The 461373-nt window shown below is 58.8% G+C and carries 360 protein-coding genes, 5 tRNA genes, 1 other RNA gene, 3 pseudogenes and 2 other annotated features (1 of these 371 only partly in view); of the genes and pseudogenes, 279 read left to right on the top strand and 90 right to left on the bottom strand.

Annotated features, from left to right (window positions below; all coding sequences use genetic code 11):
• The 6 genes from ACFSR7_RS12120 to ACFSR7_RS12095 form a co-directional block, all read left to right on the top strand.
• Positions 1-119, top strand: the final stretch of a protein-coding gene (locus ACFSR7_RS12120; protein WP_378161794.1) for a response regulator transcription factor. The gene continues 1489 nt to the left of window position 1, outside the view; 119 of the gene's 1608 nt are visible here — the last part of the coding sequence; its start codon lies off the left edge, out of view; its stop codon occupies positions 117-119.
• A gap of 124 nt (positions 120-243) precedes the next feature.
• Complete coding sequence (locus ACFSR7_RS12115; RefSeq protein ID WP_378161793.1) at positions 244-1830, top strand: extracellular solute-binding protein; 1587 nt, start codon at positions 244-246, stop codon at positions 1828-1830.
• 126 nt (positions 1831-1956) lie between these two features.
• The gene (locus ACFSR7_RS12110) at positions 1957-2919 is read left to right on the top strand and encodes an ABC transporter permease (protein WP_378161791.1); all 963 of its coding nucleotides are present in this window, start codon (positions 1957-1959) and stop codon (positions 2917-2919) included.
• A 16-nt stretch (positions 2920-2935) separates the two neighbouring features.
• Positions 2936-3829: a carbohydrate ABC transporter permease gene (locus tag ACFSR7_RS12105; protein ID WP_378161789.1), complete on the top strand. Its 894-nt coding sequence runs from the start codon at positions 2936-2938 to the stop codon at positions 3827-3829.
• A gap of 41 nt (positions 3830-3870) precedes the next feature.
• Positions 3871-5904 (top strand): alpha-L-arabinofuranosidase C-terminal domain-containing protein, encoded by a 2034-nt coding sequence (locus ACFSR7_RS12100; protein WP_378161787.1) that lies wholly within the window; start codon positions 3871-3873, stop codon positions 5902-5904.
• The gene (locus ACFSR7_RS12095; protein WP_378161785.1) at positions 5901-7661 is read left to right on the top strand and encodes a glycoside hydrolase family 2 protein; all 1761 of its coding nucleotides are present in this window, start codon (positions 5901-5903) and stop codon (positions 7659-7661) included. The genes ACFSR7_RS12100 and ACFSR7_RS12095 overlap by 4 nt, the downstream gene beginning before the upstream one ends.
• A gap of 88 nt (positions 7662-7749) precedes the next feature.
• Here the strand turns inward: ACFSR7_RS12095 and ACFSR7_RS12090 are convergent, their stop codons facing one another.
• Positions 7750-9027, bottom strand: a complete 1278-nt coding sequence (locus tag ACFSR7_RS12090; protein WP_378161783.1) for an ammonium transporter — start codon at positions 9025-9027, stop codon at positions 7750-7752.
• Positions 9028-9281: 254 nt separating this feature from the next.
• On the opposite strand from ACFSR7_RS12090, the gene liaF reads away from it, so the two are divergent.
• From liaF to aroF, 10 genes are all read left to right on the top strand, one after another.
• Entirely contained in the window at positions 9282-10469 is a 1188-nt protein-coding gene (gene liaF, locus ACFSR7_RS12085; RefSeq protein WP_378161781.1) for a cell wall-active antibiotics response protein LiaF, read from the top strand.
• A 6-nt stretch (positions 10470-10475) separates the two neighbouring features.
• A complete protein-coding gene (locus tag ACFSR7_RS12080) occupies positions 10476-11516 on the top strand; it encodes a sensor histidine kinase (protein WP_378161780.1) in 1041 nt (346 codons plus the stop codon).
• Between the two features lie 6 nt (positions 11517-11522).
• A complete protein-coding gene (locus ACFSR7_RS12075) occupies positions 11523-12200 on the top strand; it encodes a response regulator (RefSeq protein WP_378161778.1) in 678 nt (225 codons plus the stop codon).
• Positions 12201-12374: 174 nt separating this feature from the next.
• Positions 12375-12788, top strand: a complete 414-nt coding sequence (locus tag ACFSR7_RS12070) for a YugN family protein (protein WP_378161776.1) — start codon at positions 12375-12377, stop codon at positions 12786-12788.
• Positions 12789-13007: 219 nt separating this feature from the next.
• Complete coding sequence (locus ACFSR7_RS12065; RefSeq protein ID WP_378161774.1) at positions 13008-14738, top strand: S1C family serine protease; 1731 nt, start codon at positions 13008-13010, stop codon at positions 14736-14738.
• Between the two features lie 70 nt (positions 14739-14808).
• A complete protein-coding gene (locus ACFSR7_RS12060; protein ID WP_378116157.1) occupies positions 14809-15495 on the top strand; it encodes a response regulator transcription factor in 687 nt (228 codons plus the stop codon).
• A 2-nt stretch (positions 15496-15497) separates the two neighbouring features.
• Positions 15498-17033 (top strand): sensor histidine kinase, encoded by a 1536-nt coding sequence (locus ACFSR7_RS12055; protein WP_378161772.1) that lies wholly within the window; start codon positions 15498-15500, stop codon positions 17031-17033.
• A 30-nt stretch (positions 17034-17063) separates the two neighbouring features.
• Positions 17064-18014 (top strand): 4-hydroxy-3-methylbut-2-enyl diphosphate reductase, encoded by a 951-nt coding sequence (locus ACFSR7_RS12050; RefSeq protein WP_378161770.1) that lies wholly within the window; start codon positions 17064-17066, stop codon positions 18012-18014.
• Positions 18015-18060: 46 nt separating this feature from the next.
• Complete coding sequence (locus ACFSR7_RS12045) at positions 18061-18567, top strand: DUF2062 domain-containing protein (protein ID WP_378116152.1); 507 nt, start codon at positions 18061-18063, stop codon at positions 18565-18567.
• A gap of 150 nt (positions 18568-18717) precedes the next feature.
• The gene (aroF, locus tag ACFSR7_RS12040) at positions 18718-19779 is read left to right on the top strand and encodes a 3-deoxy-7-phosphoheptulonate synthase (RefSeq protein WP_378161768.1); all 1062 of its coding nucleotides are present in this window, start codon (positions 18718-18720) and stop codon (positions 19777-19779) included.
• 284 nt (positions 19780-20063) lie between these two features.
• Here the strand turns inward: aroF and ACFSR7_RS12035 are convergent, their stop codons facing one another.
• From ACFSR7_RS12035 to ACFSR7_RS12025, 3 genes are all read right to left on the bottom strand, one after another.
• Positions 20064-28058: an SdrD B-like domain-containing protein gene (locus tag ACFSR7_RS12035; protein WP_378161767.1), complete on the bottom strand. Its 7995-nt coding sequence runs from the start codon at positions 28056-28058 to the stop codon at positions 20064-20066.
• 3 nt (positions 28059-28061) lie between these two features.
• Positions 28062-28721 (bottom strand): class D sortase, encoded by a 660-nt coding sequence (locus ACFSR7_RS12030; RefSeq protein ID WP_378161765.1) that lies wholly within the window; start codon positions 28719-28721, stop codon positions 28062-28064.
• 413 nt (positions 28722-29134) lie between these two features.
• Entirely contained in the window at positions 29135-30283 is a 1149-nt protein-coding gene (locus ACFSR7_RS12025; protein ID WP_378161763.1) for a response regulator, read from the bottom strand.
• Positions 30284-30431: 148 nt separating this feature from the next.
• Between ACFSR7_RS12025 and ACFSR7_RS12020 the strand changes: the two genes are divergently transcribed.
• Together ACFSR7_RS12020 and glnA are read left to right on the top strand one after the other, a co-directional pair.
• Positions 30432-31454: an LLM class flavin-dependent oxidoreductase gene (locus ACFSR7_RS12020; RefSeq protein WP_378161761.1), complete on the top strand. Its 1023-nt coding sequence runs from the start codon at positions 30432-30434 to the stop codon at positions 31452-31454.
• Positions 31455-31772: 318 nt separating this feature from the next.
• Positions 31773-33197, top strand: a complete 1425-nt coding sequence (glnA, locus tag ACFSR7_RS12015) for a type I glutamate--ammonia ligase (RefSeq protein WP_378161759.1) — start codon at positions 31773-31775, stop codon at positions 33195-33197.
• A gap of 57 nt (positions 33198-33254) precedes the next feature.
• Here the strand turns inward: glnA and thpR are convergent, their stop codons facing one another.
• Entirely contained in the window at positions 33255-33884 is a 630-nt protein-coding gene (gene thpR, locus ACFSR7_RS12010; RefSeq protein ID WP_378161757.1) for an RNA 2',3'-cyclic phosphodiesterase, read from the bottom strand.
• Between the two features lie 126 nt (positions 33885-34010).
• On the opposite strand from thpR, the gene serC reads away from it, so the two are divergent.
• The 4 genes from serC to ACFSR7_RS11990 all read left to right on the top strand — a co-directional run bounded on the left by serC (position 34011) and on the right by ACFSR7_RS11990 (position 37664).
• Positions 34011-35099, top strand: coding sequence for a 3-phosphoserine/phosphohydroxythreonine transaminase (serC, locus tag ACFSR7_RS12005; protein WP_378161755.1), 1089 nt, complete (start codon positions 34011-34013; stop codon positions 35097-35099).
• 112 nt (positions 35100-35211) lie between these two features.
• Positions 35212-35679: a tRNA (uridine(34)/cytosine(34)/5-carboxymethylaminomethyluridine(34)-2'-O)-methyltransferase TrmL gene (trmL, locus tag ACFSR7_RS12000; protein WP_378161753.1), complete on the top strand. Its 468-nt coding sequence runs from the start codon at positions 35212-35214 to the stop codon at positions 35677-35679.
• A gap of 159 nt (positions 35680-35838) precedes the next feature.
• Positions 35839-36081 carry an AbrB/MazE/SpoVT family DNA-binding domain-containing protein gene (locus ACFSR7_RS11995; protein WP_378161751.1) on the top strand — a complete coding sequence of 81 codons (243 nt, stop codon included), beginning with the start codon at positions 35839-35841 and terminating at the stop codon, positions 36079-36081.
• Between the two features lie 461 nt (positions 36082-36542).
• A complete protein-coding gene (locus tag ACFSR7_RS11990) occupies positions 36543-37664 on the top strand; it encodes an aminotransferase class I/II-fold pyridoxal phosphate-dependent enzyme (protein WP_378161749.1) in 1122 nt (373 codons plus the stop codon).
• Positions 37665-37667: 3 nt separating this feature from the next.
• On the opposite strand, the gene ACFSR7_RS11985 is transcribed toward ACFSR7_RS11990, so the two are convergent.
• Both ACFSR7_RS11985 and ACFSR7_RS11980 read right to left on the bottom strand, forming a co-directional pair.
• Complete coding sequence (locus ACFSR7_RS11985; protein WP_378161747.1) at positions 37668-37976, bottom strand: Rieske (2Fe-2S) protein; 309 nt, start codon at positions 37974-37976, stop codon at positions 37668-37670.
• Positions 37973-39076 (bottom strand): DUF2161 family putative PD-(D/E)XK-type phosphodiesterase, encoded by a 1104-nt coding sequence (locus ACFSR7_RS11980; protein ID WP_378161745.1) that lies wholly within the window; start codon positions 39074-39076, stop codon positions 37973-37975. The genes ACFSR7_RS11985 and ACFSR7_RS11980 overlap by 4 nt, the downstream gene beginning before the upstream one ends.
• 169 nt (positions 39077-39245) lie before the next feature.
• Here ACFSR7_RS11980 and ACFSR7_RS11975 point away from each other — a divergent pair, with 169 nt between their 5' ends.
• Positions 39246-41141, top strand: coding sequence for a PrkA family serine protein kinase (locus ACFSR7_RS11975; RefSeq protein WP_378161743.1), 1896 nt, complete (start codon positions 39246-39248; stop codon positions 41139-41141).
• Between the two features lie 68 nt (positions 41142-41209).
• Here the strand turns inward: ACFSR7_RS11975 and ACFSR7_RS11970 are convergent, their stop codons facing one another.
• The 3 genes from ACFSR7_RS11970 to ACFSR7_RS11960 form a co-directional block, all read right to left on the bottom strand.
• A complete protein-coding gene (locus ACFSR7_RS11970) occupies positions 41210-42022 on the bottom strand; it encodes an amidohydrolase family protein (protein ID WP_378161742.1) in 813 nt (270 codons plus the stop codon).
• A gap of 40 nt (positions 42023-42062) precedes the next feature.
• Positions 42063-42824 (bottom strand): DeoR/GlpR family DNA-binding transcription regulator, encoded by a 762-nt coding sequence (locus ACFSR7_RS11965; RefSeq protein WP_378161740.1) that lies wholly within the window; start codon positions 42822-42824, stop codon positions 42063-42065.
• A 71-nt stretch (positions 42825-42895) separates the two neighbouring features.
• Positions 42896-44317, bottom strand: coding sequence for a rhamnulokinase (locus ACFSR7_RS11960; RefSeq protein ID WP_378161738.1), 1422 nt, complete (start codon positions 44315-44317; stop codon positions 42896-42898).
• A 225-nt stretch (positions 44318-44542) separates the two neighbouring features.
• On the opposite strand from ACFSR7_RS11960, the gene ACFSR7_RS11955 reads away from it, so the two are divergent.
• From ACFSR7_RS11955 to ACFSR7_RS11790, 34 genes are all read left to right on the top strand, one after another.
• Complete coding sequence (locus ACFSR7_RS11955; protein WP_378161736.1) at positions 44543-45883, top strand: aspartate aminotransferase family protein; 1341 nt, start codon at positions 44543-44545, stop codon at positions 45881-45883.
• Between the two features lie 19 nt (positions 45884-45902).
• Positions 45903-46868, top strand: a complete 966-nt coding sequence (locus ACFSR7_RS11950) for a sugar phosphate isomerase/epimerase family protein (RefSeq protein ID WP_378161734.1) — start codon at positions 45903-45905, stop codon at positions 46866-46868.
• A gap of 9 nt (positions 46869-46877) precedes the next feature.
• A complete protein-coding gene (locus ACFSR7_RS11945; protein ID WP_378161732.1) occupies positions 46878-47681 on the top strand; it encodes an amidohydrolase family protein in 804 nt (267 codons plus the stop codon).
• On the top strand, positions 47678-50791 hold the full coding sequence (locus tag ACFSR7_RS11940) for a glycosyl hydrolase (protein WP_378161731.1): 3114 nt from the start codon (positions 47678-47680) through the stop codon (positions 50789-50791). The genes ACFSR7_RS11945 and ACFSR7_RS11940 overlap by 4 nt, the downstream gene beginning before the upstream one ends.
• A 24-nt stretch (positions 50792-50815) precedes the next feature.
• Positions 50816-51946 (top strand): alanine dehydrogenase, encoded by a 1131-nt coding sequence (gene ald / locus ACFSR7_RS11935; protein WP_378161730.1) that lies wholly within the window; start codon positions 50816-50818, stop codon positions 51944-51946.
• A gap of 190 nt (positions 51947-52136) precedes the next feature.
• Positions 52137-53312, top strand: a complete 1176-nt coding sequence (locus ACFSR7_RS11930; RefSeq protein WP_378161728.1) for a GNAT family N-acetyltransferase — start codon at positions 52137-52139, stop codon at positions 53310-53312.
• Between the two features lie 106 nt (positions 53313-53418).
• Entirely contained in the window at positions 53419-55194 is a 1776-nt protein-coding gene (locus ACFSR7_RS11925; RefSeq protein WP_378161726.1) for a sensor histidine kinase, read from the top strand.
• Positions 55172-56845: a response regulator transcription factor gene (locus ACFSR7_RS11920; RefSeq protein WP_378161724.1), complete on the top strand. Its 1674-nt coding sequence runs from the start codon at positions 55172-55174 to the stop codon at positions 56843-56845. Before ACFSR7_RS11925 ends, ACFSR7_RS11920 begins: the two co-directional genes overlap by 23 nt.
• Positions 56846-57157: 312 nt before the next feature.
• A complete protein-coding gene (locus ACFSR7_RS11915; RefSeq protein ID WP_378161722.1) occupies positions 57158-58669 on the top strand; it encodes an extracellular solute-binding protein in 1512 nt (503 codons plus the stop codon).
• 98 nt (positions 58670-58767) lie between these two features.
• Positions 58768-59667 carry an ABC transporter permease gene (locus ACFSR7_RS11910; protein WP_378161720.1) on the top strand — a complete coding sequence of 300 codons (900 nt, stop codon included), beginning with the start codon at positions 58768-58770 and terminating at the stop codon, positions 59665-59667.
• A 21-nt stretch (positions 59668-59688) separates the two neighbouring features.
• Positions 59689-60573: a carbohydrate ABC transporter permease gene (locus ACFSR7_RS11905; RefSeq protein ID WP_378161718.1), complete on the top strand. Its 885-nt coding sequence runs from the start codon at positions 59689-59691 to the stop codon at positions 60571-60573.
• Positions 60574-60871: 298 nt separating this feature from the next.
• Positions 60872-62560: an extracellular solute-binding protein gene (locus ACFSR7_RS11900; protein WP_378161716.1), complete on the top strand. Its 1689-nt coding sequence runs from the start codon at positions 60872-60874 to the stop codon at positions 62558-62560.
• Positions 62561-62661: 101 nt separating this feature from the next.
• Positions 62662-63564 (top strand): ABC transporter permease, encoded by a 903-nt coding sequence (locus ACFSR7_RS11895; protein WP_378161714.1) that lies wholly within the window; start codon positions 62662-62664, stop codon positions 63562-63564.
• Between the two features lie 16 nt (positions 63565-63580).
• The gene (locus tag ACFSR7_RS11890; RefSeq protein WP_378161712.1) at positions 63581-64462 is read left to right on the top strand and encodes a carbohydrate ABC transporter permease; all 882 of its coding nucleotides are present in this window, start codon (positions 63581-63583) and stop codon (positions 64460-64462) included.
• Between the two features lie 65 nt (positions 64463-64527).
• The gene (locus ACFSR7_RS11885) at positions 64528-66327 is read left to right on the top strand and encodes a sensor histidine kinase (RefSeq protein ID WP_378161710.1); all 1800 of its coding nucleotides are present in this window, start codon (positions 64528-64530) and stop codon (positions 66325-66327) included.
• Complete coding sequence (locus ACFSR7_RS11880; protein ID WP_378161708.1) at positions 66324-67982, top strand: response regulator; 1659 nt, start codon at positions 66324-66326, stop codon at positions 67980-67982. The genes ACFSR7_RS11885 and ACFSR7_RS11880 overlap by 4 nt, the downstream gene beginning before the upstream one ends.
• A 155-nt stretch (positions 67983-68137) precedes the next feature.
• A complete protein-coding gene (locus tag ACFSR7_RS11875) occupies positions 68138-70096 on the top strand; it encodes a D-apionate lactonase family protein (RefSeq protein ID WP_378161706.1) in 1959 nt (652 codons plus the stop codon).
• Positions 70097-70103: 7 nt separating this feature from the next.
• Entirely contained in the window at positions 70104-71390 is a 1287-nt protein-coding gene (locus tag ACFSR7_RS11870; RefSeq protein WP_378161705.1) for a ribulose-bisphosphate carboxylase large subunit family protein, read from the top strand.
• Between the two features lie 4 nt (positions 71391-71394).
• Positions 71395-72930: a four-carbon acid sugar kinase family protein gene (locus tag ACFSR7_RS11865; RefSeq protein WP_378161703.1), complete on the top strand. Its 1536-nt coding sequence runs from the start codon at positions 71395-71397 to the stop codon at positions 72928-72930.
• Between the two features lie 92 nt (positions 72931-73022).
• Positions 73023-73889 (top strand): phosphogluconate dehydrogenase C-terminal domain-containing protein, encoded by an 867-nt coding sequence (locus ACFSR7_RS11860; RefSeq protein WP_378161702.1) that lies wholly within the window; start codon positions 73023-73025, stop codon positions 73887-73889.
• Between the two features lie 18 nt (positions 73890-73907).
• Complete coding sequence (locus ACFSR7_RS11855) at positions 73908-74972, top strand: Gfo/Idh/MocA family protein (RefSeq protein ID WP_378161701.1); 1065 nt, start codon at positions 73908-73910, stop codon at positions 74970-74972.
• Positions 74973-75190: 218 nt separating this feature from the next.
• On the top strand, positions 75191-75844 hold the full coding sequence (locus ACFSR7_RS11850) for a GntR family transcriptional regulator (protein ID WP_378161699.1): 654 nt from the start codon (positions 75191-75193) through the stop codon (positions 75842-75844).
• 49 nt (positions 75845-75893) lie between these two features.
• Positions 75894-77222: a glycoside hydrolase family 140 protein gene (locus ACFSR7_RS11845; protein ID WP_378161697.1), complete on the top strand. Its 1329-nt coding sequence runs from the start codon at positions 75894-75896 to the stop codon at positions 77220-77222.
• Between the two features lie 14 nt (positions 77223-77236).
• Positions 77237-77494, top strand: a complete 258-nt coding sequence (locus tag ACFSR7_RS11840; RefSeq protein ID WP_378161695.1) for a glycosyl hydrolase 2 galactose-binding domain-containing protein — start codon at positions 77237-77239, stop codon at positions 77492-77494.
• A gap of 2 nt (positions 77495-77496) precedes the next feature.
• A complete protein-coding gene (locus ACFSR7_RS11835; protein WP_378161693.1) occupies positions 77497-78354 on the top strand; it encodes a hypothetical protein in 858 nt (285 codons plus the stop codon).
• Positions 78355-78488: 134 nt separating this feature from the next.
• The gene (locus ACFSR7_RS11830; RefSeq protein ID WP_378161691.1) at positions 78489-79835 is read left to right on the top strand and encodes an MATE family efflux transporter; all 1347 of its coding nucleotides are present in this window, start codon (positions 78489-78491) and stop codon (positions 79833-79835) included.
• Positions 79836-80098: 263 nt separating this feature from the next.
• Positions 80099-84463 (top strand): galactose-binding domain-containing protein, encoded by a 4365-nt coding sequence (locus ACFSR7_RS11825; RefSeq protein WP_378161689.1) that lies wholly within the window; start codon positions 80099-80101, stop codon positions 84461-84463.
• 344 nt (positions 84464-84807) lie between these two features.
• Positions 84808-86700 carry a beta-galactosidase gene (locus tag ACFSR7_RS11820; RefSeq protein ID WP_378161688.1) on the top strand — a complete coding sequence of 631 codons (1893 nt, stop codon included), beginning with the start codon at positions 84808-84810 and terminating at the stop codon, positions 86698-86700.
• A 63-nt stretch (positions 86701-86763) separates the two neighbouring features.
• A complete protein-coding gene (locus ACFSR7_RS11815) occupies positions 86764-87675 on the top strand; it encodes an ABC transporter permease subunit (protein WP_378161686.1) in 912 nt (303 codons plus the stop codon).
• A gap of 27 nt (positions 87676-87702) precedes the next feature.
• On the top strand, positions 87703-88620 hold the full coding sequence (locus tag ACFSR7_RS11810) for a carbohydrate ABC transporter permease (protein WP_378161684.1): 918 nt from the start codon (positions 87703-87705) through the stop codon (positions 88618-88620).
• A 64-nt stretch (positions 88621-88684) separates the two neighbouring features.
• On the top strand, positions 88685-89068 hold the full coding sequence (locus ACFSR7_RS11805; RefSeq protein ID WP_378161682.1) for a hypothetical protein: 384 nt from the start codon (positions 88685-88687) through the stop codon (positions 89066-89068).
• Between the two features lie 6 nt (positions 89069-89074).
• Positions 89075-90265 carry an extracellular solute-binding protein gene (locus ACFSR7_RS11800; RefSeq protein WP_378161680.1) on the top strand — a complete coding sequence of 397 codons (1191 nt, stop codon included), beginning with the start codon at positions 89075-89077 and terminating at the stop codon, positions 90263-90265.
• A gap of 80 nt (positions 90266-90345) precedes the next feature.
• The gene (locus ACFSR7_RS11795; protein ID WP_378161678.1) at positions 90346-92592 is read left to right on the top strand and encodes a helix-turn-helix domain-containing protein; all 2247 of its coding nucleotides are present in this window, start codon (positions 90346-90348) and stop codon (positions 92590-92592) included.
• A 41-nt stretch (positions 92593-92633) separates the two neighbouring features.
• Complete coding sequence (locus ACFSR7_RS11790) at positions 92634-94706, top strand: alpha-L-rhamnosidase-related protein (RefSeq protein ID WP_378161677.1); 2073 nt, start codon at positions 92634-92636, stop codon at positions 94704-94706.
• 198 nt (positions 94707-94904) lie between these two features.
• Here ACFSR7_RS11790 and ACFSR7_RS11785 read toward each other — a convergent pair whose 3' ends face one another.
• From ACFSR7_RS11785 to ACFSR7_RS11770, 4 genes are all read right to left on the bottom strand, one after another.
• Positions 94905-95801: an SDR family oxidoreductase gene (locus ACFSR7_RS11785; protein WP_378161675.1), complete on the bottom strand. Its 897-nt coding sequence runs from the start codon at positions 95799-95801 to the stop codon at positions 94905-94907.
• 86 nt (positions 95802-95887) lie between these two features.
• Positions 95888-97288 carry a SpoVR family protein gene (locus tag ACFSR7_RS11780; RefSeq protein ID WP_378161674.1) on the bottom strand — a complete coding sequence of 467 codons (1401 nt, stop codon included), beginning with the start codon at positions 97286-97288 and terminating at the stop codon, positions 95888-95890.
• A 106-nt stretch (positions 97289-97394) separates the two neighbouring features.
• Positions 97395-98177 carry a hypothetical protein gene (locus tag ACFSR7_RS11775; RefSeq protein WP_378161672.1) on the bottom strand — a complete coding sequence of 261 codons (783 nt, stop codon included), beginning with the start codon at positions 98175-98177 and terminating at the stop codon, positions 97395-97397.
• Positions 98161-98709 (bottom strand): RNA polymerase sigma factor, encoded by a 549-nt coding sequence (locus ACFSR7_RS11770; RefSeq protein ID WP_378161670.1) that lies wholly within the window; start codon positions 98707-98709, stop codon positions 98161-98163. The genes ACFSR7_RS11775 and ACFSR7_RS11770 overlap by 17 nt, the downstream gene beginning before the upstream one ends.
• Positions 98710-98854: 145 nt before the next feature.
• Between ACFSR7_RS11770 and ACFSR7_RS11765 the strand changes: the two genes are divergently transcribed.
• From ACFSR7_RS11765 to recQ, 3 genes are all read left to right on the top strand, one after another.
• Positions 98855-100102: a GIY-YIG nuclease family protein gene (locus ACFSR7_RS11765; RefSeq protein ID WP_378161668.1), complete on the top strand. Its 1248-nt coding sequence runs from the start codon at positions 98855-98857 to the stop codon at positions 100100-100102.
• Positions 100103-100234: 132 nt separating this feature from the next.
• Positions 100235-102622, top strand: coding sequence for an RNA polymerase recycling motor HelD (gene helD / locus ACFSR7_RS11760; protein WP_378161666.1), 2388 nt, complete (start codon positions 100235-100237; stop codon positions 102620-102622).
• Between the two features lie 147 nt (positions 102623-102769).
• Positions 102770-104617: a DNA helicase RecQ gene (recQ, locus tag ACFSR7_RS11755; RefSeq protein WP_378161664.1), complete on the top strand. Its 1848-nt coding sequence runs from the start codon at positions 102770-102772 to the stop codon at positions 104615-104617.
• Positions 104618-104818: 201 nt separating this feature from the next.
• Here recQ and ACFSR7_RS11750 read toward each other — a convergent pair whose 3' ends face one another.
• Together ACFSR7_RS11750 and ACFSR7_RS11745 are read right to left on the bottom strand one after the other, a co-directional pair.
• Positions 104819-105256, bottom strand: coding sequence for a hypothetical protein (locus tag ACFSR7_RS11750; RefSeq protein ID WP_378161662.1), 438 nt, complete (start codon positions 105254-105256; stop codon positions 104819-104821).
• A gap of 4 nt (positions 105257-105260) precedes the next feature.
• Positions 105261-106034, bottom strand: coding sequence for a hypothetical protein (locus ACFSR7_RS11745; RefSeq protein WP_378161660.1), 774 nt, complete (start codon positions 106032-106034; stop codon positions 105261-105263).
• A gap of 172 nt (positions 106035-106206) precedes the next feature.
• Here ACFSR7_RS11745 and ACFSR7_RS11740 point away from each other — a divergent pair, with 172 nt between their 5' ends.
• From ACFSR7_RS11740 to ACFSR7_RS11650, 19 genes are all read left to right on the top strand, one after another.
• Positions 106207-107031, top strand: a complete 825-nt coding sequence (locus ACFSR7_RS11740) for a phospholipase D-like domain-containing protein (protein WP_378161658.1) — start codon at positions 106207-106209, stop codon at positions 107029-107031.
• 38 nt (positions 107032-107069) lie between these two features.
• A complete protein-coding gene (locus ACFSR7_RS11735) occupies positions 107070-107837 on the top strand; it encodes a TIM barrel protein (RefSeq protein WP_378161656.1) in 768 nt (255 codons plus the stop codon).
• 85 nt (positions 107838-107922) lie between these two features.
• A complete protein-coding gene (locus ACFSR7_RS11730; RefSeq protein WP_378161654.1) occupies positions 107923-108393 on the top strand; it encodes a CBO0543 family protein in 471 nt (156 codons plus the stop codon).
• Positions 108390-108953, top strand: coding sequence for a CBO0543 family protein (locus ACFSR7_RS11725; RefSeq protein WP_378161652.1), 564 nt, complete (start codon positions 108390-108392; stop codon positions 108951-108953). Before ACFSR7_RS11730 ends, ACFSR7_RS11725 begins: the two co-directional genes overlap by 4 nt.
• Positions 108946-110397, top strand: coding sequence for a spore germination protein (locus tag ACFSR7_RS11720; protein WP_378161649.1), 1452 nt, complete (start codon positions 108946-108948; stop codon positions 110395-110397). Before ACFSR7_RS11725 ends, ACFSR7_RS11720 begins: the two co-directional genes overlap by 8 nt.
• A 12-nt stretch (positions 110398-110409) precedes the next feature.
• Positions 110410-111498, top strand: a complete 1089-nt coding sequence (locus ACFSR7_RS11715; RefSeq protein ID WP_378161647.1) for a GerAB/ArcD/ProY family transporter — start codon at positions 110410-110412, stop codon at positions 111496-111498.
• A 2-nt stretch (positions 111499-111500) separates the two neighbouring features.
• Positions 111501-112622 carry a Ger(x)C family spore germination protein gene (locus tag ACFSR7_RS11710; RefSeq protein ID WP_378161645.1) on the top strand — a complete coding sequence of 374 codons (1122 nt, stop codon included), beginning with the start codon at positions 111501-111503 and terminating at the stop codon, positions 112620-112622.
• A 105-nt stretch (positions 112623-112727) separates the two neighbouring features.
• Positions 112728-114017 (top strand): class II aldolase/adducin family protein, encoded by a 1290-nt coding sequence (locus ACFSR7_RS11705; RefSeq protein WP_378161644.1) that lies wholly within the window; start codon positions 112728-112730, stop codon positions 114015-114017.
• A 363-nt stretch (positions 114018-114380) separates the two neighbouring features.
• On the top strand, positions 114381-115838 hold the full coding sequence (tnpC, locus tag ACFSR7_RS11700) for an IS66 family transposase (RefSeq protein WP_378161642.1): 1458 nt from the start codon (positions 114381-114383) through the stop codon (positions 115836-115838).
• Between the two features lie 223 nt (positions 115839-116061).
• Entirely contained in the window at positions 116062-117171 is a 1110-nt protein-coding gene (gene aguA / locus ACFSR7_RS11695) for an agmatine deiminase (RefSeq protein WP_378161640.1), read from the top strand.
• Between the two features lie 146 nt (positions 117172-117317).
• Positions 117318-118358 (top strand): alpha/beta hydrolase family protein, encoded by a 1041-nt coding sequence (locus ACFSR7_RS11690; RefSeq protein ID WP_378161638.1) that lies wholly within the window; start codon positions 117318-117320, stop codon positions 118356-118358.
• Between the two features lie 3 nt (positions 118359-118361).
• Positions 118362-119360 carry a hydroxyacid dehydrogenase gene (locus ACFSR7_RS11685; protein WP_378161636.1) on the top strand — a complete coding sequence of 333 codons (999 nt, stop codon included), beginning with the start codon at positions 118362-118364 and terminating at the stop codon, positions 119358-119360.
• 113 nt (positions 119361-119473) lie between these two features.
• A complete protein-coding gene (locus tag ACFSR7_RS11680) occupies positions 119474-120856 on the top strand; it encodes an extracellular solute-binding protein (RefSeq protein ID WP_378161634.1) in 1383 nt (460 codons plus the stop codon).
• A gap of 292 nt (positions 120857-121148) precedes the next feature.
• Positions 121149-124337 (top strand): glycosyl hydrolase, encoded by a 3189-nt coding sequence (locus ACFSR7_RS11675; protein ID WP_378161632.1) that lies wholly within the window; start codon positions 121149-121151, stop codon positions 124335-124337.
• 33 nt (positions 124338-124370) lie between these two features.
• A complete protein-coding gene (locus ACFSR7_RS11670) occupies positions 124371-126581 on the top strand; it encodes a helix-turn-helix domain-containing protein (RefSeq protein ID WP_378161630.1) in 2211 nt (736 codons plus the stop codon).
• Positions 126582-127120: 539 nt separating this feature from the next.
• On the top strand, positions 127121-128704 hold the full coding sequence (locus ACFSR7_RS11665) for an extracellular solute-binding protein (protein ID WP_378161628.1): 1584 nt from the start codon (positions 127121-127123) through the stop codon (positions 128702-128704).
• A gap of 104 nt (positions 128705-128808) precedes the next feature.
• Positions 128809-129717, top strand: coding sequence for an ABC transporter permease (locus ACFSR7_RS11660; RefSeq protein WP_378161626.1), 909 nt, complete (start codon positions 128809-128811; stop codon positions 129715-129717).
• A 12-nt stretch (positions 129718-129729) separates the two neighbouring features.
• The gene (locus ACFSR7_RS11655) at positions 129730-130596 is read left to right on the top strand and encodes a carbohydrate ABC transporter permease (protein ID WP_378161624.1); all 867 of its coding nucleotides are present in this window, start codon (positions 129730-129732) and stop codon (positions 130594-130596) included.
• A 168-nt stretch (positions 130597-130764) separates the two neighbouring features.
• Positions 130765-131070, top strand: coding sequence for a hypothetical protein (locus ACFSR7_RS11650; protein WP_378161622.1), 306 nt, complete (start codon positions 130765-130767; stop codon positions 131068-131070).
• A 9-nt stretch (positions 131071-131079) separates the two neighbouring features.
• Here the strand turns inward: ACFSR7_RS11650 and ACFSR7_RS11645 are convergent, their stop codons facing one another.
• Entirely contained in the window at positions 131080-132486 is a 1407-nt protein-coding gene (locus tag ACFSR7_RS11645) for an extracellular solute-binding protein (RefSeq protein ID WP_378161621.1), read from the bottom strand.
• A 354-nt stretch (positions 132487-132840) separates the two neighbouring features.
• Here ACFSR7_RS11645 and ACFSR7_RS11640 point away from each other — a divergent pair, with 354 nt between their 5' ends.
• A complete protein-coding gene (locus tag ACFSR7_RS11640; RefSeq protein ID WP_378161619.1) occupies positions 132841-138942 on the top strand; it encodes a DUF4962 domain-containing protein in 6102 nt (2033 codons plus the stop codon).
• A 116-nt stretch (positions 138943-139058) separates the two neighbouring features.
• Entirely contained in the window at positions 139059-140897 is a 1839-nt protein-coding gene (locus ACFSR7_RS11635; protein ID WP_378161617.1) for an S-layer homology domain-containing protein, read from the top strand.
• A 108-nt stretch (positions 140898-141005) separates the two neighbouring features.
• Here ACFSR7_RS11635 and ACFSR7_RS11630 read toward each other — a convergent pair whose 3' ends face one another.
• The 3 genes from ACFSR7_RS11630 to ACFSR7_RS11620 form a co-directional block, all read right to left on the bottom strand.
• Positions 141006-142619: a helix-turn-helix domain-containing protein gene (locus ACFSR7_RS11630; protein ID WP_378161615.1), complete on the bottom strand. Its 1614-nt coding sequence runs from the start codon at positions 142617-142619 to the stop codon at positions 141006-141008.
• Positions 142620-142738: 119 nt separating this feature from the next.
• Complete coding sequence (locus tag ACFSR7_RS11625) at positions 142739-143770, bottom strand: ABC transporter substrate-binding protein (protein WP_378161613.1); 1032 nt, start codon at positions 143768-143770, stop codon at positions 142739-142741.
• A 133-nt stretch (positions 143771-143903) separates the two neighbouring features.
• Entirely contained in the window at positions 143904-145559 is a 1656-nt protein-coding gene (locus ACFSR7_RS11620) for an SGNH/GDSL hydrolase family protein (RefSeq protein ID WP_378161612.1), read from the bottom strand.
• Positions 145560-145986: 427 nt separating this feature from the next.
• Between ACFSR7_RS11620 and ACFSR7_RS11615 the strand changes: the two are divergent.
• Positions 145987-146283: pseudogene (locus tag ACFSR7_RS11615) on the top strand (sensor histidine kinase); the annotation flags it as partial.
• Positions 146273-146743, top strand: coding sequence for a CdaR family protein (locus ACFSR7_RS11610; protein ID WP_378161906.1), 471 nt, complete (start codon positions 146273-146275; stop codon positions 146741-146743). The pseudogene ACFSR7_RS11615 and the gene ACFSR7_RS11610, both read left to right, overlap by 11 nt.
• A gap of 249 nt (positions 146744-146992) precedes the next feature.
• Here ACFSR7_RS11610 and ACFSR7_RS11605 read toward each other — a convergent pair whose 3' ends face one another.
• Genes ACFSR7_RS11605 through ACFSR7_RS11595 form a run of 3 tightly spaced genes read right to left on the bottom strand, consistent with a single transcriptional unit; the run spans position 146993 to position 150355 of the window.
• Complete coding sequence (locus ACFSR7_RS11605; RefSeq protein WP_378161610.1) at positions 146993-148630, bottom strand: extracellular solute-binding protein; 1638 nt, start codon at positions 148628-148630, stop codon at positions 146993-146995.
• A 54-nt stretch (positions 148631-148684) separates the two neighbouring features.
• Positions 148685-149554, bottom strand: coding sequence for a carbohydrate ABC transporter permease (locus ACFSR7_RS11600; RefSeq protein ID WP_378161608.1), 870 nt, complete (start codon positions 149552-149554; stop codon positions 148685-148687).
• Between the two features lie 15 nt (positions 149555-149569).
• Positions 149570-150355 (bottom strand): ABC transporter permease, encoded by a 786-nt coding sequence (locus tag ACFSR7_RS11595; protein ID WP_378161606.1) that lies wholly within the window; start codon positions 150353-150355, stop codon positions 149570-149572.
• 476 nt (positions 150356-150831) lie between these two features.
• Here ACFSR7_RS11595 and ACFSR7_RS11590 point away from each other — a divergent pair, with 476 nt between their 5' ends.
• Positions 150832-153030, top strand: coding sequence for a helix-turn-helix domain-containing protein (locus ACFSR7_RS11590; RefSeq protein ID WP_378161604.1), 2199 nt, complete (start codon positions 150832-150834; stop codon positions 153028-153030).
• A gap of 250 nt (positions 153031-153280) precedes the next feature.
• Here ACFSR7_RS11590 and hepB read toward each other — a convergent pair whose 3' ends face one another.
• Entirely contained in the window at positions 153281-158185 is a 4905-nt protein-coding gene (gene hepB, locus ACFSR7_RS11585) for a heparin/heparin-sulfate lyase HepB (RefSeq protein ID WP_378161602.1), read from the bottom strand.
• Positions 158186-158618: 433 nt separating this feature from the next.
• Here hepB and ACFSR7_RS11580 point away from each other — a divergent pair, with 433 nt between their 5' ends.
• The 8 genes from ACFSR7_RS11580 to ACFSR7_RS11545 all read left to right on the top strand — a co-directional run bounded on the left by ACFSR7_RS11580 (position 158619) and on the right by ACFSR7_RS11545 (position 172990).
• Positions 158619-159620 carry a Gfo/Idh/MocA family protein gene (locus ACFSR7_RS11580; RefSeq protein WP_378161601.1) on the top strand — a complete coding sequence of 334 codons (1002 nt, stop codon included), beginning with the start codon at positions 158619-158621 and terminating at the stop codon, positions 159618-159620.
• Positions 159621-159916: 296 nt separating this feature from the next.
• Positions 159917-163999: an Ig-like domain-containing protein gene (locus ACFSR7_RS11575; RefSeq protein ID WP_378161599.1), complete on the top strand. Its 4083-nt coding sequence runs from the start codon at positions 159917-159919 to the stop codon at positions 163997-163999.
• Between the two features lie 26 nt (positions 164000-164025).
• Positions 164026-165123, top strand: coding sequence for an alpha/beta hydrolase family protein (locus ACFSR7_RS11570; RefSeq protein ID WP_378161597.1), 1098 nt, complete (start codon positions 164026-164028; stop codon positions 165121-165123).
• Between the two features lie 292 nt (positions 165124-165415).
• Positions 165416-166966 (top strand): ABC transporter substrate-binding protein, encoded by a 1551-nt coding sequence (locus ACFSR7_RS11565; RefSeq protein ID WP_378161596.1) that lies wholly within the window; start codon positions 165416-165418, stop codon positions 166964-166966.
• A 157-nt stretch (positions 166967-167123) separates the two neighbouring features.
• Positions 167124-169412: a helix-turn-helix domain-containing protein gene (locus tag ACFSR7_RS11560; RefSeq protein ID WP_378161594.1), complete on the top strand. Its 2289-nt coding sequence runs from the start codon at positions 167124-167126 to the stop codon at positions 169410-169412.
• A gap of 152 nt (positions 169413-169564) precedes the next feature.
• On the top strand, positions 169565-170494 hold the full coding sequence (locus ACFSR7_RS11555) for an ABC transporter permease (protein ID WP_378161592.1): 930 nt from the start codon (positions 169565-169567) through the stop codon (positions 170492-170494).
• Positions 170495-170589: 95 nt separating this feature from the next.
• Positions 170590-171396, top strand: a complete 807-nt coding sequence (locus tag ACFSR7_RS11550) for a carbohydrate ABC transporter permease (protein ID WP_378161590.1) — start codon at positions 170590-170592, stop codon at positions 171394-171396.
• A 55-nt stretch (positions 171397-171451) separates the two neighbouring features.
• Positions 171452-172990, top strand: coding sequence for a tannase/feruloyl esterase family alpha/beta hydrolase (locus ACFSR7_RS11545; RefSeq protein ID WP_378161904.1), 1539 nt, complete (start codon positions 171452-171454; stop codon positions 172988-172990).
• Between the two features lie 13 nt (positions 172991-173003).
• On the opposite strand, the gene ACFSR7_RS11540 is transcribed toward ACFSR7_RS11545, so the two are convergent.
• Complete coding sequence (locus ACFSR7_RS11540; protein ID WP_378161588.1) at positions 173004-173183, bottom strand: hypothetical protein; 180 nt, start codon at positions 173181-173183, stop codon at positions 173004-173006.
• An 80-nt stretch (positions 173184-173263) separates the two neighbouring features.
• A complete protein-coding gene (yhbH, locus tag ACFSR7_RS11535; RefSeq protein ID WP_378161586.1) occupies positions 173264-174409 on the bottom strand; it encodes a sporulation protein YhbH in 1146 nt (381 codons plus the stop codon).
• Between the two features lie 208 nt (positions 174410-174617).
• On the opposite strand from yhbH, the gene ACFSR7_RS11530 reads away from it, so the two are divergent.
• Entirely contained in the window at positions 174618-174938 is a 321-nt protein-coding gene (locus ACFSR7_RS11530) for a phasin family protein (protein ID WP_378161584.1), read from the top strand.
• A gap of 13 nt (positions 174939-174951) precedes the next feature.
• Entirely contained in the window at positions 174952-176625 is a 1674-nt protein-coding gene (locus tag ACFSR7_RS11525) for an ABC1 kinase family protein (protein WP_378161582.1), read from the top strand.
• Positions 176626-176701: 76 nt separating this feature from the next.
• Here ACFSR7_RS11525 and ACFSR7_RS11520 read toward each other — a convergent pair whose 3' ends face one another.
• From ACFSR7_RS11520 to ACFSR7_RS11490, 7 genes are all read right to left on the bottom strand, one after another.
• On the bottom strand, positions 176702-177547 hold the full coding sequence (locus ACFSR7_RS11520) for a carbohydrate ABC transporter permease (RefSeq protein WP_378161580.1): 846 nt from the start codon (positions 177545-177547) through the stop codon (positions 176702-176704).
• A gap of 12 nt (positions 177548-177559) precedes the next feature.
• Positions 177560-178429 (bottom strand): carbohydrate ABC transporter permease, encoded by an 870-nt coding sequence (locus tag ACFSR7_RS11515; RefSeq protein ID WP_378161578.1) that lies wholly within the window; start codon positions 178427-178429, stop codon positions 177560-177562.
• A gap of 118 nt (positions 178430-178547) precedes the next feature.
• On the bottom strand, positions 178548-179942 hold the full coding sequence (locus tag ACFSR7_RS11510; protein WP_378161576.1) for an ABC transporter substrate-binding protein: 1395 nt from the start codon (positions 179940-179942) through the stop codon (positions 178548-178550).
• Positions 179943-180082: 140 nt separating this feature from the next.
• Positions 180083-181366: an extracellular solute-binding protein gene (locus ACFSR7_RS11505; protein WP_378161574.1), complete on the bottom strand. Its 1284-nt coding sequence runs from the start codon at positions 181364-181366 to the stop codon at positions 180083-180085.
• Between the two features lie 31 nt (positions 181367-181397).
• Positions 181398-182381, bottom strand: coding sequence for a substrate-binding domain-containing protein (locus ACFSR7_RS11500; RefSeq protein ID WP_378161572.1), 984 nt, complete (start codon positions 182379-182381; stop codon positions 181398-181400).
• Between the two features lie 2 nt (positions 182382-182383).
• Entirely contained in the window at positions 182384-184171 is a 1788-nt protein-coding gene (locus ACFSR7_RS11495) for a sensor histidine kinase (protein ID WP_378161570.1), read from the bottom strand.
• A 1-nt stretch (position 184172) separates the two neighbouring features.
• Positions 184173-185795 (bottom strand): response regulator transcription factor, encoded by a 1623-nt coding sequence (locus ACFSR7_RS11490; RefSeq protein WP_378161568.1) that lies wholly within the window; start codon positions 185793-185795, stop codon positions 184173-184175.
• Between the two features lie 444 nt (positions 185796-186239).
• On the opposite strand from ACFSR7_RS11490, the gene ACFSR7_RS11485 reads away from it, so the two are divergent.
• The 3 genes from ACFSR7_RS11485 (at position 186240) to ACFSR7_RS11475 (ending at position 191372) form a co-directional block, all read left to right on the top strand.
• The gene (locus ACFSR7_RS11485; protein ID WP_378161566.1) at positions 186240-188798 is read left to right on the top strand and encodes a DNA topoisomerase 3; all 2559 of its coding nucleotides are present in this window, start codon (positions 186240-186242) and stop codon (positions 188796-188798) included.
• A gap of 212 nt (positions 188799-189010) precedes the next feature.
• Positions 189011-189403, top strand: coding sequence for a DUF423 domain-containing protein (locus tag ACFSR7_RS11480; RefSeq protein WP_378161564.1), 393 nt, complete (start codon positions 189011-189013; stop codon positions 189401-189403).
• A 142-nt stretch (positions 189404-189545) separates the two neighbouring features.
• Positions 189546-191372, top strand: coding sequence for a putative bifunctional diguanylate cyclase/phosphodiesterase (locus ACFSR7_RS11475; RefSeq protein ID WP_378161562.1), 1827 nt, complete (start codon positions 189546-189548; stop codon positions 191370-191372).
• Positions 191373-191401: 29 nt separating this feature from the next.
• Here ACFSR7_RS11475 and ACFSR7_RS11470 read toward each other — a convergent pair whose 3' ends face one another.
• Positions 191402-191824: a hypothetical protein gene (locus ACFSR7_RS11470; protein WP_378161560.1), complete on the bottom strand. Its 423-nt coding sequence runs from the start codon at positions 191822-191824 to the stop codon at positions 191402-191404.
• 187 nt (positions 191825-192011) lie between these two features.
• Between ACFSR7_RS11470 and ACFSR7_RS11465 the strand changes: the two genes are divergently transcribed.
• Entirely contained in the window at positions 192012-192329 is a 318-nt protein-coding gene (locus ACFSR7_RS11465) for a YunC family protein (RefSeq protein ID WP_378161558.1), read from the top strand.
• Between the two features lie 64 nt (positions 192330-192393).
• Here ACFSR7_RS11465 and mtnA read toward each other — a convergent pair whose 3' ends face one another.
• Positions 192394-193473 (bottom strand): S-methyl-5-thioribose-1-phosphate isomerase, encoded by a 1080-nt coding sequence (mtnA, locus tag ACFSR7_RS11460; protein ID WP_378161556.1) that lies wholly within the window; start codon positions 193471-193473, stop codon positions 192394-192396.
• Positions 193474-193508: 35 nt separating this feature from the next.
• Positions 193509-194723 carry an S-methyl-5-thioribose kinase gene (gene mtnK / locus ACFSR7_RS11455; RefSeq protein ID WP_378161554.1) on the bottom strand — a complete coding sequence of 405 codons (1215 nt, stop codon included), beginning with the start codon at positions 194721-194723 and terminating at the stop codon, positions 193509-193511.
• Between the two features lie 225 nt (positions 194724-194948).
• Between mtnK and ACFSR7_RS11450 the strand changes: the two genes are divergently transcribed.
• The 10 genes from ACFSR7_RS11450 (at position 194949) to ACFSR7_RS11405 (ending at position 206473) form a co-directional block, all read left to right on the top strand.
• Positions 194949-196385 carry an NAD-dependent malic enzyme gene (locus ACFSR7_RS11450; RefSeq protein WP_378161552.1) on the top strand — a complete coding sequence of 479 codons (1437 nt, stop codon included), beginning with the start codon at positions 194949-194951 and terminating at the stop codon, positions 196383-196385.
• A complete protein-coding gene (locus ACFSR7_RS11445; protein ID WP_378161550.1) occupies positions 196382-197758 on the top strand; it encodes a cryptochrome/photolyase family protein in 1377 nt (458 codons plus the stop codon). The genes ACFSR7_RS11450 and ACFSR7_RS11445 overlap by 4 nt, the downstream gene beginning before the upstream one ends.
• Before the next feature lie 97 nt (positions 197759-197855).
• A complete protein-coding gene (locus ACFSR7_RS11440; protein WP_378161548.1) occupies positions 197856-198431 on the top strand; it encodes a DUF1802 family protein in 576 nt (191 codons plus the stop codon).
• 193 nt (positions 198432-198624) lie between these two features.
• Complete coding sequence (gene sufC / locus ACFSR7_RS11435; protein ID WP_378115971.1) at positions 198625-199404, top strand: Fe-S cluster assembly ATPase SufC; 780 nt, start codon at positions 198625-198627, stop codon at positions 199402-199404.
• Positions 199405-199428: 24 nt separating this feature from the next.
• Positions 199429-200733, top strand: coding sequence for a Fe-S cluster assembly protein SufD (gene sufD / locus ACFSR7_RS11430; RefSeq protein ID WP_378161547.1), 1305 nt, complete (start codon positions 199429-199431; stop codon positions 200731-200733).
• Complete coding sequence (locus ACFSR7_RS11425; protein ID WP_378161545.1) at positions 200734-201951, top strand: cysteine desulfurase; 1218 nt, start codon at positions 200734-200736, stop codon at positions 201949-201951.
• Positions 201948-202403, top strand: a complete 456-nt coding sequence (gene sufU / locus ACFSR7_RS11420) for a Fe-S cluster assembly sulfur transfer protein SufU (RefSeq protein ID WP_378161543.1) — start codon at positions 201948-201950, stop codon at positions 202401-202403. Before ACFSR7_RS11425 ends, sufU begins: the two co-directional genes overlap by 4 nt.
• A 51-nt stretch (positions 202404-202454) precedes the next feature.
• A complete protein-coding gene (sufB, locus tag ACFSR7_RS11415) occupies positions 202455-203852 on the top strand; it encodes a Fe-S cluster assembly protein SufB (protein WP_378161541.1) in 1398 nt (465 codons plus the stop codon).
• 791 nt (positions 203853-204643) lie between these two features.
• Positions 204644-205372 carry a glycoside hydrolase family 73 protein gene (locus ACFSR7_RS11410; RefSeq protein ID WP_378161539.1) on the top strand — a complete coding sequence of 243 codons (729 nt, stop codon included), beginning with the start codon at positions 204644-204646 and terminating at the stop codon, positions 205370-205372.
• Positions 205373-205501: 129 nt separating this feature from the next.
• Entirely contained in the window at positions 205502-206473 is a 972-nt protein-coding gene (locus ACFSR7_RS11405; protein ID WP_378161537.1) for a C40 family peptidase, read from the top strand.
• A gap of 550 nt (positions 206474-207023) precedes the next feature.
• Here the strand turns inward: ACFSR7_RS11405 and ACFSR7_RS11400 are convergent.
• The 3 genes from ACFSR7_RS11400 to ACFSR7_RS11390 form a co-directional block, all read right to left on the bottom strand.
• On the bottom strand, positions 207024-208070 hold the full coding sequence (locus ACFSR7_RS11400) for an HD-GYP domain-containing protein (RefSeq protein ID WP_378161535.1): 1047 nt from the start codon (positions 208068-208070) through the stop codon (positions 207024-207026).
• 115 nt (positions 208071-208185) lie between these two features.
• Positions 208186-209268 carry a ThiF family adenylyltransferase gene (locus tag ACFSR7_RS11395; RefSeq protein ID WP_378161533.1) on the bottom strand — a complete coding sequence of 361 codons (1083 nt, stop codon included), beginning with the start codon at positions 209266-209268 and terminating at the stop codon, positions 208186-208188.
• Complete coding sequence (locus ACFSR7_RS11390; protein WP_378161531.1) at positions 209265-210017, bottom strand: molybdenum cofactor biosynthesis protein; 753 nt, start codon at positions 210015-210017, stop codon at positions 209265-209267. Before ACFSR7_RS11390 ends, ACFSR7_RS11395 begins: the two co-directional genes overlap by 4 nt.
• 142 nt (positions 210018-210159) lie before the next feature.
• Between ACFSR7_RS11390 and moaA the strand changes: the two genes are divergently transcribed.
• The 9 genes from moaA to ACFSR7_RS11345 all read left to right on the top strand — a co-directional run bounded on the left by moaA (position 210160) and on the right by ACFSR7_RS11345 (position 219040).
• Complete coding sequence (gene moaA, locus ACFSR7_RS11385; RefSeq protein ID WP_378161529.1) at positions 210160-211164, top strand: GTP 3',8-cyclase MoaA; 1005 nt, start codon at positions 210160-210162, stop codon at positions 211162-211164.
• 14 nt (positions 211165-211178) lie between these two features.
• Positions 211179-212621, top strand: coding sequence for a bifunctional metallophosphatase/5'-nucleotidase (locus tag ACFSR7_RS11380; protein WP_378161527.1), 1443 nt, complete (start codon positions 211179-211181; stop codon positions 212619-212621).
• A gap of 236 nt (positions 212622-212857) precedes the next feature.
• The gene (locus ACFSR7_RS11375; RefSeq protein WP_378161526.1) at positions 212858-213958 is read left to right on the top strand and encodes an HD-GYP domain-containing protein; all 1101 of its coding nucleotides are present in this window, start codon (positions 212858-212860) and stop codon (positions 213956-213958) included.
• Positions 213959-214067: 109 nt separating this feature from the next.
• Entirely contained in the window at positions 214068-215222 is a 1155-nt protein-coding gene (yfkAB, locus tag ACFSR7_RS11370; protein ID WP_378161524.1) for a radical SAM/CxCxxxxC motif protein YfkAB, read from the top strand.
• 77 nt (positions 215223-215299) lie between these two features.
• The gene (locus ACFSR7_RS11365) at positions 215300-216652 is read left to right on the top strand and encodes a hemolysin family protein (protein ID WP_378161522.1); all 1353 of its coding nucleotides are present in this window, start codon (positions 215300-215302) and stop codon (positions 216650-216652) included.
• Positions 216653-216707: 55 nt separating this feature from the next.
• Positions 216708-217745, top strand: coding sequence for a sporulation integral membrane protein YtvI (gene ytvI / locus ACFSR7_RS11360; protein ID WP_378161520.1), 1038 nt, complete (start codon positions 216708-216710; stop codon positions 217743-217745).
• Between the two features lie 162 nt (positions 217746-217907).
• Entirely contained in the window at positions 217908-218129 is a 222-nt protein-coding gene (locus ACFSR7_RS11355; protein WP_378161518.1) for a spore coat associated protein CotJA, read from the top strand.
• A 32-nt stretch (positions 218130-218161) separates the two neighbouring features.
• The gene (locus ACFSR7_RS11350; protein WP_378161903.1) at positions 218162-218455 is read left to right on the top strand and encodes a spore coat protein CotJB; all 294 of its coding nucleotides are present in this window, start codon (positions 218162-218164) and stop codon (positions 218453-218455) included.
• Positions 218456-218470: 15 nt separating this feature from the next.
• Entirely contained in the window at positions 218471-219040 is a 570-nt protein-coding gene (locus ACFSR7_RS11345; RefSeq protein WP_378161516.1) for a manganese catalase family protein, read from the top strand.
• Positions 219041-219384: 344 nt separating this feature from the next.
• On the opposite strand, the gene ACFSR7_RS11340 is transcribed toward ACFSR7_RS11345, so the two are convergent.
• A complete protein-coding gene (locus ACFSR7_RS11340; RefSeq protein WP_378161514.1) occupies positions 219385-220422 on the bottom strand; it encodes a collagen-like protein in 1038 nt (345 codons plus the stop codon).
• A gap of 730 nt (positions 220423-221152) precedes the next feature.
• On the opposite strand from ACFSR7_RS11340, the pseudogene ACFSR7_RS11335 reads away from it, so the two are divergent.
• From ACFSR7_RS11335 to ACFSR7_RS11290, 10 genes and pseudogenes are all read left to right on the top strand, one after another.
• Positions 221153-221299 (top strand): annotated as a pseudogene (locus ACFSR7_RS11335) (SDR family oxidoreductase); the annotation flags it as partial.
• Positions 221300-221765: 466 nt separating this feature from the next.
• Complete coding sequence (locus ACFSR7_RS11330) at positions 221766-222434, top strand: HAD family hydrolase (protein ID WP_378161513.1); 669 nt, start codon at positions 221766-221768, stop codon at positions 222432-222434.
• Between the two features lie 226 nt (positions 222435-222660).
• Positions 222661-224034 carry an ABC transporter substrate-binding protein gene (locus ACFSR7_RS11325; RefSeq protein WP_378161511.1) on the top strand — a complete coding sequence of 458 codons (1374 nt, stop codon included), beginning with the start codon at positions 222661-222663 and terminating at the stop codon, positions 224032-224034.
• An 82-nt stretch (positions 224035-224116) separates the two neighbouring features.
• Positions 224117-225007: a carbohydrate ABC transporter permease gene (locus ACFSR7_RS11320; RefSeq protein ID WP_378161509.1), complete on the top strand. Its 891-nt coding sequence runs from the start codon at positions 224117-224119 to the stop codon at positions 225005-225007.
• Positions 225004-225840: a carbohydrate ABC transporter permease gene (locus ACFSR7_RS11315; protein WP_378161507.1), complete on the top strand. Its 837-nt coding sequence runs from the start codon at positions 225004-225006 to the stop codon at positions 225838-225840. The genes ACFSR7_RS11320 and ACFSR7_RS11315 overlap by 4 nt, the downstream gene beginning before the upstream one ends.
• Positions 225841-225973: 133 nt before the next feature.
• On the top strand, positions 225974-227800 hold the full coding sequence (locus ACFSR7_RS11310) for a cache domain-containing sensor histidine kinase (protein WP_378161505.1): 1827 nt from the start codon (positions 225974-225976) through the stop codon (positions 227798-227800).
• Positions 227800-229443: a response regulator transcription factor gene (locus tag ACFSR7_RS11305; protein ID WP_378161503.1), complete on the top strand. Its 1644-nt coding sequence runs from the start codon at positions 227800-227802 to the stop codon at positions 229441-229443. Before ACFSR7_RS11310 ends, ACFSR7_RS11305 begins: the two co-directional genes overlap by 1 nt.
• A 227-nt stretch (positions 229444-229670) precedes the next feature.
• The gene (locus ACFSR7_RS11300) at positions 229671-231806 is read left to right on the top strand and encodes a glycosyl hydrolase family 28-related protein (RefSeq protein ID WP_378161501.1); all 2136 of its coding nucleotides are present in this window, start codon (positions 229671-229673) and stop codon (positions 231804-231806) included.
• Entirely contained in the window at positions 231706-233145 is a 1440-nt protein-coding gene (locus ACFSR7_RS11295) for a discoidin domain-containing protein (protein ID WP_378161499.1), read from the top strand. Before ACFSR7_RS11300 ends, ACFSR7_RS11295 begins: the two co-directional genes overlap by 101 nt.
• A gap of 46 nt (positions 233146-233191) precedes the next feature.
• Positions 233192-233611, top strand: a complete 420-nt coding sequence (locus ACFSR7_RS11290; RefSeq protein WP_378161497.1) for an HAD family hydrolase — start codon at positions 233192-233194, stop codon at positions 233609-233611.
• 384 nt (positions 233612-233995) lie between these two features.
• Here the strand turns inward: ACFSR7_RS11290 and ACFSR7_RS11285 are convergent, their stop codons facing one another.
• The 5 genes from ACFSR7_RS11285 to ACFSR7_RS11265 form a co-directional block, all read right to left on the bottom strand.
• Positions 233996-235273, bottom strand: coding sequence for a YheC/YheD family endospore coat-associated protein (locus tag ACFSR7_RS11285; protein ID WP_378161495.1), 1278 nt, complete (start codon positions 235271-235273; stop codon positions 233996-233998).
• Between the two features lie 67 nt (positions 235274-235340).
• On the bottom strand, positions 235341-236519 hold the full coding sequence (locus ACFSR7_RS11280; RefSeq protein ID WP_378161493.1) for a YheC/YheD family endospore coat-associated protein: 1179 nt from the start codon (positions 236517-236519) through the stop codon (positions 235341-235343).
• Positions 236519-237892 (bottom strand): YheC/YheD family endospore coat-associated protein, encoded by a 1374-nt coding sequence (locus tag ACFSR7_RS11275; protein ID WP_378161491.1) that lies wholly within the window; start codon positions 237890-237892, stop codon positions 236519-236521. Before ACFSR7_RS11275 ends, ACFSR7_RS11280 begins: the two co-directional genes overlap by 1 nt.
• Positions 237801-239120, bottom strand: a complete 1320-nt coding sequence (locus ACFSR7_RS11270; RefSeq protein ID WP_378161489.1) for a YheC/YheD family endospore coat-associated protein — start codon at positions 239118-239120, stop codon at positions 237801-237803. The genes ACFSR7_RS11275 and ACFSR7_RS11270 overlap by 92 nt, the downstream gene beginning before the upstream one ends.
• Positions 239095-240462: a YheC/YheD family endospore coat-associated protein gene (locus ACFSR7_RS11265; RefSeq protein ID WP_378161487.1), complete on the bottom strand. Its 1368-nt coding sequence runs from the start codon at positions 240460-240462 to the stop codon at positions 239095-239097. The genes ACFSR7_RS11270 and ACFSR7_RS11265 overlap by 26 nt, the downstream gene beginning before the upstream one ends.
• Positions 240463-240639: 177 nt before the next feature.
• On the opposite strand from ACFSR7_RS11265, the gene ACFSR7_RS11260 reads away from it, so the two are divergent.
• Positions 240640-241677 (top strand): MBL fold metallo-hydrolase, encoded by a 1038-nt coding sequence (locus ACFSR7_RS11260; protein ID WP_378161485.1) that lies wholly within the window; start codon positions 240640-240642, stop codon positions 241675-241677.
• 199 nt (positions 241678-241876) lie between these two features.
• Here the strand turns inward: ACFSR7_RS11260 and ACFSR7_RS11255 are convergent, their stop codons facing one another.
• Positions 241877-242422 (bottom strand): phosphatidylglycerophosphatase A family protein, encoded by a 546-nt coding sequence (locus ACFSR7_RS11255; protein ID WP_282907791.1) that lies wholly within the window; start codon positions 242420-242422, stop codon positions 241877-241879.
• Positions 242423-242592: 170 nt separating this feature from the next.
• On the opposite strand from ACFSR7_RS11255, the gene ACFSR7_RS11250 reads away from it, so the two are divergent.
• Positions 242593-243675 (top strand): GerMN domain-containing protein, encoded by a 1083-nt coding sequence (locus ACFSR7_RS11250; RefSeq protein WP_378161483.1) that lies wholly within the window; start codon positions 242593-242595, stop codon positions 243673-243675.
• Positions 243676-243722: 47 nt separating this feature from the next.
• Here ACFSR7_RS11250 and ACFSR7_RS11245 read toward each other — a convergent pair whose 3' ends face one another.
• From ACFSR7_RS11245 to ACFSR7_RS11235, 3 genes are read right to left on the bottom strand one after another with little or no spacing between them, the layout of a single operon-like run.
• The gene (locus ACFSR7_RS11245; protein WP_378161481.1) at positions 243723-244820 is read right to left on the bottom strand and encodes a Ger(x)C family spore germination protein; all 1098 of its coding nucleotides are present in this window, start codon (positions 244818-244820) and stop codon (positions 243723-243725) included.
• Entirely contained in the window at positions 244817-245971 is a 1155-nt protein-coding gene (locus ACFSR7_RS11240; RefSeq protein ID WP_378161479.1) for a hypothetical protein, read from the bottom strand. Before ACFSR7_RS11240 ends, ACFSR7_RS11245 begins: the two co-directional genes overlap by 4 nt.
• A gap of 24 nt (positions 245972-245995) precedes the next feature.
• A complete protein-coding gene (locus ACFSR7_RS11235; RefSeq protein WP_378161477.1) occupies positions 245996-247321 on the bottom strand; it encodes a spore germination protein in 1326 nt (441 codons plus the stop codon).
• A gap of 185 nt (positions 247322-247506) precedes the next feature.
• On the opposite strand from ACFSR7_RS11235, the gene rph reads away from it, so the two are divergent.
• Positions 247507-248253 (top strand): ribonuclease PH, encoded by a 747-nt coding sequence (gene rph / locus ACFSR7_RS11230; protein WP_378115902.1) that lies wholly within the window; start codon positions 247507-247509, stop codon positions 248251-248253.
• On the top strand, positions 248250-248912 hold the full coding sequence (rdgB, locus tag ACFSR7_RS11225) for an RdgB/HAM1 family non-canonical purine NTP pyrophosphatase (protein ID WP_378161475.1): 663 nt from the start codon (positions 248250-248252) through the stop codon (positions 248910-248912). Before rph ends, rdgB begins: the two co-directional genes overlap by 4 nt.
• Positions 248913-249417: 505 nt before the next feature.
• Here rdgB and asnB read toward each other — a convergent pair.
• The gene (gene asnB, locus ACFSR7_RS11220; RefSeq protein ID WP_378161473.1) at positions 249418-251271 is read right to left on the bottom strand and encodes an asparagine synthase (glutamine-hydrolyzing); all 1854 of its coding nucleotides are present in this window, start codon (positions 251269-251271) and stop codon (positions 249418-249420) included.
• Positions 251272-251420: 149 nt separating this feature from the next.
• Between asnB and ACFSR7_RS11215 the strand changes: the two genes are divergently transcribed.
• The 3 genes from ACFSR7_RS11215 (at position 251421) to ACFSR7_RS11205 (ending at position 252859) form a co-directional block, all read left to right on the top strand.
• Positions 251421-251771: a hypothetical protein gene (locus ACFSR7_RS11215; RefSeq protein WP_378161471.1), complete on the top strand. Its 351-nt coding sequence runs from the start codon at positions 251421-251423 to the stop codon at positions 251769-251771.
• 37 nt (positions 251772-251808) lie between these two features.
• Positions 251809-251943 (top strand): hypothetical protein, encoded by a 135-nt coding sequence (locus ACFSR7_RS11210; RefSeq protein ID WP_282907800.1) that lies wholly within the window; start codon positions 251809-251811, stop codon positions 251941-251943.
• 88 nt (positions 251944-252031) lie between these two features.
• Entirely contained in the window at positions 252032-252859 is an 828-nt protein-coding gene (locus ACFSR7_RS11205; protein WP_378161469.1) for a DUF4850 domain-containing protein, read from the top strand.
• A gap of 5 nt (positions 252860-252864) precedes the next feature.
• Here ACFSR7_RS11205 and ACFSR7_RS11200 read toward each other — a convergent pair whose 3' ends face one another.
• The gene (locus tag ACFSR7_RS11200; protein WP_378115892.1) at positions 252865-253293 is read right to left on the bottom strand and encodes an EamA family transporter; all 429 of its coding nucleotides are present in this window, start codon (positions 253291-253293) and stop codon (positions 252865-252867) included.
• Between the two features lie 131 nt (positions 253294-253424).
• Between ACFSR7_RS11200 and ACFSR7_RS11195 the strand changes: the two genes are divergently transcribed.
• Complete coding sequence (locus tag ACFSR7_RS11195) at positions 253425-254015, top strand: thymidine kinase (RefSeq protein WP_378161467.1); 591 nt, start codon at positions 253425-253427, stop codon at positions 254013-254015.
• A 155-nt stretch (positions 254016-254170) separates the two neighbouring features.
• Entirely contained in the window at positions 254171-255025 is an 855-nt protein-coding gene (locus ACFSR7_RS11190) for a manganese catalase family protein (protein ID WP_378161465.1), read from the top strand.
• A gap of 115 nt (positions 255026-255140) precedes the next feature.
• Here ACFSR7_RS11190 and ACFSR7_RS11185 read toward each other — a convergent pair whose 3' ends face one another.
• From ACFSR7_RS11185 to ACFSR7_RS11175, 3 genes are all read right to left on the bottom strand, one after another.
• On the bottom strand, positions 255141-256124 hold the full coding sequence (locus tag ACFSR7_RS11185; protein ID WP_378161463.1) for an ROK family protein: 984 nt from the start codon (positions 256122-256124) through the stop codon (positions 255141-255143).
• Positions 256121-256759 carry a D-sedoheptulose-7-phosphate isomerase gene (locus ACFSR7_RS11180; protein WP_378161461.1) on the bottom strand — a complete coding sequence of 213 codons (639 nt, stop codon included), beginning with the start codon at positions 256757-256759 and terminating at the stop codon, positions 256121-256123. Before ACFSR7_RS11180 ends, ACFSR7_RS11185 begins: the two co-directional genes overlap by 4 nt.
• Before the next feature lie 112 nt (positions 256760-256871).
• Positions 256872-257741, bottom strand: a complete 870-nt coding sequence (locus tag ACFSR7_RS11175; RefSeq protein WP_378161459.1) for a helix-turn-helix transcriptional regulator — start codon at positions 257739-257741, stop codon at positions 256872-256874.
• Between the two features lie 175 nt (positions 257742-257916).
• Here ACFSR7_RS11175 and ACFSR7_RS11170 point away from each other — a divergent pair, with 175 nt between their 5' ends.
• Complete coding sequence (locus tag ACFSR7_RS11170) at positions 257917-258522, top strand: glycosyl hydrolase 2 galactose-binding domain-containing protein (protein ID WP_378161458.1); 606 nt, start codon at positions 257917-257919, stop codon at positions 258520-258522.
• Positions 258523-258579: 57 nt separating this feature from the next.
• Here ACFSR7_RS11170 and ACFSR7_RS11165 read toward each other — a convergent pair.
• From ACFSR7_RS11165 to ACFSR7_RS11155, 3 genes are all read right to left on the bottom strand, one after another.
• Positions 258580-258656, bottom strand: a tRNA-Arg gene (locus tag ACFSR7_RS11165).
• A gap of 49 nt (positions 258657-258705) precedes the next feature.
• Entirely contained in the window at positions 258706-259296 is a 591-nt protein-coding gene (locus ACFSR7_RS11160; RefSeq protein ID WP_378161456.1) for a GNAT family N-acetyltransferase, read from the bottom strand.
• An 80-nt stretch (positions 259297-259376) separates the two neighbouring features.
• Positions 259377-259450 (bottom strand) — tRNA-Gly (locus ACFSR7_RS11155).
• 140 nt (positions 259451-259590) lie between these two features.
• On the opposite strand from ACFSR7_RS11155, the gene ACFSR7_RS11150 reads away from it, so the two are divergent.
• The 17 genes from ACFSR7_RS11150 to hemB all read left to right on the top strand — a co-directional run bounded on the left by ACFSR7_RS11150 (position 259591) and on the right by hemB (position 280094).
• The gene (locus ACFSR7_RS11150) at positions 259591-260505 is read left to right on the top strand and encodes a HEAT repeat domain-containing protein (protein WP_378161455.1); all 915 of its coding nucleotides are present in this window, start codon (positions 259591-259593) and stop codon (positions 260503-260505) included.
• A gap of 109 nt (positions 260506-260614) precedes the next feature.
• Positions 260615-261904 (top strand): trigger factor, encoded by a 1290-nt coding sequence (gene tig, locus ACFSR7_RS11145; protein WP_378161453.1) that lies wholly within the window; start codon positions 260615-260617, stop codon positions 261902-261904.
• 198 nt (positions 261905-262102) lie between these two features.
• Positions 262103-262693: an ATP-dependent Clp endopeptidase proteolytic subunit ClpP gene (gene clpP, locus ACFSR7_RS11140; RefSeq protein ID WP_090115565.1), complete on the top strand. Its 591-nt coding sequence runs from the start codon at positions 262103-262105 to the stop codon at positions 262691-262693.
• An 11-nt stretch (positions 262694-262704) separates the two neighbouring features.
• A complete protein-coding gene (clpX, locus tag ACFSR7_RS11135) occupies positions 262705-263961 on the top strand; it encodes an ATP-dependent protease ATP-binding subunit ClpX (RefSeq protein WP_378115864.1) in 1257 nt (418 codons plus the stop codon).
• A gap of 93 nt (positions 263962-264054) precedes the next feature.
• Positions 264055-265194, top strand: a complete 1140-nt coding sequence (ispG, locus tag ACFSR7_RS11130) for a flavodoxin-dependent (E)-4-hydroxy-3-methylbut-2-enyl-diphosphate synthase (protein WP_378115862.1) — start codon at positions 264055-264057, stop codon at positions 265192-265194.
• A gap of 958 nt (positions 265195-266152) precedes the next feature.
• Entirely contained in the window at positions 266153-266527 is a 375-nt protein-coding gene (locus tag ACFSR7_RS11125) for a four-helix bundle copper-binding protein (RefSeq protein ID WP_378161451.1), read from the top strand.
• A gap of 184 nt (positions 266528-266711) precedes the next feature.
• The gene (gene lonB, locus ACFSR7_RS11120; protein WP_378161449.1) at positions 266712-268502 is read left to right on the top strand and encodes an ATP-dependent protease LonB; all 1791 of its coding nucleotides are present in this window, start codon (positions 266712-266714) and stop codon (positions 268500-268502) included.
• Positions 268503-268675: 173 nt separating this feature from the next.
• Positions 268676-271099, top strand: a complete 2424-nt coding sequence (lon, locus tag ACFSR7_RS11115) for an endopeptidase La (RefSeq protein WP_378161447.1) — start codon at positions 268676-268678, stop codon at positions 271097-271099.
• Between the two features lie 19 nt (positions 271100-271118).
• A complete protein-coding gene (gene yihA, locus ACFSR7_RS11110; RefSeq protein WP_378115856.1) occupies positions 271119-271763 on the top strand; it encodes a ribosome biogenesis GTP-binding protein YihA/YsxC in 645 nt (214 codons plus the stop codon).
• 153 nt (positions 271764-271916) lie between these two features.
• Positions 271917-272507: a non-ribosomal peptide synthetase module gene (locus tag ACFSR7_RS11105; protein WP_378161445.1), complete on the top strand. Its 591-nt coding sequence runs from the start codon at positions 271917-271919 to the stop codon at positions 272505-272507.
• A gap of 292 nt (positions 272508-272799) precedes the next feature.
• A complete protein-coding gene (gene speD / locus ACFSR7_RS11100) occupies positions 272800-273198 on the top strand; it encodes an adenosylmethionine decarboxylase (RefSeq protein ID WP_378115852.1) in 399 nt (132 codons plus the stop codon).
• A gap of 284 nt (positions 273199-273482) precedes the next feature.
• Positions 273483-274889, top strand: coding sequence for a glutamyl-tRNA reductase (gene hemA, locus ACFSR7_RS11095; protein ID WP_378161443.1), 1407 nt, complete (start codon positions 273483-273485; stop codon positions 274887-274889).
• A gap of 49 nt (positions 274890-274938) precedes the next feature.
• Entirely contained in the window at positions 274939-275763 is an 825-nt protein-coding gene (gene ccsA / locus ACFSR7_RS11090; protein WP_378161441.1) for a cytochrome c biogenesis protein CcsA, read from the top strand.
• Positions 275764-275778: 15 nt separating this feature from the next.
• A complete protein-coding gene (locus ACFSR7_RS11085; RefSeq protein WP_378161439.1) occupies positions 275779-276429 on the top strand; it encodes a precorrin-2 dehydrogenase/sirohydrochlorin ferrochelatase family protein in 651 nt (216 codons plus the stop codon).
• A 162-nt stretch (positions 276430-276591) separates the two neighbouring features.
• Positions 276592-277530, top strand: coding sequence for a hydroxymethylbilane synthase (gene hemC, locus ACFSR7_RS11080; RefSeq protein ID WP_378161437.1), 939 nt, complete (start codon positions 276592-276594; stop codon positions 277528-277530).
• A gap of 2 nt (positions 277531-277532) precedes the next feature.
• On the top strand, positions 277533-279086 hold the full coding sequence (gene cobA, locus ACFSR7_RS11075; protein ID WP_378161436.1) for a uroporphyrinogen-III C-methyltransferase: 1554 nt from the start codon (positions 277533-277535) through the stop codon (positions 279084-279086).
• Between the two features lie 18 nt (positions 279087-279104).
• Positions 279105-280094, top strand: coding sequence for a porphobilinogen synthase (gene hemB / locus ACFSR7_RS11070; protein WP_378161434.1), 990 nt, complete (start codon positions 279105-279107; stop codon positions 280092-280094).
• Between the two features lie 210 nt (positions 280095-280304).
• On the opposite strand, the gene ACFSR7_RS11065 is transcribed toward hemB, so the two are convergent.
• The gene (locus tag ACFSR7_RS11065) at positions 280305-280967 is read right to left on the bottom strand and encodes a Crp/Fnr family transcriptional regulator (protein ID WP_378161433.1); all 663 of its coding nucleotides are present in this window, start codon (positions 280965-280967) and stop codon (positions 280305-280307) included.
• Positions 280968-281048: 81 nt separating this feature from the next.
• Between ACFSR7_RS11065 and hemL the strand changes: the two genes are divergently transcribed.
• From hemL to yajC, 40 genes are all read left to right on the top strand, one after another.
• Positions 281049-282350 carry a glutamate-1-semialdehyde 2,1-aminomutase gene (gene hemL, locus ACFSR7_RS11060; protein WP_378161431.1) on the top strand — a complete coding sequence of 434 codons (1302 nt, stop codon included), beginning with the start codon at positions 281049-281051 and terminating at the stop codon, positions 282348-282350.
• Positions 282351-282612: 262 nt separating this feature from the next.
• Entirely contained in the window at positions 282613-284202 is a 1590-nt protein-coding gene (locus ACFSR7_RS11055; protein WP_378161429.1) for a LysM peptidoglycan-binding domain-containing protein, read from the top strand.
• Between the two features lie 224 nt (positions 284203-284426).
• Positions 284427-284673 (top strand) — a binding site (T-box leader).
• Positions 284674-284814: 141 nt separating this feature from the next.
• A complete protein-coding gene (locus ACFSR7_RS11050; protein WP_378161427.1) occupies positions 284815-287466 on the top strand; it encodes a valine--tRNA ligase in 2652 nt (883 codons plus the stop codon).
• A 17-nt stretch (positions 287467-287483) separates the two neighbouring features.
• Positions 287484-288914 (top strand): bifunctional folylpolyglutamate synthase/dihydrofolate synthase, encoded by a 1431-nt coding sequence (locus ACFSR7_RS11045; RefSeq protein ID WP_378161425.1) that lies wholly within the window; start codon positions 287484-287486, stop codon positions 288912-288914.
• A gap of 7 nt (positions 288915-288921) precedes the next feature.
• On the top strand, positions 288922-290310 hold the full coding sequence (gene murC / locus ACFSR7_RS11040; protein ID WP_378161423.1) for a UDP-N-acetylmuramate--L-alanine ligase: 1389 nt from the start codon (positions 288922-288924) through the stop codon (positions 290308-290310).
• A 570-nt stretch (positions 290311-290880) separates the two neighbouring features.
• Positions 290881-292803 carry an SPOR domain-containing protein gene (locus tag ACFSR7_RS11035; RefSeq protein ID WP_378161421.1) on the top strand — a complete coding sequence of 641 codons (1923 nt, stop codon included), beginning with the start codon at positions 290881-290883 and terminating at the stop codon, positions 292801-292803.
• A gap of 188 nt (positions 292804-292991) precedes the next feature.
• The gene (locus ACFSR7_RS11030) at positions 292992-293234 is read left to right on the top strand and encodes a DUF4321 domain-containing protein (RefSeq protein ID WP_378161419.1); all 243 of its coding nucleotides are present in this window, start codon (positions 292992-292994) and stop codon (positions 293232-293234) included.
• 49 nt (positions 293235-293283) lie between these two features.
• On the top strand, positions 293284-293895 hold the full coding sequence (locus ACFSR7_RS11025) for a Maf family protein (protein WP_378161417.1): 612 nt from the start codon (positions 293284-293286) through the stop codon (positions 293893-293895).
• Positions 293896-294028: 133 nt separating this feature from the next.
• Complete coding sequence (gene radC / locus ACFSR7_RS11020; protein ID WP_378161415.1) at positions 294029-294718, top strand: RadC family protein; 690 nt, start codon at positions 294029-294031, stop codon at positions 294716-294718.
• A gap of 39 nt (positions 294719-294757) precedes the next feature.
• Positions 294758-295783, top strand: coding sequence for a rod shape-determining protein (locus ACFSR7_RS11015; RefSeq protein ID WP_378115818.1), 1026 nt, complete (start codon positions 294758-294760; stop codon positions 295781-295783).
• Between the two features lie 87 nt (positions 295784-295870).
• Positions 295871-296695 carry a rod shape-determining protein MreC gene (gene mreC, locus ACFSR7_RS11010; protein WP_378161413.1) on the top strand — a complete coding sequence of 275 codons (825 nt, stop codon included), beginning with the start codon at positions 295871-295873 and terminating at the stop codon, positions 296693-296695.
• Complete coding sequence (gene mreD, locus ACFSR7_RS11005) at positions 296692-297228, top strand: rod shape-determining protein MreD (RefSeq protein ID WP_378161411.1); 537 nt, start codon at positions 296692-296694, stop codon at positions 297226-297228. Before mreC ends, mreD begins: the two co-directional genes overlap by 4 nt.
• 85 nt (positions 297229-297313) lie before the next feature.
• A complete protein-coding gene (locus ACFSR7_RS11000) occupies positions 297314-297976 on the top strand; it encodes a septum site-determining protein MinC (RefSeq protein WP_378161409.1) in 663 nt (220 codons plus the stop codon).
• 4 nt (positions 297977-297980) lie between these two features.
• Positions 297981-298775 (top strand): septum site-determining protein MinD, encoded by a 795-nt coding sequence (gene minD, locus ACFSR7_RS10995; RefSeq protein WP_378161407.1) that lies wholly within the window; start codon positions 297981-297983, stop codon positions 298773-298775.
• A gap of 6 nt (positions 298776-298781) precedes the next feature.
• The gene (locus tag ACFSR7_RS10990) at positions 298782-299930 is read left to right on the top strand and encodes an FtsW/RodA/SpoVE family cell cycle protein (protein WP_378161405.1); all 1149 of its coding nucleotides are present in this window, start codon (positions 298782-298784) and stop codon (positions 299928-299930) included.
• A gap of 133 nt (positions 299931-300063) precedes the next feature.
• On the top strand, positions 300064-301269 hold the full coding sequence (locus tag ACFSR7_RS10985) for a peptidoglycan DD-metalloendopeptidase family protein (RefSeq protein ID WP_378161403.1): 1206 nt from the start codon (positions 300064-300066) through the stop codon (positions 301267-301269).
• Positions 301262-302137, top strand: coding sequence for a M50 family metallopeptidase (locus ACFSR7_RS10980; protein WP_378161401.1), 876 nt, complete (start codon positions 301262-301264; stop codon positions 302135-302137). The genes ACFSR7_RS10985 and ACFSR7_RS10980 overlap by 8 nt, the downstream gene beginning before the upstream one ends.
• A gap of 79 nt (positions 302138-302216) precedes the next feature.
• A complete protein-coding gene (locus ACFSR7_RS10975) occupies positions 302217-303452 on the top strand; it encodes an Rne/Rng family ribonuclease (RefSeq protein WP_378161399.1) in 1236 nt (411 codons plus the stop codon).
• 77 nt (positions 303453-303529) lie between these two features.
• Positions 303530-303614, top strand: a sequence feature (ribosomal protein L21 leader region).
• Positions 303615-303625: 11 nt separating this feature from the next.
• Positions 303626-303937: a 50S ribosomal protein L21 gene (rplU, locus tag ACFSR7_RS10970; protein ID WP_090115596.1), complete on the top strand. Its 312-nt coding sequence runs from the start codon at positions 303626-303628 to the stop codon at positions 303935-303937.
• 10 nt (positions 303938-303947) lie between these two features.
• Positions 303948-304265: a ribosomal-processing cysteine protease Prp gene (locus ACFSR7_RS10965; RefSeq protein ID WP_378161397.1), complete on the top strand. Its 318-nt coding sequence runs from the start codon at positions 303948-303950 to the stop codon at positions 304263-304265.
• Positions 304266-304290: 25 nt separating this feature from the next.
• The gene (gene rpmA / locus ACFSR7_RS10960) at positions 304291-304599 is read left to right on the top strand and encodes a 50S ribosomal protein L27 (protein WP_090115598.1); all 309 of its coding nucleotides are present in this window, start codon (positions 304291-304293) and stop codon (positions 304597-304599) included.
• A 123-nt stretch (positions 304600-304722) separates the two neighbouring features.
• Positions 304723-305496, top strand: a complete 774-nt coding sequence (locus tag ACFSR7_RS10955) for a Spo0B domain-containing protein (protein WP_378161395.1) — start codon at positions 304723-304725, stop codon at positions 305494-305496.
• 52 nt (positions 305497-305548) lie between these two features.
• Entirely contained in the window at positions 305549-306892 is a 1344-nt protein-coding gene (gene obgE / locus ACFSR7_RS10950; RefSeq protein WP_378161393.1) for a GTPase ObgE, read from the top strand.
• 171 nt (positions 306893-307063) lie between these two features.
• Entirely contained in the window at positions 307064-307501 is a 438-nt protein-coding gene (locus tag ACFSR7_RS10945; RefSeq protein ID WP_378115794.1) for an ACT domain-containing protein, read from the top strand.
• 63 nt (positions 307502-307564) lie between these two features.
• Positions 307565-308851: a homoserine dehydrogenase gene (locus ACFSR7_RS10940; protein WP_378115792.1), complete on the top strand. Its 1287-nt coding sequence runs from the start codon at positions 307565-307567 to the stop codon at positions 308849-308851.
• Between the two features lie 46 nt (positions 308852-308897).
• The gene (gene thrB, locus ACFSR7_RS10935) at positions 308898-309908 is read left to right on the top strand and encodes a homoserine kinase (protein ID WP_378161391.1); all 1011 of its coding nucleotides are present in this window, start codon (positions 308898-308900) and stop codon (positions 309906-309908) included.
• Positions 309905-310801, top strand: coding sequence for a prephenate dehydratase (gene pheA / locus ACFSR7_RS10930; RefSeq protein WP_378161389.1), 897 nt, complete (start codon positions 309905-309907; stop codon positions 310799-310801). The genes thrB and pheA overlap by 4 nt, the downstream gene beginning before the upstream one ends.
• 24 nt (positions 310802-310825) lie before the next feature.
• Positions 310826-311707: a branched-chain-amino-acid transaminase gene (gene ilvE / locus ACFSR7_RS10925; protein ID WP_378161387.1), complete on the top strand. Its 882-nt coding sequence runs from the start codon at positions 310826-310828 to the stop codon at positions 311705-311707.
• Between the two features lie 672 nt (positions 311708-312379).
• Positions 312380-313252 carry an SPFH domain-containing protein gene (locus ACFSR7_RS10920; RefSeq protein ID WP_378161385.1) on the top strand — a complete coding sequence of 291 codons (873 nt, stop codon included), beginning with the start codon at positions 312380-312382 and terminating at the stop codon, positions 313250-313252.
• 12 nt (positions 313253-313264) lie between these two features.
• Positions 313265-313456: a type II toxin-antitoxin system antitoxin gene (locus ACFSR7_RS10915; RefSeq protein ID WP_378161383.1), complete on the top strand. Its 192-nt coding sequence runs from the start codon at positions 313265-313267 to the stop codon at positions 313454-313456.
• A gap of 176 nt (positions 313457-313632) precedes the next feature.
• Positions 313633-315762, top strand: a complete 2130-nt coding sequence (locus ACFSR7_RS10910; RefSeq protein WP_378161382.1) for a LysM peptidoglycan-binding domain-containing protein — start codon at positions 313633-313635, stop codon at positions 315760-315762.
• Positions 315763-315828: 66 nt separating this feature from the next.
• Positions 315829-316533 carry a BofC C-terminal domain-containing protein gene (locus ACFSR7_RS10905; RefSeq protein ID WP_378161380.1) on the top strand — a complete coding sequence of 235 codons (705 nt, stop codon included), beginning with the start codon at positions 315829-315831 and terminating at the stop codon, positions 316531-316533.
• Between the two features lie 157 nt (positions 316534-316690).
• Positions 316691-317194, top strand: a complete 504-nt coding sequence (ruvC, locus tag ACFSR7_RS10900) for a crossover junction endodeoxyribonuclease RuvC (protein ID WP_378161378.1) — start codon at positions 316691-316693, stop codon at positions 317192-317194.
• Positions 317191-317808: a Holliday junction branch migration protein RuvA gene (ruvA, locus tag ACFSR7_RS10895; RefSeq protein ID WP_378161376.1), complete on the top strand. Its 618-nt coding sequence runs from the start codon at positions 317191-317193 to the stop codon at positions 317806-317808. Before ruvC ends, ruvA begins: the two co-directional genes overlap by 4 nt.
• Positions 317809-317831: 23 nt before the next feature.
• Positions 317832-318839 (top strand): Holliday junction branch migration DNA helicase RuvB, encoded by a 1008-nt coding sequence (gene ruvB, locus ACFSR7_RS10890; protein ID WP_378161374.1) that lies wholly within the window; start codon positions 317832-317834, stop codon positions 318837-318839.
• Positions 318836-319306: a thiol-disulfide oxidoreductase DCC family protein gene (locus ACFSR7_RS10885; RefSeq protein WP_378161372.1), complete on the top strand. Its 471-nt coding sequence runs from the start codon at positions 318836-318838 to the stop codon at positions 319304-319306. The genes ruvB and ACFSR7_RS10885 overlap by 4 nt, the downstream gene beginning before the upstream one ends.
• The gene (locus tag ACFSR7_RS10880) at positions 319303-321411 is read left to right on the top strand and encodes a SpoIID/LytB domain-containing protein (RefSeq protein ID WP_378161371.1); all 2109 of its coding nucleotides are present in this window, start codon (positions 319303-319305) and stop codon (positions 321409-321411) included. Before ACFSR7_RS10885 ends, ACFSR7_RS10880 begins: the two co-directional genes overlap by 4 nt.
• A complete protein-coding gene (gene queA / locus ACFSR7_RS10875; protein WP_378161369.1) occupies positions 321408-322457 on the top strand; it encodes a tRNA preQ1(34) S-adenosylmethionine ribosyltransferase-isomerase QueA in 1050 nt (349 codons plus the stop codon). The genes ACFSR7_RS10880 and queA overlap by 4 nt, the downstream gene beginning before the upstream one ends.
• 42 nt (positions 322458-322499) lie before the next feature.
• Positions 322500-323636: a tRNA guanosine(34) transglycosylase Tgt gene (gene tgt, locus ACFSR7_RS10870; RefSeq protein ID WP_378161367.1), complete on the top strand. Its 1137-nt coding sequence runs from the start codon at positions 322500-322502 to the stop codon at positions 323634-323636.
• 32 nt (positions 323637-323668) lie between these two features.
• Positions 323669-323983, top strand: a complete 315-nt coding sequence (gene yajC / locus ACFSR7_RS10865; RefSeq protein ID WP_378115763.1) for a preprotein translocase subunit YajC — start codon at positions 323669-323671, stop codon at positions 323981-323983.
• Between the two features lie 647 nt (positions 323984-324630).
• Here yajC and ACFSR7_RS10860 read toward each other — a convergent pair.
• On the bottom strand, positions 324631-325503 hold the full coding sequence (locus tag ACFSR7_RS10860) for a phosphatase PAP2 family protein (RefSeq protein WP_378161365.1): 873 nt from the start codon (positions 325501-325503) through the stop codon (positions 324631-324633).
• An 87-nt stretch (positions 325504-325590) separates the two neighbouring features.
• Positions 325591-325998, bottom strand: a complete 408-nt coding sequence (locus tag ACFSR7_RS10855; RefSeq protein WP_378161363.1) for a TIGR04086 family membrane protein — start codon at positions 325996-325998, stop codon at positions 325591-325593.
• Positions 325999-326172: 174 nt separating this feature from the next.
• Here ACFSR7_RS10855 and ACFSR7_RS10850 point away from each other — a divergent pair, with 174 nt between their 5' ends.
• Complete coding sequence (locus ACFSR7_RS10850) at positions 326173-326859, top strand: DUF421 domain-containing protein (protein WP_378161362.1); 687 nt, start codon at positions 326173-326175, stop codon at positions 326857-326859.
• 9 nt (positions 326860-326868) lie between these two features.
• Here the strand turns inward: ACFSR7_RS10850 and spoVB are convergent, their stop codons facing one another.
• Positions 326869-328467 (bottom strand): stage V sporulation protein B, encoded by a 1599-nt coding sequence (gene spoVB / locus ACFSR7_RS10845; RefSeq protein WP_378161360.1) that lies wholly within the window; start codon positions 328465-328467, stop codon positions 326869-326871.
• A 219-nt stretch (positions 328468-328686) separates the two neighbouring features.
• Between spoVB and ACFSR7_RS10840 the strand changes: the two genes are divergently transcribed.
• From ACFSR7_RS10840 to ACFSR7_RS10755, 18 genes and pseudogenes are all read left to right on the top strand, one after another.
• Entirely contained in the window at positions 328687-328953 is a 267-nt protein-coding gene (locus ACFSR7_RS10840) for a post-transcriptional regulator (protein WP_378161900.1), read from the top strand.
• 166 nt (positions 328954-329119) lie between these two features.
• Entirely contained in the window at positions 329120-330370 is a 1251-nt protein-coding gene (gene secD, locus ACFSR7_RS10835) for a protein translocase subunit SecD (protein WP_378161359.1), read from the top strand.
• Entirely contained in the window at positions 330360-331268 is a 909-nt protein-coding gene (gene secF, locus ACFSR7_RS10830) for a protein translocase subunit SecF (protein WP_378161357.1), read from the top strand. The genes secD and secF overlap by 11 nt, the downstream gene beginning before the upstream one ends.
• 31 nt (positions 331269-331299) lie before the next feature.
• Positions 331300-332229, top strand: coding sequence for a cation diffusion facilitator family transporter (locus ACFSR7_RS10825; RefSeq protein WP_378161355.1), 930 nt, complete (start codon positions 331300-331302; stop codon positions 332227-332229).
• A gap of 67 nt (positions 332230-332296) precedes the next feature.
• Complete coding sequence (gene recJ / locus ACFSR7_RS10820; protein ID WP_378161353.1) at positions 332297-334720, top strand: single-stranded-DNA-specific exonuclease RecJ; 2424 nt, start codon at positions 332297-332299, stop codon at positions 334718-334720.
• Positions 334721-334759: 39 nt separating this feature from the next.
• On the top strand, positions 334760-335272 hold the full coding sequence (locus ACFSR7_RS10815) for an adenine phosphoribosyltransferase (protein WP_378161352.1): 513 nt from the start codon (positions 334760-334762) through the stop codon (positions 335270-335272).
• Positions 335273-335484: 212 nt separating this feature from the next.
• A complete protein-coding gene (locus tag ACFSR7_RS10810; protein ID WP_378161350.1) occupies positions 335485-336168 on the top strand; it encodes a response regulator transcription factor in 684 nt (227 codons plus the stop codon).
• A complete protein-coding gene (locus tag ACFSR7_RS10805; RefSeq protein WP_378161348.1) occupies positions 336165-337742 on the top strand; it encodes a sensor histidine kinase in 1578 nt (525 codons plus the stop codon). Before ACFSR7_RS10810 ends, ACFSR7_RS10805 begins: the two co-directional genes overlap by 4 nt.
• 375 nt (positions 337743-338117) lie before the next feature.
• Positions 338118-339956, top strand: coding sequence for a glycosyltransferase family 39 protein (locus ACFSR7_RS10800; RefSeq protein ID WP_378161346.1), 1839 nt, complete (start codon positions 338118-338120; stop codon positions 339954-339956).
• Between the two features lie 15 nt (positions 339957-339971).
• Positions 339972-340378, top strand: a pseudogene (locus ACFSR7_RS10795) (glycosyltransferase family 2 protein); the annotation flags it as partial.
• A 114-nt stretch (positions 340379-340492) separates the two neighbouring features.
• Positions 340493-342091, top strand: coding sequence for an efflux RND transporter periplasmic adaptor subunit (locus ACFSR7_RS10790; protein WP_378161344.1), 1599 nt, complete (start codon positions 340493-340495; stop codon positions 342089-342091).
• 1 nt (position 342092) lies between these two features.
• Positions 342093-342797 carry an ABC transporter ATP-binding protein gene (locus ACFSR7_RS10785; RefSeq protein WP_378161342.1) on the top strand — a complete coding sequence of 235 codons (705 nt, stop codon included), beginning with the start codon at positions 342093-342095 and terminating at the stop codon, positions 342795-342797.
• On the top strand, positions 342794-343960 hold the full coding sequence (locus tag ACFSR7_RS10780; RefSeq protein ID WP_378161340.1) for an ABC transporter permease: 1167 nt from the start codon (positions 342794-342796) through the stop codon (positions 343958-343960). Before ACFSR7_RS10785 ends, ACFSR7_RS10780 begins: the two co-directional genes overlap by 4 nt.
• A gap of 37 nt (positions 343961-343997) precedes the next feature.
• Positions 343998-344678 carry a response regulator transcription factor gene (locus ACFSR7_RS10775; RefSeq protein ID WP_378161338.1) on the top strand — a complete coding sequence of 227 codons (681 nt, stop codon included), beginning with the start codon at positions 343998-344000 and terminating at the stop codon, positions 344676-344678.
• Positions 344675-346117 (top strand): sensor histidine kinase, encoded by a 1443-nt coding sequence (locus tag ACFSR7_RS10770; RefSeq protein ID WP_378161337.1) that lies wholly within the window; start codon positions 344675-344677, stop codon positions 346115-346117. Before ACFSR7_RS10775 ends, ACFSR7_RS10770 begins: the two co-directional genes overlap by 4 nt.
• Positions 346118-346233: 116 nt before the next feature.
• Complete coding sequence (locus ACFSR7_RS10765) at positions 346234-348432, top strand: RelA/SpoT family protein (RefSeq protein WP_378161335.1); 2199 nt, start codon at positions 346234-346236, stop codon at positions 348430-348432.
• A 76-nt stretch (positions 348433-348508) separates the two neighbouring features.
• Positions 348509-348952 (top strand): D-aminoacyl-tRNA deacylase, encoded by a 444-nt coding sequence (gene dtd / locus ACFSR7_RS10760; RefSeq protein WP_378161333.1) that lies wholly within the window; start codon positions 348509-348511, stop codon positions 348950-348952.
• Positions 348953-349077: 125 nt separating this feature from the next.
• On the top strand, positions 349078-349248 hold the full coding sequence (locus tag ACFSR7_RS10755; protein WP_378161331.1) for a hypothetical protein: 171 nt from the start codon (positions 349078-349080) through the stop codon (positions 349246-349248).
• A gap of 231 nt (positions 349249-349479) precedes the next feature.
• Here ACFSR7_RS10755 and ACFSR7_RS10750 read toward each other — a convergent pair whose 3' ends face one another.
• Positions 349480-350529 carry an NAD(P)/FAD-dependent oxidoreductase gene (locus tag ACFSR7_RS10750; protein WP_378161329.1) on the bottom strand — a complete coding sequence of 350 codons (1050 nt, stop codon included), beginning with the start codon at positions 350527-350529 and terminating at the stop codon, positions 349480-349482.
• Between the two features lie 569 nt (positions 350530-351098).
• On the opposite strand from ACFSR7_RS10750, the gene hisS reads away from it, so the two are divergent.
• From hisS to ACFSR7_RS10710, 8 genes are all read left to right on the top strand, one after another.
• Positions 351099-352379, top strand: a complete 1281-nt coding sequence (gene hisS / locus ACFSR7_RS10745; RefSeq protein ID WP_378161327.1) for a histidine--tRNA ligase — start codon at positions 351099-351101, stop codon at positions 352377-352379.
• Positions 352380-352381: 2 nt separating this feature from the next.
• Positions 352382-354226 (top strand): aspartate--tRNA ligase, encoded by a 1845-nt coding sequence (gene aspS, locus ACFSR7_RS10740; protein WP_378161898.1) that lies wholly within the window; start codon positions 352382-352384, stop codon positions 354224-354226.
• Between the two features lie 33 nt (positions 354227-354259).
• Entirely contained in the window at positions 354260-355018 is a 759-nt protein-coding gene (locus ACFSR7_RS10735; protein ID WP_378161325.1) for a tRNA threonylcarbamoyladenosine dehydratase, read from the top strand.
• Positions 355019-355696: 678 nt separating this feature from the next.
• Positions 355697-356152 carry a hypothetical protein gene (locus ACFSR7_RS10730; protein WP_378161323.1) on the top strand — a complete coding sequence of 152 codons (456 nt, stop codon included), beginning with the start codon at positions 355697-355699 and terminating at the stop codon, positions 356150-356152.
• Between the two features lie 168 nt (positions 356153-356320).
• Positions 356321-357364, top strand: coding sequence for a CotH kinase family protein (locus ACFSR7_RS10725; protein WP_378161321.1), 1044 nt, complete (start codon positions 356321-356323; stop codon positions 357362-357364).
• 103 nt (positions 357365-357467) lie between these two features.
• The gene (locus ACFSR7_RS10720; protein WP_378161319.1) at positions 357468-358784 is read left to right on the top strand and encodes a replication-associated recombination protein A; all 1317 of its coding nucleotides are present in this window, start codon (positions 357468-357470) and stop codon (positions 358782-358784) included.
• Between the two features lie 283 nt (positions 358785-359067).
• The gene (locus ACFSR7_RS10715) at positions 359068-360408 is read left to right on the top strand and encodes a hemolysin family protein (RefSeq protein ID WP_378161317.1); all 1341 of its coding nucleotides are present in this window, start codon (positions 359068-359070) and stop codon (positions 360406-360408) included.
• Between the two features lie 57 nt (positions 360409-360465).
• On the top strand, positions 360466-361500 hold the full coding sequence (locus ACFSR7_RS10710) for an Rpn family recombination-promoting nuclease/putative transposase (protein ID WP_378161897.1): 1035 nt from the start codon (positions 360466-360468) through the stop codon (positions 361498-361500).
• A gap of 538 nt (positions 361501-362038) precedes the next feature.
• Here the strand turns inward: ACFSR7_RS10710 and ACFSR7_RS10705 are convergent.
• Together ACFSR7_RS10705 and ACFSR7_RS10700 are read right to left on the bottom strand one after the other, a co-directional pair.
• Positions 362039-363199 (bottom strand): MFS transporter, encoded by a 1161-nt coding sequence (locus ACFSR7_RS10705; protein WP_378161315.1) that lies wholly within the window; start codon positions 363197-363199, stop codon positions 362039-362041.
• The gene (locus tag ACFSR7_RS10700) at positions 363196-364536 is read right to left on the bottom strand and encodes a multi antimicrobial extrusion protein MatE (RefSeq protein ID WP_378161313.1); all 1341 of its coding nucleotides are present in this window, start codon (positions 364534-364536) and stop codon (positions 363196-363198) included. The genes ACFSR7_RS10705 and ACFSR7_RS10700 overlap by 4 nt, the downstream gene beginning before the upstream one ends.
• Positions 364537-364650: 114 nt before the next feature.
• Here ACFSR7_RS10700 and ACFSR7_RS10695 point away from each other — a divergent pair, with 114 nt between their 5' ends.
• The 3 genes from ACFSR7_RS10695 to pfkA all read left to right on the top strand — a co-directional run bounded on the left by ACFSR7_RS10695 (position 364651) and on the right by pfkA (position 367126).
• Positions 364651-365028 carry a hypothetical protein gene (locus tag ACFSR7_RS10695; protein ID WP_378161311.1) on the top strand — a complete coding sequence of 126 codons (378 nt, stop codon included), beginning with the start codon at positions 364651-364653 and terminating at the stop codon, positions 365026-365028.
• An 83-nt stretch (positions 365029-365111) separates the two neighbouring features.
• Positions 365112-366137 carry a tetraprenyl-beta-curcumene synthase family protein gene (locus tag ACFSR7_RS10690; RefSeq protein ID WP_378161895.1) on the top strand — a complete coding sequence of 342 codons (1026 nt, stop codon included), beginning with the start codon at positions 365112-365114 and terminating at the stop codon, positions 366135-366137.
• 20 nt (positions 366138-366157) lie between these two features.
• Positions 366158-367126, top strand: coding sequence for a 6-phosphofructokinase (gene pfkA, locus ACFSR7_RS10685; protein ID WP_378161309.1), 969 nt, complete (start codon positions 366158-366160; stop codon positions 367124-367126).
• Between the two features lie 93 nt (positions 367127-367219).
• On the opposite strand, the gene ACFSR7_RS10680 is transcribed toward pfkA, so the two are convergent.
• A complete protein-coding gene (locus tag ACFSR7_RS10680) occupies positions 367220-368434 on the bottom strand; it encodes a putative glycoside hydrolase (protein ID WP_378161307.1) in 1215 nt (404 codons plus the stop codon).
• A gap of 518 nt (positions 368435-368952) precedes the next feature.
• Between ACFSR7_RS10680 and cshA the strand changes: the two genes are divergently transcribed.
• The 4 genes from cshA (at position 368953) to ACFSR7_RS10660 (ending at position 372184) form a co-directional block, all read left to right on the top strand.
• On the top strand, positions 368953-370614 hold the full coding sequence (cshA, locus tag ACFSR7_RS10675) for a degradosome RNA helicase CshA (RefSeq protein WP_378161305.1): 1662 nt from the start codon (positions 368953-368955) through the stop codon (positions 370612-370614).
• Positions 370615-370695: 81 nt separating this feature from the next.
• A complete protein-coding gene (locus ACFSR7_RS10670) occupies positions 370696-371454 on the top strand; it encodes a YesL family protein (RefSeq protein WP_378124260.1) in 759 nt (252 codons plus the stop codon).
• Between the two features lie 85 nt (positions 371455-371539).
• Positions 371540-371722: non-coding RNA, 6S RNA (ssrS, locus tag ACFSR7_RS10665), on the top strand.
• A 78-nt stretch (positions 371723-371800) separates the two neighbouring features.
• Complete coding sequence (locus ACFSR7_RS10660; protein WP_282907894.1) at positions 371801-372184, top strand: DUF1499 domain-containing protein; 384 nt, start codon at positions 371801-371803, stop codon at positions 372182-372184.
• A 93-nt stretch (positions 372185-372277) separates the two neighbouring features.
• Here the strand turns inward: ACFSR7_RS10660 and tpx are convergent, their stop codons facing one another.
• Positions 372278-372796: a thiol peroxidase gene (tpx, locus tag ACFSR7_RS10655; RefSeq protein ID WP_378161303.1), complete on the bottom strand. Its 519-nt coding sequence runs from the start codon at positions 372794-372796 to the stop codon at positions 372278-372280.
• Between the two features lie 107 nt (positions 372797-372903).
• Here tpx and ACFSR7_RS10650 point away from each other — a divergent pair, with 107 nt between their 5' ends.
• Both ACFSR7_RS10650 and gltC read left to right on the top strand, forming a co-directional pair.
• Positions 372904-373506, top strand: coding sequence for a rhomboid family intramembrane serine protease (locus ACFSR7_RS10650; protein ID WP_378161301.1), 603 nt, complete (start codon positions 372904-372906; stop codon positions 373504-373506).
• A gap of 23 nt (positions 373507-373529) precedes the next feature.
• Positions 373530-374432, top strand: coding sequence for a glutamate biosynthesis transcriptional regulator GltC (gene gltC / locus ACFSR7_RS10645; protein ID WP_378161299.1), 903 nt, complete (start codon positions 373530-373532; stop codon positions 374430-374432).
• A gap of 78 nt (positions 374433-374510) precedes the next feature.
• On the opposite strand, the gene ACFSR7_RS10640 is transcribed toward gltC, so the two are convergent.
• Together ACFSR7_RS10640 and ACFSR7_RS10635 are read right to left on the bottom strand one after the other, a co-directional pair.
• The gene (locus ACFSR7_RS10640; RefSeq protein ID WP_378161297.1) at positions 374511-375191 is read right to left on the bottom strand and encodes a zinc metallopeptidase; all 681 of its coding nucleotides are present in this window, start codon (positions 375189-375191) and stop codon (positions 374511-374513) included.
• Positions 375192-375241: 50 nt separating this feature from the next.
• Positions 375242-375700 (bottom strand): MerR family transcriptional regulator, encoded by a 459-nt coding sequence (locus ACFSR7_RS10635; RefSeq protein WP_378161295.1) that lies wholly within the window; start codon positions 375698-375700, stop codon positions 375242-375244.
• 441 nt (positions 375701-376141) lie between these two features.
• Here ACFSR7_RS10635 and ACFSR7_RS10630 point away from each other — a divergent pair, with 441 nt between their 5' ends.
• From ACFSR7_RS10630 to ACFSR7_RS10620, 3 genes are all read left to right on the top strand, one after another.
• Positions 376142-377521 (top strand): ammonium transporter, encoded by a 1380-nt coding sequence (locus ACFSR7_RS10630; protein ID WP_378161293.1) that lies wholly within the window; start codon positions 376142-376144, stop codon positions 377519-377521.
• 71 nt (positions 377522-377592) lie between these two features.
• Positions 377593-378666: a DUF294 nucleotidyltransferase-like domain-containing protein gene (locus tag ACFSR7_RS10625; RefSeq protein ID WP_378161893.1), complete on the top strand. Its 1074-nt coding sequence runs from the start codon at positions 377593-377595 to the stop codon at positions 378664-378666.
• A gap of 5 nt (positions 378667-378671) precedes the next feature.
• Positions 378672-379409 carry an exonuclease domain-containing protein gene (locus tag ACFSR7_RS10620; protein ID WP_378161291.1) on the top strand — a complete coding sequence of 246 codons (738 nt, stop codon included), beginning with the start codon at positions 378672-378674 and terminating at the stop codon, positions 379407-379409.
• On the opposite strand, the gene ACFSR7_RS10615 is transcribed toward ACFSR7_RS10620, so the two are convergent.
• Positions 379406-379828 (bottom strand): M67 family metallopeptidase, encoded by a 423-nt coding sequence (locus tag ACFSR7_RS10615; RefSeq protein ID WP_378161289.1) that lies wholly within the window; start codon positions 379826-379828, stop codon positions 379406-379408. The genes ACFSR7_RS10620 and ACFSR7_RS10615 overlap by 4 nt on opposite strands.
• A gap of 145 nt (positions 379829-379973) precedes the next feature.
• On the opposite strand from ACFSR7_RS10615, the gene ACFSR7_RS10610 reads away from it, so the two are divergent.
• Positions 379974-380564, top strand: a complete 591-nt coding sequence (locus tag ACFSR7_RS10610) for a TlpA family protein disulfide reductase (RefSeq protein ID WP_378161287.1) — start codon at positions 379974-379976, stop codon at positions 380562-380564.
• Between the two features lie 367 nt (positions 380565-380931).
• Here ACFSR7_RS10610 and cimA read toward each other — a convergent pair whose 3' ends face one another.
• Positions 380932-382545, bottom strand: coding sequence for a citramalate synthase (gene cimA / locus ACFSR7_RS10605; protein ID WP_378161285.1), 1614 nt, complete (start codon positions 382543-382545; stop codon positions 380932-380934).
• A 190-nt stretch (positions 382546-382735) separates the two neighbouring features.
• Here cimA and ACFSR7_RS10600 point away from each other — a divergent pair, with 190 nt between their 5' ends.
• The 6 genes from ACFSR7_RS10600 to ACFSR7_RS10575 all read left to right on the top strand — a co-directional run bounded on the left by ACFSR7_RS10600 (position 382736) and on the right by ACFSR7_RS10575 (position 390212).
• Positions 382736-384019, top strand: a complete 1284-nt coding sequence (locus ACFSR7_RS10600) for a DNA polymerase IV (RefSeq protein WP_378161283.1) — start codon at positions 382736-382738, stop codon at positions 384017-384019.
• Between the two features lie 142 nt (positions 384020-384161).
• Positions 384162-384398, top strand: coding sequence for a ferredoxin (locus tag ACFSR7_RS10595; RefSeq protein WP_090115658.1), 237 nt, complete (start codon positions 384162-384164; stop codon positions 384396-384398).
• A 158-nt stretch (positions 384399-384556) separates the two neighbouring features.
• Positions 384557-386437: a CHASE2 domain-containing protein gene (locus ACFSR7_RS10590; RefSeq protein ID WP_378161281.1), complete on the top strand. Its 1881-nt coding sequence runs from the start codon at positions 384557-384559 to the stop codon at positions 386435-386437.
• A 91-nt stretch (positions 386438-386528) separates the two neighbouring features.
• Positions 386529-388106 (top strand): stalk domain-containing protein, encoded by a 1578-nt coding sequence (locus tag ACFSR7_RS10585; protein WP_378161279.1) that lies wholly within the window; start codon positions 386529-386531, stop codon positions 388104-388106.
• Between the two features lie 131 nt (positions 388107-388237).
• A complete protein-coding gene (locus tag ACFSR7_RS10580) occupies positions 388238-388645 on the top strand; it encodes a hypothetical protein (RefSeq protein WP_378161277.1) in 408 nt (135 codons plus the stop codon).
• Between the two features lie 31 nt (positions 388646-388676).
• On the top strand, positions 388677-390212 hold the full coding sequence (locus tag ACFSR7_RS10575) for a L,D-transpeptidase (RefSeq protein WP_378161275.1): 1536 nt from the start codon (positions 388677-388679) through the stop codon (positions 390210-390212).
• Between the two features lie 10 nt (positions 390213-390222).
• Here the strand turns inward: ACFSR7_RS10575 and ACFSR7_RS10570 are convergent, their stop codons facing one another.
• Positions 390223-390366 carry a hypothetical protein gene (locus tag ACFSR7_RS10570; protein WP_378120823.1) on the bottom strand — a complete coding sequence of 48 codons (144 nt, stop codon included), beginning with the start codon at positions 390364-390366 and terminating at the stop codon, positions 390223-390225.
• Positions 390367-390551: 185 nt separating this feature from the next.
• Here ACFSR7_RS10570 and ACFSR7_RS10565 point away from each other — a divergent pair, with 185 nt between their 5' ends.
• The 5 genes from ACFSR7_RS10565 to ACFSR7_RS10545 all read left to right on the top strand — a co-directional run bounded on the left by ACFSR7_RS10565 (position 390552) and on the right by ACFSR7_RS10545 (position 396110).
• On the top strand, positions 390552-391658 hold the full coding sequence (locus ACFSR7_RS10565) for a quinone-dependent dihydroorotate dehydrogenase (RefSeq protein ID WP_378161273.1): 1107 nt from the start codon (positions 390552-390554) through the stop codon (positions 391656-391658).
• A 74-nt stretch (positions 391659-391732) separates the two neighbouring features.
• A complete protein-coding gene (gene yjbM / locus ACFSR7_RS10560) occupies positions 391733-392536 on the top strand; it encodes a GTP diphosphokinase (RefSeq protein ID WP_378161271.1) in 804 nt (267 codons plus the stop codon).
• A gap of 202 nt (positions 392537-392738) precedes the next feature.
• A complete protein-coding gene (locus ACFSR7_RS10555) occupies positions 392739-394373 on the top strand; it encodes an RsmB/NOP family class I SAM-dependent RNA methyltransferase (protein WP_378161269.1) in 1635 nt (544 codons plus the stop codon).
• A 31-nt stretch (positions 394374-394404) separates the two neighbouring features.
• Positions 394405-395304 (top strand): pseudouridine synthase, encoded by a 900-nt coding sequence (locus ACFSR7_RS10550; protein WP_378161267.1) that lies wholly within the window; start codon positions 394405-394407, stop codon positions 395302-395304.
• Complete coding sequence (locus ACFSR7_RS10545) at positions 395301-396110, top strand: Cof-type HAD-IIB family hydrolase (protein ID WP_378161265.1); 810 nt, start codon at positions 395301-395303, stop codon at positions 396108-396110. The genes ACFSR7_RS10550 and ACFSR7_RS10545 overlap by 4 nt, the downstream gene beginning before the upstream one ends.
• Positions 396111-396188: 78 nt before the next feature.
• Here ACFSR7_RS10545 and ACFSR7_RS10540 read toward each other — a convergent pair whose 3' ends face one another.
• From ACFSR7_RS10540 to ACFSR7_RS10530, 3 genes are all read right to left on the bottom strand, one after another.
• A complete protein-coding gene (locus tag ACFSR7_RS10540; RefSeq protein ID WP_378120833.1) occupies positions 396189-396284 on the bottom strand; it encodes a YjcZ family sporulation protein in 96 nt (31 codons plus the stop codon).
• A 175-nt stretch (positions 396285-396459) separates the two neighbouring features.
• On the bottom strand, positions 396460-397854 hold the full coding sequence (locus tag ACFSR7_RS10535; RefSeq protein WP_378161264.1) for an RsmB/NOP family class I SAM-dependent RNA methyltransferase: 1395 nt from the start codon (positions 397852-397854) through the stop codon (positions 396460-396462).
• Positions 397855-397865: 11 nt separating this feature from the next.
• Positions 397866-399032: a GGDEF domain-containing protein gene (locus ACFSR7_RS10530; RefSeq protein WP_378161262.1), complete on the bottom strand. Its 1167-nt coding sequence runs from the start codon at positions 399030-399032 to the stop codon at positions 397866-397868.
• Between the two features lie 156 nt (positions 399033-399188).
• On the opposite strand from ACFSR7_RS10530, the gene ACFSR7_RS10525 reads away from it, so the two are divergent.
• The 3 genes from ACFSR7_RS10525 to ACFSR7_RS10515 all read left to right on the top strand — a co-directional run bounded on the left by ACFSR7_RS10525 (position 399189) and on the right by ACFSR7_RS10515 (position 405168).
• Positions 399189-400331 (top strand): glycosyltransferase family 4 protein, encoded by a 1143-nt coding sequence (locus tag ACFSR7_RS10525; protein ID WP_378161260.1) that lies wholly within the window; start codon positions 399189-399191, stop codon positions 400329-400331.
• Between the two features lie 43 nt (positions 400332-400374).
• Complete coding sequence (locus ACFSR7_RS10520; RefSeq protein ID WP_378161258.1) at positions 400375-401655, top strand: metallophosphoesterase family protein; 1281 nt, start codon at positions 400375-400377, stop codon at positions 401653-401655.
• Positions 401656-401757: 102 nt separating this feature from the next.
• Positions 401758-405168: an AAA family ATPase gene (locus ACFSR7_RS10515; RefSeq protein WP_378161256.1), complete on the top strand. Its 3411-nt coding sequence runs from the start codon at positions 401758-401760 to the stop codon at positions 405166-405168.
• Between the two features lie 44 nt (positions 405169-405212).
• Here the strand turns inward: ACFSR7_RS10515 and ACFSR7_RS10510 are convergent, their stop codons facing one another.
• Together ACFSR7_RS10510 and ACFSR7_RS10505 are read right to left on the bottom strand one after the other, a co-directional pair.
• A complete protein-coding gene (locus tag ACFSR7_RS10510; protein WP_378161255.1) occupies positions 405213-406280 on the bottom strand; it encodes a YkvI family membrane protein in 1068 nt (355 codons plus the stop codon).
• Between the two features lie 116 nt (positions 406281-406396).
• Entirely contained in the window at positions 406397-407005 is a 609-nt protein-coding gene (locus tag ACFSR7_RS10505; protein ID WP_378161253.1) for a hypothetical protein, read from the bottom strand.
• Between the two features lie 222 nt (positions 407006-407227).
• Here ACFSR7_RS10505 and ACFSR7_RS10500 point away from each other — a divergent pair, with 222 nt between their 5' ends.
• From ACFSR7_RS10500 to ACFSR7_RS10485, 4 genes are all read left to right on the top strand, one after another.
• The gene (locus ACFSR7_RS10500; protein WP_378161251.1) at positions 407228-407800 is read left to right on the top strand and encodes a xanthine phosphoribosyltransferase; all 573 of its coding nucleotides are present in this window, start codon (positions 407228-407230) and stop codon (positions 407798-407800) included.
• Positions 407801-407909: 109 nt separating this feature from the next.
• The gene (locus ACFSR7_RS10495; protein WP_282907922.1) at positions 407910-408236 is read left to right on the top strand and encodes a hypothetical protein; all 327 of its coding nucleotides are present in this window, start codon (positions 407910-407912) and stop codon (positions 408234-408236) included.
• A 438-nt stretch (positions 408237-408674) separates the two neighbouring features.
• Entirely contained in the window at positions 408675-408947 is a 273-nt protein-coding gene (locus ACFSR7_RS10490) for a hypothetical protein (protein WP_378161249.1), read from the top strand.
• 128 nt (positions 408948-409075) lie between these two features.
• A tRNA-Leu gene (locus ACFSR7_RS10485) sits at positions 409076-409163 on the top strand.
• A gap of 41 nt (positions 409164-409204) precedes the next feature.
• On the opposite strand, the gene ACFSR7_RS10480 is transcribed toward ACFSR7_RS10485, so the two are convergent.
• Entirely contained in the window at positions 409205-409483 is a 279-nt protein-coding gene (locus ACFSR7_RS10480) for a hypothetical protein (protein WP_378161248.1), read from the bottom strand.
• Between the two features lie 36 nt (positions 409484-409519).
• On the opposite strand from ACFSR7_RS10480, the gene ACFSR7_RS10475 reads away from it, so the two are divergent.
• The 7 genes from ACFSR7_RS10475 to ACFSR7_RS10445 all read left to right on the top strand — a co-directional run bounded on the left by ACFSR7_RS10475 (position 409520) and on the right by ACFSR7_RS10445 (position 414751).
• On the top strand, positions 409520-409801 hold the full coding sequence (locus tag ACFSR7_RS10475) for a sensor histidine kinase (protein ID WP_378161891.1): 282 nt from the start codon (positions 409520-409522) through the stop codon (positions 409799-409801).
• A 211-nt stretch (positions 409802-410012) separates the two neighbouring features.
• Complete coding sequence (locus tag ACFSR7_RS10470) at positions 410013-411539, top strand: spore germination protein (protein ID WP_378161246.1); 1527 nt, start codon at positions 410013-410015, stop codon at positions 411537-411539.
• Positions 411540-411543: 4 nt separating this feature from the next.
• A complete protein-coding gene (locus ACFSR7_RS10465) occupies positions 411544-412719 on the top strand; it encodes a Ger(x)C family spore germination protein (protein WP_378161244.1) in 1176 nt (391 codons plus the stop codon).
• Positions 412720-412740: 21 nt separating this feature from the next.
• Entirely contained in the window at positions 412741-412965 is a 225-nt protein-coding gene (locus ACFSR7_RS10460) for a hypothetical protein (RefSeq protein ID WP_378161242.1), read from the top strand.
• A 37-nt stretch (positions 412966-413002) separates the two neighbouring features.
• Positions 413003-414103: a GerAB/ArcD/ProY family transporter gene (locus ACFSR7_RS10455; protein ID WP_378161240.1), complete on the top strand. Its 1101-nt coding sequence runs from the start codon at positions 413003-413005 to the stop codon at positions 414101-414103.
• A gap of 99 nt (positions 414104-414202) precedes the next feature.
• Positions 414203-414290, top strand: a tRNA-Leu gene (locus tag ACFSR7_RS10450).
• A 185-nt stretch (positions 414291-414475) separates the two neighbouring features.
• The gene (locus ACFSR7_RS10445; RefSeq protein ID WP_378161239.1) at positions 414476-414751 is read left to right on the top strand and encodes a DUF6171 family protein; all 276 of its coding nucleotides are present in this window, start codon (positions 414476-414478) and stop codon (positions 414749-414751) included.
• 118 nt (positions 414752-414869) lie between these two features.
• Here the strand turns inward: ACFSR7_RS10445 and ACFSR7_RS10440 are convergent, their stop codons facing one another.
• Positions 414870-416357 carry an alpha-N-arabinofuranosidase gene (locus ACFSR7_RS10440; protein WP_378161237.1) on the bottom strand — a complete coding sequence of 496 codons (1488 nt, stop codon included), beginning with the start codon at positions 416355-416357 and terminating at the stop codon, positions 414870-414872.
• A gap of 137 nt (positions 416358-416494) precedes the next feature.
• Between ACFSR7_RS10440 and ACFSR7_RS10435 the strand changes: the two genes are divergently transcribed.
• From ACFSR7_RS10435 to ACFSR7_RS10400, 8 genes are all read left to right on the top strand, one after another.
• A complete protein-coding gene (locus ACFSR7_RS10435; RefSeq protein WP_378161235.1) occupies positions 416495-417304 on the top strand; it encodes a helix-turn-helix transcriptional regulator in 810 nt (269 codons plus the stop codon).
• A 107-nt stretch (positions 417305-417411) separates the two neighbouring features.
• Positions 417412-418050: a YkoP family protein gene (locus ACFSR7_RS10430; RefSeq protein ID WP_378161233.1), complete on the top strand. Its 639-nt coding sequence runs from the start codon at positions 417412-417414 to the stop codon at positions 418048-418050.
• A gap of 171 nt (positions 418051-418221) precedes the next feature.
• On the top strand, positions 418222-418569 hold the full coding sequence (locus ACFSR7_RS10425) for an alpha-helical endospore appendage domain-containing protein (RefSeq protein ID WP_378161231.1): 348 nt from the start codon (positions 418222-418224) through the stop codon (positions 418567-418569).
• Entirely contained in the window at positions 418556-418936 is a 381-nt protein-coding gene (locus ACFSR7_RS10420) for a hypothetical protein (protein WP_378161229.1), read from the top strand. The genes ACFSR7_RS10425 and ACFSR7_RS10420 overlap by 14 nt, the downstream gene beginning before the upstream one ends.
• A gap of 14 nt (positions 418937-418950) precedes the next feature.
• Positions 418951-420075: a glycosyltransferase gene (locus tag ACFSR7_RS10415; RefSeq protein ID WP_378161227.1), complete on the top strand. Its 1125-nt coding sequence runs from the start codon at positions 418951-418953 to the stop codon at positions 420073-420075.
• Positions 420072-420410: an alpha-helical endospore appendage domain-containing protein gene (locus ACFSR7_RS10410; protein ID WP_378161225.1), complete on the top strand. Its 339-nt coding sequence runs from the start codon at positions 420072-420074 to the stop codon at positions 420408-420410. The genes ACFSR7_RS10415 and ACFSR7_RS10410 overlap by 4 nt, the downstream gene beginning before the upstream one ends.
• Before the next feature lie 15 nt (positions 420411-420425).
• The gene (locus ACFSR7_RS10405) at positions 420426-426161 is read left to right on the top strand and encodes a beta strand repeat-containing protein (RefSeq protein ID WP_378161889.1); all 5736 of its coding nucleotides are present in this window, start codon (positions 420426-420428) and stop codon (positions 426159-426161) included.
• 155 nt (positions 426162-426316) lie between these two features.
• On the top strand, positions 426317-427447 hold the full coding sequence (locus ACFSR7_RS10400; RefSeq protein ID WP_378161223.1) for a GGDEF domain-containing protein: 1131 nt from the start codon (positions 426317-426319) through the stop codon (positions 427445-427447).
• 16 nt (positions 427448-427463) lie between these two features.
• Here the strand turns inward: ACFSR7_RS10400 and ACFSR7_RS10395 are convergent, their stop codons facing one another.
• The 4 genes from ACFSR7_RS10395 to ACFSR7_RS10380 form a co-directional block, all read right to left on the bottom strand.
• Positions 427464-428540 (bottom strand): Ger(x)C family spore germination protein, encoded by a 1077-nt coding sequence (locus ACFSR7_RS10395; RefSeq protein ID WP_378161221.1) that lies wholly within the window; start codon positions 428538-428540, stop codon positions 427464-427466.
• A complete protein-coding gene (locus ACFSR7_RS10390) occupies positions 428537-429622 on the bottom strand; it encodes a GerAB/ArcD/ProY family transporter (protein WP_378161220.1) in 1086 nt (361 codons plus the stop codon). The genes ACFSR7_RS10395 and ACFSR7_RS10390 overlap by 4 nt, the downstream gene beginning before the upstream one ends.
• Positions 429615-430943, bottom strand: coding sequence for a spore germination protein (locus ACFSR7_RS10385; protein ID WP_378161218.1), 1329 nt, complete (start codon positions 430941-430943; stop codon positions 429615-429617). The genes ACFSR7_RS10390 and ACFSR7_RS10385 overlap by 8 nt, the downstream gene beginning before the upstream one ends.
• Positions 430944-431045: 102 nt before the next feature.
• Positions 431046-432200: a polysaccharide deacetylase family protein gene (locus ACFSR7_RS10380; RefSeq protein ID WP_378161216.1), complete on the bottom strand. Its 1155-nt coding sequence runs from the start codon at positions 432198-432200 to the stop codon at positions 431046-431048.
• A gap of 173 nt (positions 432201-432373) precedes the next feature.
• Here ACFSR7_RS10380 and ACFSR7_RS10375 point away from each other — a divergent pair.
• Both ACFSR7_RS10375 and ACFSR7_RS10370 read left to right on the top strand, forming a co-directional pair.
• Positions 432374-432461: transfer RNA gene (locus ACFSR7_RS10375), tRNA-Leu, on the top strand.
• Positions 432462-432739: 278 nt separating this feature from the next.
• Positions 432740-433372 carry a TetR/AcrR family transcriptional regulator gene (locus ACFSR7_RS10370; protein ID WP_378161214.1) on the top strand — a complete coding sequence of 211 codons (633 nt, stop codon included), beginning with the start codon at positions 432740-432742 and terminating at the stop codon, positions 433370-433372.
• A 149-nt stretch (positions 433373-433521) separates the two neighbouring features.
• Here the strand turns inward: ACFSR7_RS10370 and ACFSR7_RS10365 are convergent, their stop codons facing one another.
• Complete coding sequence (locus ACFSR7_RS10365) at positions 433522-434442, bottom strand: alpha/beta hydrolase family protein (RefSeq protein WP_378161212.1); 921 nt, start codon at positions 434440-434442, stop codon at positions 433522-433524.
• A gap of 318 nt (positions 434443-434760) precedes the next feature.
• Here ACFSR7_RS10365 and ACFSR7_RS10360 point away from each other — a divergent pair, with 318 nt between their 5' ends.
• The 7 genes from ACFSR7_RS10360 (at position 434761) to ACFSR7_RS10330 (ending at position 444132) form a co-directional block, all read left to right on the top strand.
• Positions 434761-436356 (top strand): response regulator transcription factor, encoded by a 1596-nt coding sequence (locus ACFSR7_RS10360; RefSeq protein ID WP_378161210.1) that lies wholly within the window; start codon positions 434761-434763, stop codon positions 436354-436356.
• Positions 436353-438119, top strand: a complete 1767-nt coding sequence (locus tag ACFSR7_RS10355; RefSeq protein WP_378161208.1) for a cache domain-containing sensor histidine kinase — start codon at positions 436353-436355, stop codon at positions 438117-438119. The genes ACFSR7_RS10360 and ACFSR7_RS10355 overlap by 4 nt, the downstream gene beginning before the upstream one ends.
• Positions 438120-438247: 128 nt before the next feature.
• Positions 438248-439711: an ABC transporter substrate-binding protein gene (locus tag ACFSR7_RS10350; RefSeq protein WP_378161206.1), complete on the top strand. Its 1464-nt coding sequence runs from the start codon at positions 438248-438250 to the stop codon at positions 439709-439711.
• A gap of 93 nt (positions 439712-439804) precedes the next feature.
• Entirely contained in the window at positions 439805-440692 is an 888-nt protein-coding gene (locus ACFSR7_RS10345) for a carbohydrate ABC transporter permease (RefSeq protein WP_378161204.1), read from the top strand.
• A gap of 56 nt (positions 440693-440748) precedes the next feature.
• Positions 440749-441519, top strand: a complete 771-nt coding sequence (locus ACFSR7_RS10340; RefSeq protein WP_378161887.1) for a carbohydrate ABC transporter permease — start codon at positions 440749-440751, stop codon at positions 441517-441519.
• A 25-nt stretch (positions 441520-441544) separates the two neighbouring features.
• Positions 441545-443386 (top strand): glycoside hydrolase family 127 protein, encoded by a 1842-nt coding sequence (locus tag ACFSR7_RS10335; protein ID WP_378161202.1) that lies wholly within the window; start codon positions 441545-441547, stop codon positions 443384-443386.
• A gap of 140 nt (positions 443387-443526) precedes the next feature.
• Positions 443527-444132 carry a hypothetical protein gene (locus ACFSR7_RS10330; RefSeq protein ID WP_378161200.1) on the top strand — a complete coding sequence of 202 codons (606 nt, stop codon included), beginning with the start codon at positions 443527-443529 and terminating at the stop codon, positions 444130-444132.
• A gap of 119 nt (positions 444133-444251) precedes the next feature.
• Here the strand turns inward: ACFSR7_RS10330 and ACFSR7_RS10325 are convergent, their stop codons facing one another.
• A complete protein-coding gene (locus ACFSR7_RS10325) occupies positions 444252-446216 on the bottom strand; it encodes an ABC transporter substrate-binding protein (RefSeq protein ID WP_378161198.1) in 1965 nt (654 codons plus the stop codon).
• Positions 446217-446420: 204 nt separating this feature from the next.
• Between ACFSR7_RS10325 and ACFSR7_RS10320 the strand changes: the two genes are divergently transcribed.
• On the top strand, positions 446421-447755 hold the full coding sequence (locus ACFSR7_RS10320; protein ID WP_378161196.1) for an LLM class flavin-dependent oxidoreductase: 1335 nt from the start codon (positions 446421-446423) through the stop codon (positions 447753-447755).
• An 80-nt stretch (positions 447756-447835) separates the two neighbouring features.
• Positions 447836-449068, top strand: coding sequence for an MFS transporter (locus ACFSR7_RS10315; protein ID WP_378161195.1), 1233 nt, complete (start codon positions 447836-447838; stop codon positions 449066-449068).
• Positions 449069-449325: 257 nt separating this feature from the next.
• On the opposite strand, the gene ACFSR7_RS10310 is transcribed toward ACFSR7_RS10315, so the two are convergent.
• The 6 genes from ACFSR7_RS10310 to ACFSR7_RS10285 form a co-directional block, all read right to left on the bottom strand.
• Entirely contained in the window at positions 449326-450153 is an 828-nt protein-coding gene (locus ACFSR7_RS10310; RefSeq protein WP_378161193.1) for a carbohydrate ABC transporter permease, read from the bottom strand.
• An 18-nt stretch (positions 450154-450171) separates the two neighbouring features.
• Positions 450172-451053 (bottom strand): carbohydrate ABC transporter permease, encoded by an 882-nt coding sequence (locus tag ACFSR7_RS10305; protein WP_378161191.1) that lies wholly within the window; start codon positions 451051-451053, stop codon positions 450172-450174.
• Between the two features lie 91 nt (positions 451054-451144).
• Positions 451145-452659, bottom strand: coding sequence for an ABC transporter substrate-binding protein (locus ACFSR7_RS10300; protein WP_378161189.1), 1515 nt, complete (start codon positions 452657-452659; stop codon positions 451145-451147).
• 128 nt (positions 452660-452787) lie between these two features.
• On the bottom strand, positions 452788-454398 hold the full coding sequence (locus tag ACFSR7_RS10295) for a response regulator transcription factor (RefSeq protein ID WP_378161188.1): 1611 nt from the start codon (positions 454396-454398) through the stop codon (positions 452788-452790).
• The gene (locus ACFSR7_RS10290) at positions 454373-456196 is read right to left on the bottom strand and encodes a cache domain-containing sensor histidine kinase (RefSeq protein ID WP_378161186.1); all 1824 of its coding nucleotides are present in this window, start codon (positions 456194-456196) and stop codon (positions 454373-454375) included. Before ACFSR7_RS10290 ends, ACFSR7_RS10295 begins: the two co-directional genes overlap by 26 nt.
• 65 nt (positions 456197-456261) lie before the next feature.
• A complete protein-coding gene (locus ACFSR7_RS10285) occupies positions 456262-459513 on the bottom strand; it encodes a glycosyl hydrolase (RefSeq protein WP_378161184.1) in 3252 nt (1083 codons plus the stop codon).
• A 366-nt stretch (positions 459514-459879) separates the two neighbouring features.
• Between ACFSR7_RS10285 and ACFSR7_RS10280 the strand changes: the two genes are divergently transcribed.
• Positions 459880-460788 carry an AraC family transcriptional regulator gene (locus ACFSR7_RS10280; RefSeq protein WP_378161182.1) on the top strand — a complete coding sequence of 303 codons (909 nt, stop codon included), beginning with the start codon at positions 459880-459882 and terminating at the stop codon, positions 460786-460788.
• Positions 460789-461373 lie beyond the last annotated feature (585 nt).

The raw sequence follows: 461373 nt of genomic DNA, 5'->3' as shown, positions 1-461373 counted from the left end.
TCAAGCAGATCAGCACGCAGGCGGGCTTCGCCAGCTACAATTACTTTTTCAAAGTATTCAAGGAATTGAAGGGCATGACGCCGCAAGCCTACTTGAACGGGGAGCGAGACGTCAAATAAGTGGAGTAAATAGTCATAATATTGCAATGGGCACCGTTTGAAGGGCGGCTAAAATGAAAACACGCCGGTAAAACGCTTACAACGTCGGTTCGGTGAAAACACACAAAGCGGAGGTCATAGTTGTATGCGTAAAAACTGGAAAAGCTGCGCGATCGGCACGGTGGTCGCTTCCAGTCTGGTGCTTGCGGGATGCAGTTCGAATTCCGGCTCCGATGGGGGAGCGGCGTCCGCCGCTTCGTCCGGCAATGCCGTAAAGGCGAGCGGATTCCCGATCGTGGACCAGCCGATCAAGCTGAAGATGTTCACCCGGACCGCTCCCGTGAACGGACCGTTCAAGGACATGCCCGTATTTCAGGATTACGAGAAAATGAGCAACGTTCAGGTGGAGTTCACCGAAGCGCCGACGGACGGCTTCCAGGAGAAGAAAAACCTGCTCTTCGCGTCCAACGAGCTTCCCGACGCCTTGTACCGCTCGGGACTCTCGCAGCTTGAAGCGACGCGGTACGGAGCCGCCGGACAGCTGATACCTCTAGAGGATCTGCTCGATCGATACGCGCCGAACCTGAAGCAGCTGATGGAGCAATATCCGGAGATTCGCGCGGGCATCACGACGCCGGAAGGCCATATTTACGCCATTCCCGCCATCGTCACCCTGGACGCGGCCCGCACGGACAAAAAATGGATCAATCAGGCTTGGCTGAACAAGCTGAATTTGAAAATACCGGAGACGACGGACGATTTGTATAACGTGCTGGTCGCCTTCAGAGATCAGGATCCGAACGGAAACGGCAAAAAAGACGAGCTGCCGATGACCGCCCGCGCTCCGGTAGCCGGACAGGGGCTGCCGATCGTCGCGATGATGAGCGGCTCGTTCGGCCTGGATTTGCAGTTCGGCTACAACATTAACCTGGAGAACGACAAGGTTGAAATTTGGATGGGCAACGACCGGAACAAAGAGATGCTCATGTATCTGAATAAGCTTTATAAAGAAAAGCTGCTCGATCCCGAGATGTTTTCCCAGAAAGAAGCGGACTATTTGGCTAAGCAAGGAACGGGCAACACCGGCTTTTTCTTCGATCAGACGAATAACAACTTCTTGACGATCCAAGATCAGTATACCGGCATCGCTCCGCTGAAAGGTCCGCACGGCGATCAACTGCAAAGTCAGGGCGCGCCGGTCGCGCGCGACTTCGGCGCATTCGCCATCACCTCCGTCAACAAATATCCCGATGTGACGATGCGCTGGATCGATTACTTCTACAGCGACGAAGGATCCACGCTGCTGCGATTCGGCAGGGAAGGCGAGAATTACGAAGTGAAGGACGGCATTCCTTACTACACCCAAGCCTTCCTCGATTCGGGCAACCAATCGAAAATCACGCCGTACGCAGGCGGCGGCGCCCCGCACATCATCAGCGAAAAGGTCGCCTCCTTCATCGATCCGCCGCAGGTGCAGGAAGCGCAGAAAAAGCTCGATCCGTACATGCCGAAGGTCCGCTACGCATCGCCGATGTTCGACGAGGAGACGGCGCAGAAGGTCAACATCCTGCGCAATGATCTCGACAAGTACTACGAGGAACAGAGCACGAAGTTCATCGCTGGCGCGCTGAGCTTCGACAAGTGGGACGAATTCCAGACGACGCTGAAGAAGCTGAAGGTCGACGAGCTGCAGCAGATCTATCAGGACGCTTACGACAAGATGGCAAAGTAAAATCGGTTTCGGCCAGCCTTGAAAAAGCGAACGGAACGAATCGGGAGCCCTCTCTTTGGACGAACTTGCCCGCAAGACGAAGTCCAAAGAGAGTCATCCCCCCGCTCAGGATAGGAGTAGATACGCATGGAGAGCGCACAAGCCAAGGCGGTCGCGGCGGCGCCCGATCGCCGCAAGCGACAGGGCGGCGGCCTGTTGAGACGGATGGCCAAACGGTATGATCTGTATCTGATGCTCCTGTTGCCGATCGCCTGGTATTTGATTTTTAACTACGGACCGTTGTACGGATTGCAGATCGCGTTCAAAAATTTCAACCCGGGCAAGGGCATCGGCGGCAGCGAATGGGTAGGCTTCGAGCATTTTAGGCGGTTTTTCGAATCGTATTACTTTAAGAGATTGCTGTGGAATACGTTGTCCATCAACCTGTTCTCCTTGCTGATCGCGTTTCCGGTGCCGATCCTGCTGGCGCTGATCGTGAACGAGCTTCGCAGCAAGTCCTTCGGCAAGTGGCTCCAGAACATTACGTTTATCCCGCATTTCATGTCGGTCGTCGTCATCGTCGGCATCCTCTCGGTCTTTCTGTCCCCCAATACCGGACCGGTCAACAAGCTGATCGAGTGGTTCGGCGGAGAGCCTGTCCGCTTCATGGAGTCCGCAGGCTGGTTCAAGACGATCTTCATCAGTTCGAATATTTGGCAGAACATGGGCTGGCAGTCGATCATCTATATCGCGGCGCTCAGCGGCGTCAATCCGCAGCTGTACGAGGCGGCGAAAATGGATGGCGCATCGCGCCTGCGGCGCATCTGGCATGTATCCCTGCCGGGAATTGTGCCGGTCATCGTTATACTGCTTATCTTGGATATCGGCCATTTCATGGACGTCGGATTCGAAAAAATACTGCTCATGCAGAACAACCTGAATCTCGAATCGAGCGACGTCATCTCGACGTTCGTCTACACGACGGGCATCCTCAAAGGGGAGTACAGCTATACGGCCGCGATCGGGCTGTTCAACTCGCTGATCAACCTGACGCTCCTGCTGTTCGTGAACCGGTTCGCGCGCAAGACGGCGGAGACGAGTCTATGGTAAAAGGAGGAAACTCGCGATGGCCAAGCAAACGACCGTAAAAAGCGCGTCGGACGGCCGCGTATTCGATGTTGTCGTAAACGTCCTCGCCGTGCTGATCATCCTCGTCGTGCTGTATCCGCTCATCTTCGTCGTCAGCGCTTCGTTCAGCGATCCGGCAAAGGTGCTCGGCGGGCAGGTGTGGCTGCTGCCCAAAGGCTTGACGTTGGCCGCCTACGAGAACATCCTGCACAACGGGAAAATCTGGACGGGCTACCGCAATACGATTTTTTACGCTACGGTCGGCACGCTCGTCAATATGATCATGACCATTCTGGCGGCCTATCCGCTGTCGAGGCCGGATCTGCCGGGGCGCAAGCTGCTGATGGTGATCGTCACGCTTACGATGTTTTTCAGCGGAGGCCTCATCCCTACTTATATGCTGGTCAAAAATTTGCACATGGTCGATACGGTATGGGCGCTGATCGTGCCCGGCGCGATCGCCACGTACAATCTGATCGTCATGCGAACCTACTTTCAGGCCAGCATTCCCTGGGAGCTGCAGGAGGCCGCCCACATGGACGGCTGCTCCAACTGGCGGCTGCTGTGGAATATCATCCTGCCGTTATCCAAGCCGATTTTGGCGGTCATGGTGCTCTTTTACGCGGTCGGCCACTGGAACTCGTTTTTTAACGCGCTCATCTATATTCGCCGGGAATCGCTCTACCCGCTGCAGCTCGTGCTGCGCGAGATTTTGATGATCAGCCAAAGCGACGCGGTCGACGCAAGCGTCGGGATCGAGGACAAGATCCTGCTCGCGGAGAGCATCAAGTACGCGGTCATCATCGTATCCAGCCTGCCGGTGCTGGTCATGTACCCATTTGTCCAACGGCATTTCGTCAAGGGCGTCATGATCGGCTCGATCAAAGGCTGAAGCATCGTTCAACCATTACGAATTGCGGATGGAGGCCCACATTGAAAACGAACGCCACGATATCGATCGACTGCGGCCGCGCGAGCGGTCATGCGATTAACCCTTATTTGTTCGGACATTTCGTAGAGGATATACGCGATCATATGGACGCGATGCTCGCGTTCCCCCTGAAGGATATGGACTTCGAGAGCGAGGCGGAAGGAAAACGGGCGGTCTCCGGCGTCTGGGACGTCTACTCGAACGGCAAAAACACGCGGTACGCGCTCGAAGCGCCGGCCCCGAAGCATTCGGGACGCGCCCAGCGCATCGCGCTGCTGAGCGACGACGAGGCGTATGCCGGCATCGCGCAGAAGACCGCGCTGAAGGGACCGATGGGATACGCGGTCAAGCTGGTGGCGCGCGCTTCCGTCGAGCTGCGCTACCTGCTCGTCGAGGCGGTCGACCGTCGCACGGATGAGGCGCTCGGCAGCGTCCGCATCGACCTGATCAGCCATAACTGGCGGGAATACGCGGCGCGGCTGCCGATCTCGCGCGACTGCGCCGACGCGGAGATTCGGGTGTACGTACCGGCCTCGCATCCGAGATGGGTCGACCACGTGTCGACCGGCATGCTGTGGATCGATCACGTGTCGCTGCTCCCCGAGGACAGCGTTGGCATCGTGAAGCGGGAGGTCGTGGAGATGACGCGAGACCTCAACGCGGGGATGATGCGGCTTGCGGGCAATTACATCAGCGCCTATCACTGGGAGCATGGCGTCGGCCCCGTACTTGAGCGGCCCGTGATGTACAACGAGGCTTGGGGCGGTTGGACGAGCAAGTATTTCGGCACCGACGAGTTCATCGGCTTCTGCAGAGCGCTTCAGGTAGAGCCGCTCATCTGCGTGAACGACGGATCGGGCACGCCGGAGGAAGCTGCGCAGTGGGTCGAATACTGCAACGGCGGGATCGATACCCCGATGGGCGCCCTGCGGGCAGCCAACGGCTATCCCGAGCCGTACCGTGTCCGCTATTGGGAGATCGGCAACGAAGTATGGGGGCAGTGGCAGGTCGGCACCTGCTCCGCCAAACGATTCGGCGAGCGCTGCGTTGCCTTCGCGCAAGCGATGAAGGCAGCGGACCCCGCTGTAACGCTGCTGGCCTGCGGGCATACCGAGCAGGACTGGAACCGGGCCGTGCTCGATATCGCAGGCGAGCACATCGACTTTTTGACGCTGCATCTGTACCACGGCTACGGACGCTTCGGCATGAACCGGGAGACGCCGGCCGACGAGCGGTACAAGGCGATGGCGGCCTTTTCCGAATGGACGCGGGCGGATATCCGGGAGACCGCGGCGCAGATCGCCGCGAAGCCGGAGCATGGGCATATCAAGCTGGCGATTACCGAATACAACACGATGTATTATCCGAATACGATCCGCAAAGGATTGCCCGAGGAGCACACGCTCGGCGCGGCGGTCGCCAATGCCGCCAATCTGAACGAGATGCTGCGCGCCGGCGATCTGGTGCAGATCGGCAGCTTCTCCGACCTCGTGAACGGCTGGCTCGGCGGCTGCATCCGCGTCGGCGACCATTATGCGGATCAATACTGCGGCAAGGAGGCTGGCTGGAGCGGGCTTCCCCTGACCGTATACGGCACCCCGACGTACGAAGCGATGAAGCTGTATGCGAGCAGCGACATCCGTCGCATGCTGCCGGTCGATACGGCCTGCGGCAGCTTCTCCGTCCAATCTCCCAAGCCGGCGCCGTTCGCGCTGGATGCGCTGCCGGACTTGGACGTCGCGGCCTGCGTGAACGAGGACGGCACCCTCGTCACCGTATTTGTCGTGAATCGCAGCCTGGAGGAAGTCAAAACCGAGCTTCGTCTCGATGGCTTCGCGGCTTCTGACGCGACGGCGCTGCACGAGATCACCGGCGATTCGCCGGACGAGATCAACTCCGTGTTCGAGCCGGCGAAGATCGCGTGCACGACCCGGGTCGTATCCGCCGCCGAATGGCGGAGCGGATACCCGCTGCGTCCGTCGTCGATCTATGCGATCGAGATCGCTGCCAAGGCGAATAAGGGAGATGCCGTATGACGACCAAATCGTACATCAAGGATTATCCGAGGCCGCAGTTCGTGCGCGACAACTGGTTGAACCTGAACGGCGAGTGGGACTTCCGCTTCGACGACGCCGATGCGGGAGAGCGGGAGAAATGGCAGGACAAGCTCGGCGGCACGCACAAGATTCAGGTGCCGTTCGCGTACGAGACGCAGGCGAGCGGGATCGGCGAGGAAGCGTTCCATCCGTACGTGTGGTACAGCCGATCCGTGGATATCCCGAAGGAGGCCGAGGGCAAGCGGGTGCTGCTGCACTTCCAGGCCGTCGACTATATCGCCAAAGTATGGGTGAACGGGGCGATGGCGGGCAGCCACCAGGGAGGCTATGGGGCTTTTTGCTTCGATATCACGCCTTATCTGGTGTTCGGAGCCGACAATAACGTTACGGTCAAGGCTGAGGACAGCGACAGCTGCACGCAGCCGCGGGGCAAGCAGCGCTGGACGAAGGACAACTTTGAATGCTTTTATGTCCAGACGACCGGCATCTGGCAGACGGTATGGCTGGAGTACGCGGCGGAGCGGCGGCTGGAGACCGTCAAGATTACGCCGGACATCGACCGCAACAGCGTCCGTTTCGACTACGAGTTGTCCGGGACCGGCGCGGGCGGAGATCTGCTGCTCGAAGCGGAGATTACGCGCGAGGGCAAGCTTGTGAAGCGGGTCGGCCTGCAGGCCGATCGTCCGTGTCTCTCGGTCGAGGTCGAGCTCGTGCACGAAGCGAACGGTCCGTGGAAAAAAAGCTGGTGGTCGCCGGAGCACCCGAATTTATACGACGTCGAATTCGTGCTCTATGCGGGCGGCGCGGAGGTGGATCGCGTCGGCTCTTACTTCGGCATGCGCAAAATCTCGATCGAGAAAAACAAGGTGCTGCTGAACAACGTGCCGCTCTATCAGCGCCTGATTCTCGATCAGGGCTATTGGACGGAGAGCCACCTGACTCCGCCGAGCGAAGAAGCGCTCATCGAGGACATCGACAAGGTGATGGAGATGGGCTACAACGGCGTGCGCAAACATATGAAGATCGAAGATGCCCGCTTTCTTTATTGGTGCGACGTGAAGGGGCTGCTCGTATGGTCCGAGATGGCGGCGACGTTCGAGTACCGCGACCGGGCCGTCGAGACATTTTCAAAGGAATGGCTGGAGATCGTCCGTCAGCAGTACAATCATCCGAGCATCGTCGCATGGGTGCCGTTCAACGAATCGTGGGGCATTTCGTCCGTTCTCCGCGACCGCAGCCAGCAGAAGTTCACCGAGGGTATCTACCATCTGACCAAAGCGATCGATCCGAACCGTCCGGTCATCACGAACGACGGCTGGGAGCATACGGTGTCGGACATTTTGACGCTGCACGACTACGTCGAGACAGGGGACGGATTGCTGAAGCGCTATGCGGATCTCGAGGCGGTCGCCAGCAACGATACGACGTGCAACCGGTGGAAGTATGCTTTCGCCGAAGGGTACGGCTACAAGGGGCAGCCGATCATGATCACCGAGTTCGGCGGCATCGCGTTCCAATCGGAAACGGGCTGGGGCTACGGCCATCAAGTCGACTCGGACGAGGCGTTCATCGAGCGCTTCGAGGGGCTGACCCGCGCGATCCGCAGCGTGGAAGGCATATGCGGTTACTGCTATACGCAGGTGACCGACGTCCAGCAGGAGATTAACGGCTTGCTGACCGAGGACCGCAAGCCCAAGATTCCGCTGGAACGGATCAGGGAGATTAATTTATCGTAGGATGAGAAAAAGCCGATGCCGGGGTTGTCCGGGATCGGCTTTTTCGGTTGGTTCGGAAGAAAGATGCGCGAGTTCAAGGCGCGGCCCGCTACTCCGCCCTGAGCCGCTCGATGTCGAGGAAGTCGTGCTCCTGGCTGTAGGCGGGCACGCCGTGAATGCCGACGTCGAGGCCGACGAGCTCTTCGTCGCGGGAGACTCGCACGGGCCGCCAAGCGTTGATAAGCTTGAGGGCGCCCCAGGTGAGCGCGAAGCCCCAGACGGCGACGACGGCGAGGCCGAGCGCTTGAACGCCGAGCAGCTTCCAGCCGCCGCCGTAGAACAGGCCTGCATTCGCGGACAGGCTCGGCGCGGCGAACAGTCCGACGGCGAGCGTGCCGATGCTCCCGCATATGCCGTGGACGGCGAAGGCGCCTACCGGGTCGTCGACGCGCCGCCCCTCCAGCCACTCGGTCGCCAGCACCATCGCGATACCGCTGACCGCTCCGATCAGGATGGCGGCGCCGTCCGACACGAAGGCGCAGCCGGCCGTAATGCCGACAAGGCCGGCGAGCGCGCCGTTAATGACGGTAGGCGGATCCGCTTTTTGATAGCGCAGGATCGTGAACAGAATGCAGGCCGCGCAGCCGGCGGCTGAGGCGAGCATCGTCGTCACGGCGATATGGCCGATGTTCGGGTTGGTCGCGCTGAGCGTGCTTCCCGAATTGAAGCCGAACCAGCCGAACCAGAGGATGAAGGCGCCCACGCTGGCCAGCGGAAGGTTGGAAGGCGGGACGATGTTGACCCGCCCGTCTTCGGCGAACCTGCCGATGCGCGGGCCGAGGAACAAAGCGGCTGCCAGCGCGGCGAAGCCGCCGAGGGCGTGGATCGCCGCCGATCCCGCGAAATCGACCATGCCGAGCTTGGCGAGCCAGCCGCCGGCGGACCAGATCCAGTGTCCGGAGATCGGATAGATGAGTCCGGTCATCACGATCGTATAGACGATGTACGCGCGGAAGTGAATGCGCTCGGCGACCGCGCCGGACACGATGGAGATGACGGCGATGACGAAGGCACATTGGAAAAGCCAGAAGGTGTCGGTCGAAATGTTCAGGCTGAGGTGGGAGAGGTCCCCCTTCATCAAAAAGCCGGACCAGCCGATCAAGCCGCCCTTATCGGTCCCGTACATGAGCGCGAAGCCGACGACGTAAAACAACAAGGCGCCGAAGGAGATGTCCACGAACACCTTCATAATGATGCTTACCGCGTTTTTTTGCCGGACGAAGCCCGCTTCGAGCAGCGCGAAGCCGCCTTCCATCAATAAGATCATCGCGGCAGTCAATACGACCCAGATCGTATCGACGCCGCTGGAGAGTGTCTCCAACGTCATTCTTTTTCCCCCGAAATGATTCGATTTTTTGTCGATTGCTCACAAGCCGAATAAAAATACGACCAAATTATATATTTATAAGTCATATATGTCAACAAAACATGTTATGAAAAATGACATATAAAAAGGTCCGGGTGACGACTCCGTCCCGAGACCGAGGCAAGTTCCATCCCGCGCCGCTATGGAAGCGTTCCGACTTTCCTTTATAATGTAACCAGCAGAACCCATTCGTACAGAAAAACGGAGGAACCCCTATGCAGCAGTCCGTGCTTCACCGCATTTTTTGGGGATTTATTCTGATCGGCGGCGGCCTGATCTTCTTATTGAATCAGAGCGGGGTCATCGAAGTGGACATCGGTTATCTATTTTCGAACTACTGGCCCGTCTTGATGATTTTCTTTGGACTTCAAGGCATGCTGCTGCAACGGAGGAACGGCTTCGGCTGGAACTCGATCGTCGTGATGATGGGCCTTTTTTTCCTGGGACGCAACCTGGGCTGGCTCCATTGGGAGCTGGGCGATTTGATCCGCTTCGCCATTCCGGCCGCGCTTATCATTGCAGGTCTCAACATGGTGTTCAGAGGAAGCGGTTGCGGACGGAAGAACAAAAAGTGGGAAGAGAGCGGATGGAACCAAGTGACGCCGCCGCCCGCCCCGAATTCGTTCGAAGCGCCGCTGCCCCCGCCCCCTCCGCCGCAGCCTTATGACAGCCCGAATGCGTTTGCGGAAGATCCCGCTCGGGATGATCGGCATACGGAAGAAGCACGCGAGGGAGACGCGGATGAGGGCCGACCGCGGGATCGAGGCTGGGATCCGGCCGATCGCATCGGTCAGCGCATGGAGCGGCGTCAGGAACGTCTGGACAATTTTAACTCGCGCATGCAGGAGAGGGTCGAACGGATTCACGCCAAGCAGCGCGAGCATCACGATCGTCGCCGCGCCAAGGTGCAGGAGCGTCATGCGAGGCACGGACATTTCGATCACGATGGCTATGGTTCGGGCGGCGAGTCCGAGCGGATGTGGAAGGAATACCATCGGCCGCCCGGCCACTCGCCGCGGGGATCCCGGATCGACCACAGCCGATTCATCGGCGACGTGCATATCGGACAGGAGATGTGGGAGCTTCAGCCGATGAGCATCTCGCATTTTATCGGGGACACGACGATCGATTTGACCCGCGCCCACATTCCGGTCGGCGAGACCCGTATATACGTGTCCGCGTTCATCGGGGACGTCAAGGCGTACGTGCCCGGTGATCACAGCGTCGGCATTCGCGTCGTCTCGAGCTGCCTGATCGGCGACGTGAAGGTGCTGGAGCAGAAGCGCGGAGGCGTGTTCAACCAAATGTCGGCGGAGACGCCCGGTTTTCAGGATACGGACAAACAAGTGGTGCTGATCGTCAGTTGCTTCATCGGCGACGTGCGCGTGACGAAGGTGGGATAACAACCGATGCCGAAGCTGCTTCGCAACATTAAGTGGGAGTGGGCATTCTATGCGGCGATTTCGGGTGCCGTCGTGCTGGCCGTCATCTACGGCCTGTGGCGGCCTCACATCGAGGCGCTGCCGGCGGGCCCGGCGATCTACAGGCTCATTCCGCTGCTGATTGCAGTGCGGATCGTCAGCGCCTACTTCCGGGGCCGGAGATACCAGAGCCGGATCGACGCGCTTCAGGAAGCGCTCAAGCAGTCGGCCGCCGGCAATTGGGAGGCGAGGCTCCCGGAGGAGCGTACCGATGCTTTTGCCGGTGCGTACCGCGAGTTCAACCGGCTGCAGCAGGGGCTGGCCGAACGGCTTCGTCTGCTGCAGCAGCTGGGTGAAAAGGAAGTGATGGGCAAGGCGGCCACCGTGGAGGAAGCGGTGCTCGAGGAGCGCAGGCGGCTGGCCAGAGACCTTCACGACACGGTAAGCCAGCAGCTGTTCGCAATCCATATGAGCGCTTCGGCGCTGCCGGCTCTCGTGGACAAAAATCCGGAGCATGCGGGCCGCGTCATGCAGCAGCTCATCGAAATGTCCAAGGCCGCGCAGCGCCAGATGCGCGGTCTGATCGCGCAACTGCGGCCGTTGGAGCTGCAAGGCAGGACTTTGCCGGAGGCGCTCGACCGCTGGTTCCCGGATTACTGCCGGCAAAACGGCATGCAGGGCACGCTGGACGTGCGCGTGTCCGCCGCGCTGCCGCCCGCCATGGAGCACCAGCTGTTTCTGATCATTCAGGAGGCGATGGCCAACGTTATGAAGCATTCTGGCGCAGATGAGGTGAGGCTCGTGCTGGGAGAGACGGACAGACAGGTGCTGCTGTCGATCGACGACGACGGCGAAGGGTTCAGCGCGGATCAGGTCAAGGCGGGCTCGTACGGGCTGACGACGATGCGCGAGCGCGCGATCCAGCTCGGCGGCGACGTCGAGATCGCGACCAAGCCCGGCTCCGGTACGCGAATCAAGGTCGGGTTGCCCAAGTTCGCCCAAGCGATCGAAGGAAACGGAAGGGGATAATCGGAAATGAGCGGATTAAGCGCGATGCAGAGCCCGAGCGGCGTATTGATCGTAGACGATCACGAGATGGTGAGGGCCGGCATCCGGACATATCTGATGCTGGACGACCGGTTCGAGGTGATCGGAGAGGCCGCGGGCGGTCAGGAAGCGATAGACCGGCTCGACGCGGGCGCTTTTGGCGGCCGTGTCCCCCAGCTTGTGCTGATGGATCTCATGATGCCCGGCATGGACGGCGTCGAGTCGACCCGCGCGATGCTGGCCAAGTATCCGCATGTACGGATCATTATACTGACCAGCTTCCTGGAGGACGACAAGATCGTAGCGGCGATTGAGGCGGGTGCCGTCAGCTACGTGCTCAAAACGGTGTCGGCGGACGAGCTCGTATACGCGATGCAGGGTGCGCTGCGTGGAATGCCGGTCATGAGCGGTGACGTATCGCAGGCATTGACCCGGGGCCTTCGACGGCGGACGGCGCAGGACGAGGACGAAGGCTTGACGGAGCGCGAACGGGAGGTGCTGCTGCTCATCGCCGAGGGCAAGTCCAATAAGGAGATCGGGGACGAGCTGCATATCAGCATCAAAACGGTAAAGACGCACGTCAGCAACCTGCTGATGAAATGCGAGCTTGAGGATCGGACGCAGCTGGCCATATTTGCGCACCGCAAAGGATGGGTCAAGGCGTAGGCGAAACGCTGAAAACGAGGAGAGCGTATCGATTCGGCGGAATAACGATGCGCCGCATTCTTATTTGAAGCATGGCCGATCGCAATGCCGGAACGACGATGCAGTATGGCGATGCCAGTAAGGTTTAGCTTGCCGGTCAACCGGGCATTCTATGGCTAAAAAGGCGGAATCCTCATGCAGCAGCTGTCATCGCGACTTGCCTCGACGCAGGTCGCTTACATTCAGGCGCAGGAAGGCCTAGACGATCTCGGCTTTAACTTGGGAGGCAACTGGGATTACAAGACCGGTTCGCTCGACCGGGCGCTCGACAGGGAACACAAGGTATGGCTGCGGCTCCCTTTTGAGGTCGAGCGCGGCGAGCTCGACGCGGAAGCGGAGAAGACCGACGCCATCATCCGGTTCGGCCAACCCTATGTCCTGAGGCACGAATACGAGGAAGGCTTGGATCAGGACGCGCAGCCGCGCACGCTGGGCGGTTTTTTCGACCAGTTCGCCGCGCCATCGAATCCCGACGCCGAGATCGAGGATTCATGGATACGCGAAGCGGAGAGAGTGCTAGAGCAGGCGGAGAAAGTATTTTTAAACTAAAGGCCTTCAACCGGATTTACTACGCGATCATCCGCTGGCGCGATGCGGATATCCAAGCGGCAGCCCTCCGCCGAGACGGAGGGCGTTTCTCTTTTTTTAACTTTTTTAATATTGATTCAGTTCACTTTAAGATTGTTTTAAGGTAAGTAGGCGAATATGTAGTCAAGAAGAACAACGGCCGCAGGCGCTGACGCCACGGCGACATGGGAGGAATTGAACATGGACGATCAGAACAAAAAGCCGGAAGACAATCTCTTCGGGTTCCGATATGGCAACGAACGCGAAGAGAACGGTGAGGCGGGAAATGCGAAAGGGCCGGAATTCCGGTATGCGGACCAAGCGGACGCACGCGAGGAAGGGCATAGCGAAGTGGCTTCCGGATCGGATACGCCGGAATCCGGGTATGCGGCTTCTAATGATTCCGGGTACACGACTCCGAGAGAAGAAGAAACCCGTTTCACCTACGGTCCTTTCGGCTCCGATCGTGAACGCAGCACGTCCTACGGTTCAGCTTACGATAGCGGCATCGGCAGCGGCGCGAGCGAGCGTCCGGCGACGCCGGCGGTCCAGCCGGCGGACAGGGAGTACCGGCCGTTCACCGTATCCGGCAACGGCAGGAACTGGGAGGCCTCCAAGCCGCCGCGCAGATCCTCGCTCCGGTCGGTATTCGCTTCGTTCATGGCTGGCGTGGTCGTCGTCGGCGGATTGATGTTCGCGGCCGACCGCGGCGACTGGTTCAGCTCCAAGGCAGCCGCGCCGGCATCCGCTGCGGTATCGACGTCCAGTGACAACGGCGGCGCCAAGACGGTAGCCAATGTCACCGATACGGTCCGGCCAAACAACATCTCCAAGATTTTCGAACAGGCCAGCCCGGCGGTCGTCAAAATCGAGACTTACGTCAAGGCTTCCAGCCGCAGCAGCTCCGGCAACAGCTGGATGGACGACAATCCGCTGTTCCGCCAGTTTTTCGGCGATGATTATGGTGACGGCTCCGGCGGCAACGGCAGCAACGGCGGCAACGGCGGCAACGGCAGCGGCAATGGATCGGACGGCAGCGGATCGCTGCAGGAGGAAGGCATGGGCTCGGGCTTCATTTTCGACTCCACGGGCTATATCCTGACCAACCAGCACGTTATCGCCGACGCAGACGAGATCAAAGTTACCGTTACCGGCCATCAGGAGCCTTATACGGCTAAGCTGCTCGGCTCGAGCTACGATCTGGACCTCGCGGTTCTGAAGATCGAAGGCACCGACTTCCCGACGCTTAAGCTAGGCGATTCCGGCGCTTCCAACATGGGCGACTGGGTCGTGGCGATCGGCAATCCTTACGGCTTCGATCACACGGTCACCGTCGGCGTGCTGAGCTCCAACGAGCGCGAGATCAGCATTCAGGACACGGATGGCACGCGCAATTACGAACATCTGCTGCAGACCGACGCTTCGATCAATCCCGGCAACTCCGGCGGTCCGCTGATTAACCTCAACGGCGAAGTCATCGGCATCAACACCGCGGTTAGCTCGCAAGCGCAAGGCATCGGTTTCGCAATCCCGACGAGTACGATCACCGAAGTGTTGGATAGCCTGAAATCCAACACCAAGATTCCGGCGAAGCCGTCTCCGTTCATCGGCGCGACGCTGCAGGATATCAGCAGCTCCGCTGCACGTCAGCTCGGATTGTCCAGCACGGACGGCTCGCTCGTCAACAGCATTCTGTACAACTCGCCGGCTTACAAAGCGGATCTGCGCCAATATGACGTCATCCTCGGCATGGACGGCACGACGTACAAGACAAAGGAAGAACTGATCGCCGCGATCCAGAAAAAAGCCGTAGGCGACAAGGCTGTGCTGAACGTTTATCGCGACGGCAAGAAGATCGACCTGACGCTGACGATCGGCAACAAGAGCGATTTCGAGGATCAATCGACGCAGCAGCAACAGCAACAACAATAAGCTTTTCTGATACAATAGCGTTAGCGGGGCAGTCGCCGAGACTGCCCCATTCTTTTAGACGGAGGAACACATGAGACCGCATATACTCGTAATCGACGACGACGAAAAAATCACCTCGCTACTCAGGCGCAGCCTCGCATTCGAAGGCTATGAAGTTTCCACCGCTCCGAACGGTCCCGCCGGCCTTGGCATCGTGGCGGACAAATCCGCAGACCTAGTCATCCTTGACGTTATGATGCCGGGAATCGACGGCTGGGAAGTATGCCGCAGACTCAGGACCGCAGGCATCAATGTGCCTGTCCTTATGTTGACGGCCAAGGACGACGTGCAGGACCGCGTGCGCGGCCTGGACCTGGGAGCCGACGACTATTTAGTGAAGCCGTTTGCGCTAGAGGAGCTGATGGCTCGCGTACGCGCGCTTATGCGCCGTCGCCCCGAGCCTGCAGGAGAGAATAACCGGCTGCGCTTCGACGATCTGGTGCTCGACGTCGACGGCCGGGAGGCCATACGCGGAGACAACCGGATCGAACTGACGGCCAAGGAGTTCGACTTGCTCCATCTGTTCATGCAAAATCCGAAGCGCGTCCTGTCGCGCGATCAGATCATGGACAAGATCTGGGGTTACGACTATAGCGGAGAGTCCAACGTGCTCGAGGTCTACGTAGCGATGCTGCGCCAGAAGCTTGAGGAATACGGGGACAAACGCCTCATTCAGACGGTACGGGGAGCGGGCTATGTCCTGAAGGGAGATAGCTAGGCATGTCGATCAGGCTGCGACTGACTTTATGGTATTCGGGGCTGCTGGCGGCCGTGCTTGCGATATTTTGCATATTAATTTATGTAATCGTATATCAAAATACGGTTGGAGGAATTAAGAGCCGCCTGGTAAATGAGGCTGAAAAAATTCGCATTACGCCTACTGTCGATTGGTCTGGAGATTATGATCTGAACGCCCGCTCGATGTTTGCTTTCGATGCGACTATCGGGATTCAGGTCGTTAATTTCCTGCAAGCAAAAGAGGGAAGTATAAGTAAATCAGGGAATTTGGCTGCTTCTAATATTACGTTTCCCTATCCGGCCTATGAAAAAGTGGAGGAAGGGTATCAGCAGATAGCGATCGGGGACAATCCATTCATTATTTATAACAAACCTTATATTTTTAACGGGCAGCTTGTAGGTTTGCTACAGGTAGGTGCTTATACGGATAAGGAAAGCAGATTTCTTTCCCAAATCAGATTCGTACTCTGGATCGCCGGCCTCGCCAGCCTCGTTCTCGCCTTTGTCATCGGTCTTTTCCTCGCGCGCAAAGCGCTGCGCCCGATCGAAAAGGTCACGGAGGCGGCGGAGCGCGTGCAGAGCGGTTCGGATCTGAAGCTGCGAATTCCCGGCGAGAGCCAGGACGAGATCGGCCGGCTCACGCGGACGCTCAATCATATGCTAGAGCGGGTGGAAAAAGCATATAATGTACTTGAGGAATCGAACACGGCGCAGCGCAGGTTCGTATCGGATGCTTCGCATGAGCTGCGGACGCCGCTGACGACGATTCGGGGCAATGTGGATCTGCTGGAAAAAGTATGGACGGAAACGGGTTCCGGAACTGCAACAGGGGAGCAGGACAGCGCAATTGTGAAGCCTCGGTTGTCTTTGGCGGAGCGGGAGGAGCTGTCGCGCGAAGCGCTGCACGACATCTCGGACGAAGCGCGGCGGATGAGCCGGCTCGTCAACGATCTGTTGTCGCTGGCGCGCGCGGACGCCGGCTACGTCGTGGACAAGGAGCCGATCGAATTGCTGCCGCTCGTCGAAGAAGCGTCTCGCAGGGCGGGTTTTCTGCCGCGCAATGCGGAGTGGAACGTCGGTCCGCTGGACGCGCTTGCCGGCGTACGCGTCGTGGGCAACCGGGATTACCTCATGCAGCTGCTTTTTATTTTCATCGAAAACGGATTTAAATACACGCCCGCCGGCGAAGTTCGCCTGGAGGTGTACCGTCAGGAGGATCGCGTAGGCTTATCCGTCATCGATACGGGCATCGGCATCGCCAAAGCCGATATGCCACGCATCTTCGACCGCTTCTACCGGGCCGACGAATCCCGCGGACAGACGGCCGGCACGGGACTCGGCCTCTCGATCGCCAAGTGGATTGCGGACATGCACCGCGCCTCCCTGGATGTCCAGTCCCGTCCCGAAGGCGGCAGCCGCTTTACCATTTGGCTTCCCGTCGACTTTTCCGATCGTCCGGATTACGGTATAATAGAGGCATCGGTGCGCCCGGCTGTTCCCGACACGGAACAAAGCTGACAGGTACGGGCGAGAAAGCGGGTTACGAAAATGGAGATCGTCAAAATTTCCCCTCGCGGATATTGCTACGGCGTGGTGGATGCCATGGTGCTTGCCCTTCAGACGGCGCGCAACCTGGATCTGCCGCGCCCCATTTATATTTTAGGGATGATCGTGCACAACAGCCACGTGACCGAATCGTTCAAGGATGAGGGCATTATAACGCTGGACGGCGCGAACCGTCTCGAGATTCTTGAAGGCGTCGAGTCCGGCACCGTCATCTTTACGGCGCACGGCGTGTCGCCGGAGGTCCGTATCAGGGCCAGGGAAAAAGGGTTGACGATCGTGGATGCGACCTGTCCGGACGTCACGAAGACGCATGATCTGATCCGCGAAAAGGTCGGAGAAGGTTACGACATCATCTATATCGGCAAGAAAGGTCATCCGGAGCCGGAAGGCGCCATCGGGATCGCGCCCGATCGCGTTCATCTGATCGAAAACGAAGCAGAAATTGCGGAACTTCGACTTGCCGGCGACCGTATTATAATAACGAATCAGACGACGATGTCGCAGTGGGATATTCGACATCTCATCTCAAAGCTGCTCGAGACGTTTCCCCGGGCGGAGGTCCACAACGAGATTTGCCTGGCGACGCAGGTTCGTCAGGAAGCCGTTGCCGAGCAAGCTAAGAATGCGCAGCTTTGCATCGTCGTGGGCGACCCCCGGAGCAACAATTCCAATCGACTCGCCCAAGTATCGGAGGAGATCTCCGGCGTCAAGGCCTACCGCGTCTCGGACGTTACCGAGATCAAGCAGGAGTGGCTCGAAGGCATCGAACGCGTCGCCGTCACGTCCGGCGCTTCGACACCGACGCCGCTGACCAAGGAAGTCATCCAATACTTGGAGCGTTATGATCAGAACGATCCTTCGACCTGGGAAATCCGACGCACCGTCAACATGAGCAAGCTGCTGCCGACGGTTAGAGAAAAATCAACCATTTGAGCCTTTCTTGGCTAAGTGGCGCCGCAGGCCGCAAGAAAGGAGCGCCATGCAACAACGTCTTCGCAAGTTCATCCGCTATTTGAAGCTGCAGTATGTCAAGTTGCTTCGTGCCAAGGGCGGGGCTTATTCGATAGCGATGGGATTCGCGATCGGGCTGTTCGTCGAGATGTTCAATCTGCCGACCTACGGTACCTCGTTCGTACTCATCTTTCCGCTGATCTACCTGCTTCGGGGCAATTTGCCTTCGGCGCTGGTCGGATTCGTTTTCGGCAAGCTGATCTACATTCCGATGTCCGTGCTGAACAAGATGGTGGCGGATGCGGTGATGCCCGCGCACTTCGCGGTGAACTTTTCGTTCCTGCCGGCGAAGGTCAATCATTTCCTGCTGTTCAACCTCAAGATGATCGTCGGGGGGATGATCGACGGACTCGCGCTCGGCGTCTTGTTTTTCTTCCCGATCTGGTACAGCGTCCAGGCGTTCAAGCGCAAACGGAGAGAAAAGCGCCGCGCGAGGAAAATCGTCATTGAAGCGAGCAAGCCTGCAATGGAATGACAGGAAAAAGCGACAACCCCGGGGATTGACACTCGGGGTTTTATCGTCTATATTTACTTTAGCGCTTAAAAGCGTATAAGCGTCGAAGCGTATAAGCGCGAAAGCGAATGAATATGAAGAATAACAATTAGAATCCGGGAGCGTGTCCTTATGATCGTCATTACTTCTCCGCATATCTCCGAAGAACGCATCTTGGAGATTGCCGAATATATTCAAAAGAGCGGCGTACAGCCGCATATCTCGCGCGGCACGGATCGTACCGTCATCGGTATCATCGGGAAGGCGGAGCCGACGTTGGCAGAGCATATCCGCTCTATGCATGGCGTGGAGAACGTCATTAAGATCTCCAAGTCCTACAAGCTGGCGAGCAGAGACTTCCATCCGGACGACACGATCATCGAAGTGAAGGGCGTGAAGATCGGCGGCGACAACCTGGTCGTTATGGGCGGACCGTGCGCGGTCGAGACGCCGGAGCAGATCGACGAGATCGCCCGTCTGGTCAAGGCAGCCGGCGGCCAGGTGCTTCGCGGCGGCGCATTTAAGCCGCGCACCGGCCCGTACAGCTTCCAAGGGATCGGCGTGGAGGGTCTGAAGTGGATGAAGGAAGCCGGCGAGAAATACGGCTTGCTCACCATCACGGAGGTTATGGCGCCGGAGTTCGTCGACATTTGCGCAGAATACGCGGACATCATGCAGGTCGGCACGCGCAACATGCAGAACTTCGACCTGCTTCGCAAGCTCGGCACGATTCAGAATCCCGTATTGCTCAAGCGCGGCTTCAGCGCGACGTACGACGAATGGCTGAACGCGGCGGAGTACATTCTGGCGGGCGGCAATCCGAACGTCATGCTTTGCGAACGCGGCATCCGCACGTTTGAGACTTACACGCGCAACACGTTCGACCTGGCTGCGATTCCGGTCATCCAGCAGCTGTCGCATTTGCCGGTCATTGCCGACCCGAGCCATGCGACCGGCCGTCGCGAGCTCGTAGAGACGATGACCAAGGCGTCCGTCGCCGCAGGGGCGAACGGACTCATTATCGAGATGCATACCGACCCCGACAACTCGGCGACGGGAGACGGCGTACAGTCGCTGTTCCCGGATCAATTCGCCAACTTGCTCAAAGAGCTCGAGCAGCTCTCGCCGCTGCTAGGCAAGCGTTTCGACACCGCCAAGGAGCCGGCCGAAGCGTTCGCGACCTGGAAAAAGTAACATAGCGTTTTAATGCAGGGCCGCCAGTTATGCTGGCGGTTTTTTTAATGTGTGGGGAAAGTTGAGGCGCGGACTTTTGAGCGATGGGAGCAGGCTTGAGGTGCGCTATTCGCAAAAAACGGAGTTGAGATGCGGAATGTGGACTCGACCGATAAGCGCATATGGGCGTTAACGCCGGCTATTCTGTCACGTTCAATGCAAAGTTGTTGATGTAGGAGCATAGGAGCGCATGCAAAAGTCCGCCAGCGCAAAGCGCTGGCGGACTTTGACAATCAAATCGATTTTTAGAGCGTGCGTTTCGGCTTGCGGTTGCGAAGCCGGATCGCGAAGAGGATGAGCGAGGCTGCGATCAGGCCGTACCCGACAAGCGGGTAGATCGGCGCGGTCTCGCCGGTCTTAGGCAGCTGTCCGCCGCCGTTAGCCGAGCCGGAGCCGGAAGCGCCGGAGGATGCGCCGTTCGAGCCGCCATCCGCGCCGCCGTCTTCGCTGCCGCTGTTCCCACTTGCGTCCACGCCGCCGGAGCCGTTACCGCCGGTTCCGCCGGTGTTGCCGTTGCCTTGGCCAGGATTAACCGAGCCAGGATTGTCGGTACCGCCGTTGTCGGTGCCTGTACCGATGTCAGGCGTTTGCGGCTCGTCCTTCTTGAGGACGAGGCCCGCATCGACGGTCAGATCGCTCGCGCCAGGCTGCAGCGAGATGACGCCCGTGCGGCCATCAGGGCCGGCATCGGAATCGTTGTCGCCCTTAGAGCCGGCGGCATGAACGGCTGTCCATGCATAGCCGTTCGGAAGCTTGAAGCCGACTCTGTAAGCGCCAGGCGTAAGATCCTTGAACGCGTAGTAACCCGGTTTGCCGCCGGCGTCATTGCCGGTCAGCTGCGTGGCAATCTCGTTGCCGTCGGCATCGTAAAGGGAGACCTCTACGTCGTTCAAGCCAACTTCGCCTGCGTCCTGCCTGCCGTTCGCATTGCTGTCGATCCATACGTAATCGCCGATGGACGACAGCGGGATCAAGCCCGCGTCGATCGTCTTGTCATTCATGCCGGCGATCAGAGAGACGACCGGCGTCTTGCCGAGCGAGTCCGCGTTGGAATCCTTACTCCGGTCCGTACCTTGCGCAGGCTTAGTGAATTGATAGCCGGCCGGCAAGATGAATTTGACCGTATAATCTTCAGGGTTCAGGCCGGTGAAAGCATAGTACCCAGGCTTGCCGTCAGCGTCGTTGGCCGTGACCTTCGTCGCGACGAGCGCGTTATAGCGGTTGTAGAGCTCGATGGTCACGCCGTTCAGACCCTTTTCGGAATCGTCCTGCAGACCGTTGCCGTTCACGTCCAGCCACACGCGGTCGCCGAGCGCGGCAGGGATGATGGCCGGTACCGCATAGAAGCCGGCGTCGATATCGTTGCGGTACTCGCCGGGCGTCAGCGTGACGGCTTCCGTATCGCCTTCAAGACCGGCGTCGGAGTCTAGCGCGGCGTCCGGCGTAGCGCCTTTGCTCGTGAACAGCTGGCCGTCCGGAATGTAGAACTTGATCTTGTACGTATCCGGCATGAGGCCGTCGAATTTATAATAGCCCGGTTTGCCGGCCAGATCGGCGGTTGTCGTCGTCTTCAGCACGTTGCCGAGGGCGTCGAGCAGCTCGACCTTAAGTCCGTTGCGTCCTTTCTCGTCGGGTCCTTGGATCCCGTTGGAATCCGCATCTTCCCAGACGAAATCGCCGATCGCTGCCGGCAGGACGATGCCTGCGTCGATGCTAAGGTCGTCCTGGCCAGCCGTGAGAGAAATAAGGCCTGTCGTTCCTGCAGCGTCAACGTTGGAGTCGTTGTCTGTCGTGTAGCCCGTGCCTGTTGCAAGGCTCTTCGTAAACATATAGCCTGACGGCAGATCGAAGCGTACCTTGTAGTTGCCGGGATACAGATTCGTAAACAGGTAGTTGCCTGAGGCATCCGTTACGGTCGTCACCGGCGTGCCGCCGCTCAGGACGGGCGAACCGTCGCCTTGGAGCAGACGAACGGTTACGCCGGATGCAGCCGGATCCGAAGCCTCGCCGTCCTGGCGTCCGATAGCGCCGAGATCCACCCACAGCTTGTCGCCGAGGTTGACGAGCTTGACAAGACCTGCATCAAGCGTCGTGTTAATTTCGCCGGAGGATAGGGTCACGGATGCCGTACGTCCGCCTGCGCTCGCATCGGCATCGGAATCCGCAGTGTCAAGCGGCCCGACATCCTGCGCCGTAAACACATAGCCGGCCGGCAGGTCAAAGGAAACGCGATAAATTCCGGGCACCAGATGGTCGAACAAGTATTTCCCGTTCGCATCCGTCGTTGTCGTGACCGGCAGGCCGCCGCTCATCACAGCCGAACCCGCTCCATCCAGCAAGCGGACAGTCACGCCAGCCACGCCGCTCTCGCCGGCATCTTGAATGCCGTTCAGATTGCGGTCCATCCAGACATAGTCGCCGAGCGCGGTCAGCTTGACGAGACCCGCGTCGGTGTCGACGTCGTTCTCTCCAGGGCTGAGCGAGACGACCGCCGAGCGTCCGGTGACCGGATCGGCGTCGGAATCTTTGCTCGCGGTGCTGCCTGTTGCATTCTTTTTCGCGAAAATATAGTCGGTCGGCAATTCGAACTGTACGATGTAGTCGCCGGGGACGAGCTTTGTGAACTTGTAGCGTCCGTCCAGATCGGTCGTCGTCGTGACGGGCACGCCGCCCTTCAGGACCGGATTGCCGCTGCCATCCAGCAGGTTGACCTTGGCACCGGCAAAGCCAATTTCGCCGACATCCTGAAAGCCGTTGTCGTTCGCATCGTGCCAGACGATATCGCCGAGGGAAGCCAGCTCGACGAGCCCCGCATCGATCGTCAGGTCGTCCTGCTCGGAGACGAGCGTTATTGCATCGCTGAAGCCGAAGTTCGTACCGGACACGTCGTCGTCCGCGTTGGAATCAATCGCGCGATCCGATCCGGTGAACGAATGCGTGAACATGTATTCGTCGCTCGGCAGAACGAATTGCACGACATATTCGCCGGGCCACAGATTGGTAAACAGGTAAGCGCCGTCTGCGTCCGTTACTGCCGTCTTGATGGCCGTCGTCAGATCGGCCGCATCGTACAGCTTGACGGTGACGCCTTCGACGCCGGGCTCGCCTGCGTCCTGAATGCCGTCAAAGTCCCGGTCGCTCCATACGAAGTTGCCGAGCGATACCCGGTCTACGATACCGGCATCGATGTCGGTGCGCTGTTGTCCGATGGTGAGCGTCACCGTATCGGTAAGGCCCAGGTCCGCATCTACGTTCGAGGCGTCCGAGTCCACCGCGCTTGTGCTTTGATGCTTGCCGGTGAACTTGAAGCCGGCAGGCAGCTGGCTGAATTTGACCTTGTAGTCGCCGGCGGACAAGTTAATGAATTTGTAGTTGCCGTTCGCATCCGTCGTTTGCGAAGCGACTGCATTGCCGTAAGCGTCCTCTGCAGGCGTCGTACCGTCCGCCTCGAACAGCTCGACCTTGATGCCGCTCTTGCCCGGCTCGCCCGCATCCTGGTTGCCGTCGCCGTTCTGATCGTGCCATACGAAGTCTCCGAGCGACGCCAGCGTGTGTATGCCTGCGTCGATCGTCATATCGTGCTCTCCCGTGGACAGCGTCTTGTCCGCAAGACCGACGGAGCCGGTGCCTTGTTTGATCGCGTCCGAATCCTTTGCGTCGTCGCTGCCTTGATTAGGCTGTACGAACCAGTAGCCGGTCGGCAGCGTGAATTTGACCGTGTAGCTTCCTGCATTGAGGTACTGGAACTTGTACAGGCCGTCTGCAGCCGTCGTTTGGGTTGTAATCGCCGTGCCGTAAGCGTCAGCCGTTACCGGATCTCCCGAGCCGTCCAGCAATTGAACTTGAACGCCGGCTACGCCGGATTCTCCGGCATCCTGCACGCCGTCAGCATTCGTATCGAGCCACACCTTGTCGCCAAGGGAGGAGAGCTCGTACAGTCCCGCATCGATGTCCATATTGTCGACGGCATTCATTGCGATCGTGGCCGTCTTTGCTTTTGTCGTCGTAGGCAGGGCCGGTACGATCGCGTCGGAATCGCTGGCCGCGGTGCCCGCGCCATTGATCGTGAACAGGTATCCGTTGCCGCGAACGAATTCGACTTTATAGTTGCCAGGATAAAGATTCGAGAATTTGTACAGGCCGTCCGCGACGGTCGTTGCCGTGCGATAGACGACAGTCGTCGAGTCGTCCTCGTAGTACAGGTTGACGACAATGCCGCTCACGCCTGGCTCGCCGGCATCCTGCACGCCGTCTTGATCCTTGTCGTTCCACACGTAGTCGCCGAGCGCAACGAGCTTGACGAGCCCGGCATCGATCGTCAGATCGCTTAAGCCAGGTGTCTGCACCGACGTAATCGTGTCGGTCTGGCTGGACGTCTGCAGCGTCGGCTCGTTGTTGGCCGAGCGATTGACGTTGGAGTCCGAAGCGGCGCTGCCTTGACCCTTGCGTGTAAAACCGTAGCCGGTCGGCAAGACGAATTCGACCTTGTATTTGCGAGGCAGCAGGTGGTCGAACAAGTACTTGCCGTTCGAATCGGTCGTAGCCGTTACGAAATTATCGTTTCGGTCTTTGACCTGTGCGCCGGATTCGGTCAATAGACGGACGGTAACGCCCGCCATTGGAACATCGGTCGGATCGGTAGCTTGCTTCCCGTCGGCGTTGCCGTCGACCCAGACTTCGTCGCCGAGCTTGACGGGAAGGACATAGCCCGCATCGACGGTCAGATTTTTCTCCCCGAGCTGCAGGTCGATTACGTCCGAAAATCCGAGCGGCTTGGCTTTGTCTGCGATCGCTGCGCCGCCGAAGCTCGTAGCGCTCGCCAGATCGTAAGCGTTGGAATCCTCGAATCGCTTGCTGCCCTTATCCTTATAAGTCAGCAGTACATCTTCGGCTGTTCCGTCGGAATCCGTATCGAACGCGTATTGGGTAGGGAACTTGACCTTGTACTTGCCCGGGAGCAGGTTGTCGAACAGGTATTTGCCGTTCGCATCGGTCGTTTCGGTGCCCTGGCTGACCCAAGTCGAACCGTTTTGCTTGAACAGCTCGACCTGAACGCCGGATACGCCGTGTCCAGCTGCCGGTTCATTTTGCGTACCGGAGCCGTCTTCGTCGTACCATACATAGTCGCCGATCGCGCCGAGCGGAGGCTCGATTCCCGCGTCGATCGTGAGATCGTTAGCGGTCAAGTGGATCACGTCCGTCATGACGGTAGGGGACGTGTCCGACGAACCCGCCACGCCGACATTGGAGTCAACGGCTCTGTTGCTGCCGGCTTCCTTTTGGGTCCATGCGGTAAAATGACGCGCTTCATTCGTATAGGCGTTGGCTCCGCTGCCGTATTTGTAATCCTCGGGCAGCGAGGTCGGCATCGTAAACTTCACTTTGTAATCGCCGGCCGGCAGGTTCGGGAACAAATAGTAGCCCGCCTTGCCGCTGGCATCGGGACCGGTCACCGTGGCCACCGGAATATGAACGGTCGTGCCGTCGTCCTTGAAATCCTTCGTGAATGGCGTGTTGTCGGATTTCAACAGCTCCACCTTGACGCCGTTGATGCCCGGCTCTCCGGCATCCTGCACGCCGTCTTTGTTGACGTCCGCCCAGACGTAATCGCCAAGCGACAGGCCGGTAGGCGGATTGATATGCACGCCGACTTTTGGCGGCTCGGCAGGCTCTAGCTTGGAGCTCGTGCCTTTTTCCTGCGCTTGATGCGCAAAGGAGTTCCAGGCGATCCGGTCTACGGTCGTGCCGAGCGGCGCCTTCATCGACCAGACGATCGGATATTCCTGGCCGGGCGTGAGCGAGAATGCCGCTGCGAACTCGAACTTAAGCGCCGTGACGGTCGTCAGGTCGGCCGGCGGCGTCACGCTCCAGGTGGAGGATGTATTGATCTTGGCGTGTACATCCGTACTGTAATAGACGGTATAGTCCGCATTGGCGGCCAGCGGCTCGGTCAGCACCGTTCCCCACTCGGATCCGCGCGAACCGAGCAGCGCGCCTTCGTCGCCTTGGCGCGGCAGCGTATCGACAACGACGACATGGTCAACGTCGAAGTTCGAGTTGTTTTTGACGGTCAGCTTATAGTCGACCCGTCCGCCTGCAACCGTGTTGCCAAGCTGGTCGCAAGCCGTGCCGAACGTACAGCCCGTCGGGAAAGTGCCGGCCTTCCAGTCATCGTCCAATTCACCGCGTACCCGCTTGTACGAGCCGAGCTCGGCTACGCGATTGACGGTGACGTCGGCAGAGGAGCCGATGTAAAGGTTGGTCGGACTGCCGTCGCCATCGTAATCGTTCGTATCCGTCTTGAGCGGATTGAAATAGTAGTCGTTTAGGTAAGCTTCGTTGTTGGACGAAACGCCCGCCTGATTCGTATAGGTCGTAGCCGGCGCGTATTCCGCGATCTTGGCTTTGACGCGAATCGTGAACGAGCTGTTTACGGGCATCTTGGTGCCGGGCGCGAATTTCCAGCGAAGCAGGGTTTTGTCGCCGCTTAGCGCTGTCGGCGTGGGGGCATCGAGCGCGAACGAAGCGGCGGAGAAGTTGGCGCTCGAATCCGAGATCGCCGCGGAGACGTATTCCAGCCCCTTCGGCAGCACATCGAATACGACCGGATCGTGGAACTCTGCGCTGGAGTATGAAGTATTCGATACTTTGAGATCGAATTCGGCGTAGCTGGCTTCCGTCGCATTGGAAGGCACGAACGGGCCGCTGCTCACAAGCGTCTTGTCGAGCCTGACAAGCGGCCGGTCCTGCCATACGTAAACGTCGGCGCCGTCGCTGCCATGCTTAGGCGTGGAATCGAAGGTGTAATCCAAGTTCGCCGTATTGTGAATATGATTGCCGTTGGTGATCGTCGATCCGCTTCGCAGCGTATAAGTCAAGGTGAAATTCGACGTCTGGCTGAACGAGACGGGAAGCGAACCCGCGAATTTGAACTGAACGCCCATGACGCGGTCAGCGCCCAGATTCAACGATGAGACGGAGAGCTTCTCGGAAGTCTCCGGGCTGACGGACTGCCAGTAAACCCAGTCCCCCGCGCCGGGGCTTGTCTTCGTCGTGTAGTACACCGCATAGTTTACGCTGACGTCATGGAACGTCGCGGTGTCGATGTCCTTCAGATCGAGGTTCACCGGGTTGCCGGCCGAATCCTGCGTCGGCGTCATGTCGGTGATGAAGGCATCCTCGAGCGTACTGTTAGAGCGGTTGCTGAAGCCGCCGACGTAGAACTTGACGTCCTGTCCGGGCGAAATTTCTTTTTGGCGATCTTCCACGTTTTTGTAGAAGCCGCCCGGACCCGTGTCGATTTTCGTGCCGGTAAAGCCATGGCTGACGTTGGCGCTCGTCGACAGCTGCGTCTGGCCCAGCGGGTTATACGTAACGTTCGCGATATTCGTCACGGTCGTCGACGTGTTCACTTTGCCGGCTGGATATCGGACAGTCACGTAATAGACCGCGTCGTCGGCGAGCGTACCTGCCGGGCTCCAGGTCACGACGCCCGTTTCGCCGGGCGCAGGCGCCGAACTTGGCGCCGGATACGCGGAGACGAACTCGGCTTCGGCAGGCAGCGTATCCTTCAGCACGACATTTTCGATATCGAGCACGCCCATATCGGTGCCGGACTTCTTGTTGTTAAACGTGAGCTTGTACTGAACCTGGCCGTCCACGAGCGGCGTCGGAATCGGAGAGACGCGCTCTTTGACGAGCTCCCAGTCCGCAGCGGCATGTGCCGTGACGGTTACCGGATTGGACGCCTCCAGTTCGACCGTCGGATTGCCGCCGGCGTCCGGACCGTAGATTTTGGCTGTCGCCGTGGTCGCCGTGCCGTCCGGCGTCGTGTGCGCGGTATAATGCGCATTGATCTGCAGCATATACGACGTACCCGCGACCGGGCCGCCCGCGCCGGAATTTTTGAAGCTGAATTCCAGATCGTTGCCGACCTGGGTCATGCCGGATAAAATGGACAGCGGAATAAAGCTGTTGAACTCCACTCCCGCAGGGAGCGGCAGCACGAGCTTCAGCTTCTCGGTATCGATCCCGCTGTCCACCAGATCCGAAAAACTGAAATTGATCGTATAAATGAAGGTGCGGCCGGAATCGACGTCCGGTACATCGGTCGACATGCTCATCAGAATGCCGTTTGCTGCGTCACTATCGGCGTTCGCATCGGGCTCCGGGAGCCAGGATCGGCTCCACAGCAGTCCGAAGACGAGCGTGATCGCTAAAAAGGACTTGAGAATCTTCATTGCTTACATGTCTCCCGTTCCATCGGAATTGTTGATCAATACGGCATGAACGATAAGGCGATGCGTCGGATTTTTGCGCGGGTGGCAGGTGACCAGCGTCAGCTCGGAGACGCCGTTCCCGGCATTGTCCAGCACGGATAGATCGTCCGGTTCCACGATCCTGATGTCTGTAACGCGGTATGTAGAGCGGCCGATCGACGTGTCCACGTTAACGGTGTCCCCGACGGCGACTTCGCCGAGCCTGTTGAAGTGTCTGCCGCGGGTCAGGCTTCGGTGTCCGGCGAGCACGAAGTTGCCCGCCTCACCGGGCAGTCTGTCCGCCACGACCGTCCCGGCGCCCCGCTTCAACGCTGCCGCGTCCGATCCGTAGACGATCGGCTCGCTGAGGTCGATCCGGTCGATCGAGACCGTGCCGAGCACCTTGGCGCCGTCGATCTCCCGCCATTCGGGCTGCGCCGCGGCGGTCGCCGCGATATTCGTCGCGACAGGGGAAGGCTGCACGGCCGCCGCATGCGTACTCCAGGCGGCGAGCAGACGCAGCTCGCGTTCGTCTTCACGGTGCTCGACCAGGCGGGGATATAGCACGAGCGCGATGCCCGCGGCCAACAATAGCAGCGCCGTCAGTGTCAGCGCGGGCCTGCCGCGCTTGGGTGTTCCTGTCAAATCAAACCGTTCCTCCTCCATTGCAGTCGAATTTCTATACTAGCAGTCAGTGTAAATTACAAAACTCTACAAAAACTGAACAAACGCTTTAAGAAAAACGAAAAAACGGCAACGCCCTGATTTTAGAGGGCGTTGCCGTTTTTTTTGTAATATCCGAAAGCATAAATTGTTGGCGATTCGGGGACAGATAAGCTCGCTTTCGGTGTGCCGGCGTGATGTGGACGTTTGCGGGCAGAGGAATGGGAGTGGAAGGAAAGTGACATCAGCGTCGGCGTTAGCTTCTTTTTGCGCTTATTGCACCTTCTTGAGCGCGATGGAGGCGGCGTTAGTGCTCAAATGTGGCTATCGACTGGGAGTTACGCGGATTTTTCGAGCAACACCAATCCCCAGCCGTTGCAAGCATGACGCGGACATCATCGCTCCGCCGTCGAGGCAGGAAGGTCCGAACGACGGCCCGAGAACCAAGCCGCAATATCGGCGGAAGGCGGATGGCCGTATTGCTCTTCGCTCATCCTGACGAGCAGCGCATACTGCTGCTCGACCATGCTATTTTCGCCGAGCCCTGCGTGCAGCTTCATTATAAGGAAGAAAACTTCCTCGGAATACGGAAAACGCGACTGAACCCGGTACAGCCAATCCAGGCCGTAAGCGGGCATGCCATGCTCCTCGAGCAGGGCGGCAAGCCGGATCGCATACCGGTACCAGAGCACGCGCAGTCTTCGGCGCTCCGTATCCGCCCATTCGTAGTCCTGTTCCTCGAAGTAATCGCCGGTAAAAGCTTCGAGCCACGATTCGTACTGCTGCAGCTCATCAGGCAGCGACTCGTCGGCAGTCGGCATGCGCCTCTCCCAATCGTCCACGTCAATAAGGACATCGTCGGTCATCAGCTCGTAGCCGGCTTTCGTATTCAGGATCCGAATGCCCAGACCCGCAGACTCCATGGACTTGCGCAGCTGGTAGACCGTCGTGTAGAGGAGCGCGTAGCTGCGCTCGGGCGCAAGCTCAGGCCACAACAGCTCGATCAGCGTATCCTTGCGCGTTTGTTGCCCGCGTCTGTGAAGCAAGAAGGCGAACAGCTCCTGCGCCTTGTTCGTCCTCCAGGTCAGCTGTGAAGCGGCAGGTCCGTATTCGACGGACAACGTGCGGAAGCAGCGGATGACCGCATGAACGCCATTTGGCTCGGCGTTCGGGGGAACAGCGGGGGCCGTCATGCTCTCCAGCCGCTGAAGCGTCTGCGCCAGGCGCGGGAGCAGCACGGGCTTGAGCAGGTAATCCAGCGCGTTCACCTCGAACGCCTTGAGGGCATATTCCTGGTAGGCGGTCACGAAAACGATCCGGGCGCCGGGCAGCGCTTCCTGAAAGTGAAGCGAGGCTTCGAGGCCGTTCATGACAGGCATATCGATATCGAGAAAAACGACGTTCGGCTGGAGTGTGCCGAGCGCGTCCAGCGCGTCTTTGGCGTTGCCGAACTTGCCGCAGATCTCGATGCCGCCGAGCTTGCGGAGCTGCCTCTCCATATCGTTCAACGCCAAGGGTTCGTCATCGACGATTATGCATTTCAATTCGATCCCGCCTCGTTCGTGTTCCGGCGCCGCCAGCGATCGCCATTTTTCTACATTATATCGGAATTGCGGGCAAAATGGGGGCTTGGAGCCATAAATTCTGCGCATGAACGGAGCGGCGTACAATAAGTAGCGAGGTGATGGACGAATGTTGAGGCTGGGCGTATTGGACCAATCTCCTGTGTTGAGCGGAGGGGACGCCGCGCAAGCGCTGCGGGACACGGTCGAGCTGGCGCGGCTCGCCGAAGGACTCGGCTATTCGCGTTTTTGGGTATCGGAGCATCACAACGCGACAGGACTCGCGGGTTCCTCTCCGGAAGTGCTGCTGTCTGCCGTCGGGTCGCGGACTTCGCGAATTCGGATCGGTTCGGGCGGCGTGCTGCTGCCGCATTACAGTCCTTACAAGGTTGCCGAAAACTTCAGGGTGCTCGAAGGCTTATATCCTGGAAGGATCGATCTCGGCATCGGCCGGGCGCCGGGGGGCATGCCGCTCGTATCGCGGGCGATGGGCAGGGAGGCTGGAAAGGATAAAGAAGCGGGCTTCGTGAATTCACTGCATGAGCTCGCGGCTTATCTGAATCTCGGACCGCCGCTCGGGCCCGGCCATCCGCTGGCAGGACTGGCTGCTGCGCCGGCCGTCCGAACGCAGCCGGAGGCATGGCTTCTGGGCTCCAGCAGCCATAGCGCGCAGGTCGCTTCAGCGATGGGGGCCGGCTTTGCTTTCGCCCATTTTATCAATGGACAGGGCGGCCAAAGCGCCGCGCGCGCGTACAGAAAAGGATTCAGGCCGGGACCGCTTGGCGCGTTGCCCCGCGTCGCGGTATGCATATTTGTCGTCTGCATGGACGACGACAGCCAAGCGGAACGGGAAGCGGCATCGCTAGACCTGCGGCTGCTGCTGAACGAAAAAGGCGAATTCGGCCGGCCGGTGCCGAGCCGCGAAGAAGCGCGCGCTTACGCGTACAGCGCGGCCGACCGCGCGAGGATCGCGGAGAACAGAAGCCGAATGATCGTCGGCGGCCCCGATCGGGTGAAGCGGATGCTTTACGCGCTTGCCTCGAGCTATGGCGCCGACGAGATCATCGTCAATTGCATCACCGCGGACGCGGCTTCACGGTCCGCCAGTCTGGGGCGCGTCGCCGGCTTGATCCGCAAGCGGATCGCCAGGTAAATCCGGTCAGGCTGCATTGGCGGAAAGTAATAAGAATCGGGCGGGAACCGGACATTCGGCTATTCGCGCGGCGGTCGGCCGGCGCGCGCCGAAGGCCTGCGCGCCGCCCGCCGTACGCGGCTTTTCGGCCTTTAAGGGGGTCTTTTTTTCGGTTTGTCAAAAGTGTTAACATACCTCACACTTCCACAAAAAATACCTTACATAAGTATTGACGCTTTTCTATCAAAAAATTTATAATAGCGACAGAGTTCAGGTGAAAAGTTGAACGTTGTTTCGTTTCATAAGACCGAATGTTCGGAAATGGGGAGGAAATTCGAAATGTCTGCACAAAACGTTTTGGATCTCATCAAGGAAAAGAATATTGAGTTTGTAGATTTTCGTTTCGTCGACTTGAACGGCCGCGCCCATCACATCACGCTGCCGGCGACGGAAGTTGACGAAGATACTTTCGTTAACGGCGTAGCTTTCGACGGTTCTTCGATCACCGGTTTCCGCGGCATCGAACAATCCGACATGGTTATGATGCCCGACACCGAGACGGTCTACGTGGATCCGTTCACCGCTCACGCTACCCTGATCGTGATGTCCAACATCTACACGCCGGACGGCGAACGTTATGACCGCGATCCGCGTTCGATCGCGCACAAGGCTGAAGAATTCCTTCAACAATCCGGCGTCGGTACGGCTGCTTACTTCGCACCGGAATCCGAATTCTTCATCTTCGACGACGTTCGTTACGAGAGCACGATGAATTCGTCCTCCTTCTTCGTCGATTCCGAAGAAGCCGCTTGGAACACGAACCGCAAGGAAGAAGGCGGCAACCTGGCCTTCAAAATCGGCGTCAAGGGCGGCTATGTACCTGTAGCTCCGGTCGACTCCCAGCAAGACATCCGCAGCGAGATGGTCCGCCTCATGCAAGAAGCCGGCCTGCGCGTCGAACGTCATCACCACGAAGTGGCGACTGCCGGCCAAGCGGAGATCAACTTCCGTTTTGACACGCTGACGACGACTGCCGACAACCTGATGAAGTATAAATATATCGTGCACAATGTTGCCCGCCAATACGGCAAGGTCGCGACATTCATGCCGAAGCCGCTTTTCGGCGACAACGGTTCTGGCATGCACGTCCACAGCTCCATTTTTAACGGCGGCGAGCCTCTGTTCTACGAAAAGGGCTCTTATGGCAACCTGAGCGAGCTCGCTCTGAATTACATCGGCGGCATCCTGCACCACGCGCCTGCCCTGATTGCTATCACCAACCCGTCGACGAACTCCTTCAAACGTCTGGTTCCTGGCTACGAAGCGCCGGTTAACCTCGTGTTCTCCGCCGGCAACCGTTCGGCTGCCGTTCGTATCCCGGTCGCGGCCGTTACGCCGAAGGGCTGCCGCATCGAGTTCCGTACGCCGGACTCCACCGCTAACCCTTACCTCGCGTTCGCAGCGATGCTGATGGCAGGCCTGGACGGCATCAAGCGCAAGATCGATCCGCGCGCGCTGGGCTACGGTCCTTTCGACAAGAACATCTACGAGCTGACCGACGAAGAGAAGGCAGAAATCCGCAGCGTTCCTGGCACCCTGGACGAGGCGCTTGACGCCCTCGAAGCGGACTTCGAATTCCTGACCGAAGGCGGCGTCTTCACCAAGGAATTCATCGATAACTACGTAGAAGTAAAGCGTGCAGAAGCGAAGGCTGTTGCAATCCGCATTCATCCGCACGAATACGGCCTCTACTTCGATTGCTAATCGAAGCGAATTACCGAAAAGCTCCCGCAAGGGAGCTTTTCTTGCGTATGCTCGGCTTTATCCGGGAAACGGGATCGTAACGAGCCGCTCGTAGGAAGGCGAACGTCCGAGATGGGAGCGGAAGATCGTGATCGCGTCCCCTGGCCAGACGTCGTGCAGACCTTCCTCGCGAGAAACCAACGCACGCCATATCTCCTGGATCGATTCCTTTGCGCAGCGTTCTCCTTCGCAGCTACGGGCGAGCGTAATATGCGGATGATAAGGTCTGGCCTCGGGCTCGTAGCCGATTCGTTCGCGCAAGCGATCGCCAAGCAGCCGGTGAAGCTCCTTCAGCGGAGAGACGGCGGGATCCGCTTCCTGGCTGCCGGCGACCGCATTGTCTTCGTTCGATTGTTCAATGCCGCACCAGAGCACGCGCGGCGCGGACGGGGGACCGAAGATGCCAGGCGCGGAGAGAGACAATCGGGACGGCTTCGTTTGCCCTGCGGCTTCGACGGCTGCGAGCCGGATTTCGGATAGCTTGTCCTGCGGTGTATTGCCCAGGTAATGAAGCGTGATATGATAATCGGCAGGATGCGTCCATTTTCGATAAGATAGCGCGGACTTCATTCCTTGCGATATGCTGCCCAATCCGCTTTCAATAGGCTGTGGGAGTGCAATTCCTAGGAAAAGGCGAAGATTTTCCATGAGGCCTTCCTGATTCGTTCGGAAATTTTCTGTTTTGTCATCCTTTTGTCCTTTAAAGCGGTTGAACACCTCAAGCAGCTTTGTTATGATGTTTGAAGATGAAACGACTACAAGGTGGGAAATAAAATGTCCAATCGTGCGTACAATTTTAACGCGGGTCCGGCCGCTTTGCCTTTAGAGGTTCTGCAGCGGGCGCAGGAGCAATTCGTCGATTTTGAAAACAGCGGCATGTCGCTGATGGAAATGTCTCACCGCGGCGCTATTTACGAACGTGTACATAATGAAACGGAGCAACTGGTGCGGGAGCTGATGGGCGTGCCCGAAGGCTACAAAGTACTGCTCGTTCAAGGCGGCGCCAGCACGCAGTTCGCTATGGTTCCGATGAACCTGCTTAAGCCGGACAAGGTTGCCGCTTACGTCGCGACCGGCAGCTGGGCGACCAAGGCGATCAAGGAAGCGAAGCTGTTCGGCGAAGTCGCGATCGCGGCTTCCTCCGAGGCGGATGCCTATAAGCGGATTCCGTCCCCTGGCGAGCTTAACGTAACGGGCAACGCCGCTTATGTGCATCTGACGTCGAACGAGACGATCGAAGGGACGCAGTGGGCCGAGTATCCGGATACGGGAGACGTGCCGCTCGTCGCTGACATGTCCAGCGATATTTTGTGCCGGCCGGTCGATGTATCTCGTTTTGGACTTATTTATGCAGGCGCGCAAAAAAATCTCGGACCGTCCGGCGTCACGATCGTCATCGTTCGCGATGATCTGGTCGGCGCGCCGTCAATGACCGTCCCGACGATGCTTCGCTACGATACGCATGCGAAGAGCGGCTCTCTTTATAATACCCCGCCCTCGTTCGCCATCTACATGGCCAACCAAGTTTTGCATTGGGTGAAGGCCCAAGGCGGCGCCGCAGGCGTCGAGCGACTGAATCGTGAAAAAGCGAATCTCATCTATTCGACGATCGACGCGAGCGGCGGTTTTTACAAAGGCTTCGCAAACCCGGACAGCCGTTCGATCATGAACGTCACCTTCCGCCTTGGCAGCGAAGAGCTCGAGAAGAAGTTCGTGAAGGACTCCGAAGCCGCAGGCTTCATCGGACTGAAAGGCCATCGAGACGTCGGCGGCCTGCGCGCATCGATTTACAATGCCGTACCGCTGAACAGCGTCAAGGCGCTCGTGGACTTCATGGGCGAATTCGCCCGCACCAACGGTTAGGATCGACCGGCTGCAGCCGAAGCATGCATAACAGGCCGGAATGGATCAACCGCGGCGCTCGCCGCGGTTTTTTTCGCATCGTCTAACGACATCTGCCAAAGGAGGCAACGAAATGCCTTTTCATATCGTACTCGTCGAGCCCGAGATTCCCGCCAATACGGGCAATATCGCCCGCACCTGCGCCGCGACCGGCACGCATTTGCATCTGGTGCGCCCGCTCGGATTCTCGACCGAAGACAAGGTGCTAAAGCGAGCGGGTCTCGATTACTGGTATGCCGTCAACATCACGTATTACGATTCATTCGGAGAGGTCCGGAGCGCCTTCCCCGAAGGACGTTTTTTCTACGCCAGCACCCGCAGCGCTCGCCGCTACAGCGAGCTGCAATATAGGGACGGTGACTTGTTTGTCTTCGGGAAAGAAACCAAGGGATTGCCGCAAGCGCTCCTCGACGAGAATCCCGGACAGAGCATCCGGATGCCGATGACGGACAAAGTCCGGTCGCTTAATCTGGCCAACTCTGCAGCGATCGTCGTTTACGAAGCGCTTAGGCAAACCGGTTTTCCCGGTTTGGAAGGCTAAGATCCTCATTTTTTTCGACATAAATCGGCAAGATTCTTGCATTATTTTAAGCAAAATCTATTTTTTGCAGGGATTGTCGAGGGAGTTAGCGAACCTAAGGTTAAGACTTGGGCATAATCCGCACTTGTTATGAATAACGAAAGAATGGAGAGGACTGCTTTGAAGCCTGCTGGTGTCGTAAGAAAAGTGGACCAACTCGGCCGGATCGTGCTGCCGAAATCGCTGCGGAAGCGTTATCAGATGAATGAAGGAGATCCTGTAGAGATTCTGGTGCAGGGAGATCATATTATTCTGGAGCGTTATCGTCCGCGGTGCGTATTCTGTTCGTCCATGGAGAACGTCACCGAATACAAGGAACGCCATGTGTGCGGCGCCTGCCTGAAGGAAATGAACGCGCTCTAATCTACAATTCCATGACTGTTAGCAAGAGCCTTTCCCGACCGGTATTGTCTGCCGGCCCGGAAACGGCTCTTATTCGTTGCGGGGATTTATTCATTATAGGGCTCCCATGCGTTAAAAGACCCCCAGGACAGCCGCTCGCGCGGAATCGTCTTGGGGGTCTTGCCGCTTCGCGAAGCTTAAGGCGGATGCCTGCACTAATCGGGGATTAGAGACCTTTGGTCTTGTCCTCGTTGTAAGATGCAGTCAGCATCGCCGTGATGAACATCGCGAATACAAGCATGACGATCCAGAACTTGTCGCTCATACCAAATAACATGTTCGACACCTCCACTAAACTTCCTCTATTATAACCAAGCCCGCCCAAAAAGAAAACGCAAAAAACGGCGTTCGCGCAGCATACACTGTATTGTGGGCAAAACGCCCGGCGCGCGAGCGCACGGAAGCGATTGGAGATGGGGGCCATGATCAATTGGATGGGCGGCTGGCCTGCGGACGGTTTGCTGGCTGAAGCAGAGTGGCAGGAAAAGCGCCAGGCGTCGTCCGCCTCGGCGGCGGAAGCGATCGCGTACAGACTGCGCAGGCAGGAGACGGAGAAAAGGCTTGCCACGCTTGTATTGTCGGGCCAGCTCGGTCCTTATTGGCAGCCTGCGGACGACCCGGGACAATGGCTCCTTACGGATGACGCGGACGAGGCGCTCAGATTGACGACGAAGACGCTGCTGCAGCCCGGCGATTCAGTGCTGGTCGAGCGTCCGACAAGCCGCACGGCCTTGCAGCTGTTCGCCCGGGCCGGCGCCGCTGTTTTCGAGGTGCCGGGCAGCAACGAGGGCATGGATCCCGAAGCGCTGTCGGACGCCATCGCCGCCGTCAAGCCGCGCGCCGTCTATGTATCCCTGACCTGCTCGGACCCGGCGGGCTGCAGGTGGAGCGACGAGCGGCGCGCCGCTCTGTTGAGACTGTGCGCGCAAGCCGGCGTAGCGCTCGTCCTCGACGAGCGGCAAAGTCTGACATGCGATTGGACGACGAATCTGGCTGCGGGAGAAGAAACCGGGCCGGCCGCGATCATCGGCGGCTTGCCGTCCGGACTCGTATCGGGCATGCGCTTCGGATGGCTCCAATGGACGGGGTGGGGAGCGTCCGATCCGGCGTTCATGCCCATTCCGCCTGCGAGAAGACCGGATCGGGAGCGGGATGCGCTGCACGATCGCGACGCGCTGCTCCGCTATTGGAGCGAGTCGTCTCCGATTCCCGCGCTCGAGACCTTAAGGTTCATCTATCGGACGCGACACGACTTGCTGGCGGAGCGAATCGTGCAGGCGGGAATTCCGGGATTGATCTGCAAGCAGCCCGAAGCGGGAAGCCATGCCTGGTTAAAGCTGCCGGACGGATTGGAAGGCGAGCCGCTGCTGAAGGCGGCATGGCTCGAAGGCGTGCTGTTCCAGCCGGGGGCCGGTTACTATGCCACGGCGGCGGACCGGTCGCGGCTGCGTCTGACGCCGGTCCATTCGGATGAGCGGGAAATATCGGAGGGCGTCAAGCGGTTGCGCCTGACGATCGAGGCTTTTACGGGAAGGTCGGGTTGAAGCTTAGTAATCGGAGCCGCAAGCAAATAACTGGCCGTCGACGAGCTCGACGTCACGGCGCATGAGGCGTTCGTCGCCTCGGTTCGTACACGCGCCCGAGCGTCCGTCGAACGTCCAATAGTGGAGCGGACAGTAGAAGTCGCCGTCGGCAAGCAGTACCTCTCCGCCGGCATGCGGACAAAACGAGAGAAGGAGCAGCATGCGTCCATCCTCGTCCTTCGTCAGCCAATAAGGCGTGCCGTCCAGTTCCAACGATAAAGGTGAGCCGGTAAACATCTCGGCGGGTCCGAGCAGAATGCGTGAATCGGTCATCTGCGCTGCAACTCCTCTATATAAAAGGTAGCCGATTCAAGAGCGTCGGCATTTATGGCTTTATCGGCTTCTTCGGCATTTAAGTCGTCTAAGATATCAAACGCATCCAGCGCATCCAGCGCATCCAACGCATCCAGCGCATCCAACTTATCCAAGGCTTCGGCTTCAGCTTCAGCTTCGACAGCGTCTATGCCGGCATCCGTTCGCTCAGCGGCAGCTGTGGCATCTGTGGCACTTGCGGCAGCAGCTACGGCCCACGGGAACCGGGTCGTCCAGTACGATACCGCTTCGCCGTACTCCACCAACGCGGCATGACCGGCCGGCGTTAACGCATACAGGCCGCGGCCTGCCTTGGCGAACCAGCCGTAATAGTTGCTGCGCAGCAGCTGACCCGGATCGGCAACGCCGGTCAGCGCGCCGACCTGCCTCGGCGCGAGCGCAGGCGCGTCCGAGCAGCGGAGCGCCAGCGCGCACTGGAGCGCGCGCTCCCTGTAGGCCGTGACGAGCTTGCGCTTGGTGCTGCCGCCGACGTTGTAGTCTCCGCTGCGTCCGGCGAATTCCTTGAGCAGCTTGGCGGCGCCCTTGCGCCGGCCGCCGGATCTGGCCGTCGGCACGGCGACCGGGAGGAGCGGAGCCGCGGCTGTCCCGTAGCGCTCGGCTGCGCCTTCTGCGACAGCGGAAGTGACTCCTGCAGCCAGGGTGCCTCCAGACGGAATGCCTCCGGCAGGCGGACTGCCGATCTCGCACCATACCTCGATGACCGGCGGCTTGGTTTTATAGAAGGTCACCGTCATGAAGCCGAGGGAGAGCCTGCGGCACAGATCCGAGATTTCTCCGAAACGCTGGTTGTGCGCTCCCTTCTTGACCCGGTTGCGCTCGACGGCCAGCCAGACGGCGGCGCCCGTGCGCTGCCGCTCCAGCCCCTGTAAAAGCAGGGCGAGCGTAAACGTTTTTTTCATCTCGACGATGACGGGCAGCGAATCGTCTTGCCGGAGCGCGACCAGGTCGCAGCCTTTGATCTCCGCCTTGACCTCGTAGCCCCTCGCCGTCCAGAACGCTTTTAGCGCAGGATACAGCTCCGTCTCGTATTTGACCGCCACGCCGCTTCCCCCGTTCGCCGCTTGATTCACACATTATAGCACGGTCATTTATTTTCATCCCGTTTTCGGGGCAAATTCGTCCACCTCCCCGCATAGGTATAGAGTACGTTGCGAAGACGATGAATGGTCACACCGATAGAGAGACGGAAGAGACAGGGAGGATAGCGGCATGGACATCTTCAAGCGGCTCGCCGAGTACCGGACTGCTAGCGAGAGGTTGACGTGGACGGGAACATTTCGCGATTATATCGATTTGCTGAAGAACGACCCCGTACCTGCGATGACCGCGCATACCAGGGTATATGACATGATCGTCTCCCACGGTGTGGAAGAGCAGAACGGCGTCAAGAAATACAAATTTTTTGAAAACGACATTTACGGCCTCGACCATACGCTCGAGCGGCTGGTCGAAGAGTATTTTCACTCCGCGGCCAGAAGGCTCGACGTCCGCAAGCGGATCCTGCTCCTGATGGGACCGGTAAGCGGAGGCAAGTCCACGATCGTCACGCTGCTGAAAAGAGGGCTGGAGCAATATTCGAGGACGTCCCGAGGCGCGGTGTTCGCGCTGCAGGGCTGCCCGATGCACGAGGAGCCGCTTCATCTGGTGCCGAACGAGCTGCGGCCCGAGTTTGAAAAAGAGCTGAACGTCCGCATCGAGGGCAATCTCTGCCCGTCCTGCGCGCTCCGGCTGCGCAGCGAATACGACGGCGACATCGAGCGTTTCCAGGTTGAGCGTGTGTTTCTGTCCGAGGATACGCGCACCGGCATCGGCACGTTCAGCCCGTCCGACCCGAAGTCGCAGGATATCGCGGACCTGACGGGCAGCATCGACTTTTCGACGATTACGGAATACGGCTCAGAGTCCGATCCGCGCGCCTACCGGTTCGACGGCGAACTGAACAAGGCGAACCGCGGCCTGATGGAGTTCCAGGAGATGCTGAAGTGCGACGAGAAGTTCCTGTGGAACCTGCTCTCGCTGACGCAGGAAGGCAACTTCAAGGCGGGCCGGTTCGCGCTGATCAGCGCCGACGAACTCATCGTGGCGCATACGAACGAGTCCGAGTACAAGACGTTTATCGCCAACAAGAAAAACGAGGCGCTGCAGTCGCGGATGATCGTCATGCCGGTGCCGTACAATCTGCGCGTGAGCGACGAAGAGAAAATTTACGCCAAGCTGATCGGGCAATCGGACATGAGCCATATCCATATCGCGCCGCACGCGCTTCGGGCCGCCGCCATCTTCAGCATCCTGACGCGGCTCAAGGAATCCAAAAAGCAGGGCATGGATTTGGTCAAAAAGATGCGGCTTTACGACGGAGAAGAGGTCGAGGGCTTCAAGGACGCGGACCTGAAGGAAATGCAAAACGAGTTCAACGACGAAGGCATGTCGGGCATCGACCCGCGCTACGTCATCAACCGCATCTCCAGCGCCCTTATCAAGCAGGATCAGGAGTACATCAACGCCCTCGACGTGCTCCGCGCGCTCAAGGATGGGCTCGATCAGCATCCTTCGATCACGAAGGAAGAGCGCGAACGGTACTTAGGCTTCATTTCCGTCGCGCGCAAGGAGTACGACGGACTCGCGAAAAAGGAAGTGCAGAAGGCGTTCGTCTATTCGTTCGAGGAGTCGGCGCGCACGTTGTTCGAGAACTATCTCGACAATATCGAAGCCTACTGCAATTGGCAAAAAATCAAAGATCCGCTGACCGGCGAAACGATGGATCCCGACGAGCGCCTCATGCGCTCTATCGAGGAGCAGATCGGCATCTCCGAAAACGCGAAGAAGGCTTTCCGCGAAGAAATTCTCATCCGAATCTCCGCTTACTCGCGCAAAGGTCGCAAGTTCGACTACAGCACGCACGAGCGGCTGCGCGAAGCGATCGAGAAAAAGCTGTTCGCCGACCTCAAGGACATCGTCAAGATTACCACCTCGACGAAGACCCCGGACGAAAACCAGCTGAAGCGCATCAACGAGGTCATTAACCGCCTCGTCGAAGAGCACGGCTACACGACCGGCAGCGCCAACGAGCTGCTGCGCTACGTGGGAAGCTTGCTGAATCGCTGATCGCGCGGCATAGACAGGGGCTGCCTCGAAAGTCATTTCAAAATGACTTAGAGGCAGCCCCTGTTTGTCTATAGCGCGGATTTGATGCCGTCGATTAAGCGCCGCAGATGCTCGCCGGCGATCGCGTGCTTGGTCTCTTCGGCGATATCGGCGTCCGTAACCATCATCATGAAGGCATCGGGATCGTTGTGCGGGTGATAGGTGCCGAACAGGAGCCGGTCGGCGCCGAACGTATTGACCAGGCTATCGATCTCCGCATGCTGGACCAGTCCGTGGGTTTCCAGATAAAGATGCCGATGGCGAGCCAGCAAAGGCACGTAGCTCCGATTATGATAGATCAGCTTCTGATCGTTGCCTTCGATAATGACGGGCAGCTCCGGGTAGCTTGAGCAGAGGAGATCGACCTCATTCCAATCCGTCTCGACATGCCAGAGCAGCAAGGGCAGCTTCAGGTCCTCCATCGCCTTGAGCGCCGGACCCGATTGCCAATTGCTCAGATGAAAACGGAGCCGCTTGGGGAACCAACGCACGGCTGCCACGCGGCCCGCGATCATTCGCTCGAAATAGGCATAAGCGGCTTTGTACGTGCTCCCCAGCTCGGGCACCCATACGATGGCGCCGTACAATTGGCCGAAAGGATGAATGAGCGCAAGGAGCTCCTCGTTGCCGGATCGCGCATCGTAGTCGAGAGACCGGGCGGACGTGACGACGGCTTGCTCGATGCCATGTTCGGCCAGGGAGCGGACAAGCGCTTCGACGCCGAGCACGGGCTGGAGCTGCTCGGGTCCTTCCGTTACGATCCAGCTGTTTAAATCGAAAAACCGGTATCGCTTTTTGCCGGCTTGATAGTCGTCGATCAGTTGCGTCAGTTGAACGCTCATCGAATCCCTCCGTTCGGGTGCTTGGCTCAAAACGGCAGCGTCATACCATCACGACCTGGACGCCGCCGTCCTTGATTTTTTGAATCTCCGCTTCCGGCGCCTTGTCGTCCGTAATCAGCATGTCGACCTCCGGGAGGTCGGCAATTTGGATAAAGCGGGAGACGCCGATCTTGCTGTAGTCGGCCGTTACGATGACTTGACGCGCATTTTTGATCATGGCCCGGCAGATCTCGGTCTCGTACGGGTGTTCGGACGTGATGCCCGATTCGGAACTGACGCCGTCAACGGACAGGAACAACTTGTCCAGCGAATAGTCCTTCAACTGCTCGACCGCATGATGGCCGAAAACCGCGTTGGTATCCGGATTGTAGTAACCCCCGAGCAGAATCGTCTTGATGTACGGATTTTTGCCGAGCTCGTAGGTTGTAAGGATCGAATTGGTGACGACAATGAGATTTTTGTGGTTTTTCAGGCCTTTGGCGATTTGCAGCGAAGTGCTGCCGGTATAGATCATGATCGACTCGTTTTCGGAGATCAGCTCGGTCGCATATTCCCCGATGCGCTTTTTTTCGGACAAATTTTTAATCTGGCTCTCGTCCAATAGATCCTGAATCGTATTTTCCCTAAGTCTGACGCTTCCGAACGAACGCTCGATGAACCCCTTTTTCTCCAGGTAAATCAGATCGTTGCGGATGGTGACGCTCGAGGTTTGAAATCGACTGTTCAGATCGGCGACACGTATATGTTTTTCCTTGTTGAGCAGGTCCAATATTTGCTCGCGGCGGTCGTTTGCGGTTGCCATGACGATCGTATCCTTCCTTGCGGATTGACGTTTGACTTTCAAAAAGATTATAAATTTATTCTCAATTATTATCAATTAAAAGGAAAAATGACTGTTTTAAAAGATCGGTCCAACAAATCGGTCGCCTCTTTAAAGTGGCCGATCTCCCCGAGCGCGACAAGCTGGGCGATCGAATTGCCGACGATGCTTGCTTCGTGCATGCCCGCGTAAACGGGAAGACCGGACAAGCGGGCTGTCAGCCGGCATAAATATTCGCTGCGGGAGCCGCCCCCGACCATTACGATTTTATCGAGACGCCTGCCGGTCAGCTGCTCCAATTGCGACACCGTCTCCGCGAACTTATTCGCCAGACCGAGCATGATGCATTGGAAAATCTCGATCTCGTTCTGCGGCTCCGGCAGCCCCGTTCGCCGGCAATAGCGGACGATTTTCTCGCGCATCTCTCCCGGCTGGGAAAATTCCTCGCTCTCCACATCGATCGGCGAATCGTAACGGCTGAGCTGCGCGCCAGCCTGCAGCCGTTCGTAATCCCAATGGGCGCCGCCGGCGGACCACTCCTTCATGCATTCCTGGAGAATCCACATGCCGGTCATGTACTTGAGCACGTGCACCTCATCGCCGTAATAAGCCGGCTCGTTGTGGAACCCATGCTTAAGCATGAAGTCGTCGAAAATCGGAACGTCATGGGTGACGCTGACGACCGACCACGTGCCGCATACGATCGTGGCGGCGTCGCCGGCGTCGCTCCTGGCGGCCAGATCGGCGGCGAGCAGCGCGGAGATCGTGTCGTGCTGCGCGACGGAGACGACGGGGATGCCCGGCGTTCCTCCCGCTTCCCGGACATGCGCCATCGTCTCCCCGACGATGCGGCCGGGACGGGAGATGGCGGGCATCAGCGTCCCCAATCCGTATGCTTGCGCGATCGGCGCGCTCCAGTCGCGCTGGCGAATATCCATCAACGACGAGGCGGAAGCCAGCGAGCTGTCGCAGTTTAATTCGCCCGTCAAATAGTAGCCGAGCAGGTTGGGGATAAAAAGAAGCTTGTCCGCATGGTCCAGTGCCGCTTGTTCCGTCCGCCGCATGGCGGCGAGCTGGAACAGGGTGGTGACCTGCGACGGCGGCTTGCCGGTAATGCGGAACAGTTCGTGCTCGGACATGCCGGCGTAGACGATGTCCGCCATATTGTCCGTTCTGGAATCGCGGTAGGAGTGCGGGACGGTCAGTAAATTCCCCTGCTTGTCCAACAATCCGAAATCCTGGGACCAGCCGTCGATTCCGATCGAGCGGGGCGCGCCGAATTGCCTGGAGGCGATCCCGAGGCCCGCGGCGGTCTCCTTGTATAGATGCATCATATCCCAATATAAATGTCCGAAGAGCGCGACGGAGGCATGATGGAAACGGTGCATCTCCGACAAGGTCAGCCGCTGTCCGTCGAATGAACCGACGAACACTCTCCCGTTGCTTGCGCCTAAGTCGGCGCAGACGATGTTCAACGTATGGATAGAACGTCACTCCTTCAGGATCGGTTAAAGAAAGAAAGCCGCCACTTCATAATACCTTAATGCAATCTTATTATATATATTAATATTTTTTCTAATTTGTTATATTATATCCGTAAAAATTATATATTGATAATAAAAATTAAATAAAATATAATACACTCGAAAGGCAAATGAAAGTGTTGGCGTTATAATTCGAATAAAAGGTGGCTGGTGCAAATGGATTCCTTGATCGAACGGATCTATTCCACGACTGAAGAGCAGATGGCGCAATTCGAGAAAAACGTCATGGTCGGCGGAGGATCGCCCGGACCGCGTCTGATCAAAGGGAAGGGCGTCAGAGTCCACGACAGCAACGGCAAGAGCTACATCGATTGCACCTCGCAGAGCTGGGCGATGTATCTCGGCTACGCCAACGAAGAGATCACGCAGGTCGTTCACGAACAAATGTCCTACTTCTCCCATATCCATCAAGGTTTCCATACGATGCCCCGATATCATCTCGCGCACAAGCTGGCCGAGTTGGCGCCCGCTAACCTCAATCGCGTATCCTTCACGGTAGGCGGAGGCTCCGCCATCGAGGCCGCCATGAAGATCGCCATGAAAAATAAGCCGGGCGCCAAGCATTTCGTTACGTTGTGGGACGCCTATCACGGCAGCACGCTGACGACGGCCGGCGCTTCCTGGACGGCAACCAAAGCTTCCGGCGAATTTACCGGCGTCCGGCATTTCCAGGAAAACGTGAACAGCAACTTTATCCGGGTCCCGAACCCTTATACGTATCGCAGCATCTTCGGGGACGACCCGGAGGAATGCGCGGCGCAATGCGCCAATTTGCTGAGACTGACGCTGGAAAAGGGCGTCAACGGCCCGGTGGCCGGCGTCATCGTTGAGCCGATCCAGGCAAGCGGCGGCCAGATTCCGCTGCCGAAGAGCTATTTGGAGCAGCTGCGCCAAATATGCGATGAGTTTGAAGCGTTACTGATCTTCGACGAGATTCAGACCTATTGCAGAATCGGGCATTTCTTCGCGGCCGAATATTACGGCGTCGAACCGGACATTATCGTGCTGGGCAAAGGCTTGGGAGCGGGCTTCCCGATCGCGGCCATCATCATTCACGATCGTCTGAAGGGCTTCGAGATGCATGCGGAGGAGCTCCACACGTTTGCCAACAATTCCGTGTCCCAGGTCGCGGCGCTGAAGCAGATCGAGATTATCGAGCGAGACGGCTTGCTGGAAAATACGCGCAACATCGGCGGCTATATCGGAGCGAAGCTGGCCGAGCTGCAGAAGGAATACGAAGAGATCGGGGATATCCGCCAGGTCGGTCTTCACATCGGCGTAGAAATGGTCGTCGATCCGACTTCCAAAACTCCGCTGTCCCTGGAAAAATCCGCTGAAATCCGCAGCGCCGGCATGAGCAACGGCATTATCCTCGGAACGGGCGGCTACCGCAAAAATTTGCTTAAAATCAAGCCGCCGCTTATTGTAAAGCAAGAAGAAGCCGACGAAATCATGCGCTGCTTCGAATTGTCTTTGCGCCAAGTACTGAGAAAGTAAAAGGAAGGGGGACCTCAACATGCTAAAAATCGACTCGGCTTTAACCTCCTTTTCGCCTTGCGGAGACAGATTCGTGCAGAGCGGTTACCGCCAGACCTTGTCGCTCGACGAGCAGCTGGAGGCAGCCTCCAAAATAAAAGGGCTGACGGGGATCGCCTTCGACTTCCCCACCCAGTTCCAGGATCCGGTAGCCATGAAGGACAAGCTCCGGTCCTACGGTCTTCAGATGGGCATGCTGGAGATCGATATGTACAGCCAGCCCAAATGGAAATACGGTTCCTTGACCGCTACCGATCCGAGCCTCCGCAAGGAAGCGATGGCGCTCGTCAAGCGGGGCATCGACGCGGCCGAGATCGCGGAAGCTTCGGACGTGCAATTGTGGCTGGCGCAGGACGGCTATGAATATTCCTTCCAGGCGGATTACGACGCCGCCTACGATGCGCTCCTCGAGAGTCTTGCGGAAGCGGCGTCCTACAATCCGAATGTCAACATTACGCTGGAATACAAAGTGAAAGAGCCGCGCGCGCACTGTTACGTCGCCAATGCCGGCATCGCGCTCACCTTGGTCAATCAAGTCGGGCTGCCCAATCTGGGCGTCACGCTGGACGTCGGCCATTCCCTCATGGCGCAAGAAAATCCGGCCGAGTCCGTCGCGCTGCTGAGCCGCTTCAAACGGCTTTTCCACCTCCATATCAACGACAACTATCGGGACTGGGACCACGACATGCTGCCGGGCACGGTTAACTTCTGGGCTACGCTGGAGTTTTTCTACTGGCTGCGCAAGGTCGGCTACGACGGTTGGTACGGAATCGACATCTATCCCTACCGCGAAGACGGCACGGAGGCGATGTCGCGCACCGTCGAATGGATCTACCGTTTCCACGAGGTGGCCGGTACGCTCGACGAGGCGAAGTTCCGCGAATATCGGCTCGCCAACGAGCCTTTTAAAATTTATGAAATGCTGATGCAGCGTTTTCTAAAGTAGGTGGACGCCATGTTCGTCGACTCGCATTTCCATCTGGGCAGCTCTCCGGGCTTTCGTTACTACGATACCGATATCGAACGCTATTTGAGATACATGGACAGGCTCCATATCGCCTATTGCATTCAGATTCATTCGATCGGTCTGGTCACGGACGAGCTGGCCCGGGGGCTGGAAGCGGATATGCAGGCGTACGAATCGTCGAAGGGGAGAATACTCAGCTACTATATATTCAACCCCCATTATCCCGAGCAAAGCATCCGGCTGATGGACCGTTACGGAGACCGGAATATTTTCAGGGCGATCAAGCTGCACCCTTCCTTTCACGGCGTGTACGCCGACGACGCCAAATACGAGGCGGCTTGGGCCTATGCGCAAAGCCACGGCCTGCCCATCATGTCGCATACCTGGGCGCTCTCCCCTACCAATGCTTCGCAGAAGTATTCGTACCCGCCGCTGTTCGAGAAATATATCGCTCGTTACCCCGACGTCCGGTTCATTGCCGGCCATGCGGGCGGCCGGTACGACGGCATCGTGCGCACGGTCGAACTGGCGCGCAACTATCCCCACGTATACATGGATACCGCCGGCGACGTCTACATGAACGGCTTTATCGCTTATTTGACCGAGCATGCCGGGGCGGATCGGGTTCTCTTTGCTTCGGACGGCTTCTGGATGGACGCCCGGACGCAGCTCGGCATGATCTTGGAGGCGCGTATTTCCCTCGAGGACAAAGCGAAGATATTATCCGGCAACGCGCGGAAGATTTTCCGTTTGCCGTTGCCTAACGAGGAATCGCCGGAGGGGCATATATGATCGATTCGAATCAATTCGCGGCAGGCCCGGAAGAATACCGGCCGGTCATTATGTGGTTCTGGAATGACAAGATCGAGGAATCGGAGATTTACAGGCAGATCGACGGTTTTCATGCCCAACGCATCAACAAATTTTTTATCCATCCGCTAAGCGGCTTCGAGGAAACCTATTTATCCGATCGTTTTTTCGATCTGATCGAGACGGCGGTCAAGTACGCGGCCGAGCGGGGGATGAAGTTCTGGATTTACGACGAGTACAACTGGCCGAGCGGCTTGGCCGGCGATCGTCTGCTCCGGGACTATCCGGAGTACCGCATGGTCGTCGTGCGGCACCGGACGATGGTGCTGGGCGAAGGGCAGCGCGGCTCGGTCGGCTTTCCCGGACGCTTTTTGTCCGCGCAGGCCGTCTACGGAAACGTCTCGGTCGACATTACGGGCGAAGGGACGATCGACGAGGAGAAGGGGACGTTTGCTTGGCGGAATAAAGAGACGGGCAACTGCGCCGTTATCGTTTTTTCCGAGGAAAAGCAAAGAGGGGTATGCCCGTCCGCGCAAATGTCGCCGAACCACGACAACGAAGAGGGTTATCTCGATGCGCTGAATCCCGAAGCGGTTCGCAAGTTTCTGGATTTGACGCACGAACGCTATGCCGGCCGCCTGGGCGCATACTTCGGTCATACGATCGAAGGTCTGTTCACGGACGAGCCCGCGCTCGCCAGCCCGTTCGACATCGGACCGGATACGATTCCCTGGACCAAGGCGTTCGAAGACGTGTTCCGCGAAGCCAACGGCTACGATCTTCTCCCCAAAATGTGCGAGCTGGTGATGGGGACGGGCGACTTCCGCCGTACGAGACACGACTATTGGAGAACGTTGATCGACCGATTCTCCGGCGCCTATGCCGGACAAATGTCCGAGTGGTGCGAGAAGCACCGGCTGCTGCTGACCGGGCACTGCTGCGGGGACGACAATCTGATTGCCGATCTGCTGCAATCGGGAAGCGCGTTTTCGACCCTGCAGCACTTTAGCATCCCGGGCGCGGATTCAATCTTTTCCAAGCAATTTATCGACCGGGAGAACTTCAATATCGCAGGCAAGATGGCGGCCAGCGTCGCCGAGCATTCTGGCGCGCCGCGCGCCCTGTGCGAGACGTACACAGGCAGCGGCTGGGATGTCTCGATGGAGGAGATGAAGCGGGTGTTTAACCGCTTGGCCGTGCTCGGGATCAACATGATTCAGTTCATGGGCGCCTACTACTCGCTGCGCGACCTGCGCAAGCGCAATCCGACGAGCTATCCGCCATCCCACTCCTTCCAGAGTCCGCTTTGGCCTTATTACGGCGAGTTCAGCGATTACATCTCCCGGATCTGCTATGCGAATACGCTTGGGACGCATGCGGCCGACACGGCGCTGCTGGCGCCCACGACGACCGTCTGGACCGAATACGAACAGCGCCACGACTTCGCGGAATGCTCCGGGGACGGCGACGACAAGCCGTTCGGCGACCTGAACTATACGGAATTGACCTTTTACGGCATCCACAATGCGTTGATGCAGCTGCAGGAGGACTTCGATCTTCTGCATGAGCCCAGCTTTCTTGAGGCGGAAGTCGTCGACGGCGAGTTGAGATACCGGGGCCATGCCTTCAGGCAGCTCATCATTCCGTCTGCGATCAGTCTGTCCGCCGCCGTATGGGCGAAGCTTCAGGCATATATCGCGTCCGGCGGCCGGGTATGCTTTATCAATATGCTGCCGCAGTACAGCTCCGAGCTGGGCGATATTTCCGCAGCGCTTGAAGCGTTAACCGGATTTCAGCCCGAGGCGGCCGCCAAGGCGACGAGAGCGGTATTCAAACTGCCGGGCAGACCGTCGACGCAGGTCACCGTCTACGGGGCGTTCGCGCATATCGTCACCAACGAATGGAAGCTTCGCGGCAACGAAGGGTTCAGGGTGGCGCTGCAGCAAGCGTTCGCCTGGAAAAAGCCTTATCTCCAGTTGTCCGAGCCTTCGGTTCACGTTCAATTGACGCATCGCAAGTCGCAAGACCGCCATCTGTTTTTGCTGATCAACGACGGGACGGCGCCTTATCGGGGCGAAGCGCTGCTGGAAGGCCGGGGCGAAGCGACGTGGTTCGATCCGACGACGGGAGAGTCGGCCGCCTGCGCTTCCGTCTATGACGCGGCGTCGGATCGTTCCGCCGTCCGCCTGCCGCTCGAAGGGCTGGCCGCCGTCATCTTGGAATGGAAGCCGGGAAGCGCGTCATTCGCCGTACCGGAGACGACCGATCCGGCCTGCGAGACCGTTCCGCTTGACGGCGAATGGCGTTTCCGGACCGCGGAGGGCATCAACACCAAGCGCCTGGACGTCGAAGTGCGGCTGCCGGATACGATAGGGGAACGCGCGGCATCGGGCTGGCATAAGGTGCAGGACTATGTGTTCCCGCATGGCGCGGGGTTCCGCCTTGGCGCCGCCTACGAGGCCCGGCTGACGTTTAACGTGTCGGAGATTCCCGAGCGGCTGGCGCTTGCGCTCGATCCGCTCGAGCAGCCGATCATACTCGTCAATGGCATTCCGACCGGGCCGGCGCGCACGGGTATGGTGTGGGATCCGCAAAATCAGATCTACGATCTGAAGACTGCCGTGCGTCCTGGGAATAATGAAATCATCGTTACCGCCCGTATTCCGGAGTGGGCGGCGCAGCATACGCCGGTGTTCGGCGTGCTGACGGGTACGTTCGGCGTAGACCGCGACGACGGCAGCTTGATCGACATGCCGTTTACGCAGCTGGTGCCCGGGGACTGGGCCCGGCAGGGCTATCCGGATTACTCGGGCGAGGCGATTTATGAACGCGTCGTTGATATCGCCGAAGCGGATGCCGGTCGTTCGGTCTATCTGACCGTCGGGCAATGCCGGGATATCGTCGAACTGTGGTGCAACGGAGACAAGGTCGGCACCCGGCTGTGGAATCCGCATCGCTTCGATCTGACGGGGCGGCTGAAGCCGGGCGCCAACCGGATCGAATTGAAGCTGTTCAATACGCCGGCCAATCTGATGGAGAGGACCGTCGAGAGCGGCTTGACTGCGACGGTCGCGCTGCAGTATCCGATGTGAGGTTGGCCAGAGGAGGTTGGCGCATTGATTATCGGCGTTCCGAAGGAAATTAAAAACAATGAAAACCGCGTATCGTTAACGCCCGCCGGAGCCAGCCTGTTCGTCGCCAAGGGGCACCAGGTGCTGGTGCAGGCGCAAGCGGGGGCGGTCAGCGGGTTCGCCGACGACGAGTACGAGGCGGAGGGCGCTCGAATCGTGGGGAGCGCGGCGGAAGCGTGGGCCGCGGACATGGTCATGAAGGTCAAGGAGCCGCTGAAGGAAGAGTATGCTTTTTTCCGTCCGAACCTCGTCTTGTTCACCTACTTGCATCTGGCGCCGGAGCCTGAATTGACTTGGGCCTTGGTGGAGAACCGGGTGTCGGCCATCGCTTACGAGACGATCCAGCTGGACAACGGCGCGCTGCCCCTCCTCACGCCGATGAGCGAGATCGCGGGCCGGATGTCGGTGCAGATCGGCGCGCAGCTGCTGGAAAATTCGCACGGCGGCAAAGGCATTCTGCTGTCCGGCGTACCGGGCGTCGCGCCCGCCGAGGTCGTGATCATCGGCGGCGGCGTGGTCGGAACGAACGCGGCGCAAATCGCGATAGGGATGGGGGCGAGCGTCACGCTGCTCGACATCAGCCCGGATCGGCTGCGGCAGCTCGAGGAGCGGTTCGGCGCCCGGCTGCGGACGCGGATCTCGAACGGCCGCTCGATCGAAGAGGCCGTGAAGGGAGCGGATCTGTTGATCGGCGCCGTGCTCGTACCCGGGGCGAGAGCGCCTCGGCTCGTCACCGAGCAGATGGTCAAAGGCATGCGGCCGGGCTCCGTCATCGTCGACGTGGCGATCGACCAGGGCGGTTCTATCGAGACGATCGACCGCGTCACGACGCACAGCGATCCGACCTACGTGAAGCATGGCGTCGTTCACTATGCGGTAGCGAACATGCCCGGCGCCGTCTCGCGGACTTCCACCGTTTCGCTGACCAACGTCACCTTGCCCTATGCCCTTCGCATCGCCGAGGACGGCATCGAAAAAGCGCTTCGCAGCGACAAAGCGCTTGCGCGCGGGGTCAACACGATGGCCGGCTTCGTGACCTATCGGCCGGTGGCCGATTCGCACGGCTACGCTTGCCGAACGCTCGACGACGCGCTCGGACAGTCGCCGCGCTCCTAACGCTTGCGGTTTGCGCCTCGTTTCGAACCGGTTCCTACTATGCGAGCCGGAGAAGGGATTGCGCATCGCATCGCTTCGCATGAAGGCGCGCAGTGGGCGGGGGTTCCTCGGCCCGCTGCGCTTTTTTTCGAATCGTTGAAATTGTACAGGTACCCGTCAAGAAGAGGATTTGAAAGGAGGCCGAGCGGCCATGGTCATTCGCCATTTAACGACGGACGAATTCGACGAACGCGTCGCGTTGTCCGAATACGCATTTCAAGCCAAATTTACGCCTGAACGCAAGGAATCCGAACGGCGCTATTACAAGCCGGAGGAGCATATCGGCTTCTTCGACGAGCGGGGCGCCCTCCTGTCCGCGCTGATGGTCATTCCGCTGCGAATTTGGGTCAACGGGATCTCGATCGGCATGGGCGGGATCGCGAACGTGGCAACCTGGCCAGAAGCGCGCCGGCTCGGCTGCGTATCCCGGCTGCTCGAGCGCGCGTTCGCGGCGATGAAGGAGCAAGGGCAGCTGGTCAGCATGCTTTACCCGTTCGTTTTTCCGTTCTATCGCAAATACGGCTGGGAGCTGACGGTCGAACGCAAGCGCTATGAGCTGGAGCCCCGCCACTTGCCCAAGCGAAGCGGAACGGAAGGCAACATCGAGCGCATATCGGCCGATGCGCCGGAGACGGCGGCGTTATACGGCGCTTACGCCTCAAGGTATACGGGAACGTTGGACCGCTCGGAGGAATGGTGGCGGTCGAGAAGGTTCGATACTCCGGCCAGCCTGGTCCTCTACCGGAGTCCGGACGGCGAACCGGAAGGCTATCTGCACTATACGATCGAGAACCGCACGATGACCGTGCGCGAGTGGGTCTCGATCAGCGAACGGGCAAGACGAAGCCTCTGGGACTTCATCGGCAATCACGATTCGATGATGGACAGGCTGTTGATGACGGCTCCGTCGGACGACGTTCTGCCTTATTTGCTTGCGGATCCCCGGTTCAAGCAGGAGCTGGAGCCGTACTTTATGTCCCGGATCGTCGACGCGGAGACCTTCCTGGAGCAATACCGGTTCGAATCGGGACCCGAGGAAGCGCTGACGCTGCGGCTCTCGGACGCGCACGCGCCGTGGAACGACGGACTCTTCCGGCTGACCTGGGGAGAGGACGGGCAGGTTCGAACGGAGCGCCTTCAAGAGAATGCGGACGCCGCCAGCGAAGCGGTCGCGCTGGATATAGGCGCGCTGACGCTGCTGCTGCTGGGCGGACGCTGTGCTTCGTGGCTGGCCGAATCCGGCAGGTTGAACGGCAGTCGTTCCGGCATAGCGCTGCTGGAACGGCGGGTCCCCCTACGAACGTCCTATTTGATGGACGGCTTTTAATTCGGCGCATCCGCCCGCTCAGCTTTGCTAAGCGGGCGAATGAAAGCGTTCCCTCTTCAATCCGTTTACCGCCCGTTTACGTTCGCAGCAGGAAGAGGGGACGACGATGAGAAACGTGGATAAGTTATGGCGGAAATCCATATTCAACCGATTAATCCTCTCCTTTTTGTGCATTCTTTTCCCGATCTTCCTGCTTAGCGTCATTATTTATCAATGGGGCGTCCAGACGATCCGGGACGAGATCTCCAATTCCATGATTTCACAGGTCTCTTTTTACTTGGACGGTTTGGAGAAGGAAGTGAAGCGGATCAGAACGCTGCAATACGACTTCTTGAACGACGACGATCTGAATCAGCTCGCGACCATCCCCGAATCGATGAGCGAAATCGAAAAAGTGCAGAGCATCCTGCGCCTGCAGCAGCGGCTTCGGGCCATCCAAAACAGCAGCGCCTACATTAAAAACGTATTCGTGCTCATTCCGGCCGTGGACAAAAAAATAAATGCTTCTACGTTTACCCGCTTCGACGCAGACGAGTTTGAAAAGCTTCGGGATATCCCTTTGACGCCCGACGCGCAATTTATAACGCTGCAAGGCGACCTCTATCTCAGCGCCATCTATCCGTATGCCAGCATCAACAAAAAGAAGCCGCCCCTGTTCGTGCTCGCCGTCGAGCTGTCCAAAGAGCAGATGCAGGGAGCGCTAGGGTCGATGGTGAACGGCGGAGCAGAGGGAGTCGTCTTGTTCAACCGCACGACGAACGCCATGATCGCCGCCGAACGGCACGATTCCGGTTTGGACGGCCAGATTCAGGCGTTTATCGAAAAGCAGACGACGGATGCCGAGAAAAAAGCGGCAACGGTCAAATTCGACGGCAAAAAATATTTGGCGGTGTATTCCATTTCCGAGTATATGGGTTCCCTCCTTATTAAATATATTCCGGAAGCTTCCGTCTTCCAATCGCTCAAAAAGTATCAAATTTGGTTTCCGATCTTGCTGGTCGTCGCCTTGGTAACCGTCGTGCTTTACTCGCTGTATACCTACCGTTATATATACAAGCCGCTCATTCGATTGGCCAGATCTTTCCGGAAGGTCGAGAACGGGGATTTGAGCATTGCCATCGAGCACAAAAACGACGATGAATACCGTTATATTTACGGAAGATTCAACGCCATGGTAGAAAATTTGAGCACATTGATCGATCAAGTATACAAGCAGCGGATTTTGACGCAAAAGGCGGAGTTAAAGCAGCTCCAATCGCAGATCAACCCGCATTTTTTGTACAACAGCTTTTTTATATTAAAAACGATGTCGCGGATCGGAGATTACGAAAGCCTCGAACGATTCACCGATCAGCTTGGCGAATATTTTCATTTTGTTACCCGGAGCGCTGCGGATGAACTACCCCTGTCCGCAGAAGTCCATCACGCCAGGATTTACACCGACATCCAGGCGATGCGATTTTCAAACCGTATCGCCGTGATATTTGAAGAGCTTCCTCCGGCGTACGCCAAATTGATGGTTCCCAGGCTGATTCTGCAGCCGCTGATTGAAAATGCCTTCGAGCACGGGCTGAACCGGCTTACGGAAAACGGCTTGCTGCATGTCGGATTCGTACCGGTCAAAGACGGGCTGGACCTCATCGTCGAAGACAACGGGAACGGACTCGAAGCTGACGCATTAGGGAGATTAAAGGGCGAATTGACCGGCGTCGGAGAACAGAACGAAATTACGGGCATCGCCAACATCCATCGGCGAATTCGGCTCAAGTTCGGTTCCGAAAGCGGAATCGGCATGATGCGCAGCGCGTCCGGCGGGCTTAAAGTCGCCATCCACATCCGTTTTCGCGAGGAGGATCACGATGTACAGACTGTTGATCGTTGACGACGAAGCCATTATTGCAGACGGTTTATTCGAAGTATTTCAGAATGAATCGCAGCTTGATTTGGACGTATACAAAGCGTATTCCGGCAGAGCCGCGCTTCAATTGTTGAACGAGAACCGGATCGATATCGTATTGACCGATATTCAAATGCCGGACATTGACGGGATGCAGCTGTTGGATAAAATCCGCGAAAGCTGGCCGCAGTGCCGGGTCATTTTTCTCACCGGATATAATAAATTCGATTATGTGTATTCGGCGATTCAATACGAGGGCGTCAGCTACTTGCTGAAGACGGAAGGCTACGCGAAGGTGATACAGGCGGTCGCCCACGCGGTTGCCGACATCGAACAGGAATTCAAAGCGGAAGAGCTGCTCCTGAAGGCCAAGAAACAGCTCGACGCGACGGCTGAATGGCTCCAACGGGATTATTTCAACGGCATTTTCAAAGGAACCGCCCACGTACGCGAAATCAACGGGCCGCAGTTCGCGGAGCTGGGAATTCCGCTGGCGGCCAAGATGCCCGTGCTTATGCTGCTTGGGCGGCTGGACGAGCTCCCCGAAAGGTTCTCCTATGCGGATCGGGCCAGATGGCTCTACGGCATCAGATTGATCGCGGAGCGATATTTCGCGCCGCATGCCGTTTCCGTTCATTTCGTCGACGATGCCATGACGCTGATCTGGCTCATTCAGCCGGACGGAGGCGGCGAAGGGAACGTTGAAGACCCTATCGAGCTGTGGAGACGAACGCTGATCTATATTAAAGGCAACCTCGAATGGGTCCAAAATGCCTGCAAGGAAGCGGTGGGGGTTTCCCTGTCCCTGGCGCTTGACGATAGCCCGGTCCCTTGGCATGAGGCGCCGGAGCGATTCTCTATCCTTAAGATGCTGCTGAATTACCGGATCGGACAAGGCTCCGGGATGCTGGTCACCGATAAGAGCATCGTAGAGAAGGGCTTGCAGCAGTCGGTCGTCGGGGGCAGGGAAAAGCTGAACGTACGGCAGTTTAAGCTCGAGCAGTTGGCGGACGCGCTGGAGCATGGCCGCAAAGAAGAGGTCAACGCTACGCTGGACGCGATGGCCGGTCAGTTGGCGCCGCTGAAGAGCATCTATCTCATACCGGCCCAGGAGATTTACTACGCCACTGCGCTTATTTATTTATCCTATATCAATCGCTGGAATCTGGCGGAGAAGATGGCCTTGGATATCGGCCTGCACAAGCTGATGCGAATCGAAGAACACGGAAGCTGGGCGGATGCCATCCGGTTTTTGCGGAGGCTGACCGCTTCGCTTTTTGAAATTCAGGACAGCGAACAGGAAAAGCGGGCGCTCGACGCTGCCGGCCGCATTCAAAAGCACATCGCCGACAACCTCCATGACGAGCTCTCGCTGGTGAGGCTGGCGGATCTGGTTTACTTTAATCCCTCCTACTTATCCCGCTTATTCAAGCAAGTGACGGGAATTAATCTGTCCGACTATATATGCGAGGCGAGGGTGAAGAAGGCCAAGCAGCTGCTTGAAAATGCGAACACCAAAGTACAGGAGATCGCCGCTGCGGTCGGCTATAGTTCGCCAGCCAATTTTGCCCGTTTTTTTAAAAAGATGACACGCTTGACGCCTCAGGAATACCGGGATTCATGCCTCAACAAGTAAACAGAAGAATCGAAAGTGAAGACATGAATATAGAATCGCCCTGACACAGCATGTACAATTTTATTACAAGGGGCGGCTGGAACGAACGGTATGCGGCGAGCCTCTTGCGTCAAACATTCGGAGGGGGAGACGGATAGAATGAAAAATTCAGGTCCTGTCAAACGTTCGGCACTGCTACTGTCAATTGTAACGGCTTTCACAATGGCGGCCTGCAGTAACAACGACAATGCAGCAAGCAACACGCAAGCCCCGGCAACCGCAAGCGGCACAAACGAGTCAGGTAAGGCTACGGAAGATGTCAACTTTGATCAGATGGCGAAATATGACCCGGGCATTGAAGTCTCGATGGTTCGCGCGCAAGATTCCTCCACCAAGTTCAAGGACGGAGAGAGCTTCGAAAACAACATCTGGTCCAAGACCTACCTGGACACGCTCGGCATCAAAATCAATTATAAGTGGATCGTGCCTGAAGAACAGTACGAACAGAAGCTGAACCTGTCGATCGCTTCAGGCGATATACCGGATATCATTCCCGCCAGGGCCAAGCAGTTCAAGGATCTGGTCGAGAACGATATGGTGCTGGACTTGACCGACTTGTACGAGAAATACGCGACGCCCCTTACCAAAGAAATCATGAATCAGGATCCCATCGCATTTAACACCGGCAAGATCGACGGCAAGCTGATGGCGCTCCCCAATACCTCCTCTTCCATCGATACCTCCAATCTTCTGTTTGTCCGATCCGACTGGTTGACGAAGCTCGGCTTGCCGGAGCCCAAGACGATGCAGGACGTGCTGGCGATCAGCGAAGCCTTCACGAAGCAAGATCCGGACGGCAACGGCAAAAACGATACGATCGGCATGGCCCTTACCAAGTCGTTCATCAACGACGGCTTTGCGGGCGCGCAAGGCTTCTTCAACGGCTACCACGCCTATCCGGGCGTTTGGGTGAAGGACGCATCCGGACAGGTCGTCTACGGCAGCATCCAGCCGGAGATCAAGACGGCGTTGAAGCAGCTCCAGGACATGTACAGCGCAGGACAGATCGACGCCGAGTTCGGCGTCAAGGACGGCAGCAAGGTGGCCGAGACGGCAGCTTCCGGCAAGGTCGGCATTGAATTCGGCGCCATGTGGAATCCGGTCTGGCCGCTGCAGCAGACGATCGACAACGATCCCAAGGCCGAGTGGAAAGCGTATCAGCTCGCATCCATCGACGACAAGCCGGCCCTGGCGGCCGTGCACATGCCGGTAACCGAATATTTCGTCATCAACAAAGATGCCAAAAATCCGGAAGCCGCCATCAAGATGTTGAACCTCTTTGTTGAAAAGATGTGGGGCAAGACGGCGGACGCGGCCTACCTGGAAACCGAGGACATTCATAAGTACGCGACAGTACAAGCATGGCCTGCTCGTCAAAATCTGGACGCTTATCTGCATGTCATGGACGCCATCGAGACCAAGGATACCTCCAAGATGAACGCGGAAGAAAAGGTCTACTATGACAACGTGGTCGCGTTCAACAACGGAGACTTGACCAAGTGGAACCACGCCCGCATCTACGGCAGCAGAGAAAACTCCACCTTCTCCGTCATCAATCAATACGTCGAAAACAATCTGACGCTGTACGAGGCATTTTACGGAGCGCCTACGCCGACGATGAGCGAACGACGGGCGACGCTCGACAAGATGGAGTTGGAAGTGTTCACGAAGATTATTATGGGGCAGTCCATCGACACCTTCGACAAGTTCGTAGCCGACTGGAAGAAGCTCGGAGGCGACCAGATTACGAAGGAAGTCAACGACTGGGCCGCGGCAAGCAAGTAAAAGCATGAATCGAGCGGCAAGGAATCGCGGAGGGAAATGGGGCTGTTCGCTATTTCCCTCTTTTTATGGATGGGAACTTCCGGATGGGGGGATCTGACATGACGAACAAAAGACGATGGAGGGAGCTCCCCTTGCATCTGATGCTGTTGCCCGGAGTCATCAGCGTCCTGATCTTCAGTTATTTTCCGATGCTCGGGATCATCATCTCCTTTCAGAAATTCGTGCCTGCCAAAGGGATTTTTAAATCCAAGTGGACCGGCTTGGCCAATTTTGATTATGTGATGGCTTTGCCCGGCATTACAGGCGTCCTGTGGAACACCGTGTTTATCGCCATGATGAAGATCATTATCGGACTTGTCGTTCCGGTGCTGTTCGCGCTGCTGTTGAACGAAATCGGCAAGGAGTACTTCAAGCGCAGCGTACAGACTTTGATTTACCTTCCTTATTTTCTTTCCTGGGTCATCCTGGGCGGCATATTGATCGACATTTTGTCGCCTTCCAGCGGGATTGTCAACCAATTTCTAGGGACCTTCGGGATCAAGCCTATTTTTTTCCTGGGGGACGAGAAATGGTTTCCCTATACCCTGATTTTGACGGATACGTGGAAAAACTTCGGCTTTAACACCGTCATTTTCCTGGCTGCGCTGACTGGGATCGATCCGACCTTATACGAGGCTGCCGTTGCGGACGGGGCCAACCGCTGGAAGCAGACCTTCCATGTGACGTTGCCGGGCATCCTTCCCATCGTCACGCTGATGACCATATTGAGCCTGGGCAATGTGCTCAACGCGGGATTCGATCAGGTGTTCAACCTCTACAGCCCGCAAGTATACAGTACGGGGGATATTATCGATACGCTCGTATACAGAATCGGACTGGTCGACGCCCAGTACAGCGTGGCGACAGCCATCGGCCTGTTCAAGTCCGTCGTGTCCTTCACCTTAATCGTCGTATCTTATAGACTTGCCAACAGGTACACCGGCTACCGGGTATTCTAGCAAGGAAGGAGGCAGGCTGCTATGCAAATTCGAGTGTCGACGAGCCGCAAAGTCTTTTTAGCCATTAACTACGTGCTGCTCGGACTTACGGCCTTAATCTGTATCTTTCCGCTGATCAACGTGCTTGCGCTGTCCTTCAGCTCCAGCTCGGCAGCAACGGCCGGTTACGTCAAGCTGTGGCCGGTGGATTTTACGTGGGCATCCTATAAATTCGTAGCCAACAAGCCCGAGTTCATCAGAGCCTTCTGGGTGGCGGTCGAACGGGTCGCATTGGGCTTCGGGATCAATATGCTGATCGGCGTTCTGGTCGCTTATCCGTTATCCAAGGAAATATCCTCTTTCCGCTCGCGGAATATGTACGCCTGGTTCTTCATCGTGACGATGCTGTTCAACGGCGGTTTAATTCCCTTCTACATGACGGTCAAGACGTTAGGATTGCTCGACAGCATCTGGGTTCTGGTGCTCCCGGGCGCGGTAGACGTGTTCAATGTCATTCTGCTGATGAATTTCTTCCGCGAGCTCCCCCGCGAGATCGAAGAAGCGGCGAGTATCGACGGTGCAAGCTACTGGACGACTTTGTGGAAAATTTATATCCCTCTATCGAAGCCGGCTCTGGCGACGGTAACGCTCTTCACCGTCGTCGCGCACTGGAATTCCTGGTTCGACGGACTGATCCTGATGAATTCTCCCAAAAACTATCCGCTCCAAAGTTATCTGCAGACCGTCGTCATCTCCATCGACCTCGCCAGAATATCCTCTCAAAATGCGCTCTCGCTGTCGGAGATCTCCGATCGGACGACCAAAGCGGCGCAAGTCTTTCTCGCAGCCTTGCCTATCCTTGCGGTATATCCGTTCCTGCAGAAATACTTCATGAAGGGCCTGGTCATGGGAAGCGTGAAGGGTTAAATAGCAAGCGTAAAGGGCCGAAAGGCAAGCGTGAAGGGCCGGAAGGCAAACGTGAATGGCCGGAAGGCAAGCCGATGTCGTCAGGGCGGGCTCGATATGCCATAGACGAAGCGAGACGGGATGAAGCAGGTGCGTTTTCTGCTTCATCCTTTTTGCATGGGAGCACGCGCCGCTCGAACCGCGCCAACAAGTAAAGAACAGTCAATTCAAGTAAACGATCGATTATTGAGGCTATGCCTCTCAAGAAGACATAATAGAGGCAAGAGGAATCATCCTCGCATAACAAGGGGGAACGCGCATGACCGCACAACCGAGATACATCAAGACCTTATCTGCCGCAGTAATGCTTGCCATGGCCTTATCGGCCTGCAGCGGAAACAAGGACGACAACGGCGGATCCTCGCCGGCCACTTCGGCGTCGGCCGGCGAAGATGCCGGCATCCCGACGGACCCGTTCGGCGCCTATCCGGAGACGGTCAAGGTCACGTTCGGCAAATACCAGGGCCAAGAAGTTAAATTCGAAGGCAGCGACACGATCGACGATAACGTGATCATGCGCGAGTACAAGGAAAAGCTGAACATCGAAGTCCAAAACGCCTGGGTCGTCAAAGGCACGCCCGACCAATACGATCAAAAAATGAACGTCGTCATCGCCTCCAACGAACTGCCCGACCTGATGTATGTCAACGCGCAGCAGCTGAAGCAGCTGGTCGAAGCGGATCTGGTGCAGGACTTGGCGCCGGTGCTGGAAAAGTACGGCTCTCCGTTCGCCAAGGACGTCATGACGCAGGACGGCGGCAATGCGATCAAGTCGGCGACGTTCGACGGCAAGCTTTATGCCATCCCGCAAACGGGCTCCAACATCGACTCCACGCCGATCTTGTGGGTACGCGAGGATTGGCGCAAAAAGATGAACCTGCCCGAGCCCAAGACGCTGGACGATTTCCTGAAGCTGTCCGAGGCGTTCACCAAGCAGGACCCGGACGGCAACGGCAAAGCCGACACGTACGGACTCGGCGTCGGCAAAGACCTGTGGGGCGGCATGCCCGGACTGGAAGGCTTCTTCAACATCTACGGCGCCTTCCCGAGCAATTGGATTCAAGGCCAGGACGGCAGTCTCGTATACGGCTCCGTGCAGCCTGAGGTCAAGACCGCGCTCGCCAAGCTGAGCGAATTGTACAAGCAAGGCGAGATCGATCCCGAGTTCGCCTCCAAGGACGGCGGCAAGGTGGCCGAAGCGGCGACGAGCGGCAAGCTCGGCATGTACTTCGGTGCGATGTGGACGCCGCTATGGCCGCTGCAGGACGGCAAGAAGCAAAATCCGGATATGGAATGGCAGGCGTACGCGGTGCCTTCTCTCGGCAGCGAACCGGCCAAAGTCAGCGCCGCGTTCCCGGTGAGCCACTACTATGCCGTGAGAAAGGGCTTCAAAAATCCGGAGGCGGCCATCAAGCTGCTGAACCTGGACATGGAGCGCCAGTGGGGCTCGATGTACGATCCGGTCAAATACTGGAGCAAGGACCGCTCGATCGAATTCCGCAAGTATGCGATCTATCCGGAAGCGGAGCCTAGCCGACGCAACCTGAACACGCATTATGCCATCGTCGATGCGATGTCCACGAAGGATACTTCGAAGCTGAACGCGGAGGAACAGGACAGATATACGCAGATCGTCGATTACCTCGAAAAAGGCGATCTCACGGGCTGGGGCTACGAGCGCGTGTTCGGCACCGACAGCTCCTTCACCGTCATCGATCAGTACGTCAAAAATAATCTGGTGAACGACAACGCCTTCTACGGTGCGCCGACCGAGGCGATGGGCGAGAAGTCTTCCGCCCTCAGCAAGATGCAGCTGGAGAGCTTCACCAAGATTATCATGGGCGCGGCTTCGATCGATACGTTCGACAAGTACGTGACCGACTGGCAGAAACTCGGCGGCAGCGAAATCCAGAAGGAAGTCAACGACTGGAAGGCGCTTCAGAAATAATAGAGACGACCGGCCAGGACAGACGCGAAGAAGGGAAAAGTGACCCCATCGCTTTTCCCTTCTTCCATTCCCGGCCTGCCGGAGGAGGAGGAGAGAGTACGATGCCGACATGGCTGCGCAAGTTTCGCGAATGGCCGCTGCATGTGATGCTGCTGCCGGGCGTTATTCTGGTATTTATCTACAGCTACATTCCGATGGCGGGAATCGCGATCGGCTTCCAGAAGTTCATGCCTTCCAAAGGGCTGTTCGGCTCCAAATGGACGGGGCTGGACAATCTCCACTACATGCTGAACATTCCGGGGATCGGCCAGGTCGTCTGGAATACGATCTATATCGCTTCGCTGAAGATCGTATTCGGCCAGATCATCCCGATCGTCATAGCGCTTCTTCTGAACGAGATCGCCTTGCCGCGCATCAAAAAGGCGATTCAAACGTTGATTTACCTCCCCCACTTCCTCTCCTGGATCATCCTCGGGGGCATTCTCGTAGACATTTTGTCGCCGGGAAGCGGCATCATCAATCAATTTCTCGGCGTGTTCGGCGTCAAGCCGATTTACTTTTTGGGCGACAACCACTGGTTCCCGTTCACCCTCGTCGTCAGCGACATTTGGAAAGAGTTCGGCTTCAGCACGATCGTCTATCTGGCGGCGCTCACCGCCATTAATCCGTCGCTCTACGAAGCGGCTTACATGGACGGCGCCGGACGGTGGAAGCAGACCTGGCACGTGACGCTGCCGGGGATGATGCCGATCATCGTGCTGCTCGCCACGCTCAGTCTCGGCAACGTGCTGAACGCCGGCTTCGACCAGGTATTCAACCTGTACGGCCCGGCCGTTTATCAGAGCGGCGATATCATCGATACGCTGGTCTACCGGACGGGGCTCGTCGATATGCAGTACGGCGTCGCCACGATCGTCGGCCTGTTCAAGTCCGTCGTATCGCTGATCCTCATATCGGTCTCGTATTGGGTGGCCTACCGTTTCGCCAACTATCGCATCTTCTAGAAAGGAGGCCAGTCTCATGTACGCCAATACGGCCGGCAGAAAAGCCTTCCAACTCGCTAACTATACGTTTCTGATCGTGCTGTCGCTTGCCTGCATTTTCCCGCTGGTGCACGTACTGGCGATCTCGTTCAGCTCCAGCAGCGCAGCGACCGCAGGGCTCGTCACGTTCTGGCCCGTAGACTTCACGTATAAGTCTTACAAATATATTTTGGACGATCCGAGCTTCATCCGTTCGTTCGGCGTGGCGCTGCAGCGGGTAGCCCTCGGCACCGTGATCAACATGCTGCTCACGATCCTGATCGCGTATCCGCTGTCCAAGGAAGTCCGCAGCTTCCGCTTCCGGGGCATTTACGCCTGGTACTTCGTGTTCACGATCCTGCTGAGCGGCGGTCTTATTCCGTGGTATATGACGATCAAGTCGACCGGCATTATGGATTCCCTGTGGGCGCTCGTATTGCCCGGCGCGGTCCCGGTCTTTAACGTCATTCTGCTGCTGAACTTCTTCCGCGGCTTGCCCAAGGAGCTCGAGGAGGCGGCGTTTATCGACGGCTCCGGCTACTGGGGAGCGCTGTGGCGCATCTACGTGCCGCTCTCGATGGCCTCGCTCGCCACGATTACGCTGTTCACCGTCGTCGGCCATTGGAATTCCTGGTTCGACGGCCTGATTCTGATGAATTCGCCCGACCACTATCCGTTGTCCACCTACCTGCAGACGATTTTGACCAAGATCAACATGTCGTCGCTGAGCACGGATCAGATGAAGGATCTGGCGGCGGTGTCGGACCGGACGGCCAAGGCGGCGCAGATCTTCCTCGGCGCGCTGCCGATTCTGATCGTCTATCCGTTTTTGCAGCGATATTTCGTCAAAGGGATCGTCCTTGGGAGCGTGAAGGAGTAAAGTTGTGCACGGCCGAAGCATTGGGCGATAATAGGAGGCAACAACTTAGCCGAGGAGCGTCTTTCATGCCTAGAATGACGGAGTTCGTCCGATTGCGGTCGATTAACGCCAAGCTGATCCTCACCTTCCTGGTGGCGCTGGCCCCCATGTATCTGGTGAGCCTGCAGCTCAACCGCATGGGCTCGGACAGCGTCATGCAGCAGGTGAAGGACTCGATGAACTCCCGCGTCAACTATTATCTGACCTCGCTGCAGACGGCCGTCGACGGCATCACGAGACTGCAGCGCCAGTACGTCATCGACGAGGACATCCAGAAGCTCAGCAACATCGCGCCTTCCATGAGTTCGTTCGAGCGCGCGATGGCGCAGCGGCGGGTGCAGGACAAGATGATGCTGATGACGATCTCCAGTCCCTACGTGGCGGAGTCCCGGATTTATATTCCCATGATCGGCAAAACGATTCTGTCGGCGTCGGACGAAGGGGCGATGAGCGAGAGCGAAGTGGAAGACGCCAAGCGGACGGCGCTGGCGCAGCCGAAGCCGCTCGTGCAGATCGGAGACCGCCTGGTCGTTCAGTACGTCTCGCCGAATCCGCAGGTGTCGCAGGACAAGACTTCGTTTATTATGCAGATCGACATCTCGGCCAAGCATATCGTCGAGGAGCTGGAGCAACTGGCCAACGTGCAGGAGAGCGGAGCCGCCCTGATCAGCCGCTCGCAGAGCTGGACGGTGTCGACCATGGGCGAGGACGGTCTCGGCGACCGGGCGGTCGCGTTCGTCAATGCGCGGTACGACGCCGGCGAGCGGTCCGGCGAGGGCCGAATGTCGTACGCAGGACAGCGCTACCTCGTTGCCTACGCTTACTCGGAAGCGCTGAAGAGCTCGCTGCTGCTGACGCTGCCGGAGGACGAGGCCATCGGCCCGCTGAATCGCTATCGGGACTGGTTCTGGCTGCTGTCGGGTTTGTCGCTGCTGACGGTCATTCTGTTTTCCTCCTCGATCTACCGGGTCATCCACAAGCCGATTCGCAGCATGGTGTTCGCCTTCCGCAAGCTGGAGCGGGGCGATATGGGCACCCGCATTCACATGCGCAGGCAGGACGAGTTCCAGTATTTGTACACCCAATTCAATATTACGGTGGACAGGCTGAAGTCCCTGATCGAGGAAGTGTACGAGAGCCGGATTACGCTTCAGCGTTCGGAGCTCAAGCAGCTGCAGTCGCAGATCAATCCGCATTTTTTGTACAACACGTACTTCCTCGTACACCGCATGGCCAAGGCGATGAAGGTGGACGAAGTGATCCGCGCTACCGAGTATCTGGGGGTCTACTTCCAGCACATCACCAGGAACGCTTCGGAGTTCGTGCCGCTCGAGCAGGAGTATCGGCATATCGTCGCCTACATCGAGCTGCAGTCGCTGCGCTTCCATCATCGGATCAAGCCGAGCTTCGAGCCGCTGCCGGAAGCGCTGGCGGCCGTATCCGTCCCCCGTCTGCTGCTGCAGCCGATGGTGGAAAACGCTTATCAGCACGGACTTAAGGAGAAGCTGGAGGGCGGAATTCTGCGAATATCCGTCAGCGAACGCAGCGAACGCAGCGAAGCGCGGGAGGACCGCCATACGGAGAAAACGATAAGCTTCGTCGTCGAGGACAACGGCGACGAGTTGAGCGATGCAGCGCTGGACGCGCTTCGGAGCAGCCTGGCCGAGCGGCACAGCGATCAGGAGACGACGGGGCTGCTCAACGTTCATCTGCGGGTCCGGCTCCGCTACGGCAGTCATTATGGCATCATATTGTCCCGCAGCGCGCTCGGCGGTCTTCGCGTGGAGCTCTCGCTGCCGCTGGACGGGAAGAAGGAGGGCCTATGATTCGAATTCTGGTCGTCGATGACGAGCCGTATATCGTGGAGGGGCTGGTCGGCCTGATCGAGGAGGCGGAGTGGCCGGATCTGGAGGTGCGCAGCGCGCTGTCTTCGCGTCAAGCGCTGGAATGGCTTGGCCGGACGAAGGTGGATATCGTACTCTCCGACATCCATATGCCGGGCATGAACGGACTTGAGCTGCAAAAGCGGATCCTGCAGCTATGGCCGCGCTGCAAGGTTGTTTTTCTGACCGGACACAATGAGTTCGAATATGCCAAGGAGGCGCTTCGGAACGGCGCTGCCGGCTACATTCTGAAAACCGACGGGGACGAGGCGATCCTCGGTACGCTCAGGCAAACGATCGATAGCGTGCTGGAGCATTCCGCCCGCGAATCGTACCTGGCCGACGCGCAGCTCCAGATGCGCAGCGCGCTCCCGCTGCTGCAGAAGGAATACCTGCTCGAGCTGCTCCGAACGCCGGCCGCTTCGCCGCAGTCGCTGGCGGACCAGTTGGGCAAGCTGAAGGTGCCGCTGTCCGGGGAGGAACCGGTGCTGCTCGCGCAGGCGCGGGTCATGAACTGGAAGGAGGAGCTGAGCGCGGCAGACCGCACGCTCATGCTGTATGCGATCCGCAATATTGCCGACGAATATTGGCAGCCGGGCTCGGAGCTGATCTCGTTCAGCTACGATGCCGGACGGATCGTCTGGCTGCTCCAGATCCGTCAGGATGAAGCGGACGACAGCCCGGAGGGCCGCGAAGCCGCCTGGGAGCGGCTGAAGAGTTATGCGTTCGGGAATCTGGAGTCGATCCAAGCCTCCTGCCGTGAGCTGCTGCGCCTCTCCGTGTCCTTCGCGATGGCGGCCGGGCAGACCGCATGGGAGAAGCTGCCGGATCAGGCCGAATCGCTCGACCTGATGTTCCACCGCAGCTTCGGCATGGGAGACGAGCTGCTGCTGCGGGAGTCCGCTGGCGAAGAAAATGAGCTGCAAGCGGTCAAAGGGCCCGTCGTCCGCGCCTCCGTGAACAAGGTCGCTACGCTCGCCGCGCTGCTCGAGGGCGGGAAGCAGCGGGAGCTGGAGCGGGCGCTGCGGGATTATATGCTCGATGCGAGCCTGCTCGAAGGACCGGAGCCGGTCAGGATCACTGTCTATTACCAGCTTGTGGCCATGTTCATGAACGACATGCTGCGCAGCGAACTGTACCCGGTGCTCGGCGGCCGGCTCGATCTCTCGCGGTTGACCCGGTACGATGCGCATGCTTCGTGGGAGGAGCGCCTGGCGTACCTGACGTCCCTCATCGATATGATTTTCGAGGTTCGGCTCTCCGGACAGCAGCGCCAGAACGACGAGCTGGTGTCCAAGCTCAAACAATATATCGACACCCATATTTCAGGGGACATCTCCCTGACCAGGCTCGGAGAGGTAGCGGCGTTCAACGCCAGCTATTTATCGAGAATATTCAAACAGTATTCCGGCATCAATTTGACGGAATATATCATGCAGGCGCGCATCAACGAAGCCAAGCGCCTGCTCCGGGAGACCGGCTTGCAGGTGCAGGAGATCACGAAGGCGGTCGGCTTCGAGTCGGCGGCTTACTTCATTCGGCTCTTCAAGAAAGAGACGAACCTGACGCCTCAGCAATACCGGGAAATGAATATCTGAAGACGATCGGTCGCGCAGCGGCTCCGGCCTTCCGCCATCGCCCGCGGGGAAACGGTCGAACGCGGAAGGCGGCCGTGGACGGAAGACGGCCCATCGACTGTAATCTAACTAAGATCTAAGATAGATTCGAACTTGAAGCCAAGAGGTGACGCGCTGTGAAGCCTTCCGCTTTTTTACAAATGGGTCCTTTGCAAGCGGTGTTCGAAGAAGGCGGCTTGCGCGCGATCGCGTACGGCGGCACGGAGATCGTTCGCGGCTTGTACGCGGCCGTGAGAGACCGGAATTGGGGCACGGTCGCGCCCCGCATAACGGACGTTCGGTCCACGAAGTCGGCGGACGAATGGACGCTCCGCTTCGTCAGCCGCCATACGCACGGCGAGATCGACTTCGAGTGGACCGGCGTCGTCGCGTTGCGTCCGGACCGGCTTCGCTTCGATTTCGACGGCGTCGCCCATACAACGTTTTTGAAAAACCGGATCGGCTTCTGCGTCCTGCATCCGATGTCGTTCGCCGGCTTGCCGGCGGCGATCCGGACGAAGGAGGGTATCGTGAACGGCGCCTTTCCGAGCGCGATTGCGCCGCATCAGCCGTACAAGGCGATGCAGGGCATCGCGTACGAGCCGGCGCCGGGCTTGCGCGTGAGCATGGCCTTCGACGGGGATTCGTTCGAGATGGAGGACCAGCGGAACTGGACGGATGCCTCTTACAAAACGTATTGCACGCCGCTCGATCTCCCCTTCCCGGTCCGGCTGGAAGCGGGTCAGCGCTTGACGCAATCGGTCCTGATCCGGATTGCCGGGGACGCGGCCGCCGATGGCGGCAACCTTGAACGGGCGACCGGTTGGCGCGCCGACGCGGCGGAATCGCTGCGGCAGGAACGGCCGGCCGATGGCGCCGATTCGGGCGCAGGCGCAGCGCCGGGCACGACCGTCAGGATCGAGGTCGATCAGGCGGTCGTCTGCCCGCTGCCCGCGATCGGGCTGGCGCTGTCTGAGGACGAGCCGGCTGCGCATGCCGCCGAATGGCTGGATCGGCTGCGGCCGGCTCATCTGCACGTCTCGCTCGACCTGGGCGAGGACGGTTGGCGCTCGCGGCTGGAAGCGGCTGCGGCCGCCGCTGCCGGGTACGGCTGCGGCCTGGCGCTGGAGCTGCTGCTGGATGCGACGAGGGAGCGTTTGCCGGCGCTCGTCCGGCTGATCGCGGGTTCGGGGGGCGGGCGGACGCTGCCGGTCATACGGGTACTGCCTTATGCGGCCGGCGCGTTCGTTTCGGACGCGGACACGCTGCGCGAGGTGCGGGAGGCGCTGCTGGCTGTCGGACTGACGCCGCCCGTCGGCGGCGGTACGCGGGCTTATTATGCGGAATTCAACCGCGCGGCCCTGCCGCTGGCGGAGCTGGAGCTGGCGGCTTATACGATCAACCCGCAGGTTCACGCCTTCGACGATCGCTCCTTGATGGAGACGCCGGCCGCTCAGCGCGCGACGGCCATGGACGCCGCGGCGAAGTCAGGCAAGCCGCTCTACGTCGGGCCGATCACCTTCAAGCCGCGCCTCAATCCGAATGCGACGAGCGGCGGCGGCGCGGTCCCGCTCGCCGACCGGACGGACGCCAGGCAGCACGCGCCGTTTGGCGCGGCCTGGACGCTCGGCAGCGTCTCGGCGCTATGCGTGCCGGCGGTGCGCGGACTGACTTATTTCGAGACGGCCGGGCCGCTGGGCCTTGTATGCGGCGGCAAGCCGAGTTCGCTTTACTTCGTCATGCGCGATCTTATGGAAACGCCCGGCGCCGGCGTGCTGTCCGTCGGCCGCTCGTCCGAAGACGTCGCCGTTCTGGCGCTCCGCACGGGCGAAGGGTGCATGCGGATGCTGCTGGCCAACACGACGCCGGCGCCGCGTGCCGTGGAGATCGACGCGGGAGGCGCGTATGGGTGCCGGACCGTAACCTCGTACGACGACTTCGACCGGCGCGAACGTCCGGCGGCGACCGTCGAAGCGATGCCGGTACGTCCCGCTGATGCGAGCGACCGCGCGATTCGCAGCATATTGGCGCCTTATGCGTGCCTGCGCCTGGATTTTGAGAAAGACTTCGATACCGATACAAAGGAAGGAAGGTGAATCGCGGGTGCAGCAAACCTTTGTCCGCGCAACCTATTTAATAGAGACGCCGCATGATCCGCATCGCGCCGCCGCCGTTATGGCGGGAGAGCAATCGACCGGCACCTTCGTCGCCGTACCCGGCGAGACGGACGAGGTGAAGGCGCGCAGCGCCGCCCGGATCGTCTCCGTTCGCCTGCTGGAGACCGTTCGCGAGCCGTCATTGCCCGGCGCAGCCGTGCCGCCCGGCCATAACGGAGATTACTACCGCTGCGAAGTGATTCTCGATTTCCCTTACGTGAACTTCGGTCCGTCCATCCCTAATCTGATGGCGACGGTAGCCGGCAACCTGTACGAGCTGCAGGAATTTTCGGGCATTCGCCTCGTCGATCTGACCTTGCCCGACGCCTTCGCGGACGCGTATCCGGGCCCCAAGTTCGGGATGGCCGGAACGCGCAGGCTGGCCGGGGTCTACGACGGCCCGATCATCGGGACGATCGTGAAGCCGAGCGTCGGACTGACGATCGAGGAGCTCGGCGCGACCGTGCGCGGGCTCGCCGAAGCGGGACTCGACTTCATCAAGGACGACGAGCTGAACGCCAGTCCGCTGTTCGCGCCGTTCGACCGCAAGGTGAAGGCCGTCATGGAGGAGATCGAGCGCGTCGCGGACCGGACGGGACGCAAGACGATGTACGCCTTCAACATCACCGGGGACATCGACGAGCTGCGGCGCAACCACGATCTCGTGCTGCAGGCGGGCGGCACCTGCGTCATGGTCAGCATCCAGAGCATCGGGCTCGCCGGATTGGCTTATCTGAACCGTTACAGCGAACTGCCGATTCACGGCCACCGCAACCAATGGGGCATGATGACGCGGCATCCGATGCTCGGCATGGCCTTTCCCGCCTATCAGAAGCTGTGCCGTCTCGCGGGGGCCGACCATCTGCACGTCAACGCGCTGAACAGCAAGTTTTACGAGAGCAACGCGTCGGTCATCCGCTCGGTCGAGGCCATCCGCGAGCCGTTGCTGGGCGGCTACGAGGCGGTGCCGGTGCTGTCGTCCGGGCAATCGGCGGCCACGGCCGAAGAGACCTATCGGGCGCTGGGCACCTGCGACCTGCTGAACGTGGCCGGCGGCGGCATCATGGCCCATCCGGACGGACCGGCGGCCGGCGTGCGCAGCATGAAGCAGGCCTGGGAAGCCGCCAGGCAGGGCATCGGCGCCGCGGACTACGCGGTGTCGCATTCCGAGCTGCGGCGGGCGCTCGCGCAATTCGGCGGACGGCAGGCTTTGCCGTCCAAGGAAGAGGGCTGAGGCGATGAAGGAACTGAGGCTTGAGCTGGAGCAGCGATTGGGACGCGATGCGGAGCAGGAACGAGATCAGGAACGAGATCAGGAACGAGATCAAGAACGAGATCCGAAACGAGATTCGGAACAAAAAGGGGAACGCGCACAGGTACGGCAGCAGGAACAGAAACGGGAAAAGGAATCAGGCATGCTGCTGTCGTTTTACGGCGACGACTTTACGGGCTCTACGGACGTGATGGAGGCGCTGGCGCTGAACGGGGTGCGGACGGTGCTCTTCCTGGAGCCGCCGACGCCGGAGGTGCTGGCCGAGCAGTTCCCGGACGTCCGGGCGTTCGGCGTGGCGGGCGTGAGCCGGGCGATGAGCCCGGACGAAATGCAGCGGGAGCTGGAGCCGATTTTCGAACGGCTCCGGGCGATCCCGACCCCGATCGTGCATTACAAAATATGCTCTACCTTCGATTCGTCGCCGGAGGTCGGCAGCATCGGGCGCGCGATCGAGCTCGCGGCAGCGATTGACCCGGAGCAGCGCTGCGTGCCGCTGCTCGTCGGCGTTCCCGAGCTTAAGCGTTATACCGTCTTCGGCCATCATTTTGCCGCAGTCGGGGAGCGGACGCACCGGCTCGACCGGCATCCGACGATGTCCCGTCATCCGGTCACCCCGATGGACGAAGCCGACCTGCGCGTCCATCTGTCCCGGCAGACGGACAAGACGATCGGCCTGATGGACATTCTCGATCTGGCCGGAGACGGCGAGGCCGTTCGGCGCCGGCTGGCGGCCCGCATGGCGGACGGCCCCGACGTGCTCCTGTACGACGTCCTCGACGGAGAACGGCTGAAGCGGGCCGGCGAGCTCATCTGGGAAGCGGCCGCGCAGGGAGAGAACCGGGTCGTCGTCGGTTCCTCGGGCATCGAATACGCGCTGACCGCGCACTGGCGCGAGATCGGATCGGCCGTCCCCGACGCGGCGATGCTGCAGCCCCGCGGCGCCGTCGACCGCCTGCTGGTCGTCTCGGGGAGCTGCTCGCCGACGACGGAATCGCAGATTCGGCATGCGATCGCCGCGGGCTTCGCCGCCGTGCCGATTCAGGCCGACAAGCTCGTCGATCCGGCGACTGCTGAGCAGGAGCGGCGCAGACTGACCGAGCAGGCGAACGCGCTCTTGCGCGAGGGCCGGAGCCCGCTGCTGTACACGGCCCTTGGCGCCGAGGATCGGGCCATCGGCGCGACGAGGGAGAAGCTGGCCGGGACCGGCCGCGCGGCTGCCGATACCGGCCAGCTGATCGGCGAGCAGCTGGGACGGTTGACCCGCGAAGTCGTCGCGGACAACCGGCTGACGCGCTTCCTCGTGGCGGGCGGCGATACGTCCGGCTTCGTGACGCGGGAGCTCGGCATTTACGCGCTCGAGTGCTTGATGCCGCTCGCGCCGGGCGGGCCGCTGTGCCGGGGCTACGCCAAGGACGCCCGCTTCGACGGCGTCGAGCTGGCGCTCAAGGGCGGCCAAGTGGGCCGGGAAGATTATTTTGTGCGCGTGCTTCAAGGCAGATAAGCAGCGGGGTAATGCGCCGGCAAGTCGTTGCCGGTCCTTGAAGACGGCCGGCAGCAATCCCTTATCCTAATAAATCCTAAGGAGTGAGTCTGATGACAACGACAATCGCGTTAATCGGAGCGGGCGGCAAGATGGGAAGCCGGATTACGGACAACTTGAAGGATGTATCCGCCTATGACATGCGTTATGCGGAGATCAGCGAACGGGGGCTCGAAAATCTGGGCGGACGCGGGTTGTCCGCCACGCCGCAAGCCGAAGCCGTACCGGCGGCGGACGCGGTCATCCTGGCCGTCCCGGATGTCGCCATCCGGCAAGTGGCCGCCGTCGTCGTGCCGCTGATGAAAGCCGGCGCCATGCTGATCGTGCTCGACCCTGCGGCGGCGTACATGGGACATTTGCCGGAGCGGAGCGACGTAACCTATTATGTCGCGCACCCTTGTCATCCGCCGGTATTCAACGACGAGACGGAGCCGGCCGCGCGCAAGGATTACTTCGGCGGCGTCCATGCCAAGCAGGCGGTCGTCTGCGCGTTGATGCAGGGGCCCGAGGCGCACTATGCGCTCGGCGAAGGAATCGTTCGGGACATGTATGCGCCCGTCATGCGTACGCATCGCGTCACGGTGGAACAGATGGCGATGCTCGAACCGACGATGGCGGAGACGATCGGCGCCGCTGCCGCGATGTTTCTGCGGCAGGCGATGGACGAGGCGGTCCGGCGCGGCGTGCCGCAGGAGGCGGCGCGGGACTTCATGCTGGGACATATACAGATCGAGCTGGCGATCGCCTTCGGCGAGGCGGGCAATCCTTTCTCCGACGCTTGCCAGGTCGCGATGGAATACGGACGCCGCTATTGGCTCAAGGATGGGTGGGAGCGCTTGTTCGATCCGGAGCAAGTCCGCGATCAGATCGACGTGATGCTTCATCCGGACAAGCTGGGCGCGATCGTCGAGCAGGACTAACGGGAGGCGGCGAAGGCGATGTGGAAGGTTGGATTGATCGGAACCGGTTATTGGTCCGTGAATCATCTGAATGCGTGGCGGCGGATTCCCGGCGCGGAGATAGCGGCGCTTTGCAACAGAAGCCCCGGGAAATTGGAACGACGGGGGGCGGAGTTCGGCATTCCGCACGCGTCGCTCTATACGAGCCTGGACGATTTTTTTGCCCGCGACGACGTGAACGTCGTGGATATCGTCACGGGCCCGGAGACGCATCTGGAGCTGGTCACCCGCGCCGCGCGGGCAGGCAAGCACATCATGTGCCAGAAGCCGTTCGCGTCGTCGCCGGAGGAGGCCGAGGAGATGGTGCGGATCGCGGAAGCGTGCGGCGTGCGGCTGATGGTGACCGAGAACTGGCGGTGGCTGGAGCCGAACCAGATCATCAAGCGGGTGCTCGAGAAGGGAACGATCGGCCGGGTTCAGGTCGGCCGGTACATTCATACGGATTACTACACGTCGCGGATGGCGCCGGGCATCCCGCTGCCGCAGCCGTTTTTCCGCGAGATGCCCCGGCTGCTGTTTTACGAGATGGGCGCGCATTGGTTCGACACGCTGCGTTTCTTCTTCGGCGACCCGCAGCGGCTATACGCGGAGACGCTGCGGGTGAGCCCGCATATCGCGGGCGAGGACAGCGGTATCGTGACGCTTGGCTACGATGACGCGTATGTCGTCATGGACATGAGCTGGGCGACCCGGCGGGAGCTGGACGGACCGCCTGCGGAGCAAGTGCGGGCCGAGCATCGGGAGCAGATCGTCATCGAAGGCGAGCGGGGGACGGTAAAGCTGTATATGGACGGCAAAATCACCTTGATCGACGGGCAAGGCGCGGAGACGGTCGTGGCCGAGCGGACGGAGCTGGATCATGCGGAGAGCCATTTCAGGCTGCAATCGCATTTCATCGAATGTCTGAACGACGGCCGGCCCTTCCAGACGAGCGGCGAAGACAACGTGCGGACGCTGAATCTCATCTTCGCGGTCTACCGAAGCGCGGAGCGGCATGAAGTCGTTCGCGATCCGGCCACTCGGTCACCGATAGGGGAGGCATAGAGGAAAAGCGTGCCGCTATCGCACCTCGGGGCCGCGGCTTGGGTAGGCATAGAGGAAAAGCGTGCCGCTATCGCACCTCAGGGCCGCGACTTGGGTTGGCATAGCGGCAAAGCGTGCTGCAATCGCGCCTCTAGGCCGAGCCTGGACGGGGACTGAATCCGACCCGAATGTTAAAATAGGGTTGCAATAAGATCACGCACAAGGGCGGTTGATTTTCAGTGACCGAATCACACGTTCAGAAACCCGCAGAACTGATGAAGGAACGCGCCTACAGGAAAATCCACGAGGCGATTTTAAACGAGACGTTTCATCCGGGCGCTTTTTTGTCGGAGCGCCGATTGATCGAATTTTTGGGCATGAGCAAGACGCCGATCAAGTCGGCGTTGGACCGGCTGGAATCCGAAGGCTTCGTTCAGGTATCGCCCAAGCAGGGCATCCTCGTCAAGGATCTGGCGATCGACAAAGTCCGCGACATCTTTGAACTGCGCATGGTGCTCGAGCTTCACATCTGCGGCCAGCTGGCAGGTCGCCTCAAGCCGCACGAGGCCGACCTGCTCGAGCATAATCTCGCAAGGCAGAAACAAACCGCCGACGAAGAGGACGAGCCTGGCTTCACGAGATCGGACTCCGAATTCCATCTGCTCCTGAGCCGATTTTCCGGCAATGCCGAGATTCACGCGGTGATGACGATGTATCAGGCGCATCTGTACCGGTTCGCGCTCCGGATTATCCGCCGGGTGCCGAACCGGATGCAGGCCGCGTATCGGGATCATCTGGACATCTTCCGGGCGCTGGCTGACGGAGACGAAGAGAAGTGCCGACGGCTGATCCGGGAGCATCTGGCGTTCGGCAAGGGCGTATTGACGAATTAATCGAATGCCGCGCGGAAGCTGCGGCGCGTCAAGGAGGAGGAGACGAGGGATGAGCAAGGCGATGCAAGCGCTCCATGTCGGAGACAATGGACGGATATTGACCACGGCGGACGGGAAGCCCTTCTTCTGGCTCGGGGATACGGCATGGGAGCTGTTCCACAAGCTGAACCTGGAGGAAGCGGAGCTATACTTGCGGACCAGGGCGGCGCAGTCGTTTAATGTGGTGCAAGCCGTCGCGCTGGCGGAATTCGAAGGCGTCACGACGAACAATGCATACGGTCGCAAGCCGTTGACCGTCCTGAGCGACGGATCGGTCGATCCGTTGCGGCCGGATACGGACGGCGAATACTCCTATTGGGATCACGTCGACGCGATCGTCCGCATGGCCGCGGAGCTGGGCATCTATATCGCGCTGCTGCCGACCTGGGGCGACAAATTCAATCAACTGTGGGGCAAGGGGCCGGAGATTTTTACGCCGGACAACGCTTATGCGTACGGCCGCTGGCTGGGAGAACGGTACAAAAACGAGCCGAACGTCATTTGGGTGCTCGGCGGCGACCGGCCGCTTCAGACGCGGCAGCACTTCGAGATCACGAATCGGCTGGCAAGCGGCTTGGCTGACGGCGACGAGGGGCGTCATCTGCGTACCTTCCATCCGAACGGCGGCATCTCGTCCTCGCTGCACGTGCACGACGAGCCTTGGCTGGACTTTAACATGATCCAGTCGTCGCATGACGTCGGGGAACGCACCAACTATAAGCTCGTGCAAGCCGACTACGCCAAGCTTCCCGCGAAGCCGACGTTCGATGCGGAGCCCTGCTACGAGGACATTCCGCGCGGGTTCAACGCCGACAACGGCTATTTTGACGAAGCCGACGTGCGCAAGGCCGCTTATTACGCCGTATTCGCCGGCGGATTCGGCCACACGTACGGGCATCACTCCGTCTGGTCGATGTGCGGCGGCGCATACAGCTCCGTCGAGTTCGACGAGCCCGGCGTTTTTTTCATCATGAGCTGGCAGGAGGCGCTGCACCGTCCGGGAGCCGCGCAGATGAAGCACTTGCGCGCGCTGATGGAATCCCGGGATCTTGCCTCGCGCGTGCCGAATCAGGAGCTGATCGCGCACAATTACACGGGCTCTAACTATATGACGGCCACGAGCGGGCCCGGTTACGGCCTGATCTACTGTCCGAACGGTCTGCCCGTCCAAGCGGCGCTAACGCGCATACCGGGCGATCGCGTAGTGGCATCCTGGCACTGTCCGCGCACCGGCCAATCGTCGCTCATCGGCGAGTTCGAGCCGGAAGAGATCCGCGCCTTCACGCCTCCGTCCCGCGGGAGAGGCAACGACTGGATCTTATGTCTGGATTATCGCTGATCGGAGGCGCCGGCATGTTCAAAACTTACGCGATAGATTGGCAGGTCGGCTGGAGCGATACCGCGGACGGCGCGCCGGAACGCCTGGTGCCCGCCACGGTGCCGGGCGCGGTCCAGCTGGACTGGGCCAAGGCCGAAGGTTGGGACGATCACGATTACGGCGACAACTGGCGGCAGTACGAGTGGATGGAGGACAAATACTGGACGTACCGCGCCCGCTTGGACGTGCCGGCGCTGTCCGGCTGCTGGAGCTCGCCAAATCGGCGAATATGAATATGCTGCGCGTATGGGGCGGCGGCATCGTCAACAAGGCATCCTTCTTCGAGCAATGCGACGAGTTGGGCCTCATGGTCTGGCAGGAGTTCCCGCTGGCCTGCAATTCGTATCCCGACTCCCCATCCTATCTGAAAGTGCTGGATCAGGAGTCGCGCTCCATCATCGGGCGCTTGCGCAAGCATGCCTGCGTCGTCCTCTGGTGCGGCGGCAACGAGCTGTTCAACGCCTGGTCGGGAATGACCGATCAATCGTATCCGCTCAGGCTGCTGAACGCGAACTGCTATGAGCTGGACCCGTCCACGCCGTTCATCATGACCTCGCCGCTCGAGGGCATGGGCCACGGGCATTACGTGTTCCGATACGAGACGGGGGAAGACGTGTTCCAGGCGATGTTCCGCTCGCAAAATACGGCCTATACGGAATTCGGCGTGCCCTCGCCTTCGCCGGTCGAGCAGTTGAGACGCTTCATCCCTCCGGAAGACCTTTATCCGCCGAAGCCGGGCACGGCATGGGAGAGCCATCATGCGTTCAACGCGCTGGCCGAAAACATGTGGCTGATGTCGGATCAGCTGGAATACTACTTCGGTCCGCACGAGACGCTGGAGCAGCTCGTCGAGCAGGGCCAGCTGCTCCAGGCGGAAGGCTACAAGTGCATCTACGAGGAATCGAGACGCCAGAAGCCCAAGTGCGCGATGGCGCTCAACTGGTGCTACAACGAGCCGTGGCCGACCGCCGCCAACAACAGCATCGTCTGCTGGCCGGCCGAACCCAAGCCTGCTTACTATACGATTCCTGACGCTGGAGCTCGTCGTAGCCGATCGACCGGATTGGGGATCGTCCTACACGGTGCTGCTTAAAAGCGATCGTCCGAAGGCAGCGGCGCGCTTAACGTTGAACGTTTAAACGAAGACAAGCGCCGTTTAATCCATTGACTTCCGCCATAGCCTCAGGCAGACTATATGAACATCTGACAAAAGAGGTTCATATCGACATGACATTTCTTCGCAATTGGCAACAAATCATGATGCTCGCGCTGCCGTCTTTGTTCGCGTTCGCGACGCAGACGGTCACCGGCACCGTGAACCTGATCATGGTCGGGCATCTGGGCATCGTCGTCATTGCCGTCGTCGGCGTTTCCAATATTATTATGTATAACGTGTTCGCGCTGTTCTCGGGCATCGGGCACACGGTCAATTACCTCGTCGCGCAAAATTACGGGGCGGGGGAGATGCGCAAGGGGATCGACCGGACGTATTTGGCGTTGACCGCGAGCGTCGGCATCGGCGCGCTGATCGTGCTGGCCGGCTGGCTGGCGAGCGAGGGCGTGCTCACGTTAACAGGCGGATCGGAGAACGTGGTGCGGACGGGCGCCGACTACCTCGAGCTGCGATTTTACGCGATGGCGTTCGGCATCGTCAGCTTCGTGTTCCACGGTTTTTTCCGCGGCGTCGGGAATACGCGCATCTCGATGATCGTGGCGATCGTCTCCAATTTGATCATGATCGGCCTGACCTACGGCTTCGTCAACGGCGCGCTGGGTTTGCCCGAGCTCGGGGTCAAGGGAGCCGGCTGGGCCATCCTCATCGGGGAAGCGATCCAGCTCGCGCTATGCCTGCTCGTCTTCTACGGACCGATGCACCGCAAGTTCGGCACGCGCGCGATCCCGAAGCCGGATTGGAAGGAGCTGCGGCTCGTCGCCCAGGAGAGCGGCAAGCTCGGACTGATGGAATTTTCGATGAGCGTATCGATGTACATTTTCACGATGTTCGTCGCCCGGCTTGGAGACGCGGCGCTCGCGGCGAACGAGGTGGCGCTGAACGTCATGTCGTTCGGCTTCATGCCGGCGTTCGCCTTCGGATCGACGGCGACGATCCTGGTCGGCCAGGAGATCGGACGCGGCCAGCCGCTGCTCGCGCGCAAGGCCGGCACGGATACGGCGGTGTTGGGCAGCTTGTTCATTTTGCTGCTCGGCACGGCGGAGCTGATCTGGGCGGTCCCGATCGCGCGGATGTTCAGCGACGACCCGCTCGTATACGACATCGCCGCGAGACTCATTCAAGTGTCGGCCTTCTTGCAGATCTTCGATGCGCTTTACAACTTCTACGCCGGAGGGCTGCGCGGGATCGGGGATACGACGTTCCTGATGCGCGCGTCCCTTGCGCTCAGCTTCCTGCTGTTCGTGCCGCTCACGTACTTGCTCGTCCGGGTGGCGGACTGGGGCAGCGTGGGGGCATGGCTCGCGCTGTATACGTTTCTGACCGTGCTCGGCACGACCGTGGCCATACGCTATTATCGGACGGACTGGCATGCGGTTCGGCTCAAAGAAGCGCATGGCTGAGCAGAACGGCTTTTTTGGCCCTATCGTCAGGGACCGCGTCCGCGCGGTCTCTTTTTGTCGCGGAGAGAGCAGGCGAATAGCGAAGACAGCAGTAGATTTCAGGCGGGCAAGCATGCTAGTTTAGGCCTTGTTCTTCGATTTATCGGCAGGAAGGAGGGCGTGCGGACTTCGGTCGGACGAGAAGCAGATGAAGACGTCCGTTTTTGAAAGCGAATTCAATGAAACCGCGAATGTAAACCGTACAGAGGGAAGGGTGCGATCAATTGAGAAAATTCGGGCTTCGGCTGTTCACGCTTGCGATATGCGCGGCGGCAGCCTTGTGGGCATGGCCGCGGGAAACGCATGCAACGACGACGGCGATCACGCAGTTCGTACTGAAGGACGAGATGGGCATATACGATTTTCCGGAGGAGCTCGTCAGCTACGACGTTGCATTCCCCGCAGGCTCCGCAACGGCAAGTCATCTGAAGCTGACCGATGCGGCGGGCGCGGCGATCGAGTACCAGCTGTCGAACGTCGCGCAGTCCGGCGGCTATCTGACGAGCGCGACCGTGAGCTTCCGGACCGGCCTTGCCAAGCTGGCGACCAAGACGTATGCCCTCGTTCAGGATACGGACTATACGCCTTCCTTTACCGACCATGTAACTTTGACGGACAACGGGGACCATACGGCGACGCTGTCGGCCAATTTCCAGCAGATCAAGGTGCCTTACGGAAGCGTGGATTATAGCGCGGTCGCCCTGTCCGGCCTGAACGCGCCGATCATCGCCTATGGCCGCGAGGCGGGCACGCTGATCGGAGCAGGATCCTTCGTCGCGCCTGCCGCGGCGACGGCGAGCCGCGTGACGGGCGAGGTCCTGGAGGACGGGCCGCTGTATTTAAAATATAGAGTGAGCTATTCACTCACCGGCGGCAAGTCTTATGCGGTCGTCCTGACCGTCCGGCACAATGAAAAGTATGTCGCCTACGACGAGTCCCTCTCCGGATTGACGGAAGCGGACGGCGTCTCCTTCAAGCTGTCCTACAAGAACGGCGTCGATCCGAACGGGCGCATCTCGTTCAGCAACGGCGGCTACGGCGGGACGAACTGGGGCAGCAACGACGGCTATGCGGCCGCGTACGGCTACGGCGTCGATGCGGCGGGCAAGCTGCCGGTCAATCTCGGCCTGTATTCGCCGAACACGGGGCATACGCCGCGTTCGATCAGCCTGTGGAAGGACGACGGGGACAACGGCCTTATCTTCAGCGAATACAGATTGGCGGATTGGAAGACCTCTGTCAGGTACAGTTGGGACGCTGCCGACAAGCCGGAGAATCTGTACTTCTACGACTACGGCGGCGACAAGTACATGCTGACCAAGCTGGTCGGGACCGAGCGCCATTGGGCGTTCGGCGTGCTGCCGCGCAGCGAGATGGTCGTCGCGGGCATCAGCGCGAACGACGCCAAAGCCGCCACGGTGCCGGCGCCGCGCATGTATACGCTGTACAGCGACTTCAAGGCGCACGGCCAGGCGATCGACTTCACGGCGTTAAGCGGAGCCGACCAGTTCGGCTCGGCGCCCGACGCGAAGCTGTTTGCCAAGCTCTCCGACTTCAGCCTAGACCGGTACAAGGATCTGACGCTCGATTGGAACGAGGCACTGACGCCTTACGAGACCGGGGGCACCGCCTATACGTACGCCCAGTTCTGGACCGCCAACCGCAACAACTTCCGCGGCGCCGCGCTCGTTCATCCGTTCAAATACTGGGATTATTTCAACGCGGGCTTCTTGAACTACGAATATGCCAATCAATGGCTCATCGATTATGCCAACAGCCGCTCGGGCTGGACGGAGGCGCAGCGCAAGCAGGTGCGCGCGATTCTGGCCTTCATGCTCGGGGAGATGACCGGCGACAACGGCTTGCCGCAGCACAGCATGATGGGCGGCCATCCGAACTTCATCATGTCGTTCAAGAAGGCGATTCCGATCGGCGCCTACGTGTTCAAGGATCATCCGGACGCGAAGCAGTGGCGGGACGACTTCATGTCGTTCTGGGAGGAATGGCTGTCGGTGTACACGCGGCAGGCGAATACGGCGCTGAACGCCGCCGGCGGACGCTGGCTGGAGAATGTCGGCAACTACTGGCCGGCCTCTCTCGTCCGGGCGAACGTCGCGGCCGTCGCCATGCAGAAGTACGACGGCACGCTGATCTATGACAATCCGGTCGTCACTTCGTTAATGGATTGGACGATCGACACGATCGCTGACGTCGGCCTGCCGAACCGGGGCGTCATCCCGATGGGGGCGCACACCTACGGCGTCGGATCGATCTACGAGAGCGGCGAGCGGATGCAGGGCTTCTACGATACGGCCGTCCTGATGAGCGGGCAAGGGCTGATCGAAGGCAAATATTTGCTGTACCGGATTACGAAAGGCAAAGAGGGCGTCGCGCCTCCCGTTCACGCGTCCAAGCTATATAACGATTACGGACCTGTGCTCTGGTACGACTTCGGCGGCCCGAACGAGGCGTTCGTGACGCTGCAGACGCTGTACGGCTCGGGCTACCGTTGGGGCGTCGCCAGCAACGGACAGCTGTACTATTCGGCGGGCGGCAAAAATTGGAGCTGGAATACGCCGGAATCCAACGGCGACGCGCTCGACATCGCGCAGCTGTCGGTGTTCGACAGCGGCGGCGCCCGGACGCTGTCCGCGCACGCGGTCGACGGCGTCCTGTACGACTTCGACTTCGCCCAGTACTACAAGGCCGCCGCGATGAACAACAATTACAACAACTATTTGTCCCGCAGCGTCATGATGGTCAAAAACAAATATTTGGCCGTATACGACGACATGAACAACACGACGCAGAACGGCACCTTCTATTGGAACAACAACAGTTCGCGCGCGGCGAAAATGGATTATTACAACGATACGACGTTCACGAATCTGTACTATACGACGATCAGCGGCGCCCGGTTCGAGGTCGATATGGCGGGCGACAAGGACAGCGACACGCTCCCTCCGGGAATCGGAAGCAGCTACTCGATCCGCTGGACGTCCAAGCTCAAGGCGCCGGCTTCCGGCACGTTCCAGTTCTACAACAGCACCGTGGGCGCCGCGAATCAACTGAAGATTTGGGTCGGCGGCACGCTGGTCTACAATTCGGTCGGCAACGTCAAGACGAACGTCGCGCTGACCGCCGGCGCCGAATACGACTTCAAAGCCGAATACGTCCACAACAGCGGCGCCCCCTTCGCGGGCAAAACAAACTATACGAACGGAACGAACACCTATGAGCTCGGCGCGAATCTGGAGCTGATCCATTACTTCGACGCGCCGGCGATTCAGACGGTCAAGGACGGTCCGGGCGACGAGCTGCATATCGTCGAGCCGCGCACCGCTTCCGCCTACACGATCACGAGCAAGACCTACGGCGCCAAGCTGGGCAACGAATATGTCATCGATACGGATACGACGGCGAATACGACCGACGGCTCGATTGTTATTAACGGCAAGGTCGCATACGCGAATGCCGGGGAGTTGGCGCTGTTCGACGGGACCAAGGTCGGCTACGGCGACTTTGTCCTTGAGCGGTCGGGCGGCAGCTTCGGCGTCAGCGCGAAGCTGGCAAGCAGCTATCTGATCGAGGGCCGGTATGCGGGCACGAGCGGCGGCACGGTGAAGGTGACGCTGCCGGCCGGGTTCGCGACGGCGAAGCTGAAGGTGACGGCGAACGGCGTCGTCGTCCCGGCCGCGCTCTCGGGGCGGACGGTCACGTTCGCGGTAGCCGTCGCCCAGAGCGACGGGACGAAACGCTATACGATCTCGTCCGGCACCGAGCTGGCGCAGGGCAAGACAATCTTGGCGAGCGGCTCCGCGGCGGGACACGGCGCGGCGCTGGCCAACAACGGGAATACGGCCGATTATTGGGAAGGGTCCGCGGCAGCTTCGACGCTGACGGTCGACCTGGGCGCGTCTTACGCGGTCGACGCCGCGGTATTGAAGCTGCCGGCGGGCTGGGCGGCTCGGACGCAGACGCTGACCGTGCAGGGCAGCGCGGACAATACGACCTTCGCCGATCTGGCGGCATCGGCCGCCTATTCGTTCGACCCGACGACGGGCAATGCCGTTGCCGTGACGCTGAGCGGGGCCGCGACCCGTTACGTAAAGCTCGTCTTCACCGGCAACAGCGCGACGGCAGGCAAGGGGCAGATCGCGGAGCTGCAGGTGTGGTCGCACGCGGCGGGTACGGAGCTCGCGGCGGGCAAGACGACCGCGGCGAGCGGCAGCGCGAGCGGGCACGACGCGACGCTGGCGAACAACGGCAATGCGGCGGATTACTGGGAGTCTGCGGCCAATCCGGCGACGCTGACCGTCGATCTCGGCGCGGCGGCGAATGTGGGCGCGGTCGCGATGAAGCTGCCGGCAGGCTGGTCGGCGCGAACGCAGACGCTGTCCATCCAAGGGAGCGCGGACAATACGACCTACGCCGATCTGGCGGCGTCGGCCGTCTACGCCTTCGATCCTGCCCAATCCAACACCGTGACTGTCTGCTTCGCCACGGCGAACGTCCGCTACGTGCGGCTGCAGTTCACGTCGAACAGCGCATCTCCGCATGCGCAGATGGGCGAGCTTCAGATTTATTAAATCCGCGCTGCCGCCCGCAGCGGACGAAAGGCTTCACACATACACCATCGCTTGTCGGCGGACAAGCCTTGCCTGATCGCTGATCGGGACGATGCGGCGCCCAGCGCCGCACGTCCCGTTTTTTTCTGCGTTCTCCTGGGACTGCTGCTTTGACCGCGAAGTGTCGAAGGCAGCAGGAAGGTGTCGAATCGAGCAGTACCCTACGGGGACGGCGTTGTGCTAGATTGGCTTAGCAAAGGTGCGGCGGGCGGCGATTGGCGGTCCTCGGATCCCGCATCGCGGGAAACGGGAGGGGCCGGACGCCCGTCCCCCGACGCAGGTTGAGGCAGAGGAGAGCGGTATGGATGACACAGGGCCAACCAAAGGGACGAACCGCCGGGTTGACGGGCGGCGTCTCCTATTACCCCGACCATTGGCCGAAAGAGGAATGGGAGCGGGATATGCGGCTGATCAAGGAGAGCGGCCTCGACTTAATTCGGTTCGGGGAATTTTCCTGGAGCTGGATCGAGCCCCGGGAGGGCGAATTCCGGTTCGACGCGTACGACGAATTCATGGCTTTGGCTCACCGGCTCGGACTGGAGGTGCTGCTGTGCACCCCGACGGCGGCTCCGCCGGAATGGCTGCTGCACCGCTATCCCCATGTCCGGCAGCTCGACCAGCACGGGCGCCCGCACCGCGGCGGCCGGCACATGATCTCCTACAACGATCCGGACGCGAGAAGGCTCGCCGAGCGGATCGTCGACCGGCTGGTCGATCGGTACAAGCAACATCCGGCGCTGGCGGGCTGGCAGATCGACAATGAGCCGACGTCCGGCGAATCGCACGGCAAGGACCGGATCTACGATTATCATCCGGCTACGATCTCGCTCTTTCGCGAGTTCGTACGCTCGCGCTATGACAGCCTGGAGCGGCTGAACGCGCTGTGGGCGAACGCCTTCTGGAGCCGGAGCTATTCGGACTGGGAGGAGCTGGAGCCGCCACGCGAGGCGGGCGGCAATCCGAGTCTGTGGCTCGCGTGGATGCAATTCAGGGATCACAACGTGACGGAGGGCATCCGCCGGCAGCTAGCGCTCATCCGCAGGCAGGACCCGGAAGCGATCGTCGGGACGAACATTCCCGAGGTCGGAACGCCGCAGAGCGTCTGGCTCGCGCAGGACTATTGGGCGCAGGCCAAGGGACTGCAATATATTGGAGCGGATTTATACATTTACGTAGGGAATCGCGAACAAGAAAAGCATACGATGGCTTTTTCCTGCGACCTGCTGCGCTCCGCCGCCGAATCGGCGGGGGCGGAATTCTGGATCAGCGAGACGCAGGCCGGGCCGCACCGACTGCCTTGGCGGATCGACTTCGTCGGCGGGCTGTGGGAGCCGGATTTCCTGCTGGACAGCGCCGCGGCCTATGCCGCGCGCGGCGCGAAGCGGATCCTGTTCTTCCTCTGGCGTCCGCTGACCGGCGGCCAGGAATTCGGCCTGAACGGGCTGGTCCGCTTCGACGGCAGCCCGATCGCGCTCACCGGCGCGCTGCCGGAGATCGTCGCGGAGGCGCGCCGGGTCGCAGCCGATGATTCGCTGTGGGAACGCCCCGTGCTGTACCTGCATTATTCGCGCGACAGTCTGCTGCTTACGTCCGCCTACGATCCCGACGAGACGATGCGTGACGCGCTGCTCGGCTGGCATCGCCTGGCCGAGGACCTGGGCTACCGCGTTCGCTTCGCAAGCGACGAGGATCTGGCCCGGGAGGATTGGGAGCCGGGCAGCCTCCTGGCGCTCCCGTATTCGCTCTCGATCGGCGAGGCGACCGCGGCCGCGCTCCATCGGGCGCACGAGCGGGGCGTACGCCTGATCGGCTCGCTGGCGACCGGGTACTTCAGCGAATACGGGACGATCCAGCCGTTCGCGCCGGGCTACGGTCTGGCCGACCTGTTCGGCGTACGCGCGACCGGCTTCGATCTGCTGGACGGGCGCAGCGGGATGATCGACGGCGAGCAGGGGCGAGGAAGCGCCGGCTATCTGTACGCCGAAGTCGAACTGACGGGCGCGACGGCGATTCGCCGCGATCTGAGCGGCCGTCCCCTGCTGACGGCGAACGGCCGTCATCTGTACGCCGCGTTCGATCTCGGCGGCTACTACGAGCGGCGGCCCGAGGCCAGAGAGCGGCTGCGAAGCTGGTGGCGGGAAGCGATCGGCGAAGACAGCGGGAATCACGGCGGAAATGACAGCCCATTGGCGGAATGAACAGTAGCATTTGCCCCGCGGACATCTGTACGATGGGGGTGCAAAGGGAAGGAGCGCTTTACGGTGGGCTTTGTGCGAGACTTGCGTCAAAACAGATTCGTATACTTGCTGATGCTGCCCGGATTTTTATTTCTGATCGTGTTCGCCTACGTGCCGATGGCCGGCCATCTGATCGCTTTCAAAAAGCTGAGCATGGCCAAGGGCCTGTGGAACAGCCCGTGGGTCGGGTTCGACAACTTCAAGTTTTTCTTTATGGGACAAGATTGGATCAAAGTGACGTTAAACACGATTTTTTTGAACATGCTGTTCATCTGCTTTTCGCTCGCCATCTCGCTGTTCATCGCGATCTTCCTGAACGAGATTCGCGGCGCTGCGCTGCGGAGAACGGCGCAGTCGATGATCTTCCTCCCCTATTTCGTCTCGTGGATGATCGTCAGCATGATGCTCTACTCGCTGCTCAATACGAGCGACGGCTTGTTGAACGGGCTGCTCAAGGGCTGGGGCATGTCCCCCGTCAGCTGGTACAGCAAGCCGGACGTCTGGCCGATCGTGCTGACGCTGACCTACGTATGGAAAACCGTAGGCTACACGTCAGTCATCCTCATGTCCACGCTGAGCGGCCTGTCGCCGGAGTATTACGAGAGCGCGCGCATGGACGGCGCGAGCCGCGCCCAGCAGATCCGCTATATTACGGTGCCGCTGTTGAGGCCCGTGCTGCTCGTGCTGCTGCTGCTCGCCGTCGGCCGCATCTTCTACGGGGACTTCGGGATGATCTACGCGATCGTCGGCGACAACGCCGCGCTGTTCGCGACGACCGACGTCATCGACACCTATTCGTTCCGGGCGCTGCGGACGATCGGCAACTTCGGCATGGCCTCCAGCGTCGTGCTGTACCAATCGGTGCTCGGCCTGGCGACGATTCTGATCTTCAACGGCATCGCCCGCAAATACGACAAGGACGCTTCGCTGTTCTGAAGCGTCCGACAAGATGGAGGTACCGCTATGCCAGCTATGCCGATTAGAACGCCGCGAGGCTCCATCCGAAACGGCAGCGGGCGGGATCGCGCGTTCGCCGCGCTGATGTACGCCGTCGTCATCGTTTTCGCGATCGTCTGCCTGCTGCCGTTCTGGCTGATCGTCGTCAATTCGTTCAACAGCGAGAAAAGCATCCTGCTGCACGGCTTTCAGCTTTTTCCGCGCGACTACACACTGTACGCATACCGCTTCCTGTTCGCGGGCAGCCAGGTATTCCGAAGCTACGGCATCTCCCTGCTCGTCACCGGGCTCGGCTCGATCGCCGCGCTGACCGTCAGCGCGATGTTCGCTTACGGCCTTGCCCACCGCAAGGTCCGCTACCGGAACGTGTTCGGCTTTCTGACTTACTTCACGATGCTGTTCGGCGCGGGCATCGTCGGGTTCTACATTTTAATCGCGAATTGGCTTCATCTGAAAGACACGATATGGGCGATGATCCTGCCGTATTTGCTGAATCCGTTTTTCGTCTTCGTACTCGTATCCTACTTCCGCACGCTGCCTTACGAATTGAACGAGTCGGCCACCGTCGACGGCGCCAACGATTTGCGCATCTTTTTTAGGATCGTATGCCCGATCTCGATGCCGGCGCTCGCCACCGTCGGGTTGTTCTACGCGGTGCAGTACTGGAACGACTTTTACCTCGCCCTGCTGTTCGTGGACGACTACAAGCTCCAGCCGCTGCAGTTCATGATCCGCCAGCTGATGTCCAACATCGACGCCCAGCGTTATCTCGGCGCGATGAACGGCGGCGCGCGGGTCGCGGTGCCGACGAACGGCGTCCAGCTCGCCACGGCTTGCGTGACGATCGGGCCGATCGTGCTGTGTTATCCTTTCCTGCAAAAGTACTATGTGCGGGGCATGACGATCGGCGCGGTCAAGGGCTGACCTACAAAGCCAGGCTACATCCGGTTCGCCGGTTAGCAAAATAGATCAGGGAGGTCCATTCAATATGTTAAAATCGGGATGGAAGAAAACCGCAAGCACGGGCGCCGCGCTCATGCTCGCAACCGCCGTCATGGCGGCATGCAGCGGCAACGATAAGGAGAACGCGGCCGCAAGCGGCGGCTACGCGGGCGCGCCGAGCGCCTCGGGCTCCGCAAGCGCCGCGGCGCCGGCTCCCGCCAAGGACGCGGTCTCGCTGAAGATCATGATCCCGGGCGACCGTCCGTCGGACATGGACAAGGTCATCGCGGAAGCCGAGAAGCGGATGGCGGAGAAGGGCCTTAACATCAAGCTCGATATGACGTTCGTGCCATGGGCGGACTTCGGCCAGAAGTCGCAAGTGTCGCTTACCGCGGGCGAATCGATCGATCTGATTTTCGACGCGCCCTAGCTCCATATGAACGAGATGATCTCCGGCGGCTTCTACGCGCCGCTCGACGATCTGCTCGCGCAGTACGGCGCGAACATCGTCGGCGCCCGCAGCGAGAAGATGATCGAAGCGAACAAATTCAACGGCAAAGTGTACGGCCTCCCGCAAGGGAACGTGCAGGGCGGCAACAACCGGCAATATATCATTCGCAAGGATCTGAGAGAGAAATACGGCATCGGGCCGATCAAAACGCTTGACGAGCTGAAGGAATTCGCCTACGCGGTCGGCAAAAACGACCCGAGCGTCATTCCCTGGGGCACGCAGACCGGCAATTCTTCGTACGTCCCGTTCGTCCTGTCGGAGGAATACGATCCGTACTTCCGGTCGACGGGCGCGCTCGGGCAGTCGCTCGTGCTCTACTTCAACGCCAACGACGGCAAGGTGCACAATCTGTTCGACGAGATGGAACCGAAGATCTGGGCCCGGATTCTGGAGGCGCGGCAGCTGTACCAGGACAAGATCATCCACCAGGACGTGCTGGCCGTCAAGGATATGAGCGCCGAGATGAAGAGCGGCAAGATCGCGATTCTGGTCGCCAACGACTTCGGCGTGCCGGACGCGCTGCTGGCAGTGCAGGATAACGTGGCCGGGGCGGAGCTCGAGAGCGTCAATTTCTTCGATCAGAAGGCGCAGATCACCGATTTCAAGCAGAACAATTTTATCGCGCTGTCCGAGAGCAGCTCTCATAAGGAAGCGGCGATTCAATTCTTGGATTGGGCGGCCAGCTCTCAGGAGAATTACGATCTGCTGGCTTACGGCATCGAGGGCGTCAACTGGGAAGCGGTCGGCGACAAGCAGTACAAATCGATCGGCAGCGGCTACGCCTGGTTCCCCTTCATGTGGAACTGGGACCCGACGCACGATCGCATGAACGCGAATTTCAGCCAGGACGTCCTGGACATCTACAAGCAAGAGCAGGATCCGGCGAACTTCACCGAAGACATCCTGACGGGCTTCAGCTTCGACGCGTCGCCGGTGACGAACGAATTGGCCCAGTACAACCAGATCGAACAAAAGTATTATGCGGGCATCATGAACGGCGTGATGGATCCGGACGGCACGTGGGCGACCTTCAAGAAGGAAGGCGCGGCGCTCGCCAAGAAGATTCAGAACGAGTATCAGAAGCAGGTCGACGCGTTCCTGGCCGCCAAGCCGTAAGGACAGGCTCGTTCATGCTGCGGTTGAAGTCTTCCGGCTCCGGCCGGAAGGCTTTCTGACGTTGAGAAGGGGCGGTTGATATGAAATCCGTCAGGTCGAAAATGTATATCCGGATTTTTCTGCTCATGTCCATCTTTTTTACGCTGCTCGTCATCCCGTTCGCCTTTACGCTGGCGCATTATTTTTCCCGTTACGCCTTTTCGGAGATCGACCGTTTCTCGCAGCAGAAGGTGGATCAGACGGCGCGCAACGCCGACTTTCTGTTCGGCAATCTGACCGCCTACGGCATCAAGATCAGCCGGGATCTGAGCATTCGCGAATGGCTGCTCAGCGGTCAGGAAGGGGCGCTCGAGACGCAGGAGGTTATGCGCGGCTTTTCGGAATTTATATTGCAGGAGGCGCTCGTGACGCACGGCTTCCTCGTGAATCTGAAGACGGGCCGCGTGCTCGATACGCGCTCCAAGCCTTATTCGGTCGCCGAGTTTCCAGATCCCGAGCTGCTGGAGCAGGTCAAGGACAGCCGATACGCGCACTTTTTCGTTCATCGCTCCGGGGGCGCGCGTTCGATCGCGCTGGTCGTGCCCGAAGGCATCTCCGCCGGATCGAGCAGCGGCAGCGTCGTGCTCATGCTCGATCAAGGCCAGATCTACGAGATGCTGTCCCAGGCGGGGCAGGACTCCGGCATGGAGATGCTCTTGCTGGACCGGGACGGCGAGGTGCTGCTCGGGGATGCGGGCGAGGCGCTGAGGCGCGCCCTATTGTCGCATGACGGGGACGATCCTTATCAGATCGAGGACGAGCAGGCGGTCTGGCATATCAATTTCGCGCCGATGGAATTTCAGGGCTGGCGGCTGTACGCCCTGACCGATACGAAGAGCTGGGCGGGCACCGTCGACAGCTTCAGGCAGCGGATCATCGCGTATTCGCTCGTGCTGCTGCTCATCTTGATCGCGGCGATGTATTGGCAGTCCCGCCGGGCCTTCTCGCCTTTCAGCAAGCTGGCGGCCTCGCTGCAAAAGACGATCCGGCCGCCCGGCGGCGAGGGCGCGTCCGATCCGGCGTCCGACGAGTACAAGACCCTCGAGAGCGGCATCGACTATCTCATCCGCCAGGTGGACGGCATGCAGCGGACGGTGCGCGACTACAACGGCATCCAGAAAAACGAAGCGCTGCTCGCCTGGCTGCTCCAAGGGCAGTTGAGCGAATCGGCCGGCCGGCTGATCGAACGCGAGACGAAGCTTGCCGCGTCCGGGAGCGGCGTCGTCATGGGCGTCGTGCGCATCGAATCGTACGTCCGGTTCACCGAGACGTACAACTACGCTTCGCGGAAGCTGCTGAAGTTCGCCATGGAAAACATCGTCGCGGAAATCTGGCGCGACGGCGGCATCGAAGCGGAATGCGTCGATCTGGGCGAAGACCATCTGGTCGTCCTTTTCGACGGGCATGGCGACCGCGGGCATGCGCTCGATCTGATGCGGGCCGCCGTGGCCCAGATTCGCAAGTGGCTGCAAATCGACGTGACGGCGGCGCTCGGCGAGCCGGCTCTCCCGCACGCGGACATGCGCAAGCAGTATACGCAAATCTACGAGCTGACCCAGCTCAAGTTCCTGCTTGGCGAGAGCAAAGTGTACACGGCGGCGGACCATGCGGATCTGCCGATGGCCGTCACGCGGGACGCGGATCACGATTGGGTGGAGAAGATGATCCTGATCGTCAAGGCGGGACAAGGAAAAGGCATCGAGGCGCTGCTCGACGAGCTGGCGGGAAGACTGCGCGGGTTCAGCTACGAAGAGTGCAAGTTCCGGCTGACGCATATCGTCTATTCGTTGTTCACGATGATGAAGCTGCAGGGCAAGGATTATCCGTTCGAGGAAGCCCGTCTCAGCATCAATCGCCGTTCGACGCTGGACGAGGCGATCGTCTGGCTGAGAGGCGAGCTCGGCCAACTGGCCGAAGAGCTGAGCCGCGGGAGACAGCCGGGACGCAAGGAGGAGCTGGCGGAGGAGATCACGGACTACATCCGGCGGCATATCCATGATCCGCTGCTGTCGATCGACCAGATCTGCGGCCATCTGTCCATCTCGCCGAGCTATATCCGCGCGATTTTCAAGGAAGCGGTCCATACGACCGTGTCGGACTTTATCGTGGACGAGCGCATTCGCTACGTCAAGAGCTTGCTGGAGCAGACCGACTCTACGATTCTCGACATCGCGGGGCAGTCCGGATTTCTGTCCGAGAGCCACTTCTATAAAGTGTTCAAGCGCAAGACGGGCGTGACGCCGAGCGAATACCGGAAAATGAAAGCGGGAGACGGCGCGGAAGCTTGACGAGAATCGAAGGGCGGCTTCGGGCCGCAGGAGGAACGAAAATGAGCGTGAAGGAAAAGTCTGCCGCCTGGATCTGGTATCCGGGCGACTTCGAGATCTGGCTGCGGCGGGAGGTCGAGCTCCGCCGGGACGAACGGCTGGTCGCGACCCCGCCGATCTGGCGGGTGGACGCGCCGTATGCGGTCGTCCGCTTCCGCAAGGAGATCGAGCTGGAGCGGGCGGAGCGGGCGGTGTTCGCGGCCGACGGCTCGCTGCGGCTCACGGTCGACGGCCGAATCGCGGCGGTCGACGCCGGAGATCTGACGGTCGCGCTGCCCGCGGGCAAGCATCTGATCGTCGCGGAGGTGGCGAATACGGTCGCCTTCCCGTCACTGTACGTATCGGGGAATGGCATTCGCTCGGACGGCGGCTGGACGGTCAGCCATCGGATGGCCGCAGGATACGTGGAGGCGGGCTGCGGCGAATTTACGGATTTCCGGAAGCCCCCGTCGCGCTTTCGCCTGGCGACGGAGGCTGCCGCGCCGGCATGGATCCGGCAGGAAGGGCGCACGCTGTTCGCGGACTTCGGCAAGGAGACGTTCGGCTACGTCCGCCTGCACGGGCTGGAGGGAGAAGGGACGATCCGGCTTCAGTACGGCGAGTCCGAGGAGGAGGCGCGCGACGAGGCGTTCGGCGAGACGATCGATATCGTCGCCGTTCTCGGCGGCGGCGCGGAGCCGCTGACGGCCGGCCGCTCGCGCGCCTTCCGGTATGTCTGCGCGATTCCCGAAGGAGACGTGCGGATCGGGACGGTCGACATGCTCTACGAATATTCGCCGGTGACGTACAGAGGATCGTTCGAGTGCGACGACGCGCGCCTGAACGATATTTACCGGACGAGTTTGTATACGTTCCATTTAAATACGCGCGAGTTGTTTCTCGACGGCATCAAACGGGACCGCTGGGTATGGTCGGGCGACGCGTACCAGAGCTATCTGATGAACTATTATTCGTTTTTCGATCTGGAGACGACGAGGCGGACGATCGTCGCGCTGAGGGGCAAGGACCCGGTCGAGGAGCATATGAACACGATTCTGGACTATTCGCTCTACTGGTTCCTCGGCTTGGAGGACTACTACCGGTATACGGGCGATCTGGGCTTCGTCAGGCGGAATTACGAAAAGATGAAGAGCTATATGGCGTTCGTGATCTCGCGGGCCAACGACAACGGGATGCTGGAGGGGCAGCCGGACGATTGGGTGTTCGTGGATTGGGCGGATATGGAAAAGGAAGGCGAGCTCGCCTTCGAGCAGCTCCTCTTCTGCCTGAGCCTGGAGACGATGGCCCGGTTCGCGTCGCTGTTCGACGACGGAGAGGCGGCCGCCGGGTACGCCGCGCGCGCCGAACGGCTGCGCCGGGACTTGCGCGACGTTTTCTGGGACGAGGCGCGAGGCGCCTTCGTTCATCGCCGCGCGAACGGCGAGATCGATCCGCTCGTGACGAAGCATCCGACCATGTTCGCGGTGCTGTACGGACTGCTGGATCCCACGGCGCGAACGCGCGTGAAGGAGACGGTGCTCGCGAACCCGCGGGTGCCCGGGATCAAGACGCCGTACATGCGGTTCTACGAGCTGGCGGCGCTGTGCGAGTTGGATGAGCTCGACGCGGTCCGGCGGGAAATGCTGCGCTACTGGGGCGGCATGCTGGATCTCGGTGCGACGACGTTCTGGGAAGAATACGATCCGGACGTCGGGGTGCCCGCGCAGTATGCCATGTACGACAGGCCGTACGGCAAAAGCTTGTGCCATGCCTGGGGCGCGAGCCCGATCTATTTGCTGGGCAAGTATTACCTTGGCGTGACGCCGGAGGCGCCGGGCTATGCGCGGGTTCGCATCAAGCCGGGGCTCGGCGGTCTCGCTTGGATCAAGGGCAGCGTGCCGACGCCGGCAGGCGAGGTGCAGGTGTATAGGGACGCGGAGAAGATCAGGGTGTCCATCCCCGCCGGAACCGGCGTGGTGTGCTTCTCGAGTCCGCGCCGGCCTTCGGTCGGCCGCGGCGCGTTGCGCGCGACGGGCGTCGATACGTTCGAGCTTGAGCTGGACGAGCCTGGCGTGGAGTACGAGGTCGTTTTCTGATCGTCTGCGGTTGCGGAAAACGCGGACTGCTGTGAGCGATAAAAGTACTGTCGGAGAGGCACTATCGATCGCGGAGTGTATTCTTAATGAAAGAAAAGCAAAAGGTACAGTCCGTGTAGGATTCCAGGAACTGTACCTTGGCTTCAATCCGGCTATCGCAGGGGGGATCGATGTCCCTGACGGTTTATGTCTTGAAATTTAACCGTTGATCACCGTGCCGCCATTGACGTGCAGCACTTGGCCCGTCACGTACGAGGAGTCCTCGCACGCGAGGTACACGTAGGCCGGCGCGAGCTCGTCGGGTTGTCCCGGCCGCTTCATCGGGCTGTCGGTGCCGAACTTCGCCACCTTTTGCTCGTCGAAGGTCGAAGGGATGAGCGGCGTCCAGATCGGTCCCGGCGCGACGGCGTTGACGCGGATGCCCTTGTCCACGACATTGCCCGACAGGGAACGGGTGAAGGCGACGATCGCGCCCTTGGTCGAGCTGTAGTCGAGCAGCTCCGGGCTGCCCCGGTAGGCGGTGATGGACGTCGTGTTGATGATCGCGGCGCCTTTTTTCAAGTGCGGCATCGCCGACTGCGTCAGGTAAAACATGCCGAAGACGTTCGTGCGGAAGGTTTTTTCCAACTGCTCCGGCGTAATGTCCTCGATCGTCTTCTGCGGATGCTGCTCGGCGGCGTTGTTCACGAGAATGTCGAGCTTGCCGAGCTGGGACACCGTCTGCTCGACGGCCTGCTTGCAAAAGGCAGGATCGCCGACGTCGCCGTCCAGGATGATGCACTTGCGGCCCTCGGCCTCCACTTCGCGCTGCGTCTCGCGCGCGTCGGTGTACTCGCTGAGGTAAAGAATCGCGACATCGGCGCCTTCCTTGGCGAACGTAATGGCGACCGAGCGGCCGATCCCGCTGTCTCCGCCCGTGATGAGCGCGACCTTCCCGAGCAGTTTGCCCGCCGCTTTGTACGTCGGAGATTCGACCTCGGGGGCCGGATACATGTCGCTCTGAATGCCGGGCTGCTGATCCTGATGCTGCGGCGGGACATGAGACGGACGCGTCGGCGTCTCGGTCGGGCTGGGCGTTTGGTTAGTTGGCGTCATGGCGCATCACTCCTTCGAAAGTATCTAGGAGTAAGTTAAACCAAACGCCGCCGTTCTACGCACGATCATCCGAATTCGGTGCGTCCTTACAGGTTTTTGCGCGTCGTCTTGCCGCCGTCGCACGTGTAGAGCACCGGCTTGCCGTCGACGACCGATTCAAGATGGACGGGCTTGCCCCAGAGTCTCGCCATATAGGGAAGCGTGCGTTCGGTATACTTGGCGTCCAGCTCGACGCCTTCGTACCGGTGGCTGACGTACAGCTCGCCATTGCGGTGGAAATCGCCTTCGGTCACGACCAGATACGGAAACCCGCCGTTTACCCTCGAATACACGAGCTGATCCCGGACGTTTTCCCACTCCTTGTCGGTGATCGTCCAGTCCGCGCCTTTTTTCTCGAACACGTAAAGATCCAGGTCCTCCGTCAGTTCCTTCGTCAAGTAGTTGCGGATGAACGAGGGGTCCGAATCGAGCTCGCGCACCTCGAACATCGCCTCGCGGCCGAACCGCTTCTCGATATCCTCGAACATCTTGAGCCCCAGGTAGTAGGGGTTCAGCGAGCTGCGGGACGGCTGGACGACCGAGGCGTTCAGCTTGGCGTATTCGATCGTCTCCTCGGAATCGAGGTTCAGCTCGCGTATGATGCGCTGATGCCAGAAGGTGGCCCAGCCCTCGTTCATGATCTTGGTCTCGATCTGCGGCCAGAAGTACAGCATCTCGTCGCGAAGCATGGACAGAATGTCCCGCTGCCAGTCTTCCATAAAAGGCGCGTATTCCTGAATGAACCAGAGAATATCCTTCTCCGGCTCCGGCGGAAACTTGCGCAGCTCGGGCTTATGGTCCTGAATCCGCAGCCGCTCAGCACGCTCCTCGTCGTCCAGCAGCCAGATATCGTCGTAAGCAGAAGTCGGCGCGGGCTTGCGACCGAGCTTTTGGTCTCGCTGCTGCGCTTCCATATAACGGCGTTTATCGAGGCCTTGCGGGCGCACGATGCCGGGCTCTACGTGTTCCTGAATCGCCAGCACGGCGTCGAGGAACTTCTCGACTTCTTCGCTGCCGTACTCAAGCTCGTACTGGCTGATCCGCTCGGCTGTGGCGGACATGCTCTCGACCATGTCGCGATTGGAAGTGGAGAAGCGGGCGTTGTTTTTGAAAAAATCGCAGTGCGCAAGCACATGCGCCACGATCAGCTTGTTCTGGATGAGCGAGTTGCCGTCGAGCAGGAAGGCGTAGCAGGGGTTCGAGTTGATGACGAGTTCGTAAATTTTGCTGAGTCCCAGGTCGTATTGCAGCTTCATTTTATTGAAGGTTTTGCCGAAGCTCCAGTGGCTGAAGCGCGTAGGCATGCCGTACGCCCCGAACGTGTAGATGATGTCGGACGGGCAAATCTCGTAGCGCATCGGGTAGAAGTCGAGCCCGAAGCCCTGGGCGATCTCCGTGATTTCTTCGATGGCCAACTCCAGTTGGCGTTGATATTCGATATGGGACATGGGCGCGTTTCCCCCTCGGATTGGCATGACATGAATACTCATGTATATGCGGGGAGGAGGCGCGGCTTGACTAGGTTGTGCTGGAGCGGCGTGAAGACGGGGGCTGCTACTTCGAGGGCAGTGCAACCGTATGCAGTTCTCCGTCCTTATCAAGCGTCTGCAGCTTATAATTGTTCGGGCTGCCGTCCACGATCGCGAACCAAAAAAGGCCGTCCGCGTTTTGCGTAATATCGGCGTTCGTCACCGCCCCGTCGCCTTTCACAAGGCTAACGGACGAGATGTCGTCGGCCATTTGACCCGCTATCACGGTAAACCCTTCGAGATCGAAGGTGTGCGCGGACAATCCGGATTTTGAGAGACGATACTCTTTTACAGTGTCCGTAAAGTTGGCGGAAGCGCGCAGATTCCATTCTTCGGAACTTCCTCCCTTGTCGTAGTAATCGGCGCCGAATTTGTAGGCGTCATCCTCGTAACGAACCGACCAGAACTGGAGCTTTGCATGCTCGCCTGACTGAATCCAAGTCAGGTCGCGGCGGTGATCTTCATCGTATGCCTCCGCCTCTGTACGTCCGTCGTTTGAGATAGCAGGGCCGAACTTGATTCCGATCGGCCCTCCGATGCCAATGGCCGAAGTGATTTCGCCCGATTCGGGTTTGTCCAAGATTGCATGTGTCTGAGAATCGGATAGCCCCGCATAAAAGATCGCGCACGATGCGACGACCGCGGCAGTCAGACTCGCAGCCACGACGCGGCGATAGTTGGGTCCGCTGCTTTCGGGCATCATCGCCCGCTCCTTAATCCGCTCGGTTAGCGATTCCGTAAAATGGCGTTCCCGCAGCGGTTCGCCCTTCAATTGTTCGTACCATCTCGGATCAGTAGGCTGGATCATTTTCGTACTCCTCCTTTAATAAAAACGCCATGCGTCGCCGCGCAGCAAATAGACGCGACTTGACGGTACCTTCAGGAATCCGCTGCAGGTCGGCGATCTCCGCGACGGACAGCTCGTATTTGGCATGCAGCACCAGCGTTTCCCGCAGCTTCACGGGCAGATCCAACACGCACCGCCAGATCTCGCTCGCCGCCTCGCGCACCATATAATCCTGCTCGGCGGAGCTTCCGGGATGCCGCGGGGACACGATGTCCATCAGCAGCGCTTTGCGAAAAAAGGCGGCGTTGCGGTAATTGAAGCTGACGTTGCGCGCGATCCGCAGCAGCCAGGTTTTTACCGATGCTTCTTGCCGGAATCCAGAGAAATGGCGGTACGCCTGAATAAATGTATCCTGGGCGATATCGTCGGCCATCGCACGATGCTTGACGAGGAAATAGGCGTAGTTCCATACGTCCTGCCCGTACCGGTCCATGAGCTCCCCTAACATGGCCTGGTCCGGGTTGACCCGGTGTGCCAGGTCTTCTTTGTCCACGACTGATCACCTCGGCATATAGACAAGCGAACGGAGCGCCCGGTTCACTTTTTTAAGGAAATAATCGGGATTTTTACGTAATTGCGTTAAACCGTTCGACTTGCTAGACTAGTAGCTAGAATGTATGTTCGGGAGGAAGCCTAAATTGCCCGCATTCTTATTCGAACCCGCCAGATACCCGGAGCAGCCGGGCGTATACATCATGAAGAATAACGAAGGCAGGATTCTGTATGTCGGCAAGTCCAAGTGCATACGGGACAGGCTGCGCGCCTATTTTAACGGTGCCGACAAGCGCAGACGGATTCCCGCCCTGACCGCGGAGATCGCAGAGATTGCCGTCATCGTGGTGAACAACGAGCACGAGAGCCTGATTCTCGAGAACAATCTCATCAAGATCCACAAGCCCCCGTATAATCGCGCGCTGAAAAAGGACAACAGCGGATACGCGTACTTGCAGCTGACCCGTGAGCCCTTGCCGAGATTGATCGCGCATTATCGCGACCGGCGCGCGGTGCGCGAAGAGACCGGCGAGGCGGCGTCCGCGCGGAGCTTCGGAGGCGCGGCGGAGCGCGAGCTTCGCCTTGCGCGCGAAGAGGCGGCGTCCGGCGCGGAAGGACGGGAAGCGGCCGTACGGGACGCGGAGGCGCACCCGCTCAAGCGACCGGAGCCGGCCTTCCCTCCCGCGGCGGAGGATCTGTCCGCCGAGCGGTTCGGGCCGTTTATCAGCAGCCGGTTCCGCGAGGCGGTCATCGCCTTCGTGACGGAGCATTACAAGCTCCGCACCTGCGTCACGCTTCCCAAGCGGGCGTGTCTCGAATATCACCTCGGCAAGTGCAGCGGGGTGTGCGCGGGCCATATCTCGCACGAGGAATACCGCGAGACGGCGCGCGCGGCGGCCAAGCTGCTGGCCGGCGGCGGCGAGCGGCTGGTCGGCGCGATGTACCGTCAGATGGAGGCGTACGCGGAGCGGCTCGCGTTCGAGAAGGCCGAGCATATGCTGCGCCATATCCGGATCCTCGAGCGCACGCCCGAGCGGCAGATCGTCGATACGGAGACGGACGGCACGCAGGAGGCCGTCTACTTCGGCGAATCGGACGTCTGCATCGCACAATTCCACGAGGGGATGCTGCACCGCCTCGAGTGCATTCCCTGGTCGCGCGGAGAGGAGGGAGCGGCCGCTTGCGACCGCTTCTTGATGGAGCGGTACAAGACGCTGTCGCGTCCCGACGAGATCATCGCGAGCGAGATCGGCGACGTCCGCTTGCTGCGCGCGGCGCTGCGGAGGCGGGGCCAGCCGGCCGTGCGGATCACCGTGCCGCAACGCGGCATGAAGCGGGACCTGCTCGGCCTGTGCCGGCGCAATCTCGAGGAGACCAAGCGTTCCAAGGCTTGAATCGCACGACGGTCCGCCGTTCGTGCGATTTGCATTTTTTTCGCGAATAGGCTTACTTGCACGGGACTTAAGGTCGTGTTACAACAGGTGGATAACGTAAACGAAACGAATGCGATGCGGAGGAGAAGACAGGTGTCTGAGCAGGAACGGACGGATGCACGGACCGGCGAGACCGAGCGCCTCGCCGAGGTGATCAGGATCATTGACCGCAAGCTGCTGAAGGAAATGTCCGTACAGGGCGAGCGGCGGGGAGACGTCGTCGGCATTCGCCAGGAGTTCTGGGACGATCTGGCGATCAACTTTTCCGACGAGACGGAGCTCGGAGAGACGTGGAGCAGCATCGTGCAGCAGGCCGAGCTGCTAGCCGAGCGCGAGCGGAGCCACAGAGTCGCTTCGGAGGCCGCCGAGCGGCTGGCGCATCAGCATGACAATCCTTATTTCGCACGGATCGATTTTGCGGAAAAGACGGATCCGGCGGCGGGCGGCGTGGGCGGAGGCGCCGCGGGGGAGACTGCGGAGCCGGAGATCATTTATATCGGAAGAGCGTCTCTCGTCGGCGATGACGGAGAGACGTTCTATATTTATGACTGGCGCGCGCCGGTCTCGAGCCTGTTCTACGATCACGAGCCGGGTCCAGCGTCCTATGATACGCCGGGCGGAGAGATCGCGGGAGAGCTGACGCTCAAGCGCCAGTTCGTCATCCGCGGCGGCCGGCTGCGGCATATGTTCGACACGGACGAGACGATCGGCGACGACATCCTGCAGGCAGTACTATCCGAAAAGTCCGATACGGCGATGAAGAGCATCGTCGCCACCATCCAGAAGGAGCAGAACCGGATCATCCGCGACGAGCGTCATCGCCTGATTGTCGTGCAGGGCGCGGCCGGCAGCGGCAAGACTTCGGCCGCTTTGCAGCGCGTCGCTTATTTACTCTATCGTTACCGGGACAGTCTCACGGCCGAGCAGATCGTGCTTTTTTCGCCGAACCCGGTATTCAAGGGCTATATCTCTCGCGTCCTGCCGGATCTGGGCGAAGCCAACATGCGCCAGATGACGTTCCGCGAGCTGATCGAGGCGCGGCTCGGCAGGCGGTTCGACGCGGAGGACTTGTTCGCGCAGACCGAAGACTTGGCCGCGACGGAGGGCACGCCCGAGGGCGAGGCCCGCGCGCGCGCGGTGCGATACAAGGGCTCGGAGCATTTCTTCGAGACGGTCGGGGCATATCTGGACCGCCTCAAGCGGGAGGGCGTCATCTTCCGGCAGCTCCGCTTCAAGGGCGATACGATCGTGTCCGCCGAAGAGATGAGCAGGCAATTTTACGGCGAGTATGGCGAGGACAGCTTCGGCGACCGGCTGGCCAAGCTGCGCAGATGGCTGAACGGACGACTGACGGCATGGGTGGACAACCAACTCAAGGAGCCTTGGGTCGAACAAGCCGCCGAGCTGATGGAGGAAGAAGATATTCAGCGGGCTTACGTGCGTGTGAGGCGCCAGGGCGGATTCCACGAGGGCGCGTTCGACGACGAGGATAAGATGACGGAGCTCTTGCTGCGGCAAGCCGCCGAGAATGCGATCGGGCCGCTGCGCCGGGCGGTCAAGGGCTTCCGGTTCATGGACGCGCCCGAGACTTACCGTCAGTTGTTCGTCAGCCGCTCGTTGTTCGCCGCATGCGCGCCGGACGGGCGCCTGGCCGAGGGTTGGGAGTGGATGGCGCAGCGCGTCGAGGACAAGCTCGGACGCAAGGAGCTGGACCACGAGGATGCGACGCCGCTGCTGTATCTGATGGAGGCGCTCGAGGGATTCCGTAAGGTCGAGGGCGAGGTGAAGCATCTGTTCGTCGACGAGGCGCAGGACTATTCGCCGTTCCAGGCAGCTTACCTGCGCAGGCGGTTCCCCCGTGCACGGCTAACGGTGCTGGGAGACTTCAACCAGGCGATCTACGCGCAGGCCGAGGACAGCGGCGGCTTCGGAGGCTGGACGCGTCTCGCCGATCCGTCCGACACGGCGGTATGGCGGCTCACGACGAGCTACCGGTCCACGAAGCCGATCGTCGAGCTGTCCAAGCGGATATTGCGGCCCGAGGATGCGGAAGGGATCCGTCCGTTTAACCGCGAGGGCGAGGAGCCCCGGCTGATTCGTTGTCGCGACGGTGCGCAGCTGGCGGAGCTGGCGGCGGCGGACGTGACGGCGCTGCTCGCAGCAGGCCACGCTACGATCGGCGTCATCGCGAAGACGGCGCAGGAGGCCGGCGACGCCGGCTCGCTGCTGAAGGAGCAGCTTGGCGAGGACGTGCCGGTGACGCTTGTGAGTGGCGGCTCGGCGAACCTGCCGAAGGGCGTCTCGGTGCTGCCTTCCTATTTGTCCAAGGGCATCGAGTTCGACGCCGTCCTCGTATGGGACGCTTCGGCGGAGCGATACGGGCAGGAGCGGCACCGCAAGCTGCTCTACACAGTGAGTACGCGCGCGCTGCACGTACTGCACATTTATTATACGGGAGAGCTGTCGCCTTACCTGACATAGCGGCAGAGCTTATCAGCGAGCACCGGTTCTGGTCTGGCGGCATGTGATCCGGGGATGAACGACTGCAGTGAGGTACGGAAGAAGCTTTTTGCGGAGGCTGAGTATATCTCTGCAGGCTGCCGCGCGGAAATACGAGGAGGAACCTAAATGCCTGACACGATAGACAAGGACATCGACCGGTCCATGGGGGAGGCGCGCAGCGTGCTGAAGCGCTTCTTCGGCTACGACGCGTTCCGGCGGGGACAGGAGGAGCTGATCGAAGCGATTCTAAGCGGCCGGGACGCACTTGGCGTCATGCCGACCGGCGCGGGCAAGTCGATCTGTTATCAGGTGCCCGCGCTCCTGATGCCCGGCGTGACGATCGTCGTATCGCCGCTGATCTCGCTCATGAAGGACCAGGTGGACGCCTTGAACGCGGCGGGCATTGAGGCGACGCTCATTAACAGCACGCTTTCGGCCAAGGAAACCAACGATCGGCTGCGCGACATTTATTACGGTCACTACAAGCTCGTGTACGTCGCGCCGGAGCGGCTCGAGTCGGAGCGGTTCCGCGGCATGCTGCGCCACATCAAGGTGCCGCTCGTCGCCGTCGACGAGGCGCACTGCGTCTCGCAGTGGGGGCATGACTTCCGTCCGAGCTACATGGGCATCTCCCGCATGCTGCAGGACATCCAGCCGCGCCCGGTGATGGCGGCCTTCACGGCGACGGCGACCGACGTCGTCAAGGACGACATCGTCGATCGGCTCCAGCTGGCTTCGCCGGCCCGCGTCACGACGGGCTACGCGCGGGAGAATCTGTCCCTCTCGGTCGTCAAAAACGCGGACAAGCGGGACTATCTCGTCCGTTACATCCGGGAGCGCGCAGGACAGTCGGGTATTATCTATGCGGCAACGCGGCGGGAGGTCGAAGGACTGTCCGGATTTCTGACCTCGCTGGGGCTTCCGGCCGGCATGTATCATGCGGGCCTGCCGGAAGAGGAGCGCGCGCGGACCCAGGAGGCGTTTATCCGCGACGATCTGCAGCTGATCGTGGCGACCAACGCGTTCGGCATGGGCATCGACAAGTCCAACGTCCGTTACGTCGTGCACTTCAATATGCCGAAAAACCTGGAGGCCTATTACCAGGAGGCCGGACGCGCGGGGCGCGACGGCGAGCCGGGCGAGTGCGTGATGCTGTTCTCCGCGCAGGACGTCGTGACGCAGAAGTTTTTTATCGAGCGGAGCGAAGCGGAAGACGAGCGCAAACGGAACGATTATCGGCTGCTGAACGATATGGTGGAATATGCGCATACGTCGGATTGTCTGCAGCGCGCGATCGTGCGATACTTCGGCGAGGACGGCGGCGAGCCGTGCGGGAGGTGCAGCAGTTGCACCGACGAGCGCGAGCTGCGCGACGTCACCGACCAGGCAAAGCTGGTGTTCGCCTGCGTCTCCGCGATGAAGCAGCGATTTGGCATTACGCTGACGGCGAAGGTGCTGCGCGGTGCGAGCGACGCCAAGGTGCGGCAATTCGGTTTCGATAGTTTGCCTTGGTATGGCAGGCTGGCGAGTCTATCGGAAAAGGAAATCGTGCAGCTGATCCATGGGCTCGTCGCCGACGGCTATCTCAAGCTGACGGACAGCCAGTACCCGGTCGTGCAGCTGGCGGCCAAAGTCCGCGGCGTCATGAGCCAGGGCGAGCAGGTGTTCCAGCGGATCGAACCGCAGCAGAGCGGCGGGCGGACGAGCAGCCGTTCGCGCTCTGGCGGTGTGTCGGCCGTGCCGCCGGCCGACGCCGAGCTGTTCGAACGGCTGCGGGAAGTCCGCAAGTCGCTCGCGACGCGCGAGGGCGTGCCGCCGTTCATCATCTTCGGCGACGCCACGCTGCGGGAGATGTGCGCGCTTCGTCCGACGTCGGAGCACGAGATGCGCCGCGTCAAAGGCGTCGGCGACGCCAAGCTCGAGAAGTACGGCGAAGCGTTCGCGGAGGCGATCCGGGTTTACGTGGAGGGCTAAGGGGTTAGCAGGCATGTTCGAGCCATCATAAACAAGTGAGTCGTTTCACGGCTATAATTACATCAGAATAATCGATGTGAAGCACACGCCGCTTTCCTACGTTTTCCGGACTTATAGACCGGCATAACGCTGGAAGCGGCTTCTGCTTTTCGTGGCGAAACGTATGGGAGGAGACGGTCGAATGTCCGGATTCGACGACAATCAAGCGCCGCTCTCGCCGACCGATAACGCGCCGCGGCGGTACATGACGAAGCGGACGGCGTCGGACATGCCGGCGGGGCATTGGACGATGACCGTCACTTCAGGCGCCGGCGTCGTGGTACCGGATCGGGCGGGACCTCGCAGCCATACCCGCTGCAGGCAGAAGCCCGCGGCGAAGCCGACGATCGCACCGACGATTCCCCAGACGATCGGTCCCCACGCAAGTCCGAAGCCTGCGGCTACGCCGACGACGGCCATTCCCGTCGCCCATGCGGCTCCCATCTCGATGGCGTCGCTCTGACTGGCTTCGGCTGCAGATTCCGCGCGCAGATTCATTCCCACGGCCAGAATATGCCTGCGGTCGATCCCGCTCTGCTCGATGTCGGCGAGCGCCTGCTCCAGCTCGAGCGTATGGGCGAAGCATCCGATCAACAGCATCCTCTCACCCCGACTCCGGAAATATCGCGATATTCGCCTTGTCGTACGTTTTGTTTAAGTAAGCTCGCTGTTCGATGCGGAACAGCTGGTTCTGCTCGATCGTCCCCCGGTACGCATGGTACGCGGCACCCCCAAGCACGGAAGGCATGAACATGAACCAGTGCTGCGACAGCATTTCGGTCGAACGGGCGACTGAGCCGTACAGCAGCTCGATTCCGGCCGCAATCGCATGGGACGTCCCGATATAGACCCACCACCAGAACATGAGGTAAAAAGCCAGGCAGAATCGCTGATTATACAGCTGTCCAAGCCCGGGGAACAGCAGCGAGTAATAGATGCCGGTGAGCGGCTTTTTCCGCTCCATATAATGGACCTCGACCGGATGAATCAGCATGCGGCGCACGGGTTGATCGGCGGCCGATAACGAACGCAGGCGGCCCTGATACCTGGCGTTTCGATAGCTGTCCCAGATGGCAAACAAATAAATAGTCGCATAGCCGAACGCCCAGTCGGCGTCGAGTACGGCCGTGGCGTCGCCGAATCGTCCGCAAAACGTATATACGATCGCATCGTTCAGCCCGGATAGCTTGTTGATCAGCATCTCCGTCAGCGTAAGCAGGACGCCGCGCGCATACTGATTGATGATGAAGTGACCGAAGCCGGGAAAAGCCGCCGACCACCAAGCAACCATGAGAGGCCGAGGGAAGGACGCGTAGGTAATGCCAAGCAAGCTGATGCGAAGGAGCGGATACCGGGTTTGGGAGCTCGTGTTTTTCATGCGATATAGTTTGCAAATTATTACAGTAATTATGCGCCCTTCCAGGTCGGCGGTACGTAAGGGCCTTGTATTCCGATCGCCTTGGAAAAAGAAGCCGTAACGCGTATTGCCCGAGATGCCCGTCTGACATACAATTGGAATAGTCAGGAGCGGGAAGCGGGGAAAAGACAGCATGAAAAAGGGAGTTTGCGTCCTTCTCGCGGCTATGCTGCTGCTGCCTGTCGGCGGATGCGGGGTATCTTCATCGACTGCGTCGTCGTCTGCTATAGGCGAGGGGAATGTGCAATGGGCGTTCACGCAAGACGATCAGCATCCGGAAAAGCTGTTGATCGGCGTCATTCAAGGTGCCAAAGAGACGCTTGACGTCGCCATCTACAGCCTGACCTACCCGGATATCGTCGCGGCCATCCGCGACGCCCATCGACGTGGCGTTGCCGTGCGGCTGCTGACGGATCGGATCCAGTCATCGGGCAAGACGCAGAAAGAAGCGCTCAAGCTGCTCGGAAGCGCGGGCATCCCGATCAAGATCAACAGCCACAGCGGATTGATGCATCTGAAAATGACCGTAGCCGACGGACAAGTGGCGACCACGGGCTCGTTCAACTATTCCAAGGCGGCGAGCACGACGAACGACGAGATGCTGGTCGTGCTGCGCGACGCGGCAGCGGCCGCATCGTTCGAGGAAGCGTTCGAGCGCGCCTGGAACGATCGCGACGGATACGAGACGCTGTCGGTTGCCATCGCCCAGGACGATTCGTCGAGCCAAGGCAAGCCGACGCCGTCCGTGCAGGCGCAGCAGTCCGATGAGGAAGAGGACGGCGCGGAAGCGCCTGTCGCAGCGTGCGAATCGCCTCAGATTAAAGGCAACATCAATTCCAAAGGGGACAAGATCTACCATGAACCCGGCGGCAAGAGCTACGATCGCACCAAGCCCGAACAATGGTTCTGCAGCGAGGCGGATGCCCAAGCGGCCGGATTCCGCAAGGCGGCAAGTTAGACGGATAGACGATACGATGGAGGACAGGGGGGCTCGCGATGAAGTTTTCGTTATGCATCGGCGCGTATCAGGGAGAAGACGAGATCTATCATCTCGAAAAAGTAAAAGCGCTCGGGTTCCACGGCTTGGAATATTACGCTTGGTGGCAGCTCGACGACCTGAAGCGCACGGCTAAAGCCCAGGAGCGGATCGGCGTCGGCATCGTCGCGACGTGCACGCCGTTCATCAGCCTTGTGGACGAATCGCTGCGCGGCGACTATCTGGACGGGATTAGCCGGACGATCGAGGCTTGCAAGACGCTCGGCACCCGGTCCATTATCTCTCAAACCGGCAACGAGCTGGACGGCGTACCGCGGGACGTACAGCAGCATACGATGGTGGAAACGCTGAAGCGGGCCGCACCGCTGCTCGAAGCGGCGGACATCGTGCTGGAGCTCGAACCGCTGAACGGCCTGGTCGATCATAAAGGCCATTATCTGCAGCGCTCGGACGAAGGGGCGGAGATCGTGGACAAGGTTGGCAGCAGCCATGTCAAGCTCGTGTTCGACGTCTACCATCAGCAGATTACCGAAGGCAACGTCATTCGCAATGCGACGGCATACCGCCATCGGATCAACCACTACCATATCGCGGACAACCCAGGCCGTCATCAGCCGGGCACCGGCGAGTTGAACTATGTGAATATTTTAAGGGCGATCAAGGAGACCGGCTTCGAGGGCTATGTCGGCCTCGAATGCGGTTTCACGATCGATCCCGACGATGCGGTCGAGCAGTTCCATGAGGAAGTCATCGCCCGCCTCGGGTAATATAAGTTTACATCGGCGCATACCGCCCCCGAATTTGGCTATTCTAGCCAACGGGGGTGTTTTTTTGCTGACCGGAGGATTATGGATGGGCGGCAGCTTCCTGCTCCTGTTCATGCTGATTTTCCGCCATCTGTCGGGCGGACATGCGCGGGAGATTTGGACGGTCTTCTTAACGATGCAGACGGTCAAGTGGCTTATCGGCGCACTGAAGGCCGAGTTCCGGCTGGAGGAATTCCCGCTGCGTCTCTTTCCCTATGCCACCCATCAGGATTTTGTGACGGACTTTGCGATATGTCCGACGATCGCCGTTCTCTATGCGATGACCGTTCGCGGACGCCCGCCCCGCGTCCAGCTGTTCTATGCCGCCTGCTTTGCGGCAGCCTATGCGCTGTGGAGCTGGACGATGACAAGATGGACGAGCTTGCAGGTTCATCTGAACTGGAGTTCCTGGTTCGACTTTTTGCTCGTGTTGGTTTTGCTTCCTGCAGTGAAACGAATCTCGGACTGGATCCGCCCGAAGCCGACGGCCGCTGCAGACGGGGAGGTACGCCATTGAATCTCGAACACTGGCTTGAGAGCTCTGTCTGGGTGCTGTCCGCCGCGCTATTGATTTGGCTCATTCCCCGGGCCAAGCGAAGAGAAGCCGCGCTCAGCATCTTATTCATGCAATTCACGGCTTGGATTCTGGGCCTCGCGGTCGTCGAGCTGCAGTGGATCAGCTATCCCCAGCGAATCTTCACCGAAGCGACGCGTGCCAACGTGACTTTCGAATTTTGCGCCTTGCCGACGATCGGCGCTATCTTTAACGTTCGCTATCCCGCAGCAGCCCCTATCTGGCTTCGCACAGTCTACATGATCGCATTTCCGACAATTCTGGCTGCAGTCGAATGGCCGCTGAAAAATTATACCGATCTCGTCCGGTACCGGCACTGGAACCTTGGGGCGACCTGGATCAGCGAGTTGGCCGTACTGCTGGTTTGTTACAGGTTTTACCGGTGGTACTTCGACAGTGGGGGCAGGATGCGGCAGAGCGTCCCGGCAAGGCGTATGGCGCTGGGTCAGCCCGGGCAAAATGGAGAAGGATGCCAGCGGGGAGCGGAGGTTGACGATGGCTGACCGAAAAAATATAGACGGAAGCTCCAAGTCGGACGAAAATACGAAACCGACCCTTAAAGCCGTCGCCGAGGCGATGAAGGGCTGCGTGGATTGCCTCCATGAGAAGCTCGAAGGCAGTGGCGCAGATCTGGTTTATTTTCCGACGCTCGTCGACTTGAATACCCTGCAGCGGGACTTGATTCGCCCCTTATCCCAAGCGTCCCCCGAACAGTTGCATGCGCTGCTGTCCGGCGCGCCATTCAGGGCTGCGACGGACCTGAATTCGTGCATGAGGTCCATCATGGACGGCGCCGCCGCCGTTTTTGCGGGACAGAACGTGTACCTTTTCGATGCGCCGAAATCGACCGGGAGGAAGGTCGAACAATCGGAGACGGAGACGGTCATTACCGGACCGCACGACGGCTTCGTCGAGAGTCTCGAGGAAAACCTCAGCGTAATCCGCAAGCGGCTCCGCAGTTCCAAGCTGAAGACCGTCGCGCTCGAGGTCGGAGAAATCGCCAAAACGCGCGTCATTCTTTTGTATGTCGAAGGAATCGCAAACGAAGAATACGTGAATTTGTTAACCGGCCGCATTCGGGACATTGAGATCGACGGCGTGTCGGATGCCAATATGCTCGTTCAACTGATCGATGAAAATCCGAACTCGCTATTCCCGCAGTATCTGACGACGGAGCGGCCTGACGCGGTCGTGTCGAAACTGCTCGGCGGACGGCTGGCGGTCATCTTGGACGGGAGTCCGGGCGTTTTTTCAGCGCCGACGGCTTTTCTCGAATTTTTTTCGTCGCCGGACGATTATTACCAGCGTTGGCCGATCGGCACCGGGCTGCGTATCCTTCGGTTGATCGGCTTTTTGATTACGATCTGTTTTACTGCCTTTTACGTATCGGTAACCACATTCCACTACGAGATGATTCCCCATACGATGCTGCTCAATCTCGCCGAGTCCAGAAGCCGGGTGCCTTTCCCGCCGTTAATCGAGGCGCTCCTCATGGAGACGACGATCGAGCTGCTGCGGGAAGCGGGCGCGCGCCTGCCGACCAAGATCGGTCAGACCATCGGCATCGTCGGCGGTATCGTTATCGGTCAAGCCGCCGTCCAAGCCGGATTCACGAGCAACATCCTGATTATCGCAGTCGCGATCTCCGCGATCGCTTCGTTCGTCATTCCAAGCTATATCATGAGCGCCTCGCTGCGCCTGATCCGCTTTGGCCTGATCATTCTGGCCGGCATACTCGGCAACTTGGGCCTGATCTTCGGCATCGGGTTTATCGTCGTCCATATGGCCGGCGTGACGAATCTCGGCACTTCTTATTTGACGCCGATCGCCCCGGCGAAGTTCATGGATATCCTCGACACGCTCGTCAGAGGCCCGTTCTGGGCGCTGCGCGAGCGGCCTACGCTCAGCCGCACGAAGAACAAGGTTCGTACGAAAGTCAAAAGATAGCGGAGGCAACCCGTGAAGGAAAAACTGAACAGCTTTCATGTGGCGCTTCTAATTTACATGATTGAGCTCGACGTCACCGTTTTAATGCTGCCTCGCTTGGTCGCCGTTCAGATCGGCACGAACGGCTGGCTTGGATTCCTGGGCTTGTCGCTCATCGCGGCTTTTAACATTTGGCTCTATAAGCTCGTGTACAGCGCGGGACAAGGAAGATCCGTGTTCGAAATCTCCGAGGCGGTCCTTCCAAAGTTCGTTTTGTATCCGGTTTATGCGGTGCTGTCTCTTCTGTGGCTCGGAATCGGCGCATTTGCCGGCAAGAGCTTCGTGCTTGTGTTCCAGACGCTAAGCTTCCAGACGAGCTCGCCGATGCTGATTTTTGCCGTTTATTGCCTGCTTGTATACGTGCTGCTCTGCAAGGATCTCTACAGCATCGTCAAGGCCTCCACGGTGTTTTTTTTGCTATCCATTTGGATGCTGCTGCTGGCGCCGAATTTTTTTAAGGACTGGAGCTTCCACCGGTTCACTTCGTTTTTATTTCAGGGCACGACAAACGGCCACAGCTTTGAAGGCATGCTCGACGTGTATTCCGTTTTTATCGGCTATGAGCTTTGCGTGTTTCTGTTTCCTTTTTCGGATGCCAAGACAAAACTGTTCAAAGGCGTGTTTGCCGGTCATGCAATCATTACGTCGACCCATTTGTTTACGATCCTGATTTCCTTCGGTTTTTTCAGCTTCGAGGAAGTGAAAATATTGCAGTTTCCCGTCATTCACACGCTGGAGTACATCGAGATGCCCTTTATCAACCGCGTCGAAAATCTGGTTTTTCCCTTTTTCCTGTTCTCCAATCTGGTCACCACCGTCATGTTCGCTTTTGCAGCGCGAAGCGCGCTCGGCCGCATGCTGCCCCGTATCGAGGACAAACGCCTGGCGCTGCCGCTTGCGGCGGCGATATTCGCGCTCGGCTTTTTGCCGACGGTATTTCGGGAGGCCGCCGATTGGATTCGTCTTACTTACTTCACGGAGACCGGCGTCGCATTCGCGCTGCCGCTGCTCCTTCTGCTGCTCGTCAAGCTCGGCGGCAAACGGTCCAAGGAGGTCTCTTGACGATGAGAAGAAACAAGGGAATCGTATGGCTGCTTGTCGTCGCGATGCTTGCCGGATGCAAGGATCAAAAAATACTGGAGAAAATCGGGTTTGCGCGCACGATCATTCTTGAGAAGGCGGATGGCCCCGACAAAGCCTTGAAGGTCACGATCAGCATCCCGAAAACGAATCAGACGGAAAGCATCGTTTACACGGATATTGCGAAGAGCTTCAAGCAAGCGAAAATTCATTTTGATATGCAAAACGATCGCCGGATCGTGTTAGGCCAGCTGAGGCAAGTCATGTTCGGAGAGTCGCTGGCGCGCGTGGGCGTATGGCTCCCGATGGAATCGATCTTCCGCGATCCCGCGATCGGCATCCGCACGCACGTCCTGGTCGCGGAGGGAGACATCCAGCGGTACGTCAAAAGAACGTTCGCGCAGGGTGGGACGATGGGCGAATATATCGATAATCTGGTGCGCTCCGATGCCGCCACCCGGGGGCAATACGATACGAACCTGCATTCGTTTCTGCGGGATTATTACGACGACGGGACGGAACCTATCGCCACGATTATAGGCGAGACAGACGAGGGGCTGAAGGTCAACGGCATCGCGCTGTTCGTCAGGGACCGGTACGTCGCCAAAATAAAAGCGGACGACGCGATGTATTTTTCCCTGCTTCGCGCGGATGCCAAGAATGCCGCTTTGTTTATGGACGAAGTCGAAACGCCGCGCGGAAAGGGCAACATCTCGCTGGCCAACGTCTCCGGCAAGCGCAAGATCAAGATTTTGTCGCTGCCGGATACGAACCGGAACAAGCCCGCGCGAATCGTCATCGGGATCAAGCTCAGAGGCTCCCTGATGGAATACGACGACCTGCTGCAATTGAACAATCTCGCCAGTCAGCCCGTACTCGAGCGGGCCATGAGCAAATTCGTTGCGGAACGATGCGAGCGCTTGATCCGCGAGATGCAAAAGCCGGGGGCGGACGGCATCGGGATCGGCAGCTACGTCCGCGACAAAATGCGCTATGCGGACTGGAAAGCGCTCAATTGGAACAAGGCTTTTTCGGAGGCCGAGATTAAAGTCGTCGCAGAGGTCAAAATCACAGATTACGGCAGACTGATCGATGCCAGCGCGTGAGCGGTCGCATCAGTGTGACGAATGTCATTGCCTGCGACGGCAGGTTGTGGCAAGCTGGTGGGGTAAGCGGGACGATATAAACGGTCCCGAAGAGGAGGCTTCCCCATGAAGTTCGATTATTTACCTCCGGCCGATCAGATCATCGAGATGATCGCCCGCATCTACCGGTTCGGCATGACGACGACGTCCGGCGGCAACTTGTCCGTCCTGGACGACGACGGCGATATATGGATTACGCCTGCCGGCGTGGACAAGGGTTCCCTGCGCCGGGAAGATATCGTGCGCGTGCGCACGGACGGGAGCCATGCGGGCCTGCACAAGCCGTCGAGCGAATTTCCGTTTCACCAGGCGATCTATCGGGCGAGGCCGGACCTGCGTTCAGTCGTGCATGCGCATCCTCCGGCGCTTGTCTCGTTCAGCATCGTCCGCAAGGTTCCCAACGTGGACATGCTGCCCGGCGAACGCGAGATTTGCGGCGAGGTCGGGATCGCGCCCTATGCGCTGCCCGGCAGCGCGCAGCTCGGGGAGAACATCGCCGCCGTATTCGCGGAGGGCAAGCGCTGCGTGATGCTCGAGAACCATGGCATCGTCGTAGGCGGCGATTCGCTGGCCGATGCGTACAAGGCGTTCGAGACGCTGGAATTTTGCGCGCGCATGGAGATCCAGGCTTCAGGCCTCGGCCGTCCGAGGTCGCTCACGGCGGCGCAGCAGGCGCTGTCCGCATCGGCCGTCGCCGCACTCCCCGAGCAGCCGGCGCGCCAGGGTCCGATGCCGACCGCAGAGCGCGAGGCGCGCGTGCGGATGTGCGACTTCATTCGCCGCTCCTACGAGCAACGCCTGTTCACGAGCACGCAAGGCACTTACTCCGTAAAGCTGGCGGACGATGCTTTTATCATTACGCCGCACGGACTGGACCGCAAGTATCTGGAGCCCGAAGACCTTGTGCTGATCCGGGACGGATCGGCGGAGCCGGGCAAGCAGCCGAGCCGCTCCGTCCTGCTGCACCGGGCGATCTACGCGCAGCAGCTGCATGTCGGCTCGGTACTGGTCGCTCACTCGCCCTACACGATGGCGTTCGCCCTGACGGATCATCCGTTCGAGTCGAAAACGATTCCCGAAGCTTATATTTTGCTGCGCGGGATGCCGAAGCTGCCGTTCGAGTCCGTCTACGCGTCGGTGGAGGAGACGGCGGCGCGGTTCGCGCCCGACGTGCCGCTCGCGCTTGTCGACAACAACTGCGTCATCGCGACGGGCAGCAGCCTGCTGAACGCCTTTGACCGGCTGGAGGTCGCCGAGTACAGCGCCAAATCGATCATTGAGGCGGCAAGCCTGGGCGCCATCGTCCACATGGACGACGACAGCATCAGGGATATCGAGCGGGCGTTCGGGCTATAAAACTCGCTCATCGGCCGAGATCGGCCCAGCGCTAACGAAGACAACTCTTCGCTAGCGCTTTTTTGACATTGGAGAAAGTATTCGAATGTATGGCGGTCCCTCAAAACCTGCAAATGTACATGTATTTCTGCCGAACCAACGGTACTTGATGAAATGCATGCAAATGTGCAGGTATATGCTAAACACTGGCCGGAAATCCAGCTGATGGTGGAAAATAGCTGCATATTTGCATCAATCATGTCCAAAAGGAGCGGCGTCGGCAAAATTAGATGTATATTTGGTTACTACTTAGGTCCACCCTTTTAGTTTTCTGGATATAGGTGTAAAAGATTATACCTATACGTTCAGAAACGGGGTAGCCGAATGATAGATAAGAAACTCATCAAGCAGATCAGTCATAGCGATCCTGAGACCATCGAGGCGTTCATTACATCGCTGGTCGATCAGTTTACCGCTACAATCGAGCAGTATACCGCTAAAATTGAGAAGCTTGAAAACCGAATCAAAGACCTCGAACGTCAGCTTGGCCAAAACTCCCGCAATAGCAGCAAACCGCCTTCAAGTGACGGTTTCCGCAAGCCGACCAACTCGCGGCAGCCCGGCGGAAAAAAGGGAGCGCCAAAGGGCCATGACGGACATACGCTGCTATTCTCTGAAGCACCGGATCACGTCGTTCATCAAACCCTATCCGTCTGCGGCGCTTGTCAGGCGTCGCTCGAAGCCGTGCCGTCTTTAGACTACGAGAGACGTCAGGTTTTTGACCTGCCTGCACCACGCGTAGTGGTCACCGAGTATCGCTCAGAGAAAAAGCGTTGTCCGCATTGCAGGTGTACGCAGCGCGCCCTCTTTCCTGAGGGCGTGAATGCTGCCACACAATACGGCGACGGATTCGCAGCCTGGACCGCGTATTTGAGCGCGTTTCAAATGATTCCGCTTGCGCGTATTGGGCAGCTCTTTGCCGATTTAACCCGTTACCGTCCGAGCGATGCGACGCTCTTGTCGTACCTTAAAGTCATGCATCACCGCCTAGCACCGGCCGAGCAATGTGTGCGCGAGGCGCTGCTAAAAAGCGACTTTTTGCATTGCGACGAAACGGGCTTTCGTGTCCAAGACCACGAACAATGGCTACATACCGCCTCCACGGCCGATTGCACGCTATTCACCGTTCATCCCAGCCGCGGCAGTGTGGGCATGAAGGCAGGAGAAATCCTGCCTTCCTACACAGGCACGGTGATGCATGACAGCTACGGTGCTTACTTTAAAGATGAATTTTCCTTTTCCCACTCCCTGTGCTGCGCCCATCTGCTTCGTGAATGCCAGGGGATAAGCGAACATGACAAGCATACCTGGTCGACGCGGATGAAAACGTTGCTGCAGGAAAGCTGGAAGACAGCTTCGGCACACCGAAAACGAGGCGAGTCTTTGAGACAGGAACATATCCAGCAGATGCAACAACAGTACGACGAAATTCTAAAACAAGGTGCGCTTGAGTGGTCCAAAGACCCCGTTCGCCCCAAAACCGGCCCGAGAGGCCGAAAAACGAAAAGCAAAGCGGCGAATTTGGGACAGCGGTTCCTGAATTACAAGGACGCCATTCTCCGCTTTCTTTATGATGCAAAGGCACCCTTTGACAATAACCAAGCCGAACGCGATATTCGCATGGTGAAAGTCAAAGACAAGGTTTCAGGCTGCTTTCGCACAGAGCAAGGTGCAAAGGTTTTTGCGCGCGTACGTGGCTTCATTTCCACACTTCTCAAGCAACAACTCCCTGTACTCTCCTCCCTTTCAGCCGCACTCCGCGGCACTTTTACTTTCGGTTGACCTAAGTAGTAACTATATTTGCAGGCATTACATAAAAAAACGGCGCGGGCGACGATAATTCAACCTCTCGATCTTCTGGCGGTTTTTCTTATGTCCGTTTAAAGGTGCCTAAGATTTGCGCACATTTCAGCAGAGCGTGTGTGACAGCCTCGACGCCCGGCGAATATGGAGTAGGATAAGGCAGCCGCCCCATACGGCCTGCTTCATGAGCGAGGTGCTGGACATGGTAAAAACTTGGCGGGGCGCGCCGGCGGCCGACGGCTACCGCATGCCGGGCGAATACGAGCCGCACGCGGGAACCTGGATGCTGTGGCCGTGGAGAACCGATACATGGCGACTGGGCGCGAAGCCCGCGCAAGAGGCTTTTCGGCGGGTGGCGCTGGCGATCGCGTCTTTCGAGCCGGTCACGATCGGCGTTAACGGGAGCGGATTCGAGCATGTCCGCCGGGTCATGCCGGATGCGGTTCGCGTCGTCGAGCTGTCCTCGAACGATGCCTGGATGCGGGATATCGGTCCGACCTTCGTAAAAAACGATGCGACCGGCGAGGTGCGCGGCATCGATTGGGGCTTTAATGCATGGGGCGGGTTGAACGGCGGCCTTTATTTCCCGTGGGACCAGGATCAGCTAGCGAAGCAGAAGGTGCTTGAGATCGAAGGCAAGGACCGGTACGATGTCCGGGACTTCGTCATGGAAGGCGGGGCGATTGCCGTGGACGGTGAGGGGACGCTGCTCGCGACCGAGCAGTGCCTGCTGCATCCGAACCGCAATCCGGGCCTCTCCCGGGCGGATATCGAAGCTCGGCTTGCCCGTTCGCTTGGCGTGAGGCGGATCGTCTGGCTTAAGCAAGGCCTAGCCGACGACGAGACGGACGGCCATATCGACGAGCTGGCGGCGTTCGCTTCACCGGGGGTCGTCCTGCTGGCATGGACGGACAATCCGGATCATCCACAGTACGAGATCGTTCGGGAGGCGGAGGCTGCGCTGGGGGCACAGCAGGATGCGCGCGGACGCCGCCTTCGGATCGAGCGGATCCCGCTGCCGGACCCGATTGAGCTGAGCGCTTCGGATAGCCGCACGATCGACCGCGCCGCGCAAAGCTTCGGCCGCACGCCAGGCACGCGCCTTGCGGCGTCTTATGTCAATTTTTATTTGTGCAATGGTGGCTTGATTCTGCCGGCGTTCGGGGACCGCCGGGACAGGGAAGCGCATGCGCGATTCGCTACTCTATTCCCGGAACGCAAGGTGGTGCAGGTGTATACGCGGGAGATTGCGCTCGGCGGCGGCAATGTGCACTGCATTACGCAGCAGGTGCCGGCAGGGAAGCTGGAATAGGCCGATCACGACTTAATCAATATATTGATTTATATCTAACTCATAAGATAATTGACTGCTCATTTATTTCGGGATATAATGTCAGTAATGTGATCCAGATATAAGTTAGTACCGAATTGATCGGCAAGAAAAAGGAGCCTTCGTGCATGGCCTACAATTTATCTCAAATGAACAAGACCGGCTTGCCGCCGCTGCTTGCGGGCATTGCCGACAAGACGCAATGGCTGGAGAAACGGACGCAAATTCGCCGTACTTGGCTGGAATATATCGGGACGCTGCCGGAGCGGCCGCCGGCTAACCTGCGCTACTTGTCCGCGACAGAGGAGGCGGGTTATACCCGTCATCGCGTCGCGTACGATACGGCATACGGCGATACGATTCCCGCGTATTTGCTCGTACCCGCTCCACTTGCGGACGGCTCCCGTCCGACGTCGGGGTATCCTGCTGTCATGGCGCTTCATCCGACCCACGAGATCGGCAAGGACGACATCGCGATTGTACCGGGCAGGCCCAACCGCGGCTATGCCGTCGAGCTGGTCCTTCGCGGATACGTCGTGCTTGCGCCGGACGCGCTCACAGCCGGAGAACGGATTTATCCGGGCTATCCCGCTTTTGACAGCACCGCGTTTTATGAGGCGCATCCGGCATGGTCGACCGTCGCCAAGAATGCGACCGATCATATGCAGGGCGTCGATGTCCTCGAGTCTCTCCCGTTTGTCGACCGCCGCGCGATCGGGGCGATCGGACATTCTTTCGGCGGCTACAACGCTTATTTTCTGGCTGGCCTGGACGACCGGATCCGCGCCGTCGTCTCAAGCTGCGGCTTCAGCCCTTTCGCCGGCGACCCTCATCCGGATCACTGGGGCTACCGGTCGTATCCTTATACGCACATCCCGAAGGTGAGCGCCGATCTGCAGGAGGATCGGATTCCGTTCGACTTCCATGAGATCGCGGCCCTGTGCGCGCCCGTGCCCTTCTTTAATTACGCCGGACAGCAGGATGCCATCTTCCCGCATTGGCGCTCGGTCGCCGAGGGGATGGGGGAGCTGACCAAGCTGTACGGTCTGCTGGGCCGGGAAGACCGGTTCCGGTTCTATCTCGGCGAAGGCAAACACGATTTTCCCGAAGAGATCCGGCTGCTGGCTTACCGCTTTTTGGACCGCTGGCTGAAGCAAGAAGGAGAATAAGAGGTGAATCCGCTGAAAATCGTAATGCTGCAAAGCCGTCATTTTACGGACCGCATCTTCGCTGAAGCGCACCTGGCGCGAATCCGGCAGTTCGGCGAGCTGGTCATCAACGACGCCGTAGGCAATCCGACGCTGGAGCGGGCGGCAACGCTGGCCGAAGGCGCGGACATCCTTATCACGTCATGGGGCTGCCCGCCGCTTGAGGCGCAGGTGCTCGACCGCTGCCCGAAGCTCGGCCTCGCCCTGCATGCGGCCGGCACGGTCAAGCCGATCCTGAGTCCGGAGCTGCATGCGCGCGGCATCCGGGTCGGCACGGCGAACGAAGCGCTGGCACGCGGCGTGGCGGAGACGGCGCTCGGCCTCGCCATCGTGTCGCTCAAGAACATGTGGCAGCTTGCCCGCAACACGCGCGAAGGAGAATGGGACAAGCAGCGGGAGCGCGTGCGCGAGCTGTACGAGGTCACCGTCGGCGTCATCGGCGCGGGCTTGTCCGGCCGCCATCTGATCAAGCTGCTGCAGGCGTTCGAGATTCGGGTGCTCGTGTACGACCCCTTTGTGAGCGAAGCCGAGATCGCCGGCATGGGCGCCGAGAAGGTCGATCTGGACGCGCTGCTGACCGGCGCGGACGTCGTCTCGATCCATGCACCGTCGATTCCCGAGACGGATCGCATGATGAACGCGCGCACGCTCGGCCTGATGAAGGAGGACGCGATTCTAATCAACACGGCCCGCGGCTCGCTCATCGACGAGGAGGCGCTTGCGGCGGAGCTGCGCAAAGGACGGCTATGGGCATGCCTCGACGTCACGGACCCCGAGCCGCCTTGCGCCGATCACCCGTTCCGCTCGCTGCCCAACGTTACGCTGCTCCCGCATATCGCGGGCGCCGAGAACAACGGCCTGCGCCGGATCGGTGCCTATATTGCCAGCGAGGTCGAGCGGTACGCGGCCGGCAAGCCGCTTCAGGGTGAAGTCGACGTATCCCAGCTGTTCAGGTTGGCCTAGTCCGTATTGACACTGCGCGAAGCGCGCAACTAAGATAAGAAGAACATCGGATTCCGACTCGTCCGCGGGTACGCGAATCCTTTTTATTTCGCAGAGGCGGCAGGGAGATCGTTATGAAAACAAAGCAAAGCCGCAAAACGTTCCGGATCCGCCAGGAAGAGATGCTGAGCCGCCTGAGGCAGGACATCCTCGACGGCGTTCGCAAGCCTGGGGAATTCCTGCCCTCGGAGAAGGATCTGTCGGACCAGTTTGCGCTTAGCAATAAAATCGTAAGAGACGTGCTGGCCGAGCTGGCGGCGGAGGGTCTTATCGAAAAGAAGCCGCGGATCGGCAGCGTCGTCTCGCTGCGCAGCGAGCCGGAGCGCATCATCGTGAAGCTCGGCCATCACGGGTCGACGCTTCAGGAGACGGAGTTGAAGGCGCTGCTGGCAGGCTTTGAGGCCCTGTACCCGCATATTCGGGTGCAGGACGTCACGCTGCCGGGCCACGATCCTGAAGTGCTGCAGCCTTATTTGTCACACGGGCTGATCGACGTCATGACGCTCAACGATGCCGAGCTTCGCGCCTTCGGAGAAACGGGCGTCGCGAACGGGCTGCTGCCGCTTGAAGGAGACCCGGAGTGTCATCCGTTTTTGACCGACGCGATGACGATCGGGGACGCGCTGCTTGCAAGACCCTTTACATTCAGTCCTACGATTCTGTGCTACAACCGGGAACACTTCCGCGAGCGCGAGATGTGGGAGCCGGACAGCGGCTGGGGCTGGGAAGAGCTGCTTGACGCGGCGGACCGGCTCACGTTGCCTCAGGAACGGGCGGGCTTTCATTTTTCGGCCACCCAGCGCAACCGGATCGCCGTATTTTTGCTGCAAAGCGGGGCGAAGGCGGAGCGGGATGCCGACGGTCGGCTTCGCATGCGCGGCACGCGGATGCTTGCGGGCGTTCGTCGCTACAAGGAAATCGTCATGGACCGGATGGCGCCGCTCATGTCCGAGCGCGATGCCGGCTTTCGCGTCGAGGAGCTGTTTGCGCAAGGCAAGCTGTCGATGATGCTGACGACGTATTACGGCTTGAATGCGCTCCGGCAGGGCGGCATCGCTTACGATATCGCTCCGCTTCCGCGGCTGGCGGATCCGGTTACCCTGGTCATCGCGATCGGCCTCGCCGTCAACAGGCATTCCCTCCGCGCGGCGGAGGCCAGACTGCTCGCGGAGTACTTGACGGGTCCGGCCGCGCAGGCGTCCATTCGGCGCGACACGCTCAGCCTGCCCGCATTGCGCGGAGGTATCGACGAATCCGTCGGCGGCGATGGCGCTACCCGGCCCTCCAGGTTCGGCATGTACCGCGAGATCATCCCGTCGTACCGGTTCGGCGATGCGCTTGGCTTGCTGGAGCGGGAGTGGCGCTGGTTCCTGCCAGAAGTCATGCTGTATTTGTCCGGCCTCCGGACGGAGGAAGCTTTTTGCGAGCGCATCGAGGCGCTTGCCGCGTCTTCGTGAAGACGCGCATGGATTGCGCGGCCTAATGCGATGACGGTTTGACGACGATAGGGACGGGACAGGAACGCGCTGTCTCGTCCTTATTTCGTTTTCCAAGCGATATTCCGGTCGATAGCTTGATATCGCCCGTTTGAAGCACGCTGCAAACCTGGGCTTTTTTATAGATTCTGATCGTTTTTCGATGAACCCGAAAGAAGTTGCAACATGCGGAATATCGCTCATTTCCCGCAGCCGGCAGTCCCTATATGATGTAGGTATCCGAAAAGAGAAAAAAAAGGGGACCGCGTAAAAGATGAAAAAAAGACTAGATTCCGGGCAACCCGAGCCCATGGACGGTATCGGACGGCTGCGCGCCAAATGGGCGGACCCTCCCATGGAGCGCCGGCCGGTGCCGTTCTGGTCCTGGAACGGAACGCTTGAGCAGGCCGAGCTGAACGCGCAGATCGAAGGCTTCAAGGCGCAGGGAATGGGCGGCTTCATGATGCATGTGCGCGAGGGACTCGAGACGCCTTACCTTGGCGAAGCCTTCATGGACCGTATTCGAGAGACGGTGGCCAAGGCGAAGGCGGAAGGGATGCATGCCTGGCTGTACGACGAAGACAGATACTCCTCGGGGATGGGCGGCGGCCAGGTGGGACGGATCGGAGGCGACGCCGTCCGCGCGAAGGCTTTGTCGTTGACCGTAGAGCGAACGCCGGCAAGCGACGATTCGATTCAAGCTGCGTACGTCGCGGTCATCGAGGGCGACGCGCTTCGCAGCTGCGCGAGAATCCGGGAGCTGGAGTCGTGCGCCGATGCTCCAGATCGCAAGCTTGCGGAGGACGAAGTTTATCTCGTCCTCCGGCGCCATGTCGCGGCGCCGAACGAATGGTGCCACGGCGACACTTATCCGGACGCGCTGAATCCCGAAGCGGCGAGGCTGTTCATCGAGACGACGCACGAGAAGTACAAGACTGCGGTCGGCGGGTCGTTCGGGGACACGATTCCCGCCATCTTTACCGATGAGCCTTCGATCCGCGGCTTCCAGGAAGGGTTGAACCGGCCGGACATGACCTGGATCGCTTGGTCGGACGTGCTGCCGGAAGCGTTCTTCTTGCGTCACGGCTACGAGATCTGGGAGCTGCTGCCGTACTTTTTCTTTGGCGGACCGCACGCGGCTCGGATCCGCCACGACTATTGGGCGACGGTGACGGAGCAATTCGCCGACGCCTATACGCGACAGCTGGCGGATTGGTGCCGGGCGAACGGCATCGATCTTGCCGGACACTTCTGCGAGGAAGGCAGCTTAATCGGGGCAACGCTTCATGGCGGTGCCGTCATGCCGCATTACCGGTATCTGGACGTGCCCGGCATCGACACGTTATGCGAGCAGACCGACGAGAGTCTGACGGTAAAGCAGGTATCGAGCGTCGCGAACCAGTACGGCCTAAATAAGGTCGTCACGGAAACGTACGGCGTAACCGGGTGGGGGCTTACTTTTGAGAGCCGCAAGTGGATCGGAGACTGGCAGCTCGCACTCGGCGTCAATGTGCTGACGCACCATCTCGCACTTTATACGCTACGCGGCTGCCGCAAGCGGGATTATCCGCCTTCGTTTAACTACAACGTCAACTGGTGGCCGCACAATCGGACCATCGAGGATTACTTCGCGCGTCTTGGGGCGGTGTTGAGCGAAGGCAAGGTTCGCAGAGACGTCCTGGTGATTCACCCGGCGTCTTCGGTATGGACGAAACTCGGCCGGGACGTGCAAGCGGGACCATGGCGCAATCGGGCGGGAATTACGGATGCGCTCGTCGCTTATGACAAAGCGTTCAACCGGCTGGTAGATCTGCTGCTCGGTGAGCACTACGATTTTGACCTGGGAGATGAGACGATCCTGCGCGAGATCGGCGCCGTGGAGGGCGATCGGCTTAGGATCGGGCAAGCCTGCTATCGCGTCGCGGTGCTGCCGGATCTATGCAATCTGGCACGCACGACGATGGAGCTGCTGCTCGCTTTTATGGACGCGGAAGGCATCGTGCTGTCGATCGGGGACGGGCCGGAGCTGCTGGACGGCAGGGAAGCGGCTGCGGAGCTGTCTGCGTTGATCGGGCATTCCCGGTTCAAGCGGCTGGGCGATATGAACGAGCTGCCGGAAGCGCTGGCCGGCATGTTCGCGCGGCCTGTCAGCCTGCGCGGCCGGGACGGCGCCGAGCAGCGCAAGCTTCTCTGCATGCGCAGGGAGCTGCCGGACGGCATCGTCGTATTCGCGGCGAACAACGACCGGGAAGCGGACTGCGAGGTTCAGATCCGAATTGAAGGGGCGGGGACGGTCGAGCGGTGGGATCCGCTGTCCGGCGATGCGACGCCCGTCGCTTCCAGGCAAGAAGAGGGCTTTACGGTGTTCGAGGAGCGGTACGGTCCGGCGGATTCCGGACTGTACGTGATTCGCGCCGAAGAAGCGGAGCAAGGCGTTGCCGCTGAGGCCGCTCGGACCGCCGGAATGTTGCAGGACGTCGAGCTTGCGCGCCAAATACCGTTTACCGAGCCTTGGTTGGTCCTTGATACCCCGGTCGCCTTTTCCCGAACCGCACCCAATGCGCTGGTCCTCGACCGCTGCCGATATCGCTTTCAGGACGAAGCATGGTCGGAAGAGATGGACGTATGGCAGGCGCAGCGGGAGCTGCGCGAACGATTGGGCATGCGGCAGGTTTACGCCAACGGCAAGCGCCAGCGCTACTTTTGGATCGGCGAGCCGCATCCTCTCGACGGGACCGAGGCGGCATTCCGCTTTACTTTTCGCGTGGACGATATCCCCGAGGGAGAAGTCGGTCTGGCTTTCGAGCAGGCGGAACGCTTCCGGTTTTCGTTGAACGGCAGCTCTGTCGAGCGTTCGCCTGACGGCTGGTATCTGGACCGATGCTTGGCGACGGTCAAGCTGCCGCCCCTCGCGCTAGGCGAGAATACGCTGGACGTTTCTTGCGCCTACATGCACGATATGGAGCTGGAGGACGCATTCCTCATAGGCAGCTTCGCGCTCGATTTTGACCGCAGCCTGATCCGCGAGCCAGAGCGTTTGAACCTCGGGGATTGGTGCAGGCAGGGCTACCCGCACTATTGCGGAAGCATGATTTATCGTTTTGAGTTCAGGGGCGACAAGCGTCAGGACGATCGTGTCTTCATGGTGATGGGGACGTACGAAGCGGTAACGGCGAAGCTGACGATTAACGGTCGTCGCGAGCAAGCGATCCCATGGCGGTCTGCAGGCACGGTAGAGCTGACCGAGTGGCTTTCGGACGGCATCAACCGGCTGGAGATCGAGATTGCGGGCAGCCCCCGCAATTTGCTCGGTCCGCTGCACGAGGCCAAGCCGGGCGCCGCGTGGACCGACTGGTGGTCGTTCCGTCCTGCGAGTGACGATTATTCGCCGGAATATAGGCTGCTGCCCTACGGAATCATGGGACCGGTTAAGCTAATTGTTATCCCTAATTCATACATTTAATGCTACGATCAGAGGAAAAAGGGAGGAAGTCGCATGAGAAAATTCAATCCGATCCCTCTGTTCAAAGACCGGTCCACCTCGTTGTTTTTGCGGCTGCTCGCGGGCTTCCTCTGCATCATCCTGCTGATGAGCTCCCTCGTGCTTTATTTTTACGCCGAATCCAAGAAAAACGTCCGTGAGGAGATCGTCAAATATAACACGCTGATGCTCCAGCATACGACGGAAAGCTACGAGAAGCATCTGGACATGGTCAAGCGCCAAATGCTCGTTTTCCTGCTCAGCGAGAAGGCCCAGAACCTGCGCGTGGCCCCAAACTACCGGGAGATTCCGCTTCTGCAGCAGGAGATTAACGGATGGACCTCGGACTTGCAAATGTATATGAACAATATCGTTTTTTACAACCGTTCCAAAGATCTGATCGTCGAAAAAGGCACGAGCGCGCCGGCGGCGTCCATGTTTAACGTGTTTTACGAGAGCGAGACGTACGATGCGGCGTTCTGGGAGAAACAGTTCGACGAGGATTACAGCGCTCGCGTGCTGCCCGCCGCCGTTTTCCGCAATCATATGTTCCGCGACGCGACCACAGTCGTCGGAGAGCTCGTTCCGATCGTTTTCAAGACCAAGAGCAGCCACGACTTTCTGATGATCGTCTTTCTGGACGCGCGCAAAATGTATCAAGCCCTTCATCAGGCCGCGGGCGACGATTTTATGGTTATCGACGATACTGGCCGCGAGATTTATCGGAGCTTCGGGCAAACGCCGGAGATCGACCCTGCGGCGCTGCGCCAGGCCGGTGGAGGCGAGTACGTCGCGGACGGCAAATACTATTTTCAGTCGAAAGGCACCCAGACCGGCTTCACCTACGTTCAGCGCGTGCCTGTCGAGCGGATCGCCTCGCAGACGCGCATGAACATTACGCTTATCGTGGCGACAGGCGTGTCGATCGCGGCCGGTATCGTCATCTCCTGGCTGTTTGCTGCGGGCATCAATAACCCACTCCAAAAGGTGATCGGCGCCATTCGCGGCGAAGCAGGCAATACATCGTTCCGGTCTTCGATCCGCGAGTTTAATTTTATTCGCCACCAGCTGCAGGACAAGGAAAAAATGCACAAGCAGCTCGCATTCCTGCAGCAGCTCAAGGCGATTCCCAGCCACGGCGCTCCGCCGCCCGCCGCCTTCAAGGACGAGCCGTTCGTCATCGTGCTGTTCCACGCGATGAGCAGGCGGGAGGACGACGACGAGCAGGAATACTTCCGGACATGGCTCAGTTATATGAAGGTGCATATGGAAAACCGGCTGGGCGGGGCCTTCCCCGAATCGATGACTTTTCACATTGAAACCAATCAAATTTTGAGTCTCGTTTATACAAGTCAGCGCGAGGAAATCATCATTCGCTTGAAGCAGATGGAGCCGCTATTCGAGCAGGATCGGGCGTTCGGGACGGTGACGGTTGCCGTCTCCTCCGTATACGGCAACGCCGGCCGGATCGGTGCCGCTTACCGGGAGGCGCAGGATCTCGTGCTCGAGCGCAAGCTGGCCGACCGGATGCAGATCGTGACCGCGCATACGGCGGCTGCGGAGACGATCGGATTCGCGCCGGATCAATGGAAGGAATTCCAATCGAACCTGCGCGAAGGCAATGAAGCGCAGCTGACGAGCCTGATCAAGCGCGTTTTCGCCAGATGGCAGGGGAAAGAAGCGACTGCGGCGGCCTGGCTGGCATTCGGCGAGGGGCTGATTGGCAAGATCAAGAGCGAGGCCAGTCCGCTCGTCATCGCGCCGGACCGGCTGCAGGAGATTTTCCCGGACATCGATTGCCAGCTGCGTCGCTGCATCACCGTGTCCGAGCTGGAGGAACTGCTGACGACCAAGACGGCGCTGGCCGCCGGGGCGTTCCGGGAGAAAAAGCAGCTTCGCGATCCTATCACGACGTTTGTCGTCGAATACGTCAATCAGCATCTGTCGGAAGAAATTTATCTGGACACGCTGGCCGATCGGCTCAATCTGAGCGGCGGCTACCTGTCCTCTTATTTTAAAGAGAAGACCGGGATGAACATCGTAGACTTCATCAACGAAACCCGGATCATGAAGTCGGCGAGCCTGCTGGCGGACAGCAAATACAAGGTGCAGGACGTGGCCGAGGCCGTCGGCTACCGCAACATTACCTCCTTCAACCGCATGTTCAAAAAGTACATGGGCCTCACCCCGAGCGAATTTCGCAGAAAGCCGGGCGCGGAGGGTTGAGCGGATGAGGAGTTGGCAAGGGGGGCGCGTGTCGAGTGCGGAAGGTCGCGCGCGGAGCGGCAGGCAATGCCTGGGGCGGTCGGCTCCGAAGCGAATGCATTTCAGTCGGACTCGGCAGTCGCTATTTCAGCCGGTTGGTTGATTTTCGTTCGTCCGCGGACCGAGGGTCCGTTATACCGGTAAATTCAGCCGCTGCAGCTTCGCTTTAGACGAAATAACGTACGCTGTGTCCGGAGCATGCCTCAGATGGCTTGGTTCGAAGTGGATAACGGATGCTGTGTCCGAAACATGCCGCAGATGGCTTGGTTCGAAATGGATAGGTAACCCATGGGCTGATGTTTAGAAATGTGGGCTTTTTTTCGACTATCCGAAAAAAGCTGCAAAAGGGTCGCATTCCGGTGATTTACGGACCGGATCGTCGCTGTTTACGATGAGGTTGCATAAGGCGGAGGACGAAAAAAGCAAACATGCCGAGCCATCGCCCATTGCAAGCGCAGCCAGCTTCATCGGCTTAGCCAAACATTCGGAAGGGGTTTCCTATGAAAAAGAAAACGACAGGCAGAAGCGCCGCCAGCGTCCTGGTCGCCTCCGCACTGACCGCGGCCATGCTCGCAGGCTGCAGCGGCAACAACAATAACAATGCGGGAGCGTCCAGCTCTGCAGCAGTATCGCCGACCGCTACCGCCTCCGCCAGCGCCTCCGGTTCAGCCTCGGCCTCGCCAAGCGCGGCGCTGCCTGAGCCGGCCAAGATCTCGCTCTTCACCGAATATCAGACTGCATGGCCGCCGCTGGCGGACTGGGGCGTCTGGAAATGGGTGAAGGAGGAGACCAATATCACTGTCGAGCAGAAGACGGCTACGACATCCTCGCCTTCGGAAGCGCTCGCGCTCGCCGTATCGTCCGGCGACATGGCTGACGTCATGTCCGTCTTCCCGGGAGACGTCCAGAAGTTCGGCTCGCAAGGCGCCTTCCTCGATCTGTCGCAGCATATGGACAAGATGCCGAACGTCAAAGCTTATCTGGACAGCCACCCCGTCATCAAAATGCGGGTGACGCAGCCGGACGGCAAGATCTTGAATATCATCAACGACGGCGCCGGCGCAGGCAACCAATTGGTCTGGTTTTACCGCGAGGACATCTTCGACAAGAACGGACTGACGCCGCCTAAAACTTGGGATGAGCTGTATACAACGTCCAAAAAGTTGAAGGAGCTGTATCCGGACAGCTACCCGCTCGTATTCCGGCACGGCCTCGGCACGTTGTCCATATTCGCCCCGTCCTTCGGCGTCTTGCCGGAATTACAGAAGGATGCGGCGACCGGCAAGATGACGTACGGCCCGCTCAACCCGAACTATAAGACGATGATCGAATACCTGAGCAAGTTCTACAAAGAAGGGCTGTTCCCGCCGGACTGGCTGTCGATGGACTACAAGGCGTGGACGCAGTTCATGGCCACGAACAAATCGTTCATCAGTGTCCAGTATATCGGCCAGATCGAGACGATGAACAATCAGCTCACCGAAGGCCGTTTGAAGTTCATGGCGCCGCCGATCGGCGCGGGCGACAAAGCTTATCTTCCACAAGGCGGTTACGAGGATTACGGCTTCTCCGTCGCTTCGAATACGAAAAATCTGGACGCCGCGCTGCGTTACCTGGACTACATTTACTCGGAAAAGGGACGCGACATCCAAAGCTGGGGCAAGGAAGGCGAAACGTACACGATCGTCGACGGCAAGCGCAAGTTAAACGACGTCTATAAGGAATCCAACGACCTGCGCCGCGTATCGGGCATTTTGTCGGCGGGCACTTACGGCTGGTTCGACTTCGAAGCGCCTTTGTCTCTGATCAAGGAGAGCGAGCGCGAAGCCTACATCGAGTCGCCGAAGTATCAGTTCCCGGTCTCTAACACCCTGCCGATTCTGTCCAAGGAAGAGACGGATTCCATCTCTACGCAGATCGACGCGATCTACAAATACTTCTCGACGTCGATCAGCAAGTTCATCATGGGCGAGACGCCGCTCACCGAATGGGACAACTTCGTCAAAGAGCTGGATAAGTACGGCCTGCAAAAAGTGCTGCAGACGTATCAGGTCGCGCTCGATCGTCAAACCGCTTCTCAATAACGACGAATCGGCATTATAACGAATCGAAATAACAACGAAGAACGGGGCCGTCGTCGGAGCATCGACCGACGGCCCTCTCCATTCCGCTGAAAGGGGATGAAGCCGTGAAGTCAACGCTAATCCGGAATCTGAAGCGAGACCGGACTTACTTCCTGCTGCTCGCCCCCGTGTTGCTGTACTACGTGCTGTTCAAGTATGTCCCTATGTTCGGGATCATCGTATCCTTCAAGGACTACAATCTGTTCGCAGGCGTATGGAAAAGCGACTGGGTCGGGCTGAAATATTACAAAATGTTCTTTCAAAACCCCGACGCTTACGACATCGTCAAAAACACATTCGTGCTTGGCATATACAAAGTGGTATTCGGGTTCCCCGCGCCGATCATTCTGGCGCTGCTGCTGAACGAGCTGCGGATGAAGACTTACAAGCGCTTCGTTCAGACCGTGAGCTATCTGCCGCATTTTCTGTCCGCCGTCGTCGCCTCGGGTATCATCATCATGCTGCTGTCGCCGAGCACGGGCTGGATTAACCATGTCATCCAGAGCTTAGGATTCGAGCCGGTCAACTTCTTGCAAAAAGCGTCCTGGTTCAGGACGGTCTATATCAGCTCGGAAATCTGGCAGGAGATCGGCTGGGGCTCGATCATCTACCTGGCCGCGCTCACCGCGATCGATCCGCAGCTGTACGAGGCGGCGCGCATGGATGGCGCGAACCGGTGGAAGCAGACGCTCCACGTGACGCTGCCCGGCATCGCGCCGGCGATCGTCATCCTGTTTATATTGCAAATCGGCAAAGTCCTCGAGTTCGGCTTCGATAAGGTGTATTTGCTCTCCAACCCGGCCACGTACGAAACGTCCGACATTATCGCGACCTATGTGTACCGCATGGGGATCATCCAAGGCAACTTCAGCTATGCGACGGCGATCGATCTGTTCATGGGGCTCATCGGCCTGGTCTTCGTCTACTCCGCCAACCAGGTGAGCCGCAGATTAGGAGAGACCAGCCTATGGTAAGGAGCGAATCTCATGACTAAGCGCATCGGCGTCTTCGATATCGTCAACGTCATCATCTTGACCGTCGTCGCGGCAGTGGCTGTGTTTCCGTTTATTCACATGGCATCCGTCTCTCTCAGCTCGGCGCATTACGTCGTCCGCAACGAGGTCAGCTTTTGGCCGCGCGGTCTGCAATTCGATGTTTACGGCGAGGTGTTAGGGGACAATCGATTGCTCGTCGGTTACAAAAATACGATCATTTACGTGGTGCTTGGCACCGCGCTGTCGCTTTTTTTCACGTCCATGGGCGCTTACTCCCTCTCGAAGCGGACGCTGACGTTCAACAAGCAGATCATGCTGTTCATCGTATTTACGATGCTGTTCAGCGGCGGAATGATCCCGACGTATCTGGTCGTGCGCAGCTACCACCTGATGGATACGGTGTGGGCGATGGTGCTGCCGGGTCTTATCTCGACGTGGAATCTCATCGTCATGCGCACCTTTTTCCAGGGCATTCCGGCGGAGATCGAGGAGTCCGGCAAAATCGACGGCTTATCCGACATGCGTACGCTGTTCAGCATCGTGCTCCCGCTGTCCAAGCCGGTGCTGATGACGATCGGGCTTTTCTATGCCGTCGGCATCTGGAACAACTTCTTCTACGCGCTGCTCTATCTGCGGGAAGAGAGCCTGTATCCGCTGCAGCTCGTCATCCGCAATATCGTCATGGTCGGCCAGATCGGCGACGCGATCACGAGCGCGGCCAGCGACCAGCAGGGCATCGTGCTCGAATCGCTCAAGTATGCGTTCATCCTCGTCGGCACGCTGCCGATTCTGATCGTCTATCCGTTCATCCAGCGCCACTTCGTGAACGGCGTGCTGATCGGCTCGGTGAAGGGTTGACGGTCCGAATACGTATTGGCTAGAGCTACATGAAAAGTCAAAATAATCGCAGTCAATCGTCACGCCACCCCATATTCAAGCGAATCTTCCATATGGTAAGGTGTACGCCGGCGATCTGCGGCGCATCCATGCCTATCTGGCGGACAAGGGCGTCCTGACGATGAACTGTTGCGAAAAGCTCCCGACGACGATCCGCTGAGCAAGGACGGCTACAAGGTAGACGATTCCTTGCTGGAGGCCGCCTATACGACGCGCCCCGTGCGTACGCCGGCCGGCACCTACTATCGATGGATCGTCGAAAATCCACATCCGGGCAAGACGGTCTCCAGCGTCCGCCTGACCGTGGACGACCCTTCTGCCGCCCAAATTTTCGTTCAAGAAATCAAGCCGCATCCGACGTCGCCCGCCTGGACAGCCGGAAGAGCGGCCCGCAAGCCGCTGGTCCGGATATTGGGCGAAGGCGGCATCGTCTGACCCGTTAGATTAGATCAACGTAGCAGCCCGCTCCGTCTCGGAAGCGGGTTTTTCCATGTCCTCCAGCCTCTGCAGAATCGTCTCCGCATCTTCCATTTTCGTCCAGTAAAGGGTCAACTCATGGCTCATCCGGCTGAGCAAGCTGAATGTCGCGTTCAAGTCGCCGTGATAATGGAACGTCGGGATGATGTCGCGGTACATGTGAAAACGGAGCGGCCGTTCGTCCTTATGCTCTCTGTGCTCGGCTGCGGATCTCATGCTTGGAATGCTCAGCGTATGTCGGCGAATGCTCAATTGGGACGCTTGGGACAGCAGAAAGTCCATGAGCGTCTTCGCAGCTTCCTTGGAAGCGCCGTACTTGTTGATCGCAAGGCCGATGACCACCAATAGCGTACGCGCCTCCTTCGTGTACGGGAGCGGCGAGATATCGAAGTCCAAGCCGGACTCGCGCAGCGCGTTCATGCGGAAGTAGCTCGTGACGATCATCGACGCCTTCTGATGGACGAACAGCCGCTCGGACACTTCCTCGTCCGTCATCGACAGCGAGCTTAAATGGTCGTCCACGTAGCCGAGGCAGTTTTCCAGGCATCGCTCAAGATGCGCGTCCCGATAAATCGTTTTCCCATCCGGTCCCGTCCGAAATTTAAAGCCCTCCTGGAGCAGGAAGAGCGGCCAGCGATTGGCCGAGGCAAGATTAAACAAGAAGCCGAGACGGTCGCGTCCGCGGGACAGCGACTCGTTCGCCCGGGCGACGTCGGTCCAGGTCCAGCCGCTGTCCGGCTCGGACATGCCGGCTTCTTGGAAATGACGCTTGTTGTAGCACAGTACGATCGGAGAAAAGACGAACGGCTGCACGTAAAGCGTTCCGTCCGCCGTGAACGGCTTGGTCAGAAAGGGATAGATGCCGTCGATGGGCGAGAGCGGCTCGAACGATTCGGGCCGCGAATCTTGATCGAGGAACAATTCGTAGTTCTGCAGATTGACGGTCACCAGGTCGATCGCTTCCCGCTCCATGCTCTCGCGCATGGTCGGCGAGTGCTGGTTGAACGGCAGCGGGATCATCTCGACGCGAATCTGCGGGTAACGCGCGTGGAACGCATCGATCAACGCGTTCAGGTTCGCGTCTTGAACGAGCGAAGGGTAATAGCCGAACTTAACGATCGTTCGGTTGGCGGGATTCATGGCAAGAACGCGAGCGCCGACCCGTGGCTGTTTTTCGATATATCCCTGATCCACGAGCGTATCGAGCGCTTTGCGGACGGATTTTTTGCTGAGCCGGTACGCCTCTCCGAGCGCGATCTCGGAGGGGAGCAGCTCGCCTTGCTTATACTTGCCCGTCGCGATGTCGTTCGCGAGCGCGGCGAGCATGTCGTCCATGCGGGTCTTGAACGTCGTGCGCTTCGGTCGATTGGTCATGACGCACCTCATAAGCGGATTTTGAATTTCGGGCTTGCAAGCACTTCCCGCGCCTTAGGACCTAGCTATGACCCTATTCTAATCGAAAAATAATTACGCGACAAACCGCTATTTTCGATAGGAACGGTGTTCCAATTGGATTTTGGTATGTTATACTGGGCCTTATCTGAGGCATATTATATTAAATATTAAATTAATAATTAAATTTTGAGCCTCAGATGATTCCATTTCGTGGGGGTGGATCGCGAACGCGCCTGGTTATCGGGTTCCTATTTTCGAAAGGCTTCATCCGTTAGCGAAGTTCGCATCATGCTTGTCGGCCCTGCATATCCACGGAGAGGGGAAAAGGCAAAAATGAAAGTAAGCGCCAGACGTTGGACGGCTCTAGTCCTCGTATTTCTCATGATCGGCGGGGTTCTCCCGCATTCGCTGCTCGGACCGGCACGCGCGTCGGCCGCGGCGCCCGCATGGCCACAATTCACGGACTCGGCGCACATGCCTTATCGTCCGATCGATTCGCTCGTTACCTCGCAGAGCCCGCCCGACTTCAGCTGGCCGTTCGTTACGAACGCGGACAGCTACCAGCTTCAAGTATCCCGCACGAGCGACTTCGCGACCGTCGCGCACGAGGCGACTGCGCTCGCGACCAATTATTATAATTTTCCGGTCTCTTTCGAAGCCGGAACCTGGTACTGGAGAGTCCGGTACGACCAGGACGGTACCGCGTCCGAATGGACCGCGCCGCGCAAGTTCCGGATCGAGGAGAATGCGGTGCCGTTCCCGGTGCCGCCCGTCGAGACGTTGCTGAACAGCGTGCCGGACGCGCATCCGCGCATATGGACGAATGCCGACACGTTGGACGAATTCCGGGCGCTCGCCACGGGCAACGGGAAGACGATTTACGAGCGGAGGCGCGCGCAAGCGCTTGCAAACCTGGATTTTGTTCCTACCGAGCCTGCCACGGTAGATAAAAGTTACGTCGACGGCGCGCTGGCGAAAATGATGAACGCGGCGTTTACGTACCTGATCTCCGGCGAAGCGCAATTCGGGGATAGCGCCAAACGTCAAATGCTGGCGATCGCTGGCTGGAGTACCGATCCGAACGGCACGACCGGCTACGTCAAGGACGATCAGATTCATCGTGCGATCGCCTACCAAACCGCGATGGCGTACGACTGGATCTACGACAGGCTGGCGCCCGCGGACATCGTAAAAGTGCAGACGATGGTCGCCGCGCGCGCGAACACGCTCATCGCGGACATTTTCGGCGTCCACTCGATGTTTAAAAATCCGTACGATTCGCACGGCTGGACCTCGTTCGGATTCCTGACGATCATCGCGACAGCGATGCTTCACGATGTCGACCAGGCGGAATCCTGGTTCCGGATGCTTGTGCCCGCTTATATCAACCAGCTGCCGCCATGGGGCGGAGAGGACGGCGGGTGGTCCATGGGAACCGGCTACTGGCAGGGTTCGAATCTGGCGAATAAAGAGGCCATGGACGTCCTGTTGTATGCCACGGGCTTTAATCTGTACGACAAGGCGTTTTCCCGCAACGAAGGCGATTTTCCTTTATACGCGTTTCCGCACGGTTCGCCCAAAGGCATCATCGGCGACGGCAACTCGGACACGCCGACTTTTTACAACGTCTCGTTTTTCCGTCGCGCCGCCCAGATGTACCAGGATCCGCATATGCAATGGGGCGCGCAGGCGATAGGAGCGGCGCCGATCGATCAACTGTACACCTATTTTCAAGGAGACCCCGACTTGCCGGCGGAGCCGCCGGTCGAGCTGCCGAAGTCCAAATGGTTCAAGGATATCGGCGTGGTCGCGATGCACTCCGATCTGATCAACCCCGACCGCGTCTCGATGTATTTCAAGTCGAGTCCGTACGGCAGCTACGTCCACAGCCACGCCGATCAGAACAGCTTCGTCATCAACGCGTACGGCGAAGCGCTGGCGATCAAAGCCGGCTATTACGAAAGTTTCGGATTCAACGCGCCTCATCATGGTGAATTCACGCGACAGACGCTGTCCAGCAACGCAATCACGTTCGACGGCAAGCAAGGCCAGCCGATCAACACGCTCGACGCGAGCGGCACGATCACGGGCTTCGTCGACAGTGCCGACTTCGGGGCGACGAGCGGCGATGCGACCGCCTCCTATATGGGCGGCCTCGACAAAGCCGTTCGGCACATGTTGTACGTCAGGCCGAATTCGTTCGTCGTGATCGACCGGCTGAAGTCGGCGAACCCGGCCGGCTCCGAATTCGAATGGGGACTCCATGCCGAGCATGAGCTCAGGCTGGACGCGGATCAGGCCGGCGCCACCATCGTCGAGGGCCGGGCCGCGCTGAAGACGAGAATTCTATATCCGGCCAATATTCGGGCGACGGTGGATAACCGGTACCTGAACGCGGACGGCGTAGAGGTGAGGCCCCAGGACGTGAATATTCCGAATCAGATGCATGCGGAATTCATCACGCCCAAGTCGCAGGAAACGACGATCGTCTCGACGATGGGGGTGTACCCGTCGGGCGAAGAAGCGCCGGAGGTCGTCTCCGAAAATCATGGGAACTATATGGAACTGACCTTTGAGGACGGAACCGTCGTGTACGTCCGAATGACGAACGGCGGCGAGATCGATGCCGGTTCGATCCGCTTCGACGGTGAAGCCGCAGCGGTCAAGGGCGGCTCGGTCATGCTCGTGTCGGGCACGAAGCTCGTCAAGGACGGCGTCACGCTGTTGTCGAGCGACAAGCCGGCGACGATCGCCTTCGGCGACCGGGAGCTGTCGATCTCCGGCACGGAGGAGATTAACGTCTCCGTGCAGACCCCGGGCGTCAACCGCGTACGGGACGTTAACGGCGCGGATATCGCGAACAGCGGCACGCCGGATGCTTCGGTAGCGCTTCGCGGCGTCTATTGGCAAGCGACTGCCGACAAGCTCACGGTTAGAGCGGAGAAGGGCTCGCATGCCTTCAAGCTGAACGACGCGCCTTCCTCGCAGCCGCTCGAAGACGTCGAGCTGCAGGCGATCGTCAACGGCGTCCCGCAGACGATCACGCTGCAGGCGCGCAGCGATATCGAAGGCGAGAGCGTGGCCTGGGGGAAGCTGACGAACGAAGAAGGACTGTATGAAGTCGTCGATGCGCCGGCGGGCTTCGCCTTCGAGCGGCAAGGCGCCCCGAAAGCGCCTTATCTCGAACCGAATGCCGCGATTGTGCTTCGCGGCGAGGCTGACCGTCCTTTGACGCTGGTCAAGGCCGGATCGGGTCCTCTGGCCGAGACCGTCGTGCGGGACGATTACGACGCCGTGCGCGATACGCTCAGCGTGTTCGCGGAGGCCGAAACGTTTCAAAATTCAGGCGGCGGCGCACTTTCCAAATATTCAACTCGGCCCTTTTTGTCCGGCGGGGTCGGGGTGAGCAATTGGAATAACAAGGGCCAATGGCTGGACTGGACGCTGAACGTGCCCAAGCAAGGGCGCTACGATCTCGTCCTTAAGTACGTGGCGGGCTGGGACGCCCCCGAGGGAATGCTGACGAGCAGGCTGGCGCAGCTGGGCGACAATGCTTACGCCTTCGAAGCGCCGAAGACGGTCGACTTCGGCACGCTGCCCGAGTACTGGAAGTCGATTCGGGTGAAGACGGGGGCGCTGCTGCCGGCAGGGCCGGTGAAGCTGACCATGTGGAATTCCGTAGCTTCGATGAACCTCGATTGGATCGGGCTCGTGGAGGTGAAGGACGACGAGATCCGGCCTTCCGCGCCTGGCGCGCCGCAGCTCGTCGCCAAGACGAATGCGAGCGCGACGATCCGGTGGAGCGGTTCGACCGACAATACGGCCGTCGAACAATACCGGGTTTATGCGGGCGGCCAGCTGCTGAAGACGGTGCCGGCGGCGTCTACCGAGGCCGTGCTCACGGGATTGACCGCCGGCAAGCTTTATTCCTTCACCGTGAGAGCGGTCGATACGAGCGGCAACGAATCGCACGACAGCCCGGCGCTGGGCGTCGTCCCGACCGATACGATTGCGCCGCTCTGGTCAGAGGGCGCCGCCCTGCGCGCCGCGAACGTCTTCCCGGACAAGGCGACGCTATCCTGGAGCGGCGGCGCGACGGACAATTCCGGGCAGCCCGTCGCCTACGATCTGTATCGAATCGACGGGACGACGGCGACGAAGCTGGCGTCCGTCACGGGGACGACCTACGAAGCGACGGGCCTGCTGCCGTCCGGCAGCTACCGCTTCAAGCTCGAAGCGGTCGACGCGGCCGGCAATGCGACGAAGGACGGACCGTCCGTCACGGTGCGCACGCCCGATGCGAACATGAACGGCAACGGCCTCTACGAGCCGTTTACCGGGATGGCCGAAGGGCCGATGCCGGCAGGAAACGGATGGACCGTCGATCCGAACCACGGCACGTCGATCGCGGTCACCGCGGCAGGAGACGGCAACAAGGTCCTTACGCTGACGGACTCGTACTACGCGCTTGATGACGAATACCGTCGCGCGCCAGGCATTTCCAAGGCGATCCCCGCCGTGAGCGGGAAGGTCGTCTTCGAGACGAAGTTTAAGTCGAAGGCGCTCGGGCGCTCCGACTCGGGCAACTATGAGCTGCAGGTTCTATCGGGCAACGCCGATGTCGTCCGAATCACCGGAGGGAGCACGGGCACCGTGTCCTACCGCATACCGGAAAACGGGACGACGAAAGCCGTGGCTTTCCCGTCCAAAAACGGCGAGTTTAAAATTCCGCTCGATCAGTGGATTAAGATTAGGTTCGAGATGGACACGAGCACGAAAACCTACGATCTCATCTATCAAACGGATGCGCTCAAAACGTATACGGGACCGGTAGACGCGCCTGGAACGCTCGATAAAACGAACGGCATCTACAGAATCAACGGACTGCCGTTCAACACGCCGACGCTGAGCTCGGTCAATACGTTCGGCTTTGCGGGCACGCGGTTTACGGGCGAATATAGCTTTGACGATATCGCTTTGTACAAGGCGGTGACGCCGCCGGCATTCACGGTCGATAGCCCGCAGTACGTAGGCCAGGGAGCACTCGTTCCCGTCGCGATCGGCGTCGGCAGCGTGGCGAACGCCGTCTACGAGAATGTGTCGATGCGTTACGATCCCGCCTTGTTCGATTATGTCGGCGTCGAAGCGGCGGGTCCGGGCATCGCCGTGACGAACGTCGCGAACGATTCGGATCAAGGCACGGTAGCCTTCGCCGTGGACAATGGCGGTCCGATTGGCAGCTCGGGGCCGTTAGCGCTGCTGCAGCTTCGGACCAAAGCCGGCGCCTCCGGCTTCGGATCGGTGCGGATCGAAGCGGCGACGTCTAAAGATCAGGCAGGCGTCACGATCGCCGCCGTCAGCTTGCCCGGCAAGACGATCGGCGTCCATGTCGTCACGGAACTCCAGCCGGCCATCGTCGTGACGCCGGTAGGCTCGGCGCCGGCATTGCCTGAGGCTGTGACGGCCGTCTACGCCGAACAGACGACCGGTCCCGTGACGGTGACCTGGGCCGACGTCAATCCGTCGCAATATGCGGTGCCGGGCACGTTTACGATAACCGGTGCGGTCGCGGGCTCAAGCATTCCGGCTCAGGCGGTCGTGACGGTCGTGAACGATTCGGCGGCGCTGCTGACGGGACCGGGAACGGCAAGGGCCGGCGAGCCGTTCGTCGCCAGGCTGTCCGTGGCCAGTGTGCACAACGTGTCCGCCCAGGAAGTCGTCGTGAGCTACGACAAGGCCCGCTTCGAATATGTCGACGCTTCTCCTGCCTGGGAGCAGACCGTCGTCCAATCGGCTGCTGACAATCCGGAGGCCGGGACCGTCAGACTGATTCTGGCGAATCCCGGCGCGGAAAATGCGGTATCCGGCGACGTGCCGCTGCTCGATCTGACCTTTAAGCCCAAAGAGGGAGCTTCGGGGAACGGGACGATCGCGGTCGCGCGGCTCAAGCTGTCCGACGGAGAAGGCCGCGTACTCGAGGCGGATCTGAGCGGCGCCTCGCTGACCGTGGCGATCGCGGATCACGCGGCGCTGGCGGCGGCGATCGCGCAGGCGCAGGCGGCATACGATCAGTCCGAGGCCGGCATGGCGGTCGGACAGTATCCGGCCGCCGCGCGTGCGGCGCTGCTGGCGGCGATCGGCGCCGCGCAAGCCGTGCTGGCAGATGCGCAGACGACGGACACGCAAGCGGATGAGGCGACCGCCGCGCTGGCGGCGGCGCTGCTGAAGTTCGGGCAGTCCATGATCGATGCCGATACGGGCGACCTGAACGGCTCGGGCGGCATCGACATCGGCGACGTCGGCATCGTGGCGGGTCATTACGGCCAGCATGCGGGCGATGCCGGCTGGTCGGCGGCTTACGACCTGGACGGCGACGGGGCGGTCGGGCTCTACGAGCTCGCTTTCGTCTCCCAGAAGCTGCTCGAGAACGACTGAAATTAGACGTGACTATTTAAGCGTGACTGTATTATGGATGATCGCTGTATGAAATTGCGGAGGGGAAGGCGTCGTGCCTTCCTCTTCTTAATATCCTAGGCATGGAGGCAGACCGGATGAAGCGTACGTTGCTGTATCTATGGATGATTTCGTTTATTGCAGGACTGGCTATACCGGCAGGCGGTTCGGCTTTGGCGGCGGGACCTCCGGTTTTTCGGATCTCGGCGTCCGCCGAATCGATCCTGCCGAACGGACAGGTGACGGTAAAAGTAAGCGCGAGCGGGCTCCCGGCGACGAGCGCCTACGAGCTGCGGCTGACGGTGGCGCCGATCGGGACCGGTCAGACGGCGGCGCTGACGCTGCTGTCCGAACGCAATCTGCTGCCGCAAAGCGGGTTTTCCGCGCAATCGCGCAGCGGGGATCGCCTGACGTTCGCCTATGCGCTGCAGGGCGGGCAGCCGGCGGTAACAGGCGATGCCGATCTGGCGTCGTTCACGTTCTCCGGGACGGCGGCCGGTCAAGCGCGGATCACGCTGACCGCGGTCCAACTGATGGATGCGAGTCTGGCCGCGACGACGCATGAAGCCGGCGGGAGCGTCCTCGTGAGCGTCTCGGACGGTACGGCGACGCCGACGCCTGCGCCGACCGGCAGTCCGACGGCTGGTCCTTCGTCATCGGGCGGTCCGGCCGCGACGCCGTCTGCGGGACCGGGCTCGTCGGCTTCGCCCGCGCCGACGCCGTCCGCGGCGTCCTCGCCGTTGCCTACGCCGACGCCCGCGCCGGCAGTCATCCGCCTGGCGGCGGCCGAGCCGGACGCGTCCGGCTCGTCGGTCGTCTCCGTACCTGCAGGCCGGTTGGCGCAGGCATTCGCGGACGCCCGGGGCGGGACGCTGCGCATCGTCGTCGAACCTTCGCCCGAGGCCGCCGCGATCGCCGTCGATCTCCCGCTCGCGCAGCTCCGCGAGGGGACGACTCCGGCGCGGATCGAGATCGACGCCGGGCTCGCGGCGATCGCCTTCGATACGTCCCGGCTGCTGGCGCTGATCGGCCCCGATGCCGGGACGCTGCGCTTCTTCGCGAATCGCGTCGACACCGCCGGGCTTCCCGCCGCCGCTCGCGAACAGCTCGCCGGCCGGCCCGTCTACGATTTTGCACTGACGGCTGACGGCGAGCGCATCGGCGCATTCGGCGCCGGTCAGCCCGTGACGGTCAGCCTTCCCTACGCGCCGATGCCCGGCGAAGCGGAGGATCGCATCGTCGCCTACTTCGTCGGCGACGATGGACGGCTTGAGGTCGTCAAGCATACCGCGTACGATCCGGCGGCGGGCCGCCTTACATTTAAGCCGAAGCATTTCAGCTTGTATGCCGTCGCGGAGGCACCCGCAATAGCGTTCTCGGATCTGGAGCGCGTGCCTTGGGCGCAGCCGGGCATTGAGGCGCTCGCTGCGCGCGGAATGCTGAGCGGCGTCGGCGCGGATCGGTTCGCGCCAGACCGGCCCGTCACGCGTGCGGAGTTCGTCGCGATGCTGATGGGCGTGCTCGATTTGTCGGCCTATACTACGGCGGGGACTTTCACGGACGTGAAGCCGGACGCCTGGTATGCCGGCGCCGTATCCGTGGCGTCCGAGCTCGGCATCGCGCTAGGCCGCCCTGACGGCAGCTTCGGCGTCCGGGGCGAGATCAGCCGCCAGGACATGGCGGTGATGATGGCCCGCGCGCTGCGCCTCAACGGCGTTCGGACCGGCGACAGGGATGAAGCGTTGCCGACCGGCACTTCAACCGCCCTTGGCTTCGCGGACCGCGCCGAGATATCGCCCTACGCGCGCGATGCCGTAGGCACCTTGCAAGCCGTCGGGATCCTGACCGGCGTCGGCGGCGGAAGGATTGCGCCGGCCGAATCCGCGACCCGGGCGCAGGCGGCGGTCATGCTCTACAGGTTGTACGGGCTGCTATAAAAATTACGATCCTTGCGCACGGCCCTGACTCGCACCAAGCCCGGCTTCCGCGGCGTGTTTTCTTCGCCTGGTTGCCGGGCTTTTCTGCGCGCCCGCCGCGTTTGTCCGTCACCGGCCCATCGCCTGCAGCACGTCGCTGATTTTGCGGCTATGGGACAGTACGCCATAGTTCATCCAAGCCAGAAAATCGACCTCGTACACGCGGCCTGCTCTGACGGCGGGCAGGCTTCGCCATACGCTGGAGTCGAGCAGCTCCCGTCCGTAGCCTTCGCCCTCGAAGGTAACGAACAAATGATCGGCATCCAGCTCCTGCAGCGCCTCAAGCGTCAGACTGACCCGTCGAACGCCCGAAGCCATCCTGCGCACCAAGTCCGGCTCGGAAAGACCGAGACCGCGGTAGAGGAGCGGTCCCGTGTAGCCGCAAGCTCCGCCCCCGTACAGCACGATCGACTGCCCCGAGATCCTCAGAACGGCTACGGACGCCTTGGCCGATGCGCCCCCGAGCCGAACGCGAGCCTCCGCGATCTGGCGCTCCAGCCGTTCGACGGCCGCCGCCGCTTCCTGCTGTCTGCCCAGGACATCGCCGATCGATCGGAGCATTAGTCGCCAATCTTCACCGGCAAAGGGAATTTTAAATACGGGCGATATCCGGCTGCACTGCTCCAAATTCCATCTTCGGTGACCGTCGTTCAAAAGGATGAAGTCGGGCCGGTGACTGGAGAGGACCATGCAATCGTCGCCGACGATATCGAAGTCGGGCACGTCGTACAACCCCAAATATTCTTGTCTGCCCCACCCGCGATGGAAAAATTGCAAGATAGGCGTCACGCCCAACGCGACCAGATAATCTTCCAGAAAAGGAGCGAAAATGCGTGTTTTTCCGCTGTTCCGGCTGCGGTACTGGCCCGGCGTGATTCCGATTTTTTGCGTAAATTTACGATTGAAGTAATATTCGTTGCTGTATCCGACCGCAAGCGCGATCTGCTTCAGCTTGTCGCCGGTGAGCAGCAGCAGCTCCTGCGCCTTATCGATGCGGACGGTGTTCAGGAAGTCGATCGGCAGCTGTCCCGTCTCTTCCTTGAACAGCTGCGTATAGCGCCACCGGTTGGTTGCCGTCATATCGGCAAGCCGACCGATGGACAGCGGCTGCGCGTAATGCGCTTTTACGTATTCGATAGAGCGGACCACGGCCTGCCGCAGCGAATGCTCGCCGGCTGCCGCGCTGCGATAAGCTTTAAGCATCGAGAGCAGCAGCGATTGAAAACGAATCTGTCGCTCCAGCCGCTCCAGTTCGTCGCCTTCGTTCCGGCTGCGGTGCAGTTGCTCCGCTTCCAGCAGCATGCCGCCGACGGAAGCGCCGAATTCGTGCACCCAAGAAACGAGCCAATCGTCGAGCGTCGCAAGTCCGGTCTTGCCCGCGGCCGAGGGTTGCAGTCCAACGATCTCGAATTCGAATCGGTAGCCGGTCATCCCCGCTTCTCCGGCTTCCAGCCGGCAGAGCGCATGAGGAGGCAGCATCAGGCAGGCGCCTTGCACGAGGGCGGTCTTTTTATTTTCCAGCAGCCCTTGTCCGGCGCCATCCGTAATCAACAGCATCATGTAGGCGCTTGACGCCATCGCGTTCCTTTGGACGGCCTCTATTTGAAAAGCTTCAGTATCCGCAAGTCGGAACTGTACTGCGCCGTTATCCGTCGCCGCATCGTTTTGCCAATCGTTCGTCATCGCGGCCTCCATTTATTGATAACCATTCTCAATACTTATGTCTAGTTTAAATAAAAAAAAGGAGCGCTTCAATCTTAAAATTGAAGAGCCCCTTATAAATGCTTTTATCCGATTCTCCTTTACTTCGCCATAAGCTTCAGGAGATCGTCGATTTTCATGCCGTTCGCCGTGATCGCGCCGCTCTGCCAGTGGCTGCGTTCGACTTTGTACACGTGGCCGTTTTTGAATGCCGGCACCGATTTCCAAAGCGGACTATCCAGCAACGAAAATGCATCTTGATTTTCCGCCGTCTGCCAATCCCCGTTGGACGGAATCACGATAATGTGATCCGCATCCAGCAGCGAGAACGCCTCTTCGGATAAAATCTCTTGGAATTCCGTCATTTTTTGCACCATCGGGTGCGGCGTAAGCCCAAGCTCGTCGAATAAAAGACTGCCCACAAAACGGTTTTTGATGCCGAACAAGGCGATCGTTCGCTCGCCGACATTAACTCGGATGACCGCCACCGTCTCTTTGCCGACGGCTTGCGCCAGTTTGGCCTTGGCGTCCGCTACCTTAGCTTCATAGGCGGCAGCCACGCTTTCGGCTTTCTCGGGCATGCCGACGACATCGCCGATCGTCTTCAGAATCTGTTCCGAGCTTTGAAGAATGTCTTCGGGCAGCCTGTAGGTCGGCGCCACCTTCGTATATTGATCGTAGGTCGCACGGTCCACGGCGCCGTCGACGATGATGAGATCGGGACTTTGCGCGAGCAGCGCCTCGATGCTGCCTGTCGTATCGAACAGAGGCGCGTCCAGGTTCAAATACTCCTGTTTGCCCCAGTTCGGATTGTACCACTGTACGATCGGCGTCACGCCCAGCGCCTTCAAGTAGTCTTCCAAATAGATGGCCGCGATCCGCTTCGGATGCGCAGGCACCGTGACTTCGCCGAATTCATCCGTGACGACCCGCGTTTCGTCGTCCGCAGTTGCGTCGGTGCCGGCCGCGGCCCCACCCTCCGAAGCCTGCGCGTTTTCCGCCGGTGCGGTCGGAGACGCGGCGGCCTTCGAAGCCTCGCTCGGCTTGTCCGCTCCGGATCCGCATCCCGCCAATAATCCTACCCACAATACAGCAGCCATCGTTACCGCTGTTTTTTTAATCCATCCAGACATTTCTCATTGCTCCCCGGGTTGTATTATCACTGATATTCATTCTCAGTCAATAAACCTAGGGTAGCGTACGCGGGAGCGGGAAACAATGCACTTTTTATCCCTTATTTTTTATACAAATTGTTTGCGTCCGGTTTTAATCGATTGTTGAGGGCGCGTCCAGCATCGCGTCCAGCATCGCTTCGCCCAGAACCCGGTCGAACGGTCCCCAGCCGATGTCCTCGTTGCCGAACGCGTGGTTGACCATGTTGCCCTTGAGCTCCGTCACGAAATATTTGCCGAAACGGTGCAAATGGTCGAAGTATTCGAACCCGCCGACAAAGGTCACGTTGTATTCGGCGGCCAGTCTTCGGTATAACGCATAAAACCGCCGGATATTGCGCTTGGAACCGTGACGCGTGAAGAGCGGATTGACGCCGTTCACCATGACGATCATGCAAGCCGCGCCATACTCGAGGATCCTTTCCAAGATCGTTCGGACGGTCCGTTCGATATGGGCTTCGGAATGGCCGGAGCACGCGTCGTTGATCATGTATTCGAGCACGACGAGGTCGGGCGCCGCCGCAAGCACCTCTTTTTCCAGCCGATGGATGCCCATCACGGATTGCTCCCCGCCGACCGCGACGTTCGAGCTGAACAGCTTCGCGTCCGGGTATCGCGTTCGGAGCCCTTCCATCACTTGATAGGGCCACAAGCCGGCGCGGGTCGCGCTCTCGCCGTAAAAAGCGATGCGCAGCGGGCGCCCGGCCGCCATGGCCTGCCGAAAATCTGAGAGATGCCCGGTCTGCTCGAGTGGGATCGAAGACGCCGGCGTGGCGCCGGCAAGCACGGATCTGCGGTCCATGATCATCTCCGGGATCGCTTCGATGACGAATTGCAGAGGCGCGTCGATGCCGCCGGAAGGCGAATGCTGGAATGCGAGGCCGAGTCCCCAATCGACCTCGAATCCGTAAGCCGACTCCGCAACGAGCGGCAGCTCCTCGTCCCATTCGAAGGGCCGAGGCGTCGTCCAGCGCAGGGATTCCCGCGTCATGCTCCGGCCGGTGCCGTAGTCCTCGCCCGTGGCGCCCATTCGGATCCGGGGGCTTCCGCCGGGCGTCGGCTCGACTTCTACAAAATACGTTCGTCTCGCCATATCCTCGTAACGGCCGCGAAGCGTGACCGGAGGGGAGGACGTGGACATGCGCGACAGCGTGCTCTCGCCGCCGTAGACGCAGGATTGTCCCCAACCGGTGAAAATATGGGCGAGCACGAAGCCTTCCCTTACGATCGGCGGCTCGGGCAGCAGCAACTCTCTCGAATCCGGGGCGTCGACGTCTCCCTCGACGACCGCCAGGGTGCCGTCATCCCGCAGCACGATCGCGTCGTACCGGCAGAGCCATACCGAATAATCGAGCGAGAGCGTCTCGCCGTCCGCGATTCGGCCGCCCGGTATTCGCTTCACCGTGCCCCAGTGATAGTCGTATGTATAGTCGGCATCGGGCGTGTACTTCGTCCCGCGATCGGCCGAATACACCGCCAGCGTACCCGGTACCATGCGCTGGTAGGGGACGCCGCCGCTGCCGCGAATATCTTCGCCGTTCCACCAGGAAGGCGAGAGGGTGCCTTCCCCACGGATCTTGTAGACCTGGTCGAGGTACTGCCTTTGACCGGCCGGCCGGATCGGCAGCTTCACTTCGCCGGGCACCTCGACGACGCGGTCCGCTAATGTCAAATGGCCGGGTTGAACGATAACCGCCATCGAGGCGGGAGCGGTAGCATATACGGAAAGACCGGAAACTTGGGCGTTCAAGGGGACTCACTCCTTCGAGCTCTGCTTCGTTTGCCCCTATTGTAAAACGCGCTTTGCCGAACCTATATAGATAATCGTACAATGGCGTATTGATTTTTGTGCTGCTTTGCGGCTCAGGAAAAGCCGGGCCTATTCTTATAAAATATTGTCCCGTCAACTGAGAGCGTTTATATTAGCGATACGACGGCTCGTGCCGGCACGGGCGGCTGCGTGCTTTGGCAGCTTCAAGACTACCGCGACAATATCGCGCCGATTCTGGACAATATCATAAGGCAGAACCTTTATATTCATTCGATTCATGTCTATATGGGCAATCCGACCATTCCGGAGCTATACGGCGGTTATGACGGCTTTTATAGCCTGCAGCGGATTGGGAAGGGTCGTTGGACGTATCCGTGCCCGTCGTATGGAACGATGAATTTTCTAGATGGCGCTGAGCTTCAACCATATGACAGAGCGTATTCACGGGCTTATCGAGACCGTTTACAAGGCCGAGCTGCTTGAGAAGGAAGCGGATGTGAAGGCGCTGGAGTCCCAGATCAATCCGCATTTCCTGAACAATACGCTGGCGACGATCTCCTGGGTGTGCCGTAAAGCGAAGGCGCCGGAGGTCGTTCGCATCTCCAATTCGCTCGCGAAGTTCTATAGGCTGGTGCTGAACAAGGGGAGTTCGGAGACGCTGATCGGGAACGAGCTCGACATGGTCAAGGCCTATCTGGCGATTCAGAAGTTCCGAAGGGCAGGGCTCGGAGGCTTTCGGCATTTGGATCTTTCGCGCGCCGGCAGCGGCGGAACGGCCGGATGCCGTCTTCTTCGAGGAGGGAGCTGCGCAGGCGCTTCAGCGCCCCATTGTCGCTTATACGACGGGAGAGGGCGCTGTTCTGGACGCCGCGCTCCTGTTCGGCATCCGGACGGAGGAGCCCGATTCTTTGCGCGAGCTTGCGGCGAGGCTGCTGCACAGCCTGTCTTCCGAACAGGCGCCGATGCCGGGCGGCGAATGGACGGTTGCGATCGGCAGCCCCGCGAAGACGCCGCCTTCCGCGCGCGAATCGTACCGGGAGGCGGCCAAGGCGCTTCGCTTCGCCGTGTGGAGCGGACGGACAGGGGGGGCGGAAGATGCCGACGAAGAGAAGGAGCGAGCGAGCAGCTTCCCTCACGGAATGTGGCGGACGTTCCTCCGTTAAAACGGATACGCAGATCCCTGAACTGCAACAATTGGCGGTCGGGATCATGAGGCTCATCTCCTTCTATTTCATACGGTATGACGAAGAAGCGATCGCCCCGGAGAAGGGGCAATCGCTTTTTTTGTACGCCGAGAATGGGGCGTCGTTGCAGCATTTGAGGCAAAAGCTCGGCCCCGTGGCTCCGCCGTGCGAAAAAAACCGCTCCGGCAGCCAACTGCCAAAGCGGTTCCCAAGCCTTTAGGAGCTCAATTATTGACCGTCTGCTTTATACCGTTCGTACGCGCTGTTGTAGGCGTCGATCGCTTTTTGCAGGCCCTGCTTATTCATGTCGTCCATGTGCTTATGCCAGGTGCCGTCCGCATCCTGCGCGCCCATCAGTGACTTCTGCTCGTATTCGTCCACCAGCGGCGTCAGGTTCACCGCCGCGTCGTCGATCAATTTCTTCTCTTCGTCCGTGAATGTCATGACCGGGAATGGCTTCTGCAGCCAGTCGCTGTTCAGATAAAGATTGAAGCCGGTTTTACCGATCTCGTTCATCGAGCTGAGCTCGCCCATCAGATCGCCGCGGTGTCCGATCTCGTAGCCGCCGATACTTCTCAGGTAGTTCGGGAAGCCCGTAGGGTTGTTCAGCGCAATGTCGCGAATGACCGGCTTGCCGTCGACCAGATCGTAGTCGACGCCTTCGATGCCATAGTTTGACAAAAGAAAGCCGGTGTCGCTGAAGAAGAAGTCCATGAATTCGATTGTTTGGACCGGATCCTTAGCATCCTTGGAGATCCCCCAGGCGTAGCCGTGAAGCAGTTCGCGGCTTTGCTGCATCTTGACGATACCGTTGATGTCGGCAGGCGGCGCGATCGCTGCGAAGTTGATGCCTGGAACTTGCTCCTTGACAGCATCGTTAACGGCGGATGTGGAAGCGAACCAGTCAATCGTCGCACCGCCGATATTGTTGCCGAGCAAGAATTGACGAGCTTGCGAGCCGCGAGTGAAAATTTCCGGGTCGATGATGCCGTCTTTGTACCATTGAGACAGCTCCTTCAGCGCCGTGGCGTATTCCGGCTCGCCCTTGCCGTAATGAACCTTGTCGTCGGCGCCGATATACCAATCCTCATGTGCGCCCCAGAGCTGCAGCAGCGGCCAGATGCCCCTATCGCGATACAGGTACGGAATCTCGTCCTTCTTGCCGTTGCCGTTAGGGTCGTCATTGCGGAACGCGTACAGCACGTTTTTGTACGCTTCCAGCGTCGTCGGCTCTTTCAGACCGAGCTTTTCCAGCCAGTCTTTGCGAATGAAGAAGCCCATTTTGGGCAGCAATTGGCCCGGCTCGCCTCCCAAAGTGCCTGTGAGCGTGTAGAGCTTGCCGTCCGGTCCGGAGCCCGCGCGGCGCGCATCCGGATAATCTTCCAGGAACTTCTTGATGTTCGGAGCGTGCTGCTCGATCAGATCGTCGAGCGGGATAAGGGCACCTTGCGTAATAATCGAGTTGATCGTTGTGCGCAGAGACTGAATGATATCCGGGAGCTCGCCGGAGGCCATCATCGTGTTAAACGATTGAATATCGTCAGCGATGGACTCGTTTGCAACGTTTTCCATCTGCACGTTCGTAATCTCGGCTGCCTTTTTCCAAATCGGCATATCGCCCTTCGGCGCGCCGTTGGCGCCGAAGGGGTAGAACAGCTTGATCGTGGTAGGAGCATCGGTTATTTTCAGGTTGTCGACGCCATTGTAGCCTTGCGGCGAGGCGCTGGCGGAAGAAGAAGCATCTGTCGCGGAGTCGGATGGCGATGTCGAGCTGCCGGCGTTATTGTCGTTGTTGCTGCAAGCGGAGACGAGAGAAGCGGAGAGTGCAAGCAACAGGGCGACCGAGCCAGTTTTCTTTTTAAACAAGATAATAACCTCCCTTAATCTTTCCTTAATCGGATGAGTACGTGATGAGCAGGGTCAGCCTTTGATCGCGCCAACCATAATGCCATTGACAAAAAACTTTTGAATAAACGGATAAAGAATGAGCATCGGAAGCACGGCGATGACGATCGTAGCGTACACGATGGTCTGCTCCGACATGGCCGTGGCGCTTAAATCGACAGCTTCGTTGACGTTGAAGGAGACCTGAACGATCAATTTTTTCAACAACACCTGCAATGGCACTTTGCTCTGATCTTTAATGAGAAGCATCGACCAGAAGTAGGCATTCCAGCGGCCGACGAAGTAATACATCGTAATCGTGGCAAGTGCAGGCACGGACAGCGGCAAATAGATCCGTGTCAGGATCGTCCAGTCGCTCGCGCCGTCCACCTTCGCGGATTCCTCCATGGAATCGGGCACGTTCTCGAAGAACGTCCGCATGAGGATGACGTTAAACGAATCGACGGCGAAGCAGAGCAGAACGCCCAAACGGGTATCGAGCAGGCCCAGGTTCTGAAAGTTCAAGTAGGTCGGCATCATGCCTGCGCTGAACCACATCGTAATAAGCACGAAGAGGGTGAACAGCTTACGCCCTTTCAACCGCCGTTTGGACAGCGGATAGGCGCCGAGAATAGTCAGTACCAGGCTGATGAGGGTGCCGAATACGGAATAGAATACGGTATTGCCGTAAGCCGTCCAGATGTTGTCCATATGAATGACCTTATTGAACGAAGCGAGAGCGAAGCCGTGCGGAAGCAGTGTTACTGCGCCGGTCGCTACCGCGATCGGATCCGAGAAGGAGGCAATGACTACGTAATAAAGAGGATATAGCGTAAGAATCATAATGATCGACATGATGCCGATGTTGAACACGCCGAATGCTTTCTCGCCTTTTGTTCGATTCAACTCGATTCTCCTTCCTCACATGATGGAAACGTCGCTGATTTTCTTGGAAATACGGTTGGCGGTCATGACCAGAAAGAGCGATACGACGCCGTTGAACAGCCCGACGGCCGTGGACATTGAATAATTCGCGTTCTGCATGCCGAGACGGTAGACATAGCTTCCGATCACATCGGCGGTGTCGTAAGTGATCGGCTGATAAAGGAGAATAATCATCTCGTAGCCGACGTTCATGAGGTTGCCGATGCTAAGCAGGAGCATAATGCCGATCGTAGGCAACAGGCCCGGCAAAGTGATATGCCAGATCTGCTTGAAACGGCCGGCACCGTCAATCATCGCGGCTTCGTATTGCGCCGAATCGATCGACATAAGCGACGAGTAGTAGATGATGGATGCGAATCCCGCGCTGGCCCAAATTCCCTGCAAGACGAAGATAGCTCGGAAATATTCGGGCTTAGTCAAGAAGTAGATGCTGTCGAACCCGAGCTTCTCGAGAAGAATGTTCACGATCCCGGAGGAAGGCGACAGGAAGTTCACAACCAACCCGGCGATCACCACCGTGGAGATGAAGTGTGGCATGTAGGAGATCGTCTGCACGAGGACGCGGAACTTTTTCTTCCTTACTTCATTGAACAGAATCGCCAGAACGATTGGAATCGGGAACGCGAAGATCAAATTGTATAAGCTGATCATCAGCGTATTCTTTATGATTCTCGTGAAGAAAGGGCCATGGAAGAACGTGGTGAAGTTGTCGAAGCCGACCCACTTACTGCCGCTCATGCCGAGGAAAGGCTTGTAATCCATGAATGCCATTCGCAGTCCATGTAGAGGAAAATAATAGAAGACGAAGTAATAAAGGACAAATGGCATGAGCATGAGATACAAATACTTGTCGCGTGAGAGTGAGACAAACAGCTCGGATTTACGGCGAGCAGGTGAAGCGGATGTCTTTTGTGCAATTGCAGATACGGCTTTCAAGCGCGAATCATCCTTCCTCTGGCCTGAAAGGTATGTCTTTCTACTGTAATTGCTTTCAGCCAATTTCTATATTCGGTTCGCCGGCGAACCTTACATCGAGAAATGTATCATGGGTAGATTAGCATGAAAACCCTTTCTTTCTCGTGGCTACCCTTAAAAATACCGATTTCGAACCTGTATTTCTTACGGAATTGCCGACCGGAACTTTTGCATGCTCCATTCTTCTTCGCATTGCTCGCTAATGTCTTTATAATAAAATGACAATGAATGCGTTTTATATTTGGAAGAGAGGGATTTTCGTCATGCGTTATTACCGGAAAATGTTTCGGGCGTTCACAGGGATCGCCGTTATTTACACATTGCTTCTTGAAACCGTCTTCATAGGCTTCTATTGGATTCCGTCCCGACATGATTACGACGATGGCTTGGAAGCGACTGCAAGCCAGCTTGGCGAGTATACCGACTTCCGGCTGCAGTCGCTGCAGCAGATGGGACTTATGCTGAATGTGTCGGAATATACGAAAAAATATTTGGCTAATTTTCTCACGAGCTATGAGAAGCTGAAATTCGTAAACTTCGTCAGCGGCGCGTACGGACTCGTTCCCGGTTCAAAGCATGCTATGGCGATTACGAAATATACAGACGACTATTATATCCTGAACAACAGCACCGGCAGCTTCAAAGTCTTTCAGGAAGCGTTCTACATAGGGAACGAGACGCTCGAACAGGTCATCAAGCGGTTCAACGACAATCGCAGCGTTCCGATGCAGGTGCTCGACGCGCAAGACAGGCAAGGCCGGCAAATGTATGTCGTCGCCCGCAGCGAATGGATGGGTTACCCTCAGCCGATTTATATCTTCACCTCTTTCTATGAGAACCAGCTGTTCCATATCGATGCGCTGGGAAGCGGCACACTTGCCGTGTTCTACCGGAACGAGCTTGTCGCTTCCACGGGCAGTATGAATCGGGAGCAGCTGACCGCCGTGCTGGATAAAGGATTGAAGCAATCCGGAAATATTCTTACGACAGAGCCGTCGAGCGTAACCGGATTTCGGTACGTATATGTGACGAAGCCGCAGCAAGTGTGGACGCCGACGCTGCTGCTGATCGCGTCGAGCGGACTGATTGCTCTAGCCGCCAGCATCGGATTGATGACGCTCATTACAAAAAGGATGTATACGCCGATCAAGGGCGTGCTGCGGACGACCGGCGAGCCGCTTCCGGTAGGGGACGAATTCGCGCATATCAAGAGTACGATCGAGACGCTGCACACCGACGTGGAAACGATGACGCTATCGCTAGAGAAGATCAGCGCATCGATGGAGAACAAATTCCTTCATGACCTGCTCATTGGCCTGCTGCCGGCGGAGAAAATCGCGGAAGGCATCAGGCAGCATCCGAATTTGCAGCCGATGGGTCCGGTGACGGCAATCCTGTTCAAATTCGAGGAGACGGAGTCGTTCGGGGGAGGCTTTGCGCATTCGGCTGCCTTTGAATCCAAGCTGCGGCTGGATGCCGCGCTGGCAGAAATGTTTTCGCATTGCGAGTTTTGCCGCATCGTCGATATGAATTCGAATACACAGGTGCTGCTCGTATCGACGGAGGAGTCGGACGCCACCGCCGAACGGCTGCGCAACACGATCCTCAACGTCGAGCCGGCGTTCGGCCTTGAGATCAGCGCCGTCATCGGTCCTCCAAGCGAACGGCTCGCGACGGTAACCGCTTCCTACAAGCAGGCGCTGCGCATCGCCGACACGCAGGAATATTTGAACTTCAGCTCGAAGGTGATAGCGGCGGACGAGATCAAGCCGACGCGCAAGGATAGCGTCTACTTCCCGCTGCAATCGGAGCAGGCGCTGATCAACGCTGTCATTCATTGCAAAACCTCGGTATGGCAGTCTACATTGGAAGAAATCATTCAGACGAACCGCTGCGAGCGCGGCTCCGATTATCCGCAGCTGTCCATGATGCTCGACGCGACCGTCAACCGCATCATTGACGGCTCAAACATCGACACCGCATCGCTGTTCGGGAACGGCAACATGCTCGAATTACATTTTCGCGCCAGCGAATCCTATGAAGACCTGCAACGGAAGGCGTTCGATACGTTCGGCCTGCTCGCCTCGTGGTTCGCCAAGGAGCAGGAGAAGTCGAACACCGGACTCGCGGAGAAAATGATCGATTACGTTCAGCGGAATTACAGTAAGGAAATCAGTCTGTTCGATCTGGCGGATTATTTGAACCTGTCGCGAAACTATGTATCGGCGCTGTTCAAGAGCACCACGGGGCGCAACTTCAAGGATTACTTGAGCGAGTATAGACACGGCAAAGCGGTTCGCATTATGGAGGAGTATCCGGAGAAGAAGCTGAAGGAGGTGGCGGAGATGGTCGGCTGCAATGCGGAGATGCTGTCGAGGCTGTTCGTCCGCTATTCCGGCATGCTGCCTAGCGACTATCAGCAGGCGCAACGGCAGATGAGGAAAGAGCGGGAGCAGGAGTAGCGGGACCGGAGGCGAGTGGGAGAATGCCGACAAGTGGTGACGCGACAGCCTTCGGTTCCGGTTGACGGAGATCCAAAGAGGCTGAATGGGATTCGGATTGTCGGTCTACGAAAAGGTGAAGGCCTGTGACCTGTAGTTCCAGTGCGGAACAAGCAGATTCACAGGCCTTTACTTCTTCATTTATAGCGGCGGCCGACGGAACAGCCGTTGGAGTAACACGTACGTCTCTCTTTGCTTTTGACGTTGACGATTAGGGTTGCGGCTTGTATACGACAGCTTCCGTAAGCGAGTTCCAGTTGTTGCCGACCAGGCTATTGCCGTGACCGACAATACGCACATAACGAGCGTTTGTCAGCGTGAATGAGACATCCTCCAACGCGTTGGTCGTGCCGCTGCTTGAGCCTTCGAAGACTGTCGTCCAATTCGTCCGGTCGTCCGACAGTAGAATATCGTAATATTGCAGCCGCTCGGTTCCTCTATACCAAGCGGTGCCTACTCCCGCGACGGGCAGAGAGGTTCCCAGATCGAATTCGATCCACATGCCGTCTCCCTCAGCCGTCCACATCGTATCCGCATGACCGTCGATCGCATTCTCGCCCGGTGTCGACGATCCGTCCGACATGCGTACTTCATTCACCGGGTAGTATGGCGTAGCGATGCGCATCTCCCGCAGTTCCGCATCGTCGCCGTCGCCGGCCAGCGCATGAAAGCCGTCTTCGGCGATCAGCTTCACGTAACGTGCTTCGATCCTATCGAACGTAACGGCTTCGTACGCGCCGTCGGCTCCGATTGCGCTCTCGCCGCTGTATACCGGCGACCATGTCAATCCGTCTTCGGACACGAGCAGCTCGAATGGGTAAGTTCGTTCGTCAGCCCTGTACCAGGCAAGATCGACTTCGTTGAATTTCCGGCGGGCGCCGAGATCGTAGAGGAGCCAGGCGTCGCCACTTTCGGCGCTCCAATACGTCTGCGTGTCGCCATCCGCAGCCAGTTCTCCGTCCCCGTCGCCGCTGCTGACCGCTTCGACGGCGTATTCGGTCATCGACTGCACCGTACGCACCGTGGACCTGCGGAAAAATTCGTCCCAATCGGTCTTGATCCAGCCGGCTAGTACGAAAGCCTCTAGCGGAACATATACGGTCGTCCCCCTCAGTTCGACCTCCGCAGGCAGCAGAACGGTCTTTCCGTCAATGTCGAGCTCGTCGCTTCCCACAGCCAGTTTAGCCTCCACGCCGCCCCGGCGCAAGGTCAGCGCCGTACCCGATAAGCTTGCCTTCGCGCGAATCGCCGATGCCATCGGTTCGTAAGGTACCGTCAGGACGCCGTTCGAGAGCACTGGCGGATTCCCGTTGAAGTCGGGCTCCGAGCCGTCGACCGTCAGCAGGATCCCTGCTGCTTCGGGCTGTACGGGTAGCGTTTCGATCTCATCCGGCGCCGGAAGGCTCCGTGTGCTCGCATGCGTCAACGTGTACTCCCCGGCTTCGCCGCCTTCGAAATACAGGGTGCCGTCTTCTTCTTTTACCTCGTATTGGACGGCCGCGGTCTCGCCGCTGCGAACAACCGTCCAGTAACCCGGGCTCAGATCGGTGACGAGTACCCGTACGTCATCGGCGCCGACGGGAAGCTCAAAGCTTGCCGAAGACGCAATCGATTCGCCGCTCTTGGCGAACAGCACCGCTCGATCCGCGATCAGAACGCCCGTCATCGTCGCCGAATCGATCGCTTCCGTCGTCAGCGGGGCCGGGCCACCGTCGGCATCCATCACTTGCATGACGTTCAGGAACAGGTCGGTCTGCGCCGCTTCTTCCGGCGATACTTCTATTCGCCATGCGCCCGCTTCCGCACTATTCGCCGAGAAGGATTGACTCTGCGGATAGTTCGTCGCTCCGACCTTGAATTCGCTTCCGCTTCCGCCGATCTTCGCGATGGATAAGTTGCCGGAGGCGGGGAGCAGCGTACGATTCACCAGCTTGCCGTTGTAGCCGTTGTCCGTCCGCTCGATCGTCACTGTATCGCCCGAGACGGTCGGCTCCGTCTGGCTGTGCAGCAGCCAAGTCTTCTTGAACTCCGCTTCGGCGGCGCTCACCTTGTCGAAGACGACCAGCGCCGCGGGATGCTCGTCGTTCTTCAGATTCAGAAATACGAACGATCGCTTGTAATCGTCCATCTTGTCCGCCGAGTACGCATCCGTCAGGTTCCCCTTGATGTAGCTGTAATCCGGCGTCGCTTCGTCGGGGCCAACGCCGTGCGCATCCACTTGTGCGGTATCGTACCCGTTGGCCGGATCCGTAAGATAATCGAGTGTCGGAGGCTCGGTGCCATTGTTCGGAATGCGCTGACCTCCGTCGTTCGCCACGCTTGTGTAGTATTGAAATGACTCATTCGGATCGTATACGAGCATCGCATTGTGTGCGATGGTCCGCTTGTTGTAATTCATGTCGTGGGAGCTGCCGTAGCCGCCGAGAGTGCCTTGGTACACACCGGAATCGATGGCGAGACCGCCCTTGTAGTAGAGTTGGAACTGTCCTGCGTCGAGGTGCTGGTGATTGCCGAACCAGGTGGAGCCGATCTTCATCGTCACCACGACGGCGGACGATCGTACGCCGCCGGCCCAACCCGTTCTCGCGGTCATCATGCCGTAAGGCTCGCCGAAATAACGAGTCAGCGGCAGCTTTTCCTCGCTCTCGGATGGAACCGACGGGTCATCCAGCAGAATGATCCACAAATCGTCCATCGTGGTATTGTATGTGGCTTGCCGCAAATATTCGTGCTTCAGAACCGAATCTCCGTAGTAGCTCGCAGGGAGCATGTAGGTCATCGGATCGGACCAATATTGACCGAGCGCCGTCACCGACTGGAAGGTGTCGCCGTCCCGCATGAGCTGTCCATCCGGTCTGCGCGCATAGATCCACTGGTAAGGTGTGTCTTCCTGCGTCTCGTCGAATACATCGCCCGCGCCCATGCGATTAAATATCCAGGAGGCGAACACGTCCCATTGATAGCGATAAGGTCCATAAGAGTCGCCTTGATGCTGTGCGCCGGCCTCATAACCGTAATTCCGGGCATCTACGTAATCTTGGAAAAACCGGCCCGCCACGATATTGTAGATCGCAGGCGTCTCGTCGTAGACGGCGATTCCGACGCTGAGCTGATCGCGTAGCAGCTGCCCTTCGGAGCCGTGGCTGGTAACGGCCCCTTGACCGGTCGGTGGGAAGCCGATCTCCATCTGCGCTGCAATCTCGACGAAATGTTCGACGAAGTCTCTGCGTTGAGAGGTATTCATCAGCGGGTAGCACCAGTCGTAGACGATCGCGCCGAGCGTCAGCACCTCGCCCATCTGCCGGGTGATACTTGCTATCGTCTGCGGCATGACGATCGTGTCCAGATAGTTGGACATCATCTCGACCGCTTTTTCCCCGCTGTCCTCGTCCTCATTCAGCAAATAGAGAAGTGCTTTGGCCTTGATTGTCTTCATGACTTCCGCGTTGTAGTTGGTTGCGCCCGATGCCGGAGCTGCCAACGTACCGGTATACGCGTGCTGCGCGGCGATCAGCATGCGCCCCCATGCCTCAGCCACCTCTCCGTCGCCAAGTCTATCGCGAATCTCGTCCAGTCCGCTTGCGCGGACGAACAATCTCGGATGTTCCGCAGGCGGCGTGACGGGAGGCGCGTCATAGGGATTGTTCCAGGAGAGATTGCCGTCCGGCGGAGACCCGAGCCCGGAAGGCGTGTAGCCGTTTTTCGCGCTCACGATCAGCCGGTCGAAGCCCATGCCGCTTTCCCTGTACTTAATTCGCAGCTCATGCTCCCCCGGTGTCAATGTTGTCGAAGCGAAGTTCACCCATACCCAGTTCTCAGATTGAGAGCCCATATGATAGGTCTGATAGGCGCCGCCATCGACGGACCAATAGAACGAATCCGACATCGCCGATGGTGCGCGTACCCGCACCCAGAACTTATGCGCCGCGTTCTTCGACGCCTGAATCCGATAGTTCAATTCCAGCGACGCCGATGGAGCGCTTTGAGCTGAATAGGTCGAAGGCACCATCAGATAAGTCGCTCCCGATACGGAAAGCGCGTCTCCCGGATACGACTGCCAGGGCGAGCGGATCACGCTCGACTCCGCCTCGAATAGCGTATCCGTCGGGTTGACGCCCGGGTCCATGCCGATCCCGGTCGGAACGAACGAGGTCTGCCCGGTGACCAGAAGCCGATCGAAGCCCATATCGGGCTCCCGGTACTTGATCTTTAACTCGTGGGTGCCGGCAGAGAGGGTAGTCGTCGTAATCGCGATCCATACCCATTCCTCCGATTGCGAGCCCATATGATAGGCCTGGTAGGACCCGCTATCGATTGCCCAATGGAACGAATCCGACCCCGTCGTCTGGGCCAGCACGCGCGCCCAGATTTTGTAGCTTCCGCTTGAATCCACGTTGACCGTGTAGGACAGCTCCGGCGGATCGGAAGCCGTTGCTTGCAAAGACCTTGGAGAAGGCGCTTTCACATAGACGGAGCCGGACACGCTCGTTCCGCCGCTATAGGTTTGCCAAGGTGAAGAGACTGTCCCGTCCTCGGCTTCGAACATCCGATCGACGAAGAACTTGCCCGGATCCGTCCCGATTCCCGTAGGCGTATAACTGGCCAGCGAGGTCACCAACAGCCGGTCGATGCCAAACTTCGGCTCGCGATACTTGATCTTCAGCTCGTGCTCCCCGGCGCTCAGGGTGACGGTCGTCAAGACGATCCATACCCAGTCCGGCGACGTGGACGACATAGCGTACGACTGATAGCTTCCGCCGTCGACGGACCAAAAGAACGAATCCGAGCCGCTGTCGACCGCCAGCACGCGCGCCCAGATTTTGTAGCTTCCGCCCGTATCGACCTGAAGCGGATAAGAAAGTTCGTCCGCAGTTGTCGGGGGGTCTTGCTTGGCGTTGGAAGCAGGCACCGCCAGATAGGTGGACTTCGATGCATTCGTATTCGTGAAGCTCTGCCAGGGGGACAGCGCTTCGCCGTCCTCCGCTTCGAAGATATGCTCCGTCGTGAAGACGGGCGTGTCCGCATATACCTTTGTCTGGGGTACTCCATACAACAACGGAGCCAACAGGATGATGCTTAACGCAGCATGAAAATACGCCCGTACTTTACCATTCATTACTTTTCCTCCCTGTTCAGATGGATTTGAGAAGCAACGAGCTCAAACAAAACCAAATTGCAACTACATTAAAAACATGCGTATGTTCGACCCGCCATCGAACGATACATACAAAAATCTAGCATGGATGGAATCGCTATGAAAACCCTTTCTTTTTCGCGCGAGCCCCGATAAATACTGAATTTAAACCCTGATTACTTACGAAATAAGCGACTGTAACTTTTGACGGTTCCGTTTGTATTCGCATTCGGAACGTTTGATTTTATAATAGAGGAACTGTGCAATTTGGCTGGCGATCTGACCAACCACAGGCGAACAGGCGGATGGGATGGCCGTACGGCGGTTATGGAGGAATCCTATATGAGAACACTGCTGGCAGTAGCCGATCCGGATCTGAAATGTAAATTGCACTGAACAATCGGAGGAGACAGCTATGCAATTATCGATATGCCTTGTTGGCTGCGGCTATATCGCGGAGTCGGTCCATGGCCCGGCCTACCGGAGGTTGGCCGAAACATACCCCGGCCTGCGTCTCGCCGCCTGCTGCGATACGGAAGAGAGCAAGGCGGCGTCCTTTGCCTCAAATTTCGGCTTTGGCAGGCATTATACCGACCTGACGACGATGCTGGAAGCGGAGAGGCCGGACGTTGTCTGCCTCCTCGTGCCTGGCCATCTGACTTCCCGGCTCGCCGTCGACATTCTGGGGCAGGGATACCCGCTGCTGGTGGAGAAACCCCCAGGCCTAAACCGAGAGGAGACCGAGGCAATCGTCCGTGCGGCGGAGCGCAGCGGTGCCGCGAACCGTGTAGCGTTCAATCGCCGGTATATGCCGGTAATGACAGAACTGAAGCGTCTGGTGGAAGAGGCGCACCGCCCGGAGGACATCCGCTCGATCCGGTACGACATGTACCGACACAACCGAAGGGACGAGGATTTTGCCGAAACGGCTATTCACGGTATCGACGCCGTACGCTTTATTGCCGGATCGGATTATGAGCGTGTAACGTTTGCTTATCAGGAACTGCCTGAGCTCGGTCCGGGCGTAGCTAACGTGTTTTTGCATGCCCGCATGACTTCGGGGGCGTCGGCACAGCTCAGCTTTTGTCCGGCGGAGGGACTTATTATGGAGCGGGCTTCGGTCGCCCTGCTGAACGAGACCTATTTTGCCGAACTGCCTGTCTGGCATTCCGTCGACTGGCCGGGCCGGATTCGGCGGTTCGCAGGCGGTCGGGAGGAAACGGAAATTCGCGGCGACTCGCTCGGCCCGGCCGACGACATGTCGGTGAGTAACGGCTTCTACCAGGAACACGAATCGTTCCTACTGGCCCTGGCGAACGGAAGAAAACCTGAAGGGGAGGTGGCGTCCGCGCTGCAATCCGTAGAGATTGCGGACTGCATCCGCAAGCGGAGCGGTGAATACCGGAAGCAGGTATAGCTCGCGGACGATCGTTGGACCAAAGGCGGGAGTAGGCATAGATTTTATAGCAAAAGACCTCACAACTACGGGCGTTGTGCGGTCTTTTCTTTTTATTTACGGTGTGTACATCAAATTAGAGGGGCGGAGGCACGCCGCATTTGAATCTAAAATCGCACATGCTCAAAGGAGTAGCCGATTTTAAAGCCAAATGGGCTGATGTTGCAGTGTTCTCTAAGCGCAGTTCCCCGCTACACTGATTTTGTATTGAATTGAAAGCGATTTCAAATTATGTCCATTTTCGAGGAGGCTATGCGATGAAGAAGAAGTTCAAGCGGGCAACGGCAGGGCTGATGGCTGTGTGGATGGCTGTGTTCTCTGCAGGCGCAGTGTACGGAGACGAGCCGGAAAACCCGGTGGATTCTGTGCAGGCCGCTTTTTACGTTTCGCCGGACGGCGACGACGACAACCCGGGCACCGAAGCGCTTCCCTTCGCAACTTTACAAAAAGCACAGGCGTCTGTTCGTGATGCGAAAGACGTGATGACCGGCGATATTGTCGTTTATATGCGCGGGGGCAGCTACGTACTGTCGGCGCCTTTGGTGCTGGACGAAGAGGATTCAGGTACGAGTGGGCATCGTGTGATTTTTGCCGCCTACGAGAATGAGAAGCCGGTCATCGAAGGTGGCCGAGACCTTACGGGATGGACGCTGTACGACGCGGAAAAGAATATTTACGCCGCGCCGGCTGCCGATCTGCAGACAAGGCAGCTCTATATCAACGGCATCCGTGCGATCCGGGCAAGGATGGAGGCACCATTGACCCATGCAGTCAAGACGGCTGCCGGATATACGAGCGACGATCTGTGGCTTGCCGATCTGGATCGTCCTGACGATGTGGAGAGCGTGTTCAAGGCAGCGTGGACGAGCCCAAGAATCAGTGTCACGGGGATCACCTATCAGGGCGGCAAGGCTGCAATTGCACTCAATTCCGCTCTCTGGAGCGCAGTGAAGGACCGTTCGCACTTGGAGCAGTGGTATCTGGAAAATGCCTATGCGTTTATCGATCAAGCAGGAGAATGGTACTTGGACGATCAGAGCGAGACCATTTACTATAAGCCGAGACCCGGCGAGAACATGGCAACAGCCCGCGTAACGGCGCCGGTACTTGAAAATCTGGTTAACATCGAAGGTAGCAGCGTGGATACGCTGGCGGGCAATATCCGTTTTGAAGGGATCGGTTTTGCCTATACGACGTGGATGCAGCCCACCAGCGAAGGGGGCTGGAACGACGAGCAGAACAATTATAAGGTCAACACCTATGAAATGCCCGAAGCTGCCGTCAATGTGCAGTATGCGCACGATATATGGTTCGAACGGTGCGACTTCTCCAAAATGGGCGGCACGGGCATCAACCTGCTGAAGGGCGTGCAAAACCAACGGATCGAAGGCAATCGTTTCTTCGATATTTCGGGGTCGGCCGTGAATGCAGGGCAGACCACCAAGACGAACGCCGCTGTTTATAATCCTTCGGATGAGCGGCAAATTCTTAAAAATAACGATATTGTAAATAACTATATTCACGACATCGGGGTCGAATACAAGGGAGCGACGGCGGTCACGGCTGCTTTCCCGATGGATATCGATATTTCCCACAATGAGATCTTCAATATTCCATACTCGGGTATCAGCTTCTTCGGCAGCGTCTACGCGCCTGTGACAACGACCAAAATTGTCAGGGTGGAGGACAACTTCATTCATGATCTCATGGACGACGGGATATTTGACGGAGGCGCCATTTATGCTTTTGGCGTAACCGGAGGTACGGCAGCAAATCCCAATCTTATCTCGGGAAATTATATTAAAAACCAGATGAACCGATATGCAACGATTTACATGGATCAGTCGTCGGACTTCTGGAGGATCGAGAACAATGTCGTCGATCTGCGGGAGGTACCGATATGGGACGACATCTACGATACCTATTGGGCGTTCGCAAATATCAATACGCATGACATTCGTCTGGATGACAACTACAGTACGACCGGCGCCTTCTGGAATAAAAGTTCCTCCGACTCGATCATCAAGACGGACGATCATATCTATCCGGACGGCAATTGGCCGACGGCAGCCGAGGCGATCATCGCCAATGCGGGGCTGGAGCCGGCTTATCAGGACATTGCCTTGGGCACGATTGAGAATTTGAAGGTGCCAGAAGCGGTGAATCTGAGTTCTGCCAACGCGCAGACGTTCCAGATTGTTCCTCAGGCGGAAGCCGGTCGTGGGACGACGGTGGACATCTCCGCTGCGCAATTGTTCTTCACTAGCAGCGATCCTTCAGTAGCGACCGTAGATGCAAATGGCACAGTCACTGCAATCCATGCGGGCAAGTCCGATATCGTTCTGCACGTTTTCTGGAATGGCAGCCTGGTCAGAAAGATCGTGCCCGTCTTTGTGGATGATGAACTGAATGAAATAGAAGCGTACTACGCATTGGAGAACGTGAAGCATATCCTGCCGGCGTCCATGACCTTTGTACCCGGTACCGTCCGGCAATGGGTAGCGCGGGGCGTTACCGGCTACGGACAAATCATCAGCGGGGAAGAGATGACGTTCGAGAGCAGCGATCCGTCTGTGGCGACTGTCGTCTACGGTCTGTTGACGACCTACGCGCCCGGCACAGCAGATATTACAATCTCCGCTTCATTGAACGGGATCACGGTCAGCAAGGAGATCGGAGTCAATGTCGTCGATTACAGCGACGAGGATAGTCTGGATGTACCTGCCTATTCGATCAACAAACTCATTAGGGATCCCGGCGGCTGGTATTCGAAGCTGAGCAGCGGCACGATCACTCAGGGGACAAACACGCTTGAAGTAAATACGCCGGGCAACGGCTATGCGCTCTACCAGAAGAAGACGTTCGGCGACGAGTTGCTGTCGATGAATCTGAAAATCAATGCAACGGACGGTTGGCCCTCGATCGTTCTGCGGGGTCAAAAACTGGACAAAGACTTTACCGCCGCCGACAACAGCTTGTATTTGATCTGCTTTAAATCGGACATCATTGAGCTGCATCGGTTTTCAGGGGGCCAACGGACCGTATTTTTCGGAGAGATCGCCGGATATGACAGTTTGGGCGCCGCCTCGTATCCGAACGCGGCGATTCCTTTTCACGAGACGCATTTCGTTCAGGCAGGCGCAGTGAACGAGAGCGGCGGCGTACGGATCATTTTAAACGTAGACGGGCAGAACGTATTCACGTATTTGGATACGAGTCCTGACCGGATTACCGAGGACGGCTACTTCGGCTTGTACGCCCGTTCAGGCAGCATGACGCTGGGCGAAACCGACTTGAATCTGCCGGGTGAGGACGAGTGGCCAATTCCGGATGCGCCGGAAGGTTCGCTCTCTGGCGTTGACAGCGCGATTTCCAACCGGAACGTGACGCTGACTGGTGCGGTCGTCCCCAACAGCGCGCTGACGTTGCGTGAGGCCGAAATTACCTACGATCCTTCCGTTTTCGAGTTCAAAGCGATCTCTTCGCTGGCGCCAGGCGTGACGATCAGCACGACAGAAGCAGTGTATGGCACAGTGAATTTGGTCTTTTCGGGTACGGGCACTTCGCTTGGCGGTTACACGGAGAAAAAGCTTTTTGCCGCAACCTTCAAAGCCAAGACGGTCGCAACCTCCTCCGTAATAGAACTATCCGCCATCCGGTTGACAGATCGAAACGAGGATGAAGTCGAGACTGCACCGTCGGCAAAAACAATGACGGTGTCGGCTCCGGTCACGGGCGGTATCTATGAGACTTTCGATGATTATGAAGTCGGCAACATGAGCAGCGCCTCCGGCTATGTCGTATCGCCTACTAATCTAGGCTACTTTACGATTCAGGAATCGCCGACGCGTGCGGATAAAAGCATGCATCTGTACAAGACGTCGACAACCGATACCTCGCCGTCCACAGTCACCAAAATATACAGCTCCGCGGGCTTGGCGGGGAAGGTGCGCGTGTCGTACCAGGTTATGAAGAAGAGCGGCGTCGCCAGCCCGCAAAGCTTCGTCAATCTTCGGGACAATAGCGGCAAAGTGATAGCAACCGTAATCCTGGACGATACGCTGCATATAAAACTTGCTTCGGACAATACCGTAATAAACAGCGGGCAATTGCTTTCGGATACGTGGTATCAGGTGATACTCGATCTGAACTTCGACACACACCATGTATCCGTGCAAATCAAGGAACTGTCGGGAGCGAACCGGACGTGGTCGCTTGCGAGCCAATCGATGCAAAATACGGCCTCAGCGAACTTCTCCCGTATGGAATATGTGCTTTGGAATACGCGTACTGGCGATTATTTCTATAACGATCTGGCCGCTGAGCCTGTATCGCCCTGAATAAGGAAAGAGAGAGCGGTGATGAAGTGAAACGAGCGTCCGACAAGTTCGATCAGAGGCTGACGGCAGATGCCATGCCCCTTTTTTCCGAGAAGGAGGATGCCGGCAATCGCTATCGCGAGCAGCAGCATGACGAACTGGAAGCCTGGATTGCCATGTTGCGGCGTAAGTCTGAGGAGAAAAGGGCAGCGTATTTTACGCCGGACTTTTCCGATAGCCAATCCTACGAGCAGAGCATTGATCGCTACCGCCTTGACTTTAGGGGGATGCTCGGTATGCCTGTAATGGAACAGGATCGCACGCTGCCTGAGGCGGATTCGGAGCAAGAGGTTGAGTATATCCCTATCTTCGAGGATGCGCTTGGCGAAATTTACCGAGTTGTGGTCCCGGTACAGGAGGGACTGAGCGCCTACGGATTATTTTTTCGGCCGCCGGGCGAGGGGGCCTTCCCGCTCGTCATCTCGCAGCACGGAGGCCAAGGCACGCCCGAGCTGACTGCCGGATTTTTCGGCTCGGAAAATTATAACGACATGACGCGCAGAATTCTCAGACGCGGAGCGGCCGTCTTCGCTCCTCAACTGCTGTTGTGGGAGGCCGGGCGCTTCGGGCCGAATCACGATCGCAGAAAGATGGATAACCAATTGAAACAGATGGGCGGCTCCATTACGGCAGTCGAGGTTTATAAATTGCAGCGAAGCTTGGATTATCTCCTGCGGAGGCAGGATCTGGATGCGAAAAGGGTGGGAATGGTCGGATTGTCATACGGCGGATTCTACACCCTATTCGCCGCAGCCGCAGATACACGCATTCGCGTCGCTGTCTCATCATGCTTTGTGAACAATCGCTTTTCATACGATTGGTCCGACTGGACTTGGTTGAACGCCGGCAACACGTTTTTGGACCCGGAAGTATGCGGATTGATCTGTCCCAGGCCGCTATATATCGAGACGGGCCGGCAGGATGAGCTCTTTGCGGTCGAAGGATTTCTCGAAGCAAGCGATTGTGCTCGGCAATATTACGAGCGGCTTGGCTTGGGACAGCGATTCGAGGCAGCCGTCTTCGAAGGCGTACACGAATTTAACCCGGGCAATCAGCCAATCGATTTCCTCTTCAAGCATCTGTAAATGAAATACAACACCATAGGGACCGTGCGTCAGAACCTTTGGGATTCTGACCGCGGTTTCTTTGCTATTATTTAACTGGCTTCGTTATTGTCATAAGGACTTCAAAATCGGATAATAGTTAAAAAAAAGCGACAGAATTAAAGTCTATTGGACAATATTGCAGTATTTTTGGTGCTGCTTCCCATTATATAGTCAACTCGTCGAGTTGAGGGATGCGCTTAACGGCTTCACTAGATGTAAGCGTTATTCTGCAGCTCGAACATTTAAAGGATGAAACGGGGTCAGCAGTCAAATGAGAAAGCACATCCGTATAGCCGCGATTGTCCCCCTGCTGTCGGCAATGATTGTCGCAGCAGGCTGTCAGAATTCCGATTCGAAAGAAGCGGGCCATCAGCGTACGTCTGATTCGCCAAGCGCCTCGACTGCCTCGCAAGGCTCCGCCTCCTCTTCACAGGAAACGCTTGAGCCTGTAAATCTGAAGTATTATTTTTTCGGTGTAACAAAGCCGGGCGATGCGGCGGTCTATGCCGAGATCAACAAAATCCTGAAGGAAAAGATCAATACGACGGTCGAGTTTGTGAATGTACCCATTGGAGATTATACCCAAAAGCTGTCGGTGATGTTAAATGCACAGGAGGAATTCGACCTCGCTTTCACCTCGCCTTACTATCTGGACTACTTCACCAATGCCGCCAAGGGCTCTTTCGTAGACCTTACGGATTTGTTGCCTAAATACGCGCCTCAGACGTATGCGGAATTAAAGCCGGAAATTTGGAATGCCGCCAAAGTGAACGGAAAAATTTACGCCAGTATTAATCAACAGATTTTTGCGCGTCAATCGGGTTTAAGCCTTTCAAAACCGCTAGTCGACAAATACGGCTTTGACGCCTCCGGCGTCAAGAAACTGTCTGATTTAATGCCGTTTCTCGAGAAGGTGAAAGCGGGAGAACCGGCTGAACAAACGGATCAGCTTTATAACGCACAGATGAAAAACCAAATATTCAGCTACTTCTTCCCTTACTACGAATGGGAAACGATCGGCGGTACGGATGTGCCCGGGGTTGCTAAATCGACGGAAGCGCATCCGACGGTATTCAACGAATATGATACGCCGGAATTTAAGGATTTCGTTATGACGATGAGCGAATTCCAAGGCAAGGGATATATTGCAAAGGATGCGCTAACCAGACCGACCTTTGATCCTGCCAAATACGTGGCCAATTCGGTCGCAACGCTCATGCCCGGCGTCGAAGAAACGCTCAAGACGACTTATAAGGCGGAACAAGTCGTCATTCCTCTGGGCGAGCCGATACTGACTTCGCCCAACGCGATCGCTACAATGACGGCCGTCTCGGCTACCTCTAAGCATCCGGAGCGCGCGCTTATGGTGATTGAACAATTCAATACGAACAAGGAATTGTTTAATTTGATGGTATGGGGCATTGAAGGCGTCGACTACAAAAAAGTGGGCGACAATCGTGTCGAATCGTTGCCTGGAGCCAAGTTCGGTCCTAACTACGGATGGATGTTCGGCAACCAGTTTAATGCGTACATTAGCGGCGCACAGTCGGACGATGTGTGGGCTAAAACGAAGGCGCTGAATGAGTCGGCGAAGGTATCGACGTTATTCGGCTTCAACTTTAATCCCGACAACGTCAAGGTAGAAAGCGCGAACTGCTCAGCCATCGTTAATGAATATAAGGCCGCTTTTAATACGGGCATGTTCGGCGGCGACACCGAAAAGAAGTACAATGAGTTTTTGGCAAAACTGAAGACGGCGGGTGTCGATAAGCTGATCGCGGAAAAGCAAAAGCAAATCGACGCGTTCATCGCGTCTAAATAATTGTCTCTTACAGATCCCCAAAAATAGCCCGGCATTGCAATTAGAAAGCCATCCAAATCATCTTGAAGATGAAGCTGCTGTCATCTTAGAGATGATTTGGATTTTCCTTTTGTTTCAGCTTTGTCAGACCACGCTTTCGAACACAAAGGGGTGCGCGATGTTCACCTTTATCGGCCGCAAAAAAAGAGTAGCCCTTATTAGCTACGTCAAAATTTTTCTCTTATTCGTCGCCATCGTGATGGCGGCGAATATCGCTACGTCTTCCTTGATGTTCGTGAATTCCGAGCAGCATTCCGTTAAGCTCGTACGGACCTATAGCACCGAAGAGCTGTCCCAGATTAGCTACAGTACGAATTTTATGTTCGAGGCGGCTAAAATGACGCTGCTGCAGCTATATTCGAATCCTTCTGTCCTCAAGCTGATGAATCAAACGGATCTCGGAGAGCTGGAGACGGCCTCCCTGCTCAGCCAGGTGGGGCTGGTGAAGATCAACCTGCCGTTTGTAAACTCCATTTATATTTACAATTCCCGGGCGCAGCGTATGTATTTCGACGGAAAGGCGTTTCCGGCCGCTTCTTTTCCCGATCAGGAAATCGTGCAAAGGCTGAAGAGCGGGGCTGTCGATAACTTGCGGCCAATCGCACGGCGCATTAAGTCCCCCGGCAATTACACCAGCCCGGTTTTCGATGAGGAGCAGAAAGATGACGTATATTCTTTTGTCTTCTACGACAGCAAGTCCAGTCAGATTGACAATGCGATCGTGCTGAACGTCTCTCAGAGCTGGCTGAAAAATACGATTGATTCAATGGACCCACGGACAAGCGGGGACACGGTCATTGCCGATTCGGCCGGATTAATCGCATTAGGCAACGATCGCTTCGGGTACTTGGACCGTATCTCCGATTATCCCGAATTCGGCTCCGTCCTAAACCGGGTGGAGGCGTCCGGCTATGCCGTCAAGACGATCGACGGGCAAAAGTATCTAATCACGTATGTGTCTTCTCCGATTCTGAACTGGAAATTTATCCGGTTTACGCCGTACGAAGCCGTATCCGGCAAACTCAAGCAACTGCTGACATGGACCTTGATCATTTTTCTCGCGGTGACCTTCATGTCCGTGCTGGCGGTGCTGTTTATCTCCAAGTTCGTGTACGGACTGTTCAGCAGCAAACTTCATGAGATGGAACGAAAATTCGATAGGGAGAAAAACGCGGGCTACGAGAAAAAGCAGCAGTTTTTGCGGGCTTTGGCTGCCGGAAAAATGGAGGAAGGCGTGCTGCACAAACGGCTTGCCCGTTACGGCATCCAATTTCGGCTGGACATCGGTTTTATGACCGTCTTATTCAAGATCGACCGCTATGAGCGCTATTGCGACCGATATTCGCTTGAGGACCGTGCGCTGCTGTCCTACGGAATGATTAATGTGATCGGAGAGCTGACAGCGCCTTTCTTCACCCATGAAGCAGTCGATCTCGGTGAAGGGTGCATATGCCTGCTTATCAATACGGATGCCGTCGATAGCGCAGAATTTGCGGGCAGAACGGAAGAACTCGTCAAAGATATTCAAGAAAAGATCAAGCAATATTTGGGTCTTTCGTTATCCGCTTCGCTCGGAGAGGGACTTGAGGAGATTGATGAAATTCCCGGCAGCGTCGACTTATGCAAGGAGGCGCTTGATTACAGGCTCTTCTATGGTCCTCGCGCGCTCATCTATGTATCCGGTATCAAAGAACTTAAAAAGAAGGAATTCGTTTTTTTCGAGCAGATCGTCACGCACATCATCGAGGCGCTGCTGGCCGGAGACGGCGAATCGGTCAGGCAGCACTGCAATCGGTTGATCGAGAGCACAAGGGGATATTCGGTTGCATCCTTACAGACGACATTGCTGCGGCTGGCTATTGCCATGAGGGAGGGCATGCAAAAATATCCGATGCTGGCGGACGAGCTTCACTACGGTCCTTTTATCGACATGGCGAATCATATTGCAAATTTTGAAACGCTCGATGAGATCTCAGACAAGCTTAATGAGTTGTTCGCCGGCCTTCTGAACGTCGTCCTCCATTCACAGAAGTCAGTCAAAAAGTACGAACGATATAGCGGCATCATGCATGAAGTGCAGTCGTTCGTGGAGCGGGAGTTTGCCAATCCGAATTTGAACCCGGAGTTGATCGCGGAGCAATTCGATCTGTCCGCCCGGTATTTAAGAACGCTGTACATGAAGGCTTCGGGAGAGTCGCTTGGAGAATACATCACCCGCTATCGGTTGGATCAAGCCAAGCGTTTGCTCGACCATGCGGAGATGACCGTTCAGGAAGCGGCCATTCGCAGCGGATTTGCGAACATTAACTATTTCTACACCCTCTTTAAAAAGTATAACGGCATTACGCCTAATGAATTCAGAAGCCTAGCGAGCTCGGACCCTCCCCCGTCGGAAGGCAAGCTATAGCCTAATTTTTATGAATGCTTTCTTTCTAAATGTCGTAATTGAAGCCGTTTCGGACAAATTTGCAGTGGGCGCCCGATCGGCGACGGCTTATACTGAGGCCGTCAAGTCGAATTCAATGCGACGGATCTCACAGAAGGAGAGTGGAGGCGTAAATGAGAACAGAGGCGCTGGGCAAGAAACGGAAGCCAGTCGCAAGAAATGGGCAGCTGATACTCATGTCATTGCCGGCGATCATAAAAATTTTTATTTTTTCTTATCTTCCCATGATCGGCATTGTGATGGCGTTCAAGGATTATGTGCCGGTGAAGGGAATTGCGGGCAGTGCGTGGAACGGATTCGATAACTTTAGATTTTTCTTTCAATCGGCGGATGCTTGGCGGATCTTGAGAAATACGCTCGGGCTGAATGCGATGCTGATCGTCGTTGAATTGATTGCCGGTGTTTTTTTCGCTCTGCTGCTCTATGAAGTGACAGCAAAAAAAATGCTGAAGGTGTATCAATCCGTCATGTTTTTTCCGTATTTTTTCTCTTGGGTGCTGGTGGGTCTGATGCTGACGACGCTGCTGAATCCTTCCACGGGCATGCTGACGACGCTGATCCGCGAGCTTACCGGATACGAGGTGGCGTTTTATTCCAAAGCCTGGTACTGGATTATTATTCTCCCGCTGGTCGCGATCTGGAAGGGAACGGGATTTGGCAGCCTGATCTATTATTCGGCGTTGATGAGCATCGACAAGGAGCTCTTTGAAGCTGCGGAGATTGACGGCGCTTCCAGGACACAATCGATCCGCCACATCTCGATTCCCTTTTTGCTGCCGGTGATGATGATGCTGACGATTCTGGCAATCGGCCAAATTATGCGCGCCGACTTCGGTCTGTTCTACTTCGTGCCGCGCAATGTGAGCGCATTGTATCCCGTCACCGACGTTTTGGATACGTATGTATTCCGGGCGCTCACCGTCAACGGCGATTTTGCCATGAGCGCAGCTGTCGGCGTATTCCAGTCGCTCGTCGGACTTGTCCTGATCCTGGGGACGAACCGGATGGCTAAGCTTTTTAACAGAGAATACGGACTATTTTAGGGGGGATGTGGCCTGGCATGAATCAAAAAAAGTCTTATCAACAGTGGGGCGTCCATCTTTGCCTATTCGTGTTTTGCGCGATGTGCCTGCTGCCGATGGTGCTGACCGTATCGATCTCTTTGACGGACGGCTCCGTCATTCAAAAGCACGGCTACCAGCTCATTCCGGCCCGATTCTCCCTCCAAGCATACAAATTTATTTTCATGGAGCCGAGTACGCTGCTGGCGGGGTACAAAAATTCGCTTCTGATCGTGATTATCGGCACTTTCGGCAATCTGCTTGTGACCTCGATGGTCGCCTATTCGCTGGCCCGTCGCGACTTTCAATATCGCGGGCCGATCTCCATTTATATTTTTGTGACGATGATATTCAGTGGAGGAACGGTACCTCTCTATATGTTAATCGTACAGTATTTGGATTGGAAAAATACGTTGATTTCGCTCATCGTACCTGCATTTGCAGCGCCGTTTCAGATATTTATGCTGCGCGTTTTTTTTCAGGAAGTTCCACCTGCGCTGATCGAATCGGCTAAGCTGGACGGGGCGTCCGATATTAGGACTTATTGGAACATCATGCTGCCGTTGTCCAAGCCGGCCCTGGCAACAGTGGCACTCATGATGACATTGAGTTACTGGAATGAAACATTTAACGCTATCTTGTTCATCGACCATACTGCCCGTTATCCGATTCAGCTTGTGCTGAAAAACATTACAACGTACATTGAGATGATGAGAAACAGCGGCGTTGATCCCAGCGGCCAACCGATTAATGCTTCGGATGTGCCGACGGACGCCATGATGTACGCGATGATGGTGCTTACTTCGCTACCGGTCATGTTTCTTTTTGGTTTTTTGCAAAAATACTTTGTTAAAGGCCTGACGGTCGGGGCGGTAAAAGGCTGAGCTGCAAGGCTTTGCCGCTTAAGCTTAATGAACTGGGGAGGATGGTGAATTGATCATGGATGAAATGTTTAACGATTTCGACATGGAAGGATGTACAATTACAAGCGTTCAAATCGTGACAGAAGGAAGCTTTACTTACTCGAACAGTGGAACGATTACGGATCTTCCGGCTTTTTGCCGTATTGCTGTTCAAATAAAACCAACGCCCAGCTCAAACATTCGAGTCGAAGTTTGGCTGCCGCAACAAAATTGGAATGGCAGATTCCTCGGGACGGGCAATGGAGGAAGTGCCGGCTCCATCGCATACGGTTCCCTTGCTTTCGGATTACGGCGAGGTTATGCAACCGCGAATACGGATTTGGGCACTTCTCCTCATGTCGACTCTGCTATTGGTCAACCGGAACGGTGGGCTGATTTCGGTTATCGCGCAACACACGAGATGACAGTGGTTGCGAAGGAGCTCATCGAATTGTATTACCGAAGGCCAGCCAGTTACGCTTATTTCACAGGCTGTTCGACCGGCGGTCAACAGGCATTGATGGAAGCGCAGCGGTATCCGGAAGACTATAACGGCATCCTCGCAGGGGCCCCGGCTAACAATCGTACGCACCTGCATACTGGATTCCTGTGGAATTATATTGCCGGCAATCAGCTGCCTGACGAAGCCGTTTTCACAAAGGCAAAAATAGAAGCCGTAACGAACGCAGTGATCGAGCAGTGGCGGGGGAAAGACGGCGGTGTTCAAACCGATAACTTTTTGACTGATCCAAGAAAATGCGATTTTAATCCTGACACGATTTTGAATGATCGCGATTCCGATCATGACAATAGGCTCAACACCGCCCAAGTGTCGGCATTGAAGCAGATCTATGCAGGGCCAACCAATCCAAGAACCGGAGAGCAGATTTATACGGCACTTCCCTACGGAAGCGAGAGCTGCCCGGGAGGGTTAGATCTTTTACAAGATCCCGAACGTTTGGCATCGTCGCTCCTATATATGTTTAGATGGGTGTTTGGTTCAGACTATGATTACAAGACCTTTGATTTTGATCATGATTTGGACCTGTTAAATGAAAGATTGGCACCTCTTCTGAATGCCAATAATCCGGATGTAAACCCGATGAAAGCACTCGGCGGGAAAATATTGATGTATACAGGGCTATCCGATCCGCTGGTTCCTTACCAAGATGCGCTGCATTATTACGAACGTGTTATAGAAGCTCAGGGGGGGCTCGCCCAAACGCAAGATTTTTTCAGGCTTTTCCTTATTCCGGGAATGGGGCACGGTGGAGGCGGTCCTGGGTTAAACGATATAGGCCCGGGTGATGTTCGAAGCGATCAGCTTGATAGCGAGCATGATCTGTTAGACGCACTCGTTGCCTGGGTCGAGAATGGAAAAGCACCGGAGAAGTTAATTGCAACGGCGTTCAAGGATGGCTTTGCTCCGAACGGGATCCGCTTCCAACGGCCCGTCTTCCCCTATCCGAAGTTTCCCGAATACGCAGGCGGGGACCCGAAATTGCCTTCCAGCTTCCTAGGCATTGATCACGAGCGAGGCGGCGTTCGGGTGGCTGCTGAAAGATATTTGATTTAGTAAGCGTGACCCGCTACTTCCCCCAACGGATAAACTTGTTCATCAACGCGTAAAAGGGGCTTGAATCCAGGTCCGCGAACCCGTTCAGATCGCCGATCACATCGGCGAACAGGAAGGGCAGAAGACCGATCGCGAGCGCGGCGACGATCATCCCGACCGTTAAGCTCCGAAGCATGCGGCTCCATGCGATCATGAGGTTCATCTCCTTCAATTTTAATTGTATATACGACGAAGAAGCGATCGCCCCGGATGAGGGGCGATCGCTTTTTCTTTTTACACGACGATCTCCCGCTTCTTAAAGAACGTCTTCAGCGCGTTGTAAACCTCGGCCTTCTCGCGGATGACGTAGTAAAGGAACTGCTGGTGATCCAGATGCTTATAGGCCGACATCAGCGTACTTGAACGATTGTACTGGTTGACTTCCCCATAGCCGAAAATGTTGGCTCGACCCAGCAGCTCCTTGATCAAACGCACACAGCGCTCGTTGTCGCTCGTCAGGTTGTCCCCGTCCGAGAAGTGGAACGGATAGATGTTGTAGCTCGACGAAGGATACCGGCTGTCGAGAATCTCGAGCGCCTTGATATAGGCGGACGAGCAGATTGTGCCGCCGCTCTCCCCGCGCGTGAAAAATTCCTCCTCGGTCACTTCCTTCGCTTCGGTATGATGCGCGATGAACACGATCTCGACCTTCTCGTACTGCCGCCGCAGGAAACGCGTCATCCAGAAGAAGAAGGAGCGCGCGCAGTATTTTTCGAAGGAGCCCATCGAGCCCGACGTATCCATCATCGCGATGATGACGGCGTTGTTCTGCGGCTTCACGATCTCCTCCCACGTCTTGAAGCGCAGATCGTCCGGCGAGATGCCGGCGATCTCGGCCCGGCCGTCGCGGGAGTTGCGCCGCAGGTTCTCGAGGATCGTCCGCTTCTTGTCGATGTTGGACATGATGCCCTTGCGCCGCACGTCCGTAAACCGAATCTCGGTCGATTCGATGATCTCCTTGTCCTTGCGCTTCAGGTAGGGCAGCTCGAGCTCCTCGAACAGCATGTTCTCGAGCTCCGCGATTGAGATCTCGGCCTCGACGACATCCTCGCCGGGCTCGCTGCCCGCGCCTTCGCCTTTGCCGCCTTTTGCCGCCGGATCGGTCCCGAGCACGTCGCCCACCTGGCTGTCGCCGTCTCCCTGGCCGACATGCTTCTTCTTATTGTGATTGTAAACGATATGGTATTCGTCCATGCTGCGGATCGGAATCTTGATGATCTGCTTGCCGTTCGACATGACGATATTTTCTTCGGACAGCAGATCGGGCAGGTTCTGCTTCAGCGCCTCGCGGACTTTTTTCTGGTGACGCGACTGATCCTGGTAGCCCTTGCGGTGGAGAGACCAATCCTCTCTCGACAAGATGAACGATGGCTTGTTCACGATTTTTCGCACCCCTTTTCGGCCTTCTGCTCCGGTATGCAATTAATATATTCGGCTTCGGCCGTTCGATGTGTGCGAATTGGAGAAGCTGCTGCCGCACCTGTTTGATTTTTCGATTCTGGAGCGCATACAATGGGGTAAAGGGATGAAAAAGAAGGTTTTGCATCATCATGAAAATGGTGACAAACGAAAAGGAGCGATGAGACGGGTGAAGGATACGATCGATAAAATGATCTCGCTGGGATTGGGCGTCGTCGTCGCAAGCAAGGAACAGATCGAGAAGACGGTCGACGAGCTGGTGCGAAAGGGAGAAGTCGGGCGCGAGGAGTCCAAGGGGCTGGTCGACGAGCTGATGCGAAAAGGCGCGGAGGCGCGGAGCAAGATCGAGGATATGGCGCAGGAGAAGGCGAGCGCCTTCCGCGGCGACGGCCGGTTCGTCACCCGCGAGGAGTTCGCGGCGCTCCAGCTGCGGATCGAGGCGCTCGAAGAGAAGCTGCGCCAGACAGAGATACGTCCGGCAGAAATGTGAGCGCGGTGCCGAGATGAGCGCGGGAAAAAGGATACGGCAGCTCCGGCGTTACCGGACGATCGCGACGGCGCTGGCGCGCAACGGGTTCGGATACGTATCCGATGAGCTCGGACTGGTCGACAAGCTTGCATTTTTTCGCGTCGCGGAGCGCAAGGACATTAGGACGAAGAGCGTCGGCGAACGGCTGCGACTGATGCTTGAGGAGCTCGGGCCGACGTTCGTGAAGCTGGGTCAGCTGGCGAGCACGCGGCCGGACTTGATTCCGGCTCCGATCTTAAAGGAGCTCGAGCAGCTTCAGGATCAGGTGCCGCCGTTTGCCTTCGCAGAAGCGTCGCGCATTATCGAGCGGGAGCTGGGCGCGCCCGTGATCGGCTTGTTCGACCGTTTCGAAGAGACGCCGATCGCGGCTGCCTCGATCGGACAAGTCCATCGGGCGACGCTGATAGGCGGGGCCGAAGTCGCGGTGAAGGTGCAGCGTCCCGGCATCTCCGCCCAGATGGATACGGACCTTGAGATTTTGGCCGATCTGACGCGTCTGGCCGAGCATCGTCTCGAATGGGCACGGCAGTACAGGCTGCGCGACATGGTCGAAGAATTGGCGAAGGCGCTGCGAACCGAGCTTGATTACGGCGCCGAAGCCCGCAACGGCGAGCGGTTCGCCAGGATGTCCGAGAAGTGGGCGCATATCGAGGTGCCGGGCGTTCATTGGGACTACTGCTCTCGGCGCGTCCTGACGACGGATTACATAGAAGGCATCAAGCTTTCCGACCGTATGCAGCTGGACGCTGCCGGGCTGCCCCGACGACTACTCGCCGAGCGATATGCCTCGACCTTGTTCGAACAGACGCTTGTCGAGGGCTTTTTTCACGGCGATCCGCATCCCGGCAATGTGCTTGCGCTCCCGGACGGGCGGCTCGCGCTGCTGGACTTCGGCATGGTCGGACGCCTGACGCCGGCAGCCAAGCGCAACTTCGCCGCTTTCGTGATCGCGCTTCGCAATCAGAGCACCAAAGGCGTGCTGCGCGCGATCGGCAACATGGGCGCGGTTCCGGAGGACGTGGACGAGGAAAGGCTTTTTGCCGATATCGACGAGATGCGGGAGAAGTACTACAAGGTTCCCTTCGACCAGATTTCGATGGGGGAAGCGGTGCAGGATCTGTTTTCCGTCGCTTTCCGCCACCGGATTCAAGTGCCGGCGGAGCTGACGCTGCTTGGCAAGACGATGCTGACGATGGAAGGCGTCGTGTCGTCGCTCGACCCGGACTTCAGCGTCTTCGACGTGGCCGAGCCGTTCGGGAAAAAGCTGCTGCGCGAACAGCTGAGCCCGGCGCGCATCGCCAAGGCCTGGATCGAGGAAGCGCCGGAGTTCGCCGAGCTGATCCGCGACGTGCCTGCCGGACTGCGGCAATGGTCCAAGCTGGTGCACAAAGGCCGTATCCGGGCGGAGATCGAGATCGCCCAGGTCGACAAGATGACCAAAAAACTGAACCGGATCAGCAACCGGCTGTCGTTCAGCATTGTTTTGCTTGCGCTCAGCATCATTATGGCGGGGCTTATCATCGGAGCCGCGCTTGGCCATGCGGAGACGTCGATCTGGCGTTTTCCCATCATTGAGACGGGCTTCGTCATCGCCTCGCTCATGTTCGGATGGCTGATTTACGCTATTATTCGTTCCGGCAGGTTCTAGCTCGAACTCGCAGCACAGCCTCGGGGAAGATTCTGCGCTCTTGCAGGATGCCCCCGAGGCTGTCTTTCGTTCGACGTTATTTAACCGCGCCTGCCGTGATGCCGCTCGCGATCTTCCGCTGGAACAGGATGTAGACGACGAGCACGGGGACGATCGTGATCAACAGCGCGGCGAACAACGGTCCCCATTCGGTGCGGTATTGCATCTCGGCCTGCAGGACGCCGATCTCGACGGGCAGCGTGTAGTGCTTCGGATCGTTGATCAGCACTGTGCCCACGACGTATTCGTTCCAGATGTTGAGGACGTTGATGATGGCGACGGTAACGAGGCCGGGCTGCGACAGCGGCAGCATGATACGGAAAAACGTGCCGTAGTAGGAGGCGCCGTCGATGACGGCCGATTCCTCGAGCTCCTTGGGCAGCGACTTGAAGAAGCCGACGAGGACGAATACGCCGAAGGCAAGCACGCTGGAGGCATATACGAGGATCAGGCCGAACCAGGTGTTGATCAGATGCAAGGAATTAAGCAGGAAAAACAGCGGAATCAGCGCCAGTACGAACGGAACCATCATCGAGGCGATGTAGAACAGGTAGAGAAGGCCGCTGCCCTTGAACGAATAGCGGGCGAGGACGTACGCCGTCGAGGCCGACAGCAGAAGCCCGAGGGCGGTCGATCCGGCGGTGATGACAAGCGAGTTGACGAAGTACGCGTTGAAATTGTATTTATCCCATACGTACGAAAAGTTCGACCAAAGCAGCGGCAGCTTAGGCAGCGCCCACGGGGCGTTGGCCAGAAACTGTGCGTTGTTCTTCAAGGCGTCCAGCAGCGTCCATATCAAAGGATAGAGCACCGCGAGGCCCCATACGAGAAGAATCGCAAAATATATCGCTTTAGCGGCGGGATTGCGAAGTCTACTAGTCATCGTCTTGTCCTCCTAGCTCATTTCGATCGTTTCCCGGTGCAGCAGCCGCTGCATGGCGACGGTCGTGATCAGCGAAGTGACCAGGATAAGCACGCCGATCGCGGCGCCGAAGCCGAAGTGGTATTGGCGAAACGCCATCTGGTACAAATAGGAGCCCATGACCTGCGTCGTATTGTCCGGGCCGCCCTCGGTCATGAGCCAGACGATGACGAAGGAGCCGTTCAGCGTCGTCATCATGATGTTGATGATGGACACCTTCATCTGCTCCCACACGAGAGGCAGCGTGATATGGCCAAATTGATGCCATTGGTTCGCCCCCTCGAGCTCGGCGGCCTCGTACAGGGAATCCGGCACGTTTTGAATCGCCGCGATCAGCAGAATCATGTAGAAGCCGATCCCCGCCCAGATCGACGGCGGCAGCAGCATCCAGATCGTGTGCGAGGTGAAGCCGAGCCAGGTAATGGCGACAGGCTCCTTCGTGAACAGCGACAGAAAGGCATTCAGAAAGCCGATTTGCGGATTGTATATGAAGTTCCAGAGGACGCCGATGACGACCACGGAAATCACGTTCGGGATGAAGTAAATCGAGCGGAAAAAGCCGGAGAGTCTGAAGCCGAAGCGGGTCAGGGCGACCGCGAAAAATGTCGCGAGCAGCATGATGCCGGCGATCTTGCCGACGACGAGGAAGTAGTCGTTGCCGAGCGCCTGCCACACGATCGGATCGTGAAGCATGTCCTTGAAGTTTTGCAGGCCGATGAAGTCCATATGATCCGACATGCCCGACCAGTCGAAGAGCGAATAATATAACGCTTTGATAACCGGATAAATTGTAAAAACGCAGAAAAACGCAAGCGTCGGAATCGTAAAGCTGGCGATGAACAAGCCTCGCTGCCATTTGGCGGTACCGGATGTCTTGATAAGAGCCCCCGTCCTTTCCTCCCCATGGACCGAAGAAGGCCCGGCTGAGCGGACCTCCTCGAGCCTCGGTGCATGGATGATTTTATTTGCTCACTTTGGCCGCGGCGTCGGTCACGCGCTTGACCCATTCGTCCGGCGTGATCTTGCCGATGGAGAGCGCGTCGGTCGCGTCCCACATCACCTTCTCGACGTCCGCGTTGAACGTGATCATCGGGATGACGACCGTGTTCGGATCGGTCAGGAACTTGGCCGCGTCCTTGACGAAGTTCGGCGCGCTGGAGCTGGATATGTCTCCCTTGATGTTGGACGGCGCGCCGCTCAGTTCGGCCCACTGGGAAGCTTGCGCCTCGGAGAAGATGAAGGACAGGAACGCCTTCGCCGCTTCCTTGTTTTTCGCCTTGCTCGCGATGGCGACCGAAGCGGTGGACGTGTTGGCGACGACCTTGCCGCCCGCCTTTTGCGTGACCGAAGGGATAAAGCCGAAGTCGAAGCCGGACGGTACGTCCTTGCTCATCTCGTTGGGCAGCCAAAGGCCGTTCGGGATAAACGCGTCCTTGTGCTGCAGGAACGACATTTGGGAGTCGGTATGATTGATCTGGATGGAAGCCTTGTCGATGAAGCCCTTGTCGCGCAGCTCGACGATCTTGTTCAGGCCCTCCATGACGGCCGGGCTCTTGAACGCGTCGACCTTCGAATCCGCCATGTCCTGCAGGATCCGATAGTCGTCGTTGTTCGCCGAGACGATCGCCGGGAAAAGGAAGGCGTCCTGGATGTAGTACGGGTATTTGCCGGTATGGATAAAAGGCGTAACGCCCGCAGCTTTAATCGTATCGGCGGCTGCGATGAACGAATCGTAGTCGGTCGGCTCGGTCCAGCCTTTTTCCTTGAACAGCGCCTTGTCCCAGAAGATGCCCCAGGAGTTCAATACGAGGGGGATGTTGTAAATCTTGCCGTCGTACTGCTGCGGCTGCTGCGCCAGAATGTCCTTGATAAGCGTGCCGTCGACGTTTTTGGCCGTCTTGTACCATTCGGTCAGGTCTTCGACCTGGCCGTCTTCGACCATCTGGCGGTCGTTGAGTCCGGCGCCGTCGATGTAGACGAAGTCGGGCGGGTTGCCGCCGATCCAGCGGGGCTTGTTCTGCTCGTTGATCTTGGGACCGCCGCTCTCGATGACGTTCAGGTCGGGGTTCGCCGCCTTGAAGTCGGCGATGACTTTTTTCCACCACTTGTCGCCGTAGCCGCCGACGAAGTATTGGATCTCGAAGTCGCCCGTCAGCTTCGTCGCCGCGGCGTCGCCGCTCGCGCTGGCGGAAGCGCTCGGAGCTGCGGGTGCGGACGCGGATGCGCTCGGTGCGGCTGCGGAGGAACCGCCCGCATTGGATTCTTTGTCGTTAGAGCCGCAGCCTGCGAGCGGCAGGACGGCCATTGCGGCGGCCAGGCCGACGGCCGCCATCTTTTTGTTCAATACCAATACCATGCAGCAAAACCCTCCCCGGAAATGGATGATACGGTCGCTTAACTCGGCGCCTGCAATCATCATACCGGGGAGGGCTTCACGGCTCTATCGAATATCTTCCGGGAAATCTAGAGGATCTTATGATTGTTTTTATGACCGTATTATTCGGCGGCATAGGCGGCGCTGCGGGTCACCGCGAACGACTGCAGCTGGTCCAGCGCGGCTTTGGGGGAGAGGTGGTCGTACAGCACCGCGTCCCCCATTTTGCGCGTCTTGTCCAGCACGGCTTGCCATGCGGGCTCTTGAATCGGATAAAACTTGGCCGCGGACAGCGAGGCGATATCGCGCGCCATCGACGGATCGGAGGCCGACAGCGTGTCGCCGACGGTCGACGTCACCGGGATGAAGCCTTCGCGGACGACCATGTCCCCGTAGTTGGCGTCGTCATACAGGAAGTCGAGAAACTTGGACAGGGCGACCGGGTCCGTATGGTCGGTCTTGAACGAGACGAGCACGTCCTGCACGCCGAAGGAAACGGGCGCCTGGCCGTCCTTCACCGGGATGGGGCCGGATCCCCATTCGAAGCCGGGAAATTCGCGCGGCACGACGGATGAGAAGTAATTGCCCGAGATCATCATTCCGAGCTTGCCGTCGCCCATGATGCGCTGCTTTTCGTCCCGCGTCGTCACGGTCGGCTCCTCGTCGGTCAGCCCCTCGTCGTACAGACGCTTCAGGTAGGTGAGCGCCTCGACGTTGGCCGGCGAGTTGATGACCCAGCGCCCGTCCTTGATCCACCCGCCGCCGGAGCCGAAGAAAAAATAGGAGAGATAAGCTTGCACCTCGTCGTCCGTCATGTCGACGCCGAAGCCGCGAGACTTGCCGGCGTCGACGAGCTCGCGCGCGCTCGCTTCGAGCTCGGACCAGGTGGCCGGCGGCTTCGCGATACCGGAAGCGGCGAACAGCTTCTTGTTGTAATACAGATTGCGAACCGAGGCGACGTACGGGACCGCGTACAGCTTGCCGCCCAGTTTGTCCATGCCGGACAGGTTCGGATAAAACTTGGCCAGAAGCTCGGGCGAAGCGATCTCGCTCAGATCGTTCAGGATGCCGGCTTTGGAAAAGTGGGCGTAGACGTTCGTATTCAGCAAGTCCGGCGGCTGGTTGCGGCTGATCATCGCGGTATAGATGCCGTCCAGCACATTCCAGTTGGCCACCTGGAGCTCGACGATGATGTCGGGATTTTTGAGTTCGAACTCGTGAACCAGCTTGTCGAGGTTAGCCTTCGTCTCCGTGCTGTATTCCGCGGCTACGAAGCGGATGAGCGATTGCTTGGGCTCCGCCGGGGCGGCCGTCTCCGGCTGGCGGTTGGCGCATGCACCGATCGGCATTACAAGGCAAACGGCGGCGATCCATGCTGCGGACGCTGAGCGATAGGGGCTGGACATGACGAGATCTCCTTTCCAACAGATGCGTTCTCTAGCTTCCGCCGCCGTCGAACGGGAACAGCAGCTTCTGGTTTTCCGGGGCGTACATATTGGACTTGGTGACGACGATCGAGTCCGTGTACGAGACGCGGCTCGCCCCTTTGGGCTCCGTGCGCCTCAGCGCTGCCTTCACGCCGAGGTATCCCATGTTGAAAGGCTTCTGGACGATCAGTGCGCTCATGACGCCGTCTTCGAGCAGCCGGATCTCGTAGACCGAGCTGTCGAAGCCGATCAGCCTGATGCGCTGGTCGCCTGCTTCCTCGATAGCGCGTGCGGCGCCGAGCGCGGCCGTCTCGTTCAGCGCGACGACGACGCTTGGCGGCTCCGGCATGGCGAGCACGGCTTTCATAATCTCATACGCCTTGTCCTCCGAATCCTCGCAATAGTAAATCTCCGTCTCGCCCGAATAAGCTTCGACAGCGTCCTTGACGCCGGCCTCTCGCGCTGCCGACACGCGGGAGCTCTCGAAGTCGCTCACGATCGCGACGTTCGGACGGCCGCCGGAGAGCGCGGCAGCCGACTCGCCGGCTTGCCGCCCCGATTCGCGGTGATCGTTCAGCACAGACACCGGCGCCTTCTCCGTGAGGAGCGGCATATCGATCACGACGACCCGAATGCCCGCCTTGCGGATCTCGCGCACGGCCTCCGAGACGCGAGGGTCGTCGACCGGCGCGACGACGACGGACGAGGGGCGTGCGGACAGCGCATCCCGGAGCAGGCGGACCTGCGTATCCGCGTCGGTCTCCTGCAGCGGGCCCTGAATATCGATCCTTGCGCCCGCTTCTTTGGCGGCCGCGGCAGCGCCCGCACTGACGGCCTGCCAGAAGTTCGAGCGCACGTTGCTCGATTTGAGCACGACAGAGACGGAGCGGTCGACGCCCGAAGCCGAATCGTAGAGCTTGATATACAGAATGGCGCATACGGCGGCCATCGCCAGCAGCAGCGTAAAAGTCCAGGCATATCGGTGATTGCGCATCGCTACTTTTCCACCTTCGGTATTTTAATCGCGATGCGCGTGCCTTCGTACAGCTCGCTCCGGATGGAGATCCCGTAGGCGGGGCCGAAGAACAGGCGAATGCGCTCGTGCGCGTTGCCGATGCCGATTCCTTTGGCGAACCCGGCCTCGGCCAGGCCCGGATTCCATATTTTTTCGATCGTCTCCTCGCTCATGCCGACGCCGTCGTCCTCCACCTCGAAGACGATCGCGTCATCCTGCTCCCTGCCGCGGACAACGATCAATCCTACCTCCGGCTTGTTGCGGATGCCGTGGTAGATGGCGTTTTCCACGAACGGTTGGAGCAGAATCTTAAGCGTCTTGTATTCCAGGATGCCGTCCTCGAATTCGATCCGATATTCGAGCCGTCCGGCGTAGCGCATCTTCTGAATCAGCATGTAGCTGCGGATATGCTCCTGCTCCACGCCGATCGTCACGAGCTCCCGGTCCTTGGCGATGCTCGCGCGGAACAGGCGGGCGAGCGCGGACGTCATGAGCACGACCTCTTCATGCTGCTTCTGCTCGGCCATCCAGACGATCGAATCCAGCGTGTTGTAAAGGAAGTGCGGATTGATCTGGGATTGAAGCAGGGCCAGCTCGCTCTTGCGCTTGTTCTCCTGCGTAGAGATGGCTTCGTCCATCAAGTTTTTGATCTGGCCCACCATCATGTTGAACGTTCTGCTGAGCTGCCCGATCTCGTCCATTCGTTGTACCGGCGTCTTTACCTCGAAATTGCCTTTTTCCACGAGCCGCATGTTCCGCTGCAGGTGGCGGATCGGCCGGGAGAGCCGGTGGGAGAGCGCCACCGAGATCAGGAGTGCGACCGCAATGCCGATGAGCGAGATAAGCAGGGAGTTGCGCAGCGTGCTTTTGTAGCCGAACAGGTCTCCCGCATAGGCGACGCCGACGATCTTCCAGCCGATGTTCGTGTCCTGCACCGAGTAAAAACGCTTGCCGTTTCCATCGTCAACGGCGAATGAGGTGCCGCTCGGCGCCTCCAGGACATCCGCGATTCGCTCCGTCCGCAGGCCGCTGTAGATGAGCTGCTGCTGCGGATGGTAGACGATGTTGCCCTCCCGGTCGACGATAAAAACGTAGCCTTTTTTACCGATATCGATCTGCCGGAGCAGGTCGCTCACGACGCTCAGATTCAAATCGACGAGGAAGATGCCGTCCGCGGTGATCCCGTCCGTATTCTTCAGCTCGCGCGAAAGGGACACCACCCACCGGTATTCGTCCTTGATGATGTTTTGCACATGCGGCGCGGAGATGACGGACTTGCCCCCGCCTTGACGCGCGCCGATATACCAGGACTGCTCGCGGGGAGGCGCGTTCGGATTCAGCGTCGTGATACGGCGATCGCTCACGTAACGTCCGTTGTAGCCGAACACCATAATGGAGGCGATATCCTTTCGGGTGTACAGAATCGACTGGAACAAGTCCGAGATGCGCTTCTCGTACGGCCTGCGTTCCTCTTCGGTAATGAAGCTGTTGCTGGAAATATAGTACTTGACATCCTTGTTCGTCATCGCGAGCAGAGAGATGTTCTCCATGTTGTCGACGTAGGACTGGATATTCGTATTGACCTGCTTAATGATCTCTTCGATGTAGTTTTCGGAATTGTGCTGCACGACGCCGGCGGACAGCCTGTAGCTGATGAAGGTCGTCGCCGCGATCGTCACCAGAAGAAGGCAGGAGAAGGCGACGGCGATGCTCGACTGGATGCTCTTGAGCGGAAAGATCGGCAGATACGGTCTGAATTTTCGAAGCATGTCAGCGGGACCCTTCATCGGCGGCTCGGTCGCGGAAGTCCCGAGGCGTCATGCCGGTATGCTTTTTGAATAAGAGGCTGAAGTAGTTCGGATCGGCGTATCCGACCTGTCCGGCGATCTCGTAAAACTTGAGCGGCGTGTTCCGCAGCAGCGCCTTGGCCTTGTCCACCCGCACCCGGGTCAAAAATTCGACGAACGTCTCGCCGGTGTGCTGCTTGAACATTTGACTGAAGTAGCTCGTGCTCATCAGAACGTGCCGGCACATCTCCTGCAGCGTCAGCTTCTCGCTGGCGAAGTTCGCTTCGATATAAGCTGTCGCCTTGCCGATCTGCTCGAGAATGTACCGGTTGCGGCTGCTCGCGGCGGCTTCCATCAGGGTGCCCACGATTTCTTTGAGCCAGCGCTCGATCTCGTCGAGCGTCTTGAAGCGGTATACGTCGGTGAGCCATAACGGGAGCGCATCCGGGCCGCCCTGAATGCCCATCTCTTGCATGGCGTCCGTCAGCGAAAGGACAAGCTTCTGCATGTGAAGAAAGCAAGATTCGATCGGCAGGCGCGAAGTTTTGAGCTCCCGCACGGTATTTTCGATATTCGCGCAGGCTTCGGCGGACGAGCCGGTTCGCACGGCGGCGGCAAGTCGCCTGCAGCCGTCCGCAAGAGAGGGCGCCGGAGCTGGCTCGCTTTCGAGGTCGGCGATGCCGAGTACGCGGTTTTTCCCCATGAGAAAGCGGTAGTCCAGGGCGGACAGCGCCCCGCGGTACGACTGCGGCAGCTGTTCCGCCGAAGCGCAGGGCCTGCCGATGCCGACCGTGAGCGTGAATCCAAGAAACCGGTTCACGTGATGGCGTACCTCCTCGGCGATGCCGAAGGCCTGCTCGTACAGCTCGCTCTCGTCCTCATGGCCGAACAGAACGGCGACCATCCTTTCCTCCCGCGTACGGAATAGCAGCACGTCTTCGCGCCCCAGGACCGTTTCCTCGAAAATATTGTAAGCGGCGAATCGGAGAAACTCCGCATCGTGGGCGTCGCTGAAGTGGGTCTCCCGGTCGCCGAAGTCGTCGATGTCCGCTGCCAGCGCGAGATAGGGCGGGGAAGCCGCCGGGATGCCGAAGTAGGAGAACCGTTCTTCGATCTCCGGCTTGGCGAGGCCGAGCGCGACGAGGCGCTCCAGAAACCGTTCCTTGAGCAGCGGCAGGCTCTGATGGAGCTGACTGTGCAGGCGCGTTAGATCCTCGCGGCGCTCCGTCTCCCGATCCATCTCCCCGCGGATCTTGTCCAGCAGCGTCCGGATCTCCGCAGCCGTGATCGGCTTCAGGATGAAGTCGGACACCTTCAGACGGATCGCCTGCTGCGCATACTCGAACTGGTCGTAGCCGGTCAGGATCAGCACCTTGATATAAGGATAGTTCGCGGCGATGAGACCGGTCAGCTCGAGTCCGTCCATGAACGGCATGCTGATGTCCGAGATGACGAGATCCGGCTTCGCGTCGTCGATCGCGTCCCACGCCTCGCGGCCGTTGCCGAAGTCGCCGACGAGCTCGAACCCGTGCTTCGCCCAATCGATCGTGTTTTTCAAGCCGTCGCGGACGACCGCTTCGTCGTCGACGAGGATGACTTTATACATGGCGTGCTCGCACCTCCGCGTGAATCCTCGCTCTCATCATAATCGAAGCAATGCAGGCAAAAGGGGCAAAATGCGATTATCAGGGGGCATTAATCGATACAACGCGCGCCTATCCGTTGCTTAAGCTGGATCAGCGCGCAATAGGCTCGTGGGATATCGGCCGGACCTCGAAAACTCGCTTCGCGACACGTTTCGTTCGGTAGTGACCTGCGCGATCCGGCTTCCTTAATTCCTACGCGCAGAGCGTGTATCCGATACGTTCCTTTCTTGGAGATCGCTGCGTTCTTCCTCGCAAGCGGCCACGCTGTGGCGCAAAATGTCGCCGTCGTGTTATCATTTAAAATAGTAGCGCGATCGCGGCGAAGCACGCCCCCGGACGACGGTCCTCTGTCAGCCGGGGGTTCGTTTTGCGCATCGACATTGCCAGACAGGAGGAGAGCGCCGTTGAAGACGCTGGTCATCGCGGAGAAGCCGGATATGGGCCGCAATATCGCCGCCGTCATCGAGCCGAAGGCTCAGAACAGACGCTCCTATCTTGAAGGGGAACAATACATCATTACGTGGGCCATCGGCCACCTGATCGGGCTCGCCGAGCCGGATCTTTACGACGAGAAATACAAAAAGTGGCGGCTCGGCGATCTGCCGATCATTCCCGAGCGGTTCAAGCTGCTGCCCAACCCGCGGACCAAGGACCAGCTCGAGACGATCCGCGAGGTGGCCAAGCGCTGCGACCGGCTGGTCAATGCGTGCGATGCCGGGCGCGAGGGCCAGCATATTTTTTCGCTGATCCAGCGGCATCTGGGGCTGTCGCAGCCGGTCAAGCGATTATGGATCTCGGACCTGACAGCCGAGACGATCCGCAAGGGCTTCGCGGAGCTCAAGGAAGGCGCCGAGTACGAGAATCTGACGCGCGCGGCCAGGGCCCGGAGCGAAGCGGACTGGCTCATCGGCATGAACGGTTCGCGCGCCTTCACGACCAGGCACAACGAGCTGCTGTCCGTCGGCCGGGTGCAGACGCCGGTTCTTGCGCTGATCTACGACCGTCAGGTGCAGATCGAGTCGTTCGACTCGCTCAAGTTCTATGAGGTGTCGGCGCAGTTCGTCCAGGACGATACCGAATACCGCGGGCTGTGGCAGGGAGAGCGGATCTCGGACGGCGACAAGGCGAAGGCGATTGCGGACAAGGTGCGGGGCAAAGAGGGACGGATCGCGAGCTACGAGGTGAAGGATACGAAGGAGTATCCTTGGCGGCTGTACGATCTGACGCTGCTGCAGCGCGAAGCGAACGGCAAGCTCGGCTTTTCGGCCAAAAAGACGCTGGACGTCGCGCAGTCGTTGTACGAGAAGCACAAGGTCATTACGTATCCCCGGACCAACTCCAACTACGTGAACAACGAGAATATCCCGGAGATGCACAAAGCGCTGGACGCGCTGCGAGGGACGGATTACGAGGCGATCGCGGCCGGCGGCAGCAAGCGGCTCGTCCATACCGGCAACAAGGGCGTCTGCAATCCGGCCAAGGTCGAGGATCACCACGCGATCATGCCGACCGCCAAGAAGGCGGGGGCGTTAACGCCGGACGAGCGCAAGCTGTACGACATGATCGTGCGCCGGTTCGTCTCGCACTTTTACCCGCCGGCGGAGTTCAAGATGCATGCGGTGCTCACCGAGGTGGCTGGCGAGACGTTCAAGACGACGGTCAAACAGCTGATGGCCAAAGGCTGGAAGGTCGTCTACGAGGACGCGGGCGGGGGAGCGGCGGCCGGCAGCGCGAAGAAGGGCAAAGCGGATGCGCCTTCGGCCGGCAAGGACGACGATGCGGAGTCCGAACGCGGCGAAGAAGTGGAGACCAGCGGTGAATTCTCGCTTCAGGCGGAATCGCCGGTGCAGTGCGTCGAATCCGATGCCAAGGAGAAGGAGACGCAGCCGCCGAAGCCGTACACCGAGGGGACGCTGCTGAAGGCGATGGAGAGCGCCGGCAAGCAGATCGAGGACGAGGAGCTGCGCGACGCGATGAAGGATTCGGGCCTTGGTACGCCCGCGACGCGCGCGGCGACGATCGAGCGGCTCAAGCAGGTCGGCTACGTGGACATGCAGGGCAAGCGCATCGTTATCACGCCAAAGGGGAGGTCGGCGATCCAGCTGATCCGGGGAGCGGGCGTCGAGCTGCTCGCCTCGCCGGAGATGACGGGGCAATGGGAGCGGCGGCTGAACGAGATTTCGCGCGGACAAGCGTCGGCGGACGTGTTCATGGCGAACGTGCAGAAGTTCACGCGGCTCATCGTCGATAAAGTCCGCGTTCAACCGCCGGCGGCGAAGGCGGCGTTTGCGAAGCCGGAGCCGCCGGCGGGCCGCGGCCGCGGGAAAAGCAAAGAGGCGGGCGATGCCGAGGCAGCAGGAGGTGCGCGGGGCCGCGGCAGGGGCAAAGCCCAGGCCGACGGCGGCCAGCGCGCGGGCGGCGCAACGACGCGCAGCCGGGCCAAGAGCGCCGGTAGTCAAGCCGCCGAAGGCCGTGCAGGGGCGAGCGCGGCGACAGCCGGACGCTCGGCTGGCGTTAGAGGCGGAGTGGGCGCGGCGACAGGCGCCAAGTCGCGCGCGGCCGCTTCGGGGGCGGGGGGACTCTCGTCGCGCCCATCGGCTGCACCCGCCGGCTCGGCTGCATCCGCGGGCTTGGCAGCGCCGACCGGATCCGCAGGCCCCGCTGCATCGTCGGCTCCGCGTGCAGCCGGGCCTGCCGTCATTGCCAAGTGCCCGCGTCCTGGCTGCGGCGGTTCGATCTTCATGGGCCGCAAGGGTTACGGCTGCAGCGCGTACAAGTCGGGCTGCGGCTTCGTCGTCTGGCGCGACAGCTTCGGAATGACGCTGGACGACCGGCTCGCCGCCGAGCTGATCCGTACCGGCCGCACGTCCAAGCTGCATCTGCGGGACGAAGCCGGCACGATGCGCGAAGGGCGAATCGTGCTGGCCGATCCGTCCACGGGCCGACTGGCGATCGAGGACTAAGTACGAGCTCGCCCCAGCTTGATACGTGGAAAACCGTGTAACTCGCGCTATGCGGCGCCGTGCACTCCGAGATACACGGAAAAACCGTGTATCTCATGCAATGCAACCCGCTTGTCCCCGCGATGCACGGCAGAACCGCCTATCCCGTCATCGCAGCGCGTTTTCGCGCAAACATCAAGTTCATCCCAGCTCAACCTAACGGAGGTAAAAAGATGCTACTCAAAAAATATGTCGGCATCGGCGCGATCGTCGCCGGGCTAGCGGTGGCGTTCGGGGCGTTTGGCGCCCATTCGCTCAAGGAGACGCTGTCGGAGCACTACCTGGAAGTGTTCGAGACCGGCGTGCGCTACCAAATGTACCACGGTCTCGGATTATTGCTGGTGGCGCTGCTGTCGGACCGGCTTCCGTCGGCGATTAAGCTGATGCGCTGGGCGGCGAGGCTGCTGCTGCTCGGTACCGTCTTGTTTTCCGGCAGTCTGTATATTTTGTCGCTCAGCAGCACCGACTGGCTGGGCGCGATTACGCCGCTCGGCGGCGTCGCTTTTCTGGCAGGCTGGGCATGCCTGGCAATCGCGGCTTTCAGAGGCGGCCGAGGCGCTGCCTGAATCGCCTTAAAATCTGCTCTTTATACTGGCGCTTCGCTTTCTTCTATGGAATAATGCTGTACGATTGGAAAGTTTGCACTATAATGATACCTATAGCAAACTGCAAGCGGACGATTTTCCATAGAGAAAGAGGGGGCGTATCATGGATCATTGGAGCGCGCTTGCGCTCGCGGCGGCCGTCTTCGCTGTGCTGCTGCTCGGAACCGCCGCCTTCTTGCTCGCAATGCTTCGGCGAGAGCGGCAGCGATCGCGTACGATCGCCAATGCCGTCGATTCCGACTGGATCAACCTGCTGCGGGAGAGCCCGATCTCGCTCACGATCATTAACAGCAACGGTGTCGTGGAAAATATTAGCAGGCAGCTTCTCCCCATGCTCGGCACCTCCTCCGATCGCGTGTTCGGTCTTCATTTCCGGGATATCATTCATGCGGACTCGGCCGGTCAAGCCGCTTCCATCTTTGCCCGCACGCTGCGCGGAGAGAAGTGCGTCGCGGATGTCAAGCTGCTGCGGTCGGACGGAGCGGCCATCGAAGCGCACGTCGAGACGAGTCCCTATATGCGCGATGGCGCCATAGCGGGCGTCATCGTATTTACACAGGACCAGAGCGATCAAAAGCGCTCGATGGAGCGAATACGGTACATGGCCTATTACGATGATATGACGGGCTTGCCGAACCGCCGATTTTTCATGAACCGGCTGACGGAGCGGCTGCACGCCGCAGGCCGATCGGGGAGCCGGGTTGCCGTCTGGTATATGGACATCGACCGCTTCAAACTGATCAACGCGTCCTACGGCCGGGATTACGGCGATATGCTGCTGCTTCAGGTCGCGGAGAGGCTGACGCGCTGGTTCCCGGATTCGACCGATATCGCTCGAGTGGAGGGCGACGAGTTCGTCGGCATGTTCACAGGCTTCGATCAGGACGATCAGGCCATCCGGCGGATCGAAGGGTTGATGAAGCAATTCGAGGCGCCGTTCGAGCTTGGCGGCGTCACCGTTCATGTAACGGTCAGCGTAGGTCTGGCGACCTGCACCTCCGAATACCCGGATGCGAACGCGCTCCTCAAGCAGGCCGACACCGCCCTGCACCGGCTCAAGGAAAACGGACGCAATGGCTGTCTGCTCTACGATCCGGCTTTTGAGCATACGGCGATTAACAAGCTGACGCTACAGCACGAGCTGATGGAGGCGATGAGTCACCGTCAATTCTTGCTGTACTATCAGCCTCAATACGATCTTCGAAGCGGGCGGCTTGTCGGCTTCGAAGCGCTGATCCGGTGGTGTCATCCGGAACGGGGGATGGTTCCGCCTTCCCATTTCATCCCGGCGGCCGAGGAAAGCGGCCTGATCATGACGCTCGGAGATTGGGTGCTCTTCGAGGCATGCAGGCAGAATCGCGTCTGGCAGCGCGCAGGGCTCCCTTCCTATCCGATTTCCGTCAATTTGTCGATCCGACAGTTCGCGCAGCCCAACCTGGTCGGGCGGATTGCCGAGATTCTGAACGAGACGGGACTGGCGGCCCCCTATCTGAAGCTGGAGATCACGGAGAGTATTGCCATGGATGTCGAGAGAGCCACCGCAATTCTGGAGTCGCTCAGTGACCTGGGCGTGGGAATCAGCGTGGACGATTTCGGAACGGGCTATAGCTCTTTCAGTTACCTCAAGCGGCTGCCCATCGATTGCCTGAAGATCGACCGCTCTTTCGTAAGGGATATCCATCAGGACCCCAACGACAGGGCGATCGTCGCCGCGATCATTGCCATGGCACACAATTTGCAGATCGGCGTCATTGCCGAAGGCGTTGAGACCGAGGAGCAAGTGCTGTTCCTGCAGCAGCATGCCTGCGACGAGATGCAAGGTTACTACGGAAGCCCGCCGCTTCCTGCCGAAGAGGCAGGCGCGATGCTGGGCCGGGATCACAGCTTGTCCATAGCCCGCTTAGACAACAACAACGCCGCGGCCCTTTGAGGGCTGCGGCGTTCGTTTTGCAAAAGCCGTTAATCGGCAAAGTCGTCGATCTCGTTGAGACGGAAGGAGTAGACGCTTTTTTCATCGACATGGTAAACGGTCAGCAGCTCGTTGTCCGGATCGAAGTTGACGACCCGGCAAGGAACGCTGAGCTTGTCGCCCTTGGGCCGGTTCACTGTGATCCGGATCAAACGGGAAGTTTTGATATATTCGCGAATCCGCGAATCGAGCGAGTCTGTAAGTACCTGGTGTTTGGTTTTCGCTGCCTTTAATTCATTTTGAATGGTTTCGCCGAGCACGATGCCGGACTGAATGCGAAAGTCGGAATAGCCCCCCGCGTTCAATGAACTCAGCAGTCTCTCGAGCGCTTCCCCGTTCGTGCCCGCCTTCACCAGGATATCAACAGAAAATAGATAGGAACGTTCTGGGTTGTTGTCTGAAACTTTAGTCATGAGTTGCCCCCTATCTAACGACGATCTGTATCCATGGGATCAGGGTTTATAGGAATAATATATCATGAATGCTAGGCTCGACATAGTATTATTTTGGGTACCAGTCTATGTCCTGATGGGTCGAAGGGAGCATATGCTGAAATCAGAAAGCCGCGCTCCTCATCGTATCCGTTGGAGGTGAACGATAATGATCAAACTGGTGCCGATCGTCATCGACGGGTATACTGCTCTTGGCGTCGAGGTACTGCTCCCGAAAACGACGCTGCTGGCTGTGACGGTTGGAGACGGTTACATTATGTGCGGTGCGCTTGACGTCGCTTTGTTGAACGACAAGCTCAAAGACAGAGGCATCCTTGCCGGCCGCGCGGTCGGCGTAAAGACGCTCGATCAGCTGCTGGACGCGCCGCTGGAATCCGTTACTCACGAAGCCGAGCGTGCAGGCATCGTCCCCGGCATGCAGGGGCGTGCCGCCATTGCCCGCATGGCATCGTTGTCCGCGCAATAATAGGCTGTTCGATTGCAAATGCGGTTACTCGGAGAGTAACCGCATTTGATCGCCGCCACTGTCTTTATTCTTCGAACAGCTTGCGAAGGCCGACGTCGTATGGCGCAGTGACGATGCCTTTCTCGGTGATAATAGCTGTTACGAGCTCGCTTGGCGTGACATCGAAGGCGGGATTGTAGACTTTTACGCCTTCGGGCGCCGTCCTTTTGCCGAAGCCGACGGTCACTTCGTCCGCATGCCGCTCCTCGATCGGGATGCTGGCGCCGGTCGGCGTCGACAGGTCGATCGTGGACATCGGACAAGCTACGTAAAAAGGAATGCTGTGCGCCTTGGCGAGCACGGCAACGCCGTAGGTACCGATTTTGTTCGCTACGTCGCCGTTCGCCGCGACCCGGTCGGTGCCGACGATGACGGCTTGTACCCAGCCTTTGGACATGACGTGAGCAGCCATGTTATCCGTGATTAGCGTCACGTCGACGCCTGCCTGCTGCAGCTCGAATGCGGTGAGGCGCGCGCCTTGCAGCACCGGCCTCGTCTCGTCCGCGTACACCTTAAGCGCGATGCCTTGCTCCAGCGCAAGGTAGAAAGGAGCAAGCGCCGTGCCGTACTTGGAGGTGGCAAGCCCTCCGGCATTGCAGTGAGTGAGCACGCCCATGCCGTCCTCGAACAGCGTGAGCGCGTGCTCGCCGATGCGACGGTTGGTCTCGATGTCCTCCGCTTGAATCTGCTTCGCTTCGGCGAGCAGCGCCTCTACGGCTTCGCGGGTCGTGGCGCCGGAGGCAGCCAGCGTCTTCGCGCGCTCCTTCATCCGGTCGAGCGCCCAGAACAGGTTCACGGCCGTCGGCCTGGACGTTGCGAGGTGGGCGGCGTGGCGAAGCGCCTCGTCGGCCATCGCAGTCACGGGACCCGGAAAGTGCTGAACGCCGAGCACGACGCCGAACGCGGCAGAGATGCCGATCGCAGGCGCGCCACGGACGGCCAGATTGCGAATGGCATCCCATACTTCCTGTACGGTCGACAGGTTCAAATATACCGTTTGTTCGGGCAGCAGCCGCTGATCGAGCAGCTCCAGCGTGCCTTCGTTCCACCGGATCGGCTCCAGCACGCCTTTAATCGGGGCGCCCGATTGTTGAATGTCGCTCATCGTGAATTCTCCTTATGCTCTAGTTAATCGTATGGTCAGTTACGGTAGCCGGCAGCCGTCTCCGCAATCCCAACGAGATCCTCGATCGACGTTGCGCTGCGGTTGGACACGATCAAGCGGCGGGCGATCTCGATCGCAAGACGCTGCGCCCGTTCGCGCGCTTCTTGGTCGGGGATCGTCGCGATATCGGCGACTTGCGCGAGCCCGTAGATGCGTCTGAGCGCCTTGGCGCCTGCGAAGCCGATCGTATCCTGCAGCAGTCGTTTCATATAATCGTCCTGGTAGCCGGGGACGCTAAGCCGCTTGTCGATCCCGTGCTCGTCCCACAGCGCACGGAATTTGTTTTCGAACCGGGTCCACAGATCCGTAATCGTCTTGGTCAGATAAGCTCTGCGGTCTCGGCGGCCGGCTTCGTCAGGACTCCAGTGCTCTTGCCCGGCAAAGTTCAACAGCAGGTTCGCGACCGTTGCGCCGATATCGAAGCCCATAGGACCGTAATAGGCGAATTCCGGATCAATGACCTTGGTCGAAGTCGGCGTGACGAAGATACTGCCCGTGTGCAGGTCCCCGTGAAGCAGCGCTTGCGCTTGGGTCAGGAACTTTTCGCGCAGCTTGGCAGCCTCGAGCAGCAGCTCTTGGTCTCCCCAGACGGCCTCGGCGGCGTCGCGAAGATATGGCTCGATGTTATTGGATTCCGCGTCGTAATAAGGGAAGCTAAGCACGAAGTCTTCCGTAATCTTGCACAGATCGGGATTGATGAAACGGCCGAGCTGCACCTTCTTGTCCTGCTGGTTCATGCCGAGATCCGAGGTGAAGAATAGGGTGCGCGACAAGAACTCTGCGAGGTGCTCGGCAAAATCGGGATAAACGCCGCCTTCGATCAAGCCTTTGCGCATAATAACATGATCGCTCAGGTCCTCCATGATTGTGAGCGCCATATCGGCGTCGGAGCGGAACACGACCGGCACGAGGCCGGGGGCGAGCTCGCCCTGCTTGATCAGCGCTTCGCCCTCGATTCGAGCGCGGTCGAGACTAAGCGGCCAGGAATCGCCGATAATTTTGACGTAAGGGAGCGCTTGCTTGACGATGATGCTGCGTCCGGTCGCCGGCTGCGTAATATGGAAGACGAGATTCAGGTTGCCGTCCCCGATCTCGCGGGAGACGAGCTCTTCTCCTGTAGGAAATACTTCGACGATCGAGCGGGCGATCTCGACGGCTTCCGCTTCGCTCAGCGGGTGATACTTGCTCATGACAGGGCACCTCCGATAATGTACGCGGCTTGTCCGCAGCGGGCGGACGATCTAAAAGACAGTATAGAACAATTCACCCTGTAAGGCGAATGTTGACGGTCTTGATCCGGTTACTATTATAAAGGAAAAATGCGGCGGCGGAACAGCCGAATTCGCAGCCGGTTTGATGTTAATCAACTTGGCATGTTAAGGTAAATCCGAAAGAAGATACCGGGAGGGATATGGATGAACGGTTCAAATCTCATCGTGCGTCTCGAAATGGATACCGACAGGGCCGTCTTCGGCGCGATCGCGACCGCGATCGGGGCCGCCGGAGGCGACATCGTCGCGATCGACGTCATTCGGCCGGGGCAAAAGAGCATTCGCGATCTGACGATCCGCAGCGATGCGGGCCAAGAGGCGATCGCTTCAGCGATCCGCTCCGTGGATGGCGTCCGGATCGTCAACATCTCCGACCAGACGCTGCTGATCCATCTCGGCGGCAAGCTCGAGGTGACGCCGCGCATCAAGATCCGCACGCGCGACGATCTTTCCCGTGTCTACACGCCGGGCGTGGCGAAGGTGTGCATGGCCATCCACGAAGACCCGGCTTCCGCGTTTTCCCTCACGATCAAGCGCAATACGGTTGCCGTCGTCAGCGACGGCAGCGCCGTGCTCGGTTTGGGCAACATTGGCCCGGCCGCGGCGATGCCGGTTATGGAGGGCAAGGCGATGCTGTTCAAGGAGCTTGCGGACGTCGACGCCTTCCCGATCTGCCTCGACACGCAGGATTCGGACGCGATCGTCGAGATCGTGCGCAGCCTCGCGCCGGGGTTTGGGGGCATCAACCTAGAGGATATCTCGTCTCCCCGGTGCTTCGAGATCGAGCGACGCTTGCAGGAGCTGCTCGATATCCCGGTGTTTCACGACGATCAGCACGGCACGGCCGTCGTTCTGATCGCCTCGCTTATGAATGCGGCCAAATGCGTCGGCAAGCGCATGGACGCGCTCCGCGTCGTCGTCTGCGGCATCGGTGCGGCCGGCATGTCGATCGTCCGCATGCTGCATTCGGCCGGCGTGCCGTCGGTCGTCGCCGTCGACCGCGAGGGCATCCTGTCCGCCGATCGCGAGTACGCCAACCCGGCCTGGCAATGGTGCGCACAGCATACGAACCCCGAGGGCCGCACGGGCGGCTTGACCGAGGCCATCGCGGGGGCAGACGTCTTTATCGGCGTATCCGGTCCCGGCGTACTGAATGTAGACCAGGTCAAGTCGATGGCTGCCGATCCGATCGTATTCGCCATGGCGAACCCCGAGCCCGAGATTCGTCCCGACCTCATCCAGGGAATCGCCGCCGTCATCGGCACCGGGCGCAGCGATTACCCGAACCAGATCAACAACGTGCTCTGCTTCCCCGGCATCTTCCGCGGCGCGCTCGATTGCCGCGCGTCTCGCATCACAGAAGGCATGAAGCTCGCCGCAGCCAAGGCGATCGCCGCCGTCGTTACGGACGAGCAGCTCAGCAGCGAATATATCGTCCCGAGCGTATTCAACACTAACGTCGTCGAGAACGTGAGAAAAGCCGTCGTCGAAGCGGCTTATGCGGATAAGGTGGCCCGCCGTCAGGACAAGCGCAGTCTGAGCGACGACGACAAAGCCTCGCATGCGGAGAACGGCATTTGAAGCTGTTCATTCACCGTAAAGATTTGCGAACCTCGGATCTGCCGGCGCTGGACTACTTGGCCGCCGGCGGAGAGCCCGGCATGCATGCCTTGTTCCTCGATCCGTTCCTTCTTCGCGGGGAGCGATACCTGGAGCACAGCGGCGCCGGTTTTCTCCGCTCGGCTGGCCGCCTCGAACGCGCCTATATGGAAGCTGGGCGCAAGCTCAACGTTTTTTATGGGGAGCCCGCTTCCTTGCTGGGGCGCTTGCTCGACGCCCGGCCGGATATCCGCGAGGTTGTCGTGCACGAAGACTACACCCCGTATGCGATCAAGCGCGACCGCGAACTGAAGGGCGCGGCTTCGGCGCGGGGGGCCGCTTTTACCGTACTTCCGGATCTGTCGCTCGCTCCGATGCGCGATTTTCACGAATGGACGGGCCGCGATTCGCCGTACAAGGTGTTTACGCCTTTTTACCGGCAGTGGCGCGCTTTTATCGCGCAGCGCTATACGTCCGTTTATGCGAGCGGAGTGGGCGATCTGGTCACGGTCACCGCTTCGGACCTGCCGGATTGCGAATTGCCGCCGTCGCTGAGAGACGTCATGGACGCGCGGGACGGCCAAGCGTTCGAGCCGGAACGACGGCTGCGCGGCTTCCTGCGCGGCGCGCTGTCCAACTATGCGGAAGCGAGAGATTTCTATGCGCAGGACGGCACGAGCCGGTTGTCGGCTTCGCTGAACCGCGGCGAGATCTCGGCCAGGCGCCTGCATGCCGCTGCCGGCGGGCTCGCCTCGATTCAGTCGGAGAGCTGGCTGCGCCAGCTGGCCTGGCGCGATTTCTATCTCTATCAATCTCGTATGGACCCGGATTACTATCATTACGAAAAAAAGTTCGATCTGTCGGGCCTGGACGACCGCCACTTCGCGGCCTGGCGAGACGCGAGGACGGGCATTCCGGTCATCGACGCGGCCATGACGCAGCTGAACGAGACGGGCTGGATGCCCAATCGGCTGCGTATGATCACGGCGATGTTTTTGACGAAAAATTTGCGCTGCCCGTTTATTTACGGCGAACGGTATTTCCGGCTGAAACTATCGGATTACGATAACGCGCTTAATAGAGGCGGCTGGCTATGGGCTTCTTCGCTCGGCTTCGACGCCGCGCCTTACTTTCGCATCATGAATCCCGTAACCCAGTCCAAAAAGTTCGATCCGGCGGGCGAATATCTCCGAACCTGGCTGCCTCGCGCCTCGCTAAGCGCCGCCGTCTCCATACACGAGCCGACGCCGGACGCGATCGTCGATCTCCGCCAATCCCGGCTTGACGCGATCGCTGCGTACAAGACGATTATTCATAGCAATGCGCACCAACCAATGACGAATGACGATGTATGACTGGATTGATCGCCTGCTTGATCGCTTGCTTGCCTTGGCTTCCCCGCCCCGCATGCTATAATAAGGGAAGCAGAATTCGACAGGAGGCGTGACGCCGATGGATCAACCGATAGCGCTGAGAGAGTGGGCGGTGGCGGTCAAGGCACTGGAGGCGGGCAATCAGATCATGGTGCTGCGCAAGGGCGGCATTGCGGAGGAGACGAAGGAGTTTCGGCTGGAGAGCCCTTCGTTTTTCCTGTTTCCGTCCTACGAGCATCAGCGCGAGCATCTGGTCAAGCCGGGGGCGAGCCCGAGCGTGGCGGAGACGGTCGCGGCGTTTGAGAAGGAGCCGGGGACGGTGGTCGTCTCCTCGTATGCGGAGGTCGCGGGCGACATCGAAGTGACGGACAGCGAGACGCTGAGCAAGCTGGATCCGTTTCACTTGTGGACGGAGAACTATGCGGAAGAACGGCTCAAGTGGAAAAAAACGAAGCCGCTGCACGTTTTGCTGTTGCGCGTATACGTGCTGGATCAGCCGGTCGCGATACCGAACGACGAGCGGTACGGCGGCTGCAAGTCCTGGATTTACCTTGCTGAGCCGCTATCCGCGCTCAAGGCCCGTCCTGCATTAGAGGACGAGACGTTCGAAAATGAGGTGCGGGCGGTCCGTCTGGCACTCTCCGGCGGCCTCTAAAACGAGGGTCGGCCTCGCTTGAGGCTCGACCCGGTTTGCAATTTTCATGACATTTTCATAAAATGGTGGTTGAGAATCACTGAGAATCACTTTAGAATAGTTATAAATAAGAAATGGATCTTAAGTGGCGACCGCAGGTTGCTGAAAAAGGGGTCAACCCCACTTGGCGTCCGTATAACCTGGAGGGAAAACAATGTCCAATCTGTTCGAAATCAAGGGCCTGAAGTCGGAAATCGAAGGCAAAGAAATTTTGAAAGGCTTCGATCTGACAATCAAGGCTGGCGAAGTGCACGCGATCATGGGCCCGAACGGCACCGGCAAGAGCACGCTCGCTTCCTCGATCATGGGCCATCCTAAATATGAAGTAACCGATGGACAAGTTCTGCTGAACGGCGAAGACGTGTTGGAAATGGGCGTGGACGAGCGCGCGCTGGCAGGCCTCTTCCTGGCGATGCAGTATCCGAGCGAGATCACGGGCGTGACCAACGCAGACTTCCTGCGCAGCGCGATCAATGCGCGCCGCGGCGAGGGCAACGAGATTTCCCTCATCAAGTTCGTCCGCCAGATGGAAGCGAAGATGAAGGAGCTCGAGATGAATCCCGAGTTCATGCACCGTTATCTTAACGAAGGCTTCTCCGGCGGCGAGAAGAAGCGCAACGAGATTTTGCAAATGATGCTGCTCGAGCCGAAGCTGGTCATCCTTGATGAGATCGACTCGGGTCTCGACATCGACGCGCTTAAGATCGTCGCCGCCGGCGTTAACGCCATGCGTTCGGAAGAGCGCAGCTTCCTGATCATCACGCACTATCAGCGTTTGCTGAACTATATCAAGCCCGACTTCGTGCATGTCATGATGCAGGGCCGCATCGTCAAGTCCGGCGGTCCGGAGCTGGCGGAGCGTCTCGAAGCCGAAGGTTACGAATGGGTCAAAGAAGAACTGGGCATCGTCGACGAGACGGTCGGCCAAGCCTAAGAGGAAAAGGGAGGTCATACAACCATGAGTACGCCTACCGCCTCTTTTGGCCGCGAAGCCGCAGCCGGCATCGCCCGTAGCAAAAACGAACCCGCATGGCTCGTCGCCTGGCGCGAGAACGCCGGCGAGCTGGCATCCAAGCTCGAATTGCCTAAGCCTGAAAAAACGCCGATCCAGCGCTGGGCGCTGGACGCATACGGTACGGACCGTCCAGGCGCCGCGGTCGAATCGGCCGCGCAGCTGCCCGAAGCACTCGCGAAGCTGCTGCCGGCAGAAGCAGGCAGCGCGCTGATCGTACAGCACAACTCCTCCGTGGTCTTCACGAATTTGCCCGAAGACCTGAAGGCCAAAGGCGTCGTGCTGACGAGCCTCGAAGAAGCCGCGCGCAGCCACGAGGAGCTGCTGCGCCAACATCTGATGACGGCATACACGCCGGATGAGCACAAGCTGGCGGCGCTGCATGCGGCGCTGTGGAACGGCGGCGTGTTCCTGTACGTGCCGCGCGGCGTCGAGATCGAAGAGCCGATTCAGGCGCTGCTGTTCGCGGATGACCCCGAAGCGACCTTCGTGCCCCACGTCCTAGTCATCGCCGAAGCGAACAGCCGCGTAACGGTGGTCGAGAACGCCGCGACGGCGATCGGCGAAGCCGCTTCAGGCTTCGTGCTGAACGGCGCCGTCGAAGTGTTCGCCAAGGCAGGCAGCCAGGTCCGCTACGCGGCCGTGCATAGCCTTGAGACAAGCGCGATCGACGTATCCTACCGCCGTGCGATTCTGGAACAGGACGCGCGCATCGAGTGGATCGTCGGCGAGCTGCAGGACGGCAACATCCTGTCCGACACCAAGTCGATCCTGAAGGGCAACGGCTCTACGTCCGACGCCAAGATCATCACTGTCGGCACCGGCAAGCAGCGCATGAGCCTGACGACGGGCGCCGTGCACTTCGGCCTCTCCACCGAGAGCGACATGATCACGCGCGCCGTCATGAAGGAAGAGGGCACCGCCGTCATCAACGGCGTGACCAAGATCGAGAAGGGCGCGACTCGTGCCAACGGCCAGCAGACCGAAAAGGTGCTTATGCTGAGCCCCAAGGCGCGCGGCGATGCGAACCCGATTCTGCTGATCGACGAAGACGACGTCAAAGCCGGCCACGCAGCGAGCGTAGGCCAGGTCAATCCGGAGCAGGTGCACTATTTGATGTCACGGGGCATCTCGAAGACGGAAGCGGAGCGCCTGATCATTTACGGGTTCCTTGATCCGGTCGTATCCGAGATCCCGCTCGAGAGCGTTCGCGAGCAGATGCAGCGCATTTTAGAGAGGAAGTTGGGTTAAATGGACGCTCGCGCATTAAGAAGCGAATTCCCTATCCTGGATCAGGAGATTAACGGTCATCCGCTCGTCTATCTGGACAACGCCGCGACCTCGCAGAAGCCGCGCAGCGTCATCGACGCCGTGAAGCATTACTACGAGTTTGAAAATGCCAACGTCCACCGCGGCGTGCATACGCTCGGCTCGCGCGCGACGGACGCCTACGAAGGCGCCCGCGAGAAGGTGGCCCGGTTCCTGAACGCCGCTTCTGCGCGCGAGATCATTTTTAACCGCGGCACGACGACCGGTCTTAACATGGTGGCAGGCGGCTATGCCCGCCAGCAGCTGCGCGAGGGCGACGAGATCGTCATCACCCAGTCTGAGCACCATAGCAACCTGATACCCTGGCAGCAAGCCGCCAAGGCGACTGGTGCGACGCTCAAGTTCATTCCGCTTCAAGAAGACGGCAGCCTGAAGCTCTCGGACGTTGAGACGACGGTTACCGAGCGTACCAGGATCGTGTCGCTCGCCTATGTTTCCAACGTGATGGGGACGGTCCATCCGGTCAAGGAGATTGCCGCCATCGCCCACAAGAACGGCGCGATCATGGTCGTGGACGGCGCGCAGAGCTCTCCCCATATGAAAGTCGACGTACGCGATCTGGACGTAGATTTCTATGCGTTCTCCGGCCACAAAATGTGCGGTCCGACGGGGATCGGCGCCTTGTACGGCAAGACGGCGCTGCTCGAGAAGATGGAGCCGATCGAATTCGGCGGCGAGATGATCGACTTCGTCGAGCTGTACGACTCGTCCTGGAAGGAGCTGCCCTGGAAGTTCGAGGGCGGCACCCCGATCATCGCCGGCGCGGTCGGCCTCGGCGCCGCGATCGACTTTTTGGAGTCGATCGGGCTGGACGAGATCGACCGTCACGGCAGGGAGCTGTCCCGCTACGCATACGGCCGCCTGTCGGAGATCGACGGCATCGCGATCTATGGGCCGAGCGGCAACCGTTCGGGGCTCGTTACGTTTAATCTTGGCGACGTGCATCCGCACGACGTCGCCACGGTGCTCGACACCGAGGGCATCGCCATCCGTGCCGGTCATCATTGCTGCCAGCCGCTTATGCGCTGGCTCAAGGTGAGCGCGACGGCGCGGGCGAGCTTCTACCTTTACAACACCGAAGAAGACGTCGACCGGCTGGTGGACGCGCTGGTCAAGACAAAGGAGTTTTTCCAGTTATGAGCCAGTTGGACGATTTATACCGCCGCGTCATTATGGATCACTATAAAAACCCGCGCAACCGCGGGACGATGGACGACGAATCCGTCACCGTCAACCTGAACAACCCGACCTGCGGCGACCGCATCTCGCTGCAGCTGCACATCGAAGACGGCGTTGTTAAGAACGCTCGATTCACCGGCGAGGGCTGCTCGATCAGCATGTCCTCGGCGTCGATGATGACGGACGCGGTCAAGGGCAAGTCTACGGAGGAAGCGCTGGCACTCGCCGGCAAGTTTTCTTCCCTGATGAAGGGCGAGCAGGTCGAGTTCGACGAGTACGAGGACATCGACGCATTGTCGGGCGTCGGCAAGTTCCCAGCGCGCATCAAGTGCGCCACGCTCGCCTGGAACGCGCTGCGCAAGGGCGTCGAGCATGACGGTCAGGGCAAGGTCGAAGAAAACGTCGAGCAGTAAGCTTGAAGTCAGCATATACAGCACGATCACTTTGAAGGAGGGACAATCGTCATGGCGAAGCAAATGCCCGATATGGAAGAGTACCAATACGGTTTCCGCGACGAGCACAAGGCCGTATTTCAATCCGGCAAAGGCCTGACTCCCGAGATCGTCCGTACGATCTCGGAGATGAAGGGCGAGCCGGAATGGATGCTGAAATTTCGGCTGAAGTCGCTGGAGCAGTTCTACAAAATGGCAATGCCGACTTGGGGCGGCGACATGGACGGACTGGATTTCGAAGACATCCAGTACTACGTCAAGCCGTCGGAAAGGCAAGGCAAGACGTGGGAGGAAGTGCCGGAGGAAATCAAGGCGACCTTCGATAAGCTTGGCATCCCCGAAGCTGAACAGAAGTTCCTTGCGGGCGTCTCGGCCCAATATGAGTCCGAAGTCGTCTACCACTCGATGCAGGCGGATCTCGAAGCCCAGGGCGTCATTTTCACCGACACGGACACGGCCCTGCGCGAGCATCCGGAGATTTTAAAAGAATACTTCGCCACCGTCGTGCCGGCAGCGGACAACAAGTTCGCCGCGCTGAACAGCGCCGTATGGTCCGGCGGCAGCTTTATCTACGTGCCGAAGGGCGTCAAGTGCGAGATCCCGCTGCAAGCCTACTTCCGCATCAACTCGGAAAACATGGGCCAGTTCGAGCGCACGCTCATCATCGCGGACGAAGGCAGCTTCGTTCACTACGTCGAAGGCTGCACGGCGCCCGTGTACAGCACGAACTCCCTGCATAGCGCCGTCGTCGAGATTATCGTCAAGAAGGACGCGCGCGTCCGCTATACGACGATCCAGAACTGGGCGCCCAACATCTACAACCTCGTCACCAAGCGCGCCGTCGCCGAAGAGAACGCGACGATGGAGTGGGTCGACGGCAACATCGGCTCCAAGCTGACGATGAAGTACCCGGCCGTCATCCTTAAGGGCCGGGGCGCGCGCGGCATGGTGCTCTCCATCGCTGTCGCCGGCAAGGGCCAGCACCAGGACGCAGGCGCGAAGATGATCCACCTGGCGCCGGACACGACGTCCACGATCGTCTCCAAGTCGATCTCCAAGCACGGCGGCAAAGTCACGTACCGCGGACTCGCATCCTTTGGCCGCAACGCCGAAGGCGCCAAGGCGAACATCAAGTGCGATACGCTGATCCTCGACAACCAGTCGACGAGCGACACGATCCCGTACAACGAGATCTTTAACGACAACGTTACGCTCGAGCATGAGGCGACCGTCTCCAAGGTATCCGAAGACCAGCTCTTCTACCTGATGAGCCGCGGCCTGTCCGAAGCCGAAGCGACGCAGATGATCGTCATGGGCTTCATCGAGCCGTTCACCAAGGAGCTGCCGATGGAGTATGCGGTCGAGATGAATCGACTCATCAAGTTCGAAATGGAAGGCAGTATCGGCTAATCGCTGCAATCCGTCTCGGGATCGGCCCGAGCCAATAATGTTTAAGCCTGGAATCCGTAGAAATTTCTACGGATTCTTTTTTTATCAAGCGAAGTTCGCCGTGCTTTCCTTTTTGACTCTGACTCAGGATATGGCATATTGTGGCCAGGTAAACGCGCTTTCGGCATGTCGGAGCTTTTCATGTTGTTTTGCCGTGTAGAAAACCTGCATTTATACATGTATTTTCTGCTCACTTGCGACACTTGATGAAATACATGCAAATGTGCAGGTAAATTAAGGCTCAAGCCGAAAATAGGTCATGTGGAGGGAAATTGATGCATTTTTGCAGCTTTTCTGCTTAAATGAGCAGATATCGGCATCAAAAGATGTATATTTGCAGGCATTACGGCGATTGACCTATGCGGAAATGATCAACGACCGACGCGGGCGACGATCACCGATCGACTAACGACAGTCAACGAACGATGATCAAACGAACGACAATCACGAACGACAATTAACGAACGATGATCAACGAACGATGATCAACGAACGACAACAACGAACGACAATCCGCGCATCCACCGGAAAGGCTGTCGTATGAACCGAACATTCAGGGTTCCGCGCGAATCTAGTTTAGAAAGCAGACAAACCATAAAGGACCGCCAGGGTGAGCTTCTTGATCTTGCCGTGACGGTTTTTTTCGTGCAGCAAGCGGGTTGAACTCATGTTGATACAGCCCGGAATTCATAAGTGCCGCGATGGTAGTGCCAAAGCTTGAATATGATGCATAAGCCGAGGGAGGTGTTAATTTGGACAGGCAGACGTTTTTTGGCCTTCTTGGGCCGCAAGCGCATCAGGCGCGACTGGAGGGCTCGCCGCTTTTCCCAAGCGTTAGACTGGCTCAGAACTTGCTGGAGACGGGCGGCAAGATCGACGAGCACTATAATCTAGGCGGTATCAAGGCAGCCGGGGGAACGCCTAACCAGTGGTGGCACGGGGAGACATATACGACGCCGACTTGGGAATTTTTGAACGGCAAGCGCGTACAGGTCCTGGAGACATGGCGTTCGTATGACAGCGTATATGCCTTCTACAAGGACCAGGATTTATTGCTCGGCAATGCTCGGTATGCCCGCGTTCGCGCCGCCAAGACGGCTTCAGAGCAAGCGGAGGCGCTTCAGCTCAGCGGGTATGCGACGGATCCGGCTTATAGCAACAAGATTACTCAGCTTATTAAGACGTATAAACTGGCGAAATATGACGACTTCGACGGGGAGGAGGACGTGCCGATGACAAAGGAGGAGCGGGAACAGTTCGAGCTGCTTCAAACACGGGCGAATGAGCAGGTGGCGCAGATCAAATCGCTCTCCGACCGGCTCGCCTTGGTGGAAAACCGGCAGGTCATCGCCGAGCCGCCCGCATGGGCCGCAGCAGCCGTGCAAGCCGCGGTTGATGCGAAGCTGATCGACACGCCGCGAGGGGGCAGTTACGACTTCTACCGGCTGCTTACCGTACTGCATCGCAAAAACATCGTTTAAATCAGTCTAACACGCCGTCTAAGGCTTTTTATCCGCAGGCGCGGATCTGCGAAACGGCATAAATCCGTCGGCGTTTAACCATCCTAACGACAGAAAATCCACAAGGATGCTTCGGGGGGATGGTTAAGCATGCGTAATCGTATGTTCGCAAGGGCGACCTGCGCGGGGATCGCTGCGGCTGTACTGCTGGCGGGCGCCGGATGCACGGACAACCCGGGCGATACGGCCGATCTCAGCCAGCGATATGCGCCGGTAAGGGTGAAGTCGACGGAGCAAACGAAAGCAGACGAGAAGGCAGAGAGCAGCGTCATCAAGCTTCATAGCATTCACCGTACGGGTTATGTGTCGCTTGCGGACGTGGCGAAGGCGGCGGGGTATACCGGAAAATGGCTGGATGACGGCAGCTACGGCGTTGGCGATCATGACCCGAGATGGAAATTTCGGACGGGTGACAGCCAAGTACAGGCTGACGGCAAGGTGAGCAGGCTGCCGGCGCCTGCGGTGAAGGAAAATAACAGCTTGTACGTGCCGGCATCGGGTCTGTCCGCATTGTTCGGAAACGAGCTCGCCATGCGGACGAATAAAGATACGATTTCTCTGCTCCCCAGAGCCTTCGGCCATAACGCGGGCCACGGAGGAATGCCTTTTGTCGACGCGGTTCCCGGCGGCGCAAACGGCGGAAAGCTGCGAGTCGCATCCGCTTCAAGCGATGCTGCCGATATCATTGCGCACGGGCAAAAATTTCTCGGGGTCAAATATGACTTCGGCGCCGGCGATTACGAAAAGACAGGGCTGTTCGACTGTTCGTCGTTCGTCCAGTACCTGTTCGCGGATAAAGGCATTCTGCTGCCGCGTACGGCCAGGGAACAAGCCCAGCGCGGAACCTCGGTGTCGAGAAATGAGCTGCAGCCCGGAGATTTGATGTTTTTTTACGTACCCGGCCGCTTTAAGACGGACAATACGGTCGGTCACGTAGGCATCTACATGGGCGGCGGCAAAATGCTGCACTCAAGCCCGAAGCCGGAAGACGGGGTTCAGATTACGGATATCGACAAGGCGTATTGGCAGGATACGTTCCTGTACGCCAAGCGGCTGCTCTAGGGACGAAAGTACCGGGCAGGCGCATGAAAAAACCGCCAGGGGGATCGATGATCGCCCTGACGGTCCCTTTAAGGTGAGGCAGATTTCCGAAACTTGAGTCGTGCGAATCAGCTAGCGATGACTCATCCGGCAGCCGCTTAAATCGGTTGACTTGTCGTTGGACGGTCATTGCTTGTCGCCGCCCGTTTCGTTCCATCGACGTTAATTCCTGCAAATATACATCTTATTTCGTCGACGTCTACACATTTGAGCGGAAAAGATGCAAGAATGCATTTATTTTCCACCATCAGACCGATATCCGGCTCGTGCTTTGAATATACCTGCACATTTGCAGGATTTTTATCAAGCGCCGTTGATCGGCAGAAAATACATGTACAAATGCAGTTGTTTCAACCTGCCAAACATCGGCGAAGCTCCGGCACGCAAAGAGAACATGCTTACCTGTCCATAATTCGCCCCGTCCGAGTCAGGAAGGAATGCAAGCTGTATTTTATTATTTTTTGTATTTATGAAAAAAGCGCCGGCCGCTAAAGACCGGGGCTAGTCTTATTCATGTCGAGATCCGGTCGATCTCCAGGTTGTGCTCGACAGCCAGGTCGATAAACGTGTCGTCGACGTGAATGAGCGGACGGAACGGATCCGTGGGATGTGTCATGATGATCGTTCCCCAGCGTCCGTCGGACAACTGCGCGCGCTTGCCGATGAAGTTGGGGATCATCCGGTTAATGAAAGTCAGCGTCATCTCCGCGTCCAGTTCGTTGAAGCTTAGCCGGTATAACTCCTTGAGCACGCAGAGCAAGTCCCGCTTCTCCTGATAGACGCGGTCCGAGCTCATGGCGCTGTAAATGTCCGCGATCGCGATAACTCTGGACATCGGTTCAATCGCCTGGTCATGGAGCCGCTCGGGGTATCCCGTGCCGTCGCGTCTCTCGTGATGCTGGAGCGCGGCGACGGCGATCCCTTCGTCCGAACAGGAATCCGTCAGGATCTGGTAGCTGTGCAGCGAATGCTTTTTAATCTCCTCAAACTCTGTGTCGGTCAGGCGACCGCTTTTATTCAAAATTTCCTCCGGTACTCGGCATTTGCCGATATCGTGCAGGAAGCCCGCCATGCCGGCACGGATCTGGTCCTCTTCGCTCCATTCCAGCCATTTGGCCATGTAGAACGAGAGCATGCCGACCTGGACCGAGTGCTGGTACGTATATTCGTCCTGCGTGTGCATGCTCAGCATGAGCGATACGACGTCCCGTTCCTCCTGAAAATGCTGGACAAGCGGCTGGAAGCTCTCCTTGGCGTCCTCCTCGGAGATTTTCCCCTCCATGAGCGCTTGCTTGAACAGCAGCTCGCAGCCCGCGACGGCATCCTCGAACTTGTAATGAAGCTCGGGCGGGAACAGGTCGGCGGCGGTCTCCGATGCTTCGAACGAAGGGGAGACGCGCGTCTCGATGTCCACGTAATCGATTCGGTGCTGGTAAAGCCGGGACAAGTCGGACTCGTTCAAGATCGCGCCGCTGGACAGAACGTGCAGGCCGTAAGCGTTAAAGATATCTTGCGAGATTTGATCGCCAGCTTGCAAATCGGTAATATGAATTCGCATCGCACACCTCGCCGTATGGTCTTCTGCGGCATCAACGTCGGATAACCGCTTTCAAACCATATGTTACCAAGTATAAAGAATGCTTGCAATCGATTTTTGTCGAAAAGGAGTAGGACTATTCGCCGATTAACTCGGAATATAGTCGTCTGGCTTGAATCGGGTCGTCCGTGCCGGATACGAGCGCGCGGCCGTCGGGGAAGAGTGCGAAGGCGATGCCGTCGGCCCGCTTGAGTCGAAGCAAGTAGTCGCTCAGCTCGATGCGCCCGAGCGGCGCCCATCTGGAAGCAAGCAGCGGCAGATCGAGCGAGGCATCCCGGGACGCGGGCGATACCTGGACCGTCCGACGGCCGCAGAGCGAGGCGGTCAGCGGCTCGGAGACGTCGCCGTCAAGCCATTCGAACTGGCGCTCGCCTCCGCATACCGGGCAGTCGGACCTTCGGGCGCCAGCAATCCCGAGCTGCTGCCAGCCGGTATGCCAGAGGTCCGTCTGGAGCAGCGCGCCGTGCAGCGCTTCTTCGCGTCCGGCGAGCAGCTTGATCGCTTCCATCGACTGGACGGAGGCAATGAGGTCAATGATCGGGCCCAGCACGCCGGCCGTCTCGCAGGTATCGAGCGCGCCGCCGCGCGGCGGCTTCGGGAAGATGCAGCGCAGGCAAGGTCCGCCCGTGCCAGGGCGAACCGTCATTGTCATGCCGGAGGCGCCGACGGCCGCGCCGTAGATCCAAGGCTTGCCGTGCTTCACGCTCCACTCGTTAAGCAGGTACCGGACGCCGAAGCTGTCCGTGCCGTCGACGACCAGATCGGCGTCCGCCAGCAGCGTCTCGACATTGCCCGCGTTGAGATCGACCGCGTAAGGCTTGTAGGAGACGCTGCCGTTGATCGCGGACAGTCTGCGCGCGGCTGCGACTGCCTTGGGCGTCCCGCGGTCGGCGTCCGACTCGTCGTAGAGCAGCTGCCGCTGCAGATTGGTCGGCTCGACGACGTCGCGGTCGATCAGGATGAGGCGGCCGATGCCGGCACGGGCCAGATGGTTGGCCGAGACGCAGCCGAGCGCGCCGACGCCGACGATCGCGGCGGTCTTGGCCGACAGGCGCGACTGTCCTTCGGCGCCGAACGGGGAGAAGCGGATCTGGCGCGCATAGCGGTCCGCGCTTCGTGCGCCGCCGTCCTCCGCGGCTTGGGTTAACAAATCGGTCACGGCCGCTCACCTGCCGGAGGCGCCAGCGGGTCCCAAGGGCCGGTCTGATGTCCCTTCCATTCGGAGCCGTCCTCGTAAACCTCGCGCTTCCAGATCGGGACCGTCTGCTTAAGCCGCTCGATCGCATACCGGCTTGCCTCGTACGCGGCCGCGCGGTGGGGAGAGGAGACGGCGATGAGCACGCTGGTCTCGCCGATGCCGACCGGTCCGATACGGTGGTGGATCGCGCACAGCGTACCCGGCCAGCGCTCGCCGATCTCGTCGCCGATCTGCCGCAGCGCAGCGAGCGCCATCGGCTCGTACGCTTCGTAATCGAGCGTGACCGTGCGTTGGTCTCCCGTAAGCCCCCGCGTCGTCCCCGCGAACAGGAGCGCCGCGCCGTGATCGGGGTGGTGTACGAGCGAGAGGACGTCCGAAGCCGATAGCGCCGCTGACGATATTGCAAAGGGAGCAGCGGATACGGAGGCGGCTCCGGTCCCTTCGTCCAGCCCGGAACCGCCGGACACGGGCGGCAGCAGCGCGAGCTCGTCGCCGCATCCGATCTCCGCTTCGTCCGGCGAGAACGATTGATTGCGGGCCACGAACGACACCTCGATCAGGTCGGCTTGCTCCGGATGCGCGGCCGCAAGCCGGCGCTTCAGCTCGCCCGCAGCAAGCCGGTCCTCCGTAAATTCCTTCTCGAGCAGGCGCGTACCGAGGCGCTCCGCAAGTCCGGCGAATAAATATATTTTCCAACTGTATGTCGTCATGAATTTGCCCTGCCTTCCATACGATTCACCAGGGGGTTGCCTTGTCCAAGCATACCATAATGACTCCGAAAATGTTATGCTATACCCATGTTAGCTAGCATTACAGGAGGACGATTCGGGCTTCCTGAAGGAGGGCTTCGCCATGACGGAACTGAAGGATCGATACGACCGCAAACATACGTACCTGCGCATCTCCGTCACGGACCGCTGCAACCTGCGCTGCCTGTATTGCATGCCCGAAGAGGGCATGGCGTTCATGGACCGGGATAGCCTTCTGACTTACGATCAGATCGCCGAGGTGGTGGAGACCGCCGCGGGATTCGGAATATCCAAGCTTCGGATTACGGGGGGCGAGCCGCTCGTCCGGCCGGGCATCGCAGGGTTAATCGCGACGCTCAAGTCGATTCAAGGCATCGAGGAGATTTCCCTTACGACGAACGGGCTGCTGCTCGGGCCGCAGGCAGCCGAGCTTAAGCGCGCGGGACTCGATCGCGTCAACATCAGTCTGGATACGCTTGACAGCGCGCGCTTCCGCTTTATCGCACGCAGGGGCAGGCTGGACAAAGTGCTGGAAGGCATCGAGGCCGCGGCGGAGGCCGGACTCGGGCCGATCAAGCTCAACTGCGTGCTGCTCAAAGGCGTGAACGAGGACGAGATCGGTAGATTCCTGCGCCTCAGCGCCGAGAAGCCGCTTCACGTCCGCTTTATTGAATATATGCCGATCGGACACGACGACGCCGGCTGGCGCGATCACTATCTGCCGCTCTCGCGTGTCGCCGAGGAGGCCGATCGCCTCGGACTGGCTTACGAACCGCTGCCGGAAGGTCCTGCGGGAAACGGTCCGTCCGAGAACTACCGGATCCTGGGCGGGGAGGGGTCGTTCGGCCTCATCCATCCGGTCAGCAATCATTTCTGCGCCAATTGCAACCGGCTCCGCCTGACGGCGGAAGGCGATCTTAAGCCTTGCCTGTACTGGGTGGATGAGCTGAGCGTCCGGCCGGCGCTCGGGTCTGCGCAGGCGATGCGCGAGCTGTTCATGAAGGCGATGCGCATCAAGCCGGAGAACCACGAGATGGCGGCGTTGCTGGCGGGAGACGCCCAGTCGCACGTGCCCACGGGGCGCAGAATGTCTCAAATCGGCGGGTAGGGGGCGAAAATTTGGTGCAAAGCGGCAAGCTGATTCTGCTTCATACCAACGATATCCACAGTCATTTCGAGGAGGCCGCCAGGGCGGCCGATTATATAAAGGAAGTTCGCAGATCCGTGCCTGCGGATCGGCTGCTGCTCATCGATTGCGGCGACCATCTGGACCGCGTGCGGATTGAAACGGAGGGCACCGATGCCGCCGTGAACCGGGAGCTGCTGACGCGGTTCGGCTATGACGCGGTGACGTTCGGCAACAACGAGGGATTGACCTATACGCCCGAGCAATTGAACCGGCTGTACGAGGACGCCCCGTTTTCCGTCGTCTGCGCGAATCTCAAGCTCGCCGCGACCGGATGCCCTCCCGCTTGGATGCGCCGGACGCTGACGCTTCAGCGGGCCGGCCTGACCGTCGGCCTGTTCGGGCTTACGGTTCAGTTTCACGATTTTTACGAGCTCCTCGGCTGGGAAGTGTCCGATCCGCTGGAGGAAGCGGCGGCTTGCGTCGCCGAGCTGCGGGCTGCCTGCGATGTCGTGGTGGCGATCTCGCATCTGGGACTCCGCCAGGACGAACGGATGGCGGCCGCGGTGCCGGGCATCGACGTGATCCTGGGCGCGCATACGCACCATTTGCTGGAGGTGCCGCTGCGAATCGAGGGCACGGTCGTCTGCGCTGCCGGCAAGTTCGGCCGCTATGTCGGCACGGTCGGGATCGAGCGCGGCCCCCATGGACAGGGGCTTGCCATCGAGGGGCGAACCGTCCCGACAGAAGGGCGGCAGCAAGATCCGGAGACGACGGAGATCGTCGCCGCCGCGCTTCAGAAGGCCAAGCTGGCGATGGCTGCGCCCGTGGCGCAGCTGGCCATGCCGCTCGCCGGCGATGCGGATGCCGAGAGCCCGCTCGGGACGCTGCTTGCGGGGGCACTGCGCCGCAAGACCGGCGCGGAGATCGGGCTGACCAATGCAGGACAGATTTTGGACGGACTCCCGGCCGGGCAGGTGACCCGCGAGCGGATCCATGCCGTATGTCCGTCGCCGATCAATCCTTGCCTGATCGAGTTGACCGGCGAGCAGCTGAAGCAGGCATTCGAGGAGAGCTTGCTGCCAGAGTTTATCGGTTTGGAGTTTCACGGCTTCGGGTTCCGGGGCAAGGTGCTGGGCCGCTTGTGCACGGACGGCGCCGAGGTGGTCTTCGATCCTGCCGCGCCGCCTTACGAACGGGTCCGAAGCGTCATCATCAACGGTGAATCCTTGGACGAGACGCGAGTCTATACAGTCGGTACGCTCGACATGTTCACATTTGGTATCGGCTATGTCGGTTTGAAGCAGGGCCGCGTCGTACGTTATTTTCTGCCCGAGTTCATCCGCGACCTGCTCGCCGAGGCGCTGGGCGACGAGCGGGCCGTCGCCGATTGTGTCCGGCGCCGCTGGACGGAGAGCGCGACTGCCGCGGCGCTATAACCGACATCGCGCCTTCGCCGCATGATGCAAGCGTCCGCCGGTTTGTCATCATTGACGAGCAGGTGGACGTATTTTTGTGGGTTTCTTAAGGATTTTTGGCGAATAGTGTCGACTTTTAGGAAGGAATATCTTGTCAATGGGCGTCAAATCTCTTACATTATCATAAGAGGATTCCGATGATATAGCCAGAGCCTTTGTCTGCGGAAAAGCACCACCAAGGGGGGAGTTAAAGAATTATGCGCTTGATGCCAGTTACAGCTTGCCTCCCCGGAATGAGGCTTGGTAAAAAGATTTTCTCCGAAGATGGCATCGTGCTGCTGGCTGAAGGAGTCGAGTTGACCCAGGGACTGTTGAATCGCCTGAGCAGTATGGGCATTCATTACATCTATATTTCGGATCCGAAGACCGAAGGCATCGAGATTCCGGAGCTCATCAGCGAGGAGACGCAGCGGCGGGCGCTGAAAACCGTCAAAAACGTGTTCCGAGAGATGGCCGACAGCTCCCGGCGGGGGATCTATCCCTACGTCGGCAAAGCCGTTCGCGAAACGATGTCGACGATCCTGGACGATCTGTACAGCAACCGCGACGCCATGATCATGCTGCTGAACCTGCAGAGCGTGGACCACTATCTGTATCTTCATTCGCTCAACGTCTGCGTGTACACGTCGCTGCTCGGCATCGCCCGCGGCTACAGCAGGGACGAGCTGATGACGCTCGGACTCGGCTCGTTGCTGCACGACGTGGGCAAGTCCCGGATTCCGCTGGACGTGCTGCTGAAGCCCGGGGCGCTGTCCAAGCAGGAGTTCGAGGAGATGAAGCGTCACACCGAGCGCGGCTACCAATTGCTCAAGGACGAGCCCAACCTGCCGCTGATCGTCGCACATTGCGCCTTCCAGCACCACGAACGTCTGGACGGATCGGGATATCCGCGCGGCATTCGAGGCAGCGAGATCCACGATTACGCCAAGTGGATCGGCATCGTCGACTCGTACGATGCGATGACGAGCCACCGGATTTACCGCAACGCCATGCTGCCTCATCAGGCGGTCGAGCTCTTGTATGCGGGCAGCGAATCGCTGTACGATACGGAGATGCTCCGCCATTTTCGAGACAAAGTCGCCATCTACCCGGTCGGCATGACCGTAGAGCTGTCAAGCGGACAGAGCGGCGTTATCGTGGACGTGAACACGCTGACGCTGCATCGTCCGATCGTGCGAATCCTGACGAACGAGGGCGGCGAGGAGCTGAAGTCTCCGTTCGATATGGACTTGTCCAAGCATCTGTCCGTCATGATCTCCCGCGTCGTGACCAACGGTCCCGCCTTAAGCGAAGCATAGCACGCATTCGAGCCCTCAGAGTGGCATGTCTCCGAGGGCTTTCGTTTGCGTTATCCGGCGCTTACCCGGTACAATAGCATTACATTAGACAAGACAGGGAGTATGACCGATGATTGGCTCCGCACAAGCCGGGACGGGCGCCCCTTTCGCGCCGCCGGCCGATCTCACGCCGCTGTCGCCTGCGTACGATCCGTGGGATCCGATCCGTTCGCTGCAGGCGTACGGCAAGCACGCGCTCACGAGCGTTGAATTTACCGTTACTCATTTATGCAATATGCGATGCGAGCATTGCGCCGTCGGCGACAGCCTGACGATGACCGAAGCCGAGGCGCTTCCGATCGACCTGATGCTCCGCAGGCTGGACGAGGTCGAGCATCTGGAGACGATCAGCCTTACCGGCGGAGAGCCCACGTTCAGCATGAACACTGTCAACCATATTTTGATCCCGCTGCTCAAGTATGCGCGGTCGCGCGGCATCCGCACGCAGCTCAATTCGAACGTGACGCTGGATTACGGCCGGTACGAGCTGATCGCGCCTCACTTGGACGTCATGCATATTTCCTTCAATTACACGGAGGCGGAGGACTTCCACCGCATAGGCTTTGCGCGCACCGGACGGGAGGTCGGCCTCGGCGCCGCCGGACGCATGTACGATCGCATGATGGAAAATGCCAGAAGGCTGGCCGACGGCGGTCTGTTCGTCTCGGCGGAGTCGATGATCAACTATCGGACGCATGACAAGATGAAGGAAATCCACCGCCTCGTAGGCGAGATGGGCTGCAGCAGGCACGAGGTGCATCCGATGTATCCAAGCTCCTTTGCCTCCGGGCTGCCCGTCATCACGAAGCGGCAAATGCGCGAAGCCGTCGAGGATCTGCTCGACGTCCGGCAACGCGACATGTGGATGCTGTTCGGCACGCTGCCTTTTTACGCATGCGGCGACGACCCGCTCGAGCGTCGCTTGCTGAGCAGGCTTGCCGCCGAGCCGAACGTGACCGTCCGCAACGATCCGGACGGCCGCAACCGCGTCAACGTCAACCTGTTCAGCGGGGACGTCTACGTGACCGACTTCGCGGCCGTCCCGCCGTTCGGCAACGTCAAGAACGAGCGCCTCGACGACGTATTCGACCGCTGGCAGGCGCACCCGATGCAGCGCGGCCTCAACTGCCATTGCCCTGCTGCGGGCTGCTGCGGTCCGAATCTGCTGGTAACCGACATGTATTACAAGGATGTCGACTTTACCCGCCGCAGCGCGATCGTCTAGACGAGCCGCCGCACATGCAGGCGCCGAGCGCGAAGGACCTGCAGTTACCGCGCCTTACGAAAGGAAGCTGAAGCTGCTTGAACACGGAATTGTTATGGGGCTCGATCGCCTGGCACGCCGTACTCGTTCTTTTTCTCGTGCTGCTGAACGGATTTTTCGTAGCCGCCGAATTCGCGCTCGTCAAAGTGCGCCAATCGCGGCTTACGCAGCTGACGAACGAGGGCAATGTCAGGGCGAAGTACGCGCTTAAGGTCAACCGCAAGCTGGACGTCTACCTGTCGGCTACGCAGCTCGGCATCACGCTCGCTTCGCTCGGTCTCGGCTGGACGGGCGAGCCGGCCATCGCCGATCTGATCGTCATCCCGCTGCTTCATCAATACGGCGTGACCAACGAGACGACGATCCATACGATCTCTTATATCATTGCGTTCAGCGCGATTACTTTCCTTCATATCGTCCTGGGGGAGCTCGCGCCCAAGTCGCTCGCGATCCAGAAGTCGGAGGGCGTATCGCTGTGGCTGTCGCTCCCGCTGCTGCTCTTCTACCGGCTGTTTCTGCCGGTCATCTGGCTGCTTAACAACGCGGCGAACCTGCTGCTGCGCATGATCGGCGTCAAGCCGGCCAGCGAGCACGATGCGGCGCATACCGAAGAAGAAATCCGCATCCTCATGAACGAGAGCGCCAAAAGCGGCATCATCGACAAGGAAGAGATGACGCTGTTCGACAATGTGTTCGAGTTTTCCGAAAGGGTGGCCCGCGAGGTCATGCTGCCCCGCACCGACATGGACTGCATGTTCGCCAACCTGCCGTTCGACGAGAACATGAAGCTCGCGTACCGGGTCAAGCATACGAGATATCCGGTCGGCGTCGAGGACAAGGACCAGATCATCGGATTCGTGCACATCACGGACGTGCTCACGGCCGATCCGGACGAGGAGCAGGACCTGCGCGCCTACCTGCGTCCGATCTTAAGCGTGCCGGAGTCGATGGAGATCAGCCGCGTACTCAAGCTGATGCAGCGCCACAAGTCGCAGCTCGCGATCGTTATCGACGAGTATGGCGGCACGGCCGGCATGCTGACGGCCGAGATGATCCTTGAGGAGATCGTCGGGGAGATGCAGGACGAATTCGACGACGAACCGCCGACCGTCGAGGTGCAGGGCGACGTCTATTCGGTCGACGGCCGTATGCTGATCGAGGAGGTCGACGACCTGCTTGGCGTCGAGATCGAGGAAGAAGAGGTCGATTCGATCGGCGGCTGGCTGTTCAAAAGTCTCGACGGCAACGTCTCGGAAGGGCGCAAGATCGTCGAGCAGGGCTACGTATTCGAGATCGCCGAAGTGGAACGTCTAAGAGTCCAGCGCGTACATATCTATCGGTATAAACAATCGGATGCGGACGACCGGTCGGACCCGCCTCCCGGTCTGTAGCTGACGCATACCGGATTCGCCGATAGACGTATCGATCCTCGAAAGGTGTGAATGCATGCCGCTGCGCACAGTATTGCTGATGGTTTTGGGACTTGGCTTTCTTTATCTGCTGTTTACGGTAGGGGCGCCGTTCCTTCTGGCTTTGATTGTCGTGATCTTCCTCGAACCGCTGACCAAGATTTTCATGACCAAGTTTAAAATGAACCGGCTCGCAGCTTCTACGGTGACGAGTACGTTGTTTACGCTCGGACTGCTTGGTCTCATGGGATTAATCGGGATCAAGATCTTTGAAGAGCTAACCTCGTTTTGGAGCAATCTGCCTTCCTATCTCAAGAGCGCCAACAGCTACATTCAGGATGCGCTTGAAAAGGCGAGCAACTCGTACAACGGCGTGGGCGGCGACAACGAGCTGCCGATCAAGCTCGAGAGCTTGACGAACAATCTGACCGACTGGTTGTCGGGTCTCGCCACATCGATCTCCAAGCCGCTCGTCGGGTTTGCGGCCGGCATCCCGAGCTTTTTCGTCGTCATGATCGTGTTTTTCGTCGCCGTCTACCTGTTCAGCCTGAGCCTGCCGACGATGATGGCGTCGTTCCTCTCCATCTTCGCCGAGGAATCCAGAAGCCAGGTGGCGCAAGTCATGGAAAATTTGCGCAAGTCGATCTTCGGCTTCCTGCGCGCCCAGTTCGTGCTGAGCCTCATGACTTATGTGGTCTCGTTTGTCGGGCTGCTCATCATCGGAACGGGCTACCCGCTCGCGATCGCGCTGCTCATCGTCGTCGTCGATATCCTGCCAATCCTCGGCACGGGGTCCGTATTGGTACCATGGGCTGCCTATATGATGCTGACGGGAGACACGTACACCGGTATCGGACTGATTCTGCTGTTCCTGGTTATCACTATCGTCCGGCGGATCGTAGAACCCAAGGTGTTGGGGGATGCGGTCGGCATCGGTGCCCTTCCTGCGCTCATCAGCCTGTACGTCGGTTTCGAGCTGGTCGGCCTTGTCGGCGTCTTCCTGGGGCCGGTCGTCGTTATCGTGTACATGGCCGCCCGCAAGGTCGGATTGATTAACCTCAAGATCAAGCTGTAGGGTCCTTCGCTTTCAAGCATGCCAGCCACCGCTTTATTGCGCGGTGGCTTTTTTTGTAGACAAGCCTGTCTAAATTTATCCGATCTTGTCGTTCGAACCTGGCGCCTGGGCGCATAGGCTAGAGCAGAACGCCGTACGGTCTATGCCTAAGGAGGAATCTGCGTGTACGACAACCAATGGCGGGAGTGGTACCCCTACGCCAGCCCCGACGATCCGTGTCCGCCCGTGCCGGTTAAGAGGTATATCGTGCCGCCCAATCAGTATATTTACTTCCAACCGTCTAATTTGCCCCAATTTCCGCTCGACGAAGCCCTGTTCAAAGGCACGCTGTGGCCCGCGCTGTATAGTCCGTATACGTCGCGCTGCAACCGGAAAGGAGGCTGATGGGCGTGGCCGACAGAGAAGAAGTCGCGCACATGAACGGCGAAAACGGCTATGCGCAGCATGCGCCGCAGCGAGGCGGGGAGGCTTACAAGCAGGACTTGCTGGAGATCCAGAAGGTCGACTTCGCGCTGGTGGAGCTGAATTTGTTCCTCGATACGCATCCCGCGGACATGCAGGCGCTACAGCAATTCAACCAGCTCGCTCAGATTCGCAAGCAGCTAATGGCTTCGTTCGAGCAAAAGTACGGACCGCAGATGGGGTTCGGCAACAGCTTCAGCCGTTATCCCTGGCAGTGGATCGACACGCCGTGGCCGTGGCAAGTGTAGAAGAGGGGGCGCGATATGTGGGTTTATGAAAAGAAGCTGCAGTATCCCGTCAAAGTCGGCAAATGCGACATCCGGATGGCGCGCTACTTGTCCGAGCAATACGGCGGCGCCGACGGGGAGCTCTCGGCCGCGCTTCGTTACCTCAATCAGCGTTACACGATTCCCGACAAAGTCATCGGACTGTTGACCGACATCGGCACGGAAGAGTTTGCCCATCTGGAAATGATTGCTACTATGATTTACAAGCTGACAAAGGACGCTTCGGTCGAGCAGCTTGAGGCGGCGGGACTGGGGCCTCACTTCGCCAACCACGACAGCGCCCTATTCTACGAAAATGCCGGCGGCGTACCGTGGACGGCGACCTACATACAGGCGAAGGGCGATCCGATCGCCGACTTGTATGAGGATATCGCCGCAGAGGAAAAAGCGAGGGCGACCTATCAATGGCTCATCGATATGACGGATGACGTCGATATCCAGGACAGCCTGAAGTTCCTTCGCGAGCGGGAGATCATTCACTCGCTGCGGTTCCGCGAGGCGGTCGAGATCATTAAAGCGGATCGGGACCAGAAGAAGGTGTATTGAATTCAAGGTCTGGCGCAGGATCGGTGGCCATTGTGAGTGGTTACCGGACCTGCGTCTTCATCTAAGTTAACTTTATCGGGACGCAGGCCTCGATAGATATGGAGAAAGGTTTTGTATGTGAAAAAACGGCAGTTCCGCTTTGAACCCCGCGAAGGGATCATGGACCGGACTTCTCAAGGTACAGGCAAATGTCGCCCCTGAAACGACAGAGGGAATCTTCATCTACCAAGATTAATCTACCGGGCGCCGAGCATTTTCATGAGGAGCGCATGCAAAAAAAAGCGGAGTCATGGACTGAAGAAAAAGTCCGAGACTGCCGCTGTTTAATTGATGCATTTTTCCATTTATGCGATCTGCATAATAACAAGGTGTGCGGAGTCGGGCCTCGTTCCTCCAGCTAACGGAGTCATGGTGAGTGCCGTGGAGTTGCCTGCCGGATTTCGAACCGTGAGAACAGAATTAATGACGGTGGTTTGTACAAGTGCCATTCCTACGATTTGAGAAGTTCCTGTCGCACGTCCGACTACCGTATAGGCCAGATCTGCACCGTTTAGTGTTAATAGCAGTTGACCGGCTTCGTTTACATTCACCTGAAACAATACCTGATAAGTGCCAATCGCAGCCAAGTTAAATGAGCTGGCATTAATGCGGGTAATCTGAGTCCCGCTGACGGGACCATCTTGCGGAAAACTTACATCCGTATTAGGAGCGACTGTTGCTGCATTATCAGGCGGCATTAAGGCAAAAAAATCTGCAAATCCTAAAACCGATCCTGCCGGTCCTGCCGGTCCTACTGCTCCTGCAGGCCCTGCCGGTCCTACTGCTCCAGCTGGCCCTGCCGGTCCTACTGCTCCAGCCGGCCCTGCCGGTCCCGCCGGTCCAGCCGCTCCTGATGGTCCTGCCGGTCCTGTTAATCCAGCTGCGCCGATGGCTCCCGCGAGTCCTGCGATGCCCTGTGGTCCGAGCGCTCCTGCGATTCCTTGCGGCCCGAGAGCGCCAATTGCCCCAATAATTCCTGCTGCTCCTTGCGGCCCCAATGCCCCTGCGAATCCTTGGGGTCCGAGCTCGCCAATCGCGCCTACAAGCCCTGCAATACCTTGTGGTCCCAGCGCTCCAGCAATTCCTTGAGGTCCAAGAGCGCCGATCGCTCCAACTATTCCTGCTGCTCCCTGCGGCCCTAGCGCTCCAGCAAGTCCTTGAGGTCCCATTTCCGTGATGGCTTCCGCAAGTCCTTGAAGCAATACGCGTCCTTCAGGCGGAGGACACCTTTTACAAGCGATTTTTTTGGCTACTCGAACGTGATGTTTCTTTTTTTTCTTTTTCGGAGGACACACCGTTACGGTTTTCTTTTTGCACCGTTTTTTTACATCGGGACAACTCATCACGACACCTCCCCATTAAGATTGTTCAGTGTACGTGCGTTTATTTTTTAGGCATGGACGAATAGCCTGCTATCCGCTAGACAAAGAACTATTTTTAGCAAAATGGGCTTATTCCAGCCTTCCTGTTTTTTATCGGCCCCGACAATGGGCTTGGCCTTATACCGAGCAATGTCTAATTCAAGGCGGATCGGGAGCAAAAGAAGGTCTATCGAGCAATCCGTCCATAAGGTACTTAAAAGCAAATCCCCTTAGGCGAAAATGGCCCTAAGGGGATTATTTATGTTCATTGCGGGCAGTCGCTTCAAGCGCTACGGTTTCGCGATGACCATCGCAGTGATTTTTTCCGAGTATGACGGATGAGAGAGGGTCTTAAATAAATCTTATTGCTTTCGATGAGTTCAAAAATCAGCTTCGTTGAAGGGACGATGCCGTCCAGTGCGACTCTCCGGACATCTTTGTACGGTTCCCTAAGGGCGTGAGTAAAGCCGTCGACCGCATCGTGAAATAGATCCTCGATCATCTCGTTCTTGTCATGGTAGTGGGCATAGAACGTTCGAAAGACTGCATCGAATTTAATATAGTTGAGCAACGGTTTTGATAAAAGCGCTGATCAAGCGGCGAATACGCGACGAGGAGGAGCTTATTTTATGGGACGTCTGACAGGGAAGGTTGCTCTCATTACGGGGGCCGGCAACGGCCAGGGAGAGATACGTTCACGACGGAAGAAGCGAAGCAAGCGGTTGCGAACGCGGTTCCGATCAAGCGCTTCGGTCAACCGGAGGACGTGACGAATCTCGTGGTATTCCTCGCTAGCGACGAATCCTCCTACATCACCGGTACTGCTCAGATTATCGACGGCGGAATCTGGGTTCAATAACGATTTTCCGAAGTATTCGTCTCGTCCGCGTTTCTATAGGTAATGAACGAAGAGCTATTCCTACAGTCATGAGAATGACTGCGGGATGGCTTTTTTTTACGAAATTAAATCAAGCTTCGAACTAATCTTGATTTATTGGTAATAGTTCTATAGTCTTGATGCTTTTGTCATCCGTTTGTCATTTGGAGATGGTATGATAGAATCATTGCTTTTGAAAATCTTGTAAAGGATGGGACATACATTGCCCTACTACTACTTTCATGAAGTATGGACGCCGCTTAAGCTGCTCGGGATCCGATTGTATCGAGACGAGGAACGGGAGCTATGGATTAAGTTCTGGCATGCGAAAAAAAGGCGACTTCGGAATCCGGCCGGCGAACGAAATTCAAATTAGCTTTGCCGGTGGATCGATATTGCCACTTCCGCCGGGCTCCGGTATGATGGATGAAAAACCGAGGAGTCGACTATGAAACCGTACGATTTACCGGAAGCCATGCTGTTCGATTTGGACGGAACGCTGTTTCGCACCGAAACGCTGCTCAAGGAAGTGCATCGCCGCGTCTTCGCCACCTTGCGCGAGGAAGGTTTGTACATAGCGCCGGAGCCGCCTGTCGAGCGATTGCTAGGCTCGCTGGGCATGCTGCTGGCGCATATCTGGCAGAAGGTCATGCCTGACGGCTCGCAGGCTGCGCAGGACCGCGCGAATGAATTGCTCCTGCAGTACGAGCTGGAGGAGCTGGAGAACGGGCGGGGCGAATTGTACGAAGGCGTGCCGGAAGTGCTAGGCGAGCTCAAGTCGCGCGGCGTGCGGCTGTTCGTGGCCAGCAACGGACTGGAAGACTACGTCAAAGAAGTGCCTCGGTTAAGGGGCATCGGCGATCTGTTCGAAGGCTTCTACAGCGCCGGCGAATACGCCACGAGCTCCAAGGTTGATCTCGTACGCCTGCTGCTCGAGCAGAGCGGAGCGAAGTCGGCTTGGATGGTCGGCGATCGTCATTCGGACGTCGAAGCGGGCAAAGGCAACGGCCTGTTCACGGTCGGCTGCGATTATGCCGGTTTCAGGCGCGAGGGCGAGCTGGACGAAGCGGACGTGCGGATCGCGAGCTTTTCCGAGCTGTTGGAACTGTTGCGCTGAAGCTGGACCGAGGATAACAAAAAAGGGGCTGTCTCAAAGGGTCTTAAATCGACCTGAAGAGATAGCCCCGTTTTTTTGCTTTAAAAACATACAAGCAGAACGATTTTGAAAAAGTAAAAGATGTGCAGCCGTTTTCGTCAAATTAGTTGAATGTTGCGGCTGCCGCAACTCGCTATAATTCAATTGAGGCAACGACAACGATTCGACCACTGGGGAGGCGCAAGAGATGAATAGGAGAAAATGGGCGACAGCGGGGCTGCCGCTGACGATGGCCGCGATGCTGGCGACCGCTTGCGGCGGAAATACGAACGATAACGGGGCGCAAGGGACAACCGGCGCGGTGGAAACGACGGCGCAGGAGAGCGCCAGCGCGAGCCAGTCGGCCGAAGTGAATAAGGATCCGGTAACGCTGCGATACCTGACCTGGGATTACTCCGATCGGACCGTCTCCACGGACGCCTGGATCGCCTCTCTGAAAGACAACATGCAAATCACGATCGATATGCAGAATGTCCCCACCGATCAATATAATGTGACGTTAAAAACGAAGTATGCCGCAACCGACTTGCCTGATCTGGTGAAGACGCACGGTATCGACAGGAAGTTGAATCTGAGCGAGAAGCTGACGATCGATCCCGACCAGTTTGTCGATCTGTCCGATCTGCCGGCGATTGCCGACTTTGTCCCTTCGGTTATACAAGATCGCAAGTCGAATGAGGCCGGAAAGCTCTATTACGTGCCGGTCTCGACGAACGCGCTGGGCGTGCTTTACAACAAAAAGACGTTTGCGGACAACGGCATCGCAATTCCGACGACGCTGGATGAATTTATCGCCGCATGCGAGAAGCTGAACAGCGCAGGCGTGACGCCGATCGCCGCGGGCTTCAAAGACTCGTGGACGACCCAGATCATCCCCTTCATCGCGTTCGGCCAGTACGTAAACGCCAAGCATCCGGAGGCCAAGGCGCAGTTGGCGGACGGCACGTTGAAGTATGCCGATATCAAGGAAGACGTGCTCAAAGCGCTTAACGTTCAATTGGATTGGATCGACAAAGGGTTCTTCCAGAAGGACATTCTTGGCACGGACATTAACGTCGCCAGCCAGATGGTCGGCACGGGCAAAGCGGCCATGCTGATTAACGGCACGTGGCAGTTGGGCGCGGTGCAGGCTTCGAATCCCGATGCGGAGATCGGATTTTTCGCGCTCCCGTTAAACGCAGTGGGAGAAAAGACGATTCTGCCGACATCCGCCGACGAAGGCATTCTGATCAACGCAAAATCCAAGCACTTGGAAAAAGCGAAAGAGGCGCTTAACGCCTATCTTAGCGCCGAGAACCAAACGCTCGTCATCAACGATCTGAAAGGCATTCCGACCAATACGAAAGTCCAGGTGACCGATCCCTTCGTCAAGGAAGTGCAGGCGGCTATGGCAGCTGCGGACGTCCAGTCGGATTGGTGGGGAGGCAATGGCTACTATCAGCCTAGCGGCACCGCGTTCAGCATGGACAAGTCCCTCCAGAACCTGATCGCCAAAGGAACGACGCCGGAGCAGTTCATCGCCGATTACGACGCGGCGAACGCCAAAGCGCTTGGGAAATAAACGAAGCGCGAGCAGTCAATAACCGCGGTCGGCGGCTTGCGAAGCGCCGGCCGTTGTTGTTAGAAAGAAGGGAATCGTATTGATGCTAAAACGGAACAGGCGATGGAAATTCGAGCTCCGTTGGTTCGTTTTCGTTCTGCCGGCACTGGCGTTCTATCTCGTTTTTTTTCTGCTGCCGACGCTCAGCTCCTCTTATTATTCACTCACGGATTGGGACGGCGTTAGCAGCCGTTTTATCGGATTCGACAATTACAAGGAGTTGTTCTCGGATCGCATGATTCGGGAATCTTTTAAGAATACGGCGCTCTACACCGTCATGATCACCGTCATCCAAAATGTGCTCGGTCTGGCTGCCGCGCTTGTTCTCTCCAAGGCTTTTCGCGGGGTAACGGTTATGCGCATGTTAATCTTCATGCCTTATATTTTCAGCACGCTTCTTATCGGTTATGTGTGGGGATTTATCTTGGAGCCGAACATCGGCGCGTTGAATCAGTTGCTCGACGCTGCGCACTTGGGACAGCTGAAGCTGAGCTGGCTAAGCGATCCCGGTACGGCGCGATGGATGATTATCTCCGTCACGATCTGGCAGTGCCTCGGCTATTCGATGGTTATTTACATTGCGGGCTTGCAAGGAGTGCCAAGCGATCTGTACGAATCGGGCAGTCTGGACGGCGCCGTGGGCTTTCGAAAGTTTTGGCACATTACGTTTCCGCTGATCGCGCCCGCATTCACGATTAATATCGTGTTATGCCTCATCGGCAACCTCCAGCTATTCAATCAAATTTACGCGCTCACGGGCGGAGGTCCCGGCTACGCGACGGAGTCCGTGGCCACGATGATTTATCAACTCGGCTTCGGGAACGGCATAAGGTGGGGCTACGGCTCCGCGCTGTCCGTGACGTTGTTCGTCTGCATTCTGCTCATTACGCTCATGATGGTGTCTTATTTGCGCAAGAGAGAGGTGGAAATGTGACGCAGCGAACATTTCCTCGTCTTGGCGGCTTGCTCGGCATGTTTGCATTATGGGTTGTTTCAATAGGCTTTGTTTACCCGATCGCACTCGTATTTCTGTCGGCGGTCAAGACCAAAACGGAGCTTGTCGACAATCCGTTCGGGTGGCCGTCGGCGATGTCTTTCGATTCTTTTGAAACGGCTTTCCGGACGATGCACTATTTCCGCTCGTTCGCCAACACGGCGCTGATCGGCGGCATCGCCATTGTCGGCGTCGTTCTTATGGCCGCGATGGCTTCTTACGCGATCGCCCGGCGCAACAACCGGTTTTACGGCTCGATCTACTATCTTTTCCTTGCCGGCATTATCATTCCGTTTCAGATGGCGATGATTCCGCTTTACAAGCTGCTCTTACGCTGGCATCTTATCAACGCGTACCAAGGCGTTGTATTCGTCTATTTCGGCATGCTGGCGCCGTTTTCCGTATTTCTGCTCAGCGGATTCATCCGATCCGTGCCCCGCGAGCTGGACGAGGCGGCTTACGTGGACGGAAGCGGGATTTATATGACGTTCTTTCGCATTATTCTTCCGCTTCTCAAGCCGGCCGTCACCACGATTACGGTACTCGACCTGTTCACGGTGTGGAACGACTTCCTGATGCCGATGCTTTATCTTTCCAACAGTGCCAAGATGACGATCACCGTGCAACTGTCCGCCTTCCAGGGCATGTACTTCAACGATTGGTCGCTTATCTTCGCCGGCGTGTGCTTGATCGTGCTGCCGATGCTCGCGGTCTATTTGTTCGCGCAGCGATTTATTATTAGCGGAATTACGGCCGGAGCGGTCAAAGGCTGAGACATAGTTCCCCATATCGGCTAGCTTCCATTCGGCGTCCGAACGAGGCGCCGAATTTTCGGTATCCAGGAATAGACTTGCGAATCGAGGGCGTAGTACACTTGCGATAATTCATCGTGCTGGAGGAATCAGGATGACCAGGACGTCCTTCGCTGACAACATGAGCTTATTCTACAAACTGTTTTACGGCATATTGACGATTCTTGTCATCGTATTGACGCTGTCCAGCGTTTCTTCCTATTTTTACTCCCGCACGATTTTCCGCGAACAGGCGATCGATTCGACGGCTCGACTGGTCAGCAACATCAATACGGGGTTTGAGGATAATCTGGACCAGATCGATCGCATCATCATGTCGATCTATTCGGAAGCCGATCACAATCCGCCGCTCAGCCTGAAGCAGATCTTGACCACGCCGGGCTACGCAAGTCTTAAAGACCAGCTGAACGCCCTGCAGGTAATGGAGAGTTTTTTTCAACGGCTCATGAACTTGCGAAAGGACTTCAACAGCATCTATATCTATGTGTCTCCCGAAAAGCAGTTCTCATATGCCGCCTATGGGAGGAACATCCCGGATTATTCGCCGGTAAGCGAGGATTGGTACAGGGAGACGGTCTACGCGGGCGGCAGAACGGTCATCTTCGCTCCTCACGATCCGTTTCAGCTCCAATATAATCAGAAAGTCGTTTCCTTTTCCCGCGTGCTTCGGGGATTATCGCAAAACATGGATACGACGAACGGGATTATTCTGATCGATCTGTCCATGGAAGCCATCGACAGCATTGTCGCCAAGGGCGGACTTGATTCCGCCACGGGTGTACTGCTGCTGGACCGCGATGGAAAAGTCGTCTATGAAGGCGGGGCAAGCATCGGTCTGGACGAGCAAGCCGTTCGTAAATTAACGTCTCTGAAATCCGGCGATCGGACGTTGACGACGGAAGGGAAAAGCTACTTCGTCTCTTTTAGCACGATTGAATCTGTAGGGTGGAAAACCGTAACGCTGACCCCTTACGCGGAGATGAACCGATTCGGCAATCGACTCTTGCTTTTCGACATCCCGCTCGGCATAACCGCTCTGGCGCTGACGGCGCTGCTGGCCTACTTGCTTTCCAGAAAGCTGTATCGGCCCCTTCAGGAGCTCAAGGCCGGTATGGCGCAGATTAAGCAAGGCAACTTCGATTACCGCCTCGAAGTGTCCTCCAACGACGAGTTCGGCAATCTGGTTTTTAGCTTCAACAAGATGACGAGCACAATTAAGGAGCTGATCTTGGAGAAGTATGAAGCGACGCTCGCCAAGCGGGAAGCGGAATTCAAATATTTGCAGTCGCAGATTAATCCGCATTTCATCTACAATACGCTTCAGATCCTAAGCGGCATGGCGATGCTGTACAAAACGCCGGAAATTCACACGGTTTCCAAAAATTTGGCCAAGATGCTTCGTTACAGCATCAGCCTGGACCGCGCGATCGTACCGGTACGCGAAGAAATAGAGAACGTCGTCTGCTACATGGACATTCAAAAAACGCGGTTCCGCGGTTATTTCGATTATGAACTGATGATCGACGAGGACACATTCGCCTGTGAGACGCTAAAGCTCGTTCTGCAGCCGGTCGTAGAAAATGCGATCGTTCACGGGCTGGAGCCCAAGGAAGAGGGGGGACGTGTCGTCGTCTCCTGCAAGACGGTAGGTAACCGCCTTCGATTCGAAGTTCTAGACAGCGGCGTAGGCATGGACAGGGAGCGTCTTGCGCAGGTCATCGCGCGGCTGGACGAAGCGGATTCGCTGGATCGCCCGTCTGCCGATACGAAGTCGAACTCCATCGGTCTGGCCAACATTCACAAGCGGATTCAGATGCTTTACGGCCCGGAACACGGACTGGCGATCGACAGCGTAAAAAACGAGTGGACAAGAGTCCGGATTGACATGCCGCTCACGGCGAATAAGGGGGAGTCCGTCTAATGCTCAAAGTCTTGATCGTGGATGACGAGGAATGGACCCGAATCAGCATACGGGAAAGCATCGATTGGGCCGCGCTCGGGATGACGATCTGCGGCGAGGCGCGCAACGGCCAATCGGCGCTCGAAGCGATCCGCTCGTCGCAGCCGGATATCGTCATCTCCGACATTCGGATGCCGGTCATGGACGGGATTCGCCTGCTGGCGCATGTCGATGCGGAATTTCCGGATATTTTTGTCGTTCTGCTGAGCGGCTATGCCGAATTTGAATATGCAAGGAAGGCGATCGGGCATCGGGCGTTCGATTACTTGCTTAAGCCCATCGACGAGGACCGGCTGCGGGATACGATGAGCAAAGCGGCGTTGAAGCTGCTTGAAGCCGGAGCTCGCAGAGACGAAGTGAACCGGATGAACAGGCAGTTGAACGAGATCGGCACGATCCCGCTGGAAAAATTTCTGACCCGTCTTGTCACGGGTACGGCCGGCGGCATGCCTGAAATCCGTTATGCCATGGCGAAGCACGGCGTAAAGGCAGACTGGGAATGCCTGGCTGTGTCGGCGCTTAAGGCGGATAACTTCCAGGCGGTGTCCGAGAGACGTTACGGCAACGATGCGGATCTGACCGGCTTCGTGCTGCTCAATATCGTCAGCGAAATGCTCCAAAAAGAAGCGGGCTGGCACGTCTTTCGTTTCTATGGCAAGAACGAGTTGGTCGTTCTGATAAAGGGAACGGATAACGAGAACGAGGAAAACTTGACGATGGCGGTTCGCGACAAGCTTATGGAAATCGCGGCGGCTTTAGACGATACGATCGGCATTCGGGCGAAGGCGGGCGTCGGCGGACCTGTCTCACTGCTGAGCGACGTCCATTATTCCTACAAGCAAGCGATGGAGGCGCTCGGCAGCGTCGGTTTTTTCGGCGCCGGCCCGGTTTTGGTTGCACGCGAGGTCAGCGGCCGCAACGATAGCTACGTCTTTCCGGAGGACAAGGAAAAGGCGGTGCTGTATTATCTCGAGAACGGCTATACGGCGCAGATCGAGGCATGGATCGAAGATTTCTTCTCGGATTGGGCTTCAAACGGGATAGGCCGCCCGGACGGCATCCGGCAGACGCTGCTGGAGCTGATGGTAGGCGTACGGAAGCTGCTTGCCAAATACGGCATTCAGCTGGAAGAACTGCTGGGACAACGCAACTTGTCTGACCTGCTCTGGCAGCGGCTGGACTCCCTTCGGCAGATGAAGGCGTGGCTGCAAGACAGCTTGCAGAGAATCGCCGGCGCGATCGCCGACAAGCGCAAGACCGGCTCCCGCAAAGCGATCTCCGATGTGATCGGGTTCCTTCACGCTCATTTTGTCGAAGAGATCACGCTTTATTCCGTCGCGGAGTCCTTTTATATGAATCCGGCGTATTTGTCCCGCTTGTTCAAACAAGAAGCGGGCCGGACTTTTAACGAATACTTGAGCGAGATCCGGATGACCGCGGCCGCGAATCTGCTTGCAAGCGACGAAGAACTGAAGATCGGGGATATCGCCATATTGACGGGGTACGAAAACGTCACCTATTTCATGAGGAAGTTCAAGGAGCATTTCGGACTGACGCCTTCCGAATATCGCAAGCAAAACGTCGGAAGCAAGCTGGGCATGTAAAAAAAGTGCAGCGAATCACGTAGAACTTGTTGAATGTTCCGAGAATCCGTCGCGTTTATAATGAAAACGAAATGGGCGGGGTCGCTTGACGCATATTTTGAAAGCGTTCTTTCAAGCGTTTCGCCCTCTTACCATCATGAGGGAATGAAGGCGTACGAAGAGACGGGGCCCATTGGAACCGGCCTTGCAAAAGGCAAAAAAAATTGACTCGAAGGAGAGAATTATTCGTGATAAGCCATGTAAAAAAGACGATCTTGAGCGCCATGATGTTCGCCGTGCTGGTTATCGGCGTGTGCTTGTTTTCGAACGTGACTTGGGCCGCGTATTCGCCTGGAATTGCAACGAGCCCTACCTTGCCGCAGGACGATGTCGTCGTTTATACCGAGAAAGTGACGGACTTCGGTGCCGTCCCGAACAACGCGTCGATCGATAATACGACGGCGTTTCAACAAGCAATCGATGAAGCCTACGCGAATGGCGGCGGGATCGTATACGTACCCGCTGGCCATTGGCGGTTGAACGGCACGCTCATCCTGAAGAGAAAGGTTACGCTGCGCGGCGAATGGAGAAATCCCGATATCGCGGGCAACGAGGCGGCACAAGGGACGATCCTTGAAACGACGGCGAACCAGAACAATCCGGGCGGCGCCCCTTTCATCAAAGTCGCTTCGAACGCAACGGTTAAAAACTTGAGCATTTGGTACCCGAACCAAAGCTTCTCCAGCCCTTCAAGCTATCCTGTTACGATCGCGGACGGCACTTTCGACACGGAGGACGATTTTCATCATGGCTTCGCCGTCGTCAATGTAACGATCTATAACGCGTATCAAGGCATCGCGACGGGCACCGCCGGTTATTCTCAGGAGCCGTTGATCAGGAACGTCATGATGACGGCCTTGAACAAGGGCGTGCACCAGAAGAACGACTGGAACTTTGGAAATACGGAAAGTGTGCATGTATCGACCAAATATTGGATCAATTCGGGGCTGGCGGGCGCGCCAAGCTCAGGGGCTAACCAGACGATCCTGCAATCGTATACGCGCGCGAATCTGACGGGTGTCGTGCTTGACGGTCATATCGACGGCATCAATCTGTACGATATCCGGGTCGATGACGCCAATGTTGGCATCGAAAGCGCGAACCGCTGGGCACAAATAACCAACGTAACGCTTAATAATGTCAACACAGGCGTGTATTATCATTACGCCGGCGGCCTTAACGCGGGGAACTCGCTGGTGGGCGGGACGATCAACGTCCTTCCGGGTTCGAATACGTACGGTATTAAAATGACACAGGTCGGCCAAGTGCTCATTCAAGGGATTACGATCGGCGGAACGCCGACCAACAGTGTCTACTTCGAGTCCGCCTCGGAAACCTTGAATCTCATGAAAATGACGTTCAACGGCTGGACCGATTCGGCTGTTAAAGTCGTGCAGGGAAGCGCGCTGATCGAGGCGTCATCCTTCAACGCCGGAGGCACGCACATTTATTTGGACAACAGGGTGAAATCCGCTTCGATTCTCGGCAATGCTTTTACAGGATCGCCTTCGATCGTATATGCGCCGACGCCGCAAATTTATATCGATCATACGCCGCTCGGCATTCCGGACCTTCCGGCAGTCGCCACAAGCTATGCGATGCTGAAGGAACGAAAACCGGCCAACTCGAACAATTTCTATAACATCACGACGTACGGCGCGGTCAGCGGCATCGCCAACGCGAGCACCGACAATACGACGGCCATTCAAAATGCGCTGAATGCGGCCTCCTCCGCGGGCGGAGGCACGGTCTTCGTGCCCGCCGGCTACTGGATGGTAAAAGGCCAGCTGACGATCCCGACCGGCGTGGAGCTCAGAGGCGTGGCGGAAGCCGCTTCGATGGGCGACAACCGAGGCTCGACCTTGTTTTCCTACGCGAACAAAAACAATCCGGGCGGTACGCCGTTCATCACGCTGAACGCCGCGAGCGGCTTGCGCGGGATCATGGTGTATTATCCCGAGATGGGAACGAGCAGATCGACGACCTATCCGTATTCGATCAAGGGGAACGGCAACAACATCTGGATTCGCGACGTCAGGCTTGTCAATTCGTGGAACGGCATCGACCTGGCGAGCGTTCGATCCGACAACTTCGAGTTGTCAGGCGTGTCCGGCAATGTCAGGAACATCGGAACGTATGTCAGCAACGGTTCGACCGGCGCTCGCTTTCCCCAACAACACCTTTCGGAACAATTTGTCGCTCGCCAGCACCGCATCTCCCTGGTTGTTCGGGAATACCTCCAACATTACCGCGCTGCAGCTGAGCGTATACCTGCCGGATACGGGGGTCGACGCGCAAGCAGCGGGACTGCGGTTCGTCAATAACGGAGGCACGACGAATAACTTCACATGCATTACGTGCCAAACGGATGCTTCGCCTACTGCGCGGGTCGATGCCGGCGGCACGATCAACCTGGTCGATTTCGGGGGGACGCAGACCGGACTGATTACCGGTTCGGCATTCGCAGGCACGCTGAATGTGTTCGGATACCGGTATGCCGATCACGGCACGATGGTCAATATGAACGGCGGCACGCTCAATGCGTATCAATTCACCGCTTCGCCGGAAGATATCAAATTCCAATTGAACGGCGGCACGTCAAATTTTTACGGCACCAATCTGACGTACCCTTCGCCGTATACGTCGTTTAATGTAGGCGCGTCGATCACGGCGGCCAAAATCGTGGGCGGAGCGGGTGCGGGGGGGATAGGCATCGCGAACAGCGCGGGATCGAAGTTGACGGCGAGCTATAATGTCGATACGAAGTATGTCAACAAGACAGCAACCGCAACGAGCTCGGTGGAAGATGCGAACTGGGGCGTTCAGGACGTCGTGGATGGCAACCCCAATTCGGTCGCCGGCTCCATGGGCTGGTCCAGCAATTCGTCGCTGTCGGTGAATCATACGGAAGCGCTCACCGTGGACATGGGCAGCGTCAAATCGCTCGCCAGAATCGATCTGTATCCGAGAAACGACGGTGCGAACACGGGATACGGCTTCCCGGTCAACTTTACGATCCAGGTATCGACGAACGGAACGTCTTGGACAACCGTCGTTGCCAAGACAGGTTATGCGTTGCCGGGCAATGCGGCGCAAAGCTTTACGTTTGCTCCCCAAGCGGTCCGATACGTCAAGATTGAAGGAACGAGCCTGCGGCAGAATCCGAACGACGGCAACTTGTATCGCATGCAATTCGCCGAAGCCAGCCTGCTCGCGGCTGCCGGCGTCAGTGCGACCAGCTCTGTCGAGGATGCGAGCTGGGGCATATCGAGATTGACGGACGGCAATCTGACGAGCACGGCCGGTTCGTACGGATGGACCAGCAGCAATAACGTCGGCACCAACCATACGGAATCCGTTACCTTGGACTTGGGGATGGCGCAGCCGATCACGACGGTGAATTTGTACCCGCGCTCGGATGGGACGAACGCAGGATACGGCTTCCCGGTCGACTTCACGATCCAGGTGTCGGCGGACGGGACGAACTGGACGACGGTCGTAACCCGTACGGCGTATCCCAAACCAAGCAGCGGAGTCGCGCAGTCTTTTGTTTTCACCGCTCAGACGGCCCGATATGTGAAAATCGAAGGGACGAGTCTGCGACAGAATCCGAGCGACGGCAACCTGTATCGAATGCAACTCGCGGAGGCGCTCGTTTATTAATAAATGGCTGGTGAGCCGGCGTGAGTAGAAGACGCCAGCCATTTGTTTGCAGTACGAGCTGGGAGAGCCGGAGAGCGGGCGGGGCGAATCGTACGAAGGCGTGCCGGAAGTGCTGGGCGAGCTCAAGTCGCGCGGCGTGCGGCTGTTCGTGGCCGGCAACGGACTGGAAGCCTACGTCAAAGAAGTGCCACGGCTGAGAGGCATCGGCGATCTGTTCGAAGGCATTTACAGCGCCGGCGAATACGCCACGCGCTCCAAGGTTGAGCTCGTGCGCCTTCTGTTCGAGCAGAGCGGAGCGAAGTCGGCCTGGATGGTCGGCGATCGTCATTCGGACTTCGAAGCGGGCAAAGGCAACGGCTTGTTCACGGTCGGCTGCGATTATGCCGGATTCCGACGCGAGGGCGACCTGGACGAAGCGGACGTGCGGATCGCGAGCTTTTCCGAACTGTTGGAACTGTTGCGCTGAAGCTGGACCAAGGCTAACAAAAAAGAGTAGGCTCCAAGGAGCTTACTCTTTTTTTGTCGATGGTTGCTGAGGCACCGCCTACTGTATAGAAGGCGATGGGCGGAATGGGGCAGCGTTAGGTGCGATCGCCTTCTGTAGAGAAGGCGATGAGGGGAAATGGACGCCTTCGGGTGAGATCGCCTTCTGTAGAGAAGGCGATGGGCAGAAAAGGACGCCGACGGGTGCGATCGCCTTCTGTGGAGAAGGCGATGGGCGGAATGGGGCAGCGTTGGGTGAGATCGCCTTCTGTAGAGAAGGCGATGGGCAGAAAAGGACGCCGACGGGTGCGATTGCCTACTGTGGAGAAAGGGATGGGGCAATGGGTTCGGCCGCGAGACAGCTCGCTCAGAAGAGCGGCCCGCCGCCTAAACCGCCCATGCTGCCGCCGCCGCTACCGGCGGTCTCCGCAGCGAAGCCGCCGCTCGCGGGCAATCCGCCGCCGGTGCCTGGCGCCCCGGCAGCACCGGCTCCCGCGCTGCCCGCGCCGGCGCTGGCCGGCAAGCGGCTTTTACCTGTACGCGCGAGCCGTCGCTGACGGTGGAGCCACACCGCGTACTCGAGCGGGCGCGACAGCGCCGTCCGGTACACGTCTGACTCGCCGGCCTGCATGAAGACCTCGCGCGCGGGCTTCGGATTGACCTCGAGCAGCCAGACGCGGCCCTCGCGGTCGATCGCAAGATCGAGCGCGAGCTCGCACAGCGCGCCGTACGTGCGCTCGAGATGCCGCGCCACGCCGATGCCAAGCGTCTCGGCGGTCTTGCGGATCTGTCCGATCCGCTCCTCGCTGCCGATCCATTCGCGCAGCAGCGTATTCATTGGCACGGCTCTGCCGCCGCCGTGCAGATTGCTCGTGATGCTGCGGGGCGGACCGACGCGGCCGGCACAGCCGGTCACCGTCCAATCGCCTTCGCCGTTTTTTTGCACGAGCATCCGGTAATCGTGCACGCGTCCGCTGGGCAGACGGATATGCAGTCCCTGCTGCGCGATATACCGGTCGCCGTGCTTATCCCATGTCCGCAGCACGGCGGCGAGCTGCTCTTTGGACACCCGCCGCGGCGTCACGATGCGCCGGGCGTGGTCGCGGCCTTGAACGGCGTAAGTGCCGTCCTTCATCCGCTCCACGCGCAGAATGCCGCGGCCGCCCGTGCCGTTGATCGGCTTCACGTACACGAGCGAATGCTTCCGGAGCATCGCCTGCACGTCTTCCGGCGAGTCGTAGAACCGGGTCGAAGGCAGGTGAGGCTCGAAGGCGGCCACTTTGCCCAGCGTCCGGTGAACGGTCCACTTGTTGCGTAGCGGACGGTTCAGGAACGTCAGGTGGCCGTATTTCCGCCTGAAGGCGAGCAAGCGCTGGAATCTCGGGCTGCGCTGGATGCGGCAGCGGTCGTAGATCAGCTGCGGGAATCGGACCCATTTGCGCTCCCATGTCCGGGAATCCGTGCTGTAGAACATCGCGAAGATGCGGTCGCCCGCCTCGTCGACGTCGTCCGGCGTGAAGACGAATACGGAGAGGCCGAGCTTGCGCCCGATCGCGGTCATACGCGCATAGACGGATTTTTCCTCCAGCATCTTGCGGTCGTTCAAATACAGCGTCAATATGCCAAGCGTCGGCTGCGCCGCCACGTTCGTCACCTCGGTCCGGAATCTGCCGCATGGGCAAGCGTAACGGCTTTACTGTCAGTAAACGGATTTACCTTCGCTCTGGATTGCGCCGCCGATGAATGTATTGGCCGTATTGGAAAATGCGCTCGAGCGACTTTTTGCGAATATGCGGCTCGTCGAATTTCATCGGCTTCGAGTTCGCTTCGAAAAACCACAGATGTCCGTCCTCGTCGACCCCCAGGTCCATGGACATTTCGAACAGACGGCTGAGCGAGGAGCGTTCGATCCGCGCCGCCAGCACAAGCACGGTTTGACGGACCTTCGTGAATACCTGCTGCGCCTTTTCAGGGCCGAACACCGCGGCGAGCAGCCGCTCCGGGTCTTCGATCGAGCCGCCGCGCGGCACATGCGTCGTGATGCTCGACGAGCCGGCCATCCTGGCGCCGATGCCGGTCAGCTCCCAGGCGCCGTCCGCGTTTTTCTGCACGAGCGCGCGCAGGTCGAAGGGACGGCCGTTCACCTTCGCAAGCGCGATGCCTTGCTGGGCGATATACGGCTCGGATTGGGATTTCGTATTGGCGCGCACCCGCAGCCAGAGCCGGTTCAACGTCGAGCAATGGTACGTGTTGCTGCCTTTTTCGTCCTGCACCTGCAAGCGGTACGGGAGGTTTTTTTCCGGCGAGATCCTGACCGTCATGATTCCGACGCCGGCCTTGCCCATGACCGGCTTGAGATACACGAGCGGATGGCGCTTCAGCATGCCGGACAGCACCGTCTGCTCGGTCAGCCGCTTCGTCTCGGGGACGAAGCCGCGCGTCGTCTTATATTGGCTTAGCCATTTGAACAACGACCATTTATTGAAGAAGCGCCGGTTGAAAAACGCCATGTCAGGCTGGCTGGCGATGCGGGCCAGCTTCTTGCGCACCCAGGGCAGTCTCTCGTCCTCGCGCAGCGGTATGCGATTGTACACGACAGTAGGGCGCGGAAACCAGGATTTGAGCCAAAGATCCTTCGACGCGTTGTATGTGAAGCCGAGCACGCGGGGCGCGGTGAGCTTCAGATTCCGGACGGTCACGACGTAAGTCAGGAAGCCTTGGTCCTCGCCGGTCTTCAGCAGGTCGGCGAAGTTCTGTCGGTTGCCTCTGAACAGCTGCAGGTCGTCGTCGATCGTCAAGATCGCAAGGACGGGCTTCTCCTGCGCCTGCACGTTCGCGCTTCCGGGCGCCACGGCAAGCACGCCCGGTTCTGCTCCGGCTGGTCGTAGCATCAGGACTCATCCTTCCTGCGGAATTTGCTGAGATACAGACAGTGATCCAGAATATATTGAAGCGAGGCTTTACCCTGCTCTTTGAGTGCGGGGTGCTTGAAGATCGAACGGCCCGGCTTCGCGTTCGCCTCGAACATCCAGATGTCCCCGTCCTTATCGATGCCGATATCCAAACCGAGCTCGCCGAGCGTATGCGAATAGTTGCGCTCGATCGCTTCGGACAGCTTGACGGCCGCATCCTTGGCATTTTGCAGCACCTCGGACGAGCGGTCCCCGAATGTCCGGCTCAGCGCCTGTTCGGGCGTCATCAGCTGTCCGCCGTTTTTAACGTGAGTCGTGACGCTGCCGCGGCCCGCTTTTTTCGCGCCGATGCCGGCTACGACCCAACGGTTTTCGCCGTTTTTGTGCATGTGGAAGCGGAAGTCGATCGGGCAGTGGTCGATCTCGATCAGCCTTATTCCCTGCTGCACGACATAGCCGGACAGACGCGCGCCGTGACGGGCTCTCAGCATGCGGATCAGGCTCGCAAAGCTGGTAAACCGCAGCAGGACGTTGCTCGTGCCTCTCCGGTAGCGAACGAAGTAGCCCCGCTTCGGATGGTACGTCAGCCTGTAGATGCCCATCCCGAGACTGCCGCCTGTCGGCTTGTAATATAGGAAGTGATGCTTCTCGAGCAGCTCTTTGATTTTCTCGGAAGTCGGATTATTGATCGATTCAGGGAGATGGGCGAGCGCCTCCGGATCGTTGTCCAGCAGGCTGTACACGTCGGACTTGTTGAAGAAGGTCCAGTTAAAAATCGGAATGCGCCTGCGGACGAACTTTTCCCGCAGCGAGGTAATATAGCTGCCGGTCTCCGCGCGTCGGCTCGGAAGCCGGTTGTAAACGACGTCGGGCAGCGGCACGACGCGGCGCACCCAGCCGCCGCCGCCGTCAAGAAACCAGCCGTGCACCGTTTCCTGCTGCCAGTTGATATCCTTGGGCGTAAACGCGAAGAAATAAGCTTTTTTCTGACCGATCGCGAGCAACTGCTTGACGAATCCGGTCCGGGAACCGAAGGGCGCGACCTGCGAGCGGTTGCCGTCGGTCAGAACGCCGATCAGCGGTCCGAGCTGGATCTCGTCGCCGTTCGCGTCGGCCAGGTAGACGTTGCCCGACTTGGGGACGCGGACGGAGCGCCGCAGTCCGGCGGACAGGAAAACGTGGTGCCCCTTGCGCTTTACGGTCTTCAGGGCGGCGGGCACGACATCCCGGCCGAGCTTTACGTTGATCGTTTTGCGGCCGTCAATTTTCAGCATTTTGGCGAGCGGGCTGGACAGCCACACGACCTTCTCCGCCTGCTGCGTGAAGTGAACGTTGCACAAGGTCAAACTCATGACATACCCTCCCAGATGATACAAGCAGGATGTAACGCGCATAGGCCAACGGGTTGTTGATCGCATCCGACATCGCCGCGTCTCCGGCCTCCGCCATGGATGCGCGTCCGGGCTTCGTGTTCGCTTCGAGAAACCAGACCCGGCCTCCGCGGTCGATGCCGTAGTCGAGGCCGAGCTCGGCGAAGCGGCCGTACATTTGCTCGAGCCGGGCAACGATGCTGCCCGAAGCCTCGCGCAGTCGTTCGAGCAGCCGGCCGGCCGTCCGTTCGCCGAACAATTCGGCGAGATACGGGGCGGGCGGACGGGCGACGCCTCCGCCGTGAAGATTGGCCGTCACGGATTCGGGCGCGCCCGTCCTGACCGCGATTCCGGTCATGACCCAGCCGCCGCCGCCGTCTTTTTGCATGAGCGCGCGCAGGTCGAAGGGCTCGCCGTCCGCGCCGCGAAGCGCCAGCAGCGGCTGCATCAGGTAGGGGCGGTGACCGACCCAGTTGCGAACCTCTTGCAGCGCTTCGCGGCGCGGAAACCTGCGCGCACGCACCAAGGCTCCGGAGGCGTCCCTGCCGCTCAGCGTCCAACTGCCGCCGGATGTCTCGGCAATCGCGAGCGCGCCTTTTCCTTGCGAGCCTCCGGAGGGCTTGAGAAATGCGGAGCCTCCCCTCGCCCCGACCCAGGCGACGAGCGACGCGACGCCCCGGTAGGCGGCAGAAGGGGGCAGCAGCGGGCGAATCTCGGCGCAGCGGGACAACGTGCGGAGCACGGCGGTCTTGCCGGGCAGGCTGCCGTTCAGCAGCCTGAAGCCGCCTCGATCGCGCATCGTGCGCAGAGCTGTAAGGCTGCGTTCCCGAGACTCGCGGCTGTCCGGCCATAGACGGTCGTAGAGCAGCGCTGGAGCCTCTACGGTCTCCCGCCGCCAACTGCCGTCCGTATAGCGCCAGCCGGCGACCGCGTTCGTGCTGCTGTCCCAGGTCGCGGGATCGAAGGCATAAGCGACGAGCGCATGCCGGGGAGCGGCGGCCATCAGACGCCGGATGAAGTCCGCTTCGGCGAACGGCGCAGCCGCCCCCCCGTGCGTATATTCGCTGCGTTCGCAGACCAAAATGCCGATCGGGCGCAGCTCGCCCCCGTTCGCAGATCCTTCGCTCCGCATGCGGACGCGCCGGAAGTGATCCGCCGTGCGGCGCGCGCCTCGTCCTTCGTCGTCAGAAGCCTGCAAGGTAACGGGCATATTGAATCATCATCCGCACGGACGGGCGGATTTTCCCCTCGTTTAGTGGCGTATTGTCGTTCTTGGAAGGCTTCGAATTCACTTCCAGCAGCCATACCCGTCCCGACGTATCGAGCGCCAGATCGACGCCGAGCTCGCCGAAGTGGGCGGGGATGCGCTCGTCGACGCCCCTGGAAATATCAAGGGCAGCCTTGTGCAGCCGCGCCGAAACGTCCTTGCGGGCGCCTGGCGCCATGTTCGACCTGGCGACCGCCTCCTTCACCGTGGACAACGTGCCGCCGCGGGCAAGATTGGAAACGTAATGCTGACTGCCCGCGATTCTGCCGACGATGGACGTGACGACCCATTTCCCAGAAGCATTTTTTTGCGTCAGCGCGCGGAAGTCGACTGGCCGGCCGCCGATCTCGATAAGCGTAAGGCCTTGCTGAATCAAGTACCGAACGGTTTTCATCTTGCCGCTGATCGTCGAAAATACTTTTACCAAATTCGGATACGATTGCTTGCGCGTGCCCATGGGGGTCGTGAACGAAGCCGTCCAGCCCTCCTGGCTCGCGCGGCTAAGCCGGATGATGCCTTTGCCGAGACTGCCGCGCACAGGTTTGAGAAAGACGGACGCGTACCTGGCGCACATGCTCTTTAGCGTCGTGTAACTTTGCAGCGAATGGGATTCAGGCAAATAACGCAGCACTGCAGTGTCGCCTTTGAGCGCATCGAACACTTCGGATTTGTCCAGGAACTTCTCGTTGAACACTTGGGCGCCGTACCGCTGTTTGATGTCGATCAGAAATTGCTGGACGCTGGATTTGTTCTCGAGCTTGCGCGAGGTCAGCCGGTTGTTCACGACATCCGGCGCCGGCAGGACGGCCTGATGCCAGCCGCCTTGATAGACCCAGCCCTCTACGCCGCCGCTCCGCGAACCGATGCCACCGGGCGTGAAGAAGTAGACGAACGCGCCTTGGCTGCGGCACGCGTCCACCAGCTCCCGGCAGAACATCGTAATGCTGCCGAACGGCTTGTCGGGCTGCGTCGGATAATCCCGGCTGACCAGCACCCCGATGACCGGACCGAGCGACAGCGTGCGGGAACCCGAGCGGTACTGAAGGCGCAGCGGCGTGCCTGAGGCGAGTCCTATGCGCCTGGCCAGGGCGTGCCCGACGCGCAGCCCGTCGTATCGAGATACGGGGATCACGGTGACCGATTGGCGAAAGGAACCGAACTGCAGGATAAGCTGCTGCTGGGCCGGGATTTTGGCTGCCTTCATCACCGAATCCCCCAGCATCAGGACGTCGTCGGCCATTATACCGGAGCTTACGACCTGGACGTCGACCTTTGGGGTAGGCATGTGGACGGCTCCTTCCAACGTGCTCGCAATCCGCCCTCGAACGGCCCGCGAAGGGCCGCCTTGCGGACGCAGGCGAGAATACACCATCATATGAGGACATCTATCCATAGGTGATTGGCCGACTCCGCCTAAAAAACGCTATACTGATAAGAAACGAACGATCGGGGAGGCCGGGAGATGAGGAATTCGCTGCCTCTTTGGACAAGTCACGGAAGCGGGATCGTGCAGCTTCGCTTGCCGCTTCCATTCGCGCTGAAGCAGGTGAACGCGTATTTGCTGCAGGCTGCCGACGGCTGGACGGTCGTCGATGCGGGTCTGCGCACGCCGGAAGCCGAAGCCGCATGGGAAACGTTCATGTCGCAGGCCGGCTTGGAATGGCGCGACATCGTGCGGATCGTGGTGACGCATTACCATCCGGATCATTACGGTCTGTCGGGCTGGCTGCAGACGCGCACGCAAGCGGAGGTCTGGCTGTCGGAGACCGCGTCCCGGTACGCGCAGCGATTATGGGGGGAAAACGAGACTTTCTCCGCGGAGCTGGTGAGCGCCTTCCGCGCGCACGGTCTGCCGGAGCCGCTATGCGACGGCGTAAGCGGACATCTGGAGAGCGTCAAGCGGCAGGTGCTGCCGCATCCGGTCCGGACGCGCGCGATCGGAGCTGGAGACTTGCTTTCCTTCGGAGGCGCAAGGTGGGAAGCGATCGGCGGCGAGGGCCATGCCCCGGGGCATCTGGCGTTCTACGATAGCGACAGGCGGATCATGCTGTGCGGCGATCAGGTGCTGCCCGACATCACGCCGAATATCGGCTGGATGGCGGGCGGAGATCCGGACCCGCTCGGCTCGTACCTGGCGAGCCTGGACCGAATGGCGGCTTGCGGGGTCGACATGGCGTATCCGGGGCACCGGGAGCCGTTCGCCGGCTTCGGCCGCCGGGTCACCGAATTGCGCGAACATCATGTCCGGCGGCTCGTGCGTATGGAGGCGCTGGCTTCGGAGCTGTCCGCTATCAACAATAAAGGACGGCTGACGGCGTTCGCGATGTGCGAGGCGCTGTTCGGCGAGCGTATCGGCGGCAATCCGCACAATTTGCGATTCGCCATGGCGGAGACGATCGCGCACATGGAGCGGATGACGTCGGACAGAACGCTTGTTCAGGAACGGGAGAGCGATTCGGGGTCCGGAGCCTCACGCATTTACTACCGGACGGCACGCTGAGCGACGGACGGACCGGCGCATCGGGGCGGACGGGCACTGGGGAGCGTTTTCCGCGCCGTGCTTTTCGAAGTCGCAAAACATGACAAAAAACGCCTCCTGGACGAGCGCTTCGGCGTGCGCTTGGAGGCGTTTTGCTTATTCATGAGTTCGGCATTTAGCCATTAAACCAGAAGCTATCGGGTTAAAAGCAATCAGGCCATTAAGCCTGGTCGCCGAGCGCTTCCTCGACGGCCTCGCGCTCCGCCTGTTTGCGATGGGCGATCCGGCTGGCAGCGGACGCGGCGATGGCGCCAACGATATCGTCCAGGAACGTGTGCACGTCCTTGCCGTTTTTCTCATTAAGCTTCTTGAGGACGCCGGGCTTAAACTTGTCGACATAACCGAAGTTCGTAAGGCCGATGCTGCCGTATACGTTGACGATGCTGAGCGCGAGCACCTCGTCACAGCCGTAGAGGCCCTCGTCGTGCCAGATCATGTTCTGAAGCGGGGGCAGCAGCTGGCCCTGTTCTGCGAGCATGTCGAGCTGAATGCCGGTCAGCACGGCGTTCTGCACTTCGCGCTTGGACAGCACGGCTTCGACGTTAGTTACGCATTCGTCGAGGGTCAAATCTTTAAAATAATCTTTTTGCAGCAGCATGACCAATTGGCCGATTTGCTCCTTGGAGACGCCTCGCTTGCCGAGCCAGTCCATGGTCGCCTGGGCGACTTCCTTGCTATTAAGCCGGTAGTTGGCCGGATTGGACATGACGCACACCTCTTTCTTGTTATCGCTCCCGTTGCAAGCGATCACGATCATTATATTCTTCGCCCGAGCAGGACAAACCGTACATATTTCTCCCGGGGGCTCGTATACATAGTACTACAATACGAGGGAAGCGATAAAGTGCGGCGCCCCTGCGGGAGGAATTGGCAAATATGATACCTGTTCATTTACGAAAACCGTTGTGGAAGCTGCTTGCCGCGGGCGGACTAGCCGTCGCTGTTACGGGATGCAGCATCTCGGGCGTAGAAAAGACCGCCACAGATCCGATCGACGCGCCGCCTGCCGCCGTTGAAAACCAGATGCTGCAAGCCGCTGACGACGCCATGGCGCCGATGGGGAGCTCCGCGATCGCCGACGGTCTGACCGTGTACTTGAAGGACAGCAGAGGCTACGTCGCGCCGATGACGCTGGACCGGTCCAAGCAGGAAAGCGAGACCGGACAAAACGCGCCGGAGATTGAAGCGCTGGCCTGGCTGACAGCGGACGCCAAGCTCGCCGGGCAGCTCCCCCCCGGCTTCACGCCCGTGCTGCCAAAAGGGACGGTCGTCTCCAAGGTCGTCAAAAATCCGGAAGCCGGCTCGGTCACCGTTGACTTTGCTAAGCCGCTGACGGGCATACCGGCATCGGACGAGCGCAAGGTGCTGGAGGCCATCGTCTGGACGATGACGGAGCTGCCGGGCATCGACAAGGTGCATCTCACCGTCGCCGGCCAGGACATGACCGAGCTTCCGGCTTCCGGCTTGCCGGTTCCGGTGGTGCTCACGCGCAATATCGGCATTAACCTGGAGCGTTCGCCGCAGGTCAAAGTGAGCGATTCGATGGCCGTGACGCTTTATTTCTCCGCCAAAAACGAGCAGGGAGACGGCTACTTCGTACCTGTGACGCGTCTGATCGAACGGCAGAGCGACCGTGCTCGCGCCGCGCTGGGCGAGCTGATCAAAGGGCCGCAGGACACGAAAAGCCTCGAGGCCGTCATGCTCGCGAATACGACGGTGGAGGAGCTTGCCCTGAAGTCGGATACCGTGCAGGTCAAGCTGCAGGAGCAGGACTGGGCGGCGGGCATGCCGATGCCGGCCGAGATGATGGAAGGCCTGGTGCTGACCTTGACCGAGGCGACCGGCGCTCCGAAGGTCGCAGTCGCCGTCAACGGCAGCACCAAGCTGACCGGTGCCGACAGCGAGACGTATGAGCAGCCGGTACAACGCCCGGCGCAGATTAACGCCTATACGGGCTGAACAGGCCGGGGCTGCTGGATCGGGTGCGTCGGCTGTATCGCGGTCCGCTAGCGGATCAGACCGGATCCCTGGATCGATACGTTGGCGTGCACTTCGAATCGGATATCCGGGTAGAGGCTCTTCCATTTCTCCCATCGGCCCTTCGCGTTGTGATGGTCGGCCAGGTAATGCAGACCGAAGCCGAAAGGATCGACGCCGGCATTGCGGATCTTGTACAGCATTTTTTCGGCTTCCTCCGAGAAGTGCTTGCCCATTTTGCGCTCCAGCCCTCTCCAATCCTTTTCCAAAAGGTGGGGGGGGCTTTGCTCGAGAAAGCCTACGATTCGGATGTTGACGACGGCGACGGGATCTTCTCCGCCCTTCAGATTGATTTTTGAAGTTGTATTCGTTGCTGCGAGCACGATGTTAATCGGCTTACCCGGCAGCACGAGGATCGTATTGTCCACGCCGAAGGCCGCCATATTGAACAAGAGCGTCTCGTCCGAATCGAGGTAGAGTCGTGTTTTTTGTTTGTCCAGCATGGCCACGCGATCGATCCTGTAGGCGTCCCTGAATAGGCTGGCTACGGGCAGTACGGGATCCAGTCCGGTCTCGTACTCCCGTCGGTACAGATCGAATAAATACGTCGTGACCGTGTTGGCGGCTTCCGTTCCTTCGTTGCCGAAGGATAGAAACAAGGAATTGCCGGGGTACCGTTCCGACTTGGGCTTCAAATTGACGACCGAAAAGGCGTCCGGATCGCCGATCATGACGTTCGAGACGCTCTGGATATCGCGGCGGCGGGACAGCCATTGCATGGAATTGTCGATGCCGTCCTTCTCGATCAGCTTGCGTCCGAGAATGAACTCGCGGCAATGGCCGAATTCAAGCTCTTTGTCTACGGTCGATTTCAAATGCCGGACGGCTTCGGCGATCGACGCCGCGTCCACCGTCTGCACGACGGACATGGCGCCGCCCTCTTCGACCTTGGAGGAAGGGAGAGCCAGCCGGAGCGACACCCGGTAGGGTGCGGCCGGATTGTCCGAATAGTCGAAACCTGCGGATACGACAAAGTACCGCTTGTCAATGTCCTTCAGTTGGCAGCCGCCGAGCATCAGGAGCAGTGTCAGACAGATGCAGCGCAGCAGCGTTCGACGGCGAATCATCGGCTCGCACCGCCGCTCTGCCGAATTCTCGTCTCGCCGGTCCGCTTCATGTAGCCTTTTTTCTTCATAAAAGTAAAGACGAGCAGGAGCACGATTAAGACCGTCTCGACGATAAACCGGGAGATCAGCCACATCTCTGCCGCCACGCGGTTGAAGATGTCATTGGTAAAATACGCGTAAACGAACGTCAGCCCTGCCAACACGCCGCAAACCCACCAATTGATGCCGGGCACTTTGTCTTCGTCCGTCAGCGGCTTATACCTTTTGAAGCATGCCTTGAAAAATTCCATGCCCGTATGCCAGGTGTTCATGACGAATACGAGCGACAGGAACGTATAGAGCAGCAGGAAAAGGTAAAGCACCCGCTGGATAAAACCGTATTTCATCATCAGGCTGTCGGTCGTGACGCTCCAGACGTACAAATAGTTTCCGACCGCCTGAGTACCGTGGAAGCCGATCGGCACGAAAAAGGAGACGAGCAAAAAAAAGGCGCCGACGAACGGAATGATCCATCTGAACCTGAATTTGAGATCGCTCGGATTAAGCCGGTTGAACAACGTGATGTTCATGTGGCCGGAGAATACGAAGGTAGATGCGAAAATGCAGGTCATCGACGGCGGCTTGCGAATGCCGGCATCGGCGATGAGCCGGATGGCATCCCAATCCAGCCAGTTGCTGAGCAGCGCCTTGAACAGAATCCACAGAATGATCGGCGTACTGACGATGAGCAGCACCTCGTGCGCGAACTGGACCGATCGGGAGCTGCGGGACGCCGCCCACACCGAGGCTGCCGCCATGATCGCCAGGTTCAAATAGGAGCTGGCTTCCGGATCGAAGAAAATGCCGACCGTATTTGAATAAGAAAACAAGACGATGATTCCGGCAACGCACCAGATCGCGACGCCAACCATATTCAGGCAGTTGGCTAGCCAGCCAGGCAAAAAGAGCTTGTAGATTTCGGGCAGGCCAAGTCCGGGGAAGCGTTTGAAGGCGGCAGAAGTCACAAAGCTGTATAGCGTGCCCAGCACAATGGCGATGGGAAAAGCGGATACGGCCCCATCGAACCGATGGCTGATCAGCACGAAGGGGACCAGTACCATGATGTTCATCATGCCGACATAAAAAATGTGATAGTAGTAATAGCGAATCACAGGCAAAGCCTCCCTTTTGCACGCTTAATGTATGTTGTCGCTGGCTTTGCCCGCCTTGCTCTGGAACAGGGCGAAGTAAGGCTCGCCGAAGCTGCGCATATTGCACAAGTACACGACGAGCATGAACAAAGCGACGACTACGCCGACGAGTCCGGCAAAAATGGCTACGATGACGAACGCATACTTCAAGATGCGAATGAAATAGCTGAACGTGGAATTGGGAATGACGAAATTCGAAATGGCGACGACCGACGTGACGATGATCATGATGCTGCTGACCAGTCCCGCCTGCTGGGCGGCTTGTCCCAGAATGAGACCGCCGACCGTCGCGGCCGTCGAGCCGACAGACCGTGGCAGCCGGAGACTGGCCTCGATGAGCGCCTCAATCATGAATAGCATGAGCAGCACCTCGATGAAGGACGGATAGGGCACGGCCGCGCGGCTCCCGTCAATCGTGAACGCGAGCTGGACCCGGAATACCTCCGGATTGTAGGACACGATCGAGATATAAAGCGCCGGCAGCAAAAGCGTAAGCATCATCGAGATGTAGCGCAGACCGATGAGAAAACGGCTCATCCAGGACGGCTCGTAGTGGTCGTCCATTGCGTACATGAAGTCGAAGAAGTGAACGGGCAGCAGGATGGCGAACCGGCTGCCGTCCAGCAGGACGGCGATCTTTCCTTTGTTCAAATGGATGCTGAGACGATCGGGTCGCTCCGTGAGCTGCGTGATCGGAAACAAACGATATTTGGCTTGAGAGATTTGCTTGGCCAGCTGTCCGGCGGACATGAGCAGTCCGCGATCCAGATTGCTAAGCCGCTTGCGCACCTCTTCGAGCGTCGTTTCGTTGCGTTTGGCTCGGTCGTAGAGCAAGACGATTTTGGATTTCGACTGGTTTTTCGGCTCGATGTTTTCCACCGACAGTTCGGGAACGTTGTATATATTGCGGATCAGCGTCAGGTTAAGATCGAGATTTTCGGTAAAAGCGGACTGCGGACCTTGCAAAGACGCCTCCACCTGCGTCTGGTCCGGCTGGGTTTGCATGCGCCGGATCGCCTGGAATACGAAGACTTCTCCTTCGTACTCCAGAATGACATAGCCTTTGAGCAGGTACTCGACCCAATGCTCTGAAGGGACGTTCTTCATGAATCCGATGCTCGTATGCAGCATTCTGCGAAATTCGTCCGGATCGAAGCGGTAAGAGAACGGTATGACGATGGCATCCTTCAACTGGTCCATGTCGCACATGCCCGGGAAAAAGCCGATTTGCAATTTCGCGTATCCGTTGTCCATCGTCTCGGCGGAAAAATCGGATGGCGTGCCGAGAATATCCTTAACCTTTTCAAGCATAGCGGGACCTCCTTTCATTTCCATTACCGGGTAGGTTGCCCTGAATCCAAGGACTCATTCGTCCCGAAGCCGCTGCATGCGTTTAGGGTCCGATGATGCTTTTGGCCGTTCACTCTGGTAAAATGGGATGGATTTGTCGGGGGGACGCTTGTCCCGCCGCTTTAGCTCAAGGAGGAATGGCAATCATGAGATCGGACGGAAGAGATCCCGGCGAGCTGAGACCGATGGCCGTCGTGCTGAATCCGAATAAATACGCCGAAGGCTCGGTGCAGATCGAGATGGGCGATACGAAGGTGCTCGTCACGGCCACGGTCGAGGAGAGAGTGCCGCCGTTCCTGAAAGGGCAGGGCAAGGGCTGGGTAACGGCCGAATACGCAATGCTCCCGAGAGCGACGCATTCGCGGAATCAGCGGGAATCGGTGAAGGGCAAGCAGGTCGGACGCACGATGGAAATCCAGCGGTTGATCGGGCGGGCGCTGCGCTCCGTCGTCAGCCTGGAAGCGCTCGGCGAGCGTACCATCACGCTGGACTGCGACGTGCTGCAGGCGGATGGAGGTACGCGGACGACCTCGATTACAGGAGCATTCATCGCGCTGGCGCTCGCCGTTCACAAGCTGGCGGGGACGAACGCGTTCGCGAAATATCCACTGACTGACTATTTGGCTTCGGTCAGCGTAGGCGTTCTGGGAGAAGCCGCACTGCTTGACCTGAACTACGCGGAGGATTCCAAGGCAAAGGTGGATATGAACGTCGTCATGACGGGAGCCGGCGCGTTCGTCGAAGTCCAGGGCACGGGCGAAGAGCAGCCGTTCTCGCGAACGGAGCTGGACGGCATGCTGGCGCTGGCGGAGTCGGGCATCGCGAGGCTGATCGAGCTGCAGAAGCAAGCGCTCGGTGAAGCAGGCGCGCGGATCGGGACGGTGCGGACATGAGGCTTGAGCCGGGGGATACGCTGCTGGTCGCGACGCGCAACAAAGGCAAGACGGCCGAGTTCAGGGCGGCCTTCGCCGCGCTTGGCGTGAAGGTGGCCGATTTGACCGAATTCGAAGGCGGGAAGGATATTCCCGATATCGTCGAGGACGGCGATACGTTCGAGGCGAACGCCACGATCAAGGCAAGGACGGTGTCGCACGCCACCGGGCTGCCTGCGCTCGCGGACGACTCGGGCCTGTGCGTCGACGCGCTCGGCAGCGTGCCCGGCGTCTACTCGGCTCGCTACGCGGGCGAAGGCGCGACCGATGCGGACAACAACGCGAAGCTGGTTCGAGAGCTGCGCGCCGCAGGGGCTTCCGTGCCGGCGGCAGAAGCGGGCGGCGCGGAGGATGCGCTGAGCACGGCGCGCTTCGTGAGCTGTCTCGTCCTCTACAAGCCGGGCGGCGACACGCTGAGCGCGGAGGGGGCCGTCGAGGGCATCGTTACCGGGGCGCCGCGGGGCGACGGCGGGTTCGGTTACGACCCGCTGTTCTGGCTTCCATCGCACGGCAGATCGATGGCGGAGCTGAGCGTTGGCGAAAAAAACGCGATCAGTCACCGCGGGCAAGCGCTGGCGAAGCTGCTTCGCCTCCTGGGCGCGCCTCAAGCGGAGAGCTGAGTCGTTCAGGCTAGCCTAGATAGGCGGCTGAAGGGGCGCGGTTTTGAGGCTTCGTTTGCGTTTTCAGATCCGCTAACAAACATCAAAAGGGATGAGGCAGCGTCATTTCTGCTTCATCCCTTTTTGCGATTCGCGACAGTAAGCGCAACTTCGGCATGCCGGAGCTATTCGCTGGCTTGCAGTCTCTCTTCGGCATGCCGGAGCTATTCGCTGGCTTGCGGCCTCTCTTCGGCATGCCGGAGCTTTTTGCCGGCTTGCAGCCCTAAAGCCTGCATTTATACATGTATTTTCTACCGAACAGCGGCACCCGATGAAATACCTGCAAATGTGCAGGTAAATTCAGCGCACAAGCCGGAAACGGGGCTGAAGGAGGAAAATAACTGCCTTTTTGCATCTATCCGCTTTAAAAGGGCCGACATCGGCAGAAAAAGATGTATATTTGCAGGCATTGCGGAAAAGGACCATACCGCGGGCGACGATACGTGGGCCTTACAAGCCGAATCCGTTAAACGAGCCGGACTTTATATTCCTGCAGCCAGTAATCCACCTGCAGCAGATAGGCGAACAGCTGCGGTCCGCTCATGAGCTGTCCGAACCAGGGCAAATTGGTGCTGGCATCGGCCGTCTCGGCGATCTGACGGACCTTTTTCCCGTCGATCAGCTGCAGCAGCGGAGACGAGGTGTCGTCGAGGCGCTCCAGCAAGCGCGTTTTGACCGCGGACAGGTAATTCGGATTATGCGTTTTCGGATAAGGGCTCTTTTTGCGATACAGCACATCGTGCGGCAGTACGCCCTCGAGCGACTTGCGTAGGATACCTTTTTCCCGGTCGCCGGCCTGCTTGATTTTCCACGGGACGTTAAATACGTAATCGACCAGGCGGTGATCGCAATAAGGCACCCGCACTTCGAGCCCCGCGGCCATGCTCATCCGGTCCTTGCGGTCCAGCAAGGTCGGCATGAATCGGGTGATGTTCAGATACGACATGCGGCGCATGAGACGCTGCTCCTCGTTTTCGCCGGGCAGCGCCGGCACCTCGCTTACGGCCTGGGCATAACGGTCGGCTACGTATTCCCGCGGCCGGACCGTCTCGAGTACGCCGGGCGACAGGATGCTCTCCCGGAGATCCACGGACAGCGACCAGGGGAACGTGCCCGCTTCCAGCGCTTCCTTGCGATGGAACCACGGATAGCCGCCGAACACTTCGTCCGCGGCTTCGCCGGAGACGGCGACAGTTGCGCCCTTTTTGATCTCCTTGCAAAACAGGTACAAGGAAGCGTCGATATCCGCCATCCCCGGATAGTCCTTGGCGCGGACGGCCGCCTCGAGCGCTTCGACGAGCTCGGGCGTATCGAATTGAATCGGATGATGGACGGTGCCCAGATGCTCGACCATCCGGGCGATCCACGGTGCGTCGGCGTTCGGCTGGAAGGCGTGCGCTTTAAAATGCTTGTCGTTGTCGACGTAATCGACCGAATACGTGTCGACGTTGCCCTGTCCCGTGCGGTTGTAATAAGCGACGGCGAGCGCGGTCAGGGCGCTGGAGTCAAGACCTCCGGACAGCAGCGTGCATACGGGCACGTCGGAGGCGAGCTGGCGCTCGAGCGTATCGGCCAGCAGCTCGCCGATGCGAGCGGCCGTCGTCGCTTCGTCGTCCTCGTGTTCGCGGCTCTCAAGCTGCCAGTAGGTCCGGATGCGCAGGCCGTCCCGGTCGAAAAGAAGCGTCTGGCCCGGCTTCAGCTCGGACAGTCCGCGCCAGATGCCATGGCCCGGCGTCCTGGCTGGCCCGAGCACGAACAGCTCGGCAAGGCCTTCGCCGTCAATCGCGGGCTCTACGTCCGGGTGCGCCAGTACGGCCTTCGGCTCCGAGCCGAACAGCAGCCGGCCTTCGTCCTGCCGGTAGAAGAACGGCTTGACCCCAAGACGGTCGCGCGCGGCAAACAGCGTTTGCTCGAGCGAATGCCAGACGGCGAACGCAAAAATGCCGTTTAACCGCTCCACGCAGGCCGGGCCCCATTCGATGTAGGCTTGCAGCAGCACTTCCGTATCGCAGCTCGTCTTGAACGCGTAGCCGAGGGAGAGCAGCTCCCTTTTGAGCTCGGGCGCGTTGTACAATTCTCCGTTATAGACAATGACGCAGTCGTGTTCGTCCGCTTCCTTCGACGGACGTACCATCGGCTGCGCGCCGTTCGCCGGATCCATGACGGACAGGCGCCTGTGTCCGAACGCGCAATGGCGGGAGAGCCACGTTCCCGAGGCGTCGGGGCCGCGCAGCTCCAGCGTTTCCGTCATGCGCTCGAGCACGTCGGCCTGTTGCGTCAAGTCCCGATTCCAATCGATCCAGCCTGTTATTCCGCACATAGCCTATCGCAACCTCCCCGCTGGTATTGCCTGGCTGCCTTATAAATGGGGCAAAACCAATCATAAGATGTGTATGCGGAATTCAGAGTAAAATGTCTGTCCTTGCGGAAAAATTAAGAACGGACGTCCGAAAGGAGAGGAATGCGGCCATGTTGACGGTTAGGCACGCCGCTTTTCGAAGAGTGCTGGCGAGAGGCAGGCAGCTGTACGGCGAGGTAGAGGTGCATACCGACCTGGCGCGCGCGCCGAGGCTGCTGGTTTATTTCCGGAAGGAAGACGACGGCAGGCTGCAGCTCGTCCGCGTGATGAAGGAGGATTCCTTCCTGGAACCGGATCTCATCGGCGTCGCCGATCTCCCCGTCTATGCCGCGACCGAGGATGTGACGGAGCAGCTGTTCAGCGGACCCGACCATGCGGCGGGAGAAGACAGGCACATCTTCGGTCGTCAGATCGTCGCGATCGGCGAGGTGCGGGAGGCGCTCGAGCAAGCGCTCGTCTGAAGGCCGGTCAACAAAATGAATGAGAGGAGGGATTCGGATGCCTGGCAAAAGGAAGAAAAATAAAGGCAACAGCTACGCCGAGCGGGGCGAGGAATTCGCTGAGGCGGTAATCAAGTCGACGGAAGGCAACCATCCGGCGCAAAATGCGCCTGCGTCTCCCCACAACCGATAATCGGAAAATCGCTGTGGCATTCATGCAACTTGGCGGTCGGCCGCCTCGTCTTATTTTCCAAACGGGAAAATAAGGGAGTCTGGAAAATATGTGCGCGACCTCATTCGGACATCGAACAGCGCGGCGAGTCTTGATCGCCGCGCTGTTCGTCATGGCGCCGGCCTGGCTGAGCGCCTGCAGCGCTAACGACAATGCGGAGAAGGCGTTGACGTCGCAGGCTTCCGCTTCATTCGAATCCGGGACGGCTAATTCAGCCTCTGGCGCGTCGCGGACGGTGGCCTTCGACGACGAAGCCGGGAAAGCGGCCGTGTCGCTGCCGCTGGTCGGCGTACCGACCGAATACGGCGTTGACGTGGACGGTTCGCCGCCCACGATACTGCCGGCTGCGGATCTGCCGGCCCAAGGTTTTGTCGTTCCGAAGAAGCTAGCGTCCAAGCTGGCCGTCTATTGGATGAATCTAGGTTACGACGACCGGGGATTCATGATGCTTGCGCCGAAGGGATGGACGGTCACAGGGTCCGTCGGCGCAAACGGCTCGTTCGGCATGCATGCCGAAAATCCGGCGGATGCGGGGCAGTTTCTGGATACGATCGATACGGCGGGCAGCTGCCAAGGCTGCGCGATCGCCGATATCGGCGCCTACTTTCCCGAACTGGCGAAATGGGCGGAGGAACAGGGATTTCCTGCGGATAAGCCGAAGACGTACCTCTCCTCGAAGCCGATCGGCGACCGGATGATCGAATTTACCGAGGCGCCGGGGAATGAGCACGGCGGATACGGTTTGCTCGGGGCCGCTTACGAGGAGCATCAAGGAGGCAGCTTGTTCAGAACGGCCAGAACAGGGTATGCGGAGGCGGATCAAGCTGTCGCCGAGACGATGATCGCTTTTTACGAATGGATGTACGGCGATCGTTAAGGCGCTTACTTGAGCGCGGTCAGGATGACGCCGACCGTGATCAACCCGATGCCGATGCCGTTCAGCAGCGTGATTTTTTCCCCGAGGAATAGAAATGCGAGCAGCGCGGCGATAACGACGCTGAGCTTGTCGACGGGGCCGACCTGCGCGACCTTGCCGTATTTGAGCGCGAGGAAATAAAACATCCAGGATACGGCGCCGGCCACGCCGCTGAGCGCAACGAAGGTTAACGCCTTTTTGTGTCCCCAGACCGTACCCAGTTCGGCCCATTTCCCTTGGACGACCACTACGCCGAGCATGAAGACGGCCATGATGACGGAGCGCACGGCAGTCGCCGCGTTCGAGTCGATGTTCTGCAATCCAATCTTGCCGAAGACGGCGACGAGCGCAGCGGCCGCTGCCGATAGCAATGCATAGATCAGCCAAATTCCCATTTGCGAGAAAACCTCCATATACGATGGTATGTACAACGCCGCCCGCGCCGTCACCGCAACGCATGATCTTTGTTATAATAGAAAGAAAGCGATTTTGAACGCTAGATCACGGCAGCATGGAGGCAGACGGCTTGGCACATTTATACTTCAAGTATGGCACAATGAACAGCGGGAAATCGATCGAAATCATCAAAGTCGCGCACAATTACGAAGAGCAAGGAAAGCGCGTGCTTCTTTTTACCCCCGCGATCGATACGCGCATCGGCACCAACCTTGTCGGCTCGCGCACCGGCATGACGCGTCCCGCCATTCCTGTGGCGGCGGATACCGATTTGTTCGAACTCGTGCGATTGGAGCAGAGCCGCGGCGGGCAGCGCATCTCCTGCGTGCTCGTGGACGAGGCCCAATTTCTTAATAAGCGGCAGGTGCTGGAGCTCACATGGATCGTCGACGAGCTCGACATACCCGTGATGGCGTTCGGCCTTAAAAACGATTTTCGCAACGAGCTGTTCGAAGGCAGCTACAACCTGCTCGTCAACGCGGACAAGATCGAAGAAATCAAGACGATCTGCTGGCACTGCGACCGCAAGGCTACGATGGTGGTCCGGTCCGTCAATGGCGTGCCGGTGAGCGAGGGCGACCAGATCATGATCGGCGGCAACGACGATTACAAGCCGGTGTGCAGGAGCTGTTATCGCAAGACGTTTCACGGCGGGCTCTAGGCGGATGTTCCGACGAAATGGATCAATCCCCAAGTCTCGTATGCGAGGCACGGGGATTTTTTCCTTTTAGACGGGCGGATAAAGCGGGGAGCGGGTGACCAGCCTAACCTTCAGTTCTCATTAACTGGACCTATCGTCCGACTGGAGGCTTATACGTGTATTATTACAAGGAAGAGCTCATCAATATTATTAAACCCGACAAACCAGATCCATCGGCCGCAAAGGTGCTGCAGGAGACGCTCGGCGGACAATTCGGCGAGATGCGCACCATGATGCAATACTTTTTTCAGAGCTCGAACTTTAGAGGAAAAGAGAAGCAGTATCGCGATCTGCTGCGAGGCGTATTCCTTGAAGAGATCGCGCATGTGGAGCTCGTGCAAAACACGATTAATCAGCTGCTGAACGATGCCGGACTGTCCGAGCCCGGCGCTGCCGGCTCGGATGCCGCGCCGATCGACGAAGCGATCAAGCATGCCAATCCCCATCATTTCATCATGGGCGCCAAAAGCTCGCTTCCGGTGGACGCCGGCGGCAACCCCTGGAACGGATCGTGGGTTTACAGCCACGGCAACCTGATCGCGGATATGCTGGACAACGTCGTGCTCGAATCGACGGGCGTGCTGCAGAAAACGAGAATATACGAGATGAGCGCGAATCAGACGTTCCGCGAAACACTCGGTTTCCTTATCGTGCGCGACAACGCGCATCAGAACGCATTCGCCAAAGCGCTCGAAACGCTTGGCGTCGATTGGGGCAAGGCATTCCCCGTCCCGAACTACGACATTAACAAGTATCCGGAATGCCGCAAGTTCGTCGAAATGGGCTACCACAACGTCCAATTCAACTTTCGGCTGGATCCGACCCGGATCGGAGAGATATTCCAAGGCCAATCCCCAAGCCGCAACGGGGGGCCGCTGTCGGTGACGCCGCCGCCGCAAGGCTTCCCGGTGCCGCAGCTGCCGGATATGCCTAACGAGCACGCTCCGGGACTTGTCGACATGATGCGTTAAAGGGAGTTGCCGATAAAGGAAGTTGCCAAGAAGTCCCGACGGCTTTGGCCGGCGGGACTTCTTGGCGTGCAGCGCGCTTGTGGTCATGCGTGCCGTACGGAGTGTGGAAATGCAATCAGTCCGAATGTACATTGTGCCGCAGCGCGTCCGATGCGACCGACAAGCCTGCATAGTCGCCGATCCGGTCGCCGAGCGCCGCAGGCAGGACGCTGCATGCGTCCAGCGCATGCGTCAGCGCCTCCCGCCGCAACGCGGCTTGCATCGGCGGTTCGAGCAGCGGGCGCAGCTTCGCGTATATGCTGCCTATCACGATGCGCGCGGGATTGAACAGGTCGACGAGCACGGCAAGGCCCTGGCCCAGGCGGTCGCCGCAGATGCGCAGCGCCGCAAGCGCGGTCTCGTCTCCGGCTTGCGCCGCTTCGCCAACGTGCTGTGCCGTGATGCCGCCGAGCTCGGAGACGGAGCCGCAATAGGCTGTCGTGCGGCCGCGCTGCAGCTGTTCCAACGCTAGCGAAGCCGCAAGCTGGGCGATGCCGCCGCCGCTGCAGAAGCCTTCGAACGAGCCGAGCTTGCCGTAGCCGACCGGACCGAATTCGGACAGCCGGATATGTCCGGCTTCTCCGGCCATGCCGCTCGCGCCGGCATATAGCCTGCCGTTCAGGATTAGTCCGGCGCCAAGGCCCGTACCGAAGGTCAGGAAAACCATATGGTCCGTACCTCGGCCCGCTCCCCATTGCCATTCCGCCAGTGCGCAGGCGTTGGCATCGTTTTGCAGCGCGACCGGCACGTCATGCCGCTGCCGGACGGCGCCGACGATGTCGACCAGGTCCCACCCGGGCAGATTAGGCGGGGAGAGGATCAGGCCGCGACCTGCATCGAGCGGACCGCCGCAGCTGATGCCGACGGCGTCCGGCGTGGCGGCACCGGCTGCGGTAAGCAGCGCCTCCAGGCGGTCAAGCAGGCTGCCGATCATCCAGTCCGGCGTGCCGGAGGTAGGCAGCATATGCTTGCCGACGATCTCGATGCCGTCCGCCGTCGGTCGTCCGAGGCTGACGGCGCACTTCGTGCCCCCGATATCAATGCCAGCGAGCAGCTTCATGAAGCGAACAACGCCTCCTCGATCGCGATGCACAGCGCATGATAGATCGGCAGATGACGCTCCTGAACGTCCGGCGTCGTATCGGCCGGGACGGAGATCGCAGCGTCGCACAGGGCTGCGAGCCTGCCGCCGGAACGGCCCGTCATGCCGATCACCGGGATGCCGGCAGCTCTGGCGGCTTGGGCTGCGCGCATGACGTTGGCGGAGTTGCCCGACGTGCTGATCGCGATCAGCGCGTCGCCCGGTTGCGCGTAGCCGAGCACCTGCTGCGCATAGACGAGCTCGGCGTCAAGGTCGTTGGCGACGGCGGTGCACAGCGCCGCGTGCGCGGAGAGCGAGATTGCCGGGAGCGAGGCTTGCAGCCGCGCGGCGAGAAGGCGGCCTTCGCCTGGCAGCGCGGCTTCGAAGCGCGCGCATTCGTCGGCCGAAAGCGGTCTTTTTTTCATAAAGCCCTTCATTAATTCTCCGACGATATGATCGCAGTCGGCCGCGCTGCCGCCATTGCCGCAGAGCAGCAGCTTGCCGCCGCCGCGGTAGACAGTAAGACAGATGCGAAGGGCGGCGTCGAGCTCGGCTTCGAGCGTATGAAGTTCGGGATAGCGTGAGAATAAAGGGTGCCAGACAGTGACAGTCATAGGGAAGCCTCCGCCGCTTAAAGAATGATGATGGATTCCTTCCTAGTGTAGCGGGGAAGCCGGCGCTTCTTCTTGTCTTTTTATCCTGCGGATTGCACTTTTTTCGGAAAGTTTACGGATGATCGTCCTGCGTCAGGCTGCCGTCCCGCTTGCGGGACGCATTCGGGGATATGCCGCGGTACTGCTTGTACACCCGGATAAAATAGGCGAGTGAGCCGAAGCCTGCACTGTAGGCGATCTCCGTAATCGGCAGCGAAGAACCGGCGAGCAGTCGGTCTGCATAGGACACGCGTAGCCGCTGTACGTATGCGCTGAACGTCTCGCCCGTCCAATCCTTGAACTTCTCGCTGAAATAGCCCGGGGACAGATGCAGCTGCGCCGCCGCGTCGGCGAGGCTAAGAGACTCCCGGTAATGAAGATGAATATAGCGCAGCGCTCTTCTGACCTCGTGCTCACGGACGCTTGATCGCGTCGTGCCGCTTCCGTCCTTGACGCGTTCGCTCGCGCGCAGCAGATCGATCACGATTCTGCCTAGCGTGTAACGCATTGCGGCTGTCCGGGCGAGCGCCGTCCGCTCCGTCTCCTGGCGAAGCCGCGCCAGCTCGGCTTCGAGCATTGAGGTCGCTTCATCGCCGAGCTGTACGGCGAGCGGCCCGGGAGCTTCCAGCAGCAGGCCGTGCAGCTCGTCGTCCAGCAGCGCTCCCGCAAACTTGCAGTTCACGAGCCGAAGGGCGCTTCCCGGCGCCATCGTGACCTCATGGGCATCCGCAGGCGACAGCAGCGTAAAAGTTCCCCGCGAGAGCGCCATCCCGGCTCCGTTGATGCGCTGCCTGCCTGCGCCCGACAGGATCAGCTCCATCTCGTAAAAGTCGTGCGCATGAAGCTCCCAGTTGCGGACAATCTCGTATTCCGACACGGCCAAAGCTTCGCCTTGGTTCAAAAAGTCGGCTGCGCTGAGCCGTTCGAGCCACTTTCTGGACACGGCCTTCTCCTCCTGCGATCGAGCGTTTCCTCTCCCAACTATACTACGATGCGATTGCGATGCGGAATTTTAAAAACCGAAAAAAGTGCAACTTTTCCAGCTGTCCGTCAAGCCTGTAATTGTCGCGGGAATGTATAATTTTGTCGTAACGCATCATGCCGGAGGAGGCTGTGAAATGAGGATTGTTCAACTGAATGCGGATTGGAAGCTGTATTCGCTCCCGCCGGGCTCGCCCGGAATCGGGACGCCTGCGGAGCTGCCCGGTAGCGGCATCGCGCCGGTTCCCGCGACGGTGTCGGGCAATGTCGAGCTGGACCTGCAGGCGGCGGGACTGCTGCCGGAGGATCTCTTCTACTCTGACCGGCTGCGCGAGGTGCGCAAGCTGGAGCTTTACGACTGGTGGTACGTCGGCACGTTCGAGACGCCGCCGGAAGCGACGGATCTGCCCGCGTTGCTCAGGTTCAACGGCGTCGACTGCCTGGCGCATTATTGGCTGAACGGAGAGCCGCTCGGCGCAAGCGACAATATGCTGATCGAAGCCTCGTTCGAGGTCGGCGGAAGGCTGCGGCCAAGCGGGCTCAACGAGTTGGCCGTGCGCATCTCTTCGCCGCTGCTGCATGCGCTGGAACAGACCTACGGGCCCGGCATGGCCGCGCAGCCGACGAACTGGGAGCGGCTGCACGTGCGAAAGGCGGGCCATATGTATGGGCTCCGGCGCCGGCTTCAAGGCGTCCCTATCTCGGGCCGGGCTGAACAAGCGAAAAAGAGCCGAAAACCCTAGGAATGAAGGGTTCTCGGCTCTTTTTTACGTATATAAACCATACGGTACATTCAAAAATGGCGTCCCAAGAGGGATTCGAACCCCCGACCGCACGCTTAGAAGGCGTGTGCTCTATCCAGCTGAGCTATTGGGACACAGCTTGATTATATTACCACAGGTGCCGTGCTTCGCTCAAGTACAAATTTATATTTTTGTCGCGTGACCGGCTGGCACGCGGAGCGCTTTGCGCATATGCCTGTACGGATGGCCATTAATGGATATGCGCTTGTCTTCTTCGAACCCGAGCCGGGCGTACAGGGCGCGAGCACCTTCCTTTTCAATGTCCACGTTCAGTCCGATTGCGGCGTATTCGCGCGCGACAGCCTCCTGCTCCGCATGGCGGATAAGCGCCTTGGCGAATCCGCGGCCCTGATACGCCGGGGAGACTGCGACGGCATCGATATAATATTCGTCTTCGTCCGCTTCGGGATCTTGAACGGCATCTTCGAAGCCTGTTTCGTTTAGCCACTTCGTTATAGGCGCATAGAGCGAATCCGCTTGATCGCCGCCGTAACACAGGATGGCGCCGGCGGGTTCGTTTCCTTCGGCGACAAGCAGCGCGTGGCGCTCGGCGCTGAACCGATTGCCCGGCGTCCGATAATATTGGGCCAGCTTGGCGAGCACGGCCGCCTCGGTGCGTTCGCCGGTAAGCCTATATGCGATATCTTCAATAGCCAGCAGCACCAGCTTGGACACCGCTGCAGCGTCGGATGGACCTGCGGGTCTGATATGCATTGCGCGCATCCCCCATTTTCATATTTAAGAGCGGGAACAAAAAAGCCTCTGCCGCAACAGAGACTCGTCGGATATGCGGTTGGAGCGGGTGATGGGAATCGAACCCACGCCTCAAGCTTGGGAAGCTGGCGTTCTGCCATTGAACTACACCCGCACAGCAGTAGTATAATAGCATAGCTTGGCCGCGCTAAGCAATGCTCCGCTTTTTTTATTTGCCTCGTCTTCGTGATATAATTCCTGAATCGGACTGATCTAGCAAGCACTCGGACAGCGATGGAGGAAGGGGTTCGCGGCGTGTCGGACTTCACCGGGGACAATCTGGTCTTGTTTCCCAAGACCTTGGACTATTATCAGATACAATTGACGCGCATGCTCGAGACGGAGCGATACGGCGAGGCCAAAGGCCTATTGGACTTCCTGCTTCAGTGCGGAGGCGAGGCGGAGAAGCATCATACCGAGTGGCAGGCGCTGCTTGGGTGGCTGGAGGCAGCCTTTCCGGAGGCGACGGCAACCGGGGGGCCGGGAGAAGAGACCGATGACGCCGGGCAGGAGGACGAGGACGCGGATTCTGTGCTCAGGCAGCGTGTACTGGACCGGGCAGCCGAGGATCCCGCTTACTTGCAGCGGCTCGTTTCTATTCTTTTCAATGACGAGGACCCGGAGCAGCAACTGCTGGCGCTGGGCCAAATGGCGCATCTCCCGGGACCCGAAGCCGAAGAGGCGTTGCGAAGATGGCTGTCCGAACGCGAGCATCATCCGCTCGTGCAATTCCGCGCGCTGCAGATGCTTCGCAGGTTCGGGGCCGGAGGGACGGCGGTCATGCTGCGGGACGGCGAGACGTTGACACTTGAGATCGAGGAGACGCCGCTGTCGTTCGAGGAATTCCCCCAGGCGGTGCTTGAGGTGCCTGAGCGGCTGAGCCGAATGGCGGAAGTGTCCGATCCGGCCTTGTCCTACTTTGCGGATGAGATGTGGCGGGAATGCGTACAGGCGGCTTACGGATCCAACGTCTTCAAATGGATGATGGAAGCCGACGACGGCGCCTCGGATCTGTGGGCCGCGGCGCTTCACCAGCATCTGCAGGAGAAGCTCCATGGACTGACGGGCGACGAATGGACGCGGGAACAGTACGGCATTACGGGAGAGCTGCGGTTCCGGTATGAGCAGGCGCTGCGCTGGCTGAGGATGTACGGAGCGGACACGGTCTGATCCGTAGCGTTTTTGCCTTGAATTCGCAGCCAGTCTTGTTCTATAATAAAATGGTTTATGTCAATCGGCCGCATCTGGCGGCAAGACGTCTTCGGAGGGATTGAATATTATGCAAGCAAAATGGGAAAAAATAGAGAAGAACCTTGGCGTTCTGGAGGTCGAGATCGACGAGGCGAAGGTCGCCGAGGCGCTTGACAAAGCCTTCAAGAAAGTCGTTCAAAAAGTAAACGTGCCTGGCTTCCGCAAAGGCAAAGTACCGCGCGGCATCTTCGAATCCCGCTTCGGCATCGAGAGCCTGTACCAAGACGCGATCGACATTCTGCTTCCGGGCGCATACAGCGAAGCCGTCGAACAGACGGGCATCGTGCCTGTAGACCGTCCTGACGTAGACGTCGAGCAGTTCGGCAAGGGACAGTCCTTCATTTTCAAAGCTAAAGTTACCGTTAAGCCTGAAGTAAAGCTGGGCGAGTACAAGGGTCTTGAAGCCCCTGCTGCGGACAACGAAGTCAAGGAAGAAGAAATCACCGCCGAACTCGAGCGCCTTCAGAACCGCCATGCAGAGCTTGTCGTCGTCGACGAAGGCCCTGCGCAAAACGGCGACACGACGATCATCGACTTCGAAGGCTTCCTGGACGGCGTGCCGTTCGAAGGCGGCAAGGGCGAGAGCTATTCGCTTGAACTGGGCTCCGGCTCCTTTATTCCAGGCTTCGAAGAGCAAGTCGTCGGCCTGAACATCGCCGAGGACAAGGACATCAACGTCACGTTCCCTGAGAACTACCAAGCCGAGAATCTGGCCGGCAAGGAAGTCGTGTTCAAGGTGAAGCTGCACGAGATCAAGCGCAAGAACCTGCCTGAACTGGACGACGAGTTCGCCAAGGACGTCAGCGAGTTCGACACGTTCGACGAATACAAAGCGGACCTGACGAGCAAGCTGAAGGAGCGCAAGGAAAAAGAAGCCGAAGCCGCCAAGGAAAATGCCTTGATCGACAAAGCTGCCGAAGGCGCAGAGCTTGAGATTCCGGGCGCGATGATCGAGTCCGAGATCGACAGCATGCTGAAGGACTTCGAGAGCCGTCTTCGCATGCAAGGCATGACGCTGGATCTGTACTATCAATTCAGCGGCCAGGACGAGGAAGCGCTGAAGGGTCAAATGCGCGTCGACGCCGAGAAGCGCGTCCGCAACAACCTGGTGCTCGAAGCGATCGCGAACGCGGAGAACCTGGAGATCACTGAGGACGAGCTGTCCGCCGAGCTGGACAACCTCTCTACGATGTACAACCGTTCCGCCGACGAGCTTCGCACGATCTTCGGCTCCAACGGCTATATCGACACGCTGAACGCCGACCTCAAGGTCCGCAAGGCCGTCAAGTTCCTGCTGGAGAACAGCAAGACCGCATAATCGCCGCAGGGTCCGACGCAAGGTCGGCCCGGCTCATAATCATGAGGCACGTGATCATCGCGTGCCTCATTTTTAACCCTACATATGCTCGCAATATAATTGAACAGAGCGGTTTTTTCGCCGACATGACATTCGGGTATGAACATGTTAGAATATTACCGAATCGCGAAGTCCATTTCAGAAAAGAGGTTGGCGCGTATGGCATTGGTCCCTATGGTTGTTGAACAGACTAACCGCGGAGAGCGGTCTTATGACATCTACTCGCGGTTGCTGAAGGACAGAATCATATTTCTAGGCAGTGCGATTGATGACGATGTCGCCAATCTCATCATGGCTCAGCTGTTGTTCCTCGCCGCAGAAGACCCGGAGAAGGACATCCATCTTTATATCAATTCCCCTGGCGGTTCGGTCACGGCCGGCATGGGTATTTACGATACGATGCAGTATATCAAGCCTCCGGTGAGCACGATCTGCGTCGGCATGGCCGCTAGCATGGGATCTCTGCTGCTGACGGCGGGCGCTCCCGGCAAGCGCTTCGCGCTTCCGAACAGCGAGATCATGATTCACCAGCCGCTCGGCGGCGTGCGGGGGCAGGCTTCCGATATCAAGATCCATGCCGATTGGATCGTCAAGACCAAGGAGAAGCTGAACAAGATCTATGTGGACCGGACCGGACAGCCTTACGAGAAGATCGAGCGGGATACCGACCGCGACAACTTCATGAGCGCCGACGAAGCGCAGGCTTACGGGCTGATCGACAAGGTCATCTCTTCTCCGACCAACGTATAAGGAGTGATTCCATGTTTAAGTTCAACGACGAGAAGGGCCAGCTGAAGTGTTCCTTCTGCGGCAAGTCGCAGGACCAGGTTCGCAAGCTGGTAGCCGGACCGGGCGTATATATATGCGACGAGTGTATCGAGCTGTGCACGGAGATCGTCGAGGAGGAGCTCGGGCACGAGGAAGAGCTCGATCTCAAGGATATCCCCAAGCCGATCGAGATTCGCAATATTCTCGACCAGTACGTCATCGGCCAGGAGCAAGCGAAAAAATCGCTTTCCGTTGCCGTTTACAATCACTATAAGCGGATTAACTCGCAAAGCAAGATCGAGGACGTTGAACTTCAGAAGAGCAACATCATGCTTGTCGGCCCTACGGGTTCGGGCAAGACGCTGCTCGCGCAGACGATGGCCAAGATCTTGAACGTACCGTTCGCGATCGCCGACGCCACTTCCCTGACGGAAGCCGGCTACGTTGGCGAAGACGTCGAGAACATTTTGCTGAAGCTGATTCAGGCTGCCGACTATGATGTAGAAAAGGCCGAGCGCGGCATTATCTACATCGACGAGATCGACAAGGTGGCCCGCAAGTCGGAGAATCCTTCGATTACCCGCGACGTATCCGGCGAAGGCGTCCAGCAGGCGCTGCTGAAGATTCTCGAGGGCACCGTCGCTTCCGTGCCTCCGCAGGGCGGACGCAAGCACCCGCATCAGGAGTTCATCCAGATCGACACGACGAACATCCTCTTCCTTTGCGGCGGCGCATTCGACGGCCTCGAGCAGCTCATCAAGCGCCGGATCGGCAAAAAGGTCATCGGCTTCAGCGCGGCCCTCGAAGGGCAAAAAGAGCTTAAGCCAGGCGAATATCTGTCTCTCGTTCAACCGGAGGACCTGCTGAAGTTCGGCTTGATCCCCGAGTTCGTCGGACGTTTGCCGGTTATCTCTTCGCTCGAGCCGCTCGACGAAGCTGCGCTGGTACGCATTTTGTCCGAGCCGAAGAACGCGCTGGTCAAGCAATACCAGAAGCTCCTCGAGATGGACAACGTCAAGCTCGATTTCGAGCAAGGCGCCCTCGAAGAGATTGCCCGCGAAGCGATCAAGCGCAATACGGGTGCCCGCGGCCTGCGTGCCATCATCGAAGGCATTATGCTCGAAGTGATGTACGAAGTGCCGTCCCGCGACGACGTCAATTCTTGCGTCATTACGGAGAAGGTCGTGCGCGACAAGATCGCACCCGAACTGACCAACAAGAAAACCAAGAAAAAAGAAGAGAGCGCTTAAGGCGCCTCTATTCCGCTCAAGTTCCACCCCGCCCCCTCGCGTATGCCGTGCGGAGGCGGGGTGGACTTATGCCTTTACGGGGTGAACTGAACCATGTATTTGCGTACGGATACCGTGCCGGTCCGCGTCGGCAACCTGACGATCGGCGGCAACAATCAAGTCGTGCTGCAGAGCATGTGCACGACGAAGACGGCGGACGTCGCGGCCACGGTGGCCGAGATCAAGCGTCTTGAGGAAGCCGGCTGCCAGATCGTCCGTGTGACGGTGAACAACAAGGAAGCGGCCGCCGCCATCAAGGAGATCAAAAAGCAGATCAGCATTCCGCTCGTCGCCGACATTCACTTCGATTACAGGCTGGCGCTGCTGGCGATCGAGAACGGCATCGACAAGGTCCGGATCAATCCGGGCAACATCGGCCGCCGCGAGAAGGTCGAAGCGGTCGTCAAGGCTTGCAAGGAACGGGGAATCCCGATCCGGATCGGCGTCAACGCGGGCTCGCTGGAGAATCATTTGCTTGAAAAATATGGATATCCGACTGCCGAGGCGATGGTTGAGAGCGCCTTGTTCCACATCGGCATTCTCGAAGAACTGGATTTCCACGACATTATCGTTTCTCTTAAGGCATCCGACGTTCCGATGGCGATCGAGGCTTATACCAAGGCGGCCCAGGTCATTAAATATCCGCTGCACCTCGGCATCACCGAAGCGGGCACGCTGTTCTCGGGTACGGTCAAGAGCGCTGCGGGTCTCGGCGTTCTGCTGAACGCCGGCATCGGCAATACGATGCGCATCTCGCTCAGCGCAGATCCGGTCGAGGAGATCAAGGTCGCGCGCGAGCTGCTCAAGACCTTCGGTCTGATTACGGACGCGCCGACGCTGATTTCTTGCCCGACATGCGGACGTCTGGACATCGATCTGTTTTCCGTGGCCAACGAGGTTGAGGAATATTTGTCCAAGCTGAAGGTGCCGATCAAGGTGTCCGTGCTCGGCTGCGCGGTCAACGGTCCCGGCGAAGCGCGCGAGGCCGACATCGGCATTGCGGGAGCCCGCGGCGAAGGCATGCTGTTCCGTTACGGCGAGATGATCCGCAAGGTGCCGGAGGCCGAGCTTGTCGGCGAGCTGAAGAAGGAGATCGACCACATCGCGGCCGTGTATGCCGAGACGGGCGAGATTCCGGGGCGCAAGCTGCATGCGCCGAAGCCTGGTGTCGCTGCCGGTACCGGCACCCTTTAAGGCCATCGTCGGACGTGAACGCGGCAGTCAGCAACAGATGAGAAAGCCCCGCTTTTATTTAGCGGGCACTAAAAAGCCCACCTTGCAAGAAAAGGCACGGTCACTCAAGAAATTGAGGAGACTGTGCCTTTTCCGTTTGTCACTAAAGCATCACGGAGAGCTGGTGATCGAATGATACGGCAACAACAATCGCCAAAGCATGGTCCGCACGCCAAGCTCTACGATATAATGATTTCCAAGGACAACCTGCTGCGACAGATTCGAGCTGTCGGACGTAGATCCCGTGCTCGTAGATGCGAGGAATAGGAAAAACCAGATAGACACTTACGATTTCGACGCACATCCTGGGTCTGCTGGGCATGCAACTGCAATTGCAAGGTGCCATGGCCAAATTTACCGTAAATCGGAGTGCCAATGGCCATCGATAGCCGTGCTGATGAATCCGCCGACAGCCGTTCCCAGACTCGTCCGACAGTCGTTCTCGTGGTCGTCCGGTAGTTGTTCGGTAGTCGTTCCGATGGGTCGTCGGTTGACATGCCTTTAGGTCGTCCGGTAGTCGTTCCGCTAACTCGTCGTTTGGCATGCCGATGGGTCGGCTAATGTGGCCCCAGCGACGTTCTTCCAGGATAATGCCTGCAAATATACATCTATTTTTGCTAAGATCGGCCCTTTTAGACTCGATAGCTGCAAGTACGCAGTTATTTTCCTCCATCATTCCGATTTCCGGCTTGTGTTTTGAATTTACCTGCATATTTGCATCTTTTTCATCGTGTACCGTCGGTCCGGAAAAAATACCTGTATAAATGCAGGTTTTTCATCCTGCAATGTTATTTAGCGGGGCTTTTTTCGCGTGTGGTGAGCGTCGCGGACGGCTGCCAATCGAATCGACCGCTCTTGGGTAAAAAAGGAGCAAGCGGTACCCTTCATCCCAGACTCGAAAAAGGAGGAATGCGACATCATGAATGAAGCGTCCATTGAAAGCATGTCATCCTGCATCGAAGACTGTCTCGCTTGCGTCATCGCGTGCAACGAATGCTACAGCGCATGTCTGGAGGAACCCCATTCCGCTAGCATGCGGAACTGCATCCGTCTCGACCGGGAATGCGCGGATTTGTGCGCGTTTACCGTGCAAGCGATAACGATGGGCAGCAGCTACCGCGCGGAACTCGTACTGCTGTGCGCGGAAGCTTGCCAGCGTTGCGGGGAGGCCTGCGCAGAGCATGATCATGAGCATTGCCGGCGCTGCGCGGAAGCTTGCTTGAAGTGCGCGGCATCCTGTCTCGGACTGGCGCAAGAGCTTAGCACGCGCCAACGTGAAAACGCAGGCGTATAAGGGTTAAGGCGTCCTGGACTCAAAGTATTTTCGCAGACCGGCCGTGGTTTTACGCGTTCGCTGCCAACCTCATCCTCGCATGACTATATCCGCCTGCAACCGGGCAATACTAAGAATTATGCTGCCAGCTTGCCGGTTGGACGGACGCGGGGATCCGCGACGCTAGTAGAGAGGATGAGGTTATATGGCACTGGGCACCGTTTTGATGCTCGTACAGGTGTTTTTCGCCGTCGTAATCGGGATTTACTTTTGGAATCTGCTTCGCAATCAGAAAACGAACAAGACGGCCGTCGACCGGGAGTCGCGCAAGGAAATGGATAAGCTGCGCAAGCTGAGGTCCATCTCGCTTACCAAGCCGCTCTCGGAAAAGACGCGCCCCGTCTCGATGAACGATATCGTCGGTCAACGCGAGGGGCTGCGCGCGCTCAAGGCCGCGCTGTGCAGCGGCAATCCGCAGCACGTTATCGTCTACGGGCCTCCCGGCGTCGGCAAGACGGCCGCGGCGCGGGTCGTGCTGGAGGAGGCCAAAAAGAATCCTTCTTCGCCGTTCAGGCTCGAAGCGAAGTTCACGGAGATCGACGCCACGACCGCCCGCTTCGACGAGCGCGGCATCGCAGATCCGCTGATCGGATCGGTCCACGATCCGATCTATCAAGGCGCCGGCGCGATGGGCGTCGCGGGCATTCCGCAGCCTAAGCCGGGGGCGGTTACCAAAGCTCATGGCGGAATACTGTTCATCGACGAAATCGGCGAGCTGCACCCGATCCAGATCAACAAGCTGCTCAAGGTGCTCGAAGACCGCAAGGTGTTCCTCGAGAGCGCCTATTATCATGCGGAGGATCCGAACATTCCGCTCTATATCCATGACATCTTCCAGAACGGGCTGCCGGCCGACTTCAGGCTCGTCGGCGCGACGACGCGGTCGCCAAGCGAGCTGCCGCCCGCGCTCCGCAGCCGCTGCATGGAAATCTACTTCCGGCCGCTGCTGCCGTCCGAGATCGGCGATATCGCCCAAAATGCGGTCGCAAAGATCGGGCTGCCGGCCGATCCGGAAGCTGTCGAGGTCATCAAGCATTATGCGACCAACGGCCGTGAAGCCGTGAATATGATCCAGCTGGCGGCGGGGCTTGCGCTGTCGGAAAATCGCCAGCGTATCTCGGCTTCCGACCTCGAATGGGTCGTCAACAGCAGCCAGTTGCCGCCGCGCCCGGACCGCAAGGTGCCCGACAAGCCTGCAGTGGGCTTCGTGAACGGCCTGGCCGTATTCGGGCCGAGCATGGGCGCGCTGCTCGAGATCGAAGTGACGGCCATCCCGGCGCTGCCTGGCAAAGGCGTCTATACGATCACCGGCGTCGTCGAAGAGGAAGAGATCGGAGGCGGGCAGCGTACGCTGCGGCGCAAGAGCATGGCGAAAGGGTCGGTCGAGAACGTGCTGACCGTGCTGCGCTCCTTCAATCTCAGGCCGGAAAATCACGACCTTCACATCAACTTCCCCGGCGGGACGCCGATCGACGGGCCTTCGGCGGGGATCGCGATGGCGGTGGCGATCGCATCGGCAATCACCGGCCAACCGATCGACAACAAACTCGCGCTTACGGGCGAGATCAGCATCCACGGGCGCGTGAAGCCGGTCGGCGGCGTGCTTGCGAAGGTCGAGGCGGCCTTCCAGTCCGGCGCGGATACGGTGCTTATCCCGAAGGAAAACTGGCAAGCGATTTTTGAAGGGCTGCAAGGCGTCAAAGTCGTTCCGGTCGAGACGGTGGAGGAAGTGTTCGTGCGCGTATTCGGCTCGGCGCCGCTCCGCCTTCCAGGCGAGCTGGAAGCTGCCGATCGGCCGATTGCGGCCGACGGATATGCTGCTGCTGCACCCGTGTCAATCCTCCACGCCGGTTCGCCTGCGTCCACGAATCCGCAGGATAGCGTGCGTACGCCTCATCATGGAGATAGCCGTCCCTCACCGGGTGCAGGCGTCTAAAAACCAGTTTCCGACAGCCGGTTAAGTGCGCCGTCCTTCGGGTCGGCGCCGCTCTTTTTTGCGGCGCGCAATTTCTTTTGATACAATGACTGAAGGGTTCGCCGCCGGCTGCTGGCGACCCTAACCATACCGGGCCATGCCGATATCGGCAGGCTTGAGGAGGTGCCGTCCTTATGGCTTCGAACAAGACGAAGAGCCGTTCACTGCCTTTGCTCCCTCTACGCGGGCTGCTCGTCTACCCCAGCATGGTGCTGCATCTGGACGTAGGCCGCGAGAAGTCGATCAAGGCGCTGGAGCAATGCATGATCGACGATCATATGATCCTGCTATGCTCCCAGTCGGAGATCAATATCGAAGAACCGACGCAGGAGGATATTTACCGCGTCGGCACGATCGCCAAGGTCAGACAGATGCTGAAGCTGCCGAACGGCACGATTCGCGTGCTGGTCGAAGGCGTCGTCCGCGCGGAGATCGAACAGTATTTGCCCAATGACGGCTTCTATGAGGTCGTCGCCCGGGAGCTCCCGGAACCGGATTCGAACGATTCCGAGCTGGATGCGCTTATGCGCGCGGTATTAAGCCAGTTCGAGCACTATATCAATCTATCCAAGAAGGTCACACCGGAGACGCTGGCCGCCGTATCCGACATCGACGAGCCGGGACGTCTTGCCGACGTCATCACCAGCCACTTGTCGCTCAAGATCAAGGACAAGCAGGAGATTCTCGAGACGGTCGAAGTGCGCAGCCGGCTGGAGAAGCTCCTCGACTTCCTGAACAACGAGCGCGAGGTGCTGGAGCTGGAGCGCAAGATCAGCCAGCGCGTCAAGAAGCAGATGGAGAAGACGCAAAAGGAATACTATTTGCGCGAGCAGATGAAGGCGATCCAGAAGGAGCTCGGCGAGAAGGAAGGCCGGGCGGGCGAGGTCGAGGAGCTGCGCAATCAGCTTGAGGAGAAGAAGCTCCCCGAGAAGATCGCCGCCAAGGTGGAAAAGGAAATCGACCGCCTCGAAAAGATGCCGGCTTCGTCCGCGGAGGGCGCCGTCATCCGCAATTATATCGAATGGCTTCTTGCCCTGCCGTGGAATAATTTCACCGAAGATCATCTGAATCTCTCAAAGGCCGAGCAGATTTTGGACGAAGCGCATTCCGGCCTCGAAAAGCCGAAGGAACGCGTGCTGGAATATTTGGCCGTACAGCAGCTTGTTAAAAAGCTCAAGGGGCCGATTCTTTGCCTGGTCGGGCCGCCGGGGGTCGGCAAGACTTCGCTCGGCCGTTCGATCGCGGCTTCCCTCGGACGCGAGTTCGTGCGCATCTCGCTCGGCGGCGTCCGCGACGAGGCCGAGATTCGCGGCCACCGTCGCACCTACGTCGGCGCGATGCCGGGTCGTATCATCCAGGGCATGCGCACCGCAGGCTCGATGAACCCGGTATTCCTGCTCGACGAGATCGACAAGATGGCGAGCGACTTCCGCGGCGATCCGTCGTCCGCGATGCTCGAGGTGCTCGATCCGGAGCAGAACGCAACGTTCAGCGACCACTACATCGAGACGCCGTTCGACCTGTCCAACGTCATGTTCGTGACGACGGCCAACGTCGCCCATCAGATCCCGCGGCCGCTGCTTGACCGGATGGAGGTTCTCTACATTCCGGGCTACACGGAACTGGAGAAGCTGGAGATCGCCAAGCAGCACCTCATGCCGAAGCAAAAGCGCGACCACGGCCTGGAGGAGGATCAGCTCCAGATCGACGAAGACGTGCTGATGCAGCTCGTACGCGGCTACACGCGCGAATCGGGCGTGCGCAATTTGGAGCAGCAACTCGCTGCGATATGCCGCAAGGCGGCCAAGATCATCGTCGGCGATCCTGAGCACCAAGCCGTCGTCGTAGACGCAGCCAAGCTCAAAGAGTTCCTAGGCCCGGCCAAGTTCCGCTACGGTATGGCGGAGCTGGAGGACCAGATCGGCGCCGTCACAGGCCTGGCCTGGACGGAAGTCGGCGGGGATACGCTCGTCATCGAGGTGACGGTGATGCCCGGTTCGGGCAAGCTGACGCTGACGGGCAAGCTGGGCGACGTCATGAAGGAATCTGCGCAGGCCGCATTCAGCTATACGCGCAGCCGGTCGATAGCTCTCGGCATCGATCCGCAATTCCACGAGAAAAACGATATTCACATTCATATTCCCGAAGGCGCGATTCCGAAGGACGGGCCATCGGCAGGCATTACGATCGCCACGGCTCTGATCTCGGCGCTTACGAACCGGCCGGTCAACCGCGAGGTTGCCATGACGGGAGAGATCACGCTCCGCGGGCGCGTGCTGCCGATCGGCGGCCTCAAGGAAAAGTCGCTCGCCGCCCACAGAGCAGGCATCAAGACGGTGCTGCTGCCCAAGGACAACGAGCGCGACCTTCGCGACATTCCGGACAGCGTGCGCAGAGAGATGACTTTTATCCCGGTGGCGCATATGGACGAAGTGCTCGAGCACGCGATGGCGACCAAGCTGAGCGACCTGCCCAGCGGAGACGAGCCGCTCGCCGGCGAAGTAACGATGCCGCGCGAGGGCGATAGGGAAGAGCTTCCCCCGATGGGGACGCATTGACGGGAGTGTACCGCTTCATATGAAGATCAAGTCCAGCGAATTTATTATCAGCGCAGTAGGACCCAAGCAATATCCCGTTGACGGCTTGCCGGAGATCGCTCTGGCAGGCCGTTCCAACGTCGGCAAGTCTTCGCTGATCAACCGCCTGCTGCTCCGGCGCAACCTGGCTCGTACGAGCTCGCAGCCCGGAAAGACGCAGCAATTGAATTATTATAAGATCAACGAAGAAATGTACTTCGTTGACGTGCCTGGTTACGGCTATGCCAAAGTATCCAAGTCGGAGCGAGAGGCTTGGGGCCGGATGATCGAGAGCTACTTGCGCCAGCGCGAGGAACTCAGGCTCGTAATCCAGCTGATCGATCTGCGGCATCCGCCCACCGCGCTCGACATTTCCATGTATGAGTGGCTGTCCCATTACGATATTCCGTTATGTGTCGTCGGCACCAAAGCCGACAAGCTCTCGCGCAATCAGGTGGCCAAACATGGCCGCATCATGCGGGAGACGCTCGGAATGCCGAAGGGCGCACCGCTCGTTTTGTTTTCATCGGAGACCGGAGAGGGTAGAGATGATTTATGGCGCATTATCGCCCACGCCGCTGATATTCCCACTGCTTCCCCTTCTGAATCGGAGCATGAACGGCAGGAAACCGAGGATAACGGTTAAATGTACGGTTCAATGCCGGGAGGAATCGATTTTTACGGCTTTTTTCGGCTAAATCGGGTTTTCTTCGGAAGATAAGAACCGACCGGATGTCGTATAATTAAAAAAGCAAGGAATCATCACCTTCGTGAACAAAATGGAATTGAGGAGATTTTTATGGCTAAGCGGGTAGCCACAGAGTATGTTAACGCCAGTCTTACATTGACAGAAGCCGAGATGCGAAGCTTAACCTCCCTATGCGGAACGCAGCAGCTGCGCCAGCAGATTTTTGTGCTGGAGAACGGCAACCAAGAAATGGTTCTAGAAGACGAAGCTGGCGGTGAATCGATCCGTTTAACCTTCGAGCGTCAAGGCGGCCGCTACCGTTGCTCTTTATCTTGCAGAGTCGTCCAGCCCGGTCTGACCGATGCGCTGCGCAAGATGGTGTCCTCTTACAAGGGAGATGCCGTCGTCAATCGGATTTATCCCGGATTTACGATGGTTTATCATTACTTAGGCGGCAAGGTCATGCGAATCGTCGAATGCAAGGGCGACACCGTTCGTACCGTATTCGAACATCGGGACGCATTGTCCGAGATGGAATCGCGCTACAAGCTGTGTGCGGTCGAGGAAGAGATCGCGATCGTCAGGAAAGCCGTCAACGAGCTGCTCGATCTGCGCAACGCATGTACGGACGCGCACGAGATTGCCGAGATCGACACGCGCCTGAAGCATCACAGCCGACTCTTGTTCGCACTTGAAGCTTAAATAACTATCATATGAATGCCGTGAAGAACCTGCCTTCTCCGAAGGCGGGTTTTTTATTAGAAGGGCGCACGTGCAGGCTGTTTGATAAGCACAATGTTTTTCGTTAAAAAAACAGTTGCATTTCACCCAGATAGATGTTATTTTTAGTTTCGTTGAAAAAAACAATAGGAACCAGGATTCACTCAGGAATGGAATGCGATTGTTTTGCAGATTCCCTCGAGAAGTGAATGACGTAGGTCCTAGCGGATGAAATCAGCTTCACATTTTATTCCTAGGAAGGGGGAACCGAACAGTGGAATACTCTACTTTCGGACGGCACGTTGCGGTTGATACCTGGGGGGTCGATTTCGATCTTCTGAACAGCGCTGAGCTTCTCCAATCGCATATGGTGGAGGCAGCCGAAGCTTGCGGAGCAACCGTTCTCTCGGTTCAAGCCAAACAATTCGAGCCACAGGGCGCGACGGTTCTCGTCATGCTGTCGGAGAGCCATCTCTCCATTCACACGTATCCTGAACGTGGTTTTGCCGCTATCGACTGCTACACTTGCGGCGAGACAGTCGATCCGCAGCTTGCGATCGATTATATGGTCAATGTACTCAAGCCTACGAGCACTCACGCCAAGAAGCTCATTCGCGGCGTCGGCGAGATAAAGGTCGAAGAGCCTGCTATCAAGCTCGCTGAATTGGTGTAAGTTTAGTAGAGCGCCTAACAGACGATGATGAAGCATGTTAGCCATGGGGCTTGTCCCCATGGCTTTTTAAATGCGATTCGCGGCAATCGACCGAGAATAGAATGAGGTTCCGACGACGACAATAGGAAGTATCGGAATCGACTGGATGTCGCAAAATATTCATCAAATCTTCAGAGCCGGCACGCCCGGCTATGCTATAATGAATCCTAGTTGGCGGGCAAGCCGGACGCGCTTTGCTTCGCATGAACGGCATCCAGACCTCAGGAAAAGGCAGGTGAAGTCCCGTGCATCTCATAGTCGTCGGTTTGAACTACAAAACGGCACCGGTGGAAGTCCGGGAACGCTTCGCGATTCCGGACGAGGAGCTGCCGCAGGCGCTGGACGCGCTGAAAGCGACGACGGGCATTTTGGAATGCGTCATTGTCGCCACCTGCAACCGCACCGAATTGTATGCGGTAGTCGACCGTCATACGCTGTGCGGGCATTATATCCGCGCTTTTATGGAGCAGTGGTTTAACCTGCCCCGCGAGATGTTCAACCGTCATCTCTACATGTACGAGGACGACCTCGCCAATCGTCATCTGTTCCGCGTCGCGTGCGGCCTCGATTCGATGGTGATCGGCGAGACGCAGATTCTCGGACAAGTCCGCGACGCGTTTTTCCTCGCGCGCGAGCGCAAGGCGACGGGCACGTTGTTCAACCGTCTCTTTCAGCAGGCGATCACGGTCGCCAAGCGCGCGCATACCGAGACGTCGATCGGCGAGAGCGCCGTATCCGTCAGCTACGCGGCGGTGGAGCTCGGCAAGCGGATTTTCGGCCGCTTCGACGACAAGAAGGTGATGATCCTCGGCGCGGGCAAGATGAGCGAGCTTACGGCGCAGCATTTGACCGCAGGCGGCGCCAAGGAAGTGTTCGTCGTCAACCGCACGCTGTCGCGCGCGGAAGAGCTCGCGGACAAGATGGGCGGCAAGGCGATGGGGATGGAAGAGGCGCTGCGCCGGATCGACGAAGCCGATATCGTCATCAGCAGCACCGGAGCGCAGCGGTTCGTACTGGAGCGGGACGTCGTCGCACGCGCCATGAAGAGCCGCAAGAAGAGACCGCTGTTCCTGATCGATATTGCGGTTCCGAGAGATATCGATCCCGCATGCGGCGAGCTGCCGGGCGTCTATCTGTACGATATCGACGATCTCGAAGGCATTGTCGAGAGCAATCTGGAAAAGCGCAGGCAAGAGACGGCTGCGATCGACGTCATGATCGACGCCGAGATGGAGTCCTATCGTCAATGGTACGCGACCCTCGGTGTCAGTCCGTTGATCCGCGGCCTTCAGGAGAAGGCTGCGGCGATCCACGAGGATACGCTGGATAGCTTGCTGCGCAAGCTGCCGGAACTGGACGAGCGGCAGGTCAAGGTGATTCGCAAGCTGACCAAGAGCATGCTGACGCAGATGATTCACGACCCGATCCTGAGGGTCAAGGAGCTGGCCGCGGAGAAGCGCAGCGAAGCATCGCTGGACCTGTTCGTACAGCTCTTCGCGCTCGAGGAGGAAGTCGCGCGCCTCAAGAACGAGGCGAAGGAGGCGGAGAAGGCGCGCACAGCCGGACAAGCTGCTGCAGCGGCTCCCGACAAGCAAGCCGCCTCCGCAGAGCCTCAGTCATTTCTGGCTCAGCTGGCCGGCGCGCTTCGCTGACCGGATCGCCGGCCTGGCCGGATTCGAGAGAAGCCGGAGGCGGTGCTGCATGTTAACGAATAATTGGCTGACGGATGCCATCATGTATATTTACGCCCTGAGTCTGCTGTTTTTCGTATCGGACGCCGCATATGGCAACCGAAACGGGAAACGGATCGGCACAGGGCTGCTTGTTTTTGTCTGGGTGCTGCAGACGGGCTTTCTCGTCGACTTGCTTCTTCGCCGCTTCGCGGTTCCCGAGGTGACGCTGCACGACTACGTCTTTTTCGTATCGTGGCTGCTCGTCTCCGTGTCGTTTGCCGTGAATCGGATCGTCCGTGCCGAACTGCTCGTCCTGCTCGTGAACGTTGTCGGGTTCGCGGTCCTCGGCCTTAATTTGATGGAGCGCTCTTCCGGGCAAGGGATCGCCTTGGCTCCGTCGGAGGTGGCGAGGCGGCTGCTCGTCCTCCATGTGAGCCTGATCACCGTCGCATTCGCCCTCCTTACCGTTTCCGCTGTCTGCGGCGCCATGTACCTATTTTTAAATTACAGATTAAAGAAGAAAAAGTGGGGCAGCGTGATGAACCGCATGCCGAGTCTCGAAGCCATCGACAAGTATGCGTTCAGATCGGGACTGTTCGGTGTGCCGCTTCTGCTGCTCGCGCTGTCTACGGGAACGGCCGCTTTGCTCGTCGACGGTCACGATGCCAAGCTGCTCGACGAGAAAGTGCTTTTGTCTTTTGTCGCGGGCGCCGTTTATATTTTCTATCTCCTGCGCAGATGGATCGGCAGAGACGATGCGAGACGCTGCGCGATATGGAATCTGGCCGGTTACGTTCTGCTTGTTTTGGACTTTTTTGCGAATTCGCTCTCATCCTTTCATCGTTGGTTATAGAAAGGAGACTACAGCATGCAGCGCTATTATCCGATTATGTTATCCGTAGAAAATAGCCGATGCGTCGTAGTAGGCGGCGGCGCGGTCGGCGAACGCAGAACGGGCGGCTTGCTGGAAGCGGGAGCGGATGTCTTGCTCGTGTGCCCGGAGATCGTCTCGTCCCGGCTGCGAGAATGGAAGGACGCAGGCGCGATCCGTCATTTGCCGAAGCCATTCTCCCCGGAGGATCTCGCGGGCGCCGCGCTCGTCGTTGCAGCGACCGGCATCGACGAGTTGAACGGCTGGATTTGCGACGAAGCGAAGCGGCGAGGCATTCCGGCCAACTCGGCTTCGGACGGCATGCGCGGAAGCTTTATCGTTCCGGCTGTGATCCGCAGAGGCGGCTTGCTCATGGCCGTCGGCACCTCGGGGGCGGGACCGGCATGGTCCGCACGCATCGCAAGCGAGCTTAAGGAGCGATACGGGCCTGAGTACGCCGAGCTGACGCGCAGGCTTGGCACCGTGCGGCGGCGCGTGCTCGCGGAGGTCGCCGACGCGTCCGAACGGCGAAGATTGATGAACGCGGCCGTATCGGATCGTGCCGTCCAGGCGTGGCTGTCGATGACCGAGCTGCCCGAGTCGGAAGCGCTGATCGAGATGCTGCGCGGCTGGGCCGACGACATTTAGGATCTGGATTGATGCTGAACGGATGACGAAATGATGCCAAAAAGATGCCGAACGAATGCCGAATTGGCGTTGTTTGGGCCGAGCGACGGAATATGAGACAATAGAAATTAATTAAAGGTTCATTTTCGATTTGTAAAGAAATACCGGGGAGTGTTGCAGCGAATGCGGAAGATCAAGGTTGGGACTAGACAAAGCGCACTGGCGATGACGCAGAGCGGACAGACGCTCGATGCGCTAAAGGCGCTGGCCATAGAGGCTGGACTGCCGCTAGACTTTGAGGTCGTGCCGATCGTCACGCGGGGGGACCGGATTTTGGACGTGACGCTGTCCAAGGTCGGAGGCAAGGGCCTGTTCGTCAAGGAGATCGAGGAAGCGCTGCTCGGCGGCGAGATCGATATCGCAATCCACAGTATGAAGGATATGCCGTTCGAGCTGCCCGAAGGCCTCGTGATCGGATGCGTGCCGCCGCGCGAGGACCCGCGAGACGCGCTCGTGAATCTGACCTCGAGCACGCTGTCGGATTTGCCGCCGGGCGCCCGGATCGGTACAAGCAGTCTTAGACGGTCCGCGCAACTGCAGTCCCGGCGCCCCGATTTTCGGATCGAATCGCTTCGCGGCAATATCGATACCCGGCTGCGCAAGCTGGCGTCCGAAGGGCTCGATGCGATCGTGTTGGCGGCAGCGGGCCTCAAGCGGATGGGGTGGAGCGAGCGCATCACGACTTACATCGAGCCGGAGGATTGCCTGCCTGCCGTCGGACAAGGCGCACTTGCCATTGAATGCCGGGCGTCCGACCAAGAGGTGCTGGCACTGTTGGCCAGGTTGAACGATACCGCTGCAGCGCGCGCGGTGGCTGCAGAGCGCACGTTTTTGGGATTGCTGAACGGCGGTTGTCAGGTGCCGATCGGCGCGTACGCCACCGCCGAGTCGGCGGCGCCCGATGCGGTAGTCTCCATGACGGGCATGGTCGCGGCAGCCGACGGCAGGCTTGTGCTTAAGGCGACGGCTGCCGGCAGCGATCCGGCAGATGTCGGACGCCGCGTGGCGGAGGAGTTGCTGGCCAAGGGCGCGGACGCATTGCTTGCGGAAGCGAGGGAGTAAAGATGGCACAGGGGAAAGTATATCTGGTGGGCGCGGGGCCGGGGGATCCGAAGTTGATCACAGTGCGCGGTCTTCGCGCGCTTCAGCGCTGCGACGTCGTCGTCTACGACCGCTTGGCCGGGCCCCAGCTGCTGCAGGAGACGCGGCCAGGCACGGAACGCATATACGTCGGCAAGCGGCCGGACCGCCATACGATGAAGCAGGAGGAGATCAACCGGCTGCTGCTCGATCTGGCGCTCTCCGGCAAGGTCGTCTGCAGGCTGAAGGGCGGCGATCCGACCGTGTTCGGGCGCGTGGGCGAAGAGGCGGAGCTGCTGAGGCAGCACAGCGTCCCCTATGAGATTGTCCCGGGCATTACGTCAGCGATCGCTGTGCCTGCTTATGCCGGCATTCCGGTAACGCACCGGGACTTAGCCTCGTCCTTCTCGATCGTGACCGGTCACGAGAGCCCGGACAAGCTCGATCGCATGATCCAATGGGACAAAGTAACGAACGCCACGGGCACGCTGCTTTTTCTGATGGGCGTCGCCAAGATCGGCTATATTAGCGAACAGCTGATGAAGTTCGGCCGCTCGGCCGAGACGCCCGTAGCGCTTGTCCGATGGGGCACGCGCGCGGAGCAAGAGACGTTGACCGGTACACTGGGCGACATCGAGCAAAAAGTGCACGAGGCGAACTTCCAGCCGCCGGCGGTTATCGTCGTCGGCGATGTGGTGCGGCAGCGCGAGACCTTGAAGTGGATTGAGGCGAAGCCGCTGTTCGGTTGGCGCGTTCTCGTCACGCGGGCCCGTTCGCAAGCTAGCGAGCTGGCGGACCGGATCGATGACCTCGGCGGAGAGCCGTACGTGTTTCCCGTGATCGACACGGTCAAACAGTCGCATTCGGACGAAGCGGAGCGAATCCGAGCGGCGCTGCGGGAAGCCGAGCGTTTTGACTGGGTCATTGTGACGAGCGCGGCGGGCGTGGAGTACTTTTTTTCATGGCTGGCCGAAGCGCGTGTCGATATCCGCCGGTTTGCCGGGGCGCGCTTTGCCGCGGTAGGTCCGAAGACGGCCGAGGCGCTGTCGGCTCGCGGCGTCGTTGCCGACGTGATTCCTACCGAGTTTCAGGCCGAAGGCTTGCTGGACAGCCTGGCGGGCAAGCTGACGCCGGGTCAGCGGGCGCTGCTGCCCAGAGGCGATCTGGCCCGGGGCTTGCTGCCGGCAGAGCTGGCCAAAGCCGGCGTCGAAGCCGTAGAGCTCGATGTGTACGAGAACAGGCTGGTCGTTCAAGAGGACGACACGATTGTGGAAATGCTGCAAGCCGGCGAGATCCACGCGGTAACTTTTACGAGCTCTTCGACGGTCGTTAATCTGCTGGAAGCATTGCGTCGGCTCGGCGTCGAACGTCCGGTCGACCTGCTTGAAGGCTGCGTGATCGCTTGCATCGGACCGATTACCGCGCGTACGGCTGAGAAGCATGGCCTGCGCGTGACGCTGACGGCCGAACAATCGACGATCGAAGGATTGCTGGACACGATGCAGAAGCACCGCGGCGCCGGCAACGAAATTCGTTAAAGAAAGGTTCTGATTCGAATGAATACATCTATCGTGCGCCATCGCCGGCTCCGCCGGACCGCGGGCATTCGAAATCTGGTCAGGGAGACGCATCTGCATGTGCACGACCTGATCATGCCGATCTTCGTCGCCCATGGCGACAACGTCAAGACTGAGATTTCCTCGATGCCGGGCGTATTTAACCTGTCGCTCGACCGTCTGGACGCGGAGATTGAAGAAATCGTATCCCTGGGCATTCAGGCGGTTCTGCTGTTCGGCATTCCGGCGTCCAAGGACAGCGTCGGCACAGGCGCTTACGCGGAAGACGGCATCGTACAGCAAGCTACCCGCAAGATTAAAAAGCTGGCGCCCGATCTGGTCGTAATCGCGGATACTTGCTTGTGCGAATTTACGGATCACGGGCACTGCGGCGTCGTGCACGAAGGAGATTGCGGCGCGGTCGTGGACAACGACGAGTCGCTCGCGCTGCTGGTACGCACGGCTGTGTCTCAAGCGCAAGCAGGCGCGGATATCATCGCGCCTTCGAATATGATGGACGGGTTCGTCGGGGCAATTCGACAGGGGCTCGATGAAGCTGGTTTCGAGGACATTCCGATCATGTCCTATGCGGTCAAATATTCCTCGGCCTACTACGGTCCCTTCCGCGAAGCCGCCCAGTCGGCGCCGAAGTTCGGCGATCGCAAGACGTACCAGATGGACGCGGCGAACGCGCGCGAGGCGCTGAGAGAGGCCGAGACGGACGTGCGCGAGGGAGCCGACATGCTGATGGTCAAGCCGGGACTCGCTTACCTTGACATCGTGCGGCTGCTGAAGGATCGTTACGACCTGCCGCTCGTCGTATACAATGTCAGCGCTGAATACGCGATGGTGAAGGCCGCAGCGATGCAAGGCTGGATCGACGAACGCGCGATCGTCCTTGAGACGCTGACAGGCATGAAGCGTGCGGGCGCGGACATGATCATTACGTATCATGCGAAGGATGCCGTTCGGTGGATGATCGGTCGATAATACGTGGGTAAAGAGGCGGGGCGCGGGAGAGCATAGCGGCAAATCGTGGTGCCTCTAAAGTGCCTGGCGAGCTGGTCGTGGGTGGTCATAGCGGCAAAAAGAGCCGCTAATGTGCCTGATAAGCCGGTCTTGGAAATGGAGGCAGCTGTGTGCCGCTAATTTGCCGGCGAGCCTGAAGGTCTTAGCCAGGATTAGCGGCACACAGCTGCCTCAGCCCCGCAGCTTGGTCAAGTTAAGCGTGTACTGATTCAAGCCGAAGGCGAGCACGCCTTTGGCTTCGAGCTCGCGGAGCACCTCGGACAATACTTGCTTGGATACGCCGGCCAATTGCGAGAGCTCGTCGTAGTTGAGCGCAAGATGGATGCGGATGAAAATACCGTCGCGCTTGCCGTGCTGGTTGGCGAGATTGATCAGGTTCTTGAGCACGCGCGTGCGGTCGTCCAGGAAGGTCAGATCGCTCACGTGCTCGTTCGTTTGCCTGAGGCGCCGGCTCAGTTCGGCAAGGATGCCCTTCGTAATATCGAAGTGCGATTCCAGCAGCCGCATAAAATCGTCGCTGGCGATTTCCAGCACGAGCGACGGCTCGAGCGTCCTAGCGGATGCCGAGCGAGGCAGACCGTCGAGCAATGCAAGCTCGCCGAAGCTGTCGCCTCCCGCGACGACGGACAACACCTTTTCGTCGCCGCCGGCACTGCGCGTGAAGAGCTTGATCGATCCGCTGAGCACGACGTAGAAGACGTTGCCAGGATCCTTTTCCTGAAAGAGGATGCTGCCCGCCGCTAGGCTGCGCCGCCTCGCGATGCGCGATATATGATCAAGCTGGGAATCGCTGAGTTTATCGAATAAAGACACCTTTTTCAGCCATTGAATCATGATGGAGCCCCCATTGCAGCACATTTGATGAATCAGTTTACCATAGTCTTTTCCATTCCAGATAGCAGAGGTGTGCCAAAAATGAGCGAATCGCGTCAAATCCGCTCGGATTCCAAGTCCAAAGCGGCATTCGAGCGGGCCAAAAGATCTATCCCCGGCGGCGTTAACAGTCCGGTTCGCGCGTTCAAATCGGTCGGCTTGACGCCGGTCGTTATTGAACGCGGCCAAGGCAGCCGCATTACCGATATTGACGGTCAGAGCTATATCGACTACGTCCTGTCCTGGGGGCCTTTGATCGCAGGTCATGCCCATCCGGAAGTCGTCGAAGCGATCAAGCGGATCGCGGAAAAAGGAACGAGTTTTGGCGCGCCTACCGAGCTGGAGACGGAGATGGCGGAGCTTGTATGCGCCCGCGTGCCGTCGATCGAGGTGGTCCGCATGGTCAACTCGGGGACCGAGGCGACGATGAGCGCCATCCGGCTGGCGCGCGGTTATACCGGCCGCAGCCGAATTTTAAAGTTTGAGGGCTCGTACCACGGCCACGCCGACAGCCTTCTGATTAAAGCCGGGTCCGGCGTAGCAACGCTCGGCCTGCCGGACAGCCCGGGTGTTCCGGAGAGCATCGCGTCCCACACGATTACGGTTCCGTACAACGATCTCGCATCGGTCAAGCTCGCATTCGAGCGGTACGGCGACGAGATCGCGGCGATCATCGTGGAGCCTGTTGCCGGCAACATGGGCGTCGTCCCTCCGCTGCCCGGCTTTTTGCAAGGCCTGCGGGACGTAACGAAGCAGCATGGCAGCCTGCTTATTTTTGACGAGGTCATGACGGGTTTCCGCGTGCACTTGAACTGCGCCCAAGGGCTTTACGGAATCACGCCCGACCTGACTTGCCTCGGGAAGGTCATCGGCGGCGGTCTGCCGGTCGGCGCCTACGGCGGCCGGCGGGAACTGATGGAGCGGATGGCGCCGGTCGGGCCGATCTACCAGGCGGGGACACTGTCGGGCAACCCGCTTGCGATGGCGGCGGGGCTGGCCACGCTCAAGCTGCTCGATGAGACCGCTTATCAGCGTTTGGAGCGACTTGCCATGCGTTTGCAAGCGGGGCTCGACGCCAATGCGCGCGAGTACGGCATCGGGATGACGATCAACCGCGTCGGCTCGATGGTTTGCCCGTTCCTTACGGACAAGCAGGTCATCAACTTCGAGACGGCGAAGCAATCGAACACGGAGCGATTCAAGACTTTGTTCGGCAGAATGCTCGATCAGGGCGTCAATCTGCCGCCTTCCCAATTCGAGGGCTGGTTCCTGTCCATCGCGCATAGCGAGGACGACATCGACGAGACGATCGCGGCGCACCGCGCCGCACTCGGCAAGTTTTAATCCCGACGACCCGAAAGTCCATAGGCATGCCCACCTTTTTAGAGCATATAGATAGATAGGGAGTGAAGCCTGCCTCCGGGCGGTTCGGGCAGCGGATGCTCCAGGGCTCGCGGGAACAGAGGCTTGAACCGGCCTCTTCGCGTGTCGACGTCGGAGATCTTGGAATCGCATGTCAGGCATACGGCTGTTGCTGCCAGTTGCAGCGGAGCGGCCGTTGCTGCCGGGGAAGCAGGGACTCTATGCCGAGAGGGGGAGACCTGTCGTGACGGATTCGTCGAACGGTTTGAGATTCGATATTTATGAACGGGTGCAGCTGGCCAGCGATGCCTTGTCCATCGATACGCTCGAGGAGATCGAGCTGTCGCCGCACATCGAGGCGTTGGAACAGGAAGATAGCGTGCTGCTGAGGGGATATTTGCTGCTCAGCGGTACTTACCGGGCGATCGGCGAGGCAGAGGCGGCGGGCACGCTGGAGCATCGCATCCCGGTCGAAATCTCCTTGCCGCAGAGCCGCGTGCGCCAGTTGGAAGAGTTGGACGTCGAGATCGACCATTTCGACGTCGATCTGCTCACCGAGCGCTCGCTGAACGTTACGGGCGTGCTCGGCTTGCGGGGTGTGCAGACGGAGGTCCGAGAAGCGCCGGTATGGCGCGAGGACGAATTTACGGTCGCGCACGACGCGCCGGAGCGGGTGTCGGCGCCTGAAGCGGATCAGCGCGACGAAATCAGTCAAGCCTTCGCGCTGCCGCCGCTTGGCGATTTTGCTTTCGAACAGGCGGAGGAAGTTGGTGAAAGCGAGACTTTCGGCAGTACGCCGGAAGCAGGTCGGACGGATGCACCTTTTTCCGCGGGCAACCCGCCTCAAGCGCCGGTCTACGCACAGCCCGGTCCGGTATACTTGCCGCCTGCTTGGACGGATCCGAGCGCCGCTCATGACGCGTCCGCATCGCCCGTCTGGTACGAGCAGCAGCGAGCGCGCGCCGAAGCCGAAGCGCGAGCTCGCGAGGAAGCGCTGCTCCGGCAGCAGGAGCTTGCCCAGTTCGCCGCCGAGGCGCTGGAGCGGCAGCTCGCCGAAGCGACGAGGGCGGAGGCCGAGGCGCGCGCCGCCGAGGAAGCCCGAGCCTATGAGCTTGCGGAGCGGGCAAAAGCCGAACGTGAAGCGTTTGAGGCGTCTGCACAGGCGGAACGCAACAGGCAGCTGGAGGAAGAGCGGGACAGGCAGGAGGAGGCCGAAGCTTGGGAGCGGCTGCTCGCCTATCAGCGTCTCGAGGAGGAGCCGGCGGAGTTCATCGCGCCAGCCGAGACCGTTCCTCCGCAGTCCGAGCCGTCAAGCTATCCGCAGGTGTACGAAACGACTATCTCCGCGCCGCCCGTGTGGCCTGGTGCCGAGAGCGACGCAGTCGCGCAAGATCAGGCGGAAGCGGTCGAAGCCGACGATACGTCCAAGTACGATCAACGCCAGCCGGACCCGGCCGGACCGAAACTGGGATTGTCCGGTAAGGGGCCGAGCGGGTCGGAGTCGGCTTTTGGCGTCGGTATCCTGTCTCAGCTGGGCGATAAAGGAGCGATTCGCGAGGCCGGTCTGAAGGCGGCCGAAGAAGCAAGGCTAGCCGCGCCGCCCGAGAATCTGCAAAATAACCGTGCCACGGGAGACGAGATCGAATGGACGCGTCTGTTCCTCGCCAAGGATGCGGGCCAATCGTTTCGCAAGGTGAAAATGGTGATTGTGCAGCGCGAGGATACGCTCGACGGCATCGCTGGCAAGTACCAGCTGCAGTCCCGCGAGCTGCAATTGTACAACAGGCTTCCCGATCCGCATCTGGCGGAAGGGCAAGTGCTCTATATCCCTTAAGAAACGAATCAGTTCGCCCTGCGGCCGCCATGGCCGCGGGGCGTCTTCGCGTTCCGCCCACTCGGCCCCTCGCGTCGCCCGAGTCCGGTCCAGTCCTTCCCTCGCCCGAACCCTCAGTTGTCTCGCCGAGTCGCTCGCCCTTCCGGTCCGAGTCGCTCGCCCGTCAGCTCCAGCCGCTGCCGCCAGCAGGTTGACTGCATGTAGCCGTACGGGTATGATAGGGAAATAAGACATGGATAGGGATCAGTAAGCAGTCGTACCCTTCAGAGAGCGGAACCGCTGCCTTGCAGCGCTGCGAGGTTCCGCAGGAAGTAAGCTGCCGAAGTCGCCCTGGAGTTTCCCGTTCGAACCGAGCACGCCGTAGAACGGGACGGCCGCAGCCGTTATCTTGCGTTCGAGAGCCGCATACTGTCCGGATGGAAGATGCGGAATGAAGGTGGTACCACGGAAGTTCAACCTTTCGTCCTTTGCGGCGGGAGGTTTTTGCTTTTTTTCGGGGTCTCGCCCTGAACCCGAGCGCTTCGGCGGCGCCGTCCCTGCCCGAGCGGGAGCGCGAAGTGCCGAAGGCCGATCGCAAATCGTCTGATCCACGTCCCTGGAGGTTGTGAACTAATGAGCGACATCAATCAAAACAAACCCCTTGAACTGCCAACTACGTACGACCCGACCGGCGCCGAGCAGAAATGGTACGATGCTTGGCTTGAAGGCGGATTTTTCAAAGCCGGCCTGAGACCGGACGCGCCCAAATACACGATCGTCATCCCGCCGCCCAACGTGACGGGCATGCTGCACATCGGCCACGCGCTCGATTTGACGCTGCAGGACATCCTCATCCGCTTCAAGCGGATGCAGGGCTTCGACGCGCTGTGGGTGCCGGGTACGGACCACGCGGGCATCGCCACGCAGACGAAGGTGGAGAGCACGCTTCGCGAAGAGGGTCTGTCCCGCTACGATCTCGGGCGCGAGAAGTTCCTCGAGCGCGTCTGGGACTGGAAGGAGCAGTACGCAGGCTCGATCCGCAAGCAATGGTCCAAAATGGGCCTCAGCCTGGATTACTCCCGCGAGCGCTTCACGCTTGACGAAGGGTTGTCCAAGGCGGTTCGCGAGGTGTTCAAGCGCCTTTACGACAAGGGCCTGATCTACCGCGGCAAGCGTATCATCAACTGGGATCCGGCCGCCAAGACCGCGCTCTCGGACATTGAAGTCGAATACAAAGAAGTGAACGGTCATCTCTACCATCTGCAGTACCCGCTCGCAGACGGCAGCGGCCATCTGACGGTCGCGACGACGCGCCCCGAGACGATGCTGGGCGATACGGCGGTAGCCGTGCATCCCGAGGACGAGCGTTACAAGCACCTGATCGGCAAGATGCTCAGGCTCCCGATCATCGGACGCGAGATTCCGGTCGTCGGCGACGAGTATGTCGACAAGGCGTTCGGCAGCGGTGCCGTCAAGATCACGCCGGCGCACGACCCCAACGACTTCGAGGTCGGCGCACGCCACGATCTGCCTCAGATCATCGTCATGGACGAGAGCGGGCGAATGAACGATCAGGCCGGCCCGTACGAGGGCATGGATCGCGCCGACTGCCGCAAGGCGATCGTCAAGGATCTTCAGGCGCAAGGCGTCCTGATTCAAATCGAAGACCACGTTCACCAGGTCGGCCACAGCGAACGCAGCGGCGCCGTCGTCGAGCCGTACCTTTCGACGCAATGGTTCGTCTCCATGAAGCCGCTCGCCGAAGCCGCGATTCATGCGCAGCGCTCGGGCAATGGCGTCAATTTCGTGCCGGATCGTTTCGAGAAAATATATTTGCACTGGATCGAGAACGTACGCGACTGGTGCATTTCCCGCCAGCTCTGGTGGGGACACCGCATCCCGGCCTGGTACAAGGAGGGCACGGACGAGATCTACGTTGGCACGGAGGCGCCGGAAGGCGAAGGCTGGGTGCAGGACGAAGACGTGCTGGACACGTGGTTCAGCTCGGCGCTATGGCCGTTCTCGACGCTCGGCTGGCCGGACAGCACCGAGGATCTCAAGCGTTACTATCCGACGGACGTGCTCGTTACGGGCTATGACATCATTTATTTCTGGGTCGCCCGGATGATTTTCACCGCGCTGGAGTTCACGGGAGAGTCGCCGTTCAAGGACGTGCTTATCCATGGTCTCGTGCGAGACGCCGAGGGCCGCAAGATGTCCAAATCGCTCGGCAACGGCGTCGACCCGTTCGAGGTTATCGAGAAATACGGCGCCGACGCGATGCGCTACATGCTGTCCACGGGCAACACGCCGGGACAGGATCTTCGTTTCCGCTGGGAGAAGGTCGAGCAGGCGCGCAACTTTGCCAACAAGATCTGGAACGCCTCACGCTTCGCCCTGATGAACCTCGAGGGCTTCAAGGTAGAAGATATCGATCTGACCGGCAGCCTGTCTACGGCCGACCGTTGGATTCTGCACCGGTTCCACGAGACGGCGCGCGACGTGACCCGGCTTATGGAAACGTACGAGTTCGGCGAGACGGGACGGCTGCTTTACAACTTCATCTGGGACGATCTGTGCGACTGGTACATCGAATTCGCCAAGCTCACGCTGTACGGGGAAGACGCTGCGGCGAAGGCAAGCACGCAATCGGTCATCGCCTATGTGCTGGATCGTACGCTGCGCCTGCTGCATCCGTTCATGCCTTATCTGTCGGAAGAGATCTGGCAGCATCTGCCGCACGAAGCCGGCGAGACGATTACGCTGGCAGCCTGGCCGGCCTACGACGCCGCGTTCGACGCGCCCGATGCGGTTCAAGAGATGGGACTGCTCATGGACGCGATCCGCGCGGTGCGCAACGTGCGCGCCGAGGTTGGCGTAACGCCGGGTAAAAAAGTCGAGCTGCTCGCGAAGCCGACGACGGAAGCGTCCGCAGGCATCCTGAAGCGCAACGAGGAGTATCTGCGGAGGTTCTGCAATACGTCGAGCCTGACGTTGGACGCAAGTCTCGCCGCGCCGGAGAAGGCAATGACCGCGATCGTGACGGGCGTCGAGCTGTATCTGCCGATCGCAGGCCTGATCGATATCGGTCAGGAGATCGCGCGGCTGACCAAGGAGCTCGCTTCGCTGAACGCCGAGGTCGACCGCGTGGAGAAAAAGCTGGCGAACGAAGGCTATATCGCGAAGGCACCTGCCCATGTCGTCGAGCAGGAGCGCGCGAAGGGCGCCGATTATCGCGACAAGCGCGACAAAGTGCTGGCACGGATCGAAGAGCTTAAAAACTAATGGAGGCGAGCGCAGGCATGACAACTTCGCAAGACGCGTCATCTCAGAACGCTCATGACCTGACATCCGCCGGAGACGGCGGGGAAGCTTCCTTCCGTACCGCCGCCGAGGCGGTCGGCTGGATCTCCGGCCTTGCGCCGGTCGTCGGCATCAAGCCGGGTCTCGAGCGGATGGAGCTGCTGCTGGAAAAACTGAACTACCCGCACCGCCGGCTCAGATTCATTCATGTGGCGGGCACGAACGGCAAAGGTTCCGTATGCGCCATGTTGGCGTCAGTCTTGCGGCAGAGCGGGTATGACGTCGGATTGTTCACGTCGCCATACCTTACTTCATTCGCGGATCGTATCGATTACAACGGCGAGGCGATGCCGGACGAGGTCATCGTTCGCCTTGCGAACCGGTTGAAGCCGCTCTCCGACGAGCTGGCGGATTCCGAATGGGGCCCGCTGACGGCGTTCGAGCTGACGACGGCCATGGCGATTCTCTACTATGCGACGGTGACTTATCCGGATTATGTCGTATGGGAAACGGGACTGGGCGGGCGCCTCGACGTGACCAACGTCGTTACGCCGGTCGTCAGCGTTATTACAAACGTCGGGCATGACCATATGGATCTTTTGGGCGATACGCTCGCGGACATTGCCCGGGAAAAGGCAGGCATCGTCAAAGCCGGCGTTCCTGTCGTATCGACTGCGCTTGAGCCTGAGGCGGCTGCGATTATTAAAGAGACCGCCGTCTCCCGCCAAGCGACGCTCTATCAGCTGGGCGATCAGTTTTCCTATGAAAATCGCGGCAAACAAGAAGAGACGCAAGCCTTCGATTTTCGGAATCTGTTCAGGGGACTCGACGAGGTCCGGATCGGCTTGGCCGGACCGCATCAACAGACCAATGCGGCTGCCGTTATCATGGCGATCGACGTGCTGCGGACGTACTATGCGCTTATTGTCGACGAGACGGACTTGAGGGAAGGGTTAAGCTGGGCGTCTTGGCCGGGCAGACTGGAACTCGTCAGTCGCGAGCCTCGGATTTTGCTTGACGGCGCGCACAATCCCGAAGGCATGGCCGCCCTGGCGGAGGCGCTACGTCAGGGGTATCCGCGCGATAAGCTTAATGTGCTGCTCGCCATGATGCCCAACAAGAATCATGAAGACGCCTTAAGGCATATACTACCAATGGTGAGTACGCTTGTCGTTACGGAACCGGACCATCATCGCAAGATGGGGGCTGAAGCGCTGGCGGATGTCGCCCGGCGTGCGGGGCGGGATGCGGTCGGCGCGGCATCCGTCATCGTTGAACCGGATTGGCGCAAAGCGCTCGAAAAAATACAAAGCCTCGCGGCCGCCGATCCCGAGGAAAATACGTTGACACTCGTGACGGGCACGCTTTATTTGATCGCGGATGTCCGCTCATGGCTGCTCGAACGCAAGACTTCTGACAAAGGCTGGTGAAGCGTCGTTGGCAACGGCTGAACACGTACATTTTATCGGTATCGGCGGCTACGGAATGAGCGCCATTGCCAGAGTGATGCTGGAAATGGGCTATCATGTGACCGGGTCGGACGTGGCCCGGCAGGAATTGACGGACAAACTGGCCAGCAAAGGGGCCGAAATCTACATCGGGCACGAACCCGGCAACGTCCGGGGCGCCAATCTCGTCGTTTATTCGACCGCGTTGGCACGGGACAACGTAGAGCGCGTGGAAGCGGAGAGCCTGAACATTCCGACGCTTCACCGCGCGCAGATGCTGGCACGGCTGCTCAACAGCCGCACCGGCATTGCGGTAGCCGGCGCGCACGGCAAGACGACGACCTCCTCGATGATCGCGCTCGTCATGGAGCTGTCGGGTCTGGATCCCACTTATATTATCGGGGGGGAGATCGTGAACGTCGGCACGAACGCCAAAGCCGGCAAAGGCGATCACGTTGTGGCAGAAGCGGACGAGAGCGACGGTTCGTTCCTCCAGTACGAGCCCGCGGTAGCTGTCGTCACGAACATCGAGGCAGACCATCTTGAGAACTATGAGGGGGATTTTGGCAAGCTTAAGGCGGCTTACGTGCAATTCCTTAAGCAGGTCCGTCCCGAAGGGTGCGCCGTCGTGTGCGCGGACGACGATAACGTCAGGGAGCTGTTGCCGCAGGCGGCAGGTACGAACGTGATCACCTACGGCGTCGATCAAGAAGCGGATTACAAAGCGGTCTCCATCGAATTGGGCGACCGTCAAGCCGCCTTCAACGTGGTTAAGGGCGGGGAGACGCTTGGACACGTTCGCCTCTCCGTACCAGGCCTGCATAACGTTTACAACGCGCTTGCGACGATCGTCGTTTGCTTGCACGCAGGCGTGCCTTTCGATCGGATCGCGTCGTCCATCGTGGAATTTAGAGGCGCGAAGCGCCGGTTCCAGGTGCTCGGGGACGTGAACGACGTGCTCGTCATTGACGATTATGCGCACCATCCGACCGAGATTCAGGCGACGATCCTGGCGGCCAAGGCGACGGGCAAACGTATTTTGGCGGTATTCCAGCCACAACGATACACGCGTACCTACTTCCTACTGGATGCGTTCAGCCGGGCATTCGCCGATGCGGACGAGGTGTATATTACCGATATTTACTCGCCAGCCGGCGAGAAGCGCATCGAGGGCATCACGTCTTCGCGTCTCGTCCAGTTGATCGCCGAGAACAGCAACGCCAACGTCTCTTACGTCCCGACGCGTGAACAGGTTCGCGACTTGCTCGCCGAGCGCGTGAGACCCGGCGATCTCGTGCTGACGATGGGGGCAGGCGATATTTGGAAGTCCGCCGACGAACTGGCCCGCATCCTGCGGGATCGGGCGGGGAAGCAATAGCGGAAATGTAGCGCAGCGGGATCTCCCCGTTGCGCTTTTTTATAGAGGATCGTAGCGTAAAAATTTGGGCGGCTATATACGGAATGGTAAGCTTGCTTTCGGTGTACCGGGGCTTTTTTGGAAGTTCAACGGGCAAAAAAGCTGCATTTGTACATGTATTTTCTGCCGACGAGCGACACGTGATGAAATACCTGCAAATGTGCAGGCAAACGCAAAGTACAAGCTTGAAATCGGGCTGATGAAGGAAAATAACTGCACGCTTGCAGCTATCCTGTTTAAACGGGCCGACCTCGGCATAAAAAGATGTATATTTGCAGGCGTTGTGCCGATAAGCGAAGCTGGCGGCAATACGCGGTGGAAAAGACGCGGTAGGCGTTAAGCCGCCGACACATCGCAGTGGCTGTCGAATGCGCCGTCGGCCGGAATCGTTTTATTGCAATCCCGCAGGATAGGCCCGCGAGTGTTACGCGGTGGTGGCGACGCGGGCGAAGACGGCATTGCAGGCAATCATATTCTCTCTCATTCGTTCATAGACTAGGATTAATAGACGAAGCAGGGAGAGAAGCCAAGATGCAGCCAACTTCCAGAATGACCTTTAAATTCGACGGCAACCTGCCAAGGGAAGTCCGTAACGATAGCGCCGTTCAGCAGGATTTCGAGATTCAGGACTCGGTGCAGCGAGGCGCGAACGCAGCGCTGGCGGAGCCGGCAGTCCGCGGCTTCAGGCCGCGCGGTTTTTCGGCGCAGGCCGACAAGCAGACACAGAACATGGGCAGCGGATTTCGTCTTCCGGGCAAGGGCGCGCATATCGGGCAAGCGCGCTCGTCCGCGGATTCCAATGCCGCGGATCGCCCGCAAGTCGCCTTGGCGGAGAAAGGCAGCCCGGCGGCCGAGCGCGCGCCGCGGACTCCGTTCGGAAGCGACAGAACGGCGGACAGGGTTTTGTCCGGTAATGTCCCCGCCGGACAGCATCCTTCGAGTGCGCATGCGTCGGGTCCGCGTCCGAACCACGCACATCCGAACCACGAACATCCGAGCCATGCACGTCTGAACCACGCACATCCGAACCACGCACGTCCGAACCACGCAAATCCGAGCCATGCACATCCAAACCATGCACATCCAAACCAGGAACATCCATCCCGCGAACAACTGACCCGGTCTTCAGCGCGCAGCAATTTGACCAGGAACGACCTGCAGGCTGTCCCCTACCAGGACGACGTAGAAGCGCTGGAGCAAATGATTCGCGGTAGCGACAGGGAACGCGGTCATTTGCAAAACGAAGGGCGTTCGGTTGCCGCGGACCCCCAGAAGACTGGGCAGCCCGGCCGCGTCGCCGGCTTTCGCAAGTCGTCTTCCTGGGCAGCGCCGCTTTCGCCTGCATTATCCTATGAAGAAGATCGACAAGCATCGGCGGACCCGTATGTTCAAAATGTTTACCCGCTTATCGATGCCCATGATCCGTATTCGCTGAATCAAGGCGAAGCTTACAGCGTTAATTCGCTGCATACCGATTCGGGAATCTATTTAAATGCGGAGGAGCGATGGGTCGACGGAGGGGAGACGCGCAGATATCGCGGGGGGCCGTCCTGGATGCGCATTTTCGCTTCGATCGCGGCAGCGATCGTGACTGGCGCGATCTTCGGTTACATCGTGCTGGCACTGTTCACCGGGGAGCCGATCTTGCCATCGGGAAGCGCCGCAGATCCGGCGTCCGCCGGGTTGAAGCCGGCCGCAACGGGCGGGGCGGCGGCAGCGTCGGGCGGTATCAAGACCGATTCTGGGGCGATCGGGAAGGCAACGGACGACAAGTCTGAGGGCACAGGTGCATCAGGGGCGGCACAGCCGAACAAGACGGCGGGAGCCGCAGGCGATGCCGAGGTCCCTGCCTCCGTCAGCTACCTGCTGCAATACGGCGTTTTCCAGAGCGAAGCCAGCATGAACGAGGCCGTCCAGGCGTTGACGAACCAAGGCATCGCGGCGGCGACGGATACGACGGACGGATTCCGCGTTTACGCGGGAATCGCAGCCGATAAAAGCGAGGCGGAGAAGCTGGGTGCGGTTTTGACGGACGAGGAATTATATGCGAAGGCGCTGGAAAACCGGGCGCTTTCGCTGCCGCAGACGTCTGCGGCGATATCGTGGGCAGCGTATCTTGAGGAAAGCGATACGCTCGGTCGCTTGCTGGCCGGGTCTTCGGCCGAGCTGTTGGCAAGAGGAGGAAAGTCGCAGCCAAGCGAACAGTCCGCCGCCGATCTGCAAGCTGCCATAAAGCGTTGGAAAGCGACGACGACGGACATAGCTGCTTGGTCCGGCAGCCGCAGCAAGCCTGCGGGCGCCTTGGCGACCCAGCTCGGGACGGCTGCGGAGCAATGGACCGCCTACGCGAAGATACCGTCCGCCGCCCTTTTGCGAACCGTGCAGGCTTCCGTGATGAAGGCGGCGTTGATCGCACGCCAGCTGCGCGAGGAACTCGGCGAGGATGGCGACTGATCGGCTCTTTCCCATAATCGCAAGCGCATCATATGGCCTTATAGACCTATTGCTGACGCGGCTTCCCGCATCGCGCGCATATGCAGCCCCGACCTAGGGGCTGTCTTTGCGTTGTCCATTGTGCGTGCCGCCGCGGCCACGTATAATAATGAGGCAAGTGTCAAAAAATGGCGGGAGACGTAGATAGCGTGAAGAAAAACGGCTGGATTTTAATTTTATTCGTATTCCTCGGCATGCTGGCCGGCGCGCTTGTCGCGGACTGGCTGAAGCGCGTCCCGGGGCTTGACTTCCTCACACGGACGGTGAAGGTACACTGGTCGCCTTCCGCCGATCTGCTCATCCTCGTTTATAACATCAATATCTCGCTTAACGTAAGCCTGCTCAGTATGGTAGGCATTGCGGCGGCAGTCTGGATTTACCGAAAGATGTAAATAAAGCCATAAGGCAAAGCGAAGCGTACCCGAAAGGAAGATTTCCGTCATGACTCAATATGCAGCATCCGAGACACGCGCTACGCTCGTTCTCGCTTCTACATCTCCTCGCAGGCAGCAATTGATCGGTTTGCTCGGTTTGCCTGTCGAGATCGTGCCAAGCTATGCCGACGAGGATACGCCCGAGGACTGGCGTCCCGCGCGTATCGTCGAAGCGCTCGCGCACCGCAAGGCTTCAGCCGTGCTGGACCGCGCTTCGCAGACGCCGGGAGCGATCGTCGTAGGCAGCGACACGATTGTCGTGCTGGACGGGGATGTGCTCGGCAAGCCGAAGGATCGCGAGGACGCCGTGTCGATGCTGACGAGACTTGCGGGCCGCGTTCATGAGGTGTACACTGGCCTGTGCTGCATCGAAGCGGCCTCCGGGCGCGCCGTCGTGTCGCACAGCGTCACGCGTGTGTTCATGCGAGCGCTCTCGAAGGATCAGATCGCCCGGTACGTCGATTCGGGCGAGCCGATGGACAAAGCCGGCGCCTACGGCATTCAGGAGATTGGCGCGATGCTCGTCGAACGCATCGAAGGCGACTTTTTTACTGTCGTCGGACTGCCGGTCTCCATGCTCGCAGCGCAGCTCGGCGAGTTCGGACTTCAGCTTCCCTGACCGGATCGGATGAGGGATTTCGTAAGGGCGACGCACGACGGCTGCGACCAGGCCGCGGGGTAGCGTCCCTCCGGAAGACCTTGAGCCGATATCCGCAGCCGATGCGGTCGATAGGGAAGAGGGAATGTTCGATATGGAACAGCGCGCTTATATGTTAAGGGAAATGCCGGAAAACGAGAGGCCTCGCGAGCGGATGCGAAGCCGGGGGGCCGCGGCGCTCAGCCATGCCGAGCTGCTCGCCATTCTGCTGCGAACCGGCACGAAAAACGAGTCCGCGATCCATCTTGCACAGCGCGTTCTGAACGAATGCGGCGGGCTTCGCAGGCTGGCCGAGCGTGCATGGGACGAACTCATCCATATCAAGGGGATCGGCCCGGCCAAGGCGCTCGAGCTGCAGGCTTCGATCGAGCTGGGCAGGCGCATGGCCCGCGCTCGGCTGCCCGAAATGCCGCGGATCCAGCGTCCCCAGGACGCTTCGGAACTGCTGATGGAGGAAATGCGGCATTTGCGGGAAGAGCGCTTCGTATGTCTGTTTCTCGATACGAAAAACCAGGTCATCGGCATGGACACGCTCTCCGTCGGCTCCTTGAGCGCGGCTATCGTGCATCCGCGCGAAGTTTATCGCGCGGCCATACGCCGCAGCAGCGCCTCCATCATCTGCGCGCACAACCATCCTAGCGGAGATCCGACGCCAAGCGCGGAAGATATAGCGCTTACCCGGAGGCTTGCCGAAGCCGGTCAACTGGTCGGGATCGAACTGCTCGACCATTTGGTAATCGGTGACAATCGCTTTGTAAGTTTGAAGGAGCTAGGCTCCATGTAATATAATATACAGGATTGTCCCAACAGGAGGTTACAAAGCATGTTCGGAGGATTTACACGAGACCTGGGTATCGACCTGGGCACAGCTAACACACTTGTATACGTCAAAGGCAAAGGCATCGTCGTCAGGGAGCCATCCGTGGTAGCCCTTCGTACCGATACAAAGAAGATCGAGGCCGTCGGCGAAGCAGCCAAGAAAATGATCGGACGGACCCCGGGCAACATCCGCGCCATTCGCCCGATGAAGGACGGCGTTATCGCCGACTTTGACACGACCGCTACCATGATCAAGTACTTTTTGAATCGCGCCCAGAAGCAGCGCTCCTTCCCTTCGCGTCATCCCAACGTGATGATCTGCGTGCCTTCCGGCATCACCGCCGTCGAGAAGCGCGCGGTCGAAGACGCCGCCAAGCAAGCTGGCGCGCGCGACGCCGTCACGATTGAAGAGCCGTTCGCGGCAGCCATCGGCGCCGATCTCCCCGTCTGGGAGCCGACCGGCAGCATGGTCGTCGACATCGGCGGCGGCACGACGGAGGTCGCGGTCATCTCGCTCGGCGGCATCGTCACGAGCCGCTCGATCCGCGTGGCCGGCGACGAGATGGACGAGTCTATCATGCAGTACATTAAGCGCCTCTATAATCTGATGATCGGCGAGCGCACGAGCGAGCAGCTCAAAATGGAAATCGGTTCGGCGATGCCGCTGGACAAGATGGAGTCGATCGAGATTCGCGGCCGCGACCTGGTCAGCGGCTTGCCGAAGACGCTCGCCATTACGTCCGACGAGATCACCGAAGCGCTGGCCGACACGGTGAACGCGATCGTCGACGCCGTCAAGGTGACGCTGGAGAAGTGCCCGCCGGAGCTGTCGGCGGACATCATGGATCGCGGCATCGTGCTGACGGGCGGCGGCGGCCTGCTCCGCAACCTGGACAGGCTGCTAGCCAGAGAGACCGGCATGCCGGTGATCGTCGCCGAGAATCCGCTGGATTGCGTCGCCATCGGTACGGGCAGGGCGCTCGAGAATATCCATCTGTTCAAGTCCAAGGGCTCCTCGCGCGGCCGCTAATGCGCAAGGTACCGCCGTTCGGCGGCATGTCAGAAGCAGGTGATCGTTATTTTTAAATTATTCGGGACCAAACGTTTATTCATTCTCATGATCGGCTTGATCCTTTTTATCGCCGTCATGGGGTTCACCTTGCGCCGCAGCGGCTTGACGTGGCCCGAACGCTTCGTTAACGACGCGTTCGGGACCGCGCAAAGCGCGCTGTATCGGCCGGTCGGAGCGGTCGCGGGCTTTTTCCGCGACCTCGGCCGGCTTTCCGACGTCTACAAAGAGAATGAGGAACTGCGCCGTACGGTGGCTATGTATGCGCAGGATCAGATCCGGTACAATGACATCGCTAGCGTTAACGAGCGATACAAGCAGGAACTTGAATTCAAACAGAGGCAAGAGCAATTATTCAATTACAAGTATGTCACTTCGCAGGTCATCGGGAGTGGCTCCAATCCATACGACAAGACGATCAAGATCGATCAAGGCGCCCATGACGGTGTGAAGCCGAACATGGCGGTCGTCACCGTTGACGGTCTTGTCGGTTTGGTCAGCAAGGTGTCCGAGTTCACGTCGACGGTCATGCCGATTACCGAGCTGGATTCCACGGCGCCGGACACGATCCAGATCTCCGCGACCGTGTCGGGCAAGGAGCAGCAGGTATTCGGTATCGTCGACTACGACAAGGAAAACGGCGTTATGCGCATGAGCAAAATCGACGAAAATGCGAACGTTGCTGAGGGCGACACGGTTGTCACGTCGGGTCAAGGCGGCGTCCTGCCTAAAGGCCTTGTCATCGGCAAGGTGCTGACGAATCAGGTGGGCGATTTCGGCCTCACGCATACGGCGACGATCCAGGCGGCCGCCAAGTTTGACCATCTATACGAAGTATTCGTCGTCATGACGCCGGATCCGGATCAGCCATGACGAAGATTCGTTTGAACCGCGCCATCGTAGCTACGCTCATTTTGCTGCTGATTCAGTCGTCGGTCCTGCCCTGGCTTATTCCGTCCGCCTGGAGCGGCCGGCTGCTGCTGCATCTTCCGTTCGTCATGACGGTTTTCGTCGCGCTGCTGGGCGGCCGTCATCGCGCTTTTCTGTTCGGCCTCGGGTTCGGTTTGCTCGAGGATATGCTATTTTACGGCCATATGATCGGTGCGTACGCCTTCGGCATGGCGCTGATCGGATATCTGATCGGGCTCGCCTTCGAGCGCAAGCTGAGCACGCTGGCCTTCGTCCTGCTCTTGACAGGCATAGGCAGCGGTTTGCTCGACATGCTCGTCTATTTCGTCTATAAGCTGTTCTCCTTGACGCACCTGAGCGCCAGCTTCGTCTTCTACTGGCAAGTGCTGCCGACGCTGCTGCTGCACATGCTGGTTGCACTGGCGCTGTATCTGCCGGCGCGACGCTTCCTGGTCCGGCAAGTCGTATCGCAATCGGAGGCAGCCGAAGGCAATTGAACTTCGCGCCGGACGCAGAGCGAGGCGGCCAGGCAGGAATTCGGACATTCTTGCCCGAATTGGTTAGCAGTAGGAGGGACGAGGCGTGAATGTCAAATCGCTAGTGACGATCAAAGGGGTCAAGGACGGGCTGGTGTTTCTGCTCGACGACGCTTGCGAGCTTGAAGCGTTGATCGATGAGCTCGAAGCCAAGCTGGAAAAGCATGAGCAGCAGCTCGCCGGACCGATCGTGCATATACAGATCAAGCTGGGGGCCCGTCAACTCCCGGAAGAGGACAAGGAGCGCATCCGCTCGATTATCCGCAAGCAAGGCAATTTTGTCGTTCAATCGATCGAGAGCGCTCCGCTGCCGGTGGGACCGGCCGACTACAGTTCATATAAGGTCGAGACGGTCACGGGCATGATCCGTTCTGGTCAGACGCTCGAGCACGAAGGACATCTGCTGCTGCTGGGAGACGTCAACCCCGGCGGAGCCGTCCGGAGCACGGGCGATATTTATATAATGGGCGCGCTGCGCGGCGTCGCGCATGCCGGCTGCGCGGGTCATGCGGAGGCAATTATCGCGGCTTCGCTCATGAAGCCGACGCAGCTTCGCATCGCCGATGTCATCAGCCGGCCGCCCGACGAGTGGGCCAGCGGCGAATCGTGGATGGAGTACGCGTATCTAAAAGACGGCGCCATGCAGATCGACAAGATGGCGCATCTGCATCATATCCGCAATCGAGCCTTGCAGGCCAAAGGAGTGTAGTACGATGGGGGAAGCGATAGTCGTGACGTCGGGCAAGGGCGGCGTCGGCAAGACGACGACATCCGCGAATGTCGGCACGGCCCTGGCGCTCATGGGCAAAAAGGTATGCATGGTCGATACCGACATCGGCCTCCGCAATCTCGACGTCGTGATGGGTCTCGAAAACCGGATCATCTATGATTTGATCGACGTGGCGGAAGGGCGCTGCCGGCTGAATCAGGCGCTCGTGAAGGACAAGCGCTTCGATGAGCTGTACATGCTGCCGGCCGCGCAGACCAAGGACAAAAACGACATTTCGCCCGATCAGGTGCGCAAAATCGTAGAAGAATTAAAGCCCGACTTCGATTATGTCATCATCGACTGTCCGGCGGGGATCGAGCAGGGCTTCCGCAATGCGATCGCTGGCGCCGATCATGCCATCGTCGTGACGACGCCGGAAAACGCGGCCGTCCGCGACGCCGACCGCGTCATCGGCCTGCTGGAGAAAACGAACATCTCCCAGCCCAAGCTCATCATCAACCGGATTCGTCCGAACCTGTTGAAGAGCGGAGACATGCTGGAGGTCGACGACATCATTCAGGTGCTGGCGATCGACTTGATCGGCATCGTGCCGGACGACGAGGATGTCATCAAGGCAGCCAATCAGGGCGAGCCGACCGTCATGAACCCGAACTCCCGCGCCGCGATGGCCTATCGCAACGTCGCGCGCCGCATTCTCGGCGAGACGGTGCCGCTTATGCATCTGGACGAAAAGGCCGGCGTGTTCAGGCGTATGCGCAAGTTTCTCGGAATGGGTTGATCTGAATTGCTTAACCGACTTAAAAAAATCGATCTGATCATGGTGCTGTGCCTGTTCGGCTTCATGGCGATCAGCGCGCTGCTCGTCCGAAGCGCAACGAGTGTCGATGCCGGATATTCCGGCAAGCCGATGCAGCAAATCGTATTCTATGCGATCGGGTTCGTGCTCATTCTGCTGACGACCTTATTCAATTACCGGCTTCTGCTCAAAACGTGGTTCGTCTGGTATGGGATCGGCCTCGTCATGCTCGTCGCAGTGTATCTGTTCGCAGCTCCGATCAACGGAGCCAAGAGTTGGTTCCAATTGCCCGGCGGCATGCTGTTCCAGCCGGCGGAGATCGTGAAGATCTTTCTGATTATAGCCGTCGCGTGGCTGATGGGCAGGCGGCAGGGGGACCCGCTCTCCATGCGCAAGGACGTGCTGCTCATCGCGGCGGTCTCTTTCGTACCGTTTTTGCTCGTCATGATTCAGCCCGACCTCGGGAATGCGACCATTTACGTTTTTATCGTGCTCGGCATGCTCTGGATCGGCAACGTGCGTTACACTTACGTTCTTATCGGCCTTGCCGCCGTCGTAGGTGGCCTGCTATTGTTCTACACGCTGTTTAATACGTACAACACGGAGATACAGACGTATCTGAACGACCATTCCAAAGGGCATTGGTACGAACGGATCAACACCTATATTCATCCCGACGAAGCGTCCGATGACGCGAGGCGGCAGACCGAGTATGCCAAGATCGCGATCGGATCGGGCGGGCTGGCCGGAGACGGATATATGCAGGGCGAGTCCAAAAATCGCAAGTTTATCCCTTACACGTATTCGGACTCGATCTTCGTGGTCGTCGGGGAGGAATTCGGTTTCCAGGGCGCCGCGGTGTTGCTGCTTCTGTACTTCGTCTTTATATACCGGATGATTATAATCGCTTACCAGTGCATCGATATCAAAGGCTCGTTCATTATTATCGGGATCGCTTCGATGCTGGTGTTCCAAATTTTTCAAAATGTCGGCATGATGATCGGCCTTATGCCACTGACGGGCATTACGCTGCCATTCGTCAGTTATGGCGGCACCTCGCTTCTGCTCAACATGCTGTCCATCGGACTCGTGTTCAGCATCAGGGCGCATCAGGACAAGTACACGATTGAAGAATAGTTTGGCACTTTGCCATGCAGCCGTCCCAAGACGTCTATTCCAAGACGCAGGGGCGGTTGTTTGCGTTCGGCGAGGTCTATTCCTTGTCCTGCAGCCATAAGGTGTTAGAAGTAGAGGACAAGGAGGGCTCGGCATGGCGAAGAAACCGGACAAGCGGGAGGCGGGACGGACGGGAAGAGCCGCGGGGGACGCGGGTCCCGGAGGCGGCGCGCCGTCGGCGCCGTATGCGTACAGGCCGTATTCGCCGGAGGAGCTGGAAGCCGATCCCGAGCTGTGGTGGAAGGAACGGCAACGGCAGTTGCGGATGAGCGCGGCCTGGAGTCCGATCGTGAAGACGAGAAGGCGCGCTGGAACCGACGGACTCGCTGAGGGCTTCGGATCCGCCGGCAGCCTGCGCAACGGCGGGGAGAAAACGCTGGGAGACCTTCCGGCTGCAGGCGCCGGTATCCGAAACGACCGGAATGCCGAAACCGCCTTTTCTGCGGGGGGAACAGCAGGCGCTTCGCACATGCATGGGAGCGGCGGTATCGCAGGCGAAACAGCAGTTGGAACCGTAGGCGGAGCGATAGGAGGCTCTATGAGCGGAAATGGCGGCAGAGTCGCCAGTAGCGCAGGCCTATACGGAGGGAGTATACCGATTGCGCCGTGGTACAACGAGCCCGTGGGGCCTGGCGCGGGCCGTCCGCCCGGCCGGAGCTACGAAGATCGCGGAATGCTTGCGCGGCTGCGACGGGGATTCGTCATGCGGGCGGCCGTGGCCCTGCTACTATACGGTGCAGCCTGGAGCTGGCTCAACTGGGATCTGCCGGGCCGCGGAGAAGCCGAGGCGTGGATGACGCTCGCGGTGACCCAAGACATGGATTTCTCCGCCGCGGAAGCCTGGTACGGCAGGGTTTTCGGCGATTCGCCATCCTTCTTGCCCGTCTTCCGCCACGGCGCGAGCGAAGCAGAGGAAGTGACCGCGGAGTGGGACGGCCAAGCGACGGTCGTCCCTGTTCAAGGCCGCGTTGCGGAGACTTTTAAGCAAAACGGCAGCGGCGTAAGGATCGAGGCCGCTCCGGGGAGCGCGGTGAACGCCGTTCATAGCGGCAGAGTCATCCAGGTTACGTCCTCGTCCCAGGGGGACGCAACCGTCCTCGTGCAGCATGCGGGACGGATCGTGACCGTCTACGGGGGCGTAAGCGCGGCGTCGGTTCGCGCGGACGACTGGGTCGAGGCCGGAGGCAAGCTCGGCGTACTGGGTACGGCTGCGGACGGCGCAGGCGTGCGCTCCCTCTATTTTGCGATTCGCCTGGGCGACAAGTCGCTTGATCCGCAGGAAGTGATTCCTTTTGATTAAACTCGGGGGAATCGTCTTCAGGTTCCACCCGCTCTTCGTGCTCCTCATGCTGCTCTCCGTGCTCACCGGCCGCTTCCAGGAGATGATCGCCCTTTTTTTTATCGTTTTGCTGCACGAGCTTGCCCATCTCTGGACTGCGCTTCGCTTTGGGTGGAAGGTCCGCGAGGTCAAGCTGCTGCCGTTCGGGGGCGTCGTCGAAACGGAGGAAGCGGGCTCCGTGCCTGTGCGCGAGGAGGCGCTCGTCGCTGCAGCGGGTCCTGCATTTAACGCGCTGCTGTCTCTGGCTGCCTGGGGGCTTGGGCAAGCCGGACTTATCGACCGGCTCTGGGCAGAGGATTTCGCCAGGGCGAGCGGCTTGATCGCCGCTTTCAACCTGCTGCCGGTGCTGCCGCTGGACGGCGGGCGGCTGCTGCAGTGCTGGTTTTGCCTGCATTTCCCCTATCATCGCACCCTTATATGGAGCGCTCGCATCAGCCTTTTTTTTAGCGCGGCTGTCGTCCTCGGCGCATTGTCCCCTCCGCTCTACGGCGGACTCGTGCATCTTAACTTGCTCGCAATCGGCTTGTTTTTGTTCGCTTCCAATTGGACGTATATGCGCAATCTGCCCTTCGTCTTTCTGCGTTTTCTCGTCCGCCGGGCGGAGCGTTCTTCGAGCCGGATCGATGCGGGGACGCTGGCGCAGCCAATCGTCGTATCGCGTCATCGCCAGCTATCCCACGTCGTCCGATTGCTCATGAAGGAGCGCTACCATCTCGTCTATATGATGGATCAGGGAAAAATCTCGCGCGTCCTGCCCGAGGGACAGGTCATCGACGGCTTTTTGGGCAGCTTGACGGAAGGGAATGCGGATTTTCGTTTTTTCATGTAGAATGGGTTAAAACGGCTGTCGTCGCAGCCCGGCAGCGCTCGCTCCGGGGAATGCGGGACCGTTCGCCCAGGAGGTAGGCATGAAGCAGCTCTTCGTTCACTGCACGCGCAACGTGACTCAGTCGTCGCTTCTCGAAGACGGCGTGCTGACCGAATTCAGCGTCGAGCGCTCGGAAGGCACCTCTCTGGTCGGGAACATTTATTTGGGACGCGTCGTTAACGTCCTGCCCGGCATGCAGGCGGCGTTCGTCGACATCGGGCTCCCCAAAAACGCCTTCCTGTACGTGGACGACGTGCTTCATCCTCATCTGGACCGTCAGCCGAAGACCAAGCCTTCCATCGCCGAGCTTCTGAAGCCGGGCGACAGGCGCGTCGTACAGATTATGAAGGAGCCGCTCGGCGGCAAAGGCGCGCGGATCACGACGCACTACTCGCTGCCGGGCCGCTGTCTTGTCTATATGCCGCACGCCGATTACGTCGGCGTATCCAAAAAGATCGAACAGGAGCACGAGCGCGCCAGGCTCAAGGGACTCGCCGAGGAGCTGCGGGAGGCCGGAGAAGGGCTTATTCTGCGGACCAACGCCGAAGGCGAATCGCGGGAATCGCTCGCGCGGGACCTGGAAGGGCTGCGCAACGTGTGGCGCCACATCTCGGAGCGGGGAGCGGGTGCCGAGGCGACGGCGGAGCTTCACCGCGACTTCGGGCTCGTACAGCGGACGGTGAGGGACGTCTTCAAGCCCGACATGGAGGCGCTGATTGTCGATGACGAGCGCGCTTACCGCGATGCGCGGGCTTATCTGCGTCAAGCGGCGCCGCATCTCGAGCAGCGCGTCAGGCTTCATGCCGAAGCGGCGCCGTTATATGAGCATTACGGGATCAAGGCGCAGATCGACCGGGCATTCCAGCGGCGCGTGACGCTTGGCAGCGGCGGATATCTGGTTATCGACCATACGGAGGCGTTGACTGTCATCGACGTCAATACCGGCAGATACACGGGGGCGATCGACCTTGAAGAAACCGTCTTTCAGACGAATCTCGAGGCTGCCGCAGAGATCGCTCGATTGCTTCGCCTGCGCGACATCGGCGGCATCGTCATCGTCGATTTTATCGATATGACCGACGAGGAGCATCGCAGACGGGTGGTCGAGCGGATCGAGGACACGATGCGGCAGGACCGGACCAAATGCCAGGTCGTAGGCTGGACAAGGCTGGGCTTGCTCGAGATTACGAGAAAGAAAACCCGCGCCGATCTGATGAGCTATTTCTACGAGACGTGCATCGCCTGCAAAGGAACCGGCAGAACGTACGTGCGTTGAAGCTCGCCACAAACAGGTTGCCACAGGCGACGGCGTGTGATAGAATACTCTAGTGCGTGCAATGGGCTCCTGTCAATTGCAAGCTACAACCGCACTCCAAAGGGTATCGAAGAACGGACGCTCAAGCGGCCGGCACCCCATGAGGCGAGTCTTAGAATGAGGGAGGTGCACACATGTACGCGATTATCGAGACTGGCGGCAAGCAATACAAGGTTCAAGCCGGCGACGTCATCTTCGTGGAGAAGCTCTCCGCAGGCGAAGGCGACAGCGTTACGTTTGACAAGGTTCTGGCCGTATCCAGCGACAAGGGCTTCGTTACCGGAGCTCCGCTTCTGTCCGGCGCTAGCGTGACGGGCAAGGTTGAGAAGCACGTCAAGGGCGAGAAGATCATCGTCTTCCACTATAAACCGAAGAAGAACGAACGCAAGAAGCAAGGCCATCGCCAACCGTACACCAAGGTGACGATCGAGAGCATCCAGGCTTAAGAGGCGCAGGATGATCAAGATCGACATTCGCCGCGACGAGCGGCAGCGGATCAAGTCCTTCGCAGTATCCGGGCATGCGGGATACGACGATCCGGGTAAGGATATCGTATGCGCGGGCGTGTCGGCCGTTACGGTCGGCGCTGTCAACGCCATCGAGCGCCTGACAGGTATCGTGCCGAAGGCTAAGGTGAAGTCGGGCTTTCTCTCCGCGGATATGCCTCCCGAGGGCGTCGATTCCGACCGCGTCCAGCTTCTGCTGGAGGGGATGGTCGTCGCGCTCGAGGACATCGCGGAGGAATACGCGAAGCACGTTCGGATCAAGCAATAATTAAGCACAGAAGGAGGTTGACACCATGTTGAAGCTCAATCTTCAGCTCTTCGCATCCAAGAAGGGCGTAGGTTCCACGAAGAACGGACGCGATAGCCAATCCAAGCGTCTGGGCGCGAAGCGCGCTGACGGCCAAGCCGTTACGGGCGGCACGATCCTCGTTCGCCAACGCGGCACGAAGATCCACCCGGGCAACAACGTCGGCATCGGCAAGGACGACACGCTGTTCGCTCTTGTCGAAGGCGTCGTGAAGTTCGAGCGCTGGGGACGCGATCGCAAGAAAGTTAGCGTCTATCCGGCTCCGGTGGCGCCAGTCGCCGCCGCACTTGAATAATCGACATCCAGAACCCCGGCCGCGCGTAGTGGCCGGGGTTTTTGCGTAGGCGGACACGAATACGGCTTCTGCCATTTACAAGGCAGCCTGCGTCGGCTGTATCCAAAGCGGGGAAAAGTAATGATGCCTGGACAAAAAACCTATGGCTTAATGCTTGCGGCTGCGACGCTCCTGATCCCGGCTTGCGCGGTCGTAGCGTGGCGGGATCAGTGGTGGCCGATCGTGCTGTTTCTCGTTTGGGCGGTCGCTGCGGCTTTGGTCGCAGCCATCACCTGCCGTCGCGCCTTCAAGCGCGAGACGGACAGGCTGGTGGAGCGCGCCTCGCGAGACATCGTCAAGTCTCGCCAGGATCTCGTCGGCACGCTGAGCCACCATCGGCACGACTGGATGAACGAGCTGCAAATATTATACGGCTACCTGCGCATGCAAAAAATCGATAAGGCGATCGCTGTCGTGGACAGAATAAAGGAAGAAATGGAGCGCGACAGCCGCATATCGCGACTCGGCAGTCCGGAGCTGTCCGCTTATCTGCTCTCCTTTCGGACGTTCTGCGATACGATGACGCTCGATGCCCGGGTAGACGAGAGCCTGCAGGCGTCTAGCGTCGTATCGGCGGGCCCGGAGCGCGTCTCTCGGGCGGCCATCGGCCTCATCAACGCTTACCGGGTACGCGCTTCGGCCGTAACGGCCGAAGAGAACAAGCTCCATATCGCCTTCTTCCAGGCAAGCGGCGAGCTGCATATTGCAACATCGTACGAAGGCGGCTGGTCCGCCTGGAGCGGCCTGCGGGAAGACGTATCGCAGTTGCTCCCGGACGGGACGCGGTTGTCCGCGTCTGCTGACGGAGACGGGGAAGAAGGCGCACGCAAGCTGACAGTCGTCGTGCCGGTCGAGTGAACGCATTTTCAGATTGCCTGCTCATCGAAGCGGAAACGAGAGTGATCACAACATGTTTGTAGACAAGGCAAAAATATATGTTAAAGGCGGGGACGGCGGCGACGGGCTCGTCGCGTTCCGCAGGGAGCTGTACGTTCCCGAAGGCGGACCGGCGGGCGGAGATGGCGGCGATGGCGGCGATGTCGTGTTCAAGGTCGACGAAGGGCTCCGTACGCTTATGGACTTCAGGTATCAAAAACACTTTAAGGCCACGCGGGGAGAAAAGGGACGCAACAAGTCCCAGCACGGCGCCAACGCGGATGATATGATCGTTCGCGTGCCTCCGGGCACGGTCGTATTTGACGACGACACCGGCGAGATGATCGCCGATCTGACGCAGCACGGCCAGGCCGTCGTCATCGCGAAGGGCGGCCGCGGCGGCCGCGGCAATACGCGCTTCAAGAGCTCCGTCAACACCGCGCCGGCCATCGCCGAAAACGGCGAAGAGGGCAAAGAGCGTTGGGTGACGCTGGAGCTGAAGGTCATGGCGGATGTCGGCCTCGTCGGATTTCCGAGCGTCGGCAAATCTACGCTCCTGTCGGTCGTATCCGGCGCACGTCCGAAGATCGGCGCGTATCACTTTACTACGCTGACGCCGAACCTCGGCGTCGTTGAGCTTGGCGATGACAGCAGCTTCGTCATGGCGGATCTGCCCGGTCTGATCGAAGGCGCGCATGCGGGCGTCGGACTTGGCCACGAGTTTCTGCGGCATGTGGAGCGGACCCGCGTTATCGTGCATGTCGTGGATATGTCCGGGCTCGAAGGGCGCGATCCTTTTGAAGACTGGGTCAAGATCAACGAAGAGCTCAAGCTTTACAATCTCAAGCTGACCGAGCGACCGCAGATCGTCGCGGCGAACAAGATGGACATGCCCGAATCCGAAGAGAACCTGGCGGCGTTCAAGGCCAAGCTCGCGGAAGTTCGTTCCGATATCGAAGTGTATCCGATCTCGTCGCTCACGCGAGCCGGCGTGCCGGAGCTGCTGTACAAGACGGCCGAAGTGCTGGCAACGGCACCGGATCCGACGGAGCTGGCCGCGCAGGAGGCCAGGGAAGCTGAAGAGGCCGAAGGCGTCGTCTACCGGCTGGAACACCGCGAGGAAGTGCATGACTATACGATCTCCCGGGACAACGACACGTTCGTCGTCGAAGGCGAATCGATCGAGCGCCTCCTGAGGCGGACGCAGTTCGGCTCGTACGAAGCGGTCATGCGCTTTGCGCGAATCATGCGCAAGATCGGGCTGGACGCGGATCTTCGCAAGCGCGGAGCCAAAAACGGCAACATCATCAGGATCGGTGACTTCGAGTTCGAGTTCTTCGAAGGCGGCGAGCAAGAGTACCTGTACGAAGACGAATAAGCGCTTGGCGGCCTTACGAATAGCGCCTGGCACGGAGCCTTATCGCCAGCCGGCGTTCGCGCGGCTGGCGATAAGGCTTTTTTTAATGCCATTCAACTATTGCCGCCCCGGTGCCGATCGGATATAATGTCCACTATACACAAACATGCGTCTTTCCTAGGAGGACGGGGGATGGCGGAGCAATATTACGCGGTCCGCGAGGATCTGTTGCCCGAGGGCATGCGGAGGGCCGAGCAGGCGAAGGCAATGCTGCGGCGCGGCGAAGCGGCGACGATAAATGAAGCGGCCGAGCGGGCGGGCATTAGCCGCAGTGCTTTTTATAAGTACAAAGACGGCGTATATGCGCTCGACCAGGCTGCGCGGGAGTCGATTGCGACGCTGTCGATCGATCTGGAGCATCGGTCGGGGATTTTGTCCCGTATGCTGGCGCTGCTTGCGGACAGCGGAGGCAACGTGCTTACGATCACGCAGTCTATCCCGCTGCAAGGCTTGGCGAACGTCGTCGTAACGATCGATGCGGCGCAAATGACAGGCGGCATCGGCGAATTGGTCGAGCGGCTGAAGGCGCTGGACGGCGTTCGGCGCGCGTCCGTCGTCGGCCGCAGTTAACGAAAGCGGTGCAGTCCATGCCGTAATAGGAGCTCGCAGAGCATGAAGCGGAGGAGAAAAGCTATGAAGCCGGTAAAAGTTGGATTGATGGGATTGGGCACCGTAGGCACCGGCGTCGTCCGGATCGTGGAGGGCCACCAGGCGGATCTGCAGAGCCAGGTCGCCTCGCCGATCGAGATCGCGAAGATTCTGGTCAAGGACGCGTCCAAGGCGCGCAGCGTGGCCATCGATACTTCGAAGCTGACCGAAGATCCGTGGGAGCTCGTACGCGACGAGGAGATCGACATTATCGTCGAGGTCATGGGCGGCGTAGGCGCCACCAAGGAGCTGCTGCTCGAGGCGCTCGAGCGGGGCAAGCATATCGTGACGGCGAACAAGGACCTGATGGCGCTGCACGGCCAGGAGATTCTGGCCAAGGCCAAGGAAAAGGGCTGCGACGTGTTTTACGAAGCAAGCGTGGCGGGCGGCATTCCGATTATCCGGACGCTCATCGAAGGCTTCTCTTCGGACCGGATCACGAAGATCATGGGTATCGTCAACGGGACGACCAACTATATTTTGACCAAGATGAGTCAAGAGGGCGCTGACTATCAGGACGTTCTGAAGGAAGCGCAGGCGCTCGGTTATGCGGAGGCCGATCCGACGTCCGACGTCGAAGGGCTCGACGCCGCGCGCAAGATGACGATCCTGTCGACGCTGGGCTTCCGCGCGAACGTCGCCCTTGAGGACGTGGACGTGCGCGGCATCAGCGCCGTTACGCAAGAGGACATTCGCTACGCGCACCAGCTGGGCTGCGAGATCAAGCTGCTCGGCATCGCCGAGCGGCAGGACGACTATATCAGCGTCAGCGTGCAGCCGACGCTCGTGCGCCGCAGCCACCCGATCGCCTCCGTGAACGGCGTGTTCAACGCGGTTTACGTGCACGGCGAAGCGGTCGGCGAAACGATGTTCTACGGACCCGGCGCCGGCGAGATGCCGACGGCGACGTCCATCGTGGCCGATCTCGTGGCTGTCGTCAAGAACATGAAGCTCGGCGTCAACGGACGCCAAGCCTCCCTTTCATACAAGGAAAAGAAGCTCAAGACAGACGAGCAGATCGCTTCGAAGTACTTTATGCTGCTGCATGTCGAAGACCGGGCGGGCGTACTGATGCAGATCGCCCAGGTTTTCTCGAAATACGATGTCAGCATCGAATCCGTCATGCAGCCCGTCACGCCGGACCAGCAGGGCGCGCAGCTGATCATTTCCACGCATGCGGCCGACAAGGCTTCGATGAAGGCCGTGCAAAAGGCATTCGAAGAGCTGCCTGCGGTCAAGACGATCAAGAGCGTCTACCGCGTCGAAGGATAATTAAGCGGCTTTGCGGCAGTGAATCTGGAGAGGGGTAAGAAATACAATGACGGATAAGGCAACACGTCCCGCGGCCGACCGCGTCGTCGTTCGCGTGCCCGCCAGCACCGCGAATCTCGGACCGGGCTTCGATAGCTTGGGCATGGCGCTGTCGCTATACGCCTGGGTCGACCTGGCGCCGGCGGAGCGGACGGTCGTCATGCTGCATGGCGACCATCTCGAAGGCGTCGCGCGGGACAAGAGCAATCTGATATACGAAGTCGCTCAGTCGGTATTCGAGCGGGCGGGCATCAAGCTTCCCGAGCTCGCGATCGGCATCCGCAGCGACATTCCGCTGACGCGCGGTCTCGGGAGCAGCGCGTCAGCGATCGTCGGCGCGCTCGTGGCGGCCAATGCGCTGATCGGCGAGCCGCTGACCCAAGACGAGCTGTTCCAAATGGCGACCGCCCTCGAGAAGCATCCGGACAATGTCGGCGCTTCGATCTACGGAGGCATGATCGCTGCGGCTTGGGACGGGCAGCGGGCCGAGGCGGTTCGATTCGATCCGCCCGCAGCTTTGCGTTTCCTTGCGGCAATCCCGGCCTTCGAGCTCGCGACCAAGTCCGCTCGCGGCGTACTGCCCCGGCAGGTGGCGCGGGAAGACGCCGTATTCAACGTGGCGCATAGCTCGCTGCTGACGGCGGCGCTCGCAACGGGCAGGCTCGACGTACTGCGCCATGCCTTGCGGGACAAGCTGCACCAGCCTTATCGCGCGCCGCTTATTCCGGGCATGGAGCGCATGCTGCGCGAAGCGCCTGAACATGGCGCGCTCGGCGCGGTGCTGTCCGGCGCCGGGCCTACGCTGCTCGCGCTCGCCGATGCGGACGCGGATGCTCTAGGACTAGAGGCATTCGTGCGAGAGGCACTGGCGGAAGCAGGCGTTCAAGCGGAGCTTCGCTGGCTGAGCCCCGATCTGGCCGGACCGGCGATTCGGCTCCTGCAAGCGGGCGATGCTGAATTCGGCGCGGCGCCGGACGATGTGCTGCCGTCCCGGATGGGAACGGAGGTGCGGCCTTGAATCGCGCACCAAGCGTAGCGGTGCTTCCGAAGGGAACGTTCTCCGACGAGGCGGCTCGCTACTTTTTCCGCGACCGCGAGGTCGAGCTTCGCTATCACAAGATGATCGCGGACGTTTTCAAGTCGACAGCCGGCGGCACGACGGACTGGAGCGTCATTCCGATCGAGAATACGATCGACGGCTCCGTCAGCCTCCACACGGATTGGCTCGTACACGAGGTGGAGCTGCCGATCCGGGCGGAGTGGGTATTTCCTGCCGTACAGAATCTAGTCGGCCGCCTTGGCGAGCTGGCGGTGGACGGCCAGGGAGAGCAGGATCCGGCAAGGGCCTGGGATTCCGCCAAGATCGTCAAGATTTTCAGCCATCCGGTGGCGATGGCACAGTGCTACGAGTTCATCCGTGCGCATATCCCGCATGCGGAGCTCGAGACGCTCTCCAGCACGGCCGAAGCGATCCGCACCGTGCACGACAATCCGGGGCGCGGATGGGCGGCGATCGGCACGCGTACGGCTGCGGCGGATTACGGCTTGGACCTGCTGCAGGAGGCCGTGACCGACCACGACAACAACTACACGCGTTTTCTGCTCGTCGGTCATCGCGTATACGAAACGGCTGCAGCGCCTAAGTATAAGACGAGCATTCTCATTACGCTGCCTGAGGATTTTCCCGGTGCGCTGCATCAAGTGCTATCGGCGTTTTCGTGGCGGAAGATCAACTTGTCGCGCATCGAGTCGCGTCCCACGAAGAAGAAGCTGGGCAGCTACTACTTCTGGATCGACATCGAAATGTCGCTGGACACCGTTCTCCTGCCGGCGGCCATCGCAGAGATCGAGGCGATCGGCTGTCAGGTCCGCATTCTCGGCTCTTATCCCAGTTTCCCATTCGAAGGTTGAACATTTCCGGAGGTGTCCTGAGGCATGTCTGAGCAATGGATTTATTTGAACGGGCAATATGTGAAAAAAGAAGAGGCCAAGATTTCGGTGTACGACCACGGCTTCCTCTATGGCGACGGCATTTTTGAAGGCATCCGCATCTACGGCGGCAATATATTCAGATGCCGGGAGCATCTGGAGCGTCTCTATGACTCGGCCAAGTCGATTATGCTGAACATTCCGCTCAGCATGACGCAGATGGAGGATGCGCTCTGCGAGACGATCCGGCGCAACAGCCTGCGGGACGGCTACATTCGACTCATCGTCTCCCGCGGAGCCGGCAATCTCGGGCTCGATCCGCTCCGCTGTCCGGAAGCGTTCGTCGTCATCATCGTGGAGCAGCTCGCGATCTATCCGGAGGAGGCATACCGGGACGGCCTGCGTTCGGTATCGGTCAGTCCGCGCCGCAATCTGCCGGACGCGCTTAATCCGAAGATCAAGTCGCTGAACTACCTGAACAACATTCTGGTGAAAATCCAAGCAAATCTGGCGGGCGTCGGCGAAGCGATCATGCTCAACTCGCAAGGTTACGTGGCCGAAGGTTCGAGCGACAATATTTTTATCGTGAAACGAGGCACCGTTTACACGCCGCCGTGTTATATCGGAGCGCTCGAGGGCATCACCCGGGGCGCCATCATCGAACTGTGTGCGAAGCTCGGGCTGCCGCTGCGCGAGGTGCCGTTTACGCTGCATGACGTCTATACGGCCGATGAAGTGTTTTTCACCGGGACGGCCGCCGAAGTCATCGCCGTGCGCGAGGTAGACGGACGCATAATCGGCGAAGGCCGCGCAGGGCCTCTGACCAGCCGGCTGCTGGACGAATTCCGCAAGATCGTCACAGTCGAAGGTGTCAAAGTATACGAATAAGTCAATCAAGAGACGGCGCTCGCGATGCGGGCGGCCGTCTTTTTAAGTTACAGAAGCGACGAGGGCGTCGGGGCGTGCTGTAAGCGAGAAGGTAGGGTATTGAAGAGAGCCGCCGCTGTAAGCGAGAAAACCAACCATGCCGGAGAGACGAGGACGCCGGAGCTTGCTTTAAGTGACAAGAGCACCGGAGCTTGCTGTAAGTGACAAAGGCGTCGGAGCTTGCTGTCAGTGACGAAAGCGCGGAGCTTTAAGGATGGTTGGCAGTCCCCAAAGCTGCATTTGTACAGGTATTTCCTAACGGGTCGCTCCACTTGATGAAATACCTGCAAATGCGCAGGAAAATGCAAAGCGCAAGCCGAAAACCCGGCTGATCAAGGGAAATAACTGCGCTTTTGCAGTTATTCTGTACAATAGAGTAGAAATTGACAAAAAAAGATGTATATTTGCAGGGTTTCGGCGTCAATGCGGCGCTGGCGGCGATACGCCGGCCCGTAGGAACGGCTGTCGGGCGGGCACTGATAGGCGTTCCGCGCGATGCCGGTTCGAATGCCAATGAAAAATCCGAATCATTCACTTTTCTTCTTGCTCATCAGTGAGAGAATTTACATATGATTACAAAAGTGATATCATAATAATATAAAATTTAAATCATTATGAATGGGAGAGGCCGTTATGAAGGAAAAACGCGCTTGGCATATGAATGGATTTTTGGCTTTGCTACTGTGTTTGGCCTCGCTGGCCGGCGGTATCGCGCTAATGGTCATCGGAGGCGATCAAGCGGAGCCTGAAGGCGGCTTAATCGGTCTAGGCATCGCGCTGCTGCTGCTCGCCATGGTCATGCTAAGCTCGCTGACGATCGTACAGCCGAACCAGGCCAAGGTCATCACTTTTTTCGGAAGCTATATCGGCACGGTATCGCGCAGCGGTCTTTGGATGGTACTTCCGTTTACCGTGAAGAGACGGGTGTCGCTCAAGGTTCGCAACTTCACGAGCAATACCCTGAAAGTTAATGACGCGGAGGGCAATCCGATCGAGATCGGCGCCGTGGTCGTATTCCGCGTATCGGATACGGCCAAAGCGGTGTTCGACGTGGACGATTACGAGCGGTTCGTGGAGCTGACGAGCGAGACGTCGATCCGGCACACGGCGGCCAAGTATGCTTACGACACGTTTACCGACGAGCCGGGCCAGTCGCTGCGCGGCAATTCGGACGAGGTGGCTTCGGAATTGTCGGCCGAGCTGCAGAACAGGCTTCACGTCGCGGGCATTGAAGTGCTCGAGACCCGGTTGACCCATCTGGCCTACGCGCCGGAGATCGCCAGCGCCATGCTGCAGCGCCAGCAAGCCATTGCCATTATCGCGGCGCGGGCGAAGATCGTCGAAGGCGCCGTCTTTATGGTGGATGCGGCGCTGCGGCAGCTGGTAGAAAACGGGATCGAGCTCGACGCGGAGCGGCGCGCGGCAATGATCAACAATCTGATGGTCGCGGTCGTGTCCGACCGTGCGGCGACGCCGGTCATCAACACCGGCACGCTGTACGGCTAAGGATGCGCGGCGATGTCATCCAAACCGAAGAAGGCTTATCCCCTTCGACTCGATCCCGAGATTTATGCCGCGCTCGAACGATGGGCGGCGGATGAGTTCCGCAGCGTCAACGCGCATATGGAGTATTTGCTGCGGGAGGCGCTCCGCAAGTCGGGCCGGCTGAAGAGCCGCCCCGAACCGCCGACGGAGGCGGATGAATCATAGCGACGAAGGTGGCCGGCGATCGCCGGCGCGCGAATAGGCGAACCGGAGCGACACGTTCCGGTTCGCCTATGTTTTTTTGCCGAAGGGATGTCAAATGCCCAGCTCCTGCATAGGATGTAAGGATTGCGCGGGGCGGCAGCCTGCACGCGAGAGTTCAGCCACCGGGAGGGAACCGAGTGAAGATCCATATCGCCAAAAGCGGTGACACGCTGTACAACTTGGCTAAGAAATACGGCTTGTCTCTTGACGAGCTGATCGCTGCTAACACGGACATCGCGAATCCGGACGAGATCGAGGTAGGCGCCAAGATACGCATACCCAAGCCAGGTCAAAAGCAGTACGAGATCGCTCAGGATTATACGATCCAGCAGGGCGATACGATGTGGAAGCTGTCGAAAACGTACCAAGTGCCATTGGCGGACCTGATCGCGGCCAATCCGCAGATCGTCAATCCGAGCGCGCTTTTGACGGGCCAAGTCGTTCACATTCCGAAGCTGCCTGCCGAAGGCTCGGGCGCATCGGAAGACATGCAACACCATCACCATCATCATCATGGCAAGCCGGAAGCGGGCGTCATGCCTGCCGCCGGAGAAAAGCCGAGCACGGCGGTCATGCCCGGTTCTATGGAAAAGCCCAGCACGGCAGTGCTGCCCGGCGCGACGGAGAAGCCGAGCACGGCGGTCATGCCGGCCGTAACTGAGAAGCCCAGCACGGCACCTGTGCCGGTCGTGCAGCCGCCGCAAGTCACGGCACCGATCGAAGTCCAAATGCCCGCGCCTCCGCCGCCCGCTCCGCCGGCGCCGCCTATGCACGAGCATTATCCGGTCTACATGACGACGTATCAGCAAACGTCGGACCTGTTCCTGCAAATGCCGCAGCCTGCCGTCGAGGCATCGACGGCCCCGGTCGGGTATGGTCACGCGGGTTACGGGTACGGACATGAAGCGGTGTCCCCAGCCGCAACGGGTCCGGCTACGTTGCCGGCCGCGACGCAGGGATACGGCTACGGTCAAAACCAAAACGCTTCCGTCAGTCCCGCGAGTTCCATGCCCTACACTTTCGGCGACGTCAGCCCTGCGACGGCCAAGCCAAACAGTTACAGCGCAGTCAGTCCGGCAACCGCTATGCCAAGCAGTTACAGCGCAGTCAGTCCGGCAACCGCTATGCCAAACAGTTACAGCGCAGTCAGCCCTGTGACCACCATGACGAATAACTACGGCGCCGTCAGTCCCGCCGCCGTCCAAGGTTATAATGGTTACGGCACCGCCGTATCCCCTGCAAGCGTGCAGCCGTATGCCGGCGTGCCTTGCGGAGGCGGCATCGGACCGCTCGTGGGAGGCATCCCCGCGTATCCGGGCCACATAGGCGGACTTGAAGGGGGAATCCCGGGGCACCTCGGAGGCCTTGAGGGCGGTATTCCCGGCCAGCTTGGCGGCATTGAAGGCGGCATTTCGGGCAATCTGGGCGGCTTGAGCGGAGGTCTTCCCGGTTATCTGGGCGGCATTGAAGGCGGCATCCCGGGACATCTCGGAGGTCTTGAGGGCGGCATCCCCGGCCAGCTAGGCGGCATTGAAGGCGGCATTCCTGGCAATCTGGGGGGGCTGAGCGGCGGTCTCCCCGGCTACCTGGGCGGACTCGAGGGCGGCATTCCGGGTCATCTGGGAGGCCTCGGCGGCCTGCAGACCGGATGGGGCCAGGCGCCATGCCATCCGTGCGCAGGAACGCCAGTCTCCCCTGCTGCAGCGATATCTCCGGTACAGATGTCCGGCTATGGCTACCCGAGCGGCGTCATGCCGGTTCAAACGAGTATATCTCCCGTTTCAACGGGCTACGCCCCGAATGCCGTCTCACCGAGCATGGTATCGCCGGCTGCCGTCGGTCCTGCCGCGAGTCCTTACGGCTATGGCTACGATCCGCGATTCCCGCTGACGGCCGGCTACGGCACGCAGCCGTTCACGCCCGAATATTCTCTGCCGTACCGTGACGGCTTCGGCTTCGTGCAGTATCCGCTGGCCGGCGGCGCCATCGACGCGGCCAACAAGGATCTGGCGTATGCATCGGCGGCGATCGATTCGGAGAACGACTCGGAAAGCGACCGCTTCGTGGACGAAGGCGATTCGGAAATTGAAGCCAAGCCGAAAATCGGCGTCGCCAAGACGGCCCGTTCATCCGCTCAGCGGCAAGGAACGGCGGGATCCGGCGCGGGATCGGCGAAGCGGGTAGCGTCATCCTCGGCCGGCAAAAACCAGGCGCGCGTCGCTTCCGCCCCGAAGAGCCGGAAGAGCCTTCCTTGGATCAAATGGTAAGCCTTGATGCATAACCCGATGAGCCCGGGATCACAATAGGGTTAAAACGGAAAAGAAGGGATCCCGGTGCTCGGAAATCGGTTTCGCCATTGGAAGAAGCGATTAAAGCGCAACAAGCGTCTGGCATGGTCCCTCGGAATATGGGCTGCCGCCGTATTGACGGCGGCAGCGGCGCTGGCCGCAGTCGAGCCCCGTTTCGGGCGTGCGGAGCGTCACGACGGCGCCATGACGGACGCCGAGGCCGTATGGCTAGACAAGCGGTCTTCGCTCCTGTCGTTCGAAGGTCCCGATTCGGAACGGGGTCGGGCGATCGCCGCGCTCGCGGGACTCGAAGGAAAGGTAGAGGTCGTGCTGCAGCGCATGTACGTGTGCGGAGAGGAGATCCGTCGGCTCGGATCGTTCTCCTCGACGGAAGCGATGGACTTGCTCAAGGCCCACCGCGAGTGGACGGCGACGCTCCAGGACGCGGACAGGCTCGTCATGCGGGAATCGGTCGACGACCTTTCGGCGTCCTGCAAGGCATCGGCGCGAATCGGTATGGATAGAGGCGGCAACCTCTCTTTGTTCGACGGTCCCGTGAAAAAAGACAAGGTCATCCGGACTTTTTTTCACATGGACGTCAAGGCGCTGGAGAGCGGTTTGTCGCCCGAAGAGCTGCGAAGACTGCAGGAGGGTTTGCCTGTAGGCGAAGGAACCGACTATCATCAAGTCGTGACCCGTCTCGGCGAATACGCCGATAAGCCGGGATATGCCGGCCATGCGGCCGAATAGCCAGGCTGCCGGCAGGCGGCAGCCACGAAGCGCTCGAGCGTTCGCTCGAGCGCTTTTTTATTGTGTCGGCCGGCTGTTCGGCTTTCTGTTCTCATCCCCGTTTTCAAATGGTATAATCAAGTAGTCTGTCAGTAGATACAGGAAGCGGGGAACCCTCATGCGGGTACTCGGGATCGACCCCGGCATTGCAATTATGGGATTCGGATTCATCGACAAGATCGGACATCGTCTCGTACCGGTGCAATACGGGAGTATCCAGACGACGCCGGACACGGCGCAGGAGGTCAGGCTTCAGCAGATTTACGAATCTTCCTGCAAGCTTCTGGACCAATACCAGCCGGAGACCGTTGCGGTCGAAAAGCTATTTTTCAACAAAAACGTTACGAATGCATTCAGCGTCGGCCAAGCGAGAGGCGTACTGATGCTGGCGGCTGCGCAGCGCGGCATTCCGATCGGCGAGTACACGCCCATGCAGGTCAAGCAGGCGGTCGTCGGATACGGCGGCGCGGAGAAAAAGCAGGTGCAAGAGATGGTGAAGCGCCTCCTCGGACTCGCGAGCGCGCCAAAGCCGGACGACGTGGCGGACGCGCTGGCCGTCGCGATCTGCCATGCGCATGCGAGCGGCATGAGTCAATTGATGAACGGAGCGACGCGGCGGTGATCGATTACTTAAAAGGTTTTGTGGCGCATATCGAGCTCGAGTACGTGGTGCTCGACGTGCGGGACGTCGGATACAGAGTTTTCACGCCCAATCCGTACGGCTTGGCGAGAAGCGAGGAGCAAGTGCAGCTCTACATTCACCATCACGTTCGCGAGGACGCGATCCAGCTGTTCGGCTTCACCACGCGGGAAGAGCAGAGCCTTTTCCGCAAGCTGCTCGAGGTATCGGGCATCGGGCCGCGCGTGGCGCTGGGCGTGTTGGCGGGAGGACGGCCGGAGGCGGTCGTGGCGGCGATCCAGCAAGAGAATCTGACATTTTTGACGAAGCTGCCGGGCATTGGGAAAAAGACGGCGCAGCGGATGGTGCTCGACTTGAAGGATAAGCTGGGTTTTTCATACGATGCGGCGGGCCTCGGCTTGTTTGCGGCGGAGCCTCTCTCGCTGCCGGACGACAGCCACGCGTCGTGGTCGGCGGCCAGAGAGGCGCTCTCGGGCCTTGGCTATCGGGATGCGGAGCTGGACAAGGCCTGGGCGGCGCTCAAGGACAGGATCAAGGCCGAGGACTCGCCGGACGTGCTTATGAAGCTCGCGTTGCAGCAGTTATTTACCGGTTGAAGAGCGGAAAGGGGGACGCGTAGGTGGAAGACCGCATCGTGACCGCTCATTTGATGATGGAGGACCGGCAGGCGGAGCTGAGCCTGCGTCCGCGGTATTTGAACGAGTATATCGGCCAGTCGCAAGTGAAAGACAACATGAAAATCTACATCGAGGCCGCCAAGCTCAGGCAGGAGGCGCTCGATCACGTCTTGCTGTACGGCCCGCCCGGGCTCGGCAAGACGACGCTGTCGAACATTATCGCCAACGAGCTGGGAGTCAGCATTCGGACGACCAGTGGGCCTGCAATCGAGCGGCCCGGCGATTTGGCCGCCATTTTAACGAATCTGCAGGAAAACGATGTCCTGTTCATCGACGAGATCCACAGACTTCATCGCACGGTCGAAGAAGTGCTGTACCCCGCGATGGAGGATTTCGCGCTGGACTTTGTTATCGGCAAGGGACCGAGTGCGCGGTCGGTGAGGCTGGACCTGCCCAAGTTTACGCTGATTGGCGCGACGACGCGCGCAGGATTGCTGTCCGCGCCGCTGCGCGACCGGTTCGGGGTCGTCAGCCGTCTCGAGTTCTACAATGAGGACGAGCTGGCCTTTATCGTGTCGCGTACGAGCGATCTGCTCGGCGTGGACATTATCGGCGAAGCGTCGCGCGAGATCGCACGCAGGGCGCGAGGCACGCCCCGCATCGCGAACCGGCTGCTCAAGCGCGTGCGCGATTACGCGCAGGTGCGCGGAGACGGCATCATCACCGAGCAGCTTGCGCACGAGTCGCTCGAGCGCCTTCAGGTCGATCCGATGGGCCTCGACGCGATCGACCACAAGCTGCTTCATGCGATGATCTCCCGTTACAAAGGAGGACCGGTCGGCGTGGATACGATCGCTGCATCGATCGGGGAAGAGAGCCAGACGATCGAAGACGTGTATGAGCCGTACCTGCTTCAGATCGGCTTCCTGCAGCGCACCCCGCGCGGTCGCGTGGCAACGCCTGCCGCCTATCGTCACTTGGAATTGCCGATGCCCGAGCAGCGGGCATGACGGCGGAGGCAGGTGCGGACAGGCCGCGTGTCCTGACCGTGTATTATGACGGCGAATGCAAGCTTTGCCTGACGGCCGTGGACCGCCTGCGTCGATCGCGTACGAGATCCGAGCTGCGGTTCGTGCCGCTTCAAGCGGTACCGGCAGGCAGCTTGGTAGGCGCTCACGGCGCGCCAGAAGCAAAAGCAGATGCGGGGCATCTGTCGCAGATACTCGTGAAGGACGAATCGGCAGGCAAGGTGACCGGCGGCGCCGATGCGGTCATGCTCCTGCTAAGAGACATGCCGAGCCTGGCTTGGCTTGGGCGGTTAGGCGCGCTGCCGGGACTGAGGCTGTTAAGCGCCGCCGTCTATCGGCTCGTCGCGAAGTACAGGTACCGGTTGTTCGGAAGAAGCGACGCCTGCGAGGACGGCTCATGCAGGACGATCGTCACAGACCAAGATGGATCACACGGAGGATCGAGATGACTAAAATGAATCGCCGGATCGCGCTGGGCGCATCCGCCGCGGTCCTGCTAGCATGGGCTGGAGCGGGCGGAACGGCGGCGAATGCCGCCCTCGTACCCGATACGATACGCGTTGGCCTGTTTCTGGACCTGGGGTCCAAGTATCAATCCACGACACCCGTCGCGACCCTCGTATCCGCGGGCGGACTTAGACTGTCCTGGGTCGGCGGACAAGGAAAGGCGGACTATCCCGCTCCCGGCGGCACCGTTCGGTTCGCGGTCGACGCTTATCGGGCGATGGTGCTCGAGACGGCGGATTTTTCTGCCGCACAGACGGTCCTTAAAAAAATTCAAGCTTCCTCCAAGGCGGGTTTCGTGACCAAGCTGACGAAGAAGGGAAAGACCGTCTATCAAGTGTCCGAAGGCGTCTATAGCACGGCGGCCACAGCGCAGTCGGCCCTGTCGAAATGGGCATCGGCAGCGGGCGGACAGAGCTCGCTCACCCCAGCTTATGTGGCAGGTCCGCTTGCCGTCGAGGCCGGCCCGTACGCCGGCGCCAGCGAAGCGTCTGCAGCAGCTCTGCAGCTCGGCAATGCGGGCTTCGACGCCTTCGTCGCGATCAAGCCCGCAGCAGACGGAGCGGCTTATGTCCTCCGCATCGGACAAGCCGCCAGCCAGGCCGAACTGACGAAGATTCAAGCAGCCGTAACGGCTGCCGGCTTCTCGGCTAAGCTGCCGGAGGCGAGCACCGCCTATGCCGTCATCCGGGACGATGTCACGTATACGGGCTCCGCGACGAATTCCGCCCCGCTGTATGCTTTGCCGGCCGCGGGCGGCACCGCGCTGCAGGCGGACGTTCAGAGCGACGGCAACATCCAGGTTGTCGAGCGCAGCAAAAACAAATATCGCGGCAGTATGCAGATCAGCGTGCTGAACAACAATCTCGCCGTGGTGAACGTTGTCGGACTCGAGCCGTATTTGTATTCCGTCGTCGGCGCCGAAGTCGGCTCCAGCTGGCCGGCAGAAGCCCAGAAGGCGCAGGCGGTCGCCGCCAGGTCGTACGCGCTCGCGGGCGGCGTGACCTATCAGATCGCCGACGTCGTGGACAATACGTACAGCCAGGCTTACAACGGGCTCGGCTCGGAGAATGCGAACTCCACCGCCGGCGTGCAGGCGACGTCCGGCGAAGTTATGACGTACGCCGGCAAGATCATCACCGCCATGTTCGGCGCGAGCGCAGGCGGCGTTACCGCGGATCCGCTCGAATATGCCGGCAACGCGATTCCTTACTATGCCGGAGCGGTCATAAGTCCGGACGACGGCATACAAAAGGGCAAGCTCGACTGGTACCGCGTCGCGCTCGATTCGGGTACGGTCGGCTATATCCGCAGCGATCTTCTGGCCGACAAGGGCCAAAAAAACGAAGCGGGTCTCGCCATGCTCACCGTGACCGGAGACAACGTGCAGGTTCGCCCGAGTCCGCGCGTTCAGACCGACGTCCAGCCGGTCGCTTCCGTCAATGCAGGGACGCTCGTGCTGTCCCTCGGCAAGACGCCGGAATATACGAATAACAGCTGGGTCGAAGGTCCGCTCGCCGCGGACAAGCTGCTCGCGACCATCAACGCGAAGCTGTCCGACAAAAACAAGATTCAAGGCCCGCTTCGCACGCTAGAGGTGTCCGAGACCGGCGCTTCCGGTCGCGCGGTCCGTCTCAAAGCGAACGGCAAGACCGTTGAGCTGTACGGCGACAGCTGGCGCAGCGCGCTCGGCGGCGTCAAGAGCACGCTCTTCAAGATCGACGAGACCGCTCGCGCGACGATCGTCGGCGCGAACGGGGCAAGCCGGGAAGTGCCGGACGGTACGGGTTCCCTTCAGGTGCTCGGCGGAGACGGCACCGTACGTTCGCTGGATTCAGCCGGCGGCAACGCCATCGTTCTGAACGGAGCCGGCCAGGCCCGCGCAGTGACTGCTTCGCCCCAATTCATCGTGACGGGCACCGGCTACGGCCACGGGCTCGGCATGTCCCAATGGGGCGCGCTCGGGCTGGCGGAGCAAGGGTATGACTACAAGAGCATCCTGCAATACTATTATAAGGATATTAAGATCGAGAAGGATGGCGCTTCATGAACGTCGGCGATTACGATTTTGAACTACCCGAACGGCTGATCGCGCAGACTCCCCTGTCCGATCGGACCTCGTCCCGTTTGCTCGTCCTTCGCAAGGACAACGGACGGGTCGAACACCGTTCGTTCAAGGATCTCGCAGAATACCTCGTCCCGGGAGATACGCTTGTCCTGAACGACACGAAGGTCATTCCGGCCAGATTGTTCGGACGCAAAGCGGACACGGGCGCGAAGGCCGAAGTGCTGCTGCTTAAGGCGCTTGGCGACGATCGCTGGGAGGCGCTCGTGCGGCCGGGCAAGAAGCTTCATAAAGGCGCCGTGCTGCATTTCGGAGAAACGGAAGATTCGTTGAAACCGTTGCTGGCCGCCGTCGTAGAAGAAGAAGGCGAAATGGGCGCGAGAACGATCCGTTTTCAGTATGACGGCATTTTTAACGAAATTCTCGATCGGCTCGGCGAGATGCCGCTTCCGCCGTACATCAAGGAGCGGCTGGACGACCGGGACCGATATCAGACGGTCTATGCGCAGAACGAAGGCTCGGCCGCCGCGCCGACAGCCGGTCTCCATTTTACGGAGGCGTTTTTGCAGGAGCTTCAGGGACGCGGGATCTCCGTATGCCGCGTGACGCTGCATGTCGGACTCGGCACGTTCCGCCCGGTATCGGTCGACAATGTGCTCGAGCACAAGATGCACGAGGAATGGTACGGCGTGGATGCGGAAAATGCGGCTTTGCTCAACCGGGCCAGACAGGCGGGCACACGGATCGTCGCGGTAGGAACGACCTCGGCGAGGACGCTGGAGACCCTCGGACAACGTTTCGGGGACTTGCCTGTCGAAGCGTGCAGCGGATGGACGGGCATTTTTATTTATCCCGGCTACCGATTCCGCCTTGTCTCCGCGCTGCTCACGAACTTCCATTTGCCCAAGTCGACGCTGGTGATGCTGGTCAGCGCGCTCGTCGGCCGCGAAGCCGTGTTGGCGGCCTATAAGGAAGCGGTAGACGCCGAGTATCGTTTTTTCAGCTTCGGCGATGCGATGTTCATTACTTAGACGACTACGGCGCATTAGACAAGAAGGGACCGATCGAGAACAATGCCCGCTATTACTTACGAACTGATCAAGACCTGCGCCCAGACGGGCGCAAGGCTCGGACACGTCCACACGCCGCACGGCGTCATCGATACGCCTACCTTCATGCCGGTCGGTACGCAAGCGACCGTCAAAGGCATCAGCCCCGAGGAGCTTAAAGCGTTGAACGCCCAGATCATCCTGAGCAATACGTACCACCTGTTCGTCAGGCCGGGCCACGAGCTCGTCCGCGCGGCGGGCGGCTTGCACAAGATGATGAACTGGGACCGTCCGATTCTGACGGACAGCGGCGGCTTCCAGGTGTTCTCGCTGGCGCAGATGCGCAAGATTACCGAAGAAGGCGTCACCTTCCGTTCGCATCTGAACGGCGACAAGCTGTTCCTGTCGCCGGAGGTGGCGACGTCAGTGCAGAATGCGCTCGGGCCGGACATTATGATGGCATTCGACGAATGTCCGCCGTACCCCGCCGAGTATGCCTACGTCAAGCAGTCGACGGAGCGCACGAGCCGATGGGCCGAACGATGCCTCAAAGCGCATGCAAGGCCGCACGACCAAGGCTTGTTCGCCATCGTGCAGGGCGGCATGCACAAGGACCTTCGCGCGCAGAGCGCCGCGGATTTGACTTCCCTGGATTTTCCGGGCTATGCTATTGGAGGCCTCAGCGTAGGCGAATCCAAGGAAATCATGTACGAGGTGCTCGACCACACGGTACCGCTGCTTCCTTCGAACAAGCCGCGCTATCTGATGGGTGTCGGTTCGCCGGATGCGCTCGTCGAGGGCAGCATTCGCGGCGTGGACATGTTCGACTGCGTGCTCCCGACCCGGATCGCCCGCAACGGCACGCTCATGACGAGCGAGGGCCGCGTCGTCGTCAAGAACGCCAAGTACGCGGAAGACTTCGGTCCGCTCGATCCCAAGTGCGACTGCTACGCTTGCCGGAACTACTCGCGGGCTTACGTCAGGCACTTGATCCGCGCGGACGAGATGTTCGGACTTCGGCTGACGACGATTCACAACCTGCATTTCTTGGTTAATCTCATGAGCCAGGTCCGCCAGGCGATCCGCGAAGACCGTCTGGGCGATTTCCGCGACGAGTTCTTCGAAGCGTACGGCATGGCGACCAATGAGAGCGGCTTTTAAGTTTTTTTAAAGACGAGAGGGGAGGTAATACTATGTGGTTAGCAACTGAAGGTTCCGGAAACGGCAATCTGCTGATGTCGCTGGCGCCGTTTCTGCTTATGTTCGTCGTTTTCTACTTCCTGCTTATCCGTCCGCAGCAGAAGAAATCGAAGAACCGCAACTCGATGCTCCGGGCGCTTGCCAAGGGCGACAAGGTAACGACGATCGGCGGACTGCACGGCACGATCGCCGAGATTACGGACGATACGATCGTACTGAAGGTCAACGACGCAACCAAGCTTACGTTCGATCGTTCCGCGATCAACAACGTCGCGGCGCGCGCGACGGATTCGAAAAGCGAAAAGTAAAAACGCAACGCAAAGACAAGCTCCCGGAACGTAAGATCCGGGAGCTTGTCTATTTGGCCTGGCCTCGCAGATCTGATTTTATCGTCTATAATCTGCAGCATAGGACCTGCCGATGAGTCGTCAATCGGAAACAGGGCTTGCTTTCCTTCCTGATTCGGACGGAGGCGATTCGTGGATAGGCAGGCACGCTTTCGGTGTATCGGCGCTTTTTCGAAAGTTTGTCGGGACGGGCCTAAAACCTGCATTTATACATGCATTTTCTGCCTATCCATGACGCTTGAAGAAATACCTGCAAATGTGCAGGTAAATATAAAGCACACGCCGGAAATCGGAGCGATGAAGGAAAATAAATGCATATTTGCATCTTTTCTGTTGGAATGAGCATGCATCGGCGTAAAAAGATGTATATTTGCAGGCATTTGCAAAAAACGGTGCAGACGACGATCGGCAGAGCCACCGGAACGGCTGCGGACTGAGCCACCGGAGCGGCTGTCGGCTGACCTAACAGAACAGCTGCGGGCTGCGCCATCGGAACAGCTGTCGGCTGAGCCACCGACTGTCGTTTCACACCGAAATGAGTTTCGGATATCCGCCAAACGTAAAATAACCGTCAGGGCGATCTTCCCTGACGGTCTCTTCTTATGCGTTCAAGAATCCGTCAGCCGCGAAGGTGCCAGCTTTTGGAGCTCGTCCTTATGCAGCCGGGGCTGACGCTTGCGACGGATCGTCGAGCGATCCGCCCAAGCACCCGCTTTAAGGCCGATGGCCACTGCGACCGACGCAAGGACGACGCCCGCGAACATATCGGTCGCCCAGTGGATGCCGAGATAAAAAATGGAGAAAACGATGATGGCGGCGTTTGCGACGCCGAAGATCGCCCAGCGCTTGCTGCCGGAGCGAAGTGCCAGGAGCGCCATCGTCACGGAGATGGACGTATGCAGGCTCGGGAAACAATTGTCCAGGCCGGACAGGTGTCGGTACTGCGTCTCGAAGCTCGGAAAAGCATCGAGCATTAAAAAACGAATATTTGTCGACGCGGACCATGCCTCATGGACGGGCACAAACAAATAGAACGGGACTGCCACCAGATAATTAAGCAGTAGGGCGACACATAAGGCAATGTACAGTTTGTCCTTGCCCGTGCTGGCGTAGAAGATCAGCGAAGCGATCATAAATCCCTGGAAAACGACCAGGTAAAAAAAAGCGCAAAAGAGCGTGAGCGAAGGAGACTCGAGTGCTTGCTGCAAAGCGCCTTGCCAGCTGCCCTCCCAGCCTACGAGCAAGCGGGTGAGATCGCGGGGGATAGGCAAGGCATCCTCAAGGTTCAGTTCGAACTTGTTGAGTGCCATGATCAGCAGCAACGACAAAAACAAAAATAGGTGCTTGGGAGAGCGATACAGCTTAAGAACGAAGGCGGCCGCAGCGGCGAAGGGCTGCCTCGCCGATCCATAATATACGAGGAGCGCTACCGTGACGGCCGTAAGCGCGGATATCATTTTCATACTGCCAAATACGATCAATTCGTTCGCTCCTTACTGCTAGAAATCATTGTATCAGTATAACACAATTGCCATATTTCTAACGAATAGTAACGGCATTATTTTTTATCACAAGCGCCTCGCGGTTCCTCCGGCACCTGCGTTGACGCCCAGCATGCCTCCGAAGGCGCCGGCCAGCGCCGCGATAAGTCCCAGTTGTCCCATGCGGGAATCGAAGCCGATATCCTGGGAAAGGAAACCGATGAGCACGACCGCAATCGCGTATAGCAAACCTGTGACGGCGCCGATGTACCAACCGCGCTTGCCGGACCTTTTGGCTGCCGTAAACCCGCCTGCAAGGCTGGCCGCACCGTGAACGCCGAATACCCAGGACAGGAGCTTCGTTTCCGGCATCGAGGAGCTGTAAAGCAGGACCGATAATGCAAGCGTGCCCAGACCCAACCAAATAAACGCCCAGACAAAGCCCGCGACCAGGGGGGATGCGATGCGAATGCCGGATACGCGAACGGGGTTCATATCGATGCACTCCTTTGAATTCAAACGATTTGTACCATTGTATGGGCTTGTACCGGCGTCTAGTACTCGGGAATACCGATAATTTCCGCGGGAGGGACCGTATCGCGCGCAGGAAGCCCGGTGAGACTACTGTTTCAGACCCGAATCCGATATCCGGCAAGGGAGGAACAGTACGTGGAATTGACTGCGATAACGATTCGGACGCTGCTCATGTATTTATTCGTATTCCTTATCCTGCGGTTGATGGGAAAACGCGAGATCGGCAAGCTGTCGGTATTCGATCTCGTCATCTCGATCATGATCGCCGAGATCGCCGTCATCGCGATCGAAGCGCCGAGCCGCCCCATCCTGTATGCAGCCGCGCCAATGGTCGTACTCGTCATCGTGCAACTGATCGTTTCCAATCTCACGCTAAAAAACCGCAGGCTCCGTCTTTGGTTCGAAGGCAGGCCGAGCGTCATCATAAGTCAGGGCAATTTGAACTGGAAAGAAATGAAAAAACAGCGCTACAGTCTCGACGATCTGATGATGCAGCTTAGGGAAAATAGAATCGACCATGTCGCGGATGTCGAGCTTGCCGTGCTCGAATCGTCCGGCAAGCTGTCCGTCATTATGGCCGACAAGCCAAAGCCGGAGGGGACGCCCCCTGTAGAGGAACCGAAGCCTAAAGTTCGATACGGATTGCTCCCGCTTCCGCTTATCATGGACGGACTTGTGCAAGACGACAGCCTGGAGCGAATCGGCAAAAATCGGTTTTGGCTCAGGCAGGAACTGCGTCGGGAAGGCGTCAAGGAATTTAAACAGGTCGCGTTCTGCAGCCTGGATCACAAAGGGCGGCTCTATATCAATCGAAGAACGTAAGCGGAGCGGTTATTTGAAGAAACGTCCGAGTATGGGGATTCTGGCGGCGTCATGCCTGTCGATAAGTCTCATCGCCATAAGCAAGAGCAAGTACACGACGAGCGAGACGATTCCTGCAGCCAGCAGATCCAGCCAGACGCCCGGAAGCTTGCCCATATTCCATATCCAGAGCGCGATCGCGCCCATTATGGTCATGGCCGCTCCAATCTTGAGAAAATCGCCGGGAAGCAAACGGACGCCCGTCAACCGCACGACGCTGATCCAATGCAGCAGCGTGACAAGGGCCATATTGGCGCCGATGGCGATGACGGCGCCGCGAATGCCAAGCTCCGGCTTGGACGCCAGCTGGACGATCAGGACCAGCTTCACCAGCGCACCCGCGAACGTATTGAACAGCGCCGTGCCCGGACGGTCAAGCGCCTGAAGCGCAGCCTGCAGCGGCGCTTGCATATACAAAAACACGGCAGCGGGAGCGAGCAGACTCAACAGGGCGCCGGGTTCGGGGTCTCCGTAGATGAGCCCGCAGATCGGGCGGCCGAACAGCGCCATGAGAATGATAAAAGGAGCGCCCGTCACGACAGCCAGACGCATCGATTGATGCAGTCGCTTCTGGATGGCTGGCGTATCGCCTCTGGCAGCAGCCTCCGACAGCGAGGGTACAAGAGATGTCGCCAGCGAAAAAGTGAGCGAGCCGGGCAGCAGAAGCAGCGGAATGACCATGCCCTGAAGAATGCCGTACTGCGCCGTGGCCGCGGCGGTGGCAAGTCCGGCGGCGATGAGCGCGCGGGCAGTTAGAATCGATTCGAACAAGTAGGACAAGGAGCCGATCATCCGGCTGCCCGTGACGGGCACCGCGATCTGCAGCAAGGCTCGCGTCCGGTTTTCCTTTGCTGCGGATGTAGCCGGTTGTTCTTCGGGCTTCACGGGTGCAGCGGAATCTGAAGTCGCGCCTTTGTGTGCTCCGCGTCCGCGGACTTCTCCCCGCAAATGCAGCCACAATGCGGCGAGGCCCGCCAGCTCGCCTGCGCCCGTTCCGATCATCGCACCTGCCGCGGCCGCCTCAAGTCCCCAAGGCAAAAACATAAACGCGAGCGTTAACGAGAGTACGATCCGGATCACCGTCTCGACCGTCTGCGAGACCGCGGTCGGCAGCATGTCTTGCTTGCCCTGAAAGTAGCCCCGCCAGATAGACGACACGGCTACGAGCGGGATGACCGGGATAATGGCCAAAAACGCGGTATGAACCCTCGGGTCGGTCATCAGGCTGGACGAGATCCAATTGGAGAGCGCAAAGCACAAGCCGCATACGATCAAGCTGGCAGTCATTGCGATGGACAGCGCCGTCCGGCGGATCCGGACGGCTTCCTCCGCGTCCCCGCGCGAATCGGCGGCAGCTACGAGCTTCGCCACCGCCAGCGGCAACCCGCCGGTAATAATCGTCAGCACGACGATAAAAAACGGAAAAACCAGCTGGACGAGCCCCACGCCTTCGGCGCCGATCAGCCGGGGCAGCGCGATCCGCGGCACGAAGCCGAGCAATCGGTTGAGCAGACCGGCGGCGAGCAGGATCATGGCTCCTTGAATAAAAGTTTGTTTGCGCGGCGACAAGGTTCATCCCATCCTTCGCTCTTCGGTTCGACTCCTTCTCAAGCATATGCGGGGGCTGTCCGCAATCATGCCAAGCCGTGCAGGACAGGTGCAGGAATTCGGGAAGCCGCGTCGAAGGGTATAGAGCGAAGGGTTTGATACGGGGAGTCCGATTGAAGGCAGAACGGCACGCAGACGGCAAGACAGCAGGCGCGAAGCGGGAAGGGGGAACTGCCGGTGATGGACGAGTTGCGTTTGGACGGCATGGACGAGGCGGAGTTGAACCGTACGATCAGGGAGCTTTGCGAGAGCAAGGCCGAAGAATTCCGGATGATCGGCTATGACCAGGCGACGGGGCCCGAGATTTGGGAATGCGTGAGCGACAAATTTCATAAAAAGGGAACGCCGGCGCTGCATGCGATCGTCAACGACATCCTGTCGCTGAAGGTGACGAACTTCATGAACTATATTACGCTGAGCATCTATCGGGGAGAAAAAAGACGATAGATTCGATAGGCGATTCGGACGCATGCCAGCTATTGGATGCAGTCCGGCGGCTCCCTTTCGGGGAGCCTTTTTTCATGCATATCATGATGTTTCGACAAATTGACTTCGCTTTGAGCGCGTAGGTATAATAGGAACATTGAGAATCGAAAGGGGTCGGCAATACCATATGAACCGGATGCTCGCTTTCGTGCTCGTGGTTCTCGTTTCGTTCGGCGTTATCGCGGCTACCAGCCCGTATTTGCTGGACAAGACGAAGCTCGGGCTCGATTTGCAAGGCGGCTTTGAAATTTTGTACGAGGCATCCCCACTCTCGGGGACAGGCGAAGTCACCAAGGATTCGCTTAACAAGACGGCCGAGAGCATTAAGAAGCGGATCGACGCCCGCGGCGTCGGCGAGTCCGAAGTGACGCCGGAAGGCAAGAACCGGATTCGCGTCAAGATCGCGGGCGTCGCCGATGAGACGGAAGTCCGCAAAATGCTGCAAAAGCCTGCCGTCCTCACGTTCCGCAGCGCCGACGGCTGTGCCGCAGACGCCGGATACTGCAAGATCGAGCTCCAAGGCAACGAGTTCAAGGAAGGCGCCGCGAAGGTCGAGTACAACCAGCTCAGGGAACCGCTCGTCGCCATCGAGGTCAAGGACAAGAAGAAATTCGAGGAGATTTCCTCGCGGCTGACCGGCAAAAACCTGGCGATCTACCTGGATGACGACATGCTGTCCGATCCGGTCGTCCAAGGCACTTTCACCGACGGCAACGCCACCATTTCCGGGCAACCAACCGCCGCGGACGCCAAGGCGCTGGCCGATACGATCAATCTCGGCGCGCTTCCGCTCAAGCTGGCGGAGAAGTATACGCAAAGCGTAGGCGCCACGCTCGGCAAAAAGTCGCTCGAAGAGACGCTGCTGGCCGGCATCATCGCGTCGATCGCCATTTTCGTATTTATGGTCGTGTTTTATCGACTGCCGGGCGTCATCGCGGGCTTCTGCCTGCTCGTATTCGTCTGGTTGCTTATCGCCGTCTTTTGGCTGATGGGCGCGACGCTGACGCTGCCGGGCATCGCGGCGTTCGTACTCGGAATCGGTATCGCGGTCGACTCGAACATCATTACGGCTGAGCGGATCAAGGACGAGATCCGCACAGGCAAGAGCATCGCGTCTTCGCTGCGGTCCGGCAACAAGAACAGCTTCCGCACGATCATCGACGCGCATATCACCAACATTATCGCCGGCGCCGTGCTTTACTTTATCGGCCAAGGCTCCGTCAAAGGCTTCGCGGTCGTGCTGCTCGCGTCGATCATCTGCAACATCGCGACCAACATCTTCCTGCCACGCTACTTGATGCACCTGCTCGTGAAGAGCGGCAAGTTCAACAAAGTCGGCTACTATGGCGTAAAGGAGAGTGAAATCCGTGCGCTATAAGTTTCACGACATCGACTGGATCAAGTGGAGCAAGCCCTTTTTCATCGCTTCGCTCGTCATCGTGCTGATCGGCATTTTGTCGCTCTCCATCCGGGGACTCAACTACGGCATCGACTTCCAATCGGGCACGTCTGTGGATATCGCCATCACCAAGCAGGTCAACGGAGACGACGTCAAGGCATTCCTCGAAAAGGAAGAACTCGGCGAGTATCACTTGACGACCGCGGCCGAACGTCTCTCGATCCGGTTCAAGGCAGCCCTGACGGAAGACCAGCAAACCAAGCTTGAGTCGGACTTCAAGTCGCAGTTCGACGACAAGGCGTCCTTCGAGAAAAATATCGTCGACGTCGAGATCGCCAAGGAGCAGCAAACGAACGCTTTGCGAGGCATTCTGATCGCTTCGCTCGGCATTATCATCTATATCGCGATTCGTTTCGAATGGCGGTATGCGATCTCGTCGGTCATCGCGCTTTTGTACGACGCGTTTATCGTCATCACGCTGTTCTCGATTTTCCATCTGGAGGTCAACCTGCCGTTCATCGTAGCCGTACTCACCATCATCGGTTACTCGATCAACGACACCGTCGTCATCTTCGACCGGATCCGGGAAAACATGCGCTTCGCCAAGGTAAAGTCCGAAGCCGATCTCGCCAAGGTCGTCAACGACAGTATCTCGCAGACGCTGACCCGCTCCATCAACACGGTCGTCACCGTCGCCTTCGCCGCCGTCTGTCTTTTCGTTTTCGGCAGCGAATCGATTAAAATGTTCTCGCTCGCCATGATCTTCGGTTTGATCAGCGGCGCCTATTCCTCCATCTTCATCGCCAGCCCGCTCTGGTTCTGGATGAAGCGCAAAGCGAAGCCTGCCAAGCCCGTCAAGGCGCAGCCGGCGCCCTGACGCAACAAGGGAATAGAGGTGTATCGATAAGATGACTCAAAAAAGGACCGGCAAAACGCTGCATGGCATCAAGGTTTCCCTGCTCGGGTTGCTCGTACTGTCGGTCTTCAAGGGTCTTGCAGGTTGGTTCACGGGCAGCAAGGCGCTGATGGCGGACGCTTGCCATTCGGCCGCCGACTTCGCGGCCGCCGTCAACTCTTATCTGCGTCATCGCAGGGCTATCGCGCCCCGAGGAGCCGCCGAGCGGCAGCGCGAAGCCGTGGCGGCCGTCGTCTTCGCGGCGCTGCTGCTGCTCGCCGGCCTCGAGATGGCGATCTCCTCGCTGCGCGCGATCGCATGGGGCCTGGACCGTGCGCCCGGCTGGGGCGCCGTCATCGTCATCGCGGGCAGCATGGTCGCCCGTGAAGCATTGATCCTGTACAGACGCAGCTACGAGCACAGAATGGGATTGCGCCCCGAAGCTTCCCGCACGGATCGTTCGGACGTGTTCGCTTCGCTGACCGCACTGGTCGGTACGGCCGGCGCCATGACCGGTCACCTGCTGGACCTTCCTGTACTGTACGTGCTCGATCCGGCAGCAGGACTCGTAATCGGCGTGTTCGTTCTCCGGATGGGCTATCGGCAAGCGGCTTCCGCGATCGGCGCGGTCGAGCGCAGACCGATGGACGAAGTCGACGCACAGACGTTGCTGGAAGTGGTGCAGCGAGTCGATGGCGTCGTTGCAGTCGATGAGATCAGAGCCAAGGAACACGGCCATTATGTAATCATAGACGTCCTTATACGCGTGAATCCGCGCATATCGGTATTGGACGGACACGATGTTGCGCAGCGCGTGCGGCGGCAGTTGACCAAGCGGTTTCTGCACGTATCGGATGCAAGCGTGCGCGTCGAGCCGTACGATCCGGGTTATCCTTACAAATCGAATCACCAAGAAGAAGAAATGCCTACTTTAATTCAATAAATCGCTGTGGACTCCGCCGCCCAAGGCGGAGTCCACAGTGCTGTATGGCAGAAAGGAGCGATTTTGGGTGAAATCCACCTATCGCTGGGTACTGGCGGAAGAAGACGACGAAGCGGCCGTCGCACTGGGTGCGCAGCTTGGGCTGGCGCCGCTCGTAAGCCGTCTCCTCGTGTCGCGAGGCTATCGAAACGCGGTGGATGCGGAGCGTTTTTTGCATCCTGGACTCCGCGACTTGCACGATCCTTATCTGCTGCTCGGCATGGACCGGGCCGTTGCCCGGATCCGGCAGGCGATCGACGACGGGGAACGCATCCGCGTATACGGTGATTACGACGCGGACGGCGTGACCTCGACGGCGCTTATGCACAGACTGCTCAGCCGGCTCGGCGCCGACTTCGATACATACATTCCGCATCGCAGCAAGGAAGGTTACGGTCTTAACTTGCCGGCTATCGACCGGGCGGCGGAAGCGGGCGTGAAGCTTATCGTAACAGTGGACAACGGGATCAGCGCGGTCGAGCAAATCGCCTACGCGGCAACGCTCGGCATCGACGTCGTCGTGACCGATCATCACGAGCCGCCCGCGGTCCTGCCGACAGCGGCGGTGGCCATCGTTAATCCGAAGCAGCCGGGCTGTCCATATCCGTTCAAGGAGCTCACGGGCTCCGCGGTCGCGTTCAAGCTGTCGCACGCCATGCTCGGCGAACCGGATCTCGCGTTCGCGGACGTCGCGGCGATCGGCGTCGTCGCGGACTTGATGCCGCTCACCGGCGAGAATCGCGCGATCGTGAAGCTGGGACTGGAAGAGATGAATGCGCGGCCTTCTCCGGGCATCAAGGCGCTGGCGCAAATCTCCGGCGCGGAGCCGGGGCGGCTCACAAGCGGCCGCATCGCATTCGGACTTGCCCCGCGGCTCAACGCGGGCGGCCGGTTAGCAGAGGCGGACACCGCGCTGCGGCTATTGATTACCGCCGAGCAGGACGAAGCCGAGATGATCTCCGCCGAGCTGGATATGCTGAACCAGGAGCGTCAGCAGCTCGTCGAAGATACGCTCGTCCAAGCGGATGCCGCTTGGCAGTCGATCGTCGCTGGGCACGGCGGTCGCGGCCCTGCGGTCATCGTCGTGTCGGGCGAAGGCTGGAACGCGGGGATCGCCGGGCTTGTCGCCTCGAAGCTCGTCGAGCGTTATTACAAGCCGACCGTCGTATTGGCGGCGGACGTTGCTACGGGCCTGTGCAAAGGCTCTGCGCGCTCGATCGAAGGCTTCGACCTGCATGCCGCGCTCACCGCTTGCTCGGAGGAGCTGGAGCATTTCGGCGGCCACAAAGCGGCCGCCGGCATGACAATGCGCACCGAGCGGGTAGCCGCATTGGGCGAGAAGCTGTCCACGCTCGCGGACAGCTGGCTGTCGGCGGACGATTGGATCCCGCGCAAGAAGGCGGATCTCGTCTGCAGGGCTTCCGAGCTGACGCTCGAGGCCGCCGAGCAGCTGCGCGCGCTCGAGCCGTGCGGCATCGGCAACCCCTCGCCGCGCTTTGTGCTGCGCGGCGCGGAGGTCATCGATGCCAAGGCGATGGGCAAAGAAAGCAGACATCTGCGGGCGGTGCTGGGACAGGGAGGCCGCAAGCTGGAGGCCGTATGCTTCGGTAGGGGCGCCGACTGCGGCGCCATGCTGGGGTGCGGAACGGCCAACGTGCTGGGCGAGTTGTCCGTGAACGAGTGGAACGGCAGCAAACGTGTGCAGCTCATGCTGCAGGATTGGCAGTCGGCTGCGCTGCCCGTGCACGATCGGCGCCACGAGGCCGACTGGCAGAGCATCTTGCGGACGCTGGCTGCGGCGCATAGCTCGGCGAGCTTGCTCGCGGTCGCGTCTAGCGAGGCGGCGCTCTCCGAATTGCGCCAAGTGCACGGCGACGTTGCCGGGCTGCTTGTCTCGTCCTACGGAGAGGCGGCTGCAGCCGCTGCAGGCACGGAGACGTTACGCCTTGCGCTTATCGACCTGCCGGAGGCGGGCGACGGCCTCGAGGGGCTGCGCGCGCTGCTGACCGGCTGCGTTGTCGAGGAGATCCATCTCCTTACGGCCGGCCGCGTATCGGCCGGCTCCCGCGGCCGGCCGACGCAGGGCGTACAAATGCCGAGCAGGGAGCAGTTCGGCGAGGTGTACGGTCTGCTCAAACGCAAAGCGAGCTGGATCGAGACGCCCGACGGATTTCTTCGCCAGGTGGCGGAGCGAACCGGGCGAACGCTGGCTGACGTAGTGATGATGCAAGACGTATTCGAGGAGCTTGGCTTCCTCAAGCGAAGCAGGGCTTCGATCGAGGTTGTCGCTCAGCCGCCGAAGCGCCAGCTGGAGGAGTCCCCGAGATACCGCAAGGCGATGCTCCGGGCGGAGGCCGAAGCGCTAGGCGCGATGTCTCCTGCCGAGCTGAAGAGCTGGCTGCGCGCGCTCGCGGAAGGTAACGATGGCAAGCGGATGAGATCAAGTGTATAATGCAAGCTGGCGAACTTGTTCTGAAGGAGCGATTTGACAATGGATTTTAAACCATATATTCGCGTTATTCCCGATTTTCCCGTACCCGGGATCCGATTCAAAGATATTACGACCCTGCTTAACAACGGAGAGGTGTACCGCGCGGCGATCGACGAGCTCAAAGAACGCGTGAAGGACTGGGAGATCGACATCATCGCAGGTCCCGAAGCGCGCGGCTTCGTCATCGGCGCGCCGCTTGCGCTTGCGCTCGGCGTCGGCTTCGTCCCGATCCGCAAGTCGGGCAAGCTGCCCGGCGAGACGGTAGAAGCCGGCTACGACCTGGAATACGGCAAGGACACGCTGGCCGTACACAAGGACGCAATCAAGCCGGGACAGCGCGTGCTTATCGCGGACGACCTGCTGGCTACGGGCGGCACGATCGCCACGACGATCAAGCTCATCGAGCAGCTCGGCGGCGAGATCGTCGGCGCTTCCTTCCTGATCGAGCTGAGCTATCTCAACGGGCGGGACAAGCTTAAGGGCGCTCGCGTCGAGTCGCTCGTCCAATATTAACCGAATATCGCGGCGATTCGCGGCATAGCTGCCGGGGCCGGACGTTCTGCCTGTCGGAGCGTCCGGCCTTTTTTATGCGGTCCATTCCGTTTCCGCCAAGCCGAATCGCTCCATCTTCAGCCGATCTTCAGCATCGCCTCAGAGGCGCTTCAGCGCCTCGAAGCATAATGGAAATACACGAACAGCGGGCAACGCAGAGGAGCGACATCGCGATGAATCCATTAAAAGGCATTCGTATTCTCGCCGTAGACGACGAACCGAACATTTTGCAATTTCTGGAGCTGGGCCTGATCAACGAAGGCTTCGAAGTACAGACCGCGCCGGACGGCATGACAGCGATCAATCTGGCCAAGAGCTTTAAGCCGCATGTCGCCATCCTGGACGTGATGATGCCCGGCATGGACGGCTTCGAGGCTTGCAAGCTGCTGAAAAAGACGGAAAACGTGGCGGTCATCATGCTGACGGCCAAAGACGAGGTAGACGATCGGGTCAAAGGTCTCATGCTGGGCGCGGACGACTACATGGTCAAGCCGTTCAGCTTCGAGGAGCTGCTGGCTCGCATTCATGCGAGAGTACGCAATCAATTTCCGCTCATGTCGGGCCAGGCCGTGTTCGGTCCGATCAGCATCGACGACCGCCGCAAAGAGATCAGTCTTAGCGGCCGGGTGCTGGAGCTGTCGCCGACCGAATACGAGCTGCTAAAGTACATGGTCATCAATCATGGTATCGTGTTGAGCAAAGCGCTCATTCTCGACAAGGTCTGGGGCTACGATTTTGGCGGCGACGAAAATATCGTCGAAGTGTACATCCGGTCGCTGCGGGAGAAGCTCGGCGACAAGGAACATCAGCTGATCCGCACGCTGCGCGGCGCGGGCTACAGGATCGATCTGCCATGAGGCGGGCGTCGGGGGGCTCCCCGCACACGCAGCTGAAGGGTTCCCTGCGCCTGCAGCTGCTATCGCGGTCTCTGCTCGTCGTAGCGGTGCTGCTGGTGTTCATCGGATTGTTTCAATACGTGCTCATGCGCAAATTCACTTACGAGAACAAAGCTTCGGCGCTCCGAAGCCAGATTTTGTCGCTGCCGCCGGATATCTGGCGGGACCGTCAGGGTCACGGCGTCGCGGGGGCGGACCGTTCGATAAAATCCGGATTCGGGCTAGGCGTCGGCAAACCGCAGGACAATGCCGCGAACGGATCGAGTAGCTGGACGAGCGGAGAAGCGGGGCAGTCGGACGATTCGGGCGAGATGCGCGGACGGTATTATGTTCCGGATGCGACCGTCGTCCTGATCGGGACCGATCTGAGCTTTACGACTTTGTCCGAATGGACGGACCAGGCCGAGCCGCCAAGGCTCGCCGACGAGACGTACCAGGCAGTCATGAACAGTGGAGAAGGCGAATCCAAAGGCGCGGAGTACCGGATCGCCAAGGATGCCGAAGGCCGTGAGCAGCTCGTGGTGCTTCGTTCGCTCGGCAAGGACGGTCAGGGCTCCGGCGTTATCCAGATCAGCACGGGCACGGAAGAGCTTAAGAAGACGCTGAACGGCCAACTGCTGATGTTCGGCGGACTCGCCCTGCTGGCGTTGTTCGCGGGGCTCCTGACACTGCTGCCAGTGCTCCGGCGCACACTTACGCCGCTCTCCGAATTGGTTGACAAGGTCGAACGGATTGATGCGGGCAATCTGGACGAACGATTTCCGGCCATCGTTAAGCCGGTCGAGATCGGACGGCTGTCCGCTTCCTTTAACGGCATGCTGGCGCGGTTGGACGAAGCATTCGAGACCGAGAAAGAAGCGAAGGAGCATATGCGGCAATTCGTGGCGGACGCCTCGCATGAATTGCGCACGCCGCTGACTTCGATTCACGGTTTTCTTGAAGTGCTGCTGCGGGGAGCATCGAGCAATCCGGAACAGCTCGAGCGCGCGCTTCGCAGCATGCACGGCGAATCGGAGCGCCTTCGCAAGCTGGTCGGGGATCTGCTGATGCTGGCGAAGCTCGATCAGCGGAGCGGCGTACATGCCGTCCGCGGCAATCTGAGCGACACGCTGCGCGAGATGGAGCCGCAGCTGCGAATGCTGGCCGGCGTCCGAGAAGTAGGCTTCTCGTTGCCGGAAGGCATGTACTGCCTGTACGATCCGGATAAAATCAAGCAGGTCGTGCTCAATTTATTCCACAATGCCGTACAGCACACGGACGGCGAGGGGGGAGCGATATCGCTCACGATCCATCGCGCAGACGGATTCGTAAATCTCGATGTCGATGATAATGGCTCGGGCATCGATCCTGCGCACCTGCCTCACGTATTCGATCGGTTCTACCGCAGCGACTCTTCCCGCACGCGCAAATACGGGGGCGCCGGACTCGGCCTTTCGATCTCCAAGTCGATCGTCGACGCGCTCGGAGGCGGCATCGCGGTGGCTAGCGATCCTGGCCGAGGCACCACCTTCACGATCCGTTTGGTCGAAGCCTGAACGCTTCTTCGCCTTGGTTGGCGGCGCGATATCGCGATGTAGTTTTGTATAGAGTCTCATAGTCACGGTTGGCGACGCAGAAACGCCATGTAGCTCTATATAGAGTCTTATGGCCTCATTAAGCGGCGCAGAAACGCCATGTAGCTCTATGAAGAGTCTTAAAAGGTAAAAAAGGATGAAGCAGAGTCGTTCCTGCTTCATCCTTTTTTGCGTTCTAGGGGCCCCATTGCGCTCACGCCAAGCGCGTCTCCTTCCTCAATCGTTCAGGCAATCTTCAGCCATGGCTCATGAAGCGCTCAGTCCGAGTTAAGGGAGCATTCAGTACCGCCTTCTATAGTTAGGGGCATGGAGCTTTCGTCGCGGAGGAGTGAAGGCATGATAGCCGAAAAGAAATCGAGGCCGAGGCGTACGCAACACGCTGTCGCTCTCGGCGCGATCGCGGCGCTAGCGGCATTTTTGAACATTTATCGAATCTGGCAGGACGAGACGGGCAACGCGTACTATACGGCAGCGGTCACAAGCATGCTTCAAAGCTTCAAAGCATTTTTTTTCGCTTCGCTCGATGCGGGCGGATTCGTAACCATTGACAAACCGCCGGTTACGTTTTGGGTGCAGACGCTGTTCGCCGCCGTATTCGGCGTTCACGGCTGGAGCGTCATTCTGCCGCAGGCGCTGGCCGGCGTCGGAACGGTATTGCTCATGCATGCGCTGGTCAGGCCGACCTTCGGAAGGGCCGCCGGTCTCATTTCCGCGCTGGCGATGGCCGTAACGCCCATCGCGGTGGCGGTAGCGCGAACGAACAATGTGGACGCCATTCTCGTCTTCACGCTTCTTCTGGCGGCATGGATGCTGATGAAGGCGACGTCCGGCGGGCAGCGGCGATGGCTGTTCGGCGCCTTTGCCATGATCGGCGTCGCTTTCAACGAAAAAATGCTGGAAGCTTATATGGTACTGCCTGCTTTTTATGTATTCGCTGCGCTCGGGCTTCGCTCCGGATGGCGCAGAAAAATCAAGCTGCTGACCGCATCGACCGCCGTATTGGCGGCAGTGTCCTTGTCCTGGCCGCTCGCCGTCGACCTGACGCCGGCGGATAGCCGGCCTTATGTCGGGAGCAGCCAAACGAATTCCGTGCTCGAGCTGGCGTTCGGATACAACGGCATCTCGCGACTGACCGGGGAAGGCGAAGGCGTTCCGGACAGCGGCGGCAGCGCGTTCAACATTGGCAGCCAAGGTCCGCTTAGGCTGTTTCAGCGCGAATTGTCCGGACAAACCAGCTGGCTCCTGCCGTTCGCGCTATTCGGCGCAGTATCGCTGCTGACGGGGATTCGGCGGGGCAAGCCGCTGTCCCGTCGCGTCAAGGAGACGCTTTTCTGGTCAGCCTGGTTGATCCCGGTCATGGGCTTCTTTAGCGTCGCCGGTTTTTTCCACGAATATTACCTCATCATGCTGGCGCCGCCGATCGCGGCATTATGCGGAGCGGGGTGGGGCCGGATGCTCGGCTTGCGCACAGCCGCCGCGGGCTGGAAAAGGCATCTGCTGCCCGCCGCCTTGGTTGCAACCGCCGTTTTTGAGCTGTCCGTGCTCGCCACTTACCGGACGCAGATCGGCACAGGCTGGCAGCTTGCGGTCGGTGCGGGCGCGCTCGCAGCAATCGCCGCAATGACGATGCCCGGCGGCGGACGCCTGCTGCTAAGAGGGTCCGCGACCGCGGCACTGTGCGTGCTGCTTGCCGCCCCGCTCTATTGGTCGGCGACGCCCCTGCTCTACGGCGGCAACAGCAAGCTTCCGGTAGCGGGGCCCGGCCTACGAAGCTCGAACAGCGTCGCCGGCGGCGATCAGGGGGCGGCGTCCCAGGTCGACCAAGCCTTATACAAGTATCTGTCGGACCGCAATACGGGAGAAACGTATCTTTTCGCTACGGACAATGTCAGCACGGCAGAAAGCTATATCATCGCTGCCGGCAGCGCGGTGATGGCGATGGGGGGGTATAGCGGGAACGATCCGATTTTGACGCCGGAGCGCCAGGCGCAGCTCGTTCGTGACGGGGAAGTCAAATATTTTCTCATCGGGAGCGGCGGCAGAGGCGGCGGTTCCGAGTCATCGGTAACGGACTGGATCGCCGCAAACGGACGAAAGATACCGGCCGGCGAGTGGGCGCAGGACGGACAAGCGGGAGTTGACGGTACGTTGTACGAGGTGACTTTGCCATCATGAGAGGAGAGAGGACCTATGGCGGAATTGGCCAAATATTCGATTGTCGTGCCGGCCTATAACGAGGAGGCGGTCATTCACGAAACGTACCGACAGCTCAAGCAGGTCATGGAAGGGACAGGCGACCGGTACGAACTCATCTTTGTCAACGACGGCAGCAGCGACCAGACTTCATTCTTCAGGCATACAGCCTCTCGGATTGCACGGTTAAGCTGATCGATTTTTCCCGCAATTTTGGGCACCAAATCGCGATCACGGCAGGCATGGATTATGCAACCGGCGAAGCGGTCGTCGTCATCGACGCCGATCTTCAAGACCCGCCGTCGCTCATCCCGCGAATGATCGACAAGTGGAAGGAAGGCTATGACGTCGTATACGCGAAGCGGACGGTCCGCAAAGGCGAGAGCCTGTTCAAGCGATGTACTTTCTGTTCGAAGAGGTGCGCAAATGGCATTTTCATCTAGCTTTAAGCCCGTGTTCATCTTTAATTCACGCAAGTCTGCTAGTCTCCTCTTATCGTACATAGGAGGTCGTCTAGGATGAGGAAGAGCAGAAAGTGGGTCGCCTGGATCGTGATCGTCTGCCTGATCGCGGCCGGCGGCGGAGGCTATTGGTGGTATACGTCCAAAGACACGAAGGCGGCGACAAGCGGTCCGTCCTTCAACCAATCCCGCGTGACCAAAGGGACGATCACCAAGAGCGTCTCCGGCAGCGGCGCCGTCGAGGTAAGCGAATCGGAGACGGTGAAGCCATCGGATTCTGCCACAGTGGAGAAGGTCAAGGTAACCGAAGGCCAGACGGTCAAAAAGGGAGCCGTGCTCGCGACATTCGAGGGCGAGGATGTCAGTCTGTCTCTGAGCAAGTCGGAGCTGAGCCTCGAGCAGCTGCAGATGCAGCTGGAGCAGGCCCAGGAAAAGTGGAAGTCGCTGCAAATTTCCAGCGCTGAACAGGCTGATATCGAATCGGCTGAGATGAGCATCAAGTCGATTCAGCTGAACATCAAGCAGACGAAGCTGGACATGCAGGATACGCAGGAAAAGGCCAAAGCGCCCGATCCGATCGTCGCGTCGATCGACGGCACGGTAACGGCCGTAAACATCAAGGACGGCGACACGGTGAACGGCCAGATCGAAGCGTTCACGATCGTGAACTACGACAAGCTGGATATCCAGATCTCGGCGGACGAGCTCGATATCTCGCAGCTCAAGCTCGGACAAACCGCGAATATTACGATGGATGCGCTTAGCGGCCAGGCGTTCACGGGCAAGGTGACCAAGATCGCCAAGGAAGGCACCTCCACGAACGGCGTCGCGACGTTCCCCGTCACGGTGAGCCTGGATAAGACGGACGGCGTCATGCCGGGGATGAACGGAAGCGTCGACGTCGTCATCGAGTCGAAGCAGGACGCGCTGCTCGTGTCGGTCGAGGCGGTGACGCAAATGGGAACCAAGTATTTCGTACGCGTTCCGGCTGACGGCACGACGACGGGGCAATCGACCGGCGGTCAGGCAGCGGGCGGTCAAGCAGCAGGCGGTACAGCCGGCGGCCAGTCGACGAACGGTCAGGCACAAAGCGGCGATCAGGCAGCGGCCGGCGGCGCGGCTGCAGGCGGTCAGGCGGCCGGAGGCCAAGCGGCAGGCGGCGCAATGCCTGAAGGGATGCCGCCTTTCGACGGTGCCGAGGCGCCTGGAGGGGCGGCCGCGGGCGGCAACAGTGCGGGTGCTCAAGGCGGCTATGGCGGCCAGGGCAGACAGGGCGGCTACGGCGGCACAGGACGTCAAGGCGGCTATGGCGCGGCGGGCGGCTTTGCGAGAGGCGGCCAAAGCCAGACGGCTGCAGGCGCAGCAAGCACGAATTTTACGCTGAAGGAAATTACAGTCGGCATTACGACGGATTCGCAAGTCGAGGTGCTGACCGGGTTGACCGAAGGACAGACGGTGCTGATCCCAGTGACGGTGTCGGCGAGTTCCGGCAATCAGCAGCAAACGGGATTCGGCATGGGCGGCTTCCAAATGGGCGGCGGCGCGTTCCCGGCAGGCGGAGGCAACTTCGGCGGCGGCGGGAACTTCGGCGGCGGCACCACGCGCACAGGCGGCAACGGCGCCCGTACAGGCACAGGCACTGCGGGAGGTCGATGACATGAGCAAGTCAGCGCCCTCTCCTCTGATCACCATGGAGGACGTATTCAAGAAGTACACGCTTGCCGGAGAGACGCTGAACGCGCTCGACGGCATCACGCTCACAGTCAACAAAGGCGATTTTATGGCCATTATCGGTCCGTCCGGTTCTGGCAAGTCTACGCTCATGAACGTGCTCGGCTGTCTCGACACGCCGACCAGCGGCAAGTATATGCTGGACGGCGCAGAGATCGGCAAGCTGAGCGACAATAAGCTGGCGAACATTCGCAACAACAAAATCGGCTTTATCTTTCAAAGCTTCCATCTGCTACCTCGTCTGCGGGCGATCGATAACGTCGAGCTGCCGCTTGTCTACCGCGGCATGTCCGGCCGCGAACGCCGGGCGCTCGCGAAAGAAGCGCTCGAGAAGGTCGGGCTCGGCGAGCGCATGTATCACGTCCCGAACCAGCTGTCGGGCGGGCAACAGCAGCGCGTCGCCATCGCCCGGGCGCTCGCGGGAAGGCCGCCGCTGCTGCTCGCGGACGAACCGACGGGCGCGCTCGACAGCAAGACGAGCCGGGACGTCATCGGCCTGCTTAAGGAGCTGAACGCCGAAGGCAACACGATCGTGCTCATCACGCACGACCCCAAGGTCGCCGAGCAGGCGCAGCGCGTCGTACGCATTCAGGACGGCAAGCTGACCGAGGAGAGGAGCGTCGCTTCATGAAGCTGAGCCAAGGCATTCGCATGGCTTGGGGGAGCATTCGCGCCCAGCCGCTTCGCACGCTGCTCACCGTTCTCGGCATCCTCATCGGGGTCGCTTCGGTCACGATCATGGTCGCGATCGGCAACGGAACTTCGGAGCAGGTCAAGAGCCAGCTCCAGGGACTGGGCACGAACATGCTCACGGTCAACGTCGTCGGCCGGGGCGCCGTCACCAGCATCAAGCAGACCGACGTCCAGTCGCTCGCGGACGTGGACAACGTCGACAGCTATGCGCCGAACATCAGCGGCAACGTGACCGCGAAGTCCGGTACGCTGACCTATTCCGCGTCCGTCAATGCGACGACCTCGGCCTTTGCCGACATTCGCGATTACGACGTGGAGCAGGGACGCTTCATCATGGACATCGACGACTCGTTCAAGCAGAAGGTGGCGGTCATCGGCTCCGAGGTCGTAACCGAGCTAAAGCTGAGCAATCCGGTCGGGAGCAAGATCTCGCTGAACGGCATTCCGTACAAGATCGTAGGCGTACTTGCTTCGAAAGGCAGCACGACGAACGGTTCGAGCGACAACGTCATCATCGTGCCGCTGTCCACGGCGCGCGTCGTCCTTCAGACCGATGCGATCCGCACGATTTACGTGCAGGTCGACAGCGAGAAAAACGTGGACAAAGTACAGACGGCGCTCGAAAGCAACCTCAAGTCCTTTTTCCGCAACGACGAAGATAGCTATAATGTATTCAACCAGCAGGATCTGCTCGAGACGATCACTTCGGTATCGACGTCGGTCTCTACGCTGCTGACCTATGTGGCGGCCATCTCGCTGCTCGTCGGCGGCATCGGCGTCATGAACATGATGCTCGTTTCGGTCACGGAGCGTACGCGGGAGATCGGCATCCGCAAGTCGCTCGGGGCCAAGCAGCGCGACATTCTGTTCCAGTTTCTCGTAGAGGCGTCTATTATCGGTCTGCTCGGCGGCATAGCGGGGGTGGCGGTCGGCGCGAGCGGCTCCAAGTTCGTCGGCAAAATGATGGATTCGCCGGCGTCACCATCCGTCGATATTATGGTGATCGCAGTCGTCTTTTCGATCGGCGTCGGCGTGTTGTTCGGGTTTCTGCCTGCAAGGCGGGCTTCCCGACTTAATCCGGTCGAGGCTTTGCGCCAATAAAATATCGTTATCTTAAATGGTAAAGGAGGCAGGCCGGTTGTCCGCGCACATACTCGTCATCGAAGACGATCCGTACATCGGCGAATTGATCGGCCTGTACTTGAAGCGAGAAGGCTTCGACTACGACATCGCGGGCGACGGGGAGGACGGCTGGGACCTGTTTGCCTCCGGACCTCCCGATCTTGTTATTCTCGACTTGATGCTGCCCGGGCTCGACGGCTGGGCCGTATGTCGCAAGATCCGCGCGGAGCGCTCGACGCCGATCATCATCCTGACGGGCAAAGGCGAGAGCTACGACAAGCTTAAGGGTTTCGAGCTGGGCGCGGACGATTATCTCGTGAAGCCGTTCGATCCAAAGGAGCTGATGGCGCGCGTACGCGCCGTCCTCCGGCGGACGATGCCGGGATTCACGCGGGAGCCGATCCGAATTCCCAACCTGACGATCGACCTTGACCGCTATATCGTCGAGTGCTGCGGGTCGGAGCTTACGCTTCCGCCCAAGGAAATGGAGCTGCTGCATCTGCTTGCATCGATTCCCGGCCGGGTTTTTACGAGGGATCAGCTGCTGGACAGAATCTGGGGTTACGAATTCGACGGAGATCCCCGTACGGTCGACGTACATATCAAGCGAATCCGGGAGAAAATCGGCATGACGGCATATTATCGGATCGAAACCATACGGGGCGTCGGTTACAAGTTTGAGGTGAGCGGGACATGAGGCGGTACAGCGGCATTACCGTCAAGCTGCTGCTCGCCTTTTTTGCCGTTCTCCTCATTTCCTTCGCCATTACGTTGTTCATCTCCGACCGCTTCGTCAGAACGCAGCTGCGGGAGCGCAACGACCAGATGGAGGCGCGTCAGCTCGATGTAACGGCGGCGCTTGTACGCAGCGCCTACCGGGAACAGTGGAGCCGCGCCCAGCTGACGTCCGCGCTCCAGATGAGCGGCGGGCCGAACCGGACGATCGTTATTCTGAACAGCGCAGGAGAGGTCGTGCTCCAGTCGGGCAACCCGAGCGCCGGCGAGAGCGTCGAGATCGATCCGCAAGCCTTGAAGGAGACGCTGGCGGCCCGGGACAAGCATTGGCGGCCCGGCGACGCATCCGGCGAAGGCAAGATCCGGATTGCGGCCGGTCCTGTCGGCGGGGATATCTCATGGAACGCGCAGACGATTCTGATCGTCTCGCAGGCGTTTCAACAGGATTTTAATGTCTTCAGCGGGTTGTTCCGCAATATTATGATCACGATGCTCGTGGTCTCTACGATTATGGTGCTCATCGTCTCGCGCAGCATGACGGCGAGGCTGAGACGCATGACGCAGGCAGCGAGAGACATCGCCAAAGGCAAGTTCGATATCCGTCTGCCGGACCGGCACCGCGACGAGATCGGCGAACTGGCTTCTTCTCTTAATCATATGTCCGCCGAGCTCGGCAGCCTTGACCGAATGCGTCGGGAGTTTCTTGCCAACGTGTCGCACGATCTCAGATCGCCGCTCACCTCGATCGGCGGCTTCGTTGAGGCGATGCTGGACGGTGCCGTGCCGCCCGAGAAAGAGATGCATTACCTCGGTCTCGTTCGCGAACAGACGCAGCGCATGAACCGGCTGGTGAACGATCTGCTCGACGTGGCGCGCATGGAGGCAGGACAGCTCGAGATCTCGCCTGTGCCATACAATCTCAGCAGCTGGATCCGGGGGCTGCTCGCCCGGATGTCCCCCGACGCGGAGCGCAGAGGCATCAAGCTCGAGCTGATCGGAGACGCTGAGGATCTATGGGTGCGGGCGGATCCCGACCGGATCGATCAGGTGCTCGCGAATCTGGTGCTCAACGCCATTCAATTCTCGCCCAACGGACGGACCGTGCAGGTCGAGGCTGTTCGCGACGGAGCCAACGCTAGCGTCAGCGTGAGGGATCGCGGCGTCGGCATCCCCGACGGCGAGCTCGATAAAATCTGGCAGCGATTCTATAAATCCGACAAAGCCCGCTCCGCGCGAACGGGCAGCGGTCTGGGCCTCGCTATCGTTCAATTCGTGCTCGAGAAGCATGGCACTGCGGCTTCCGTAATCAGCGCGGAGGGCGTGGGCACGGTGTTCACTTTTTCGCTGCCTCTGGAGGAACAGCCATCCTATTCGCCTTATTCCGTCCGCGACGGCGTCTGACGGCGTTCGCGGGCTGTTGACGGTTCCCTCCGCCAAGAGGCATAATGGAGGGAATACCTCACGATTCGCGGCGGCCCGCGCTTTTTTTGCAGGCCCGGAGCGGAAAGGAACATGGCATGGGCATGGAGCAGCTGCTTGAAAAAGCGTCGACATACATGAAAGAACAGGACTTAGAGCGCATCCGGGAGGCCTACGCGTACGCCGACGAGGCGCACCGGGGGCAGCTGCGCAAGTCTGGCGAGCCTTATATTCTCCATCCTGTAGCGGTAGCGGAGATTATGGTCCAGATGCAGATGGACGTCGTTACCGTCGAAGCGGCGCTCCTGCACGACGTCGTCGAAGACACGACCGTGACGGTCGAGGACGTGCGTGGCGAGTTCGGCGAGACGATCGCAGGTCTCGTGGACGGGCTCACGAAGCTGGAGAAGATCCAGTTCAGATCCAAGGAAGAACAGCAGAACGAGAACTACCGCAAGATGTTCGTCGCGATGGCGAACGACATTCGCGTCATCCTGATCAAGCTGGCGGATCGCCTGCACAACATGCGGACGCTGAAGTTCCAGTCCGAGGAGAGCCAGCGGCGGATCGCGCACGAGACGATGGAGATCTACTGCCCCATCGCGCACCGGCTCGGGATGAGCGCCATCAAGTGGGAGATGGAGGATATCGCGCTGCGTTATCTCAACCCGCAGCAATATTACCGGATCGCCAACCTGATGAAGAAGAAGCGCACGGAGCGCGAGCAGTACATCTCCGAGCTCGTCGACAAGATCCGCGAGAAGCTCGAGGAGATGGGTATCCAGGGAGATATCTCGGGCCGTCCCAAGCATATTTACAGCATCTACAAGAAGATGACGGAGCGCGGCAAGCAGTTCAACGAAATCTATGATCTGCTGGCGATTCGCATTCTCGTGGACAACGTCAAGGATTGCTATGCGACGCTGGGCATCATTCATACGCTCTGGAAGCCGATGCCGGGCCGCTTCAAGGATTATATCGCGATGCCCAAGGCGAACATGTACCAGTCGCTCCATACGACCGTCGTCGGTCCGACCGGCGAGCCGACCGAGGTGCAGATCCGTACCTGGGACATGCACCGCACGAGCGAATACGGGATCGCCGCCCACTGGGCATACAAGGAAGGCAAGGAGTCCGGCAACGTCGCGAGCAGCTTCGGCGACAAGATGAACTGGTTCCGCGAGATCATCGAGCTGCAGCAAGAGACGCGCGACGCCGCCGAATTCATGGAGTCGCTGAAGATGGATTTCTTCACCGATCTCGTATTCGTGTTCACGCCCAAAGGCGAAGTGTACGAACTGCCTGCCGGGGCCGTGCCGCTTGACTTCGCGTACCGGATTCATACCGAGGTCGGCAACCGGACGATCGGCGCCAAGGTCAACGGACGGATCGTCCCGCTCGACCACAAGCTCAAGACCGGCGACATCGTCGAGATCCTCACGTCCAAGCATTCGTACGGACCGAGCCAGGATTGGCTGAAGGTGGCGCAATCCTCGCATGCGCGCGCCAAGATTCGGGCTTGGTTCAAAAAGGAAAAGCGCGAGGAAAACGTCGCGAAGGGACGGGACGCGATCGAGCGCGAGCTGAAGCGCCTGGGGCTTGAGCCTTCCGAATGGATGAGCGATGACAAGCTGCTCGAGGCTGCCCGCAAATTCACCTTTAACGATATCGAGGATATGATGTCCGCGATCGGCTTCAGCGGCATCACGGCCGCGCAGGTCGTCACCCGCCTGACGGAGAAGCTGCGCAGGGAAGCCGAGGAAGCCCAGCAGATCCAACTGACGAACGAGGTCAAGGAAGTGCGCTCGCCTTCGGCGGCAGCCGCCGCGAACCGGTCGCGCACCTCGAGCGGCGTCCGGGTCAAAGGTGTCGACAATTTGCTCGTGCGCTTTGCGCGCTGCTGCAATCCGGTGCCCGGCGATCCGATTATCGGCTACATTACGCGCGGACGCGGCGTATCCGTGCACCGTTCGGATTGCCAGAACCTGCCGACCGCCGCCGAAGGCGAAGAGGCGCAGCGCGTCATCGAGGTCGAATGGTGCGAGGAGGTCGAGGCGAGCTACAGCGTCGAGATCGAGATTCTCGGGCACGACCGGCGGGGTCTCCTCAACGAGGTGCTGCAGACGGTGTCGGAGAGCAAGACCAATATCGCGGCCGTCTCGGGCCGATCGGACCGCAACAAGGTGGCAATTATGCACCTGACGATCTTGATCCGCAACAAAGAGCATCTGCAAAACGTGGTAGACAAGATCAAGCGGATCAAAGATATTTTTTCGGTGCAGCGGCTTATGCAGTAGGCAATCGATAGATTTGAAGCGACTATTGCGGCGGCCGATTCGGCCGCCGCTTATGCGTACAGGAGTGAATTCGGAGATGAAGGTCGTATTGCAGCGGGTATCCCAGGCCCGTGTCGACATCGAAGGTAAGGCGGTCGGAGAGATCGGAGCGGGACTGCTGCTGCTTGTCGGCGTCGGTCATGAGGATACCGAGCATGACGCCGCCAGGATGGCGGACAAGATCGCCGGCCTGCGCATATTCGAGGACGACGGCGGGAAGATGAATCTGTCGGTGAAGGAGACGGGCGGCGCGATATTGTCCGTATCGCAGTTCACGCTGTTCGGGGATACGCGCAAGGGGCGGCGCCCGAATTTCATGGGTGCGGCAAGGCCGGAAGCGGCTTCTGCGCTCTATGACCGGTTTAACGAGATGCTGCGTGAAACGGGATTGACCGTCGAAACCGGCTCTTTTGGCGCGATGATGGACGTGACGTTGACAAACGACGGTCCGGTGACATTGATACTGGACACGAAGGAATAAGGAGAGCCGTGAGAAGCGCCCGCGCCTTTGCGTTTTTTGCGCGACCGGCGCTTCTGAATGGGAAAGGGATGCATGGGAAACACTACGTATCGTTATTCTTTTCAGCCTGGAAAGGAGCCGATCGTATGCGCCAGTCTCCCAAGGAAGCCCGGATGGATCGGGCGGCCGGCACGATGCCGGGCGCGGATCGCCGGGAAGCGCAAGCGCTGATGGCCGAGGAATTCGCGGCCGAGCTCGCGCCTCGCGACCCGTCCGCAGAAGGCGGCATGCGGCCCCGACGTCCCAATCGCGGATGAGGATCAGGTGCGGATAGGGTCATCTTGTACGGGCCGGCACGCTGAGTCCGCGGAGACGTTGGATAGAGGTCACATGCCGTTGCGTTCTTTTGCGATTGTAACAAATCCGTAATGTTAGCTTCATCCTCTCTTAATGAATTCCGACTATTATAGTTGGTGACCCCCTTTTTCTATAAAGCAACAAACTGAAGCCCGCTCGATTTTCGAGCGGGCCCTTTTTTTCTCAAGATGCTATTTCGCGAACATTTGCTTTTTAAGCTCCGCGTTGCGTTTGGCGAACACGTCGTTGTGCGAGGAGACCATGCCGTATGCGTTCGCTTCCGGCGTAATGTATTGCTTCGCCTTGTTGACGGCGTTGGCGGCGTCCTGGAAGGCGCCTGCGATCAGATGAAGCTTGCCGTCATGCGCGAGGATATCGCCGGCAGCGTACAGGCCGGGTACGGACGTCTCGCTCATCGGCGTGCCGTCGATGCCCCAATCCGGTCTCATCCGAACGTCGATGTCGCTTTTGTCGAGCATGTCGCTGTCGCGCTCGTAGCCGTGGTTGATGATGACTTCGTCGACCTGAAGCTCGACCGTGGATTCGTCTTCCATGTTTTTAAGCAGGACGCTGCAGATCGCGTCATGACTGTCCGAAGCGACGAGCTTGTCGATGGCGGTGTTCAGCAGGCAGACGACCGTACCGCTGTTCAGCTTGGTGATCTCGGCTTCATGCCCCTTCAAGGTTTCCTTCCGATAGGTCAGGTAGACCTTGGCCGCGATCGGTTCGAGCTCGTTCGCCCAGTCGATCGCCGAGTTGCCGCCGCCCGAGATCAGGACGGTTTTATCTTTGAAGCGGGAGAGCGACTTGACGGTATAGTGGAGGTTGGACACTTCGAACCGGTCCGCGCCGTCGATATCGAGCTTGGTCGGCTTCAGTATACCGCCGCCTACGGCGAGAATGACCGTTTTCGAATAGTGCTTGTCGCCCGAATCCGTACAGAGGACGAACAGGCCGTCCTCGCTCTTGGAGATGGACGTTACTTTTTCGCCAAGAACGACTTCGGGTCCGAAAGTGAGCCCCTGTTGAATCAACTGCTTGATAAGCTGCTCGCCGGTTACCGGCGTAAGTCCGCCGACGTCCCATATCATTTTCTCGGGGTAGACGTTGACCTTGCCTCCGAGGATCGGCTGATACTCGATGAGCTTCGTCTTCATTTCCCGCAGACCGCTATAAAATGTGGAGTACAGCCCGGCCGGGCCTCCGCCGATGATAGTGACGTCGAATACGTTCGGTTGCATAAGCGATCGATCGCTCCTTTATAATCGCGTATTGAGCCGGGTTGCAGGTGGACTGCAGGACTCTTTTCCAATATCGTACCACATTCTCATGAGAATGAGAATCGTTATTGATCAGTTCTGCGGAGACATCTTTCATAATTGAGGCCATTTCTTGACATGCCGGCCCGTCGAAGGTTAAAATGAATCACAATTGTAACAAACATGGATTCAATGACGGGAACAAGTACTCCGGACCCACTTCTCCAGAGAGGATCGCCTTCAGGCTGCGAGCGATCCGCCGATGACCGGACGAACGACATCTCCGAGAACCTCCCGCGAACGGGCGGACGAGAGGCGATTGCGCCATAAGCGCGGACGCCGACGATCCGCGTTCAGTAGCGAGCAGGCGTCCGCCGGGCGTTAACCGGTTCGAGAGCGAGCGCATCTTTTTCTGCATCCATTGCAGATGAGCGCGTTCGAACGACGGGTGGTACCGCGGGAGCATATACGAGCTCTCGTCCCGGATGACGCAGCGATGCGCTATCCGGGACGAGAGCTTTTTTTGACGAATTCGAGAGGGTGGTGCAGCAATGGGATTTCAAAAACCGCCGGGCACGCAGGACTTTTTGCCGGATGCGTCCGAGCTGTGGCAATACGTGGAGCGGACCGCAAGGGAGATCGGCAGAAGATTCCGGTTCAGAGAGATACGCACGCCCGTATTCGAAGCGACCGAACTGTTCCAGCGGGGCGTCGGCGAGACGACGGACATCGTCGAGAAGGAAATGTATACGTTCGTGGACAAAGGCGACCGCAGCATGACGCTGCGGCCGGAAGGCACTGCGGGCGTCGTACGCGCCTATGTCGAGAATAAGCTGTACGGAGAGCCGGAGCTGTCCAAGCTCTACTACATCGGACCGATGTTCCGGTACGAGCGGGCCCAGGCAGGCCGCTACCGTCAGTTCCATCAGTTCGGGGTGGAGGCGATCGGATCGGAGGATCCGGCGCTCGACGCCGAGGTCGTAGCGCTCGGCTACGCTTTTTATAAGGAAGTCGGCTTGACCGGCGTGACCGTGGACATCAACTCCGTCGGTACGCCCGAGGTGCGCGCGGCGTACCGGGAGACGCTGCTCGGATTCTTACGTCCGATCAAGGACACGCTGTGCAAGGACTGCCAGTCGCGCATGGAACGCAATCCGCTGCGCGTGCTCGACTGCAAGGTGGACCAGGACAAATTCGAAGGCGCGCCTTCGATCCTCGACAGCCTTGACGAGGCTTGCAGCACGCACTTCGCGCTCGTGCGGCAATACCTGGACGATATGGGCATCCCCTATCGCGTCAATCCGCGGCTCGTACGCGGCCTGGATTACTATACGCACACGGCGTTCGAGTACAAGGCGCAGGGGATCGGCGCGATCGACACGATCGGGGGCGGCGGCCGGTACAATGGCCTCGTCTCGCAGATCGGCGGCGAAGACCGTCCGGGCGTCGGTCTTGGGCTCGGGCTCGAGCGCACGGTCATGCTGCTCGAGAGCCAGCACGCGAAGCCGGACTTCGGGCCGGCCGTCGACGTGTTCGTGATCGCGCTCGGCGAGCGGGCGGAGCGGGAGACGCCGGGACTGCTCTATCGGCTCCGCGAAGCCGGATTGTCGGCCGACAAGGACTATCAAGGCCGCAAGACGAAGACGCTGTTCAAGGCCGCCGACAGGATCGGCGCGCGTTATGCGGCCGTCATCGGCGATGACGAGCTCGAGCGCGGCGAGGTCGGGCTTAAAAACTTGAAGACGCAGGAGCAGCGGCAAGTGCCGCTCGCCAAGCTGGCCGAAGCGGTACGCGATTGGAACCAACAAGACGAAGAGGGGTTAGCGCAATGACAATGCTTAAAACATTTGACGCAGGCAAGCTGACAAAAGAACACGTAGGACAGACCGTCGTGCTGAATGGATGGGTGCAAGGCTGGCGCGACTTCGGCGGCATTCTGTTCATCGACCTCCGCGACCGCAGCGGAATCGTACAGATCGTGTTCAATCCCGAATTTTCCGGCGATGCGCTGGATCTCGGCGGACGTGCGCGCAACGAATACGTGCTCGCAGTGAAGGGGAAGGTCGTCGAACGCGATTCCGAGACGGTGAATGCGAACCTCGCGACCGGCGAGATCGAAGTGCAAGTCACCGAAGTCGAGATCATGAACAGCGCCAAGACGCCGCCGTTCCCGATCGAGGACGGCGTCGAGGTAGACGAGTCGCTGCGTCTCAAGTATCGCTATCTCGACCTGCGCCGTCCGGAGATGCAGCGCACGTTGTACCTGCGCTCCAAGGCGACCAAGGTGTTCCGCGACTTCCTTGACGATCACGGCTTCCTTGACGTCGAGACGCCGATTCTGACCAAGAGCACACCCGAAGGCGCGCGCGACTATCTCGTGCCGAGCCGCGTCCATCCGGGCGAGTTCTTCGCTCTCCCGCAATCGCCGCAGCTGTTCAAGCAGCTGCTCATGATCGGCGGCATCGAACGCTACTACCAGGTCGCGCGCTGCTTCCGCGACGAGGACCTGCGCGCCGACCGTCAGCCGGAGTTCACCCAGGTCGACATCGAGACGTCGTTCCTGTCGCAGGACCAGCTGCTCGGGATGATGGAGGAGCTGATGGCGCGCCTGTTCCGCGAAACGATCGGCGCCGAGATCGAGACGCCTTTCCAGCGGCTCACCTATCACGACGCCATCCACAAGTACGGCTCGGACAAGCCGGACCTGCGCTTCGGGCTCGAGATCGAGGACGTCACCGACATCGTCAAGACGAGCGAAGTCAAAGTATTCGCATCGGTCGCGGCAGGCGGCGGCGTGGTCAAGGCGCTTAACGCCAAGGGCTGCGCGAGCTGGAGCCGCAAGGAGCTCGACGATCTGCAGCCGTTCGCCGCCCGTTACGGCGGCAAGGGCATTGCCTGGATCACCGTCAAGGACGGCGAATGGAAGGGCCCGATCGTCAAGTTCTTCAAGCCTGAAGAGATTGCCGCGCTGACCGAACGGCTGGGTGTCGAGGACGGAGATCTGCTCTGCTTCTCCGCCGACAAGCTCAAGACGGCCGCCGATGTCATGGGCAACCTGCGCCTGAAGGTCGGCCGCGAGCTCGGCCTGATCGACAACACGAAGTTCAAGTTCCTGTGGGTCGTCGACTTTCCGCTGCTCGGCTGGGACGAAGAAGGCAAGCGCTTTGTCGCCGAGCATCATCCGTTCACCCGTCCGCGCGACGAGGACATCGCGCTGTTCGATACCGACCCGGGCGCCATCCGCGCGCAGGCTTACGATATCGTCCTCAACGGCTACGAAGTCGGCGGCGGCTCGATGCGGATCTATCGCCGCGAAGTGCAGGAGAAGATGTTCTCCGCGCTCGGATTCACGCTCGAAGAAGCGAAGGAGCGCTTCGGCTTCTTCCTCGACGCGTTCGACTACGGCACGCCTCCGCACGGCGGCATCGCCTTCGGCCTGGATCGTCTGATCATGCTGCTGACGGGCCGCACGAACCTGCGCGAGACGATCGCCTTCCCGAAGACGGCGAGCGCGACGGACCTGCTTACGGACGCGCCTTCCGGCGTCGAGCACAAGCAGCTCGAGGACCTGCACATTCGTCTGTCGGCCAAAGCCCTTGCCGCCCAAGCGAAGGCGGCCGCGCCGGCCGAGCAGTCCGAGTCCGAAGTCGGCGAAGAGCCGGCTGCAGTCAAGGAATAACCGGGTCTTAAAGGCCAAGGGAGGAGCGATCCTATGCTGCACCAGTTCTCGCGCACGGAGCTTGCCATCGGACCCGAAGGACTCGAGACGCTTAAGGGAAGCACGGTCGCCGTGCTCGGGATCGGGGGCGTCGGCGGCATCGCCGCCGAGGCGCTCGCCCGGTCGGGCATCGGGCGCATCATCCTGATCGACAAGGACGTCGTGGACATTACCAATGTCAACCGGCAGATCCACGCGCTCACGACGACCGTCGGTCAGCCGAAGGCCGAGCTGATGCGCGATCGCATCAAGCTGATCAATCCGGAATGCGACGCGATCGCGCTGAAGATGTTTTATACCGAGGAGACGTACGAAGAGCTGTTCAAGTATCCGCTCGATTATGTGGTCGACGCCTCCGATACGATCTCTTACAAGATTCATCTGATCAAGCAGTGCCTCGAGCGGCGTATCCCGATCATCTCGAGCATGGGGGCCGCGAACAAGACGGACCCGAGCCGGTTCCAGGTCGCGGACATTTCCAAGACGACGGTCGATCCGATCGCGCGCGTTATCCGGACCAAGCTGCGCAAGGAAGGCATCAAGAAGGGCGTCAAGGTCGTCTTCTCCACGGAGGATCCGATCAAGCCGCGCGAAGACGTGACTCAGCGCATCGTGCCGGATACGGCACCAAAGGAAATCCGGAAAGCGCAGCAGCCGCCGTCGAGCAACGCCTTCGTGCCGCCGGTCGCGGGGCTCATCATGGTGAGCGTCGTTTTCCGCGAATTGGTGGAGGCGGGCCGGAAGAAAGCGTAGACGAGCGCCATTATTAAAGCCGATTACTGAAGATTTCAGACAAAATGCCTTTTGTGGACGCCTATCGTTGGCGGTTCGCAAGAGGCTTTTGTTCAAATTCAGGAATTCTAAACTTGGGCGTCAATTCGGGGAGAGGCAAGGAGCGTTTTTCGGCGTATCGGCACTTTAGGATGTTTTGCAGGCCCCAAAACCTGCATTTGTACAGGTATTTTCTACCGATGCGCGATACTTTAAGAAATACCTGCAAATATGCAGGCAAATGCAAAGCGCAAGCCGAAAATCCGGCTGATGAAGGAAAAAAACTGCACTGCTGCATCTATTTGCACAAAAGCTCTGATATAAGCGGAAATAGATGTATATTTGCAGGCTTTGCGGCGAAAGAACATATTTAATGTATATGATCAGTATATCTGCAACGCGTCTCTAGAATCGCTTCTAAGGCTTGTTTCGCGTTCAGGGAGACATTTTTGTCCCCCTGAAATCTATCGGCTTTCTGAAGTTGGTCGTTTTTTAATGGCCTCCGATCTTTCCAAGACGGATTTTTTCTAATGATGCGGAAAATGCGATTGGACGAAAGCGATATTTCGTACCAGGCGCCCAAATTGTGCCATTGTCCCTGTCACTCCGCAGTTGTCCTTCATACACTGGATCATCCTTGTCGTATGGAGGTGTAGAGTCATGAGCGAGCAATCGTCCGCAAACAAGAAAAACGTGCTGCTTGCATCCAGTTGCCGCAAGCCGCATCCCAAAAAGCGTCGCAAGCATCCTAAAAAATGCGGCTGCAAGCCGCATCGGAAACATCGCGACGACCATCACAGCCATCACAGCCATCACAGCCATCACAGCCACCGGAGTCATCACCATTCGCGCTCTGGCGCGGCACCTGTCCGTCCGGAGCCGGTCGAACCGGTCGGGGAAGGTCTCGGGGGCCTCGGCGGTCTGGGCGGTCTCGGAGGGCTAGGCGGCCTTGAAGGCGGCCTCGGCTGGGGCGCGGAATCCGGACTAGGTTCGTTTGGCGGTCTCGGAGGAGGACCGGGGCCCGGTCCTGATGGAGATCATCACTCGTATTCGGGATCGCATTCGCACCGTTCCGCAAGAACGGCATCCGCCATTCGCGGCCGGAAAAAACGTTAACGCAAGCGAGCGTAACGAAGCAACTGCATGCCGCCATCACTTGATGGCGGTTTTTCTTTTTAAGATGCATATCCGCATTCCTCGCAACGAACCGTCACGTTCGCCTGCCGTCCGAATAGGCTATCCATGATCCTACAGGGCTAGCGGCCCAAAGCGGAGGGGAAGCCCGTGCCATTACCCGTCAGAATGCTGCGCGTCTCGGATCGTCATATGAATGAGATGGAGAACAACCTGTGGAACGGCCGCTTCGTTCCCGCCGCGATGGAAGGCTGGCATGCCGGTGCCGCGGCCGTAAGCGTCCGCTATAGGGGAGGACATACGCGCGCTTATCCGAAGCGTTCGTTCGAGGTTGCCTCGTCCGAAGGTACGCGCCACTACAACGCCGAGCTCGACGATCCCTCGATGATCCGCAACGCGCTGTCGTTCTGGTTTTTGGAACGCATCGGATTGCCCAGCCCTTCTGCAAGGCACGTGCTCCTGGCGCTCAACGGCGCGCCGATCGGCGTTTATTTGGAGATCGAGGCGGTGGATGCCGACTTTTTTCGCAAAAGGGGGCTGCGTGCTTCCAGCCTGTTCTATGCGGTCAACGACCGCGCGGACTTCAGGCCTGCTCCGCGCGCATCCTTGCTGGACGGCTACGAATACCGTTATGGCGGACGCGACGGGCGGGAGCGGCTGCGCGGGTTTATCGCCGGCCTTCACCGACGGAGATCGGCAGCGCAAACAGCTGCTTACTTATCGTCGCGCCTAGATATCGATAATTATTTGCGATGGCTCTGCGGCGCCGTTCTCACGGGCAATTACGACGGCTTCGACCAGAACTACGCGATTTATCAGAACCGAGCCACGGGCCGATGGTCGATGGCGCCGTGGGATTACGAAGGAACTTGGGGGCGCAATTGCTTCGGTAAACCCGTTGGCGCGGACCTGGTCGAGATCGGAGGCTACAATTCGCTGACGCGAAAGCTGCTAGGCCATACCCCCTTCAAGAAACGCTATAAAAGTCTGCTCCGGGCATTGCTCGGTACTGCCTTCACGGAGCGTTCGCTCATGCAGCGAGCCGAAAAAATGCATCGGGAGATCGCACCGTACATGCGTGCGGAACGGCTTGCACGCGGCGCTTACGCGGGCTTTTCCGAAGAATTGAAGACGATCCGGCAATATATTCGAGATCGGCGCGCCGTTTTGCTTCGGGATTTGAAGCGGCTGTAGCTCGTTTCTCCGCAGTCCTCATGCCGGAACGCCTGTTCCCCTGTCACTTCCGATTAAGCCGCCTGTCTGCTAAAATGGAGGGGTGGGGAAAGGCGGGAATACGATGGATTTGTTCAGCTACGAAGAAGAAAAGCGACCGACTGCCAGGCTGTTGGCCGACCGCATGCGGCCGGAGTCGCTTGAAGAATATATCGGTCAGGAACATATCGTGGGACCGGGAAAGCTGCTTCGCAGAGCGATCGAAGGAGACGCGGTCACTTCGATCCTGCTGTTCGGTCCTCCCGGATCGGGAAAGACGACGCTCGCGCATATCATCTCGAAGCGTACGGAAGGCGACTTCGTCCGTCTCAACGCGGTGGACGCTTCCGTGAAGGACGTACGGGAGGTCATCGAGCAAGCGGAGCGCAATAAGAGCATGTACGGCCGCAAGACGATCCTGTTTCTGGACGAGGTACACCGGTTTAACAGCGCGCGGCAGGATGCCTTGTTGCCCGCCGTCGAGAAAGGCATCATCGTGTTCATCGGAGCGACCACGGAAAATCCGTACCACTCGGTCAACGGCGCCCTCTTGTCCCGCTCGACGCTGTTCCGGCTCGAGGCGTTGACGAAGGCGCACTCGCTAGAGGCCATGCGGCGGGCGATCGCCGATCCGGCCAAAGGGCTAGGTTTTATGAAGCTCCATGTCGACGAAGAGGCGCTTGATCATATCGCTTCAATGGCGAATGGCGATATCCGGCGGGCGCTGACCGCGCTGGAGCTGGCGGCGGTTACGACGCCTTCCGAGCTCGACGGTTCCGTCCGGTTAACGCTCGAGGTCGCGGAGGAGTCGATTCGCCAGCCGACGATTCAGGCGGACGAGTCGACGCAGTACGACGTGCTCTCGGCCTTTCACAAGAGCGTACGCGGGTCGAGCGATGCGGCGCTGTACTGGTTTTTGTACGCGGTCGAGCGTCTGGGGATGGACCCGATGACGTTTCTGCGGCGTCTGACGGTGGCGTGCAGCGAGGACATCGGGCTGGCGAACCCGCAAGCGATGGTGCAGGCGGTAAGCGCGATGGAGGCGTATCACCGGATCGGATGGCCCGAATCCAAGTACGTCGTCGCCCAGGCGATTCTGTTTGCAGTCGAGAGTCCAAAGTCCAATGCGATCGCGGTGACGATCGGCAAGATCGAAGCGTCTTTCGAGCAGACCAAATCGGCCGAGGTCCCGATGCATTTGCGTGACGGCCATTACGGCGGAGCCAAGAAGCTCGGGCATGTCGGCTACAAATATCCGCACGATTTTCCCGGACATTATGTGGACCAGCAATATTTGCCCGAAAAACTTAAAAAACGAGCGTTTTACGAGGCGACCGAGCAAGGGATGGAGGAGCGGATCCGCACGAATCAATTGCGGCGCAGGAAGACGGATCGGACCTGATGCCGATCGCCTCGGCGTGAATTCGGACAAGCAGACAAGCCTGCACCGCTTCCAATCGGCCGGTATTCGGGATATGAGGCCTTTAAGGAGCGTTCATGCGGCATAGAAGGGGATTCAGGCCCGAGCGGACCGCTTCTTCTCCCGTTTTCGGGCCGATGCTGCGTTTGACGCGGCGACCGAACATCGACTAAGCTTAGAATATTAATCGGAACGTTACTCGTTATCCTTGTGTTTTGAATTTAAAGGAGGTGCACCTGTTCTCCGTCAGGGGGGCAGGGACAATTTGGAAGGTGACCCTTTTCCGGTTGCGGTGAATTTAATTCTGATCCTCGTTTTGGTGTTCCTGAACGGCTTTTTCGTCGCGGCCGAGTTCGCGATGGTCAAGGTCCGGGGCTCCCGCATCGATACGCTCGTGCAGGAAGGGAACGCCCGCGCGCGCTTCGCTTCGCATTTGACCTCACATTTGGACGCTTATCTGTCCGCGTGCCAGCTCGGCATTACCTTGGCCTCCCTAGGTCTAGGCTGGATCGGCGAACCGGCGATTGCCGACGCGATCGAGCCGCTATTCGTAGCGGTAGGACTGCCCGAATCCTGGATCCATCCGATTTCCTTTGTCATTGCCTTTACGCTGATTACCGTGCTTCATATCGTGCTCGGCGAGCTTGCGCCCAAGACGCTGGCGATTCGCCAGGCGGAGAAAATTACGCTCTGGGCCGCGGGGCCGCTCATTTTTTTCGCGCGCATCATGAATCCGTTTATTTGGCTGCTTAACGGTATGGCCAATGGCCTGCTACGCCTGTTCGGCATCGCACCTGCGTCCGAATCCTCGTCCGCGCATACGGAAGAGGAGATTCGCATTCTCATGAAGGAAAGCCACGAGAGCGGCCTCATCGACAAGACCGAGCTTACATTAATGGACAATATTTTCGACTTTGCGGATACGACCGCACGGGAGATCATGATTCCTCGCACGGAGATGGTATGCCTTTACGCGAACCATCCGTTTGAGGCGAACAAGGCCGTCGCGCTTAAGGAAATGCACACCCGCTATCCGCTGTGCGACGACGACAAAGACGATATTATCGGATTTATTCATATCAAGGATCTGCTTAAGCTGCCTGACAACGCCGTGCACGATATTCGCGAGCTGGCCCGTCCGATGACGACTGTGCCGGAGAGTATGCCAATCAGTACGCTGCTCAAAATGATGCAAAAGCGCAAGACCCAGATCGCGATCTTGATCGACGAATACGGCGGTACGTCAGGCCTCGTCACGCTCGAGGACATCATGGAGGAGCTGGTCGGCGAGATACAGGATGAATTTGACGAGGAGCGTCCGGACATGGAGCGTCTCGACGAATATACGTGTTCGGTCAGCGGCCTTGTTCTGATCGACGAAATCAACTCGGAGTTCGGTCTTGATATTCCATCGGACGACTACGATACGATCGGCGGATGGATGTATTCCCAAATCGAGATTCCTCCGCGCAAGTACCAGACGATCGAGCTGGAATCCGGCTTCCGCTTCGTCGTGATGGAGATCGATAATCTTAGGGTGTCGCGGATCTCGATTATTCGTCCCGAGGCGTACGAAGGCCATTCCCCGCTGCAGGCGTCGGGTTAAGCAGTCCTTTAAAGGTAATAAGCCTTGAACATATCATTGATTACTTGGTCGCAAAGCATGCGCCGTTCGCACCCCAAGCGGGAGCGGGCGGCTTTTTTGCATGAATTTTTTTTCAGGAAAGGGAGGCTGATTACGATGGAAGAGCAATTGCAAGGCGCTTCGGCCACGCCGCACGACGAAGCGTTTAAAAAACTGCTGCAGACGTTTTTCAAAGAATTTATCGCTTTGTTTTTTCCGGAGGTTCATCAGAAAATCGATTATTCGAAAGCAAAGCTCTTGATGCAAGAGCAACTGGTCGATATCGTTGGACAGGAAGCCCGCACGCTCGACCTGCTTCTTGAAGCGCAGCTTCTGGAAGAGGCGTTTTTCGTATTGATTCATTTTGAGCCTCAATCGTATCGGGACGATCGGTTCGCGGAGCGGATGTTTATTTATTTTAGCCGCCTTTACGAACGTTATCGCAAAACGCACAAACGTATTATACCCATCGCCGTTTTTGCGGCGGATTCGACGCGGCTTGAATCCGATCGGCTGTCCATGCCGCTGCCCGGGTCCGACGAAGAGGTTTTGCAGTTTAAGTTTTTGAAAGTCGAGCTCAAAAGAAAGAACTGGAGGGATTTTGCGCAGTCGGAAAATCCGGTCGCCGCTGCGTTGCTCGCCAAAATGGGATATAATCGAAAGGATAAGCGAGAGCTTCGGTTTGCTTATTTGCGAATGTTGCTCAAGCTCAAAAATAAATTAGACCCGGCCCGGATGGCGCTGGTCATGTCGATTGCCGACTTGTATTACGAACCGCAGCCCGAAGAGGATGCAGAGATTTTACAGGATTTGATACAATCCGTCCCCGAGGAGGAGGATTTTATTATGGAGCTTATGCCGGCCTGGAAACGTTGGGGATTTGAAGAAGGCATAGAGCAAGGGATCGAACAAGGCATCGAACAAGGTATCGAGCAAGGCAAAGAAAGATGGAAGCAGGAGGAACGTCGGGAAGTTGTCCGCAAGCTGCTGAGCAAAGGAATGACGCCGGATTCTGTCGCAAACATGCTGGATTTGCCGCTGGCAGAAGTCGAGCGATTAAGCCGGGCCGATTAAAGCTTTGTTCTTGGGGGCGATTTTATGATTTTATTTGATTTGTCGCAGAGCATGGCGGTCATGACGGGGTGAGACGGATACAAGAGCCGCTATTTCGCAAAATCCAAATTGGGCGGCCATTCGCGGACAGTGATGCGCGCAATTCTCATACCGGAGCTTTCGACGGTTTAAGGTAAAAAAAACCTGCATTTATACATGTATTTTTTGCCGTCCGATGGAGCTTGCTGAAATACCTGCAAATGTGCAGGTAAATTCCAAAAACAAGCCGGGAGTCGGGCTGATGGAGGAAAAAGCCTGCACTTTCGCATCTTTTTCGGGTAAAAGGGTCGACTTGAACGAGAATTGATGTATATTTGCAGGCATTCGCGCATAAAAACGGTGTGGGCGACGAACGGACTTTTCATCGGAGAGGTTGTCGAATAAGTCATCGACACGCGTACTCGCGATAAAGCTTCGGATATCTGCAAAACCAAAAAGGACCGTCAGGGGTTTTTCCTGACGGTCCTTTAATATATCTGCCTTATTTACTTTCGACGGCTTATAGTTCCGATCTGCGCAAATGCACGAGCATGAATCCCGCAGCCGCAATCAGGGCGGAGACGGCGCCCGTTCGGAACACGGTAGCGAGTCCATAGGCGTCAAACAAAGCGCCTCCGACCGTACCGGCAATGAGCCCGGCGATTCCCGTCCATACCACGCTGAACAGTGCCTGTCCGGATGACCGGTAGGCATCGCTTACGATGGATTGCAAATAGCGGAGCGCCGTGATGTAGTAGATGCCGAAGGTTACGCTGTGCATCAGCTGGACGGCGATGAATCCCGCAGGCTCGTGAATGACGCTGATGAGCGCAAGTCTGACCGCATATAGCAGACTCGCGATCGCGAGCAAGGGGAGCTCCTTGAAGCGGTTGCCGTAACGCGCGAGCAGAAAAAATATAGGAATCTCGCTGGCAGCAGACGCAAGCCAGGCATACCCGATCAAATCATCGCTCGCCCCGAGATCGCGCATTGCTACGCCAAGGAAGCCTTCGTTCATCCGGTGGGCGATCGATACGAACGCGACGAGCAAGAAAAACATCAGCGTGTCTCCGCGCTTGATGATATCGATCAGACCGCCAAAGCGAAACTTGCCGACCTTGGATTGAAAATCGGCAAGGCCGAGCGAGATCAACAGCGAGATGCACACGGTGCCGAGCGCCAGCCAAAGCGTCCAGTCGGAGCCCGTCTGCTTGAGCACGTAGCCGAAGACGAGCGAGCATAAAGCAAATCCGAGGGAACCGAACATGCGGATTGAAGCGAAGCTCCGCTTCATCGTGCTCGAGGCGAGCAACGACATGCTGTCCATCATCGCATTGACCGGCGTCTGGAACAAGTACATAAGCGCCATAATCAGCGAGATATGCACGAATTCCTTCTGCGGCAGCAGAAGGGCGAGTGCGACGATCTGACCGATGAAAATCAGGTTAAGGACGCGGCGCAGGCCCTGCGTTTTGTCGCTGACGATACCGGCCAACAGATTGGCGAATATCGACATCATGGGTCCGACCGAATAGACGGCTCCGATCTGCAGCTTGGTGAAGCCGAGGTCATAGAAATATAAGGGAAAAAAAGTCGCGATGAGCGTCTGCGTGGCGTAGTTGAAAAAGTGAAGACTGCGCAGAACGGTAAGTTGGGATGAAAAAAAGTTTGGTCGGTTCATCTGGCTTTATCCTCTCCCGGCATAGCCGCTAGCGTGTCTAGAACTTCGGTTTTCATGACGCGTCGGAACAACCAATAAAGCAAGCCGAGCTCGGCGATCATGCCACCTGATTGGGCTAAAGCGCCGAGTATGCCTGTCCAGCCCGGAAGCGAGATCGTCAGTACGATAATAAGCGCCGTTGTCACGACCGCGTTGCCCGTCTGCGAACCGAACATCAGCTTCGTCTGGCCCTTGGACAGGATGATGCCGTTCAGCGTGTCGAGCCACGGGAAGATTAGCACGAAGGGAATGAATCCGCGCAGCGCCAGCATGCTCTCATCGAGCAGCCTGCCCTCGACGCCGAGCAGATGCGTCAGCATCCATTCGCCGGCAGGCGTGAAAGCGAATGCGGCTAGCAGAATGGCCGGCGTAAAGCCGATGAGGAGCACGAATCGTTTAACTTGCCCGGGGGCAGTTCGATAAAACTGCAGCGCGATCTGGTGGAAGTAAGTGAAAAAGCCCAGGCATAGGTTGGTCAGACTGCCCGCAACCGCGAACGATGAGATAGACAGCGTGCCGCGGTCCGTATTGCCCAGCAAGGCGTTCAAGATGGGAGGCACCCAGACGACAATAAAGGAAGAAAAGAGGAGCGGATTGTAAAAGCGTAAAATCTGCCGGGGACTGCGCACCTCGCATTCGGGCGATTCGTCCGGCAGCTTGCGCGCAAGGTTTCTGCCTTCCAGCCAGCTGACGAACGCTTCGATCATCATGCCGAATACGAAGATGATCGCGCCTTGCGTCGAACTGGTGACGCCGATGTGCATGATGTATTGCGCCATCAGGAACATGCCGCCAAGGCGGAACACCATGCCGATGGTCAGCCAACGCGTTCTCATTTTATAGATGATGACCCCTTGATATAGGCAGCGAATGCCGGAGAAAATGCTGAGGAACATCAGAACATGGTAAACGTTAACCGCCGCGTCCGCGATTTCCGGCTCGGCGCCGTAGGCGCCTGCGAAAACGAGCGTGCCGACAGGCGTATAGCCGATCATCGCGCCGAATGCGAGCGAAGCGCCGAACACGATGAAGGCGATCTTCAAAATGGCCCGGTACGATACGCGGTCGCGAACGAGGGCGGAGCAGGTCTCCCGGAACAGCACGGCGGGCCGTTCGCTGACCGTGAGTAAGCTCATGGCCGTCGCGTAACCGGCGATGACCAGCTCGGGATCGTCGGCTCGCGCAAGCGTGCCGTTGATGATGACATGCGAGAGGTTGATCAGCACGGCGGAAACGCCGAGCGGAATGAAAAATAGAAAGAGCGTTCTAAGCGATACGCGGTCAGGATGTTCAGGCAACGAGGTCATCTCCCATTCAAGCTACTCGGATATTATAGCAGTGTAAGAGAGCCAGCGGGCCGTTTTCAATACTTTTTCACTGGATTTACCCCATGCGAAATGATAAATTATTAAATGATGCAAGGCAGGCTGGATGTGGTGATTCAAGTGTCGGCATACGATGCATGGTTGGAAGCCCGGTTTCCGCTGGACAGCCGGCTCGGTATCCCGCTGCCGCGCTTCGACGTGCGGTGGGAGGAGATGAACGTCCTCGAACGGGCTGGCGTCGTCGAGCGTTGGGAACTGATCCGGGGACGCATACCGGATGCGATCATGGCGCGCGAAGCCGATATTCGGCGTCTGCTGGACGAATTGTTCGAAGAAGAAGATTTCGTCCGCTGCTGCTCGCTGAACGAGGAGATCGCCGAAGCCGCAAGCGTTATTCACGACTTGCAGATCTGGTATCGCACGCAGCAGGATTTTGAAGAAGAAAACATCAAGCGGCACGTTTGACGGACCGCGAGGATGCATGGAGGTACCGCGTGAGGGATGAACGATGGCTGGCGAAGACTTCTCCGCGCGGCCCGATCTCGCTGATGGTCCGCGTTTACAGGTATATCCTGCCCGAAGTAAAAGTCGCTTTGGACGATTGGAAGGACCGGGCGGAAGCCATACCCGATCCGGAGCTGCGCAAGCAAGCATTGGCCAGCATCGCGTCCAAGAAGTTCCACTGTCAGGGCGGGGCCGTATACGCAGCGGCGAATCTCGGCAAGAGGGACGTGCTCATACCTCTCATCGTAGCGCTGCAGACGATCAGCGATTACTTGGACAATTTATGCGACAGGAGCACTTCGCTCGATCCGGCGGACTTCAGGCTGCTGCACGAGAGCATGCTGGACGCCGTGACGCCAGGGGCGCCGATTCGCAATTATTATGCACTGCGCCAGGAACAGGACGACGGCGGCTATCTGGCCGCGCTCGTGGAGCGCTGCCAGGCATGCACGGCATCGCTCCCGGCATACGGTTCGGTGCAGGCGCAGGTGAGGGAGCTTGTCTCCTTGTACGGCGATCTTCAGGTGTACAAGCATATCGCGCAGGACCGGCGGGAACAAGCGCTGCTGAACTGGTGGGAGCTTCACGCGCCCCGTCATCCGGGACTTCTGTGGAATGAGTTCGCAGCCGCTACAGGTTCTACGTTGGGGATGTTCATGCTTTTCCTCGCTGCGAGCGAAGACGAGCAATCGCCCGGTATGGGACGCGAGATTGCGGAGAGTTACTTTCCCTCGATCAACGGTCTCCATATCTTGCTCGATTATCTAATCGACCAGGCCGAGGACGAGCAGGGCGGCGATCTTAATTTTTGCAGCTATTACGACGATCAGCAGCAATTGAACGAGCGGTTGCTGCGCATGGTCAGGAGCGCACGCGCCTCGGCGGACCGATTGCCGGCATCCGGCTTTCATCGGATGATCGTTGAGGGTCTGGTTGCGCTGTACTTGTCCGATCCAAAGGTCAAGGGTCAGCGCCGCGTGCGGCAGACGGCGAAGCAGCTAATGAAGGGCAGTCCTTGGACGCGGTTGTTTTTCTGGCTCAACAGCCATCTCATACGCAAAGCGATGTAACAGCAAAGGGGAAGAAGACGATGGGAGCAGTTCAAAAAATCGCAGTATTAACGAGCGGTGGAGATTCTCAGGGGATGAACGCGGCCGTTCGGGCTGTCGTCCGCAGCGCGCTGTTCCGGGGACTTGAAGTGTACGGCGTTCAGCGCGGATACCAGGGCCTATTGAACGAAGATTTGCGCCAGATGGACCTGCGCAGCGTCGGCGACATTATTCAGCGCGGCGGTACGATTCTGCAGACAGCTCGCTGCAAGGAATTTCTGACGCCGGAAGGCCAGCAGCGCGGCGCCGACGTGCTGCGCAAGCACGGAATCGACGGTCTGGTCGTCATCGGCGGCGACGGCTCCTACCAAGGCGCCAACAAGCTGAGCAAGCTGGGCATCAAGACGATGGGGCTGCCGGGTACGATCGACAACGACATTCCGTTCACCGATGTCACGATCGGCTTCGACACGGCGACCAGCATCGTCGTCGATGCGATCAACAAGCTGCGCGACACGATGACATCGCATGAGCGCTCGTCAGTCGTCGAGGTCATGGGCCGTCATTGCGGCGACATCGCCCTTTATGCCGGACTTGCCAGCGGCGCCGAATCGATCCTCGTACCGGAGGTTCCTTTTGACATCCGGGAGATCTCTCAGCGCATGCGGGAGAACTTCCAGAACGGCAAGCGCCATAGTATCGTAATCGTCGCGGAAGGCGTGTGCGGCGGCGACGAGATCGCTCGCCAGATCACCGAGCACAGTGGGATCGAGCCTCGCGTGACGGTGCTCGGCCACATTCAGCGAGGCGGATCCCCGACGCACAACGACCGGATCCTGGCGAGCCGGCTTGGCGACTTTGCAGTCGAGCGGCTTGAAGCAGGCGATTCGGCCAAGGGGTGCGGCATCGTTAAGGGCCAGCTCGTGACGACCGATATCGATACTGTCGTTTCCACCAAAAAGTCGTTCAATATGGACTTGTACAATCTGGCGATCCGGCTTGCGCAATAAAGCGAACGAATGAAAAGACCCTTTTGGCCGGGCACGGCCAAAAGGGTCTTTTCTTGTAGTTTAGAATGGCGGTAAGCGGGCATGCGATAAAGCCTAGTATTGTACGCCGGACGTATAGCGGTTGGTCGCGTTCCACAGCAGGTACTCGTCTACGCCGCTGTCTTGCAGCGCCTTGATCTGCGCCTGCACTTCCGTCGCTCCGTATTTGATGTAATGCCCGCTGCCGAGCCAACTGGCCGTGAAGTCCTGAATCCATGGGCGAATGACCGGTTTGGCGTCTGCGAGGGGATCCAGCTTCTTGTGCGTATCGACCATCGCGCCCTTAATCGTGGCGTAAGGCGCTTTGTCCGGATCCGTCTGTTTGAACCAGCCGGTGCTGTAATGGCTCGGATAGATCATCGGGCTGATCACGTCGACGTTGGACGAGATTTTGCCGAAGTCTTGGCCGATGCCCTCGGCGGCAGGTACTGAGGCGGCATATCCGAAAATATCGACCGATACGCGAACGCCGAGCGGCTCCAGCTGTTCTTTGGCATACTTGACGAAGCCGGACACGACGTCCGTGCGGGATTCGTCCGATTTCGTGAACTTGAGGCTGTCCGCCTTCTTCTCGAAGCCTTCCGGGAATCGCACGTAGTCGAACTGGATCTCCTTGAAGCCGAGCTTGGCGGCTTCCTTGGCGACGGCTATATTGTAGTCCCACACTTCTTTTCGGTACGGATTGACAAAGCTGTCTTTTTTACCGTTCTGCCAGACGGTCCCGTTCGCCGTGACGAATGACAGCTCGGGATGTTTCTTCGCCAGCACCGAGTCTTTGAAGACAACGATCCGTGCGATCGGATACACCTCGTGTTTCTTAAGCGTGTCCATCAGGGCGCCGATATCCTTGATGAATCGCATCGGCGTGCCGAGCTTCTGCAATTCGGGATTATCGGTCTTGTACGTGATGTAGCCCAGGTCATCTTTAATATCGATAACCATGGCGTTCAATGCCGTCTTGTCGAGCAAGTCGAGCAAGGTCGTCATTCGCTCGCCGCCTGCGCTATAGGCTGTGACGTATACGCCCTTTACCTTGGGCGCATCGGGCTGCGGATCTGCGTGAGGTTTGTCCGCTTCCCCGCCGCTCGGCTCGCCGTTCGCTGGCGTTGTCGCTGGCGGTGCAATGGTGCCTCCGGTTGACTGCGACTTTTCAAGATTATGCCAAGCGACTTGCCACAAATTGCCCAAACTACTTCCACTTTCCGGTTTTTGCTGCGGGTGCCCCCATGCTGATTGGAGAAGCAGCAGCAGCGTCAATAACACATTCATTTCACTCTCTCCCCGCTTGCTCTTCCCAACTGTAACCCGATTATAAACGAGTTCAAACAGTGGATACAGAGGTAATTTGTAGAATTTTATTCATTCCCGAAGAGGTCTGCGGAACTAAAAGCTAAGCGCGTCGCAGATCGTGGCTGCAAGATTGTGTCAACGGTTCGCCATCGCTTGCATATAGTGGTATGATCTAATGGTATGCTTTTGCCGTGCATCCTATAGCCGCGGGGCTGGCGGCTATTTTTGCCACCACGCCCGCCTGCTTGAAATCGGGAAAATCGCGTTAAAATAAGGACCCCGTATTCCATTTGCCCAAAGCTTAGGACGATGGTTGGAGCAATTGCAGCGCTTGCATACGGACGGCCTGCCGGAGAGCTTGGCCCCAAGGTCATATAGCTGGAGTTTGAAGGCCGTTTTGTGTTATAATGATCTGTATATTTTTTTGGCAGAGCCGTTAGTTGATGGACCGGCACCGTTAGTTGATGGCCCCATAACAGAAGGAGTATGAAACTAATTTGAGTAAATTTACGGATTTTGGTTTGGAAAGTGATGTCCTGCAAGCAATTTCCCAGCTTGGATACGAAGACGCTACGCCGATTCAGAGCCAGGCGATCCCGGTAGCCCTCAGCGGCCGCGACATGATCGGTCAGGCACAGACGGGAACGGGCAAGACGGCCGCCTTCGGCATTCCGCTGGTCAGCAAGATTCAAGCTTCCGAGGATCGCATCGTGACGCTCGTCATGACGCCTACTCGCGAGCTCGCTATTCAGGTGGCCGAAGAGATTGAAAAGCTCGGCCGTTTCAAGGGGCTTCGTTCCCTCGCGATCTACGGCGGTCAAGATATCGGACGCCAGATTCGCGGCCTGAGACGCAAACCACAGATTATTATCGGCACGCCGGGCCGTTTGCTTGACCATATCAACCGCAAGACGATCAAGCTGGAGGACGTTCAGACAGTCGTTCTTGACGAAGCCGACGAAATGCTCGACATGGGCTTTATGGAAGATATTCAATCGATTCTAAGCCTTGTACCGGCTGAGCGCCAGACGCTGCTCTTCTCCGCCACGATGCCTGCCAACATTCAGAGGCTGGCGCAGCAGTTCCTTCGCACGCCTGAACATATCTCGGTTATTCCAAAAACGTCTACGACGGCCAGCACCATCCAGCAATTCTATGTCGAAGTACAAGAGCGCATGAAGTTCGACGCGCTGTGCCGCCTGCTCGACATGGAACCGCCGGAGCTCGCGATCGTATTCGGTCGCACGAAGCGCCGCGTAGCCGAGCTGTCCGAAGCCCTCATGAAGCGCGGATATGCCGCTGACGGCCTGCACGGCGACTTGTCTCAGAACCAGCGCGACGCGGTCATGCGCAAGTTCCGCGACGGCAGCATTGCCGTTCTGGTCGCGACGGACGTCGCTGCGCGCGGTCTCGACGTTTCCGGCGTCACGCACGTCATTAACTTCGACCTGCCGCAAGATCCGGAGAGCTATACGCACCGGATCGGCCGTACGGGCCGTGCTGGCAAGGAAGGCACGTCCTGGTCGTTCGTTACGTATCGCGAGATGGAGCATCTGCACTTCATCGAGCGTGTTACGCGCTTCCGCATCTCCAAAAAGGCGCTGCCGACCGTCGCCGAGGCGGTCGAAGGCAAGCAACGCGTCATCGCCGATCGCTTGATCGAAGCCGTGAGCGCAGAGGACTCGGATTTCGATTCCTTCAAGGGCATCGCGACCGAGCTGCTTGAGCGTCACGATTCCGTCGAACTGCTGTCCGCGGCTATCAAGCTTCTGGCCGGCGACAAGAACGACGTAGCCGTAGAGCTCACGCCGGAAGATCCGATCCGCTCGAAGAAGCGCAAGTTCGGCGATCGCGGCGGCAGCAGCGGCGGTTACGGCGGCCAACGTCGCAGCGGTTATGGCAGCGGCGGACAAAGCGGCGGCGGCTACAGAGGCGGCAGCAGCAGCGGCGGCGGCTATAGAGGCGGCAGTGGCGGCAGTGGTGGCGGTTATAGCGGCGGCCAAGGCGGCAGCGGCCGCAGCAGCAGCAGCTACGGTAACCGCAAGCCTTACAGCGGCGACTCCCGCCGTGAAGACAGCTACCGCGACGGCGGCCGTCCGAGCGGCGGACGCCGCGAAGATTCGCGCGGCAGCCGCAGCGAGGATTTCGTTAATATCTAACACCCGATTTATTTGAAGGGCAAGGTGCGCGGGCGGTGCGATCCGCATGCGCACCTTGCCGTATATCAGGAGGCGTTTCTCATGGAAATGCGCGGCATGATGGGCGGGTTCTACAAGATTTCCGAATGGATCATGCGCCTGTCCGTTACAAATGTGCTATGGGTGTTGACCTCGCTGCCGGTATGGTTCTTCCTCGTTTTCGGCGTCTTGAGAGCGTCTACAACGGACGAGCTGGTCACCATGCTCATTCCGATGGCTGTACTGATGCCCTTCACCTGGTTTCCATCGACCTCAGCCATGTTCTCGGTCGCCCGCAAATGGGTGATGGGAGATACGGACGTTCCGCTGCTCAAAACCTTTTTCCGCAGCTATAAGCAGAATTATTTACAGGCGATGCTTGGCGGACTGTTATATTCGTTGCTGTTCGTTATTTTGATCGTCGACTACCAGGTCTACTTGAAGAAGTTCGAAAACCTCGGCGTGTTGTCGATCTTGTTCCTCGCGCTAATGGTACTGCTTCTCGTATCGTTGTTCCAATTTTTCTCGCTGCTGTCGCATTTCCACATGAAAACGATACAACTCCTTAAAAACGCCGTCGTCCTAACGATAGGCAAACCGCTGAGATCGCTATCCACGGCGATCGGGAGTGCGGTTATCGTGTTCATCAGCTTCAAGTATACGTTTCTGATTCCGTTTTTCATGGGTAGCCTTATCGCTGTGTTCGCCTTCTACAACTTCTACCTAACCATTCAAAAAATGCAGGCGATGGCGAACAAGGAAGAGGATCCGCTTCCGATCGAGGAATCGCCTACCCGTGATGAGGACATGCCCAAGGTTTAGCTCAGGACGAGCAGTCCCAGCTGGTTAATGAACCCAAGAGGCGTGTTGAAGTTTACTTTTCTCGGCAGCCTGTATATAATGGGTATCAATCCTGCCTTGCACGTTACGGCGACACATGTTTTGAACCAATGCTGTTTCCTAGGGAGCTCTACATCGCCCTGCGGATGACACGCCCCCGAAAAGGGTAGTCAGCATGCAGCGCTGCGGGCACCCACCTGCGAGAGCGGGTTCAGAAACAAGCGCGTCGGACGGCAAAGGCGGGTTTTCCGTTATTTGGCTTTAAACCCCGGGACGGGCATGGTATGATTAGCTTTAGCGCAGGTCACCCGGAGGGAGAGAGTGGAATTTGCTGAAGAGAGTACTCGTCGGATTAATACGCAGCCAAGAACACACTGGCGACAAGGCGAAGGATCCGAAGCTGAAATCCCATTACTACCGATTGTCAAAGGACAGGGCGTTCGAGGAAGTGGCTTCCGTCCTGAAGAAAATGCAGGGTTATAAAGTGCTTCATGAGGTCCCGAATATCGGAGAGCTTGTGCTTGAAAAGCGGACGATGGCCGGACGTACGATGGACATTACCGTACAGATCGTGGGCACGGGGTTCGGCAACTCGGCTGTTGATATTTACTCCGCTTCCCGGGGATCGCTCGGCGATCTTGGCGCGAACTACCGCGTGATCCAGGAGATTTACGGCGTTCTGGACAAGAAGCTATCCAATTACAAAAATTGAGTTTTTAAACATAGATCTCGACGCAAAGAAGCGAGGTATAGGCTTGGGCCTTGCCTCGCTTCTGTATGTCGTATGAAGTCGATCGCTCTCGTATTAGAGCAGTTGGCGAACGGCGGCTACGGCCGCGTCGTAGTCCGGGTGCTCGGTCATTTCTTTAAGTACTTCGACGTAAACGATTTTGTCGCTGGCGTCCAGTACGAAGATTGAACGCATGTCGAGGGCGAATTCCTTGATCAGGACGCCGTAGGCTTTGCCGAAGTTGTTGTCCTTGTAGTCAGACAGCAGAACGACGCGATCGATGCCTGCGGCTCCGCACCAGCGAGCTTGGGCAAAGGGGAGATCCGCGCTGACGGTAAGTACTTGGACCTGCTCGCCGAGCTTCGCTGCTTCTTCGTTAAATCTTCTTGTCTGGGCGTCGCAAACGCCGGTGTCGATTGAAGGTACAACGCTGATCAGCTTGATTTTCCCTGCGTAATCCTTGAGAGAGACCGTCTCGACGAGGCTTTTGCTCAGTTGAAAGTCAGGTGCCTGATCGCCGGCTTGGAGCTCGGGACCGATCAGCGTAATGGGATTGCCTTTGAACGATGCTGCTTGATTACGTTCTTGACTCATGGATAGTAGGGCCTCCTTCTGCGAATGGACTTGACGTAACCCATTATAAATGTCGGAATTGCCGTTGTCCAATGACGAATTGCAGCCAGACAAAGGAGTGATGGTCTTTGATTTTTATTCGTTATGAGAGTCTAAAGCAATATCTTCGTCTGTATCCCGTCAATTCGACGATCATCGCTGCCAATCTGGTCATGTTCGTGATCATGCTGTTTAACGGCGACCCTACGCGCGGCGATACGTTGGTTAAATATGGAGCGCTAACGAGCTTTCCGGGTTATGACCAGAATTGGCGATTCGTTACGGCTCTTTTTTTGCATGCGGGTCTTGCCCATCTTGCGATGAACATGTTTGCGATTTTTGTGTTCGCGGCGCCGCTTGAGCGGTTGTTCGGGCATGCGAGATATGCTTTCTTTTATTTGATCTCAGGTGTACTGGGCAATGTGTTCGCTGCAGCATTCTCGGGACCGGAGTGGATCGCGGTTGGAGCATCCACCTCTATTTACGCCTTGTACGGCGCTTATTTGTTCATGGTGGTGTTCCAGCGATATGCGCTTGATCAAGGCTCGAGGTCGACGATTCTAGGTATTCTTGTAATCGGGCTTGTCATGTCTTTTATCGTGCCGGGCATTGGTTATTGGGCGCATGTGGGCGGTTTGCTGGCAGGGTTTGTTTTGTACGCATTGATGGGCAGCCGATTTTTGCAGCGATAAGGAAGAGGGAAGGGGCTCTAATCGTGGAGCTTAGGCAATTGCAATACTTTATCCAGGTGGCGCGCCTGCAGCACGTAACCAAAGCGTCGGAGGAGCTTCATGTGGCGCAGTCAGCGGTGAGCCGACAAATTCATCGACTGGAAGAGGAGCTCGGCGTGAGGTTGTTTATGCAACGGGGGCGCAACGTTCAGTTGACTCCGGTAGGTCAGCTGTTTCTGAAGCGCGTGCAGAGCGTGCTGCAGGATCTGGATCGTGCGGTGAATGAAATTCATGAGTTCATGGATCCGGAGCTTGGGGAGATCAGGCTGGGGTTCCCGCACAGTCTGGGCACGCAGCTCATCCCGCAGGTGATCGCTTGCTTTCGCAAGCTGCATCCTGGCGTAAAGTTCAGGTTCCGGCAAGGGATGTATCCGTCATTGATCCGCGATATCGTAGAAGGGGAGATTGACTTAGCCTTCATTTCTCCGTTTCCCGAGCGGCATGAGCAGGTGACGGGCGAAGTTGTGCTGACGGAGGACCTGTATGCGATACTGCCCCCGAGCCATCCGCTGGCCGGCGAGGAATCGATTCATCTGGCCGAGTTGAAGGACGATACGTTCGTATTGTTCAGCAACGGTTATTCCCTGCGGCCGCTCGTGTGGGATGCTTGCAGGCTCGCCGGCTTCGTGCCGACAATCGGCTTTGAGGGAGAAGAGACGGACACGATACGCGGCTTAGTTGCCGCAGGGATGGGCGTGAGTTTGCTGCCGGAGATGGCGCTCTATCAGACCGGGACGATGATGCCGGCTGTCGTGAAGGTGCGAGAACCGCAAGTAACCCGCACGATCGGTCTGATCAGGCGATCGGGCGAGAAGCCGCAGGCTGTGGTCAAGCTGTTTCATCATTTCTTGGTGGATTACTTTAGCGGGCATTACAAGCCTGTTTGAGCATAAAAGCAAAAGAAAAGGACCGGGCGAGCCCGGTCCTTTTCTTTTGCTTTTCATGTCGTCAATCTGGAAGCGTGATTATTCGCGGCTGTTCGTGTAAATCAGAACAAGGCGAATCAGCTCGAGCAGCGACATGAGCGCTGCGGCTACATAGGTCAGCGCGGCGGCATTGAGGACCTTGCCTACACCGCGTTCCTCGTCTCTGGCGATGAAACCTTCTGCCACCATCACTTGGCGAGCGCGGTTGCTTGCGTTGAACTCGACCGGCAGTGTCACCAACTGGAAGGCGACAGCCGCGGAGAAGAAGATAACGCCGAGGCCGATCAGGTTCGTAGCGGCAAAGATGATGCCGGCGATGAACAGGAACGGTGCGAGGCCCGATGCGAAGCGTACGATCGGGAACATCCGGTGGCGCAGCACAAGCGCAGGATAGTGCTGTTGGTGCTGGATGGCGTGACCGACCTCGTGGCAGGCGACGGATACGGCGGCGATGGAGCTTTCGTAATAGACCGGCTCCGACAGCCGTACGACCCGTTGTACGGGGTCGTAATGGTCCGATAGCGTGCCTTGGACCGGTTCGATCGGAACGTCGTGAAGGCCGTTGCGGTCGAGCATTCGTCGTGCTGCCTCATAACCGGTCAAGCCGGTAGAGGTACGAACCTCGGACCATTTATTGAAGGTGCCCTTCACGCGAAACTGCGCCCAGAGTGACAGAAGGAATGCGGGAATGATCAAGATGTACATCCAGTTGGCGTTCATATGCATCTACCTCCGTGGCGTAATTTCCTCTTAAACGTACGTACGCGAGGCTACATAAAGTTTCCCTTGTTCAATAGAAGAAGAAGCGCTTCAATGACCGCGGCCGTCTGCGGCGTGATTGTCTTGAACAGGCGTTTGGCTTGACCCGGTTTGAGCTGCTCAAGTACCGGTTCGAGCTCCTTTACTTCCCGTTCCAGTTGGGAGAGGTGGCTCGACAGGTCGGCAATCTTGCGGTTCACCTGTTCGCTGGGCGATACGCGGCTGAGGGCTGTGAACATCTCCTTGATCTCTTCGAGGGAAAACTTTTGCGCCTTCAGTTGTTCAATACGTTTAATTCGTTCAAGCGTTTCATCATTATATAGGCGATAATTGCCGTCCGAGCGCTTGGCGGCAGAGAGCAGGCCGAGGCCGGTATAATAATCGATGGTTCGCGGGCTGACGCCGGACAATCGGGACAGTTCTCCGATCCGGTACAAATTGCGAGGCGGTTCCGCGGCTCCGTGTCGCATGAGTCTATCCCCTTTCTTATAATCGGTATGCGTTTATCATACCCAATCCCAAACCGTACAGTCAAACGTAATGCTTGTGACGAAATGATGTAGGACTAATTATGCAGGAATGCTGAAAATAATTCTCCTGATATATACAGGATGCTGAAGTTCATTCTCCTGACAGGAATAGTGACGCGTAATGAAGCTGCCATCTCTTTTTATGAACAGTCGACAAATCCTTATATGTAAGGTTATAGCCGTGCGGATACGGGGGTTAATACGTATATGCGATTTAATCCTTAACATTAAAATGATATTTCAGGTTTTATGTCAGATATATTAAGGAAAGTCCGAACTTTTATTCGAAATTCTTATTGTCAAATCGGGATCTACTAACTATAATGACATTAAGGCTTTCTTAAAATGTTATGAAACATTACATGTTGGGGAGTGGTCGTATTGTTGAAGAAAAGTTTGCTCGGTTTAGGCGCATTGCTGCTATTATTCCCAACGATGGCTTTCGCAGCGGATGGTGATCCGTCCGCAGCAACGCTGAATATGGGTCTAAATGCACTTTGGATCCTGGTTGCCGCCATTCTCGTTCTGCTCATGCAAGGCGGATTCATCCTGCTCGAGACCGGCTCCACGCGCATGAAAAATGCCGGCCATGTTGCCGGTAAGACGATCTTTACGGTAGGCCTGGCTTCTCTGGTATACTGGGCGGTAGGTTATGGAATTACTTTCGGCGGCGATGCCGGCGAAGGCTTGAACAAGTTCATGGGAATCGGCAATTTCTTCTTCGATCCATCCATCTTGGCGGGCGATGGCGACGCTTATCCCTCGACGATATTCTTCGTCTTCCAGCTGGCGTTCGCGGCCGTATCGCTCTCGATCGCATGGGGCGGCTTCGCGGAGCGCGCCAAGCTGTCCGTGTACCTGATCTTTACGATTGTTTTCGCAGCGGTTATTTATCCGATCATCGCGCACTGGATCTGGGGCGGCGGCTGGTTGGCAGCCGACGGCGCGCAAGACTATGCCGGCTCTACCGTCGTTCACTTGACCGGCGCGATGGCCGCTCTCGCAGCGACCATTCTGCTCAAGCCGCGGATCGGCAAGTTCAACAAAGACGGCTCAGCGAACGAAATTCTCGGTCATAATCAAGTATTCACTTCTCTGTCCGTATTGCTCCTGTGGGTCGGCTGGTTCGGCTTTAATGCCGGCAGCGCGGTGTCCGTAGGCGAAGGCTTCTTCGGATACGTCGCTTTTACCACTCAGCTTGGCGCAGCCGGCGGCGCGGTATCCGCGCTCCTGATCTCCTGGCTGTTGAAGGGCAAAGCCGACATTCCTTCGATGCTGAACGGTGCGCTGGGCGGCCTGGTTGCAATCACTGCGTCTTGCGCATTCGTTGAGCCTTGGGCAGCAGTCGTCATTGGTCTTATTGCAGGCGTGCTTGTGGTCTTGAGTGCGCAATTTTTCGAAAAGATGCGCATAGACGACCCGATCTCCGCGATGTCCGTGCATGGCGCGGCGGGCGTTTGGGGTACGCTGGCCAACGGCCTGTTCGCAACCCAAAAGCTCGTCGATCAAGTCGGCGTAGGTAAGGCCGGTCTGTTCTACGGCGGCGGCGGCGAACAACTGTGGGTACAATTCCTTTCCGTCGTCGTTTGCGGCGCTTTCGCCTTCGCAGGATCGTTTATCGTGCTGTGGGTCATTAAGCAAGTGAGCGGTCTGCGCGTCACCGAAGAGCAAGAGATCATCGGTCTCGACCTGTCCGAGCACGGCACTTATGGCTACCCGGAAGCGCTGAAGCGTGCAGGCACGAACACGACAGCGCTCTGACCGATAATCTCATCAGTCTCATCCACTTTAGCATCGACGTCCCGACAGGAGGTAGGACCGCATTGTCCCAGATGGACTTGGCACAGCGGTTGCTTGAAATTAACGGTGCGGGCACACTGCAGCAATTGCGGACGATCCGGGAAGAGGTGCAAGAGCGCGTGAGCGCGCTCTTGCATGAAGAGCTTCGGATCGTCCCGGTCGTCGAAGCGCTGAACGAACTGCACGACGCTTTAATCCGCCGGGTGTTGACGCTGGCGGAGCAAGATACGGCACGGATGGGGCTCGTCGCCCCGCCCGTGCCGTATGCCTATTTCTTATTCGGGAGCGGGGGAAGGGGCGAGCAGACGCTAGCGAGCGACCAGGACAGCGGTCTGGTCTATGGCGACTGCCTCAATCCGGAGGAGGCCGAACTCGCCGCGGCATACTTCGGCGCGCTTGGCTCCCGGATCGTCGCTTCTTTGTTCGAGATCGGTTATCCGCCTTGCGAAGGCAATGTCATCGTCTCGAATCCCGAATGGTGCCTTCCGATCTCGGTTTGGGAGGAGAAGGTTGACCGCTGGTTCGAGGAGCCCAGCTGGGAACATGTTCGATATTTGCTGATCCTGGCTGATGCGCGACTATTGGCCGGCGACGCCGAGCTTGGAAGCAGATGGAAGGGCCGCTACATCGGCGACATGATGTCGCATGCAGACATCGCCAGACGTATGCTTGAAAACACGCTTCGGCATAAGGTGCTGATTGGCGTATTCGGTCAGCTCTTCGTGGAGAATTACGGGGAAAACGCGGGAAGTCTGGATATTAAGTACGGTGCATATATTCCGATGGTCAATATTTTTCGCTTGCTGGCCATGCGTGCCGATATTCCCGCGACGAGCACGCTCGGCCGCATTCAAGCGCTTAGGGAGCTCGGGGCGATAAGCGGCGAAACGGCCGATGAAGCGGCTTGGGCATTCGAGGTATTGTTGCGTCTTCGGTTGCTTGCTTCGGGCCGGGATGACAGCGGACAGTGGGCCGGCAGCGGCAAGCTTAGAGCCGCGCTGTTGGATAAGGAAGAGAAAGCTCCGCTCAAGAAGGCGCTGCGGATCAGCAGGCGGCTGCAGCGCCATCTGGAGAAGGAGATGCAACGCCGCTTCGGCGGGAGGTGAATGGCATGAAGGAGCCCAAAAGTCCGATGGGCCGCATGTGGCATTTATACAAAACGGGCGGCATCACGCCGGCAATCGCTTCGATGCTGGGATCTTCCAATGCGCAGCAAATGGCATTCATCCGGCAACTATCGCGCGATCAACGCAAGGAATCGGCTTTGGATACGCCTTTGTCGGAAATGGAGGCAGTCGTGTTCGACTTGGAGACGACCGGCTTCAATCCGTACAACGGCGACGAGATTCTCTCCATAGGAGGGGTCTTGATCAAGGGGGGCGAGCTGGAGGCTGCCGAGCCGTTCTATCGTCTCGTGAATCCGCGCAGAAAGATTCCGCCGCATATTGCCGAGCTGACCGGGATTACGGACGCGATGGCGCAAGACGCTCCTGATCTTATGCAGGGACTTCACGACTTCCTCGACTTCATCGGAAAGCGAGTGTTGATCGCACACGGGAGCGGCCACGACAAGCAATTCCTGAACGCAGCGTTGTGGAAGACGTCCAAGGTCAATCTATCCCATCGCGTCGTCGACACGATGATGGTCGCCAAGTGGCTGGAGCCGCGGCGCAAAAGCTACGGTCTTGACGAGCTGCTGGAAAGCTACGGGATCGAGATCACGTATCGTCATCATGCACTCCACGACTCCTTAATGACGGCCAAGCTGTGGTTCGCGTTCCTCGAGTTAATTCAGGCCAAGCAGGTATCGACGCTCGGAGATTTGTACGCCTATCTTAGCAGGCATTAAAGGACGTACAGCTTGAGCCGGGTCCAAGCGCCGTCATCGTTCAGCCCGAATACGCGGATATCTGTCGAAGGTTGAATGCCGACGATCAAGTAGCATCCGAAGCCGTCCCATCCGCGGAGATCGCTATCGCTAGGCAACGGCGGACTGGACGGATGGGAATGGAAAAAGCCGATGATTTGTTGTCGGCTTTTTTGCGCTGCGTATGCGGCTCTTATCCAGGAGCCAGGCTCGAAGGCGAAGGCGTTAGCTGGATTTACGGCTGCATTCTGAATAAAAAGGAAATCGGAGATGACAAAGACCGCTTCGTGATAAGCTCCCAGCAGCGCGCCGCAGGCTTCGAACGGAAGTGTCAGGCGGCAGCCTTCTGTAAGTGCTTGAAGCAGCGACTTGCTTATTTGGACTTCTTTCGGCAAGTGCATCGGACCCAGCCTTTCTTCATGGTGCAGTAGAGTCAGTATGCGCGAGCGGGAGGGCACTTGCAATGGCGAAGGCCAAGGGGATGGCACGAATCTGCCGAATCCGTTAAGATGGAAGGAGCGATCTAGGCGAAGCGAGGAGAAGGAATTGAAGCGTAACGTAATCATTGTGGTCATTTTTATTGTAGCGATTGCAGGCGTGTTGGTCTATAATCTGGCCGGAGACGGGAAAGGCACAAGTGAGGCGGAAAATGGCTCGGCGGTGTCTCAGAATGGTGGTTCTCCTACGAAGGAGGCGCCGACAGTAGGATCGTTAGCGCCTTCGTTAAAGTTGTCATCCCTGGACGAGCGTACAACATACGAGGTTGATTCCAAGGCGCCGCAGGACAAGGTGCTAGTGATCAACTTTTGGGCTTCGTGGTGCGGGCCTTGCGATGTCGAAGCGCCGGATCTGGTGAAGCTATACGAGGAGTACAAAGGGAAAATCGAGTTGTACGGGGTCAATGCGACCAAATACGATACGGTAAGAGGCGCGAAGGATTTTGTCAAAGAAAAAGCGATTCCGTTCCCCGTGCTGATGGATAAAGACGGCAAGGTAGGAGACGAATATAAGGTGTTCTCTTACCCGATCAGCTTTATCGTGGATCGTAAAGGCGTCGTCCGGCAGCGGATCGAAGGGGCCAGGAGCTTAAAGGAATGGCGAACAATGATCGACGAGGCGATGAAGGAAGCGGCTTAGTCTGGACTCGCTAGCTCGAACTGCAGTCAACATGCGATACATCATGCAATACATCATGAATATAGAAACCGTTCTTCCATAAATGGGTGCTCGACGCCTCCGTTTTATGGAGAAACGGTTTTTTTGTTAATCATGCAGGAGCCGCCACTACGCCTACAACTAAACTGCCAAGAGACGCCCTCGCGAGGGTGAGTCTGCGCTTTCGTGCACCATATTGATGCATCTGCCGGGCTTGGTTTTACTGACGGGTCAGCTATCGCCGACTGACGAATACGTGCTTGAATTTAAGAGGTAGGCCGGCCGATTTAGATGCATGAAAAAAGAGATGAGGCAGAATATACGATGCCTCATCTCTTATCGAGCCGTATCAGTGATTAATCAGGCCGAGCGCCTCGCGCGGCGCTGCGGGGGAGAAGTCGCTCTGCGCCATGCCGAGCAGCGCGTAGCGGATGCTGTCGATGAGCGCTTCCCAACTCGCCTCGATGACGTTGGAGGAGACGCCGACCGTGCTCCAGCTGTCCTTGAAGTCCGTCGATTCGATGAGCACGCGGACCTTCGCGGCTGTCGTCTCTTTTTCGTCCAGCACGCGGACCTTGTAGTCGGACAAGTGAATGTCCTGGATGCCAGGGAAGTACTGGGAGAGCGCCTTGCGAAGCGCATTGTCCAGCGCGTTGACCGGGCCGTTGCCCTCGGCTGCCGTGTACACCTGCTGCCCGCCGACGTTAAGCTTAACGATCGCTTCGGTCTGCGCGCCTGCTTTGGATTTCTCGACGAGAATCTTGAACGATTCGACGGAGAATACATCGACGATATCGGTATATGCCTCTCGAAGCAGAAGTTCCAGCGATGCGTCGGCACCTTCGAACTGATAGCCCTCATGCTCGAGCTGCTTGATTTTTTCGATCACGCCTTTGGCTTTGGCGCTGTCCGTGGACACGTCGAGACCCATTTCCTGGGCTTTGGACAAAATGTTGCTCTGGCCGGCGAGCTCGGAGACGAGTACGCGCTGCTTGTTGCCGACAAGCTCCGGTGCGATATGCTCATAGGTCTTCGAATCCTTCAAGATCGCCGATACGTGGATACCGCCTTTGTGAGCGAACGCCGCCGTGCCGACGTAAGGTTGGTTGACCGGAAGCATGACATTCGCGATCTCGCCCACGTAACGCGCTACGGACGTAAGGGAGCGAAGCTGCTCGTCGGACACGACCGGATAGCCGAGCTTGAGCTGAAGCGTCGGGATAATGGAACAAAGGTTGGCGTTGCCGCAGCGCTCGCCGTAGCCGTTGATCGTCCCTTGGATCTGGCGCGCGCCTGCAGCGACGGCAGCCAGCGTATTGGCCACGGCAAGCTCGCAGTCATTGTGCGTATGGATGCCGATGGGCGCATGGACTTGAGCCGTGACGCTCGATACGATCTCCGAGATCTCGCTAGGCAGCGTCCCTCCGTTCGTATCGCACAGCACGATCCAGTCGGCACCCGCTTCGCGGGCGCGCGTCAGCGCCGCCAGGGCATATTCCGGATTCGCCTTGTAGCCGTCGAAGAAATGCTCCGAATCGAAAATGGCTTCGAGCCCGTGGCGCTTCAGAAAGGCGATCGATTCGCCGATCATGGCCAGGTTTTCCTCGAGCGTCGTCTGCAGTGCCGTATGAACATGGAAGTCCCAAGTCTTGCCGACTAGCGTCGCCGCCTTCGCGCCGGACTCGATGAGGTTGCGCAGATTGCCGTCCTGCTCGCAGAAGCTGTTCTTGCGGCGCGTGCTGCCGAACGCGGTCAGCTTGGCGTTAAGATTAAGCTCGCGAGCGCGCTTGAAGAACTCGATGTCTTTGCTGTTACTGCCCGGATTGCCGCCTTCAATATAATGAATGCCCAGCGCGTCGAGCTTCAGGGCGATCTTGAGCTTGTCCTCGGCTGTAAGGCTGATGCCTTCCCCCTGGGTGCCGTCGCGAAGCGTCGTATCGAAAATGCTGATGGATTGGGTCATGGATGAGGGTACCTCCCAAGAACGTAAATAGCCAGTCGGCGAATATTCTAACTATTATAACATGCGATGCCCCAATTGTAGAGGGAGGAATGACGGATGGGCGGGGCTGCCGGAAAGCCGCGGAGTGACCGCTGAGGCTACAAGTATTATAATGAAGGAAGCCGAAATACGCGCGAGGAGAATGAGCGAGATGGATGGCGGGGTCCGTGAAAAACGCGGTAGGATCATATTGCACATGGACATGAACGCCTTTTATTGCTCGGTCCATGCGGCGGAACAACCCGAATTATATAAAGGAAAGCCGACGGCAGTCGCCGGAAGCGTGGAGCTGCGCAAAGGGATTGTCGTGACGAGCTCCTATGAAGCGAGGGCCAGAGGCGTCAAGACGGGAATGACGGTAAGGCAGGCCGAACGGGCATGTCCCGAGCTGATCCTCATCTCGCCGGACTTCGATCTCTACAGGCATTATTCTCGCGGCTTCCGGCGCATCGCCGGCGCCTACACGCCGCAAATCGAGTCCGTGTCGATCGACGAGTGCTTTCTCGACATTACCGGCAGCTCACAGTTCGGCACCGCGATCGAGATCGCCGAATCGATCCGGCGCAGGGTGAAGGAGGAGCTTGGGCTGCCGTGTTCCATCGGCATCGGACCGAACAAGCTGCTTGCCAAGATGGGCTCCGATATGCGCAAGCCCGACGCAGTCACCGTTGTGCGACGGCGGGACGTGCCCCAGTTGTTATGGGGCAAGCCCTGCCAAACGTTGTATGGAATCGGCGGCAAAACGGCGGAGAAGCTATTAAGGATGAACATCCGAACAATCGGCGAGCTGGCCGCCGCGGACGAGAAGCTGCTGAAGGACAAATTCGGCGTTTACGGATCTTGGATGAAGCGGGCTGCGCACGGACAGGACGACTCGCCGGTCGAATCGGTGCGCGAAGCGGCCAAGTCCGTCGGCCATACGACGACGCTTCCGGCCGATCTGACAAAGCGAGAAGAGTTCCGCCGCGTTCTGCTGAACCTCGCGGATCAGACCGCGCGGCGGCTCAGGCGGGAAGGCATGATGTGCAGGGCCGTGCAGATTACGATCCGGGATCCGGATATGAAAACGATCACGCGCTCCCACACGGTCGATGTGCCGACCGAGAATGCCGAGGACGTCTATAAAGTCGCTTGCAAGCTTATGGACGCGAATTGGCGCGAAGGGGAGCCGGTACGTCTGCTTGGCATCACGCTGCAGAGCCTTTCGCCAAAAACGGAGACGCCAGTCCAGCTCGATCTTTTTGAATATGAGGAAACGCCGAAAAAGGCGGAGCTCATCTCCGTACTCGACCGACTGCGGGACAAATTCGGCGAGAGCGCGGTGCTCACGGCAGGCATGCTGACCAATGATCCGTCGGCCTTGATTCGCAACAAAAAAGTAAGGGGAACGTCCCTTCAAACCGACTTTTTGCGGGAGAAGCCAGACGGCGAATAACGTCGCTATAAGCCGAAGCTATAGCCCGGTATTCCTTATTTTTATTTGAAAGTCGCGGTCTTTTGTATTATATTTGGATTTAAACAACGAACGTTTCCGCGTATGGCAGGCGGGATTGACTTTTTAGGAGGCTTATCATATTATGGCTAAATTTACGTATGTCGATAAAGACACTTGCATCGCGTGCGGCGCTTGCGGCGCCACCGCCCCCGATATTTACGATTACGACGACGAGGGATTGGCGGAAGTCATCTACAAGGGTGACGCCAACCGCGGCACGACCGAGATTCCCGAGGAATTGTACGACGATCTCCAAGACGCTTCGGACGGCTGCCCGACGGATTCGATCCAAATTGCCGACGAGCCGTTTAACATGTAGTCGCGATTCCTCGCGCAAATCACATCAACCTTCCCGATTGCCTGCTGGCAAGGGAAGGTTTTTTTGCGACCTTTTTTGACAAAATTTGAACAATCTCTCCCCGGATTCAAGTATACTAGCTATGGAATGTCGATCGAATCGCAAAGGACAGGGGAACCGTGAGAGAGAAAATTAAAAGATTGGCTATCGCGATGAACGTGTTGCTGTTGATCGCCTTGTTTTTCGCGCACAACGAGCGGTGGCTTGGCCGCCTCGACAACATGCTTTACGACTACAATATGAAACAAGCGGCGGGCAAGCCGCCCAAAGATGTCGTCGTGGTCGCGATCGACAACGACTCGTTGGCTGAGCTTGGACGGTTCCCGTGGGATCGGGCCGTCTATGCGCCTTTTCTCGATATGCTGAACCAGCCGGGCAGCGAACCGAAGGCGATCGGCTTTGATATTACGTTTAACGAAGAGACGAATGCGGACAGCGATCAAGCGTTCTCGGATGCGCTTGCCGCTTACGACAATGTCATCCTGCCCGTTATCGGGGAGACGGAAGGCGACGTCTTCGGCGAGACCGTAGCAAGGCCCGACGCCTTGCTTAAGGCCTATCGTATGGACGGCCCGCTGCCGCAGTTCGCGGAGCATGCCAAGCTTGCGAACATCAACCGGGTTGCGAGTCCGGACGGCGTCATCCGTCAGACCTGGCTCAAGATTCAAGACGAGAACGGTACGGTCTATCCTTCGCTTGCCTACATGGCGGCGGGAATGGCCGGCGCGGACCTGTCCGCTTACGACAAGATGACCGATCCCGGCAAAATTTTCGAAAAAAACAACGCGGTCGCCAAAAACACAATCACGATCGACTACCTGTTGAACACGGAGGACGTTACGACCGTATCGTTCAGCCGGGTGCTCAATGGCGAGATCGATCCGAGCGTCTTCAAGGATTCGGTCGTGCTGGTCGGCTTTACGGCCGTCGGACTATCCGACGATTCGGGTCAGGACAGCGGGACGACGCCGATCGAAAAGAAAATGCAGCTCGTCTACGTGCACGCCAACATCGTGAACCAGCTGCTTAGCGGCACTTCGGTCGGTTATGCGCCGACATGGACGATCTGGCTGGGCGGACTCGTGCTGTTCCTTCTATTTATATTGCTGCCGTGGCGACTCAAAAACATCTACTCGATCCTGCTGTACCTCGCGGCGGCGTCAGGACTGGTTTACGGCCAGATGCTTGCGTACGGCGCCTATAAGATTCAAATCGGCGTTGCGGACGCCATTCTCGCGGTCACGCTTGCCTACCTGACTAACGTATCGCTCAAGTCGTATCTGGAAAGCGCGCAGAAGCATTTCGTCACGCGGCAGTTCGGCCGCTACATATCGCCCGATCTGGTCAAGCAGATCGTCTCTCAGGATATCGACATCAAGCTTGGCGGCGACTCGAAGACGATCACCATATTGTTTCTGGACATCCGGGGCTTTACGCCGCTGTCCGAGAAGCTCTCGCCGCCCGAATTGGTCGACACGCTGAACACGATGTTCAATATGATCACCGAGACGACGCTCGCCAACAGGGGCACGATCGACAAGTTTATCGGGGACGCTGCTATGATTTTGTTTAACGCGCCGCTCGACGTCGAAGACCATGAACGGCTTGCGGTGAAGACGGCATACGAGATTCAACAGGGAATGAACGCGATCAGACAGACGATCCGGGAAAAGTACGGCTGCGAGGTCAACGTCGGCATCGGCATTCATACCGGCACCGTCGTCGTCGGCAATATCGGCTCCTATCTGCGCGTGGACTACACGGCGATCGGGGACAACGTGAACATCGCGGCGCGGATCGAATCGCAGACGAAGCCCGGTCAGATTATGGTGTCAGACGCCGTATATGCGAAAACGGCCGACTATTTCCGGTTTGACGATGGCGAGGACCGGATGTTCAAGGGCAAATCGCTGCCGATTCGCGTATACGAGCTGCTCGGCGTCGCGGGAGAGTCAGCACCGACAATTGCTGCTCCAAAAGCCGATTCGAACGCGATTTAGTGACTTTTGTCGGATTTTCCCGACATTAAGCTTCTATAAAATAGAAATTAACGGATTTACGAGATCGAGTAGCCTATGAAGGAGAATGAAAATGAAAGCATGGAATCGCAAAACAGCCGGCGCCGCTGCGGCGCTCGCACTCAGCCTGAGCGTGCCCGGAGCCGCGTTCGCGGCAGATACGGGCTGGCTTCAATCGGGCGGCCTCTACGAGATTCGTACCTGGGCAGGCCAGTCCGAATGGGGAAGCCAGGACGGCCCGCTCGCAGGGGCGACGCTGTTCAAGCCGCACTCGGTCGCCGTTCGTGCAGACGGAAGCCTGGCCGTGTCGGATAGCGGGAACCATCTGATCCGTATGCTTGCTGAGAATGCGTTGTCTACCTATGCGGGGCACTTCTCCGGATCCGACGAAGGCGGCTTGCCGACGGGTTCCTATCACGACGACCTGTCGGATCGCGCGCTGTTCGACCAGCCGCTTGGCATCGTCTTCGATGCGGCAGGCAACGCCTACGTCGCGGACGCGGGCAACAATGCAATCCGCAAGATCGGGGCGGACGGCAAAGTGACGACGCTGGCCGGCAGCGGCCTGGTCGGTTCGGCCGACGGAAAGGGCAGCGCCGCTTCGTTCTATGCGCCGTCCGATGTCGCCGTCGACTCGGCGGGCAACGTTTACGTGGCGGATACGCTGAATCACGCGATCCGCAAGATCGCGGCGGACGGCACCGTCACGACGCTGAACGCACTATCGACGCGCGTCGGCCAATATCTGCCGGGCGCGGCAGAGAGCTTCGGCGACTATGCGGACGGCCCGCTCGCGGCGGCCAAGTTTAACGAGCCGAGCGGACTTGCGCTCGACGCCAAAGGCAATCTGTACGTGAGCGACCGCGGCAATCAGCGCATTCGCTATATCGACTTCGCTGCCGGCACGGTCACCACGATTGCCGGGACGGCGCCGGCGCTCGGTGCCGACAGCCCTTATGCCGATGGCGATTATCTGGACGGCGCAGCCGCGGCAGCGCGCTTCGACGCGCCCGAAGGCCTCGCGATCGCGCCGGACGGGACGCTTATTATCGCGGATAGCTTGAATCATGTCGTGCGGCTGCTCAAGGACGGCAAAGTGACGACGCTGGCCGGCGAAGCGACGGAGCCTGGAGCGGTCGACGGCGTGCTCTACGCGGCGCAGTTCGACCATCCGACCGATGTCGCCGTCCTGCCGGACGGCAGCCTTGCGATTGCGGACGAATCGGGCAACAAAATCCGGCGGCTCGAAAAGTACGCGGGAGCGGCGGGGCTGAAAAAGGACGGCGCGATCAAGACGCTGCTGAACGGCTCGCAGCTGGGATCGGACAAGCCTGCGTTCGTATCCGGCGGCGCGACGTATTTGCCGCTTCGGGCTGTCGGCCAGGCGACAGGCTTTACGGTGACATACGACGCCAAGACCAAGTCGGGCAAGCTGAGCAAAGGCGATGTCGTCTATGCTGTGACGAACGGACAAAAAAAGGTCTCCAAAAGCAGCGGCGGCGTAAAGTCCGATCTCACGCTTAATGCCGCTCCGGTGCTCAAGGACGGCAGCTTCTACGTGCCGGTCCGCTTTTTCGCCACGGAGGGCGATCTCGACATTCAATGGGATGCTTCCGTACAAACCGTCATCATCCGCAGCAAGACATTCTAATCGAAATGGCTCATCGGGACCGTTCGGAGCGCTTGCCGCTGCCGGACGGTTCTTTTTTTGAAGAGTAGATAAGCCTCCATTCGCGGGCAGGTTAGTGTGTTTTGGTGTGCCGGCGCTCATCGGGGTTTGGGTTGGCCGGCCTCAAAACCTACATTTGTACAGGTATTTTCTGCCGGCTCGCGACAGTTGATGAAATGCCTGCAAATATGCAGGTAAATTCAAAGCGCATGCCTGAAATGGGGCTGATGGCAGAAAATAACTGCCTTTTGGCATCTATTTTGCACAAAAAGGACGATATTAGCAAAAAAAACTGTATATTCGCAGGCTTTAAAGCAGAGGAAAAAACGCGGCGACATCAGAAAAGAAGCTGTATATTCGCAGGCTTTAAAGCAGAGGAAAAAACGCGGCGACATCAGAAAAAAGGATGTATATTCGCAGGCGTTGCGGCGAAAAAACGACGCTGGCGGCGATATGCCGGCCCGTCGGAGGGTCGATTATTCGCCAGGTCTAACGCGAAGGCGTCGTCGGGCCGACATTAACGATAGCGGCTACAAGCGGGAGGGAAAAGGAATGTCCAAAGACGATCGTCTTGAAGAGCAGATTAATCAGTTCTACGAGCTCGGGCCGGACGTGCACGATGCGCTCCCGATCAAGGATTATTTGCTCAAGCACGAGAACAACCAGATGGCCTGGTATTTGCTCGGCAAGCAGTACCTTTCCCGCGGCCAGGAGGCCAAGGCGAACTATTGTTTTGCGCAAGCCGGCCCTGTTTACGAGGCGTTCGAGTCGAAAAAAAGTCCGCAGCTGAATGCGGGGGAGTACGCCGCTACACAGGCCAATACCGCCAAAAATGGCGCCGTCCGCAGGCGCCGTGCCGGTTGGTTGGCCGCGGCAGCCGGCGCGGCTTTGCTTGCGCTGGGCGTGTTGGCGTACGCGGAGCGGGCGGCTGCGCCGGATAAGGCGGCGCTCGCGAGCGGCGATCTAACCGGCACGGCTGTTCAGGCGGGAGCAGGGCCTTCGCAAGGCCAGGCTTCGCTTTCGCCGGATCATGCGAACGACGGAAAAAACGGAACGGCCGCACAGGGCGGCGGGTCGGCGAAGACCGCAGGCCTGATGGCGGCGGCGGCCGACCGGGATGGCGAAGGGCAGGCTATACTTGGAAATTTGCTCACCGCACAAGACCAGCCAGGCCCTTCGCTGCTGTTCAAGTCGCCGCGGCTTGGCAAATGGATCGACTGGGTAAAGGCAGGCGCGCCGATCGCACAGGTCAATGCGTCTGCCAATAAGGCAGCGGGGAGCGTCGATTGGTACGATTCCGGCTGGTGTCCGTGCGGCACTGCGCAGGATGCCAAGCCGACAACGGCGCGGATCGCGGCTTGGAAGCCGCTGCAGGAGAGCAAGCTTGTGCTGCGGTCGGCGATGATCGCCTACAAGCAGCGCACGGGCAAGTGGCCGACTTCGCCCAAGGATCTGGCGGCAGCATACCCCGCCAACACCATGTCGGGCTGGAATGCCGAGCAGACGGCATGGTTTGGCGAGCTGTCTGCGGCGCTCACGGCCAAGAACGCGCCGGCGGGCGCACGGGCGGGATGGCCCAATGAGACGGGACCGGCCGCAGGCAACGGAGCGCCGGCGGGCACGCTGGCATCGCTTGCCGAGCAGCCGATCGAGATCGTCATCGACAAGACGAGACATCGCCTGGCGGTGATCAGCGGCGGCGTACTGCTGCGCAATTATGAAGTCGGGCTTGGCGCGAAGGATACGCCGACGCCGGAAGGAAGCTTCGTCATTACGGAAAAAGTAAGAAATCCGAACGGCAGCGCGACGGGAGCGTTCGGAAGCAGAGGGATGACGCTGTCAAACACGCTATATGCGATCCATGGCACGGATGAGCCGACGAGCGTGGGCAAGGACGAGTCGCACGGCTGCGCGAGGATGAACAGGGAAGACGTCGAGGAGTTGTTCGATCTGGTGCAGATCGGCACGAAGGTGACGATAAGCAAAGGGGGGCTGCCCGTCGAGCTGCGTGCGCCGGAAAAGCGCTTCAAGCTGAAGCCCGCGCAGAACGAGACCAACCCCTCCAAAAAATACGAATGGCTGAATTGACGGTTGCTCCCTATGGATTGACGATCAGGAGGACGGCCACCGCAATGACGATGACGCCAAAAATGGTACCCGCGATGATGATCCCGCGCTTGTTGACCTGCTCCTTGACCTCAGGTTTGCGGTGAATCGGTGCTTGTTTTTTTGGCGCGCTCATGGGAATCAACCTTTCCAATTTACATAATCGACATATGCTACTATTGTAAACGCTTGATCTTTAAAACGCCAGATGAAACGGGCGCTCGCGAGGGCGATATTCCCTTTTCTTTTGGCGCAGAAAAGGCTAAACTGATACGCGAGGGTTTTATGCGGCTTTTCCGTTTGACGCCGCGATTTGAAAGGATGCTGAAACGCTTGTATAAGTGGGTTAAACCCCTGTTTTTCAAAATGGATCCCGAAGACGCCCACCACCTCGTGGTTGACGGCATGGGCGCCGCTTCCCGGATCCCGGGCGTGCCGTCCCTGTTATCCGGCATATGGGGAGTCTCGGATTCGCCGGAGCTGGCCGTCGATCTGCTCGGCTTCCAGTTCCGTCATCCCGTCGGACTCGCGGCGGGACTCGACAAAAACGCGAAGGCCGTCCGCGGCTTCGGCAGCGTCGGCCTGTCGTTCCTTGAGGTCGGAACGGTGACGCCCAAGGGGCAGCCGGGCAATGACCGTCCCCGCTTGTTTCGGCTTCCGCCGGACGAGGCACTCATTAACCGGATGGGCTTCAACAACGAAGGCGCCGACGCGATGGCGGAGCGGCTCGCGCGGCTTGGCAAGCGCAAGGTTCCTCTGGCTGTGAACATCGGCAAAAACAAGGCGACGCCGAACGAAGAAGCGGCCTCCGATTACCGGGCTTGTCTGGCCAAGCTGTATCCTTACGGCGATCTGTTCGTCGTCAATATCAGCTCGCCCAACACGCCGGATCTGCGGGCGCTGCAGCACGGCGACGAGCTGCGCGATTTGCTGGCCGCGGTCAAGGGCGAGATGGAGACCCAGTCCGCCGCGCGCGGCGAGCTGCCTAAGCCGATCCTCGTCAAGCTCGCACCGGACAACGACGAGGAGCAGCTCTCGTATATGGCGCAAGCGATCGTGGAGAGCGGCATCTCCGGCATCATCGCCACCAATACGACGATCGGCCGGGAAGGGCTGACGCACGGGAACAAGACGGAGACGGGCGGCCTGAGCGGACGCCCGCTCACGCAGCGTTCCACCGAAGTGATCCGCTCCCTCTATCGCATGACCGAAGGCCGGCTGCCCATCGTCGGCTCGGGCGGCATTTTCACGGCCCAGGACGCCTACGACAAGATTCGCGCCGGCGCGTCTTTGGTGGAGGTTTACACCTCGCTGATTTACAAGGGTCCGGGCGTGTTTAAGGAGATCGCGGAAGGTCTGAAGCGTCTGCTCAAGCAGGACGGATTCACCCGGATCACCCAGGCGATCGGCGCCGATCACCGGCGTTGAAGGCGACTGCGGCGGCATCCGCTCGCAAGTAACACGATAGCGCGGCAATGCGGCAGGAAAGGATGCGTAGACGTATGGACGGAAGAGACTGGAGCAAGTTCCTGTTGCCCTACCAGCAGGCCGTAGAGGAGCTTAAGATCAAGCTGAAGTCGCTGCGCACCGAGCTGAAGGCCCGCGACGAATACGCGCCGATCGAGTTCGTGACCGGCAGGGTCAAGCGGATCTCGAGCATCCTGGAAAAGGCGAAGCGGCTCAGCGTTCCGATCGACCAGATCGAGACGGGCATCGAGGATATCGCGGGCATTCGCATCATGTGCCAGTTCGTGGAGGATATTCACAGAGTTGCGGACATGATCCGCATCCGCAAGGACCTGCGGCTCGTCTACGAGAAGGATTATATTACGAATTATAAAGACAGCGGCTACCGGAGCTACCACATCATCGTCGAATATCCGGTGCAGACGTCGCTGGGCTCGATGCCGGTGCTTGCGGAGATTCAGATTCGCACGCTCGCGATGAATTTCTGGGCGACGATCGAGCATTCGCTGAACTATAAATACCGCGAGCAGCTGCCGGAGCACGTCAGAGAGCGGCTGCGCAAAGCCGCCGAAGCCGCCTTTGCCCTCGACCGCGAGATGTCGAGCATCCGACAGGAGATCGTGGATGCCCAGCAGGACTTCGAGGAGAAGTCGGGCATCGTGCGCAAGGTGCTCAACGATATCCAGGGTCTGTACTTCTTCCGTCGCGTCCGCGAGGCCGCGCAGTTCCAGCTGCGGTTCAACGAGCTATGGGAGCAGGAGGATATGTGGGCGCTGGCGGAGCTGTCGCAGGAGATTCAAGCCGCGCTCGCCCGGGCGGGCAAGAACAGCACCCAGTAACGGCTGGCGGGTTCCAGCCGGCGGCAAGCTTGAGGGGCTCTCCCGCGGTGTGCGACGGGCGGGCAGGCTGCCGCCGGTCGTCCATGGCCGAGCAAGGCTTAAAGAGCGTTCGGGCCGGCTGGCATGCGGCCCGAAACGCTCTCTTTTTTATATGGGAAATGACGGAAATGCTGCTCCGACAGGCGGAGAGAAGGAGGCGGCGATGGCGCTGCCGAAGGAATACGTGAATCAGATGCGCGAGCTGCTCGGCGAGGAAGCGGCGGACTTTCTGGCCAGTTATGCCGAGCCCAAGAAGACGGCGATCAGACTGAACGGGCTGAAGCTCGAATCGAGCGGCTCCGGCGAAGCGGAAGCGGTTGTAGACAAGCCTTCCGCGGGACAGTCGTTCGTTCAGGGCAAAGATCCGGTGCCATGGGCGGCAGGCGCTTATTATACGGAGGAGTCCGAGCGCCCCGGCAAGCATCCTTATTATTACGCCGGTCTCTACTATATTCAAGAGCCGAGCGCGATGCTGCCCGCCGAGCTGCTCGATCCGCAGCCGGGGCAGCGTGTCCTGGATCTGTGCGCGGCGCCCGGCGGCAAGTCGACGCAGCTGGCTGCCAAGCTTCGCGGCACGGGCTTGCTCGTGACGAACGATCTGGCAACCGAGCGCACGAAGGCGCTGGCCAAAAATATTGAACGGGCGGGCATCGGCTGCGCTGTCGTCACGAACGAGTCGCCTGCGAAGCTCGCGGCCGCGTTCGGTGCGACATTCGACCGGGTACTTGTGGACGCGCCGTGCTCCGGCGAAGGGATGTTCCGCAAGGACGAGGACATGGTCCGGCAGTGGGACGCGGATGCCCCGGCCAGATACGCGGCCATGCAGGACGAGATCATGCGGGAGGCGGCCAGATTGGTCGCGCCGGGCGGACGACTCGTATACGCCACCTGTACGTTTTCCCCCGTGGAAAACGAGGGGACGATCGCCCGATTTTTAGCCGCGCACCCGGACTTTGAGGTCGTGGCGACGGAATGGCCTGCGGATTGGGGCTTCGCGCCGGGAAGACCCGAGTGGCTGAAGCCGGAGGAAGCCGCGGCGCTCGGTCCTGGCCGTGCGGCGCGCTTGGCCGGGACGGTAAGGCTGTGGCCGCATCGCGTGCGCGGCGAAGGCCATTTTGCCGCGCTGCTCGAACGGGCGGCTCCGCCAGGCATGGCGGTGTCCGAACCTTCGAGCGAGCGCGAGCCGGCTGGAACCGTAGCCGCTGAAAGTCAGAAGGCGGGCGGTAAAGCGGGCGGCTCGTCGATCAAGGATACGAAACGCGGCAAGCGGACGACAACGGATCTACGTGGAGCCAACGCAAGCGGGCACGGACGTCCGACAAGTCTTCATAACCGCGCGGGCGGCGAATCCGATACAGTCGCGCGGTTTGAGGCTTTTTTGCGGGAATGCCTTCCTGGCTGGACGCCGCCCGGAACGATCCGGATCAAGGGCGACCGCGTGTACGCCGTCTCCGAGCTGGCGGGGGATATGCAGGGGCTGCGCCTCGTGCGCGGAGGCTGGCTGCTCGGCCTGGCGACCAAGCACCGGTTCGAGCCTTCCCAAGCGCTTGCCATGGGGCTTAAGCCGCACCAGGTCGCACTCTGCCTGCAGCTCGCGGGCGAGGACGAGGATGCGATCCGGTATTTAAAGGGAGAGACGCTGCAGCCGGCTCCCGTGAAGGTCATCGGTCTAAACGGCGAGCCGACGGACAAGCGAGGGTGGACGCTGGTTTGCCTGGACGGTTATCCGCTCGGATGGGGCCGATGGGACGGAATGACGCTAAAAAACGAGCTGCTGCCGGGATGGCGGCGGGTGTAGCCCATTCCTTGACGGAAACGAAGGAGAAGCCATGAAAACAAAAATGAGATTGGACAAAATGCTCGGAAATCTCGGTTACGGCACGCGAAGCGGCTTGAAGGCGCTCGTCCGTCAGGGCGCGGTGACCGTAAACGGCACCCGCGTCAAGGACCCGGGCATGCAGATCGATCCGCACGCGGACGAGGTCGTGCTGGAGGGGGAGCGGATCGTCTACCGCGATACATTGTACGTCATGCTCCACAAGCCGGCCGGCTTCGTCTCAGCGACCGAGGACAATCGCGACCGCACGGTGCTCGAGCTGCTGCCGGAGGCGCTGCGCGTGTTTTCGCCTTTTCCTGTCGGACGGCTGGACAAGGACACGGAGGGATTACTGCTGCTCACGAACGACGGCAAGCTGTCTCACGATCTGCTGTCTCCGCGCAAGCATGTGCCGAAGACTTACCAGGCGCTCGTGGCCGGCCTCGTCGGCTCGGATGATATCGCGACCTTCGCTACGGGCGTGACGCTCGACGACGGCTATGTGACGCTGCCGGCAGCGCTGCGCGTACTCGAAAGTCCAAAGCATGAAGCGGATCTGGAGGCTGACGGCACTGCGGGCATCGTGCGGGCGTCGTCTGCCTTTACGATGGACAAGGCGCTCGAGCGCCTCGATACGTTCCCCGCGCTGCGGACGAACCGGACGAGCTGGCAGGAAGCGGTCGCCGCAGGCGAGCCGCTGAGCTGGATCGAGCTGACGATCGCGGAAGGCAAGTATCATCAGGTTAAACGGATGTTCGAGGCGGTCGGCAAAAAGGTGCTTTATTTGCGCAGAATCGAGATGGGGCCGCTTCCGCTCGACGAGACGCTGGCACCGGGCCAGTGGCGGGAGTTGGCGGAGGACGAGCTCGAACGCTTGCGCAGCTACAAGAAAACGGAGGATCAAATGAAATGAAATACAAGCTGATCGCGCTGGATGTCGACGGCACGCTGATCAACGACGACCATGAGCTGACGACAAGCGTAAAGCGGTCGGTAACTGCGGCAGCGGCTGCAGGCGCAGAGATCGTCCTGTGCACGGGCAGAGGCTCGGCGAGCGCGCTGTCGGTGCTGGCGCAGCTGGGCTTGTCCGGGACGGTCATCACCCATAACGGCGCCTCGATTGTGGACGGCGAGTCGCGTGAAATCTTGCAGGAGTCTCCGATCGGTGCGGACGAGATAGATCGCTATTTGGCGCTGTGCAGAGAGCGCGGCATTCACTTTGATCTGAATACGGCATTCGACATCTACGTGGAGCAATTAAACGAGCAGACCGCCGCTATGTACGCACGTATGCTGTCCAAGCCGGTTTTGAGATCGCGAGAGGATCGGTATCCCGACCGGACCGTCAAAATATCCCTGTTCGCCCCCAAGCAGGACCTTGACGAGTTGGAGGCGCATTGGCAGTCGTGGCGGCACGAGCTGCAGACAATCCGAAGCGGAGACTACTTTATCGATCTCCAGCACAGGAAAGCATCTAAAGGAACGGCGCTCAAGCAATGGGCGGAAAAGCGTGGAATCCCGCGCGAGCAGGTGCTGGCGATCGGCAACTATTATAACGACGTCGGCATGCTGCAGTACGCCGGATATGGCGTAGCGATGGACAATTCTCCGCCCGAGGTCAAAGCCGTCGCAGACGCGGTAACGGCCTCGAACAACGAGGACGGGGTCGCGCTGGTGCTGGAGGCTTGTCTGGCAGGCGCATCGGCGCCATCGAGGTAACGTCGCGGTAAATCTGCGAATATAGAGAAAAAGCCGGCCCGAGGGCCGGCTTTTTAGCGTTGCTAAAGGACATGGGGATTAGAAGAAGCCTGCGCGAAGGATAATCACGAGCAGTATGAAAAGCACCAGAACGAACGCAGCGGACGAACCGTAGCCACCTGCAACACCAGACATGCGAATTCCTCCTTTGTCATTCAATCGGGCTCCGAGGGAGCGGCGGGAACTTCGTTCCCGTTTGCCGCGTCGCCGCTCGGAATAATGTATAGTATGACAAATTGCCGGAGCGGATTGGACAGATGCCCGGTTCGCTTTTATTTTGGGCACGGCAATCCTCGTCTCGCGCCAACGCTCAATTCATCCGCAGTCCTTTGGGATAATGATTTTTCAGCTGGCCGCCGCTCGCCTTGAACCAGCCGAGCGGGAAGCCGTCCGCGCAGAGAAGACCCCATCCGAGCGCAGTTGCGCCTTCGCGCTCGCCTTGGTCGTCGAACAGCGCTTCTCCCCGCAAATAGGCCGAGACCGCTTCGCTGCGTGCCGGATAATCGCGCTTCAGAGAGGCTTGATCAGCGCGGACGGCATGCGCCAGCGCGTGGGCAGGCTCGAATCTGCCTTTTTTGATGTCGCCCAGGTGGAGGCCGGGGCGGTGGGTCCGAAGCCCGCCGAGCGATTCGGACGGAAGCGGAGAGCCTTCGGGCTGCGGGTACCAATACAACGACTCGCCGAACAGCAGCGGGACGCCCGCCGTCGGCAAACCGTACCCCGGCAGCGACTGCGCGGCGAACGACTGGTATAGCTTAAGCGCGGACAGTGCGACTGCGGCGTCGGCGCGCGGCGTTTTGCCGCCTTTGGCGCGCCTCTTGTCAGGTAGACCGGGATCGCTATCATCCCTGGCCGCCTTCTCCAGCACGGCTGCGAAGTGTCCTTCGCCTTCACCGCGCTGCGGCCACATGCGCTTCGTCGAGACGAGCCGGAATGCCGGATGCCTGGCCAAAAACCAGGCGATCGTCTCCTCGTTCTCCTCGTGATTGAACGTGCAAGTGGAGTAGACGAGCCTTCCGCCAGGCTTCAGCATGGCTGCCGCATCGGGCAGGATATCGCGTTGCCTGGCCGCGCACATCGCCACCGCGTCCGTCGACCACTCCGCGCAGGCTTCGGGCTCCTTGCGGAACATGCCTTCGCCAGAGCAAGGCGCGTCGAGCATGATCTTGTCGAAGGCCCCGGGCAGTCGTCCTGCGAGCTCGCCGGGCGTCGCCTGCACGACGACGGCGTTGACGATGCCGAGCCGCTCGACATTCTCGGAGAGAATACGCGCCCGGCCCGGATGAATCTCGTTGGCGACGAGCAGTCCGTCGCCCTGCAGCTTGGCGGCAATCTGGGTCGTCTTGCCGCCCGGAGCCGCGGCCAAGTCCAGCACGATGTCGCCGGGCTGCGGGGCGAGCAGCTCCGCGGCGATCATGGCGCTCGGCTCCTGAATATAATAGAGGCCGGCATGATGATACGGATGCTTGCCGGGACGGGTCGTGCCATCGTAAGTGAAGCCCGTCCCGCACCATGGAATTGGAGCGAGCCCGAACTCGGCCGCAAGCGATCGCCAAGCCGGATGGTCGTCCGCAGCGGAGAGCTTGAGCGTATGAAGGCGAAGCCCGTAAGAACGGGGCGCCTCCATGCTGCGCAGGAATGCGCCGGTCTCTTCGCCCAACTGGGCGGCAATTCGTTCGATATAGGTTGAAGGCAGCGCTGGCATGAGATATCTCCTTACAATTGGTCGTATAACGATACGCGGTTTTTACCCGAACGCTTGGACCGGTACATCGCTTCGTCCGCGTTTTTCATGAGCTGCTCGGCCTTGATGCCCGGCTGAGACAGCGCGCAGCCGACACTCACGGTCACGACAGTCTCTTTGGCGATGCGAGCCCGGATGCGCTCGGCCACGGCGGCGGCGTCGGGAGAGGCCGATTGGACGAATGCGACCAGCTCTTCGCCGCCATAGCGGCCGGCAAGGCCGATGCCTTCCGTCTCCTCGCGGAGGATGGCTGCCGCTTGCTTCAGGACGACGTCCGCAGCCTGGTGTCCCTTGGTGTCGTTGAGCTTCTTGAAGTCGTCGATATCGCAAAAAATCGCGCCGACGGCGCCTTGGCCCGCATGCGCCAACGACTTCTCCAGGCGGGCGGTAAAAAAGCGCCGATTGTACAAGTCGGTCAATCCATCGGTTATGGAGGAGCGGTAAGCGGTCTGCATCAGCTCCACGACGCGCTCGAAAAGAATCATAAACAGGACGATATAATAGAACACGGGAAAAATGGCGGTCATCAAATCGAGAATAGGCGAACGGGCGCCGAAATCGCGGGTCAGAAACGCGGCGAGCTGCCCGAAAAAGGCAAAGCAAAGACTGACGGCATAACGCTTGCGCTGTCTAAGATGAGGTGCGAACATCACCGCAAAAAGGCCCGACAGCAGGAGTACGAAGCCGTCCTCAAGCGCCAGGAGCAGGTTCGTCCGTTCCGCGGTTCCGGCGTCCGACGGCCCGGCTACCGGTTGTCCCGTCGCCGACAGCAGATTGCATACCGCGATTGTGACGCCGACGGCGAGCAAGCCGTAAAACCAGGCGCGCGTGCGCGCGCGCTTCCTGTAGTATAATTCGAAGAAGGCGAAGTTAAGCGCAACGAAGGCGGCTATGTACAGGATGCCGCTCAGTTGGGGAATCGACCGCCCTTCCAGCAGGTTCAAGCCGTCGGCGAGCGCCAGCGCATGATAGACGGCGAGCAGGGACAGTGCGAGCAGAAGCAGCCGAAACGCGCTGCTGCGATTGCCGGCAATCAGCCGGTAGGCCATAAACATCATCAGGCCGATGATCACGGCGGATGCGGCGGAGGAAGAAGCGAACAGCAGCTCGCGATTGTTCCAGAAGTCTTGAACGTCCATGCGTATCCCCTTGCATCCGGTCCTAGAATCCGCACGAAGCGGTGCGAGGCGGCGGCTTTGGATCGCCGGCGCCTACCCTCGCTTGCAGAAACATATGTTCCACTATATCATAATTTAGACAATACGAGATAGTAGGGCTATAAGGAGGAATCGCCGATGAATATTTTACAGGCGTTGTTTTTTCCCCCGGAGCAACCGGGCGGCGTATCTTCCATGGTGCCCTATATCGGCGAGCGTTTCCGCAAGATCGGATGGGATATCGAGCTGTTCTCGATTCCGAAGCGAATCCGGAACAAGGGACAGGAACCTTTTGAATTCGATACGTTCGACTGGCGCCTTTATGCGGGCAATCCGGTCGTGGACAAATATATGCAGACGCTAAAAGATTACGTATGGTGGACGAAACTGCGGCTGAAGAGCGGCTACGATCTGATCCATGCCCACCACCCGGTCGCGGCGCTCGCGCTTCGGAAGATTTATCCGGATACGCCGCTCGTCATGACCGTTCACTCCAGCTACGAGCGCGAGCTGATCCTGAACGGGCGCATCGCGGCGGACGGTCCCGAGCACCGGTTTCTGACGAAACTGTACGGCGAGCTCGAGGCCAAGACGGATAAGATGCTGACGGTATCGCAATCGTTCGCCGGCTATATGGGCGCTTATATGAAAAGTCCGGAGCTTGTCGGCGTCATTCCGAACGGATATGACGAGCGCCGCTTCAAGCCGATCTCCCACGACAACGAGGTGGCCCAGATCGTAACGGTCTGCCGTCTCGTCCCGGCGAAGGGCATCGACCTGCTCATCAAAGCCTGCGCCGAACTGCGCAATAAGAACAGGAAGTTTGTGCTGCACATTATCGGCGACGGCCCGATCCGTCCCGAGCTGGAGAGTTTGGCGCAAGCGGAAGGCATTTACGACGATACGATTTTTTACGGGTACATGCTCCATCCCGAGGAAATGCTGCCGTTTTTCGATATTTTCGTGCTCCCGTCGCGAGCCGAAGCTTTCGGCTCCGTGTTCGCCGAAGCCGCGCTCTGCCTGCTTTCCCTGATCGGCACCGACGTCGGCGGTATCGCCGAGCAGATCGAGGACGGCGTCAACGGCCTGCTTGTCCCGGGCGAAGACCCGAAGGCGCTGGCGGACGCCATCGACAAGTTCATCCTCGATCCGCATTACCGCTACGAGCTGGCGCGCGCCGCCTGGAACAAGGCCAAAAAGACGTATTCGCTGAGCCGCGTCATCCAGGAGCTGAAAAAAATTTATATCGATCTCGGTCCGCCTGTCGAAGAGTCGACTTGAGGAGAAGGGCGCCGGGAACCATCTTGAATTTGGAGTTGAGAGGATGCAGCCGCCATTTCGATTCGTGCATGCCGCCGACCTACACTTGGACAGTCCGTTCCGCGGACTGTCCAAAGTTCCTTCTGCGGTCCGCGAGCGGCTTAAAAATTCGACGTTAAACGCGCTCGACAAACTCGTCGAGACGGTGCTGCGGGAGGAAGTAGACTTCCTCGTGTTGTCGGGCGATTTGTACGATGCGGCCGACCGATCGCTTCGCGCGCAGCTTCGCATGCAGAAGGCGATGGGCAGGCTTGCGGAGGCTGGCGTGCAGGCGTTCGTCGTGCACGGCAACCACGATCCGGCCGGCGGCAGATCCGCGCGGCTCGATTGGCCCGCGTCGGTGCACGTGTTCGGGACGGAGGAGGTCGGCTGCCGGCCGGCTTATACGCGCAAAGGGGAGCTGGCGGCGCATGTGTACGGAATCTCCTACATGGAGTCCGCGGTCAAGGACAACCTCGCGCTGCGCTACCGCATGATCGAAGGCGCTCCCTTTCATCTGGCCGTGCTGCACGGCAACATCGACGGCCAGGAAGGGCACGACAACTACGCGCCGTGCAAGCTAGCGGAGCTGGCGGCGTCCGGCTTCGATTACTGGGCGTTCGGTCACATACACGACCGGCGCGTTCTGCATGAGTACCCGCATGTCGTCTATCCGGGCAATATCCAGGGGCGGAGCATCCGCGAAACGGGACCGAAAGGCGCGTACCGCGTCGACGTGTCGGAGCAGGGAAGCATCTCGCTATCGTTTCGCGAGCTGTCGGAAGTGAGATGGCTCGTCCGCGAGGTGCGAATCGGCGAAGAGGACGGCGAGCAGACGCTTCAGGACAGGCTGCTTGAGTCCGCCGAAGACGCGCGTCGCGAAGCCGGAGGCAGGCCCTTGGTGCTGCGTCTGCGCCTGACGGGCAGCGGAGCGCTGCTTGAACGCCTGCTGCGGGACGGCGAGGCGGAGGCGTGGACCGGCGAGCTGAGGAGCTGGCTGGGGGCGCCCGACGAGCGGGACGATTGGGTCTGGGTCGAGCGGATCGCGGTCGAGGCAGGAGGAGGCTCGCGCGCAGAGGTTGCGGCGTCGGAGGACGGGTTTTTGGGCGAGCTGCTGCGGCTCTCCGCCGCGTCCGCGTCCGATCCGGCCGCTTCGCGGGCGCTGCTGCGCGAAGCGGCCGAGCCGCTGCGTCATCATCCGAAGCTGCGGCAGTGGCTGGATGGGCGCGACGACGCGCAGCGGTCCGAGCTGATCGCGCGCGCGGGCGAGCTGGCGGCGGCGCTGCTCCGCGAAGGCGGGGATTGACGCGGTCGCGGGGGAAATTGCGTGCGCGGGATGATGAATTGAGATGACGGCAGCTGTCGCCGTGAAGAGAACCGGGCGTGATCCGGCGGGGAGGCGCAAACGATGTTCATAGAGGAACTGCATATCGACGGCTTCGGTCCGCTGGCCGGCGTGCGGCTTCGGTTCGACGCGCAGACGACGGTCGTCTGGGGACCGAACGAAGCGGGCAAAAGCACGCTGCTCCGGTTCATGAGAAGCATGCTATACGGCTTCGCGACGCGCGCGCAGCTGCCCGAGCGGGGCGAGCCCGTCGGCGGGGGGCGTCACGGCGGACGGCTCGTACTGCGTGACGAGCTGGGCTGCCAGCGTATTCTCGAGCGGTACGCGGACGCGCCACAGCGCAAAGGTGCGCCTGTCGCGACGCTGCGGGAAGCGGACGGCAGCGAACGACGGCTCACGCAAGCCGAGATCGAGCGGCTGTTGCTCGGCGGCGTGTCCGAGCCGCTGTTCAGGCAGCTTTACGCCGTCAGCCTGGACGAGCTGCACGAGCTTCGTTCGCTTAAGGGCGACGAGATCGGCAATTTTCTGTACCACGCAGGCATGGCCGGCGGCGCGGCATTGACGTCGGCAGGCAAACGGCTGAGGGCCGAGATGGACAGGCTGTACCGGCCAAAGGGCTCCGTTCAGGAAATGGGAGAGCTGCTGGCGCGGATCCGGGAGCTTGAGAGCCGGCTTCGACAAGGCCGTCAAGGGCTCGGCGCCTATCAGGAAGCGCTGGAACGGCTCGCGGCGCTGAACGCGCGCGCGGCAGATCTGGAGCGCGCGCTGCCGCAGCTTCGCGTCAAAGCCGCCGAAGCGCTAGGGGCGCTGGGCGGCCGCGAATGGTGGCTGCGCGCAGCCGCGTTCCGCGGCGAAGAAGAAGCGATCGCGGCGTCGCTCTCGGCACAGATCCGCTCGGCCGACCCGTTGCCGGCCGAGGCTGCGGCGGAATGGCGACAGCTCAGCGAGCGCAAAACGTTCGCGGGCGCCGCCGTGAGGCAGGCGGCGGCAGAGCGCGGGCGGCTCGAAGCGGAGTATGCCGGCCTCGTATGGGACGAGCGGTTGGTCGCCCGTGCGGGCGAGCTGGCGGCGATGGACCTGCGCGGCGACGCGCTTGAAGCGAGACGGGGCGAGATGGCCGGCCTGGAGTCGGACATGCGCCTCGCAGAGGAGGCGGCTGCCGCTGCGCTGCTCCGGCTCGGGCCGGGCTGGCGGGAGGCCGACGCGGAGGCTGTCGCCGCGCTCGGAGAGCGGGAGGAGGCGCGTATCATCGGCGAGCGCCTGGCCGAGGAGGAGCGAAGCCGCCAGCTGCTGGCCGCCGAGGCGCAGCGTCTTCGCCGCCAGCTCGCTGCGTTCGATCAGGAGGCGGAGCGTCGTGCCGGTCAGGCTGCGGCGAGTCAGAGCGGCGCTGGCCGCTTTAAGCCGGATACGCGCGACGGACTGCTGCATGCCTGGCATCGACTTGACGACGCGCTGCAGGCAGCGGAAGCCGCGCGGCGCGAATCTACCTGGGCGGCTGCTGCCGCAGAGGCGGCGGGGATTGGCGCGAACGCTTCGACAGCAAACGTCCTCGTCCGTGGACAAGACAGCGTGGCGAACATGCGCGATAGTCGAGGCGGCGGCAGTCGGACCGCGGGACGCGGCAGAGACAGGGGGAGGGCGAATCGTCGCGGCATCGCGCCCGGTGCGGGCGTTTCGTACGCAATCGCATTGCTGCTTGCGGCAGGCGCTGCTGCCGCCCTGATCGCTGCCCTCGTATCGGACCAAGGGCGGTTCGCGTATGCGGCGCTTGCGGCAGTGCTTGCGATGGGCGCAGGCACCGCGGCATGGGTCGGGCGGAGACCGCCGGGTACTGCAGGCGGCGCCGGCACGGATCCCCACGCTGCGGCTGCGCTGCTGCGGCGATCGACCGCGGCCAGGGAGGCGGAGCAGCAAAAGCGGCGTCAGGCCGGCGAAGCGCTTCGGCTGCTGCTTGGGGAGAGCGAGTCGGCGGCTGAAGCGGCGGCCTCGCTGGAACGTGAGGCTGCCGAAGGCGACCAGGGCGGCGGGACGCATGAAGCGGGCGTCGCAGGCGAGATTCGGCTTCGGCTGCGGGACGACGTATATAGAGAGCTGGATCGGCTCGGGGAAGCGGAGGCGGAGCAAGGCCGCCACGCCGAACGGCAGGCGCGCCGAGATGCGCTCATGCGCGAGCTGGCAGGTGCGGAAGGCGAGCTCGCGGAGACGGAGGCGGCCATCCGCGCCGGCCGCGCAGACTGGTCCGCGTGGCTGGCGGCGCGCAAGCTGCCGGCCCAGCTGCAGCCGGCCGCGCTCCCCGAGCTCGGCCAGCTCGCCGAGCAGGCGCTGCAGCAGCTGCGTCAGCGGGCCAGGCTCGCGGCGCGGGCCGATGCGCTGCGGGCCGAGCGCGACGCGTTCGAGGCGGCCGCCGCGGCGCTGCTCGCGGCATGTCCGCCCGCTGCGCACAGCGGCGGCGACGCGGCGCTCGCGGTGAAGCTGCTGCACCGCGAGGCGCGGGAGCAGCTGGAGCAGGCAGCCGCGGCCCGCGGGCTGGAAGAGCGGCTGCGGCAGGCGGCAGCGGCCGAGTCCGCCGCGCTGTCTACGCTCGAGGCCGCGGAATCCGCCGCGTTCGCCGTCGTCCGGGCGGCCGGCGCGGACAGCGAGGACGCGTACGCGCTGCGCCTAGACGCGGACGATCGCCGCAGGGTGCTGCGCCGGGAGCGCGCGGAAGCCGAGCTTCGGCTGTCCGCCGGCCGCGGCGAAGCGGAGCTGCAGTCGCTTATTGGTTTGCTGGAGGCGCATGACGAAGGCATGCTGGCGATGCTGGCAGAAGAGGCGCGCGAAGCGGTAAGCGCATGCGAAGCCGAGCGGGCTGAGGCGCTGGATGCGCGAGGACGCTTGTCCGAGCAGTTGGAGCGTCTTCGCCGCGAAGCGGAGACGGAGGAAACGTCGTTCGAGCTGGAAGAGATGCAAGCCGAGCTGGAACGGTTGGCGGAGCGGTACACGCTGCTGGCAACGACGGCGGAGCTCATCAGACGGACCCGCGTCACGTTCGAGGAAGAACGCCAGCCTGCCGTGCTGCGACAAGCTTCGGCTTACTTTGCGGAGCTTACAGAGGGGCGGTACACGCGTATCGCGGCGCCTGGCGACATGCCCGACCTGCTCGCGGAGACGGCGGATCGCCGGATCGTCGGCAGCGCCTTCCTGAGCCGCGGGACGCAGGAGCAGCTCTACCTGTCCCTGAGGCTTGCGCTGGCGGGCGCCGCTTCCCGCGAACAGGCGCTGCCGCTGCTCCTGGACGACCTGTTCGTGCATTATGACGAGGTCCGGCTCAAGCGGTGCGTGAACGTCTTGAACGAGCTGTCTCCCAACCGGCAAATTCTGCTGTTTACTTGTCACAGGCACGTAGCCGATACGCTCTCGGAAGGCATGCCGGGTTCGCGGCTGCTTAAGCTGCCGGAGCTGACTGCGCAGGGAAGCGGCCCGAGCGGCCCCTAGACGCGGAGCTTGTGTTTTAAGGACATGGATTCAAGCAGCTGGGTTCAAGAAAAGCCTTCTGGCGGGGCGGGAGGCGGCGCGGGACGCACCCGGTCTCTGCCCATAAGCATGACCCAGCCAAGGCTCAGCATGCCGAAGATCGGGTAAAGCGTCGTCAGCAGCGGACCGAAGCCGAATTGGCCGGCCATGAAGCAGAGCAGCAGCACCAGGACGACGAGCGCGTTGAGCGGAATTTTCACCCGCTCCTGGAGCTGAAGGGAGAGGCCGAAAATGTCCGCGACGAGCGTCGTGAATATTTCCATGAAAATCAGGAACACAAAAATCCAATGAATCCAGGGCCCGATTTCCCTTGCAATGCCGCCCATCGGAATTTCGAATTGCTCGACGCCGGGCATACGAGAAGAGAGCGCCAGATGGCCCGCGAGCAGCATCCCGCCGATGCCGATGCCGCCGATCCATGCGCCTCTGCGCAGGACGACGGGGTCGCCGATACGCGCGCCGAGCGGCACGAGCACGGCCTGCGACATAGAGAGGTTGAAAGCGCCGTACAGAAAGGGAGACAGGATGGCCGCCCAAGGGGACAACTCCATCGGAAGCGTCATCCAGCGGTCGGCGCCCGGCCCGCGCAGCGTCTCGATGACGAGCACGGCCGTGAATACGATCATGACCGGTACGACAAGCGTATTGATGGCGAGGATCGCGCTCATGCCCTTGCGCAGCAGAATGAAGCACGCCGTCATCGTAATGAGCAGGCCGCTCTGATAGTTCAGGTTCAGGTGCTCCGAAAAAAGCGATCCGGCCCCCGCCAGCATGACCGCGTTTACGCCCAGGAGCACGAGCAGCATCAGATGGCTGATCCATGCGCCTGCCTTGTGCCCGAACAGGTGCCGGTTCAAGTCTTCGTACGATCTGGCGCGCATGGCGGCCGCCATCAGCATCATCTTGGCGCCGAGCCAGACGAACAGCGCGGTGGATACGAGAATCATCGGACCGGCCCAGTTGCCGAACCGCGTAAAAAATTGCAGCACTTCGCGTCCGGTAGCGAACCCGGCTCCGACGACCGTGCCGATAAAAGTGAATGCAACCTGCAGGCTTAAGCCCCATCGCCTCATCTTCGGCGGACCTCCCCCGACTCGTCCATGATTGTCCTCTCTCAGTCTATGAGCGTGCCGGACGCGCCATGACAAGCCTGGGGGAAGGGGTTAGAGGCCTAGCGGTTAGACAAGTGTTAGACAAGCGCCGAGCCGATCAGCTTGATCGTGACGACTTCGTCCGCGACAGGATCGAGGTCCAGGCGCAAAATGCCGCCGTCGACGTCGGCAGTCATAGACGACGATGATGGGGTCGCCTTCAGGGACAAGCTCCGTGCGGCGTCTTCGGTCGAGCTGCCGACTTCGACGTTCGGCAGGCCGGAGGGAACGGCGGCCGACGTAATTTCTACATATACGACATGCTCGGACGCATCGAATCCTACCGTTAATCCGTCATATTCCCGGAGCTCGACCGTGCGTCCCGCATCGGGCAGCGTATAGCTGTCGCCTGCCGGGCCGCCGATCTCGTTTTCGGCGTCCGTCAGCGTCATGCCGAGCGAGATGCCGCCGAGCCTGGGCTCCGGCTGGCGTACTTCCCGGGGCGTGCCGGATGGATCGCCGCCAAGCGCATGAATCGTTACTTCGGGAGTCGGGCTTGAGGATGCGATCGACGGTTCGGCAGAGGGGAGCGAAGTTGCCGCCGACGGAACGTCTTGCTCGCTGCCGCATGCGACGGACAGCAGCACGACGCCAGCCGCCAGCACGCCGAGAAGAAGGTGGCGCGCTTTGCGTGGGCTGTTGTACATTCGAACACCGCCTTACATTCTTTTCTATATTTAGTTTGACCCGCTTGAAGTAGATAAAGTTGCTCTATGCATTACATTTGAGTAGTTCCGCATAGGTCTTGTGTCGCGGGCGGAATTCGGTGGAGGTACATAGGCCCATAAATATTTGCTCTCCGGCCGGTGTTGCGTGAACGCGATGGGATATGGTATTTTATTCGGAAAAGAGTGGACGGGGAGAATGTCATGGATATATTGAAACGAAGGATTTTAGAGGAAGCGACCGTCGTGAGCGCAGGCGTCCTGAAGCTCGACTCGCTGCTCAATCACGGCGTCGATCCGGGCCTGACGATGGAGCTCGGCAAGGAATTCGCGCGCCGCTTCGAGGGTCGGGACATCACGAAGGTCGTAACGATCGAATCGTCAGGCATTCCGGTCGCGTTCGCTACGGCGCTCGTAATGAACCTGCCGCTCGTATTCGCCCGCCGCAAGAAAACGCTGCTTAACGAGCCGGATGCTTACTGCGAGCGCGTGCCTTCTTTTACCAAGGGCATCGTCACCGACTTGCTCGTATCGCGGCACCTGCTTAAGGCCGAGGACCGGGTGCTGTTCATCGACGATATCATCGCCAACGGAGACGCTGCAAGAGGTTTGCTCAAGATTCTTGAACAAGCGGGCAGCTCGGTGGCAGGCATCGGAATCGTGCTGGAGAAGTCGTTTCAGGCAGGCGGCAGGACGCTGCGGGAGCTGGGCTACCAGGTCGAATCGCTCGTCAAGATCTCTTCTTTGGAAGGTAACGCCATAACGTTCGAGGACTAGTCCCTATTCTTTGTAAGATAATCCCAAGCCCAACCTTAAAGAGAGGTCTTTCCGTCGGGCTGCCATTTGTTCTATAATAAGGCTAAGTGCAGAGGGAGGCGAGCAGCAAATGGGAGACATGAACGTGTCGCAGCAGTTTTTCGTCGACAAGCTGGAGCAAGCCAAGATCCATTTCGAGCGCGCGCTCGACTGCAAGCATACGGAGTTCGACGACCTGTATCCTTATATGATCGAACATCCGCAATTTTTCTGGTACAAGCGATACGTCGCTTGGTCGGAGCTTCTCACGATCGTGAAGCTGTGCGACGAGCTGGAGATCACCTGGACGGAGCAGTTCACGGAGCGTCAGGCCGAGTACGTACGAGGCCGCGTCATGTCGAGCAAGGTGCTCGACTACTGGTACGAGACCAACGAATCGCGCGAGCATGTCGGCTAAGCAGCTGCAGCGTTGAATAGCGGGAGGACCCGGACGAGACGGCCGTCTCATTCGGGTCCTGTTTTTTTAAAGATCCGGATGTATAATTTGGGCGAATCTGAGCTTTTCGGATATTCCGCAAGCCCAAAAAACTGCATTTGTGCATGTATTTTGCAGCGACTCGTGCCACTTGATGAAATACCTGCAAATGTGCAGGTGAACACAATATGCAAGTTCAAATCAGGCTAATGAAGAAGAATTACCTGCACAATTGCATCTATTTGGACAAATAGGTCGAAATCTGCCCCAAAAAATGCAGATTTGCAGGAATTAAGGCATTGCGGCGAAAAAGCGAAGCTGCAGCGAGGCGTCGGCCTGTCGGAATGGCTGTCGGACGAGTCATCGATAAGCTTTAAACGCGACGCCAGTTTTTTCAAGCCTATGAACAAGGAGGCCGCCATGGCAATCAGCGACGAACAACTGGATCAATACCGGGTCGAGGGAATCAAGGTCCGCGTCGTACGGGACATTTTGCAGATCAACGACGTACGCGGCATCGTCGTGGCGTGGGACGACGATTACGTGCTGATCCGCAGGCCGAACCGCCGTGTCGTGAAGCTGCGGCGGAGCTATGCAATCGGTCCCGCATCGGAGCCCAGACAGGCGCCGGCGCTTGATGGAGCGCCCTTTGATCTTGAGGATATCGGCGAACCGGATGATACAAATGACTGAAAATTAGAACTTTATGGACATGCTTGACTTCGTTTCCCGGCCCGTGCTATTATGAGTCTCGTGATTGCGGAACATAAGGCGCGGCGTCACTAAAGGACAAGCGTACATCGTTCCCGGCAAGATCATTTGCGGTCGTGGCGGAATTGGCAGACGCGCTGGATTCAGGTTCCAGTGGGCTAACCCCCCGTGGAGGTTCGAGTCCTCTCGACCGCACCACCTTAATTATGAACAAGCTCTTGAATCGTCCTTGAGACAATTCAGGAGCTTTTTTGCGTGATTGGGATTTGCAGCGTGTTGCTCATGATCTTTGCCGACGAAATAAGGACCGCCTGCGACAGCCAGACTGATCGGCGGCTGACAATTTTTAATATGCCTTTGGTGAAGATCAGCTCGGTTTCCTCGCGCGTGGCGCTGGCGTAGCCGGACAGATTCACCGTGCACGGCACGCCTGAGGGTGTCGTCAGCAGGATGGCCGCGCTTCCTTCCACGTGGGGGTAGCCTTCGGCTTTATAGCTTAATGCGGCGCGCGCGCTCACGATCCGACTGTCGGTCCTTAGAACGGGACGGTCCGACTGAAGGCGTCCGTGGACGATCGTCAGGCATGCGTGACGGTAGGGGACGATGGACCGGGCATCGAAACCCGGCATTTGTCGTTGATTTTTCATCGGCGTACCCGGTTGGAACAATCGGCGTACACGGACGGGCAAGGCATCGGACTTTCAATCGCCAAAGAAATCGTGGATCGTGACGGAGGGACGGTCTGGGCGGAGAGCGAGCCCGGCGAAGGCTGCCGGGTTTGTTTTACGATTCCCGTAGTGAAGCGGGAAGCGACACGCAAAGGCGATGCGTCATGAGCGACGTTTCCATGCGACTTCGCAATGTCTTGACCAGGGCCGGATACGATACGTCCTCGCGGCTGCCGGAGGAAGCTCGAAGCTTTTTTTTCGAGCGTTCCGGTCTTTTTTTTGCTCAATCGATTCGATCGATCTGCGCGCGGAAGCATTCGGTAATAGTTGGCAGCCATATGGGAAACGCTAAGCCGGATGAAGACGGGAGGCCTCGTACATGTCCGATTCTACTTCCCCTTCGATCCATGCCTTATCGGAGACGGATCGACCGATCGCCGCTGACCTGAAGACAAATAGAGCAATACTGGACGGCGTGCTTCTCCACTGTGCCGATGCCGTATTCCATCCTTTTTCGGCGGGCGAAAACAGGGAGGCGCTTTTGATATATTTGTGCGGACTGTCGGACAAGGCGCAGCTGGAGAAGATGGCGATGGCGCCGCTCATGCGTTTATCGCCTGAAGAAAGCGGAGGCTTGTCCAAGATTGCCCGCAAGCTGCCGATTGCGGATTCTTACGTCGCGACAACGATACGCGAGTTGATCGAAGGCCTTTTTGTGGGCATGCCGTGTCTGCTTGTGAATGGCGAGCCGGGCGGACTTATTCTTAATATGGCCGATTGGGAGAAGCGCGGAATTGAAGAGCCGATGGCCGAGTCGGTCGTTCGCGGTCCGAGGGAGGGGTTCGGAGAATCCCTCGACACCAATATGTCGCTGATGCGTCGCAGGCTGAGGACGCCCAGCTTCAAAATGAAGACGATGACGATAGGCCGGATGACGCGTACAAGAGTGGTCGTCTGCTATATCGAGACCGTAGCCAAGCCATCGCTCGTTCAAGAAGTGATGCGCCGTTTGTCGCGCATCGATATCGACGGCGTCCTGGAGAGCGCGACCATCGAAGAGATGATTCAGGACAAGACCTTCTCTCCTTTCCCCCAGCTGCTCTCGACGGAACGGCCGGATGTCGGAGCTGCTTCGTTGATGGAGGGGAAGGTTATGCTGATGGTCGAAGGCACGCCTTTTGCGTTGATCGCCCCGACGTCGCTGTTCGCGCTGCTGCAGTCACCGGAGGACTATTATCAGCGCTTCATGCTCGGGACGGTCATTCGGTGGCTCCGTTACCTGTTTTTTTTGCTGGCGCTTCTGTTTCCCTCGCTGTACGTCGCGATTTTGACATACCACCAGGAAATGGTGCCGACGACGCTGCTGCTCAGCATCGCGGAGTCGCGGGAGGACATCCCGTTCCCCGCTTTGGTAGAGGCGCTGCTTATGGAAATTTCCTTCGAGGCGCTGCGGGAGGCCGGCGTGCGGCTCCCCAAGCAAGTGGGCTCCGCCGTGAGCATCGTCGGCGCGCTGGTCATCGGCCAGGCCGCGACTGCGGCAGGCCTCGTGTCGCCGCCCATGGTCATGGTCGTGGCGCTGACGGGGATCGCTTCTTTTATGATTCCGCATTATTCGGTGGGCATCTCGATTCGGCTCCTTCGCTTCCCGGTTATGCTGCTTGCCGGCTTCCTCGGCCTGCTTGGCTTGATTCTGGGCGTGATCGCGCTCGTCATACATCTCGCATCGCTGCGATCGTTCGGAGAGCCCTTTCTGGTCTTTTTCCGGCGCGGAGCCAGACATCCCTGGAAAGATACGTTCATACGCGCGCCAATATGGGCGCTGAACGAACGGCCGGCTACCGCGCAGCAGGCGAACGCCGTACGGCGATCTCCAAACGGGCCAAAGCCGCAGCACGGAGGCGGGTAATGCCATGAAGTGGTTCAAGGCGTTCGTCTCGCTGGCTTTATGCATGTTGCTCCCGCTGACCGCAGGCTGCTGGGACCGGCTGGAGATCAACGATATGGCGCTCGTCATGGCGACGGGTCTCGACGAGGAGGAGGACGGGGGACTTCGGCTGTCCGTGCAAATTTTCGTGCCGAAAAAAGCGGGCGGCGGCCAAAGCTTCGGAGAACAGAGCTCGGGAGGCGGAGGCGCCTCGCAGACGATCGTGAAGGAAGCGACGGGAATATCGGTCGCGGATGCCGCATCCCGCTTGCAAACGACTTTGTCCAGAAGGCTGTCGTGGGAGCATAACGAAGTGTTTATCTTCGGCGAGGCCCGGGCGGCGCGCGGCGTCGAGGAGGATATGGATTATTTGCTTCGTTCCCGTCAGACAAGGGAGCGCGCCAACCTGTTCGTGAGCGAAGGCAAAGCAGTCGAGACCCTGCGGCTGATGCCGAACCTCGAGCGGGACGCCGCCGAGACGCTGCGGGAGATGACGAACTTGAAGGTCGGACTAGGCGTCTCGCTGTTCGAGCTGCTGCATATGATGCGAAGTACTGGAAAGGCGGCCGTGCTGCCTTACATTCAGAAGCTGCCCGATGAGCCCGGCGAAAAACCGAACAATACCGTGTCCTATATTACGGGAAGCACCGTGTTTAAAAACGGCAGATCCGTAGGCAAACTGAATATGCGGCTCACGCGCGGCCTGCTCTGGCTTCGCAACGATACGAAGGAAGCGATCGTCACGTTCAAGCCTCAAGGCATGCCGGGCAGCGTATCCTTGCGTATCGTCAGCTCGCGATCCGTGCTTGTCCCGCGCATTAGCGGAGGCCGGTGGAGCGTTCGCGTGAGGGTCAAGAACGATGCCGTGCTCCTGCAAAATACGACCGGAGGAACGGTCGTTAACGAGGCCTGGATACAAAAAGTGGAGCGGGCTGCCTCGCAGAGCATAAGGTCGCGTATCGAAGAAGCGACAGAAGCGGGCCAGCGGCAATACAATGCGGATATTTTCGGCGTCGGCGACCTGTTCCGCAAGCATTATCCGAAGCAATGGAAACAGGCACGAAACGACTGGGACAGCAGATTTAAGGAGATCCGTATCGAGGTGGACGTCCATACGCAGATCAAGCGTCCGGGGATGTCGGACACGTCGGTTCCCTATTGAACGGAAGGAGTCCTCACGCTCATGAAATGGATTATGCTAGCGGGCTCGGTGGCGTTGGCTGCGGCCATGTTCTGGGCGGATGCCAAGGATCTGAAGCGCAACAAGCACGACAAGTGGGCTTACGCAAGCGTACTGGCGGGCGGCGTCGCGTTGTGCGGGCTGCTGCTGCTCGCGCCGGACGTTCCCGGACCAACCGCTTGGATACGTCCTTGGTTCGAGCCGCTCGGGAAGTGGCTGGCTCCCTGATCGGGAGCGCGCAAACGCTATAGGGAGGCGAAAACGCATGGCGGGCAAAGAAAGCATATCGCCGGCGCAAATGGGCGCGCTGCTTTATATGTCCGTCATCGGCACCGCCTTTTTGGTCATGCCGTCCGCTGCGACGGTCATGGCCGGCAGCGATATGTGGATGACGCCTGTATTTGCCGCGATCGGCGGCTTCATACCGGTGTGGGCAGCCATCCGGCTCCATCGGCTATATCCCGGCAAGCATCTGTTTGGCGCCATGGAGGAGGCGCTGGGCCGCATAGCCGGAAGAACGGCAGGCATTGTCTTTTTACTGTTCCATCTGCATATATGCGGAGCTACGTTACGCGACTATTCCGAGTTTATCGCAGGCAATTTTTTTCAGCAGACGCCGCTCGTCGTTCTAATGGCTTCGATGCTGATCGTCTGCGCGATGGCGCTCAAGGCCGGAATCGAGACGCTCGCCCGCTGCGCGCAAATCTTTTTGCCCGTCGTGCTCGCACTGCTCCTGATCAATGTCATCCTGTTGATCCCCGATATGAACGGCTCGGAAATACTGCCGGTGCTCGGCAATGGTCCGCTGCCAGTGGCAAAGGGGATTGTCGTCGTTCAGGGCTGGTTTTGCCAGTTCGTCATGATTTCGTTCCTACTGCCATTCGTTAAAAGCGAGAAGGCGGCCCGGACAGGCTATTGGAGCGTAGCGGCAGCCTCGGCGACGATGGTGCTCATCAATCTGACGGTGCTGTTTCTGTTCGGCATCGACGCCGCGCAGTTTTATTACCCGTTCCTTATGGCTTCCCGGTACATCCGTGTAGCGGACTTTATCGAGCATGTCGAAGCGATGGTTATGGCCAGCTGGGTGCTCGGCACGTTCGTGCGAATCTCCTTGTTCTACTATACGGCGGCGGTAGGAATGGCGCATTGTACCGGTGTCAAAGACGACAAACTGTTCGTCTATCCTGTCGGCTTTCTGCTGGTCGCGTCCGCCTTTTGGGTCGCCCCGAGCATGCAAGCGTTGCTGTCCTTTATTTCGACCTGGGGCAACATTTACATTATGACCGGTTACATCGCTTTTCCCGCTTGCCTGGCCTTGGTCGGCATGGTCCGCCGCGCATCGGCGAAGGAGAGGGCGAACTCGTAATCGAAAAAATTAAATTAAGGCTTTACATTCGCGTACGTTCCCTATATAATCTAATTTATCGTCTTGAGAAACAAAAGCTTTTGATCGGGACGCACATATGCGGTCGTGGCGGAATTGGCAGACGCGCTGGATTCAGGTTCCAGTGGGCTAACCCCCCGTGGAGGTTCGAGTCCTCTCGACCGCACCACCTTTATAAGAACAAGCTCGTATGTTCGCCCTTCGGCGGCATGCGAGCTTTTTTGCATGCCATAGTGCCAAAGCAGCATCGGTCAGTTTTTTGAGCAGCATGTTGAATGGAGCTAAGGCTTCTGAAGGACTATCATAAAGGGGCGATACATATGCACCGATAAGGGAAAGGCGTGAGGCCTCGGCATGAGCGCAAAAACGTCACAGGGCTGCAAGAGCTGCACTTCGAGCGTGCAGATAACGGATGATCAGATCGATCGCCTGTTGTCCAAGATCAAATCGAACGACCGGGTTGACGACGACAAGTATAAAAACAGGCTGGAAGCGTGCGCGAGCTGCGACAGTCTTGCCTACGGCACGACTTGCATGCATTGCGGCTGCCTAGTACGGCTGCGTGCAAGTCTCAAGGAGGGGCGCTGCCCGCATCCTGAATCAGCCGTACGTCAGCGATGGATCGTGTAGATGAGGGGGAAATGAATAGAGCTCCATGCGCATGGCGAGTGCATGGAGCTTTTTATGCGGGTTTACGAAGGAACTGCGAACGATTGAAGTGCGAGTTACGTACGAGCTGCGGGCCTTTTTACGAGCGCGGCTTGAAGCGCAGCGTCGCGACCGAAGCAGCCGCCATCGGGACCAGGTAGTATTGGCCGTCCCGCTCGATACCTTCCAGCGGCTTTGCTTCGACAAGATCCGGCGCATCGAACGTATTGTGGGCATTTATGCCGTCGCCGCTTAATACGAAACCTTCCATCTCGAAGTCTCCTTCGGATCCGCGCAGCTCGAGCCGGAGCTCGGCCGCGTCTGCGGGATGCAGGTTGAAAAGGCTTACGTGTATGACGCCGTCCTTCCGCGAAGCCGTCGCGCCGACATGCGGCAGCGGCTGACCGTCTCCCGAGCCGTAGCTGCCGAATTCGCCATGCAAGGCGAGCGCCTCGGCATCCTGATGGACGGCATACATTTTCAGCACATGATAGGTCGGCGTACGCAGTATCCGGTCTCCTTCGGTGAGCACGACGGCTTGCAATACGTTGACGAGCTGCGCGATGTTCGCCATCTGGACGCGGTGAGCATGCTTGTGGAAAATATGCAAATGCGCGGCTGCGACAAGCGCGTCACGCATCGTGTTTTGTTGATAAAGGAAGCCGGGATTCGTCCCTGGCTCGACGTCGAACCAAGTGCCCCATTCGTCGACGATCATGCCGACGCGGCGCTCGGGATCGTACCGGTCCATGACCGTGCCGTGGCGGGTGAGCAGCTCGTCCATATGAAGCGCCTTGCGCATCGTGAGCTCCCAGTCGGCTTCGTCGAAGTCCGTCGCCGAGCCCTTGGACTCCCAGGTGCCCGGCACCGTGTAGTAGTGCAGACTCAGCCCGTCCATCTGCCCGGCCGCCTTCTGCATCAGCACATCCGTCCACCGGTAATCGTCCGAGTTCGCCCCGCCGGCGATCTTGTACAGCTTGTTGTCCCCGTACTGTCTGCAGTAGGTCTGGAACTGCCTGTACAGATCGGCATAGTATTCGGGCAGCATGTGCCCGCCGCATCCCCAGTTTTCATTGCCCACGCCGAAGTATTTGAGCTTCCAAGGCTTCTCGCGGCCGTTCTGCCTGCGGAGATTGGCAAGCGGCGACTCGCCGTCGAAGGTCATATATTCCAGCCATTCGGACATCTCTTGAACGTTGCCGCTGCCTACGTTGCCGCAAATATAAGGCTCCGCGCCGATCAGCTCGCACAGCCGGAAAAATTCGTGCGTGCCGAAGTGGTTGTTTTCGACAACGCCGCCCCAATGCGTATTGATCATGCGCTTGCGGGTCTCGCGGGGACCGATGCCGTCTCTCCAATGATACTCGTCGGCAAAGCAGCCGCCCGGCCAGCGCAGCACTGGAACTTTGAGCTCCCGAAGCGCTTCCAATACGTCGTTGCGGATGCCGTCCGTATTGGGAATCGGCGATTCCGATCCGACCCACAACCCTTCGTAGATGCACCGCCCGAGGTGCTCCGAAAAGTGACCGTAAATATTTTTGTTAATCGTCCCTGTCGTCCAGTCCGTATGCACGATGGCCTTCAGCATGCGACTACCCCTTCCGAATTGCATCATTAAGATTGCTTGAACGCGGTTTCAGCTTTCATTATAGAAGCTTGAGAAGAGGCAAACCATCGATTATAATATCCAAAAAACTAACCGATCGTGCTTTAGGAGGGGAGCTCATGCTTGAGCTGCTTAGCTGTGGATATCACTACGTCCACCCGGACGGACTCACGATCGACAGGCCGAGAGGGGCCGGCAACTATGCCTTTGTCTTCTTCAAAAGCCTCGCGGAGATCGTCGTCGACGGTCGTTCGATAAGCGTGGAGCCGGGAACGCACATCATATTCGGCCCCGATACCTCGTATTTGTACCGCCATCTCGAGCTGCCTTTCGTCAACGATTGGTTTCATTGCATCGGCAACGATATAGAGCAGCTCCTTACCGAGCTCGATTATGATTTGAATGAACCGGTCAAAGCCGTAGATGACCTGCAGATCTCTAGGGGGGTCATGGAGCTGCGGCGCATTCAGAGCAACGGGGGGCGTCTGGCGGGTCGTATCTTGGACACGGAGCTTCGCGGATTTTTAATGAAGCTGGCGAATGCGACGCAAGCTGCGCCTCTTCCGGAAAAAGTGAGCGGTTATTACGGCGCATTCGTCGATCTCAGGAGTGCCCTGTACAATGCGCCGCACGAGCGGACAACCGTCGAAGAGCTGGCTGCTCGGGTCAATATGAGCAAATCTTATTTTCAGCACTCGTACAAGCAGTTCTTCGGTGTGCCTGTCATGACCGATATGATCGCAGCCAGACTTGAGTACGCCAAGTATTTGTTGAAAAACAGCAGGCTGTCCGTATCCGATGTCTCGGATCTATGCGGCTACGACAACGATACCCACTTCATGCGCCAGTTTAAAAAGTATGTTCGCGTTACGCCCAAGCACTACCGCCATGCAAGCGATGCAGCCGCACCCGACCGTAGTCCAGTGTAGATCACGACTCTAGCAGGGCTTCCGTTCACGACGCAAGACGATGGGAGGCATTCCTCGCCGAGGCTACAATGATAGAGACAGAGCCGAGGGATAAGGGAGGAAGCGGGATGAACGGCAGTACGCGAGTAGAAGCGCCTGGCCTCGTCGGGGGAGCCGGGGCGGGCGCGCGGTTTACGGTCAGGCAAAGGGCATGGCTATTATGGGAGCGGGTCGTCTGGCTCGGAATGGAGTGGCGCAGCGAAGACAAGCTCGATTACGGCATGTGCAAGCTGCTCGTCAAGCGGTATTCGGGCGAACCGATTATCTGCGCGGACGGTACGCGGATCGAGGCAGGCGACAGGATCGGCGAGCTCCATCTGGACAATTGGCAAATGCTGGAGCTGTCCGGTACGGTAGGCTCGGATCGAGCCGCTCTGAAGACCGCCCGGCTGGCTCGCGCTTCGCTAAGACGAATCGCAGAGGCTATGGAAGGCGACCCGAAGCTGGCCAAGGTCAAGGGGCTGCTGGGCACGACACTGCTCCATCGCGGTCTCATACACGGAATGGGCTTCGAGTGCCGGCCGATGCCCTCGCGCACGATGGAGAGATGGACGGCCGTCTATTTGCAGACGCTGCTCAGATTTCTGCATCCTGCGGGCCGGCTCCGCACGCAAGGGAGCAAGGACAAGCTCGTACCGATGCAGCTGATCCACTCGCGTCAATCGCTCAAGCGATCGATGGGCGGCTTCAAGCCCGCCGCTTCTTAAATAAAAGTATGATTCGATTCCGGAAGCCTTGAAATTGAAAGGCTTCTTTTTTTCGTTTTCGACACGAATGCCTATTTAGGCGCATATGTAGGAATATCGAAGCCATATCCATAAAATAGTCGGTTCGGGTCGGATTCGCCGCAACCGTGCGGACGAAGGAGGATGACTGCCATGAGTATGCCTACGATACCGCATGAGCCGTACCGGCCCAGCTTGGACCAGGTCGTCGTGGATCTGCTGAAGTCGATCGCGCTGGAAGAAACCGCGCTCGCGCATCTGCTCAATGCGGAGGCGGAACAGATGCGGGCGCTCGCGCACCAGGGACAACACGCCGCTTCCCATCGCGCCAGATGCGAGCTGATGGCGCAAGCAGGCCGACAGTCGGTCCGGCTGCTGGACGCTGTGGTCATGAAGGAATGGCTGCTGCTGCGCAAGCTCGACAATACACTTGACCTGTACCGGTCGGAGCATGGCGACAAGCGCTGCGATCCGGGCGGCCATGACGATGACGATGAATGAGGACGCGTTTTTTTCCTCAGACATCAAAAAAACAATCCGCGCTGCTTGCTTGCCAGCTCATCGGGAGCTGGCTGAAGCGCTGGACGGCTACCGGAGGGCGCTGAGCGCGTTAAGGCGGGCTTCTCATCTGGAAGGTGCTTCGACGGTATTCGACTTAAGCACGTCGCAGGCGTCCGTCGGGCAATTAAAAGCTTTGAACGAGGCGGTCGCGCACCGTTACGATCGTTTGATAGGTTCGCGCAATGCGGCTGCCGTTCATGAATCGGGGCCGCGCCTCATCCGAAAAAGAAGATTTCCCGCGCCTCCTTATTTGGTCAGCGTCACGTACAGACCGAACAAAGAAAAACGCGCGCTCTACTCCATATAAAGGGGGTGGGACGGTTGAGCAAAAAGCTGCTCTCGCTTTGCATGATCGTCCGGGACGAGGCGCACACGCTCGCACGGTGCCTGAACAGCGTTAAAGGGATCGTAGACGAGACGATCGTAGTGGACACCGGGTCCCGGGACGACACGGCAGCCGTCGCGCGCGCGCATGGCGCCAAGATATACGACTTTAAGTGGACGGGAAGCTTCGCGGAGGCGCGCAACTACAGCTTATCCAAGGCGACGGGGGCTTGGATCTTGTGGATGGACGCGGATGAAGCGCTGGAGTCCGGAGACGCGGACGATTTGCGCCAAGTCGTGAGATCGTCTAGCAGACAACGGCTGCTGTATACCGAGACGCTACATTATATCGGTTCCGGCCGACCGGACCCCAGGCGGGCTTATCGGATGGCGCAGCACCGGGTGTTCCCCAGCGGGAGCGGCTACGCATTCGAAGGCGCGATTCACGAGCGGCTTAGCAGAGACGGTGTGCCGGCAGCTGATGACGCGATCTCCCTGATTCCAGCGACAATCCATCACTTTGGATATATGGACGACATCCGGCAAAGGAAAAAGAAGCGCGAACGAAATCTGCTCATGCTGCAAACGGAAAAACGAAGCGGCCGCTCCGACCCTTGGACGGATTATCACATCGCAGGCGAGCTTACCGGCGCAGGCAGCTATGAGAATGCTTTTGCAGCTATCAACGCAGCGATATCCGGAGTATTACAGAACGGACAGCTGCCGCCGATCGCGTTTTACCGGCTGAAATACGCCATCTTACTCGCCTCAGGAAGCGAACGGAGCGCCTCGCTCGGCATCGATCGCGCGCTGACGTTGTACCCGGACGATGCGGGCTTGCGTTTTTACAAGGGTGTCATTTTATACCGAAATGGACAATATGGCGAAGCTGTTGATGCGTTCAGGGATTGCCTGGCGCTAGGGGAGCGGTGCGGTCCGGAGCTTACCGAGGCGGGAATCGGCAGTTTCCGCGCTTACGCGTTTATGGGAAGATGCTTTGAGCTGTTAGGCGACTCTGTAGAAGCGGATGCGGTATATGGTCGGACTGCGGCAATACATGCCGAGTACGATAAAGCAATGAACCGGTTGTCGCAGATTGAGGCGGGGAGGAACGAGGCATGAAGCGGCATGGCGATCGGGAACAAACGAATCCGGCAGAATGCGCGCTGGAGCGGCAGATCACTGTCCTTTTGTCATCGCTGGCCCGTGAAGACATGGCGCTGGCGCATCTGTTGAACAGTCAAGGCGAATTGGCTGATCTTGCAACTTCCTCTTTTGCTGCGAGTCGCATGGATTCTGTCATTTCCGAGGATCGCCTGCTGGCGGTTCGACGTTCGGTGTTGGGCACGGTGCAGGAGACGGTGTCCAAGGAAGTTCTGCATCTTATAAAGTACGATCAGATCCTGGAACGATACGCCGGCGGCATCTGCGGGTCCCGGATGGATCGGCATCCATGACCGGAGGGGAGCCGCATGTCATTTTCCGATATCCCCAACATCACCCCGTCCGCCGCGCAGTCCCGCGAGGAAGCGCTCAACCTGCTGCTGGCCTCCATCGCCTATGAAGAGTTGGGACTAAGCCATATCATTAATGCGGAAGGCGAAAAGCTCCAATATGTGCTCGGCACGCTGCCTGGCGCCAAAGGGCCTGCGCCAAATATTGATGAACTTCTAGCTATTAATGAGAGCATTCGCAATACGCTGCGGGAAGTGACCCAGACCGAGCTTGAGCTCCATGGCAAGCTGGACAGCGTGCTCTCGATTCCGATCTCGCAAGGCGCGACCGGCGCCACGGGACCGGCTGGCCCGACGGGGCCGGCAGGCGGCGTGCTGCCCGGTTCTTTTTTGTACGATGTAATCGGTCCGACCGGATCGGCAACGGTAGGGGCCGGCGAGAAGCTCATATTCGAATCCGACACGTTGGATATCGAGGTCAGGCAAGGCTCGGCAATCGTGCGGATCGAGAGCGCGTCTCCGGCAACCGGGGCGACAGGCGCGACAGGGGCCACCGGCGCGACTGGAATTACTGGAGCGACGGGCGAAATAGGCGTTATGGGCTCAACCGGGGGTACGGGAACGACAGGAGCAACGGGAGTCACTGGTGAAACAGGAGCCGCTGGCGTAACCGGATCGACAGGAGCCACAGGTGCGACTGGGGAGATTGGCGCAACTGGACCAACCGGTGCCACGGGAGCATCGGGAGTCACTGGGTCGACCGGAACTACAGGCTCTACTGGAGAAACGGGATTAACTGGTATTACAGGTGCTACAGGCTCAACGGGGGAGACCGGCCCGACTGGGGAGACAGGTGCGACCGGACTAACTGGTACCACGGGAGAAACGGGGGCTACAGGAACAAGCGGATCGACAGGAATAACCGGTGCGACTGGAGAGATTGGCGCAACTGGACCAACCGGTGCCACGGGGGCATCGGGAGTCACTGGGCCGACAGGAGAAACAGGAGCAACTGGCTTAACCGGATCGACAGGGGTAACTGGCGCAACGGGAGCTTCAGGCGAAACGGGTGCAACAGGAATTACAGGTGCTACAGGCTCAACAGGGGAGACCGGTCCGACAGGCGAAACTGGTGCTACAGGATCGACAGGATCGACCGGACTAACTGGTACCACCGGAGAGATAGGCGCAACTGGGCCAACCGGTACCACAGGAGCATCGGGAGTTACTGGACCGATAGGATTAACAGGAGCAACTGGCTTAATCGGATCGACAGGGGTAACTGGCGCAGCTGGCGCAACCGGAGCTACAGGAGAAACTGGATCAACAGGTGTTACTGGTGCCACAGGCGAAATGGGTGTAACTGGCCCGATAGGGGCAACTGGTTCAACAGGAACTACTGGCCCAACGGGAGCAACTGGTTCGACCGGGTCGACCGGAGCAACGGGTGCGACTGGGGAGACAGGTGCGACCGGACTAACTGGTAACACGGGAGAAACGGGGGCTACAGGAGTCACCGGATTGACAGGAGCAACGGGCGAAACAGGAGCTAGTGGCTCTACTGGAGAAACGGGATCAACAGGTATTACAGGTGCCACAGGTTCAACGGGGGCGCCCGGTCCGACAGGTGAAACTGGTGCGACAGGAACCACCGGATTGACAGGAGTAACAGGTGCGACTGGAGAGATTGGTGCAACCGGTCCAACCGGTCCAACCGGTGCAACAGGAGCCACGGGACCGACCGGAGAAACTGGCGCAACGGGAGTAACAGGTGAAACGGGTGCAACCGGCCCGACGGGAGCAACTGGACCAACCGGTGCTACGGGAGCTACAGGAGCCACGGGACCGACCGGAGAAACTGGGGCAACGGGAGCTACAGGCGAGACGGGTGCAACCGGCCCGATGGGAGCAACTGGCTTAACCGGATCGACAGGGGTAACTGGCGCAACGGGAGCTACAGGCGAAACGGGTGCAACCGGAGCGACCGGTGCGACCGGACTAACCGGTGCTACTGGAGCGACGGGAACTACGGGAGCAACAGGATCAACGGGACCGACCGGAGCAACTGGGGCAACAGGGGCTATAGGTGAAACGGGAGGAACCGGCCCGACGGGAGCAACTGGATCAACCGGTGCTACGGGAGCAACAGGATCCACGGGGCCGACCGGAGCAACTGGGGCAACGGGAGCTACAGGTGAAACGGGTGCAACCGGAGCGACCGGTGTGACTGGACCAACTGGTGCCACTGGAGCGACGGGAACTACGGGAGCTACGGGATCCACGGGGCCGACCGGCGCAACTGGGGCAACGGGAGCTACGGGCGAAACGGGAGCAACAGGATCTACGGGACCGACCGGAGCAACTGGGGCAACAGGAGCTACAGGTGAAACGGGAGGAACCGGCCCGACGGGAACAACTGGACCAACCGGTGCTACGGGAGCCACAGGAGCCACGGGACCGACCGGAGAAACTGGGGCAACGGGAGCTACAGGCGAGACGGGTGCAACCGGCCCGATGGGAGCAACTGGCTTAACCGGATCGACAGGGGTAACTGGCGCAACGGGAGCTACAGGCGAAACGGGTGCAACCGGAGCGACCGGTGCGACCGGACTAACCGGTGCTACTGGAGCGACGGGAACTACGGGAGCTACAGGATCAACGGGGCCGACCGGCGCAACTGGGGCAACGGGAGCTACGGGTGAAACGGGAGCAACAGGATCAACGGGACCGACCGGAGCAACTGGGGCAACAGGAGCTATAGGTGAAACGGGAGGAACCGGCCCGACGGGAGCAACTGGATCAACCGGTGCTACGGGAGCAACAGGATCCACGGGGCCGACCGGAGCAACTGGGGCAACAGGAGCTACAGGTGAAACGGGTGCAACCGGAGCGACCGGTGTGACTGGACCAACTGGTGCCACTGGAGCGACGGGAACTACGGGAGCTACGGGATCCACGGGTCCGACCGGCGCAACTGGGGCAACGGGAGCTACGGGCGAAACGGGAGCAACAGGATCTACGGGACCGACCGGAGCAACTGGGGCAACAGGAGCTACAGGTGAAACGGGAGGAACCGGCCCGACGGGAACAACTGGACCAACCGGTGCTACGGGAGCCACAGGATCCACGGGTCCGACCGGAGCAACTGGCGCAACGGGAGCTACAGGCGAAACGGGTGCAATTGGACCAACCGGTGCCAGTGGAGCGACTGGAACTTCGGGAGCCACAGGATCCACGGGTCCGACCGGAGAAACGGGTGTAACGGGAGCTACGGGCAAAACGGGTACAACCGGAGCCACAGGAGCAACCGGACTAACCGGTGCGACAGGATCCACGGGTCCGACCGGCGCAACTGGGGCAACGGGAGCTACGGGCGAAACGGGTGCAACCGGAGCGACCGGTGCGACTGGGCCAACCGGTGCCACGGGAACTACGGGAGCTACAGGAGCGACAGGATCCACGGGTCCGACCGGAGAAACGGGAGCAACGGGAGCTACGGGCGAAACGGGTTCAACAGGAGCCACAGGAGCAACCGGACTAACCGGTGCGTCAGGATCCACGGGTCCGACCGGCGCAACTGGGGCAACGGGAGCTACGGGCGAAACGGGTGCAACCGGAGCGACCGGTGCGACTGGGCCAACCGGAGCGACCGGTGCGACTGGGCCAACCGGTGCCACGGGAACTACGGGGGCTACAGGAGCGACAGGATCAACGGGTCCGACCGGAGAAACGGGAGCAACGGGAGCTACGGGCGAAACGGGTTCAACAGGAGCCACAGGAGCAACCGGACTAACCGGTGCGTCAGGATCCACGGGACCGACCGGAGAAACTGGCGCAACGGGAGCAACAGGAGCCACTGGAGCAACCGGCGCAACGGGAGCTACGGGCGAAACGGGTGCAACCGGTGCGATTGGTGCGACTGGACCAACCGGTGCCACGGGAGCTACAGGAGCTACAGGAGCGACAGGATCCACGGGGTCGACCGGAGAAACTGGTGTAACGGGAGCTACGGGCGAGACGGGAGCAACCGGAGCCACGGGAACTACGGGAACTACGGGAGCGACAGGATCCACGGGTCCGACCGGAGAAACTGGGGCAACGGGAGCTACGGGCGAAACGGGTGCAACCGGAGCGACCGGTGCGACTGGGCCAACCGGTGCCACCGGAACTGCGGGAGATACAGGAGCGACAGGATCCACGGGTCCGACCGGAGAAACGGGAGCAACGGGAGCTACGGGCGAAACGGGTTCAACAGGAGCCACTGGAGCAACCGGCGCAACTGGCGCAACGGGAGCTACGGGCGAAACGGGTGCAACCGGAGCGATTGGTGCGACTGGACCAACCGGTGCCACGGGAGCTACAGGAGCGACAGGATCCACGGGGTCGACCGGCGCAATTGGCGCAACGGGAGCTACGGGCGAGACGGGTGCAACCGGAGCTACGGGAACTACGGGAACTACAGGAGTAACAGGATCCACGGGCCCGACCGGAGAAACTGGCACAGCAGGAGCTACAGGTGAAACGGGAGCAACCGGCCCGACGGGAGCTACAGGAAACACGGGGCCGACCGGCGCAACTGGGGCAACGGGAGCTACAGGCGAAACAGGAGCAACGGGTCCGACAGGGGGAACTGGTTCAACAGGAACAACAGGCTCGACGGGTGCAACTGGCGCAACCGGAGCAACCGGAGCAACTGGTGCGACTGGCCCGACCGGACCAACCGGTGCCACAGGCGTAACCGGGGCTACAGGAGCCACCGGGTCAACGGGTGAAACGGGAGCTACAGGCGCAACTGGCGCAACAGGCGTCACCGGAGCTACAGGCGCAACCGGCGCGACCGGCGTCACCGGCACTACTGGTGCCACCGGCGTAACCGGCGCCACGGGCGTAACCGGGGCTACAGGAGCAACCGGAGCAACCGGCACTACTGGTGCCACCGGCGCAACCGGCGCCACGGGCGTAACCGGGGCTACAGGAGGAACCGGAGCAACCGGCACTACTGGTGCCACCGGCGCAACCGGCGTCACCGGAGCTACAGGTGCCACCGGCGCAACCGGCGTCACCGGAGCTACAGGTGCAACAGGCGCAACCGGAGCGACCGGCGTCACCGGCACTACTGGTGTCACCGGTGCAACAGGCGCCACGGGCTTAACCGGGGCTACAGGTGCCACCGGGTCAACAGGTGAAACGGGAGCTACAGGCGCCACCGGTGCAACCGGTGCCACGGGCGCAACCGGAGCCACTGGGTCTACCGGATCCACCGGTACGATCTCGACTGACGGCTTTTCCGGCTTCATCCCGAACCTCGCGTCGATCACGACGAGTTCGCAGCTGACCGGGTTCACGGTGGCGAGTCCGTATTTTACGACTGCGGGGTTTAATCCGACAACGGGCAACTATACGGTGCCTACCACGGGTCAATACGCCATAAAAGCTACCATTAACTACAGCACAACGGCCGCTCTGACCATATCGCTGGGAGCGGGCATAAACCCTTCGTTTTACGTCAGGCGGACCACGCCGACAGCGACGACGCTGATTACCGGATTATTTCCGATTCTGAACGTCAACATTGCGCTTCTTCTTACCCTCAGAGCAATCCTCGGTAGCGGCACGGTCACGTTGGCCGGGGATGTGCAGCTTAACGCAGGAGACGTTGTCGGCTTGTTCTACGACGCCAACGGGTTGACGGCGTCATTAAATCTAGGCGGTTCGACGGCCGGAATCGTATGGTCTATGCATCGCTTGACCTAAATGGAACGTCTGTCTCCTAAAACCTGGCGGCGCACACAGCGTCGTCAGGTTTTTTGACACAAATTATTTATATTCGACAGAAGGGAGTGCAGGAAATATGTCGAACTATGTAGTATTCATCCTTCAGCAACTAGACTCGGTAAGTGTGGTGTAAAATGAAAAATAAGCGTAATCGGTATTTCTCCAGCCCCTCGTTCGCGGCTATCGAAAAGCAGCGGCAGGTTCAATACGTGCGATGGTTCATATGGACGTATTGGCTTGTGATCGGCGCCCACTTCTTGGCCCAGCTGTTTTCGTATCTTTTCCTTCCTTACGAGGCTAGTGCAAACGAGTTTTATTTGCATATCCTGCTTTACCCCACGCTGCTCATGAGCGGTGTCACAGCATGCGCCCACTTCATTCTTTTCAAGGCCGGACGTTATTCCTTCTATTCGATTTTCCTCGCGGGAACAATTATCTCGATGATTATCGTCCATTTAAATATGGACATACGAATTATCCCTGCCATCATGCTGCTGCCGATCTTTGCGTCGATTTTGTTTTTCAGGTTGAACATGACCTGGTTGACGGCAGTCTTGCAGGCCGCGGGGTTCGGAGCTTTATACCAGTGGGATGCAGGGTTTCGTTCTTTTGTTACCGCTTTTGACTTGATCGCCATCATTCTGTTTTTTGTGCTCAGCACGATTGCCGCCAGCTACATCATTATCAGCGGACGCGACCTCGTCTTCGATCTCGAAGCGGCGATGATCGCCCAACAGCAGCTGCTGGTGGAAAATACGGTCATGTCGCAGCGCTCCAAGACGGACGCATTGACGAACCTGTACAACCATATGTCCTTCCATGAATTTTACGAGAAGGCGATGGAATTCGCGGACAGAGGCGCGCCTTTTCATCTGGCTCTGATCGATATCGATAATTTCAAGTCGATTAACGATACTTTTGGCCATCGCGTCGGCGATACGATTCTTGCGAACGTCGCGCGCGTGATTAAGGATCGCATATCGCCGGCCGACATCGCATCTCGCTACGGCGGCGAGGAGTTTGCCCTGCTGCTATTCGAGCAGTCGTTTGAGGAGGCGTATGCCTTGGTGGACCTGATCCGATCGGAGCTGGCCAAGTCGCCGCATCCCGAATTGGACGGCAGAGCCGTGACCGTAAGTATCGGTTTAAAAAGCTATGCGAGTCCGTATACCAAGGAGAAGCTGTTCGAGGACGTGGACGCGCTGTTGTACGAAGCCAAGCGGACAGGGAAAAACAAAGTGGCTTCCGTGGCGCTCGCCGTCTGATTCCGATAAGAGGTCTTTAACTTTTAATTTTCAAAAGTCCTTCGTTCTGAATAATGACATGGACCCGAATGTTGACTTTCATGCGCGGGTAATAATTCGATCTCCAATTTTTCAAGTTGTCGCGGGAGAGTTTGTCGCGGAAAAGCTGTCCCAAACCTAGAATATCGGCCTCGTTCGTTTGGGTCGATCGGAGCATCGACTGAAACCGCTTAGACAGCTGTTCGTCGAGCTCTCGCTTGATTTCGGACTCGGAAGGGGTCCCTACGGTTTCAAGTACGGTAACTTTTAGATGCAAGAGGCAGTCGATGATCGGCTTCCCGTTTTTCAGACTGCTGCTTTGGGTCAGCCGGTCGGATACGACCTTGACCGTTGCGCGATCCATCACCTCGATTTTTCCTTGCGTTCCCGTTCCCTTGAACAAATTGTACAAAAGCGACTCTTCCGAGCCGATGGTACCCACCATCTTCCCTTTTTTGATAACGGCCGCGCCGGTGCTTTCAATGGTTGTCGTTTGCCCGGGCTTAAGGGTCGGAATGACGACGTCCCGCGTATACGAGTCCATGCTGCGGAATACTTCCCAAATTCGGGTTTGCACGACTTCCGGCGACCAGCCTGCGTTTTTTTCAAAAAAATCGTAAATCTCCGTGCCGCCGATTGTCGAAGAAGTTTTCAGCTTGTCAAAAAGCGGCTCCAGACTTCCGTCGCTTATTGCAGCATACGTTTTATTCGGAATGTCCCGCGCCCGCATGAAGCTCTCTATGCTTTGTCCCAATCCCTTTTCCGCCACGGAACGTTCGAATATGATGACCTTCAAATGGAGCAAATCGACTTTGTTTTCCATATTTTTATTGATTATATCCAGCACTTCATTGATGGTATCTCCGGTTTCTGAAACGATTTTTACGCCAGGTTGACTCTGACTGACATCCGGAATCAGAAGCAGCACCGTGTAGAGGTTATCCGCCTTCTTGACACCCATGACGATCGGCAGGGAACGATGATTGATGTCTTTAATGTCCCAACACCCGCCTAAGAACAGGGTTGCTGCCAAAAAAACGGTTAATAATGCAAGCCGCAAAGCGCGTTTCTTCATTGCCCGACGGCTCCTCTCCGGTGGCGGACAATACCCAGCGTCAAAGTCGTGAGCGGAATGACGATGGCCGCATACAGGCGGAGGTACGTGTTCCACCACAACAGTTGTTCGATGGCGCTCCAGTTCGGCACGAGCATGCAAACGATAAAAACCAAAATCGGCAGCAGCACGCTTGCCACAGATACTTTAATAAAAGGCAATCCTCGCTTCAGCAGCGACAGGGTTGTCCACATCACCAGCGCTAGAAACAAAATGACAAAGCATAAAAGACTGATCATGAAAAAGATCGTGACTCTGTCGAACATGAGCCAGCTGACATCCACCGTATCCACCGCCATTATGAAGGGGAACGGGAATTTGGACGCGGTATTTTCTCCGAAAGTCAGAATCGGTACATAAACCGAGAGTAAAAAAAAGGGAAGCAATACCAAGCTGAACCATACGATTTTGCGACCTTTAAACGGAATTTGAGCGGGGATAAAACCTAAAAACAAAAATCCGCCGACAAAAGCGAATAAGCTCTGCAAAAAAGGGCGCTTCAATAAATAGGAGAAGGAAGCGACTTCGCGATCGATTACGGGAAGTGCGTAACGCCAATCCACATTTTGAAAAGATAAGATGAGAACGAGAATAAGGAACGGGGAGAACAGTAGGGCTACGAGTACGCCGGTCCGCATAAGCGGTTCAATGCCCGATAATGAAACCAGGGTGCTTACGATCAGGAAAAGCAGCATGATCGTCCAGATCGGCGTTTCGCTCAAAAAAATGACGGATACGATCTCGGCGTATGCGCGGATAGCAATAATCATGATCGACAAAAAATAAAGCGCCAGCGGGAGCAGCATAATGTATGCGAAAACTTTGCTGACGCCGGTAAAGATGTCGATTACGTTTTGAGACGCGAAGTAGCTTAAGCCTTTTAAATAGATGCCGATCAACGTAAAATGGATGGCAAATCCGAACAGTACGGCACTCCAGTGGCCAACGGAAACGCTGGCAATAATGTCCGCCGGATACAGGAAAAAAATGAGGCCGAAATGCGTGACGAGATAGATCACAACGACCTGGCGGCTCTTATCCATGGCGGTCTCCTGCTTTCCAGCGTGATAGATAAGGGAATCCGAAAGTATTGACATAGCCGAGATACGCGCAAACGACCAAGATGCCGACAAACAGGCCCAATACGCCGAACATCGCCGACATGAACAGCAGCAAGTACTTGTAAAGCCGAATAGACGTCGCATTTAGGAATCCGATAATCGTGTAGTTTGCGATCGTCGAAGCCGCCAAAATAATAATAAGGATGTTGCTCACCAGCTTGGCTTGCACGACGGCTTGCCCCAGAGTGATGCCGCCGACCATGGTGATGGTCGGACCGATCGTTTTGGGCAGACGGATGGTGGATTCGAGCGTTAATTCAAGCACGAGCAGCAGGAGCAGCGTCTCGACTAGCGCCGGATAAGGCACGCCTTCGCGGCTGCCGGCAATCGACAACGCAATCTCGATCCGCAACACCTCCGGGTTGACCGATACGAGCGCGACGTACAATCCGGGTAGCAAAATATTGACCAGCACGCCGAGGACGCGGAGGATCTGGAAGGAAAGACGGAAAAACGCAGGGAAGTTGCGATCGCTTTGCGAGACGAATAAGTCGGAAACCAAGCTGGGCAGCATCAGCGCAAACGGAAACCGGTCAAGCAGCAGAATAACCTTGCCTTTGTTCAGCGATGAGGCAGCTTCCTGGGGGAGCTCGGTCGTATTGTAACGGGTGATTAGCGTCCACTTTGTAAATCCGAGCAGATCGGATAATGCCTCCAGATCGGGAATGTCCCGCTCCGGGTAGGCTTCGAGTTTCTCTACGATGGCTTGCACGAGGCGATCGGGTGCCTGCCCCTTTACATAGAGAAGAACCGTCCTTCTGCGTTGTTCACTTCCCAACGCATAGGCTCGTATTCGCAGCTTGTCGGAGGATATGTGTTTTTTTAAGAGCCCGATATTCGTATCGAGATCTTCGTTGAAGGCGCTGATGGCGCCCCGAAGCACGTTTTCCGTCGTCGGAGCTTCAATGGGGCGGGACAACGTCCGCCTGACCGGGACCAGCCTCATGCACCGATCGCCCGTGTTCGAATAAACAAGGAGATTGCCTTCGGCAATTGCATTCAATATCTGGTGCTCGTCCGGATCGTTCATCGGAAAGCCGATTCCGCTCTCCGGTTCGAACAGCTGTCTATCCGCAGAGGCGGCGTTAAGGGCCAATTGTCTCAAAAAGACGATCGTTTGCGGCAGATCGATCTGAGAATTGTAACCGGCCAGTACGACCGGTTGGTAGGCCAAAACAGTAGGGTGCAGGAACAGATCCGAATCCAATTCCTGTCTCGACATCAAAAACGCCGGCAGATTCATGCGTCACGCCCCTCGCGATAATTTTCCAGTATCCCCTTAAAGGAATCAGGTAAACGCGCGAAGTGAATTAGGGGGCGCTGACGCACTGAGACTGCCGAAGCGTTAGTGGTGAGAATTAGAATTCGAAGAGGCTGAGGATGTTCTGCGTTGCCTGAACAGTGCGATGCCAACGTAAACCCAAGCAGCGAAGGCGGCAGCTGTGACGGCCAAGGATGCGATAGCATAGCGCTTATAGGTCGGAGAACGATCGAAGTGCGCGTTCCCGAGGCGTTGCTTCGCTTGTTTCATCAGCGCGAGCTGAAGCTCCGGGTTGTTGCTCATACCGCCTGCATTCAACCGAAAACCGTTTGTCTGTCCCGGCTTGTTCAGACCGCTCTTGACGGTCAGCGTCACGTCGATGCCGCGCTTGCGGCAGATCTGCAGCAACGACTCGGAGAAAGCGCCGTACGGGAAGGCGAGTACGTGATTGTCTTCGCCCAGCTCCTGCTTCAGCACGTCGTTGGCCTGCTTCAGATCCGCATCCACCCTCGCTTCATACTCGGTCTGCGTCTCTCTGCGTCCTTTGTCCTTCAGATAAAGCCGGCTCGAGAGGGCGGGCTCCGGGTGCTTGCCCCGCGCGTCCGTCGGCGCGTAATAATGAAGATTGTAAGTATGGCTGTAAAAGTCGATGCCGCTGCGGTGCATTTCTTTAACCTGGTCCCAGTTCAGCTTCTCTACGCCCGGCATCTTCGGATTGCCGACCGTGCCTACGATGAGGAAGCTTGTAGCCGGCGCTCCATATCTCTTAAGCAGCGGATAAGCGTACTTATAAAAAGACTCGTAACCGTCGTCGAACGTCAACAGGACTGCATTTTCGGGCACGGGCCGGTCGTGCAGAATAAAGTTGCGGTACTGACTCATCGTGATCCAATGAAAATTGTTGTCCTTCATCAATTGAAGCTGTCGCTCGAAGTTGCTTGCGGACAGCGAGTGGACGTCCGTCGGGGATGGCGAAACGTCATGATACATGAGCACGATCACGCGGTTGCGATAATAATGTCCGTCGGGTTGCGCGTTGCCTGCCTTCAGGCCGGGGTAGGGCGAATAATCGACATTTGCATGTTCCCCCGCGACGACTGCAGGGCGGGCTGCACCGTAGAACGTACGTTGGATAAAAGGAAATCGGCTATGGTAGGTTTGAACGAAGAATAGACAAAACATGGCGACCGACAAAAGCAGGACGACCGACAATGCGATAAACCGCGCTTTTAAAATCATGGTGCATCTCCTCGCGTAACCGGTCGCTTGAGATTGTGCGACCGGTTGATGGGTACCCGTATAAGACGACAAAGCCCGCCGATAAGTTACCGAAAAAAAAGCTTTACTTTTGTTGGACAGGCCTATATAATCTAATTTATCTTCTTGCGGAAGCAAAAAGACAAGACAGATATGCGGTCGTGGCGGAATTGGCAGACGCGCTGGATTCAGGTTCCAGTGGGCTAACCCCCCGTGGAGGTTCGAGTCCTCTCGACCGCACCACCCTTATAATGAACGAGCCCCTGAATTCGTCCCTGCGACGATTCAGGGGCTTTTTGGATGATCGGACGCATCTTGACTCTAGAGATCGAGCGCTTAGATCGAACCGATCGTCGATCTCATGTCGAACAGCCGAATTGAAGGGCTTTTCCGGACAAAGGAAAAGCCTCTTCCGCCATGTGGTCAACAATCCATAGTTGAGTCAAGTTCATGTTAATAGTATGATTACTCGAGTATAGGGATGAACGGCGATAAGAATTAAAGGGATGGGGGACGACTTGATGAGCGATAAAACGGAAGTCCCCAATAAGGAATTGGAGACTCACGAACCTGCGAATCGACGTGTACGCGCCGACGCGCAGCGCAACATCAATGCTTTGCTCCAGTCCGCGATGACGGTGTTCGCGACTTCGGGCGTGGACGCGCCGGTGCGCGAGATCGCCGAGAAGGCCGGCGTTGGCGTCGGCACGGTTTACCGCCATTTTCCGCAGCGCTCGGACCTGATCGTAGCCGTCTTCCGCAACGAAGTCGATACTTGCGCGGATACAGCGGCCGATTTGTCCGCCAAGTATGAGCCCGCCGAGGCGCTGGCGCGATGGATGCAGCGATATGTGGACTTCATTGCGAATAAACGCGGACTCGCCTCGGCGCTAGGCTCAGGCAACCCGGAATACGAAACGCTGCCTGCTTACTTCGAAAAGCGACTGAATCCCGTGCTGAGAAGCTTGCTTGATACCGCGGCGGCTGCCGGTGAACTGCGCGCCGACGTCGAGCCGTATGATTTGCTCCGGGCTGCCGCGAGCCTCTGTACGGGAATACACAACGGCGATGCTAAGTTTACTCGGCAAATGGTCGCTCTGCTCGTAGATGGGCTGCGCTACCGCGCAAGCGCTTCGGCAGACGCGTCCTCCTAGCGCTTGTCGCTCCGATCCGGCTAGAAGTAAATCCGCCGCCGCTCAGAAAGGCAAATGAATGGGTTTGCGTCCTTCGCAACCCGATTCATTTGCCTTTTTCTGTTCGACATCAATTGTCAGACATAACGCGTAGCAAGCTCCTTAGCGTTTCATTTCCATTCGACTCGACCGAGCGGATGCGATGCGTCCATCAACGCTTCACGGGCTTCAGTCCAGGCATGGTCCTCAGGGTAGAGCGCGGTGCGGAGATAGGCCAAGGTAAGCGCCCGCAGCGCAGCCACGCCTTCGGGGTTCTCGTCCGTCGTATCCTTGGCGTTGTATGCGTGGATGCCGCCGAGCGAGTGCTCTGCCCCGAAAAGCGTGAGCAGGCTTTTGCTGCCCGGGCTCAGGAAATACGGATCGGTGAACCAGTCCGGTCCCTGAGTGGACAGTAGGGACTGGTCATGATCCCCCGCGACCACAAGGGTAGGCGTGCGCATATTTTCGAAGCTGGGGTGCATGAAGGGGAAGTGCTGAGCCGCGAACGGACTCAAGTCAGCTCCGCCCTTGCCGGGCGTGGCAAGCAATACGCCCGCCTTGATCCGCGGGTCGGTCATGTCTTCTCCCGGTACTCCCTCGGGATCGAGGACGCGCGCGCCGAGCAGCATGCTCGCCGTCTGGCCGCCCCAGGAATGTCCGGCTGCGGTGATTCGCTCTCGATCGAGACGCCCACTGAGGCCGGGAACGGAAGCTTCAATCAGATCAAGCTGGTCGAGGACGCGTATCATGTCCTCGACTCGGATACGCCAGATCAACGGCGTGCGCGGATCGTCCGGCGGAAGGTTCAGCGTCCTCGAGTCCAGATGGGTGGGTTGAATGACTGCGAAGCCATGAGAAGACCAGAAATCGACCAATGGGTCGTAGCTTCCGAGCGACTGGCCGAAGCCGTGCGAGAATATAATAATTGGCAATTCGCTCCCACTGGCTGGCGCAGACACACGAACCTGCAGATCCTCGCCACGGCCCGGGGCCGATAGGATGACCGGCTTCACCGAGACGACTGGCGTTGGTGCGCTATTCTTGATTTCCATCTTGCACGCATCTCCTCTTTTTACATCGGATGGGGTTCGTCGCCTTGTTACATGTCATACAAACGTAAGCGGAACGATGTTCCAATTATAAACGGAACAAAGTTCCGTTTGCAAGTGATCCAAAAGCAAATATTAATCCACCTATCTAATGATAATCGGCATTTTGGGATGTCGACGATTTGACTATAATAGAAGAGGCTGCGATCATCTCTAATGCTGGCCGCCGAAATAAACGAAATGGAATGTGAAGCGCCTGTCCATAAGAAGGGGCTTTTTTCTATTCATCTGACGTAAGCGCGGACGAAAGGGTGGAACGAGATGAAAATACTGGTCGTCGACGACGAGCCGAGGCATCGCAGAGGCATGGCAAAAATGATTCACGCCCTGCGGCCCGAAGATCAAGTGCTTGTCGCGAATGACGGCGCAAGCGCCCTGGCGCTCGTCAGGGCCGAACAACCCGATGCCGTGTTAACCGACATTCGGATGCCGAATCTGGACGGGCTTTCGTTTCTGAAAATACTTGAAGATGAACGTCTCCAGACCAAGGTTGTCATGATCTCGGCTTATAATCTGTTTGAATATGCCCAGACTGCGATACGCCATGGGGCTTACGATTATCTCTTGAAGCCGGTGGAGGCCGAGAAGGTCGAGAATGTGCTCAGCCGCATCGAAGAACAGCTGGTCGAACAATCCCGGCAGCATTCGGAGGCGGAAGCGTTAAAACATCGACTGAATCTCACTTCCCCCGTCTATCGCAACCGCCTTCTTATGTCCTGGCTGAATGAAAGTTTGACGGAAGCGGAGCGGAATGAGCTGGATGCGCTCTCGTGGATTCACGGGAGCGGCACGGTTGTTTTCACGGAATTCCGGATCGAACCCGGACATCGGGCGGAATGGGATAAAACGGCATGGCTGCAGCGTTTGGAGCAGGCATGGTCGGCATTCGGCGAAGCGAGCACATTCTCCTTGAACGTGTTGGACGAGGAACTGTACCAGGCGGTTACGATCGTCCGAACGTCCCGGTCAGCCCGAGCAAGCAAGCATGAAATTCGTCGGACGGTCGCCTCCCTGGGGGCGGCGTGGGCCGAATACGGACAGCTCTCCCATGGCGTGGGCCCGGATTGCCGATGCTTATGGACGGAAGCGCCTCAAGCTTACCGCGCAGCGCAAGCGGCCCGGCAATACAACTTCCATGATTGCTGGAACGGCCTTATATTCCATGATGAGCTTCGTCCGGTCCGGGCACCCTTGCTTCTTGACGGGGAAAAGCTGTACGAAGCGCTGCAAGGAAGCGATGCGCAACTGGCCGTAGAGATGTGCCGGGATTCGTTTAATCAGCTTGCCGCTAACGGCCATGCGGCGCCCGATCAGATTAAACAATGCGCCGCGCTTACCCTGATGAAGATCAAAAGCAGAATTCGCGATGATGTCGATCGGCAAATTGGAAACGTTCTCACAGAATCGGCTTTAAAAGAGGTTCCCTTTTGCCGCACCTTCAACGATTTGATGGAGATACTGGAAACTCGACTCCGAGAGGTGCACGATTCGATCGGGCAGTCTCAAGCGGACAAAAGCGAAAGGGTCGTGACCGCGTGTCTGCAGTGGATACGGGAACATACGAAGGAGGAGCTGACGCTTGAGCGGGCGGCCGAGCACTTTTTCTTTAATGCGTCCTACTTCAGCACGCTGATCAAAAGCCGGACGGGAAGGACGTTCTCCGAGCATGTCACGGAGACCAGAATGCGGAAGGCCAAGGAGCTGCTGGCCGCGAACAGGCTGAAAATATACGAAATCGCCGCCGAGTGCGGCTATCAGGATACGAAATATTTTTGCAGGGTGTTCAAAAAGCAATACGGCATGTCGCCGGAAGCCTATAAACATACTTCGTTGCCGCAAAGGAGCGGCGAGGCATGAAAATGACCTTCCGCTCCCGGTTGTTGGCCAGCTATATATTCCTGATTGCCGTCCCGCTGATCGTGCTGGGGACGCTATTCTATCGGACGGGCCTGCGCGTCGTTACGGAACAAGCGCAGAAGAACGTCTACGAGATCGTCAAGAAAAATAACGAAATTATGGACAACAAGCTGCGGATCATCGAGCAGAACAGCGCGTCCATGTTCGTAGACAAAGACTTGTTCCGGGTTTTTAATAGCTTGAAGCCGGACAATAAGGCGGATCTGCTTGCCGCCGATCGTCTCGTGTCCGATCGGCTGCGCGGCTACTTCTCGCAGATGGACGACGTGTACGCCTATCAGCTGTGGACATCCTATTTTACTTTCGGTCAGCCGCTGCCCCAGGGCGATCCGACGCAATCGGATATTTATCGTGCGGCACGGCAGGCGGGAGGCAAGATGGTCTGGTACCCGACCTACGATTTCGTAAAGATGTTCGACCAGGCGTACTTGACGAAGGGGGCTTTCGACTTTCGCTATCTGTTCTCCGCGACGCGGGTCCTTGATTTCTCCTATTTAAGCAACACGACGCTGGAGAAGCTGGATGCGAACGTAGAGCGGCCCGTGCTTACGATCAACTTCAAAGCGGACGCATTAAACGCCCTGTACGAGAAAAGCATTCCCGACGGCTCTCATTATTTCGTGCTCGATCCGAACAATCGCATCGTCGCCGGCAGCGAGAATGGCACAATCACGCAGGTTTATTCGGACGATTGGGTGAGAGCGGTACAGCGCGACGGCAGCGGCACGCGGAGAATCAAGCTCGAAGGCGTCAATACGATCGTCTGCTTCGATCGCTCGCAGGTTACCGGTTGGCTGTCCGTCGTCTTGACGCCCGAATCGACGCTCGCCGGCAGTCTGGTTCCGTTTATCCGTACCTCGATCACGCTGATCGCCGTCATCATGGGAATCGTCTCCCTTCTATTCGCTTATTTTATTTCGGGCCGAATTACGAATCCGATCAAGAAGCTGCTCGGCGCGATGCGGTCGGTGGGCGAAGGGGATTTTCAGACGCAGGTTGCGGTCAGCACGAACGACGAGTTCGGCATTTTGCTCCAGCGATTCAATCGAATGAACGACCGGATCCGTTTGTTGGTGTCGGAAAATTACGAGATCAAGCTAAAGGAACAGGAGGCCGAGATCCAGGCGCTGAACATGCAGATGAATCCTCATTTTCTATACAATACGTTAAATGTCATGAACTGGACGGCCATCGAAAACGATCAGAAGGAACTTAGCAAAATGCTTGTCTGCCTGTCGAACATGCTGCACTATACTTCGCGGAAGGAATGGGGAGCGGTTCATCTGTCCGAGGAGATCGAATGGATGAAAAACTACTTCTACATCATGTCCGTCCGGTTCGAGGACAAGTTCACGGTCAGTTACGAGATCGATTCGGAGGTGTACCCGTACAAGCTGCCGAGGCTTCTTTTCCAGCCGTTTGTCGAGAACGCGATATTGCACGGCTTCGACCAGATCGAATCGGGTGGGCGCATTCGCATACGCGGCTGGATCGAGGAGGGCACGCGTCATTTTGAGATCGCGGATAACGGACGGGGGATGAGCAGCGATACGGTTCATGCCATCCTATATCGGGAATCGTCTTCGGTCGGCATCAAAAATACGATCGCCCGTATCCGAATGACTTACGGCGAAGCGTATGGAATCACCATCGACTCCGCCCAGGGCGCCGGAACGAGAGTGACCGTCAGACTTCCCCTTTAAACACCCAAACGAAGTCCACCATTCCAAATTGGCTCGGGTTATGTAAGCGCTACATCCGAACTTATAATGAAAACATCATAGACTGCAGCTATGAATCAACAAGGTTGAAATCGAAAGGGGTCCGGAAGATGTCTCGACAAAGGAAATCGTTATCCGTTCTGCTTGCGTTCCTGATCATGCTCGTTACGATACTGTCCGCGTGCTCGAAGTCCGACTCGAACGCCGGAAACGGCAGCGCCTCCTCCCCTGCCGGCACAGCTCCCGGCAGCTCGGCTCCGGCCGGCACGGCCAGCGCGGCTCCAACAGGCGAAGGATTGTCGAACGAACCGATCACGCTTCGCATGACGGTATGGGGAGCGCCGGAGGAGGTCGCCGCCTATAAGGTGGCCATCAAGAAGTTCGAGGACAAATATCCGAACATCACCGTTAAGCTTCAGCATATTGCCGCCGACTATGACACCAAACTGACGACGATGGTAGCAGGCAACGACGTGCCGGATATCGCGCAGATGGAGTCCGCCAGCATTGCGTTCCCGCTTGCGGAGCAGGGCAAATTTTACAATCTCCAGGATTTTCTCTCATCGGACACGGAGATCAATGCGGACAGACTGGTTCCGAACATTACGTATTCGCTCGAGCCGGGCAATGTGATCGGCCTGGGACCGGGCCCCGAGTCGTTCGGCTTGTTTTATAACGAAGATATTTTCAAAGATGCCGGCCTGACGCCTCCGCCTGCCAAAGCGTCGGAAGCATGGACATGGGATGAGTTCATCGAAGTCGCCAAGAAGCTGACGATCGACAACAAAGGCAGGAATGCGCTTGATCCGGCCTTCGATCCTAAAAACATCAAGCAATTCGGCGTGAACTTTCCGACGTGGTGGGGAGGCTACAGCAACTTTATTTTCTCCAACGGCGGGGACTTCATCTCCGAAGACGGGAAATCGTTCGCGCTGAATCAGCCGGCCGCGGTGGACGCCCTTCAGAAAATCGCGGATTTGATCAACGTTCACCATGTCGCGCCTTCTCCAGTTCAAGCGAAAAACATTCCGGCTCCGAACATCGCGCTTCAGACCAAAAAAGTGGCGATGGCTATTGACGGGCAATGGGTCACCGCGGGATTGGCGCAATCGAAGTTCAATTTTAACGTCGGCGTATTGCCGATCATGCAAAAACCGATGACGACCGTCGTAAGCGGGATGTTCTCGATGTTCAAATCGACCAAACATCCGAAAGAGGCCTGGGAGCTGCTGAAGGCGCTGATGGACCCGGAGTCGTCGATCGACCTCATTACGGCCGGCACGTGGATGCCCTCTTATCGGGACTGGTATACGGATCCGGCATTGCTCGCCAAATGGACGGAAAACCTCGATTCCCGGCCATCGGGATATAAAGACGCGATCGTTGACGTTCTGTTGAACGACAGCCACCAGACGCCGACGGGCTATGTGAAAAACTTCAACAAAATCATGGACATCGTAAATCCCGCTTTGGATAAAGTGTGGCTCGGTCAACAGTCCGCGCAAGAAGCGCTGGATGCCATCGCGGCCAAGGCGCAAGCGCAGGTGAAGGGCCGCCGCGACGTGAAGGAATAAGGTTTCAGACAAAGCGTTCATCAGGGGGAGGACGGCGTTCTTGATCAGGATCGCCGTCTTCCCGAGCGGGAAGCTTCGAGATCGGAGGCAGGCATGAGAAAAGGGCTATTTTACGGATTGTTGTTCACTTCGCCCGCCATACTCGGGTTTATCATTTTCACATTGGGTCCCATGATCGCCAGCTTGGCGCTGAGCCTGACGGATTATAACGTATTCAAAGCGCAAACCGCATTCGTCGGAATCGATAATTATACGAAGCTGTTCTCGGGTGAAGACGAACTGTTCTATAAATCGCTTGGCGTAACTTTCTACTTCGTCGTTTTGCGGGTCCCTGCCGTTATTATCGTTTCATTCGTCATTGCCCTGCTGCTTAACTTGAACGTCAAGGGAAGATCCATCTTCCGCACGATCATCTACCTGCCCAGCATCGTGCCGGCGGTCGCGTCGGCGATGATCTGGATGTGGCTGCTGAATCCCGATCTGGGCCTGATCAACACCGTTCTCGGTTGGCTGCATTTGCCGACGGGCAATTGGCTGTACTCGGAGGGCAGCGTCATCCCGTCCGTCGTCATCACTACGCTGTGGGGGATCGGCGGGACGGTCATCATTTTCCTCGCGGGGCTGTCGGGCATTCCCAAGCAGTATTACGAGTCGATCGACGTGGATGGCGGCGGGTGGTACAGTAAGCTGCGCCACATTACGATTCCGATGGTCACGCCGACGATTTTCTTCAATACGATTATGACGATCATCGGATCTTTCCAGGTGTTCAACGAGGCTTATATATTAACGCAGGGCGGACCGAACAATAAGAGCTTGTTCTATGTATTCTATCTCTGGCGAACAGGCTTCCGGGATACCGAGATGGGATACGCGTCCGCGCTGGCATGGGTGCTGTTCGTCATCATCCTCATTTTCACCTTTTTTGTATTTAAAACCTCGAAGTCATGGGTGCATTACGAAGGAGGGGAGCGTGCGTGAGGCAATCTAGACTGGCGCTTACCGCAGGTTATACGGCATTATTGCTGATCTCGGCCATGTTTATCGTTCCGTTCCTTTGGTTGCTGCGAAGCTCGCTCATGAACCTGTCGCAAATCTTCACCATGCCGCCGGCGTGGATTCCAAAACCGTTCCAATGGGACAATTTTCATCGAGCGCTAACGGTTCTGCCGTTCGGCACCTTCTTTACCAATACGCTGATCATCGTGGCCGGCGTGCTGATCGGCACTGTACTGACGAGCAGCATCGCGGCGTTCGGGTTTTCGCGCATTCAATGGAAGGGAAGGGACGCCGTATTCGGCATCCTAATGTCCAGCATGATGCTGCCGGCGGCCGTCACTCTGATTCCCAGCTTTCTCGGCTGGAAAATGCTCGGCTTCTACGACACCTTTTACCCGTTGATCGTGCCGGCCTATTTCGGCGGCGGCATCTTCAATATCTTTCTGCTGCGTCAATTTTATTTAACGATTCCGCGGGATTTCGACGAAGCGGCCTTCGTGGACGGCGCGACTTATTTTCAAATTTACAGGAGCATTATTTTGCCGCTCAGCCGCTCGGCCATTATCGTAGTCGCCTTGTTCAGCTTTCTGGGCTCGTGGAACGACTTCATGGGACCGCTTATTTATTTGAAAAGCGACAGCCTGTTTACCCTTGCGCTAGGCCTGCAAATGTTCCAAGGCTCCTATTCCGCGCAATGGGATCTGCTCATGGCGGCTTCGGCGGCCGTCGTGCTGCCCTGCGTCATCGTATTTTTAGTCGGGCAGCGCTACTTCCTTGAAGGGATTACGCTGACCGGTCTTAAAGGATGAAATAACGAAGGAAGGAATAACCCGAATGATACCGACAGAAGCACCGCTTTTGAATTGGCAGGGCGTTCCTTTTACGAAGGTGACGATCATTGATCGTTTCTGGCGTCCGCGTCTTGAAGTGCTGAGCAAGGTCACGATCAAAGCCTGCCTGGAGCAATGTGAAAAAACCGGGCGTATCTCGAACTTCGCCAAGGCTGCCGGTCTCATGGACGGCGAGTTTGAAGGCATCTATTTCAATGACTCCGATGTGTACAAAGTGCTGGAGGGCGCAGCCTATCTGCTGATGTCGGATCGGGATCCGGAGCTGGAAGCGGAGATCGACCGGATCATCGAGCTTATCGCCGCCGCGCAGGAACCGGATGGCTATTTGTGCACCTACTTTACATTAGTTGCGCCGAAGAGCAAATGGACGGATATGGAAAAGCATGAGATGTACAACGGCGGTCATTTAATCGAGGCGGCGGTTGCGTATTTCGAAGCGACGGGCAAACGCAAGCTTCTCGACGTCGCATGCAGGATGGTTGACCATTACGATCGCGTATTCGGTCCCGGAAAGCGTCACTGGGTGGAAGGACATGAAGAAATCGAACTGGCGCTCGTGAAGCTGTATCGTGTCACGCAGGAGGAGCGTTATTGGCGGCTTGCGCTTTGGCTGCTGGAGGAACGCGGTCACGGTCACGGAAAAGGCGAGATATGGGATAAAGAAGAATGGGGGCCGGCCTACTGCCAGGACGACGTTCCGGTTCGCGACATCGAGAAGGTGACCGGGCACGCCGTCCGCGCCATGTATCTCTACACGGCAATGGCGGACGTCGTCCACGCGTCGGGCGATCCGGCCTACGTGGATGCCTTGCATCGGGTATGGGCGCATACGGTGGAGCGCAACATGTACGTGACCGGCGGGATCGGACCTTCCAAACACAATGAAGGCTTTACCTACGATTACGATCTTCCGAACGAGTCGGCCTACTGCGAGACTTGCGCCGCCATCGCGATGGCGTTCTGGAATCATCGGATGAACCTGCTGTTCGGCGACGCCAAATATGCCGACGTAGTGGAGCGTGAGATGTACAATGGCGCTTTAGCCGGCATCTCGCTCTCGGGCGACAAGTTTTTTTACGTCAATCCGCTGGCGTCGAAGGGCGGCCACCACCGCGTAGAATGGTTCGGCACGTCCTGCTGTCCGACGAATTTGGCCAGATATTTGCCTTCCATCGGCCAGTATGCCTATGCCAGGACCGACGACGGGCTCGCCGTCAATCAGTTCATGAACAGCGAAGCGGAATTCGAGACGGGCAGCGGGCTTGTCGTGAAGCTGAAGCAATCGACGAACTATCCGTGGGACGGCAGGATCGAGCTTGCGGTTCACCCTGAACGAGAAGAGAACTTCGTCATTCGATTGCGCGTGCCGGATTGGTGCAGAGGCTACAAGCTAAAGGTCGGCGGCGAGAGCCACTTTGGAGCCGGTGCGTTGACGGACCGCGGCTATCTGATCGTGGATCGCAAATGGTCGCAGGGAGACGTCATCGTCCTTGAACTCGATATGCCCGTAGAGGTCGTTCGCGCCAGGGAGGAGGTCGAAGCCGATCGCGGTCGCCTTGCCATTCAGCGCGGTCCCATCGTGTATTGCGCAGAGCAAGCCGACAATCCGGATTTGACCTACGATACCTTTACCCTTTCTGCCCGTGAGCCGCTGAATATCCATTACCGGCCGGACCTGCTTGGCGGCGTAACCGTATTGACGCGCCGAGCGGAAGAAGGAAAGCCTTGTATAATGATTCCTTATTATGCGTGGGATAACCGGGAAGAAGGCTTTATGGAGGTGTGGATTCGAGAGGCGGAAGATAGGCGACTGTATCTCTATTAACGATCGACATAAATTTGCTTTCCATTTTAAAATGGAGGGATTTATGTGATGAAAATAAAAATGTTCAGTTGCCGAACGGCGACGTGCTTGTCGGCTCGCGATCGGTCATATGGGGGACCTCCTAAATCATATCCCAGCGGGTGTCGACGGATTACGGCGTCACCTGGGGCAACGAGATTTGGGTCGCCTGGGATTCGAACAACGCGGCCGCAAGACCCGGCATGCCTGTGTGGACCAAGATGAACATTGGACAGTATATGGTCGTCTTTGAAGTATGCGGGACCGACAACTGCAACATTCATTACAAAACCTCGATGGATGGAACGACCTGGTCAAGCGGGATCGGCAGAACGATCCCGGGCCAATACTCGGCGCCCTTCTTGCTCTCGTTGCCCGACGGTCAGCTTGCCGTTACTTCCAACAGCGGAAATCTTTCCTTCAGCGACGACTACGGCACTTCGTGGTATTTAAACGGAGCTGCGCCCTGGACCCCGTTCGGCAAGGCATGGAGCAGCCTTTATATGACGGGCCCAAGTGAGATCGCCGCCATGACGAGCGTGGACCAGGGAAGCTATCGAAGCAACATTCAGTTGAAATTCGGCACGTTCGTAAGTAAAGGTTATGTGAAAAACGCCGGGTTCGAGGAAAACACCGGTCAAACGCCAATCGAGGACGGCAGCCGCGTGGCACACCCGAAAGCGGACATTCGCGACCCGGAATCCGACGTGCGACAGCGATGGCTGTAGCAGGGGGGAACGGCGCACTTAAGAAACAAGCAGGTTGAAACAAAATAACGCCATGCGCACTCGAAGCGCATGGCGTTATTTGTACGCAATCAGTAAGCACGGTCATTTATGAACGCGGCTTAAAGCGCAAATTGTATTTGAAAGGCGGCCAGAACATCGTCAATTTTCATGTTATCTGCAGTAGGTCCGTTCAGCATCCAATGTCGGGCGGACATTTTGTACACATGACCTTGCTGTACGGCAGGGATCTTCTTCCAAACAGCTAGGTTTTCGACTTCGGTCAGTTCATCAAGAGCCGCCGTTGCTTCATCCTCGGAATCGAAAGATCCGCCTGCTGTTACGAATAAATAGTCCGCACTCAAATCGGGCAGCGTTTCAAGCGATGCTTCAATGCCCCAACTTCCTTCTTCCTCTTTTTCTTGCAATTTCGCCAGAACGGGATCCAATGTCATGCCTAAATCTTTGTAGGCAATGCTTGTATAGGAGAATGCCGGGAAAAATAGTTGAACATCTTTATTCGACGGTCGAATAAAAGCTATCGTTCGATCAGCTCCAATTTTTGCAATGATAGCCGCTTTTGCCTTGCTCAGCTTTTCATCGTAGGCTTGGATAATGGATGCTGCCTTGTCTTCGCGGTTAATGGCCTCGCCGATGGCGATTATGGAGCTTCTCCAGTCGCTCCGATCGTAGACGATGGTTGGTGCGATTTTGCTTAGCTGATCGTATGACGCTTGGTCCGATGCCAAGAGATTGGCAACAATTAAGTCAGGCTTGGAGTCAAGAATGGATTCAAAATTTATACTGCCGGGCGTATAAACGGACGGAATCTTTTTTTCCTGTAATCTATCATACAAATATTGTCCCTTCAAGGACTGGGCATGTACCATTGGAGCATCAAGTGCCAGCATAATGTCTTCCAGCCCGTTCACGGCGATACGCTGCGGGTTGTTCGGAATTTCGCTTTTTCCCATCAGATGCTTAACGACCTTGGTCTGCAATTGGTTTTGTGCAACAGTCGTTGATGTCCCGGACGCGACAGCCAGATCGGTCGAACCTGTTGAATTTGTACAGCCGCCGAACAGCAATGCCATGCAGAGCAGCATCACTGTGCCAACCGACATTTTTAAATCTTTCATCATCGTTAAATCTCCCTCTGGTTCGAAATGAGAATCATTATCATTATATTGGCGGCTGTTGTGACGGACAATGGCTTGGTCTGAACGAAAAAATGGACTTTTCTGAACTGATTTTTCCGTTGCCAATGATCTGAAGCGCAGGGGAGGCAAACCGGTTTGTTTTTTGAACACACGACTGAAATAGTAGACATCCAGATAACCGATGCTTGATGTAATTTCTTGCAGCGTTGCCTTTGTCTCCGACAAAAGTCTGATGGCTTGTGCGATTCGGATTCTGGTCAAATATTCTATCGGCGTCGTTCCTCGTTGCTGCTTGAACAAACGGGACAAGAAGCTAGAACTGCAGCCTAGCCGTCCGGCAAGCCCTTCAACCGTAATGGGCTCCGAATAGCTTTCCTCTATGTAGCGCATAGCTTGGGACACCAGGTCGACTCGCACCGCAACCTTCTTTTGCGCAGCCATCTGACCAAACAATTCGGATGCGAATTGATAAAGTACACCTTTTGCATACAGCCTATCCGGCAGATTATACTTGCTCCAGCTTTGCTCCATCGTCTGGATTTTCATATGAAGGGCAAGCGGATCATGAGGGACGAATTCATATTCCATGCGGAAAGGGTTGCTGTACTTCATCAGCCGATTCAGGTAGCGGTTTCCGGAAAAAGCCATCAGCGCCTTGTATAAAACAAGATAGTATTCAAAGTTATCCTCGGACGAGAATACATCCAGACGCATCCCTTTACCGCCATGAAGCAGATGAAAACCATTGACGGTATAACCGTTTCCGTTCAGCAATACCTGTCCACGCCCACGCGTCATCCATAGAAAAGCGCTGGAGGGCAGCTTGTAATTGCGAAGCTCGTCTCCTTTGGCCATTTTCTGATGTCTGATATCGAGCAGCTTGACGCTGGCTTCGTTCCACAGCAATAGACGGTCATTCCAAATCAAATGAATCACTTCCTGATCATGGCGAGTTATGGATCTATATAAGGCTGAGCCTCATTATAACTGAAAATGATTCTCAATGTTGCGATTTAAAGTTTGAATGCATCAATTGGATTTATTGATTAGTCAATCGCTTCCATGGAGACGTACAATGGAATAAAACCTACTGAATTAATAGGAATATAGGGCGAATAGGAGAGAAACGAAATGGCGAATCGCAGGCAGATCAAGTTCGGCGCGGCGCTTCATGGCGTAGGCGGCAATGTAAGCGGATGGAGGCATCCCAAGATTCAAGCGGATGCAAGCGTCAACTTCGAGCTTTACAAGAGCTGGACGCGCAAGGCCGAGGAGGGCAAGCTCGATTTTATTTTTATCGCCGACGGCTTGTTCATCAACGAGAAATCGATTCCGCACTTCCTGAATCGCTTCGAGCCGATCGCGTTGTTAAGCGCGCTCGCTTCGCAGAGCGCTAACATCGGACTTGTCGGGACGTTGTCGACGACCTACAGCGAGCCGTTCACGGTCGCGCGCCAATTCGGCACGATCGACAAGATCAGCGGCGGAAGGGCCGGCTGGAACATCGTCACCTCTCCGCTCGAGGGGACGTCAGCCAACTTCAACAATAAAGCGCATCCCGAGCACGACCAGCGCTACGAGATCGCGGCGGAATATCTGGAAGTTACGAGAGGCCTGTGGGATTCCTGGGAGGACGACGCCTTCGTTCGCGACAAGGAGACCGGCGTTTTTTTCGATCCGGAGAAGCTGCATACGCTGAATCACTCAGGTCGTTTTTTCTCCGTCCAGGGGCCGCTTAATATCGCGCGTTCTCCTCAAGGCCAGCCGGTTATCTTCCAGGCGGGATCGTCTGAGGTCGGTAAGAACTTCGCCTCGAAGGAAGCGGACGCCATCTTCACCGGACACGAGACGATCGAGGATGCGGTCTCTTTCTATAATGACATCAAGAATCGCGCGCGCGCGTTCGGCCGTTCTCCGGATGAAGTGCTCGTGTTCCCGGGCATCGGACCGATCGTGGGCGAGACGGAAGCGGACGCCGAACGGAAGTACCGGGAGATCGCCGAGCTTGTCACCGTCGAAAAGGCGCTGGAGCACCTTGGCCGGTTTTTCGAGCACCACGATTTCAGTCAATATCCACTGGACGAGCCGTTCCCGGACATCGGAGAGCTGGGGCGCAACAGCTTCCAGAGCGGCACCGACAAGATTAAGGCGGATGCCAGGGCCAATGGCTGGACGCTGCGCGAAGTCGCACTGCGTGCGGCGACGCGGCGGAGCGAATTCATCGGGACGCCCGCGCAGGTGGCGGACCGGATTCAGCAATGGTTCGAAGCCGGCGCGGCGGACGGGTTCATTTTGTTCGAAGCCGTTCCCGGAGGGCTGGAAGATTTCGTTGACCTGGTCGTTCCGATCTTGCAGGAGCGCGGATTGTTCCGCACGGAATACGAGAGCGACACGCTGCGCGGCAATCTTGGCCTGCCCTTCCGGGAAAATCGGTATGTGAAGGAGAGCGCCGGTATCGGAAGCTGACAAGCGAAGGAAAAGGCGCTGCGACACCGGCTCTCCAGATGAGGCGTATCGGAGAGCGATAACGAACAGGAGGCGTCGCATTGCCCGATTGGAAACGCAACATGTATCTGCTTTGGTGCGGCCTGTTTATCAACGGCATGGCGGCCACGCTATCCACGCCGTTCTACCCTTTGTTTCTGCGACAGGACCTTGGCGTATCTGAGCATGTCGAGACGTGGGCCGGCGTCGCGATCTCCATCAGCTTCCTGGTGAGCGGCTTATGCGCGCCGTTCTGGGGCTCGCTCGCGGATCGCTTCGGCAGCAAGCCGATGTTGATCCGTTCGGGAATCGGGCTCGGACTCGCTTTTATCGCCAACGTCTTCGTCTTCGATCTGATCTCGTTCCTGGCCGTTCGCGTCTTCCAGGGCGTCATGGCGGGCTTCTATCCGGCATCCATGACGCTGGTCGGGACCAATACGCCGGAGAAGCATGTCGGGTACGCACTTGGCGTCATGTCGACCTCCACTGCGGCAGGGAGCATCATTGGCCCGCTGGCGGGAGGCTTAATCAGTACATGGATCGGACTGCGGGGATGCTTCATCCTCTCCGGTGCGCTCATGATCCTATCCGCGTTGGCCGTCATCGGCGTCCGGGAGGCCAACCGACGGCGCGATACGGTCCGAACGACCATTCGGCAAGACTTGCGGCAGGCGGCGAAGACGCCCATGCTGCTTCGTATTTATGGCATCATCGTAGTCGTCACGGTGTCGACCTACATGCTGGAGCCGCTGCTGTCACTCTATGTCGTCGAACTCGGCGCGGACGAAAGCGATGCCATGCTTAGCTCGGGGATCGCATTCTCCGCTGTAGGGCTGGCTACCGTATTGACCGGCGCCTTCTGGGGACGAATGGGCGGGCGTTGGGGTTTGGGGAAAACGCTGATCGTCGGCCTCGTAGGCGGCGGGATCGGCAGTCTGCTGCAGCTGCTTGTTCCCGGCGTTGCGGCCTTCACCGGCTTGCGCTTCGGCTACGGCCTTTTTTATGCGGCCGTCTTCCCGTCGCTTAACGCGCTGATCGTGCGATTCGCCGACAGCGACTTTCGGGGAAGAGCCGTGAGCCTCAGCCAATCGGCGAACATGCTTGGCTTCGTCCTCGGACCGATGCTCGGCGGCATCGTAGGCAGCGCCTTTGGCATCTCGCTCGTCTTCGCGTTGACCGGGGGCGTCCTGCTTGGCGCGGCCTGGTTCATCAAGGCAAGCCGATTCGACCGGGCAGCAGTTGCGCGAACGGGCATGGCCGCAGGTGAGTCTGCGAATGCTGCCAATTCAACGTAAATTGTATACAAATTAGGCCAGCCCAATCGTCAAGAAAAATGACGATTGGGCTATTTACCATCAAACATGACCAAATGGCCGGGCTCAATAGCAGCGCCCAAGAGACGCTATACAGAGCTATTTTGCGGAACCGCGTCGTCAATCGAGCGAAAGAGACGCTGTACAGAGTTATTTTGCGGAACCGCGTCGTCAATCGAGCGCAAGAGACGCTGTACAGAGTTATTTTGCGGAACTTCATTCAATCATACGGCTGCGTCTTACATCTTGATCGACCCGCTGGAAATGCCTTCGACGAAGTTGCGCATGAGCAGCGAGAACAACAGCAGCAGCGGAATGGCGGCGAGCAGGTAGGCGGCCATCATGCCGCCGTAGTCGCTGAGGCCGTAGTTGCCGGCGGCGGCCTCGAACGCGACGAGCGCCATCGTGACCGTCTGGTGGGCACGGTTCAGCAGCAGCGAAGGCAGGAGGTAGTCGTTCCACAGGCTGGTTATATTGATGATGGCGACCGTCGTGCAGATCGGTACGGAGAGCGGCAGCACGATGGTCGAGAAGATACGGATGTTGCCGGCGCCGTCGATGCGAGCGGCTTCGAAAATCTCGTCCGGCAGCTGCTCGAAAAACGTCTTGAGGACAAAAATGCTGAACGCCTGCCCGCCGGCGATATACGGCAGGATGAGCGCCAGATAGCTGTCGCTTAAGCCGAGCTTTTTGATCTGCAAATAAAGCGGAATGAGCGTCAGAAAGCCAGGAATCAGCAGGAGGCCGAATACCAGCAGGAACAGCGTGTTTTTAAGCGGGAAGCGCAGCTTGGAAAACGAGTAGGCGCTCATCGCGGAGAAGGCGACGATGGCGACGACGCTGGCTGCAATGATGATGGACGAATTGTACAGCGACAGGCTGATTTTCTCCCAGGCGACGCCGTAATTGCTCCATTGCAGCGCCTGGGGGAAGGACAGCGTGCTGGACGCGAATTCGAGCGGCGTCTTGACGGAGTTTTCGAGGATAAAGTAAATGGGCAGCAGGTTGAACACAAGCAGCAGCAGCAGCAAGAGTTGCCCCGCTCCTGGCAGGCGGAGAGCGCGCATCGGTTGGACCTCCTGTCCTCAGGTATCGGATTTGACCAGCTTCATGTTGACGAGCGTCAACAGCAGGATGACGACGAACATGACCAGCGCAATCGACATGCCGTACCCGAACTCGCCGTTGACGGTAGAGACGTTGTACATGTGCAATATCGGCACGTAAGTGGAGTAGCCGGGACCGCCGTTCGTCATGATGAGCGGCGGAATGATGTTCTGCAGGCTGCCGATCAGGGTCAGGATGATGATCAGCCGCAGCTGTGGGAAGGAAGAAGGGATGTCGATCCGCCATACGCGCTTCCAGCCCGTTGCGCCCTCCAGCTTGGCCGCCTCCAGCACCTCGGTGGAGATGCTCTGCAGACCGGAGTAGAAGATAAGCAGATTAAACGCGCTGATCCACGGGAATCCCATCAGAATGATCGAATAAAGCGCGATATTCGGATTGCCGAGCCAGAGCTGCTTCAGCGAACCGAGTCCGACCAGCTCCAGCAGCTGATTGATGGCGCCGTCCCCCTGGTACAGAAAACGCCACAGCAATATGGTGACGATGCCGGGAATGACGATCGGTACGACGAACAGCGTCCGGTAAATGTACTGCGCGCGCTCGCGCTTCAGCTGGAAGATCAGCTCCGCGACGAGAAACGGCGGCACGACGGCCAGTACGATCGACAGAACGACCCAGATCAAGGCGTTGATCGTGGATTGCCGCAGCACCTCGTCGCCCATCAGGCGGACGAAGTTGTCCAGTCCGATATAACGCGGCGCATTGAAGCCGTCCCAATCGGTGAAGGCGCCGATCAGCGCCTGGTAGACCGGGTAGTACATAAACCAGAACAGGAAAATAAAAGTAGGCAATATAAAGGCGTACCCGGTCAGCGCGGTTTTCAGCTTTGCTTTTCCGGTCATGCGGCATTCGTCCTTTCCTGGCTTCCGGGGATGAAAAAAAGGGGAGCGCTGCGAAACTGCGGCCCCCTTTTCACTGCATCCGCGCAGCGCCTTAGTATTTTCCGAGATCGACGCTGTTTTTGGATTGGTATTCCTTGATCGCCGAATCCAGCTCTTTTTGCACGTCGGAGGTGGCTTTGGCAAGATCGATATTGCCGCTCAGGTAGAGGCCGAAAATGCGCTGCATATTTTTGTTCAGGTTCGGGGAGGAGCCGCCGACGCCGAGCGCCTTGAGTTCATTGGACGCCTGGTTGGCGAGCTCGGTCATGCTCTCGGCAGGCTTCGTGTCCGGCCAGGTCGGTACGAAGGTGCCGTGCTCGTTGACGATGCGCTCGACATTCGCCGGCGTGCCGACGAATTGCAGCCAGTCGATGACGGCGGCTTGCTTGCCGGCTTCCTTCATCGAGGCGTCGGCTTGCTTGGTCGCGACAGCGAATTGGAAGGCCGCGTTGGGACCGCCGACCGCGCCGGAGGCGTCGGTGCCTGTCGTGTACGGCGTGTCCGCCTGCGTCAGCACCGGGAAGTTGAACGAACCAAGCTCAAAGCTGACGTTGGCGTCCTTGGCGTTTTCCGGGAGCCAGCTGCCGTCGTAGAAAATCGCGGTTTTGCCGGCCAGGAAGTCGTTGCGGGCGTTGCTGCCGACGACGCCGGGCTCGGACGACAGATAGTCGGGCTTCCAGTTGTCGGTCAACGATTTGAACATCGGCCACCAGCCCATGAAGCGCTTGTCGGACGTGTTCAGCATGCCCTTGGCGATGGCGACGCTCTGGTCCAGCGAGGAGACGCCTGGGCTCTGGTCAAAGCCGGCGATTTGCTCAAATTCCTTGGCGTAGAAGTCGGACAGGAAGTGACGCTGGAACCAGTCGTAATCCGGCGCTTGCGACATGGCCGTAATGCCTGCGTCCTTCAGCTTCTTAGTTGTCTCGATCAGCTCCGACCAGTTGCCGGGCGGCTGGGAGATGCCCGCTTTCGCGAACAGGTCCTTGTTGTAGAAAAACGCGGTCGCGACATAGTCGCCGTTGATGTTGTAGCTCTTGCCGTCGGGAGACTTCGTCTCGCTCACGACGGTGGCGTTCATCGCCTCGCCCCAGGTGGCTTTGCCGGGAATGTACGGATTCGGCTGGCTGAAGTAGGCGGTCAAGTCCTCTGCGATGCCCTTGGGAAACGTATTGTTCAGTTCCGCCCATTGGCCCCAGAAGACGTCGAACAGCTCGCCGGCGGCGGCCTTGACCCGCACCGTTTGCGTGTAGTCCTTGAACTCCTCGTCGATGAATTCAATCTTGATGCCGGGGTGCGCAGCTTCGTACTCGCTGGCGACATCCTGCAGTCCCGACTGCTGCTTCAGACCGGCAATGTTTTTGGAGTTGGGCGTGTAGGACTGGGCGTACATCGTGATCGTGCCCTTCCAGCCGCCGGCCGCGCTGCCGGTCGAACTGCCCGCCGTGCCGCTCGCTGCAGGCGTCGTCGAAGCGGCTTGTCCTTCTTCGGCGTTGTTGCCGCCGCAGGCGCTAAGCACGAGACCCAGCGCGATTAAGGCCGCGGAGCTTTTGGCGAATTTGTTCGTCATGGTGGCCATCCCCCTCGAGACTGTTTTTTGAAAGCGTCATCATTCCTGACTCCATCTTAGTTCAGGCCTGCCGGGCTCGGTAGTGGGAGAGATTTTACTTTCGGATGAATTTTTTTACCTTACCGCGCTCAGCAACCGTGCCGCTTTTTGTACTCGGTGGGGGAGTACGAGGTGTATTCCTTGAATACGCGGTAAAAATGCTTGAGGTCGGCATAGCCGATCAGCTCGCTGATCTCCTGGAGATTGCGCTCGCTCTGCTCGATCAGCGTCTTGGCCCGCTCCATCCGGCATTCCTTGAGGAAGACGACGAAGTTCCGTCCCGTCTCGTATTTGAAGCGGCGGCTGAAGTAGCTGGCGTTCATGCCGAAACGGTCGGCGACGGACTGGAGGCTGACGCCTTCGGAAAGCGATTCCGATACGTATTGCTGGACCTGCTGCAGCAGCGGGACTTGTTGCTCGCTCTGCTCTTGGGCGATCGTATGGGCGAGCTGAAGGAGCAGCGTACCGATCATGCCCATCAGCGAATCGCGCGTCACCGCCGTCTCCGCCGCTTGCAGCCAGTCCTCCAGCGACCTGCCGCTGATCGCGGACAGATTCAGATCCATCAGCCGGAGCTGCGCGCCGAGCCTCAGCAAATAATGGGTCGTGGTCCGGCGCAGCTCGACCGGCATCATCCGATCCGCGCCCGTCAACCGTTCGAAGATTGCCAGTGCCTCCTCGCCATTGCCGAGCAGCAGCTGCGCAAGCGACAGCTCGATTTGCTCCGCCGGGCCCGAGGACAGATTCATTTTTTTGTCGGCGCGAAGTTCCGGAAGCGACAGCAATTGTCCGCCGCCGCAGACGAGCAGGTAGGTAACGGCGAGCGAGGCGTCACGATAGGCGTTGGAAGCAGCGGCGAAAGGATATAGCCCGCTCATGCCGATTGTCGCGGCACGCCCGAAGCTTTGCTCGATCGCCTGCTTGAGCGCTGCGGCCCGGCCGCGGGCTTCGGAGGCGAAGGCCGCAGCGCCGGCCGGCCGGCTCATCAGCACGACGACCTGGCCGATGTGGTCCTGCAGCACATAGCAGTGCGGGTCTTCGGCGCACCATTCCTGCACGAACTTGGTCAGCGCATAGCGGAACAGCTCCTCGTCGGACGGGCGGAAGCGCTGCGGCTCGATCCAGTCGGGACTGACGGCCAGTACGATCAGTTCGTGGCCGTCGCGGTCGTGAAGCGGCGGATAGCCGGCCTCGACGAGCAGCTGGGCCAGCTCCTGATCGTCCTGCCCGAAGAGGAAATGCTGATAGTACAGCTTTTCGGCCAGCGGCGCGGCTTTCTTGAGCGACTGCTCCAGGGCGTCCAGCCTGGCCCGCTCGCTGCGTTCGTGATCGATGGATTGCGCGATCTTGTCCAGCGTCTGCAGCAGCTCGCTGCGGTCGAGCGGCTTGGTGATGAACGCCGCTACGCCATGCTCGATCGCCTGCTTGGCAAGCTGGAATTCCTGATAGGCGGTCAGCAAAATGCGGTGGATCTGCGGCGCCTCGGACGCAATCCGCTCGCAGCATTCGATGCCGGTCAGTCCGGGCATCCGGTAGTCGAGGATGATCAGATCGGGCTGCAGGCGGTCGATCTCCCGCAAGGCGGCTTCGCCGTCTTCCGCTTCGCCGACGAGCTCCCAGTGCGGCGCAAAACGCTGCAAAATTTTACGGATGCCTTGACGAATCGAGGTTTCGTCATCCGCGATGATAACGCGATACATAGCGTTCGACCTCCCTTTCGCTCGCAATATGGGGCAGCATCAAAATGACCTCCGTCCCGTGACCGGGCCGGCTGTCGATGTGCATCGTATAAGGAAGTCCGAAATAAAGCTGAATGCGGGCAGCAACGTTGACCAGTCCGATGCTGCCGCCGTCGTGCTGAGGCTTCAGCGTCTCCACGCCTGTCTGGCGCCGCAGCTCCAGCAGGCGGTCGATCGGGATGCCCAGGCCGTCGTCCGCGACGATTACTTTGACGGCGTCTGGCTCCGAGGCGATGCTGACCGTCAGCTTGCCTTTGCCCTGCTTCATTTCCAGCCCATGGTAGAACGCGTTTTCGATCAATGGCTGCACGAGGAGCCGCGGAATATAACACGACAGGAGCGCTTCCTCGACGCGTACCGTGATGTCGAAGCGTCCGCCGTAGCGGTTTTCCTGGATCAAAAGGTAATTCATCAGATAATCCTTCTCTTCTTGCAGCGTAATGAAGTCGCTGCCGGACTGGAGCGACGACCGGACGAGCTTGCCGAGCGCCGTAATCATGTCGACCGTATCGTCGGCTTCGTCGAGCTCCGCCCGCATTTTGATCGTTTCCAGCGTATTGAATAAAAAGTGCGGATTGATCTGCGATCTCAGCGCCTGCAGTTCGCTTTCCTTGCGGACGATCTCCGCCTGGTACAGATGCCGGATCGTCTCGTCCAGCCGGCGGCTCATGCGTATGAAGCTGCGGATCAGCTGTCCGAGCTCGTTGCGAGGCGGATTGTCGTATTCGATCTGGAAGTCTTCGCGCTCGACGCGCTTGATGAGCGAGATCAGCCGATAGATGGGCTTGGTCATGCTATAGGATATGCCCGTGGATACGGCCAGCGCGATCGCGATGCAGACGAGGCCGATCAGCAGCATGGAGTTGCGGACCGAGGCGATGCCGGATACGATGCGGGATACGGGAACGTAGCCGACAACGGTCCAGCCCATCTTGCCCACGGGATGCTGAACGACGATCGTTTTCCGTTTGTCCAGGTCAATCATCTGCGGACCCGAGCCGCCTTTTTGAAGGCCCGCGACGGAAGCCAGCAGCTCGGGCTTCACCGGATCGTCGGCGTAGACGACCTGCCTGTCCGCATCGAGAACAAAAAAGGAGCCGTTCTTCTCGCTGTTGACGCGGCTCGTAATGCGTTCGATATCCTCCAGCGTAAAGTCCACCTGGAAGTATCCGGCGGTTTTCAGCAAGGTAGAGGTGTAATAAATTCTGCGGACGAGGGAAAAGACCTGGAGGGGCTCGCCGTTCTGAACGAGCTGGCTGGCTTCGGGACGGTGCAGGCTCAGGGTGGCCAATAGCGCGTCGGAGCCATCGAAATCCTCGAACCAGGGCATTTGCTCAATGGAAAGGCCGGGCAGCAGATAGCTGAGACTGTAGATGCGTCTCGCGCCTTCGCCCGGCTTGCTGAAGTACGTTATATTTTCGATGCTGCCCCGCTGCGACTGCCAGAAGCTGAAGTTTTTTTCGAGCGTCTGCTTGATATCCGCGTCTGTCTGTTCTCCGGCGGCCGCACTGGCCGTCAGCATGTCCTGCAGTTCGCGATTGTAATAGGGCATGAGCGTGAATTGCTCCAGCTCGCGGATGTACATCTCGATATTCGACGACGTGCTCACGGCGACTTGCTGTACGAAATCGCTAACCTTATTCTCCATGGCCTGGCTGTAAAGCCGGTAGGCGCCCAGGCCGAGTACGGACATCGGAAGCACGATGAAGATGACGTACGTCAGCACCAGCTTCTGCTTGAACGGCAATATTCTCTTCAATGCGCTTCCCGTCCTTCCGTTCGATAGGCGCTTAGACGCCGCGACTGCCTGGCGATAGTTGTATGTTAACGGGAGATTGTCCAAATCTCAATAGGTGCGAGCAATCCGTAAGACAGCAGGTCGTAGTCTTCCGCCGGCGGCGGTCCCTCGAGCGGGGAACGCTTCCAGGCGCCCGGCCAGGCTGTATTGCGCAGCTTGGCGGCATCGAGATGCGGTCCCAGCAGATTGCGGAAGGTGCCGCTGATCCGGCAATCGAGCGTGTGGACGGCACCCGGACGCACGAGGGAGGTCAGCTCCAGCTCGTCGTCTCGCTCAAGGCCCAGCAAGCCTGCTTGCTCGCCGTCCACCCGTACGGAGAGCACGGCGCCGTTCCAGGCCGGCGCGGTTAACATGACGCGTCCGGCTTCTGCCGGCAGGGTGAACGTATAGCGGTAGCGCACGGCGTCCGAGTAGAACGGGTAGCCCTGGTCCAGCCATGCACCTTGTCCGAGCGGCCTGCCAGCCGCCAGCCGCCAGCCGCCCTGCGGATTCGGCGCGACCGTGAACTGTCCGAACAGATAGATCGGCTCCAGCTCCATCCAGATCGAGAACGGCCGGCCTTCCAGCCGAATCGTGTTGCGCCCCGGCTGCAGCGTATGCGTTATGTCGACGGCTCCCATATGGCGGTCCAGCCGCGAGGTGCCCGGGGCCGCTTCGACCGGGACGCCGTTGACGGCAATCCGATAACAAGCCGGCCGCTCCAGCTCGAGCCGCACCGGACCGATCCCGTCCAGACTGTCGACGTGGAAGTGATAGTCGGCAGTTATCCCGCTCCGCTCGTCGAAGGCTTCGTTGCGATCCAGCAGCCGCCGCTTGAACTGGACGGCATTGTCCCACGGATTGTTGTCGAAGCCGTGATGCTCGAATGCGAATCGTGCCGCGTGAACCGTATGCATGCCGAGATACTGCTTGGTGCCGGCGTAAAGGTCGCAGTGCAGAATCGGGAGCACATTGTCCCGCTCCGGCACGATCTCCGGCGCGGATAGCGCGATCGGCAAGCGCGTCGCTGCGGCCGTATGACGCGGGAACGGCTGCGGCGGGACAGACGCCGTGCTTGCGGTTCCGACGGCGTCTGCAGTCGTCGCGACCGCAAAGCCGCCGGTAGCCGCAAAGTTTGCGAAGTCAGGCGCGGCGTCGTCCTGCGCCGTCTCCTCGAAGACGCGCAGCAGCAGCGATCCCGAAGCGTTCAGCGACAAATCGAGCGTCAAACTTCCGTCGTCGTCCGGCGACAAATCAAGCGCCGTCGCCGAGCCGTCCAAAGGATTCCACAGCACGGCGCGCCGGCCGCGCAGCGTTGCCTTGCCGTCGAAGCGGGTGCTTCGGGAGTTAGTGAAGAAGTATAAGGCGGAACCGTCGCCCAGCTCGCGGCGCAGATGCGCGATTCCGCTCGGCGGCGCCGCTTCTTCGCCGGCGATGCGCAGGCGCGGCGCTGCGAAGGCGGACAGCAGCGCGAGCTGTCCCGCCGCATCCGCCGCCCTGTGCCAGCCGCGATGGCCGGCCAGCGCCGCCGCGTCCTCGCAGCGCGCGCCGTCCACGCGATCGGGCGCCCGGTCCGCCGCCACGACGAAGCCGCCGCCTTCCAGGAAGCGGCGCAGCAGCGCGACGGTCGAAGCCTTCATGTGCGTCATCGCCGCGGGGACGATGACGATCTCGTAGTGACTTTGCCCGACGCGCAGGCTGGACCCCTCGACGTCGGCATGTCTCTCCATGATATATTCGTCGCAAAGATCGTAGTCCCATTGTCCGTCGGACAGCGACTGCACGAACGCCAGCATGTCGACGATGCCCCGCTGGTAGACGGGATCCCCGTCGACAGCCTCGGCCGTCACGACGAAGCTGGACGTCGTCGGATTTAGGAGGGCGATCCGGTTGACCGTACGGCCTTGGGACAGGGCGTACGACAGCCGACCGAAATAATCGTTGAGCTGCGTATATTCGTCCCACCAGGGCTGGCGCCAATCGAACGATTGGGGATGGTCCCGCTTTCTAGCGCCGACGATCGTGCCGTAGGTCAGATGCTGGTTGAGGAAGTTGATGCCGTGCACGTACAGCCAGTCGCCGATCCGCTTGTAGTCCTCGAACGACGAGTCCCAGCCGCCGGCGCCGTACGCCTCGCAGAGCACCCTCTCCTTGCCGAACTGGTTGGCGGCGCTATGCGCCTCGCGGACGGTCAGCAGCGCCGCGGGATCGTTGTAAGCGCCCTGCGCGCGCTGCGCTTCGCTCGGCGGCGCAAACGGCAAGAACGTTGTGCTTGCTGCGTCGGCCCGGAGCAGCTTGGTCTCCAGCAGGTCGATGGCCGGCCAGTGCATGTATTCGTAGAGCGACATGACGGCCGGAGACGTGCGGTGAAACGGATGGGGCCATTGATGTTCAATATAGTGGCCCGTATAGGCGATGCCGTTATCTTCGCACCACTGCGAGATCGGGCGCACCGAGTTGTTCACCCAGAGCTCGCGGATCGTCTCGAAATAGTCGAATCGCACCTTCGCCGCATCGACGGCTGACGCGACTTCGCCGCCGATCGCGGCGTCGCGGAACAAGAAAGGCAAGTAATCGCGCAGATCGTAGCCGTTGCGGCGCTCGAACTCGCCCGCGAACCAGAAGCTGAACGGCAGCGGCGAGCCGTGCTCGAACAGATTGCCCGGCGAGATCTCCGGCTCATCGGTGAACAGCGCGGGGATCAGCGAGCCGAACCGGTCGCCGAAGCGCTCGCGATAGGCCTCGTGCGTGACGGAGAGGAAGCGCGCCGTCACCTCCGGCCGCAGCAGGTCCGCATAGGCGAAGCCGCCGAGCCAGTTGTTCGTCATCGGCGTTCCGAGCTCGAATACCCAGAAGCGGTCGCCGTATTCTTGCCACTGCGTCATCGGCAGCAGCGTGACGTCGCGGACGATCTCCCAGGCCGGCGTCCGGTCAGGCGTTTCCTGCACCGCAAACGTCCTGATCGGATGGCCGGGACGGTTCAGCATCGGCGACGAATTCGCCAGCTTGCGCGACACCTCGTCGGCCCCATATTCGTGGAACAGCACGGAGTTCGCGAGACAGTCGGGCAGCTCCGACGGCACATGTCCGCCGGCAAAGCCGGAGGGATAGGAATTTTCGTCGTAAATGTACAGCTTCAGGCCAAGCCGGGATGCCTCCTCCAGCGCCTCGCCCCATCGTTCGAACCACGTCTCCGACAAATACTCGGTCATGAGGCCCGGACGGGGGTGGACAAAAGCGCCGCCGAAGCCGTGAGAGGCGAGCTCGCGCAGCTGGAAGCGGATCGATTCGGGCTCCATGTCGTCGTTCCATACCCAGAGTGGGGCGGGGCGGTAGATGGCGGCGGGATCGGCGAAGCCTGACAGGTGCTTGTCGGCCGATGTGGCTGGCGAGGCAGATTCGGCAGATGTGTCAGATCTAGAAGATGTGTCAGATCTAGAAGATGTGGCAGATGTGGCAGATGTGGCAGTTGTGGCAGATGTGGCAGATGTGGCAGATGTGTCAGGTGTGTCAGGTGAATGCATGGAGATGCAACCTCCTCGGCGTTGTTTCAGCCAGTTTATCCCGGCGGCGTGCCGACTGTCTTTGCAGTCGCGCCGGGAATGAGGTGCACTTTTGACAGGTGATGCTTTATAATACGCCCATAACGAAAAGGAGCGCCGCGGATGCAAACGATAAAAGGAGTACAGACGATCGACCTGGCGTCGATCCGGCCGATCGTTCACTTCGCCGAGCGCGCCGTGCAGGAGCCGGCTTTCGTCTGGGGGCCGCGCGTCATCCCCGATTGCCAGCTGCTCTTCGTGCTGTTCGGACGCGTGGAGCTGACGCTCGGCCGCAATCGCTATTCGCTGTCTCAGGGCGGATGCGCCTTCTACGGCAGTGGCAGTCCGCACCGCATCGAGACGGCGGCGAACGAGCCGACGGGCTTCTACAGCATTCATTTCGACTGGGACGGCGGTACGCCCGTCTCCGTACATCCCGCTTCCGCTATACGCGCGTGCGACGGCGCGGAGCGGGATGCGGCGCCGGCCGAATACAGGATCGACGCCGGCGAAGGGCGTCCTTCGCTCGCGCTGGCGCATGTCCTGCACGCGCCCGAGCTCGAGCCGTTGTTCCGGCCGATCGTCGACGAATACAGAGAGCAGCGCCCAGGCTGCGAGGCCGCCATGCGCGGCTATATGACCACGCTGCTGGTCGCGCTCGTACGGCGGCAGCTGCAGGAGCGCCCCGATCCGTCGGCGAGGCGCATCGCGCCGGCGCTTGCGGCGATCGCCCGCGAGCCGGCGCGCAGCTGGACGAGCCGGGAACTGGCGCAGCTATGCGGCTACCATCCGACGTACTTTGCCGAGATTTTCAGAGAGGCGACGGGTCTTAGTCCCAAGGTGTATGCGATGCGGGAGCGCATCGCGTGCGCCAAACGGTTGCTGCTGACTGGGGAGCGGATCACCGATATCGCGGATTCGCTCGGCTACGGCGACGTGCATTATTTCTCGCGGAGCTTCCGCGAAGCGACAGGGCTGTCGCCGTCGGCTTTCCGCCTGCGACCGGAGCCCGATCCCGATCCCGATGCCTGATCTCGATGCCGTGTCCGATCCCGTTCCCGGGCCTGAGCCAGAGCACGAACCCGAACCCGAACCCGAACCCGAACCCGAACCCGAGCCCGAACCCGAACCCGAGCCGGAGCCGGAGCCCGAGTAGCAGGACGGACCGGCACAGCGCGGCGAAACTGAATGATGAATGCTTGGCCCGGCCTCGGTCAAGAGACGACAAGACATCATTTACTGGCCTGCTTCAAAAAACGGAGGATTCGTGCGGCGATTCACGGGCACTCAAGCGCGCGATCGACGTGCCGGAGCTTTTCGGAAGTTTGGCGGGCCGAAAACCTGCATTTGTACATGTATTTTCTACCGACTCGCACCACTTGGTGAAATGCCTGCAAATATGCAGGTAAATTCGCAGCACAAGACGGAAACTCGGCTGACGGAGGAAAATACCTGCATTTTCGCATCTTTTTTGTCCAATGAGGGCAATATCGGCAAAAAAAGATGTATATTAAGTCAATTTCATAATTAATTTGGTCATGGAGCCAAGCGTGAGGCCAATGTTGGGGAAGTCCTTTTTTTTGAGGTTAAGCGGCTGGTTTTGCTTCGCGGATGCGC

Source organism: Cohnella sp. GCM10020058, assembly GCF_042683485.1.
Lineage (GTDB): Bacteria > Bacillota > Bacilli > Paenibacillales > Paenibacillaceae > Cohnella.
The sequence above is the reverse complement of the archived record's forward strand: the minus strand, read 5'-3'. Positions and strand labels throughout refer to the sequence as shown.

Bases quoted from the DNA above. Each gene is read 5' to 3' on its own strand.
- ACFSR7_RS12115 (WP_378161793.1), top strand. From the start codon at position 244: ATGCGTAAAAACTGGAAAAGCTGCGCGATCGGCACGGTGGTCGCTTCC.
- ACFSR7_RS12110 (WP_378161791.1), top strand. From the start codon at position 1,957: ATGGAGAGCGCACAAGCCAAGGCGGTCGCGGCGGCGCCCGATCGCCGC.
- ACFSR7_RS12105 (WP_378161789.1), top strand. From the start codon at position 2,936: ATGGCCAAGCAAACGACCGTAAAAAGCGCGTCGGACGGCCGCGTATTC.
- ACFSR7_RS12095 (WP_378161785.1), top strand. From the start codon at position 5,901: ATGACGACCAAATCGTACATCAAGGATTATCCGAGGCCGCAGTTCGTG.
- ACFSR7_RS12090 (WP_378161783.1), bottom strand. From the start codon at position 9,027: ATGACGTTGGAGACACTCTCCAGCGGCGTCGATACGATCTGGGTCGTA.
- liaF (WP_378161781.1), top strand. From the start codon at position 9,282: ATGCAGCAGTCCGTGCTTCACCGCATTTTTTGGGGATTTATTCTGATC.
- ACFSR7_RS12080 (WP_378161780.1), top strand. From the start codon at position 10,476: ATGCCGAAGCTGCTTCGCAACATTAAGTGGGAGTGGGCATTCTATGCG.
- ACFSR7_RS12075 (WP_378161778.1), top strand. From the start codon at position 11,523: ATGAGCGGATTAAGCGCGATGCAGAGCCCGAGCGGCGTATTGATCGTA.
- ACFSR7_RS12070 (WP_378161776.1), top strand. From the start codon at position 12,375: ATGCAGCAGCTGTCATCGCGACTTGCCTCGACGCAGGTCGCTTACATT.
- ACFSR7_RS12065 (WP_378161774.1), top strand. From the start codon at position 13,008: ATGGACGATCAGAACAAAAAGCCGGAAGACAATCTCTTCGGGTTCCGA.
- ACFSR7_RS12060 (WP_378116157.1), top strand. From the start codon at position 14,809: ATGAGACCGCATATACTCGTAATCGACGACGACGAAAAAATCACCTCG.
- ACFSR7_RS12055 (WP_378161772.1), top strand. From the start codon at position 15,498: ATGTCGATCAGGCTGCGACTGACTTTATGGTATTCGGGGCTGCTGGCG.
- ACFSR7_RS12050 (WP_378161770.1), top strand. From the start codon at position 17,064: ATGGAGATCGTCAAAATTTCCCCTCGCGGATATTGCTACGGCGTGGTG.
- ACFSR7_RS12045 (WP_378116152.1), top strand. From the start codon at position 18,061: ATGCAACAACGTCTTCGCAAGTTCATCCGCTATTTGAAGCTGCAGTAT.
- aroF (WP_378161768.1), top strand. From the start codon at position 18,718: ATGATCGTCATTACTTCTCCGCATATCTCCGAAGAACGCATCTTGGAG.
- ACFSR7_RS12035 (WP_378161767.1), bottom strand. From the start codon at position 28,058: ATGAAGATTCTCAAGTCCTTTTTAGCGATCACGCTCGTCTTCGGACTG.
- ACFSR7_RS12020 (WP_378161761.1), top strand. From the start codon at position 30,432: ATGTTGAGGCTGGGCGTATTGGACCAATCTCCTGTGTTGAGCGGAGGG.
- glnA (WP_378161759.1), top strand. From the start codon at position 31,773: ATGTCTGCACAAAACGTTTTGGATCTCATCAAGGAAAAGAATATTGAG.
- thpR (WP_378161757.1), bottom strand. From the start codon at position 33,884: ATGGAAAATCTTCGCCTTTTCCTAGGAATTGCACTCCCACAGCCTATT.
- serC (WP_378161755.1), top strand. From the start codon at position 34,011: ATGTCCAATCGTGCGTACAATTTTAACGCGGGTCCGGCCGCTTTGCCT.
- trmL (WP_378161753.1), top strand. From the start codon at position 35,212: ATGCCTTTTCATATCGTACTCGTCGAGCCCGAGATTCCCGCCAATACG.
- ACFSR7_RS11990 (WP_378161749.1), top strand. From the start codon at position 36,543: ATGATCAATTGGATGGGCGGCTGGCCTGCGGACGGTTTGCTGGCTGAA.
- ACFSR7_RS11985 (WP_378161747.1), bottom strand. From the start codon at position 37,976: ATGACCGATTCACGCATTCTGCTCGGACCCGCCGAGATGTTTACCGGC.
- ACFSR7_RS11975 (WP_378161743.1), top strand. From the start codon at position 39,246: ATGGACATCTTCAAGCGGCTCGCCGAGTACCGGACTGCTAGCGAGAGG.
- ACFSR7_RS11970 (WP_378161742.1), bottom strand. From the start codon at position 42,022: ATGAGCGTTCAACTGACGCAACTGATCGACGACTATCAAGCCGGCAAA.
- ACFSR7_RS11965 (WP_378161740.1), bottom strand. From the start codon at position 42,824: ATGGCAACCGCAAACGACCGCCGCGAGCAAATATTGGACCTGCTCAAC.
- ACFSR7_RS11955 (WP_378161736.1), top strand. From the start codon at position 44,543: ATGGATTCCTTGATCGAACGGATCTATTCCACGACTGAAGAGCAGATG.
- ACFSR7_RS11950 (WP_378161734.1), top strand. From the start codon at position 45,903: ATGCTAAAAATCGACTCGGCTTTAACCTCCTTTTCGCCTTGCGGAGAC.
- ACFSR7_RS11945 (WP_378161732.1), top strand. From the start codon at position 46,878: ATGTTCGTCGACTCGCATTTCCATCTGGGCAGCTCTCCGGGCTTTCGT.
- ACFSR7_RS11940 (WP_378161731.1), top strand. From the start codon at position 47,678: ATGATCGATTCGAATCAATTCGCGGCAGGCCCGGAAGAATACCGGCCG.
- ACFSR7_RS11930 (WP_378161728.1), top strand. From the start codon at position 52,137: ATGGTCATTCGCCATTTAACGACGGACGAATTCGACGAACGCGTCGCG.
- ACFSR7_RS11925 (WP_378161726.1), top strand. From the start codon at position 53,419: ATGAGAAACGTGGATAAGTTATGGCGGAAATCCATATTCAACCGATTA.
- ACFSR7_RS11920 (WP_378161724.1), top strand. From the start codon at position 55,172: ATGTACAGACTGTTGATCGTTGACGACGAAGCCATTATTGCAGACGGT.
- ACFSR7_RS11915 (WP_378161722.1), top strand. From the start codon at position 57,158: ATGGCGAAATATGACCCGGGCATTGAAGTCTCGATGGTTCGCGCGCAA.
- ACFSR7_RS11910 (WP_378161720.1), top strand. From the start codon at position 58,768: ATGACGAACAAAAGACGATGGAGGGAGCTCCCCTTGCATCTGATGCTG.
- ACFSR7_RS11905 (WP_378161718.1), top strand. From the start codon at position 59,689: ATGCAAATTCGAGTGTCGACGAGCCGCAAAGTCTTTTTAGCCATTAAC.
- ACFSR7_RS11900 (WP_378161716.1), top strand. From the start codon at position 60,872: ATGACCGCACAACCGAGATACATCAAGACCTTATCTGCCGCAGTAATG.
- ACFSR7_RS11895 (WP_378161714.1), top strand. From the start codon at position 62,662: ATGCCGACATGGCTGCGCAAGTTTCGCGAATGGCCGCTGCATGTGATG.
- ACFSR7_RS11890 (WP_378161712.1), top strand. From the start codon at position 63,581: ATGTACGCCAATACGGCCGGCAGAAAAGCCTTCCAACTCGCTAACTAT.
- ACFSR7_RS11885 (WP_378161710.1), top strand. From the start codon at position 64,528: ATGCCTAGAATGACGGAGTTCGTCCGATTGCGGTCGATTAACGCCAAG.
- ACFSR7_RS11880 (WP_378161708.1), top strand. From the start codon at position 66,324: ATGATTCGAATTCTGGTCGTCGATGACGAGCCGTATATCGTGGAGGGG.
- ACFSR7_RS11865 (WP_378161703.1), top strand. From the start codon at position 71,395: ATGAAGGAACTGAGGCTTGAGCTGGAGCAGCGATTGGGACGCGATGCG.
- ACFSR7_RS11860 (WP_378161702.1), top strand. From the start codon at position 73,023: ATGACAACGACAATCGCGTTAATCGGAGCGGGCGGCAAGATGGGAAGC.
- ACFSR7_RS11855 (WP_378161701.1), top strand. From the start codon at position 73,908: ATGTGGAAGGTTGGATTGATCGGAACCGGTTATTGGTCCGTGAATCAT.
- ACFSR7_RS11845 (WP_378161697.1), top strand. From the start codon at position 75,894: ATGAGCAAGGCGATGCAAGCGCTCCATGTCGGAGACAATGGACGGATA.
- ACFSR7_RS11840 (WP_378161695.1), top strand. From the start codon at position 77,237: ATGTTCAAAACTTACGCGATAGATTGGCAGGTCGGCTGGAGCGATACC.
- ACFSR7_RS11835 (WP_378161693.1), top strand. From the start codon at position 77,497: ATGCTGCGCGTATGGGGCGGCGGCATCGTCAACAAGGCATCCTTCTTC.
- ACFSR7_RS11830 (WP_378161691.1), top strand. From the start codon at position 78,489: ATGACATTTCTTCGCAATTGGCAACAAATCATGATGCTCGCGCTGCCG.
- ACFSR7_RS11820 (WP_378161688.1), top strand. From the start codon at position 84,808: ATGACACAGGGCCAACCAAAGGGACGAACCGCCGGGTTGACGGGCGGC.
- ACFSR7_RS11810 (WP_378161684.1), top strand. From the start codon at position 87,703: ATGCCAGCTATGCCGATTAGAACGCCGCGAGGCTCCATCCGAAACGGC.
- ACFSR7_RS11805 (WP_378161682.1), top strand. From the start codon at position 88,685: ATGTTAAAATCGGGATGGAAGAAAACCGCAAGCACGGGCGCCGCGCTC.
- ACFSR7_RS11800 (WP_378161680.1), top strand. From the start codon at position 89,075: ATGAACGAGATGATCTCCGGCGGCTTCTACGCGCCGCTCGACGATCTG.
- ACFSR7_RS11795 (WP_378161678.1), top strand. From the start codon at position 90,346: ATGAAATCCGTCAGGTCGAAAATGTATATCCGGATTTTTCTGCTCATG.
- ACFSR7_RS11790 (WP_378161677.1), top strand. From the start codon at position 92,634: ATGAGCGTGAAGGAAAAGTCTGCCGCCTGGATCTGGTATCCGGGCGAC.
- ACFSR7_RS11785 (WP_378161675.1), bottom strand. From the start codon at position 95,801: ATGACGCCAACTAACCAAACGCCCAGCCCGACCGAGACGCCGACGCGT.
- ACFSR7_RS11780 (WP_378161674.1), bottom strand. From the start codon at position 97,288: ATGTCCCATATCGAATATCAACGCCAACTGGAGTTGGCCATCGAAGAA.
- ACFSR7_RS11775 (WP_378161672.1), bottom strand. From the start codon at position 98,177: ATGATCCAGCCTACTGATCCGAGATGGTACGAACAATTGAAGGGCGAA.
- recQ (WP_378161664.1), top strand. From the start codon at position 102,770: ATGCCTGACACGATAGACAAGGACATCGACCGGTCCATGGGGGAGGCG.
- ACFSR7_RS11750 (WP_378161662.1), bottom strand. From the start codon at position 105,256: ATGCTGTTGATCGGATGCTTCGCCCATACGCTCGAGCTGGAGCAGGCG.
- ACFSR7_RS11745 (WP_378161660.1), bottom strand. From the start codon at position 106,034: ATGAAAAACACGAGCTCCCAAACCCGGTATCCGCTCCTTCGCATCAGC.
- ACFSR7_RS11740 (WP_378161658.1), top strand. From the start codon at position 106,207: ATGAAAAAGGGAGTTTGCGTCCTTCTCGCGGCTATGCTGCTGCTGCCT.
- ACFSR7_RS11735 (WP_378161656.1), top strand. From the start codon at position 107,070: ATGAAGTTTTCGTTATGCATCGGCGCGTATCAGGGAGAAGACGAGATC.
- ACFSR7_RS11730 (WP_378161654.1), top strand. From the start codon at position 107,923: ATGGGCGGCAGCTTCCTGCTCCTGTTCATGCTGATTTTCCGCCATCTG.
- ACFSR7_RS11720 (WP_378161649.1), top strand. From the start codon at position 108,946: ATGGCTGACCGAAAAAATATAGACGGAAGCTCCAAGTCGGACGAAAAT.
- ACFSR7_RS11710 (WP_378161645.1), top strand. From the start codon at position 111,501: ATGAGAAGAAACAAGGGAATCGTATGGCTGCTTGTCGTCGCGATGCTT.
- ACFSR7_RS11705 (WP_378161644.1), top strand. From the start codon at position 112,728: ATGAAGTTCGATTATTTACCTCCGGCCGATCAGATCATCGAGATGATC.
- tnpC (WP_378161642.1), top strand. From the start codon at position 114,381: ATGATAGATAAGAAACTCATCAAGCAGATCAGTCATAGCGATCCTGAG.
- aguA (WP_378161640.1), top strand. From the start codon at position 116,062: ATGGTAAAAACTTGGCGGGGCGCGCCGGCGGCCGACGGCTACCGCATG.
- ACFSR7_RS11690 (WP_378161638.1), top strand. From the start codon at position 117,318: ATGGCCTACAATTTATCTCAAATGAACAAGACCGGCTTGCCGCCGCTG.
- ACFSR7_RS11680 (WP_378161634.1), top strand. From the start codon at position 119,474: ATGAAAACAAAGCAAAGCCGCAAAACGTTCCGGATCCGCCAGGAAGAG.
- ACFSR7_RS11675 (WP_378161632.1), top strand. From the start codon at position 121,149: ATGAAAAAAAGACTAGATTCCGGGCAACCCGAGCCCATGGACGGTATC.
- ACFSR7_RS11670 (WP_378161630.1), top strand. From the start codon at position 124,371: ATGAGAAAATTCAATCCGATCCCTCTGTTCAAAGACCGGTCCACCTCG.
- ACFSR7_RS11665 (WP_378161628.1), top strand. From the start codon at position 127,121: ATGAAAAAGAAAACGACAGGCAGAAGCGCCGCCAGCGTCCTGGTCGCC.
- ACFSR7_RS11655 (WP_378161624.1), top strand. From the start codon at position 129,730: ATGACTAAGCGCATCGGCGTCTTCGATATCGTCAACGTCATCATCTTG.
- ACFSR7_RS11645 (WP_378161621.1), bottom strand. From the start codon at position 132,486: ATGACCAATCGACCGAAGCGCACGACGTTCAAGACCCGCATGGACGAC.
- ACFSR7_RS11640 (WP_378161619.1), top strand. From the start codon at position 132,841: ATGAAAGTAAGCGCCAGACGTTGGACGGCTCTAGTCCTCGTATTTCTC.
- ACFSR7_RS11635 (WP_378161617.1), top strand. From the start codon at position 139,059: ATGAAGCGTACGTTGCTGTATCTATGGATGATTTCGTTTATTGCAGGA.
- ACFSR7_RS11630 (WP_378161615.1), bottom strand. From the start codon at position 142,619: ATGACGAACGATTGGCAAAACGATGCGGCGACGGATAACGGCGCAGTA.
- ACFSR7_RS11625 (WP_378161613.1), bottom strand. From the start codon at position 143,770: ATGTCTGGATGGATTAAAAAAACAGCGGTAACGATGGCTGCTGTATTG.
- ACFSR7_RS11595 (WP_378161606.1), bottom strand. From the start codon at position 150,355: ATGGATTACAAGCCTTTCCTCGGCATGAGCGGCAGTAAGTGGGTCGGC.
- ACFSR7_RS11590 (WP_378161604.1), top strand. From the start codon at position 150,832: ATGCGTTATTACCGGAAAATGTTTCGGGCGTTCACAGGGATCGCCGTT.
- hepB (WP_378161602.1), bottom strand. From the start codon at position 158,185: ATGAATGGTAAAGTACGGGCGTATTTTCATGCTGCGTTAAGCATCATC.
- ACFSR7_RS11580 (WP_378161601.1), top strand. From the start codon at position 158,619: ATGCAATTATCGATATGCCTTGTTGGCTGCGGCTATATCGCGGAGTCG.
- ACFSR7_RS11575 (WP_378161599.1), top strand. From the start codon at position 159,917: ATGAAGAAGAAGTTCAAGCGGGCAACGGCAGGGCTGATGGCTGTGTGG.
- ACFSR7_RS11565 (WP_378161596.1), top strand. From the start codon at position 165,416: ATGAGAAAGCACATCCGTATAGCCGCGATTGTCCCCCTGCTGTCGGCA.
- ACFSR7_RS11560 (WP_378161594.1), top strand. From the start codon at position 167,124: ATGTTCACCTTTATCGGCCGCAAAAAAAGAGTAGCCCTTATTAGCTAC.
- ACFSR7_RS11555 (WP_378161592.1), top strand. From the start codon at position 169,565: ATGAGAACAGAGGCGCTGGGCAAGAAACGGAAGCCAGTCGCAAGAAAT.
- ACFSR7_RS11550 (WP_378161590.1), top strand. From the start codon at position 170,590: ATGGTGCTGACCGTATCGATCTCTTTGACGGACGGCTCCGTCATTCAA.
- ACFSR7_RS11545 (WP_378161904.1), top strand. From the start codon at position 171,452: ATGGATGAAATGTTTAACGATTTCGACATGGAAGGATGTACAATTACA.
- ACFSR7_RS11540 (WP_378161588.1), bottom strand. From the start codon at position 173,183: ATGATCGCATGGAGCCGCATGCTTCGGAGCTTAACGGTCGGGATGATC.
- ACFSR7_RS11525 (WP_378161582.1), top strand. From the start codon at position 174,952: ATGAGCGCGGGAAAAAGGATACGGCAGCTCCGGCGTTACCGGACGATC.
- ACFSR7_RS11520 (WP_378161580.1), bottom strand. From the start codon at position 177,547: ATGACTAGTAGACTTCGCAATCCCGCCGCTAAAGCGATATATTTTGCG.
- ACFSR7_RS11510 (WP_378161576.1), bottom strand. From the start codon at position 179,942: ATGGTATTGGTATTGAACAAAAAGATGGCGGCCGTCGGCCTGGCCGCC.
- ACFSR7_RS11505 (WP_378161574.1), bottom strand. From the start codon at position 181,366: ATGTCCAGCCCCTATCGCTCAGCGTCCGCAGCATGGATCGCCGCCGTT.
- ACFSR7_RS11500 (WP_378161572.1), bottom strand. From the start codon at position 182,381: ATGCGCAATCACCGATATGCCTGGACTTTTACGCTGCTGCTGGCGATG.
- ACFSR7_RS11495 (WP_378161570.1), bottom strand. From the start codon at position 184,171: ATGCTTCGAAAATTCAGACCGTATCTGCCGATCTTTCCGCTCAAGAGC.
- ACFSR7_RS11490 (WP_378161568.1), bottom strand. From the start codon at position 185,795: ATGTATAAAGTCATCCTCGTCGACGACGAAGCGGTCGTCCGCGACGGC.
- ACFSR7_RS11480 (WP_378161564.1), top strand. From the start codon at position 189,011: ATGCTACTCAAAAAATATGTCGGCATCGGCGCGATCGTCGCCGGGCTA.
- ACFSR7_RS11475 (WP_378161562.1), top strand. From the start codon at position 189,546: ATGGATCATTGGAGCGCGCTTGCGCTCGCGGCGGCCGTCTTCGCTGTG.
- ACFSR7_RS11470 (WP_378161560.1), bottom strand. From the start codon at position 191,824: ATGACTAAAGTTTCAGACAACAACCCAGAACGTTCCTATCTATTTTCT.
- ACFSR7_RS11465 (WP_378161558.1), top strand. From the start codon at position 192,012: ATGATCAAACTGGTGCCGATCGTCATCGACGGGTATACTGCTCTTGGC.
- mtnA (WP_378161556.1), bottom strand. From the start codon at position 193,473: ATGAGCGACATTCAACAATCGGGCGCCCCGATTAAAGGCGTGCTGGAG.
- mtnK (WP_378161554.1), bottom strand. From the start codon at position 194,723: ATGAGCAAGTATCACCCGCTGAGCGAAGCGGAAGCCGTCGAGATCGCC.
- ACFSR7_RS11450 (WP_378161552.1), top strand. From the start codon at position 194,949: ATGAACGGTTCAAATCTCATCGTGCGTCTCGAAATGGATACCGACAGG.
- ACFSR7_RS11440 (WP_378161548.1), top strand. From the start codon at position 197,856: ATGGATCAACCGATAGCGCTGAGAGAGTGGGCGGTGGCGGTCAAGGCA.
- sufC (WP_378115971.1), top strand. From the start codon at position 198,625: ATGTCCAATCTGTTCGAAATCAAGGGCCTGAAGTCGGAAATCGAAGGC.
- sufD (WP_378161547.1), top strand. From the start codon at position 199,429: ATGAGTACGCCTACCGCCTCTTTTGGCCGCGAAGCCGCAGCCGGCATC.
- ACFSR7_RS11425 (WP_378161545.1), top strand. From the start codon at position 200,734: ATGGACGCTCGCGCATTAAGAAGCGAATTCCCTATCCTGGATCAGGAG.
- sufU (WP_378161543.1), top strand. From the start codon at position 201,948: ATGAGCCAGTTGGACGATTTATACCGCCGCGTCATTATGGATCACTAT.
- sufB (WP_378161541.1), top strand. From the start codon at position 202,455: ATGGCGAAGCAAATGCCCGATATGGAAGAGTACCAATACGGTTTCCGC.
- ACFSR7_RS11405 (WP_378161537.1), top strand. From the start codon at position 205,502: ATGCGTAATCGTATGTTCGCAAGGGCGACCTGCGCGGGGATCGCTGCG.
- ACFSR7_RS11400 (WP_378161535.1), bottom strand. From the start codon at position 208,070: ATGCGAATTCATATTACCGATTTGCAAGCTGGCGATCAAATCTCGCAA.
- ACFSR7_RS11390 (WP_378161531.1), bottom strand. From the start codon at position 210,017: ATGACGACATACAGTTGGAAAATATATTTATTCGCCGGACTTGCGGAG.
- moaA (WP_378161529.1), top strand. From the start codon at position 210,160: ATGACGGAACTGAAGGATCGATACGACCGCAAACATACGTACCTGCGC.
- ACFSR7_RS11375 (WP_378161526.1), top strand. From the start codon at position 212,858: ATGCGCTTGATGCCAGTTACAGCTTGCCTCCCCGGAATGAGGCTTGGT.
- yfkAB (WP_378161524.1), top strand. From the start codon at position 214,068: ATGATTGGCTCCGCACAAGCCGGGACGGGCGCCCCTTTCGCGCCGCCG.
- ytvI (WP_378161520.1), top strand. From the start codon at position 216,708: ATGCCGCTGCGCACAGTATTGCTGATGGTTTTGGGACTTGGCTTTCTT.
- ACFSR7_RS11350 (WP_378161903.1), top strand. From the start codon at position 218,162: ATGAACGGCGAAAACGGCTATGCGCAGCATGCGCCGCAGCGAGGCGGG.
- ACFSR7_RS11345 (WP_378161516.1), top strand. From the start codon at position 218,471: ATGTGGGTTTATGAAAAGAAGCTGCAGTATCCCGTCAAAGTCGGCAAA.
- ACFSR7_RS11340 (WP_378161514.1), bottom strand. From the start codon at position 220,422: ATGAGTTGTCCCGATGTAAAAAAACGGTGCAAAAAGAAAACCGTAACG.
- ACFSR7_RS11330 (WP_378161513.1), top strand. From the start codon at position 221,766: ATGAAACCGTACGATTTACCGGAAGCCATGCTGTTCGATTTGGACGGA.
- ACFSR7_RS11325 (WP_378161511.1), top strand. From the start codon at position 222,661: ATGAATAGGAGAAAATGGGCGACAGCGGGGCTGCCGCTGACGATGGCC.
- ACFSR7_RS11320 (WP_378161509.1), top strand. From the start codon at position 224,117: ATGCTAAAACGGAACAGGCGATGGAAATTCGAGCTCCGTTGGTTCGTT.
- ACFSR7_RS11310 (WP_378161505.1), top strand. From the start codon at position 225,974: ATGACCAGGACGTCCTTCGCTGACAACATGAGCTTATTCTACAAACTG.
- ACFSR7_RS11305 (WP_378161503.1), top strand. From the start codon at position 227,800: ATGCTCAAAGTCTTGATCGTGGATGACGAGGAATGGACCCGAATCAGC.
- ACFSR7_RS11280 (WP_378161493.1), bottom strand. From the start codon at position 236,519: ATGCTACGACCAGCCGGAGCAGAACCGGGCGTGCTTGCCGTGGCGCCC.
- ACFSR7_RS11275 (WP_378161491.1), bottom strand. From the start codon at position 237,892: ATGAGTTTGACCTTGTGCAACGTTCACTTCACGCAGCAGGCGGAGAAG.
- ACFSR7_RS11270 (WP_378161489.1), bottom strand. From the start codon at position 239,120: ATGCCCGTTACCTTGCAGGCTTCTGACGACGAAGGACGAGGCGCGCGC.
- ACFSR7_RS11265 (WP_378161487.1), bottom strand. From the start codon at position 240,462: ATGCCTACCCCAAAGGTCGACGTCCAGGTCGTAAGCTCCGGTATAATG.
- ACFSR7_RS11260 (WP_378161485.1), top strand. From the start codon at position 240,640: ATGAGGAATTCGCTGCCTCTTTGGACAAGTCACGGAAGCGGGATCGTG.
- ACFSR7_RS11255 (WP_282907791.1), bottom strand. From the start codon at position 242,422: ATGTCCAATCCGGCCAACTACCGGCTTAATAGCAAGGAAGTCGCCCAG.
- ACFSR7_RS11250 (WP_378161483.1), top strand. From the start codon at position 242,593: ATGATACCTGTTCATTTACGAAAACCGTTGTGGAAGCTGCTTGCCGCG.
- ACFSR7_RS11245 (WP_378161481.1), bottom strand. From the start codon at position 244,820: ATGATTCGCCGTCGAACGCTGCTGCGCTGCATCTGTCTGACACTGCTC.
- ACFSR7_RS11235 (WP_378161477.1), bottom strand. From the start codon at position 247,321: ATGCTTGAAAAGGTTAAGGATATTCTCGGCACGCCATCCGATTTTTCC.
- rph (WP_378115902.1), top strand. From the start codon at position 247,507: ATGAGATCGGACGGAAGAGATCCCGGCGAGCTGAGACCGATGGCCGTC.
- rdgB (WP_378161475.1), top strand. From the start codon at position 248,250: ATGAGGCTTGAGCCGGGGGATACGCTGCTGGTCGCGACGCGCAACAAA.
- asnB (WP_378161473.1), bottom strand. From the start codon at position 251,271: ATGTGCGGAATAACAGGCTGGATCGATTGGAATCGGGACTTGACGCAA.
- ACFSR7_RS11215 (WP_378161471.1), top strand. From the start codon at position 251,421: ATGTTGACGGTTAGGCACGCCGCTTTTCGAAGAGTGCTGGCGAGAGGC.
- ACFSR7_RS11210 (WP_282907800.1), top strand. From the start codon at position 251,809: ATGCCTGGCAAAAGGAAGAAAAATAAAGGCAACAGCTACGCCGAGCGG.
- ACFSR7_RS11205 (WP_378161469.1), top strand. From the start codon at position 252,032: ATGTGCGCGACCTCATTCGGACATCGAACAGCGCGGCGAGTCTTGATC.
- ACFSR7_RS11200 (WP_378115892.1), bottom strand. From the start codon at position 253,293: ATGGGAATTTGGCTGATCTATGCATTGCTATCGGCAGCGGCCGCTGCG.
- ACFSR7_RS11185 (WP_378161463.1), bottom strand. From the start codon at position 256,124: ATGAAGCTGCTCGCTGGCATTGATATCGGGGGCACGAAGTGCGCCGTC.
- ACFSR7_RS11180 (WP_378161461.1), bottom strand. From the start codon at position 256,759: ATGACTGTCACTGTCTGGCACCCTTTATTCTCACGCTATCCCGAACTT.
- ACFSR7_RS11170 (WP_378161458.1), top strand. From the start codon at position 257,917: ATGAGGATTGTTCAACTGAATGCGGATTGGAAGCTGTATTCGCTCCCG.
- ACFSR7_RS11160 (WP_378161456.1), bottom strand. From the start codon at position 259,296: ATGCATATCAGACCCGCAGGTCCATCCGACGCTGCAGCGGTGTCCAAG.
- tig (WP_378161453.1), top strand. From the start codon at position 260,615: ATGCAAGCAAAATGGGAAAAAATAGAGAAGAACCTTGGCGTTCTGGAG.
- clpP (WP_090115565.1), top strand. From the start codon at position 262,103: ATGGCATTGGTCCCTATGGTTGTTGAACAGACTAACCGCGGAGAGCGG.
- clpX (WP_378115864.1), top strand. From the start codon at position 262,705: ATGTTTAAGTTCAACGACGAGAAGGGCCAGCTGAAGTGTTCCTTCTGC.
- ispG (WP_378115862.1), top strand. From the start codon at position 264,055: ATGTATTTGCGTACGGATACCGTGCCGGTCCGCGTCGGCAACCTGACG.
- ACFSR7_RS11125 (WP_378161451.1), top strand. From the start codon at position 266,153: ATGAATGAAGCGTCCATTGAAAGCATGTCATCCTGCATCGAAGACTGT.
- lonB (WP_378161449.1), top strand. From the start codon at position 266,712: ATGGCACTGGGCACCGTTTTGATGCTCGTACAGGTGTTTTTCGCCGTC.
- lon (WP_378161447.1), top strand. From the start codon at position 268,676: ATGGCTTCGAACAAGACGAAGAGCCGTTCACTGCCTTTGCTCCCTCTA.
- yihA (WP_378115856.1), top strand. From the start codon at position 271,119: ATGAAGATCAAGTCCAGCGAATTTATTATCAGCGCAGTAGGACCCAAG.
- ACFSR7_RS11105 (WP_378161445.1), top strand. From the start codon at position 271,917: ATGGCTAAGCGGGTAGCCACAGAGTATGTTAACGCCAGTCTTACATTG.
- ccsA (WP_378161441.1), top strand. From the start codon at position 274,939: ATGTTAACGAATAATTGGCTGACGGATGCCATCATGTATATTTACGCC.
- ACFSR7_RS11085 (WP_378161439.1), top strand. From the start codon at position 275,779: ATGCAGCGCTATTATCCGATTATGTTATCCGTAGAAAATAGCCGATGC.
- hemC (WP_378161437.1), top strand. From the start codon at position 276,592: ATGCGGAAGATCAAGGTTGGGACTAGACAAAGCGCACTGGCGATGACG.
- cobA (WP_378161436.1), top strand. From the start codon at position 277,533: ATGGCACAGGGGAAAGTATATCTGGTGGGCGCGGGGCCGGGGGATCCG.
- hemB (WP_378161434.1), top strand. From the start codon at position 279,105: ATGAATACATCTATCGTGCGCCATCGCCGGCTCCGCCGGACCGCGGGC.
- ACFSR7_RS11065 (WP_378161433.1), bottom strand. From the start codon at position 280,967: ATGATTCAATGGCTGAAAAAGGTGTCTTTATTCGATAAACTCAGCGAT.
- hemL (WP_378161431.1), top strand. From the start codon at position 281,049: ATGAGCGAATCGCGTCAAATCCGCTCGGATTCCAAGTCCAAAGCGGCA.
- ACFSR7_RS11050 (WP_378161427.1), top strand. From the start codon at position 284,815: ATGAGCGACATCAATCAAAACAAACCCCTTGAACTGCCAACTACGTAC.
- ACFSR7_RS11045 (WP_378161425.1), top strand. From the start codon at position 287,484: ATGACAACTTCGCAAGACGCGTCATCTCAGAACGCTCATGACCTGACA.
- ACFSR7_RS11035 (WP_378161421.1), top strand. From the start codon at position 290,881: ATGCAGCCAACTTCCAGAATGACCTTTAAATTCGACGGCAACCTGCCA.
- ACFSR7_RS11025 (WP_378161417.1), top strand. From the start codon at position 293,284: ATGACTCAATATGCAGCATCCGAGACACGCGCTACGCTCGTTCTCGCT.
- radC (WP_378161415.1), top strand. From the start codon at position 294,029: ATGGAACAGCGCGCTTATATGTTAAGGGAAATGCCGGAAAACGAGAGG.
- ACFSR7_RS11015 (WP_378115818.1), top strand. From the start codon at position 294,758: ATGTTCGGAGGATTTACACGAGACCTGGGTATCGACCTGGGCACAGCT.
- mreC (WP_378161413.1), top strand. From the start codon at position 295,871: ATGATCGGCTTGATCCTTTTTATCGCCGTCATGGGGTTCACCTTGCGC.
- mreD (WP_378161411.1), top strand. From the start codon at position 296,692: ATGACGAAGATTCGTTTGAACCGCGCCATCGTAGCTACGCTCATTTTG.
- minD (WP_378161407.1), top strand. From the start codon at position 297,981: ATGGGGGAAGCGATAGTCGTGACGTCGGGCAAGGGCGGCGTCGGCAAG.
- ACFSR7_RS10985 (WP_378161403.1), top strand. From the start codon at position 300,064: ATGGCGAAGAAACCGGACAAGCGGGAGGCGGGACGGACGGGAAGAGCC.
- ACFSR7_RS10975 (WP_378161399.1), top strand. From the start codon at position 302,217: ATGAAGCAGCTCTTCGTTCACTGCACGCGCAACGTGACTCAGTCGTCG.
- rplU (WP_090115596.1), top strand. From the start codon at position 303,626: ATGTACGCGATTATCGAGACTGGCGGCAAGCAATACAAGGTTCAAGCC.
- ACFSR7_RS10965 (WP_378161397.1), top strand. From the start codon at position 303,948: ATGATCAAGATCGACATTCGCCGCGACGAGCGGCAGCGGATCAAGTCC.
- rpmA (WP_090115598.1), top strand. From the start codon at position 304,291: ATGTTGAAGCTCAATCTTCAGCTCTTCGCATCCAAGAAGGGCGTAGGT.
- ACFSR7_RS10955 (WP_378161395.1), top strand. From the start codon at position 304,723: ATGCCTGGACAAAAAACCTATGGCTTAATGCTTGCGGCTGCGACGCTC.
- obgE (WP_378161393.1), top strand. From the start codon at position 305,549: ATGTTTGTAGACAAGGCAAAAATATATGTTAAAGGCGGGGACGGCGGC.
- ACFSR7_RS10945 (WP_378115794.1), top strand. From the start codon at position 307,064: ATGGCGGAGCAATATTACGCGGTCCGCGAGGATCTGTTGCCCGAGGGC.
- ACFSR7_RS10940 (WP_378115792.1), top strand. From the start codon at position 307,565: ATGAAGCCGGTAAAAGTTGGATTGATGGGATTGGGCACCGTAGGCACC.
- thrB (WP_378161391.1), top strand. From the start codon at position 308,898: ATGACGGATAAGGCAACACGTCCCGCGGCCGACCGCGTCGTCGTTCGC.
- ilvE (WP_378161387.1), top strand. From the start codon at position 310,826: ATGTCTGAGCAATGGATTTATTTGAACGGGCAATATGTGAAAAAAGAA.
- ACFSR7_RS10920 (WP_378161385.1), top strand. From the start codon at position 312,380: ATGAAGGAAAAACGCGCTTGGCATATGAATGGATTTTTGGCTTTGCTA.
- ACFSR7_RS10915 (WP_378161383.1), top strand. From the start codon at position 313,265: ATGTCATCCAAACCGAAGAAGGCTTATCCCCTTCGACTCGATCCCGAG.
- ruvC (WP_378161378.1), top strand. From the start codon at position 316,691: ATGCGGGTACTCGGGATCGACCCCGGCATTGCAATTATGGGATTCGGA.
- ACFSR7_RS10885 (WP_378161372.1), top strand. From the start codon at position 318,836: ATGACGGCGGAGGCAGGTGCGGACAGGCCGCGTGTCCTGACCGTGTAT.
- ACFSR7_RS10880 (WP_378161371.1), top strand. From the start codon at position 319,303: ATGACTAAAATGAATCGCCGGATCGCGCTGGGCGCATCCGCCGCGGTC.
- queA (WP_378161369.1), top strand. From the start codon at position 321,408: ATGAACGTCGGCGATTACGATTTTGAACTACCCGAACGGCTGATCGCG.
- tgt (WP_378161367.1), top strand. From the start codon at position 322,500: ATGCCCGCTATTACTTACGAACTGATCAAGACCTGCGCCCAGACGGGC.
- yajC (WP_378115763.1), top strand. From the start codon at position 323,669: ATGTGGTTAGCAACTGAAGGTTCCGGAAACGGCAATCTGCTGATGTCG.
- ACFSR7_RS10855 (WP_378161363.1), bottom strand. From the start codon at position 325,998: ATGAACCCCGTTCGCGTATCCGGCATTCGCATCGCATCCCCCCTGGTC.
- ACFSR7_RS10840 (WP_378161900.1), top strand. From the start codon at position 328,687: ATGGACGAGTTGCGTTTGGACGGCATGGACGAGGCGGAGTTGAACCGT.
- secD (WP_378161359.1), top strand. From the start codon at position 329,120: ATGAACCGGATGCTCGCTTTCGTGCTCGTGGTTCTCGTTTCGTTCGGC.
- ACFSR7_RS10825 (WP_378161355.1), top strand. From the start codon at position 331,300: ATGACTCAAAAAAGGACCGGCAAAACGCTGCATGGCATCAAGGTTTCC.
- ACFSR7_RS10815 (WP_378161352.1), top strand. From the start codon at position 334,760: ATGGATTTTAAACCATATATTCGCGTTATTCCCGATTTTCCCGTACCC.
- ACFSR7_RS10810 (WP_378161350.1), top strand. From the start codon at position 335,485: ATGAATCCATTAAAAGGCATTCGTATTCTCGCCGTAGACGACGAACCG.
- ACFSR7_RS10805 (WP_378161348.1), top strand. From the start codon at position 336,165: ATGAGGCGGGCGTCGGGGGGCTCCCCGCACACGCAGCTGAAGGGTTCC.
- ACFSR7_RS10800 (WP_378161346.1), top strand. From the start codon at position 338,118: ATGATAGCCGAAAAGAAATCGAGGCCGAGGCGTACGCAACACGCTGTC.
- ACFSR7_RS10790 (WP_378161344.1), top strand. From the start codon at position 340,493: ATGAGGAAGAGCAGAAAGTGGGTCGCCTGGATCGTGATCGTCTGCCTG.
- ACFSR7_RS10785 (WP_378161342.1), top strand. From the start codon at position 342,093: ATGAGCAAGTCAGCGCCCTCTCCTCTGATCACCATGGAGGACGTATTC.
- ACFSR7_RS10780 (WP_378161340.1), top strand. From the start codon at position 342,794: ATGAAGCTGAGCCAAGGCATTCGCATGGCTTGGGGGAGCATTCGCGCC.
- ACFSR7_RS10770 (WP_378161337.1), top strand. From the start codon at position 344,675: ATGAGGCGGTACAGCGGCATTACCGTCAAGCTGCTGCTCGCCTTTTTT.
- ACFSR7_RS10765 (WP_378161335.1), top strand. From the start codon at position 346,234: ATGGGCATGGAGCAGCTGCTTGAAAAAGCGTCGACATACATGAAAGAA.
- dtd (WP_378161333.1), top strand. From the start codon at position 348,509: ATGAAGGTCGTATTGCAGCGGGTATCCCAGGCCCGTGTCGACATCGAA.
- ACFSR7_RS10755 (WP_378161331.1), top strand. From the start codon at position 349,078: ATGCGCCAGTCTCCCAAGGAAGCCCGGATGGATCGGGCGGCCGGCACG.
- ACFSR7_RS10750 (WP_378161329.1), bottom strand. From the start codon at position 350,529: ATGCAACCGAACGTATTCGACGTCACTATCATCGGCGGAGGCCCGGCC.
- hisS (WP_378161327.1), top strand. From the start codon at position 351,099: ATGGGATTTCAAAAACCGCCGGGCACGCAGGACTTTTTGCCGGATGCG.
- aspS (WP_378161898.1), top strand. From the start codon at position 352,382: ATGCTTAAAACATTTGACGCAGGCAAGCTGACAAAAGAACACGTAGGA.
- ACFSR7_RS10735 (WP_378161325.1), top strand. From the start codon at position 354,260: ATGCTGCACCAGTTCTCGCGCACGGAGCTTGCCATCGGACCCGAAGGA.
- ACFSR7_RS10730 (WP_378161323.1), top strand. From the start codon at position 355,697: ATGAGCGAGCAATCGTCCGCAAACAAGAAAAACGTGCTGCTTGCATCC.
- ACFSR7_RS10720 (WP_378161319.1), top strand. From the start codon at position 357,468: ATGGATTTGTTCAGCTACGAAGAAGAAAAGCGACCGACTGCCAGGCTG.
- ACFSR7_RS10710 (WP_378161897.1), top strand. From the start codon at position 360,466: ATGCGCCGTTCGCACCCCAAGCGGGAGCGGGCGGCTTTTTTGCATGAA.
- ACFSR7_RS10705 (WP_378161315.1), bottom strand. From the start codon at position 363,199: ATGAACCGACCAAACTTTTTTTCATCCCAACTTACCGTTCTGCGCAGT.
- ACFSR7_RS10695 (WP_378161311.1), top strand. From the start codon at position 364,651: ATGATGCAAGGCAGGCTGGATGTGGTGATTCAAGTGTCGGCATACGAT.
- ACFSR7_RS10690 (WP_378161895.1), top strand. From the start codon at position 365,112: ATGGTCCGCGTTTACAGGTATATCCTGCCCGAAGTAAAAGTCGCTTTG.
- pfkA (WP_378161309.1), top strand. From the start codon at position 366,158: ATGGGAGCAGTTCAAAAAATCGCAGTATTAACGAGCGGTGGAGATTCT.
- ACFSR7_RS10680 (WP_378161307.1), bottom strand. From the start codon at position 368,434: ATGAATGTGTTATTGACGCTGCTGCTGCTTCTCCAATCAGCATGGGGG.
- ACFSR7_RS10670 (WP_378124260.1), top strand. From the start codon at position 370,696: ATGGAAATGCGCGGCATGATGGGCGGGTTCTACAAGATTTCCGAATGG.
- tpx (WP_378161303.1), bottom strand. From the start codon at position 372,796: ATGAGTCAAGAACGTAATCAAGCAGCATCGTTCAAAGGCAATCCCATT.
- ACFSR7_RS10640 (WP_378161297.1), bottom strand. From the start codon at position 375,191: ATGAACGCCAACTGGATGTACATCTTGATCATTCCCGCATTCCTTCTG.
- ACFSR7_RS10635 (WP_378161295.1), bottom strand. From the start codon at position 375,700: ATGCGACACGGAGCCGCGGAACCGCCTCGCAATTTGTACCGGATCGGA.
- ACFSR7_RS10625 (WP_378161893.1), top strand. From the start codon at position 377,593: ATGGACTTGGCACAGCGGTTGCTTGAAATTAACGGTGCGGGCACACTG.
- ACFSR7_RS10620 (WP_378161291.1), top strand. From the start codon at position 378,672: ATGAAGGAGCCCAAAAGTCCGATGGGCCGCATGTGGCATTTATACAAA.
- ACFSR7_RS10615 (WP_378161289.1), bottom strand. From the start codon at position 379,828: ATGCACTTGCCGAAAGAAGTCCAAATAAGCAAGTCGCTGCTTCAAGCA.
- cimA (WP_378161285.1), bottom strand. From the start codon at position 382,545: ATGACCCAATCCATCAGCATTTTCGATACGACGCTTCGCGACGGCACC.
- ACFSR7_RS10600 (WP_378161283.1), top strand. From the start codon at position 382,736: ATGGATGGCGGGGTCCGTGAAAAACGCGGTAGGATCATATTGCACATG.
- ACFSR7_RS10595 (WP_090115658.1), top strand. From the start codon at position 384,162: ATGGCTAAATTTACGTATGTCGATAAAGACACTTGCATCGCGTGCGGC.
- ACFSR7_RS10585 (WP_378161279.1), top strand. From the start codon at position 386,529: ATGAAAGCATGGAATCGCAAAACAGCCGGCGCCGCTGCGGCGCTCGCA.
- ACFSR7_RS10575 (WP_378161275.1), top strand. From the start codon at position 388,677: ATGTCCAAAGACGATCGTCTTGAAGAGCAGATTAATCAGTTCTACGAG.
- ACFSR7_RS10570 (WP_378120823.1), bottom strand. From the start codon at position 390,366: ATGAGCGCGCCAAAAAAACAAGCACCGATTCACCGCAAACCTGAGGTC.
- ACFSR7_RS10565 (WP_378161273.1), top strand. From the start codon at position 390,552: ATGCTGAAACGCTTGTATAAGTGGGTTAAACCCCTGTTTTTCAAAATG.
- yjbM (WP_378161271.1), top strand. From the start codon at position 391,733: ATGGACGGAAGAGACTGGAGCAAGTTCCTGTTGCCCTACCAGCAGGCC.
- ACFSR7_RS10555 (WP_378161269.1), top strand. From the start codon at position 392,739: ATGGCGCTGCCGAAGGAATACGTGAATCAGATGCGCGAGCTGCTCGGC.
- ACFSR7_RS10550 (WP_378161267.1), top strand. From the start codon at position 394,405: ATGAAAACAAAAATGAGATTGGACAAAATGCTCGGAAATCTCGGTTAC.
- ACFSR7_RS10545 (WP_378161265.1), top strand. From the start codon at position 395,301: ATGAAATACAAGCTGATCGCGCTGGATGTCGACGGCACGCTGATCAAC.
- ACFSR7_RS10540 (WP_378120833.1), bottom strand. From the start codon at position 396,284: ATGTCTGGTGTTGCAGGTGGCTACGGTTCGTCCGCTGCGTTCGTTCTG.
- ACFSR7_RS10535 (WP_378161264.1), bottom strand. From the start codon at position 397,854: ATGCCAGCGCTGCCTTCAACCTATATCGAACGAATTGCCGCCCAGTTG.
- ACFSR7_RS10530 (WP_378161262.1), bottom strand. From the start codon at position 399,032: ATGGACGTTCAAGACTTCTGGAACAATCGCGAGCTGCTGTTCGCTTCT.
- ACFSR7_RS10525 (WP_378161260.1), top strand. From the start codon at position 399,189: ATGAATATTTTACAGGCGTTGTTTTTTCCCCCGGAGCAACCGGGCGGC.
- ACFSR7_RS10520 (WP_378161258.1), top strand. From the start codon at position 400,375: ATGCAGCCGCCATTTCGATTCGTGCATGCCGCCGACCTACACTTGGAC.
- ACFSR7_RS10515 (WP_378161256.1), top strand. From the start codon at position 401,758: ATGTTCATAGAGGAACTGCATATCGACGGCTTCGGTCCGCTGGCCGGC.
- ACFSR7_RS10510 (WP_378161255.1), bottom strand. From the start codon at position 406,280: ATGAGGCGATGGGGCTTAAGCCTGCAGGTTGCATTCACTTTTATCGGC.
- ACFSR7_RS10505 (WP_378161253.1), bottom strand. From the start codon at position 407,005: ATGTACAACAGCCCACGCAAAGCGCGCCACCTTCTTCTCGGCGTGCTG.
- ACFSR7_RS10500 (WP_378161251.1), top strand. From the start codon at position 407,228: ATGGATATATTGAAACGAAGGATTTTAGAGGAAGCGACCGTCGTGAGC.
- ACFSR7_RS10495 (WP_282907922.1), top strand. From the start codon at position 407,910: ATGGGAGACATGAACGTGTCGCAGCAGTTTTTCGTCGACAAGCTGGAG.
- ACFSR7_RS10490 (WP_378161249.1), top strand. From the start codon at position 408,675: ATGGCAATCAGCGACGAACAACTGGATCAATACCGGGTCGAGGGAATC.
- ACFSR7_RS10470 (WP_378161246.1), top strand. From the start codon at position 410,013: ATGTCCGATTCTACTTCCCCTTCGATCCATGCCTTATCGGAGACGGAT.
- ACFSR7_RS10465 (WP_378161244.1), top strand. From the start codon at position 411,544: ATGAAGTGGTTCAAGGCGTTCGTCTCGCTGGCTTTATGCATGTTGCTC.
- ACFSR7_RS10460 (WP_378161242.1), top strand. From the start codon at position 412,741: ATGAAATGGATTATGCTAGCGGGCTCGGTGGCGTTGGCTGCGGCCATG.
- ACFSR7_RS10455 (WP_378161240.1), top strand. From the start codon at position 413,003: ATGGCGGGCAAAGAAAGCATATCGCCGGCGCAAATGGGCGCGCTGCTT.
- ACFSR7_RS10445 (WP_378161239.1), top strand. From the start codon at position 414,476: ATGAGCGCAAAAACGTCACAGGGCTGCAAGAGCTGCACTTCGAGCGTG.
- ACFSR7_RS10440 (WP_378161237.1), bottom strand. From the start codon at position 416,357: ATGCTGAAGGCCATCGTGCATACGGACTGGACGACAGGGACGATTAAC.
- ACFSR7_RS10435 (WP_378161235.1), top strand. From the start codon at position 416,495: ATGCTTGAGCTGCTTAGCTGTGGATATCACTACGTCCACCCGGACGGA.
- ACFSR7_RS10430 (WP_378161233.1), top strand. From the start codon at position 417,412: ATGAACGGCAGTACGCGAGTAGAAGCGCCTGGCCTCGTCGGGGGAGCC.
- ACFSR7_RS10425 (WP_378161231.1), top strand. From the start codon at position 418,222: ATGAGTATGCCTACGATACCGCATGAGCCGTACCGGCCCAGCTTGGAC.
- ACFSR7_RS10420 (WP_378161229.1), top strand. From the start codon at position 418,556: ATGACGATGAATGAGGACGCGTTTTTTTCCTCAGACATCAAAAAAACA.
- ACFSR7_RS10410 (WP_378161225.1), top strand. From the start codon at position 420,072: ATGAAGCGGCATGGCGATCGGGAACAAACGAATCCGGCAGAATGCGCG.
- ACFSR7_RS10405 (WP_378161889.1), top strand. From the start codon at position 420,426: ATGTCATTTTCCGATATCCCCAACATCACCCCGTCCGCCGCGCAGTCC.
- ACFSR7_RS10400 (WP_378161223.1), top strand. From the start codon at position 426,317: ATGAAAAATAAGCGTAATCGGTATTTCTCCAGCCCCTCGTTCGCGGCT.
- ACFSR7_RS10395 (WP_378161221.1), bottom strand. From the start codon at position 428,540: ATGAAGAAACGCGCTTTGCGGCTTGCATTATTAACCGTTTTTTTGGCA.
- ACFSR7_RS10390 (WP_378161220.1), bottom strand. From the start codon at position 429,622: ATGGATAAGAGCCGCCAGGTCGTTGTGATCTATCTCGTCACGCATTTC.
- ACFSR7_RS10385 (WP_378161218.1), bottom strand. From the start codon at position 430,943: ATGAATCTGCCGGCGTTTTTGATGTCGAGACAGGAATTGGATTCGGAT.
- ACFSR7_RS10380 (WP_378161216.1), bottom strand. From the start codon at position 432,200: ATGATTTTAAAAGCGCGGTTTATCGCATTGTCGGTCGTCCTGCTTTTG.
- ACFSR7_RS10370 (WP_378161214.1), top strand. From the start codon at position 432,740: ATGAGCGATAAAACGGAAGTCCCCAATAAGGAATTGGAGACTCACGAA.
- ACFSR7_RS10365 (WP_378161212.1), bottom strand. From the start codon at position 434,442: ATGGAAATCAAGAATAGCGCACCAACGCCAGTCGTCTCGGTGAAGCCG.
- ACFSR7_RS10360 (WP_378161210.1), top strand. From the start codon at position 434,761: ATGAAAATACTGGTCGTCGACGACGAGCCGAGGCATCGCAGAGGCATG.
- ACFSR7_RS10355 (WP_378161208.1), top strand. From the start codon at position 436,353: ATGAAAATGACCTTCCGCTCCCGGTTGTTGGCCAGCTATATATTCCTG.
- ACFSR7_RS10350 (WP_378161206.1), top strand. From the start codon at position 438,248: ATGTCTCGACAAAGGAAATCGTTATCCGTTCTGCTTGCGTTCCTGATC.
- ACFSR7_RS10345 (WP_378161204.1), top strand. From the start codon at position 439,805: ATGAGAAAAGGGCTATTTTACGGATTGTTGTTCACTTCGCCCGCCATA.
- ACFSR7_RS10340 (WP_378161887.1), top strand. From the start codon at position 440,749: ATGTTTATCGTTCCGTTCCTTTGGTTGCTGCGAAGCTCGCTCATGAAC.
- ACFSR7_RS10335 (WP_378161202.1), top strand. From the start codon at position 441,545: ATGATACCGACAGAAGCACCGCTTTTGAATTGGCAGGGCGTTCCTTTT.
- ACFSR7_RS10320 (WP_378161196.1), top strand. From the start codon at position 446,421: ATGGCGAATCGCAGGCAGATCAAGTTCGGCGCGGCGCTTCATGGCGTA.
- ACFSR7_RS10310 (WP_378161193.1), bottom strand. From the start codon at position 450,153: ATGCGCGCTCTCCGCCTGCCAGGAGCGGGGCAACTCTTGCTGCTGCTG.
- ACFSR7_RS10305 (WP_378161191.1), bottom strand. From the start codon at position 451,053: ATGACCGGAAAAGCAAAGCTGAAAACCGCGCTGACCGGGTACGCCTTT.
- ACFSR7_RS10300 (WP_378161189.1), bottom strand. From the start codon at position 452,659: ATGACGAACAAATTCGCCAAAAGCTCCGCGGCCTTAATCGCGCTGGGT.
- ACFSR7_RS10295 (WP_378161188.1), bottom strand. From the start codon at position 454,398: ATGTATCGCGTTATCATCGCGGATGACGAAACCTCGATTCGTCAAGGC.
- ACFSR7_RS10285 (WP_378161184.1), bottom strand. From the start codon at position 459,513: ATGGAGCCCGAATCGATCCGCTTCCAGCTGCGCGAGCTCGCCTCTCAC.
- ACFSR7_RS10280 (WP_378161182.1), top strand. From the start codon at position 459,880: ATGCAAACGATAAAAGGAGTACAGACGATCGACCTGGCGTCGATCCGG.